Genomic DNA, 461,373 nt, shown 5'->3' with positions numbered 1-461,373 from the left:
GTGCGCCGGGGGCAGTGCCGGGCACGCCCGCGCCGGGCTCGTGGCGGCCGGCTGAGCCGCCGCAGCGCTCAGGTCCTCCCCCTGAGGAGCAGACCCAGGCCTACCCGATGGGCGCCGGTGCGTCCTCGCCCCGGGTCTCCGAGCCCGGGCAGGGGCCGGTCCACCCATCGCCCTTCCAGACGAGCCAGCCCGGTCAGCCGGCCACTGCCATGGCCCCCGGGGCCTCCCCGGCCGCCGGCCCGCGGGTCACGCAGTACCAGCACCCCTCGCCGGAGGCGCCGCGACAGGCGGATGCCCAGGGGCTGAGAGCACAGATGCCAGCAGCCCCGGGCGCTCCGCAGGCGGACCAGCCGATGCAGCAGACACCGTGGGGCCAGCCCGATCGGCCCGCGATCGGCTCCCCCTTCAGTGCCCCCTCGGCCCCGGGCGCTGCCCCGGGTGGGCCTGGTGGGACCGGAGCGGGGCTGCCCTCAGCCCCGGGCACCGGCTCCCCCTTCAGCGCCCCCTCGGCCCCGGGCGCTGCCCCGGGTGGGCCTGGTGGGACCGGAGCGGGGCTGCCCTCAGCCCCGGGCACCGGCTCGCCCTTCAGCGCCCCCTCGGCCCCCGGGCTCGATTCGGAGGGCCAGGGCTACGGTGCCCCTGGCGGTGCCCCAGGCGCGCCCTCGGCCCCGGGAGCGCCCTTTGGCGCCGTGCCGGGCCAACCCGATCGGCCTGCGATCGGCTCGCCCTTCAGCGCGCCGTCGGCGCCGGGCGCTGCCCCGGGTGGGCCTGGTGGGACCGGAGCGGGGCTGCCCTCAGCCCCGGGCACCGGCTCGCCCTTCAGCGCCCCCTCGGCCCCCGGGCTCGATTCGGAGGGTCAGGGCTACGGTGCCCCTGGCGGTGCCCCAGGCGCGCCGTCGGCCCCGGGTGGGCCTGGTGGGACCGGAGTGGGGCTGCCCTCAGCCCCGGGCACCGGCTCGCCTTTCAGCGCCCCCTCGGCCCCGGGAACCGCCTCGGCCCCTGACGCCGGTGAGAGCAAGTGGGGACATCGCGAGAACGGCGAGGTCGGCATGTCCTCGGTCTTCCCGGTGGCCACGGCTCGCGCTGAGGCTCAGGCCATGGACCAGCAGGCCTCGCCCTTCAGCCAGGGAGCCGGGCCCCAGCAGCCCGGCCCGGCGCCTGCTCAGGCAGTCGGCAACCCCTTCCAGCCCCCGGCCCAGCCCGGCGGCGACGGCCTCCCGCCCGCCCAGGGGCCTGGACCCGGCCAGCCCGCCTCCGGCCTGCCGGGCTCCGGCCAGTACGGCGACGCCCCTGGCCAGCCGTCGTCGGCCCCGGGCGTGCCCGGCAGCTCGACGGCGGGCTCCCCAGCGGTCACGGGAGGCCCTGCCCCATGGGAGACGACTGGCCCTGAGCAGCCGAAGGCCACGCCGGTCGCCCCCGCCATGCCCCTGCGCCAGCCCGAGGGGGCGGGCCCTCTCCTGCCGTCCGCCTCACAGGATGACGAGGGGGACTCACAGCTCAGCTGGATTCTGGCCACCTTCCTGTGCGCGATCCCCGTGGTGGGACTGATCTACCTCGTGTTCGTGGGCTTCTTCGGCTCTGCCAAGCCGGAGCGCCGCAAGTGGGCGCGCGCCATGCTCGTGTGGGTGGTGATCGGCACGATCAGCATGGTGCCGACGCTCCTCATGCTCGGCGGGGGAACAGCCGGCTAAGCGCCGATCCTCGTGGGGCTGTGCCCAGCCTCACGAGGATCGGATTTGTCCGCGCCATGGCGCGCGAGTAGTGTTCCTTCCTGTCGGAAGCGACAGGCGCCTGTAGCTCAACGGATAGAGCATCTGACTACGGATCAGAAGGTTGGGGGTTCGAATCCCTTCGGGCGCACCAGCACCCCGCTATCGGCTGTCAAGTCGGCGTCGGGGTGTTTTCAATGCCCAAGATCGGCGAGCCGAGGCCGCGAGCGTGGCAGGATGGGCTTGTGCGAGACATCACCAAAGACACGCAGTTGTGCATCTCCCTGTCAGCTCGGCCCACCAATATCGGCACCCGCTTCCACAACCACCTCTACGAGGTCCTCGACCTGGACTTCGTCTACAAGGCCTTCACGACCACCGACATCACCGCGGTCATCGCCGGAGTGCGCGGCCTGGGCATCCGCGGCTGCTCGGTGTCCATGCCGTGGAAGGAGGACGTCATCGAGCTCGTCGACGAGATGACGCCGTCGGCGCAGGCCATCCACTCGGTCAACACCATCGTCAACGACGACGGGCGCCTCGTGGCCTACAACACCGATTTCATCGCCATCCGGACCCTGCTCGACACCCATGACGTGCCGCGCACCTCCTGCGCGGTCCTGGGGGCGGGCGGCATGGCCAAGGCCTGTGTGGCGGCCCTGACCGACGCCGGCTTCGGACCGGGCACCGTCGTGGCCCGCAACGCCACCACCGGTCCGGCCCTGGCCGAGCAGTACGGGTGGAGTTGGGTGGCCACCGCCGCAGAGCTGCCCGACGGCGCCGCCGACCTGCTCCTCAACGCCACTCCCGTCGGCATGGCCGGCGGGCCGGCCGAGCACGATCTGCCGGTGGGGCAGGAGCTCATCGAGGCCGCCACCACCGTCTTCGACGTCGTCGCCTTCCCCTCGAGGACCCCCCTCGTGCGGGCCGCCGAGGCGGCCGGCAAGCCGGTCATCAGCGGCGCGGAGGTCATCGCCCTCCAGGCCGCCGAGCAGTTCGCCCTGTACACCGGGGTTCGCCCCACCCCCGAGCAGGTCGCCGAGGCCTCACGGATCTCCCGGGCCTGACGGCCCCACGGTGCCGCCCGGGCCGCTCGGTTCAGGCTGCCCGGGCGGCACCGTGGCGCGGGCGGCCCGCAGCGCGGTGCGCTCGGAGCGGATCGATTCGTGGGGGTGGCCCTCGCTAGGATCGAACGGTGAAGTTCCTCAACGGCATGACGCCCACCCACGATCTGACCTATGACGACGTCTTCATGGTGCCCTCGCGCTCGGGGGTCGGGTCGCGAATGGCGGTCAATCTGGCCACGGATGACGCGACCGGGACGACGATCCCCCTGGTGGTGGCCAACATGACGGCCGTGGCCGGCAAGCGCATGGCGGAGACGGTGGCGCGGCGCGGAGCGATGGCGGTCATCCCCCAGGACATCCCCCTCGATGTGGTCATCGAGACGGTGGCCGAGGTCAAGGCCTCCCATCTGTTCTATGACACGGCGGTGACGGTCAAGCCGCATCACACCTGCGGCTATGCACTGGGCCTGATCCCCAAGCGCTCGCACGGGGCGGCCGTGGTCGTTGACCCGGCGACGCGCCAGCCGGTGGGGCTGGTGGATCTCTCCGATGTCTCCGGGGTGGATCGGTTCACCCAGGTCTGCGAGGTCATGTCCACCGAGCTCATGACCCTGCCCGATGGGATCGATGCCAGGGAGGCCTTCAGGCGGCTGCGGGCGGCCCGGCGCCGGCTCGCGCCGGTCGTGGATGCCAAGGACCGCCTGGTGGGCATGCTGACGCGCGAGGGCGCGGTGCGCTCGACGATCTACGCCCCGGCTGTCGACCGGCAGGGGCGCCTGCGTGTGGCGGCGGCGATCGGCATGAACGGGGATCCGGCCGGCCGCGCCGAGCGGCTGGTGGACGCGGGCGTTGACGTGCTGGTGGTCGACACCGCTCACGGGCATCAGGAGCGAATGCTGGAGGCGGTGTCCTCGGTGCGCTCGGCCCTGGGGGAGGCTGTGCCCGTGGTGGCGGGCAATGTCGTCTCGGCGGCCGGCGTGCGCGACCTGGTGGAGGCCGGGGCCTCCATCGTCAAGGTGGGGGTCGGGCCGGGCGCCATGTGCACCACCCGCATGCAGACCGGAGTGGGCAGGCCCCAGTTCTCGGCGGTGCTGGAGTGCGCCCAGGAGGCCGCCCGCCTGGGCGCGCACGTGTGGGCCGACGGCGGTGTGCGCCATCCCCGCGACGTCGCCCTGGCCCTGGCGGCGGGGGCCTCGAATGTCATGGTGGGCTCATGGTTCGCCGGCACGCACGAGTCCCCCGGGGACCTGCTCCACGATGCGCAGGGGCGGGCCTACAAGGAGTCCTTCGGCATGGCCTCCAAGCGGGCGGTGACCACCCGGACCTCGGGGGAGGACGCCTTCGATCGGGCCCGCAAGGCCCTGTTCGAGGAGGGGATCAGCGCCGGGCGCATGTACCTGGATCCCCAGCGGCCCGGGGTGGAGGATCTCATTGACGAGATCATCTCGGGCGTGCGCTCCTCCTTCACCTACGCCGGGGCCGCGAGCATCCCCGAGTTCCGCGAGCGGGCGATCGTGGGCGTCCAGTCGGCATCCGGCTACGCCGAGGGGCGGCCCGTGCCCGAGTCCTGGTAGCGCCGTGACCCGGTAGCGCTGGGACGCCACGGGCCCGGCCCGGCTGAGTAGCCCATGAGCAGCCCAGCGGGCCCCTATACCCGGGCCGCCTCCAGCGCTTGGCGGAGGTCCTCCACGAGGTCCCCGGCGTGCTCGATGCCCACGCTCAGGCGCAGGAGACGATCGGTCAGGCCGTAGGAGGCCCGCACCTCCTGGGGAACATCCGCATGCGTCTGTACCGCCGGGCATGTCACCAGGGACTCCACGCCGCCCAGGGACTCGGCGAAGGTGAACACCCGCACCGCCTGAAGGAAACGGCCGATGTCCGCCGACTCGGCCAGGTCGAAGCTCACCATGCCCGAGTACCCCGGGTAGAGAACGCGGGTCACGTGCTCACTGCCCTCGAGGAACTCCACCACCGCCCGCGCGTTGGCCTGGTGGCGCTCCATGCGCAGCGCCAGCGTCTTCATCCCCCGCAGGAGCAGGAAGCAGTCGAAGGGCCCCAGCGTGGCGCCCGTCGTGTTGAGCCGGTAGTTCAACTGCTCCGCCAGCGTCTCATCGGCCACCACCACGACGCCGGCCATGACGTCGTTGTGGCCGCCCAGATACTTGGTCCCCGAGTGCACCACCGCATCGGCCCCCAGATCCAGAGGCCGCTGAAACACCGGGGTGCAGAAGGTGTTGTCCACCACCAGTCGAGCACCAGCGCCCCGAGCCAGCCCGACCGCCTCGGCGATGTCGATCTCCACCATCATCGGATTGGTCGGGGTCTCGATGATCACCAGGGAGGCAGGCCTCCTCAGGGCCAGGCGCAGCCCCTCGATCCCGGTGACGAAATCGACCTCATGGGAGCCCTCCTCATTCAGCACGTCCAGGTACCGGAAGGAGCCCCCGTACAGGTCCTGCAGTGCCACGATCCGGCTGCCGTGGGGCGCCATCGTCAGCACCGTCAGCTCCAGGGCCGACATCCCCGAGGCCAGGGCGAATCCCGCCACGCCCCCCTCCAGCCGGGCCAGCGCGTCCTGCAGCACATCGCGCGTGGGATTCGCGGAGCGGGTGTAGTCATACCCCGTCGAGTCCCCCAGGCCCGGGTGCCCGTAGGCGGTCGACAGGTGGATCGGCGTCGTGATCGCGCCGGTGGCCGGATCAGTGCCCGTGCCCGCCCGCACCACCACCGTCTCCAGGTGCAGGGAGTCGGTGGGGGTCGTCGTCGGGTGGTGGTGAACGGGGAAGGTGCGCGGTGCGGGGATCTGCGTGCTCATCGACGGCTCCTTGGCGGTGATCAGGCGGACAGGGGGAGACGGTCACGACGGCCACGACGGCCATGACGGCCGAGGTGGCCGGCGGAGTCGAGCAGCGCGCGGACGGCCGACTCCAGTCGATCGAGCGCCTCGTCGAGCACCGGCCGCGGGCAGGCCACGTTGATCCGCGTGAAGCCCAGGCCGCCGGCGCCGAAGATGCGGCCGTCGTCGAGCCACAGCCCCGCGCGGTGGAGCATGAAATCATCCAGGTCCTCCGGGCTGAGCCCCGAGGCCTCCAGCAACTCGGCGCAATCCAGCCACAGCAGGTAGGTGCCCTCGCAGGGCCAGGCCTCCACCCCCGGTATCGCCGCCAGGCGCTCCACCACATGCTCGCGTGCTGAGGCGATATGCTCCCGCAGCTCATCGAGCCAGGACTCCCCCTGCTCATAGGCGGCCCGGCACGCCACCAGGCCCAGCGCATTGGGCTGGGAGTACCCCACCGCCGCCAACTCGCGGCGGAAGGCCGCGCGCAGGGCGTCGTCGGCGATGAGGATGTTGGCCACCTGGAGCCCCGCCAGGTTGAAGGCCTTCGACGGCGAGGTGCAGGTGATCGTGCGGGCCGTGCCCGGCAGAGAGGCGAAGGGCGTCGTCGCGTAGCCGGGCAGCGCCAGATCCGCGTGGATCTCATCGGCGACCACCACCACGCCATAGCGCCCCGTCACCTCCGCCAGCGCCTCAAGCTCCTCGCGGTCCCACACCCTGCCCACCGGGTTGTGCGGGTTGCACAGCAGCAACAGCCTGGCCCCGGCGGCGAAGGCCCTCTCCAGCGCCGCAAGATCCCGGCGGTAGCGGCCGCTCTCGCGCACCAGGGGCACTGCGACAACAGTGCGGCCGTTGTCCTCCACCACCTCCCTGAAGGGGTAGTAGACCGGCTCCTCGATGACGACCGAGTCGCCCGGCTGCGTGCATGCGCGCACCGCCAGCGCCAGGGCCGGGACCACTCCGGGGGTCACCGTGTTCCACTCGGCGTCCACCTGCCAGCCGTAGCGCCGGGCGAACCAGCCGGTCAAGGCGGCGTCATAGGCCGAGTCGGGCTCGGAGTAGCCGAAGATCCCGTGGCGGGTGCGCCACAGCAGCGCGCTGGTGACGCACGGCGCCGTCGGGTAGTCCATATCCGCCACCCACAGGGGCAGAGCGTCCTCGGGCCGACGGCGCTCGGCGGCGAAGTCCCACTTCAGGCTCCCCGTGCCGCGGCGATCATGCACCACGTCGAATCGGGAGACGGCGGGGGCCGGGGGCTCGGCCGCGGGGCGGGCATGCGGCCGGGAGGGTTGGGCGGGGGTGGGCTGGCTGGTCTGGGCAGAGCGGGCGGGCGGGAGAATGGACAGCATGCGAGGCTCCTCAAGGACGTGCGCCTGACGACGGCGCGCGAGCGGGGTGGAGGATGAACACGGGGCGCGCGGGCTCCGCGGAGTGCGACGAGCGAGGGGCTCGGACTCTGACCGTTACTTATCGGGACAGCGACGGCTGGCGCTGTCAGCGCATGCGCATTCGAACCGCGCCAAGGGTGCGCACTACCGATGTGCGGGCCACAGGCTTCACGGTCGTCATGGGGCATACCCTACCGCTCCCGACCGCTCAGGCAAGTGGGGACGGTCTGGGGTGGACTTGACCCCCGGGTCCGGGGGTGTGCCCCGGACCCGGGGGTCCAAGCCTCGCGAGGGACCGTCTGCGACCCGGGTTCCCATGCACCCGGGGAGGCGGTCGCCTCCTTCACCGGAAGCGGCGGCTCCAGGCTCCCTAAGACCTGTTGCCGGCCTCGGAGGTCCGTTCCGTCGTCGGGCTCCCCAACCCTCGGGACCGGTTCCGTCCGGTGGTGTCCACTATGTAACGCCATGACCCTGAAAGAACCCACCGATGCGTACTGAGAACCCCCTGAGAAAAACACCCGGCACCACCGGCAGGGGCGGGACGGGAGAGGGCGCGCAGTCAGGCCCTGCGCTCGGCGCGCAGGGCCTGCCAGTGCTCCAGGCGCTCCCGGATCCGTCGCTCGTGACCGTTGCCAGTGGGCTCGTAGAGAGGCTCGCGCTCAGGCGCCCCCGGCATTCGGTCCTGCCGGCGTCCGGTCCCAGGGCTGCCAGGGCCGCCAACAAGACTGCCGTGGATGGCTGGGCGGCGGCCCCGCAATAGAGACGAATGCCAGCGTGACTATCTGGTGCGCAGCCCTGCGACGTGGGAGGATGTGGCATCGCACCGTCTCGGTGCCCGACCCGAGCTGCTCACCTGGCCCTGCAACGTTGATGGAGACGAGAGGACGATCATGCCGGAGGCTGATCCGGAGGCTGACAGACCCAGGCGGCCCCGAACACGACCCTCGGTGCGCGATGTCGCCGGACTGGCCAGGGTCTCGGTGGGCACCGTCTCCCATGTCCTCAACCACCCCGATCGAGTCTCGGCCTCCACGCGCGAGCGCGTGAAGGCGGCCATCACCGAGCTCGGCTTCGTGCGCTCCGAGGCGGCGCGCGGCCTGAGGGCGGGGCGCTCCAGCATTGTGGGCGTCATCGTCCATGACGTCTCCAACCCCTTCTACACCGAGGCCGCCCGTGGGATCGAGGACCGCCTGCGCGACGGGGGCTGCGTGCCCATGCTCTGCTCCTCCGACGCCCAGGCCGAGCGCGAGCTCGATGTCATGCGCCTCATGGCGGGCATGGGCGTGCGCGGGGTCATCATCACCCCCTGCGCCTCAACCGTGGCCAATCTCAGCGTGCTCACGGATCGCGCCATCCGCGTGGTCCTCCTGGACCACCCGCCCCAGGATCAGGGGCCTGCCACGGTCAGCTGCGACGACGTCGCCGGGGCTCGCGCCGCCACTGAAGCACCTGGTGGCGCGCGGGCATCGGCGCATCGGCCTGGTCAACGGACCGCCGTCAGTGCGCCAGGCCGCCGATCGTCGCGATGGGGTCCACCGCGCCCTGGAGCATGCGGGCCTGGAGCTGCGCGAGACTCTGGTCGAGGTCGAGGCCCTCAGCGGCGGCACCAGTTTCACGACCGACGCCGGGGCGGCCGGGACCGCCAGTCTGCTCGACGGCGACGCGGCCCCCACCGCTCTGCTGTGCGCCAACGACCAGATGGCACTCGGGGCCATGCGCGAGCTGCGGCGCCGAGGGCTGTCGGTCCCCGAGGATGTGGCCGTCGTCGGCTATGACGACATCTCCATCGCTGGCGAGCTCAGCACGCCCTTGACCAGTGTGCACAGGCCCAAGCGGGAGATGGGGGCGGCGGCGGCCGAGCTCCTGCTGGACGACGGCGCTGTCCGCCATGTCACCTTCACCCCCGAGCTCGTGGTGCGCGCCTCGACAACCCCCTGACCACCCGCCCTGAGTCCGCCAATTTGCGTGAGTTCGTACTTTTCCGGGCCCGGAAAAGTACGAACTCACGCAAATTGGCGGACTCAGGGTCAGCGGGGAGCGGAGAAGCGGACCGCGGTGCCCGAGGCCGTGACCATGAGCATGCCGTTCTCGCTGCCCAGGGTCTCGTAGTCGATGTCCACGCCGATCACCCCCTCGGCGCCCAGCTCCTGGGCGCGCTGGACCATCTCCGCCAGGGCGGTCTCGCGGGCCTGCATGAGCTCGCGCTCGTAGGCCTCCGAGCGGCCGCCCACGATGTTGCGAAAGCCCGCGGCGATGTCCTTGAAGGCGTTGACCCCGGCGATGGTCTCGCCGCAGACGATGCGCAGGTACTGGGTGACGGGGTAGCCCTCGACACTCTGGGTGGTGGTGACGATCATGGTTCCTCGCTTAGTCGATGTGGAGTTCTCGGCGCTGCCGACACTAACGGGTCGATGGCGCGCCAACATCCTTCTGGGTGAGGAGCGGGACTGGCCTCAGGTACGACCCGTGCGGCTCGATGCGGGGCTCCGTATAGTGAGCGCCACCATCGTCGATGAGGAGAACGATCATGTCCCAGTACCCAGCTCCCTATGCGCCGCCTGCCCCCCATGCCTCCAACCCGGCCGACTCGCTCGGCTCATGGATCATCGCGATCATCGTGGCCTCCATCCCGGTGGTCGGGTTCATCTACCTGCTCGTGGTCGCCTTCGGCGGCAGCGCCTCGCAGGCCCGCCGCAACTGGGCCCGAGCTCAGTTCATCGTGTCCCTCATCGCGATCGTGCTGATGGTGCTGTTCATCGCCGCAGGCGGCTTCGCCGCTCTGGAGCAGAGCTCGGTCTCCTCCTGAGCGCTCCTGGGCCGGATGCCGGCGCCGGCATCCGGCCTGGCCTCGAGCCGGGGCGCCTCAGGAAGGGCCGCCCGCGCGGCTGCGGGCCCTGGCCAGAGCCGCACGGTAGGCGGGGCTCATCCGGGCCTCAGGGACGGGATCGCCGTCCAGGCTCCAGGACAGCAGGTGCGCCAGGCTGAAGCGGCGGGCGCAGCGGGCGCAGGACACCGGCACGGAGGGGCGGCGCATCCGGTCGATCTCGTGCCCCGCCGGGCAGGTCCCCACCCACCGTCCCCGCAGCCGGGGCGCGTGGGGGCCCACCAGCCGCCGGCCGCTGGATCCCAGGCGGCGCGCCTCGGCCTCCCAGACCTCGTCATGGCCGTGCTGGGCGCCCACACGGGCGTGGGCGATCTCATGCAGGATGGTCTCGCGGACCTCATCGGGGGAGTACAGGCCCATGAGCTGGCGGCTCAGTGTGATCCGACGACGCCCATGATCGGTCAGTCCGGCGCGCCGTCGGGCGCGGTCCAGGGCCAGCTCCCAGTCCCCGACGCCGTGCTCCTCCATGAGGGCACGGGCCAGGGCCAAGGCGTCAGGAAGGTGCACGGGCTCAGCGTATCGCCAGCGGCTCGGTCCCAAGACATGGGTCCCAAGACGCAGGGCACCGGCCCATCTTCTCGGCGTTTTTCAGTGAACGGCCGCATTTGTATGAAACCATGACGGCGATGCCCCCTCCCTCCAGCCCCCGCCCGCGGCCCAGACGCAGCCCCCGGGGGCCCGGCCCCTCGCGCCGGGCCCACCCCGGCGGTGCTCGTCCGGCAGGCCGCCGACCCGCGCGCCGCGGCGCCCGCGGACTGCTGCGCCACCCCCTGGCCATCGTTCTGGTCGCCTTCCTGGTCACCATCCTCATCGGCCTGCTCATCCTGCGCCTGGGGGGAGGCGGGGCGGCGCAGAGCACGACGGGGACCCACACCGAGCCTGATCCGGTGGTGCCCGACCCGAGCGGCTTCACCGCTGCCACCCTCATCGACGATGAGGTCTTCTACAACTCCCAGGCCATGACGCTGGCGGAGGTTCGGGACTTCGTGTCCCGGGTCAACAATGGGTGCATGCCCGGTCTCGATGGCACGCCCTGCCTGGCGCAGGCGGTGTTCGACGTCGAGGCCCACGAGGCCACCGCCTACTGCGCCAAGGAGCTCGAGCAGGCAGCCGGCATCAGCGCCGCCGAGGTGATCTGGGCGGTGTCGCAGGCCTGCGGCATCAACCCGCAGGTGCTGCTGGTGCTGATCCACAAGGAGCAAGGACTGCTGACCGCCTCCGGTGAGGCCCTGACCGCGCGCGACTACGAGGCCGCGGCCGGCTACGCCTGCCCGGATGGCACTGAGTGCGATCCGCAGTGGGCGGGCTTCCCCAACCAGCTCTACGGCGCCGCCTCCCAGTTCCAGCGCTACCGACAGGAGCCCGGGGAGTACGACGTCGTCGCCCAGGTTCCCACGCGGGTGGCCTACGCCCCGCAGGCTCAGTGCGGCGGCTCCGAGCTGACCGTGACCAACCAGGCCACGGCCGGCCTGTACAACTACACCCCCTTCCAGCCCAACGAGGCTGCGGCTGAGGGCGGGGATGCCTGCACGGCCTGGGGAAATTGGAATTTCTACGGCTATTTCCAGACTTTCTTTGGCGATCCGGCGCCCTCTCGGGCGTCGTGACCGCGCCGTGCGGGGCTGAAGTCCCGCACGCCCCGCAGGGTGGGGCGAGGCTGAGGCCAGAGTGGTCGTTGAGGGCATCGAGAGGTGAACTTGCTCATGCGCTCCTGTGCGTCTGTGGGCGTATATGACGGCAGTTTTCACGAGACGCACGGGAAATCTTAACCATTTCGTTATCCAGGGAGACGCTGTCGATATGCACAGCCCGTGGCCGGATATCTGTGGGAGGCCGCCAAATCGTGGTCGGGTGTTATCATTCCGTTGCCTGGCGTCACCGATTCGATGCGGTTTTTCCAGGTTCCTCTCAGCGATATTTTAAGGTTTCTTTCAGGGTTCGTCGGCAGAGTTCTACTCACCGCTGGACGGGAGCGACCGCGAGGTACTGGGGAGTACTGCTGACCGGTTGGGACCGAGTCCGAGCCACAGCCAAGGGAATGTGCTCGGGCGCCCCAGTGAAGGAGGACCCGCTTCCGAATGGGAACCGGCAAGCGACCTCGATGCGAAGGGCCCGGCCCGGTGGATCCTACCGGGGCGGGCCTTCGCCGCGCCTGGGGCCGTGGCTCGCATCCATGCGGGCCACGCCCCGGGCGCATCCGCAGGACCGCTCCTGAGCGTGTCATCATGCGAGCATGACGCTGCCTCCCCTTCTGGCAACCGCCTGGTTTGTCATCGAGAACCTCATCAAGATCGCAGCGCTGGGCATGGTGCCGGAGAACCGTCGCCCCTCCTCCTCCTCGGCGTGGCTGCTGCTCATCATCCTGCTGCCCGTGGTCGGCTTCCCCCTCTACCTGCTCATCGGCAGTCCCTGGGTGCATGGCAAGCGCCTGCAGCAGCAGAACACGATCAACGAGATCACCCTGGAGTACACCCAGTCCATGCCCGACGTCCCCCAGGGCGCCGAGCCCTCGGATGCTCTGGCCGGTGTGCTGCGCATGAACCGGGAGCTGACCGGCCTGCCGTGCGTGACCGGCGAGGTCGTGGGCGTGCACGCGGTGGCCTCCACCACCTACGCCCGGATGGCCAAGGCCATCGACCGGGCCACGGACCACGTTCACGTGGAGTTCTACATCATGAGCTGGGACGAGGTCACCGACGTCTTCTTCTCCGCCCTGGAGCGCGCCGCCGCCCGCGGGGTGACCGTGCGGCTCCTCCTGGACCATCTGGGCAGTCGCAAGTACCCCGGGTGGAAGCGCCTGGGCGAGAGGCTGACGGCCGCGGGGATCCGCTGGCGGCTCATGATGCCGCTGCTGCCCCACAAGCGCCGCTGGCGCCGCCCTGACCTGCGCAATCACCGCAAGATTCTGGTGGTCGACGGCGAGCGCGCCTTCATCGGCAGCCACAACATCATCGACCCCTCCTACCGTGTGCGCCGCAATCTGTGGGCGGGGCGCCGGTGGGAGGATCTGTCGGTGGAGGTGACCGGGGAGATCGTCGTGGAGGCTCAGGCGGTCTTCGCCATGGACTGGTACTTCGAGTCCGGTGAGCAGCTTGAGGCGCTGGAGCTGGGCCTGCGCGAGCCTGCCGAGACCATGCCCGAGGGCTCGGGCCTGGCCGGGGTGGCTGTGGGGACGGCGGCGCCCAGGCCCGGCAGGCCGGGGGCGGTGGTCAATGCGATGCAGCTCGTGCCCTCAGGGCCCGGCTATCCCACGCAGCCCAATCTGCGCATGTTCCTGGCGCTTATTCATGGGGCCAAGCATCGGGTGTCCATTACCAGCCCGTATTTCATTCCTGACGAGGCGCTGCTGGCCGCCATGACGTCCGCGGCGTATCGGGGGGTGGAGGTCGAGCTCTTCGTGGGCAAGGAGTCCGACCAGTTCATCGTCAATCACGCCCAGCGCTCGTACTACAGCACTCTTCTGGCTGCCGGGGTGCGCATTTACCGCTATCCGGCCCCGACGGTCCTGCACTCCAAGTACATGACGGTCGATGATGAGACCGGGGTCATCGGATCCTCCAATATGGATTTCCGCTCCTTCGCCCTGAACTACGAGGTGATGCTGCTGGCCTTCGGCGGTGATCTCGATGACCTGCTGCGCCTCAACGACGCCGACTACCGGGCCGTGTCCACCGAGCTGACCGCCGAGGAGTGGGCTGCCGAGCCCTGGTACCGGCGCTACATCGACAACGTCTGCCGCCTCATGTCCGCCCTGCTGTAGCGGTCCGCGGTGGCATGTGGGCCCGACGCGGCGCGCGGCCCTCCGGCGCGGATCGGGCGTCGACCACGGCATGATCCGCACTGGAGGGGCGCGAAGGCCGCTTGAGGGTCAGCGGCGCTGGCCCGGATCGGGGCTACTTCTCGCAGGCGATGCCGTCGCCGTCGCGGTCCAGCTTGCGGGAGTAGCCCGGATCGTCCACATGGAGCGGCGTGACCCCTGCGGCATGGGCCTCGGCGCAGTTCCGGAAGAAGGCGGGCGCCTCGGCCGGGGCGGGCTGGTCCTCGACCTCGGGCTGGGCGGGCTCCTGCGCGACGGGGGCCGGGGGATCGACCTCGGGCTCGGGCTGGGCCGGCTCCGGCTCGACGACGGGCGGCTCGACTGGCTGGGTCGGCTCGGGCAGGGTCGGCTCCGGCGTGACCTCGACGGCCTCCGGTTCGACTGTGGGTTCCACTGGCGCCTTGGTCGTGGGCGTGGCGGGAGGCGGGGCGACGAATGCGGCCAGCGCCTCCTCGGTGGTCGTGGGAGTGGGGGAGGACGGGGGACCGGCGGTGCTGCTGGGCGAGCAGGCCGTGGTGAGCGCCGCGGTGAGCAGCAGGATGAGCGCGAGGCAGGCGGGTCTGGCTCGGCGCTCCAGGAGCAGGGAGAAGATCGACGTCGTACTGGCTGTTGCTGACATGGGATACCTCAGCGGTGAATTCTCGTGGGGAAGGGGCGACGCCCACGAGAATTGAAGCACCGCCCTGCGGAGGCCCCTCCTGGAGGCGGCGAAGCGTTACCGGACTGATGCGCCGGCCACCGCGATGACTGTCGGATCGTGATCATCGACAGCGGTCCGGGCCCGGGCTTGGCCGCGGGCGCGCGGCCCTCCGGCGCGGGGCTCAGGCGATGGAGGCGGCGAGCTTGGTGATGCGCTGGGGACTGACCTTCTGGGAGGTGCCCAGGGTCTGGGCGAACAGGCTGACGCGCAGCTCCTCGACCATCCAGCGCGCCTCATCCAGCGCCGCCTCGCGCCGCGCGTCCGGGGGCAGCCCGGCGGCGCGGGCCCGGGCCCTGTCCACCACGGCCAGCGCCTCGCCCACCTGGTAGGACAGGGCGGCGTCCTGGGAGGCGGCCGAGGGCGATGAGGCGGCCCTGTCCACCCGCAGGGCCAGCGCCTTGAGGTAGCGGGGCAGATGCACCAGGCGATCGGCGGGCGTGGCGGTGATGAAGCCGTCGAAGACCAGCTCGGCGGCGTGCTCGCGCACCTCCTGCAGCGTGGTGAGAAGGCTCAGGGAGGAGTGCGCCCCCACGACTCGATCCACCTCCCGCTGGGCTGAGAGCGTGCGCACCACGATCTGCGCGATCCGGTGGACCTCGTCCTCCAGCTCCTCGCGCATGGCGGCCACCAGCTCGGCGAAGACCTCCCGACGGCGCACCTCGGCCAGCAGCCACCCGGTCCGCCTCGCCCATCCGCCGGCCACGGCCCGGGCGGCCGCCAGCTGGAGGTCGGCCACCAGGGCCTCGGTGCTGCGGTACGGGGAGGCGGCCAGCGTCAGGGACTCCTGCCCGCTCCAGCGGCTGGTCACCCTCCCCACGGGCAGGGCCGTGCGCGCCAGGGCCAGGGCCGTGACGCCGGCGGGGTGCTCCCGCTGCTGGTCGACGGCGTCGGGCAGGATCACCAGATCGGCGCTGGGCGAGGGAGTCTGGGAGGCCCGGCCCCCACCCGCCTGCGCTCGACCCGCGCGATGGGCCGGGTCCCCAGCGCTGGTCCGCAGCCGCGCCGCGCCACCGGCGGCCACCAGCGCCGGGTAGCCGCGCACCACGAAGCCCGCCGCCCCCGTGGACTCCACCGTGGCCGGGATGGTCGAGGCCTCCGGCTCCTCCAGCCCCGGGATGCCCGAGGGCCAGTCCTCCAGGGCCTCGCGCTCCGCCATCCCCGCGCGGATCGCCCCATCCTGGACCGCCGGAGTGCTCTGGCCGCCGCTCTCGGTGCCCGGCGCGCCGCCGGCTCCGCCGGCCTTCGAGCCGGGATCACCGCCGGCCCTCGGCCGACCGCGCCGCCCCTTCCCGCCGCGCCCCGAGCCGCCGCCCGCCCGGGCGCCGCTGAGTGAGTCGCTGAGTGAGCCGCCGCCCGCCCGGGCGCCACCGGCCTGCTCCACCGCCTCGGCCATCGCCTGGGCCAGGGCGCCGCGAACCGCTGAGCGCACCGCGTCCTGGGTGCTGCCCGACAACCGGCGCTGAAGCTCCACCAGATCCTTGGAGCGCCCCAGCGCCCGCCCCTGAGCGTCGATGCTGACGAAGGCCATGCGCAGGTGGTCCGGAAGCCGCTCGGCGGCCTCATCCCAGTCCTCCCCGCTGATCTCCACCTCCCGCAGGCGCCGCACCACCTGGCAGAAGGCCTCCTGGAAGGAGACGGCCGGGGCACTGGCCCCCGACGGCGTCGGGTAGCCCTCGGCCAGCGCCTGCCAGATCTGAGCGCCCACATCGGGGGCGGGCACCAGCTGGCGGCGCACCCGCTTGGGCAGCGCCCGGATGGTGGCCACGCACAGCTCGGGGCGCAGTCCGGGCACCAGCCAGTCGAAGCCCTCCGGCTCCAGGCGGCCCAGGACCTCCACGGGGATGCGCACGGCGACGCCGTCGTCCCGGTGGCCCGGCTCGAAGACGTAGTCCAGGGGCAGGGTCAGGTCGGCCTGGACCCAGGTGTCGGGGAAGCCGGAGGTGTCATCCCCGCCGGGCAGCAGCAGCTCGCGGGTGAAGTCCAGCAGGTCCGGGCTGGAGCGCCGGGCATCCTTCCACCAGGCGTCGAAGGCGGCCGCCGAGGTCACCTCCTCGGGGACGCGGTCGTCGTAGAAGTCGAAGAGCGCAGCGTCATCGGCCAGGAGCCCGTGCTCGCGGCGACGGCGCTCCACATCCCCCAGCTCCTCGACCAGCTCCCGGTTGCGCTCGACGAAGGCGTGGCGCGCATGCCACCCGCCCTCGATGAGGCCCTTGCGCAGGAACATCTCACGGGCAACGTCGCGGGCGGCCTGCGTGCCCACCGCGGACAGGGGGACGGGGCGATCGGCGGCCAGGGTCATGCCGTAGAGGAGGACCTTCTCGTGGACCATGGCGGCGCCATGGCGAACCGACCAGTAGGGCTCGCCGTAGACCCGGCGGGCCAGGCCCGCCCGCTCAGCCGCCTCCTCGATCCATCGCGAGTCCACCTTGGCCACCGTGCGGGCGAAGAGCCGAGAGGTCTCGACCAGCTCGGCGCTCATCACCCAGTCATAGGTCTTGCGGCGCAGGCCCGAGCCCGGCCAGATGGCGAAGCGCGTGCCGCGGGCCCCGGCGTACTCGCGCCGCCGCTCATCCCAGGTGCCCACATTGGACAGCAGGCCCAGCAGGAGGCTGCGGTGGATGGCGTCGGCGTCGGGGGTGTCCGCGCTCCTGCCCAGGGCGACCACGGCGGCGGCCACGCCTCCATGGGCGATCTGCGCGGCGTGGGAGCCGGGTTCCAGCGCCTGGGTGGCGGCGCGGATGGAGCGGGCCGTGGGCAGCTCGACAGGGGCGGCGCTCAGGCCCAGCTGCCGGGACATCTGCCGCAGCTGGGTGTGGACGTCCTGCCACTCGCGCACGCGCAGGTAGTGGAGGAACTCGGCGCGGCACATGCGGCGGAAGGCCGAGCCGGACAGCTCGCGGCTCTGGGTGCGCAGGTAGCGCCACAGGTTGAGGTAGGTCAGGAAGTCGCTGGTGGGGTCGGCGAAACGGCGGTGCATGGCATCGGAGGCCTCCTGCCGATCGGCCGGGCGCTCGCGGACGTCCTGGATGGACAGGGCCGCCACGATGACCAGGACCTCCCCGGCGCAGCCCAGCTCCCCGGCCTCCAGCAGCATGCGGCCCAGGCGCGGGTCGATGGGCAGGCGCGCCAGACGGCGGCCGATGTCGGTCAGCCGCGGCCCGCCGGAGCGGGGGCGGGCGGCCTCGGGCTCGATCGCCCCGATCTCGGTGAGGAGCTGGAGGCCCGAGCGCACCTGCCGGGAGTCGGGGGCGTCCAGGAAGGGGAAGTCCCCCACCGCCCCCAGGCCCAGGGCCGCCATCTGGAGGATGACGCTGGCCAGGGAGGTGCGCAGGATCTCCGGCTCGGTGTAGCGGGGGCGGGCCTCGAAGTCCGCCTGCGAGTACAGGCGGATGGCGATGCCGTCGGCCACGCGCCCGCAGCGCCCGGCGCGCTGATCCGCGCTGGCGCGGCTGACCGGCTCGATGGGCAGGCGCTGGACCTTGGTGCGGTTGGAGTAGCGGGAGATGCGGGCCACCCCGGGGTCGATGACATAGCGGATCCCCGGCACCGTCAGGGAGGTCTCGGCGACGTTGGTGGCCAGGACGATGCGCCGCATCGTGTGGGCCTCGAAGACCCGGTGCTGCTCGGCCGCGCTCAGGCGCGAGTAGAGCGGGACGATCTCGACGCCGCCCGGCGCGCTCGAGCGCCCATCGGGGGAGTAGCGCGCGCCCAGGTGGTCGATGAGGGCCGCCTCGGTGTCGCGGATGTCCCGCTCCCCGGCCAGGAAGACGAGGATGTCGCCGTGGGGCTCGGCCATGAGCTCGTCGACGGCCTCCAGGATGCCGGTGACCTGGTCCCGGGGCTCAGTGGGCTCGGCGCCCTCAGGAAGGGGGGAGCCCTGGCGGCCCCCGGTGGCTGCGCGCGATGAGGAGGACGACGACGGAGGCTGTGGCGACTGTGGCGACTGTGGCGACGGTCCTGGTGAGCCGGCGCGCAGGGCCTCGCGGCGCGCTCGGGCGGCGGCGCGCACGGCCGGGTCCGGGGAGGTCAGGGCCTCGAGCTCGGCCTCGGTGAGCTCGCCCGGCGCGGCAGGCGGGGCTGGGGCTGAGGCGCCTTCCGGTGGGCTCTGACCGCCGGGGTCGGCGAGCCGCGCCTGCGCCGGCGGATCCGGCTGGAGCGGGCGGTAGCGGATCTCGACGGGGTAGGTGCGCCCGGAGACCTCGATGATCGGGGCGGGCTCGGTGGAGTCGCCGGCGCGGTGGGCGCCGAAGTGCTCGGCGAAGCGCTGGGAGTCGATGGTGGCCGAGGTGATGATGACCTTGAGGTCGGGGCGCCTGGGCAGGAGGCGGGCCAGATAGCCCAGGATGAAGTCGATGTTGAGACTGCGCTCGTGGGCCTCGTCGACGATGATCGTGTCGTAGCGGGACAGGCTCGGATCGGATTGGATCTCGGCCAGGAGGATGCCGTCGGTCATGAGCTTGATGAGGGTGGAGGCGCCGACCTCCTCGGTGAAGCGCACCTGATAGCCCACCACGCCCTGGCGGCCGATCGGCGTGCCCAGCTCGGAGGCAATGCGCTCGGCGACGGAGCGCGCCGCGATGCGCCGTGGCTGGGTGTGCCCGATCATCCCGGTGAGGCCGCGCCCGAGCTCCAGGCAGATCTTGGGCAGCTGGGTGGTCTTGCCCGAGCCGGTCTCCCCGGCGACGATCACCACCTGGTGGTCGCGGATCGCAGCGGCGATCTCCTCCCGACGAGCGCTGACCGGGAGCTCCTCGGGGTAGACGATGGGCGGCACCGACTCGGCCCTGGAGGCCAGCTCCTCGGGGGTGTAGCCGCGCCAGCCGCTCCCGGCGCGGCCCGCGGACCCGCGCCGGGAGCCTCTGCGCGTCCTCCTGGGCCTCTTGGACGTGGATGTGGACGTGGACGCCGCACCGGGACGATCGCTCCGCGTGGGATCCTTCTCGGGGCGCGAGCCCTCCGCGGCCTTGTCCAGGGGCTGGGAAGCTGCATCGTCGATGTTCATAGGGCGCCCATTGTCCCCCACATCCCGCCGATGGCGCTGGCGCGGCATGTCCGCGGGGGCGATGGCGCGAGCGGCATGGCGGTCACGAACGGGTCTCATTGGCATCTCGAAGTGATGACGGGAGATGTTCATTTTCTATCGGGAACTAAGATGATGGGGCTGTGCCTGGTGCCGCCGCTGCGGGGAGCAATTCCTGTCACGTGGCGGCCTGTCCTCCGGCACGGCCGCACTGAGATGCGACATCCCCACCCGTGCGAGCTGCTGCTCGGAAAGAGGTCCCATGCCCACGTCCACCATCGTGGCGGCCAGGCGCTCGTCGCGCGCGCTTCCCGCCATGGCTCTCGCCGTGATCCTCGCGACCCTGAGCATTGTCGCGGGCTCCCCTCTACCGGCTCAGGCCGCGCCGAATTCTCAGATAGTCGTGGATCGCCTCTCCCTGGAGAAGGTGGATGCCAACGGCATCTCCCAGCCGGGCGTCCTCAATATCACCGAAATCGCCAAGCTGAGCTTCACCTGGGACGCCTCCTCGGCTGATCTGAGCTCCGGCGACTCCTTCACCGTGGGGCTTCCCAGCGAGTTCAATATCCTGGTCACCACCCAGACCTTCCCCGTGCAGGTCGAGTACCCCCAGGGCTCGGGCACGATGGTCGAGGTGGGGTCGTGCACCACGACGTCCACCGCCTTCACCTGCACCTTCAGCAGCAAGGTCGATGAGCTCAAGGCCGAGGGCTTCGACGGCTTCAAGGGCTCGGGCTTCATCCTGCTCAGGGCCATGTCGGGAACGGTCACCAACACCTCCAGCTTCAACGCCAACGGCACCGCCCGGTCCGTCACCCTGCCTGCCGGCAGTCCCATCGGCGTCCCTGGCTTCCGTGAGGTCGGGATGACGAAGAACGCCACTCTCATCACCGCAACCTCGACGTCGATGATCTGGGAGGTCTCCTTCGGCTCGAGCTACATCAGCCGGCAGCTCGACGTCGACGGCGAGCCGCTCGCCCTGGACGGCACCACCCGCCAGACCATCACCCTGACTGACACGCTGGGCGAGGGACAGGCCTTCTCCACCGACCTGTCGCGCTGGACCTTCATGATGCGCAACAGCGCGGCCGAGCCGAACTCCAGGGGCGTGACCCTGACCAATGCCAATGGGCGGGACCTCACGCTGGCCTACGGCGACTTCGACCTGGGCGTCGAGCTCAATGGCCGGGAGGCGACCATCACGATCACCGGTCCTTTTGCCGCCTCGACCAACTACCGGGTCATCTACCCGGTCACCTTCACCACCGAGGCCGGGACCCCGATCCCCGGCGCCAGCTACTCGAACACCGCGGGCGTCGACGGCACGACGACGTCGGCCTCCGGGGTGCGCAACTATGTGGATGCGGCCGGGGTGACGGTGGAGAAGGCCCCTGGGTTCGGCGGTTTCGAGGTCACCAAGCTGGTGGCCGGCAACGCCGTCGCCAGCCTGAGGCCCGGCACCACCTTCGATGTCACGGTGAACTATGTGCTGCCCAAGGCGGCCTCCGAATACCCCGACTGGTCGGCACCGGGCACTCTGGGGGCCGATGGCGTGACCGGCTCGACCACCTTCCCCGTCACCGTGGGCAAGAGGAATCCCTACATGGGGACCTTCCCCCAGGGCACCAAGGTGACGCTGACCGAGGATGTGGCCTCAGCCGATCCCGCCGCCAGCGGGTACTCCTGGGGCGCCCCGGCCTTCGTCGTGGGCGGCAGTGGCGCGCGGACTGAGAGCGCCAGTTTTGTCATCGCCGACCAGGCCTCCACCGCGGTGAGCCTGACCAATACCGCGACGATCGTCATGCAGGGAACCTTCTCCGTGTCCAAGACGGTCACCGGTGTTGAGGCTGGGGACAAGGACTTCGTCTTCTCCTACACCTGTGGTTCGCAGACCGGCTCCATCACCGCCAAGGGCGATGGCACGGCCGTCGAGGTCGGCGAGACCTTCCCGGTGGGCACCTCCTGCACGATCACCGAGGATGCCGACGCGGCCGCGATCGAGGGCTACACCCTCACCCCGCCCCAGCCGCAGACGATCACCATCGACACCGCTGACCAGGCGGTGGCCGCGAGCTTCACCAACGCCTACGCCCCGGTTCCCACTCCGGAGCCGAGCCCGTCCCCGACGCCGAGCCCGACGCCGGAGCCCACTGAGGAGCCGAGCCCGACGCCGGAGCCCACTGAGGAGCCCAGCCCCTCGCCGTCGCCGACCGAGGAGCCCAGCCCCTCGCCGTCGCCGACCGAGGAGCCCAGCCCGTCGCCGTCGCCGACCGAGGAGCCCAGCCCCTCGCCGTCGCCGACCGAGGAGCCCAGCCCGTCGCCGGAGCCGACCGAGGAGCCCAGCCCGTCGCCGGAGCCGACCGAGGAGCCCAGCCCGTCGCCGGAGCCGACCGAGGAGCCCAGCCTGTCCCCGGTGCCCACCGGGGAGCCCTCCGCGTCCGTGGAGCCCACCGAGGCGCCGAGCCCGTCGCCCGAGCCCTCAGAGCCGACTCCCACTCCTGAGGCCACCTCCACCTCAGGGGGCGCCGCGAGGACTCCGGCCTCGGCTGTGCCCGCTGGGCCTGGCGCGCCCACGGCGTCGTCGTCGCCGATGCCGGGCGCCTCGCTGGCCCGCACGGGCGCCCAGGCGGCTGGGATCGGTGCCGCGGCTCTCATCGCCGCGCTGGCTGGAGCACTCCTCCTGGCCCGCGCCAGGCGCTCGCAGGCCTGAGCGTCGTGCGCGCCATCACGGACCATTAGTGGATCAATGCAGTGACCCCCGTCGATGAGGCGGGGGTCACTGCATGGTGGGGTGGATGCCCTCCATCTGGCGGCGCGCTGACCTCCGGGAGGCGCTAGGTTTGGTCACGCTCCGATCATGGCCCCTCCCGTGGAGCGCCATCACTCCCCATGGAGTGTTGCGGAGCGCACGATCGCGACAACCCCTGTGCCCCGCTCGGGTGCCCGACCCTCCCGAAGAGAAGAACATGACGCACGGTATCCGTCGAGGCCACGCGGCAATGGCCCTCGCCGTGGCGCTGACCCTGAGTCTGAGCGCCTGCAAGTCAGACGCGCCCACCGCCTCCAGCACGGCGACCGCCCCGCCCACCGCAACTGCGGCCCCGATCGACGAAGCGGCCGAGACCACCAATGACATCCAGCGAACTGGAAGCCTGACCACCCCCAGGGCGAGCGCCGAGCCGGGAGGCGACTCCGGGGAGTCCACCCAGGAGGAGGCCGCCACCACCGGCGATGGCGCGTCCGAGGAGGCCCCGGCGCCTGCGCAGCCCGCTCAGCCCGCCCAGCCTGCCGCGCCCGCACCCCAGGCCCCTGCCGACGCCGCCCAGGCCGGCTCCAGCCAGCCCGAGCCCAGCACGGGCGGCGTCGACCTGGACACCTATATCGAGCAGGAGGGCCTGGGACAGGCCAAGGCGGCCGGTCAGGTCGACGTCGTCCCCTCCCTCAAGGAGGCCCAGTCCTCAACCTCCGGCGCGGAGCACATCGTCGTCTCCGACGGCGCCTCCCACGTGGACTTCCAGCGCGGCAAGGATGAGGCCGCCGGCGCCGACGTCACCATCGCGGTGGGCGGGACCACCTACGGGGCCACCTTCACCACCGAGGTCACCGCCCTGGCCTACGACTTCGGCGACGACGCCGGCACCGGCCTGCAGGAGGCCATCGACCTGGCCGCCTCCCGCGGGCTGGGCCTGCGCCTGGCCGCGGGGCAGAACTACACCCTGAGCTCAGGGCTCACCCTTCCCGACGCCCTGCCCTACCTGGACGGCAACGGCGCCACGCTGACCGTGACCATCGCCGGGGGCAGCGCATCGCGGCCCGCCGACGCCATCACCCTGGCGGCCAAGTCCTCGGGCACCGTGGTCACCAACCTGACGATGAACCTCAAGGACAGCGCCTTCTCCCGCGGGATCGTCGGCGACGCCCTGACCCAGACCACCATCAGCCGCGTGTCCATGGTGGGCCTGACCTTCCGCGGCATCCAGCTCTCCGCCAACGGCGGGCCGCTGACCGACATCCGCATCGAGAACAACCGCCTGGAGAACGTTGAGGCCGACGCCTCCCACAAGGGGACCGTCTACTCCCTGCTGGTGTCCACCGCGCTGAACAATGCCGGCACCCCCTATGCGTCGTCGGCCAGCCCCATCTGGGACCAGTACACCGCCGAGGGCACGGTCAGCCCCAACGTCCACGAGGCCTCTCGCATCACCATCGCCGGCAACAGCGTGCACGGGGGCTACTACGGCCTGGGCCTGCACGGCATGACCAGTTCCCTGGTCAGCGGCAATGTCGTCAGCGGCAACGTGCGCAACATCTCCATGCAGAACAACGCCTCGGGCAACCTGGTGGAGAACAACTACCTGTCCAACTCCCGCTCCTCCAGCGTGCACCTGGCCTACAACTCCGACAACAACATCGTGCGCTCCAACACGATCGTCTCGGACCGCGCCAGTGGCCAGGGCCTCCTCCAGGCCTACCAGGGCAGCGAGGGCAACACCTTCTCCAACAACACGATCGACCTCAAGTCTGGCAGCGCCGCCGCATGGGTGCTCTACGTGGGCACCGACTCCTCCCGCACCACCTTCACCGGCAACACCGTCACGGGTGCCGCGTCCAAGGCCATGGTGGGCATCGAGTCGGTCTGGGATGGCAAGTCGGCCGCCTCGGGCCTGAGCTCGCGCAACGCCTGGTCCTACATGGGCGCCGGCTCGGTTCCCAGCCCCGTCGACGGCAGCGCCCAGAGCTACAACGGCGGCAACGGCCCGCTGACCGACGTGGCGGTCGAGAACAACGTGTTCGTGCCCAACGCGGCCTCCGTCCCGGTGGTCTACGTGGGCGCGGAGGTCTCGGCGGGCCGTGACGGCTCCAAGAAGATCGTGGGCCATGTCACCGGGCTGCGCCTGACCGGCAACAGCGTCCTGGGCAGCGCCTACTCCGAGCTGATCACCACCCACAAGGGCAGCCTGTCCGGCATCGGCTCGGCCACCATCGAGGGCGACACCTCAGTGGGCACCGCCACCGCGGGGGCCAGCGCCCTCAGCGGCGGAGACGGGGATGACTCCTTCATGATCGACGACGCCGGGGACTCCATCACGGACACCGGCGGCACTGACACCGCCTGGGCCAGTGTTGACGCCACCCTCCCCGAGGGCGTGGAGAACCTCCGCCTCGTGGGCACGGCGGCCAAGGGCACCGGCAACAGCGCGGACAATGCCCTGACTGGCAATGCCGCGGACAACACCCTGTCCGGCGGGGCCGGCAATGACACCCTGTCCGGTGGCGAGGGGAGCGACACCCTGACCGGTGGTGAGGGCGCGGACAGCTTCGTCATCGACGCCCGCCTGGACGGCTCGGTCGACACCATCACCGACTTCGCGGCCGGGCAGGACACCCTGGTGCTGTCCACCACGGTCTTCGGCGAGCTGACGGGGCAGTGGCTGGCCCCGAAGGGCTCGGAGACGGCCCAGACCCGCGTCATCCAGGACGGCGACACGCTGCTCTTCGATGCCGATGGCTCGGGGACGGCCTTCAAGCCGGTCGCCTTCGCCACTGTCTCCGGAGCGGGCGCCCTGACCAGGGCGAATATCGTCGTGCGCTGAGGCGCTCCGGACGAGGGTCTGCGTACCGGACGTGGGTTTGCGTCATCGCACTGGGGTTAGCACAGGGGCGATTGACGCAAAGGCACGTCCGATACGCAGAGGCACGTCGACGACGCAAGGGCACGTCCGCGGCGCGTCGGCCCGTGTGGCCCGTCCGGCCTATCGCGGCCGACGCCGGCGACCCGAGCTCGACACCCCGCGCCCTGGCCGGTCTCCGGTGATCATGAAGCGGCATCACACACTGCTCAGTGAAGGCCTCACTGTAGGAGATGACTGCGTCACTGCACCGAATGAGGGCCTCAGTGTAGGAAGTGGTCACCTCACTGTAGTCAGTGAGCCTCTCAGTGAAGTACACTGACGCCATGACTGAGGGGACTCTCACTGATCACGTGGCCCGTATCCGCAGGCAGGGCGAAGATGATGCGCGTGTTGAAGTCAAGGCGGCCGGACGCGGGCTCCCCAAGAGTGTCTGGGACTCGGTATCCGCTTTCGCCAATACGGAGGGCGGACTCATCATCCTTGGTCTGGATGAGGTCAGCGGCTTTGCGCCTGCCCCGGGCTTCGATGCGCGGCGGGTGCGGGACAGCCTGGCGGCCGGCCTGGATAATGCGGCGGGAGCGCAGGCCAAGGTCAGTCCGATTCCTCCCCACACGATCCGCCGCAGTGAGGTCGATGGCGCGAGCGTCGTCGTCCTGGAGGTCATCTCCCTGCGGGAGGTCCAGGGCGCGCCGATGCCCTGCTACGTCGTCGCCCAGGGGATCGAGCGGGGCAGTTACAAGCGCGTGGGTGACGCGGACAAGCACCTGACGCCCTATGAGGTCTACCTGCTGAGCAGTCGGCACCGCACGGAGCGCATCGACCGGCAGCCCGTGCCGGGTCGGAGCATCGACGATCTCGACCCCGAGGCCATTGACCGGCTCATCGCTCGCCTGCGCCGCAGGTCCCGGGCGCTGACGGGCATCGCGGATGACGATATTGCCGGGGCGCTCAAGCGCATCAACGTGCTGACCCCCGAAGGCGAGCCGACCCTGGCGGGATACCTCACCCTTGGGATCTACCCCCAGCAGGAGTTCCCACAGCTCACCATTGATGTCACCGTCCACCCCGGTAGGCAGAAGTCGCACGATCCTGCAGTCAGATTTGTTGACAGGCAGAACTGTGATGGCCCGATTTCGCAGGCCATTGACGACGCCGTGCATGCGGTTCTCCGCAACCTGCGCACGCAGCGCGTGGTCGTGGGGACGCGCGGCAGTGATGTCACCGAGCTCCCTGAGGATGTGTTGCGCGAGGCGATCGCCAATGCTGTCATGCATCGCGACTATTCTCTTTATGTGCGGGGGCAGCAGGTGGCCGTGGACGTCTACCCGGATCGTGTGGAGGTGACGAGCCCCGGCGGATTCTGGGGGGATCGGACCAAGGAGAACGTCGCCGAGGGGCGCTCGGCATCGCGCAATGAGGATCTCGTCCGTCTGCTCACGGTGGTTCCCATGCCGGATGGGGAGTCAACTGTCTGCGAGAACCAGGGCTCCGGAGTTCCCCTCATGATCAGCCGAATGAGGGAGTGGGGCCTCCCGGATCCCAACTACAGCGCCTCGACCATTGATCATGTGGTAGTGCGCCTGGCCCGCTCCGCGTCAGAGGATGTCGATGCTGCTGAGTTGGCGGTCCTCTCTGTTCTGGGAACTGAGCGAGCGCTCACCGCACGGGAGATCGCTGAGGCCACGGGCAGGAGCCTCGGTGCCTTGAGGCCGCTCCTCCGTGAGCTTGTGAGCCGCGGGCTCATCGTCGCCACCGCGCCTCCACAGAGCCGAAACCGCGCCTATGTACTTCCGGATACGTATCACGATACGCCGCAGACGTTCGCAAGATGAGGGGCGGGTGCTGAACGAAGAAACCCCGCACCGGGTGCGGGGCTCTACGAATCGGTGCTCGGAGAACTCTTTCATCTCTAGCTACCGGCGCAAACTCTACCAGGCAGGAACTTGGTAAGGCAAGCGGTTGGGTGTCGACGGGCCGGCCCGTGCGGCCCATGCGACCCACGCGGCCGACGCTGGCGGCCCAGCCCGGCTCCAGGGTTTACGAGGCCCTGGCCCACCTCCGGTGTGGACAATGGCACCCGGCGGTGATTGGCGGGCCGCGGCGGCCTCTGGTTAGGTGCCACCATGACTCGACTCCTGAGCCGTCGCGCCCTGGGATGGGCTGTGGCCGCCCTGATCGCCCTGGTGGCGCTAATGAGCATCTGGCCGCCGGCGACCATGCAGCCCTTCATGGCCCAACTGATCGCCCTGCGCTCCTTCCAGGTCGTGGGCTGGGCGCTGCTGGGCCTGGCTGTGCTGGGGATCGCCCTGCTGCGCCGTCGACTGGCCCGCCCCGGCGCTCACCGCCCGGGCTTGCGCACGGGCTCGCTGGCCGCGGTGCTCCTCATCGTCGCCCTCGTCCACGGCGGCATCATCGTCTCCCGGGGCCTGAGCCCGCGCTCCGAGGCCCCCCAGGACAGCCTGACCGTGCTCAACCTCAACACCGAGCGCGAGGACGTCCCCGCCCGGGACGTCGCCACGGCCGCCACCACGGCCAGTGCCGACATCATCGTCCTGACCGAGACCAGCGAGGACTACGGTCAGGCGCTCGCCGGCATGCTGACCACCGAGGACTTCACCGTCTACACGGCCGTCGGCGCGCCCGGATGGCAGGACACGGAGCCCGAGGACGGCGGTATCGATCCCGTGCGCGCCACCACGGTGCTCGTGGCCTCGCATCTTGGGCAGTTCCGGCAGGTCGAAGGGCCTCAGGGCGCCGGGCGCGGCCTGGTCCGCCTCGAGCCGGTGGACGGCACCGGCCCGGTCATCATCGGTGCTCACACCTACCCCCCGGTCCCCGGCTACATGAGCCTGTGGCGCTCATCGACCGCCGTCGTCGCCTCCCTGTGCCAGGCGCCTGCCCCCGGCCTCATCCTGGTCGGCGACCTCAACGCCACCCGCGACCACGCCCCGCTGCGCGACCTGCACGAGTGCGTCAGTGCCGGGGAGCAGGCCGGCATCGGCGGCCTGGCCACCTGGCCCACCGCGACGGGCACCACCCTCATGGGGGCCACCATCGACCACGTCCTCATCGACCCCGGCGCCTGGCAGGCCCGCAGCGGCGAGGTGCTGGACCTGCCGGGCTCAGACCACCGGGCCGTCGTCGTCCACCTCACCGAGCGCCCTCAGGGCCACTGACGGGCTCCCGGCTGGCCGACGACGCCCTGGGGCAGCCCCGCTCTCACCTCAGTCGCCTGGTCACCCACTCCACGCCCAGGCGGGCCGCCTCAGCCCGGGCCTCGGCGGTGGAATCGGCGGAGACCTGGACCAGCTGGCTGCCGTCGGGCAGCAGGGGGAAGCCCTCGGCGGCGGGGGCGGCTGCGTCGGGCATCTCGGAGGCCAGGACCCCGTACATCATGAGCACCGGCCAGGGGGCGTCGGCCATCGTCGTGGCCGGATCCTGCATGGAGACATCGGCCAGGGTCTCCTTGGACAGGACGTTCCAGGCGCGGGGGTTGGGGTTGTCATCCACGATCCGGGTCAGGCCGTGGCGGGCCAGCTCATCGAGCTGCTCGGGGGAGAAGACCTCCTCCCACAGGATCGACTGCGGCCCGACGACGGCCCCCACCAGCACCGCGGTGCGCACCTGCTCGGGGCGCCCCACCAGTGCCGCCGTGGCGCCGAAGCCATTGGCGTGGATGGCCTGCTGGGTGTAGCCGCGCTGGGCCAACCAGCCGCTGACGGCCCGCAGGTCCTCGGCCTGGCCGCCCAGGGTGATGACGGCGTCATCGGACTGCCCCATACCGGAGAAATCGATGGCCAGCGTGGCCAGACCCGCCTCCCGGTAGGCGGCGGAGACCTGGTCGAGGTGGCCGTCCAGACCCCGGCGGTCGGTGAGGAAGTCGTGGGCCAGCAGCACCACGCCCTCCTCGCGCTCCGCCGCAGGATCGGAGACGGAGGGCTCGTGCCCGGGGTCGAGGGGAGCGGCGCCCTCGGGCAGGAGGAAGGTCCCCGCCAAGGTGATTCCTCGGGGGGTGTCAATTCGGACGTCGCTCATGTGTTTAACCTAAAGCAGAGCATGGGAATATTTGTCGACTGCGTCTGGGCACCCCGACCGATTGCGCTGCCAGCGTGATAGCGCTCCAGCGCACGGTGGGGTGAAGGGAGTGGGTCAGGCGGGCGCCGGCACGGCGTGAATCGTCTCGACGGCGCTGCGCAGCAGGTCAGGGTCGGTGCGCTGCGGCTCGCCGGGCTCCAGCCCGGCGCGGGCCAGGCGCATATGCACCTCGCGCACGCCGGTGCGCTCCACCAGGCCGGCCACATCCGCGGGGCGCACCCCGCCTGCGGCGATGACCGCGGGCCCCTGAGAGGAGGCCAGGCCGGCCAGGACCTCGGCGCCCTCGGCGGCGGTGGGGGCCGCGCCGCTGGTCAGGACATAATCCACGCCCAGGCCCCCCAGATCCCCGTAGGCCTCGGCGGTATCGCGACAGGAGTCGAAGGCGCGATGGAAGGTGATCGGGGCGCCGTCGGCCATATTCACCAGGAGGCGCACCAGCCCGCGGTCCACGGCGCCGTCGGCGGTCAGCGCCCCGATGACGAATCCCAGCTCGACGGCGGGCGGCAGGTGAGTGCCGGCCCCGCCCGTGGCCTGGGGGCGGGTGAACTCGCTCATCTCCCGCGCCAGCGTGGCGATGCGCCGCACATCGGCGATCATGGCCCGGCCCTCATCGGAGTCGTAGACGTAGTCGCCTCCCCGCGGGCGGATGAGCACGCGCAGCCCGAAGGGCGCGGCCGCCGCGGTGCGGGCCCAGTGCGCCCCGGCCAGGGCCCGGCGCTCGTCAACCTGCTCGGCGGCGGCGAAGATCGCGGCCTCAACAGTGCCGATGGACGGCGTCGTGCCGCTGGCGGCGAGGTTGTCGCCGAGCTCGGCGCGGTCGGCGCCCAGGCGGGCCGACAGGCGCACGCCCTCGATATCCTCCACGCAGGTCTCCAGCACGATCCGCTCGGGGCGCCGCCAGGTGGGCTCCAGGGGGTTGGCCGTGGTGTGGCGGCGCAGGGAGGGAGCGGAACTGGTGAGCCTCGTTGCATTCATGCGGCGAGTCTTTCATGGTTGAGAGTCTCTGTGAACACCACTGGGCGAGGGAAGCGGAGCCGCCTCCAGATGCCGCCTTCAGATGTCGGCCTGGTCCTCGTAGGAGCGGGGGTCCTCGATCGGCTCGAGGTGGGCCGAGATGCGCAGGGTGGGGTCGGCCGCCACCAGCTCATCGATGATCTCCTCGGTGAAGTCGTGCCCCTGCTTGACGCTCCAGGCCGCCGGGACCAGGACGTGGAGGTCCATGAAGCGCCGGTTGCCGGCCTCGCGCAGCCGCACCGCGTGGAAGTCGATGACCCCGGTGCGCCGGTGCCGCTCCAGGACCTCCTCGACCACGGCCACGGCCTGGGCCGAGGGCGCGGCATCCATGAGCCCGGCCACCGATTCGCGGATGAGCGTGAAGCCGGTCCACATGATGTTGAGCCCAGCCCCCAGGGCCACAACGGCGTCGAGCACGGGGGACTGGAAGATCGCCACAAGCGCCACCCCCAGCAGGACGGCCCCGGAGGTCACGACATCGGTGGCCAGGTGCTTGGCGTCGGCCACCAGGGTCAGGGAGCGCTCCTGGCGGCCCGTGCGGTAGAGCACCCAGGCCACGGCGCCGTTGAGGAGGGAGGCGAGGGTGGAGATGATCAGGCCCGCCCCCAGCTGCTCGGGCATGACCGGGGTGATGATCCGCTCGACGGCGGAGATGATGATGAAGGCCGCCGCCACGAAGATCATGACGCCCTCGATGACGGCTGAGAAGTACTCAGCCTTGGAGTGCCCGAACTGGTGGTCGTCGTCGGCCGGCCTGATGGAGATCTTCAGGACGATGAGGGCCACCACGGCGGCCACGAGGTTGACCACGGACTCGGCGGCATCCGAGAGCAGACCCACCGAGCCGGTCAGCCAGGCGGCGAAGCCCTTGAGCGCGATGGTGGCCAGGGCCGCGGCGATGGACAGCCAGGCGTACTTGCTCAGGTCCTTGGGCGGGGCGTATCGCGGTGAGGACATCCCGCGATCATGGCCGCTGGGCGATCAGCGTGCCAGCCGGGGTTTCGGAAAACCTGAAAACCCGATGTTCCCCGGGAGAACACGGCTGGGCGGGTCGCGGTCGGTTAGGGTTGCGCCGCCGTCGCGCCCATGGGGCCGAGGGCCGGCCGCGGCGCCCGCTCCGGCCGTGGGTCATGGACGTCATGGGAGCAGGATGAGGAGGGAACGAGGTGGTCCTGGACGCCGGTGAGCTGCCCGCGGCGCTTCAGGCCCCGCAGGCGCTGTCGGACACCTTCCGGGTGATCGACCTGTGCGGGGTGCTGCTCAACGGGATCCTGGGCGGGCTGATCGCCCGGGGCAAGGGCTTCGATCTGGTGGGCTTCATCGTCCTGGCCATGCTGACGGCCACCGGCGGGGGCGTCCTGCGCGACCTCATGATCCAGGCCGGCCCGCCCGTCGCCCTGACCGACCCCTACTACCTGTACACGGCCTGCCTGGGTGCGGCGGTGGCCTGGTTCGTGCCACTGCGCTCCCGGCCGGCCCGGCGCATGCTGGTGGTGGCCGACGCCGTCGTGCTGGGCTGCTGGGCGGCCACCGGCGCCTCCAAGGCCCTGGTCAATGGGCTGGGCGTCATGCCGGCACTGCTGCTGGGCTGCCTGACGGCTGTGGGCGGATCCATGATCCGCGACGTCGCCGTGGGGCAGACCCCCGCGGTGTTCGGCGGCAACAAGCTCTACGCGGTCCCCGCCCTGGTGGCCGCGGGCACCCAGGTGGCGGCCATCCACGCCGGCCTGCCCGATGCCTACGCCATGCTCGCCTCCACCGCCATGGGGGCGGGGCTGTGCCTGCTGGCCTACTGGCGCTCCTGGAAGCTCCCCGTCTTCGCGGACAGGTCAGGCATGTCAGGTATGTCAGCGGGCGGCCCCGCCCACAAGCCTGCTGGCGAGGCCGGTCCTGCTGGCGAGGCGGGTCCTGCTGACCACGCCTGACCCGTGAGCGGTCCTGGCCCCGGCGCGGTTCTGGCCCCGGCGCGCGCCGTCCGCCGGCGCCCGCGCCACCCGGCCCGCGCCTGCGCCACCCGGCCCGCGCTGCCCCGCCCTACCCGTGCCATCCCGCCTGCGCTGACAGGCGGGGTGGCAGACGAGACTTTGCGTAGACGACGTGCGTTTGCGTCGACGACGAGGGTATGCGTCATTCACCCCTGTGCTAACCCCAGTTCGATGACGCGAACCCTCGTCCGATACGCAAAGGCACGTCGTCGGCGCCTCGGGTGGCGGGGGCAGCGGCGCCGGCCCGGCTCGGGGGCACCGCCTCGGCTCAGCGGCGCCGGCCCGGCTCAGGGGCACCGCCTCGGCTCGGCGGCGCCGGCCCGGCTCAGTCCAGGGGGCGCAGCTGGGCGTCGTCGACCTGGACGGGGGAGGCGGGCTCGGAGCGCTGGGCGGGGCTGGAGAAGAGGCGCTCCTTGACGGCCTCGGCGACCTTCTCGGCGACGGCCTCGCCCTGGGAGCGCACGGCCCGGCCCACACGGGCGGAGGCGGCGTCCATCCTCTCGCGCACGAAGGGCTGCTCAGTGACCCGCGTGGCCGTGGCCTTGATGCGCTCGTACTGGGCCCGGCCCGCGCGCGTGCCCAGCACATAGCCCGCGCCGAGTCCGATGAGGAAGGGGAGCTTGCCGGCCATGAGTGCCTCCTGGTGTCGTGATTCGATCTGCGGCTCTGCCAGGGAGACCCTGGCCAGGGCGCCTTGAGTCGGCGCCTTCCTGGGGCAAGACCCTACCGGTCTGGGGCGGGTCGCGATGATCGGCGCCCTCCGCCCGCCGCGAAGGGGCGAGGGGAGGGCAGGGCAGGCAGTCCTTCATGAGGTAAGACTTCCTTTGCTATACAGAAGGATTGATTGGTTCTACTGTTGAGACGTGAACGCACGCACGACCCTCGCCCCGAGCCCCTTAGACGCAGGGACCGGCCCACTGCCCGGAGCTCCTACCGGCATGCCCAGCATCGATGCTCGGCTGCCCCTGACCTGCCCCACCTCCCACGAGCTGCTGCACATCGGCCTTACCGCGTCGGCCGAGCCCACGGGGACCGCTGACTCGCCCGGGCAGCCCCCCGCCGACTCCGGGCCCGGCGATGCCCAGGACGGCTCGAGCGGCTCCCGCAGCGCCTCGGAGCTCGCCTCCCGGCTGAACTGGCTGCGAGCCGGGGTGCTGGGCGCCAACGACGGCATCGTGTCCGTCGCCGGTCTGGTCATCGGCGTGGCCGCCGCCGCGCCCACCAACACCGGCGCGATCGTGGCGGCTGGCGTGGCCGGCATCCTGGCCGGGGCCGTGTCCATGGCGGCTGGGGAGTACGTCTCGGTCTCCACCCAGTCCGACACCGAGAAGGCCCTCGTGGCGCGCCAGCGCGCCGAGCTCGCCCATGACCCCGAGGCCGGCATCGATGAGCTCGCCTCCCACTACCGCGCCAAGGGCCTGAGCCCCGCCACGGCGATGACGGTGGCCCTCGAGCTCACCGCGCACGACGCCGTCGGCGCGCACCTGGATGCCGAGCTGGGCCTGCGGGAGGACGACTACACCAACCCCTGGCACGCGGCCCTGTCCAGCGCCGTCGCCTTCACCATCGGCTCGCTGCTGCCGATGCTGGCCATCATCCTCATCCCCGTGTCCGTCCAGATCCCGGTCACCTTCTTCTCCGTGCTCATCGGCCTGGGCATCACCGGGGCCGTGTCGGCGCACCTGGGCGACGCGCCCGTGCGGCCCGCCGTCCTGCGCGTGGTCATCGGTGGAGCGCTGGCCATGGCCGTGACCTGGGGGATCGGCCACCTCATCGGCGTGAGCGTCTGAGGGGCGGGTGGCCCTCAGCGGTAGGCGGCGGTGGTCAGCAGCTCGGGCGGCAGCAGGCGCGCCAGCTCGTACCCATCGGTCCCGACGACGACGGGCACATCCGCCTCAGCCAGGGTGCGCGCCTCCGGGCCGATGCCCATGGGGTGGACGGTCAGCCCGCCGGCCAGCACCTGCTGGGCGGGGGTCAGGCGGCGAATGGCGACCGCTGCGATCCGATCGGCGTGCTGGCGGGCGGCCTCGCCGTAGATGAGAGGGTCGTGCTGGCCGTCGTCGCCCACCAGCAGCCAGGTGATCTCCGGCAGATCGATCATGAGCCGGCGCAGCTCGGTGCGCTTGTGCTCGATGCCCGAGCGGAACCATCCGGTGTTGGTGGGACCCCAGTCCGTCATGAGGGCGGGGCCGTCGGGGAAGCCGTGGCGGCGGAAGAAGGCGCGCAGCGTGGGCACCACATTCCAGGCCCCCGTGGACAGGTACATGATGGGCGTGCCGGGGTTGGCGGCCTGGATCTGCCGGTAGAGCTGGGCCATGCCGGGAACCGGCTCACGGGCTGAGGAGTGCTTGACCAGCTGGTTCCAGGCGGCCACGAGCACGCGCGGGACATGGCTGACCATGGCGGTGTCGTCGATGTCGGAGATGATGCCCAGGCGCGGGCCCGGGGGGACGATGAGCAGCCCGCAGCGCACGGTGCCGGCCCCGGCGGCGTCGATCTGCGCCTCATGCCAGCCGGGCGCGAGGTCGTGGTCGCGCACGACGACGTCGATGTAGCCGTTGTGATCGGCCCGCGTGCGCACGCTGCGCGAGCCGACGCGCACCGTCACCGGCAGGTAGGGCACCGGGGCATCGATGAAGACCCGCCATCCGCGCTGGGCCTCGGCCAGGCTCGTCACCGCGATGTCCCGCGCCTGGGAGGGGCTGGCCGGCAGGCGCTCGGGCAGGGACACGAACAGCGGGCCCTCCTTGGGGGCGTTCGGGGGGCGCATGACCATGCGCGCCAGGACGCGCGCCATGGACTGCCCGCTGGTAGTGCCTGAAGGGCCGGAGGGGCCGGCCGCTGCGGTGGCCTGCGCGTTCCCGGCGGTGCCATAGCCGTTGTAGGGGATGACGCGGGGGCGCCATCCCTTGCGCTTGAGCACGGGGATCGAGTCGCGGTGGAAGCGGTCCTCGACGGCGCGGGCGATGTCGGAAAGGGGCACGGGGCGATCTTAGGCGCTGCGTCGGGCGCGGCGCCCGGCAACGAGGGCCAGAGTGACCCCTGAGCCCAGGGCCCACCACGTGTAGGAGGAGCCCACGGCCTTGGCCCAGGTGGGCCAGTCCTGCTCAACATGGTTCTGCTCGGGGAACCACCACTGCATCGCCACGATGAAGACCATCGCCCCGGCCAGGGCGGCGACCCCCAGGCTGGTGGAGTACCAGCGCCAGGATGCGGCGCCCAGGGCGATGATCGAGGGCAGGGACCACACCCAGTGGTGGGACCAGGAGATAGGGGAGATGAGCAGTCCTAGGGTCATGACAGCGCAGACCTGCAGAAGCAGGATGAGACCGTCGTCCCAGGGGGCTGATGGGGTGGGTGCGGAGTCCGAGCCGGTCAGCGGGGTGCCGGTCTGCGATGTGACCGCAGGGGAGGGGCTAGGCAGTAGGGCGCCGGCCTGAGAGGATCGCAAAGCGTCCAGCCGTCGGCACAGGAGCCAGGCCGCCAGGACGGCAGCCGCGGCGCAGGCCGCCCAGGCGGGGGTCCACAGCGATTCGGGCAGGCCGCGGGCGATGGCGCCCTTGAGGTTCTGGTTGCCGGAGTAGTCGGCGAAGCCCGCCCGACCCGAGTCCCACATGGCCCAGGTGAAGAAGTCCCAGGTCTCAGTGGGGCTGGCCAGGGCCGCCAGGGCGGTCAGGCCGACGGCGCTGCCCACCATGGTGGCCGCGGCCCGCCACTCCCCACGGGCCAGCAGCACCAGGACGGCGATGGCGGGGGTCAGCTTGATGGCGGCGGCCAGACCGCTGAGAGCCCCGCGCCAGCGCGATCGCTCCGGGACGAGGAGGAGGTCGACGGCGACCAGGGCCATGAGGATGGCATTGACCTGCCCGTACTCCATGGTCTTGGGGAAGGGCTCCAGGAGCATGACGCCCAGGAGCCCCACCCAGGGGGCCGCCCCGCGGATGAGGGCGCGGCGTTGTGGAGTGCTCGGTCGTGGAGTGCTTGGCCCCGGGCGATCACCGGCCAGGGCGCGCAGGGCGGCCCAGGCGGTCAGGCCCGCGCAGAGGGGAGTGGCGGCCACCAGGAGCGCCGTGGCCCACTCGTAGGTCAGCAGTGTCAGGGGCGTGATGAGCCATGCGGCCAGGGGAGTGTAGGTGAAGGGCCACAGGGACTGGGCGGGGTTGGCGTACCACTCGTAGAGGCTCCCGCCGTCGTGCCACTGGAGGACGGCGTAGTAGTAGACGAAGGAGTCGAGCTTGAAGACCCAGGCTCCGTTGTCGGTCAGGGAGACCCACGCGGCGATGAGCAGGCCGGCCCAGCCGAGGAGGGCGGTCAGGGGCGAGGCGAGGAGGCTCGCGCCCATCCGCGCTGCCGAGCGGGTCGTGTGCACGGGGAGAGTCTAGGAGCAGGCGGGTGCGGGGGTCTGCGGGCTTCGGCCCTGGTCAGGGTCTTCCCAGGGATTTGGCAGGTGGTGGACTGGTGACGACGCTGCCGTCAGGAGGGGCCTTACTGTCATTCGGGGAGAGCCCCCGTAGGTGCTGAATTGAGTGATCTCAACCTTGCGAAATACTGCAGGGGCGGGTATTGATGAATGTCAGTATTGAGTAGCGGCGCCAAGACCGGAAGTTGCATCATGAACGTGCGAGTCGCTTTTACTGGACGATCAGGTTGCGTTCATGAAGAGCGGGACTTTAGCCCCGATGGTGTCTTCTGCTGTCGTTTCCGCATTGATTTCTCCGGCCGTCCGGCTGTACGCTGTTGAGGCAAGCCGATCTTCTCGACGAGGAAGGTGGATGTCATGTCGCAGTCTGAACGTCCTTCGGGGGTGCGTGCCGCGATTCGCGCTCTCATTGGTCTAATGTTCATGATCGTGGCGGCGAAGAACTTCGTCGATAGTGATACCATATTCGCCATTCTATTTTTGCTAGTTGGCCTCATTTTCTTGGGCTTCTCTGCTGTTAGTTTTTTTAAGAACCGGAACGAGTGAAGCTGAATAGAGGTGCCTGTGTGAACGCGAACTGAATTTGAGGATTTGGCATGGCGAGGTCCATTCTTGAGTTGGAAGGCTTGACAGCCTGGTATGATCGCCGGAAGCCGGTAGTTGAGGACGTCTCGTTGAGCCTGGTGGCAGGGGAGGCTGTTGGTCTGATCGGCATCAATGGCGCCGGGAAGACAACACTTCTCAAGGCCTTGTGCCAAGCCCACCGAGGGTGCTCGATCAAGGCGTTGAGATACCGCGGCAGGTCGATTGATCCGGCCGATTCGGCCTTCATGAAGCAGCGATACCTGTCCTTTGCTGATGACTCATCATTCCCGACGTGGTCGCTCGACACCTTCGTGCGATTCCTGGATCGCGCATACAGCAGCAGGAAGCGCGCGCGACTGCTCGATGAGCTTGTCGAGGGTTTTAACTTCGGTGAGTATCGCGGCACACCTTTTTCTCAGTTGTCCAGCGGGTCGCGCAAGAAGGCGAGTCTCATCGCCGCTTTCCACACGCAGGTGGACATCCTTTTTCTCGATGAGCCAGTGGACTTCCTCGATTTCGCCTCCACGGAGTACCTCTATCAGCGGATCGTCGACGCGGCCTCGCACGGCCAGTGCGTCCTGCTCAGCTCACATATCGCGGAATCGTTCACCAGATGCACGACGCGTCTGTTCGTCCTGTCCTCCGGGACGATGACCGGCCCCTTCGCAACACCGGAGGACTCTCGTGATGTGGTCTCCCTCATCTCCTAGGATGCTGGCCGTTGAGGCCGTTGCCGGTGAGTTCCTCGGCTGGAGACTCCTTCTTTCCGGCCTCGTCATGACCGGGGTCGCGCTATGGGTCGGGATGAACGTCAGCGTCACCATCCATGAGAGAGGCGCGGCGCTCGGGATCATCATGGCGACATCGGGAGCCGTGTCCACGGTGGCGTGGACATGGGTTCGCAGTGGCCGATGGCAGAATCTCATGCGGTTCCCACTCCCCATGGCGGACCTCACTCGCGCAGTCCAGGTGCTGGGGATGCTCCTCGTCCTCATCGAGGCCCTGCTCCCCGCCACCGTCTTCATCGTCACCAGTGCGGCCGGATCGCTCATCGACGCCGGGATCCTCCTCGCCCTCGGACTCGGACTCGCCCCGGTCCTCCTCATCGTCTGGAGCGGTGCGGCTCGCCGCCATCGGCTCAGCGCTGCCGCAGTCCTGGCGGGCCTGGTCATCGTGGTCATCTACCTGGGTCCAGGTTATGCGGCAGCGATCGCCTCTGTCGCAGGAGCCATATGCGTGGCCGCCGCCATCGATCTCAGTGGCGATAGCAGCAGGCCGACCCGCGTCCCCCGCCTGGCCGGCTCCAGCCTTGTTGTCGGTGAGATCCTCACCTCACGGATGACTGCGATCAATTCCTTGGGAATGCTCGGTATTGGAATTGCTTTCAACCTCATGCTCCAAGCGCAGAGCGTGCCCTTCATGCTTGGATTCATCGTGGTGTTTCAGAACACCCCGTTGAACTCCTACTTCTCCAGGCATCCAAGTACTCTGCTGGTGATCACCACGGCGCCACGGGCATGGCTGACGCTGCTGCGCTTCGGCAGTCACCTCGCCGTCTTCTACGTCCTGTGCGCCGTCCTTGTCACGCTCGCGCCCATGCAGGCTGTTCCCCATCCTCGTGCGACCCTCGTTGTCATCGTCATCGCGTCGATCGTCGCCTCAGCGGCCGCCATGATTCTCGAGCGGTACAGGCCCCTGACCTCATGGAAGTCAGAGCGCGAGGTACTCCGCCACCCCCGGAAGTACGTCCCCAGCCTGGCGGCCTTCGCCGTCGTGCTGGCCGCATGGCCGATCGTCCTGTGATCCGGTAACCGCTGATGAGGCGTCGTGGCCCCGCGTTGTGCTTTGCTGGGCCCATGAGCGCAGACACCGAGGTCCTGCTGGTCGAGGACGAGGCCGACCTCGCCGCGGCGGTCCGCGACTACCTCGAGGCCTTCGGACTGAGCGTCCACCACTGCCCGGACGCCGAATCCGCCCTGGCTGCGGCCTCCTGGCGCGCGCCCGGCGTCGTGCTGCTGGACGTGGGCCTGCCCGGCATGAGCGGCTATGAGCTGTGCCGCCGGCTGCGTGCCATCTCCCAGGTGCCGATCATCTTCGTCTCGGCGAGAGCCTCCGACGTCGACCAGGTCCAGGGCCTGTCCCTGGGCGGGGATGACTACGTCACCAAGCCCTTCTCCCTGGCCGTGCTCCTGGCCAAGGTGCGCCGCGCCCTGGAGCGCACCGCCGCCGGCGGCACTGCGCCCGCCGTCGACCAAGCAGACGATCCAGCCGATCCAGCCGACCCGGCCGGGCCGCCTCCCACGCCGGGTTTCGACGATGGTCGCCTGCGCGTGGAGGCCTCCACCGGCCGCACCTACCTGGACGGCGATGAGGTGCACCTGACCGCCCTGGAGGACAGGATCCTGCGCCACCTCGTGGCCCATCGCGGCGCCGTGCGCACCAAGGAGGAGATCATCCGCGCCGTATGGGGAGACGAGTACACCAGCGAGGGCACGCTGAGCGCCCACATGCGGCGCCTGCGCACCCGGGTCGAGCCCGACCCCGACTCCCCGACCTACATCCGCACGGTCTGGGGGCGCGGCTACCTCTTCGAGGCGCCCTGATGCGCGCGCTCGGCGCCGCAGTCGTGCTGCTCGCCCTGACCCTCGCCGTGGGCCTGGCGGTCCTGGGCGCCCTGGCCTCACGGGATCTCCCAGCCGCCGACCCCGCCCGCGCCAACGACGTCGCCCATCGCCTGGCCGCGGTCTGGCCCCACCCCGGCAGCGCCGGCCTGGCGGATACCGACGGCCTCCTCGTGGTGGACGCCCAGGGCCGCCCGCTGCGGCTCGCTGGCTCCAGTGAGCAGCCGACCGGCCCCGTCCAGGACCCCGGGGCATCCCCTGCCCCCTCCCCGAGCGGCTCCGGGGCGCCTCCCACCACCGCCGACAACCTGACGGTCCTGGGATGGAGCGCGCAGCACCGGCCCCTGGCCGCACCGGTGGTGGTCGAGGACCGGGTCGTGGCCTGGGTATTCGTCGACGACGACCACCTGGCGCGCTGGAGGCCCACCAGCGCCAGGTCGCCTGGGCGGGGGCGGGGACCCTCGTCGTCGCCGTGGCACTGATGGCCGCGTTGCTGGCCTGGCTGCACGCCCGCGTGCTGGCGCCCTTCACCCGCCTGGAGCGATTCGCCGCCCGAGTGGCCGACGGCGACCTGTCGGCACCGCTGGAGGTCGAGCGCGGCCAGGCCTTCGGGGCCTGGAGCCAGAGCTTCGACCTGCTGCGCACCGAGTTGGCGGCCGCCCGGCGCCGGGAGGCCGAGGAGCGGGCCTCCAAGGAGGCCCTCATCGCCGAGATCGGCCACGACCTGCGCACCCCCGTGGCCACGATCTGCGCCACCGCCGAGCTCCTGGAGCTCTCGGCGCGCTCCCCGGCCGACGCTGAGCGCCTGGCCGTCATCCAGGCCAAGGGCCGCCAGGTCGATGCGCTCATCGGCGACCTCTTCCACGCCCACGACAGCCAGATCGCCGCCCTGGGCGTGACACCCGAGGAGATGAGCAGCCAGGTCCTGGCCGACCTGGTGCGCCAGGCCGACCACCGGGGCCTGGCCCGCATCGGCGTCCTGCCGGCGGTGCTGGTGCGCGCCGACCGGCGTCGTCTGGCCCAGGTCGTGGACAACATCGTGCAGAACTCCTACAAGTACGCCGATACGCCCATCGAGGTCACCGGCCGGCTCGACGGCGAGAGCCTGGAGCTGAGCCTGACCGACTCCGGCCCAGGCGTCCAGGCCAGCGAGATCGGCCTCATCCTCGCCCGGGGCCAGCGCGGTGACAACGCCGCGGGCACGCCCGGGCACGGGCTGGGCCTGTTCATCTGCGCCCAGCTCATGGAGCGCATGGGCGGCCACATCCGCGCCAGCCTGCCCCAGGCCGGAGGACTGAGAGTCACCCTCACCGTGCCGCTGGCCTGACAGGTCGGCTGTGGCCCGTGCAGCCCAATGGAGCGCTCAGGCCCGCAGCCCCGTGGCCGCTCGACGACGCGCAGACGGCGCTGCCCGGCGTCGGCATGAATCGTAGGCGAATCGCAGGAGTTTCGTCAGGACCTCGGCCCGGCGCTCCCCGTAGCGTCGGGCAGCAGTGCGAGGCGGCAGCAATGCGAGGCGGCACGGCAGGCACAGGAGAGGAGCGCAGGATGACGCGGCAGGAGGTCACGACCATGGAAGAGACCAGTGGGCCGGGGAGTGACGAGGGACCGCGCGGCGCCCCGGTGATCACCACGGGCAGGCTCTCCAAGACCTTCTCCGTGGGCGGGGCCCAGCAGCATGTGCTGCGCAACCTGGACCTGAGCGTCGAGAAGGGCTCCTTCACCGTCATCATGGGCCCCTCGGGGGCGGGCAAGTCCACCCTCCTCCATGCGCTGTCCGGACTGGACCGCCCCACCCTGGGCACCGTCACCCTGGAGGGAACCGACCTGACGGGCCTGGGCGAGGACGAACTGGCCCGCTTCCGACGCCGCCACTGCGGCTTCGTCTTCCAGCGGATCCACCTGCTGGACTCCCTGAGCGTCCTGGAGAACCTCCTGGTCGTGGGCCTGCTCATCAGCCACGACCGCCGAGCACTGTCCCGCCGGGCCGGCGAGCTCCTGGAGCGTGTGGGCCTGCCGGAGCGGGACTGGTCCAAGACCCCCAGCATGCTCTCCGGCGGGGAGGCCCAGCGCGTGGCCATCGCCCGGGCCCTCATGAACCGGCCCGCCGTCGTCTTCGCCGATGAGCCCACCGGCCAGCTCGGCTCGGCGCACTCGGCCTCCGTCCTCGACCTCCTCGGCCAGGTGCACGACGACGGCCAGACCATCGTCATGGTCACCCACGACCTGCCCTCGGCCTGCCGGGCCGAGCGCCTCCTCTACCTGCGCGACGGGCGCATCGGCGAGGAGCTCGCCCTGTCAGGCTCCCGGGATGAGCGCATGACGGCCCTGACGGCCTTCCTGACCGAGATGGGGTGGTGAGCGTGCCGACCCGCCGCATCCTCCGCCCCGGGCCGCCGCCGTCGGCCTCCCTCCTCCTCATCCGCCGCGCGCTGCGCAAGCACCCCGGCCTGGTCGCGGCCATCACCATCCTCTGCCTCATCGCGGGACTGCTCATCACCACCGCCCTGGTCATGATCACCCAGCACGGCGCCTACCTGGAGGCCAAGGCCGATGACTGGCGCACGCCCGACGCCGTCGTCCTCCTGCCCCGCGACGAGCGGGCCGACGCCGTCGAGGCCGCCCTGCGCCGCGACGACCGGGTCACCGAGGTGGAGGCCGACCCGATGGTCGCCATCAGCGGATCCATCCCCTACGGCGAGGACACCCTGCCCTCGTCCTTCGTCTTCTACGACGCCGACTCCACCCCCGACATGGGGCGCCGGGAGGTGGTCACCCAGGCCGCCTGGCCCGTGGACAACCCGGTCTGGGCGCCCCTGACCCTCCAGGCGGCAGGAGGATACGAGCTCGGCGACGAGTTGGTCCTGAGCACGCCCGCCGGCGAGCGCCGCTTCCACATCCAGGGATTCGTCGAGGCCACCTACGGCGGCATGCCGCCCCTGGGGCAGATATGGCTCGGAGTGCCCCAGGCCGACTACCGGGCCCTGGAGGCCCGGGCCCAGCAGGACATGCTGGAGCTGAGCGCCGACCCGGCCGCCAGCAGTGCCGGAGCCCAGACGGGCACCATCCCGGTGCCCTCCGTGCTCATCAAGACCCGACTTGAGGATCCGGGCAGCAGGCCGGAGGCGGCGATCGCCCAGGCCACCGAGGACCAGGGCATCACCGAGGTCTGGGGCATGAGCCGCCGCACCGTGAGCATGGCCAATGAGACATCAGTGGGGCTCATGGCCGTCGTCGTCCTCCTGTTCTCCTCGATGATCACCGCCGTGGTGGTCCTCGTCCTGGCCTTCATGCTGCGCACGGCAATCCGTGAGGACCTGGAGGCCGTGGGCATGCTGCGCGCCATGGGCATGACAACCGGCGGGGTGACGCGGCCCATGGTCACCGGCTTCGCCCTGGTGGGCGCGGCCGGCGCCCTGATCGGGGCGGTGCTCAGCCACGCCGTCCTGCCACACCTGTCCACCATGCTGCGCGCCCAGACGGGGATCTCCTGGCAGGCGCACCCCGACCCGGTCATCCTGGCGGGATGCGCCGCAGGGGTCGGCGCGATCATCTGGCTCACCGACGCGCTCACCGCCCGCCGCGCGGGGCGCATGAGCGCAGTGGAGGCGCTGCGCGGCGGACAGGCCGATCACGCCTTCACCCGCACCCGCCTGCCCCTGGGACGGACGCGGGGCCCACTGGCCATGCTGCTCGGCCTCAAGGCCATCCTCGCCGCCCCGGGGCGCAGCTCCCTGATCGCCGTCGTGTCCGCGGCCTGCGCGATGGCCTCGGTGTTCTCCGCCTGCGGGCTGGGGACGCTCGCACTGCGGGACAACGCTCTGTCCCTGCTCCTGGGCGGTGTCATGGAGCAGGTGAGCGTCACCGCCACGGACCCGGACCAGGTCCAGCAGGCCGTTAACCGCGCCAGCGGCATGCCGCAGGTGGCCGCCGCCCTGCCCATGGACCACCGCTCGGAGACCATCGATGGCGGCGGGGTGATGATCGTCGTCGTCGACCAGCCGGAGGAACTGCCCACCAGCCCGGTCTATGAGGGGCGCTCGGCCCGCCAGCCCAATGAGGTCGTGCTGGGACCCGGCCTGGCCCGCAGCCTGGGCCTGGAGGTCGGCGACACCTGGACGGTGGGCCTGTCCGGCGACTCCCACGACTACCTCGTCACCGGGCTGGCCAGCGGGGCCGCCAACTTCGGGAGATTCGCGATGATGACCCGGCAGGCCTATGCGGAGCTGGCGCCCGAGGCGAGCCTGAGTGGAGTGGGGGTCTTCGTCGAGGAGGGCGCCGATGCCGCGGCAGTGGCTGCACAACTGCAGGAAGACCTGGGCTCCGACTACCAGGTGGTCAACATGCGAGACGCCATGGCCGTCCAGGTCGGCAGCTACCTGTCGATGATCCCGCTGCTGTCCGCGGTGCTCATGATCTCCACCGCCCTGGCCGTGGTCCTCGTGGTCGGCCTCATGACGGGCTCGCTCGTGGCGCGCTCGCGGACCGAGTCGGGCCTGCTCAAGGCCCTGGGGATGACCGCGCGCCAGGCGGCGGCTCGGGTGCGATGGTCCATCCTGCCGCCCCTGATCACCGGGACGCTGGTCGGCTGCCTGGCGGGGCTGGCCCTTGTGCGCCCCCTGCTGACCGCCATGCTCTCCGGAGTGGGGATCATGCGGGTCACGGTGGGCATTCCCGCCTGGCCGGCCCTCGTCCTCGGCGCAGCGGTGGTGCTGGCCGCGGTGGCCGCCTCGGCTCTGGCCGCGCGCCCCATCGCCAGGATCAGCGCCCACAGCCTCATGGCCGACTGACGGCGGGCACGATGGGCCGGCGTCGACGACGAGGGTCTGCGTATCGGACGAGGGTTCGCGTCATCGAACTGGGGTTAGCACAGGGGTGATTGACGCAAAGGCTCGTCGTCTACGCAAAGGCTCGTCGGCGACGCAGAGGCTCGTCCGCGCCGCCCCGGTGTCGTTCCCGCTGACGTTGTCCACCGTGAACAACTTTGCCCGTCTCCGCTCATGGATCCAGCACCGGAAAGGCGCTCTGACCTGGGTATTTGTGAATTCGGTAGGCGGAGGAGAGTCTCAAAGTTGTTCACGGCGGACACAGTGCTGCCATCGCCGGCCCTTTCGCGCCCCGCCGCTAGGCGTCCTCGGCGAACTGGCTGGCGTGCAGGCGGGCGTAGGCCCCGCCGGCGGCCAGGAGCTCGTCATGGCTGCCCTGCTCGACGATGTCGCCGTGCTCCATGACCAGGATCGTGTCGGCGTCGCGGATCGTGGACAGGCGGTGGGCGATGATGAAGCTCGTGCGCCCCTGGCGCAGCGCATTCATGGCCCGCTGCACCAGCAGCTCGGTGCGGGTGTCCACCGAGCTGGTGGCCTCATCGAGGATGAGCACCGACGGCCCGGCCACGAAGGCCCGGGCGATGGTCAGCAGCTGGCGCTCCCCGGCCGAGATATTGGCCGCGTCCTCCTCCAGCACCGTGTCATAGCCCTGCGGCAGCGCCTTGATGATGTGGTCGACGAAGCAGGCCTGCGCGGCCGCCTCCACCTCGGCATCGGTGGCCCCGGGGCGCCCGTAGCGGATGTTCTCGCGGATCGTGCCCTCGAAGAGCCAGGGATCCTGGAGCACCATCCCGGTCCGACGGCGCACATCGTGCCGCGTCATCGATGCGGTGTCGCGCCCATCGAGCAGGATGCGGCCGGCGTCGACCTCGTAGAAGCGCATGAGCAGGTTGACCAGGGTGGTCTTGCCCGCGCCAGTGGGTCCCACGATCGCCACGGTGTGCCCGGGCTCGACTCGCAGGGACAGGTCGCGGATGAGCTCGGTGTCCGGGGAGTAGGAGAAGCGCACATGCTCGACCTCGATGACACCGGGGCCCGCGGGCGCCCCCGCCGGGACGCCGCCCGCCGACTCGCCGGCGTCGGGGGTCTCCTCCTCGGCGTCGAGCAGCTCGAAGATCCGCTCGGCGCTGGCCGTGCCCGACTGCACGGCCGTGGCCATGCCGCCGAGCTGGCTCAGCGGCTGGGAGAACTGCTGGGAGTACTGGATGAAGGCCTGCACGTCGCCCAGGCGCAGGCTCCCCGAGGCCACCATGGCCCCACCCACCACGGCGATGGCCACATAGGACAGGTTCCCGATGACCATGAGGATGGGCATCATGATCCCCGAGAGGAACTGGGCCTTCAGAGCGGCCTGGTAGAGCTCCTCGTTCTCCTGGGCGAAGGACTCGCGCGTCCAGTCCGTGCGCCCGTAGACGCGCACCAGGGCGTGGCCGGAGAAGGACTCCTCCACGCGGGTGTTGATGCGACCGGTGCGGGCCCACTGGCGGGTGAAGGCCCTCTGGGAGCGCGGCCCGATGATCCCGAACACCAGCCCCGACAGGGGGACGATGATGAGGGCCACCAGGGCCAGCTTCCAGGAGATCGAGAACATCATGCCCAGCACGCCCACGATCGTCAGGATCGAGGTCAGGGCCCCGGACAGGGACTGCTGGAGGGTGTTGGTGACATTGTCGACGTCGTTGGTCAGCCGGCTGAGCAGTTCGCCGCGCTGCATGCGGTCGAAGTAGCTCAGGGGCAGGCGGTGGATCTTGTCCTCAACCTGGGAGCGCAGGCGGTAGAGGGACTTGATGGTGATCTGGTTGAGCAGGTAGCCCTCGAGCCAGTTGAGGAAGGCCGCCCCCACGTAGAGGGCCAGGACTGACAGGAGGATGCCGCGCAGGCGCACGAAGTCGATGCCCTCGCCCGGCCTGATGTCCAGGGCCCGGAGCATGTCGGCCATGTCCCCCATGCCGCGCTCCTCCAGGGCGGCCACGGCCGCCTCCTTCGTGGTGCCGGACATGGCGCTGGACAGCACGCCCTCGAAGATGACGTTCGTGGCCTCGCCCAGGACCTTGGGGGCGGCCACCGACAGGACGACGGCGATGATGCTGGCCAGGGCGATGACCGCCAGCGTCGGCTTGAAGTCGGTCAGCAGGCCGAGCATCCGCTTGAAGGAGGGCCAGAAGGCCTCGGCCTTGCCCGGGGGCGGGCCGGACATCCAGTCATCGGAGCCGGCCTGGGCTTCGGCCGCCAGCCGGAGGTCCTCATCGCTGAGATCGTCATCACGACCCGACGGCGCGGCGGCGCGGACAGACTGCGGCGATCCGGTTGCGTCGGGGCCGGCGGGCTCCGCCATGGGCCGCGTCGTGGGCGACGCAGGGGACGGCGTCGTCCCACCGGAGGGCTCGATCGGCGGGGGCGGGGCCGGTGGCACGGAGCGACCGCGGATGGGCGGGGCCGAGTGCCCGGGGGGCGGTGGGGCCTGCTCGCGAGCCTCGCCGGGGAGCTCAGGGCGCTCAGGCTGTCCAGTGCTGCGGTAGGGGTCGGTGGTCATGCTGCGGCCTCCGCTCCGAGCTGGGAGGAGACGATCTCCTGGTAGACCGGGCTGGAGGCCAGGAGCTCGTCATGGGTGCCGCGGCCCACCAGGCGCCCGGAGTCCAGGACGAGGATCTGGTCCGCGCCGGTGATGGTCGAGATCCGCTGGGCCACGACGATCTTCGTCACGCCGCGGGTGGCCGGCCCCAGGGCCGCGCGCAGGCGGGCGTCGGTGGACACATCCAGGGCGGAGAAGGAGTCGTCGAAGACGAGGATCGCGGGGCGGCGCACCAGGGCGCGGGCAATGGCCAGGCGCTGGCGCTGGCCCCCCGAGACATTCGTGCCGCCCTGGGCGATCGAGGAGCCCAGCCCCTCGTCCATCCGCTCCACGAAATCGCGGGCCTGCGCCACCTCCAGGGCCTGCCACAGCTCCTCATCGGTGGCCTCCTCGCGCCCCAGGCGCAGGTTGGAGGCCACCGTCCCGGCGAAGAGGAAGGGCTTTTGCGGCACCAGGCCGAACTGCTCCCACAGCGCCTCCGGCTCGGCGGCGCGCACATCGACCCCGCCGATGAGCACGCTGCCCGACGAGACCTCCACCAGGCGCGTGAGCAGGGAGACCACCGTGGACTTGCCCGAGCCGGTCGAGCCCACGATCGCCGTCGTCGAGCCGGCCGGGACCATGAAGCTGAGGTCCTCCAGGACCGGCTCCTGGGCGTCGGGGTAGGAGAAGGTGACCCCGCGCAGCTCGACGGTCCCCGGGGTGGGGAAGGACTCGACGGCGTCGGGCGCCACCTCCAGGGAGGGGTCGGTGGCCAGGACCTCCCCGATGCGCTCGGCGCACACGGCGGCGCGCGGGATCATGATCGTCATGAAGCTGGCCATGACAATGCCCATGAGGATCTGCATGAGGTAGGCCATGAAGGCGATGAGGGTCCCGACCTCCACATCCCCGCTCTCGATCTGGTGGCCCCCGAACCACAGGACACCCACGATGGTGACATCCAGGATGAGCATGACCAGGGGGAACAGGAGGATGAACAGGCGACCCACCCGCTCGCCCACCCAGGCGATATCCCGGTTGGCCCCGTCGAAGCGCTCGGCCTCGACCTCCTCGCGCACGAAGGCGCGGATGACCCGGATGCCCGTGAGCTGCTCGCGCATCACCCGGTTGATCCCGTCGAGCTTCTCCTGATAGCTGCGGAAGAGCGGCACCATGCGCCGCACCACCAGGCCCACGGTGACCAGCAGCACCGGCACCGAGATGCCGATGAGCCAGGACAGGCTCGGCGCCTGAGTCACGGCCATGATGACGCCGCCGACGGCCATGACCGGGGCCGTCACCAGCATGGTGCAGCTCATGAGGACCAGCATCTGCACCTGCTGGATGTCATTGGTGTTGCGGGTGATCAGGGAGCCCGCGCCGAAGGCGGAGATCTCCCGCTCCGAGAAGTCCCCCACCCGCTCGAAGACCGCGCCGCGCAGGTCGCGCCCCATGCTCATGGCGGCCCGCGCCGACAGGTAGGTGGCCAGGACCGTGCCCGCGCCCTGGGCCACCGAGACCAGGAGCATGAGGCCGCCGGTGCGCCAGATCAGGCCGACGTCGCCGGTGGCGACTCCCTCATCGATGATGGTGGCGTTGAGGCGCGGCAGGTACAGGGAGGCCATGACCTGGGCGAACTGGAGAACCAGAACGCCCAGGAGCAGTCCCAGGTAGGGGCGCGCGTACAGGCGCAGCAGGCTGATAAGCACGGGAAGAGCCTAGCGGCCTGACGCAACGGCAGGGCAAGTGGTGCTCAGGATCATGCGCAGCAGGGCGATGGCGCCGGCCTTGTCCAGGGGCTCATTGTTGTTGCCGCATTTGGGGGACTGCACGCAGGAGGGGCAGCCGGTGGCGCAGGGGCAGTCCTCGATGACGGCCAGCGTCGCCTCCAGCCACTGGCGGCCCGCCCGGAAGCCCCGCTCGGCGAAGCCCGCGCCACCGGCATGGCCGTCGTGGACGAACACCGTGGGCGCCATGGTCTGGGGGTGCAGGTCGGTGGACAGCCCGCCGATGTCCCAGCGGTCGCAGGTGGCCAGCAGGGGCAGCAGGCTGATGGAGGCGTGCTCGGCGGCGTGCAGCGCCCCGGGCAGGGAGTCGGGGCCGATCCCCGCGGCCCGGCAGGCGTCGAGGGGGATCGTCCACCACACGGCCGCGGTGGGCAGGGTGTGCTCCTCCATCTCCAGGGAGTGCTGGGAGACCACCTCCATCCCGGGAGTGGCCAGCGTGACGTAGCCGGTGACCTGGCTGGTGACCTCCACCGAGCCGAAGGACCAGGTGACGGAGGCCGGCGGGGTGTCGGGCGTGGCTGGGGCGGGAGCGACGGCTGGGCCGGGTGGGGCTCCGCCGGTTGAGGCTCCGGGCGGCGGCGCGACGGGGGAGCCGGCGGAGGTGGCGGGCGCCGTGGAGGGAACGGCGGGGGTGGCGGAGCCGGCGGATGCAGCGGGCACCGTGGAGGGGGCGGAGGCAGCGGGGGCGGTGGCTGGGGCCGTGGCGGGAGAATCGGTCGGGAGTTCCCAGACCTGGCGCTCCCGCTCGGCCAGGATGCGCACGGTGGATCGCGAGCGGGCCCGCGTGCGGTAGCCGACTGCCGAGCGCTGGTGCACCAGTGCGGCGTCGGCCGTCAGCTCCTCGACGACATAGGTGCGCCCCTGGTGGACGTAGACGGCGCCGTCGTGCACCGTGGAATCGGCGGCCGCCCCGTCCACGGTGCCGATGACCTCGCCGGTGGCCGCATCGACCACGGGCACCGGCGGCGGCCCGTCCCCGCGCAGGGAGGTCAGGTCCTGGGCGCGGCCCGGCAGGCTCGCGTTCCAGAACCAGCCGGCCGGGCGGCGGCGCAGAGCCCCGCGGGAGGCCAGCTCGACCAGGAGGGAGTCGTCCTCCAGGCCGAAGCGCGCCAGGTCCTCCTGCCTCAGCGGGGACTCAGAGGCGGCCGCGCACAGGTGCGGGGCCAGGACATAGGGGTTGGCCGGGTCGAAGACCGTGGCCTCCGGGGCGGCGAAGACCGCCTCGGGATGGTGGACGAGGTAGGCGTCCAGGGGGTTGTCGCTGGCGATGAGGACGGCCAGGCCGCGGCTGCCCGCCCGACCCGCGCGCCCGGCCTGCTGGCCCAGGGAGACGCGGGTGCCCGGCCAGCCGGCGATGAGGACGGCGTCCAGGCCGGTGACGTCGATGCCCAGTTCCAGGGCGCTGGTGGTGGCCAGGGCCCGCAGACGGCCCGAGCGCAGGTCCGTCTCCAGGGCGCGCCGCTCCTCGGGCAGGTAGCCGCCCCGGTAGGCGGCCACGGCGTCGGCGAGCTCGGGCAGGGACAGACCCAGGGTGCGGCGGGCGTGCTCGGCGACGATCTCGGCGCTGCGGCGCGAGCGCACGAAGACCAGGGCGCGGGCGCCCGCGCTCATGAGGTCCACCAGTAGCTCGGAGGCCTCGACCAGGGCCGAGCGGCGGGCAGCGGGGTCGGCGTCGGGGTCGCCGGTGTCAGCGGGAGGGGCATGGTCGGCGGTGGGATCGGTGGAGGCCGCGGCGGGGGCCGGGAGGGGCAGTGCCCAGGGGTCGCGCAGGGCAGGCTGCCACAGGGCCAGGGTGCGCTCCCCGGCGGGGGCGCCGTCGTCGGTGATGGCGACGACCTCCTGCGGGGCAACGCCGATGAGGCGGGCAGCTGTCAGGGCGGGCTCGGCGGTGGTGGCCGAGGCGCACAGGACCGTGGGGGCGGGGGCGTCGGGGCGCAGGCGGTGGACCAGGCGCAGCAGGCGGCGCAGGACCAGGGCCACATGGGCGCCGAGGATCCCCCGGTAGGCGTGGCACTCGTCGATGACGATGTAGCGCAGGGAGCGCAGGAACCGGGTCCAGCGCTCATGGCCGGGCAGGAGGGAGAAGTGGAGGAAGTCGGGGTTGGTCAGCACGACATCGGCATGGGCGCGCACCCAATCGCGCTCGGCCAAGGGCGTATCCCCGTCGCAGGTGCCGGTGCGGATCGTGGGTTGGGTGGGGTCGGGCCGGCCGGTGGTGGGAACGGTGGTGGAGCCGGCCTCGGGCGCGCCGGGGGCCGGGGTAGACAGGGCGGCCGGGGTGGTATCCAGGGCCGCGATGAGACGGTCCAGGGCGGCGGCCTGGTCGGCGGCCAGGGCCTTGGTGGGGGAGAGGTAGAGGGTGGTGGGGCGACGTCCGTGGGCGGAGATGCGGTGGCCGGTGGAGGGGCCGGTGGTGGATGAGCCAGAGGTGGCGGGGGCTGGGGGCGCCTGGGCGGCGAGAATGCCGGACAGGGCGGGCAGCCAGGCGGCCAGGGACTTGCCCGAGCCGGTGCCGGTGGCGATGACGGTGTGGTGGCCGCGGTGGAGGGCCTCGGCGGCCTGGGCCTGGTGGGTCCAGGGGCGGGTGATGCCGATGGCCTGGTAGGCGGTGATCAGGGAGGGGGTGGCCCAGTCGGGCCAGTCGCCGTGGCGGGCCTGGCGGGCCGGCGTGCGCTCGAGGTGGACCAGCCTGCCGTCGCGCGCGCCGATGGACTCCAGCAGCGCGGTGAGGTCGCGGGTGGGCGCCTGCGGTGGGCCGGGCAGGAGGCCCGGGGGCGGGATGGGCACGGGGCAAGTGTGCCGCAGGCGTGAGGATGGCTCGGGTACCTCGGCGAAGGATGTACATCTCCGCGGTTGTCGGTCATGCTCTGCAGCATGATCGGCATGAGCACCACCGTCGCGCATGGTCGCCTGGCCGAGGCGGAGGATCTGGCGGATATCGCGGCGGCCCAGGCCGCTCGAGTGGAGGTCGCCGAGCAGAGCACCGTTCCTTGGTGCGAGGTCAAGGCGGACCTCGGGCTGGCATGACCTACCGGGGCTGGGGTTACACATTCATTCGTGGCCTGGGCCTGAGTGCTGGCCGGGAGATCCGCGTGATTCTGCGGATTCGTCGTCTGCGCCTCCGGCGCCGCGCAAGGATGAATGTGCATGAGCGACGCCCACGCACATTCATCCCTGTCGGCGGAGGTGCGTGCGGAGACAGATCGTTGGGATTCCAACGATTCTTGCTGTGGGCCTGGTAGATGAATGTGCGACGCCTGGCCTGACCGCTCACCCGACCGCCGCTGGCGATGCCCGCTGGGGTCTCCTGGCGGTGCAGGTTGTCCACGGTGAACAACTTTAAGCCTTGCCGCCGCCTGCCGCGTTTGTAAACATGTAGGTCAGAGCGGTTTTCCAGTGACTGATAGAGCGTGGAGGCGGTTAAAGTTGTTCACGGTGGACAAACCGGCAAGGCGGCGGGCTGTCTGGGGGCAGGGCGCGGCCTGCTAGCGGGTGGAGGGCACGACCCCGGGGGTGCCCGGCAGAGCACTTCCCATGCCTGTCACGAACCGCGGACTTCGCGGGCATCCACGATGAGTCTCGTCGGCTCGTTGACGAGCCGCGTGGCCGGAACGCATACCGGTGGGGAGCCATTCGGCGTCACCCGGATGGCTCCCCGAGGCTGATGATTCAGCTAGAACCACCGGCCGAGGGCGTCAACAAGGACACCTACGGCCCGGACCAGGCGAGCGAGAGAGTTCAGTAGTTCGCTCCCCTGCCGGGCCGTGACTTTGTCCTTCTTGACCTTGACGTGCCGGCCTCCCGGCTTGGACGCCACGCTCGCCTCCTTCTTCTTCCCCGGCCAACAAGAACAACACATGAGTCGTTCTCACCAGGATGCGTTGTTGAGGCGGAGGATGACCAGGGTGGCGGAGATGATCTTGGTGATGAGAACCGAGTGAGCGGAGACGTGTTTGAGATAACTGGCGCTTTGGTTGTATTGTTGACCTGAATAAACCGCCTTATCTCCATCAGGGAGTTTGCGTTTCAATACCTTATCTAGGCTTTCCCCGCCTAGTGTATTTAGATTCTATTAGTGAGTGATCGACTTTGCGTGACGACCGGTGATAGCAATCCCGGATCGTTAGGTGAAGACGAGGCGTTGTGCCCGCCATCGATGTTCTGATATCGAGGTCCGCTCTCGTAACTGTGAACGAGGCGGCGAAGTCATCCTAGGTATGATTCCGCGTCTTTGTAGAGTTAATTGCACCGATCGGCTAGTTTTTGACACATGACTTGTCTTGCCTCTCCTGTTACCATGAATGCCATGAGAACCATCATGAATCGTCTGTTAAGAAGATCCCAACAACTGAGCAATGAAGCGCAGTCGATAAGTGAGGAGCCGCAGGATCCTCTCCCGTTTCGACTCTCTGAGAATGTACCACCGTCCATGCAACCTGGTGATCGAGGAGCGCAGAATCCTTCAATTCTGGGTGCTGACATTCTGGAGTCGGCTAGCATCGGAGTGATTGCAACAAAGATAATTACAGTGCTGATCGGTTGTGTATCCTTTGTCTTTTTATTGCTTATCCCAGCTGCCGCGTATAGGTCGTTCCCGACACAATCGTCAACGCAAGATATCAGTGCAATTTGGAGCGCTTTTGTGGGCGCGGCTGACTATCTCAGTAGCGAGTGGCTTCGAGAAAAACTCTGGGTGGCAGAAAATACTGTTGCTATGCTCGCCCTTTCGTTGGCGTTCGTCTCCTGGCGCCGCCGTCCACGCCCAGAGGATGCATCCGTTCACCGAGCTTGGGTAAAGGAGCTTATGCAGGCTGAACTTCGTGATACCGGTATTAAGTTCATGGTAACAATTATTGGTTTCGCGTCAGGCGCGATCGCATGTCTGTATTGGTTCAGTTTGATTGTCGAGAAACTTTTAGGTCACGCTGACGAGATGGTAATCGCGACCTTGTTGGCTGCATTTTCATTTTGCATTCTAGTGCTATCATTGATGACCTCACCCTCCAAGGGTGGTGGTTTGATTGGTTATGCTAGAAGTTTGTCAAATTTCACCTACTTGACTGTGTGGTGGGTTACTGAGAGAAAACGACAAAAGTTGCCTAACGCTCGCGAACTCGGTCGCCGCAAATGGTGCGCTCTATCACTTCTCTTTGTGCGCTACGTCCTCGTTGGACCGGCGATACTAGCGACGTGGAGGCTCTTCGTTGATGTCCGTACGCAGCAAGTGTTACAAATTACGATCATTGTCGCGATGGTGATCGGAGTCATTGGTCTTTGTTTCGCATTGATGTCAGTAACCGAAATTCCCGGCGTGATCATGCACCGCAATGAGGGAGTGATTGACGTCTGGCTTCCTCTGCTGTTTCTCATGGGTGTTGTCGTAGCGCTCATTGGGGCGGTGTCTGTCGGGGCACTCGAAGTTCTTTGCCGATTTCCTACATGGGGAGACTTTTTTAGGGCGACAATCGGATGGGCGGTCTGTCTTCACTGGATAGCTCCTCTGTTTGGCTATTGCCTAGGTCGTTTACCAAAGTGCGCTAAAAGGAGGTGGGTGTCACGGTGTCTGGGATTGAACTCCCTGGAGGTTTTTGTCGATATTTCTCTTCATTCTCGGGCGCAATCAACACTTCGGGAGATCATTGAATACGAATGCGAATCGCCAAGTCTTGAGGTGAGTTCTGAGGATCTCGATGCCATTGTGAATCTTATTGTCCCCGCAGAGGCCGTTATTGTCGATTCGCCCGCGTCGGAAGCCTCTGATTGCCGGCCGAATTTCTGGCAGTGGAAGGTGAACCGACTCCGGAATGCGTGGTCCAACTCATGGTGGATTGATCCGAATCGACTTATCGCCGATAGGCGAGAGAAAGAAGGGGTGTCCTTACGTCAGGCTCTATGTGACATCGCTGAGAGCCTTCAGGTCAAAGAGAATGACTCGCGAGACTGATCTGATTCGCATTAGTGCAGGAGAGTGGCTGTCTCGTATTGTGACGTTTGACGGGTGTGTTTAGTGTGTATGTTGGATTCCCAACAAATGAAGGAGCGTGGTGTGCGGTTTCCAACCCAAGTGCCCCGCCTATTATTGGTGCAGCTGTTGTCGCCGTTAGTTGGCCCGGCCCGATGGGATCGCATTGGCTCGGGTGGGTGTCGGTGTATGGCCTGTTTGTGCGGGCACAGGTGCGGAGCCCGATGGCGTTGGCCCGTGGCGCGCGGGCAGCCAAGATGGGGCTCGTCGCACTGTCCAACCGCTAAGTCGAGCGGGTAGGATCAGTGCAATACGACCGGTTCCGCCGCCCACGCCGGTGGGAGTCCAGGGCCGGTCCTTTCCTTGCCATGACAGCAGAGGCGGACGGTGGGCAGGCCTGCCGCGCCCGTCGTGCCGGCTCCGGGGGTGTTCGCCAGGGTTGTTGTCAGGACACAGCCGTGCCGGTGCTGGGGAGCGGGCCTGACCGCCTTCTGGTCCAAGGGTCAGTGGGCCTGGACCGCAGTTGTGGTGGCCTGGATCTCCCTCCATGCGGGACCCGGGTGTCTCCGTACTCGCTTGGGCATGGGACGCGAGGCGTTGAGGAGCGAGTGAGGCGGGATGATCTGAGATGCCGAGGATACGACGGGCCATGTTATGCGGAACGTCGCCAGCCGAGGCTTCGCAGAGCGGGGTCCCCCGTCCCCTTCTCGCCAAGCAAGGACTAGCCGCCCTTCGGCCTCCTACCAGGACTGGCATCGTGGGCGCTCCACGTGAGTGGCGGCTCGTTGCGCTCCTCTCTTCAGTGAGTACAATGAGAGTACGATAGCCCCACAAGCGGAGGGTAGGGTGATGGAACTCGATACTCGCATCCAGGTGCGCACCAACCGCCAGCTCAAGGAGCGGGCCACAAGGACCCTGGACAGGATGGGCATCGACATGCCCACCGCGATCAACATGTTCCTCAACCAGATCGTCCACGACCAGAGGCTGCCCTTCCAACCCAGTCTCACCCCTTACGTCGACGCGATCCGCGAGGCTGAGGCCGAGTCCGCTGTCAAGGTCCGAGACGTCGACGAGTTGATGGACCTCATTGACCGTGCCTGAGCGCGAGATCGCCTACCGGCCGGCCTTCCTGCGCGACGTGAAACGGCTCAAGCGCAAGCACTACGACATGGAGGCGCTCAAGACCGCGATCCAAGCAGTCGCGGACCGCCGTGCCGACTGGCTCAGACAGCATCGGGACCACCAACTCACGGGCAACCTCTCCGCCTACCGTGAATTGCACATCGCAGCCGACTGGCTCCTCCTCTACACCATCGAGAGCGATGGCACCCTCGTCCTGGCCCGCACCGGAAGCCACGACCAACTCCTGTAACACGGCCTCCAGCGGTCTGGTCCTCGGGGATGCTGCAGATGCATGATCGTGCCGGCGGGCGAGGACAGCACGGGACCCGGGTGACGGTCGTCGTGCGCGGATCATGATGATGGTCCGGGCTACCCGAGGTCCACGATCCCCTCCAGCAAGGGGCTCGGCTCCCCGGTCCAGGAGACGGCCAGGTGGTCGCGGGCGCGGGTCGCGGCGACGTACAGCAGGGAGCGCTCGCGCAGGAGGGCGTCAGCGCGGTCGGCATCCGAGTACTGCTGATCCCGCAATGCGCGCGGGATCGAGGCCTTGGAGACGTCGAAGAGCAGCACCTTGCGGAACTCCAGCCCCTTGGCGCGGTGCATGGTCATGACCACGGGCCTGCCACGCCCCACCGCCTCCCGGTCCACCGGCCGGACCTCGATGCCGCGCTCGGCCAGCCCGGTGACGACGGCGTCCCGCTGGTAGCGGTCGCGCACCAGGATCGCCAGGCTCTCCGCGCCCGCGGCGCCCGGTTCCGCGCCCTGGTGCTCGAAGTCATCCTCCAGCCATCGGCGCAGCAACTGCGCCGCAGCATCCAGCTCCTCCGCCTTGGAGTCGGCGTGCAGCAGGACAGGCTCCGGCCCCGACCTCGGTGAGAGATACCGGTGCTCCTCCGCCTGACCCTCCATGTCCTCATAGACCCCCTGGTCAAGGATCCCGAAGGCCAGGGCGAGGTTCTGGCGCGTCGTGCGGTAGTTGCGGGTGAGCCGCCGCGACCGCCCTCGGATATTGATCCCGTAATGGTTGAGCACGATCTTCTTGCCGTAGATGCGCTGATGAGAGTCCTCGGCGAGGAAGAGATCATCCGGCCCCGGCTCAACCAGTGCGCGCAGCAGCAGCAGGTGAGAGGGAGTGAGATCCTGCGCCTCATCGACCAGAACGTGCTGGTAGGGCCGGGCGCTTCCCCGGCCGGCCTCGTCATCAAGCCAAGCAGCTGCCAGGGCGAGCTGCTCGGCGAAGGAGGTGGCGTCCAACTCTGTGCAGCGGTCCCGGTACCGCTCCATGGCGGACCAGACGGCGGCCCGCTTGCGACGATCCAGGGACACCCCCCGGCCAGGCCGACGCACTCGCACATATTGCTGGAGGGTCGTCACATGCTGCGGCAGCACCACCAGCTCGTACTCCGAGGCCAGGAAATCCGCCGACTGCAGATCAGGGGGCAGCTTGTCCCCGGCGAGCGCGAGCACGTCCTGCCACAGATCGTTCCTGGCATAGGTCAGGACCCTGGTGCGACGCCGCCCCAGCACACGCTCAGCGACCGGCGCGATGTCCTCCCCGGCGCGCTGGAGGATGGCACGGGCCACCTTGTCCAGACCGGAGACAAGCAGGCCCGGCTCGCCAACCTTCTCCGCGAACGTCACCCCTGGGGCCAGTTGCGCCACCTGCCGCCGCAGGTCGTCGGCGAGGTTGCGCGTGAAGGTCGTCAGCAGGATCCGCGGGGCACTCTCCGAGCCCAACCCATGGAGCTGGCTCTCAGCCGCCTCAGCATGCCGCCTGGCCAGGTCGGCGGCCCGGTGCACGGTCACCACGGTCTTGCCCGTCCCCGCCCCGCCGGAGATCCTCATGGGACCGTTCCAGCGACGTTCAACCAGGAACCGCTGCTGCGGGTGGAGGAAGAGCTGCCACTGCGCGAAGGTCAGCCCTTCGATGGCGCGGCGCAGATCCTCATCGGTCTCCAACCAGGTGAAGGCGGAGCGAGCCGCCCGAGTGCGCAGCCCGGCGATGACCTCCTCGTCCGTGGGCTGCTCGGTGGTGACGTCCCGCGGATGCCGGAGCTCGAAGTTCTCGCGGACATCCTCAATGTCCGAGCCAGTGGCCAGCGCCAGCAGCGCCTCACCCTGCCAGGAGGGCTCGGCGGTAGCGGCCAGGTCCAGCAGCTCTGACTCGCGGGTCGCGGCGAGCGCCGCAGCCGCCAAGCGGACATCAATGCCCAGCTCATCGCGCAGCGACTCCACCGTCAGGCCGTCGGGCCACGCTGGAGGGTTGTCACGCGTCGCCACGACGACGCCGGGAGTCGCCTCCGCCCCTGCCACTCGCCCTGCTGGGGCGGGCGCGCCGGCCTCCTCCATGCGGCGGCGCGCCTCGGCGTTGTCAGCCTCGATGCGCGCGGCCTCGCGCGCGATCTCCTCGGCCTCCCTGCGCGCATCGGCCAGCCGCTGGCGGGCGTCTCGCCGTGCCTCCTCAACCGCCTGACCATCCTGGCCGACGCCGTCGCGGACATCGGTCACCTGAGCGGCGCCGTTGTACGGGTTGATGCCGACCGTCACGGTTCTGGCGACCGCGATGGCCTCGTCATGCGGCCAGATGCCGTAGACGACGTAGACGCGCTGGCCGCCTCCGTCGAGCTCGAAGAGCACAGCCCGGTAGAAGTCGGTGACCCGGGCGGTGCGCACCCGGCGATCGACGGATCCCCGGATGGGCTCCACGTGCAGACCCACGCTGGTGGCCCCGCCGGAGAGCTTGGTGATGAAGGGGCCGATCTTGGCGCGCAGCGATGGATCCCGGCTGATGGCGTCCTTGGGCCTACTGCTGGGCCATACGATGGTCGGCATATCAGCGTCCTTCCAGGAGCGAGCGGATCTCGGCGGCGGTGACGGCACCATCATCCCCCACGGCTGTGACACGCCAGCCGGCGGCCTCGAGGGCCTCTACCGCCTCATCCTCCGGCTCGACGACGACGGCGACTCGCTGGGCGGGCCAGGACAGGTCCGTCATGACGCCGTCGGCCTCCTCCTGGCCCTCCCGTTCGAAGCGCACCCCGGCGGCCGCCAGGTGAGGCAGGAGCGCGAGAACCTGAGGATCGGCCAGCTCCCGGTCGACCCTGTCCCAGCCGAGAGCCGCCATGGCGGCCTGGTCTGAGCCCGAGTCGGAGCCGCTGGCCTCGGCGCGCGCCCGCAGCTCCTCCAGCGCCAGGCTCGTCGTCGTGATCGTCACAGAGGCGCCCGCCAGGGGAAGGACGTTGCTCAACCGCAGCCATGTCAGCCAGGCGTCCCGGTGCTCGGGCGAGGCCAGCGCCTCATTCGAGTCGTCGATGACCAGGGCGATCCCGGTGGTGGCTGAGTCGCTGGTCTGGATCGCCAGGGCCAAGTGCGGTCCGCTGAAGATCGCCCCTGAGGCTGCCGTGGTCGGGGCGATCGGATCGGGCAGGTTCTCGTCGGGGAGGAGGGCGTGGACTGCCTCCCAGAGCGGATTCGCCTCGGGGCGCGCGGCAGCGGTGTAGCGCAGGGTGGCGCCTCCGAAGAAGGCGGTGTGCCCGGCGGCGCCGAGGATGAGCGGCCCCCACAGGGAGTCGGCGAGGGCGGACAGGGCGACGGCCTGGGCGTTGGCGCCGGTGGCGTCGTCACGCAGCATGGCCGCCAGGAGCGTCATGGGGCCGCCGCGCCAGACCTCGATCGCCTCGTCGGTGATGGCGCTGGCGCGGGCGGCGCCCAGGCTGCCGTTCTTCAGGGCCGCTGCGGCGTTGTCGTCGAGCCACCTCGGGTTCCACGGGCCATCGAGGTCGTCCTTGGCCACGGCGATGACGCGGTAGCCGTGGGCGCGCAGCGCGGCGCGCTTGGTGGCGTCGTCGGCCAGACGGTTGTGCTCGCGGCTCGCGTGGTAGCTCAGCCCGTCGGTGTAGATGGCGATGGGGGCGCGCCCGCTGGCGTGCAGGGCGGTGAAGTCGGGCCGGGTCCGTCCCAGGGCGTCCACCTGGGGCCGCACCCGCCAGCGCCCGCCGTCCAGGTCGAGGGCCGGTGCGCCGGAGGGGTCGCCGCTCACCCGCACGGCCATATCCGCTGACAGTCTGTCCTTGAGCTCGCTGCGGAAGCGCACCTCCAGGGGGCTCTCGCCGTAGCCGGCCCGCACGGGCTCGTCGGTGACCCGCCATCGGGGCTCGGCCGGGTCGAGGTCGGTGGCCGGCTCGCCCGCCTCCAGGCCGAGGAGCTGACGCAGGGCGTGCAGAGCCGAGGCGCGCGAGACCTCTCCCGACGCCGTGCCGGCCGAGCTCGCTGTGCCCGTCGTACCCGCTGTTCCTGCCGCGTGCGGCTGGAGGCAGTTGTGGCACAGGTCCTTGCCCTGGGCGGCGCACGGGCAGGTCTCCAGGCGCTGGGCGGTGCGCACGAGCAGGCCCCACGCCGCGGCGGGCTCCCCGAGGTCGGTGAGGTAGCCGGTGCCTCCGGGAACGGTGTCATGGAGCAGGAGGGCGGGGCGGGTCTCGCCGGGGGCGCCCCGGAGCACGGGGTAGGGGGCGCTGAGGATGCCCAGGTGGTCGGGGGCGCCGCCGGTGGTGATCTCCAGTCCGAGCATCAGCGCGCTTGCCAGGGAGGCGACGCCCGGCTGGTCGGAGGCGAAGCCCTGGGGCAGGACGAGGGCGATGGCCTCGGTGGTCAGGTCGCGCATGAGGTCCACCTGGATGACGTGCTCGCGCGGATCGCTGCGGTGCTCGCACCAGGCGCGGTGCTCACGCGGTGAGGAGGCCCCGGTGCTCGTGTCGAGCTTCCCGCAGGCCTCGCACAGGCGGAAGCCGCGGGCGCGCACCGGCGTGCCGCCGACCTGGTCCACCGACTGCCCCGGCAGGGCCCGACCGGTGTTGAGCCAGCGCAGGGGCAGGCTCCGGAACCGGTTGATCCCGAATCCGGTGGCATCCACGCTCCACTGACGCTCGGTGCGTGAGGGGTCGAGGTCGGCCAGGGGATGAACCTCGAAGCGCATCGCCGCCCGCTCGTCCCGGCTGTCACCGATGCGGGCGTCGTCCTTGGCGACGTCGGCGAAGACCCGGGTCAGGCGCAGGACGCGCCGCGCCCGGCCGACGTCGGCGATGGCCGTGTCCCCGCAGCGCGGGCACTGCCCTGGGGCGGCCGGCGGGTGCTCCTGCGGATCGTGGATCTTGACGTAGCCGCAGGAGGAGCAGGTCAGCCACCACTGCGCCTGCTCGGCCAGGCCCGAGGAGTCGACGCCGTCGATGCTCATCTCCATGCCGCGGGTGTAGAAGACCGTCCCGGGGGCGAGCTCGTGCAGGGCATGGGCCGAGGCCCGGTCGATGTCGTGGGGCTCGGTGTTGAACTCATCTTTCTCCGGGTCTCGCCAGGACACGCGGGCGGACAGGCGGACCGCGTCATCGATGAGGGCGTAGTTGGGCAGAACGCCGTGCCTCTCCAGGGCGGCGACCCAGAACTCTTGCTCCACGTCGATGAGCCTGGCGGCGATGGCCTTGCGGGCGCCCTCGGCGGCACGCCGGGCCCGGTGGTCCTCCTCGGTGGGATTGGGCCGCTCGGTGGCGGCGATGAGCTCGGGCAGGGCCGCCTCGATCTGCTGGTCCTGGTGACGCAGCTGCTCCACCTCGGCGCGGTGCTCGGTGGCCGCCCGCTCAAGCATGGCGCGAGGCCCGGCCCCGCCGTCGTTACTGGCCCAGGAGGTCAGGCGGCCCAGCGCCGGGGTGCGGTTGGCGAAGGTGGCGGTGAAGGCCGCCGCCAGCAGGGCGCCGTCGCGAGCGATCCGCTCGGTGATGGCGGCGATGAGGGTGCCCTGGCCGCGCATATCGAAGGCCGTGCGGGCCGTGCCCCGGCCGCGGCCTCCTCCGGGGACGGCCGGGTGACTCTCGCGGGTGAGGGTGTCGATGACGTAGGCGAGGAACTGGCGGCGCAGGATCTCCTCGGCACCCAGGTAGGTGGCCGGTGGGGCGACGGCGCCGTCGAGCAGCCGGGCGGGATCCTCCAGGAGCCGGATCTGGCCTACGCGCCCGGGCACATAGGCCAGCGCGAGGGCCGAGCCGCTGCGGCGACCGGCGCGCCCGACCCGCTGCACGTAGGAGGCGACCGTCTCCGGCAGGGAGCCGAGCATGACCGTGGACAGGTCACCGATGTCGATGCCCATCTCCAGGGTGGGGGTGGCCACGAGGACATTGGGGTCGCCGGGCTGCTGGACGGGGCGCTTGAAGCCGGCCTCGACGGCGGCGCGCTCGGTGGCCTCCAGCAGTGAGGTGTGCTCGCGGGCGTCGACCCGCCGCACATGCGCGGCGGCGTACATGGCGCGGTAGAAGCTGTCCCCGGGGTGGTGGGTGGCCCTCAGGTGCCCGGGGCAGCGGGCGACCAGGCAGGGGGCGCTGTCCAGCTGGCTGGTGGTGGCCGCTGCGGCGGGAAGCTGGCTGCGGCAGGTGTCGCACACCAGGAGGAGGTCCTCGCCGTCGTCGGCCGACCATGGGGTGACGAGCACCCTCTCGGCGGGGATGCCGTAGACGGTGCCGCCGGAGACGGTGCGGGTGGTGGACAGGACTCCGGCCTGGGCGAGGTGCGCGAGCAGCGAGGAGGCAAGGCGGGCGGCGTGCGTGGGGGTGACGCCCAGGCACTTGCGGGTCCAGGTGGCGTACCAGGACTGGGTGGAGGAGACCTGCGTAAAGGCCGAGTGGCGGGTGTCGATGCGCCCGCCGACCTGCGGGAAGGAGGGTGCGGAGCGTCCGGCGGGGAAGGCTGGCTGTCCCTCTTTGCGGCTGCGCTTGAACCAGATCCACAGGCGCCTGCCGTCCTCCTTCTTGTAGCGCTCCAGCCACTCGTGGTCGATGGCGCCCTCACGGCGCATGCGCTCGACGGTGCCGCGCACCCAGGTGAGCAGTGCAGTCTCGGTGGCGGCCTCCAGGCCGGGCAGGGCGGCGGGCGCGCCGTCCTCCCCGAGGGCCGCCCGGGCGATCCGGGCGAGGTCGGCGGGAGAGCCGACGTCCACATGGACGGTGAGGGAGCCGGTGGCCTCCAGGGTGCGCCCGTAGGTGGACTGGAGGCCCACCTCCAGGGCCATGTCGAACAGGAGCCGACGGCGCACATAGCCGGCGGCGGTGCGGCGCTTGCTGGCCGTGGCCTTGGGGGCCCAGTAGGGCGTGAATTGCTGGTGGTCGGACAGGGCGGCGGGGACCAGGCGGTAGCGGTCGAAGGCGCTGGGGCTGGCCGCCTCCAGTGCGGCGTCGGCCCAGGAGGGCAGGTCTGTCTCCGTGGTGAGAGCACCGCGCAGGGCGGAGCGCAGGCTCATGGTGTGGGAGCGCTGGTCGACGAAGCCGGCCCGGTGGGCGGCATCCTGGACGGAGTCGGTGAAGATGAGGGCGCGCTTGTCGGCATTGTCGAGGGCGTCGTCGCCGAAGAGCGTGGTGAGGCTGACGGACAGCAGGGTGGCGACCGCCGAGCCGAGGAAGCGGATGGCGTCCCTGGCCCCGCAGGAGGGGCAGACGTCCCGGGTGGTGTCCTCGGCGATGGTGCGCTCGTCACCGGTGAGGACGAGGACGGGCAGGTAGTGACCCTCACGGGCCTCCAGGGAGTCTTCCGCGGGCATGCGGGTGAGCAGCTCGCGGTCGGTGACCGAGTACCAGCGCAGGCCGGGGTGGTGGGCCTGCGGGTTGGGGTCGCCGGCAGTGATGCGGTTGCGGTAGTCGGCCTCCTCTCCGGGGGCGGCCAGCAGCGCCCGGAAGCGGGTGTCGCCGGCGAGCCGGTCGCGGCGCGCATGGCTCTGGTCGGCCTTCTCTCCCTGCCCGGTGGGGGCCAGGACGATGCCCCAGCCGGAGCGGCCGCAGGAGCGGCAGTACAGGGCGGGACGCGCCGGGGCGTCCTGGGCCTGCTGGCTGGGGGAGTCCGCCCAGCGGAAGGCGGGGCGGGCGTCGAGGAGGCGGTCCACGCGGGTGACCTCGCGGACCCACATGGTGACCTCGACGCCGACGGCGCCCCGGTCGGGACCGCCGTCAAGACCCGCCCGGATGGCGGAGAGCGCCGCGAGGAGGGCTGCCAGCGCTCGGCGGCTGACAGCGGGCTCGGTGAGCTGGGCGGGGGTGAGGAGCCTGCCGGCGAGCTCGGTCAGGGGTGCGGCATGCTCCGCGTCGCGGATGAGGTCCAGGACGTCGGGGTGGGCCTGGATGGCGTGGGCGAGGTCGGATGCGGTGAGGCTTGCGCGCGGGTCATCCGGGATGTCGTAGAGGACAGAGGCGACGCTGCTGAGAAGTTGCTCGGGCTCGGTGGCCGGCTGCTCGGCGACGTCGGCAAGGCGCCTCAAGTCCTCGGCAGGCAGGTCGGCGAGGCGGCGGGCGTGCTCGGCCAGGCCAAGGGCTGCGGTGGCTGCTTGGTGGGGCTCCGCCCAGGTGCCGAGGCTGGCGCGGGTCTCGGTGATGACGGCCTCGTCGGCCAGGTCGGTGCCGAAGACGTCGCGGGCGAAGCCGAGCATCCGGGTGGGGTCGCCGTCGCCGAGGGTGGCGGAGGTGGCGACGGGGCAGAAGGGGCCGAGCGGGGAGCGGGTGTAGTCCTCCTGGCGGGGATCGTCCGCGGGCAGATGGGCGCGCAGGGCCAGGCCGAGGCGGCGCAGGAGCATGGCGACGTCGGTGCCCTGGGCGCCGTCGTAGGTGTGGAACTCGTCCAGGACGAGGTAGGTGAGGGAGGCGGCGGAGGCCTGCCACAGCTCGCGGTCCTCGGGCCGCAGGAGGAGCTGGTCGAGCATCTTGTAGTTGGTGAGCAGGATGTCCGGCGGGTCGTGGCGGATGGCGTGGCGGTCGGTGATGAGGGAGGTGGGGGCGACGTGCGTGGTGGGGGTGGCCGAGGCGTCGCCGGTGTAGAGGGCTGCCCGGATGCCGACCAGGGCGGGGTCGGAGGTCAGCAGGTGGGCGAGGCGGCCGGCCTGGTCGGAGGCCAGGGCGTTCATGGGGTAGAGGATGAGGGCCTTGAGGCCGGTGACGCCTTCCGCGCGGGCCCGCAGGACGTGGTCGAGCACGGGGTGGAGGAAGGCCTCGGTCTTGCCCGAGCCGGTGCCGGTGGTGATGAGGGTGGGCTGGGGGCGGTGGCCGCCCTTGGTGGTCAGGCGCCGGTAGGCGTCCTCCTGGTGGCGGTAGGGATTGAGCCCGGGGTCCCAGTCGAGGGCGTCGGAGCGGGCGCTCGCGGGCACATACGGCAGGCGCAGGCGGGCGAAGGGGCCGGTGAAGACGCCCTGCTGCCCGTCCTCCAGGAACTCGGCCAGGGCGCGCCGGGGCTCGGCATCCGTCAGCGCGAAGGTCGTCGACAGGTAGTCGACGACCGAGCGCCGGATGCGTTCGGCCTGGAGCGAGGGCAGCAGGAGCGGCATGTCGAGTCGTGCGGGTTGTGAGCGGGCAGTGGCGTCGTCGGCGAAGCGCCTTGTGGCTGAGGTTATCGCAGGGGTGTGACAGCCAGAGTGCCCCTGGGTGGTGGATATACGTCTTTGCTCGCCCAGGAGAGGCCGGAAGAGATCAGGCGAGCACCTCGCCTGTAGACGGATTCATCTACACCGTCTACATTTGAACGCATGAGCGAGACCACCACCATTCGCGTGAGCCGGCAGACGCACCGCCGCATCACGCGGCTAGCCAAGCAGCACGACGAAAGCGTTGACCAGACCGTGGATCGCGCCCTGCGCGCCTTGCGCCAGCTGTCGATAGGCCGCGATCTGAACGCCGACCTGGACCCGGATGAGAAGGCTTGGCTCAATGCTGAGCTCGGGTGACATCGTCGAGGTCGACCTTGGCACACCCATCGGGAGTGAAGCGGGTCCTCGCCGCCCCGGCGTCGTCGTCACCGCAGACGGCATCTTGCAAGGCGATCCCAACGTAGTGCACGTGGTCCCGCTGACCCGGACCATCCGGCCCAGCGGGGCGGAGGTCTACATCGAACCCGATGGACAGAACCAGCTCACAGCCCCCTCAGCAGCGCAGTGTCAGCATGTGCGGTCTGTCTCCGTCGCGCGGCTTTCTGGGAACCGAGGAGTCGTAGGACCAGTTCTCCTCAGCGAGATTCGTGAGGTGCTCGGACTGCTCCTGGATCTGTGAAAGCCTCGGCGCCCGTCCTACCCCCGCGCGCCCACCACTACGCCCATACCCTCAGACCGGAGGAGCCAGTTACGGAGCAAGTCTCGTCCTCCGTGGTGGGGCGTGTATGTGGTCAGCTTGCGGCGGCCATGTCGATGGTGAGGTTCAGGTCCAGTGCGTGGGCGATACGCCGGAGGGTCGACACTGAGGGGATCTGTCCTCCGTTCTCAACGGCAGAGATGACTGATTGCTTGGTGCCCATGCGTTCGGCCAGCTCGGTCTGGGTCAGTCCGGCCCGTGTGCGAGCCGTGTAGACGAGCTCGGCAAGCTGGAGCCTTGTCTCCTCCTCCGCCTCGGCGGCGTTGAAGCGGGCTCGCTCGTCTGGGGTCATGGAGGCCAGGGCCTCGGCCTCAGCCTGCCTGAACGGCGTGGTCTTCATGATCGCTTCTCCTTCCTTCTGGCTTCCTCGGCGGTGGCTCGATCGGCTTCGTGAGCCGCCTGAGCCCGGCGGGCCCGCAGGATCTGCGCCCGTTCGTTGCGACGCTGCTTACGGAACGTTGTCAGCGTGACGGCGTGGCGCTCGGGGTCGAGCACGTAGGTGATCCGCCGCGCCACGCCCTCGCACGTGAATCGCAGCTCACGCAGGCCACCACCGAGCTGCCTCGACAACGGCATCCCAAGCATGTGGCCTGACTCCTCCAGACGGGAGAGCACGCGACCAACCGCCGCCTTGCCCTCGGGGCTCAGCCCCTGATACCAGGCCAAGACCTCGTCAGAGAGCTCGACTGTCCACCGCACGTCCATAATATATCCCAGGAGTGATATTGCGTCTAGGTGATATCTGGGTTGGTGCTCGGCGTCATGTGGCGGCGTTGCACAGCGCGGTGGTCGCGGTGCTCAGGTCGGTCGTGACCCTGGTGCAGCAGGTCTCAATTGCAGTACGGTTACCGAGAGACTGGGAACCGATCACAGTGGCATTGAGAAAACAACTAGAGTGTCGGTATGACCGCGGTCTCCCCTGCTCCACCCGTCCCGTCGACGTCGGATCCGGCCGCGTCTGCGCGCAGGGGGCATGTCGAATTTCTCCAAAGCTATGATTTTCTAACTTCCGTCATTCGCGCGCCCGAGTGGATGGCACGAGTGCTGAATATAACTGAGTGCCACCGCAGTGCTTCCCTTGTTGACTTCGCCGACGGCACGAAGGCTTGCTGCAATTGCGACGGCGGAAACGACATCATTCGATGTTATCGTTTCATTCTTTGCCAGTCTCCGCCACCCCGGGCAGCTCTGCTGGAATTGTTTGATCGCCTCAACGGCACGGCATGCGAGTACCTGATCAACGGAGAACTGATTGCCCACATCTCTAATTGTACCTGGCCGTTCCGTCTGTTCAATCTGGAGGCATCGTGATCATCTTCGTTGAGTCAGGAAACGAACTGGTTTTGCGCTATTTCTCCGAGTTGCAGCCGGCCGGATGGGTTGATGAACGCCTGAAGCGCGATGGACAAGTTGGTTTTAAGAGAGTTTTCTCGCTCAATCGAGATGATCTCATCGAGAATGTCCACAGTGTAAACGGTGAAAGCGATGATGAAGACTCTGATGACTTTAGAGACTTTCGTATTGGTGTGGTAGACGGTGAATACTGGAGAATCCGTGCAGATGTTCTTGGGATCAATCACGATGCTCTCATTGCACAATCGATCGATCTGTCTCAGGGGATATTTGTCGCCGAGCGCAATATTTCCGTATTCAGAAGAATTGAACGCGTTGCATGCCGTCAGATCGTGATTGGAGGGGGACGTTCAGATGCCATTCCTGAGGAGGAGTTTTGGATGCTTCTTAAAAGATTTCCCACGTCAACTGAATGCAGGCTGTACGTTGATGCTCGAGTGGGTCGTATTGTGCAGGAGTACTATGAGAGTGCTGGCGAGGCGGAGCGGAAGCTCCAGCGGCACCTGAATGCCAAAAAATCTACTCGCTATCCCGCGAGGCGAACCTCGATGATCGTCAATGAGATGGAGCTCGAGAAGTTCACGTTCGTCCGCGAACGCTTTGAGGAGATGCTTGCGGATGTCGAGAGCTACTCCGAGCGCGACTGGCAGGTTGAGGTGGCCCGGCTCTTCTGTTTAATGTTTCCTCGGTATGTGTGTGTACTGGAAGGAGTGAAGATTAAGGAGAGATTCTCGCGTCCCGGCAAGGAGGTGCGTAGAGAGGTGGATATGGTGCTCGTTGATTCAGCTGGAACCATTGATATCCTCGAGATTAAAAAGCCCTTTTCCGATTGTCTCGTGTCTCGGGGCCGCTATCGCGATAACTACATACCTAAACGAGAATTAGCAGGCGCTGTTGTCCAGTGTGAGAAGTACTTGTTCTATCTTAACTGTGGTGGAGTCAGTACTGAGGAGGCAATTCAAAAGCGGCTCGATAAAGAGCTTGCGAATGCTCCTCGGGTTAAGATCGTCAATCCGAAGGCGTACATACTGGCCGGCCGTGATGACAATCTGACCGACGAGCAGAGATTTGACTTCGAGTTCACTCGAAGAGGCGGCAGTGGCATCATGGACATCATCACTTACGATGACCTGATGCGGCGTTTGTATACTATGACTGAGGCGCTCCGTAAGCAGATTGGCGATGCTTAAGTGGCTCTTCGTGTTTAGGGGTGTGGGTGGGGTGCTGGGTGCGAGGTTGTGAGCGTACGAGGGCGGTGGGGCGTAGGGGTCCTGGTGTGGGCTATGGGTGTTGTTGAGCTATCCATCGTCTGCCGGAGGACCCTGACGCATGTTGAAGGTACCGCGCGCGCCCTGGCCGGGGTGCGCTTCGCGCCGATCGATCCCGATTCCCTACTCGGTCTGGGGCCCTGGGTCTCCGCACCACAGGCCAACGCCTCATTGATGTAGGCGAGCTGGTCGTCGAGGCCCGTCTTGTCATCAGGCCTGTTGACCAGCGTTTGTTCTGCGCCGACTGTGTGGCGATGGACGGCTTCACCAGCTACAAGACCGCCACCGCCGAGCAGCTCCCGGCGGCCAGGGCGGTCATGGACCCCTTCCACGTGGTGTCCCTGGCAGGCCAGGCCCTCGACGAAGCCCGCCACCGCGTCCAGTAGGCCATCACAGGGCGGCGTGGGCGGGCACCGACGTCCCGGCGGGCGTGGACGAGATCGCCAGGCTCGGACGGCCCCTGAACCGGCGGCGGGCTGACATCTTGGTCTACTTCGACCACCCCGGTTCCTCCAACGGACCCGCCGAAGCCATTAATGGACGCCTGGACCACCTATGCGGCATCGCCCAAGGCTTCCGCAACCTCACCCACTACATGGCCAACTCGCTTATCCACGCCGGAGGCCTGACCCTCAAAGCGGAAGAGCCATCAGTCGTCCGCAGAGAGCCGCCATCTTTGTGCCTTCGCGGCGCGCACGAAGGCTGGGGCGCCACAGAGGGCGAGGTGGTCGAGCAGGGTCTCGAGGGTGAGTTGCGGTCTGTGCGAGGAGCGCGCCTGTCGCTGCAGTGCGGACATGACGGTGGAGGGAGCCAGGTCGAGTTGGTGGAGGAGAAAGACGTCGGGACTCTGAACCTCGATGTGGCATGGTTCGAGAGTGTCTGGTGGGTAGTCCTTGATGTTCTTGGTGACGATGACGTCGGCACGGCCCATGATGGCGGCTGCCACGACGTGACGGTCGTCCGGATCGGGCAGACTGATGGCTGGTTCCAGCGCCTCCCAGCCGGTCACTGAGGCATCACTGAAGGCGGCGTCCATAGCTGCGGCTCGGCGTTGGATGGCGTCGATGGGCAGCTGGGGATGAACCTGTTCGATCGCGTGGACTGTCTCGGCGATGATCCGAGTGCTCCACAAGGGGCGATAGAGGCCGTCCTCGGCGAGCCTGAGGAGAGTGTCAGCAAGCGTCACTGGGACGAGCACGCAGGCGTCCAGCATCGCTGAGAAGCGGGTCATGTCGGCGCGTCGTCCCGTCAGCCCTTGCGGGCCTGTCGCAGGGCGGCTGTGTAGTCCGTTGCGGTGGTGTCGTACAGGCCAGCCTCGACCGCCTCGCGAGTCATGGCGTCCAAGGCGTCGCTGCGCTCCTGGGCGGACTGGCGCTGGTACTCGACGACGTCAACGAGCCGGACCCGGCGGTGCCTGCCTCCTGTGGGGCGCTCGAAGGGGATTCGACCGGATTCCAAGAGCTTGACGAGGGTAGGGCGACTGATGCCGAGGAAATCCGCGGCCTCCTGGGTCGTCAGCATCTGGTCGACGGGCGCGACGGTGATCGCTCGGCCCTGCGACATGGCGCGGACGACGTCACTGAGGACCTGGTAAGCCTCCAATGGGAGGCCGACGGTCTGACCGTCGGGCCCGAGAAGCGCGGCCGGCTCTGTCACCTGGTCCAGGAAGTGGGACAGGTCGAGCATGGGCTCGAGGTCCTCAGGGGGCAGGGTCGTCGAGTGCGTCATCGTGGTCGTAGCGCTCATGACACACACAGTAACCAAGAAATCGAAAAAACTGAAAGCCCGTGAGGTGTGTGTTCGCCGACAGCCAGGTCGGCGGCGCGGGCTCCACTTGGGCATGTGACCAGCCGAGCATTCCGTCCCGGGGCCGGGCCAGGATGCCTGCGCAACTGTCACCCTTGGAGCCGACCGCGATGTCCTGGCACCTGTCCCAGGGGCTGGGGCGCAGCTGATGGAGGTACTCGGCATCGTCAATCAGACCCGTGCCCTCAACCGTCATGTACAGCCGCTGCTGGACGCCGGGTCGCTGGAGCGGACGATCCCGGACAAGCCAACCAGCCGCCTCCAGCGCTACCGGCTCACCGACGCCGGACGCGACTGCCTCGACAGCAACAGCCAACGTGATCCTGCTGATCGGGATGATGACAAGTAGGTCGCATGCCCCGTGCCCTTCCCTTCCGTAGGGAGCCTCCGGAGAGTGTCGGCGAGCGTCACTGGGACGAGCACGCAGGCGTCCAGCATCGCTGAGAAGCGGGTCATGCGGCAGGGGCGTGCGCCCGCCGAGAGGCAGGACTGGTCAAGAGGCCCAGCGGAAGTTGTCGCGGCCGGCGCCGACCTCGAAGAAGTACTTGACGATGCCGCGGTCCTGGCCCGCGTAGTCGCCCTCCTCGCAGGTGATCATCACCTCGCCGTCCCTGCCGGCCAGGGTGAAGGCCTGCTTGCCGAAGGCGGTCGGCGCGAGCAGTGCCGCCTCGACCCCCTGAGTGAACCACGCTGGGGGCTCGCCCTCGTAGGAGGCGACCTCCTCGGGGCGCTTGGAGTCGTGCGCGGTGCCCTGGGTGGCGCCGTAACCGAGGGCGACGACGGCGACCACCCGCCCCGTGGCGCCACTGGCCCTGGCGGCTGCTCTCTTGGAGAAGGTCCCGCCGACCCACCATGTGTTGAGCCCGAGCTCCTGCGCGGCGAGCATGAGGCCAGCGCCGGCGTGACCGAGTCGCTCGTCGAGGTCAGGCGTGTCCGGGCCGGCCATGACCAGGCAGTTGCGCACGCTACGGGCTCGCACCGTGCCCCACAGCGGTCCGAAGACGCGCGCGCTGCCGGCCAGCAGGCGGATGTCCGTGCCGTGGGAGGCGTTGGCCTCCTCGACGCGGGCTAGCAGGGCAGCGGCGACGTCGTCGAGGGGAGTATCAAGGTATTGGCGCACCACGTGCCGGGTACGCATGGCGTCGGTGATGGGCATGAGAAACCACTCCGTCTATTGCGTACGCCGATCGTACGACCTGGCGGGGTTGGGGAGAAGTGGTGCGGCCGGCGGCTGCCCTTTGGTTCGATGCCCGACGGGTCGCCACCGGGTGCGAGGATGGGATGTTGGAGAACACCGGGACGCGAGCCGAGGGCGGACATGGCGATGAACGAGACGACGGCCGATAGCGGTAACGCTGGGCCCGACGGGTCGCTGGTGGCCGAATCGGAGCCCACGGGGGCGCTCATCGAGGTCCTGCCCGGGGTGCTGGCCGCCTACGGAGGGATCGACCTGGAGGCTCTCGACGGCGCCGAGGTGCTCGACGTCGATGCCGCGCGTGTGCCCGACCTGACAGGTCTGATCGCCGGCTCTCTGACCGGGGTGAATCTCGTGGCACAGGGGGCGCAGTCGGCACTGCGCGCTCGCGGGCTCGTGAGGCTGGCGCCCGAGACGCACCAGGCGCTCAGGACCACCGCCCCGTCGTCTCGGGCGGGTGGAACCTTGGGACGCTGGCCAGCGGGGGAGGGAGGTTCACGCAGTCCGTCCGGTGGCTCCCCGCCACCAGCGCGCAGGCGGTGACAGTCCTTGCGGGCCTGGGACCTGCCGTGGCACTCGCTGCGATTAGCGCCCAGGCATACGCGCTCGCATCCACGGCAGCACGAATCGAGAGCAAGATCGACGCGCTTCGCGCGGAGCTGGTGGAGCGGGATCGCGCAGACCTCACGGCGCTTCTCCATGATGTGCGCAATACGTATGAGGAGAGCCGCGAGTGCGGGTTCGACGACGCTGAGACGCGGAAGAGGATCGACACGCTTGCCGGTCGCGGCGACCTGGGGAAGATGTACCAGCGGTACCTCAGTGAGGCTCAGAAACACCAGGAGGGGAGCACGCAGAGTGCTGCGGCGCTGATCGACGCGCGCGGTCGGATTGCCTCCGACCTCGGTGCGCTTGTCGCGGTGTGGTGGGCGTGTGATCTCGTCGGGCTCATGACTATCGGTGCGCTCACCGCCGCGGGTACGGAGGAGGTCCTGATGAGACATCGGGTTCAGGAGCTTCAGAGTGACCTGTACAGGCGTGAGGCGGAGGTGATGGCGGCTGTCCCCTTCCTCCGGTCGCGAGCGCATCTCATCCTGGTCGACGAGGAGAACCCGGATCGTGCCGGTAAAGTGAAGAGGTTCGTCGAGGATAAGGCTAGCGGCGTCCTGGCCAAGGTCCCGGTTCCTGGGATCGAGGGGAGGTCCGAGAGACCGACGCTTCGTGAAGCCGTCGGCATGATCGATAAAGCCATCGACTCCTTCAACGACGCGCGCCTCGCCGCGCCTGAGCCACTGGTCCCCGAGATCTGGGACGGAGACGCCGACGTGATGGAGAACCTGTGCGAGGCGCTGCGGTGGCTGCTTCCAGCAGGCGAGGGTCTTCTCGCTTTGGTGGAGATCGGTGAGAGCTCCGAACATCTCGTCGTCACCAAGAGTCGGTGGGGGCTCGTGACACGTCGTGATCTGGTGACGGCTAAAGGGCTGGATGGCCTGTCGCCTCTGACGGACCTGCGTTACGTCGTCGACTCCGGGCTCAAGAATTCCGGGCAGCATGTGGAGATCGTGACGCGAGAGCGCGTTGTTCCCGTTGAGCTCAAGCGGGTCAAGAAGGGGACCGACCGAGGGCGCACTGTCGAGCGGACCCTCTCATTGCTGCGCACGGCGATGAACCTGCCGGACGACGAGCGCGAGCACGATCCGCTTTTGAGTCAGCCGCGCCCGCCTTGTGCTGCGCTGCCCCCGAAGGCTGTCTGACAGGGGTGGGAGGAGCAGCGCGTGCAGACGCAGAAGAGCATGGTCGTCGCCGTGACCTGGCTCGCTCTGGTCCTGTCTTCCTTCCGGCTGCCCGCCGGCGCCATCCGGGCTGTCATAACCTGGATTGAATTGATGTACAACTATAAACGCCTTCATTCAGAGCCTTACCGCCGCGTTTCGAACGAAGCCGAACGCAAACTATAGAGCCCCGAAATCGTCGCATAATAACAAAACAAGAACAGTCCGAAAAACACTCGACGGTCCAGTTCTCAACTACCGCACCCGGGTGGAAGTCGAAGCATTACATACTCACCATCAGGCCCCAGCGTCCATTGCCTCTTGATCGCAGATTGAAACCCAGGGCGCATCGTTAGCCGACGGACTCTACCAGGACCGTGACTCCAGGATCGACGTCTGTAGCTGAGGCGAGAATCGGAAGCTCAGTACTGTCGAGGCCGGCTAGTTCAAGTGCAGCTTGTCCGGACAGATGCGCTGAGCGTACCGACTGCCCGTTCGCTACGGAAGCGTAGAACCGTGCGGCGTAGCTAATGGCATCTTCGTCGTTGATGCTGTCAGCCATTCCGATGGCGAACGGGACCGCGTCACCGACGAGTTGATCGATCTGAGCAGCGGAATTACAGGCGTTGAGCAGCACGAGCAGTGGTGGGTCGTCGGTGGCCGCGATCGCGCGTAAGAAAGCGTGCGCAGTGACGTCCTGCCCCTTGTGCAGCACATCGGTGTCGCGTTCGAAGACGATGAGATCTTCGCTACTGTGACCGGAGAAGTGCACAACATGTGGACGGAACCTAGTAATGCCATCCAGCAGATCATTCACGGTCGCGGCAGGACGGACATCGAGCTCGATCAGGTCCCGGTGCAGCGCAGACTCGACTGCGGATCGGATGCGCTTCTGCTCCCGACCGACGCGCAGATCGCCTTCGGAGGACGCTCCGAGCAACAGCACACGCAACTTCTCTGGCTTGGGTGCTCGTAGTTTCCGGAGCACTTCCCCGACAGCATGTTCAGTGCGGTCGAAGCGTACTTCAATTGCAGCGCGTTCTGCGGCTGTGCGTCGATCGGTCTCAGCTTGCTCTCGCTTACGCTTGCGTTCCGCTGCTTCGGCCTCAGAGTGCTCTGCTCGCGCAAGTTTGGTCTGAAGATTCACTTCCTGTTTCCGATAGTCGGAGGCCTTCTTCTGCCATTTGTTAGCTTCGCGTCCGGCGGACGCGGCATCTCGGTCGCGCTGGGCAGCTCGGCTCATCTTTGCCTTCTGTGCTGATGCGCTCTTGGTCTTGATTGCCTCTTGATGTGCCCTATCCGCTTCAGCACGCTTCTGCGACTCCTTATTCCGGTACTCAACAGCCTTCTTCTCCGCCTCGACGCGTTGCTTCCGCTTGCGGTCAAGTTCTCTGCGGTACTGCTGTGATCCCAATTCAGCTCCTCTAGGTTTTCGCTGGTACCATAAATACTTCGGGGCTGCACATCAGAAAATGCCCGAAAACCTTATTAATTCTGGGGTTGGACCATCGCTTTACATCTACGCTTTCGAAGAAAAGGTCAACAGATCTACATGTCGAGTTGGAGTTGGGCAGTCGCGGAACTCGGAGTGGTGGACAAGAGGCCACAGAACCGTTTGGCTCGGGTGATCGCTACGTAAGTGATACAGTGCTCCTCTTCTATTACTTCAAGTCCCGACTCAAGCGCAGCGAGTTGGTCTTCGGAAAGCACGACTCCAACTCGTTGCCACTCTCGTCCTTTTGCTTGAAAGACGGTAAGGCCAGGAATTACTGCTGTTTGGTTCAATCTAGCCGCAAGCTGAGAAAGTTGCTGTCGAAAAGTGGCCTCCTTATCGGGAAGCCGTATCGGTTTGTGTCCGCCAAGACTCTTGATAGTTTCACGAAGGTCTCCAAGGACTTGACTTTCATCTTCGCCAGCACATAACTTTACGATAAGTGGTGCAAAGAACTCATCTTGCGTAGCCTGAAACTGCTCGCGATCGAGACGTAACTTCATGATGGCCCCTTCGCGCCCGTGCGATGACGTGCCGAGGCGGGCACGCGTGACAACGTCAAGGAGAAGGTTCATCGCCGCATCCGTCGTGTTATCAACCGTCTTGAAGGCGAGCGGAAGGATATTATCGCCGACAGACCACAGTTGTCTCCAATTTCGGGCGAGTGCGACGTCAACCTCGCTACTATCAGTGCGAGGTAGAGTTGCACCGACGCCGGCACGTAGATTCGTTGCCAGGTCAGGCATCTGCTCGCCGACAAACCTGAAGGACTCTGGTTGCTCGTACGCAACGAACTGATCGGACGTGCCTTCCAACAGTCTTTCCACAATCTCCGGTTTCGCGCCTCGCCACTTGTAGAGTGCTTGCCGGGGATCGCCAATGAGGGTGACCGACAGCCCGGCTTCGGCGGCCAGGTAGGCAACGCGGAGATCGAGATCGTCCGCATCGTACACTTCGTCGATGATAGCCGCGCGATAGTTCGCAGACAGCCAGTCGGCCGCGACCTGCTGCAGCTCGTCGACCTGCATGGCCGCGCAAAGAATCGAGCGAATATCTTCGTGGCTAACCGTCCCCACGTTGAGTACTGCTCGATGGTGGTCGACCTTACCGATACCTGACTCCGGTTTTGTCACTTTGCGGCTCTGGGAGACGACCACACGTCTGTTGTCGAGGCCTGCGACGCGAACGTAGTTTCCGGCTTGAAGGAAACGGAAACCCTTGACACCTCGGTAATCATCGCGGACATCGAGGGTAGTAACGCCATTCGGCCATGTGATCTTGCCTCCGTTGAGGAGATGAGTGAGGAATTCGACATGGAGGTGGTCGAAGGTGATAACGCGATGTGGTGGCTTGATACAGTTCGCGCCCCAGCGAAAGTCAATCCGGCGGCGCAGTTCCACGGCTGCGGCGCGGTTGAAGGTAAGGCCAAGAGTGCCGCGAAGATCACTCGTCTGGTATCGCAAGTAGCCGTAGCGTTCGGCGGCGATAGTCGTCTTGCCGCTACCGGGAGCTGAGATGACATTGACGAGTCGATCAGGAGCGGCAGCGGCAAGCACTTGGGTGTTTGTTAGCCGAATCATCGGTGCGCTCAGATGATGTCGTCCGCGAGAGACGAGCCTGGTTCCGTGCCGTCGTAGAGCCAGGTGAACATGGCGGTGATGGGATCTGGGATGACGACAGTACTCAGATTCTGGTCGATCAGCCGGGAGAGTGCGAGCGCGAATTTGGCCTTGTGCCTCGATTGGTTCGCAAAGAACCGGTCGATAGTCTCGGCGCTTACTGGGTTAGGAGCGACGAGGTTGCATTCCGTAAAAGCGTCTTTGATGAGGACTTCGTTCCCGCTGACAAGTGAGGGCTCCAGCGTTGGTCGGGACCAGTAGAAGCGTGCGGAGCTCGGGTCGAGCTCTGTGTGCCAGGCCGGTGGCTGTGGTTCGGGCAGCGGTGTACCGCGCCGGTCCGTGTCGGCGATGGCAGCAACGCGGACGACAAGCTCGTGGCCAGGTGTCGCGAGTAGGCGGATCGGCCACTCCCCAACTTTGTGGCCGACTGGAAGGATCGCGAGAGAGTCGATGAAGCCGATTCGTCGTGTGTCGTTACCTGCCCACGCCCGCCCGAGCAGTCTGAGGATGCTGGCCTCCGTGACTCCCTCGACGATGAGAACTCGATCTGCAAACAAGGCGGCTGACCGTGTTGCATCAAGGTGCAGACGAGTCTGCTGGAACAACCTGGTCTTGAGGTCGTCGCTTAATGGGAGGTCCGCGAGCCGGCGTGAAACTGTGCGGTTCTCAGCGTCCTTTCGCACGATGACAAGTTCCTCGGGATCGCAGGCGGCGGCGAGATCAGTAGAGTGCGTCGTCACGATGACCTGAATGTCTGGGCGATCCTCGACTAGGGTGCGCAGATAGCGGATGAGGCCGTACTGAAGCTGTGGGTGAAGGTGAGCTTCTGGCTCCTCAATCAAGACCGTGGCGTGGAAGAGCTCCGGGTAGAACGAATCTGCATCGGTATCCGCAGCCTCTTGCGTCTGGGCGAGCCTCTTTCTTGCAGCCTCGACACGTTCATCATCGCTCCCTACGTCTTCGTTTGCATCGCCGCTGCCACTCGACGGATCATCGGGCGGTAAGGTGCTTCCTGCATCTGGGATGCCGGCGAGGGTGATGGCTATGTGAAGCAGGTTCACATAGCCCAGGCTAGACACCTGCAAGCGCCGGGCGGTCGCGCGGTCTGGGATGAGCGCGACGAGCATTTCGAACACTCGGGCGAGGTAGGTGTCATCGACTGTCTGTGTGCCTACGAATGCGTGATGCTCCTGGACTCCGCCGCTGATGATTTTGAGGTTCTCAGCGATGCGGTCTTCGACGCTCCTCACGAGTGAGTGGCTGGTGAGTGAGTCAAGCATGCCTTCGGCTTGGGCTCGTAGAGATCGAAGTCCGCCGGTTTCCGGGTGTCTACGTTCGTCGGCGCGGAGCAGTTCGAGGAGGATACGGGCGTCGCGTCTTGAGAGATCGTCGACTGGATTCCGCAGAGCCGGTAGGTGTACGAGCCGAATGCTGTTGTGCTCGTCGGCCAACTCGACGGGCTGGCCTGCGCGGACCTGGCCGAGTGAACGTTCAAGGGGACGGCTCCACCGTGGCGCTGCGAGTCCATGCCGCTTTCGATACTGTCCAAATGCGCCTTCGCGAGACGAGTCGGCTTCGAATTCGTACTCTACGCGAACTGACCGCGGCGCGGCTCCCAAGGCTGTTGCGTCGATAGGTGCGAGTCGAGGGAAGCGACGTGGATGGGCCAGAGCGATTGCCTCGTTGATCGTCGTTTTCCCGGAGTTATTGGCGCCAAGGATCAGAGAGAAGCGTCCGCTCAGCTCACAAACGATTGGTACGTTAGCGGACGCACGGTACCCCATAACTTCTATGCGCTTGAGATGCATATGTCGCCTGTCTTGTCCACTGATCGGTCGTGTGATGGAGATGTGGTTCGCGTGGCGCCGACCTTATGTCGTATGGGTAAAGGAGGCGTGGATGTGGCGGAAGTCGGATTGGCGGTCGCGGGTGTGGAAGGGGAGGTTGTAGGTGTAGTTTACTCCCGAACCGGGGTGGGTGTGGGTGCGCTCAGATAACGGCATGGCATCATTCGAGTCCGGGCGCTGGCGCTTCTGCCAGGCCTGGCGGACCGGAGTCGGCACCTGCCTGCCGTTCGCGTCATAGAGGTAAGCCCCCTGGCCACGGCCGTGGTCGTAGTCGTACAGCACAGCGAACTGGGTGCGGTAGATCGTGCACAGGTCCTCTATCGGCACGCCCAGCATCGCCGCCACCATGACATCGATCTCCGCCTGGGCGTTGCGGCGGTCCTCCGCACGACGCAGCGGCACATCAGGAGCCCATTCGGGGCCGATGGGGCGCTCGTCATGACGCTCCAGGATCGGCTCATCAGCCAGGAAGGCATCCTCCCAGCACTCCGTCCACAGATCCGCGTAAGCCTTCGTGACACAGGTGAGGCGGAGGATGCGTGAAAGGATTCGGTTCGCGAGGGGGGACTCGAAGGTGATGGTGGGGAGTGAGTTGGCAGCCGATCCTCGTATGTGGGAGAGACCTCGTGAGCGAACGTAGAAGTCGATTAGGAGTGAGCTCAAGCCTCCGGCTGCGATTGCGAGTTGGCGGGTGCTGCCATGCGATAGCCCTGCGGAGAACACTCCATCGACGTGGGCTGAACCGGGTGGAATCATTGCGGGGGCAAGGGTTCTCTCTCCAGTCAAAGGCACTTGAGTGCGCCAGGCGATGCGGTAGTGGTCGCGGGCGGAGGAGTCGCCCCAGTGGGTGTAGAGGCGGTCGTAGGTGGTGCGGTCGCCCGCAGGCTTGTACTGGGTGACCGGCAGCGCATCCGCAGGCAGGGCTTCGAAATCCGTCGAGGTCCAGTCCTGATTGTGCTTCATCGTCGCGTTCGGTGCCTTATACAGAGGCGTCGACACATGGATGTGAGGGCCTTGAAGGATCGCGTCCTCCCACGACGCTTCGCCCCACCGCTGAACGAAACGACCTTTCTGGCGGTCGATGGACTCATCCCATCCGCGCGAGAACTCAAGCCCGAGACTGCTGATGCGCGGATGTGATGCCAGCATCGCCAGTGTCCGAGCTGCGGCCGAATTGACGGTCGAGACCATGGGGGTCGATCGCCAGTCCTCAGCCTCAGTCACCGCTTGCCATGTCCGGAGCACCGACTCGTCAACACGCTGGATGCGAGACGCGTGCGGGCGCAGGTCCCATGTGCCCGTATGAGGATCTTTGAAGCCTGGCTCTTCGTCACTCCCGTCATGAAGGAGGGAGCGGAGGGCTGTGTCAGGATGGTAGAGCGAGGTCGCATGCAGGAATGCCGACACTCGTTCGGAGCTGTAGACATGGACGCCGTATGCGTTGTGATGATCAATGTCGAAGAGTTGGAGTTCGTTGATGAACTGCCAATGGCGACGTAGACGTCGGTAGGTAGCGGCACGCAACTCAGGAGTCTTGGCATCCGTGAAATGACTCTCCATGTGGATGAGGCTGGAGATGCCCTGCTTGTTCTGGTGCTCCCAGACCTGGCACATGAAGGCGCGGTAGAGGTCCGGCTGGCCGCTGAGCAGGGGGTACGCCGAGGCATCGCTCAACATCTCGGACAGGACGATGACCTCCACTGTGCCATCAACAACGAGTTCGCGGACACCGTCGCGGGCGAGAGTGAGCGGCATGCGCTCGCCCTTCGCCGCAACCGACGGCTTGCTGGTCAGAGTCCACCACGGGTCGCCCTCGGACAGAAGAGCATTGACGTCCGTGCGCGGCCGCACCCACGGTGGGTTCCCCACCTGGAGGTCGAAGCCACCACGGGCGAAGACCGTGGCGAAGTCCAGCTCCCAGTGGAAGAAGCCCTGCTCGGCGGCCAGCTGCTGAACCACAGTCAGCCATGGATTGTCCCGCGCCACCTCCTCCACGCGACGGGCGCTGGAGAACTGGAGGTCCCAGTCCTCGGCGTCGGCCAGCTCTGCCCAGGTTGTCGCCTCATCCAGGGTCTGGGCGTTCGCCGGGCCGGCCGCTCCGGCATAGCCCAGCAGCCCCTCCAAGGCCCCGATCCACTCCTCCAGTGAGGGCGGCCGAACACTCGTGGTCAGCGGCCAGTACCACAGGGCGCACCACGCATCCATGACCAGGCGCAGCCGCCTGTAGGCCGAACTCGGGTCCGCCAGGTAGGCCTCAATCTCCTCCCGGCTCACCGTCGAGCCGTCGTCGGATGCCGCCTCCCGTCCCCACAGGTCGATCCGCCGGGAGGCCTCCGCCTCCGCCACCCGCAGGCGCCGCAGCGTCAACTCCCACAGAACCTCCACGCGCCGCGCCAGCGCCGTCAGCCGCTTGGTGTGAGCCGCACTCGGCTGCTTGGTGATCTCCTTGCGCCAGGTCTTGACAGCCCTCAGCCGGTCAGCATCCACCAGGTCACGCACCTGCTTGGGCACCTCCACCGCACTGCCCCAGCCCTTGGCCGGCAGCAGGAAGTGATGGATGCGGCCACTCACATCCAAGGCGCCACCCAGGCGGTGAGCGGCGCCGTCGTCGGCGTCAATGGCCTCAGCCACGGCGCGCAGCGGTTCGGGGATCGGCGCGTTCGTCAGCCACGCCCGCTTCTTCAGCTGGGAGACCGAGTACAGGGCGCGCCTCGCCCCCACCAGCGAATTGCCGCGCCGCAACCGCAGCCCGAACCAGGGCGCGGCCAGCCCCTCCACCATTGTGTCCAGCCACAGGGAGACCTCCGCGAGCTCCACAGCCGTCGCATTGAGGTCCACCCCGTAGACCTGGTGCAGCGCCAGGAAGGCCTTGACCTTCGCCAGCTCACGGGGACGCTCCTCCGGGTCCACCCGCTCGCCCAGCTCGCGCTCCCTGCGGGACAGGTACTGCTCCGCCAGTTGGCGCACCGCCTCAATCGCGAAGGCCCCCGAGCCGAGCGCCGGCTCGCACACCGTCAGGCCCAGCACCTCCTCAGCAGTGGTGACATGCCCGTCCTGATCCAACAGCTCAGCCAGCGCCTGCTGCACCGTGAAGCGGGTCAGCACCTCCGGGGTGTAGAACGACGCCGACCGCTGCCGGTCCCGCCCCGAGAGCCGGAAGACGAACTCGCCCTTCTCATAGGTGACGTTCCGGCGCTCCCCGGTGGACTCGTCGGTCGTCATGACGAAGTCCTGGGCCTCCAGGCCCTCCATGACATCCTCGGGCACCACCCACGAGCCCTTCGAGGCATCCCCGCCCGGCGCCACCTCCCACAGGCGCTCGGTGGCGAAGGACCCCGAATAGCTCATGAGTCCCTCATAGACGGCGCCCAGCTGGTTGATCCCCAGCTCCACGTAGGAGATGAAGCCGCGCCCGGCCTTGCCTCCCTCCTTGGTCAGCAGCAGGCTGCGCAGCACCCGCAGCATCGCCGCGTTGCCCAGGCCCACCTCATCGATGAGGGCCGTGGCCTGGTCGCGGAACAGGTCCGCGCGCATCGGCTGGAAGACCAGGCCGTCGAACGCTTCCTCCAAGGCCTCGCCGGCTGCCGCCTGGGCGTTGTGACCGCGGTCCACCAGGCGGAACAGCAGGCTCAGGGACTCATAGACATGCGTGCCCGACTGCGAGGACTCCTCATGCAGCTCCCGCAGGCACAGCTCGCGCAGGCGCTCCAGGCCGTAGCCGGCGTCGTACTCCGCGGCCCCCACCGGCAGCACGCCCAGCTCCGGGCTCGCCTCGGCGTAGAGCAGGAAGATGATCCGGTAGATGAAGCGCAGCGATTGAAGAGCCAGCGGCTGTGCCTGGTCCTGGGGGAGCGGGGCTAGGCCCTGGGCGGCGCGACGACGCACCACCTCATTGGCGATGACCTCAATCGAGGAGCGCACACCCTCGCGCAGATCCCTCGACACCCCCACCGTGTGGGCTGCCGAGTCCGCCATGGTCGCCGCCCACCACGTCTCGCCCTCCGGCCCGGGAACCAGGGAGGCAGCCTCCAGGCAGGCCAGGGCCCGCTCCACCTCGCCGCCGCGCCGGACCTCATTGCGCTCCACGACGAGCTGGACGTCCACCGCCAGCCACCGGCCCTCCGGCCACCGCTCCTTGTCCGCGACCAGTGCCCACCGCCCCGCCAGTACCAGGGCGAAGGCCGGACCGTGCTCATCGGTCATGAGCGCCGACAGCGCCCGGGACACAGACTCCACCGGCTCGGCCCCCTCCACGGCCGACGCCGCCGGGTCCTCCAGGTCCACCGGCTCCCAGGGCTCAGCCAGAGTCAGGTCGTCCTTGACCAGCAGGTCCTCGATCGTGGCCGCCGGACGGGCCCGCACCAGCGCCAGCGGGGCCGGGCCGTCATCACCGACGGGACGCACCAGCGTCACCGGACCGCACTCGGTGAGCCGGTACTCGGCAGAGGCGAAGCCCAGGACCTCGCGCAGCAGCGTGTCCAACTCAGCGGCAGCATCCAGTGCGGCAGCGGAGAGAGTGACCGGGGCGCCCTCGCCCGCCGCCTCGTCGTCGGCCGCCGGGAGAGCCGCGAGCAGCTCCTCCAGGCGGGGACGGGCGGAGCGGAAGCGCGAGCGCGCAGTCCCCACCGGGGCGGCGCCGTCGGCGGGCCTCTCCAGCGCCTCCCACTCCTTACGGCGCTCCAGCACCCGGGCCAGGAAGGACCCCTTCGTGGTCTCCGTGGTGAAGTAGTGCTCGCTGATCCAGTCCTCGCCCACGACGAGCGCGTCCGACACCGCCATCAGCGGCCCCCTTCCTCTGCGTCCCCGGCGACATCCCGCGGCACCACAACCAGCAGCGGCCGGATCAAGGTGTGGGCGGGCGAGTGCTTCGCGATGAGCTCACGCTCCTCATCGACACTGCGACGCTGGGAGCGCAGGTGGCGATTCTGGATGAGGCGGCCCGCGTCGTCGTCCCAGGAGTCCGCGCGCTCGGCCCACGTCGCCACCCGTGCCCGGGCTGTCTCCGCTGCCGCCTTCATCGTCAGGCTCATCTGATCCTGCGCCGCATCCACCGCCGGGGCGATGAGCGCACTCAGCAGCCCCACGTCGGAGACCGCCCCCGTGTTCGTCTGCTCCTGCTCGATGCCCGCCGCAGCGAGCATGGCCGACGGAGAGTCATGCACCGTGACCATTGAGACGGGGGTGAGCGTGTGCCCCGCCGCGATATCGGCGCGGGCCGCCTCCACATCCAGGTAGGGGAAGGCCACGCTCACACTCACCATGGACACCGTCCGACCCGCCCGGTTCGTCAAAGTCCCCAGGAGCAGGACGGTTGGCGACTCCACCGAGCCGTGAACCGCGAAGACCGAGGAACGCCCCAGGCGCGCCAGAAGCCGGTCGCCTGCCCAGTCCAGCACCGGGTGCAGCGGTCCCAGGTAGTGGGCCTCCGGCCACGAGGAATCCGAGTCATCCCGCAGCGCCTCCGCCAGGAGACGCGCGCCCTTGCGGGGCGTAGTGGCCAGCAGCAGATGCTCCTGCACCCTGCGCTCCTGCAGGTAGGACTGCGGCAGAACCGCCAGACGGGCGCGCAGCCCCGGCGGCGGTACGAGCTCGGCCACCTGCTCGCTACCGTGCTCCCGCCAGGAGACTCCGCCCCCGCCGGTTGCCGCGTCTGCCTTCTCCTCAGGCCTCTCGTAGAGCTCTGTCAGTGCCTGGCGCAGGTAGTCCACCTGCGATGCGTACAGGGTGCTGGTCGCCGACGGCGCCGGGACAAGGGCGCGGTCAGCAGCAGGCTGTGCATCGTGAGGATCCTTCTCCTCATCCGCCTGCGCCGTCCCGGTCAGGCGGGCGAAGAGCGCCGCCATCGGGTCGCGGTCCAGGGCCTGGTCCACGTCGGGGACGACGTCGTCGATATCCGTCCCCGCCTGGAGCGCCTCACGGATCGCCTTCTCCTCCTTCTCCCCGGAGTACAGGCCCATGAGGGAGGCGGCGTCGCCCAGCGCCCGGTGCGCCTGGTCCTCCTTCTCCATGAGGCGCGTGAGCACGCGCACGTCACCGGAGAAACCCGGATCAGAGGGGCTGAGCAGCAGGGTCGTGATCTGGGGCGACGTCTCCTGTCCGTAGCGGTCGATGCGCCCATTGCGCTGCTCGATGCGGATGAGCGACCAGGGGATGTCGTAGTGGATGAGCTCATGGCACTGGGCGTGCAGGTTGACGCCCTCCGAGGCGACATCGCCGGTGACGAGGATGCGCACCGGCGTGTGCGACTGCCGGAAGGCCTCGACGATCTCCTGCTGCTCCACATCAGACAGGCCGCCGTGCATGACCCGCACCGCCTCCTCAGGCAGACCCAGGTCGCGGCGCAGGTGGGTGGCCAGCCAGGTCAGGGTCGCGATGCGCTCGGCGAAGACGACGACGCGCTCGGTGGAGCGCGGGCCGACCCCAATGCGGGCCAGCTCCTCCAACAGGGCCCGGTACTTGCCCGAGCTCGTCGTATTCGCCGAGGCGGCCAGCTCGCGCAGACGGGCCAGGGCTCGGGACTGCTCCGAGGAGGCCAGCGCCTCCTGGCTCGCCGCGCGGGAGCGGCGCCTGGACATACGCTCATCGATGGTCTGGATGAGAGCGGCCGGGGAGGACAGGAAGGCCTTGGCCAGTGTCCAGGAGAACAAGGCGTCCCCGCCCCGGGCCTGGCCCGGGGACAGGCCCGGGGCCGCAGCGCCGTCGGGCCGGTGCAGCCAGGCGCGGGACAGCTCCGCGGCCACGGCGTCCTCCGCGGGCGAGGGCTCCACCAGCCGGTTGACCGGCGTGAGCCGCTCCTTCCACCGGCCGCCCACGACGTCGCGCACCTCCGGGGAGTGGCGGTGGCGGCGGATGACGAGCCGGCGCACCGCCTCCTCATCCAGCGTGCCGTCCGGGTGGACCGCGGTCGGCTCCAGCAGGCGGATGAGCTCGGCGAAGGAGCGCGGGTCGCCATTGTGCGGGGTTGCGGAGGCCAGGATGAGGGCGTCGGTCTGGCGGGCCAGGACGTCGGCCAGGCGGTTGTTGAGCGTGCCCCGGTTGGTGATGTTGTGCGACTCGTCGATGACGACGGCATCCCAGCGCTGGCGCCGCAGGTGGCTGAGGTAGCGGTCTGACTTCAGGGTGTCGATCGAGATGATCGCCCGGTGGTAGACGGAGAAGGGGTTGCGCGTGGCCGGCACCGAGCGCCGAACCCGCTGGATGCCGAGCGAGTCCAGGCGCACGAAGGGCAGGGCGAAGCGCGACCACATCTCGTGCTGCATCTGCTCCAGGACGTGGCGCGGGGTGACGATGAGGATTCGCTCTCCGCGGCCACGGCGCACCAGCTCGGCCAGGATCATGCCGATCTCCAGGGTCTTGCCGAGCCCCACGGCGTCGGCCAGGAGGATGCGCGGGCGCAGGTTGGCGGGGTCCAGTGCCTGGCGGGCCGCGGCCAGCTGATAGGGCAGTGGGTCGGCCAGGACGTCGCCGACCACCGCCAGGTCCGTGGAGGAGGCAGGAAGCGGGGTCTTGCGCAGGGTCGCCTCCAGCCACAGGCGCGACAGGCGGTGGCGGCTGGAGGTGTCCGCGACCACGCGGGTGCTGCGCGGGTCCACCGGGGTGATCGTGTCCAGGCCGATGCTGAACTGGGCGGTGGTGTCGCGCACGAGCTCGGACAGGCCCTGGACGGTCAGGAGCATGCCGTCGGTCGTGGTGACAACCTGGGTGACCAGCCACTCCTCGTCGCGCACGCGCACCACCGAGCCGGGAGCGACGTCAAGGCCCTGAGCCCCGGTGCCTGGGGGAGCCAGCGAGGAGGGAGCGGGAGCGGCCGTGGTCACGGGGATGATCCTAAGCGGCGCGAGGCCGGTGCCGGGCATCGTCACGAGTCACCACCGGGGAGTGATCGAGATGTGACCGGGCGGTGCCCCGGAGACGGGCGTGGGGGCTCAAGGCTCCGCGGACAGGACTTGTCCACCGTGAACAACTTTAAGACCCGCCGCCGTATGCCGCGATTGCGAATGCGCAGGTCAGAGCGTTTCCTGGTGGCAAGGTCGCGTGCGGAGGCGGTTAAAGTTGTTCACGGTGGACAAACTGGCGAGCCAGGACCTTGGCGAGTGTCGCTGCGAGGGGTCTGAGCCGCAGCAAGACCCCAGCGGACTACAGCAGACCGAGGCGCCGCAGCAGGTGCGGCATCGTCGTCGACGGGCACGGACCCTGCATGTTGATCCCTGGGAGAGACGTGCCCTGGAGACAGCACCGTTCCGCGGCTTCCGCTGAACGGTTGAAGGGGAAGTCCTGGGGCAGGGCCTTGCCCTGCCTGGCGGATAGTCCGGTGAGTTCACGGTAGTGACGCTGCGCTTGCTCCTGATCCTGGTACCGGCGCACCTGCTCGTAGTGAGCGTTGAGCCAGACCTCGAAACAGGGCACAGATATGACGCCGAAGACCTTGGTGCCTTTGACGCGGCGGCACGCGTCGAGGAACCTACGGCGGTCCTGCCCGTCGTGATCGACGATGATCCACACCTCGTCGACCTCGTCAAGGCCTCCTCGCGACCGTCGGAGATCCTCGAGGATGGTCTCAGGCTCCTTGCCATCCTGCCAGCTCGTCTTGATGCTGAGGCCCGACTGGTGAGAGACCTGTTTCTTGAGGGCTTCGAGGTAGGCCTTCTCAGTCTTCGCGCCGTTGGTGACGAGGAGGAGCGTTGTTCGGGTCCGCCTTCTGCTGCCCCGTCGCTGGATACTCCTGCCCACAGTTCAGGCCTCCCGTGGCAAGGCCGATGACAGGTCGATGGAGGCCAGGACCTCTGAGAAGTCGACGTCCGGGATCGCGCCGAATCGACCTGCCAGATAGCGCTTCTGCTCGTTGTTGCCCGGGCGCGAGTCGAAGTCGTCCAGGCTGAACAGCTCGCTCGAGGCGCCCCGCTTCTCGCAGAACCAGACCTCACCGGGATCCAGAATCTTCTTCGGGGAGTTGCCCAGGAGAGTCGTGTCGTGAGTGGAGAAGAGGATCTGCGCGCCTGTGGTGTTGAGCTCCGGGCTCTTGAACATCTCGATGACCGCCGCAGTAAGCGCCGGGTGGAGGCTGGCATCAAGCTCGTCGACGACCAGGAGGTCGCCCCGTGCCAGAGCTGCTACGGCCGGAGCGGCCGTGGCGAGCCAGGTCATGGTGCCGGTGCTCTGCGAACCGACTCCGAGTTCGAAGGCGGAGCCGTCCTGGGCGGCATGGGTGAAGACCAGTGAGCGCATGACTGTGGGCAGGGCGTCCTCGGGGATCTGAGAGGGAGCGTCCTCGGCATCGGCGGCAAGGAGTGCCCGCAGGCGCGCCAGGAGCTCCGGTGGGATCTCCCGCTCGCGGACCTCGACGTCAGTGATGCCGAGGTCTGCCATCTGGGTGAGTGCCCGAACGATGCCGGGCCAGTGCTGGGGGTCCTCGATCATGCGGGACATCACCCACTGCATCCAGGCGTCCCGACCCTGTTCGCTGCGGTTGACGCCGACGATGCCGGCTCCGAAGCGGATGCTGCGCGCGATCGGTCGAAGGGTGGAGTGGTTGTAGCGCGCCGCGACGGCCAGCATCAGGTCGGTCGAGGTCAGGAGGCGCTTGACCTCTGCGGTGGGGCCCTTGAGGCTCGGACCGGTCTTGACCGTGACGGTGGCCTCCGGGCCGCTCTGCTCTCGGGAGAACATGAGGCGCGACGTGCCCTTGGGGTAGGAGCGCAGGGTCTCTGATCGAATACCCCACGGCAGGGCCTCGACCACGTAGTGGTAGCGGGTGTTGTCGGCCGTGAAGTTGACGTCATACGTCGTGGGGCGATCGGCGGAAGCCATCGCGTGAGGGTGGTAGAGCAGGGTGCCCGGGGTGGCTACCGCGGCGCCCAGGACCTGGAGAGCGTCAAGAATCGTGGACTTGCCCGAGGCGTTGGCTCCGAGTACGGCTGCGGCGCGGTAGGTGGATGTGATCCAGGTCTGAGGCGGTCGCGGAGTCTGGGTTCGCAGTGATGGCGCCACGAAGGACAGGGGCGCCTCGTCGGCGAAGCACCGGAAGTTGGAGACGGTGACGTCGAGCAACATGGAACGAAGATACGCGATGTAACCTCAACTTGTCCACGGAAGCGGAAAAAAATTCCATGATCGCTGGTTCGTTTGGAGTTGCCTTGGTCTCCTCCACCTTTCCGCTCCCCGCATCCCAGACCCACGACCCGGGCGCTGGTAGGCGCAACCCCCGACGGCACACGGAGCCAGCGCGCCGTGCACCGGGCTATCGCGCTGGCCTATCCTCACCCTAATCATTCATCGAGACAGGGGAGACGAGATGGGCACCGCTGGAGCATGCCCCCCACCCCCAGAGGGCCGCCCCGCTGGGGCGCCAGCCGAGCACGACGCCTGGACCCCGGCCGAGCGCGACGCCATGGCCCGAGCCCTGGACGCCGCACGGCTCGGCCCCCGTGGCGCCAACCCGCTGGTGGGCGCCGCCGTCCTCATCGACGACGAGATCGTTGCCGTCGGCCACCACCGGGGCGCAGGCACGCCCCACGCCGAGGTCGACGCCATCGCCGCCGCCCGCCGTGCCGGCGCCGACCTCACCCGCGCCCAGCTCCTCGTCACCCTGGAGCCCTGCAGCCACACCGGGCGCACCCCACCATGCACCCGCGCCATCCTGGAGGCCGGCATCCCCCGCGTCATCCACGCCATCGACGACCCCAACCCCCAGGCCGCCACCGGCGCCCACGCCCTGCGCTCTGCCGGCGTCGAGGTGTGCAGCGGCCTGCTCGCGGCCGAGGCCACCGCCCTCAACGCCCGCTGGCTGGAGTGCGCCCGCTCCCGCCGCCCCTTCGTCACCGCCAAGACCGCCATGACCCTGGACGGGCGCATCGCCGCCGCCGACTCCACCAGCCAGTGGATCACCGGCCCCGCCGCCCGCGCCCAGGGCCACGCCCTGCGCGCCCGGGTGGACGCGATCCTCGTCGGCTCGGGCACCCTCGCCGCCGATAACCCCCGCCTCACCGCCCGCCTCGACGGCGAGCCGGCGGCTCAGCATTCCGCCGCCCACCAGGAGGCTACCCAGCAGCCGTCAGCCCAACATCCCACCGCCCAGCAGCCCACGCCCCACCAGCCCCTGCGCTGCGTCATGGGCCTGCGCCCCGTCCCCGCCACCGCCGCCCTGCGCGCCGACGACAACTGGCTCCACCTGCCCACCCGCGACCCCCGCCAGGCCCTCGCCACCCTTGCCGACCGCGGCGTCGGCCACGTCCTCATCGAGGGCGGGGCCACCGTCCTCACCTCCTTCCTGGTCGCCGACCTCGTCGATGAGCTCCTCGTCCACCTCGGGCCCCTGCTCCTGGGGGCCGGGCGCAGCGCCGTCGGCGATCTGGGCGTGAGCACACTGGCCGACGCCCACCGCTTCCATCCCGACGGCGCCCCCGCCCTGCTGGGCGAGGACCTCGTCATGCGCTACATCGCCGCCCCGGCGAATCCCATCCCCGCCGACCACCGCTGATACCGCAGCAGGAAGGACCCCCATGTTCACCGGAATCATCGCCGGCACGGGCACCGTGCTGGAAACCGCACCCATGGCCCGCCCCGGGGCCTCCCGGCTCCTCACCAGCACCGCTGATCGCACCGCCCTGGCCGACGGCGGATCCCCGGCCGTCTGCCGGGCAGGGCAGGCAGAGGGGGCCGACTCATGAGTGGACCCAGCGGGATCGTCGGGGAGTTCCGGGACGTCGTCGAGGCCATCAGCGCCCTGACCGCGGGCCGCCCCGTCATCGTCACCGACGACGATCAGGAGAGCGCGGGCCACCTCATCGTGGCCGGGGAGCTGATCAGCACCGAGACCATGGGCTTCCTGGTGCGCTACACCTCGGGCTACATCTGCGCCCCCTTGACGGCGCAGCGGGCGCGCGAGCTGGGGCTGCCGCTCATGGTGTCCGACAACCAGGGCCCCAGGGGGACCGCCTACACGGTCAGCTGCGACGCCGTCGAGGGGATCAGCAGCGGCATCTCCGCCGCCGACCGCGCTCGCACCGTCCAGGTCCTGGCCGACCCCCAGGCCACCGCCGACAGCATCTACCGCCCCGGTCACGTCCTGCCGCTGATCGCGCGCGACGGCGGGGTGCTGGAGCGCAGCGGGCGCACCGAGGCCGCCATCGACCTGTGCCGGATCGCCGGGCTTGAGCCCGTGGCGGCCATCGGCGAGGTGGTGCACGACGACGGCTCCATGATGCGCATGGACGACCTGCAGGAGTTCGGGCGCACTCACGGCCTGCCCCTGCTGACCATTGAGCGGCTCGTCTCCTACCTGGGGCGCGCCTCGGGTCGGCTGAGCAGCGACCCGATCGAGCTGCCCACCGAGCACGGGGTCTTCGAGGCGGTGGCCTGGAATGTGGGCAATGCCGAGCACATGTCGCTCTCGGCCCCCGGGAGCGAGCCGGGCCAGGTGCCGCTGGTGCGCCTGCACTCGGAGTGCCTGACCGGGGATGTGTTCGCCTCCCACCGCTGCGACTGCGGTCAGCAGCTCGCCGCCGCCCTGGCGCGCATCCAGCAGGAGGGCGGGACCGTGGTTTACCTGCGCAACCATGAGGGTCGGGGGATCGGGCTGGTCAACAAGATGCGCGCCTACCGGCTCCAGCAGATGGGGGCGGACACGGTGGAGGCCAATGAGCTCCTGGGCCTGCCCGGCGAGGCGCGGGACTGGCGGGATGCGGCCACGGTCCTGAGCGGGCTCGGGCTGCGGCGCATCCGCCTGCTGACCAACAACCCGATCAAGGTCGAGGCCATGCGCGCCGCCGGCATCGAGGTGGTGGGCTCCGAGCCCCTGGAGATCGACGCCCGGCCGCAGAACGTCGACTACCTGCGCACCAAGCGCGATCGCATGAACCACTCCCTGACCCGCCTGCCCCAGGAGTAGGCGAGGTTGCTCAGGAGGCCCCACCGCCAGCACCGAATGCCAGCCTGGGCGCGCGGTGCGGCGCCGCTGCGCCGCTGCTGCGGCGCACGCAGCACCCAAGGCAGCGGCGGGGTGGCAGGATGGCCCCATGAGTCAGCACGACAGCTCCTCTCCGGCAGTCTCCGGCGCCTGCGCGCCGTCTGCGCCGTCGATCCCCGGCATCCCCGCCGCTCCCGCCCTGCCCGGCTGGGAGCACCGCTCCAGCGGTAAGGTCCGCGACGTCTACACCCCGGCCGCCGGCGGCCCCTGGGCCGATCAGGACGTGCTGCTCGTCGTCGCCTCGGACCGCATCAGCGCCTACGACCACATCCTGGCCACCCCCATCCCCGACAAGGGCGCCGTGCTGACCGCCCTGAGCGTGTGGTGGCTGGAGCAGCTGGCCGACATCGTCCCGAGCCACCTGGTCTCCCTCGACGTCCCTCAGCAGGTCGCCGGCCGCGCCATGATCTGCCGCCGCCTGGACATGCACCCCGTGGAATGCGTGGCCCGCGGCTACCTCACCGGCTCGGGCCTGGCCGAGTACCGCGCCACCGCCACCGTCTGCGGCATCCCCCTGCCCGCGGGCCTGACGGAGGCCTCCCGCCTGCCCGAGCCGATCTTCACGCCCGCCGCCAAGGCCGAGCTCGGCGAGCACGACGAGAACGTCACCTTCCAGCGCGTCGTCGAGATGGTGGGGCCCGACGCCGCCGCCGACCTGCGCGACACCACCCTGGCCCTCTACGCCCGGGCCGCCGAGATCGCCGCTGAGCGCGGCATCATCGTGGCCGACACCAAGTTCGAGCTCGGCACCGACGCCCAGGGCCGCCTCGTCCTGGGCGACGAGGTCCTGACCCCCGACTCCTCCCGCTTCTGGCCCGCCGAGGCCTGGCAGCCCGGCCGCCCCACCCCGTCCTTCGACAAGCAGTACGTGCGCGACTGGCTCACCACCGACTCCGGCTGGGACCGCTCCGGGGACCAGGCGCCCCCGCCCCTGCCGGCCGACGTCGTCGAGCGCACCCGCAGCCGCTACCTGGAGGCCTACCGCCTCCTGACCGGCACCGCCCTGGCGGTGTGAGGCCCCGACCATGAGCGCCCACCACCCTCCCGGCCCCGAGCCCGGCCCCGAGACGACCCCTGCCCCCGTGGCGACGCGCGCCTTCAAGCCCGGGCCCGGCTTCGCGGTGGCCCTCGTCCTGGCCCTGCTGGTGGTCGTCCTGGCGCTGTCGGCGGCGATCAGCGGCGCCCTGGGGGCCACCGGCGCCTCCCGCGTCCTGGGCGGCGGCGCCCTCATCCTCGTGGGCGCGGGCATGCTCGCCCTGCTGCGCGTTCCCGCCCGCTCCCTGGTCGTCAACGCCCCCCGCCTGCGCCTGGAGCGCAACCGCGCCCGGGCGGCCCTGGCCCGACGCCGCGACTCCCGGCCCGAGGGTCGGCGCGGCCAATCCCGCCCCGAGCCGGCCGCCCCCGGCCGCGACCTGGTGGCCCTGAGGATCCCGGGAACCGACGTCGTCATCCCCGAGTCCACCGGCCGGCGCGAGCTGACCACGATCGACGTCGTCTCCGGACCGGTGACCTCCGCCCTGGCCACCACCCGACTGGGGCGCGCCGCCGATGAGCGCCTGGCCGGCACGACGACGGGCGAGGCCCTGGTGCGCGTCACCCAGCTCCTGGCCGGTGCCACCGGCTTCGTCCTGCTGGCCCTGGGCCTGGCCTCCATCCTGGGGCAGGTGATGGCATGACTCCGCGCAACACCCGTCCCCAGGACGAGCGCGGCCCGGTGGACTGGGGGACCTCCCGCCCGGCTCAGTCCCGACCCGGGCGCCGGCAGGCCCCGGTCGAGGACCCCGAGGTGCTCGACGACGGCCCCGACTGGGGCGTGGGCCGCGGCTCGGCCCCGCGGCGCAGCGCGCCCGCCCCCGGTGATGGCCCGGACTGGGGCGTGGGCCGCGCCCGCCCCGCCAGCACGGCCCGGGGCGCCACCCCCTGGCCGGCGGCCGTGCGCACGCAGAGGCTCAGCGGCGTGCTCTTCGCCCTGGTGGGCCTGGCGCTGGCCACGGTCTCCGCCATGAACCTGGCGCGCAACGCCGAGGCCGGCCAGCTGTGGATCCCGCCGTGGCTCGTGGCGGTCCTGTTCGGGGCTGGGCTCGTGTCCGCCGCGGGATACCTCGCCTGGGCCGGGGGCACGCCCGTGCGCCGCGAGTCCGAGCGCTGGCAGCCCCGCCTGGTGGACGCCGCCGCCGGCCTGACCGCCGGCACCGTGGAGGTGGCCGACCCCAACCGCCTCCTGGGCGCCGGTCCCAGCGCCTCCGCGCCCCCGCAGGCCACCGTGGACTCCGGGCCCAGGCCCATCATGGGCACCTCCACCGTGGACCAGTCCTCGCACGCCCCGGCGGGCGTGGCCGGGGCCGTGGGCGGGTTCATGATGGCCGGGGCCGTGGTCTGCGCCGTGATCGCCCTGGTTCTGGGGCCCGCCTGGCTCATCGCCACGGGTGCGCTGGCCCTGGGCGGCATCGTCGCGGTCTACCTGGCGGGGGACTGGCTGGGCCGCCTGTGAGGCATTGATCCACGCGCGGAGATCCGGACGCGTGCAGCGGGCCGCCCGCCTGGTCCGCCGTCGCCGCAGGGAGCGGGTAGTCTGAGCGGCGAAGCACCCACCATCCCCGAGGAGCACCGATGGGACGCATCGTCGTCGAGGTCATGCCCAAGCCCGAGATCCTGGACCCCCAGGGCAAGGCCGTGTTGGGCAGCCTGCCCCGGCTCGGATTCGACCAGTTCACCGCCGTGCGCCAGGGCCGCCGCTTCGAGCTGAGCGTCGAGGGCCCGGTCACCCAGGAGCATCTCGACGCCGCCCGCCAGGCCGCCGACACCCTCCTGTCCAACCCGATCATCGAGGACGTCGTCTCCATCACTGCTGAGGAGGCCTGAGCCGTGCCCACCAGTTCCGCCCGCATCGGCGTCATCACCTTCCCCGGCACGCTCGACGACGTCGACGCCTCCCGCGCCGTGCGCCTCGCCGGCGGCGAGCCGGTGAGCCTGTGGCACAAGGACGCCGACCTGCGCGGCGTGGACGCCGTGGTCATCCCCGGCGGCTTCTCCTACGGCGACTACCTGCGATGCGGCGCCATCGCGCGCTTCGCCCCAGTGATGGGGGAGGTGGTCTCCGCCGCCGAGGCCGGCATGCCGGTGCTGGGGATCTGCAACGGCTTCCAGATCCTCACCGAGGCCCACCTCCTGCCCGGGGCCCTCATCCGCAACGACCACCAGCGCTTCATCTGCATCGAGCAGCGCCTGCGCGTCGAGAGCGCAGAGACCGCCTGGACCAACCAGTACCAAGCGGGCCAAGAGATCACTGTGCCCATGAAGAACGGGGAGGGCAACTTCATCGCCTCCCCCGACGAGCTCGACCGCCTGGAGGGCGAGGGGCTCGTGGTCTTCCGCTACCTGGGCGACAATCCCAATGGCTCGGCGCGGGACATCGCCGGGGTGCGCAATGAGCGTGGCAATGTCGTGGGACTCATGCCCCATCCCGAGCACGCCGTCGAGCCCGGCTTCGGCCCGGCCTCGCCCGCAGGCCCGCGCGCCGGCATCGACGGGTTGGGCGTCTTCACCTCGGCCCTCCACGCCCTCGTGGCGGCCTGACCAGCGCATTCACCGCTGTCGTTCGGCGCACGTGCTCGACTCGGGGAGGTTGCCTGACGGCGCGCAGCCGACCGCGGGGCGCCTCTGGGCCGGCCAGGTGAGGGTCGGCAGTGCGAGGTGAGTGCCGACGCCCTCGGGCGGCGACGTGCATGCGGACCGGCCGCGCCGTAGCGGCAGGTGGTCGCAGAACGCCACGGGAAGGGCCGGAGGCGCGGGAGAGGGTTACCAGAGCGAGCCCCCACTGTCTTTGTCGTTATCCACAGACTCTGACCGGGCTTGTGGGTAAACCTCCGCAAAGCACCCTGGGAGCCCGCGTGGTCCACCTCGGATCGATCTCGATGCCGTCACATCCGAGCCGTCCGCGCGGTGGGACGCGGCCCGTCTCATCCCGCTATGGCGCCTCCCGCTCGCGCAACCTGAGGAAGTGCTGAAATGCGTGATATTTCGCGCATTTCCGAGTGATGGCCTCGGGGCCCACGATGGTGCCCTCCGTGCGGTCGGCTCCGCGGTCGCCGCCGGGGAGACCCGTCCAGTCAGATCTCGAACCGGCGTGTGCACAGGGGCAGTGGCGGCATCCCGCCACTCCACATTCCCGCACACATCCCTGTGGAAACAGCCTGTGGATAACCCGCGGGTCGGGTCCCAGGACGACTCCTCCCCACGTGCCGGCCGGGTGCTGAGAGGCCGTCAGCGCCGCCAGCGCCGTCGGCAGAGAATCACCGGGAGCGCTGGCGCACGTCGACGACGAGGGTCTGCGTATCGGACGAGGGTTCGCGTCATCCGACTGGGGTTAGCACAGGGGTCATTGACGCGAAGGCACGTCTGATACGCAAAGTCACGTCCGCGCCCCATGCTCGGGTGCCGCTCCGCCCACGGCTCGCGCACGACCTGCTGGGCTGCCTCGCCCAGCACCTCCCTGATGAGAGAGCCCCCCATCAACGCTGTCGACTGAGGTATGTGGCATTGTTGGGGGGCCTTCGTCGGCGGGGCGGCCCCTGGCGCCTGCTTGCTCTAGCAGGGTGCCGATCCACCGGAAGGAGGTGAAGGGTATGTGTGCTCGCCGATATCGGCCGCGTCACGCGGCACCTGAGAGGTTTGGGCAGCACAGAGCCCCGACATGGTGCGAAGTCGTTAGCGCGATCGCATCGGCTGTCGGGGCTCTGAGTAGCTTGCTCCAGCTCCTTAGGGGCTGATCCCCTTCGGGAGCCGCCCGGTGGCAGCCGGGTGGCTCCCCTCTAGTCTAGGCGCAGGGTCCAGTTCGCGTCGATAGGTCGACCAGACTCATCTCCGATGCCCACGAGATCCGCGGACCGTTGTGGGCATGGGAGCCGAGGCGCCGAACCGGTACCACCGGGATGGGGCCGCGGTCAGGCCACCGCGCGGGCCAGGATCTCCAGCAGGTCCAGCAGGTGGCGGTTGGGCAGGAACTCCCGGCGAACCGACTCGTGGGCGGCCGCCCCCATCTCCGCGGCGCGCTCGGGGAAGAGCAGAAGGTCGGACACCGCCTGCGCCCAGGCCGCGCCGTCGGCCGGATCCACCAGGACACCGTCCACGCCGTCGTCGATCTGATCGCGGATACCGCCCACGGCCGAGGCCACCACCGGGGCTTTCTTCCACATGGCCTCAGCCACCGTCAGGCCGAAGGCCTCCACCAGGGAGCGCTGCGTGACCACCGAGCTGACCCGCTGGACAGCGTTGACCACGGTGGCATTGACCTCGCGGTCATCCATGCTCACCGCCGCCACATGCACGCGGTGGGCCACCGACTCCGGCAGCACTGAGCAGCGCTCCAGGACCTCGGCCAGGTAGGCGGCGGACTCGGCGTCGCGCTCGGCGTCCGGTGCCGGCCCCACCAGGAGCAGATGGGCGTCGTCGGGCAGGACCGAGATGTTCTGGGCGAAGACCTCCACCAGCTCCAGCGCGCCCTTGAGACGGTCCCAGCGGTTGACCTGGGTGACCACCCTGCGGCCCAGGGGGACCGCCCCACCGGCCAGCACCGGCTCGACCTCCAGGCCCCGGAAAGCATCGGCCCGACCGTCGTGGCGCAGGAAGGGCACCGCCTCGAAGGGCGGCTCCCCGCCGAAGATCCCGGACAGGCGCGCCACGGACCAGGCCTCGTCCAGGTCCAGGACCCGGTTCTTGGGGGAGTCGGCATCGATGGAGGGGGCCAGCACCGCGCAGCGCTCCTCCTCGATATAGGGCGGCCGGTACTCCGGCCGAGAGACCACGGTGAGGTCCACGTCCTCCAGGTAGCGGTCCAGGAAGGCCCAGGCGTGGTCGGCCGCCTCACCGCCTCCCTGGGTGCCGGCGTGGCAGCGCCACACCACCGTCGCCCCGGTGGTCTTGATGGCTCGGGCCAGGCCGGCGGTGGGCGGGTCGTGGAGGATGACGACGTCGTCCTCGCGCAGCTCCTCGACGATGTTCTCCGCATTGGAGGCCAGGACATGCTCGTAGATGTCGCGCTGCTTGTCCCCCAGCTTGCCGCCGTCGCCCCGGTCGCCGTGGATGCCGGCATGTAGGCGCGCGGCGATCTGGGTGAACTCAGCGGGGGCGTCCAGCACCAGCCAGCGCGCATCCAGGCCCAGGCCGCGGGCGTAGCCCACCAGGTGGGAGACCGTCTCCGCCGGGCCCGCGCCCACCGCGGCCGACGGCGTCACCGTCCACACGGTGCGACCCTCCAGCAGTGCCCGGGCCGCCTCCATGCCGGTATGCAGCCTCCGGATCGCGACTTCGTCGAGATGACTCTCAAGGTCCGACAGCGGGAGGGGGGCGACGTCGATGGATCTCATGCCCCGATCTTGCCTTGAAATGCTGTGAGGCGCAGCACGCGCGCGGGGCGCGTCCTCAGATTTTGCTCAGAATGAGCCCCGGGATGGCTCGTCTTTGTCCACGGTGAACAACTTTAACGCCCGTCTCTGCCTGCCGGTTTTGCAAACGTGCAGGTCAGAGCGTTATGCCAGAAGAGGGGCAGGGCGCGGAGGCGGCTAAAGCTGTTCACCGTGGACACAAAGGCATGTCAGGTATGTTGAGCCCGGTCCTACTCCGTCCCCCTCCAGGAGCCCCCATGGTCGTCGAAGAGCCCACCGGCCCCGTCGAGCACCCTGACACCGTCGCCGATGCCGCCGCCACCCCGGAGCGCGAGATGCCCTGGGCCGAGCTCGGCCTCAAGGCCGAGGAGTACGAGTCCATTCGCTCCCTGCTGGGGCGCCGCCCCACCAACGCCGAGCTGGCCATGTACTCGGTCATGTGGTCCGAGCACTGCTCCTACAAGTCCTCCAAGATCCACTTGAAGCAGTTCGGCGCCAAGACCACGCCTGAGATGTGCGCCCACCTCCTGGTGGGCATGGGGGAGAACGCCGGCGTCGTGGACATCGGGGAGGGCTGGGCCGTGACCTACAAGGTCGAGTCCCACAACCACCCCAGCTTCGTTGAGCCCTACCAGGGCGCCGCCACCGGCGTGGGCGGGATCGTGCGCGACATCATCTCCATGGGCGCCCGGCCCGTGGCCGTCATGGACCAGCTGCGCTTCGGCGCCGTGGACCATCCGGACACCGCCCGCGTGGTCCACGGGGTGGTGGCCGGCGTGGGCACCTACGGCAACTCCCTGGGCCTGCCCAACATCGGCGGGGAGACCGAGTTCGACTCCTCCTACCAGGACAACCCCCTGGTCAACGCCCTGTGCGTGGGCGTGCTGCGCCACGAGGACATCCACCTGGCCAGCGCCTCGGGCGCCGGCAACAAGGTGGTGCTCTTCGGCGCGCGCACCGGCGGGGACGGGATCGGCGGCGCCTCCATCCTGGCCAGCGAGTCCTTCGAGGACGGCATGCCCGCCAAGCGGCCCAGCGTCCAGGTGGGCGACCCCTTCATGGAGAAGGTCCTCATCGAGTGCTGCCTCGACCTCTTCTCCGCCGGACTGGTCCTGGGCATCCAGGACCTGGGCGCCGCCGGGATCTCCTGCGCCACGTCCGAGCTGGCCTCCAATGGCGACGGCGGCATGCACGTGGACCTGGAGAACGTGCTCCTGCGCGACCCCACCCTGACGGCCGGCGAGATCCTCATGAGCGAGTCCCAGGAGCGCATGATGGCCGTCGTCGCCCCCGACAAGCTCGAGGACTTCATGGAAGTCATCCGCAAGTGGGACGTCGAGGCCGCCGTCATCGGGGAGGTCAATGGCTCGGGCCGCCTGACCATCGACCACTTCGGTGAGCGGATCGTCGACGTCGACCCCAGGACCGTGGCCCACGAGGGCCCCACCTACGAGCGCCCCTACGCGCGCCCCGCCTGGCAGGACGAGCTCAACGCGGACACCACCGATCGCCTGGCCCGCCCCGAGTCCGCCGCCGAGCTGGCCGAGCAGGTCCGTGCCGTGGTCACCAGCCCCAACCAGGCCTCCTCGGCCTGGGTGACCAACCAGTACGACCGCTTCGTGCGCGGCAGCACCGCCCTGTCCCAGCCCGACGACGCCGGGGTCATCCGCGTGGACGAGGCCACGGGCCGCGGGGTGGCGATCTCCACCGACGCCAACGGCCGCTTCACCAAGCTCGACCCGGCCACCGGCGCCGCCCAGGCCTTGGCGGAGTCCTACCGCAATGTGTGCACCGTGGGGGCCCGCCCCCTGGCGGTCACCGACTGCCTGAACTTCGGCTCCCCGGAGGACCCCGACGCCATGTGGCAGCTCGTCGAGGCCATCACCGGCCTGGCCGATGCCTGCCAGACGATGGGCATCCCCGTGACCGGCGGCAATGTCTCCCTGTACAACTCCCATGGGCCGGACAAGGGCCGGATCGACTCCTCCATCAACCCCACCCCCGTCGTCGGCGTGCTCGGCGTCATGGAGGATGTGCGCCGCGCCCGGCCCTCGGGCTGGCATGAGGAGGGCCTGGCGATCATGGCCCTGGGGACCACGGAGGCCGAGCTGGACGGCTCGGCCTGGGCCCGCGCCATCCACGACCACCTCGGCGGCATGCCGCCGCGCGTCGATCTGGAGGCCGAGATGGCCCTGGGCCGGGTCCTGCTGGCCCTGACCGAGGCCGATGGGCCCGACGGCGAGCCGCTGGTGCGCGCCGCCCACGACTGCTCGGCCGGTGGCCTCATCCAGACCCTGGTGGACTCCTGCCTGCGCTTCGGCGTGGGCGCCAGCGTGGATCTGAGCGCGGTCCAGGACGAGGGCGTGGATGACCTCACCGCCCTGTTCTCCGAGTCCGGGGCCCGGGCGATCGTGGCGGTGCCCGAGGCCCTGGTGCCCGCCGTCAACGCGGCCGCCCAGGCCGAGGGCGTGGCCGTGGCCCGCCTGGGCACCACCGGCGGACAGATGCTGGTCCTCACCGGCAGCGACCTTCTGGCCGACGGCGGGGCCGGCCGGCCCCTGGTCCTGGACCTGGACGAGCTGGGCGAGGCTGTGGAGGCCACCCTGCCCGCCCTGTTCTGAGGCTCCCGCGTCCCCCGCAGCCCCGGGCCCGGACTGCCTACCCATGGCACTCCCCATCGACTCCACGGGGAGAAGAGTGGCCAACTCCACGGGGAGATGAGGTGGGAGCGGCCGGTGAAAGTTCCGTGAGGGGTCTCATCGGAGGCGCGACACGCCTGCAATGCGGATCAATGACCCTCTCCGATGGCAGCGGGATCTGCGGAAGTAAGCGGATGGGGAGCGCTCCCCGTGGAGTGGTCCACGGGGATCTGACATCCTTGCGGAGCAACCCCAACCGGAAGCGCCGATCCCATGGCGCATCCCTTCACCGTAAGGAGTCGTCTGTGACTCAGCAGAACTTCGCCCTGCCCAATGTCCCTCAGAAGTCGAAGATGGTGGCCCTCCTGCTGGCCGTCCTCCTCGGGCACCTGGGCATCCACAACTTCTACCTCGGTCAGAAGCAGACCGGCATCTACCACCTGGCCCTGGTGGGCGTCTCCGTCGTCCTGAGCATCCTCGACGGCGTCCTCGGTCTGGGCTTCCTGGCGATGCTCGGCTACCTCTTCGTGCTCGGCAGTTGGGTCTGGGCCCTCTACGAGGCCTACATCATCTTCCAGAACCGGGACGGCTCGCTGTCCTGAGGCAGGAGCGGGCATCCGCCACCGGCCATGAAGGGCCCCGACGCGCACAGCGCCGGGGCCCTTCTGCGCGCGATCACGCCTGGCGAACCGGGGCGCCGCCCCGGACGGGCCGAAGATCCAGCAGATGCCAAGACGTTATCCCTAGACTTCCCCCTATGACTGCGCCATCAGACCGTACAGGGACGACCGATTCAGGGACCGACCTCCCCGGGCCGATCGACCCACGCCGGGTCTCGCTGTACGCCGGGCACTTCGATGCCCTGTGGGGGCTGGCCTGGAGCCCCGACGGCACCCGCATCCTCTCGGGCTCCCATGACGGGACCGCCCGGGTGTGGGAGGTGGACTCCGGCTCTGAGCTCTTCGCGCTGACGGGGCGCGGCGGGTCGGTCAACGCGGCCGCCTGGAGCCCCGATGGCCTTCACCTGGCCACCACCTCCGAGGAGCGCACCGCCCGCATCTGGGATGCCGCCACCGGTGAGGATCTGCTGACCCTGGAGGTCGGCGGGGAGGCCATCGGCGGAGCGGTGGCCTGGAGCCCCGACTCCTCCCGGCTGCTGACCCACTTCGAGGACGACTCGGCCCGCATCTGGGACGCCTCCACCGGTGAGGCCGTGCGCACCCTGACCGGTCACGCCGACCATGTCACCGCGGTGGCCTGGAGCCCGGATCGCACCCGCGTGGCCACCGCCTCCGAGGACGGCACCGCCCGCATCTGGGACGTGACCACGGGCACCGAGCTGCTGCATGTGGGCCCGATCCCGCTGGCCGAGGGGGACGGGGAGGTCGAGCCCATGACCGGGCTGGCCTGGTCACCGGACTCCACTCGGATCGTCACGGCCTCGGATGAGTCCATGCCCCGGATCTGGGATGCCGCCACCGGTGCCGAGCTCCTCACTCTCCAGGGCAGCCGCTGGATCTCCGCGGTGGCCTGGAGCCCGGATGGCACGCGCATCCTCACCGATGACCTCTCCGACTCCACGGCCCATGTCTGGGACGCCAACTCCGGCTCCGAGCTGATGAGCCTGGTGGGCCATGGCACCTGGGCCTGCTCCCTGGCCTGGTCACCGGACTCCACTCGCGCGGCCACGGGCTCCCATGACCGCACCGTGCGCATCTGGGACCCCGCCACCGGTCAGACCATTCGCGTCCTGGGCCCGGGCAACTCCGTGGACGCCCTGGACTGGAGCCCCGACGGGGGGCGCATCGTCGTCGGCGCCAAGATCGGCGGGACCCATGTGTGGGACCTGACCACGGGGGCGCCGGTGGCCAGTGTGGATGTGCAAGAGGTCGAGCTCTCCGACTTCGCCTGGAGCCCGGATGGCTCCCGCCTGGCCGCGGACTCCTCCCTGTCCCGGGGCGTGACCATCCTCGATGCCTCCTCCGGGCAGGCGGTGCTGAGCCTGGACGCCGGGATGGATGAGGTCAACGCCTTCGCCTGGAGCCCGGATGGCAGCCGCATCCTCACCGGCGTGGGCTCGACCATGGCGGTGATCTGGGATGCCTCCAGCGGCAGGGCCCTGCTGGAGCTCAACGGCCACCGCGACATCGTCACCTCCGTGGCCTGGAGCCCCAATGGCGCCCGGGCCCTGACCGGCTCCCAGGACGGCACCGCCCGTATCTGGGACACGGTCTCGGGCAAGGCGGTGCGCACCTTCACCCACGACTGGGTGCGTGACGTGTCCTGGACCCGCGGCGGTCCGCGCGTGGTCACCGGCAGCGCCGACGGCGACGGTCATGTCTGGGACGCGATCACCGGCGGGGAGCTGGTGACGCTGTCGGGCCAGGGCGCGATGGTCCGCTCCTTCGCCTGGAGCCCGGACGGGCAGAGGGTGGCCGCCGGTTTCGACGACGGCGTGGCCCGGGTCTGGGACGAGGTCTCCGGCAAGGTGGTCCTGGCCCTGGCCGGCCACCGCTTCGGCGTGACCGCCGTGCGGTGGAGCCCCGATGGGAGCCGCATCCTCACCGGCTCGGAGGATGCCACGGTGCGCCTGTGGGACACCGCCACCGGGGAGATGGCCGGGCCGCTCTTCTGCTTCCTGCCCGACGGCGATGTCTCCGTCCTCGACACCGCCTCCCTGGGGCTGCGTGCCGGCTCGCATGCCGTGTGGGGGCTGGCCGGTCATCCTGAGATCATCGACGGGCGCCTGACCCGCGTGCTCCTGGAGCCCCGCACCTCCGATGAGCCCCTTGTCTCCGAGCTGCCTGCCCCTGCGCTCGACTCGCCCGCCCGGGGAGAGGGCGCGTCAGCCGAGGGGCAGGACGGGGAGAGCTCCGACTACGCCCTGCCCGAGCCGCAGGCCTCCGCTCCCGTGGATCCCGAGTCCCCGGCCGGTCCGGAGGGGGACTCGGCGGCGGATCCGGAGCTGTCCTTGGGGCAGCACGCGGTCGGGGTGCTGCCCACCCAGCCCGCCAGTGAGCACGGGCTCGTGCCCGAGGAGGCGACCCTGCCCCGGCACCGGGCCGCTGCCGCTCCCGAGGAGCAGGCCGCTGAGGATGTCGCCGCTGAGCAGGCCGCGGTCGAGGAGGCCTCTGCCGAGCAGGCCGAGGGCCGGGCGGATGGGCTCCAGGAGGATCTCTCCCCGGTCCAGGAGCCGTCGGGTGAGCCCGTCCACATCCCGGCTCATGCCGCTGAGCCGGAGCCGGCCGGCTCAGCGCAGGGCCTGGGACCCTGGGATGTCCTGCCCCCGGCGGTGGAGTCCCAGAGCCCGGACGATGCCATGATGCCCGACGTCGCCCTGCTGGCCGGCGAGGCCCATGTCAGCGCCCCGGTGGGTGAGCCCCGGCGCGGCGCCCATGCCGCGGATCCCGCCCAGCCCGAGGCGCAGGAGCGGGGTGACGGCCAGGCTCACCCCGACCAGCCCGAGGCGCCGGCCGCCCAGGAGCTGCCCGCAGAGCCCGGCCATGAGGACGCCGCCGGCCCCGACATCCCTGAGCCGGCCACCCCCGAGCCTCCTGCGCCGTGGGGGGACCCGGATCTGCGCAGCCGCATCTACGCGGAGGTCGAGGAGTTCATCGCCGCCGTCGCCCGCCGCGACCTCAACGCCCTGGCCAGCCGCTACGGGATCTCCGGGGACCAGCTGGCCGAGCTGGAGCGCCAGCTCGACGGCTTCCCGGTGCCCTCGGCCGAGCTCGGCCTCTACCCGGCGCAGCGCGCCGACGAGTACGCCGATGGCCATCACCGCCTCACCCTCTCCGAGCCCCCCGAGGGAGGGGTGCTCATCGAGTCCGAGGTATGGAGCCTGGGCGCGCCCGCCGGTGGGATCCTCGTGGCGCACTGGGATCCGATGGGGATCTTCTCCTTCGAGTTCCGCCACTTCCGCTTCTGAGGCGGGGCTCGCCGGCAGGCCCGGGCGGCGCCGACCGCGGAGCGGCCCGGGCGGCGCTTCGTGGTGGCAGGGGGCGCCTGCCACGACGCCCTACCGGGCGGGCTCGGAGCGCAGGAGGGCGAGGTTGCGCGGGGAGCGGGCGTGCAGCAGCACGCCCGCCGTCACCGAGACATTGAGGGACTCCACGGCCTCGTTCATCGTGATGGAGACCGTCAGGTCGGCGATCTGGCGCGCCTGGTCGGATAGGCCGACGGTCTCGGCCCCCAGCAGCAGGGCGATCCGCTGCGCCCGCGGCGCCACCTCCTCCAGGCTCGCCTGCCCGCCGGCGTCCAGGGAGATCACCTCCATGTCCGCCTCATCGATGAGGTCGCGGACCTGCGCCCAGGACATGAGGGCCACGGGCAGGCTGAAGACGTAGCCGCGGCTGGCCCTGATGAGGCGGCGGTCGGCGATGCTCTTGAGCCCGGAGTCCACCAGCACCACTCCTGCGGCGCCGAAGGCGTGGGCGCTGCGGATGATCGCACCGATATTGCCCGGGATGCGGACGCCGTCGAGGATGACGAGGTCGCGGTCGCAGGCCCGCAGCCGTTGGGCCCGCACCGGCCGGGGGACCCTGGCCAGGCCGAAGACGTCGGGGCGCTTATCCGATCGGAACAGCTCGGTGGCCAGCGAGGCGCTCATGATGGTCAGGGGGATGCGGGCCTGGAGGCACTCCTGCGCCACCGCCTGGGGGACATCGACCGAGTCCAGGACGTAGACCTCCTGGATGTCCAGGCCGGCGCGCAGCGCGTTGAGCAGCGGCTCCTCATCCTCGATGAGCACGGACTTCCCCGGCGAGCCCGAGACCTTGGCGAGGTCGGCGATGCGCTGGGCGGCCGGCGCTGAGCGATCCATGATGGCCGGGTACGGCGAGTGCTCGGTCATGATCCGAGCCCCTTGGCACCTGGGCGGCACGGCCGCTCGGTCCGTCGCGGGCAGGCGGCGGCATCGCCGGAGCGGCGCAGCCGCCGCTCAACGATCAGAGATGAGCGCATGGGGGCGACAGTAGCAGCGGCATGCGCGGGTCGCATCGCTGCGCGGCGCCCCTGCCCCTGGCTCAGCCCTCCTGGAGGGGGCGCATGATGACGGGCTGGCGGCATGCGCGTGAGGCGCGCTCGGCCCAGGACACCGCCTCCTGGCGGTCGGCGGCCTCGATGAGCCAGTAGCCGCCCATGACCGGCAGTCCCAGGGCGGAGGCGCCGTCGACCACATGGGGCGCCTGGCCCGGCGTCGGGGAGGCCTCGATGCGGGCCGCCTCCCTGGGGCTGGTCAGGCCCCCGGCGTCGACCCAGGCGCCCGCCTCCTGGAGCTCGGCGTTGAAGGCTCCGACCGACTCCACAAGATCGGACATGCTCTCCACCCGCGCCATGACGGGGGAGAGGTCGTAGTCGCCCTCGGGGGTGACACCGTGCTGAACAGTGAGAAGGACTCGCATGGCATGACCGTATCACCGGCCTCCCCGCGGCCTCTCCCGCCATCCCCCCGTCGGGAGATGGCCCGAGCGCGCAGAGGGCGCGCAGAGGGGCTTTGTTCCTGGAGGTGGAGCACACGCGCCGAGGGTCTTCATAGGATACGCTCAGAAGACCCATTGTCGAGAAGAGATTCCATGATGAGCTCCCCCTGTCCTCTCAGCTCCCGCGCCGCGGCGTGGGCCGTGCACGTCCTGACCATGTCCGGCCTGGTCTGGGCATCCCTGGCCACCCTGGCCACCGTCCACGAGGAGATCACCTGGATGTGGGTGTGGCTGCTCGTGGCGCTGGTGGTCGACGGCGTCGACGGCACCCTGGCGCGACGCACCCGGGTCTCCGAGGTCATCCCCTGGTTCGACGGCGGGATCGTGGACATCGTCGTGGACTACCTGACGTGGACCTTCATCCCCGCGCTCTTCATGTACCTCTACCTGCCGATGGGGCCGGGCCCGGTCAAGGCCCTCATGCTCGTCCTCATCCTGAGCTCGGCCATGTTCTGCTACGCCAACAAGAACTGGAAGTCCACCGACTACTACTTCGTGGGCTTCCCCGCCGCCTGGAATGTGGTGGCGCTCATGTTCTACGTGCTGGGCACTCCCGCGCTGGTCAATATCCTGGTCACCGTCGTGCTCTCGGTCCTGACCCTGGTGCCCACGCACTACGTCCACCCGGCGCGGGTCAAGCGCTTCCGCGCTCTCAATATCGCGGCGGCGACGATCTGGTTCGCCGCGAGCTGCTGGCTGGTGGCGATCCACCCCCACCGCCCGATCACCGCCGTGGCGCTCATCGTCGTCTTCGGCGGATGGGTCGTGCTGGTGGGGATCATGCGCTCCCTGCGGGGCGTGGACGCCCCTGCGGCTTGAGGGATCGGCCGTCCCGGGGTGACTGGGGGCGGCCGGGCCGCTGGGGCTGGGCGGCGGTCAGCCCCCGGGCCACGATGACGTCGCGCAGCCAGCGGCCGCCCTCCAGCAGGACCGTGCCGATGACCAGAGCGGCCACGACGTAGAGAACCCAGGGCGGATAGCCCTTGCCCCTGGCGAAGAAGTACACGTAGGGGGCGATGAAGGTCACCAGGGTGACCAGGGTCCCCGCCATGCGATGGCGCAGGCGCCGGCCCGCCACCATCATCATGATCCCCCAGGTGTAGGGCAGGGCGGTGACGATGTCGATGCCCCACAGCACCCAGGGGTTGCCCTTGAACCCCGGGGCCAGGGCTGCGGGCACCACTCGCAGCGACGAGTAGATGAAGATGATGAGGTAGGCGAGGAACTTCGGGTTGTGCAGCAGTCTGGTGGCCTTGCTGCGGGGGACCAGGTCCACCTGGGCCTGCTCCAGGGCGGCCAGGATGTGGCTGGGCACGCGCAGCGGGTCGGTGCCCTTGAGCACGGTGCGCAGGTAGCGCACCTGCGCGGCGTCGCCGACCGCCCACGCATCGAGAAGATCGCGGGGGCTGACGGCGGCCACCACCGGACCGGTCGGCTCCGATTCGGGGAGGGCCTCCAGCGAGGCGTTGTGCACCAGGTCCTCACCCAGGGCTCGGCGCAGGGCCGCGAACTCCTGCGGCGTCGTCTCGCACAGCCACAGGCGCTGGCCGTGCTCCACGGCATGGACCAGGGCATGGCCCAGAGCCCAGCCCCGCTCATCGGGGGCCAGCAGGCTGGCGGCGGGGGTCAGGTCGGCGAGCTCGGTCACCTCGCAGGTGTTGTAGCGGGTCAGGTCGCCCATGCGGTCCACGCCCGCCACCCGGCGCAGGGTCTCGGCCTCCAGGGCATGGCGCTCAATGATGGGCAGGTCCAGCGCGGAGCGCAGGGCGAGCGCGCGGTGGTGGACGGGCAGATCGGTGGACATCACCATGAGAGTAGGGCAGTGGCAACCGGTGGGGCATCGATCCCGGGGATGAGCCGCAAGGCCGTGCCCTCCTCCATGAGGGTCCTCCTGGCCGGGATTGTTTTCTCCGAATAACGGGATGTTTCGTCTCAGTGACGGGTGGGGTGGAAGTCTTCTCGCGGCGCCGCGGCGACCAGCCTGGCGCTGAGATCCCCGTTAGGCTAAGGAGTCCACATGCAGGACGTTGTTGAGAAGATCTACGAGCAGGTCGTCGCCCGCAACAACGCAGAGCCCGAGTTCCACCAGGCTGTGCGCGAGGTGCTGGAGTCCCTGGGGCCCGTCATCGCCAAGCACCCCCACTACGCCGAGGCCGGCCTCCTGGAGCGGCTCGTGGAGCCCGAGCGTCAGATCATCTTCCGGGTGCCCTGGGTGGACGACTCCGGCGCGGTCCAGGTCAACCGGGGCTTCCGCGTCGAGTTCAACTCCGCACTGGGCCCCTACAAGGGCGGCCTGCGCTTCCACCCCAGCGTGAATGTCGGCATCATCAAGTTCCTGGGCTTCGAGCAGATCTTCAAGAACGCTCTGACCGCCCAGGGCATCGGTGGAGGCAAGGGCGGAAGCGACTTCGACCCCCACGGCCGCTCCGACGGCGAGGTCATGCGCTTCTGCCAGTCCTTCATGACCGAGCTGGCCCGCCACATCGGCCCCAGCACGGATGTCCCCGCCGGCGACATCGGCGTGGGCGGCCGTGAGATCGGATACATGTTCGGCCAGTACAAGCGCCTGCGGAACTCCTACGACGCGGGGGTCCTCACCGGCAAGGGCCTGGCCTGGGGCGGGTCCCTGGTCCGCACCGAGGCCACCGGCTATGGCGCGGTGCTCTTCGCCCAGAGCATGCTGGCCACCAAGGGCGAGACCCTCGAGGGCAAGAAGGTCGTGGTCTCGGGGGCCGGCAATGTGGCGATCTACGCCATTGAGAAGGCCCAGCAGCTGGGCGCGACCCCCATCACCTTCTCCGATTCCTCGGGCTACGTCGTCGACGAGGCCGGGGTGGACCTCGAGCTGCTCAAGCAGGTCAAGGAGGTCGAGCGCGGGCGCGTGGCCGACTACGTCGAGCGCCGCCCCGGCGCCCGCCTGGTGACCCAGGGCAGTGTCTGGGACGTCCCCGCCGACGTCGCCCTGCCCTGCGCCACCCAGAACGAGCTCGACGGCCAGGCGGCCGCCACGCTGCTGCGCGGCGGATGCGGCGTGGTCTCCGAGGGCGCCAACATGCCCTCGACCCCCGAGGCCGTGGAGGCCTTCTCCTCCGCCGGCATCCTCTTCGGCCCCGGCAAGGCCGCCAACGCCGGGGGCGTGGCCACCTCCGCCCTGGAGATGGAGCAGAACTCCGGCCGCACGCGCTGGGACTTCGCCACCGCCGAGGCCAAGCTGACCGGCATCATGGCGGACATCCACGACTCCTGCGTGGCCGCGGCCGAGGAGTACGGCCGCCCCGGCGACTACGTCCTGGGCGCCAACGCCGCCGGGTTCACCCGCGTGGCCGACGTCATGCTGGCCCACGGCATCGTGTGACCCCGGGATCCCCTGAGATCCGCTGAGATCCGCGAGTCCCCATGGATGGCCCTCGGGCCGCCCATGGGGACTCGTGCCTTGGGCGCTCCGTTCCGGCCCCGGCGGATACGGGCCGACGACGTGCCTTCGCCTACTGGACGAGGGTCTGCGTATCGGACGAGGGTTCGCGTCATCCGACTGGGGGTAGCACAGGGGCGATTGACGCAAAGGCTCGTCGTCGACGCAAAGGCTCGTCCGATACGCGAAGGCTCGTCCGCCAGGATCGGCGATGAGACCCGCCGGCCCGCCCAGACTCCTAGATCCAGGACTCCAGGAGCATATGCATGCGCCAGAAGGTGTAGGACACCGTCTGGCCCGTCCAGATCGGCCACCACAGGATGGCGAAGGACAGCGCCAGCGTCATCAGCAGGACGGTCAGCAGGACGCCCTCGTTGCGCAGTCGCCAGGTGGGCACCCCCGTCCACTCGGGGGTCAGGCGCAGCACGCGGGCCAGGCCCGTGGGCGAGGAGTCGGCGGGCTCTGCGGGCACGGAGGGCGCAGCGCCCTCCGCCGACTCCTCGGGCTGCGCGTCGGCCGTTGCGGGCTCCTCAGGCTGCGCCGACTCTTCGACTGCCCCCACTGCCTCAGCCGACCCAGAGGAGTCAGCGGGCTTCGTCAGCGCGGCGTGCTCTGCGGGCTCCTCGGGCTGCGCCGACTCTTCGACTGCCCCCACTGCCTTAGCCGACTCAGAGGAGTCAGCGGGCTTCGTCAGCGCACTGCTGGCCTCCACCCCGGTCGCGGTGTGGCCGCTGGCATGGGGGGCGCCGTCGTCCAGCCGGGCCGTCTGGGCAGCGGACTGCTGGGGCGCCTGCTCCCCGAGGGGCTCCTGGGGCCGTTGCCTGCGCGGCGACCAACGGCCCCGTGCGCGGGAGTGAGTGTCGCCCGCCCCGAGGAAGCGGGCGATCAGCCCGCGCGGAGCCGGGAGTCCCGGGCCGATCCAGCCCTCGCGCAGCCCCAGCTCCTCGGCGCGCGCCTCCCGCGAGCCGGGCACGGGCTTGAGCATGCCCATCCCCTGCCCCAGGGCCAGGGTGAGTACCAGGACCACGAAGGGGACGAATGCCACCGTGTAGAAGGTGAAGATCGTGCGGTCAGGGTACTGGAACCACGGAACGTACAGGCCGAGGTACCCGGCCAGCGGCACCCAGGCCCGCCAGTCCCGGCCGCCGATGCCCATGGCCAGCACCACCAGCAGGGCCGGGATGGCCGCCCACCACACGGGGATGTTGCCGATGGAGGTGATGGCCTGGATGCAGCGGTCGGATCCGCAGTTCGTCCCGGCCAGCTCGGCGCCCTCGGGCCAGTAGAAGGAGGTGGGGCGCCACTGCAGGAGCCACCCGGCGGGTCCTGCCTCATAGGGGTGGTGCTCGCCCAGGCCCACGTGGAAGGTGTAGATGGTGCGGTGGTACTCGATGAGGTCGTTGAGGGCGTTGGGCAGCCAGCTGTAGGGCATCCTCTCGGCCTCCCCCAGCGTCCCCTCGGCACTGCGCGCGATCTGCTCGACGGCCCAGCCGCGCTTGTAGGACCTGTCATGGGCGAACCAGGACCACCACAGCCCCACGTAGACCACCAGGGCCGTGGGCACCAGGCGGATGAAGTCGCCGAAGCCCCGGGAGATGAGGCCCTCCAGGAACCAGGCCTTGGCCTTGACGCTGCGCAGGGCGCTGGTGTCCCAGACGACGACGAGGATGCCCACCACGGCCAGCAGGTAGAGGCCCGACCACTTGACCGAGCAGGCCAGGCCCAGCGTTGCGCCGGTGGCCCACAGCCAGGGGCGCAGATGCGCCCGGGGGGCCAGCTGCCGGGGCGCGGCCGGCGTGCCCGCCAGGTCCTTGGCCAGGCGCGCCCGTGAGGCCTCCCGGTCTCGCACCAGGCAGTACATGGCCAGGGTGGCGAACAGCCCGATGAAGACGTCGAGAAGACCGATGCGCGACTCGGTGATGCCCACCCCGTCGATGGCCAGGAACAGGCCGGCCAGGCCGGCCAGCACGGGTGAGTGGGTCATGCGCATGGTCAGGCGCGCCAGCAGCACCACGGTGAGGATCCCCGCCAGTGCCGGCACGATCCGCCAGCCCACGGCCGAGTCGGCGCCGAAGACCTGCATGCCCAGGCCGAGCAGCCACTTGCCGAACTGCGGGTGGACGACGAAGCTCGGCTCGGTCGACATCCCCGAGAAGTCCCCCGCCGCGAAGCGCGCATCTGAGCCGTCGGCCCACTGCGCCTCGTAGCCCAGGGTCCACAGGGCGTAGGAGTCCTTGACGTAGTAGATCTCATCGAATATGAGCGTGCTGGGGTGGCTCAGCCCCACCAGGCGCGTCAGTGCGGCGATCACGCCGACGACGGCGGTGGCCACCCAGCCCCTGATGCGCAGGGCTCGCGGCAGGGCCCACTCCAGGGGCTCCAGGCCCAGGAGGTGGCGCAGCTGGTTCTCGGTGCGGGGCTCGCTGGTGGCCGGGGCGCGGTCAGCCTCCGTGCCAGGGGGCTGGGCCGCGGGGGCCGGCTGCTCTGGATCGGATGGCTTGCTGGCGGCCTGCGCCTGGGGGACCGGAGCGTCCGGGCCCGGGGACTGCGAATCGGCGGTCCGGGCGTCGTCGGAACGGGACTCGTCGTCGGACCGTGGCTCCGTGCCCGGGGCCTGGGGGTCTCGGGCCGGCCTCGTGCCTGCGGGCTCATCAGGGGACAGCGCGCTGGGATATGTCACCCGAGGAGTCTAGGGGCAGCGCCATACTTGGCCCATGACAGACGCCACCCCATCCGCTGCCAGCGTTCAGGGGCCGGCCCCGCATGAGGCTGAGGGGCCCTGCCAGTCTTCGGATCAGCCCTCGCCGACGGCGCCCGACCCCTGGCGGCCGCGTCCCGGGGTCATCACGCTGGCCGCCACCCCGATCGGCAACACGGGCGATGCCACGGGGCGCCTGCGTCGCGGGCTGGAGTGCGCCGATCTCATCGCCGCGGAGGACACCAGGCGCCTGCGAGCACTGGCCCAGCGCCTGGGGATCCGCGCCTCCGGTCGTATCGTGGCCCTTCACGAGCACAATGAGCGGGAGCGCTCCGGTGAGCTCATCGAGGCGGCCCGCGCCGGTCACAGTGTTCTGGTGATCAGCGACGCGGGCATGCCATCGGTGTCCGACCCCGGCTATCGGGTGGTGGTGGCCGCCGCCCAGGCCGACGTCGCCGTGACGGTGGCCCCCGGCCCGTCGGCGGTGCTCACCGCCCTGGCGGTCAGCGGCCTGGCCAGTGACCGCTTCTGCTTCGAGGGCTTCCCTCCGCGACGGGCGGGGGAGCGGGATCGGGCCCTGGCGGCGCTGGCCCAGGAGTCGCGCACCATGGTGTTCTTCGAGTCCCCCCGGCGCACCCACGAGACCCTCGCCGCGATGGCCAGGGCACTGGGGGACTCCCGCCCGGCGGCGCTGTGCCGGGAGCTGACCAAGACCCATGAGGAGGTGCGTCGCGCCACCCTGGGGGAGCTGGCGGCCTCAACCGCCGACGGCGTCCTGGGGGAGGTGGTCATCGTCGTGGCCGGGGCGCCGGCCCGGTCGGCGGATCCGTCCCAGGCTGCCGAGCGCGCCCTGGATCTGGCCGAGCAGGGCCTGCGACTCAAGGCCGCCGCCGCGATGGCGGCCGGCGAGGCGGGTCTGCGCCCCAATGAGGTCTACAGGGAGGCGCTGGCGCGCCGAGGCGGCTAGGCTCGCGGTATGACCGCGAAGATGCCCGCGAAACAAGCGACACAGCCCCGCCGCGCCCTGATCATCGTCGACGTGCAGCCCACCTTCTGCGAGGGCGGGGCGCTGGCCGTGGAGGGCGGCAATGCCGTGGCCCAGCGGGTGGCGCAGTACGCGTCATCCCATCGCGGGGACTATGACACGATCGTCACCACCCAGGACTGGCACATCGACCCGGGCCGCCACTTCACCGATACCCCGGACTTCGTGGACACCTGGCCGCCCCATGGCGTGGCGGGGACCCCGGAGGCGGAGCTGCACCCCGCCCTGGACGGGCTCGAGGTGGATGTGGCGGTCAAGAAGGGGCAGTACTCCGCGGCCTACTCGGGCTTCGAGGGCGTCGATGACAAGGGGACGAGCCTGCACCGGCTCTTGGTGGATGAGGGCATCACCGATATCGACGTGATCGGGCTGGCCGAGTCCCACTGCGTGAAGGACACGGCGCTGGACGCCCATGCGAGAGGCTTCCGGGTGCGCGTGCTGCGCGACCTGACCGCCCCGGTCAGCCCCGAGTTGGGGGCGGCCGCCCGGCAGGCCCTCACCGACGCCGGCGTCGAGCTCGCCACCTCGGCCTGACCCCAGGGCCGGGCCGCCCGGCATCCGGTCAGGCCCCGGCGACGACGTCGTGCGCGGCCCGGTGCCGGCCTCAGCCCTGGCCAGGCCCCCAGGCCCCGGGATAGCCGCCGGGCGCTCCTGGCTGACCGGGCTGGGTGAAGGGCTGGCTGGGCTGCATGGGCTGGGTGGGCTGGACCGGCTGGCTGGGCTGGCCGAAGTGGGCGGCGCCCTGCGGCGCCGAGGGCCAGGACTGCTGCTGCTGTTGCGAGAGGGAGGAGATCCTCGCCCGCTGGTGAGCCTTGGCGCGCCGGGCGCGAACAATGGTCGCGCCGATGAGCGGGAAGATCGCCAGCACTCCCACGAGGCCTGCGAGGATGACGATCATGCCGTCCCGGTATGTGTCTTTCTCGGTGACCAGCTCGCTGACATAGGAGGCGCCGGCATCCTCGCCGGAGCAGGTGATCGTGTAGGCGCCCGAGCTCGTGGCGGTGAAGGTGCCGAAGTGATCCTCCTTGTTGATCCGCCCGGAGGCCGAGTCGATCGAGACGTCCTCGCCGTCGGGATCCTGCACGGTGCACTCGGGGGCCGTGCCCGTGTGGTAGAGGCCGTACTTCTCATTCGAGGTGAGCTCGGCCTTCACCGCACCATTGGAGTTGATCTCGCTCATACCGTCGTTCAAGCCCGCCAGCTGGACGCCGAAGCCGATCACCAGGATGATTGCCAGGGCCACGGTTGCCGCGGACACTGACAGGATGATCGTGGGGGCCTTCAGCGAGGGAGTCGCGGCGGCTGCGGGCGACGGCGCAGGCGCGCTCTGGGGCGCGGGCGAGGAGTAGGGGGTCCCTCCCGTCGGCTGGTAGCCCGCCGCCGGCACGTAGCCGCCCGACGGCGCTGACTGGGCCGCCGACTGGGCCGACGGGACCGGCTGGGAGGCCTGGCCGGGGTACTGCGCCTGCTGCCCCTGCCCGTAGTAGGGGTCCTGGCCGGGGCCTGCCGGGGGATAGGCGCCGGAGACCGGCTGAGATGCTCCGGGCTGCGCCGCCCCCGCCTGTGCCGCGGCGCTCGCGGAGTAGGCCGCCGTCGGGGCGAACTGATCGTACTGCGGGCCTGCTGCGGCATTCGGGTCGTAGCCCGGCGCCGGCTGGGCCGGCCCGTAGGGGCCGCCCTGCTGAGGGCCGTACTGAGGCTGGGTCATCGCAATCTTCCTGGCAAGAGCCTGTCCGGGAACCCCGGTGAGCCGCGGGCCCAACCGGGAGCGGCAGCGCCGCTGGAGGCCACCGCCAAGGACACCATACGGGTCTGGCGCGGCGAGCGGATAGGCTTGGGCCATGACGCACATCCTGTCCGCGGTCGCCTGGCCCTACGCCAATGGCCCCCGCCACATCGGTCATGTCGCCGGATTCGGCGTCCCCTCCGACGTCTTCTCCCGCTACATGCGCATGGCGGGCCATGAGGTCCTCATGGTCTCGGGCACCGATGAGCACGGCACGCCCATCCTGGTGGCCGCCGACCAGGAGGGCGTCAGCGCCCGCGAGCTGGCGGACCGCAACAACAGGCTCATCGTTGAGGACCTGGTGGCCCTGGGCCTGTCCTACGACCTGTTCACCCGGACGACTGCGGGCAACCACTACGCCGTCGTCCAGGAGATGTTCCGCACGGTGCGCGACAACGGCTACATGGTCCAGCAGGTCACCCGCTCAGCCATCTCCCCCTCCACTGGCCGGACCCTGCCCGACCGCTACATCGAGGGGACCTGCCCCATCTGCGGCACGCAGGGCGCCCGCGGCGACCAGTGCGACAGCTGCGGCAACCAGCTCGACCCCACCGACCTCATCAGCCCGCGCTCGCGGATCAACGGCGAGACCCCCGAGTTCGTGGAGTCCACGCACTGGTTCCTCGACCTGCCCGCCCTGGCCCAGGCCCTGGGCGAGTGGCTTGATGAGCGCGAGGCCTCGGGCACCTGGCGCCCCAATGTCATCCGCTTCTCCCAGAACCTCCTGGGGGACATCCGCCCGCGGGCCATGACCCGTGACATCGACTGGGGCATCCCCGTGCCCGGCTGGGAGGACCAGCCCACCAAGCGCCTCTACGTCTGGTTCGACGCGGTCATCGGCTACCTGTCGGCCTCCATCGAGTGGGCGCGGCGCACCGGCGACCCCGAGGCATGGCGCGCCTGGTGGAACGACCCGGCGGCCCTGTCCTACTACTTCATGGGCAAGGACAACATCGTCTTCCACTCCCAGATCTGGCCCGCCGAGCTCCTGGGGCACAACGGCCAGGGCAGCCGTCAGGGCGAGCCGGGCGTGACGGCCGGCTCCATGGGCGTGCTCAACCTGCCCACCGAGGTGGTCTCCAGCGAGTTCCTCACCATGGAGGGCAAGAAGTTCTCCTCCTCCCACGGCATCGTCATCTATGTGCGCGACTTCCTCGAGCGCTACCAGGCCGACGCCCTGCGCTACTTCATCTGCGCCGCCGGCCCGGAGACCGCGGACGCCGACTTCACCTGGGCGGAGTTCGTGCGCCGCACCAACGGCGAGCTCGTGGCCGGCTGGGGCAACCTGGTCAACCGCACCGCCTCCATGATCCACAAGCGCTTCGGCGCCATCCCGGCCCCCGGCGAGCTGGAGGAGATCGATCGCGCCCTGCTGGAGGCCATCGAGACGGGCTTCGCCTCGGTGGGTGACCTCATCGCCCGCCACCGGCAGAAGGCCGCCCTGGCCGAGGCCATGCGCCTGGTGGGGGAGGCCAACAAGTACGTGGCCGACACCCAGCCCTTCAAGCTCAAGGGCGAGGATGAGGCCACGCGCCAGCGGCTGGCCACGATCCTGCACACCCTGGCCCAGGCCGTCGCCGACCTCAACCTCCTGCTCTCCCCCTTCCTGCCGCATGCGGCCAACGAGGTCGATCGCATCCTGGGCGGCCAGGGGCAGGTGGCCCCCATGCCCCGGATCGAGGAGGCCGAGGAGCTCGACCCCGGCGTCCTGCCCGAGGCCTTCGCCGGGCGCACCGGCTACCCCATCATCACCGGTGACTACAGCGCCGTGCCCGCCTGGCGGCGCCACCCGGTGTCCGTGGGGGTGCCTGTGGCCAAGCCCACCCCGGTGTTCACCAAGCTCGATGAGGCCATCGTCGAGGAGGAGCTGGCCCGCTACGCCGACTCCCTGCCCGACGACGTCACCGGCGCCTGACCCCATGGGCTCCGCCAAGCGCGACCGCTCCTGGCCGCCGGCCGACGCCGTCGCCCCGCTGCCGGCCCCGGTCACCGACAATCACGCGCACCTTCCGGTTCCCGGCGATGAGGGCGGCCCCGGCTCCCAGGCGCCGCTGAGCGCGGCGGAGCTGGTGGACCGGGCCCGGGCCGCGGGCGTGACGAGGATCGTGACCTCGGCCTGCGAGACCACCGCCTGGGAGCCGAGCCTGGAGCTGGCCCGCAGCCTGCCCGGGGTGCGCACGGCCCTGGCCATCCACCCCAATGAGGCGGTTGTGCACGCCGGTGTGCGCGAGATCGGCCCCGACGGCCTGGCCCCGCGCGTCATGGACCACCACGGGGAGGGCCTCGATCAGGCCCTGTCCCGGCTGGAGGCCACGATTCGCGCGAATCGGGATCATGTGGTGGCGGTGGGGGAGTCCGGACTGGACTTCTTCCGCACCGGGCCGGCCGGCGCGGCTGTTCAGCGCGAGTCCTTCCGAGCCCATATCGCCCTGGCCAAGGAGCTCGACCTGCCCCTGCAGATCCACGACCGGGACGCCCATGGCGCCTGCCTGGAGGTCCTCCTGGCCGACGGCGCCCCGCAGCGCACCGTCTTCCACTGCTTCTCCGGCGGGGTCGAGCTCGCCCGCGCCTGCGCCGAGCACGGCTGGTACGCCTCCATCGCCGGGCCCATCACCTACCCCGCCAACGAGGACCTGCGCTCGGCCGTGAGGCAGATCCCAGAGTCGCTGCTGCTGGTGGAGACCGATGCTCCCTATCTTCCCCCCACCCCGTGGCGGGGGCGCCCCAACGGCTCCTATCTCATGGGGGCGACGGTGCGCTTCCTGGCCGAGGCCCGGGGGCGGGATCTGAGGGATTTCTGCCTGGGGCTGCAGGCGCGCACCGAGTCCGTCTACGGCACCTGGTGACCGGGGCCCAGGCGCCGGGGCAAATCGCGCTCCCAGGCTGGTGTCAGGTTCATTCCAGGGCGGAACCAGTTGTACTTTGCACGGTTCTGTCACAAGCGGATCGGATGTGAGCAGGTGCATAGTCATCCTTGCGGATGATCCGCTACGGTGACGCAAGTCCGTACAGCGAAGGAAGACACATCGTGGGTCGTCACTCTCAGACCAGTTCACTGAACACCACTCTTGTGGAGCTCGGCGCCCTGGCGTCCCGGGGCCTGACCCCTGCCTCGACCGGCCATGGCCGTCGTCGTGCGGCAGGTCCCGCGAGGACCCCGCTGAGCCCCATGCTTTTCCGGGCGGGCGGCGCCGCGGCGGTTCTGTCCCTGGCGGTCTCCGGTGGCGCCTACGCCGCTGTGGCGGCCCAGGATGAGCAGGGCGGGCTCGGGGGCAACACCCTGGCCGCCCTGGGCGGTGAGGCCAACGGGGCCCCGGCCGGTGAGGCCGTCACGGTGGCCGACGACGGCGCGGCGACGGTGACCACGGTGACCGAGGAGACCACCCAGGCCCACGGCAAGACGGAGAAGCCCTCCGCCTCGGTGCCCGAGGGCGAGACCCGGGTGGAGACCGAGGGCGTCGACGGCGTGGTGCGCACCACCTACCAGGTCACCTCGGTGGACGGCAAGGAGACCTCCCGGGTGGAGATCTCCAGCGTCGTGGTCACCCAGGCCGTCGATGAGGTCGTCCTGGTGGGAACCGGCTCCGCATCCGCCCCCGCCGAGAGCGGGTCCACCAGCGCCCCGACGGACTCCGGCGCCACGGAGGCCCCGGCATCCACCTCCACCACCGAGCAGGCTCCCGCCCCGGCCGCCGACTCCAGTGCGGGAACCACCCCCGAGGGCGCCAAGGCCATCGCCCGCTCGATGATGGCCGGATACGGCTGGGGCGATTCCGAGTTCTCCTGCCTGGAGAGCCTGTGGGAGCGCGAGTCCAACTGGAACTACCAGGCTCAGAATCCCTCCTCGGGCGCATACGGCATCCCCCAGTCCCTGCCGGGCGATAAGATGGCCTCCGTCAGTTCGGACTGGGCGACCAACCCCACCACCCAGATTACCTGGGGCCTGGGATACATCTCCGGCCGCTACGGCACTCCCTGCGCAGCCTGGGCTCACTCCGAGTCCGTCGGCTGGTACTGACCCACCTACCCCATCCTCCCTGTGCCATGAGCCCGGCCACCCTCATCCGAGGGTGGCCGGGCTCATATCCGCAACCTGCGGGCATGCGCGAAGGAGCATCTGTGATGGGGAGCATTGCCCGGCGTGAGACGCGTCCGTTACCGTGTGCGGACCGCCGACACGTAAGGACATCCCCTGTGCCTCCCATGCCTGATATGACGATCCCGGACCCCCTCATCGACCCCGCCGAGGCGGTTCAGGATGAGCCCGCTGAGCGGCCATCGCGTCGGCCGATGCTGCTGCGCGCCGCTCTCAGCGCCGCCGCGCTGTCCCTGGTCGTCTCCGGCGGCGCCTATGCGGCGGTCGTGGCCACGGGCGATGGCCCCAGTTCCTCAACGGCTGCCCTGAGCGGCCAGGACCTGGGCGCCGAGGGGGGCCGATCCGGACAGCCGGTGGCTGCGGCCACCCAGGGCGCGGCGACGGTGACCACGGTGACCGAGGAGACGACCCAGGCCCACGGCAGGGTGGAGAAGCCCTCCGCCTCGGTGCCCGAGGGTGAGACCCGGGTGGAGACCGAGGGCGTCGACGGCGTGGTGCGCACCACCTATCAGGTCACCCTGGTGGATGGCAAGGAGACCTCCCGGGTGGAGATCTCCAGCGTCGTGGTCACCCAGGCCGTCGACGAGGTCGTCCTGGTGGGAACCGCCACGCAGGCGGACAAGACACCCGCCCCCAAGGACACGGGATCGGCTGAGTCCTCCCAGGCCCCCCAGGCGGCCCCCACCGCGGAGGCGGACTCCTCCGGCTCGGACTCCGGCTCCGGCGACGCCGGCTCCGGTGGCTCCAGCTCCGGTGGGAGCGCCCCCGAGGGCGTGTGGGCCCAGCTCGCCCAGTGCGAGTCCGGCGGCGACCCCACGGCCAACACCGGCAACGGCTACTACGGCCTCTACCAGTTCTCCCTGCAGACCTGGCAGTCCGTGGGCGGATCCGGTCTTCCCTCCGAGGCCAGTGCCGAGGAGCAGACCATGCGCGCCCAGGCGCTTCAGCAGAGCGCCGGCTGGGGCCAGTGGCCCCACTGCGCCGCCAAGCTCGGCCTGCTGTGAGGCGCTGACTCCCGCCGCCCGGCGCTGATCTGGCCGAACATTCGGCTGACATCCGACTGACATCCGGCCGCGGACTGGCCGCCGTCGCGCCGCACCCAGGCGGGCGGCCAGCCCCTCCTGATGGGAACGTGGAGTGAGTCCCGCTACTGTGTCCTGGTGAGCCCGGTGGCGCCGCGCCCCGGGCCCAGGACAGGAGTGAGGCAGCGACCGCCATGAGCCCATCGCGCAGCAGCCGGCCCGGCGCCGCGGACCCGACCTCGGGCCTGCTGGGCCCCGCCGAGGTGCGCGGGCTGTGCCACGCCCTGGGTATCCGCCCCACCAAGACCCTCGGGCAGAACTTCGTCCACGATGCCAGCACCGTGCGGCGCATTGTGCGCGGCGCCGGAGTGACCCCCGGTCAGGAGATCCTCGAGGTCGGGCCGGGCCTGGGCTCACTGACCCTGGCCCTCCTGGAGGCCGGGGCGCGGGTGACCGCCGTGGAGATCGATCCGCGGCTGGCCCGGGCCCTGCCCGTGACCGTTGCCGACAGGATGCCGGCGGCCAGCACGGACCTGCGCGTCATCGAGGCCGACGCCCTCGGCATCACCGGGCCGCAGGACCTGGGCGGGGCCCTGCCCGTGCGCCTGGTGGCCAACCTGCCCTACAACGTGGCCGTGCCGGTGCTGCTGACCCTGCTCGAGGCCCTGCCCTCCTTGGAGTCGGCCACCGTCATGGTCCAGGCCGAGGTCGCCGACCGCCTGGCCGCGCCGCCCGGATCGCGCACCTACGGCGTGCCCAGCGCCAAGACGGCCTGGTACGCCTCGGCGCGGCGCACCATCACCATCTCGCGCTCGGTGTTCTGGCCGGTTCCCAATGTGGACTCCGCCCTGGTCGAGCTCATCCGGCGCGAGCCCCCCGTCACGGCCGCCTCGCGCGAGGAGGTCTTCGCCGTCATCGACGCCGCCTTCTCCCAGCGGCGCAAGACCCTGCGCAAGGCCCTGGCCGCCCTGGCCGGGGGGCCGGAGGCCGCGGAGCGGGCGCTGCGCGCCGCCGGCATCGACCCGGCCGAGCGCGGCGAGCGACTCGATGCGACCGCCTTCGCCGGCCTTGCCCAGGAGCTGTTCGCCCGGGAGCCGGGAGGCAGCGATGCCAAGGAGAAGCCATGAGTCATCTTCGTTCGGTCCCCTGCGGGAGCGGGCCCTGGCCTGCGCGCTCGGGCTCGGCCACATCCGTGCGCGTCGAGGCGCCCGGGAAGGTCAATCTCTTCCTGTCGGTCGGCGCCCCGGGGCCTGATGGCTACCACCCCCTGACCACGGTGTTCCAGGCGGTGCGCCTCATCGAGACCATCACCGCGCGGCGCCAGTCCGCCCAGGCCCTCGGCGAGATCACCCTGGCCCTGGAGGAGCCCGACGACGCCGTGCCCACCGACGCCTCCAATCTCGCCGTGCGCGCCGCCCACATTCTGGCCGAGGCCACCGGGGTGAGCGAGGGCGTGGACCTGCTGGTGCGCAAGCGGGTGCCCGTGGCGGGGGGCATGGCCGGTGGCTCGGCCGATGCGGCCGCCGCCCTGGTGGCCTGCAACGCCCTGTGGGGAACCGGGCTGGGCACGGGTGAGCTCATGTCCCTGGCCTCCCGGCTCGGCGCGGACGTGCCCTTCCCGCTGCTGGGCTCCACCGCGGTGGGGCACGGGCGCGGGGACATGGTCACCCCCCTGATGGCGCGCGGCACCTACCAGTGGGTCTTCGCCCTCCACCACCGCGGCCTGTCCACCCCCGAGGTCTTCGCCCGCTTCGATGAGATGGGAGCAGGGCGGGGAGGCCCCCAGGAGGTCAGCGAGGCCATGACCGTCGCGCTGCGCTCGGGCAGCCCTCAGGCCCTGGCCGCCTGCCTGCACAATGACCTGCAGGCCGCGGCCCTGGACCTGCGGCCGGAGCTGGCCGATGTCATCGCCGTGGCGGAGGCCGCCGGTGCCCTGCGGGCGATCGTCTCGGGGTCGGGGCCCACCGTGGCCGCCCTGGTGGCGGACGCCGCCGGGGCCCAGCGGGTGGCCCGGGCCCTGATGTCCAGTGGGCTGTGCGCCGAGGCCCTGCGCGCCGACGCTCCTGTGGCCGGAGCGCGGGTGGTGGGCTGATGGCGCATCTGCTGGGGGTCGAGGGGCTGCGCCTCGTCGTCGGCTCGCGGATCCTGCTCGACGGCGTGACCCTGGGCATTGAGGACGGCACCAGGGTGGGGGTCCTGGGACCCAATGGGGCCGGGAAGTCGACTCTCCTGTCCGCCCTGTCCGGCCAGCGCGAGCCCGACGGCGGTCGCGTCACGCGCACCGGCGGGGTGAGACTGGCCATGCTCGGCCAGGGCGATGACCTCGTGGCCGGGACCACGGTGCGCAGCGCCGTTCACGGCGAGGTCCCCGAGCATGAGTGGGCCTCGGATGCCGCGGTGCGCGATATCCACGCGGGCCTCCTGGCCGATCTGGACCTGCGGGCCGATGTCGCCACCCTGTCCGGTGGCCAGCGCCGGCGCGTCGCCCTGGCCTCCGTGCTGACCGCGCCGGCCGACGTCGTCATCCTGGACGAGCCCACCAACCATCTGGATGTTGAGGGCGTGGACTGGCTGGCCCGCCACCTCCATGAGCGCTTCGCCGGAAGGCGCGCGGGCGCCCTGGTCACCGTCACCCACGACCGCTGGTTCCTCGACGCGATCTGCACCCATGTGTGGGAGGTCGTGCCCGGCGCCGACCCGGGCGGGGGCCGCGCCCAGGTCCCCGGCGGCATCGAGACCTACGACGGCGGCTATGCCGCCTACGTCCTGGCCCGCGCCGAGCGCGCCCGCCAGGCAGCGGCGGCGGCCGCCAAGCGGGAGAACCTGCTGCGCAAGGAGCTGGCCTGGCTGCGCCGGGGAGCCCCGGCCCGCACCTCCAAGCCGCGCTTCCGCATCGAGGCCGCCGAGGCCCTCATCGCCGATGTCCCCCCGCCGCGTGACACGGTCGAGCTCATGGCCATGGCCACGGCCCGCCTGGGCAAGCGCGTCATCGACCTGGAGGATGTGGCCGTGCGCTACCCGGACGGCGCGGGCCCCCAGCAGCGCACGGTCCTGGAGCGGGTGACCTGGCGACTGGCGCCCGGGGAGCGGGTGGGCATCGTCGGCGTCAACGGCGCGGGCAAGACCACCCTGCTGCGCCTGCTGGCCGGCACCCAGGAGCCGAGCTCTGGCCGCGTGGTGCGCGGCAAGACCGTGGCGGTGGCCACCCTGTCCCAGTCCACCCATGAGCTCGATGAGCTGGCCGACCTGCGCGTGGTGGAGGCGGTCTCCATGGTGGGGGAGCGGGTCGTGGTGGGCGGCAAGGAGCTGACGGCCGCCCAGCTCGTCGAGCGCCTGGGCTTCACCCGTCAGCGGGCCTGGACCCGCGTGGGTGAGATCTCCGGCGGTGAGAGGCGCCGCCTTCAGCTGCTGCGCCTGCTCATGACCGAGCCCAATGTGCTGCTGCTCGATGAGCCCACCAACGACCTGGACACCGACACCCTGGCGGCGGTGGAGGACATCCTGGACTCCTTCCCCGGAACCCTGGTGGTGGTCTCCCACGACCGCTACCTGCTGGAGCGGGTGACCGACCACCAGATGGCCCTGCTGGGGGACGGGGCCCTGCGGGCCCTGCCCGGCGGTGTGGAGCAGTACCTGGAGCTGCGCCGCCAGGGGCTGGGCGGCCAGGCCCCGACGCCCTCGAGGCGGTCGGGCCAGGGCTCTGGCGCGCGCGGAGCATCGCGGCCCGCCTCCCCGGCGCGTCCCGACGGGGCGCGGATGCGAGAGGCGACCAAGGGCCTGGCGCGCATTGAGAGGCGCCTGGATCGGGCCGCCGCGGCGGTTGAGGCCCTTCACGCCCGCCTGGAGGAGGTCTCAGCCGATCCCGCGCGCCTGGGCGAGCTCGCCGAGCTGGGCCGCGAGCTGGCCACCGCTCAGGCCGAGCACGCCCGGATCGAGGAGCAGTGGCTGGCGGCAGCCGAGGAGGTCGAGTCGCTGGGCCTGGGGGCCTAGGGCGGCGTGAGGGGGATGGTCGGGATCCGGGCTGCGGTCCGGGCCGGTCGCGCTTAGCAGGACGTCGTCGTCCCGGACAGGCTCTGGGGAGGGGGCCGGGTCAGACCGGCGCGACCTGGCGGGCCAGCTCGACCAGATCGTCCAGATGGGGGGAGATGGATGGGGCCGCGGCGCCCCACAGGCGCATGACCAGGTCAACGGGGACCGTGGGCAGGCCCGCCAGCCGCAGCACGACGGCGCCCTGAGTGGGACCCGAGCCCTCGCCGAAGGCGGAGAAGCCGGCCATGTCATGGCCGGGGCGCAGGCGCACCGGCTCGGTCGTGGGGAGCATGGAGGCGATGAGGGCCCGCTGGGTGGCCCGCCGGCCCTCCTTGGAGCCGTCATCCCCGGCGATCTCCAGGCTGAGGTCCACCACGAAGGGCGGGTTGGCGACGTCGTCGATGTGCATGAGCCGGGCGAAGCGCCCCTGGCGCTCCATGGACTGGAGCTCGCCCAGCAGGGACTCCAGCTCGGAGCGCCACTGCGGTCCGGTCACACCCAGGTGGGCGCTGCGGTGCCGCGCCTCCTCCCTGGCCCAGCCCGGGGGCGGGAAGGGCGGGATGATCACCCAGCGCTGGGGATCAGGCGTGACCGCGATCTGCACGTTGTGCTCCTTCCGAGACCTCTACACCGATGCACTCTAGTCATCTAGACGCCTACTATGTCTGTCCTATGAGAGTCCGAGAGCACCACGTAGCAATTATGCCTGCCACGACTGGTAGCCGCAGCATCCGCGCGCTGGTGGATCTCTTGCTGATTCTTGCAGTTTTCACGCTCCTCATCGGCAGGGGCGTCATGTGGGCGCTGGGCGCCTGCGCGCTGCTCATCGCTGTGATGACTCTCATGATGGCGCTGACGGGCGCCTCGCCCGGCGGGCTGGTCAGCGGGGTGCGCATGCGGCGGGTGGTCGACCCCGGAGGCCCCCCGGGATGGTCCGCGGTGGTCTATGTGGCCTTCCTCCTGCTGGCGGCTCTGCCGACGGCGGGCATCGGCGCCCTGGTCCTCATGTGGCGCAGCCTGAGCGGGGGCGAGCATCGCTCCTGGTTCGATCGCATGGCCGGAACGGTCATGCTCTCCTCGCGCCGGACCTCGCGCGCCCTGTGCTCCCTGGTCTTCGAGGGCGCAGTGATACCTGTCACGGGCCCGCTGGTTCTGGGCCGCAGGCCCACGGCGATTAAATCCCACCCCGAGGCTCATCTCGTGACCGTGCTGGAGGGTGAGGACTCGGTATCCAAGACCCATGCCCTGGTGCTCCCCGCGCCAGATGGGGTCTACGTCACGGATCTTGGCTCGACCAATGGGACTCATATCGAGGTCGACGAGGGTGTTCGTCGTCTCGCTCCCGGCCAGCAGGGTCACGTGGGCCGGGGGAGGCAGGCATACTTGGGTGACGGAGTATGTGTCGTCCGTTGAGGAGAGGAAGATGACCAATAACTCGAAGAATGTTGTCTGGTGGGCCGAGGGCTCGTGGAGCGGTGTGATCACCGATCGTGCGGTGATGCTGCTGCCCCCCGATGTCCCCCAGGACCTCACGGAGCGCCTGTGGTGGCTGCTGCGCAGCGAGGAGGGATCCCTGACCCACGCCCTCGATGAGCTGGTGATGGGCATGGGCGGTCGTCTGGGTGCGATCCCGGACTTCCTCCTGGCCGTGACCACGCCCGACGACGTCTTCCACATGGCGCTGCGCGGCGAGGCCAAGGTGGAGGTGGACGGTCACCCCGTCGACGCCACCGGCATCACCACCTGGTTCGAGACGACATTCACCGCCCCCACCTCCGTGGTGGCGCACACGTCTCAGAAGACGACGGCCCTCCTGCGCCCGGCCACCGACGCCATCGTGGGAACCAGCCGCCTGGTCATCAAGGGCGGGCGCTCCAAGACCGAGGACGGTGAGGAGGACGACCCTGATCGAGCAGGTGCCCTCGCACCAGTAGCCGATCTCGGCGTCGAGTCCGACGCCGCCACCGATGATGCTGATGTTGAGCCGGGTCCCCAGGACCAGGATGCACCGCAGGCCGAGGCCTCCGATGATGCTCCTTCCAGTGCCGCCGCGACCCCTGAGCTCGACGACGTCCCCGCCCTGAGCGGGCAGGCCCCTCTGGGGCAGGATGAGAGCGTCTCGCCTCTCTACCCGGACTTCCTGGAGGAGGGCCTTGTCGAGGCCGCGCAGGCCGATGAGGCCGACGAGGCCGTCACGACGGACGAGGCCCTGGAGCGGGCCCTGATCGAGGACGCCGCCGCCGAGGCTGAGGAGGCCGTGGAGGCCGTGGAGGCTGAGGCTCCGTCCACTGAGGACGCCGACCAGCCGGTCGAGGCCGTCGAGCCGCCTGCTGAGGCCGCGGTGCTCGCCGCTGCCGCGCAGGCCGGCGGGCCGCTGGAGGACGGGCCCTTCGACCGGGTCGCCGATCCGATCCTGGGCGAGGAGCTGGAGGTCCGGCTGCCCGCCGAGGTGGAGGACTCCGTCTCCCGCGAGGCGCAGGCCGTGGAGGAGGCGCCCTCGGTGCCGCTTCCCGACTTCCTCGTCGAGTCGCCCGAGCAACCGGCCCTCGACCTGCTCGACGAGGGCCCGCAGGGCCCGGCCGGGCTTGTCGAGGCGCCTGACGCCGAGGCGCTCTCGGACGATGCCGTTGAGGCGGGCCGGACGGTCGAGGCCGGTTTCGACATGCCCGAGCCGGCGGCCGCCCCCATGATCTCCGACCCGGAGGCGCTCGCCCTGGATGCGGGGCTGCCGGGGCAGGATGTGGCCGATGGCCTCATCGCCCCGCCCCCTCCTCCCGGCGTGGAGGACGAGGCCGCCCTGGCCGAGGCCCTGAGGCTCAGCGCTGAGGACCGGCCCGGGGATCATGACGGGCGCACCATCGCGAGCCTGCCCGACGACCTGTCCGAGGAGCTGCGCGCTGAGCTGCTGAGCCAGGGCGTCTCCACTGGGGACTCCGAGCAGGCCTCGGTGACCCCGCCCGCGGGCGGTGCCGGCGGGAGCGCAGAGCATGGAGAGCGCGGAGAGGCGGAGGCCCCGGCCTCCTCAGTGCTTCTCCAGGAGGCGCCCCGATTCGGCGACCATGACGGGCACACCGTCGCGGGTCTGCCCGAGGATCTGGTGGGTCAGCTCGTTAGCCTCATCGGCGGCGATGAGAAGGAGGCGGAGCAGGAGGCTCTTCCCCTGGTCTCGCCCGCCGAGCCGGAGGCCGTGCGCGTGGTGCTCTCCGCGGTCTGCGGCCAGGGCCACCCCAACCCCACCAATTACACCACCTGCCGTGAGTGCGGGGCCGAGCTCAACCGCCCGGCCAAGTCGGTGGCCTGCCCGCCTCTGGGGCGGATGGTCACCTCGGCGGGGGAGTCGGTGGCACTGAGCCAGCCCGTGCTGGTGGGGCGGGGCCCGGTGGCGGACTCCGTCTCCTCGGTGGCCGACGTCCCGGTGCTTCCGCTGCAGATCCCCAGCCCCAACCAGCTGGTCTCACGCAATCACATCCTCATCGAGCTCGATGCGTGGAGCGTGCTGGCCCAGGACCTGGGCAACTGCAACGGAACCATTCTCAACCGCGAGGGAGAGGCCTCGGTGCGCCTGGCCGCCTCCAACCCCGTGCTCCTGCGCAGCGGTGATGTGCTGGATCTCGGCGACGGTCAGACCCTCACCTTTGAGAATCTGCCTTGATGCTCGAACGCCACGGGACGCCCCCGGTCATCGCGGGCTTCACCTATCTCAGCGACCTCGGGGCGGGGGGCTACTCGACGGTATACCTGTTCGAGCAGCAGATGCCCCGCCGCGAGGTCGCTGTCAAGGTGATGAATGCGGACGTGGAGGACAGGACGGCCAGTCGCTTCGAGTCCGAGGCCAACCTCATGGCCCGGGTCTCCTCGCACCCGGCCATCCTGTCCATCTACGGTGCCGGCGTCTCCACGGACGGGCATCCCTTCCTGGTCATGGAGTACTGCCCGCCGCCGCAGCTGGGGGCGATCCTGCGCCAGGGCGCTCTCAACGTGGGCGAGGCCCTGTCCATCGCCATCCAGATCGCCGGGGCCGTTGAGACGGCGCACCGTGCCGGGATCGTTCACCGGGATATCAAGCCCGCCAACATCCTGTTCACCACCTATCGCCGCCCCGTGCTCTCGGACTTCGGCATCTCAGCGATGAGCGGCCCGGAGGGCTCCGAGGAGCTGCGGGGCATGAGCGTGCCCTGGGCCCCGCCCGAGCAGCTGGTGGGGATGCGCTCGGCCAACCCCGCCTCCGACGTCTACTCCCTGGGCGCCACCACCTTCGCCATGCTCACCGGCCGCAGCCCCTTCGAGGTTGATGGGGCGCCCGATGTCTACGAGCTCTCCCGCAGGATCGTCAAGGATCCGCTGCCGCCCCTGGGGCGCCAGGACGCTCCCCCCTCCCTGCACCGGGTCCTGTCCGTGGCCATGGACAAGAACCCCGAGTCCCGCTACCCCACCGCCCTGGCCTTCGCCCGTGCGCTCCAACAGGTCCAGGCCGAGCTCGACCTGCCCATCACCACCGTCGACCTCTTCCATGAGGCCGAGGCCACGACGGCCCGTCCCCAGCGGCCCGAGGAGGAGGACGAGGCCACCCACATGGGGGTGTTCTCCCGCGTGGAGATCACCAGCGACGGCATGGCCATGCGGGTGGATGACAGCCCCGGCCCCCAGCTCCCGCGCCCCATCGGCTACGACGAGGAGTCAGAGGAGGAGGCCGCCCCGGCGCGCGAGAGCCGCTGGCGACTGGTGGTCGCCATCGTGGCCGGCCTGGTCCTGGTCGCCCTGGTCATCGGGGCCATCGTCGTCGCCCAGCAGCGGGAGAGCGCGGGGGGCAACTCGACCTTCCAGACCATCGCACCGCCCAAGGTCAGCCCTGTCGAGGCGGCGGTGGAGCCCCCCACTAATCTGCGCGGCGAGGTGGAGGAGGATGGCTCCGTGGTCTTCACCTGGGATGCTCCCAGCCCCGAGTGGAAGGGCAGCTATCTCTACCGGGAGGTGGTTCCCGGTGAGAAGACGGATGTCGAGCCCACCAAGACCACGACGGCCTCCATCCCGGCCCGCTCCGGGCGGACCTGCCTGGAGGTCTCCGCCGTGCGCGACGACGGCAAGTCCTCGCCCTCGGTGACCGCCTGCATCGACACCCCCTGAGCCCCGCTGACCTCCGCGCCGTCGTCCCGCGGCTGACGGGGCAGGCGGGGCATGCCCAGGCCCGCGAGCCGCGCTCCGGCGCAAGGCGGCTGGACACGAGGGGGCCCTGCGGGCCGGTCGCTCAGATCACCTCGACACGGAAGCCGATGCGCCCGAAGAACACGGTCGAGCCGTCCATGGCCGGCATGGCGACATCAGGATCGGCATGAGTGGCCGAGCCGTCCTTGCCCTCCACGCGGGTGCCGTTGGTCGAGTGCAGATCCGTCACCCAGATGCCGTCCAGCAGCGGGAAGATGGCCGCGTGGGTCTTGGAGACCGAGCGCGTGGGGTCATCGAGCGCCACGCGCTCAGCGCCCTGGTAGGAGGAGATGTTGTCAGGATCCCGACCCACGACGGTGGGCTCGTGGATGACGATCGGGTCCCCGCCCAGCAGGGGGATGAGGCGAACGGACAGCGGCGGGCTGGAGGCCGACGCCCGCGGCGGCTGAGGCATGGTGCCGGGCAGCGGCGGGGTTGGGCGCCCTGCCGAGGCCTGACTCTTGGCCTGGCGGCGCCGGGAGATCCGAGGCACCTCCATGGTGGGGGGAACCGGCCGGCGGATGGCCGGGCGCGCGGAGGACGAGGGCGCTGAGGGCGCTGAGGGCGCTGAGGGTGCTGAGGAGTCGGCCTTGGGCTCCAGGGCCTCCGGCACGGGGCGCGGGGAGAAATCCGAGCCCTGGGGCCGGGCGGCCTGCGGAGCGGCGTGAGCACCACGGCGAGTGCCCCGGCTGGGCGGTGCCATTCCCGCCGAGGAGCTGGGCTCCAAGGGGGTGGAGATCAGCGCCGGCTGGGCGGGGGTCGCCAGGTCGTCGGAGGCGGTCGACGGCGAGCCCTGCGCTGCGGGGGAGGCGGTTGCTGCGGGCGACAAGGGCCCGTAGGGGCTGGCCGGTGAGGCATCGGTCGGTCCGGCCGCCGCGTGCCGGGAGGGACCGCTGGACGGACCGCTGGACGCGGCGGGCGGCACGGAGGCCGGCGGGATCGGCGCGGTTCTGGGAGCGATCCGGGGCGCCGGGCTCGGAGGCGTGGCGGGAGCGGCCGGAGAGGCCGCATCCGTGCGGGGAACCTCGTTGGGGTCGAGCAGGTTGGGGCTGCCGGAGCCGCTGGGCGTCGGCGAGGGCGACGTCGGCGAGGGCGACGTCGGCGAGGGCGACGTCGGCGAGGGCATGGCCATGGGCCTGATGCTCTGCGGCTGGCCATCCGCCGAGGTGGAGCGGAGCGGGAGCGGATCACCGGGCAGGGTGAACTGCTCCGTGGCGCCCTGATCGCTGTCGTCCTGCATCGCCGAGCGGATCTGGTCGGGCAGGGAGTCCATGGTCGTGGAGTCCAGCGAGGTCGGCACAGAGGACCAGGGCACCGAGTCGATGAGGGCCTGGGTGGAGTGCTCGGTGGATTGCAGGATCCTCGCCGTGTCGAAGGTGTGGGCCACATCGGCATTGCGCCGCCTGGAGCCGGAGAAGCTGTAGCGCTCCGCGGCGAAGAGGCTCTCGCGCTGAGGAACCGGGCCCTGCGGGGTGGGCGACGGCGCCGCGGGCGAGGCCGCCTGCCCCGACTGGGACGCTCCGGACTGGTCTTTGGCGTGTCGTGCTTCCATCGCCTGCGATGGTACGGGGTTTGCGTCCAGCGCGCCTGAATCTGAGGACGGTGAGCTCGAGGCGGATGCGCTGGGGCGGGCCGTGGCGCGTCCCAGATCCTCAGGGGTGCGAGGGGCCCTCGAGGCGGGCGCGCTGGCAGGCGTCGCCATGGCGGATCCGGGGGCGACCGCATGGGGCCGCCCACCGCTGGGAGGCGGGCTCGCGCCGGCGCGGCCGGGACCGCGGTCGCTTGGAGCGGCCGGGCCGGCGGCGCGGTGGCGCCACTCCGGCCTGGTCCCGGTGGCGGATGCCTCCGCCGGCTGTGTCTCCTTGGTCACAGTCGACTCCTCGGGCCTGCTCGCGGCAGGCCGCCGGGCCGCGGGCGATCCGGCCGGGGGCTGCGCGGAGGCGGATCGCCCAGCGGGCGGGCCTGCAGCGGTCTGTCCGGCCCGTCCGGCCTGTCCGGCCCGCCCCGTGGTGGAGCGGGTCTGGGAGGGCTGCTTGTGGGAGGGCGCGCCCGTCGCGCCCGCTGGGCCCGTCGCGGACTGGGAGGCCGACCCGCCCCGGGTGGTGATGGCCACCAGGCCCGCAATGCGGTCATGCCATCCCCGCCCCTCGGGGTCCTTGGCCACGGAGCGCAGAAGGGCGATGCCGCCCAGGCCCAGCGTGGGAACCATGACCACGAGCGTGAGATCGCCGTGCAGGAAGACCCCCAGGGGCGAGGGGCGCAGATTCCGGGCGCCCACGAAGCGCACCCCCGCCAGCCTCCCGCCGGGGCTCCAGCCGGTGACGGCCAGCATGAGGCCGCGCAGGAGCGCCACCGTCACCACGGCCGCCGTCGCGCTGATGGACAGCGTCTGCTTGGCCAGCAGCAGTCCGGCCATGATGAGGCCGATGAGGATGGCGCCCAGGATCAGGTCGATGATGGCGGCCAGAAGCCGCGCCCCCGGCCGGGCCGAGCGCGCAGCCCCCCGACCGCCGGTCTGCGGCGCTGACCGCGGCCGATCGGCGCGGGATGGAGGATGAGTCGTCGTCATGAGCGGAACCTCCTGGGGGGACGGCGAGCCTCCCGCTCGGCTGGGTGAGCAAGAGAACGCAGTGACAAGCGTGCCATGACTCGTCGCAGCCGTGAACGGTCCGCGCCCATGGCGCGCACAATCGCGTCCGACGAGTTCCACAGCTCCCTGAGAGAGTACGCCGTCGGCTCTCCATGACCGAACACATGAGTGTCCACGGCACGGGCGAACCTGGTGAGATCAGCCCGGGGGAAGTGCTCCGCCAGGTCCTTGGCCGCCTCCCGTCGGGTCAGGCCCCAGGGGGCGACTCGACCCAGGTCACGGGCGCGATCGACGATCTCGTCCCAGGCGCCCAGGGCCTGATCGACCCCGCTGCGGCGTCGTCGCCGGGAGCGCCGGATGAGCTTCCAGGTGAGGATCGTGGCCGCCAGGGCCAGGAGCAGCCCCCCGATGCCGAGGGCGACCAGGACCGGGGTCGGGATGCCGCCGGCCGGGTCATCCTGGGGGTCGTCGCGCTCCGGGTCCTCATAGGAGGGCGGCAGCTCGGCGGGGACCTGCGGGGGAAGCGGCGGCTGGAGCACCTGGGGCTCGGGGTTGGAGACCTTCTGGGTGGTCTGCTGCTGGGGGACCTGATCGCGGTCGGGGGTGACGTCGAAGGCGACCCAGCCCAGGCCCTCGAAGGGGATCTCCACCCAGGCGCGGATGTCCTCGCCGGTGACATTCGTCGCGTCCCCATCCATGGCCGGGTCGAATCCCATGACCACCCGGGCCGGAATGCCCAGGGACCGGCACAGGAGCATCATGAGCACCGAGTACTGCTCGTCGTCGCCCACCAGGGACTCGGCCTCGACCATGGCGGCCAGGCGGGCGGCGCCGTGACCGGGCTGGGAGGGACTCTGGGTGCCGTCGGAGTAGTAGCTGGTGCGCAGGCGGTGCTGGAGGGCCCGGATCTGGACCAGAGGATCGGACTCGGCTCCCACGATCTCCTGGGCCAGGGCGGATACGGAGGGCGGCACCTGCTCCACCGCCCCCAGGGCGACCCGGGACAGCGAGGCGCCCTTGAGCTGGGCCTCGGAGGGCGCGGTGTAGGGGTCGACCCGCTCGGTGAGGACATCGCCCGTGACCATGCCCGCGGTGACGATCCCCGTGGAGGAGAAGGAGTCGTAGTAGAGGCTCTCGCGCAGCGCATCGGCCCGGGGGCCCGTGATCCTCAGGGAGGCCGTCTGCGAGACCGTGGGCACCCAGGGGAAGGAGTAGCCCGAGACGGTCAGGCCCACCTCCTGGGTGGTGCCCGGAGAGGGGATCAGGGGCGTGCTCTCCCCGATCCGCTCGAAGCGGGAGACGCCGCCCGAGTCCTCGCCGATGCGGGTGGACAGCCCGTCGTAGGAGTCCAGGGCGGCGATGCGCACCCGGGAGCCCTCGGGGGCGCCGGTGACGCGCAGCAGCTCGGTGCTGGCCAGATCCGTCTCGATGCTGCGCACCAGGGACAGGGGGCTGGCGTACTCGGTCAGGTCCAGGGGCGGCTCGAACAGGTCGCGCAGCACGGATCGGGCCGCCGGCACGCCCGGCGCCGCCACGAGAGTCGCGGCGGTGAAGGCCGCTACCACGGCCACGGCCAGGGCGGCGCTCCTCCTGGTGGCGCGGTGGACGCCCTGCCTGCCCGTGGCGGGGGAGGGGCCGCCGGGGGCCGAGGGGGCCAGGGCCTCGACCACCTGGCTGCGTCGTCGCCTCAGGGAGGCGCAGCACCAGATCCCCAGCACCGCTGCGGCCAGGAGGGGGCCCGTCACGGCGGGCATGACGGCGGTCTGGCCGGACCAGGCGATGGCCGCGGCGGGAGCGGCAGTGACCGCCAGGCCCGCCAGAACATCGCGCCCCACGATGACCAGGCGGGTGACCAGGGCGGAAACGATGAAGCCGACCAGCCAGGGCAGCGCCGTCATCCCCATGAAGGCGTTGAGGGGCAGCGGCAGGGTCAGGGCGTCGCGCCACACGGTGACCGTGGAGGCCAGCACGCTGCGCAGCGCCTCGATGCCCGAGCCGGCATCGGGCAGCAGCAGGGTGGCCGCCGCCACATGGGTCATGCCCAGGGTGGCGATGGTGGGCATGGCGCTCAGGCGCAGCCGGCCGCAGACGGCGGACACGGCCATGGCGATGGCGGCTCCCGCCAGCCCCATGAGATAGCCGCTGCGATCCCCGAATGCGGGAATGAAGGGCAGGGTGCCCAGGGCGATCACCGCTGCGGCCAGGCTCAGCTCCAGGCAGGCGGCGGCCAGGCGCGGGCGCATGGGCTTGGAGCGCGGGACGTAGAAGCGGCCCGAGGCCAGTGCCGGGCGCGAGGCCCGCGCCAGGGCCGGACCCCGGGAGACTCCTGCGAAGGGGGAGTTGCGCGTGGTCTGGCCGCTGCCGCGGGTCTCCGGGGGGCGGGTGTCGGTCAGGGAGGGGGTCATAGCGCTCGCCTCAGGGCCGTGGGGAGCTGTTCGAGGCGGTCCAGGTCCACCACGGGCAGGGAGCCGGCATGCAGGCGCGAGAGCCCTCGCGATCCGCTGCGCAGCGCGAACATGACCATGCTCAGCGGGGTGTGCGTGCGGGCGCGGGCCAGGGTGGCCCGGTCCACGTCCTGGCCGGTGACCAGGATGACCACCGAGGCCTCGGGGTGGGAGGCGCAGCCGTGGCGCGCCAGCAGGGCGCTGTCCTCGTCCTCGCCCAGGCCCAGCAGGCAGGAGGCGTCCAGCAGGCGCATCGGGGTGGCGGTGGGGACCTCGCCCATCTGGGTCAGCAGGCGGACCTCCCGACCATCGTGGACGGCGTCCAGGGCCAGGGAGCAGGCGATGGACACGGCGGTCTCGAAGTCCTCCTCGCCGGCGTAGTCCTGAGCGCGGGTGGACAGCAGCACCAGGAGGCTGGAGCGCCTGGTCTCCTCGAACTGGCGCACCATGAGCCGACCGGTGCGCGCGGTGGTGCGCCAGTGGACATTGCGGCGGTCGTCCCCGGGGATGTAGTCGCGCAGGGCGTGGAAGGAGACATCCGAGCTGGACAGGTCCTGGGTCACCGCCCCCTCGATATCCCGCAGGGTCCCGTGGAGCACGGTGCCCAGGCGCAGGGTGCGCGGGTGGATGTGGACGTCCTGGGCCTCGGTGCGGGCGCGCTCGGAGTGAAGCAGGCCCACGGGGTCGCGCGAGACCGAGGAGACGGGCCCCACGGTGATGACGCCGCGGCGCTGGGTGGGGAGCACGAAGCCGCGGTCATGGTGGCCGTGCGGGGGGAGGGTGGGCACGACGAAGACGGCCTTGGCCGGCCCCACGGGCATCTCCATGCGGATGGGCAGCAGGGGGCGGGCCCGGGAGTTGTCCACCGTGACGCGGATGAGGGCGTGGTCCCCCACGGTTACCCGCGGCTCGAGCAGGCCGTGGGAGACGACGTGACTGCCACGGGGAATGAGCCAGAGCCCCGCGGTGAGCACCACCAGTGCCAGGACGATGGCGGCGCTCCAGGACTCCTGCCACCCCAGGTAGGCCCCGGCCAGGGCGCAGGCGATGAGCAGCGCCAGGGCGGCCCAGCCCACGGGGCTGACCACTCCGAGGACCCGGCGCACCGGTGCCGCCAGGGGGGCCAGCGCCCTGCGCAGCCGGGCCCAGGCGCTCTCATCCACGGGGGCGCGCTGGGCCAGCGGAGCCGTGGGGCTCGGCGCGGCGGTCGGGGCGGGGGAGGGCATGGCTCAGCTGCGGCGGGTGGGGGCCGGGACCTGGGCCAGGGCCGCGGTGATGACTCCCGTGGCGGTGGCGCCGGTGAATTCGGCGTCGGGGTCCATGACCAGGCGATGGGCCCAGACCACCTGGGCGAGGTCCTTGACATCGTCGGGCAGCACGAAGGTGCGCCCCTGGGCCGCGGCCCATACCCGCACCGCGCGGGTCATGCCGATGGCGCCTCGCGTGGACACGCCCATGCGGGTCTCATCGGCCTCGCGGGTGGCCTCCACCAGGGCGCCGATGTAGTCCAGCACCGCGTCCTCGACGTGGTTGTCCGCGGCCAGGTCCGCCATGGAGGCCACCACGGTGGAGGCCACCACGGGGGACAGGCCCTTGGAGCGGTCGGGCTTGGCAGAGCCGGCCAGGATGCGGGTCAGGGCCTCGCGGGCGGGGTACCCGATGGAGGTCTTCATCAGGAAGCGGTCCAGCTGGGCCTCGGGAAGGCGGTAGGTGCCCGCCTGCTCCACGGGGTTCTGGGTGGCGATGACCATGAAGGGGCGCCCGGCCTCGTGCCGCTTGCCGTCCACGGTGACCGTCGACTCCTCCATGACCTCCAGGAGGGCTGACTGGGTCTTGGGGCTGGCGCGGTTGATCTCATCGGCCAGGACGATGGAGGAGAAGACCGGTCCGGGGTGGAACTGCCAGGAGCTGGTGGCCTGGTCGAAGATCGTCACACCCGTGATGTCGCTGGGCAGCAGGTCCGGGGTGAACTGGATGCGCGAGTGCGTCCCCTGCACCGAGGCCGCCAGGGCGCGGGCCAGGGCGGTCTTGCCCGTTCCCGGGGCGTCCTCCAGCAGCAGGTGGCCCTCCGCCAGCATGGCGGTCAGCGCCAGGCGGATCACCTCCTCCTTGCCGAGGAGAGCCTTGCCAACATTGTCAACGATGGTGGAGAAGGCCTCGGCGAACCAGGTCGCGTTGTCCTGAGTCATAGCCATGGGCCCTATGATCCTTTGCTCGTATCCTCTTGGTGGTGCACGAAGGCGTGAGATGCGGCGCCTGCGGCAACAATGCGGTCACACCCACTGGGCGAGCCTACCGCTGAGTGCAGGTCACCTGATTGTTGGGCGAGGGGCTGCGGTGCGGGAAGACGGCATGCGCCTGGCCATTGGAGTCCAGGCTCACCTGCTGAAGGTGCGTGGACTGCTGGCCGAACCTGCGATTGAGATAGGTGTAGGAGCAGCTGACCGTGCTGCTCGGGTTCATCCCGGAGATGTCGATCACGATCCTCCAGCAGGAGTCCGGGGAGAAGCCGGTCTCACGCAGATCGCGCTCGGTGCAGACGGCCTCGGCGGCATCCGTGGACAGGGGGAAGCTCACGGATGTGCCGACCGCAACCCTCCCCTGGGCCTGATGGATGCCGTCGTCGACCTCGATGTCCTGGCAGGCCCACTCCGAGTCGCCGGCCTCGCGGTGACGGGCGCGCACGCAGGCCGTGGCCGTGTCGTCATCGTCGCCCTCGAAGCTGATGCTCTGGCCCTGGCGGATGGAGTCGTAGGTCCAGTCGTCGTCATCCTCGGCGCGCCACCGCTGCTGGTAGGTGGTGCCCTCGCTGTCCTGCCCGCCCGGCGCCCAGGAGCAGGTCACCTGCAGGCCGTCGACCGAGCAGTTGATCGATGGCTTCGAGGGCCTGGAGGGCGGAGGGGTCTCGGTGTAGGGCGTCGCCGAGGCGCCGGAGACGGCCTCGGACTCCCGGCCGTCCTGGGAGACGGCCTTGGCGCGAACCGTGTAGGACCGGCCGTCGGTCAGCCCGGTGATGGTGGTCGAGGAGGTCCAGTTCGCCCCGTCCACGGAGTACTGGATGCTCAGCTCGCCCTCGGAGTAGCCGTTGCCGCTGCGCGGGGAGGCGGATACCTCGATGACGCCGGACTCGCCGGTGGCGCGCGCGGTGGGGTTCGAGGGCGCCAGCGGGACCGTCTTATGAGTGAAGCTGGTGGACGGCGAGGTGGCCTGGCCGGCGTCGTTGGTCGCGGTGACCGTGAAGGAGTAGGAGCCCGGGGGCAGGGAGACGCTTACCGAGGTGGAGGTCCCCGCATCCACTGATCGCGAGGCCGCGCCGGAGACCTGCACCGTGTAGCGCACAGTCGAGCCGTTGCCCGGCGCAGGGGTCCAGGAGACCCGGACCTGGTCGCCGCTGGAGGTGGCCTGCGGCTGGCCGGGAGCGCTGGGCGGCCCGATGGGCGTGGCCGGGTTGGAGCGGTTGGAGAAGTCGGAGGGCTGCCCGGCCGAGGGGATGGCCCGCACCGACGCCGTGTAGGTGGTGCCGTTGCTCACCGAGCGCACTGTCAGGGAGGTGCCCGAGGTGGTGTGGGTGCTGCCATCGGACAGGCGCACCTCGTAGGTCATGGACACCCCCTCGATGGAGGCCACCGGGCTCCAGGACGCGGTGATCTGGCCCTGGCCCGCCGTCAGGGTGGGGGCGCCGGGGGTGTCGGCCTTGACGTTGAAGACCTCCGGGGAGGAGGCGGCCGAGGGCGGGGAGTCACCCACCGCATTGGTGGCCACCACCTGGAAGGAGTAGCTCTTGCCGGGGGTCAGGCCATCGGCGCGGCAGGGCGAGCCGGAGCACACCCAGCGCCCGGCGCCGCCGACCTCGGAGACCGTGTACCTGGTGATCGGCGAGCCGTTGTCCGGGCCGGCCGCCCAGCTGACCGTCATGGCGCTGGCGCCCGCGGCCTGGGCGCGCACCCCGGTGGGAGCCCCGGGCACGCCCTTGACGGTGACGGTCACCGTGCCGGTGACGGCCCGCGAGGCCGAGCCGGTGGCGTCCAGTGCGGTGTAGGAGACGGTCATGCGGCCGTTGAAGCCGGAGGCCGGGGAGATCGTCAGGGTGGTCCCCGAGACGGTGACGCTGCCCTCGCCCCCGGTGACCCGGGGCTCGCCGCTGAGGGTGATGGGCTTGTCCGGGAAGGGGTTGGTCACCAGGGTGGCGACATCCACGCTCACCGGGGAGCCGTCGGAGTCGATCGTCGTGGGGGCCGCGGTCATCAGCGGGCGGTTGGAGGGGCCGGCCCGCAGCGGCAGGGCGGCGGTCACCGGATCCGAGGTGCCGTCGTTGACCGTGATGTCCACCGTGCCGGTGGCGCCCTCGGCGGTGCCCTCAGCGGCGCTGACCGACAGGGTCGAGCCGGACAGGGAGACCTCGAAGCCCGCGGGCGCGCTGCCCGCCGAGTAGGTCAGGGTGTCGCCCTGATCTGGGTCGGTGGTCATGGCCGCCAGGCTCACGGTGGTGGCCTCCTCCCCGGGGGCGGCCACTACCTCCGTGGGGGTGAAGACCGGTGGGGTGTTCGTCGTGGAGACCACCTCGATGGGCAGGGTGACCGTCGAGCTCAGGGCATCGGAGCCGGTGCCGTCGGCCACCGTGAAGGTCACCGAGGACTGCCCGATGAAGCCCTGGGACGGGGTGTAGCGCAGGGAGGTCCCGTCCCCGGATAGGGCGGCGCCCTGAGTGCCGGCCCCGGTGCGGATCGTGTCGGCATCGGTGATGACCGGCGAGGTCCCGGCCCGCGAGACGATATGCGCTGACAGCGGGATATCCGTGGAGGTGTCGGAGGGGACCTTGATGGGCACCGTGGCGGCGTTGACGCGCGGCCGCAGCTCGCTGCGGGCGGGGACCACGACCACGGCGTTGCCGGTCAGCCCATCGGCGTCGGTGATGGTGTAGAGCACCACGCGCCGCTCCTCGCCCACGGTCATGGACAGGGAGTCGCCCTCGACCTGGACGTCGGCGTCGGTCACGCTCACCTCCAGGTCCCAGGGGGAGCCGTCGGCGTCCTGGTCGTTGTCCAGCACCGGGATGGTGACCCTGCCATTGGCATCGACCTGATCCACCGTCACGTAGTCGTCCACGCCCACCGGGTTGACAAGGGGGGCGTCCTGGGCCACCTGGACCGTCAGCGTGCCGGTGTCGGTGCCTCCGCGCCCATCGGCCACCGTGTAGGTCACGGCGTAGACGCCCTCCTGGCCGGGCAGGGTGAGCACGACGCGCCCGGCCCGGGTCGAGACCGTCAGGGCGGGATCGGAGCTGGTGGGGCTGCCCTCCAGGCTGAGCGTGTCGCCGTCGGCGTCCAGATCATTGGACAGCACGTCGACGGCCACGGTCCTGCCCGGCCTGGCCACGACGAGGTCGTCGGTGGCCACCGGGGCGGCATTCGTGGACGGCGCCGAGGCCACGCCCACGCGCACCGTGGCGGTGGACTGGGAGCCGAAGCGGTCCTCGACCACATAGGTGAAGGTGTCCGTCCCGGTGGCCCCCTCCAGGGGCGTGTAGGTCAGCCAGGTCGAGGAGACCTCCACCGTGCCCATCTCGGGGGCCTGCTCCATGCCCACCAGGCTCACCGAGTCGCCGTCGGGGTCGATGCCGTCCAGGGGGACGCCGATGGTGGCCTCCGAGCCGGCCACGGTGCGCGCCTCCAGGCCCTGGGGGGAGGGGGCGGCGTTATTGGCGTCGTCGCGGGGGCGAACCTCGATGGTCACGGCGCCCGAGGCGGTCTGGCCGTGGGAGTCGGTGGCGGTGTAGGACAGGGTGGTGCGTCCCGCCTCCTCACCGGCGCGGAAGCGCACGGTGTCATCACTGACCCAGGCGGTGCCCAGCTCGGGGCCCGCCAGGCCCAGTTCATTGGCCACCGAGAGCGTCAGCCCGGCGGGGGAGGAGTCGTTGTCCAGCACCGGGACGGTCACGACGTCGCCGGCGCGCACGACGGCCGTGTCATCGCCGACCACGGGGGGCTGGGACTGCGAGGAGGTCACCGGCACGATCGAGACCCGCCCCGTGGTGGTGGCGGTGCCGTTGGTGACGGTGTACTCCACGCTGGTGCTCGGCGGGACCGTCCCGGAGGTGGAGATCTGCAGCAGGGAGTGGTCCACCACGGTGACCGTCACGCCCGACTCCGGTGGAGCCGAGACGGACTGCAGCACCAGGATCCCCCCGGAGGGGTCGAAGTCATTGGACAGCGGGGCGATGGTGGTCGCGCCGCCGTCGCGCAGCAGGGCGGTGTCATCCTCCACCTCGGGTGGCACCGAGGGGTCGGTGCGCTCGACGACGTCGATGCGCACGAGCCCCTGGGCGGTGTTGGCCCCGTCCAGGACGTCATAGGTGAGGTAGAGGGTCTGGGCGGCCTCGGCCGAGAAGGTGAAGACGCCGGCCTGCTGGTCGACCTCGACGGTGGTGCCGGCCGGGGCCTCCTGGACGCCGGCCAGGTGCAGCGGCGCCCCCGTGGGCGAGACGTCATTGTCCAGGGGCGAGACCACCACGCGCGAGCCGGCCACCACGCGGATGTGGTCGGCATTGGGGATCGGCTTGGCGGTGTCGGCGGACTGCACATCGACCTTCACGGTTCCCGTGGCGGTCTCCTGGCCGTCGGAGACGACGACGGTCATCTCCCGGGTCCCGGTGCCGGCGCCCATCTCCCGGACGGTGACGGTGCCCTCGTGGGAGGACTTGACGTCCAGGCCCTCGCCCTGGGCGGAGACCAGGTAGACGTTGTCGCCGTCCGGGTCCAGCCAGTGGCCCAGCACGCTGACCGAGCCGACAGCGCCCTCGGTCAGGGACAGGGTGGGGGTGGTGGTCTGCTCGGGGGCGGCGTTGACATCCCAGCCGTGGACCTCGACCGTGGCGGTGGCCGAGTCGCTCATGCCGCGCCCGTCACTGGCCGTATAGGGCACCGTGATGGTCCCCGTGGCGTCGGCGGGCACATCCAGGTGCAGGGCCAGGCCTCCCTGGGCGCTGGTCACCGAGGCGACCGATCCCGCCTCCGTGGCCGAGGCCGTCAGGACATCGCCGTCGGGATCGGAGTCATTGGCCAGGACCGGCAGGAGCGTGGCGCGCCCGGGGCGCACGCCGAAGGCGTCGTCATTGGCCTCGGGGGCGTGATTCTCCTCCGTGCGCTCCGGCGGGGTCTGCTCCTCGGAGATGTTGGCCGAGTCGTCCTCCACATCGGAGCTGTCATCGGTCTGGGCGGTGACATCGGTCCAGTCGTCGATGAGGATGAGCTCCTCATCGGGCAGCCACACCTTGCCGGTCTCCACGTCGTTGAGGACGATGGCATCGCGGTTGACGCGGAAGATGGGGGTGGAGGAGGAGGCCAGGGACTCGTTGTGGAGGGTCTCATTGCCCCCGCCCAGGCCGGTGCACTCCCGCACGAACTGCCCCGAGCCGGACCAGGCGCCGTAGATGCAGCGCCCCAGCCGCACCGGCTGGGCGGCCACGCCCTCGGGGACGGTGCCCGAGGCGGCCGGGATCCGGCTGACGGAGCCATCCTCCAGGGAGACGCTGATCAGGGCGGTGCGCGAGGCCACGAGAACGGAGTCGGCCGCGGGGCCGGGCTGCTGGAGGGTCAGGCCCGGCTCGGACAGGTTGACCTTCTGCCCGTTGGACAGGTGGAGGATGCCGGTACCGCGCTCGAGCACCACGGGGCGCTCGCCCACGGCGGTGATGGCCACATCCGTGCCCGCGGTCAGGGGCAGGTCGGCGGTGACGGCGGAGTCCCAGCCCGCGTCCTTGACCGGCAGTGACAGGCGCGATCCGGTGGTGGCCGACACGGCGTGAATGGCGCCGTCCTTGCCGGCCACGGCCACGACGTCGGGCATGCCGGTCACCAGGGGGGTGGAGGCCGACAGGGCGGAGACGGTGGCGACGGTGGTGGCGCGGATCGTGCCCTCGGAGGCGTCGGCGGCCAGGACCCGGTCAGCGCCCTGCTGGACGCTCAGGCCCTGGGTGAGCTGGGTGCGCTCGGTGAAGGCCACCTGAGAGGGGTCGACGGTGGAGACGGTGGCGTCGGCGGAGTCGGGGACCAGGACGTTCTCGGCGTCCTGGGTGACGTCGAAGGTCGCCGAGGCGGTGCGGATGGCGCCGTCGACCTCCCGGGAGGGGTAGTTGAGGCGGGCCACGAGGTGATCGGAGGTCGAGGTCACCCACACGCCGCCGTCATGCAGGTGCAGATCCGCCTGGGCGACGCCGTCGTGGAGCCAGGCGGCCGTGGCCAGGGCCATGACGGTCAGCGCGGCCGCGGCGGTGGACAGGCGACGGCGCACTGCGGCGCGCCGCTCCGGGCCGCGGGTGCCGCGCAGTGAGCCGCTCCGGCTCCGGCCGGGCAGGGCTCGGCGCAGGCGCGAGAGGCCACCGCGCCCCGAGGAGGCCGATGCGGCCTGGGCGGATGCCCCGCCGGCCGCGGCCCTGCGGGCGGCCTTCCTGGCCGCTCTCTCAGCCTTCTCGGCCTTCCTGGCCTTCCTTGCCGCGCGCGCACTGCCCTTGCGGGCGGGCTTGGAGTCCCTGGAGTCCCTGGAGTCCCTGGAGTCCTTGGAGCGGCTGGCGGCGCCCGGAGCGCTCCGCTCCGCGTGAGACGCACTGGGGGAGGCGCTGGGGGATGCGCTGCTAGCAGCAGCCGGGGCCGCGGCGCCCGGGGTGGGCCGGGCGCCGCGGCTCGAGGGCTGCGGCTCGGAGCTGCTGGGCGTGGTCACATGACCTCTTGGGGGTGACGGGCTGCGACCTGCTGGGTCAGGGTTCGTCGCAGCATGGTGGACGAGGTGGTCGGGGTGTAGGGCAGGTAGATGACGCGGGCGCCTACCTCTGCCATCTCAGCCTCGAGGCGGCGACCCTTGTCGGTGCCCTCCCAGTCGCTGCCCTTGAACAGGACATCGAAGGGATTGCGGTGCCAGGCCAGGCGCTTGTCCTGATCGAAGTCAGGCACGACGGTGTCGACCATCCGCATGGCGGTCACCATGGCCATCCGCTCGACCAGGGGGACGATGGGGCTGCGGCCCTTCATCCGCTCCAGGGACTCATCCGTGGCCACCCCGGCGATGAGGTGGTCGCAGCGCTGGGCGGCGACGGTGAGGATGTTGAGGTGGCCGACATGGAGCATGTCGAAGCCGCCGGGAACGTATCCCACGATCATCAGTAGGCGCCCTTCCCGCCGATGACGGCTCGCAGGGTGCTCAGGAAGATCTGGGCGTCCAGGGCGCCGCCGCGGTTCTCCACGTAGTGGCGGTCCAGGGCCACCGTCGAGGCCCAGGACAGGTCCGAGCGCCCCGAGACCTGCCACAGGCCGGTCATGCCGGGCTTGACCAGCAGGCGGCGCAGGGCCTCGTCGTCGTACTGCTCCACCTCGTGGGGCAGGGCGGGACGCGGGCCCACGAGGGACATGTCGCCCAGGACCACGTTGAACAGCTGGGGCAGCTCGTCAATGGACAGGCGGCGAATGATCCTGCCCACGCGGGTGATGCGCGGGTCGCGGCGGTCCTTGAACATGACCTCGTTGCCGGCGTCGCCACCGGACGTGACCACTTCACGACGGCGGGCATCGGAGTCGATGTGCATGGAGCGGAACTTCCACATGGTGAAGTGCTCGCCCTCGAGCCCCACTCGGGTCTGGGTGTAGAAGGCGGGGCCGGGGGAGTCCAGGCGCACGGCCAGGGCGGTGAGCGCCAGGACGGGGGAGGCCGCGGTCAGGATGAGGAATCCGACGATGCGGTCGAAGATCGCCTTGCCCAGGGCGCGGGTGCGCCGCGTCTGGACGGCGATGAGCCCGGTCCAGCCGTGGGTGACCGACAGGCCGCGCATACGGCTGGGCACCACGTCCTGCAGACCCGGGGCCACGATGAGGCGCACGGAGGTGCCCTCCAGGCCCCGCATGATCGTCACCAGGTCGTCGGGCAGCACCGAGCCGACTGTCATGACCGAGTCGATCCGCTCGCTGCGCACCGTGGTGGCGATGTGCTCGGGGTCGCGCACGGCAGCGGCGGTGCGCACGCTGCGGTCCTCGCCGGAGGAGAGGTATCCCACGATGAGGAAGCCGTCCACGGGGTGGCGGCGCAGCTGAGTGAGCATGGGCTGAGCGCCGGAGCCCATGACCACCAGGGTGCGGCGCAGGCCGTGGCCCTCCATCCGGCGGCGGCGCAGCCATCCGGACTCCACCATCCGGCCGATGAGGGCCAGGGTCGTCTGCAGGGCGAGCGCGGCCACCATGCCGGTGCCGGTGATGGACGGCCCGGGGAGCGCTCCACCCAGCAGGAGGGCCGCCGGCGTGGCGATCACGGCGGCGGACACGAGGCGCCCGGTGCTCAGCGCGCCCTGCTCGACGGGGTCCATGCCCAAAGAGCCCAGGAACCACGAGATCAGCGTGGCCAGAAGCCCGATCGCGGCAACCGGCCAGGCCTGCCAGGGTCCGACGATGAAGGTGGCGAGCCAGGCCGGCAGGGCCACCGCGCTCAGGTCGGAGAGCACCAGCCAGATGACCAGGTCCGTGCGCATGCGCGCCCAGGGACTGCGTGGCACAGTGGTCAGAGTCGCCCCAGGTGCCGATGCGGCTCGCTGCTGCTGCTCAGCGCGGGGCAGCGTCAGTGTCGAAGTAGTCAAGGCGGTCTCCGCTTGGGATCGTGGGTGGGTTGGGAGGACGCAGGCGCGCCATTGGCGGCCTACGGATTGAGAATGCTACTAAGGGTTGCGGGGGTGAATTGTAGGAAGTGGCCAAGGTCGCAGGGTGGGGGGTGGTTGATTTTGCCGACGGGACTCGACGCGTATGTTACAGGTCCACTACGATATGGTGGTGCTCACGTGTCTAGGAGTAGGTGTTCAGGAGACATTCAGGGTTGCCCCTGATCCGCATGATACCGCCACAAGGTCCCCGAGGCGTGAGGGCGTGCCCTCCACGGATTGAAAGTCACAATAGCGTAAAGCGGGGTTGGTAGTAAACAATGATTCTGTTATGCACAAGACGTTCGGTTGAGGCGCGCTCGTCGGGGGCCCGGGTTCCTGCGAGCGCCCATGAGCGGATTTCCCCTGACAGGACCGGTGTTGAAGACCTGTTCTTTCACACTTTCAACAACATGTGATGGCCAGCGACCCGGGTGTCGAGGGTGGGCGGCCGCGGGCCGTCCGGCGCAGGAAACGAGGAGCAGATGACAAGCCCTGGCGGTGGTTCCAAGCGAGCCGGGGCCTGGTCCTCCGTGGGCCGGGCCGCCGGGGCCAAGATGGTGGTCATGGTGCTCACCGGCCTGTTCGGGCTGATCAACACGCGTTTGATCATCGGCCACTTCGGCGCCGACGCCTACGCCCAGTACGGTCTGCTGGCCTCCTTCCCCACGCTCATGCCCTTCACGGACCTGGGCATCGGGGCGGTCATCCTCAACACGGTGGCGGGCTCAGCCGACCCCTCCCGTGACTCCGCGGTGCGCCGCACCGTCACCACCGCCATTCGCGCCCTGCTGGCCTCGGCGCTCATCATCTCCACCGTGGCCGTGGTGATCGGCCTGATGGGGCTGTGGCCCGCCCTGCTGGGCGCCAAGCTCATGGAGGGCGGCGGGGCCACCGCCACGATCTGCCTCATCATCTACGCCATGGCGCTGCCGCTGTCAGTGGGCCAGCGCATCGTCATCGGGCTGGGCCGCTCGGCCACTCAGGTCATCAGCCAGGGACTGGTCTCCCCGGCCATGAGCTGCATGCTGCTGGCCGTCATCGTTGCTCGCCTGGAGGCGGGCAACGCCGTGTCTGTCCTGTCCTACGCGGCCAACACCCTGGTCTCCATCGTCTGCGTGGTCGTGGCCTGGCGGATCACCAGCCCCATGCTCCGCCAGGCGGTGCGCGATGTCCCCCGCCTGCGCTCGGTGCGCGGCGTGCCCATCCGGTCCACCGCGGGCCCCCAGCTCCTCATGTCCCTGGCCATCCCCATCGCCTTCCAGACCGACCGCCTGCTGCTGTCCCACCTGGGCCGCTCCGAGGCCCTGGCCCAGTACAACCTGGCCTCGACCCTCTTCAACCTCCTGACTCAGACGGTGATGGTCGCCGGGGTCGCCATGTGGCCGATGTTCGCCCGCGCCCGAGCCCGCGGGCAGATCGAGAGCCCCTTCGCCCCGGCCGCCTTCTTCGGGGGCGGGGGGCTGCTGGCGGGCCTGTGCCTGGCAGCCCTGACGCCCTGGGCGGCCCGCCTGCTCTCCGACGGCGAGATCCGGCTGCCGGCCATCCTCGTGCTCTCCTTCGCGACCTACGTGGCCGTCGAGGCCGCCAAGCAGCCCCTGGGGATGTACATGACCGACCCGCGTGGTCTGAGATTCCAGGTCATCCCGGTGCTCGTGCTGGTGCCTGCCAATTTCGTGATCTCCTGGAGCCTCATCGGCCCCTTCGGCGCCGCCGGCCCGATCCTGGGATCAGTGATCTCCGTGGTGCTGTGCCAGCTGCTGCCCTTCGGCTGGTGGGTGCACCGCGATGTGGCCAGGCGCCGCAGGGAGGCGGCCGACGACGAGCAGCAGGACGGCGAAGGGCCCGCGAAGCCGGCTGACCCCACCGATCCTGCCGATCCTGCCGACCCGGTCGATTCAGCCGGCTCAGCCGCTGAAGGCGGCGATGGGGCCGCGGTCCGCCCGGACCGGGCCGCCGATGCGGCTCAGGATGCCGGGCGGGGCGATACTGACTCCGTGCCCCGCCGGCCCGACCCCAGCCGGCCATGAGGCCGCAACCGAGAGGATCGCTTATGACGGCCAGTGTCGCCGAGAACATCCGGGCGCTGTCGCGCGCGCAGAAGTCCAATGCGGGCGCGCCCCTGTACTCGCGGATCATCAACCGCCCCGCAGGAAGGGTCTTGGCCGCCGTCGCCCACCGATGGGGGATGACCCCGGATCAGGTCACCGCGCTGTCGGCCGCCTGCACCTACACGGGCATCGCCCTGATCGCCCTGTGGAGGCCCAGCGTCCTCGCCGCGGTCTCCACCGCCCTGCTGCTCATGCTCGGCTATGCCCTCGACGCCGCTGACGGCCAGCTCGCCCGGCTGCGCCATGGCGGGTCCCGGGCGGGGGAGTGGCTCGATCACGTCGCCGACTCCATCAAGCTGGCCACCATCCACACGGCCATCGCCATCGCCCTGTTCCGCTTCACCGAGGTCCCCGATGCCGCCCTGCTCGTGCCCCTGGCCTTCGGGGCGGTCCAGAGCGTCCACTTCTTCAGCTACATCCTCACCTATCAGCTGCGCCACCACGGCGGCACCCCCCTGGCCCGGGATGAGGCCAGGCCCGGGCTGCTCAAGTCCGTGCTCTCAGTGCCCACCGACTACGGGCTCATGTGCTTCGTGCTCATGATCCGCTTCGAGCCGGTGGTCTTCCTGTGGGTCTACGGGATCATGCTGCTGGGCTACGCGGCCTATCTGGCAGCGGCGCTGCCCAAGTGGTACCTCGAGCTGCGCGCCTCCTCCTGACCCCTGCCCCCCCCCCCCCCCGGCAGGCCCCGCTCCACACTCCAACTCCCCAAGGAGCCCACCCATGCCCATGACCTCACCTCGTGGCGGCCGAAAGGCCCTGCTCATCTACACCGGTCGGCGCGACGGCCTGGGAAACCGGGTGCGCGCGCTGCTGTCCGCCCAGGCCCTGGCCGAGGCCGAGGACCGCGAGCTGCTCTACGTGTGGAGCACCGACGCGCATTTCGGTCCGCATATGGATGACCTGTGGCATTTCGACGCCGGTCGCTCGGTGCCCTGGCAGGTCTCGCGCGCGATGTCCCCGCTCTTCCCCCTGCGCGACCCGCGCGGCACGGTCATCGACGAGCGGCTGCGGGCATCGCGACTATGGCAGATCCGCTCCCGCGGTCTCCCGGTGACATGGAGCGATCCGGCCTGGCAGGAGGGCGCCGGGGGGCCGCGCCACTGGACCGAGGCCCTGCGCGACCTGCGCCCCGTGGATGCCATCGCCGAGCGGGTGGGGGCGATCTTCGATGAGCACCTGCGCTCCCGGCCCTATGTGGGCGTGCAGGTGCGCACGCATGCCGTGTCCCATGCGCGGACCATCGAGACCTCCCCGGTGGAGTGGTTCGCCCAGCGCATGCGCCAGATCCGTGCCGAGCACCCGGATGTCCCCTTCTTCCTGTCCTGCGACACCGTCGGGGCCCAGGCCCGCCTCATGCAGGAGTTCAGCGGCTGCGTGGCCCTGGAGGACAAGGGCGGCTACAACACCACCGCTGGGGTGCGCTCGGCGCTGACCGATCTCTACCTCCTGGCCTCGGCCCAGCACCTCGTCGGCGCGGCCCACTCGAGCTTTGTCGAGATGGCCGTCTTCCTGTGCGACGGCGTCGTGCCCTTCGAGCGGCCCGACCAGCCCCTGGAGGGACCGGTGGATCTCAGCCTGGCACTGGTGGACGACCCGCTGCGCCCCGCCGAGCGCTGAGCCGGCGCCGTGGCGCTCAGCGCCGCAGCAGATCGGCGACGATCCCGGCCATGGTGGCCCGGTAGCCGGCGGTGGAGAAGCGCTCGGCGGCCTCGATAGCGCCGCGCTCAGCCAGATCGGCGGCTGCCTGCGGATCGCGTGCCAGGCGACCCAGGGCGCCGGCCAGGGCGGCCGGGCTCTCCGGCTCCACGAGCAGGCCGGTGGCCTCATCGGCCACGACCTCCGCCAGCCCCTGGACCCGGGAGGCGACCAGTGGGCGGGCGGCGTGCATGGCCTCGACGGCCGTATTGCCGAAGGGCTCTGCCCGGGAGGGCACGACGACGGCGTCGGCCTCCTCCAGCACCGGCCACGTGGGGCGCACATAGCCGGCCAGGGCCACATGGCCGGCCAGGTCCGCCGCCCCGGCGCGCTCGCGCAGCTCTGCCTCATACCACTCGTATCCGGGGAAGATCGAGCCGCAGACCGTCAGCGAGGCGTCCACGCCCTGGTGGCGCAGCAGGGCCACGGCCTCCAGCGCCACATCCACGCCCTTGCGGGGGGACAGGCGCCCGACCATGGCGATGCGGAAGGGGTCCTCGGGCCCGCGAGCGCGCAGCGGGGCGGGCGGCCGGGGAGGGCCGGCCACGCCGTTGTGCACGACGATGGTGCGCCCCGCCAGAGAGGGCTGGACGCCCAGCAGGGCGCGGCGCGCCGCCCCCGAGTTGGCCACGATGCGGTCGGCGGCCAGGAGCGGGGCGTTGAGCCCGGTGCGGATGATGCGGTGCTGGGTGTCCTCGGCCTCGTGGACATGGGCCAGGACCGGCACGCCTGCGGCACGGGCCGCCACCGGCCACCAGGGGATGGTCACCGTGTTGCTCAGGACCAGATCGGCGCCCGAGGCGCGGATGAGGGCGCGCAGCCGGGCGATCTCCGGCCCGGAGCGCAGGCTCAGGCCGGCCAGGCCCCGCGGGCTCATGAGGGCCTTGCGCAGCACGGTGAAGGGCAGCACGGCCACATGCGCCCCGGCCTCGCGCAGCACGGGGACCAGGGGGCCGTCCAGGGGCAGGGCCGCGTTGACCCGGTGCCCCGCCTCGATGAGGCCATGGATGGTCTCGACCAGTTGCCAGTCCGAGCCGTAGAGATCGGGGGAGGGGTGGGCCACCAGGATCCGGCTCATCGCGGCACCTTCCCGGTGCGGCGCCCCGAGGGGCGATGGCGCACGGGGCCCGTCGTGGCCAGGTGCCGGGCCAGCTCCTCGTAGCGGGCGGCCACGTCATCCCAGTCGTAGAGGGCGGCGCGCTCCAGGCTCTGGCGGCCCCGCTCCACCTGGGCGGGGGCGCCGGCCTCGGCGGACTCGATGAGGCCGGCCACCTCCTGGGGGGTCGACCAGTAGCGGCCGGCCGGGCCCAGCACCTCGCGGTTGAAGGAGACGTCGAAGGCATCCACCGCCGTGGCCGCGCCGATGGCCCGCAGCAGGGAGGGATTGGTGCCGCCCACCGAGTGGCCGTGCAGGTAGGTCAGCGCCCCGCAGTACAGCGCGTCCAGCAGGTCCTGGTCCCACACGCCCCCCAGGAGGCGCACCCGGGAGTCGGCCAGGGAGGTGATCCGGGCGGTGTACTCATCGGCGTAGGGGGCTGAGCCGACGACGACCAGCGGCATCCGCGCCCCGGAGCCCGCATAGCCCTCGACGATGACGTCGACGTGGTTCTCCACCTCGAAGCGCGCCACCACCAGGTGGAAGGCCTTGGACTCCAGGCCCAGCTCGGCCAGGCGGGCGGCGTCGGCCCGAACCCGGGGGGCGCCGTAGGCGATGAGCTCGGTGGGGGCGGTGAACTCCTCGGCGTAGTAGTCGGCGATGCCCTGGGCATCGGCGATGAGCGCGTCGGAGAAGCGCACCGCGGCGGCCTCGGCGGCCCGGTAGTAGCGCTGGCCCGTGGGGCCCCACTTGCCGCGCCGCCACTCCAGGCCGTCAACATGGGTGGCCACGGGGATGCGCGCGGCTCGCAGCGCCGGCAGGAAGGGGGCGTTGGCGGCATTGAAGACGAAGGCGGCATCCGGGGGCACCCGGCGCAGGAGGTGGGCCACGGACAGGGCCGTGTGGCTCAGGGTCTCCAGGCTCCTGTTCTTGACCGCCGGCAGCTCCACCAGGCGCATGCCCAGGTAGGTGCGGGGCAGAGGGGTGCCCGGCTCGGGGTTGCGGCAGTAGACCAGGACCTGATGGCCGCGCGCGGCCAGGCGCTGTCCGACCTCCTCGATCGCCGTCTCGAAGCCCCCGTAGCGCGCGGGGACGCCGCGGGTGCCGATCATCGCGATGCGCAGGCGGTCGGAGGGAGTCACGGTGGGCCTTTCCTTGGGAGGGCCCTCAGCCTATCGGCTGGGGAGGGTCGCGCCGGGAGCCGGGCTGCGTGGCGGGGGCGGGCGGCGTGGATCGCTGTGGATCGCTGTAGAGCGCCGTGGATCACGGCGCTAGGGAGATATCCCACAACGTGCCATGGGTAATACGGACCATAGACCTATGTGAGGCATGGGGGCCAGGATGATGCGCAGACCGTCAGTGCCGGGCTCGTGCTGTGACTCTCCATGGCTCCGCAGCGACTCTAGCGAGACTCTAGCGACTCTAGCGACTCTGCCGTGATCTCGCTCCCGTGGTGCGTCATGGCTCGGGCCCGGCGATGAGCCGATCCACCATGGAGGAAGCTGTGTTGAGGACTATCCCGATACTCCGGGCGGCCAATCGGGGCGAGCGTGAGCGGCGCCCGATACCCGAGGCGAGCCGGTCTCGAACAATACGAGTGGGCAGCGCGGCCCGAGCGGGCGGGGGCCGAGGCGCGGCCCTGCTCCTGGCCCTGGCCCTTCCCCTGGGGGCGCTGGTGACCGGCAGCCCCGCCCAGGGGGAGGAGGCGAAGAAGGAGGACTCCGATCGTCCCCTTCAAACCGTCGCCGCCGACGCCCTGCCCACGGTCCAGATCGACGGCGTCGTCTGGGATCAGGAGGTTGTGGGCACCACGGTCTACGCCGTGGGCCAGTTCACCTCCGCCCGTCCGGCCGGGGCTGCGCCGGGTGAGAGCGAGACGCCGCGGACCAATGCGCTGGCCTATGACATCACCACCGGGGAGATGCTGGACTGGAGTCCCCAGGTCGATGCGCAGATCCTCGAGGTCGAGGCCTCGCCGGACGGCTCCACCATCTATCTGGCCGGGGAGTTCACCCAGGTGGGCGGCGAGGCCACAGCGCGGGTGGGTGCCGTTGACGCCTCCAGCGGTGAGCGCAAGGAGCTGGGGCTGGGGGCCAACAGCGTCGTCGAGGCCATGGATGTGTCCCCTGACGGCTCCACGCTCTACCTGGGCGGGGCCTTCACCGAGCTCAACGGCAAGGACCGCGCGAGGGCGGCCGCCGTCGATCTGGCATCCGGCTCGGTGACCGACTTCGCCCCGAAGATCGCCGACTTCTCCGTGCGCTCCATCGCCGTGGCCCCGGACAACTCGGCCGTGACCCTGGGGGGCTCCTTCACCTCGGTCGATGGCCAGGCCACTCCCGGCCTGGCGCTCATGGGGGTGGATGGCACGCTGCGCGAACTGGGCCTGGCCGACGTCGTCTCCTCGGGCGGGCAGTTCAGCGGCGCGATGAACCTGTCGGGGGACGATCGCGGCTTCTACGCCGTGTTCTACTCCGGGGAGGGGAACTTCGAGGGCATGCTGCGCGCCGACTGGCAGGGGGGCCAGATCGACCTCATGGCCGACTGCCATGGCGACTCCTATGACGTCCAGCCCGCCGGTGACATCGTCTATGTGGCCAGCCATGCCCATGACTGCTCGATGATCGGAGGGTTCCCCGAGACCAACGAGCCCCGCCAGCACTGGCACGCCCCCGCCTTCTCGGCCACGGCCAGGGGGACGGTCCAGCCCAGCCCCGAACCTCACTACGCCAGCCACACCGGTCAGCCCGCGGCCTCCGTGCAGCAGTTCTTCCCCGAGTTCGCTCCCGGGACTCACACCGGGATGACCCAGGCGACGTGGACGGTGGAGGCCAGTAGGGACTACCTGGTCTACGGAGGGGAGTTCACCAGCGTCAATGGCAAGCCCCAGCAGGGACTGGTGCGCTTCGCCCGCAGGCATGTGGCGCCCAATCAGGAGGGCCCCACCGATCCCGGCGAGCCGGGCATCAAGGCCTCGGTGACCGACTCGGGCGAGGTGGAGCTGCGCATCCCCTACAGGCGCGACCGTGATGACGCCACCCTGACCTACGCCCTCTATCGTGACGACACCGAGGGCAAGACCCTGGAGGACTACCAGGCCAAGACCGCCGTGTGGAACTCCAAGCAGAGGCGCGCCTACTGGGAGACCGGAGAGGTCGTGGCCCGCGACACGGTGGAGCCGGGGTCCACTCACACCTACGTGGTGGTGGTCTGGGATCAGTGGGGGGCGTGGACGCGCTCCGAGACGATCACCCTGACGGCGGGTGAGGCGCCCGAGGACGACGATGCCGATCAGCAGGACGACGACGCCGAGGACGATGCTGGCAAGGGGGCCGGGGCCGCTCGGGGCGCGGACGGCGCGCAGCCCCCGGAGGGGGCCCCTGAGGGCCAGCAGCCAGCCGTCGACCCGCAGGGCGATGCTCCCGAGGGGGCTCAGCGCCAGCCGGCCGAGGCGCAGCGGTGACGAGGGCGGGCGGGACCGGCGCGTGTCGGCGAGGATCAGCGCGGGCGAGCACCCCGAGTGACCATGCTCACGGCAATCTCGAAGGTTCGTCCCAGGATTCTGTTACCCAAGTGTTATCTGTGGGTTACTCTGAGGGCCCGGCGGGTGCCGTGCTCCCTGGAGCCGTGATTCCCCTCTCGCCGATTCGCCCGTTCCCCTTGCTCAAGATCGGAGTTCTCGTGAGTTTTGCACGCCGTGCGCGCTCCGCACTGGCCGCAGCGGCGGCCCTCCCCCTCGCCCTCATCGGCCTGCTGCCCGGAGTAACGGCGCCCGCCCAGGCCGCCGACCCGGTTCCCGCCTCGCCCACGCCCCTGCCGACGGTCCAGATCGACGGCGTCGTGTGGGACCAGGCTGTGGTGGGAAATGTTGTCTACGCCGTCGGGAAGTTCGACAATGCGCGTCCCGCCGGGTCGGCACCCGGTCAGAACGAGACTCCCCGGGCCAATGCGCTGGCCTATGACATCACCACCGGCACCCTTCTGGACTGGGCGCCCACCACCAATGGGGCCATCTATGCGGTGGAGGCCTCCAAGGACGGATCCACCATCTACCTGGGCGGGCAGTTCTCCACCCTCAACGGTGAGAACACCTGGCGCGTGGGGGCGGTCAATGCTGCGGGTGCCCGTCAGGCCCTGGGCGCCTCGGCCAATGCCGCGGTCAGGGACCTGGAGATCTCCCCCGATGGCTCCACGCTCTACATGGCCGGTTCCTTCACGCAGATCAACAACTCGGGCCGTTCCCGGGCCGCGGCGCTCAACCTGGGCACCCAGGCGCTGACCGACTTCGCCCCCGAGGTGGACAACTCCCAGGTCCGTTCCATCACCGTGGCGGCCGACGGCAGCGCCGTGGCCATCGGCGGATCCTTCACCTCGGTGGGCGGCTCCTCCGATCCGGGCTACGGCCTGGCGATCCTGGAGCCGGACGGCTCGCTGCGCCACAACAACATCACCTCCGTGGTGCGCAATGCCAACGAGAACGCCGGCATCATGAGCCTGAAGTCCGACGCCAGTGGGCTCTACGGCGTGGCCTACTCCCACAGCCGCTCCGAGGGGACCATCGAGGGGATGTTCCGCGCCAACTGGAGCACGGGCAACCTGGACTTCCTGGCCGACTGCCACGGCGACTCCTATGACGTCCACCCGACGGCGAGCATTGTCTACATCGCCGGTCACACCCACGACTGCAGCAACATCGGCGGCTTCCCCGACTCCACGAACTACTACCATGCGGTCGCCTTCACCAATGCGGCCACCGGCACGGTCCAGCGCAACCGGGTGTGGGGGTACAAGGATCACTCGGGGCAGCCCGCTCCCACCGTTCTGGAGGGCTTCCGCCCTGTCTTCCAGATCGGCACCATCACCAATACCAACCAGGCCACCTGGACCGTGGAGGGCAACGACCAGTACATCGTCTATGGCGGGGAGTTCCCGGCCGTGGAGGGAATGGCTCAGCAGGGTCTTGTTCGCTTCTCCGTCACCGGCGGCAACAACAACGGTGGCGACAACGGCGGCAACAACGGCGGCGGCGATAACGGCGGCGACAACAACGGTAACAACAACGGCGGCGACAACGGCGGTGGCGATAACGGCGGCAACAACGGCGGTGGCGATAACGGCGGCGACAACGGCGGCGGCGACAACAACGGGAACAACAATGGCGGTGACAATGACGACGATGATGACGACGATGACGACTGGGGCGGCAACAATAGATGGTGGTGGTGGTGATCGTGCATCGCTTACGCGCTAGGGGGCGGCCCGGGAGCCTGGGTCGGGGTGTGCCGATGGGCGCTGGAGGCCGTAGGCTGGGCGGCGTGTCACGCTCACGCCTCCTCATCCTTCCCGCCCTGCTCGCCCTGTCCCTCGCCGCCTGCTCCGGAGGCGGTGATGAGACACGGGCCTCCGGATCCGCTTCCGCGAGCGGCTCTTCGGCTACCGCCGCCAGTGCCGCGAGCTCCCGCCCAGTCGGGACCCCGGACGCCACCACAGCACCCACCCAGCTGACCACCCCTCGGGCCTCCGCCGTCAACACCGAGGCCGTCGAGTCGGGGGACCTGGGCGCCGATCAGCTCGACTCGGTGGGCACCGATGAGGCCGTCACCGTCAACAACGACGTCGCCCTGCAGATCGGGGAGATCCGATCCCAGGACCTGGCTGCGGGTCCGGGTGAGATTGGCGGTCCCGGAATCGTGGTCCCGGTCACGGTGTCAAACACCTCCGGCGCGGATCTGGCACTGAGCGGCCTGGTGATCACCGTTTCTTACGGCGATGAGGGCACACCCGCCCAGGAGATCGTCACGTCATCGGATGTCATTCCGGCATCCCTTGCCGCAGGGCAGTCGCTGGCGATCGAGCGCGCCTTCACCGTCCCTGCTGAAGGTCGTGGGAAGGTGCGCATCGTCGTCGACATGGGGGCGGGCTATCCTGCGGCGGTCTTCGAGGGGGCCGCTCCCAGCTGATTGTGTTGATCGTGACAGTGCGGGCGGGGCTGGTGGACAGCCCCGCCCGCACTGTCACGATTGTGACTCTTTTGTGAGTCTCAACAATAGGACAGAGGCTGAGTTGTCGATGTACTCTGAGCCAGTCCGGGCCTGGTCGCCAGCGCCCACTGCCGGTTCCCATTTTTCCGGTATTTCCCTTAGTCCCATGATCATCATGAAACGGAGTGCGCGTGAGAACCGCTCGCATACTGCGCGGCCTCGTGGCCGTGTCTGTGGCCCTGCCACTGGGCCTGGCCGCACTGACCCTTCCCGTGACACCTGCCGCTGCTGAGCCCGCCTCACCGGGCGGTGGGGGAGGGCTCCCTGCCACCGTCTCCGCCGACGCCCTGCCCACCGTGCAGATCAACGGCGTGGTCTGGGACCAGGCCGTGGTCGGCAACACGGTCTACGCGGTGGGCGACTTCTCCAGCGCCCGCCCCGCCGGCTCAGCGGCCGGACAGAACGAAACCTCCCGAGCCAACGCCGTGGCCTACGACATCACCACCGGCGAGATGACGGACTGGGCCCCCTCCACCAACGGCAGGATCAACTCCATCGAGGCCTCCCCCGATGGCTCCACCCTCTACATCGGCGGAGACTTCACCTCCCTGAACGGAGAGACCACCTGGAGGGTCGGCGCGGTCAGCGCCGCCTCCGGCCAGCGCGTGCCCCTGGCGGCCGCCGCCAACGGCTCGGTCAAGGCCGTGGAGCTCTCGCCGGACGGCTCCACCCTCTACATCGGCGGCGCCTTCACCCAGGTCAATCGCGCCGACCGTCAGCGAGTGGCCGCCGTCGACCTGGGCGCCCAGCGCCTGACGGACTTCTCCGCCAAGGTCGACGACCTCTACGTGCGCACCATCGCCGTGGCCGCCGACAGCAGCGCCGTGGCCATCGGCGGCGCCTTCACCTCCGTGGGGGGCTCGCAGAACCCCGGCTACGGCCTGGCCATCCTGGAGAACGACGGCTCCCTGCGGAAGAACAACATCAACAAGCTCGTGCGCACCGCGGGCATCTGGGGCTCGGTCATGAGCCTGGTCGCCGATGACAAGGGGCTCTACGGGGTCTCCTACTCCCAGTCCGGCGCATTCGAGGGAACCTTCCGCGCCAACTGGGCCACCGGCGACCTGGACTTCATGGCGGACTGCCACGGGGACTCCTACGACGTCCACTCCGCTGGCGACGTCGTCTACTCCACCAGCCACACCCACGACTGCTCCAACATCGGTGGCCTGCCCGAGTCGGCCCCGCACCGCTACCACAACGCAGTGGCCTTCGTCAACGGCGCCACCGGTGTGGTCAAGCCCAACTCCAAGCGCGGCTACACCGACTTCCAGGGCACCAACGCCACCACCAACCTCAACTTCTACCCCGAGTTCAAGGCCGGCAAGATCACCAAGACCGACCAGGCCGCCTGGACCGTTGAGGGCAATGACCAGTACGTCGTCTTCGGCGGGGAGTTCCCCAGCGTCAACGGCAAGGCCCAGCAGGGCCTGGTGCGCTTCGCCCGCCGCGACATCGCCCCCAATGAGCAGGGCCCCATGGTCAAGGGCGGTGCCTACAAGGTCACCGCCTCCTCTGAGCGCGCCGGCGTGGTCACCCTGTCCTTCCCCACCAACTGGGATCGGGATGACAAGACCCTGACCTACACGGTCTACCGAGATACCCGCAATTCCGAGCCGATCTCCACCCAGACGGTCACCGCCGGATTCTGGGAGAGCTCCATGCTCTCGGCCACCGACGTCGTCGCCCCCGGGGCCACTCACCGCTACCGCGTCGTCGTCACCGATCCCTGGGGGGCCTTCACCCACTCGGACTGGGTGACCGTCACGGCCGCCGAGGGCGAGGGACTGAGCCCCTACGGCGGGCGCGTCCTGGCCGACGGCGCCGCCCACTACTGGCCCATGGATGAGACCAGTGGAGCCAGCGCCGCCGACTTCGTGGCCGGCAGCAACCTGCGGCTCTTCGGCTCCAACTACTCCTGGGGCGCTGAGTCCTTCCTGGACACCGGATCGGCCCTCAATCTCAGCTCGCAGGGCCGGTCCCTGAGCAACGGGTACACGAACTCGGCCGTTCCCGCCCCCTCCAGCTTCACCATGGAGACCTGGGTGCGCACCGAGACCGCCCGCGGAGGCGCCATCATGGGCTTCGGCTCCTCGCGCACGGGAAGCTCCTCCCAGCGCGACCGCATCGTCTACATGCGCAATGACGGCACCGTCAGCTTCATGCTCTACCCGGGGCAGGTCAACACGATCACCACGGAGAAGGCGGTCAACGACGGCGAGTGGCACCACATCGTGGCCACACTCAGCCCCACCTCCGGTGCCACGCTCTACGTGGACGGCAAGGTGGCCGCCTCGGACGCCTCCTTCACCTCCGGCCAGTCCTACTCCGGCTACTGGCGCGTGGGCGGCGACTCCCTCCAGGGAGTCAACGGGGCGCCCTCCAACTACTACATCCAGGCCGATATCGACGAGGTCGCCGTCTACGGCGCCCCGCTCGGCCCCTCCCAGGTCGCCACGCACTACACCCTGGGAAGCGGCAAGGAGGTCGAGCCCGACAAGGAGGACCCCAAGACCCCCGAGACAGGATCCGTCCTGCTGGCCGACGGCTTCGACCGCACCACCTCGCGCGGCTGGGGCAAGGCCGACACCGGTGGCTCGTGGACCCCGATCTGGAACGCCGACTCCCTGTCCACCAGTGACTCGGCGGGGCGCGTGGCCATGGCCGGCGCCCGGTCCTCGAGCTCCATCGGCTCGGAGGTGCTGGAGTCGACCTCCACCGACGCCGTCGTCGACTTCTCCCTGGACGCTCTTCCCGGCGGCAACGGAGCCTTCGTCTCCTACGTCGCTCGGGGCAATGACGCCGGTCAGTACCAGGCCACGGTCCGGGTCGGCGCCGCCGGTCCGCCGGTGGCGACCATCTCCAAGGTGGTCCAGGGCAGGGAGACCGCGCTGGGCACGATCCTGCTCACCGATGCCTACCAGCCGGGGCAGACCCTGCACCTGCGCATGGTCGTCTCGGGTGAGAAGTCCACGGCGGTCCAGGCCAAGCTCTGGGTCGGGGACACCGAGCCCGAGGAGTGGGGGACCGACATCGTCGACAATGACGAGAACCTCAAGGACGCCGGGCGCGTGGGCCTGAACACCTACATGTCCGGATCGGCGGGCCCCGACACGGTCACCCTGGCCATCGAGGGCATCACCATCAAGCAGCACTGACCCTGTGGTGCTGCCAGGCCGGGCCGGCCACTCCCACGGGAGCGGCCGGCCCGGCCTGTGCGGTAGAGGCGCGGTTGAGGTGCGGTCGAGAGCTGCCCACCAGGAGTGCTCGGGGAGGGCCCGGGCCTCCCGGGCGGACGGGGGTGAACCCAGCGTTCATGACAAACACTGGCATTGCTGCCCCCGGGGCCCGGGCGGACTGGGGCGGACTGGCGCGGCCCGGGTGGACCGCGGGGAGGTCGGGGACGTTGCGGGGACGCGCGGGGCGCTCGGGGCGCTCCCCGTGGTGCGCAGGAGTGCGCGGATGGGGCTCTCAGCGGGGCAGGGGCTGATCCGCCGCGGGCAGGGTGCCGCGGCGCGCCGCGCGCCGCAGGGCCAGGCCGTCCCGAGTGGCGGCCGCGGCGGTGACCAGCGGGCGCCAGGAGCTCAGCAGTTGGCGCTTGCCCCCGCGCAGGATGACCTCCGTGGCCGTGGGGATCGCCGTGGCCACCCACCGGCGCTGGGCCGCCGCATCCAGGTGGAGGCCCGCGAAGAGCAGGCGATTGCGGATGTTGTAGTAGTAGTAGGTCGGGGACATGGCGCGCTGGCTCTGATCGGCCTGGGCGTGGGTGGCGCCCTCGTCATGGACCGCCAGGGCGTCGCGGGCCAGGATGAGGCGACCGCCCGCCGCCATGACCCGGGCTGAGAAGTCCACATCCTCCCAGTACAGGAAGTAGCGCGCATCGAATCCGCCGGCTGCCTCGAAGAGCGCGGTGGACAGCGCCAGGCAGGCCCCCGACAGCCAGGGCCGCGTGCCTCCCGGCGGGATCGGGCGGCGCGAGCGGCGCGAGCGCATGGAGCCGTCCGCCAGGCAGACCACATGGCCATCGGAGACGGTCGTCCCCGAGGAGTCCGCGATCACCGGCCCCACCAGGGCCATGGGGCTGGCGGCCGCGCGCGCCACCAGGGCGAGCAGGCTCGCGCGCTCGATGACGGCGTCGGGGTTGAGCAGGACCAGGAGCTCGGCGCCGTCGGCCACCGCCCGGGCCGCCCCCAGATTCATGCCTCCGCCGAATCCCGTGTTGGACTCCGGCAGCACCGTGGTCCAGTCGTGGCGGGCGGCCAGCTCGGTGATCCGCCCTCGGGCTCCGGCGGTCGAGTAGTTGTCCACCACGACGACCCGCGCCTCCGGGGCCGCGTCGCCCACAGCGGCCAGGTTGCGCGCCAGCAGATCGGCCGAGTCGTAGTTGACGACGATGATCGCGGTACGGGCCAGCAGGGCCGCCTCATCCGCCGTCGGCGCCGACGGCGCATCGGCGATGCCATGGAAGATGCCATGGAATGACTCGGTGCTCATGATGTCCTTCGATGGGGGTGGGGCGGGGCCGGGTCGGGGCATGGGCCGAGCCGGCCCGCGAGTGGACCGGAGGAAAGCATGGCGGGCGACCCGGGCCCGCACCCCGGGATGTGGGCGACAGGCGCCCTGGAATAGTACCGTTGGGCCGCCGGGACAGGCGGATCGCCGGTACCGGGACAAGACCACGAGGAGAGGTGCGCCCACCGTGCCCACCAGGATCGGCCACAGCCGCCCCCGCCCCGGGGGCGGGGCGGACCAGCCCCAGCCCCGGGGCTCCCAGCGCCTGACGCTGGCCATGCTCACCTACCGGCGCAACGCCTACCTGGAGGCGGTGCTGCCCGAGCTCGTCGCGCAGGCCCGCGCCCTGGCCCCGGACCATGAGGCCCGGGTCCTCATCGTCGACAACGACCCTCATGCCGGGGCGCGCCCCGTCGTCGCCCGTGCCCAGGAGGCCCTGGCTGCCGACCAGCAGGAGGCCGGCGCGCGGCTCGACTACGTCCATGAGCCCGAGCCGGGGATCGTCGCGGGCCGCAACCGGGCCCTGGATGAGGCCGCGGACAGCGCCCTGCTGGTCTTCATCGACGACGACGAGGTTCCCGCCCCCGGATGGCTCGAGGCCCTGGTCTCGGCCTGGAGCGATGGCGGCTGCGCTGCCGTGACCGGCCCCACCCCGCCTGATTTCGAGTCCCCGCCTAACGCCTGGGTGAGCGCCTCGGGCGCATTCGACTCCTGGGAGGCGCCCGACGGGGCCCAGGTGCGCAGCGCCGACACCGGCAACCTCCTGCTGGACATGGCGGTGGTGCGACGGGCGGGGCTGCGATTCGACCCGCGCTACGGCCTGACCGGTGGCGAGGACTCGCTGTTCACCCGGCAGCTGACCCTGGCCGGGGGCGTCATCCGCTTCGCCGCCTCCGCGGTGGTCACCAAGCGGGTGCCCCGGGAGCGGGCCACCCGCACCTGGGTCCTCCAGCGCGCCTACCGCTCCGGCTCCTCCTGGGCGCGGGTGCGCATCCAGACCGCCTCCGGATCGCGCGGTGCTCTGCGCCTGGCCTATGCGGCCCGGGGCACGGCCAAGGCCGCCCGCGACGGTCTGCGCGGGGCAGCGGCCCGCCTGAGCGGGCGCGTGGAGGCCCAGGCCCGCCACGAGGTCTCCAGCCGCGGCGGCCTGGGAATGGTGGTGGGGGCCTTCGGCATGCGGGTGCGCGAGTACGGTCGCCCCGCCAAGGGCTCGAAGAAGGCAGAGCGGTCATGAGGGAGCAGGAGGCCGGCGGAGTGCGCCTGACCATCGCCATCCCCACCTACCGGCGCCCCGAGGCGGTGGGGCGCGCCCTGGCGGGGGCGCTGGAGCAGGCCGAGGCCCAGGTTGAGCTCCGGGCCGATGGGGTCCGCGAGGCCGAGGTCCTGGTTATCGACAATGACCCTGAGGCCTCAGGGCGCGACGTCGTCGAGCAGGCCGCGCGGGGAGCGGGCAGGGCGAGGGTGTGCTACGTCGTCGAGCCATCCCCGGGCGTGACCGCTGTGCGCAACCGGGCCCTGGATGAGACCGGCGGCAGCGACCTGCTCATCTTCATCGACGACGATGAGGAGCCCGAGCCCGGGTGGCTGGCCGCGCTGGTGGGCCTGTGGCGGGAGACCGGCTGCCAGGCCGCCGCCGGACCGGTCATCCCCGTCTATGAGCGCGAGCCGGATGTCTGGGTGCGCGCCGGGGAGTTCTTCGTGCGCCGCAGCTGGCCCACGGGCACCGTGCGACCCGTGGCGGCCTCCAACTGCCTGCTGCTGGACCTGGGCTTTGTGCGCCGCGCGGGCCTGCGCTTCGACGAGGCCTTCGGGGCCACAGGCGGGGAGGACACGCTCTTCACTCGTCGGCTGGTGGCCGCCGGAGGCGTGATCCGCTGGTGCGCCGAGGCCAGGGTGCGCGATCATGTGCCGGCCTCCCGGCTCGACCACGCCTGGATCCTGCGCCGTCAGCGCTCCCACGCGGCCACCGCCGTGCGCGTGGACCTGGCTCTGGCGGGACCGGGGGTGCAGGCGGGGATCCGGCTGCGGGCCGCGGCGGGGGGAGCCGCGCGCATCGCCGTCGGGGCGGCCCGGGAGGCTGTGGGGGCGCTGACGGGAAGCGCCGCGCATCGGGCCAAGGGCGCGCGCCTGGTGGCCCGGGGGCGCGGCATGCTGGCCGCCAGTGGTGGCCGGGGCGTCCACGAGGAGTACGGCCGCTCACCCTGACTCCGCCAATTTGCGTGAGTTCGTACTTTTCCGGGCCCGGAAAAGTACGAACTCACGCAAATTGGCGGAGTCACGGAGTCAGGGGGTGGGGGCGCGCAGTGGGGCCTGCATCACCCCTGCCCCCAGGACGAAGGGCAGATACGCCGGCAGCACGTTCCATGGCCCCACGGCCACGTTCTGCAGCACCACCAGGCCGGCCAGGAAGAGCCACGGCGTCACGCGCAGGTCCCCCAGGTCCCGGATCATCGTGGCCAGGGTGACCCCGACGATGAGCAGCATGAGGGCCGCGCCGGGGAAGGACGCCGCAACCCAGACATTGACCAGCCCCGAGTGCAGCTCGAAGCCATTGCCGAACATGAAGCGCTCCACGTACCCGTTGGAGGGGTCGTAGCCCAGGGCCGCCATGCCGTTCTTGGCCACCTGCACGTCCTCGGAGCGCGGCAGGACGCCGGCTCCATAGCCCCACGGCCGGTGCATGAACAGGGCCCAGGAGGCCCCCAGCTCGGGTCGGGCAGTGAGCAGGAAGTTCGAGGAGCCCTGGGACTGGGCCAGCGTGCGGGCCTGGGCGTCCTCGCCCAGCGACCCCGAGGCCGAGACCGCCAGGACGATGCTGATCGCCACTGCGCCCACGATGCCGAGCACCGCCGCCTGGGCGGTGGCCAGCTGGCGGGCAGGGGGCAGGCGCCAGCGGAACCACGCGGCCGTGGCCTGCCACAGGACAGTTCCCGCGATGATGACCAGGAAGCCCAAGGAGGAGCGGGCATCCGAGACCAGGAAGGACGCTGACAGCGCAGCCAGGGCCACCAGTTGCACGATCCGTCTGCGGCCGTCCACCAGGGCCAGCACCATGAGCGTCACCGCCAGGCCGATCCCGAACTTCCAGGGGTTGTCCTGCGTGCGCAGCAGGGGCAGGGCGTCGATGAGCATGCCGGCGCCCAGGGCCAGGGCGGCTCGGGCGCCCAGGCGCTGCGCCCCCCACACGAAGGCGGCCGTCGTGGCGGGGACCGCCACCAGGCTCGCCACCATGGCGCGCTGCAGGGAGGACGAGACCTCGTACTGCGTCCCAGCGATCCAGGACAGGACGACGCCGGTGACCCCAGCCAGCAGGGCCAGGAGCAGGATCGGGCCGAATCGGGGCAGACGGCGCACCGCGCTCCACGTGATCGGCAGGCTGATGAGGGCGGCCGCATCGGCGATGGCCACCGATCCCGCCAGCTCGCGGCGCATGCCGATGAGCAGGAGCAGGATCACGGCCAGGATCTGCTCCACGCGCAGGCGGGTCGAGGATTCCGGAGCCTCGGCCGATGGGATTGTCCGGCCTCCCGGCGCGGCGGCGACGGACGGGCCTGCTGTGGACGGGCCGGGCGCGGACAGGCCAGGTGCCAAGGGGCGAGAGGCGCCGGAGTCGGGGCTCACGAGTCCCGGGCGGCCGTATGGCCGAGGATGACGGGCGGCTCGGCCTCCTCGTCCTGGGACTCCGAGCCGGAGCGCTTGTACAGCAGCAGGGCCATGCCCGTCCCCACGGCCAGGCCGGCCAGGGCCCCGATCATGGAGGTCTTGAGGCTGGACAGGCTGGAGGGATCGGTGGGCAGGGTCGGGGAGTTCAGGGTGGCCAGGGTCAGGGTCAGATCCGAGTCCTGGCCGGTCTTGGAGATATCCCGGGCCGCGGAGTCCAGGGCCGCCATCTCGGCCTCGGCGATGGACTGGGCCTGGGCGGGGTCGGTGTGGGTGGCGCTGACCTCGATGATGATGGTCTCGGTCTTGGTGGACAGGGAGATGGAGTTCCGCAGCTCATTCGGGCTCAGGCCCGTGGCATCGGAGACCTGGTTCAGTGTGGCCTCGGAGGTGCCGATCTCCACCAGGGTCGGCATGATCGAGCTGATGTAGGTCTGGATACTCGCCGCTGACTGGGAGCCACTGGACTGCTCGACCCCGACTCTGGCCGTGGCCGTGGAGGTGTAGACGGCCGGCGTGAGCAGACCGTAGGCGAGTCCGAGGATGGCGCCGAGCACAAGGTGGAGCACGACAAGAATGGCGTTCTTGCGCAGCGCGGTGATGATGGTATCCGGGTCCATGGTTCCGTTTCGGTGATTGTGCGAGCAACCAGACTAGCGCGAAGGCGGCTGGATGCGGTCATGACGTGAGGCGCGACTCAAGGGTTCCCAGGCTGACTTCAGGCTATTCTCGGCGACCCTTCTGACTGGGTGGCGCTGTGGAGCGCAGGGCGGGGCGGGCCTCCAGTCCGTGCAGCCCATTCCAGGCCAGGTTGACCATATGAGCCGCCACCTCCTCCTTGGTCATCGTGCGATTCTCCAGCCACCACTGGGCGGGCAGCGCCACGATGCCCACAAGCATCTGGGCATACAGGGGGGCCGTGCGCGGGTCGATGCTGTGCTCGGCGAAGCGGGAGGCGAGAATCCCCGAGACCTCGATGGCGACGTCGGCCAGCAGTGTGGAGTAGGTGCCGGCGGCCCGGTCCGAGCCGGCCGAGAGAATGCGGAAGCCGTCGGGGGAGTCCTCGATATAGGTCAGCAGCGCCAGGGCGGCCCGCTCAACGATCACCGAGGAGGAGTCCGAGGAGCCCAGGGCCGCGGTGATGGTCGAGGAGATCGCCGTCAGCTCCCGGTCCACGATGACGGCGTACAGGCCCTCCTTGCCCCCGAAGTGCTCGTAGACCACGGGCTTGGAGACCTTGGCCCGGGCGGAGACCTCCTCGATGCTCGTGGCGTCGAAACCCTTCTCGGCGAACAGGCCCCGGGCGACGTCGATCAGCTGCTCGCGCCTCTGGGAGGCGCTCATGCGGGTGCGCTTGGCCATGATCTCATGCTCTCGAATCGGCGGAGTGGGCGTGGGTGCGCGCCTGGAGACGCGCCTGGAGGCGAGAGGATGTCCAGCGGCCCGCGCGGCGCGAGAGCCGGTGACTGGGGGCCTCGATCCAGCGTTGGAACATCCAGGTCAGGGGCGCGGCCACCAGGGGCGCTGCCACCAGTGCCCACCAGGGCGAGAGCGAGGCGGTGGCCAGCCGGAGAGTGACCACCACGGGCTCATGGACCAGGTAGAGGGAGAAGGACATGCCCCCCAGGTACTGCACGCCCCGATTGCGCAGCAGGCCCCGCATGGCGCCGGCCCTGACCACGAGGATCACCAGAGCGGTGGCCGAGACCAGGGTCAGGCATGCGGCCAGGCGCTGGGCGGCCTGGCCCTCCATGCCGGGCCACCAGGCCGCGGTCATGGTGATGAGGCAGGCCGCGGCCGCGGCATTGGCCCAGCGCGCGGGGGCCCGTGGGAGGAGGGAGGGGGCGTGGCCCCAGTGCCATCCCAGGGAGGCGCCGATGATGAAGACGGGCAGGTAGGTGCCGGTTGCCAGGCTGCCGGTGATGGGCGGGACCGCCAGGGCCACGATGATCGGCAGCCACCATGCCCGCCAGCGCGCGGCCAGTGCGACGACCAGGATCACCAGGGGCAGGAGGATGGAGAAGACGGCCTCGGCGTGCAGCGACCACAGCACCGTGTTGTGGTAGGCGTGCTTGGGCAGCAGCAGGAGCTGGCGGGCCAGGGCGGCCGCTGACAGGCCCGGGGGGTGGCCCTGGGTGATCCACGCGCCCAGCGCCGGGTCCGTGGAGCGCGGCACCAGCAGGATGGTGCCCACCGTCAGCAGCGTGGAGGCTGCCGCGGGGACCCACAGGCGGATGACGCGCCGGGGGGCGTAGTCCACCCAGTCGAATCGACGACCCTGGGCGTGGCGGCGCGCCACCGGGAAGACCAGGGCGACGCCGGAGAGCACGTAGAAGATGAGAACGGCCTCGTGGCCCGCCCACAGCAGGTGCAGGGGCGTGCGCACGAGGACCTGCTCCAGGGTGCCGCTGGGCACGACGCCCGGGTGGGCGCCGACCTCCGCCAGGGTTGGGAGGAGAAGCAGCATGTGGTGAAGGAGCACGACGCCGGCTGCCAGGCCGCGCAGCCCGTCGAGCTCGACCAGGCGCACGGCCGCAGGCGCTGTGGGGGGCTGGGCGGTGGGCATGCGGCTTATCCTGCCCGCTTTGTCGGGCCAGGTGCGACGGTGTGATTGGACAGGCACCTGTTCGTGACGCTCTCGGGGCCTTGGGTGTGCCGCGGCCGACACTGTGGACGCGTCCGACGCCGTGGGCACCCTGGCGCCGTCGGCCTGGCCGACACGCCGGAGCGGGTGTGGTGCGCCTCGCGCGCAGGCCGCCGACTGCTGCCGGGGCGCCCGGAGCGGATCGTGCTATGGCGGCGAAAGGTCGCCCCTATTGGGACCAAAGGCCCCAGGTGAACCACTAGATGTTGTGGTCGCATGGAATACTCACTACCAGATGATGTGTTCCATGGGTGTCGTTCGGGAGTACGCTCGGTCGCGTCGTCGCCATCGATCCTGCTGCCGATCCTCCTATCGGGCGGGGTCCCTGCCGGCCCCGCTCGCGGCTCGCCGCAGCTGGATGCCAGGCGACGACGACTCGCACCGACGACCCGCACAACCGCACACCTTGGAGAGCGCAGTGTCCGCCCAGCACCAGACCGCAACCGCCCATCTCGCCGACCGCCCCGAGCCCCTGGCCACCGGGGAGGCCGGCTCCCCCGCGTCCGCCCCCGCTCCCGGTCAGTGCCCCGCCGTCGACCCGATCTCCACCATCACCGAGTACCTGGACCGCTCCGACTGGCGCGTCAACGCCAATGCCAACCAGGGCTACTCCCTGGGCGGGATGATGCTCAACACCTCCGGCAAGGTCGTGGCCAACTACTGGCTCAGCCAGGTCTACCCGGCCGCCGCCGGCCAGGCCCACCGGGAGGCCGACCTCCACATCCATGACCTGGACATGTTCGCCGGGTACTGCGCCGGATGGTCCCTCAAGGATCTCCTCGTCCAGGGCTTCAACGGCGTGCCAGGGGCCATCGCGGCCGGACCCGCCAAGCACTTCTCCAGCGCCGTCGGCCAGATCGTCAACTTCCTGGGCACCCTGCAGAACGAGTGGGCCGGAGCCCAGGCCTTCTCCTCCTTCGACACCTACATGGCGCCCTTCATCCGCCTGGACTCCATGACCTACGAGCAGGTCAAGCAGTGCATGCAGGAGCTCATCTTCAACCTCAACGTGCCCTCGCGCTGGGGAACCCAGACGCCCTTCACCAACCTCACCTTCGACTGGACCTGCCCCACCGACCTGGCCGACGAGCACCCCCTCATCGGCGAGGAGGTCTGCGACTTCGCCTACGGCGACCTCCAGCCCGAGATGGACCTCATCAACCGGGCCTTCATGGAGGTCATGACCGAGGGCGACGCCGAGGGCCGCGTCTTCACCTTCCCCATCCCCACCTACAACATCACCAAGGACTTCGACTGGGAGGCCCCCAACACCGAGCTCCTGTTCACCATGACCGCCAAGTACGGCCTGCCCTACTTCCAGAACTTCATCAACTCCGAGCTCGACCCCGGCATGATCCGCTCCATGTGCTGCCGCCTCCAGCTCGACCTGCGCGAGCTGCTCAAGCGGGGCAACGGGCTGTTCGGGTCGGCCGAGCAGACCGGGAGCGTCGGCGTGGTCACCGTCAACATGGCCCGCCTGGGCCACCTCCACGCCGGCGATGAGAAGGGGCTCGTCGCCGCCCTGGACCGCCTCCTGGACCTGGGGCGCGACACCCTGGAGCTCAAGCGCGAGGTCATCGGCCAGCACATCGAGGCCGGACTGTTCCCCTTCACCAAGCGCTACCTGGGGACGCTGGACAACCACTTCTCCACCCTGGGCGTCAACGGCATGAACGAGATGGTCCGCAACTTCACGCATGACGCCTACGACCTCACCGACCCGCGCGGCCACGCCATGTGCGTGCGCATCCTCGACCACGTCCGCGGCCGCATGGTGGAGTTCCAGGAGACCACCGGGCACCTCTACAACCTGGAGGCCACCCCCGCCGAGGGCACCACCTACCGCTTCGCCAAGGAGGACCGGCGCCGCTTCCCCGACATCCTCCAGGCCGGCACCGAGGCCAACCCGTACTACACCAACTCCTCCCAGCTCCCCGTGGGCTGGACCGATGACCCCTTCGCCGCCCAGGAGATGCAGGAGGAGCTGCAGACCAAGTACACCGGCGGTACCGTCCTGCACCTGTACATGAATGAGCGCATCTCCTCGCCCGCCGCCTGCAAGGAGCTCGTGCGCCGCTCGCTCACGGCCTTCCGCACCCCCTACATCACCATCACCCCCACCTTCTCCATCTGCCCCGTCCACGGCTACCTGCCCGGGGAGCACAAGACCTGCGAGAAGTGCGCGGCCCTCCACCCCCAGGCCGAGCCCACCGAGTGCGAGGTGTGGACCCGGGTCATGGGCTACTTCCGCCCCGTGCGCTCCTTCAACATCGGCAAGAAGGGCGAGTACGCCGAGCGGCGGATGTTCACCGAGGACGCCGCCGCCGGCCATGGCCCCGTCGTCTCCCGTCTGGCCCCCGTGAGCGCGTGAGGGTGAGCGACGGACAAGGCGGGCGGATGACGGCCTGGATCGTCGAGTTGACTCCTCGCGCCGAGAAGGCGCTGAAAAAGCTTGACCCCAGCGTTCGGCGGCGCGTGGTCAGCAAGCTTCAGGAGATACAGGGTGCGCTTGATCCGCGGGACTTCCTGAAACCGATGACGGGCCGCCTCGTGGGAATGTTTCGCCTCCGGGCTGGGGATTATCGCGTGATCGTCGACATCCAGGATGATCGCTGCGTGATCCTCGCGATCGATGTCGGTCATCGTTCCACGGTCTACGACCGGTGACATTGCCGGACTTGTTCGCGCTGTCAACTAGGGCGACGGGGGTCCGCCGCGTCCGCGGTGGGCCCCGCGCTCGGTATGGGAGAGGCGTGTGGGCTCTGTGTCGTAAGAATTGGCGATGAGGGTTGTGGTGCTAAGGGGCAGTGCCTACCATGTAGACATGTCTACAGCAGTTCTGAGTGTCCGTTTGCCCGAGGAGCTCAAGCGCCGGCTCGATGACCTGGGGAGCCGGACCGGTCGTTCGGCAACGTTCTATGTGCGCGAGGCTGTCGAGTCCTACATCGATGACCTGGAGTACGCGTACGCGCTGAGGGCGGAGGCGGAGGCCGCGCGGCGCGGCGAGCTCAAGACCCGCCGACTCGATGAGATCGCCGCGGAACTCGGCCTCGATGCCTGAAGCCGGGGGCACGAGAGCCCGGCCCACTACCGGCCCCGCCGACTCCTTGCGGATCGCGGGGCTGGTGCCCATGAGCACCGTGGACTGGCCCGATCATCTTGTGGCCACGGTGTTCTGCCAGGGCTGCCCCTGGAACTGCTTCTACTGCCACAACCTGGACCTCATCCCCACCCGCCGGCCCGGCGCGGTGGCCTGGGCGGAGGTCCTGGCCCTGCTGGAGCGGCGGCGCGGCCTGCTCGACGGCGTCGTCTTCACTGGCGGGGAGGCGCTGCGCCAGGATGCGCTGGCCGACGCCGCCGCCGAGGTCAGGGGGATGGGCTTCGCCGTCGGGCTGCACACGGCGGGGGCCTACCCCCGGCGGCTGTCCGACCTGGTGGCGGCCGGCCTCGTGGACTGGGTGGGGCTGGATATCAAGGCGCTGCCCGAACACTACGAGGCTGTGGTCGGGCGCGCTGGGGCGGGGGAGAGGGCCTGGGCGTGCCTGGAGCTTCTGGTGGAGGCGGCCGACCGAGGTGGCCCGGGCCTCGAGGTGCGCACCACCGTGGTGCCGGGGGATGTCGCGGCCGACGACGCCCTGGAGGTCGCCCGCCGTGCCCGCGCCGCCGGGGCGAGGGTCTACGCCCTTCAGCAGGCGCGCGGTGAGGGGACGAGCGGGGAGTTCGACGTCGTCGCCCCCGGGTGGGACGCCCAGTGCGAGCGGATGGCCGAGCGCATCGAGTCCCTGGGGTGGGAGCGCTTCACCTACCGGCCGGCGTGAGGTGGGCGTGACGGCGGCGCGAGACCCAGTCCCTCGGATGTAGAACATGTAGGATATCGAGGCGTAGGGTTGGTCTATGAGCGCAGAGACAGCCTCGCCGTCGTATTCGGGGCGCACCGTCAGCCTCCGCGAGCTGAACCAGGGCTCCGGGCGGATCATCCGTGATGTAGAGGAGACGTGCCGGCCCGTCACCGTGACCGATCATGGCAAGCCGATCGCCCAGATCGTGCCGATCAAGCCCGACGAAACTCCCTACGAGCGCCTCGTGCGAGAGGGGGAGGTGCGTCCGGCGAGGCGGGCATTCCGCATCCCGGCTCGCAGGATCGCAGTGCCCGAGGGCGTTGATGTGCATGACCTGATCCTGGGTGAGCGCGAGGAGGAGCGTTGATCTACCTGGACACCTCCGTCATGCTCCTCGTGCTCTTCGACCAGGAGGGCGCGGAACATGCGGAGAGGACTCTGCGGGAACTCCGAGAAGAGAGAATGGTCGCATCCTCCCTGCTGGCGATTGAGTCCGCCCGGGCCATACGGCGTGAGGCCTTGGATATGGCACTTGTCGATGACCTCCTTGCCGGCGTCGATCTTGTCGGTATGTCCCAGGAGGTGGTGGACAGAGCGTGCTCACTGACCGGCGAGCTGAAATCCCTCGATGCGATCCACCTGGCCACGGCCCTCATCCTCCACTGCGAGAGCGATCCGGTCACCCTGCTCACCCATGACGCCCGACTCGCCGCCGTCGCTCGCAGTCACGGCCTGCGCGTCGTGGATCTGACTGAGGAGAGTGATGCGGGCAGATGAGGTGGCAGGCGCCGTCCTGGCCGCCTCGCGAGGGGTCGCGGCCGGGGGCGGCTCCACCACGTCGGACTCGTGCCACCTCAGCCCGGAGGATGTGTCGATGTCGGAGGCCGTGGGCGCGCAGTTCATCGCGGAATAGGCGTGGCCATGGCCGGAGGCGTGCATGGCAACGCCGGGGTGCCTTCGGACAGCGCGAGTGGCGACCGTTTTGGAGGGGATTGCGTGTGGGCACGTCGCGACCGTTTTATGGACTCGCAGGTCAGCGCATAGTTACCTTCTCCTACTGAAGTGTCGGCGAGGCTAATATCCTCCAAAATGGTCGTTGCCCGCCATGATCCGGGCGCCGAGCTGACATGACCCTGCTATCAGCGCCGCTGCGCCCCGGGCTCGTCCCACCTCACCGGGGAGTGAGGAAGGCGCTCAGATTCATCAGGACATGCAGCACCACGGGGTACAGGAGGTTCCCCCGGGTCCGCAGGAACAGGATCCCCAGGGCCAGCCCGAAGCAGGCGTGCGGGATGACGCCCACCCACTCGGAGATCGCGAAGGACTCCATGTGGAGCATGCCGAACAGGACACTGGAGACCACCACGGCCACCCACCCGGGAGCACGGTGCGAGATCACGGGGATGAGGACCTGGCGGAAGGCCAGCTCCTCGACCACCGGGCCGAGGACCCCGAGCACCACTGCCAGGACCAGCGGCGGGTAGAGCCCGGTGAGCGCGGAGATGGCGGTGTCATTGCCCAGAGGCTCATTGGCGGCGGGCAGGATCCCCTGCAGCAGCATCTGCAGCAGGCCGCCGAGGGCCTCGATGACCATCATGCCGAGCAGCCCCAGGAGCAGGATCCCCACGGAGCGCAGCGGGCGGGCCGCGATGGGCCGGACCATCCGGGCCAGCTCGTGGCGCCAGGCCCATGTTCCCAGGGTGAACAGCGCGACGTAGGCGGTCATGATCAGCGGATGGCGATGCCCGGCCGGGACCCATAGGCCAACCAACCCCAGCGGGAAGATCGCCGTGTAGGCCACGATGAAGATCCCCTTGAGGAGTCCGGTCGAGCCGGTGCCTGGGCCCCACAGCCAGGCCGTGGCCGGTTCCTCCCCCAGCCCCGCGCCCGGCCCCCGCGACGGCGCGCCCGCCGGACCCCCTGCCTCCTGGGCGGATCCGATCCCGCCCTGTGTGCGGACACCGGGCCATCCCCGCTTGAGGGGGGACGGCGCCGTCGGGCCCGTGGCCCCGGGGCTGAGCGGTCCGCGCCCGGAGAGTGCATCTGCTGCTGCCATGGAAAGCTCCTTCTCTCATTCCTGCCGCATTCCTACGGCGTGCCATCAAGCATGCGCCGAGGCGCGGGAGGCGGGCATCGGCCGGGCCAACGAGGATGGTGGGCGCGCCTCGGACCAGGGCCTCGAACCCTGGTCCGATGAGGCGGGCCCCGCCTCTTCCTAGACTGGCCGCGTGCCCGCACCCGTACTCCGCGTCCCACGACGCACCGGCCCGCGCCGCGCCATGACCGCCTGCGCCGTCGTCATCGCCGGCATGACTCTCGTCGCCGTGCCGGATCCCGCGCTGTGGGTTCGCCTGGCCTGGTGGGCTCTCCTCATCCTCGTCATGGGAGGCGCCCTGTGGCTGCGTCGCCGCGACCGGCTCGCCTACGAGCGCGCACTGGCCCAGGCCGCTGCCGCCCAGGCGGTGGCCCAGGACCGCCTGGCCATCGCGCGCGAGCTGCACGACGTCGTCTCCGGCGGCCTGGGCGCCATCACGGTGCGCGCCGCCGTCGCCCAGCGCCTGGAGACCGGGCCCGAGGGGCTTCGCACCGCCCTGGCCGACGTGGAGTCCGCCTCCCGGGAGGCCACCGACGGGCTGCGGCGCATGCTGGACGTCCTGCGCGATGAGGACGCGGCCCGGTCGGTGCCCGTGGCCCCCGTCGCGGCCAGCCCCGCCCCGACGGCGCTGGACCCGGCACCGGATTCGGGAGCCGGGCCCGACCCCGCCGGCCTGTGGGCGGAGATGGAGGTGGCCGTCCGTCGGGCCCGGCGCAATGGCCTGACGGTCGACGTCTCCTGGCAGGGGGAGCCGTGGGCGGTGGAGCAGGGCCCTGGGCCCATCGCGCTGCCCGCGCCGCCCGCGCCGCCCGCGCTCCGGGAGGCAGCTGTCGGGGTGGTCTGCGAGGCCCTGGCCAACACGGCACGGCACGCCGGCCCGGTGCGCGTGAATCTCGACCTGCGATGGGAGCCCGGGTGGCTGCGCATCGCCGTCCTGGACGATGGGCCCGCCCAGGGCTGGACGCCTCGCCCCGGGACCGGGCGGGGCCTGCGCGGCATGCGCGAGCGGATCGAGGCCCTGGGAGGCCGCCTGAGCGCCGGGCCGCGAGACGACGGCGATCCGGGATTCGGCGTCGTCGCGCTCCTACCGGCAGGGGCGCCGGGGCGGAGCGGCAGCGCTGGAGGCGGGTCGATCGGAGGGGGTAGGGCGTGAGCGGGCCGATTCGTGTGCTGATCGCCGAGGACCAGCGCCTCCTTCGAGCCTCCTTGGAGACTCTGCTGGGCGCCGAGCACGGGATGGAGGTGGTTGGCGCCGTCGGCTCGGGGGCCGAGGCGGTGGAGGCCGCTTCCCGCCTGCGCCCCGACGTCGTCCTCATGGACATCCAGATGCCCGGCATGGACGGGATCGGAGCCACGGCGCGCCTGTGCGCCGACCCCGCGCTCGCGGGCACGCGCGTGCTCATCCTGACGATGTTCGAGGTCGACGATTACGTGCTGGGGGCGATGCGCGCGGGCGCCTCGGGATTCCTCCTCAAGGACGCCGAGCCGCAGGCCCTCATCGACGCCGTGCGAACCGTCCACGCCGGCCAGGCGCTCCTGAGCCCGACGGCGCTGGCGCGGCTCATGGCGCATGCCGACCGGCCGGGGGCGGACGGGGGCGCTCTGGGGCGGGAGGGCTCCCGGGGCCAGAGCGCCAGCGCGATCGCATCGCTGACTCCCCGCCAGCGCGAGGTCCTCGTGCTCATCGCCCGCGGATTGTCCAACGCCGAGATCGAGGAGGCCCTGGGGATCACCCGGGCCACCTGCCGCACCCATATCACCGCGCTCCTGGCGCGCCTGGGCGCCCGGGATCGGGCCCAGCTCGTCATCGCCGCCTACGGGGCCGGGCTGGTCGCGCCCCGGTGAGCTGGGGAGTGGAGGGCGCGGAAGCGGGGGCGCTGACCTGCGAGTCTGCAACTCTCCGCCTAGAACGTCTGCAAACCTCCGCCTAGAATGTCTGCAAACCTCCGCCTAGGAGCCCTGCAACTCTCCGGATAGGAGTCTGACGTGGACACGCGATCCGTGCTCGGGCACGACTACCTGCCGCGTGCCGTCGATGGCGACCTTCAACGCCGTCTGCGCGTGGCCGGGGCGGTCCTCATCGAGGGGCCGCGTGGCTGCGGCAAGACCATGACAGGTCTCCACTCCGCGCAGTCCTACGCCTTCCTCGATGATGAGGAAACCGCCTCCTTGGGCAGTGTCATGCCGTCGGCGCTCCTGGAGGGGGAGAGCCCACGGTTGCTCGACGAGTGGCAGCTTGCGCCAGAGTTGTGGAACCTCGTGCGCCGTGCAGTGGATCGCGACTCCCGTCGCGGTCGCTTCATCCTGACCGGCTCCTCCGTGCCTGCCGATGACGTCACTAGGCACACGGGCGCGGGGCGATTCCTGAGGTTGAGGATGCGCACCATGTCCTGGTGGGAACGCGGCGAATCCACGGGAGAGGTGAGTCTGGAGGGCCTATTCGAGGGAGATCGACCGCGCCCGGCGTGGGACACCCTGGACTACGACGAGGTGATTGACCGGTTGTTGCGCTCGGGCTTCCCCGCGCTGAGGAACCTCGAGGCATCGGACTCGCTTCTCGCCATGAGTGGGTATCTCGACGATATCGCTCGAGCTGATCTTCCTCGCCTGGCATCGATCCGGCACTCTCCCAGGGTCGTCAGCCGGCTGATCCGCTCGCTCGCACGGCGCAGTGCCAGCGAGGCCAAGGTATCGGCACTCGCAGCGGACCTGGAGGGCATCGCCCCGCGCATCCGCCCGGAGACGGTCTCCTCATACCTGGAATTGCTCGAGAGTCTCTTTGTGGTGGAGCGAGTCGGCGCCTGGGCACCTGGCCTGAGGTCGCGTGCGCGGCTGCGCACCTCCACCACGCTGCACCTGGCTGATCCGGCGCTGGCGTCCGCTGCGCTCGGCGCCGATCGCAGCGCCCTGCGTGCCGATGTCCGCACTGCGGGGTTCCTCTTCGAGAGCGCGGCAGTCCATGACCTGCTGGTCTACGCCTCTGCGCTGGGCGGCCAGGTCCATCATTATCGGGACTCCAATGGCAGGGAGCTCGACGCGGTCATCACTCTTCCCGGGGGACGGTGGGCTGCTGTGGAGGTCAAGCTCGGCGGTGGCCAGGTGCCAGCAGGTATGGCCTCTGCTGCGCAGGCTGTTGCCGGAATCGATACCGACCTTGAGGGAGAGCCTTCCTTCATCCTTGTGGTCACAGGCACGGGGCCGACCCTCGTCAGTGATGACGGTGTCATCACCTGTCCCTTGTCAGCCCTGCGTCCGTGAGATCCAGCAGAGCGGGCTGCGGGCCGTTACTCCCTGCCCGGGCGCCTCGTCCTGTTCATGCCCGCTCGCGGAAGACCACACGGCGCTGGATCCTGCAGCCGAGGATGTGATCGCTGCGAAAGTCGTAGTAGTCGCCCTTGATGACCGGGATGGCGTCGTGCTCACCGGTGACGGCAACGATCTGCGCGGCGGCGAGATCACCTCCTCGTCGTTGCAGCGCGGGCCAGCATCGCCTATGTGGGGCTTCGGCTGGATCGATCCTGGCAGGACCGCCTATCGCTCCGGCCGCGGCCAAGCGTTGATGTCCGGATGCGAAGGGCTGCGAGCCATGAAGCGAAACTCATTCATGTCGGAGCCTTGAGATACCTTGTTCAAGATCGTCGTATCGGATTGGAAGGAGAAGGAGATATGGATAGTTGCGCTGATTTTCTGAGAAGTGCATGGAAGACTGCTGTGGGTGGTGTGCGCACTCTTTCTTGGCGATCCTTCTGGGTGTGGGCATACATTTTCTGCGGCATCGTATTTGCGGCATTGACGGCGGGCTTCGGCGGGGTGTTTGGCCTCTTTTTTGCGGGATTCTCGATGATTCTCATGATCCTGTGGTTATTATTGAAGGCAATCTTATTTTTGATGTTAGGGTACCTACTGCCGCCGCGGCCGTCAATGGCGTTACAAAGCGCGCTTGTATTCCGGGTGAATCAACTTTGTCGCATTGTTTTTGGGGCGCTGATGCTGGGAATTGGTGCGTATTGGGGGGCGTTACTTAGTGTTGATGTGCAGAGAGCGTCCATTTTGCAGGATCCCGGACCGCGCCTTACGGGGCTTGCGATGACTGGAATTCACTGGCCTGCGATGTTAGCATTTTTCTTCGGATTGCTTTATGTCGTCGGTGCGCTGGCTGTTGATGTTGTCCGCGCATCGGAGGTGGAGCGGCGTGGGTGTGTTGAACGTGCTCTTCGACCACTGGGTGGCGTAGTTTGTGATAGGGTGAGGCGTCGACTTGCCGATTACTGGATGAGTGCATTGAGGGGGAGGGCTAATATTATGGCGGGTTTCTTCGGGGCTGTTATTATGCTTTTTCTGATGATGCTCATCGTTCTGTCGTGGGCGCCAGTAGTGTTGGAGTGTTTTTTGGATATTATGAGTAATCCGGATAGGTTGCAAGCTTTTTCGTTTTAGTGGCTCTTCGTGTTTAGGGGTGTGGTAGGTGGGGGTTATTGGTGTGATTGTGTGTGGTGGGGGTGCGTCGTTGCTGGGGTAGGGGTCGAGGTCCTCTGATGATGGGAGCTGCTTAGACAACCCATCTGCGAGGACCTCGACATGGCTGACACTACCTTCACCGCTGCTGATCTGACCACTTTCCTGGGGCTGGAGGCCCTGGGCCTGCGGGCGGTGGGCCAGCGCCTGCAGGACGATGGGGCGGTGGTGGAGTGCCGCCTGGCGGTCAGCCTGGAGGATCCCTTCTGCCGGGTCTGCGGGGCTCAGGGGGTGGCTGTGGGCACCGTCTCGCGTCGTCTGGCCCATCTGCCGGTGGGGTGGCGCCCCACACAGCTGGTGGTGCGCCTGCGGCGCTTTTCCTGCGCGCCGTGCCGCCGGGTGTGGAGGCAGGATGCCGCCCGGGTCGCCGCCAAGCGCTCCAGGCTGACGTGGTCGGCGGTGGACTGGGGGATGCGAGCCCTGGGGGCGGAGTTCATGTCCGTGTCGCGCATCGCCAAGGCTCTGGGGGTGGCCTGGCACACCGCCAACAGCTCGATCCTGTCCAGGGCCCAGCAGGTGCTGCTCGAGGACCCCGGCCGCCTGGAGGGCGTGGAGGTCATCGGGGTTGATGAGCACGCCTGGCGCCACACCGCCAGGGGCGATAGGTATGTCACCGTCGTTATCGACCTGACCCCCGTGCGCACGGGCACCGGTCCCGCTCGGCTGCTGGACATGGTCCCTGGCAGGTCCAAGCGGGCCCTCAAGGACTGGCTCGAAGGACAGGACGAGGCCTTCCGCCACAGAATCGAGGTGGTGGCCATGGACGCCTTCACCGGGTTCAAGAGCGCCGCCGCTCAGGCCCTGCCCGACGCCACCGAGGTCATGGATCCCTTCCACGTGGTGGCCCTGGCCGGCGATAAGCTCGATCGCACGCGTCAGCGCCTCCAGCGCCAGACCACCGGGCGCCGAGGCCGCAAGAACGACCCCCTGTACAAGGCCCGCAGACTGCTGCGCACCGGGGCGGGACTGCTGACCGACAAGGCCTGGGATCGCCTCGAGGGCGTGTTCGCCGATGAGCGTCACGCCGCGGTGGAAGCCACCTGGAGCGCCTATCAGCGGATCATCGCCGCCTACCGCGCCAAGACCCCCGCCGCCGGCAAGGCCCTGATGACCAAGATCATCGACACCCTTGGCACCGGTGTCCCCCAGGCCCTGGGCGAACTGGCCGAGCTCGGTCGGACCCTGCGCAAGCGCCGCCACGACATCCTGGCCTACTTCGACCACCCCCACGCCTCCAACGGCCCCACCGAGGCTATCAACGGCAGGCTCGAGCACCTGCGCGGCATCGCCCTGGGCTTTCGCAACCTGACCCACTACACCACCCGCAGCCTCATCCACGCCGGAGGATTCAGGAAAAAACTCCTACACCCCTAAACACGAAGAGCCGTTTTAGTGGGGCAGTGATTCTGGCGGGGAGGCGTTCCCGGTTGATGAGGCTGGCGAGCGCCTCGCCTAAGTCGTGGAGGGCCGTTTCTTGAGAGACCTGCTCAGTCGAGGTTGAGGCCGAAGTGGTGGGAGACGATGTCGAAGCGCTCGCGCAGGTAGAAGCGGTGGGCGGCATGGCGCTGCACCCCGGAATCGAGCTCGATGCGCGTGATGCCCCACTGCCGGGCCAGGTCGGCCAGGTGCTGGAGCAGGAGGCGGCCGCAGCCGCGTGAGCGGGCGGCCTGCGTGGTGACCAGGTCATCCACATAGATCTTGCGGATGACCGAGGTCGTGTCCATGACCCGCCAGCCGGCGACGGCGAGGACCTCCTCGCCGTCGACCACCGCGGTGAAGCGCAGGCCCTGCGGCGTGCCGCGGGTCAGCACCTGGTTGAGCAGTTCGGAGGTCAGATGCGGGCGCAGCTCCTGGAGCACGGCCAGGGCGGCAGGCCAGCGCGGGTCACCCGCGGGCAGGTCGACGATGCGCAGACTGCTGCCCGCACTGTGCTGTGAGGCCTGCCGTGACTCTGATTCGGTGGGACTGACGGTGTCCATGGGTAAGAGCCTAGTGCTGTGCTCAGCGACTTCGGCCGCCACGGTGGCGAGGCGCCCCGCCTGGCGCCGCTCTCACCGTCAGGCCTTCTCGCGGAAGACCACGCGGCGCTGGATCAGGTAGCTGGCGATGTAGATGGTCCCGTCGCCGACGATCTTGGCCAGTCCCAGCGGCACGCCCAGGCCCGTAAGGGCCCACAGGGCCAGGTAGCTGGCGGCGACGATGCTCAGGGCCAGGGTCGTGTAGCGCACCGCTGTGCGCACCACAGTCCCGGGGGCGGCCCGGAAGACCCGGCGGTTCATGAAGAAGTTCGCCGTCCCCGAGATGATCCTCGCCCCCACGGCCGCGGTCAGGAGGCTCCCGGTCATGGCGAAGATGATCATGACCCCCAGCCAGTCGATGGCGAAGCTCGCCAGGGAGGCCCCCGTGAAGACCAACAGTGGGGCGTAGATGCGGGCCGAGTCCCTCAAGGGGCGGAAGTGCGAGGAGGTGTTGCCCGGCTCGTAGACGGTGGCGATCTCCACCTCCTCGACGGCCAGACCCAGGTCGTGAGCCTTCAGCAGTGCGGAGAGCTCGTACTCGTAGCGGTCGCCCGGCACCTCCTGGAGCCAGCCGAAGCCTCCGGCCGGGTAGCCGCGCAGACCGGTCTGGGTGTCCCTCAGCGCCCAGCCCGTGGCGCCCCGGAACAGCAGGGCGGTGATGTCGTTGCCCAGGCGGCTGCGCAGGGGGACCGGACCGGTGAACCGGCGCACTCCCAGGGTCATGCGCCCGGTGCTGCGCACGCGCGCCGCCACGGCGGCGATGTCCGAGGGCGTGTGCTGCCCGTCGGCGTCGGCGCACACGACATCCGCCTGGGGCCAGTTGACCGCCGCCCGGGCCAGGCCGCGCCTCAGCGCCTCGCCCTTGCCCTGGTTGACCGCGTAGGTGAGGACCTCGGCGCCCCGTGAGCGTGCTGAGGCGAAGACCTCGGCGTACTCGGGCCCGGATCCGTCGTCGACGACGAGCACCGCGCATCCTGGGCACTGGCCCTGCATGCGGGTGATGAGCCGGGGCAAGCGCGCATCGGGCTGGTAGGCCGGGATGAGGACCACCAGGGTGGTGGGGATCGCCTCGGTGCGGGTGCGGACTCCGACCCGCGGCGCCGTCCTGCTGCGGGGGCGGGAGGTGGGGTACGCGGCCGGGTGGGTGCGGCGGGCGCTGGGGCTGTGCGCCGTGAGTGTGCCGCGCGTCGCGCGAGGCCTGCTCGTGCGCACGGGGGTCGTCTGCTGGCTGGTGCTGGTCGTCATGTCAGGAGCCCTTCGCGATGTAGAAGATGTCGGAGGTGGCGCGCTCCCCACCATTGGAGGGCTGATTGATGATCGCGCCGTTGAAGTACAGGGCGGACGAGCCGCCGCCGTCGAGGTTGTAGGCCACCTGGCATCCCAGGCCGGCCATGATCTGGGCGAGCTCGGTCATGGTCACGCCGCGCGAGTAGCCCTCATTGCGGCCGTCGACGACGACGAAGGCGTAGTGGTTGTCCCCGATGAGGCCGAAGGCGGTGCGGGGCTGCTCGCCCTGGATGGAGTGGTTCCCGACGTTGGTGTCCACCTCCACGCTGTCGATGCCCGACAGGACCTGTCCGTCCTTGATCAGGGCCGGGCCGAAGGAGCAGGTGTTCCACACCCCGGAATCGAGCAGCGTCTGTGCATCGGTGGAGGTCTCGTCGTAGACCTCCGCGTGCCCATCGAGGTAGAAGGCGATGCCCTCGCGCACCCCTGCGTCCCGGTAGACCACGCCGTTGCGGATGAGGATGCCGTCGGAGCGGAATCCGTAGTAGTCGCCGTTGATGGCCAGGATCGCGTCGTGCTCGGAGGCGATCTGGGTGGGCTTAGCGGTGATATTGGTGCCGTACTCGTTGTTGGCGAAGGCCGATCGGATGGTGGTGGCATCGGCGACGGTGACGTCGGCGACGTAGTAGGTGACCGTGTCCGAGCCCGACCCGGTGGTGACCTGGTCGATGGTGATCGAGGTGTTGGAGGAGGAGTAGGAGGAGTCCGTGACCTCGACGCTCGTGGCGGCGGCCTGGGTGGCGGCCTGCACGGAGGAGTTGGCCGCCTCGTAGGCGGCGACGTCGCTGATCTCGGTGTGGTCGACGACGAAGCGGTTGAGGGCCCAGGCGCTGGTGCCGGTGGCGGCCAGGCCCAGGACGGCGGCTCCTCCCAGGAGGAAGCGGCGTCGGGTGTGCTTGGAGGAGGGGGCGCTCGGCGCCTCGGGGGCCTCGGGGGCATCGGTTCGGTGCATGCCTTAACCGTGGCGGGCGGGCGTGTGCCCGCCGTAGGTTCACCTTGTGGGTTTCCTGTGAAGCCGGGCGGTTCCGGTGCGCGACGGTGCCGGGGCGCCCCGGGGCTCACGCGCTGGCGAGGAACTCGGCGCGGATGACCGCCACGGTCCCGGCCACCGCCGTCGGATCGATGCGGCGCTGGGAGATGGGCGGGAGCGCGTCGATCATCTCCGCGATGGCGCGGTGCGCGATCCGGGCAGCCGCTCGACCCGTGCCGGGTTGGCGCCATGTCGCAGCGACGACGTCGTAGCTCAGGCGCGAGACCTCCTCCTGCACGCGCATCCACGGCTCCAGCGACTCCGGATCGTCGGGGCGCTGGGAGGACAGGATCGCGCCTGCGCGACCCAGCTCGAACACGAGGTCCCGCCGATGGGCGCGCACGAGGTCCGTGGGGGAGCCGTCGTGCTCCCCTGCGGTCAGCAGTGGCAGTGGACGGCGGGATGGCGGGAGCCCGGCGGGGTCCTCCAGGCCCTTGGCCAGGTCGTCGAGGACGAGCAGGAGGCGGGTGAGGGTCTGGCGGAACTGGCGGCGGACCAGGAGGATCGGCGCGCGCCGACCCATCACCCAGATCATGAGCACCGAGGCCCCCACGCCGATGGCGGTCTCCCCGAGGCGGTCGGTGATGAGGAGGTGGGTGTGCGCGGCGGAGGGTGCAGGGGTGAGCATGAGCCCGAAGACCGTGACGAAGACGACGCTGGACGCGTAGTTGCGCACGGCCAGCGCCTCCAGCCCGTAGATCGCCACGATCGCGATCCCCAGGCGCGTCCAGGGCCCCGGCCCCAGGGAGACGATCCCGACGTAGACCACCAGCCCGGCCGCCGTGCCGATGACCCGGTGCGCGGCGCGGATCGTCAGGTCGGCGCGTGAGGCCCCCATGTGCAGGACGATGAGCGCCGATTGGATCGCCCAGTACGGGTGCCCGATGGGGGACAGGAGGAAGGCCACTGAGGCGGCCAGGGCCACAGCGCCCGCGGCGCGCCCGGCCACCAGCCTGGGTTGGGAGCCGCTCTGGGCGGCGGTGCGCAGCAGGTAGCGCACCGAGGGCAATCCCAGCGGCACGAGGTTGAAGTGCCGGGAGATCTCGGGATGCTCACTGGGGAAGGACTCGGCCTGAAGGCGCTCGAGCAGCCGCAGATGGCTGGTGCGCAGCCGCCCGTCCAGGGCGCGCCCCTCAGCGGTCAGGGGCACCGTCCCGGGAGTGCGCCCGGTGCGCAGTACGTGCCAGGCGTCGTCGACGGCGATCCACGCCTGGGAGCGCAGCCGATTGGACAGGCTCGCGGCTCTGGCATCCCACGGGTCGGGCCGCGGCTGCTGGCAGTAGGCCTCGACGGCCTGCTCGGCCGCCTCCACAGCCCGCCTCTCGGCCGTGTGGGGCCACAGCGCCAGGAGGATCAGGGAGGCGGCCAGGGCGAGGGCCCAGGCGAGCGCGGTGATCGGCAGCAGGGTGGCGCAGGTCCAGCCCAGCGAGCCCATGTACACCCCCAGGGCGCCGGCGAAAACCGTGTTGATGGGTCCGGGCGGTCCGGTCAGGAGGGCGTGCCAGAACCACACGACGACGAAGGTCATCGCCGTCATCACCGGCGGCACGAGCAGCGGCCACGGCGAGATGAGCAGGCCGATGGCCTGGCAGGCCAGCACTGTGGCGCCGACCCGGATCCCGACCAGTACCCGGCGCCGCGTGGGGAAGTCCCGTCCCCCTCCGGCCGACATCGCGCCGAGCAGCCCCATCCCGCCCTTGTCCGGGCCGAGGATGACCGAGATGACGATGAGGCTCGCGGCCGTGGCCGCCACCCACCGCAGGGCGCGACGCGAGCGCCCCGGGGCCGGGGCGAAGGTGACGAGGCTGCGCAGGAGGCGCTGCAGGCGTCGGCGGCCGGTGGCGAGGGCGGACGGGGGCACAAGCCGAGAATAGGAGGCGCAGCACTCGGGCACGCCGTGCCCGATCCTGCTCGACGAATACGGCCCGTCGTGCCCCGGCTCCCCGGTCATGGCCAGGGGCTTGGGGGCCGACGGCGCTCAAGCGGAGGGCGCCGGCCCTCACGCCCCCCGGCGCACCAGGGCGCCCACGGAGGCGGGCTCGGGACTGCCTCGACGTGGGCGCAACGCCCACGGCCTGTTGGGGGCCTTGACTCAGTGCTCGACCCCGATGAGAAAGGCTCACTCAGTGGTGGGCAACTGCTGGGTCCCCTCGCCGTCGACGGGTGGCAGGGGCGCCTGTGGCGCTGCGGGGGGCTGTGGCAGGGCCTGCCCGGGCTGCTGTTGCGCGACCTGCATCTGGTAGAAGGCCTGCTGCTGGGCGGTGCTCATCTGCTGCTGGAGGGCGAGCTGCTGCATCATGAGCTGTTGGGTGTGCAGCTGCTGGGCCTCCTGGTGGTGGATCTGCGACTGGTTGGCGAAGAGCAGCTGCTGCATCTCCGCAGTGAACCGGGCGAGCTTGGCGCGCTCGAACGGGGAGACGACGATGACCGTTGTCGCGCCGGCGTGGTTCTGAACGATCAGTCCGGCAGGGAAGGAGCCGCTGATGCCCACGGCGCCGAGTAGCACGAGGAAGACGCAGAACAGGACGCCGGGCAGGCTGTTGCCCCCCATGAGCGCGATGCCGAGGACGACGAGGATGACCGACAGGAGGAACTGCCCGAGCCGGAACTGAGTGGATGTGGACACCGACGAGATCCCATTGATTGGGAAACTCGATTTAGACCCGCCAACGGGAATAAATCCGAGAATGGTGTTGGGCGATTCAAAGGCGAAGCGGGTTGAGGAGCACATGAGCTGCGTCTTGAGGTAGGGCGTCAGGAGCGTTGGGCTGAAGGTGTCGCCATACACCATGGTCTCGCCGGGGGCGAGCTGGAAGTTCGTCGCGTTGTGGATCCCGGGGTGGATGGGATGGGGAGACGGATCAGAGGCCATGGCTGAACCGGTCATGGGAAGTCCTTTCGGGGAGTGCTGACTAAGCCATGCTAAGAGTCTGCGTGAGGAGTGACCAACGCATTGCGCATCTACGTGCGGGTCAGACCTCATGATCGCCGCGCCACCCCCAGGCGGCAAGACGTGCACGACGGCGAATCATCACAGCCGTCGAGTCCTCCTTGGGACTGCAGTCCCAAAGAAGGAGCTGGCATCTCTCGCCCCCATCATGCGGTCGGGCTCAGGGGGAGCCTCGGGGCGCGGGCTCGGAATCAGGGACGGGTCTCCGCCGGGGTGAGGTGCTTGATGACGGCGACGAGCCGCTGGCGGCGGTGATCGGCGGCCAACGGCGTGAACCCGTAGTGCCGGTAGAAGGAGGCGGCGCGCTCATCGATGGCGTCGACGACGAGCAGCCTGGCGGCGACGATGCGACTGGCATGGTCCGCTGAGCGGACGGCATGGGAGAGCAGGACGCTTCCGAGGCCCTGCCCCTGAAGGCTTCGGTCCAGGGCCAGCCGCGCCAGGAGGAATGCGGGCAGGAGTGCTGGCTGCCCCCGGTTGAGACGGCGAGGCAGGCCCTCGGTGTGGATCGAGGTGGAGGCCAGCGAGTAGTAGCCCAGCACGCGCCCGGCATCCGGCTTCTCGGCACCCCCGGCGTCTCTCGACCTCGCGGCGAGGCTGCGGTGCGGCAGTGAGGGTGCTCACGTATCCCCTCGGAATGAACGCCACCGCCGCAAGGTTGATTGGAGCAGACTCAAGGTTGAAGTTGACAACGCTAGGCTCAACCACAATCCTGAGTGCATTCGACTCAACCCGGCCGGGCATCCGGTCGCCAACCACAAGGAGCACATCGCATGGCACGCGCCGTCGGTATTGACCTCGGAACCACCAACTCCGCCATCGCCGTCCTCGAGGGCGGCGAGCCCACCATCATCCCCAACGCCGAGGGAGGCCGCACCACGCCCTCCGTCGTCGCCTTCTCCAAGTCCGGAGAGGTCCTGGTCGGCGAGATCGCCAAGCGCCAGGCCGTCACCAACGTCGACCGCACCATCTCCTCGGTCAAGCGCCACATGGGCACTGACTGGTCCGTCGAGATCGACGACAAGAAGTACACCGCCCAGGAGATCAGCGCCCGCATCCTGGCCAAGCTCAAGGCCGACGCCGAGTCCTACCTGGGTGAGACCGTCACCAACGCCGTCATCACCGTCCCGGCCTACTTCAACGACGCCGAGCGCCAGGCCACCAAGGAGGCCGGCACCATCGCGGGCCTGACCGTGGACCGCATCGTCAACGAGCCCACCGCCGCGGCCCTGGCCTACGGCCTGGACAAGGGCAAGGAGGATGAGCTCATCCTCGTCTTCGACCTGGGCGGCGGCACCTTCGACGTCTCCCTGCTGGAGGTCGGCAAGGACGAGGACGGCTTCTCCACCATCCAGGTGCGCGCCACCAACGGCGACAACCGCCTGGGCGGGGACGACTGGGACGCCCGGATCGTCGACTGGCTCGTCAGCCAGGTCAAGTCCAAGGACGGCGTGGACCTGTCCAAGGACAAGATCGCCATGCAGCGCCTCAAGGACGCCGCCGAGCAGGCCAAGAAGGAGCTGTCCTCGGCGACCTCCACCGACATCAACCTGCAGTACCTGTCCATGAGCGAGGCCGGCCCGGTCCACCTCGACGAGAGGCTGACCCGCTCCCGCTTCGAGGAGATGACCGCCGACCTCATCGAGCGCACCAAGGTCCCCTTCCACAACGTCATCAAGGACGCCGGCGTCGCCCTGTCCGAGATCGACCACGTGGTCCTGGTCGGCGGCTCCACCCGCATGCCCGCCGTCACCGAGGTCGTGCGCGAGCTGACCGGGGGCAAGGAGCCCAACAAGGGCGTCAACCCCGATGAGGTCGTCGCCATCGGCGCCTCCCTGCAGGCCGGCGTCATCCAGGGCGACCGCAAGGATGTCCTGCTCATCGACGTCACCCCCCTGAGCCTGGGCATCGAGACCAAGGGCGGGGTGATGACCAAGCTCATCGACCGCAACACCGCGATCCCCACCAAGAAGAGCGAGGTCTTCTCCACCGCTGAGGACAACCAGCCCTCCGTGCTCATCCAGGTCTACCAGGGCGAGCGCGAGTTCGCCCGGGACAACAAGCCGCTGGGCACCTTCGAGCTGACCGGCATCGCCCCGGCCCCCCGTGGCATCCCCCAGATCGAGGTCTCCTTCGACATCGACGCCAACGGCATCGTCCACGTCTCGGCCAAGGACCGCGGCACCGGCAAGGAGCAGTCCATGACGATCTCCGGTGGCTCGGCCCTGCCCAAGGAGGACATCGACCGCATGGTCAAGGACGCCGAGGCCCACGCCGAGGAGGACAAGAAGCGCCGCGAGAACGCCGAGACGCGCAACTCCGCCGAGCAGCAGGCCTACTCCATCGAGAAGCTCCTCAAGGACAACAAGGACAAGCTGCCCGAGGACGTCCACTCCGAGGTCTCCACCGCCGTCGACGAGCTCAAGAAGGCCCTGGAGGGCGAGGACATCGAGCCGGTCAAGGCCGCCCAGGAGAAGCTGAACTCCGTGGCCCAGAAGGTGGGCGAGGCCCTCTACGCCGCTGACCAGGCCGCCGCCTCCGAGGCCGGCGCCCAGGCCGCCGGTGGGGACAGCGCCCAGGCCCCCGGCCAGGACGAGGACATCGTCGATGCCGAGATCGTTGACGACGAGGACGCCAAGTGAGTGCCGCCGGAGCCGACCACGAGGGCATCGACCCCGAGCTCGCGGCCGCCGTCGACTCCGCCTTCGAGGAGGCTGACCCCCAGGTCCGTGAGGAGCTCGCCCAGGCCGACGCCGCCCAGGCCGCCCAGGAGGCGGCCGGGCAGGCCCCGGGCGAGGACCAGGGCGCGGACCAGGAGGCCGCCGAGCCCGACCCGCTGGCCCAGGCCCAGGCGCAGGCCGCCCAGGCCGGCGAGGACCTGGCCAGGGCGCGGGCGGACCTCTACAACCTCCAGCAGGAGTACCAGGGGTTCGTGCGCCGCTCCCGTGAGGCGGCGGCCGGGCACCGGGCCGACGGCGCAGCCGGCGTCGTCGAGGCCCTCATCCCGATCCTCGATGAGATCGAGCTGGCCCGTCAGCACGGGGACCTGACCGGCACCTTCGCCACCACGGCCGGCAAGCTCGAGACCCTCCTGGAGGAGAAGTTCTCCCTGGAGCGCTTCGGCCAGGTCGGGGAGGCCTTCGACCCCACCCTCCACGAGGCCCTCATGGCCAGTGAGTCCGATGAGGTCGAGGAGCCCACCATCTCCCTGGTCCTCCAGCCCGGCTACCGCCTGGGCGAGCGGGTGGTGCGCGCCGCCCGCGTCCAGGTCGCCAATCCCGCGTGAGGCCCCGCGCGCATGCGGTGGTGGGGCGCATCCCGCGCCCCACCACCAGGGCCCACCGGCACACAACCATCCATTACCCAGCACTCAGAAGGAGGCGGTGAGACATGGCCAGCCAGGACTGGATGACCAAGGACTTCTACGCGGTCCTCGGCGTCGACAAGAGCGCCGACGCCGCCACCATCAAGAAGGCCTACCGCACTCAGGCCAAGAAGTACCACCCCGACCGCAACCCCGACGACGCCGCGGCGGCCGAGCGCTTCAAGGACATCGGCGAGGCCTACGCGGTCCTGTCCGATCCCAAGGAGCGCCAGCAGTACGACGCCATCCGCTCCATGGCCGGGGGAGGGGCGCGCTTCACCGCGGGCGGCCCGGGCGGGAGCGCGGGAGGATTCGAGGACATCTTCTCCTCCATGTTCGGCGCCCAGGCCGGGGGCGGGAACGTCCGCTTCGAGACCAGCGGGGCCGATCAGCCCGATCTCGACGACCTGCTGCGCATGTTCGGAGGCACCCCCAGCCCCACCCGCGCCGGCGGCAGGCCCGGGCCCTTCGGCTTCGGCAGCTTCGGCGCCCAGGCCCCGGCCAAGGGGCCCGACGTCGTCACCTCGGCGACCCTGGACCTGCGCGACGCCGTGGCCGGGACCACCGTGGAGCTGACCGCCGACGGGCGCACCATGACCGTGCGCATCCCCGCCGGGGTCCAGTCGGGCAAGAAGATCCGCCTGCGCGGCAAGGGCCGGCCCGGGATGAATGGCGGGGAGAACGGGGACATGGTGGTGACCATCACCGTGGCCAAGCACCCCGTCTACTCCATCGACCCGGCCGACGGCGCCAACCTGCGCATGGACCTGCCCGTCACCCTGGCGGAGGCCGCCCTGGGCGCCACCGTGGAGGTTCCGCTCCTCGACGGGACGACCAGCCGGGTGCGCATCAAGCCGGGAACCTCCTCGGGAACCGTGCTGCGCCTGCGCGGCAAGGGCGTGACCACGGCCAAGCGAACGGGCGACCTCCTGGTCACCGTGCAGGTCGCCGTGCCCAAGAAGCTGTCCAAGGCCGCCAAGGAGGCGCTGAACGCCTTCGATGAGGCCATGGCGGGGACCGACCCGCGGGCCTCCCTCATGGAGGAGGCCCGGCAGTGAGCCCGCGGCGCAGGGCCGGCCAGGGCCTGGGCTTCCTGGCCGAGGACGCGGGGGAGCGGGCCGTCTACGTGGTCTCGGTGGCGGCCGAGCTCGCCGGCATGCACCCCCAGACCCTGCGCCAGTACGACCGCCTGGGCCTGGTCAGTCCGGCGCGCACCCGCTCCCGGGGGAGGCGCTACTCCCACCGGGACGTGGAGCGGCTGCGCCGGATCCAGGCCCTGAGCCAGGAGGGGGTCAATCTGGAGGGCATCCGGCGCATCATCGAACTGGAGAAGCGCGTCGAGGAGCTCCAGGCGGCCAACGCCGAGCTTCGCGCCCGCGAGGCCGCCGTCCAGCGGATCTTCGCCGCCGCGGCCGACGGCGAGGTCCAGGTGATGGCGCGCAGCCCCCGGACGGGCCGCGGCAGCCGGACCGGCCGGACCGCCCGCGGCAGCGATGATGACGAACGGACGGCGGAGACCCGCCCGAGCCGCGCCCTCATCGTGCGGCCCCCGCGCGGGGGCTGACGTCGGACGGGGCTGAACAGGGGCTTGTCCATGGTGAACAGCTTTTCCCGCTCTCGCGCATGGGTATGCTATGGGAAGTGTGTTATGACCTGCGCGTTTGTTATCGTGGTGAGTGGCGGCGGGCGTGAAAGCTGTTCGTCGTGGACAAACTGGACGGGCGCATCGAGGACTCTCCTCCTCAAGGTGGGACCTACCCCTCCTTCGGGAGGAGGTAGGGGGCGGGCCCGGCTCCCCTGATGGAAGGGGCGGGCTGGCGGGGCGCGGCCATAGGGTGAATCCATGCGTGTGCTGACCTCTTTCACCCGTGGTGTGCGGTATCCGGCTCCTGATGTGGCGAGGGGTTTCATGCTCCTGCTCATCGCGGTGGCCAATGTCCCGATCTGGGCATCCTCGTTGGCATCCTCCGAGGAGACGGTGGACTACTCCACGGCTGACTCCGTTGACTCTGTGTGGCTCGTCCTGCGAACGATGCTCGTGGATCGCCGATCTTTTCCGCTGTTCGCCATGCTGTTCGGGTTCGGTCTGATGGTGATGATCAACCGGCGCGTCGCCAGTGGTACGCGGACGTATCTGGAGCAGGCCACGGGCGGCCAGGAGCAGGAGGCCAGCCCGGCTCAGGTGGCCTGGGCGCGTGAGCAGGCCACGATCGATGCGCGTCGCCTGGTGCGCCGTCGCGGGTGGTGGATGATCCTGTTCGGGGCGGTGCACGGCGTGTTCTTCACCGGGGACATCATCGGCGCCTACGGGCTGGCCGCGGTGATCTTCGCCGGCTGGCTCGCCCACAAGCACCGCAAGCGCGCCATCGTCCTCAGCTCCGCCATTGCCTTGCTGGTCGCGGTGGTGCCATTTTTTGCGAGCCAGATGTCCACGTCCACGGAGTCCGGGCAGGCGCCCGACATGGGTGTTCCATGGGTGGTGTCCAATCTGCTGTTCTGGATGTCCTTCACCGTCGTCGGGGGGCTTGTCACCCTGGTTGTTCCCTCGATGTTCATCGGGGCGCGCCTGGCGGACACTGATCTTCTCGCTCACCCTGAGCGGCACCGGCGCCTGCTGGTGGGCGTGGGCCTGGGAGGGCTGGGCCTGGGAGCGCTGGGGGCGCTCCGCCTGGCTCTGGGGGATCTGGGCCTCGGAGAGCCCGCGTCATTCGATCAGTCGGCCTACGAGCTGACCGGGTTGGCGGGAGCATGCGGTTGGTTGGCGCTGCTCGCGCTCTACGCCGGCGGGCCGCGGCCCGATGGCGAGCTGCGAGGGCTGCGGTGGCTGGCCTCGGCTGTGGGGCGGCGCTCGATGACGGCGTACCTGTCCCAGACGCTCCTGTTCGGCCTCGTCTTCGTCATCATCCCGTGGCTGGTCGGTTCCACGCCGCGGGTGGGGGAGGCCGGTGCCGGACTGATCGCGGTGGGGGTCTGGGCGGCCACGGTGGTGCTGTGCGCGGCGCTGGAGCGCGCCGGGCACGCCGGTCCCTTCGAGACCGCCCTGCGCACCGCCGTGGCCCGCAGCCAGCGGCAGCGGTCGATCCCGCTCCCGCCATCCCCGCCGCAGGAGGCGTCCGCGGCAGCGAGCCCTGTGAACCAGCCTGCGGGGTGATCGTCCCCCGTCTGCTGCGGAGGCCTGGAGATTGAGGGGGCGAGCCGAGCGCGGGTAGGCTGGAAGGGTCCCCCAGCGCGAGGAGAATCGCACGATGACCCAGCCGATCAACCCCGATCAGTCCCACACGCCTCCGCCGGCTCCGCAGGCCGACTCCTACAGCGCGGGCTCGGCCCCCACTGGCAGCTACCCGCCTCCGGCCCCCTACCCTCCCCAGCCCGCCTCGGCTCCTGACCCCATGGGCGGCTATCCGGTCCAGGCCGCCGGCTACCCCGGCTACGCCCCGGTCCAGCAGCGCGGCTTCTTCTCCGCCCTGTTCGACATGTCCTTCAGCCAGTACATCACCATCACCTGGGTCAAGGTGGTCTACATCCTGTGCCTCATCGCCATTGCCATCGGATGGTTCTTCGGCGCCTTCATGATGGGCACGGTGGCTGGTATCGGTGGTGGTAGTTATGGCTCCTCAGAGTTTGATCCGGGCGCCTTCTTCTTCGCCCTGATCTTCGGGCTCATCCCGGCCTTCCTCCATGTCATCGGCATCCGCCTGCTCCTGGAGTTCATCGTCGCGATCATCCGCACCGAGCAGAACACGCGGGCCCTGGCTCAGCGGCCGATGGCCTGAGCACCGACGCAGCACCCACGCATCGGCGGGGAGGAGGATCCCTCCTCCCCGCTTTCCCCTTCGCGCGGCCGACCTGAGGGCCGCTCCCGGGCATACCATCGCTGCCATGAAGATGACGACCTCCTTCACCCGTGGCCCCCGTTATCCCGCGCCCGACGTCGCGCGCGGCTTCATGCTCCTGCTCATCGCCATCGCCAATGTGCCTGTCTGGCTCATCGCAGCATCCGACTACAGCAACGTGGTGATCTCGCCGCCCCTGCTCCACGGCGCCGACGCCGTCTGGGTGCTCGTGCGCACCCTCCTGGTCGATCAGCGCAGCATCCCGCTGTTCGCCATGCTCTTCGGCTTCGGCCTGATGACCATGATCAACCGCCGCATCGAGTCCGGGACCCAGGAGTACCTCAAGGCCCTGCCCGGAGCCGACCAGGGCGCCGTCCCGCACCCCGTCCAGGAGGCATGGGCGCGCGAGCAGGCCACGGTCGACGCCCGGCGGCTGGTGCGCCGTCGGGGCTGGTGGATGATCCTGTTCGGGGCGGTCCACGGGCTGCTGTTCTTCGGTGACATCATCGGTGCCTACGGCCTGGCGGCGGTGGTCTTCGCCGGCTGGCTGGCCCGCAAGCACTGGGGGCGCGCCCTGGCCGTGTGCATCGGCATCATTGTCATCATCTGCGTCGTGATGCTGGCACAGGGCTGGTGGATCGCGGTAGGCATGGAGCAGTACGCGGCCCAGACGGGCAGGGACGTCAGTGAGTTCTCGACGGGGACGGGCTTCCGCCTGTCCTGGCCGCTGATCAACATCATCATGTGGCCCATCGGCACCATGCTCTCCTCGGTCGTGTCCGTCGTGGTCCCGGCCATGTTCATCGGGGCCCGCCTGGCCGACACCGACCTCCTGGTTCACCCCGAGCGCCACCGGGGGCTGCTCATCGCCGTTGGCCTGGTGGGCCTTGGCCTGGCGGCCCTGGGGGCCTACCCGCATGCCAGGTACGTCATCGGGCACGCCCCGGCGGTTGTCGTCGGGCCGATGCTCGCCCAGATCACCGGTCTGCTCGGGGCCTGCGGGTGGTTGGCGCTGCTGTCGCTCTACGCCGGTGGACCCAGGCCCGACGGGCGCCTGACGGGGCTGCGGTGGCTGGCCTCCGCCGTGGGGCGGCGCTCCATGACCGCCTACCTGTGCCAGACCTTCGTCTTCGGCGCCGTCCTGGGAGTGATCCCCTGGGCACTGGGCGTCGAGGTGTCGATCAGTCCGTTCGTCGCTGGACTGATCGCGGTGGCCACGTGGGGAGCCACAGTCGTCCTGTGCGCCGTCCTGGAGAGGCAGGGCCGGCCCGGCCCCTTCGAGACCCTGCTGCGCACGGCCGTGGCCCGCTCGGCGAGCCCCCGTCCCGTGGCCCCGGCGATGCCGATGCCCCAGGCACCCTCGGGGCAGGCGTAAACCCCGCGCCCGCGGGGATGATCCGGAACCGATGCCCCAGGCGCCGTCGGGTCAGGCCTCCTGAGGCCCTGCCCGACGGCGCCTGGGCGGCGTGCTCCCGCCGCTCAGACCGGCCGGGAGCACGCCGTTGGCGAGTCGGGCGAGGGCGAGGTCCGTCGGGGCGGTGTGTGGGACTTGTCGCTCACGTCCCCGGGCTGTGACATGGGCGGATCGCACGCGGTAGTCTGCCGGAGTCCCGTGATCAGACAAGGAAGAGAAGCCCTTATGACACAGCCCCAGAATCCCGGTCAGCCGTACTTCCCGCCGGCCTCCTCTGCGCCGTCGGCCCCGATTCCCGGCCAGCCCTACCCGCCCCAGGGCGTGCCGCAGACCGGCCCGATCCCCAGCGCGCCCAGCGCCGCCATGCCCGGTGGGCCGGTGCCCCCTGGTCAGCCCTACCCGCCCCAGGGCCCGGCGGGCGACTCGCTGTTCGGCAACCTCTTCGACACGAGCAAGGGCTTCGCCGAGCGCTTCGGCAAGGTCGCCTTCATCGTGGCCGTCATCGCCTTCACCCTGAACTGGCTCTACGCCGCTTTCTCGCATGGGGATAATTATGACGGCTACGACTTCGGCGAGTTCCTCATCTCTCTGTTCATCTACGCACCGTGGGCAGTGATGCAGATCTTCCTGGTCCGCCTGTTCATCGAGCTGGTGGTCAACGCCTCCAAGCGCGCTCAGTCCTGAGCCCCGCCCACTGCCGCATATGAGAATCCCGTGATGCCGAGGATGCCGGGCTCCGAGGAGCCCGAGGCGCCGCCCGCCTACGGACAGCGCGTGAGCCCTGAGGAGCTCGCCATCCTGCGTGCCGAGCAGGGGCTGGACCCCCTGCCGGAGCATGCGGACCCCGATCCTGACGATGCGGGCCCCGTCAGTGGCTGGAAGGCCCCCAAGGGCGGCGTGAGGCTCGACGCCTGGTCGCGAGCCCAGTCCGACGGCGCCCCGGCGCCCCGGCGCGGCTGGCGCGTCCTGGCCGTCGGCCTGGTCCTCATGCTCGTCGTGCCCGTCCTGCTTCTCGTCGGCGCTCTGCGCACGGCCGTGGACTGGTCAGGGGCACCGCCGACGGCGCTGGGCGAGTCGGGCACGGTGCAGCTCAACAAGGGCACCCGGGCCATGGTCTACGCCGGCCCCACGGACAGCACCGCGGATTGCACCATCACCAATCCGCAGGGCGCGGCGGTGGTCAAGGAGGAGAGCGGTCTGGTCCCTCTGGCCTCCTTCACCGCCTCGCAGGCAGGGGCCTACACCGTGACCTGCAGTGCGGGCACCGAGGGCATGATGGTGGGCCCCCCGATCCGCGCCGAGCGGATCGCCGTCGCCAATGTGATGATCATGGGCGCCCTCCTGTGCGGCTTCACCGGACTGGCGGTCACCGTGGTGGGGATCTCGCGCCTGCGCCGCGGCCAGCGCTGACTCGCACCGACCCGCACCGATCGGCACCGATCCGCTCGGGCTCCGCGGGGTCGGCCGCCGGAGACACGGCACCGGCCCCGCGGCCGGGGCTCCTCAGGAGGCGAGACTGCGCCAGCAGAACTCGTAGACCAGGGCGCTCATGAAGGCGCGCTGCGCATTGGTCGAGGCGCGCCCATGCCCGCCCTCGGAGTTCTCGAAATAGGTGACCGACTGGCCCAGGGCCCGCAGCCGGTGCGCCATGGTGCGGGCATGGGCGGGATGGACCCGGTCATCCCGGGTGGAGGTCACCAGCAGCACCGGTGGGTAGCGGAGCCCGGGCCGCAGCAGGTGGAAGGGGGAGAACTCCTTGATGAACTCCCACTGGGCCTCGTCGTCGGGATCCCCGTACTCGGCCATCCAGGAGTGGCCGGCCAGCAGGTGGGTGTAGCGGCGCATGTCCAGCAGCGGGACCTCGCAGACCACGGCCCCCACCAACTCGGGGTGGCGCGTGAGCATCATCCCGGTCAGCAGCCCACCATTGGACCCGCCGTGCACGGCCAGCTGCTGGGGCGCGGTGACTCCTCGCTCCACCAGGCCGGCGGCCACCGCGGCGAAGTCCTCGCAGGCCCGCAGGCGGTTGCCGGTCAGGGCCGCCCGGTGCCAGGCCGGCCCGTACTCCCCGCCGCCACGGATATTGGCCACCACATAGACCCCGCCGCGCTCCAACCAGGCCCGGCCCATGACCGGCTGATAGCCGGGCAGGAGCGAGTGCTCAAAGCCCCCGTAGCCGTAGAGGATCGTGGGCGCGGGGCCGCTCGCCCCGTCACCGCCCGCCCGGCCCACCTGGAAATAGGGGACGCGCGTGCCATCGGTGCTGATGGCCACATGCTGGGAGACCGTGACGCCACTGGCATCGAAGCGGGCGGGGGCCTGGCGCAGCACGCACATCCCCTGAAGCGACCCCTCGGCGGTCAGGCGGGCCACCCGCAGCGTGGAGGGAGTCGTCCACCCCGAGACGCTCAGCCACAGGTCGTCTCCGCTGCGGGCATCGACCTGCCGGGCCGAGACCGTCACCAGGGGCCGCCCCGCTCGCAGATCCGTGTGGTCGATCGCCGGGGAGACCGGCACGTCGCCGGCCGCGGACAGGTCCAGGTCATGGCGGGTCCACTCCTCATGGCCGGGTCGTGCGGGAGGGGTGAGGACCTCCAGTCGAGTGACGACGTCGTCAAGCACCGTAATGACCAGGTGGTTGCGGGTCCACACGACGGACTCCAGGCTGGTGGACCCGGTGGGGGTGAACAGCGCCGTCAGCCTGCGCCGGCCCTCCAGGAACTCCGCCAGGGGAGCGGCCAGGAGCGAGCCGGCCGGGAAGGCCCGACCCTTCTGGTCCTTCTGATCCTGCTGGTCCTCCGGCTCCCAGGCCTCGCGCAGCTCGATGATCAGCCAGTCCCTCGAGGCGCTGATATGCGCTGACGGGGGCACATCGATCCGTTGGGCCCCAGGGGCGATGGACTCGCCCTCGGGCAGCGGCCCGGCACAGGTGCGCTCGGGGAATCGGATCCCGCTGGGCAGGAGCCAGGTCCGCCGGGTGTGGAAGTCGATCAGGGTGCTCAGCCAGGTGCGGCCGTGGATGTCATAGGCGGCGGACACCGCCACGGCCTCCTCGGCGGCCGTGCCCAGGACCTCGGCCTCGGCCAGGCTCTGGCCCCGGTGCAGCCGCAGCGCCTGGCGGGGGTAGCCCGAGCGCGTCGTCGAGCCCCGGCCCAGGTCGGTGGTGATGAGGACGGACTGGCCCTCCTCGTCGGCCCAGACCATGGAGCCCTTGGAGGCCTCGCGGTAGAAGCCGCCCTCCTCAGCAGGGATGAAGCGGCGCTCGGACAGGTCGAACTCGCGCGTGACATCCGCATCCGATCCGCCCTCGGACAGGGTGATGAGGGCGCGCCTGCCCCGATCGGGCCCGGTGGCCAGGACCTGGGCGCCGTGCCACACCCAGGCGCGGCCCTCCTGGCGTCCCAGTTCGTCGAGATCGAGGAGGATCTCCCAATCCGGCTCGGCGGGAGGCAGCGCGCCGGAGGATGACGGGGCGGTGGCGGCGTAGTCGAGCCAGGTGGTGCGGCGCCACAGGCCCCGGGGGTGATCGGCGTCGGTCCAGACGTTGTAGAGCAGGCCGGCGCGCTCGGTGACGGCCGGGATGCGGTCAGGGGCGTCCAGGATCGTCTCGATGTCGCCGGCCAGCTCGATGAAGCCCGCGTCGGCGGCATAGGCCGCCTCGGTCTCCTGGTTGCGGCGAGTCACCCACTCCAGCGCCTGGGGGCCCTCGATCTCGTCGAGCCACTCGGGGACGGGCGGCAGATCGGGCCCCGTCCTCGCCGCCCGCGGCGTCGTCCCCGGGGCGACGGCGCCGACCGGGGCGACACGGGCGATGGGTGCGTCGTCGTCATGCATGGGCCCATTGGATCACGACCCGCATGGCGGCTCCGGACCGTCCGCGCGACGAGGGCGGGGAAGTGCGAGGAGCGCGCGGCATCATCACGCGGCATCGCCATCACTGCGTGCGCCACTGCCATGTGGGGCGGGCCGGCCTGCCGGCGGAGTCGGCCAGCAGCACCGCCTCGCGCACCCGGCGCGTCAGCAGGCTGAGGACCAGCCGGTAGGAGTCCTCCACGAGCTCGCCCGCGGTGGTCGCCTCATAGTCAGGGCTGGTCAGATCGATGCTGACCCAGTGCCTCTTGGACTGGTGGTATCCGGGTCCCACCCAGCTCATGGAGGCGCGCACGGCCACGCCATCCTCGGGCTCGAGCTTGACATTGGCCAGGGCTCGGCCGTCGGGGTGGGTGAGCATGAGGAGGAACAGGCGCGTGCCCACGGAGGCCACGGTGGTGTCCCACTCGGGCTTGAGCCCCACCCAGGCCGCGGGCAGGCCCGCTGCTCGGGCGAGCAGATCATCGCGGCGCGCCTCGATGATCTCCTCGGGCACCACGGGTCCCTGGTGCCGGTCTTCGCCGATGGTGGTCATGGTCAGGAGTATGCCCTGCATGCGCCGGAGCCGATATCGCTGAGCCCGTCCGTTCCGCGGACCCGTGCGTCGACGACGAGGGAATGCGTAGACGACGAGAGTTCGCCTCAATCACCCCTGTGCAGAGGTCAGTCGGATGACGCGAACCGTCGTCGTCGACGCAAAGGCTCGTCATCGGCGCGCTGAGCGGCGGTGGGACGCGCAGGGGCCCCGCACCAAGGGTGCGGGGCCCCGCCTGCGGTCAGAGGGCCGCGGGTGTCAGCTCAGTGCTCAGGCGTTGCCGAGCTTGCCGTCGATGGCGTCGCGCGCGGAGTCGATCTTGTCATCGAACTTGCCGCCGGTCGCCTTCTTCGCGGCGTCTGCAGCGGTGTCAAGAGCCTTGTCGCTGAGCTCCTCGGTCTTGTCGGAGCCGAGTGCCTCGCTGGCCTTCTTCGACAGGTCATCAAGTCCCATGCTGTTTCTCCTTCCGTCGGGTGGCACGGCGTCGGTCGACGTCGGCCTCACGCCGAATGCTGCCAGGTTGAGCGCCGCGGGGGAAGTTGGGCGCCTCGCGGCGGTCCTCCGGTGATGGATGGTGCGGCCGCCGGCTCGGTCCGCTCAGCGCAGGGTGGAGGCCATGGTGTTGACCAGGTCCTGGGCGCGCTCAGTGCTGTAGGTGTAAAGCTGCAAGTGCACCATCCTGCCCTGCGGATCGGGCAGGTAGATGAGTGCGTACCTGCGGTTCGAACTAGCATCAGTGGCGGTCATGTATGAGCCCTTGCCGTTGGCAGTGTCCACCTCGGCGTAGAACTCCGGCGAGTAGCCCAACTCGTTGAGCTCCGAGGTCAGGGTCGCCTCATCCTTGAGCCCCGTGGGGAACGGGACCATGGTCATGAGGAGCATCTCGTTGGTCTCGTTGCCGGGGAGGTACGTGGCGACGGCGTCCTTGAGGAGTAGATTGCGCTGAATGCTCGCGAGGTCAGTGTTCAGCTCTGCCGCGATGGACTCCATCGCGGCCTGGTCCACTGTGTCGTAGATGGTCCAGTTGTCGGGCACGGCGAAGCTGATCAGTGCCGTGTCGCCCTTCATCGTCTGGCTGCCGGCAGGCGGCTCGGCCGGCTCAGCCGCTGTGGCCGGGGCCTTGCTGGCCGAGGCGCTGGCGTCAGCGCTGGCGGATGCGGAGGCTGATTCACTGGGCTCGGCGGACGGCGTCGAGTCCTTCTTGCGGACGTTCTCGCTCTCCCCGGAGTCTTCCTTGTCTTTGGAGGCCGCACTGGACGAGGACTCGGCACTGGGGGACTCGTCCTGTGAGAGACCGGGTAGAGGGACCATCCCGCAGCCGGCCAGCGCCAGTGCGGAGAAGGCGAGGAGGGCGGGGGTCAGTGCTCGGTTGGCGAACGTCGAGCGTGGGCGGTGACTGGTGGACATCGTTGCTCCTGCAAGAGGTAGGCGTTGCGCAGTGCGCCGTTCGGTCCAGAGCGTAACGGAATGATCACTGTCTGTGCGCTCCTGCGGGCAGTTTGATATGTGGTTTATTCCTCTGGCCCCCATGGCGCCCGCCTCGGCGACCTGGTCGAGCATCCTGCCCGGGCTGCTGGGCCGGGCTGCTGGGCCGGACCTCCACCCCTGAGGTCGCCCGGACGCCGTCGTGAGAGGGGTCACCGCCTTCGCCAGCGTCGCGATCAAGGTTGAGCGGAATAGACTCAACCCTGCGTAGGTTGGAGTGTCCAGATACCAGCCGTCACCACCAAGGGAGACAACCATGGACACCAATTACACCACCAAGTCACAGGAGGCGATCTCCGGGGCCATGCAGGCTGCCGCCGCGGCCGGCAACCCCCAGATCACCCCCGCCCACCTCCTCGTCGAGCTCCTCGCCCAGGAGGGCGGAGTCGCCGCCGGCCTGCTGGCCACCGTCGTCCCCGACGCCTCCGCCCGCCAGGCCGTGGGCGCCGCGGCACGGCGCATCCTCAGCCGGCTGCCGGCGTCCTCGGGCTCCAGCATGACCCAGCCCCAGGCCTCCAGGGCACTCCTGAGCGCCCTGGAGGATGCCGGCGAGCAGGCCAAGGACCTGGGCGACGAGTACATCTCCACCGAGCACCTGCTCATCGGCCTGGCCTCCACCGAGGCCGAGCCGGGCACCATCGCCGCCGCCCTGGCCGAGGCCGGTGCCACCGCCCCGGCCCTGCGCGCCGCCCTGCCCGCCGTGCGCGGCCAGGCCCGCGTGACCTCGCCCAACCCGGAGGGCACCTACAAGACCCTGGAGAAGTACGGCACCGACCTGACCGAGGCCGCCCGGGCCGGGCGCCTGGACCCCGTCATCGGCCGCGACGCCGAGATCCGCCGCGTCATCCAGGTCCTGAGCCGGCGCACCAAGAACAACCCCGTCCTCATCGGGGAGCCCGGAGTGGGCAAGACCGCCGTCGTCGAGGGCCTGGCCCAGCGGATCGTGGCCGGCGACGTCCCCGACTCACTGGCCGGCAAGCGCCTTATCGCCCTGGACCTGTCCGGGATGGTGGCCGGGGCCAAGTACCGCGGCGAGTTCGAGGAGCGACTCAAGGCCGTCCTGGCCGAGATCGCCTCCTCCGACGGCGAGGTCGTCACCTTCATCGACGAGCTGCACACCGTCGTGGGGGCCGGCGGAGGCTCCGAGGGGGCCATGGATGCCGGCAACATGCTCAAGCCCATGCTCGCCCGCGGGGAGCTGCGCATGGTGGGCGCCACCACGCTGGACGAGTACCGCGAGCACGTCGAGAAGGACCCCGCCCTGGAGCGCCGCTTCCAGCAGGTCTTCGTCGGCGAGCCCAGCGTCGAGGACACCGTCGCCATCCTGCGCGGCATCGCCCCCAAGTACGAGGCCCACCACCAGGTCACTATCTCCGACGGCGCCCTCGTGGCCGCCGCCTCCCTCTCCGACCGCTACATCACCGGCCGTCAGCTGCCCGACAAGGCCATCGACCTGGTCGATGAGGCCGCCTCCCGCCTGCGCATGGAGCTGGACTCCAGCCCAGTGGAGATCGACGAGCTGCGCCGTCGGGTGGACCGCATGCGCATGGAGGAGGCCTACCTCGACGAGTCCATCGACCAGGACGAGGCCGACCCCGCCACCGCCGAGCGGCTCGAGAGGCTGCGCGCCGAGCTGGCCGACGCCTCCGAGGAGCTGGCGGCCCTGACCGCCCGCTGGGAGGCCGAGAAGGCCGGGCACAACAAGGTCGGCGAGCTGCGGGCCGCGCTCGACGAGCTGCGCACCCGCGCCGAGAAGGCCGAGCGAGAGGGCGACTTCGAGGAGGCCGGGCGCCTGCGCTACGGCGAGATGCCTTCCCTGGAGCGCCAGATCCGCCAGGCCGAGGCCGACGACGCCGCCGGTGCCACCGAGGCCGCGCCGCCCATGATCGCCGAGAAGGTCGGTGCCGGTGAGATCGCCGAGGTCGTGGGCTCGTGGACCGGCATCCCCGTGGGGCGCCTCCTGCAGGGCGAGACCGAGAAGCTGCTGACCATGGAGGAGGCCATCGGCGAGCGGCTCATCGGGCAGGGCGCGGCCGTGTCCGCCGTCGCCGATGCGGTGCGGCGCTCGCGAGCGGGCATCTCCGACCCCGACCGTCCCACCGGCTCCTTCCTCTTCCTGGGGCCGACCGGCGTGGGCAAGACCGAGCTGGCCAAGTCCCTGGCCGAGTTCCTCTTCGACGACGAGCGCGCCATCGTGCGCATCGACATGTCGGAGTACTCCGAGAAGCACTCGGTGGCTCGACTGGTGGGCGCCCCTCCCGGGTACGTGGGCTACGAGGAGGGCGGCCAGCTCACCGAGGCCGTGCGGCGACGCCCCTACTCGGTGGTCCTGCTCGATGAGGTGGAGAAGGCCCATCCGGAGGTCTTCGACATCCTGCTCCAGGTGCTCGACGACGGCCGCCTGACCGATGGCCAGGGCCGCACCGTGGACTTCCGCAATGTCATCCTCGTGCTGACCTCCAATCTGGGCAGCCAGTTCCTCATCGACCCCCTGCTGAGTCCGCAGGAGAAGCGCAAGGAGGTCATGAGCGTGGTGCGCAGCTCCTTCAAGCCGGAGTTCCTCAACCGGCTGGACGACACCATCGTCTTCGAGGCGCTGAGCAAGGAGGAGCTGGGCAGGATCGTGGACATCGCCCTGGCCCGCATGGGCGAGCGGCTGGCTGGGCGGCGCCTGGAGCTGTCGGTCACGGATGCCGCCCGCAGCTGGCTGGCCGACGAGGGCTACGACCCCGCCTACGGGGCGCGGCCCCTGCGCCGACTGGTCCAGCGCGAGATCGGGGACGCCCTGGCCAGGATGATCCTGGCCGGGGAGGTCGCCGACGGCCAGTCCGTGGTGGTCGAGCGCGCGGCGGGCGAGGCGGGCTTGAGCCTGCGCGCCGAGGGCGAGCCGGTCCGCTCGGCGCCGTCGGCGGCCTCCGCCCTGTGAGTCTGTGAGGTCCAGGCCGAGTCCACTCGGCGCAAGGCCAGGCGGTGCGAGTTCGGGCGGTGCCGGTCCGCGGTAAGCGGGCCGGCACCGCTTCGTGCTGACGGCGTGCCTTCGCGCCGGCGGCGTGCCTTCGCGCCGGCGGCGTGCCTCCGCGCCGACGACGAGGGTCTGCGTACCGAACGAGCCTTTGCGTCAATCACCCCTGTGCTAACCCCAGTCGGATGACGCAAACCCACGTCCGCTACGCATAGGCACGTTCATTCGCCAGCCGCCGGGCGTACCCCTCGGCCCAACCCCTGCGTCAGGAAGTGCAGCATGTGGGATCCTGTGTCGTTGTGGCGGACCGGGAGGTCAGAGATGCCACTGCGTCCCTGAACTGCTTGAAGACGGGCTCGTTGAGCCGATACCAGATCCACGTGCCCTCTCTGCGGGGAACGACGAGGCCGGCTTCTCGCAGTTTCTTGAGGTGATAACTGATCGTTGCCTGACTGCGACCGCAGGAGTTGATGATGTCGCACACGCAGATCTCTGTTGAGGCTGAGGCGATGCAGGTGAACACTGCGAGACGGACAGGGTCGCCGAGCGCCCGCGCTGTGGTGGCGAGGGTCGCGAATCTGTCCTCGGAGGCCTCCGCCGAGTCCGTCTCGAGCTCAGTTGGCGGTGAGAGCGTCATACAGTCAAGTATGCAGGGATCCGACTGATCATGGCGTGATGATTCCTCACTAGACATCACGACCTGGCGGCGGTGCTGGGGCGATGAGGCTCAACCGTGCTGATCTCGCACCGTCCGTGAAGATGGTCAACGGAGCCTGGGGCTGCCCGTCCGCGATCAGTGCGATGATGTCGCGGTCTCCCCGAGCGGTCATACTCAGGAGTCGGACCTCGACGGTGGGCGCTGAGGCATCCCGGGAACTCGCACCCAACCTTCCCACGAGCTCGCGTGCCTCCCGAGTGTGTGCGTCGTCGTGGATGACGTCGACAGCGCAGTGCGGCCTATCGGTGGCTCGTCTGGCGCTCAGCGTGAGGCTGGTTGCCAGTGCGGTGTCCTTGAAACGGACGGTGCTCGCGTTGATGACTCTCAGGCCGTCCAGACCCGCGTCGTGAAGGAGGGTGCGGTAACGCGGCCAGGAGATGCCGGTCTCGCAGCGCGTCTTGCTCTCGAGGCTCTCCTCGCCGCCTCCGATGATGTCGGAGACGAGTGCCCGGCCCCCTGGTTTGAGAACTCGAGCGATCTCCCTCCATGTGCCCGCGTGGTCCTGCGACAGTGACAGGACACAATTACTGACCACGAGGTCGGCCTGCCCGTCTTCGATGGGGAGCGCGGTGCTGGTGCCCGCGCGAAACTCGACCCACGGCATATTCTTCGCGTCGCGGTTGCGCTCGGCGACCTCACGCATGGCAGGACTCGGATCGACGCCGATGACATGACCCGTGGGCCCGACCCGCAGGCCAGCAAGCAGACAGTCGGCTCCGGCCCCCGACCCGATGTCCACGACGGTCATACCTGCATCGATATAGGCCTCGTCGATGGGATGTCCGCATCCGGAGGACAGTCTCAGCACCTCGTCAGGGAGGAACTCCAGTTGCTCGGACGAATATATTGTTTCCGCCGAGCAGCACAGGTTGCTGCTGCCGCCGGCAGCGAGACGGTCGTAGGTGTCGATGATGAGGTGCGCCGGATCAGTGGAGCGGTCAGTGGCTGTCATACCTGGGCTGTCCCTTCTGACCGATCAGTGTGCGGTGAGTGCTTCTGATGCCTGCACGTAGCTGCGCTCGAGCTCCTGGAAGCAGATGCAGTCAGGGCCGCAGCCTTCGTCAGCCTCAGCCTCGGTGACCACGAAGACCTCCCACATGTTCCCGTCCGGGTCGACCACCCAGACCTTGGTCTGCACGGCGTAGCAGCAGGCGGTCTCGGATTCCTCGGTGATGGCGAACCCAGCGGCCGCCAAACGCTCGCGAGCCTTGCTGACCTCCGTGGTGGACTTGACCTGGATGCCGTAGTGGCCAGACGAAGAGGTGACTTTCTCGTGCTGGTTGATGCTGAGATTGAGGCTGGGCTCAGCGGGCTCGAACTTGGCATAATCGTCCTTGACCTTGGTTGGGGGGCAGTCAAGCAATACCGAGTAGAACGGGATGGAGGCTGCGACGTCAGCGACATCGAGGCTGATGTGCACGCGCGCCGCACCGTTGAACTCTACGGCGGATCGTGCCTCGGTCACGAGTGCGATGGACTCAGTGACGCCCAGGGCCTTCCAGGAGTCAATCTCCTCTCGCGTCGGCGCAACGCCGCTCTTGACGACATGACCGTTGACGAGAGTCAGTGGGAAGGTGTCAGCGCCTCGTAGTGACATGGCACGGATGACGGCGGTAGGAAGGTCCGAGTCGGCATTGAGGTCGAGGCTATGAACTGTCGCCTCTGTCAGGTCCGGGTGGTTGATGCCCAGGATAGCCTCCCGAGACATGAAGTTGAGAATGTAGACATCGATGTTCATGGCAGGGTCCTTTCTTAACAGCAGCCGGAGCCGGAGGAAGTGGTCTGGTGAAGAGGGAGCGGGGTGCGCGGAGTCGCAGGCGATGTCGGATCGAGCAGGTCCACTGCGTCGAGAAGATTAGGCAGTGAGCCTGCGCTGACCACGATGCCGTCGCGCACGAGAAGGGGCAGTGCAGCCCCATTAAGGATGTGGGACATAACGGCCCCAGACAGGGCTGTGGTGGGCGCTCCGTCCTCTTCGAGGTTGATGTACTCGATGGTGTCGCCGCAGCATGCGTGCTCGCGGAGGAACTCAGCGAGCTTGTGACCCTGACCCGGACCGCAGCAGGGACGCTCAAGGATCTGAATTCGTGTCATGGATTCACTCCCGTCATGAACGGATCAGTTTGGCGCTGATCTCAGAGATGGCCGACGCCGCGGCATCGACCTCGTCCTCGGTGTTGTAGAGGTAGAAACTCGCTCGGACGTTCCCGGACGATCCTGGGTGCCCGGCAACGTCATTGAAGTAGTTGACCGCGCAATGCTGACCAGTCCGTACAGCGATGTGGTAGCGCTCGTTGAGGATTCGCCCGATCTCGTTCGGGTCGATGTCGCCGACGTTAAAGGAAACAACGGCCATTCGCTGCTCCGGGTTGCTCGGCCCGTAGATGTCGATTCCGGGGATCTGCTCCAGGGATCGCATGAATCGTGATGTCAGAGCGCGGTCGTGCCGCTCAATGACATCCATGCCGACTTCCTCGATGTATCTGATAGCCGCATGCAGGCCGAAGGCCTCAGCGATCGGAGGAGTGCCGGGCTGCCACTTGTCCGGCAACTCGCTGTAAGAGCAGTAGTCGAGACTGCACTCCTCCAGAGATGGGCAGTCGCACTTGGCGGTGTCGAGGGTGCCTCCGCCAAGCATGCCAGGCATCATCTCCAGGGCTAGCGCCTCACGGATGTACAGCACGCCGATTCCCGTGGGGCCGAGCATCTTGTGGCCGGAAAAGGCCAGGAAGTCGCAGTCGATGCGGCGGACGTCCAGTGGCACATGCGGTGCGGCCTGTGCTGCGTCCACCATGAACATCGTCCCGTTCGCTCGACAGGCCTTGCCGACGGCCTCGATGGGCGTGACGGTGCCAAGGACGTTCGACAGCGCGGTCATCGTGACGAGCTTGGTGCGGGGGCCGATGAGGGCGGCGAGCTCCTCGGCGTCGACGATGCCGTCGCGGCCAGCGTTGTACCACTTGAGCTCGAGCCCCTTGGCGGAGGCCAGTGATACCCAGGGCGCCATGTTCGAGGTGTGCTCGATGCTCGTGAGAACGATCTCATCCCCGGGGGTAAAGTCGAGCGTATGGGCGATGATGTTGATGGCGTGAGTGGTGTTCTGGGTGAAGGCGATCTCGGAAGGGCTGGCGTTGATGAACCGGGCGACGGCGGCAACGGCGTCCTCGTAACGCTCCGACGCTCTCATGGAGAGGTCGTAGGTCCCCCTGTGAATATTCGCTCGGTATCGCGTGTAGTACTCGGTCATCGCATCGACAACCGGCATGGGGGTCAGCGACGAGGCGACGGAGTCGAGATAGATGTCACTGTCGGCGGTGATGGTCGGAAAGTCGTGCCTCAACTGTTCTAGGGAGGAGAGGTGTCCGTGATTGGAAGTAGTGTCCATGAGTTTCCTTTGGTGTTGGGGTGGCCTGACTTGTTTCCTGGCGGGATCATGACGCGGTTGCGCCAATTTCTACAGCCTGTAAGTAGGAGTGGGGTAGGAGGGCTGGAAGGTGGCACCAGTCGGTTGGCCGGTGAGGGTGCCGTGTCGGCGATCGGCATGGAGAACTGCGATAGAGATGGCCTTGTCCATCTCCGCCGGAGGCACGGCGACCCGGGCGTTGAGCGTCCATGAGGCGCTCGTTGAAGGCAGCGTGTGCTTCTCGTCAAAGGTCACCAGTTCATCAGCGGTCAAACTCGCCTTGACGGCGCCCTCGCGGTTCTGGGAGCGAAGCTTCACATGGCCGACTACGGCGTCCTGAGCCCTTGTCTCCTCTCCCAAGGCGGTCAGGAAGGTGTGGGCCCACTGCGCGGGCTGGAACGAGTCAGAATTTTTGGCGTCCGTGGTGAAGGTCTGGTTCGCCCACGCGAGTTCAGCCTCAGCGCCGCCGTAACGATCGTAATCAATCTCGAAGGAGCGGTGCTCCTCCTGGGGGCGGAAGGCGCTCCACAGCGCCACCAGGGACTCGACGCCCTGTCCTGTTGCTGCCGAGGTCGCCACGACCTGTGCGTGAGGAAAGTTCTTCTGCAGTTCGGAGGTTAGTGTTGTTCCCTGGTCGGCAACGAGGTCGGTCTTGTTTATCACGATGATGTCGGCGTCGTCGAGCTGATGCCGGAATAGGTATGCCAGATCGGACTCGGCGTCGCGCTCATCCTCGGACCGCCACAGGGCTCGGTATCGGACTGGATCGACGACGGCGGTTAGAGGGGCGATGCTGAGCTGTGCGCTGTGAAGTTGCCGCAGCGGGCGCACGACGGTCGACTGAAGGTCCGTGCAACTGCCGACGGCCTCAGCCAGGATGATGTCAGGGTGCTTGTTCTCGATGACCGTCATGAGGGTGTTCACAAGGTCATCGAAGCGGCAGCAGAAGCAGCCTCCGGTGATCTCGGAGACGGACTGTATCCCGTCCACCTGCTGGGCCAGGTGAGTGTCTACTAGTTCTTCGCCCTGGTCGTTGGTGATGACGCTGACTCGGGAGCCTTGGCTCTCGAGGTGTCGGGCGGCGGCGAGCATCAAGGTGGTCTTCCCTGCACCGAGGAATCCAGAGAGAGGGATCAGTGTCGTCATCGTCATCTCCTTTGAAGTCGAACGAGTCAATATATCGATGGTTATTAGACTAACGAGTATCGATGTATGTTGTCAAGGGTCAGTTCGTAAGATCTAGGCGACTGGCTAGCTGGAGCGGCTCACGGCTGGAGTGCCGCGCTCCCAGGCTTGCTCCCTGGGGATGCAGGATGGGATGACGGCGGGCGAGGCGGGCTTGAGCCTGCGCGCCGAGGGCGAGCCGGTCCGCTCAGCGCCGTCGGCGGCCTCCGCCCTGTGAGTCTGTGAGGTCCAGGCCGAGTCCACTCGGCGCAAGGCCAGGCGGTGCGAGTTCGGGCGGTTCCGGTCCGCGGTAAGCGGGCCGGCACCGCTTCGTGCTGACGGCGTGCCTTCGCGCCGGCGGCGTGCCTCCGCGCCGACGACGAGGGTCTGCGTACCGGACGAGCCTTTGCGTCAATCACCCCTGTGCTAACCCCAGTCGGATGACGCAAACCCACGTCCGCTACGCATAGGCACGTTCATCACGTCCTTGCCCTGCCCTCAGGTAGAGGATCTCGCGCTCGACGGCGAAGACGGGCAGGTCCTCGATCACGGCCTCCTCCGGCTCCCCGGCCCCCGCCCCGGTGGTGTCAGCCGCGGTGTCGGCCTCGGTGTTGGCCCCGGAGCCCGCGGCCGCGGCTCTCGTGCTCCCCTCGGGAGCGGCGCCTCGGGCATCCCCGTAGCGGCGGCCCAGGCCCCGCTGTCCCCAGTCCTCCCAGCCGGGGTCCCCGGTGGTGATGAATCGGACCCAGTCGGCGTGCATCGCCTCGGCCAGCGCCTCGTCGCCCGGACGTCTGTCTCCCAGCGTGCGCTCGCAGTAGGGGTGGGCCAGGCAGTCGAAGGCGAAGGGCAGCTCCATGCAGTGCGTGGCCATCCCCAGTGGTCCGGGGCGGGCGAACTCATAGGCCCAGGACCGGGCGGCCCTGCCTGCCGCGCCCGCTCCGCCCGGCTCGCCCGCCCCGCTCGGCCCGTCCGGCTCGTCTGCCGCGTCCACTCCGCCTGCCGTGCCCGGCTCACCCGCCGCAGCGGTTCGCTCCCGCCGCTCCAGCCAGTCCACCAGCGGCATGTGGAAGGTCGAATCGGAGATGAGGTCCCCCAGCAGCAGGTGAGGCGCATCGGCGTGCTCGGGATGCGCCGCCGCGTAGCGCTCCGCCAGCTCCGGCCCCATCCCCGCCTCCACCAGCACCTGGTGCGCATCCCGGCCGGCCATGACCTCCTCATAGGCCAGGCCCGCGACGGTGAACTCATGCGTGGTCGAGCCCACCAGCACCGGGGCCTCCGCTCCCGCCCCAGCCGCCAGCGCCTGCTCGATCGGCTCGGGTATCACCTCCCCGTCCACCACCGGCACGAAGGCCGGCGCCGTCGGCACCCCCATGATCGCCCGGCGGGCCGCCGCCACCGGGTCGGGACCAGCGGCTCCGGCCCCGTCGTCGTCGGGCAGGGAGCCCTGCTCGTCCAGGCGGAAGGTGGCGGTGAAGACCTCCTCATAGGGCACCGAGCAGAAGCCCTCCAGACTCGCCTCCACCCCGATGGCGGCCGCCAGATCCCGGGAGTGGCGCTGGGCGGTGGCCGCATCCCGCCGCGGCACCGCCCCCGACTCGCTGATCACCCCGTGGAGCAGGCCGGCGGCGCGCGGCACCCCCAGCAGGATCATGGCATTGCCTCCCCCGGCGCTCTGCCCGCCCACGGTCACGCGGCTCGGATCGCCCCCGAAGCTCGCGATGTTCTCCCGCACCCACTCCAGGGCCATCACCTGATCCAGGACGCCCCGGTTGTCGGGGGCGTCCGACCCCTCCACCCAGCCGTATCCCTCGAATCCCAGACGGTAGGCCACCGAGACGGTCACCACGCCATCGCGGTTGAAGGCGGCGCCGTCGTACCAGGGGCTGTTGTGGCTCCCCGAGATCCAGCCGCCCCCATGAATCCACACGTAGACCGGCAGGCCCGCCTCCCGCCCCGGCGCCGGGGTGAAGACATTGAGGTTGAGGATGCCCTGGCCGAGCATGGTCGGCTCGGGAATGGCCGGATCCTCGAAGGCTGACTCCCTCTGAGGTGTGGGGCCCGGCACGGTGGCGTCCAGCTCCCCACTCCAGGTCTCGGCGCGCACCGGGGCCATGAGCCGACGGCGTCCGACAGGCGCCTGGGCGTAGGGGATCCCGTAGAAGGCGGCAGAGCGTGTGAAGCGCGCCCGACGGCCTGCGTGGGAGACATCGCGCCACAGTCCCCTGACCGATCCGCAGGGAGCATCCACCCGTGGTCCGGGCTCCCCGGCGGGCAGGGCGATGGGTGTGGCGACGGCGGAGCTCGGGTCGGTCATGATTCCTCCGGGAAGAGGTGGGCGCAGGGGGCGATGACGTCGAGGCCGACAGCATCTGGGAGCGGGATACTCGGCGAGTCAGATAAGTTGTCTTGGTCACAACCATGCCACACGATTGTCACAGTCCCGCGCCGCATCCGTCCTGCCGGTCGATTTCTCAGAAAATTGCCTGCTCAGTGTTGCATTGAGTTTGCATGATGGTGACATGATGCAGGCATGAGCAGCAGCGGCAGTCCCAGCGCACCCGAGAGCCCTGCCCGGCGTCGTGGTCCGGGCCGCCCCCGAGCGGGCAGCGAGGACAAGCGCGAACGGATCCTCAACGAGGCGGTCGCGCTGTTCGGCGCGCGCGGCTACGCGGGCACCTCGCTGGCGGATATCGCCGCTGCCGCCGATATCTCCAAGGCGGGATTGCTCCACCACTACTCTTCCAAGGACGCACTCTTCGCCAAGGTGCTCGAGCGCCGCGACCAGCAGGACACCATCGACGTCATGGGCCAGGAGGGCGAGGTGACCGACCCCTGGGACCAGTTGGAGCGCTACGTCGAGCTGCTGGCCAAGAACGTCGAGCGCCGCGAGCTCGTGGCCATCTACACCGCCACCTCCGTGTCGGTCCTGGACGCCGCCCACCCCGCCCATGAGTGGATGGCCGGCCACCTGGCCCAGGCGGTGGACCGCTTCGAGTCGTGCTTCGAGATGGGCAAGGAGGCCGGTGTAGTCGATCCGGAGATGCCCTCGCGCCTGGTGGCCCGCACGCTGGTCGCCCTGTCCGACGGCCTGCAGCTGCAGTGGTTGTGCACCACCACCCCTGGCTCCAGCGCCGCCGACTCCCTGGCCACGGGCCTGATCGAGGAGATCCGCCTCTACGTGGACTCCCTCAAGGCCCAGTGGGGCCGCGACGAGGTTCCCGCCGCGGCCTGACCTGCCTGACCCGCCCGCTCGGCCTCCCCGACCGGCGGGCCGGCCCAGTGGTCGGCCCGCCCGCCTCCCAGGGGCCCGGGCGTCAGCGCGCGGCCCACAGGAGCAGATGCGGGGTGATGGATGCCAGATCGGGCACCACCACGAGCCCGGGGTCGGCGGGAAAGTGCTTGCGCGGGCCGATCTGCACCACATGGATGCCCACGCCCCGCGCCGAGGCCGCCCCGGTGGCCGAGTCCTCCACCACCACACACTCCCCGGGATCCATGCCCAGGCGCTCAACGGCAGTGGCGTAGGGGAGAGGGTCGGGCTTCGATCCCGCGCCGTCGTCCCCGGTGACCAGGGTGTAGAAGACATCGCCGAGCTCGGCCGCCACCCGCTCGACGATGGGCCGCGGCGAGGCCGAGACGATGGCCTGGGCCAGGCCGATCTCCGCCAGGGCGGAGGTGATCTCGCGCGCGCCGGGCAGCAGGGGAGGGCGGGCGGCGACCGCCTCCCGGACATCGCGGGCCATGGTCTCGAAGACCTCCTGGGTGAGGGGGTCCTCCCAGGAGGCGGCGATGCCTGTGGCGGCGATGATCTCGCGCGCCCGGCGGATCGATGCCCCGGTCAGCTCGGCCACCAGCTCGGGGGGCGTGCTCCCGCCAAGCGCCGTGCAGCGGCGGATGAAGGACTCGTCCCACAGCGGCTGGGAGTCCATGAGGGTGCCATCCATGTCCCATAGAACGGCGTGGATGGTGAAATCCTGGGGCAGGGGAGTGGAAGTTGTCACATGGGGCAGGGTATTCCATCCGGGATCGGCCGGTGGGCGCATCGGAGACGTATGCGTCATCACGCGGTGCCTGTATGGTTCACTCCGTCCCGCGGAAGCCCGCGATCTTCTCCACCGGCCCCTACCGGCCATGGGACAGGCAATGATGCGCAAGGAGAGTGGTGAGAACCCCCCGTAAGACCACCATGGAGGATGTGGCCCGCGCCGTCGGCGTCTCGCGGACCACGGTGTCCTTCGTGCTCAACGAGCGCTCGGATGTCCGCATCCCCGCCAGCACCCGGGAGAAGATCCGCCAGGCCGCGCGGGAGCTCGGATACCGGCCCCACGACGCCGCCCGCGCCCTGGCCTCACGGCGCACCGGCCAGATCGGCCTGGTCTCCGAGATCGTCACCAGCCCGCTGGGCTCGGCTACGATCCGGGGGGTTCAGGACGCGGCCCGTCAGGCGGGGTACTCCCTGTTCATCGTGCCCACCACCCCCAGCGGCGAGGAGGACCCGGAGGCCTTCGAGACCCTCCTCAAGGCCAGGGTGGAGGGCATCATCTACGCCACTGGCTGGCACTGCCAGGTGAGCATGCCGCCCCAGGCCCGTGAGATCCCCACGGTCCTGGTCCACTGCACCGATCCCGGCTCGGGCCTGCCCGAGGTCCGCCCCGATGAGTACTCCCTGGGGCGCCTGGAGGCGCAGGCGCTGCTGGAGGGGCATCACCGCGATATCGGCGTCATCGAGTTGGCCGACGACGGCGAGGCCGCCCCCGGGCGGCGGGCCGGCTGCGAGGAGTACCTGGCCCAGGCGGGGATCGCGTGGGAGACGGTGCGCTCGGCCGTCGGCCACGGTACGACCCGCGGCGGGTACGCGGCCGCCTGCGCCCTCATGGATGCCGACCCCTGGATGACCGCGCTGCTGTGCGGCAACGACCGTATGGCCATGGGCGCCTACGACGCCCTGCGCGAGCGGGGGCTGCGGGTGCGCGACGACGTCGCCGTGATCGGGATCGATGACCAGGAGCTCATCGCCGACCAGCTCCATCCCGCCCTGACCACGGTGGCCCTGCCCTTCGAGGAGATGGGGCGCGTGGGCGTGGATCATCTCCTGACGCTCATCGCGGGCGGGGAGGTTCCGGCCACCACGTTCCTGCCCGGCCGTCTCGTGCGCCGCAACTCGGCCTGATCCACCCCTGACTCCGCCAATTTGCGTGAGTTCGTACTTTTCCGGGCCCGGAAAAGTACGAACTCACGCAAATTGGCGGACTCAGGGTTAGGGGGCCCGCAGGTGCCAGAGGCTCAGCGACTCGACCCTCGCCTCGCCGCCCTCGGCGTAGAAGCCCACGCCGAGGGAGTCCTGGTCGGGGTAGACCGTGTCGGTGATGACGCGCGAGCCGTCGGCGGCGAAGACCTCCACTGAGTGGGCGTCGACGATGATCCGCAGTCGAACCAGGCCCTCATCGTCCAGGGGGACCCGCACGGCGCTGCGCCCGGGGAAGGAGGGCGAGAAGTCGGTGATCCCCGAGTGGGAGCGGTCGACCACGACCTGCTGGCCGGCGGTGTCGTAGCCGATGAGGGTGTAGTCGTCCTTGCCCTGGAGGACCTTGAGCCCGCTGACCTCGGCATCACCGGGGTCCAGGGCGACGGTGATGTCCAGCGCCCTGCCCTTGGCCTGCTTCAGGGGCGTGGTGCCCTCGGGGATGGTGACCTCCGAGAGCGAGACCTCCTTGCCGGTGCGCAGCTTCTCCAGGGCCTCGACGGGCTCGGCGACCAGCTGGGCCCTGCCGTCGATCGTGCTCAGGGACAGGCGGCGCACCACGGACATGGCCGAGCGCCAGGTGGTGGTGGGCAGTGAGCGCACGTAGTCCCAGTTGGACATCCAGCCGATCTGGTAGCGCTGGCCATCGGGCGCGTCGTTCCAGGTCACGGCCGCGTAGTAGTCGCGCCCGTAATCCAGCCGGGGGACGACGTCGGCCCCGGAGAAGGCCTTGGTCCGCGAGGCGATGATCTGGTCGACCATGAAATGGCCCCAGTTGGCGGTGGCGTTGTTGTCCTGCATGACGAGCGTGGCGGTGCGGCCCTGGTAGGCGCTGACGTCCATGCTGGTCCACTGCAGGCTCCCCGATCCGTTCCCGGTGGTCGAGGCCACCACCGTCCCGTCGACCACGACGTTGAGGGAGGTGTTGGAGGGGAAGGGGGAGGCGGGGCGGTTGGACAGGCGAACCTCGTCCAGGAGGACGTGGCCCCAGTCCCCGGTGCTCTCATCGACCGCGCGGATGGTGGCCTTCTCGCCCTTCAGGTCCGCGACGTCCCAGGTCTGCCAGTTGAGCTCCTCCAGGTTCTTCCCGGTGGCGCTGCGCACCACCTTGCCATCGACGAGGAGCTCGACGACGGCGGGGCCCTCCTGCTGCGCGCGCGGCTTGGCCCCGCCGCCGATGAGGAGGTTGATGTAGTCCTGGTCGATGGTGAACTCCGGGGAGGTGGCGGTCGCGGTGGTGGTATCCGTCCCCTGGCCGGTGGCCGTGTCGTAGAAGGTGTTGAGCAGGCCGCTGCCCTGCTGGTTGACGATGGTCTGCTGGCCGGGGTGCGCACCAGTGGCTGGAGCGTCTCCCAGGGCCTGACCCTCAACGGTCCACCCGTCCCAGGAGCCGTCGAACCCGGCCAGGAGGGTGCCTCCGCCGTTGTCCCCGGTAGCGGCGGGGTCGTAGGGGTGGTCGCCGCCGCCGACAAGGGCGTTGATGTAGGGGGCGGAGATCGTGAACTCCTCAGAGGTCAGGGAGCCGGTCTGGTGATCGCCGGCCCCGAAGGAGTCCACGTAGCCCGCTCCCAGGTGCCCGGGCAGGTCCCCGGTGGCCGGCGCCGTGCCGAAGGCCTCGCCCTGGGGCTTCCAGGAGCCGTAGCCGTCCTCGAAGTCGGCCAGGATGGCTCCCTCCGAGCCGTCGTAGTGGGGGATCTCCTCATCGGGGGTGAAGGTGGAGCCGTCCCAGTCGCCGACGAAGTACTGGGCGGAGTCGCCCAGCGTGACCACCAGGACCCATTTGGTGCGCTGCGGGTCGCCGTCCACGGGCAGGGGGAAGAGGTCGGGGCACTCCCATACGGCGGAGGTGTCGCCCTCCGGGCCGAAGGAGGACTCCTCGGTCCAGTGGATGAGGTCCGGGGAGGAGTAGAAGGAGACCCTGTGCTCGGTGGAGTGCGCCACCACCATGGTCCAGCGCGAGGAGGTCTCATCCCAGAAGACCTTGGGGTCGCGGAACTCGGTTGAGCCGATGTCCAGGACCGGGTCGCCGTTGTTGTACAGCGCCCAGGTGCGGCCCTTGTCCGTGGAGTAGGCCAGGGACTGGGACTGGTTGCCCGAGGCGTTGTCCGCGCGCGTCCACACCGCCACCATGGGCGGGTTGTCGCGGCTGCCCAGTCCTGAGGTGTTCTCATGGTCGACGACGGCCGAGCCGGAGAACACCCCGTACTCATCGGTGTAGGGGATGGCGACCTCCTGCTCCTTCCAGTGGACCAGGTCGGTGGAGATCGCGTGGCCCCAGGACATGTTCCCCCACTGGGAGCCCTCGGGGTTGTACTGGTAGAAGAGGTGGTACTCCCCGTCGTAGTAGACCAGGCCGTTGGGGTCGTTCATCCAGTTGCGCTCGGGGGTGTAGTGGACGGTGGGGCGCCACTGCTCGCCCTCGGGCTCCTGAGCGGAGCCGGTGCCGCTCGGCAGTGCCGCTCCGGCGATGGCCAGGACCAGGACGGCCAGGGCGCTCAGGGGGCGGGTCATCCTTCTCATATCAGCTCCTTCGATGAGGTGAGAACAGCCAACACGCACTAACGCGCGTTAGTGATGGCGTCACCCACAATAACGCGCGTTAGCATGTGCGGCAACTCACGTCACATGGAACGTTCCCGCCCGGGTCGGGCGGGGCCGGGCGAGGCCGGAAAGGGGTGGGCGGAGGCGAGCGAGGCTGGTCAGGGTGGCACGGCCGAGCAGGGCCGGGCGGGGTTGGACAGAGCCGGAGGGGCTGGGCCGACGCCGCCAGCATTCCTGCGGTGGGGGCCGGACAGGGCCGGAGGGGCCGGGCGGGACCGGATAGGGCCGGAGGGGCCGGGCGGGACCGGATAGGGCCGGAGGAGGCGGGACGGGGGCCGGTCCCGCTGCGCATCGGGGATGTTTCAGGGGGTTCCCGGATGGTTCTGGGCGGCGCGTTGAGCCAGGCTCGGGGCATGACACAGAGCTATCCCTCCGATGCCTACCGGAACTCAGATGACAAGCGCGGCTTCCTTGACAGGCTGCCGCCCCGATCGCGCCGTCACCGCCTCCTGGGCGGGGTATGCGGAGGCCTGGCCGAGGCCTGGGATGCGCCCGTGTGGGGCGTCAGGGCCGCCGTGCTCCTCCTGGCCCTCCTGCCCGGTCCCATGTGGGTCGTCTACCTGCTCGCCTTCATCGCCATGCCCGCCCCCGAAGACCGCGGCTGACGACCACGGCTGAGGGCCGCGGGCGAGCGCCGCGGTGATCCGCTCGGGCGGGCAGTCTTCGGGCATGGCAGGATCGGTGCGTGAACTCCATCGACCGCAGCAGGGATGCCGATCAGGACATCGCGCAGGACGTCATGCAGGACGACGACGCCGCGCGGGGCGCCAGTCGTGACAGCCGCTCCACTCGCCGGGGCACGCAGGACCCGGCGGGCGCAGAGGGAGACGGGGACCGTGGCCCCGATCCCACGATCTCCTTCCGCTCCGCCTACGACCAGGGCTTCGCCCGCGTCGCCGCCGTCACCCTGCCCGTGGCCATCGCCGACCCGGCCGCCAATGCCCGGGCCATCATCGACCAGGCCCGCTCCCTGTCCCAGCAGGGCGTGAGCCTGGCCGCATTCCCGGAGCTGTGCCTGACCGGCTACGCCATCGACGACCTTCTCCTCCAGGACGTCCTGCTCAGCCAGACCCTGGAGGCCATCGAGACGATCCGTGCCGCCAGCGCCGAGCTCCTGCCGGCGCTCGTCGTGGGCGCGCCGCTGCGCCACAACGACCGCCTCTACAACTGCGCCGTCATCATCCAGGGCGGACGGGTGCGCGGCGTCGCCCCCAAGTCCTATCTGCCCACCTACCGAGAGTTCTACGAGAAGCGGCACTTCGCCCCCGGCGACGCCCTGCCCGGCGCCGAGGGGATGATCTCGCTGCCGGGCGTGGAGCAGGGCGGCGCGGCCGGGGTCGCGCTCGGTGCGGTCGGGGCAGCGGCAGGATCTGTTGACGCCGGAGGGCCGCGTGCGCGCGTCCCCTTCGGCTCCGACCTGCTCTTCGAGGTCGAGGACGTCCCGGGCCTGGTCTTCCACGCGGAGGTCTGCGAGGACATGTGGGTGCCCGTCCCGCCCTCCTCCGTCGCGGCACTGGCCGGCGCCACCGTCCTGGTCAACATCTCCGGCTCGCCCATCACGGTGGGCCGCGCTGAGGACCGCCGGCTCCTGGCGCGCGCCTCCTCGGCCCGGGGGCTGGCGGCCTACCTCTACGCCGCCGCCGGTCAGGGCGAGTCCTCCACGGACCTGGCCTGGGACGGGCAGACCTTCGTCTATGAGAACGGGACTCTGCTGGGCCAGACCGAGCGCTTCCCGGATGGGCCCCGGGCCACCGTGGTGGACGTGGACATCGAGGGTCTGCGCGCCGAGCGCCTGCGCCAGGGCACCTTCGGGGACAATGCCGCCACCCTCTCGGCCCGAGGTGCGGGGGACGGCTCCTGGGGGCCTTCTTTCTGCGATCCCTCCCGGTTCCGGCGCCACGTGCTGGGACGCGAGGAGATGCTCCTGCCGCGCACTGATATCGGCCTGCGCCGCGAGGTCGATCGCTTCCCCTTCGTCCCCGACGACCCGGCACGCCTGGCCCAGGACTGCTACGAGGCCTACAGCATCCAGGTCGCTGCCCTGGTCCAGCGCCTCCAGGCCATCGGCCTGCCCAAGATCGTCATCGGCGTCTCCGGCGGGTTGGACTCCACCCACGCCCTCATCGTGGCCGCCCGTGCCATGGACCGCCTGGGCCGTCCCCGCTCCGATATCCACGCCATCACGATGCCCGGCTTCGCCACCAGCGCCCGGACCCGGGCCAATGCCGAGGAGCTGGCGCGCGGCCTGGGCTGCCACTTCGAGGAGCTGGACATCCGCCCCACCGCCACCCGGATGCTCACCGAGATGGGCCACCCCTACGGGGTCCTGGCCGCCACCGGGCGACCGCCGCAGGGCATGACCGAGCGGGAGGTCTACGACGTCGCCTTCGAGAACGTCCAGGCGGGGCTGCGCACCGACTTCCTGTTCCGCATCGCGGGCCACCGCGGCGGCATCGTGCTGGGAACCGGAGACCTCTCCGAGCTGGCCCTGGGATGGTGCACCTTCGGGGTGGGGGACCAGATGTCCCATTACGGCGTCAACGCGGGCATCCCCAAGACCCTCATCCAGCACCTCATCCGCTGGGTGGTGGCTGAGGAGCTGTTCGACGACGCCGTGGGGCGCACGCTTCTGTCCATCCTGGACACGGAGATCAGCCCCGAGCTCGTCCCGGCCGGCGAGGGTGAGCCCATTCAGTCCACGCAGGCCCGGATCGGCCCCTACGCGCTCCAGGACTTCACGCTGTGGCATGTGCTGCGCCGCGGCTCGCGCCCCTCGCGGATCGCCTTCTTGGCGGAGAAGGCCTGGTCGGACGCCTCACAGGGGGCCTGGCCGCCGGGGCTGCCCGAGGCCGAGCGGGTGGCCTACGCCCTCCCGGAGATCCGCCAGTGGCTGGAGCTGTTCTGCAGGCGGTTCTTCGCCAACCAGTTCAAGCGCTCCACGCTGCCCAATGGGCCCAAGGTCGTGGCCGGGGGCTCGCTGTCCCCGCGCGGTGACTGGCGGATGCCCTCGGATGCCTCGGCGGCCGCCTGGCTGGCGGAGATCGAGCGCAACGTGCCCCGGACCTGAGGGGCCGGCGTCGGACAGGCTCCCTTCAGGCCCGTTCCCATGCCCCGGCCCCCAGCGGCCGCCGCGAGCACGAGCCCGTAGCGCCGCAGGCGGGCGGGCCGGCCGGGGCGTCATGGGGCATCGCCGGCGGCGACGTCGCCGGGACGGCGGGTGAGCCGGGCGGGGCGTCATGGGGCATCGCCAGCAGCGACGTCGCCGGGATGGCGGGCGGACCGGGCGGCGTCGGACGTGGGTCTGCGTACCGGACGAGGGTATGCGTCATCCGACTGAGGTCCGCACATCGGCACATGACGCAAAGTCACGTCGTCTACGCAAACCCTCGTCGTCGACGCCGAGGTGCGCCTGCGACGCCGAGGTGCGCCTGCGACGCCGAGGTGCGCCTGCGACGCCGAGGCGCGCCTGCGAGGCCCGGCGATGAGACCCACCCATCCGCTCGACCTCCGACCCTGTTGTCGCCCTATTGTCCTGATAATCCTCGCGGTCCACCGCTGGCCCCACGATCCGCGACTGGCCCGGGGCGCGCTCGCCCCCTCGGCGCTCTCGACCCGCCTGGTGCTGCGCACTGCGCAGGCCGCTCCCCCCTCCAACTGCCATCAAACAAAATGCGTGCCAGACCCAGACATGGGACTTTAGTCCTAGTGTGTGACGTACGACATACTTAGCGATCCGAGGGGTGCATGTTTGATCCTGGTGGAGGCAAAACTGCCTGGTTAGGCGCAATACTCCTTGTTTTCGCTCGCTAACGCGAGTTACCAGTGTTGGTTGTGTGTGTTTCTGGGCGTAACTGGTAGGGATGTTTCTTGGGGGATGCTGTTCAGCCTCCCTACGGTGGGCCTGCAACAACCGTCGCTGTTGCGGACTGCACCGCAGCAGCCAGGATGGAAAAGGTTCCCGCCCATGGTCTCCCTGATCATTGCCGCTCATGGACACCTGGCCGAAGGTCTTCTGGCCTCCTCGGCCATGATCGTCGGCCCAAGTGACGACATCACCGCAGTCACCTTCGACCCCTCCGAGGGGCCGGATGACCTGCTGGCCAAGTACACCTCCGCCGTCGAGGCCTCCTCCAGCCAGGAGCACCTGTTCCTCGTCGACCTCTTCGGGGGCAGCCCCTACAACGCCGCCGCCCGCTTCGGGGCCGCCCGTGAGGACTGCGACGTCGTCACCGGCGTCAACCTGCCCATGCTGGTGGAGGTTCTCTCCCGACGCCTGGGCGGAGCCGGTATGCCCGAGCTGGTCGAGGCCGCCCGCAGCGCCGGCGTCGACGGCGTCAAGATCCTCTCCGAGGTTTTCGTACCCACCACTACTTCTGATGATGATGAAGGAGACGAGCTCTGATGGACATCAAGCTCCTGCGTATCGATTCCCGCCTGGTCCACGGTCAGGTCGCCAACAATTGGGCAGGCGCCCTGGGGGCGGAGGCGATCCTCGCCGTGTCCGACGGCGCCGCCAATGACGAGCTGCGCAAGACCCTCATGCTCCAGACCGGGGGCGGCAAGGTCAAGGTCCACGTCCTGGGCGTGGAGAAGGCGGCCCGCGTCTACAAGAACGCCAAGTACGAGAGCCTCAAGGCCGTCATTGTCGTGGAGACCCCCGCCGACATCGTCCGACTCCTGGACCTGGGGGTTCAGGCCCCGGAGGTCAACGTCGGCGGCATGACCTTCAAGCAGGGGACCAGCCAGCTCTCCCAGGCGGTCTACGTCTCACCCGAGGACGTGGAGGCCTTCAAGGAGATCGACTCCCGCGGCATCAAGCAGTACATCCAGCAGGTGCCCTCCTCCTCCAGCTCCGACCTCATGGCCGCGCTCAAGGCCAAGGGCATGCTCTGAGCCGAGGGCTGATCAAGGCGGCTCCGCCCACGGCTCGACGCCGTCGAACCGAGTTCCTCCGAGGCTCCGCGGAGCCCGCACCTCCCGTGCATCCCACTGAATAGGCCTGGCGGCCGTGCGCCGCGCGGGCAGGCGGAGTGCACCCCTCACCCCTAACCGTCCACCACTGAGAGAGTCCTGCCGTGCAAGACATCAACCTGATCCAGATCATCCTGGTGACGCTCGTGGCCTTCGTCGCGGGCATGGCCAGCGTCCTGGACGAGCGCCAGTTCCACCGTCCGCTCGTCGCCTGCACCCTGACCGGCATCGCCATGGGGGAGCCCACCATCGGCATCATGGTCGGCGGCTCGCTGGAGCTGCTGGCCCTGGGCTGGATGAACGTCGGCGCCGCCATGGCCCCCGACGCCGCCCTGGCCTCCACCGTCTCCACCGTCATCGCCGTGGCCTCCGTCGGCGACAGCGGAACGACCAAGGCCGCGATCACGGCGGCCATCGGCGTCGCCGTGCCCCTGGCCGTGGCCGGGCAGGCGCTGACGATCTTCGTGAGAACGATCGCGATCTTCTTCGCCCACCAAGCGGATAAGTACGCCGAACAGGTCAATTACCGGGGTATCGCCGCCATGCACTTCCTCGCCCTGGGCCTTCAGGGCCTGCGCGTGGCCGTGCCCACCGCCGCCGTGGCGGCACTGGCCTCCGGCGATGCCGTGAAGAACGCCCTGGAGGCCATCCCCGTCGTCATCTCCGACGGCCTGAACATCGCCGGAGGCTTCATCGTGGTGGTCGGCTACGCCATGGTCATCAACATGATGAAGGCCCGCAAGCTCATGCCCTTCTTCTTCCTGGGCTTCGTCTTCGCCACCTTCGCCACCACGATGGCCGGCGGCGGCGAGGTCAGCGACCCGCAGGGCAAGGGAGTCATGGCCAACTGGGTCATCTCCACCGCGCCCACCGGTGTCACCCTCGTGGGCCTGGGCATCCTGGGCGCCTGCCTGGCCGTCATCTACGTCCAGCTCAACCCCGAGTTCCACGACGCCGTGCGCCTGCCCACCGCGGCCTCGCCCGCGGGCGGCGGCTCCAGCAGCGACCTGGACGACGACCTGGACGACGAGCTCGACTGAGCGAGAACGGAGTAAACGATCATGACCACCCAGAATGCTCCGGCCGCTCCGGAGAAGATGCTCACCAACCGCGACCTGCGCCGCATGTACTGGCGCTCCACCTTCCTGCTGGGCTCCTTCAACTTCGAGCGCATGCAGGCCATGGGCGTGTGCTACACCCTCATGCCCGCCATCCGGAAGTTCTACCGCGATGACAAGAGCGCTCAGGCCGCCGCGCTCAAGCGGCACCTGGAGTTCTACAACACCCACCCCTGGGTCTCCTCGGTCATCTTCGGCGTCACCGCCGCCATGGAGGAGCAGAAGTCCAAGGGCGAGGACATCGGTGAGGACACCATCACCAACGTCAAGATCGGCCTCATGGGACCGCTCGCCGGTGTGGGCGACCCCATCTTCTGGGGCACGGCCCGCCCCGTGCTGGCCGCCCTGGGGGCCTCCCTGGCGATCAACGGCTCCCTCGTGGGCCCGCTGCTGTTCTTCGTGGGCATCAACGTTCTGCGCATCGCCACGCGCTGGTACGGCCTGAAGCTCGGCTACAACCGCGGTACCGAGATGGTCACCGAGGTCGGCGGCGGACAGCTCAAGAAGATCACCCAGATGGCGGCGATCATGGGTCTGTTCGTCATGGGGGCGCTGGTGTCCAAGTGGACGAACATCAACTTCCCCGCCGTGGTCACCTCCGTGACGGATCCGGAGACCGGGATCCCCGACACCCAAACGTTCCAGGACATCCTGGATCAGCTCCTTCCCGGCCTGGCCGCCCTGGGGCTGACCTTCCTGTGCATGTGGCTGCTCAACAAGAAGGTCAACGCCCTGTGGATCATCCTGGGGATGTTCATCATCGGCATCCTGGGGCGCTGGACCGGCTTCCTGGGCTAAGAGCCCTGCTCCGCCCACTCGGCAGCACGGGGAGTCGGCAGCACGGGGAGAGCGCCGGGAGCCCTGCGCTCCCGGCGCCCTCCTCTCCTGATTCCGCGCCCCGGAGCGCCCCACCACCAACCGCCAGAGCCCAAGGAAGCACCGAGGAACCACCGTGGCACCAGCAGCACCTGGACCTCAAGCGCAGGCGGGGCCCGCTGCGCGACCCACCCGATCCGCCCAGCCCACCCGGCTCCTGGTCACCGACCTCGATGCCACCATCGTCTTCGATCGCCGCGTCCCACCGTCCGATCGCCAGGCCATGGAGCGCTGGCGCCGGGCCGGGAATCTCCTGGCCGTGGACACGGGCAAGTCCGTCTTCGCCACCCGCGACGTCCTGGGGCCCAGTGGGGTGGTCTTCGACTATGGCGTCGTCTTCACCGGCGCGGTGCTCATCGACGCCGACTACGAGGTCCTGCGGGCCCGCTTCATCCCCGAGGGCGTGGCCCAGGAGATCGTGGCCGGTCTGGTCGATATCCCCGGCGTGACCACCTTCGCCACCACCATCGAGACCGACTACATCCTGGCGGACAACATCGGAGGCGTGTCCTCCATCCTGGCGACCTTCAGCGAGATGAGCGTGGAGGAGATGGCGGGCCACCGCTTCATCGGCGTCCCCATGCGCGTGGCCGACGACGCCACTCGCGACCGCCTCCAGGCCGACCTGACCCAGCGCTGGGCCGGCATCCTGGACTGCCACCGCAACCAGGAGTTCCTCGATCTCGTCCCCGCAGGGGCCACCAAGGGCTCCGGGCTCACCGCCCTGCTCCAGGGCCCCCTGGCCGGCCATGACCTGGAGGTATGGACCATCGGGGACTCCTGGAATGATCTGGACATGCACGCGGTGGCCGACCACGCCGTCGCCCTGCCCTGGTCCCCACCAGAGGTGACGGCGGCCTGCGAGCTCACCGTAGGATCCATGGCAGAGCTCATCGACAGCATCCTGGAAGGAGAGGCGCCGTGATCTCACGGGTGCGCGAATGGTTCAACGGGGGAGACCCTCGGGGCCGGGAGAAGATCCGGGCCTGGGCCACCGGCGATGATGGACGCTCGCGCGGCTACACCCGCTCGGTGGGCGTCCACGTCACCTGGCTCATGGTGCTCGCCTGCGTCCTCTACCCCCTGACCAAGGGCATCGGCTCGATCTTCGTCCTGGTCCTGGCCATCTTCCTCATGGGGGGACGGGCCTTCATCGAGAACCAGGTCCGCCGTGACTTCTCCGATCTCAACGAGGCCCGGCGCCAGTACGAGCGCACGAGGAACCCCGAGTACCTGGAGTTCATGGTGCTGCGCGCCGAGGGCATGCTGGAGGACAACAAGATCCTCACCGACTCCTCCCGACAGGCCCTGGAGGAGCACGCCGAGTGGGCCAGGAAGCGCCAGGAGCGCGCGGCTCGCAAGGACGGATCCCGCAAGGACGGATCCAGCAAGAACGGATCCCGCACGGATAAGTCCGGCGAGGAGAAGTGAGGGGCGGCTCAGCGCCGCAACCACCCGCGCCGAGCGCGCGCGTGCCCGAGCCGCGCAGGTGGCCAGCGACGAGGACCGAGGAGGATCAGTGACCCCCAAGCTCATCTCCACCGACCTGGACGGCACGGTGGTCTTCAATGCGCGCATCGGCTCGCGCGACCTCGAGGCCATGGAGCGCTGGCGCGCGGCGGGCAACCTCCTCACCGTCAATACCGGGCGCTCCCTGGGGGCTTTCAAGCAGGTGGCCCCGGGGCCGGCCTTCGACTACGCGATCCTGTACACCGGCGCGGTTCTCACCGATGCGCGCCTGGGAGTGCTGGAGGCCGCCACCCTGCCCCGCACGGTGGCCGACGACCTCCTGGATCTTCTGCGGGGGCGCGACGGCGTGGCCGTCTTCGCCACCACGCTGGAGGGGGATCTGCTCCTGTACGACACCATCGGCTCGACCACCGTGCTGCTGGACCTCTTCACCCCCGGCACCCCGGCCGACCTGGAGGGGCGCGAGCTCATCGGCGTCCCCCTGCGATTCACCGACCAGGGGATGGCCGAGCGGGCCCTGGAGCACGTCGATCAGCGATGGGCCGGCAGGGCCGTGGGCTTCCGCAACCAGGACTTCGTCGACGTCGTGCCCGCCGGCGCCTCCAAGGGGGTGGGGCTGGAGAGCCTGGTGGGCTCCTTGCAGGGGCCGGGCGGCGCCTGCGCGGGTGAGAGGATCGAGACCTTCTCCATCGGGGACTCCTGGAACGACATCCCCATGCACCAGGTGGCCGATCACGCCTTCGCCCTGCCCTGGTCCCCGCCGGAGGTCGTCGAGCACTGCGAGGAGACGGTGGAGAGCCTGGCCGACCTGGTGGATCGGCTCCTGTAGAGCAGCCCCTGCGGTTGCCGCCGGGACGAAGCCCTGGAACGATATCTTATCGTTACATGAGGCTCATGCATGATGCGTCGCGAAGCGCCCCGGGAGCGCCGCCGGATGGTGGCCGGGGCCGGGTGCTCCCGGGGCGGTCTTATTCACCAACGAGTTGGAGACAGTCATGACCACGTCACGCTCCGCCAACATAGAGCCTCCCGGCCCCGGTCGGGAGGCGGCCGTCCCCACCGGCGGGTGGCGACGGCGTCGAATCCTCGCGGGCCTGGCCGCAGGGGTCCCGGCCGTGGCGGGAGGCCTGCTCCTGAGCTCCTGCATCGACGGCAGGCCGGGTCCCGGTCCGAGCGGCACGCCGTCGCCCGGGCCCAGCGCGACGGCCGCGCCGCCGACCGACGGGACCACCCACGATCCGGAGGATCCCTTCCGCCCCGCCTACCACTACAGCCCGCAGGACGGGAACATGGCCGATCCCAACGGCCTGGTGGAGTACGAGGGGGAGTACCACCTCTTCCACCAGCAGGATGGGACCTGGGCGCATGCGGTGAGCACCGATCTCATGACCTGGGAGCCGCTGGACACCGCCCTGGAGCATGATGACCTGGGCCTGGCCATGTCCGGCAGCTGCGTCGTGGACGGGGCCAACACCTCGGGTCTCCTGCCCGATGGGGGACTGGTCGCCCTCTACACCTCCACCACCGGGGGAGAGGCCCAGTCGCTGGCCTACAGCTCCGACCGGGGCCGCACCTGGACCCGCTACGAGGGCAACCCCGTCATCGCCAATGATGGCCGCAAGGACTTCCGCGACCCCAAGGTCTTCTGGCACGAGGGCTCCACGTCCTGGGTCATGATCGTCTCGGCCGGCGACCACGTCGAGATCCACCGATCGCCGGACCTCAAGACCTGGACCTGGGCCTCCAGCTTCGGCCAGGACCAGGGGTCGCATGCGGCCGTGTGGGAGTGCCCCGACCTCTTCCCGCTCAAGGACGTCACCGATGACGAGGTCCGCTGGGTCATGACCGTCTCGGTGGGGGACAACCAGGAGACCGCGGGCTCGACCGCCCAGTACTTCATCGGGGACTTCGACGGCACCACCTTCTTCCCCGAGGACGACCAGATCCGCTTCACCGATGCCGGGCAGGACTTCTACGCGGCGCAGAGCTTCGAGAAGATCGAGGGGCGCCGGGTGTGGATGGCCTGGATGGGCAACTGGCGCTACCCCTACTCACTGCCCACCGAGGGCTGGCACGGGGAGATGAGCGTGCCCCGTGAGCTGAGCCTGACGCGCGTCGACGGCGTCCGCCGCCTGCGCCAGGTGCCCGTGCCCGAGCTCGAGGCGTTCCTGGAGGAGTCCGCCGACCTGGCGGGCATGAGCGCCAAGGACGGTGTGAGCGAGTTGGGCACCGGGCGCTGCGTCCAGATCGATGTCGAGCTGGACGTCTCCCAGGCGCAGGACGCCTGGCTGAGCCTGGCGCGCTCGGAGGGCTCCAGCACCTCGGCCACGGGCTCGGAGGTGCGGGTGGGCGTGGACACCGCCCACTCCGTGTTCTACCTCGACCGCAGCGCGGGGGACCTGGAGAAGGTCGCCAACCGCGAGGAGGGCGCCCAGGAGGTTGACTTCGCGCTGCGCCGCGAGGTGCCCTACACGCCGGTGGACGGCAAGGCGAGGCTCCGCGTCCTGCTGGACCGCTCCAGCCTGGAGGTCTTCGTCGACGACGGCGCCACCGTGGGCAGCTTCCTCGTCTTCAACGATGCCCAGGCTCAGGGCATCGCACTGGGCGCCACCGGGACGGTCAGCGTCCTGACCGGCAGCCTGACGCCGGTCGCCCAGGTCGAGGCGCCCTGAGGGACCCCCCCGCCTCAGGGCCGGGCCCCGCAGCACTGGCGTGCTGCGGGGCCCGGCCATTGAGCGCGGTCGGATGCCGCGGCGCGCTACTTGCCCGTCCAGTAGGTGCGGTCCGTGCGCACGTCCCCACCATTGGACCGGGCCGTGTTGGCCGGGATATGGCCGAAGCCGCCCAGGCCGTTATGGCCGTAGGCACGGTCCACGGTGCTGTTCTCACCGGAGATGTTGAGCTTGACCGTGGGGGCCAGGGAGCCGCCACGAGTGGGGTTGTTGTCATGGTTGCCGCCGATGGAGTCGATGAAGGACTCCACCAGGCCGCCGGGCATGACGTAGTGCGAATAGGACTGGAACTCATACGGGCTCTGGTTCCAATCCGGCTCATAGGGTGTGCCGGCGTTGTAGTTGAGGTTGACCTCGTTGCCCAGCGCGATGCCCGTGGACTGGTTCATCGGCTGGTAGTCCGAGCGCAGGCCGTTTCCCACGAAGCCGTAGACCCCCTCGGGGCCGTCCATGCCGCTGGCATAGGTGCTGCGGTGGGAGATCGTGAACAGGTAGTACTTGCCGTCCTGGAAGTAGATCTGCGGGCGCTCGGTCTGGTCATTGACGCAGTTGCCGCTCAGCAGCGGTGGCAGGTACTCCCACGAGGTCATGGCCTTGTTGGTCGCCCGTGCCAGCCCCACATTGGCCAACTGGTAGTAGCCGCCGGCCTCGTTGACCGCATCGACGGTCTCGGCCTGGGGATCGCCGTCCTGGTATCCCAGGTCGGCCTCGGTGCAGGTGGCCGGGGTCGAGTTGTGCCCGGCCGCGGCCGCGGCCTCGGAGAAGGAGGCGTCGCGCGCGTAGGCGCTGTTGCCCTCGAAGACCATGTAGTCAGTGGTGTCCGAGGTGTTGTTCTGGTCGCGGAAGGTGAAGGGGTCGCGGAAGTTCACGTACGGGTTCTGCACGTTGGACTGGTAGTAGTGGCCGTCGGGGACCAGCAGGTCGTGCTGGTCGCGGAAGCCGGTGAACCACACGCCGTTGTCATCGGCGTAGATGCGACCCTCGGACTGCACGATATGCGGGTCAGCGGCCTTCTCGTTGCCGGCATCGCGGTAGAAGGCCACCGAGGTGAAGAAGGTGCGCAGCTTGTTGCCCTCCATGAGACGGGTCGATCCCGACCACTCGGTCTGGTGGGAGTAGCCCTGGTCATCGAAGATGGCGCCGGTTGCGCCGTCGGGGAAGACGTGCCCGCCGTAGATCCACTCGCCGTTGGAGGCCGAGGCGCCGCCCTCCGCGGAGGTCTCCGTGCCCGCCTTGCGGTAGAAGTAGCCCAGGCGCGCGTTGGTGTGCCGGTCATCGAAGGTGTAGCCGGCGTGCCTGTCGGCCACCAGGGCGAAGATGACCTCCCAGCCGTTGTAGGAGATCTGGTTGGCGGCGGCGTCGGTCAGCGTCCAGGTGTCCCAGACCCACACGTCCTCGCTCGTTGTCGGGAACCCGTTGTCGATGTTGGGCATCGTGTAGTCCTGGGGCAGGGAGGAGCTGCCCGAGGGCGCCTGCGGATCGGAGATCCGCTTGATCTGCATGGCGTCGGCGCGGGTCCACTTGGCGGTGAACTCGGAGTCCACCGGGTAGGCGGCCTGCGAGTGCTGGGTGGCGTTGGGCCAGCCGGAGTTGTCCGGGGTGAAGGCCGCGGGCTGCGCTGCCTCCTGGGCCTGGGGATCGGCGTCGTCCGGCGGAGCCGCCACGGCGACGGCCGAGGTGGTTGTCAGCAGCACGGCGAGCACGGCGGCCGCACCTCTGCGGCGCGCACGGCGTAGCGTGCGAAGGATGCGTGTCACGATCGCTGTCACTTTCTTGAGGGGACAGTGTGGCGACCCGTGAGCGGTTTCTTCGTCGAACTCCCGCCCACCACGGTACCCCAGCCAGCGGGCCCCAACAACCCCGAGCGAATCGACGACCGTGATCAAGATGAGATGCAGATCACGAAACGGTCATGTTTGTCCAGGTCATCACTGTTCCTTCTTCCTGGTCAATTCGTGATTGATCATGCGACTACTCTGCGGCGAGCGCACACCTGTGCCTACAGTGTTGTTCACGTCTCCGTGAGTGGTCGGCCTCCCAGGTTCCATCACGTCCCAACTCAATCCGGCTCTCCGCTGAGCCCACGGATCAATGGCAGGCGCGCAACCGACGCGCGCTGCGCCTGGCGCGCCTCGGCGCCGGAGCCAGAGGACTGGAGAGATGATCGTGCCCCTGCAACCAACGAGATCCCATCGCACACCGCGGCGTCGTGCGCTCGTCTCAGCAGCATGCCTGCTGGCGGCGAGTCTGAGCGTCTCCGCCCCCGCCCTGGCCTCCGAGGGCCAGAGCGCAACCTCCATGCGCGACAGCTCGGTGACCGCGCAGGCCCTGGCCGAGAAGATAGCCGGTGATGGTGTGAGCGTCTCCAACGCCACCGTCTCCGGGCTCGACGTCCAGCTGGGCACTGTCAGCGGGCTGCCCGGTGACAGTCATGCCATCACCGACGGAGTCGCGCTGACCACGGGCTCTCTCATCGACCCCGACCCCCAGGCCGACTCCGACGTCGACTTCGAGATGTCCTCCGTGCTCGGCCCCAACAAGAAGCTGACCACCACGGGCGACCTGGGCGGCGCGGGCGAGGAGGGCCTGTCCACCCTGGCCGGCGAGGACACCTACGACGCCGCCACCCTGTCCTTCGATGTCACCGCCACGGGCTCGACCATGGTGCTGCTCTACGAGTTCGGCTCCGAGGAGTACGCGGGCGAGGGCGGCTCGGGCGCGGGCAACCCCAACAAGGGCAGCTGGCAGTCCCAGGGCTTCAAGGACGTGGTCAAGATCGACGTCAACGGGACCAACTGCGCCCTCGTGCCGGGCACGGACACCCCCGTCAACGCCGGCACCGTCAATGAGGCATCCAATGCCGGGTACTACGTTCCCAATATCTCCGGCCACCAGCTGGGGAGCATCGATGTGGCCTTCAACGGCTACACCCCCACCATGGCCTGCCAGGCGGCCGTGACGCCGGGTGAGACGGTCCGGGTCTCGATCTCCATCGCCGATACCCGCGACGGCCAGCTCGACTCCACGCTCCTGCTGGCCACCGATGGCCTGGGCTTCGCCGACACCCTGCCCAAGGATCCCTGCTCGGCCTACGGGGCCAACTGCCAGGTCCAGCCCAATCCCACGGTGCAGCCCACGACGACCGCGCAGCCGACGGCGTCGAGCGGGCCGGGGGCGACCTCCAGCGGCGCACCGGGAACCGGCGGCGGCGCCTACGGCGCCCGTGACGCCAAGGCCACTCAGAGCGATGGCAGATCCGTCCTGGCCCAGGCCGGTGGCGATGCCCTGCCCTGGCTGATCGGGGCGGGAGCGCTGCTTGTCGCCGGGGGCGTGCTGCTGCGGCGCCGTCGCCGCGGCTGAGGTCCCCTGATCCCGGGTCCGGTCCGCAGGATGACCAGAGCGCCCCGGGGGCGTGAGCGGGACTCCCCGCTCACGCCCCCGGGGCGTCAGGTCAGCGCGGTATCCGGCGCCGTCTCGCCGCGTCTGACCGCCTCACTGGGCGTGGCGGTAGACGTTGGTCTCCCGCAGCTCGAATCCGGAGCGCTGGTAGAGGCGGTTGGCGGCCTCGCGCGAGGGGCGGGAGGTCAGATCCACGGTGCGGGCGCCGACCGAGGCGGCATGCTCGACGGCGGCCTCGACAAGGGCTCGTCCGGCCCCCTGCCCACGGGCCTGGCTGTCCACGACGACGTCCTCGACCCAGGAGCGCAGGCCGGTGGGGATCATGAAGGTCGCCAGGGTGAGCATGCCCAGGATCGGGGCGGGGCCCTCGGCGGTGTCGGGCCGGTAGACGAAGAGGTAGACGCCCTGCTGCGCGATGAGCTCCTCGCACTGCTCGGCGGTCAGGGCCGGGGCGCTGCGGGAGAGCTGGGGGATGAGCCGCTCCATGGCCTCGACGATCTCGGGGCTGGAAGCGGTGACGAGTTCAACGGTCATGGGGTCCCTCCGGGGTGTCGGTGATGACTGCCGATCAGGAGCCTACCCCCGGTACTGGCAGTGGCGAAGGGGGAGCGGAGACGGCCGGCTCCGTCGCCGGGGCGCGGGGAGCGCGCGGGCCCGCCGGTGGCCCGCCCGGCGCCAGCGCGAGTAGCCTTTCCCCGGACCCCCAACACCAGCGCCGTCACGGAAGGTCACTCATGGTCGAGCACCTCTTCGGCTCAGACGAGCTCTTCTTCTCCACCACCGACTCCCAGGGCCGCATCCGCCGCGCCAACTCCACCTTCATGCGACTGTCGGGCCACCCCCGCGGCACGCTTGTGGGCCGGGCGCACAACGTCGTGCGCCACGCCGACATGCCGGCCGGGCTGTTCCGCAGCGTCTGGGAGACCATCGAGGCCGGTGGCGCGGCCTGCGCCTACATCACCAACCGCTCCGCCGACGGCGGCCACTACCGGGTCTTCGCCACCATCGTCCCCTCGGGGACGGGCTACCTGTCCGTGCGCACCCTGCCCATGCTCACCGATCTGCGCGATCAGGTCGAGGGCGCCTACGCGCGCATCCTCGAAGTCGAGCGGTCCTCCACCGCCGCCGGCTCCACCCGCCGGGAGGCCGCCACCGCGGGCCAGGCGGCCCTTCACGCCGAGCTGGAGTCCCTGGGGTACCGCGACGCCGCCGATTTCACCCGCCAGATCCTGCCCGAGGAGGTCGCCGCCCTGCTGGCCTCCGGGGTCGGCATCCCCGACCACCGGGCCGGGGACGGCCCCGTGGCCCGGATCCTGGATGCCATGAACGCCATCGAGGAGGACACCTCCGAGCTCATGGGAGTCCTCGATGAGGGACGGCGCCTGGTGGGCCTGCTCGATCGGCGCGCCGAGGAGATCGACGCCCTGTCCCAGCGCCTGGGCCAGCTGCGCGCCGCCCTGCGCACCGCGGTCAGCGACGTCGAGCGCCTGGGGGCCGGCCCCGAGGCCGAGGACGTGGCCACGAGCTGCGCCACGGTCGATGACCTGGTCCTGGAGTGCCACGAGCAGCTGCACCCGCTGCGCGGCCAGGTCGCCGAGCTGCGGGCCGACGTCGATGCCGTGCGCTTCGGCATCGCCCTGCTGCGCCTGCACAACCTCGCCGCCGGCATGTTCTCCCTGCAGATCATCCAGGGGGAGGATGAGGTGGACGCCAATGACGCCGTCGGCTCCCTGGAGGAGCTGTGCACCGCCCTGCACGAGGACGCCGGCGCCCTGGTGGAGCGCATCGATCTGCTCGCCGCCCGCAGTGAGCTGGTGGGTGGCGAGCTCGACACCGTGGCCAAGGCCCTGACCGACACCCACGCCCCGCTGCTCGACCTCCTGGGCGCTGCCGCCGATGCGGGCGCCGCGCAGGAGATCTCCGTGCGCACCGCCCGCTCCCTGGTGCGCGACGGCTTCCCCGAGGCCCGCGATCTGGCCGACCTGGCCGGGAGCCTGCGCGACCTGGAGATCCCCTATGAGCCCGAGCGGATCGAGGAGCGCCTCGCCGAGGTCCGCCAGGCCCTGGCGTCCCTGATGCGCTGAGGCCCCCGGGGCCTCACGACCGGGAGGGCCAACGGCGGGCCAGCTCGACGAGCACCTCGGCATGATCGGTGTGGGGGAACATGTCGAACAGGCGGGCGCGCGCGACGCCCAGGGAGGGCATGCGCTCCAGATCCGCCGCCAGGGTCACAGGGTTGCATGAGGAGTACAGGACTCCCGTGGCCCGGCTGGCCTCGATGCGCCCTGCCAGCTCCGCCCCGATCCCTCGCCGGGGCGGGTTGACCACGAGCAGGTCGGGGCCCTGGGCGCCGGGGTCCAGGACGCGGGCATCGCCCGCCTCGAAGCGCACCTCCTGCGGCCCCAGGCCCATGAGTGCCGCCGCCTGTCGCGCCCCGGCGATGGCCGGTGCGGAGGCCTCCACTCCCAGGACGCGCCGCCCCGGGGCGGCCAGGGCCAGGGCGAAGCCGCCCACCCCGCAGAACAGGTCCCACACGGTGCCCGGGCTCAGCCCCTGCGCCCAGTGGCGGGCGGTGGCGTACAGGGATGCGGCCACCGCCGTGTTGGTCTGGAAGAACGAGCGCGTGGGCAGCAGGAGGGGCAGCTCCTCTGCCCCGCCGTCACCGTTGCCCCAGTCGCGGCCCCGCCCGTCCGCAAGGGGCAGGCGCATGAGAAGCCGGTCCTCCTGGCTGAGCACGATCTCCTCATCGCCCTCGATGATCGCCTGGTGGACGCCCTGGATATTGGCGCTGAGCACTGCCAGCTGGGGCAGGGCCTCGCGCAGGCGCGGCAGGGCGGCGCGCAGGTCCTCCACATGATGGCGCGAGCGCAGCACGAATCGGACCATGAGGTCCTCGTCGGGTGAGGCGGTGACCAGGATGTGCTTGAGCTCTCCCTGGCGCGTGGGCACGTCATAGGGGGCGATGCCGCGGTCGCGGATCAGGTCGGCCAGCACGGGCAGCGCGGCCCTGATGGGCGGGACATGCAGGGGGCAGTCCGTCAGATCGACCCCCGCCCCCGTGGCGTCAAGGATCCCCAGGGTCGGGCGCGCGGTGGTGCCGGCCACCACCATCTTGGCCTTGTTGCGAAAGCCGGTGGGCGCGCTGGCCTGGGGCGCGGCCCAGGCTCCCCGCGGCACGTGGGCGGCCAGCAGGCGCGCGACCCGCTCCTGCTTGTCGATCAGCTGAGCCGTGTACGGGGCATCCAGATGGGGGCAGGAGCCGCAGGCCCCGCTGCTGTGCAGGGAGCAGAGGGACGACGGCGAGGTGGCGATCGCGCTCATGCCTCTCTCTGCGGTGGGGTTGTGGATGTGGAGCCGCTTGTCGGACTCGAACCGACGACCTGCTGTTTACAAGACAGCTGCTCTACCAACTGAGCTAAAGCGGCGCAACCGCATCGCGCGGCCGCACGGGACAGTGTGGCACACGATGCGGGGGCGGCGCCCACCGGGCTGCTACCGGGCTACTCGCCGGACTGCTCGCCGGACTGCTCGGTGGGATCCTGCGTCGGCTGCTCCTGATCCGGCGATGCGGGCTGCCCGGGCTGGGGGGAGGCTGAGCCGGAGGCCTGCGGCGAGGCGCCGTTGATGAGCTCAGTGAGGGCCGTGGGGGTCTGCAGGGTGGACAGATCGATGTTCTCGCCGTCGAAGTAGACCGTGGGGGTGCCCTTCAGGCCGCGCTCCTGGAAGGCCTTGTTGCTCAGCTCCATCCACTGCTTGTAGTCATTGCCCTTGATGGCGTCCTTGAAGCCGTCGGAGACGGAGGAGGGCACGCCCGCGGAGGTGGCCGCGGCCACGAGGTTCTCCAGGGTCAGCAGGGACTGGTCCTGGGCCTGGACGGCCCGACCGAAGACCGCCATGGCCTGGGTGTGGAAGGCCAGGGACTTCTCCGGGGCCTTGTCCAGGACGAGCCCCATGGCGTTCATGGCCATATCGCCCCATTCGGGGGCCTGGAGCCGGACGGGGTGCTGGACCAGGGTGATGCTGCCCTGCTCCAGGAGCGTGCCGATCTCCTCGGCGTGCATGGTCTCGAAGGTGGCGCAGTGGGGGCAGGCGTAGTCGAAGTAGATGTCCAGCACCGGGGCGGCGCTGACGACCGAGTCCAGAGCGCCCTTGCTGCCGTGGGTCCAGGCGCCGTCGACCAGGACGGGCTTGGGCACCCCGCTGCGATCGGCCTTGACCTCCATGATGCCCTGACCGGCGGGCTTGATCGGGGGGTCCTCCGGCTTGGTGATCTCCTTGTAGCCCCACCAGGCGCCTCCGCCGAGGACGGCTGCGCCCGCGACTCCGATGAGGCTGCGGCGCGTGATGGTGGCGCGCCGTGCCCGGCGCTCCTCCTCCTCGCGCAGGGCCTTGGCCTGGGCTCGGGCGGCCTCACGGCGCTGAGCCTTGGTGGGGCGGGGCTTCTGGGAGCTCACGGATCGATCCTCCTGGATGATGGTGCGGCGGAGCGCGTCATCACGGGCATCACCCGCTGCTGCGCGACCGACCTGCAGATGTCGTGGATATCTTGCCTGAAGTGGACGAGAAAATCACCCTTGCCCGCCCAGCGCGGACCGCGGCGCGTGAGCCTGCCCGCTGAGCTCCGGCCCACAGCGCAGCAGCTGCACCACTGGGTGCCGGGGGTCACCAGGTCCACCATCAACTCAAGGGACTCAGGGACGGCGTGGGGATCTGCCCGGTGAACTCCAGGGCGAGCAGCAGCGCCGACAGCCCCAGGAAGAGCAGCACCGTCGCGCGACTGGATGACGGGCTGGAGGCCACCAGCCCCACTGCCTGGGCGCCCCCGCGGCGCGCGGGGGAGTTCCAGGGCGCCAGCCAGAGGACCCCCAGATAGCCCGCCACCCAGATGATATGCATGAGGATGATGCGCGGGATGACGGGCATGGACTCGAATAGCGTCGCCTGCTGCGTCAAGGTGACGTAGAGCAGGACCCCGGCCACGATAGCGGCCGGGATGACCGCGAAGAAGGTCGCCACGAGGGAGCGCAGGAAGTACCAGGGCATGGCGGCCCACATGCGTGAGGTATCACCCGGCGCCACTGAGCCGCGCTCCAGGCGGTTCCATCGGCGCGCGTCCTGGGCGCGCCCGGCCGTCCCCAGGAGCAGCACCACGCCGGACATGATGATCATCACCCAGAACGGCGCGACCACGCCCAGGACCGTGATGAAGAGGAGCAGGACGGCGATCACGACCGGATGGCGGTCCGGCTCGCGCGCCCATGCCGGCAGGGCTCCCTGCGGCGCCGCTGCGGGTCCCGGGGCGTAGGAGACCGGCGGGGCGAGGGCCCCGGAGTGGATCGGGCCGGTCGAGGCCGGGTGCATGACGCTGTAGGGCCCGGTGTATGCGGGGCCGGCCGGCGGGGCTGCGGGCTGCGGGCTGGTGTAATGCGGGTTGGCGGCCTGCGGGGGCACCAGGCCGTGCGGGGGCGTCGAGGGGACCGGGGCCACTGGGGCGGGCATCGCCCGCAGCGCGGCGGGCGGGCCGGAGGAGGCGACCGGTGAGATGCGGGGAGGTATGGAGGGCGGCGGGGTCTGCGGCTGAGGCGCTGAGGCGGCCGGGCGCCCCGAGCCGGCGACGTAGCCGTAGGAGGCCGCCGCGGTCGAAACCGGGCTGCTCGCGCTGGAGGCCTGATCCGAGCCGGAGACAATGCCGTATCCGGCCGAGCCCTCATCGAGCTCCTCCTCGGGGCCCAGGACCTTGTCGAGGGCCTCCTGGCCGGTGCCGCCCTCGGCGATCTCGTCCAGGACCGCCACGAGCTCATCGGGGCTGATCCTGTCCTTGGCATCGGGGGCCAGGGCGGCGGTGAAGGCCCGGGCCAGGGCCGGGCACTCCTCGGGCAGGCTGCCCAGCTCCGGGGTGCCGGCGTACACGCGGCGGAAGACCACCTGCCACGCCCCCGAGCCGAAGGGCGCCTGACCGGTGACCGTGAACAGGAGCACCCCCGCGCAGGCGTACCAGTCGACGTCGGGGGTGGGCTCCCCGCCGTCGAGCATCTCGGGGGGGATGAAGCCGGGGGTGCCGGTGACCTGACCGGTCTGGGTCAGGCGGACGTCGTCGGCGACCTGGGCGATGCCGAAGTCGATGAGAACGGGCCCCTGCGCGCCCAGCATGACATTGGAGGGCTTGAGGTCGCGGTGGATGACACCGGCGTCATGGACCGCTCGCAGGGCGGTGACCAGGCCGTGAGCCAGATCGGCCAGGTCGCGGGCGTCAGTGCCCAGGTCGTAGACGCCCTCGTGGTCGACCTCGTGCTGGAGGGTGGGGCCGTCGACCAGCTCGGTGATGACGAAGGTGACCCCCGCGCCGCTCTCCTCGTCGTCGCCGGTCTCGATGTCGAGGATGCGGGCCACCCGCGTGTCGCGCACGCGGGCCAGCACGCTGGCCTCGCGATCCAGGCGGCGCCGCGCGGTGGGGTCGGCGGCGATCTGCGGATGTAGGATCTTCATCGCCACATGCTTGCCGCCGCCGTCGACGACCTCCCAGACCACGCCCATTCCCCCGGCGCCCAGGCGCCGCAGAAGCCGGTAGCCCCCCAGATGGGTGCCAGCGCGCAGGCCGCTGAGCATGGTCAGCCCGCTGGAGCGCACATCTGGGTTCTGCGTCATGGGTTCCACAGTACCGCCCATGCGCGCGCCCGGACGAAGGCGGCGATGCCCGGTTGGCCGCAGTCCTGTGAAGGAGGTCTCTGCACAATACCGCCGGCCTGCGCCGATGCGTCGGCCAGGGGGTCGCATGGCGTGCAATAAGGCGGATAGGCTTGGCGAATCCTCGGTGCGTATGACAGGATGTGCACGTCGCCCGGCATCCGAGGCCCGGCGCCGTGTCAATGCGGACACGCATCGGCACCTTTCACTACGGATCGTCTGGCACGTACCTGCCAGTGAAGGGATAGCAGCATATGGCTACCGTGACCTTTGAGAACGCTACGCGCGTCTACCCGGGCAATGACCGCCCCAGTGTGGACGCCCTCAACCTCGAGATCGCCGACGGCGAGTTCCTCGTGCTCGTGGGCCCCTCCGGCTGCGGGAAGTCGACCTCCCTGCGCATGCTCGCGGGCCTGGAGGACGTCAACTCCGGTCGCATCCTCATCGGGGACCGTGACGTCACCGACGTCCAGCCCAAGGACCGCGACATCGCCATGGTCTTCCAGAACTACGCCCTCTACCCGCACATGTCGGTGCACGACAACATGGGCTTCGCCCTGAAGATCGCCGGCACCCCCAAGGAGGAGATCGACAAGCGGGTCAAGGAGGCCGCCAAGATCCTGGGCCTGACCGAGTACCTGGACCGCAAGCCCAAGGCCCTCTCCGGTGGTCAGCGCCAGCGCGTGGCCATGGGCCGCGCCATCGTGCGCAAGCCCAAGGTCTTCCTCATGGACGAGCCCCTGTCCAACCTGGACGCCAAGCTCCGCGTCCAGACCCGCACCCAGATCGCCTCCCTGCAGCGCTCCCTGGGCGTGACCACGGTCTACGTCACCCACGACCAGACCGAGGCCCTGACCATGGGCGACCGCATCGCGGTGCTCAAGGACGGCATCCTCCAGCAGGTGGGCACCCCCCGCGAGATGTACGACAAGCCCGCCAACGAGTTCGTCGCCGGCTTCATCGGCTCCCCGGCCATGAACCTGGGCCAGTTCACGGTCGAGGGCGACGTGGCCACGGTGGGCGCGGCCAAGATCCAGCTGTCCAAGGCGACCCTGGACGCCATCAAGCCCGAGGACGGCGGCAAGGTGACCATCGGCTTCCGCCCCGAGTCCCTCGACGTCGTCTCCGCCGAGGACGAGCACTCCATCCCGGTGCGCCTGTCCTTCGTCGAGGAGCTGGGCTCGGACGCCTACATCTACGGCGAGCTCGTGGGCGCCGAGGACTCCGACGCCAAGCTCGGCTCGGGCGAGGACTCCAGCCAGATCATCGTGCGCGTTCCCCCGCGGACCGCGCCCGAGCCCGGCGAGACCGTCTACGTGCGCATCCGCCCCGGTCAGGAGCACATCTTCTCCGCATCCACCGGCGAGCGCCTGCCCGTCTGATCGGAGGCCTCAGCCGGCGCGCAGTGCCGGCACCCGGGAGCCCCGCCCAGCGCGGGGCTCCCGCTCGTTTCCCTCTCCTTCTCCCGTCCCCGTTCCCCCCGTCCCCGCTTCCCCTGTCCCCCGCCCTCGTTCCCCCACCCTCCCTTGTTGTCTCCTCCCGACTCCCGGAGCGCCGGAACAGCCATGATCGTCAACGAGCCAGAGATCCTCAGCGAGTACGAGCTGCACCTGGTGCGTCCCATCACCCTGACCGACCTCGCCGTGGCCTTCGGACCCGATCTCGTCTTCGAGGAGTCCCCCGACGACGGGAGCCTCACCTTCTCCCATCCCCTCCACACCATCCGCATCCACCCGCTGGCCCTCGACGACAGCCTCCTCGGGCCCAGGAGGGACTGGTCGGGACTGTGGTGGGAGGACTGGTGGGATGATGAGGCGTACTGGGAGACGATCATGGAGACGATGCAGGAGGACGCGGACGTCACCCCTCCGCTCCCGATCCCCCGGGACGTACTGGCGACCTTCACCCACTCCTACGTCCTGGAGATGTCCAACTGGTACTCGGCCCCCTCGGGACTGCAGGACGGCCTGGACACCCTGGTCTCCCGAGTCGGCGGGCTCCTCATCGACAACGAGGAAGGCCGCGTTGTCCTGACCGAGAACACCGAGGAGTGGGTCAAGAAGGCCAGGGCGCAGGCCTGGCACGACACCGCTCACCAGTGGGAGGACGCACCTGTTGCCCGCCCCGTGGAGGATGAGGCTCCGTCGGCTCTGCGCCGGTGGATGACGAGGCTCGCTCTCGGCATGATCCTGGTGCTGCTGCTGGTCGGTCCCTGGGCATTGGTGGCCTGGGGATGGGCGGTCGCCAGCGAGAGGCTCATGAACGCAGGGGCGGCCTTCATCCTCCTCACCTATATGTTCATCCTGATCCTGGTCCTGGGGGAAGCGGGGAGCGTGCTCAAGGCAGTCCTGCTGCGCGTGCTCCTCGTCGGGGTCCCCGAGGCAGCGCTGTGCACCGCGGCCTGGCTGGCAGCCCGGGCGAGCGATATGGATCTCTTGGCCTACTTCGCAGCCATGGCGACCTTGCTCCTCATTTCCTGGGTGTTCATCGATGTGCTCCTGCATCTCGAGTCCGATGTCGGCTGGCGCCGGCTGGAACGGAGTCGGCGCCGGGAGATGCGCCGCAGCGGACAGGACTCCGGCCAGATCGGCGAGCGGGTCCTCGTCCTGCCGGTCGTCGCCGTCGAGCCCCGGGGGATCAGTGGTGCGCGCCGCAGTAGCCGCGGTCGCCCCTGTCTCCTCGTTGCCGGCGCCCGGGGCGTGCAGTTGCGCACCGCGGGCCGCCTCCGGAGCCGGACCGTACTGGAGGCCCCCGTGAGTCGCCTGTCCCTGTGGGCCATGGTGGGGTACTCCACCGATCGGCTCTGCCTGGACAGCGACCAGCCGGTGCTCATCCTCGAGACCCCCGAGAGCTGCCTCTCACTCGCGGTGCTCACCAGTCGAGGCGAGCGCGGCGCGGTGATCTGCCAGCACGGCAGGTCCTCATGCGGAGCCGACGTGGTCGGCCTCGATGAGGCCGCCACCACTGCCGCAGGCCAGGATCTCGCGCGGGGCCTCGGCCTCGGGGCGCCCGCGCCCCTGCCGCGTCTCCTGCGCCGATCCGGCCAGGATTGAGTCACTGTCTCGATCCGCGCGGCCAACGCGCCACCGTCATCGTTTCCTGAGAGAATCGCCGTATGCCGCAGTCCATGCAGATCACCGCCGCCACCATCGACCCGGCGCTGCTCGATCTGCCGTGGGAGATCCCCTTGGAGGAGTGGCCCCCTGAGGTCCTCGCGGCGCTGCCGCGCGGCCTGTCGCGGCATATCGTGCGCTTCGTCAACCTCTCCGAGCGGGTGATCGCGGTCAAGGAGATCGGGGAGTCCGTGGCCTACCGGGAGTACGAGCTCCTGCGGGACCTGGTGCGCCTGGGGGCGCCCTGCGTCCAGCCGACGGCGGTCATCACCGGGCGCACCAGCCGGGGCGGGGAGTTGCTGAACTCGGTGCTGGTCACCGAGCACCTGTCCTACTCCCTTCCCTACCGGGCGCTGTTCAGTCAGTACATGCGCCCCGAGACGGCCACCCGGCTCATCGACGCCCTGGCGGTGCTGCTCGTGCGCCTGCACCTGCTGGGCTTCTACTGGGGGGATGTCTCGCTGTCCAACACGCTGTTCAGGCGCGATGCGGGCGCCTTCGCCGCCTACCTGGTGGACGCCGAGACCGGCGAGCTGCACACCGAGGGCCTGACCGAGGGCAAGCGCCTCTACGACATCGACGTGGCTCGCACCAATATCATCGGCGAGCTCATGGATCTGCAGGCCGGCGCCCTGCTGGAGCCCACCGTGGACACCATCGAGGTGGGTGACCGAATCGTCTCGCGCTACCTCGAGCTGTGGGAGGTGCTCACCGCCGAGGAGTCCTTCTCCATGGGGGAGCGCTGGCGGGTGCGCAGCCGCATCGAGAAGCTCAACGAGCTGGGCTACGACGTCGGCGAGCTGACGATGAGCACCGATGCCTCGGGGTCGCATATGTCCATCCAGCCCAAGGTGGTCGACGCCGGCCACTATCACCGCCAGGTGATGCGCCTGACCGGATTGGATGTCCAGGAGCGCCAGGGCCAGCGCATGCTCAACGACCTGGAGGCCTACCGGACGATCACCGGGCGCAAGGAGGACCCGATCGAGTTGGTGGCCCATTCCTGGCTTGCCGAGGTCTTCGAGCCCACCATCCTGGCGGTGCCCGCCGAGATGCGACGCAAGCTGGAGCCCGCGGAGATCTTCCACGAGATCCTCGAGCACCGCTGGTACATGTCCGAGGCCCGCCAGCATGATGTCTCCATGGAGGCGGCCGTGGCGGACTACGTCAGCACGGTCCTGCCCCGGCATCGCGACGAGCAGGCCTACCTGGGGGTCGGCGACACCCAGGAGATGGAGGCGATCTTCGGCGAGGAGGAGCCCCTGCCCGACGACGACGCCGAGTTCGCCGCCCTGGATGAGGCCACCGCCGCGGAGTTCGAGGCCAACCCGATGGGCTTCACCGCGGGCCTGCGCTTCAAGGGCGAGTAGGGCGGGCGCCCGGCCTCACAGCCCCTCGGCGCCGGCGAGGCTGCCCATGACGCCGCCGATGAAGGCGTCGCCCAGGCCGATCGTCGTCGGCGAGTCGGGGCGCACCGCGAAGGAGGGGGCGATGAGCACGCCCGCCCGGCTGATCGCGGGGTCGCGCGCCAGGTCCAGTCCCCGCGGATCGCGCCCGGCCCGGCGCACGGCCTCGTACTCGGCGCGGCCGTGGGCATCCCCGTGCAGGTAGCGGGTCGAGGCCATGAGGCAGCCGAACTCGGCGGCACGGTGCAGGCGCTGCGCGTCCCTGCCCACGACGGCGGCGTAGCCGCTGGTGTGAACCATGACGGCCGGGCTGCCCAGCAGTGCCAGCAGGTCCCTCATCATGGAGACCACCTGGCCGGGGTCCTCCAGGTTGACGGAGCGACCCAGGTAGTGCTGGGCCTCGTCCTCGTTGAGGGAGTGGGCCCAGACCATCCGGGGCATCGCGCTGAGCACCACCTGTCGCATGGCCTCATCGTGGAAGCCGGCGTCCTCGTAGATGACATCGCCCGGGGCTCCCGCCAGGATCCGCTCCAGCTCGGTGAGGCGCTCGCGCAGCTCGGCCTGCGACTTCATCGTGTTCAGGCCCGAGATGAGCACGGCCCGGGCCCGGCCCACGGCCCGCGCCAGACCGGGGGCCAGGAGCATGTGCTCGTTGGGCTCGTCGTTGACCAGGATGACCCGGTTGGGGCGCGAGCTCCTCACTGTCCCGTCGACCAGGCGCAGCTGGGCGCCACGGGGGTACTGGACGATGACATGCGGGTCGAGGCTGTCCTGCGCGGCGCTGCACAGGCGCTCGACCTTCGGGGGCAGGAGCCGGCGCACCTCGGGGCTCATGGAGACCAGGTGGACCGTTGAGGGCACGCCGAGCCGGGCCAGGGCCAGGGCAGCCCGCACGCAGGTGCCGCCCAGGGTCGTGCTCCGCTCGAAGCGTCCAGCGAGGTCGATGAGGGCCGGCCGGTCGGCCGCATAGCACTCCCAGCCCCGGCCGTGGCGCATGGAGCGCAGGATGGCCAGGACCATCTCCCTGGTCCCATGCGCCACCGCCGGGGGCTCGTCCTCGAGCTCGGCCAGGCGGATCCGGCACTCATCCACCAGTGCCTGGAGCGCCCCGGTCTGCCAGTGGAGCTCGTAGTCCACCGTGCCACCGAGACCAAGAATGATCCGTCCTGGCATGCTCCCCTCCTGGAGTCCTGATGCCGATCAGTACAGCTCGGCCGTGCCGGCCGAGGCGAACAGGTCGATCTTCTGCGCCGCGCATGCCATGAGCGCCTCCTGGCAGGGGGGCTCGATGACATTGGGCTCGCGCAGGTGGGTGTCGGCCAGAACCTCGCGCATCCTGAGGTAGTAGGCCGCCTTGATGTCCGAGGAGATGTTGATCTTGTTGATGCCGCCGCGCACGGCGCCCGCGATCTCGGTGTCGGAGTTGTTCGAGCCTCCGTGGAGCACCAGGGGGATGTCCACTCGGCCGGCGATGGTCTCCAGCAGGTCCAGGCGCAGCTCGGGCTTGACCTCGGTGGGGTAGAGGCCATGGCGCGTGCCGATGGCGATGGCCAGGGAGTCGGTGCCAGTGGCCTCAACGAAGCGGGCGGCGTCGTCGGGATCGGTGTAGAGGATCTCCTCGGTGCCGGTCTCCCCGTACTGGTCGGAGACCCCGATGGTCCCCAGCTCGGCCTCCACGGAGATGCCCACGGCGTGGGCGGCGTGCACGACCCTGCGGGTCTCCTCGATGTTCTCCTCGAAGGGGGCCAGTGACTTGTCGATCATGACGGAGGTGAATCCGGCCTGGATTGCGCCCAGCACCTGCTCGTAACTGGCGCCGTGGTCCAGGTGGATGGCGGTGGGAACGGTGGACTCGTGGGCGATCCTGATGATCGAGGCGAGCATGGCGGGGCGGATGTGGCTCAGCTCATCGGGATGGATGGCGATGATATGCGGGGAGCGCTTCTCCTCGCAGACATCGACCACGGCGCGCAGCATCGAGTAGCTGGAGATGTTGAACGCGGGGACCGCGAACCTGTGCTCATGTGCGACGGCGAGGACGTCACATCCGGTCATTAGCATCTGAGTACTTGCCTTCCTGTGTTGTGGGGTCACGATCAGTTCTTGACGGATCCAGCGGTCATTCCTCCGATGAAATAGCGCTGGAAGACGATGAAGAGGATGACGACGGGGATCGAGCCGAGCACGGACATCGCCATCATCTCGTTCCACTCGTAGGCGTGCTGCCCCATGAGCAGCTGGATGCCGATGGGGACGGTGCGCATGTCATTGGTGCGGGTCAGGGTCAGCGCGAACAGGTACTCGTTCCACGCGATCATGAAGGTGTAGATGCCCACCGAGACGATTCCCGGCACCGAGATCGGCACCAGTACCCGCCACAGGGCGCCGAATGAGCCGGTCCCGTCAACCTTGGCGGCCTCGTCGAGCTCGCGGGGCAGGGTGTTGAAGTACCCGGTGAGCATGATGATGGCGTAGGGGAGGGTGAACACCATGTATGTGGCGATGAGTCCCTGGTAGGTGTTGTAGAGCCTCAGGCTCACCATGAGCCCGAAGAACGGGATGAGCAGGGTGATCGGCGGGACGGCCTGCACCGAGATGATGATGACGTTGAGAATCCTCTTGCCGGGGAAGTCGAAGCGGCTGAAGGCGTAGGCCGCCATGATCGCCACCACGAGGGTCAGCATCGTCACCGACAGGGCCACGAAATAGCTGTTGGCGAAGAATCGCATCTTGTCAGGGTCGTTGAGGATCGCGGTGTAGGCGGCCACGGAGGCCCCCTCCTCGATGAGCCGGGGAGGAGAGGCGAAGATCCGGGCATTGGGCTTGAAGGAGGAGGCCACCATCCACACGATGGGGGAGGCGGCGAATCCGGCTCCGGCCAGGAGCCCGGCCCACACGCAGATCCTGGTCACCAGCTGGCGACGCTGCTTGGAGGTCATATCAGTCCCTCGCCTTCTGGCTGCGCACGTAGAGGAAGGCGAGCAGCATGGACAGCAGGAGCACGATGACGGCGCTGGCGGAGGCCCCGGAGAAGTCGTACTCGGCGAAGGCCAGCTTGTAGGTGAAGGTGGACAGCATCTCGGTGCGGTCCAGGGGCCCGCCGCCGGTGGTCATCCAGATCAGGGCGAATTGCTGGGAGGTCCAGATGACGTCGAGCAGCGCCATCGAGATGATGATGGGCCGCAGCTGGGGCAGGGTGATGGACCAGAATCGGCGCAGGGCGCCCGCGCCGTCGACCTCGGCGGCCTCATACAGGTCCTTGGGGATCCCCTGGAGGCCGGCCAGGATGGAGATCATGAAGAAGGGGTAGCCGGACCAGATGTTGATGACGGTGACGACCCCCAGCGCCAGGTCGGGATCGGCGAGCCACTCGTGCTGACCGGTCACGGCCCCGATCCCCGACAGGATGGCGTTGATGACGCCATTGGGGTTGAGCAGCAGCCGCCACAGGATGGCGATGATGGCCACCGTCAGCAGCCAGGGGAGCACGAACAGCGTGCGGAAGACCGCCCGCGTCACGGGGGAGACGGCCTCGGAGTTGAGCAGTGTGGCGAATCCCAGGCCCAGCAGCATGTGGGCGACGACGCTGGCCCCCACGAACCAGGCCGTATTCCCCAGGGCGGTGCGGAACTTCGCACTGGTGAGGATCTCGGTGTAGTTGCTCAGGCCGACGAAGGTCGATCGCGGCGCGGTGATGACGGCATCCATGAGGGAGTAGCCGATGACGATGACGATCGGCGTCGCCATGAGGATCAGCAGGAGAAGGATGGTGGGGGACAGGTAGGCGTAGGGGACGGCCATCGCCAGGGGTTGGCGCGACCGCCCGGGATGGGCGGTGCCGGGGCGTGCGGGAGCGGCAGTGGGGGTCATCGTGCTTTCCTCCATGCGGCGGGGCCGGGCCGGTGCCCGTCCCCGCCGCCGGGTTGGAGCGGGCCGGGTCAGAACTTCGCCTCCCAGGCCTTCTGCGCGTTGGCCAGGCAGGTCTCGAGGGTGATGTCACCGCGCAGGTAACTCTGGAACTGCTCGTCGAAGTCGCGCATGAGGGTCTCGGAGACCGGCAGGCCCGTGAACTCGTTGGCGGGCTTGCCCGAGCTCCAGATGTCGAAGGCCTTCTTGAAGACCTCGTCGTCCTCGACGAAGTCGGGGGTGGCCGTGGAGTTGCCGGGGAAGGCCTTGGCGTCGTTGGCCAGCTGGGCGTTGATGTCGGCGCCCATGAGGAAGGCGACGAGCTTCCAGGCCTCCGCCGGGTGCTCGGTGGAGGCGGAGACCCCGATCCCCCAGGAGGCGTAGGGCATGCCGCGCTCGCCGGTGTACCCGGAGACCGCCGGCAGGGCCGAGATGTCGAAGGACAGATCCGGGTTGCCCTTGCGGATGGTGTTGACATGGGCCAGGGAGTCGATCATGAGGCCGGTGCGGCCGTTGGTGAAGTCCTCGACCTTGTCCTGCTCCTTCATGGTGAAGGCACCCGGGGAGATGACGCCCTCGTCCCACATCCCCTTGATGAACTCGCAGGCGCTGATGACGTCCTTGTTGCCGACCAGGTTCGGCTTGCCATCGGCGAGCATGGAGCCCCCTGAGGCCCACACCCAGGACATGACATCGTTCTGGATGCCGTTGGGCGCCTCCAGGGACAGGGGCAGAGCCCAGCCGGAGACGTCGCCCCCGGTGGCAGCGACGGCCTTGGCCGCGGCCTGGAACTCCTCGCGGGTCGAGGGCATGGCGGAGACCTTGGCCCCGGAGAGCAGGTTCATGTTGGCGAACATGGGGTAGACGAAGTTGACCACCGGGATCATGTAGGTCGCGCCGTCGATCTGGATCTGGCTGGCCAGCTGGGAGTCGTCGAACTTCTGCTCGCCCATCAGCGCGGTGAGATCAGCGATCGCGCCCTGCTTGGCGAAGTCGGAGACCCAGGCGCCGTCGAGCCCGACGACGTCGGGCATGGTCTTGGAGGCCGCTCCTGCGACGAGCTGCTCCTTGGTGGAGGCGTAGGGGCCTGAGAGCAGCTCGACCTTGATCCCGGGGTTCTGCTTCTCGAAGGTGTCCATAAGAGCGCGGAAGGTGCCGTCGGGGAGCTCGGGCTCCCACCACTGGGTGAACTCCAGGGTCACCTCCCCGCTCCCCGAGCCACTGCCGCCGCAGCCCGCCACGCTCAGGGCTGCCAGGGCGGACATCACCGCGGCCATCCGGCCGAGTTCGCGTCTGCGCATCTGCATCGTTCACTCCATCGTCATTGATACGAGTACTGCTAGGGTTTGCGTCATCATGCGGGTATTCGCGATTTTGTGACGCCTGAGCGGTAGCGTAGTGCGGGAATCTGCGTTTGTCCACTTCTAGGTCACGTAACGAACCCGTAAAGTTTCCCTGTATTCTTCCTCCTCCTCGTCTACACTCGGAGGCATGAACGACATCTCGTCGCGCCTTCCCGCAGGTCGCAAGGCAGAGGTCGCCAGCCACGTGAACCGGCTCGGGCAGGTCACGGTGGCGGCGCTGGCAGAGCGCTTCGGAGTCTCCACCGACACCATCAGGCGCGATCTCGACCAGCTCGACGCCGATGGCCTGATCATCCGCATGCACGGCGGGGCGATGTCGAACTCCTCCCTGCCCGGCCATGACACCTCCCTGTCCGAGCGCGCCCGCCTCCAGGCCGAGCAGAAGGACCGGATCGGCCAGATGGCGGCTGGGCTCGTCCAGGACGGCGATGTCCTGTTCATCAACGGCGGCACCACGGCGCTGGCCATGCTGCACTACCTCAGTGAGCGCCGTGAGCTCATCATCGCCACCAACAACCTCTCCCTGCCGGCGGAGATCAACGCCGATTCCTGCCGGGACATCTACGTCATCGGCGGGCATGTGCGCCTCTCGGGCCAGGTGACCATCGGCCCGGTCGCCTTCGCCTCCTCCATCTCCGGGGTGGAGAACGACATCCACGTCGACCTCGCCCTCATCGGGGTCGGCGCCGTCGACGAGGAGGGCCTGTCCACCTCCAATCTCGACGAGGCCGCCATGCTGGGGCAGATGGCCGGCCGGGCCCGCCGCGTGGCGATCCTGGCCGACTCCACCAAGCTGGGCCAGCGCCTCTTCGCCGCCATCGGCCCCCTGGAGATCGCCGACTTCCTCGTCACCGAGGAGCGCCCGCCCCAGGCGCTGTCCCAGGCCCTGTCCCAGGCCGGCGTCCAGGTCCTGACCCCGGAGGCGCTCCGCTGAGGCCAGGCGGGCCCTTGGCGCGCTTCCCCATACCTGCCCGGGCAGGGCGGATGCGGGGGCACAATGAGGGGCCATGGAGGCACATGAGGACAGGTGGGCGCCCCGGCCGCCGGCGCCTCAGTGGCCGGGGCAGGTCCCGCCCGATGCCGGGTACGTGGAGATCCACTACACCTACATCCGCTTCCTGGCGTCCGTGCCGCGCACGACCATCAACGGGTGGGCGCTCCCGCGCAGCAGCGAGAGGGTCCAGGGCCTCTGGCTGCCGGCGGGGCCCGTGGTGATCGAGTGCCGGGACACCCTGACCGGTGGCCCGCGCCTGTCCTTCATGCTGGCACCGGGCGCCCACGTGCCCGTCTACTACGCGGCGTCGGCCTACAACAACCACTGGAAGGGCTCGCTGACCTTCGATGATCAGGGGCCAGTCCGACGCCGGAACGTGGGGGTCCTCGTCATCACCGTGGTATCCGTCCTCGTGATCATCAACCTCCTCATGGTGGGCGCCCTGCTTCTCATCGGCGGCTGAGCGCCCTGGCCGCACCGGCGCGATCCACCGGCGCGATCCACCGCCGCCGCACCGCATATCCCCCTGTGGCGACCGCTTGTCCGCCCCGATAGCGGCTCGTGGGCCATCCTGCGCTTGACTGATACCAGGCGGAGGCACCGGGTCCCGCCCACGAGGACGAGGAGCACGCCATGAAGGTCACCATCAGCATTGATCCTGGCCTGCACGAGACGGAGGTGGAGGTGCGGGCCGCCGCCCTCGATGAGGAGGTGCGCCGCATCGAGTCAGCCCTGACCGGGCTGGGGGCGGCGCCCCGCCTGACCGCCACCGCGGGCGATCGCACCGTCCTGCTCGACCCCCGCCGGGTCCTGCGCTTCTACACCCGGGACAAGAAGGTGCTGGCCCAGGACGCCGCCGGCCACTGGCAGGTCCACCATCGCCTCCACGAGCTGGAGTCCATGCTGCCCGCCCGTGACTTCATCCGCATCAACCAGGGCGAGATCGTCAACCTCGCCCAGGTGGCCTTCCTGGACCTGTCCGGCACCGGGACCATCGGCATCCAGCTCAAGGACGGCACGCGGTGCTTCGTCTCGCGGCGCTCCATCCCCCGCTTCAAGGCCTCGCTCGGGCTCTAGGCCCGGCCGGCCCCACCTGACCCACGCCCCACACTCATCCACGAAAGGAGCACATCATGAACACCTCGATCCTCACCCGTGCCGGAGTCGGCGCCATGGGGGGCGTGACCATCGGATCGGTCATCTCCCTGCTGGTCTCCAGCATGAAGGGCGCGGACTACCTCCCCGGTGCGCCCGGCTTCCTGGAGGGCTTCGCCAACGAGAACACCGCGGTCCTCATCCAGTTCATCGTCTACGCGCTGCTGGGCGCCGTGTGCGCCCTGGCCGCCATGGTCTACGACGCCGAGCGGCTGAGCATCGCCGCCGCCTCCCTGACCCACCTGGGGATCGTGGCGCTCGGCGTCTTCGGCGCCGGGTGGTACCTGCAGTGGTTCCTCCCCGGACGGACGCTGCTGGGCTTCGCCATCACCTTCCTCATCGCCTACGCTCTAATGTGGGTTGGCGGATGGCTGTACTACCGCCAGCAGATCAGCCAGGTCAATGAGGGGATCACCTCCCGCTGAGGGCCGGCGGGGCGCCCGTGGCCGCTGAGCGCGGCCCGGGAGCCTCGGTCAGGCCCCGAGCTCCTCGGCCACGAGGGCCATCTCCTCATCGGCGCGGCGCCGCAACTCGCGGTGCCGCGTCCATGACGCCAGGGAGACCTCGGTGATGGCATCGACCATGAGGAAGACCCCCACGGCGGTCAGCCCCACCGGGAGCAGGCCGGTCGAGCGGCGCCGACGCACGGCGGCACCCACCAGGGTGCCGCCGAGCCCTGCCTCCAGGAGGGCGCCGGCGCGCACCGCCCAGGGGCGATCGGTCACCGTGCGCACATAGGTCTGCCAGAAGGCGGAGCCGGGGGTGGAGGGGTCGGCCAGGAGCAGGCCCACGCTGCGGCCCACCGCATTGGACAGGCCCCGCGGCTCATGGACCACCACGCCGGGGGCCTCCACCGGCGCCAGGCGGCCGGTGAGGACCGAGCCCACCCACTCGGGCAGGCCCAGGGCCGCCAGCATGGCGGCGAAGCCCTCGGGCCCGGGCTGGGCGATGGCCTCCGTGGCCGCCTCCAGGTCGGCGCCGGGGATCGCCGCCACGATGCCGGAGGCGTCCGTCAGGTCGGCCAGGAGCTCATCGGCCAGGGCGCGCAGGGCGGGCCCCGGCTCCTCGACCCCGCCCCACACGTGCAGGGAGGACATGCCCCAGGAGAAGACGGCGTCGTCCTCAGGATCCCCGGTGGTCACCGCGCGGATGGACAGGTCCTCGGCGTCGGAGGTCAGGATGAGGGCGGGCAGGGACTCCTCATCCCAGCCGAAGACCCCCAGATCAGCGCCCTCCCCGGAGTACATGACGATGCGCCGGCTCAGCGCCGGCGCATTGGCCACTGCCAGGGGCCGCTCCAGCAGGGTGGCCTGGAGGGGGACCATGTAGGCGCTCATGGGGGAGATGACGACGGTGCGCGTGCTGGCCGCCCCATGAGCGGAGACGGCCGGCAGCTCGGCGCTGTCGGGAAGCGCGTTGAAGGTGGCCGGGCCGATGGCCACATCCGCGGTGAACTCCCGGGCCAGGGACTCCACCAGCTCGCTGACCCCGGGGCCGGGCACCGCGCCCCCGCGGGACGGAGGGGTCACGGCCACTCGCCCCTCGACGTCGGTCAGCAGCGTCAGGCTCAGCAGATGGGCGGTGGTGGGGAACCACTCCAGGCGCACCAGGACGCCGCGTGCGGCGAAGGCGGCGGCCACCGCCTCCGGCGTGGTGCCAGGGGCGATGAGCACGCCATCCGTGCGGTTCCAGCGCTGCGAGGCGTCCTGCGCCATATGGTCCTCCTGTGATCGGCTGGGGACCATTGTGTCAGCAACGGGCCCCGGATGTCTGCGGGCATGGGATGGGGAGCGGGAATGGGTCAGTGGGCTCCATCGCGCGCCCGACGGCGCAGGCGGTCGACCTCATAGAGGCTGATGCCGGTGGCCACGGCCGCGTTGAGGGACTCCACCGAGCTGGAGATGGGCACGCGGGCCACCAGGTCGCAGGTCTCGCGCACCAGGCGGGAGAGCCCGGCGCCCTCGGCGCCGGTGACCAGGACCAGGGGGGAGTCGGCCAGGTGCAGGTCCTCGATGAGGCCCTGGCCCCTGCCATCGAGCCCGACGACGAAGCAGCCCTCGCGCTTGAGGCGCTCCAGGGCGCGCACCAGGTTGGTGGCCCGGGCCACGCGCACGCGGGCCGCGGCCCCGGCCGAGACCTTCCAGGCGGCGGCGCTCACGCCGGCGCTGCGGCGCTCGGGGATGATGACGCCGTCGGCGCCGAAGGCCCCGGCGCTGCGCAGCACCGCGCCCAGGTTGTGGGGGTCGGTGATCTGGTCCAGGGCGACCAGCAGGGGGGTGCGCCCCACGGCGCGGGCGCGCTCGAGCAGGTCCATGGGGTCGGCGTACTCGTAGGCGGGGACCTCGATGGCCACCCCCTGATGGGCGGCGCCCTCGGTCAGGGCCTCCAGGTCGAGCTTGGTGGTCTCCAGCACCGGGGCCCCCAGAAGGGCGGCCCGGCGCACCACGGCGCCCAGACGCTCGTCGGAGTCGGCCGAGACCGCCATGAACACCCGGGAGATGGGCACGGCCGCATAGGCGGCCTCCGCCACGGCGTTGCGGCCGCACAGGATCTCATGGCCCTCGGGCACCTCGAAGCGGCGCCGGACCCTCTCCAGCTGCTTGGCGCGCGTGGGCTGGGCGGCGCGGGCCTCCGCCCGGGCCTTGGCCCGCGCCTTGGGATGGCCCACCCGGTCCTCAGCCTTGGGCGTGGGGCCCCTGCCCTCCAGGCCCTGGCGGCGGTTGCCCCCCGAGCCCTTGGTCGGGCCCTTCTTGGAGCCGGGCCTGCGCACGGCGCCGTGGCGGCGGTCGTTTCCGGGCATCGCGGGGTGCCTCCTGCTCGTGGGTGCTGATGGGCGGATGTCTCAGGCCAGGTGCCAGCGGGCCCCGGCGGGGGAGTCCTCGACGACGACGCCGGCCGCCGTGAGCTTGTCGCGCAGGGCGTCGGCCCGGGCCCAGTCCTTGGCGGCGCGGGCGTGGGCCCGCTCGTCCAGGTCGTGCTGGATGAGGCGGTCGAGGGTGGCCATGGCGGCCCCGGCGCTCTCGCCGGTGCCCGTGACCACGGAGGCGCGCCAGGGCTCGGCCAGGGGGTCGAGCCCCAGGACGTCGAGCTGGGCGCGCAGGTCCAGGACGGTGGCGATGATCTGCGCGGCATTGGCCGGCTCGGCGCGCCCGGCGCCGCTGGCCGGGGCGGGGGCGTCCTGATCGGCGCCGGTCTCCGACAGGGCCCGATTGAGCTCCTTGAGGGTGGCGTGCACGCAGGCCATGGCCCCGGCGAGGTTGAGGTCCTCGTCCAGCGCCGAAGTGAAGTCGGCGGGCAGGGCGCGGGCGCGCAGCTCGGCGGGGGCGGCGTCGATCGCCTCGCCCGCCTCACCGGTGGCCTCCCGGGCCCGCAGGATGGCGCCGGCCAGGCGGTCCCACAGGGCGGCGGCCTCGGCCAGGGTCTCCTCGGAGAACTCCACGGTCGAGCGGTGATGAACCGTGCCCAGGGCCAGGCGCAGCACCACGGGCTCATAGCGCTCCATGAGCGAGGCCACGGTCTGGGAGTTGCCCAGGGACTTGCTCATCTTGGCGCCCTTGATGGTCACCCAGGCGTTGTGCACCCAGTGGCGCGCGAAGCCCCAGCCGGCCCCGTGGGACTGGGCCTGCTCGTTCTCGTGGTGGGGGAAGCGCAGGTCGATGCCGCCGCCGTGGATGTCGAACTCCTCGCCCAGGTAGCGCCGGGACATGGCCGAGCACTCCAGGTGCCAGCCGGGCCGACCCCGGCCCCAGGGGGCGTCCCAGGCGGCGTCGGCGGGATCGGTCGGCTTGATGGTCTTCCACAGGGCGAAGTCACGCGGGTCAAGCTTGTCGGCCTCAATATCCTCGTCGAGCTGGGAGTCGTCCTCGGTGGTGGCCAGGTCCTCGACGCGCTGATTGGTCAGGGAGCCGTACCCGGGCAGGGAGGAGACATCGAAGTAGACATTGCCGGCCTCGCCCACGTAGGCGTGCCCGGACTCCAGGAGCCGGGCGACCAGATCGATCATCTCGGGGATATGCCCGGTGGCCCGGGGCTCGTAGGTGGGGGCGGCGACGCCCAGTGCCCGGTAGGCGGCGTCGAACTGGCGCTCGTGGCGCTGGGCCCAGGCCCACCAGGGCACGGGGGGCTCGGCGCAGGCCGACTTGGTGAGGATCTTGTCATCGATGTCGGTGACATTGCGAATGAGGATGACCTGCTGGCCCTGGCGCTCCAGCCAGCGGCGCAGGACGTCGAAGGCGATGGCCGATCGCATATGCCCGATATGCGGGCTGCCCTGGACGGTGGCACCGCACAGATAAATGGTGACCACCCCGGGCGTGACCGTGGGTGCCAAGGGGACGACGGCGCGCTGGGCGGAGTCGTAGAGGCGCAGGGAAGGCGCGTGGGGCTGGAGATCGCTCACGGCCCAAACATACGGGACGCGACCGCTGTGGAGGAGATTGAGTTCCGAGCCGTCAAGGTATCTCGGGGAAACTATGATGCTGCCTGCGCGGACCGATTCCTCCTTCGGGCCCGCTCTCCTCAATCCCCTCCGGGGCGGAGGGCGGCGGGCACCACCAGGGCCGTGGCGATGGCGGCCAGGCCCTCCTGGCGCCCCAGGAAGCCCAGGTGGTCGGTGGTGGTCGCGGTGAAGGACACCGGCGCGCCGGCGGCGCGCGTCAGCGCCTGGGCGGCCTCGGCCATGCGCGGCCCCACGCGGGGGCGGGCGCCGATGAGCTGGACGGCCACATTGCCGATCTCGAAGCCGGCCTCGCGCACACGTCGGGCGGTCTCGGCCAGCAGGACGGCGCCCGCGGCTCCCTTCCACTGAGGCTCGGCGGTGCCGAAGGTGGAGCCCAGATCTCCCAGCCCCGACGCGGAGAGCAGGGCGTCGCAGCAGGCGTGGGCCACCACATCGCCGTCGGAGTGGCCCGCCAGCGGCTGCTCGCCCGGCCACTCCAGGCAAGCCAGGTGAAGGGGGGCGCGGGCCTCAGGCGAGTCCGGCTCGGCGAAGGCGTGGACATCGGTGCCGATGCCGGTGCGCGGCAGAATCGGGAGCGCCGGCGCGGCGCCGGGAGCTGTCCAGGGCTGGGAGGGCTGGGAGGTCTGGGAGGGCTGCGAGGGCATGGCCCCAGTGTGCCTCAGGCCTGAGGCCAGGGCAGGCACCGCCTGCCCTGCCTGCCTGTCCTGCTGCGGCCGCCCGGTCCGCCGCGGGCAGGCCGGTGGGGCATGGGCAGTCCTGCCCGGAGTGCTGCTCTCCCCCTATGGGGACCAGGGGCGCGTTGCTACCGTGCCAGGCATGATCATTTGGCGTGGCTGGGGGATTCTGGCGGTCTTCATCACGGCGGGGGTGATCGCCCCCATCGCCGCGATGGGGGAGTCCACCCTCGAGCGGGAGGCGCTGTTCAAAGCGGCGATCGGAATAGGGCTGATCGTTGCGGGAGCGGCCAATGGTGCGCTGGGCCACTGGCTCAACACGATTAATCCGCGCAACGAGGCGGCCTCGCAGGTGCAGCGCCTGCGCGCTGAGCTGTGGCGGCGGGTCAACAGCGGAGAGTTCCAGGTGGCACCCGGAGCGCCCGCTCCCTCCTCCCAGGAGGAGGCGACGCAGCAGGTCGAGCAGATCGTCCTCCATCAGACCAGGGGCCTGGTGGAGGCGCGAAGCAATATCCACACCCTGTTCTTCATCCCGATCCAGTGGGTCGGGGCGGTCGAGGCCTTCGCCGGGGTGGTGATGATCCTCATGGCCCCCTTCACGGGATGACCCGGCCGTCCGGGGATCGCCTCGAGGGGGCTCAGGGCAGGCGCCAGTCGATCGGCTGGCCGCCCATCGACTCCAGGAGCTCATTGGCCCGGGAGAAGGGCCGCGATCCGAAGAACCCCCGGGAGGCCGACAGCGGCGAGGGATGCGGGGAGGCGATGATCGGCGTGTCTCCCAGCATGGGGGTCAGGGACTGGGCGGGGCGACCCCACAGGATCGCCACCAGCGGCCCGCCGCGCTCGACCAGGGCCTCGATGGCTCGCTGGGTGACCGTCTCCCAGCCCCAGCCCTTGTGAGAGGCCGGGGCGCCCGGGCGCACGGTGAGCACCCGGTTGAGCAGCATGACCCCCTGCTCGCACCAGGGCGTGAGATCCCCGGATGACGGAGGGGCGACCCCCAGGTCGGAGACCAGCTCCCGGAAGATGTTCTCCAGGCTCCGGGGCGGCCGCACCCCGGGCGCCACCGAGAAGCTCAGGCCCACGGGATGGCCGGGGGTGGGGTAGGGGTCCTGGCCCACGATGAGGACGCGGACCGAGTCCATGGGGTAGGTGAAGGCCCGCAGGACATCGCTGCCCGCCGGCAGGTAGCCCGAGCCGGAGGCGACCTCCGCGCGCAGGCGCTGGCCGATCTCATGGACGGTGGGCTCGACCGAGGCCAGGGCGCGAGCCCAGGCGGGGTCGACGAGCTCGGACAGGGGCTTGGCGTCGGTCACGTCACGAGCCTAGCCAGGCCGGTCGGCCGCCGCACCTCCGACCGGCGGCCGACCGGCCCGACTGACCGCCGACTGACCGCCGACTGACAGAGCCGCCCTGGGAGAACAATCCCCGCAAAGTGATCGGCGCCCGGTATCTTGGGAGCGTGAGCAGTTACCACTACCCCGAGGACGAGTTCGACGTCGGCGAGGATGACGGGCCGGTCCCCGTTGGCGTGCACCGGGCGCAGGTGCCGCGCTGGCGCAGTTGGATACCCCTGCTCGCCATCCTCATCATCGTGCCCGCGCTGGGCTGGGGTGTCGTCGCCCTGATAGGCGGAGGGTCGGGCGGCTCAGGCGGTTCGGGCGGCGGTCAGGCCGCCTCCCAGGCGCCTGCCGGTGGCGGGACGCCCACAGCGGACGGCAAGGCGAGCTCCGAGGGCAGCGCGGCCGCCTCCCCCAGCGCGACGGCCGAGGGCTCCGCCGATCTGACGATGGGCATCACGGTCCACAACGGCACCACCATCACCGGTCTGGCGGGCCGCACGGGGGACCGTCTCACCAACTCCGGCTTCACCGCGGTGACGGTCTCCCAGGGCACCTACGACGCCTCCGAGCCCACGGCGACGACGATCTACTACCGAGGCGCCGAGGAGCGCGCCACCGCCGAGGCGGTCGGCAAGGCGCTGGGGATCACTGAGCTGGTGGAGGACACCGCCGCCACGGAGTCCAACCCGATCGTGGTCATCCTGCGCGAGGACTTCTCCGAGAGCGACTCCCAGGACGGGGGGTCCCAGGGCGGCTCCCAGGAGGGCGGCTCGCAGGGCGACTCCCAGGGGGGCGGCTCGCAGGACGGGGGATCTCAGGGCGGCTCCCAGGAGGGCGGCTCCCAGGAGGGCGGCGCCCAGGGCGGCTCCGGGCAGGACTCCTCCGAGGGCAACCAGGGCCAGTGAGCCCGACCCGCCCCATCAATCAATGGCCGCCGCCGGTGATCCGGGGCGGCCATTGAGCATGAGCGGGCCGGCGGGCCACTGAGCGGCGCGGTGGCTCGCCGCTCAGTCCACCTCGATGATGACCGGGACGTGATCGGAGGCGCCCTTGCCCTTGCGCTCGTCGCGGTCAATGGCGGCCCCGCTGACCCGGGCGGCCAGGGACGGCGAGGCGTAGGCGAAGTCAATGCGCATGCCCTCGTTGCGGGGGAACCGCAGCTTCTGGTAGTCCCAGTAGGTGTAGTTGGTGACGCGCTCGCGGGTCACCTCGCTCATGCCGACCGTCTCGAAGGCGGCGAAGGCGCGGCGCTCGGCGCCTGAGACATGCGTGGCGCCCTCGAAGGCGGCCATGTCCCAGACATCCTGGTCGAGGGGCGCCACGTTCCAGTCGCCCACAAGGGCCAGGTCGAGGTCCGGATCGGCCTCCATCCAGGTGCCGACGGCGTCGCGAAGCCGGTCCAGCCATGCCAGCTTGTAGGAGTAGTGGGGGTGGGTGAGCTCCCGGCCGTTGGGGACGTAGAGGCTCCACAGGCGCACCGGCCGGCTCGAGCCCGAGGCGGCGCCCACCGTGGCCCCCAGGGCCCGGGCCTCGACCACCGCCTCACCGTCCTGCGTGGATGCCCAGGCGGGCTGGTCGGGGAAGGAGCGGACGACGTCGTCCAGCCCGATCCGCGAGGCGATGGCCACCCCGTTCCACTGGTTCAGGCCATGGATCGCCAACTCGTAGCCGGCGGCCTGGAATGGCTCGCTGGGGAACTGCTCGGGGCGGCACTTGATCTCCTGCATCGCCAGGGCGTCGATGCTCTCGCGCTCCAGGAATGCCAGGACGCGGTCGACGCGGGTGCGGATGGAGTTGACGTTCCAGGTGGCCAGGCGCATGCAGGCAGGGTAGCGCCTCTGGCCGGTGTCCCGGACCTGCGCCTGGGCAGCGGGTCGGCCGGTGTCGCTGAGCCCGCGGCCGAGGCGACGGCGCGTAGCCTGGGGCCATGGGAACAGCACTCGTCACCGGGGCCACCAGCGGCATCGGACTGGAGCTGGCCTGGCAGCTGGCCCAGGCCCATCATCGCCTCATCCTGGTGGCGCGCACCGAGGAGCGGCTCGGCGCGGTGGCCGAGGAGCTGCGTCAGTTCGCCGGCGTGCAGGTGGAGGTCCTGCCCGCGGATCTGGCCCTGCGCGCGGATCTGGACCGCGTCGTCGAGCGCCTGACCAGCCCCCGGCGACCCGTGGGCCTGCTGGTCAACAATGCCGGATTCGGCCTGGGGCAGTCCTTCGTGGGTGGGGAGCTGGCGGCTGAGGAGCGGGCCCTGGATGTCATGGTGCGCGCTGTCATGGTCCTGTCCCATGCGGCGGCAGGGGCCATGGCGGAGCGCGGGCGGGGAGCGATTCTCAATGTCTCCTCGGTGGCGGCGCGCACCGCCATGGGCACCTACGCCGCGCATAAGGCCTGGGTGCTCAGCTTCACCGAGGGGCTGGCCAGCGAGCTGGAGGGCACCGGGGTCACGGCGACTGCGCTGTGCCCGGGCCTGGTGCACACCGGCTTCCATGCGGCGGCGGGCGTCGATGACTCCACCTGGAGCGGCCCGGTGTGGCTCGACTCGGAGAGGGTGGCGGCCGAGGGCCTGGCCGCCGTGCGCCGCGGTCAGGTGATCTGCACCCCCAGCCTGCGCTATCGCAGTGCCAACGCGGTCCTGCGCACTGCGCCCCGGTGGCTGGTGCGCAAGGTCGCCGGCACCTCGAGGACGGGCCGGCCCCTGGAGTGAGGCCGAGGTGGGCGGGGCCGGCCCGCGCCCTCAGCGGGGAGCGGAACCGGGCGGCGCGCCTCTGGTGCTCGCCGATGAGACCTGGGACTCTTGGCCCATGGCTTCAATCACTTTTCACGGAGACCCGATCAGCACTGTTGGCGAGCTTCCCGCCCCTGGCACCACTGCCCCCGACTTCGAGCTGGTGGGGGCGGACCTGTCGCCCGTGACCAGCCGGGACCTCAGCGGGCGAGTGGTCCTCAACATCTTCCCCTCGGTGGACACCGGGGTGTGCGCCACCTCGGTGCGCCAGTTCAACCAGCTCGCCGCGCAGCTGGAGGACACCACGGTCCTGTGCGTCTCGGCGGACCTGCCCTTCGCCCAGGGGCGCTTCTGCGGGGCCGAGGGGCTGGACCGAGTGGTGACCGCCTCCTCCTTCCGCTCCAGCTTCGGCACCGACTACGGGGTGACCATCGCGGATGGGCCGCTGGCCGGCCTGCTCTCGCGCGCCGTGGTCGTGCTCGACGCCGAGGGCCGGGTTCTGCACGCCGAGCAGGTTCCCGAGGTCGGGCAGGAGCCCGACTACCAGGCCGCCGTGGACGCCCTGGCCTGAGTCCTCCCGCCCTCCTCAAGCGCCGCCAGATGGGATGTAAGTCCTGTTTTGGCGGCGCTTGTGCGTCTGCGGCGGGATCCTTTCGCACACGGTGTCACCATCCACTGGGCGGGCGGCAGGCCTCCTCGGTAAAATCGTAGTGCCCGCTTTTCTCTGGTGCGGCGCCGGGGCTGCACGACGCACGAGGGTCGCGGGCGGGCAAGGACGCAGATCTCGAGCGGATGAGGGGGGAGTCCCGTGAAGCGCTGGGTCGCCGCACGGTGGCGGGACTTCACGCATGCCTTCACCGGGTGGTCGGGCATCGTGCTCGCCTCGCTCCTGGGCGTCGTCCTCGGGGTTGGGGCCTACACGGTCCACTACTCGGGGGTGACCGGCTACCTCAGTGATGACCCGGCGACCTGCGCCAACTGCCACGCCATGAATGAGCAGTACGACGGATGGCTCAAGGGCAGTCACCATGGCGTGGCCACCTGCAACGATTGCCACGCCCCCCATGACGACATCGTCTACAAGTACGTCAACAAGGCGGACAACGGCATCTGGCACTCCCTGAAGTTCACGCTGCAGAACTACCCGGAGAACATCCAGATCCGTGAGCACAACCGTGAGATCACCGAGGCTGCCTGCCTCTACTGCCATGGCGACTACGTCGACCAGGCCGTCAACAGTTCGACTCATAAGGGAGAGACGATGTCGTGCATCCGGTGCCACGACGGCGTCGGTCACAAGAGGTGAGACGAGATGGGTTCCGCAACGAGTGACAAGGCCGCAACCGTCTGGGCGGGTGCGCGCAAGAGATGGGTGCCGATCCTCGTGCTGGTGGGCGTCGCGGTGGCGGCCGCGCTGCTGACCTGGCTGCTGACCACGATCTTCGACCACAAGCAGGAGGCCAAGTCCCCCTACACCCAGGTCGTCGCCCTGTCGGACACGTCCTATGACCCGGCGGAGTGGGGCAAGAACTTCCCCATCCACTACGAGCAGTACAAGGCGACCGTCGAGGACACCGACGGCGACTTCGTCAAGGTCGAGCCCACCGCCGATGACCCGCGCGAGTACCACACGCAGTCGCGCATCGATGCTGAGCCCCGTGCCCAGAGGATGTGGCGCGGCTACCCCTTCGCCGCGGACTACACCGAGCCGCGCGGGCACGAATGGGCGCTGATCGACCAGAAGTACACCAAGCGCGTTCAGGAGCCCTTCAAGCAGCCGGGAGCCTGCCTGAACTGCCACGCCTCGACTCCTGAGATCTACGACAAGCTCGGCAAGGGGGACCGGGAGGCCGGGTTCCACGCCATGAACGCCCTGAGCTACAACGAGGCCGTGGAGCATGCGACCACCTCCATCGCCTGCATCGACTGCCACGATCCCCAGACCATGGAGCTGACCATCACCCGGCCCGCCTTCGTGGACGGGATCAAGAAGGCCAAGGCGGCGGAGGGCATCGCCGATTACGATGTCAACCGCGATGCCACCAATGAGGAGATGCGCTCCTACGTGTGCGCCCAGTGCCACGTGGAGTACTACTTCAAGGGCGATGAGAAGACTCTGACCTTCCCCTGGGACAAGGGCCTGACCGTGTACAACGCGATGGAGCGCTACGACGAGATCGGGTGGACCGACTTCACCCACGAGGAGAGCGGGGCTCCGGTGCTCAAGGCCCAGCACCCCGATTTCGAGACCTACTCCCAGGGCATCCACGCGGCCAATGGCGTGACCTGCGCGGACTGCCACATGTCCTACAACCGCGAGGGCGCCGCCAAGGTCTCCAATCACCAGATCATGAGCCCGATGGCCAGCGAGGAGACCATCAACTCCTCCTGCCTGACCTGCCACCACAGCTCGGCCAGTGAGATGCGCCAGCGGGTGGACAACATCCAGACCACCTGGCAGGGGTCGATGAACGTGAGCTTCACCGCCCTGGATGCGCTCATCACGGATATCACCGAGGCCTCCAAGAACGGCTCGGCCACTGAGGAGCAGCTGACCAAGGCCCGCGACTATCAGCGCAAGGCCCAGTTCGTCATTGACTACTCCTTCTCGGAGAACGGGCGCGGATTCCACGCCCCGGCCTACTCCCAGTCGATTCTCAACCAGGCCACCGACTGGGCCCGCTCGGGCCAGCTCGCCCTGCGCGGCGTGACGGTGACCAACGGCGAGGGCCCGGCTGTTGAGCTGCCCAACATGCCCGCTGGGAACTAGCGGCCAAGGGCCGGGTGAGGAGACGCGATGGGGGGCCGCGAGGGGCGCTCGGACGGCGAGGTGGACCGGGAGGAGCTCAGGGCCTTCCTGGCCGGTGCCCCCGAGAGCCTGCGCGGCTGGGCTGAAGAGCAGTTGGCCGGTCTCGAGGCTCCGCAGGGCGGCCAGGACGGTGAGCCGGCTGATCCTGCGACGACGGACGAGGCGGCCGCCGCCCGGGGCGGGTCCCCCGAGGACGCGGCCGATATCGAGGACATCCTCGATGAGGATGAGGCCCCGGTGCCCCAGTCCGCCGCTGCCTCGGCCCCCGTGGAGTCCTCGCTCCAGCAGCGCACCGGCGTCTCGCGGATCAACCTCCTGCTCGTGGTGCTGCTGACGGCAGCAGTGGTCATCATCATCCAGCAGCGGGGTCAGGGCTCCGAGCCCGCCTCGCCCATGATGCCCAGCGACCACCCCTCCATCTCCTCCACCGCCGATCCCGCCGCCATGGCGGAGATGGATGCGGCTCAGCCCGTGGACCGCGAGCGGGAGACCGAGCTCAAGGCCGCGGCCGAGGCCGACCCCAATGACACCGAGTCCCGCCAGGAGCTGGGCGTCATGTACATCAATGCGGCGCTCTACGAGGACGCCATTCCCTACTTCCAGCAGATCCTCGACGTCGACCCCGATAACGTCCAGGCCCTGCTGGCCATCGGGGTGGCCGAGTATCAGTCCAGCGACTACGACTCCGCCGAGACCCACTGGCGGCGCACCGCGGAGCTCGACCCCACCGCCGCCGAGCCGTGGTACAACCTCGGATTCCTGTACATGGCGCAGGACCCGCCCAAGCCCGATCAGGCCAGGGAGTGCTGGAGCAAGGTCATCGAGGTCGCCCCGGACTCCACCATGGCGGCCTCCGTGCGCACCCATCTTGAGCAGATCGGCACGGCCGCGCCGTCGGCCGGTCCCACGGTCGCGCCGTCGGGGGGCGCTACGGCCGCGCCCTCAGCAGGTCCCACGAACTGAGGCAGGGGGAGAAGCGTGCAGATCACCCTTCCCGTCGCAGTGCTCGCGGGCCTGGTCTCCTTCGCCTCGCCCTGCTTCCTGCCGATCGTCCCGGCCTATGTGGGGCAGCTCGTCGGCTCAGGGGACGGGCGCGTGGATAGGCGGGCCGCCCTGGGCAACTCCCTGAGCTTCGTGGCGGGCTTCTCGATCGTCTTCATCGCGCTGTGGGCCGCACTGGGGCTGATCGGCCACTCACTGGGCCCCTACGCCGAGTACGCGCGGATCGTGGCGGGCGCGGTGCTGGTCCTCATGGGCCTGCATGTGGCCGGCCTGCTGAGCATCCCGGTCCTTGACCGCCTGGTGCGGGCCCGCGGCCCGGCCAATGGCGCCTCGCCCCTGCGGGCGGGGCTCATGGGGGTGGTCTTCGCGGCGGGCTGGACCCCGTGCATCGGCCCAGTCCTGGGAGGCATCCTCGCGCTGGCCACCGTGAGCTCGACGGCGTGGTCCGGCGCCGCCCTCATGGTCGGCTACTGCGCGGGCCTGGGCCTGCCGATCATCGCCGTGGCCCTGGGGTCTGCTCAGGCGACCGCGCGACTGAGCTGGTTCCGCCGCCACCACGTGGTGATCTCCCTGGTCAGCGGGGGTATCCTTGTTGTTATCGGCATGCTCATGATCACCAATATGTTCCCCCGACTCGCCGGATGGCTCCCCACTGTGGAGATCTAAGGAGGAGTGCCGCATGAGCGAGAAGAAGAGCGTGGAGAGGACCGCTCCCACATCCGGCTCCGCACAGGGGCCGGCCACCGATGGCCTGGACGATCAGGCCGCGGTGCCCCTGAGTCAGGTCCTCAAGCAGGTCTACGCGTTCTTCTACAAGAAATCGGTGGGCATCGTCCTCATCCTCCTGGCGGGAACGCTGTGCCTCATCGGCGCCGTCGTTCCCCAGATGACCGATTCGGTGCGCACCGAGCCGGAGGCCGCCCAGCAGTGGCTGGAACAGGTCCGCCCGGTCTTCGGGGGGTGGGCCGAGCCCCTGAGCAGGATCGGCCTGTTCTCCATGTTCACCTCCATCCCCTTCCTCGTGGTGATGGGGCTCCTGGCCGCCTCCATCATCGCCTGCACGGCGCACCGCCTGCCGGTGCTGTGGAAGGCGGCGCGGCATCCGCGCACCCGGGTGACCGCCGCGTTCTTCGACCGGGCGCGCCTGCGCACCCGCTTCACCACCGACACCGATGTCGACAGCGCCTTCGAGACGATCATCGCCGATGCCCGCGCGCACCGACTGCGGGTCATCACCGAGGAGCGGGGCCCGGGGCGCAACGCCTACATCGACCGCAACGCCTGGGCGCCCTTCGGGACGGCTGTTGTGCATGCGGCCTTCGTCCTGATCATGATCGGGGTGGTCGTCTCCTCGTTCACCGGGTTCAGAGACGATCGCTTCACCCTGACCGTCGGGCACCCCCGGCAGGTGGGCCATGGCACCGAGCTGGTGGCCCAGGCCAACGGCTTCCAGGACCTCTACTATGAGGACGGCTCGCCCAAGGACTACGTGGCGGACGTGACCCTCACCGAGAACGGCAGGCAGGTGGCCCGTCAGGACGTGCGGGTCAACAGTCCGCTCTCCTATGACGGCGTCATGTTCCACCAGGCCTATTTCGGGGTCTCCGCCGTCATGCGAGTGGTTGATTCCTCGGGTCGCGAGGTCCTTCATGACGGGGTCGCGCTGGAGTGGAGCACCCAGGATGGGCGAATGTCCTATGGGCGGGCGGACCTGCCCGAGGGCGCCACGCTCTACGTCGTCGGATCCGCCTCGGGCCAGACCGGGACGGGCATCGAGCCGGGCCAGGTGCGGGCGGAGATCTACCAGGGCGATTCCACGCCCATCGACGGCGCCCTGCTGGACATGGGGCAGGAGACCGATCTGGGGGGCTACACCATCACCTTCGAGCGCGAGCAGCAGTACACCGGCATGATCGTCAAGCGAGATCCGGGAACCATCGTGGTCTGGGCGGGATTCGCGCTCCTGGCGGTCGGCACGTTCATGACACTGCTCCTGCGCCACCACCGCATGTGGCTGCGAGTGAGCAGCACCGAGGAGGGGACGCTGGTGCAGATGGCATCCCCGGACAGACAGGATTCGGCATTCACCAGATTCTTCACGGACATGGCCGTCCGTGTCAGCGGCGAATTGGACCGCCGCGTCAACGAGAGGACGTCCCCCGATGCTTGAGTACTCCCAGGCCCTTTTGCTCATCACCACCGGATTGCTCGTGCTGTCCACCGTCGCCTACCTCGGCGCCTTCATCACCGCGCGCATGGCCGCCCGGGCGCCCGTGGCGGCGGGCGATGCTGGGGCGGTGGTGCTCTCCACGGGATCGCAGGGGCGCACCGTGACCGTCACCGGGGGCGAGCGCCGTGCGCCGGCCAGGCGCTTCACCATCACCTGGTGGGCCGCCAAGGCCACGCAGATGGCGCTGGTGCTGCTGACCGGCTCGATGCTCACCAGGATGGCCGACACCGGGCACGCCCCCTTCTCCAACCACTACGAGTTCGCCATCGCCTTCGCCTGGGGGATGATCCTGGCCCAGGCCTTCTTCGAATGGCGCTACCGGGTGCGCACGATCTCGATCATCGTCCTGCCGATCATCCTGGCGCTGCTCATCTACGCCTCGACCCTGTCCTACGAGCCCAACCCGCTCATGCCCGCGCTGCAGAACTCACCACTGCTGACCCTTCACGTGCTGACCGCCTCCATTGGATACGGGGCCGCTGTGGTGTCCTTCGCCGCGGCGGTCATGTACCTGCTGGCGCCGCGAGTGCGCTGGCACGGCTGGCCCAGTCGGGAGACCCTCGATGACCTGGGCTACAAGGCCACGGTGGTCACCTATCCCATGCTCACCCTCATGCTCATCCTCGGCGCGATCTGGGGCAATGTGGCCTGGGGGCGCTATTGGGGCTGGGATCCCAAGGAGACCGCCGCCCTGGTGACCTGGCTGATCTACGGCGCCTACCTGCATGCGCGCGTGACGCGCAACTGGCGGGGGGAGCGCTCAGCATGGCTGCTCATCCTGGGATTCGCCGCGGTCATCTTCACCTACATGGGCAACCTGTTCTTCGGAGGTCTGCATGCCTACGCCTGATGCCCGCAACGAGGAGCGGGAGCCCGACGCGCCCGAGGAGACGGGATCCGCCCAGCCGGTCGACCCCGATGAGGAGGACCTGGGCCCCGACCCCGATGAGGAGGATCCCGACTCCGAGGAGACCGCGAGACCCGTGAGGTCCCGGAGCGCGGCGGCCCAGGAGCCGGCCTGGAGGGCGCGCCTGAGGCAGTCCAGCTTCGGCCAGGTCGCGGTGCTGCTGGTCGCGGCCTTCGCCATCGCCATCGCCACATGGTGGGTGGTGGGCCCCGATGAGGAGGAGGACCGTGCCCAGGCCGCTGCGGTCAGTCGCGTGGAGGTCGACGGCGTCGCCACCGCCCCCGTCGTGGGGGACACGGCCCCGGCCTTCACCACAACGGACATCAACTCCCAGCCAGTCGATCTGCAGGCCCTGCGCGGAAAGCCGGTGTGGGTGATGTTCGTGGCCACCTGGTGCACGGGGTGCCGCACCGAGATGCCCGACGTCCAGGCGGCCGCTGCCGAGCACGGCGAGGACATCGAGGTCATCGCCATCTACGTTGGCGAGAGCGCCGCGACGGTCAAGCCCTACTCCGAGCGCGTGGGCCTGACCTTCACGCAGGTGGCCGACCACTCCAATGACGTCGCCGCCGCGTACGGGGTCATGGGGGTTCCCGCGCATTACTTCATCGACGCCAATGGCGTGATCCGCCACACCCAGGTGGGCCTGCTCAGCCCGGCCCAGATGGAGGAGCGGATCACCGCTGTGAGCGCCGCCAAGTGATTCGCGCAACGGCCGGGGGACAAGAGCCCCGTGGGTCCTGCCAGGCGGGGAGGAGTCCTCTAGCCTGATGCCGTGAGCACCAACGATTCCCATGTCTCCCGCCTGGCCGAGCTCGTCGCAGAGCTGGCCGTCGTGCGCGGCACGGTGACCCTGGCCTCCGGCCTGACCTCCGACTTCTATGTGGACATGCGCCGCGCCACCCTCCACCATGAGGCGGCGCCCCTCATCGGCCACGTCATGCTGGACATGCTGGAGGAGGCGGGCCTGGGCATTGACGAGGTCGACGCCGTGGGCGGGCTGACCATGGGAGCTGACCCCGTGGCCGCTGCGATGCTGCACGCCGCCGCCTCGCGAGGCCTGGACCTCGACGCCTTCGTCGTGCGCAAGGCCGCCAAGGACCACGGCATGAAGCGGCGCATTGAGGGCCCGGAGGTGGCAGGACGGCGCGTCGTCGTCCTGGAGGACACCTCGACCACGGGAGGCTCCCCGCTGGAGGCGGTCGAGGCGCTGCGCGAGGCGGGTGCGGAGGTTCTGGCCGTGGCCGTGGTCGTGGACCGCGCCACGGGCGCGCGTGAGCGCATCGAGGCCGAGGGACTGGCGTACCACGCCGCCCTGGGCCTGGAGGACCTCGGACTGTCCTGAGCGCTGCCCGCAGCATCGTCCTGCGGTGTGCATCGTGCGACGGTTCCGTCGCAGATCTTTCTCAAATCGAAAGATCTGCGTAGGCTGGTGCCATGGAGAAGATCGCAGGGCGGGTCAAAGAAGCCCTCGTCGCCTCGGGGATGACGCAGGCTGAGCTCGCGCGCCGCGTGGCGATGAGCGAGTCGGCCCTGTCCAAGGCCCTGGGAGGGACCCGATCCTTCGCAGCGGTCGAGCTCGCTGAGATCGCCTACGCCCTCGATAGCCCCTTGCACTACCTCATCACCGGCGAGCCGGACCCCTACGAGGTCCGCGCCGCCGCGAGGCATGTCTATGACCGCGCATCGCGCACCTATGCGGCGGATGCCGAGCCTGATCGTCAGGTTCTCGAAGGGATCGCCCTGCTGTACCGCCAGGCTGATGAGCGCCCGACAGGTTCTGCTTACCCGGCGGAGCACGACGTCGACTCCCGCGCGGTCGGCGTCGGGCCCTGGCCCGGGGGACGGCAGGACTGGCCGGAGGACCCTCGCTACGACCCGGAGCTGCTGTCCCAGGGCGATCGCAGGAACGTCGTGGACCGCTACCGCTACTGGAGCATCGAGGCGATCCGCGCCGACCTGGCCTCCCGCGCCCACCTGCTGCACGTGGCCATCGAGAACGTCAGTCAGGACCTCAACATCGGCTCCATCGTGCGCAGCGCCAATGCCTTCAACGCGGCCGGCGTCCACATCATCGGCAGGCGCCGCTGGAACAAGCGCGGCGCCATGGTCACCAACCGCTACCTCGATGTGCGCCACCACCCCGAGGCCGGCGAGCTCCTGGACTGGGCGGCGGCCGAGGGCTATGAGGTGATCGGCATCGACAACGGCCCCGGCTCGCTCCAGCTGGAGGAGGCGGAGCTGCCTGAGCGGTGCCTCATGGTCTTCGGCTCCGAGGGGGAGGGGATCAGCCCAGAGCTGGCCGCCGGCTGCTCGCGCCTGCTGAGGATCGGCCAGTACGGCTCAACCCGCTCGATCAATGTGGCCGCGGCCGCGGCTGTGGCCATGCACGCCTGGATCCTCCAGCACGCCGGCCCGGCTCCCGACTGAGTCGCGCAGACCGCGCGTCCTCACGCCGCGCCTCGATGCGATCATGCGGGAAAGTCGGACCCGGAGGACCCATGGCGCTGAGACGATGCGCGATGTCGATGGATGGGCGCTCGGGACCAGGACCATGATCCGGTACACCTGGCTCGAGAATCGTGGAAGAATCGGTTCTGCACCACTGACTCATCACAGATTTCAGGAGGCACCCAGTGGCCATTGCAACCCCGGAGTCCTACGCTGACATGCTTGACCGCGCCAAGGCCGGCAAGTACGCCATCCCCGCGATCAACGTCACCTCCTCCCAGACCCTGTCGGCCGCCCTCAAGGGCTTCGCCGACGCCGAGTCTGACGGCATCGTCCAGATCTCCAACGGTGGTGCCGCCTACTGGTCCGGCTCCTCGCGCGCTGACAAGGTGAAGGGCTCGATCGCCTTCGCCGCCTACGCCCGCGCCGTGGGCGACCTCTACCCCGGTGTCATCGGCCTGCACACCGACCACTGCCCCAAGAACATGCTCGAGCCCTGGATCCACCCGCTGCTGGAGATCGAGGCTGAGCAGGTCAAGCGCGGCGAGCTGCCCATGTTCAACTCCCACATGTGGGACGGCTCGGCCGAGTCCCTGGACGACAACATCGAGATCGCCGTGGACATGCTCGCCCGCGCCAAGGCCGCCAACGTCGTGCTCGAGATCGAGATCGGCGCCGTGGGCGGCGAGGAGGACGGCATCAAGGGTGACGTCAACGCCAACCTCTACACCACGGCCGACGACGCCTGGCGCGCCATCGAGGCACTGGGCCTGGGCGAGAACGGCCGCTACATCACGGCCCTGACCTTCGGCAACGTGCACGGCTCCTACAAGCCCGGCCACGTCAAGCTGCGCCCCGAGATCCTCGGCGAGATCCAGGACGAGTGCGCCAAGCGCCTGGGCGACCGCCTGTCGACCAAGGTCGGCGACACCTCCTCGCCCTTCGACCTGGTCATGCACGGCGGCTCGGGCTCCACCGACGAGGAGATCGCCACCGCGGTGCGCAACGGCGTCATCAAGATGAACGTGGACACCGACACCCAGTACGCCTACACCCGTCCCGTGGCCGACTGGATGCTGAAGAACTACGACGGCGTCCTCAAGATCGACGGCGAGGTCGGCAACAAGAAGACCTACGACCCCCGCGCCTGGGGCAAGGCCGCCGAGGAGGGCATGGCCGCCCGCGTCGTCGAGGCCTGCGAGCGCCTCGGCTCGGTGGGCTCGGCCAAGCGCTGAGCGCCTGAACCACCGGGCACGGTCGGACTGAGCAACGGTCCCGGCACCCGTCACGGGTGCCGGGACCGTCGTCGTGCCCCAGGGCGGCAGCCGGCCGTGACCGTTCTGCAACCTTTGCATGAGTTGCACCTGAGGATGGCGGCAGAGAGGGCGAGCGCCCTCACCTCCCAGTCCAATCTGGTGTTTGCGTCACGTTTCTGAAAATTCTGCAAGCAAACGTGGCTCTGTGTGCAATCATATCAATGTTGCTTCCAGGCCCGGCCCCCCGGCCAGCCCTGGGCAGTCGCTCTCACCAGGGGCTGATGGCCCGCTCTACCTCGTCCAAAGGAGGACATGACATGCGACTCGTCTCTCGCCGCACCATGCTCGGTGGCACCGCCGCCCTCGCCGTGGCGGCCACCCTTGCCGCCTGCTCGGGCTCGTCGGGCTCCGATGATGGCGTCGGCAACGTCTACTTCCTCAACTTCAAGCCGGAGGCGGAGGCGGCCTTCAAGGAGATCGCCAAGGCCTACAAGGACAAGACCGGCGTGGAGGTCAAGGTCGTCACGGCCGCCTCGGGCAGCTATGAGCAGACCCTGAAGACCGAGGTCGCCAAGTCCGACGCCCCCACCCTGTTCAACCTCAACGGCCCCGTGGGCTACGCCAACTGGTCCAAGTACGCCTCGGACCTGAGCGACCAGCCCTTCACCAAGGCGCTGACCGACGAGACCATGACCATCCGCGGCGAGGACGACAAGATCTACGGCGTGCCGCTGGGCACCGAGGGCTACGGCCTGATCTACAACGGCGCCATCCTCACCAAGTACTTCGCCACCTCCGGGGCCAAGGCCGCCTCGGTGGAGGAGATCACCTCCTTCGACAAGCTCAAGGAGGTCGTCGAGGACATGCAGTCCAAGAAGGCCGAGCTGGGCATCGACGGCGTCTTCGCCTCAACCTCCCTGGCCCCCGGTGAGGACTGGCGCTGGCAGACCCACCTGGCCAACTACCCCGTCTTCTACGAGTTCCGCGACGCCGGCGTCCAGGACGCCGAGGAGCTCAAGCTCACCTACGGCGACCAGTACAAGGCGATCTTCGACCTGTACCTCAACAACTCCACGGTGGACCGCACCGCCACCTCCGCCAAGACGGTCACCGACTCCATGGCCGAGTTCGCCCTGGGCAAGGCGGCCTTCGTCCAGAACGGCAACTGGGCCTGGTCCCAGATCTCCGAGGTCGAGGGCAACACGGTCAAGGAGGAGGACATCCACTTCATGCCGATCTACATCGGCGTCAAGGGCGAGGAGAAGTCCGGCATCGCGATCGGCACCGAGAACTTCCTGACCATCAACTCCCAGGCCTCCAAGGAGGACCAGAAGGCCACTGCTGACTTCCTGACCTGGCTGTTCACCGACGCCGAGGGCGCCAAGATGGCCTCGGAGAAGCTGGGCATCATCGCCCCCTACGAGGCCTTCGCCGACCTCGCCCCGGCCGACCCTCTGGGCAAGCAGGTCGTGGAGTACATGAACAACGACGACCTCTACGCCGTCAACTGGGTCTTCTCCGCCTTCCCCAGCCAGGACTTCAAGGACCAGCTGGGCCAGAACCTGGCCCAGTACGCCTCCAACAAGCAGGACTGGAGCGCCGTGACGACCTACTTCGTCGACCAGTGGGCCGCTGAGAAGAAGGCCTGATCCCATCTGCCGGTCCCGATCCGGTCCGGGCGCGGATCCGGGGCCCTGGAGGGCCCGCCCCCTCCAGGGCCCCGGCTCAGGCGCATAGCGAGACACACATGACAAAAGCACTGACAAAATACTTCCCGATCTTCGCCGGTCCCACCCTCATCGCATTCCTCATCGCGTTCGTCGTCCCCTTCTTCATGGGGCTCTACCTGTCCTTCACGGACTTCACCACGCTGACCGACGCCGAGTGGGTGGGCTTCCAGAACTACCAGGACGCCCTGGGGGAGCGGAGCGGATTCATCTCCGCCCTGGGCTTCACCGCACTGGTCTCGGCGATCTCCATCATCACGGTGAACCTGGGGGCCTTCACCCTGGCCTACATGCTCACCCGCAAGCTGCGCGGCACCAATGTCTTCCGCGCGGTCTTCTTCATGCCCAACCTCATCGGCGGCATCGTCCTGGGCTACACCTGGCAGGTCATGCTCAACTCGATCCTCCAGCGCTGGGGCCACACGATCGTCAATGACTGGAAGCTGGGCCTGGCCGGGCTCGTCCTCATCGTCAACTGGCAGCTCATGGGCTACATGATGATCATCTACATCGCCGGCCTGCAGAACGTGCCCCCCGAGCTCATCGAGGCAGCGCAGATCGACGGCGCGGGCCGCTGGCAGACCCTGCGCAATGTCACCCTGCCGATGATCATGCCCTCCATCACCATCTGCCTGTTCCTGACCCTGGCCAACACCTTCAAGATGTTCGACCAGAACCTGGCGCTGACCAACGGCGCCCCTCTCAAGCAGACCCAGATGGCGGCTCTCAACATCGTCGAGGCCATGTACGAGAAGGTCGGCCATGAAGGCGTCGCCCAGGCCCAGGCCGTCATCTTCTTCCTCATCGTCTCGGCCATCGCGCTCATCCAGCTGCGCGCCACACGCTCCAAGGAGGTCGACGCATGAGCGCCGCCGTTCAGGCCCCTGCCACCGCCAAGGCCGCCACTGCCCAGGCCACCACTGCCAAGGCCGCCGCCGTCACGGCGCCCCGGGCCCCGCAGACCCCGGGGGCCAATGCCCTCGTGGGACTGCTGAGCCTGCTGACCCTGGTGTGGGTGATCCCGCTGGCCTTCATCCTCATCAACTCCTTCAAGGGCAAGTTCTTCATCTCCCAGTCGCCCTTCTCCCTGCCCACGGGGGAGACCTTCGCGGGACTGGCCAACTACGCCACCGGCCTGCAGCTCTCGGGCTTCGCCAGGGCCATCGGCTGGTCCCTGTTCATCACGGTGGGATCGGTGGGCGTCATCGTCCTGCTGACGGCGATGACCGCGTACTACATCACCCGCGTCAAGCGCTGGTGGACCTCGCTGATCTACTACGCCTTCGCCTTCTCCATGATCGCCCCGTTCCAGATGGTCATGTTCCCCACGGTCAAGATCGCCGACTCGCTGGGCCTGGCCACGCCCTGGGGGATGATCATCATCTACCTGGGATTCGGTGGAGGACTGTCGGTCTTCCTGTTCGCCGGCTTCATCAAGTCGATTCCCATGGAGATCGAGGAGGCCGCCTACATGGACGGCTGCTCGCCCCTGCAGACCTATATCAAGGTGGTCATGCCCCTGCTCAAGCCCACCGCGGTGACCGTGGCGATCCTCAACGCCATGTGGGTGTGGAACGACTTCCTGCTGCCCAACCTCGTGATCGGCCAGAATGAGCAGTACAAGACGATCCCGATCGTCATCCAGATGCTCATCGGCTCCAACGGGAACCGCGACATGGGCGCGCAGATGGCCATGCTGGTCCTGGCCATCATCCCGATCGTCGCCTTCTACCTCGTGGGCCAGAAGCACATCATCGAGGGCGTGGCGGCCGGCGCCGTCAAGGGCTGATCGCCCGCCCTGACCATCGTCGGCCCCGGTCCGCGGCTGCGCGGACCGGGGCCGCATCGACGCCGCTAACCCTGGAGGAGACCATGACCGCCTGGCTGAGACACGACTCCCCGGCCATGCGCGCCTGGAGCGCGGCCGCCGACCTGGTGGTCATCAATCTGCTGACCCTGCTGGCCTGCCTGCCGCTGATCACCGCCGGCGCGGCACTGACCGCCTGCATGCGGGTGATGATGGAGATGGCGCGCGAGGAGGAGACCTACACCGTGCGCAGCTGGTGGCGCTCCCTGCGCTCGAACCTGCGCCAGTCCCTGGCCTGGTGGCCCCCGGTCCTGGTGCTGGCGGCGCTGGCCCTGTGGGAGCAGGCCGTCATCTCGCGTGCCGGGGCGCTGGAGGCCGGGATCGTCTCCGGCCTGCTGGCGGCCGGCGTGCTCATGGTCCTGGCGCTGCTGGTCTGGCTCGTTCCGCTCATCGCCTTCTTCGAGACCGGGATCGGCCGCCACCTGGTCAACGCCGCGCGCCTGGCCCTGGGCGCGCTGGGGCGGACGACGGCGTGCCTGGCGGTCCTGGCCGCCCCGCTGGCCGTGGCCTGGGCCGCTCCGGCCATGCGCGCGCCCACCGCCTGGTTCATGGTCCTCATCGGCGTGGCCTTCCAGGCCTATCTCGTGGCCCTCATCCAGCGCGGGATCATCAACCGCCTGCGCCAGCGCGCCTGAGCCGGCCCCTGATCGCCGCAGTGGGGCTCCGGTAGTCTGGTGGACGGTGCGCGCGCCCGCGCTCCGCCCGTCGAACCAGGGGAGAAGCCCATGCCAGCCGTTGTCGTCGTCGGAACCCAGTGGGGGGACGAGGGAAAGGGCAAGGCGACTGACCAACTCGGTCAGGACGTCGACTACGTCGTCAAGTTCAACGGAGGCAACAACGCCGGCCATACCGTGGTCATCGACGGCGAGTCCTTCGCCTTCCACCTGCTGCCCGCAGGAGTGCTGACCCCCGGGGTCACCCCCATCATCGGCAACGGCGTCGTGGTGGACCTCGAGGTCCTCTTCACCGAGATCGAGGAGATCCAGTCGCGCGGCAAGGACGCCTCCAGTCTCCTCATCAGCGCCGACGCCCACATCATCCCGTCCTACAACCGCATCCTGGACCGCACCACCGAGCGCTTCCTGGGGGCCCGCCAGCTGGGGACCACCGGCCGGGGGATCGGCCCGACCTACGCTGACAAGATGAACCGCGTGGGCATCCGCATCCAGGACCTCTTCGATGAGTCCATCCTGCGCCAGAAGGTCCGCTCCGCACTGGACCAGAAGAACAGCCTGTTCCTCAAGGTCTTCAACCGCGCGGCCATCGACCCCGATGAGGTCGCCGACGAGCTGCTGTCCTACGCCGAGCGCGTGCGCCCCATGATGGTGGACTGCTCCCTCATCCTCAATGAGGCCCTCGACGCCGGCAAGACGGTCCTCTTCGAGGCCGGCCAGGCCACCATGCTGGACATCGATCACGGCACCTACCCCTTCGTGACCTCCTCCAGCCCGACGGCGGGCGGCGCCTGCACCGGCACGGGTGTGGGGCCCACCCGGATCGACTCGGTTGTCGGCGTGGTCAAGGCCTACACCACCCGGGTGGGGGAGGGGCCCTTCCCCACCGAGCTCACCGACGCCGTCGGGGAGCGCCTGCGCACCGAGGGCGGGGAGTTCGGGGTGACCACGGGCCGGCCGCGCCGCTGCGGCTGGCATGACGCGGTGGTCACCCGCTACGCGGCCCGGGTCAATGGACTGACCGACCTGGTCATGACCAAGCTCGATGTGCTCACCGGGCACGAGACCATCCCGGTATGCGTCGCCTACGAGGTCGATGGGCGTCGAAGCCAGGAGATGCCGCTGACCCAGTCCGACTTCCACCACGCCGTGCCCGTCTACGAGGAGATGCCGGGCTGGAGCGAGGATATCTCCGGGGTGCGCGAGTTCTCCGACCTGCCGCGCGCCGCCCAGGACTACGTGCTGCGCATCGAGGAGCTGGCGGGATGCCGCATCTCCGCGATCGGCGTGGGGCCGGGCCGTGAGGCCACCATCTCCCGCCATCGGCTCATCGGCTGAGCGCGGGCGGGCTCAGAACTCATCTGGCCGGCACCGCATGAGGGCGGTGCCGGCCAGATGCGCGTGAGAGTGGCTGCGCGCCTCAGGGCTGCTGGGCGCGCTTGCGGCGCAGGAGGACGACGACCAGGGCGGCCAGGGCGCCCAGGGCGGTGAGGCCCGCCAGCACGCCCACCGCGACGAGCGGCCATGAGGGCCCCGCGGAGTCCTTGCCTCGCAGGACGTGGTCGTCAACGCTCTCAAGGGTCACGGTGCTGCCCTCCACCGTGCCGCCGTCGGCCTGCGTCACCGCGCCGGGGAAGGTCACTGACAGGCTCATCTTCACTGCCGAGTCGCCGGTCAGGCCCTCGGTCTTGACCACGTACTCGTCCTCCTCATGGGTGATGAGCCCATTGGTCAGCGAGATGTCCTCGGAGCCGGTGATCGTGCAGGTGCGGGTCCCGCCCTCCTCGGTGAAGGAGGCCTTGGCGTCCTTGGGGGGCTGCGCGCTGCTCTGGAAGAGCTTCTCGACCGTGCAGGTCTCCTTGGTGATCCGCGGCTGGTCCTTGGCGCGGTCCTGGAGGACCATCTTCATCGCGTAGGTGTCATCCGGGGACAGCGTGACCTCGAAGGACAGGCTGTAGTCGTCGTTGGCCTTGGCCTGCGCCGATGACGGCGCGAGCAGAAGGGCCATGGCGAGCAATGGGGCCAGGAGGAGGGGGAGAGCGGTCCGGGCCGGGGACACGCGCGGATCGGAGGCGGGGTGCATGCCCCTACCGTAATCGGATCGTGACGGCGGCGGGAAATCTGGAGACAGCCAGCGCCCGCCCCGCATATGCGGGACGGGCGCTGGGGTGGGGAGCTGATAGGAGGCGCTCAGCCCTGGTAGGGCGGCTGGGCCGGCGGGTAGCCGGGGGCCTGTCCCTGGGGCGGGTAGGGGTTGGACTGCAGCGGCTGGGTCGGGGAGTAGCCGGGGGCCTGCGCCTGCTGGCCGGGGACCTGCCCGGGAAGGGGCTGAGCGACGTAGCCGCCCGCCTGGGCCGCGGCAGCGGCCTTCTTCTTCTTATTCTGGCTCACCAGGACGCCGGCCACACCGCCGCCCACGGCGAGCAGGACGACGAGTCCCAGGCCCAGCCACAGCCAGGGGAGTCCCGGTGAGTCCTTGCCCCGCACCGTGTGGTCCAGGGAGGTCAGGGTGACGGTGTTGCCGTCGACCGTGCCGCCGTCGGCCTCGGTGACCTTGCCCGGGAAGGTGATGGAGACCTTGACGTCGAAGGAATCAGAGCTCGAGCTCCCAGGGCCGTCGAGCTTGACGACGTACTCATCGCCCTCGTGGGTGATCCCCTCCAGGTCCTCGATCTTGTAGGTCCCCTCAACGGTGCACGCGCGCGAGTCGCCCTTGTCCTCGAAGGAGGCGCTCGCCTCGGTCTTCGATTCATCGGCGCCGTTGAGAGTGAAACTGTCTGCGGTGCAGTTCTCCTCGGTGAGGAAGTTGTAGTCCGACTTGTCAGTGACGACGGACTTCGAGACGACGGTGTCATCGGACTTGATGGTCAGGCTGAGCTCGGCCGACATGTCGGCCGAGGAGGATGAATCGGAGGAGGTGGGAAGGGGCTGGGCGTGGCCGACGGCGGGCAGGAGCGCCGAGACGGACAGGAGTCCGACGAGGCCCGCCGCGAGCAGGCCCCGCCGCACTGGCGCGACAAGGGTGGTGAGGGTCTTGCTCATGGCGGTCACGGTAGCGGTTAGCGCCGGTGCGGGGAAGCCCGGAACGACCTGCGGGATGGGTGCGTTCTCCCCATGCCTGGTGACCGATCGGCTGAACCGAGGCGGCGCTGGCGGCCTGGCGCCTGACTCGTTGGGACGAGCGGTGTTTCGCGGGCGTCCCTGCTCCGCTGCATCGAGCGCGACCGGAGCCAGACGATCGCGACAACCGCGCAGCATATGGTCGACGAATGACCCGCAGGGCACCAAGGTGAGACTGCTCAGGAGTGGCCGGGGGCCTGCGGGTACTGACCGGGGAACTGGGCTTGCGGGTACTGGCCGGGGGCCTGCGGGTACTGGCCGGGGAAGGGCTGGGGGATGTAGCCGCCCGCCTGGGCCGCGGCAGCGGCCTTCTTCTTCTTATTCTGGCTCACCAGGACGCCGGCCACGCCACCGCCCACGGCGAGCAGGACGACGAGTCCCAGGCCCAGCGATAGCCAGGGGAATCCTGATGATTCCTTGCCCCGCACCGTGTGGCCCAGGGAGTCCAGGGTGACGGTGGTGCCGTCGACCGTGCCGCCGTCGGCCTGGGTGACCTCGCCCGGGAAGCTGACGGAGATGCTGGCACGTTGATCCGAGCCCGGGTGATCGTCCTCAAATGTGGCGACGTACTCATCGCCCTCATGGGTGACCTCCACGTCCTCGATCTTCGCGACCCCCTCGATGGTGCACACGCGCGAGTCGCCCTTGTCCTCGAAGGAGAAGCTCGTCTTGGTCCTGGAGTCCTTCGAGCGGGTGAGAATGAGGCTCTTAGTCCTGCAGTCATCCTCGGTGAGCAGGTCGTAGTCCGCCCTGTCGGTGAGGACGTACTTGGCGATAACGGTGTCGTTTGACCTGATGATGAGATTGATCTCGACCTCGAATTCGCTCGAGGCATCGGATGAATCGGCTGAGATGGGAAGGGGCTGGGCGTGGCCGACGGCGGGCAGGAGCGCCAAGACGGACAGCAGTCCGACGAGGCCCGCCGCGAGCAGGCCCCGCCGCACCGGCGCGACAGGGGCGGTGAGGGTCGTGCTCATGCTCGGCCACGGTAGCGGTTGACGCCGGTGCGGGGAAGCCCTGAAGCGACCTGCGGGACGGGGGCGTTCTCCCCATGGTCGACGGCCGAGCGGCTGAACCGAGGCGGCGCTGGCGGCCTGGGGCGCAGGCCGGCCCTCGACCTCACCGGCGACGGCGTCGGGCCCGGGCCGCTGATCCCTTGGCTGACCGGGTGCTCGGCGCCTGGTCCCCTTCCCGGCGCCGTCGGCGCCGTCGACGCCGCACGGTGGCAGCGCCTAGGACCAGGCCCGCCACGGTCAGGGCCGCCAGCCCCCAGTAGGCCGCCCCGATCCGCTCCCACCAGGACACCCCCCGGCCCTGCTGGGCGTATCCGGAGGCGCTGACCCCCTCGGCCAGGACATCGGCGTCGTCCCACACCACGGTGCTGCCGGTGACCGTCCCCCCGGGGGCGCGGGTGACCGCTCCCGGGAAGGTGATGGCGACCCGTGCCTCGACCACTGAGTTCAAGGAGTCATCGGCGCTGCCGGGCGTGGCCCCGGCGGCGCCGCCGAAGCGGGGCAGGGTCACGGAGAACTGGTCGCCGTCGCGTACCACCAGGGCGTTGTCCGCCTCATCGGCGCTGGGGATCCTCACCCCCGAGACGGTCACCAGGCAGCCCTTGTCCTTGTCTCCGGTGAGGTACTCCGTGGTCACCGTGGTGCCGTCCGGGACGCCCAGCGACTGGGGGTCGCCAAGGGCGGTGCACTCGGACTCCTCGGTGAAGGAGGTCCCGGTGGTGTCCCGCAGCTCGACGACGGCGCTGTAGGTGCCCTGGGGGGAGATGGTCATCTCCATGCTCGCTGAGCAGGCGCTGAGGCACAGGAGGGCCAGGGCGGTGGTCAGAGATCGGGCGATGGCGCGGGAGGGCATGGCCAGCACGTTAACAGCCGGTCCTTCAGTCTTCTCTCAGGGCGGAAAGCGCGGGGATGCGCCCCCATGGAAGGCCGGGAAAACCCACCATGTGGCGGAATCCACGGACCGGATGGTGGGACGCATCGGCGGGTTGGGACCTTCGGGAATGTGCTCTGACGGCCCGTGTGCGCAAGGATGGCCCTGACCGAAAACGAGTCGAGACCAACCCCGAGGAAGGGACTCATATGACCGTGTCTGAGCAGGATGTCCGCGCCGCAGCGCCCGCCAACGTTCCCGAGGATGTGATCGAGTTCGTCACTCGTATCGCGGAGCTGGGCAAGCCCGAGTCCGTCTACTTCGCCGATGGCAGCGATGAGGAGTGGGACCGCCTGACCACTGAGATGGTGGAGGCCGGCGTGTTCACCCGCCTCAACCCCGACAAGCGCCCCAACTCCTTCCTCGCCCGCTCCCTGCCCAGCGATGTGGCCCGTGTGGAGTCCCGCACCTACATCTGCTCGGAGAAGGAGGAGGACGCCGGCCCCACGAACAACTGGTTCGACCCGGCCGAGATGAAGAAGATCCTCCACGAGAAGTTCGACGGCACCTACGCCGGTCGCACGATGTACGTCATCCCCTTCTCCATGGGCCCCCTGGGCGGCCCCATCTCCCAGCTGGGCATCGAGATCACCGACTCCCCCTACGTCGTGGTCAACATGCGCATCATGGCGCGCATCGGCACCGCGGCCATGGACCTCATCAACGAGGGCCGCCCCTGGGTCCCCGCCGTCCACTCCGTGGGCGCGCCGCTGGCCCCCGGCCAGGAGGACACCACCTGGCCCTGCAATGACGAGAAGTACATCACCCACTTCCCGGAGACCAACGAGATCTGGTCCTACGGCTCGGGCTACGGCGGCAACGCCCTGCTGGGCAAGAAGTGCTACGCCCTGCGCATCGCCTCGACCATGGCCCGGCGCGACAACTGGATGGCCGAGCACATGCTCATCCTGCGCCTGACCGAGGAGAAGTCCGGCAAGCAGTACCACGTCACCGCGGCCTTCCCCTCGGCCTGCGGCAAGACCAACCTGGCCATGCTCCAGCCCACGATCCCCGGCTACAAGGTCGAGACCATCGGGGATGACATCGCCTGGATGCGCCAGGGCGAGGACGGGCGCCTGCGCGCCATCAACCCCGAGGCCGGCTTCTTCGGGGTGGCCCCCGGCACCTCCTACGACACCAACCCCATGGCCATGGAGACCATGAAGGCCAACACCATCTTCACCAACGTCGCGCTGACCGACGACGGTGACGTGTGGTGGGAGGGCATCGACGCTCCGCTGCCCGACCACCTCATCGACTGGCAGGGCAACGACTACACCCCCGCCGATGCCGAGGCCGGCAAGAAGGCCGCCCACCCCAACTCGCGCTTCACCACTCCGGCCTCGCAGTGCCCCATCATCTGCCCGGACTGGGAGGCCCCTGAGGGCGTGGCCATCGACGCCATCCTCTTCGGCGGTCGCCGCGCCACCAACGTGCCCCTGGTGGCCGAGCAGTACGAGGCCGCCCACGGCGTGTTCATCGGCGCCTCCGTGGCCTCCGAGGTCACCGCGGCCGCCCTGGACGCCAAGGTCGGCTCCCTGCGCCACGACCCCTTCGCCATGCTGCCCTTCTGCGGCTACAACATGGCCGACTACTGGGGCCACTGGCTGGAGATTCAGGACCAGCTCGGCGAGAGCTTCCCCAAGGTCTACCAGGTCAACTGGTTCCGCAAGGACGAGAACGGCAAGTTCATCTGGCCCGGCTTCGGGGACAACTCCCGCGTCCTGGACTGGATCGTGCGCCGCGCCGGCGGCGAGGTCGAGGCCATCGACGGCGTGACCGGCCGCTACCCCAAGTTCGAGGACTTCAACCTCGAGGGCCTGGACCTGGGGCAGGCCGAGTGGGACAAGATGTACGACATCGACCCCGAGGCCTGGGCCGCCGAGATCGACTCCACCGAGGAGTACTTCAAGCAGTTCGGTGACGCGGTGCCCGCGGCCATCACCGAGCAGCTGGCCAAGTTCCGCGAGCGCATCGAGGCCGCCAAGGCCTGACGCGACAGCGACTCTGAGTCGGCGTGAGCCGGCACTGAGCTCTTCGCACTGACACCCCCGGGAGATGATCCCGGGGGTGTCTGCGTCGACGACGAGACTTTGCGTATCAGACGTGCCTTTGCGTCAATCGCCCCTGTGCTAACCCCCGTCGGATGACGCGAACCCTCGTCCAGTACGCAGACCCTCGTCCGGTACGCAGACCCTCGTCGTCGGCGCGAACCCTCGTCGTCGACGCCCGTTCGGTCGTGGTTCTCGCACGACGTCGGCGCCCGCGGTCCCGGGCCGCCCGGTCTGACATGGGGCGGTCATCCCCGGCCTGGAGGGGACGACCCCTGCTTCAGAAGTCGTGGGTCGAGAACGCGGGCGGTCATCCCCGACCTGGAGGGGCTGGCTTCCGCCGCTTGGGCCCATCCTCGGGCTGGACGTAGGCTTCGGCCCATGTCCCCCGTGCTCTACCGCTTGACGCGGCAGTGGCTCCTCGTTGTCGCCGTCCCCATCCTGGTCTCGACCATTGTCGTGGCCACAGGCGGGTGGTCCCTGGCCTGGCTGGGCAGGATCAGCGGCAGCGAGCTGTTCAACCTGTGCGAGCTGGCCGTTGCGATCGTCTTCGCCTCTGGGCCCCTGCTGCTGAGCCTGCGCCTGACCGGCGAGGCGGAGATCAAGAGCGTCCTGCTGCGCGCCATGATCTGCGAGCTGATGAATGCCGCCGCCCTCGTCCTGGCGCTGATCGTCATCACCCTGAGCTGGCTGCGCCTGAGCGGGACTCAGGTGTGGCGCGACTCCCTGGCCCCCGGCAAAGCCGGGGCAACGGTTCTGGAGGCCAATCCGGGATTCGCCGTGCACCTGGTCAGTGGGCTGCTCGTCTCCGCGGCGGTCTTCGGCATGATCGAGGTGGCGCGCTCGCCTCTGGTGGGCTCGGTGATCGAGTACGTCATGGCCCTGAGCGCCGGGCAGCGTTATATCCGGCGCTCGGGCTCGCGGGGCATCGTCCTGGCCCGGCCGATGCTGCCGCACTCGCGCATGGGCAGGGCGGTGGCGTGGATCGCGGCCAGTGCGCGTCGCCTGGTGGCCCTGGACCTGGCCCTGCTGGCTCTGGTGGCGCTGCTCTCCGGGGTGGGCGCGCCCGGTGCCGCGGTGGGCTACGGCTTGTTCTCCCTCATCCTGGGGGCGGTGCTCGTGTTCCTCAAATGGGCGCTGCTGTGGGCGCGGGCAACGGAGCTGAGAGGCTCAGTGCGGGGGCTGACGACCGTTGAACTGCTCCTGGGCATGCTCCTGGGCACTGTCTCAGTGGCGGTGGTCCTCCTGTGGAGCGATGAGAACGCGCTTCTGCCCTACCTCCTCTACTGGGGCTTCCATGTTCTCTATCTGGCAGTGGCCTATGCCTGGCTGGGGCAGAGCCGATGGGAGTCGATGCTCTGGCGGCTGCCGGTGATGGCCAGCCTGCTGACCCAGATCCAGGCCAGGGTTGTCGAGGCGCTGGAGCAGCACGGCTCGGCGCTCCAGGAGACCGACCCGGCGCTGCGCATCCGGGTGGAGGAGGAGTTCGAGGAGCTGGACCCCGTGGCCTGGGGCGGTCCGCAGGTGTGGACCAGCCGGCGCAACGGCGGCTTCACCGAGCCCCCGTCGGCCAGGCAGATCTTCGCCTACTTCCGCCTGCCCTACTGGTCCTGAGTCGCCTGCCGGCCCAGGCCCCGACGCAGGCTCCGCAGGTAGGCCCTCGATGAGGTCCGCTCCCGCTCCTGATCGAGGTCCGTGAGTATGCGATAACGATCCTTGCCGCGGGTCAGGCCCCGGCGCTGCCCCCACTTCCAGATCAGGTCGAGCTGGCGCTCGGCCACCAGCACCTGGGCCGGATCCGTGCCGATGGCGCCGATCCCTGGCAGGCGCTCGCGGCTGCCGGCTGTGGTGACCAGGTAGGCCAGGGCGGTCACGCCTGAGTGTCCCCAGTGGTGCACGACGATATGCAGGCTGGAGCGCGAGGAGGGCCATGCCATCTCACGGCTGAGCAGTCCGCTCACGTGGAAGCCCTCGGCATCGATGGTGGTTCGCCCCCACAGGTTGAGATCCGTCAGGCTGAGCCGCCAGGAGATGTCCCTGTCCCGCAGCTCCAGGCGGTCGGCGCTCAGGTCGACAGGGAGCGCCAGCGCGTCAGCCGGGGCAGTGGTGACCTGTGGCGCGATGGCTCCCGAGCCCTTCCGCCCGCCGGTGTAGCCGCGGAGCCTGCCCCAGTCCCACAGCTCCTTGAGCGCCGCCTCAGGCACGGTCCCACCGGAGCGGGCCAAGGCGTGGATCGTGATGGAGCGACCGCCTCCGGCAGGGCGGTACTGGACGGCGCGGTAGACCTGGATCGGACCGAGCTGCAGGCCGCCGATGGGGACGACGACGAGCTCGCTGCGATAGGCCGGCCAGGGCAGGTGATGGCTGCGCAGCGTGTTGCGCACATGCAGGCCCTCGGCGTCGGCGATGAGGCGGGGGCGCAGACCGCGCAGGGCGCCCAGCACGACCACAACCAGGAGCACGCCGAAGAAGAGCAGGCCCGCCCAAGGTCGATCGATGCTGTCGATCCATAGCCTGCACATGAGCCATGCGAGGAATGCGATCGACAGGAGGCACAAGGCCCCTGCCTGGCGCTCCGTGCTCACCGGCCGGCGGACGTAGCGCTCTGAGCCGGCAGACGCACCGGGCCCGCTGCCACGGGCCGGCTGATCGGGCAGAGTCGTCGCCACGCCCGGCCTTCTGCGCCGGGCGGTCATGGCGCCGCCCCCACGACGGCGGTCAGGCAGCGGCGCTCAGCCGATCCGCGCAGCACCGGGCGCTGCGCGGGGATCCGGGCGGCCTGAGCGCTCATGGGCACATCCTGGCACGGGCCGGCGCAGGCGACGACGATGAATGCTCCCGCCAAAGCCGCCTGAGGCCGTTGGGCTCGCTAGGCTGGTCCGGTGAAGATCCTGCTCCTGGGCTCCGGCGCGCGCGAGCACGCCCTGGCCCGCGCCCTCGTCCGTGATCCGCAGATAACCGAGCTGGTGGTCGCCCCCGGGAATCCGGGAACCGCGGCGATCGCCACCAACCTCCACATCGACCCGGCCGCGCCCGAGGAGGTCGTCGAGCTGGCAGCCCAGATGGAGGCGGACCTCGTCGTCGTCGGGCCCGAGGCCCCACTGGTCGCCGGCGTGGCCGACGTCCTGCGCGAGGCCGGCTTCCCGGTCTTCGGGCCGGGCGCTGAGGCGGCCCGCCTGGAGGGCTCCAAGGCCTTCGCCAAGGAGGTCATGGCCGCCGCGGGCGTGCCCACCGCCGAGGCCGCCGTGTGCTCCACCGAGGCAGAGCTGTCCGCGGCCCTGGACCGCTTCGGCGCCCCCCATGTGGTCAAGGAGGACGGCTTGGCGGCCGGCAAGGGCGTGGTGGTCACCGAGGACCGCGCCGCCGCCCTGGCCCATGGGCTGGCCTGCCTGGCCAAGGAGGGAGGGCGAGTGGTGGTCGAGGACTTCCTGGACGGCCCGGAGGCCTCGGTCTTCTGCGTGTGCGACGGCGCCACGGTGGTCCCGCTGGCCCCTGCCCAGGACTACAAGCGCCTGGCCGACGGCGATGCCGGCCCCAATACCGGCGGCATGGGCGCCTACAGCCCGCTGGCCTGGGCCCCGGCCGACCTGGCCGAGCAGGTGGTGCGCGAGGTCGCCCAGCCCGTGGTCGATGAGATGGCCCGGCGCGGGACGAGCTTCATCGGGCTGCTCTACTGCGGCCTGGCCATGACCTCGCGCGGCCTGCGCGTGGTGGAGTTCAATGCGCGCTTCGGCGATCCCGAGACCCAGGCCGTTCTGGCGCGGCTGACCTCCTCCCTGCCCGAGCTGCTCCTGGCCGCGGCCACCGGCTCCCTGGCCCGGGCTCCCGAGCCGACCTGGAGTCAGGAGGCGGCCGTGGACGTGGTCATCGCCGCCCCGGGCTACCCGGGGACCGTGACCACGGGCGGGCGCATCACCGGCATTGAGGAGGCCGAGGCCCTGGAAGGCGTCCATGTGCTGCAGGCCGGTACCGGATTGGGCGACGACGGCGGCCTGGAGGTCACGGGAGGGCGCGTCCTGTCCGTGGTCGCCGTCGGACAGGACCTCGCCCAGGCTCGCGACCGCGCCTATGAGGCCGTCGCCATGATCGGCCTGGAGGGCGCCCAGTACCGCACCGACATCGCCGCAGGGCGCTGACCGGGGCACTGGTGGCGCGCCGAAGGGGAGAACGCGATGATCTGTGAGGCAGGTCATGTGCTCCTTGTCCAGGAGGGGAGCGCGGCGCTGTCATGAGACACTGGGCCGGCGCCGCGCCCGCCAGAGGCGGGCGGCGCATTCCGCCCTGGTGTAATGGCAGCACGCAGGCCTTTGGAGCCTTGAGGTCCGGGTTCGAATCCTGGGGGCGGAGCGGGCGTCGGCGGCGCATCATGCGGGCCGCTCGATGGCCCGCGCATCATCCAGCCCGTCCTGCTCCCAGGCCGGGCAACGAGTGAGAAGAGGACACGTGGCACCCACTGCACCCGCCGCCGTCATCGTCATGGCCGCTGGCAAGGGAACCCGTATGCGCTCGGCCACCCCCAAGGTGCTCCACCCCATCGGGGGGCGCAGCCTCCTGGATCACGCGGTGACCGCGGCCCGCGGCCTGGAGCCGGCCCACCTGGTGGTCGTGGTCCGCCACGAGCGCGATGCGGTCGTGGCTCACCTCGCCCGCATCGCCCCCGATGCCGTGGCGGCGGACCAGGACGACATCCCCGGCACCGGCCGCGCCGTGGCCTGCGGCCTGGCGGCCCTGCCCGATTCACTGACCGGCCCCGTGGTGGTCACCAGCGGGGACGTCCCCCTGCTGGACACCGCCACCCTGTCCGCCCTCCTGGAGCAGCACGCCCAGCGCGGCGACGCCGTGACCCTGCTGACCACCACCCTGGAGGACCCCTCGGGCTACGGCCGCGTCATCCGCGGGGAGGGCGGCTCCGTGGAGGCGGTTGTCGAGCACCGCGACGCCACCCCGGAGCAGCTGGCCATCACCGAGATCAACGCCGGCGTCTACGTCTTCGACGCCGAGCATCTGCGCCAGGCCCTGGACACCCTGGGCACCGACAACGATCAGGGCGAGGTCTACCTCACCGATGTGGTGGCCCACGCCCATGGGGCCGGGCGCTCCACCAGCGCCCTGGTGGCCGCCGACCACTGGCTGGTCGAGGGCTGCAATGACCGCGCCCAGCTGGCCGAGCTCGGGGCCGAGCTCAACCGCCGCACCCTGGCGGCCTGGATGGCCCAGGGAGTGGGCGTCACCGATCCGGCCTCCACCTGGGTGGATGTCACCGTGGAGCTCGCCCAGGATGTGATCCTGGAGCAGGGGGCACTGCTGCGCGGGGCCACCCGGATCGGCCAGGGCGCCCGGGTGGGCGCCTACGCCATCCTCACCGACGCCGAGATCCCCGCGGGCGCGGTTGTCGCACCCTTCAGCCAGCTCGGCTCCGAGGACGCCCCTGCCGGGGAGAGCTGATGATCATGCGCGCTGCGAGCATCACCGCCATCGAGGGCCGAGTCGGCCACAGGAAGGGAATCACGTCATGACGGGCATCATCACCAGAGGCGAGAAGCGCCTGGTCATCGCCTCGGGCCGCGCCCACCCCGAGCTGGCCCAGGAGATGGCCGCCGAGCTGGGCACGGAGGTGCTGTCCTCCACGGCCTACGACTTCGCCAATGGGGAGACCTACGTCCGCTTCAACGAGTCCGTGCGCGGATGCGACGTCTTCGTCGTCCAGTCCCATGGGGATCGCGTCAATGACTGGCTCATGGAGCAGCTCATCATGGTCGACGCCCTCAAGCGGGCCTCGGCCAAGCGCATCACCGTGGTGGCCCCCTTCTTCCCCTATGCCCGCCAGGACAAGAAGCACATGGGGCGCGAGCCGATCTCGGCCCGCCTGGTGGCCGATCTCTACAAGGCCGCGGGGGCCGACCGCCTCATGAGCGTGGACCTGCACACCTCCCAGGAGCAGGGCTTCTTCGACGGCCCCTGGGATCACCTGTGGGCCCAGCCCGTGCTCGTGGACTATGTGCGCACACGAGTCGACGCGGCCTCCACCTCCGTGGTCTCCCCGGATGCCGGGCGCATCCGCGTGGCCGAGCGCTGGGCCAATCAGCTGGGGGGCACCCCCCTGGCCTTCGTGCACAAGACGCGGGATGTCACTCGGCCCAACGAGTCCGTGGCCAACCGGGTGGTGGGTGAGGTCGAGGGGCGCTCCTGCGTGCTGGTCGACGACATGATCGACACCGGCGGAACCATCGCCAAGGCGGTCCAGGTCCTGCTGGACTCCGGAGCCAAGGACGTCATCGTGGCCGCCACCCACGGCGTGCTCTCAGGCCCGGCGGTGGACCGCCTCTCGACCTGCGGGGCCCGTGAGGTCGTGGTCACCGACACCCTGCCCATTCCCGCGGGCAAGCGGTTCGAGCAGCTCACGGTCCTGCCCATCGCCCCCCTGCTGGCGCGCGCCATCAAGGCCGTGTTCGACGACGGCTCCGTGACCTCCCTGTTCGACACGGGGATCGTCTGACGCCTGACGCCCCGGGCCGGGCCCCGAGCGAGGAACCCCTGCGGTTCCGGCTCGGGGCCCGGCCCATGTGCGCTTGGGCAAAGAAACAGCGCGCCGCGTGAGTTTTCGAGGTTCTCACCGCCGGCAGATCACAATTCTGTAAAACATTGGCGGAGCCTGGTTACGCGGTTGTCTCGTTCCAGCGTGGGCCCATAGTCTCAAATCAGGGCTCATCCCCGGCCCGGTCTGCCCGCAAAGGAACTCCATGAATACCCCATCTCGGCGCCTGACAGTGGTTCCCAGGACCGCTGCCGCATGCCTGTCTTTACTAGCCCTCGTACTGGCGGTGGCCGCTGTCTCCATGGCTCCGGCGCATGCGGACACCGACTCGCCGGTCAGGATCACCAGCGTGGCGCTGACCGCCATCGACGACGGCGGCACTCCCCTCGATAGGCCCCTCTACGTCAACGACTCCGTGGCCCGCATGGAGTACGCCTGGGATGCCCGGGAGGCGGATCTCAAGGAGGGCGACTCCTTCAGCATCGGCCTGCCCAGCGAGCTCGGCTACCGTGTGACCGGCACCGAGTCCCTGACGGCGGACCTGGGCGACGGCAGCCCGGTGGAGGTCGCCACCTGCGCCATCACCGCTCAGACCATGACCTGCACCTTCAACGGCGTCCTGCCGGCCAAGATCGCCCAGGGCTACAAGGATGTCTCCGGCACCGGGCGCATCCAGGTGACCCCCCTGCGGACCACCACCGCCACGCACCTGGATCTCACCGTCAACGGCGAGCCCATGCAGGTCGATCTGCCCGCGGTCGGCGGCATCGGGCCGGACCCGCGCCGCTACGAGGACATCGCCCTGGTCAAGGAGGCCGGCGGCATGACCGAGGACTCCACCGGGGTGACCTGGTACATCGGCGTGGGCACGGCCGGTCTGACCGAGGCCTACCAGCGCGCGGGCGATCCCGTGACCTTCGACGGCGTCACGCCGCGCACCATCGTGCTGACCGACACCCTGGGTGAGGGGCAGTCCTTCCCCGAGCCCACGGCCTGGAGCCTGACCCGCATCAACTCCGCCGAGGTCCCCAGGTCGGCCGACCACTGGCTCGAGCTCGACAGCACCAAGCAGGCCGGCCCCACCACCACCGAGGCCGGGGCCTTCAGCATCGACGTGTCCTACGCGGGCAACGTGGCCACCATCACCCTGACCGGACCCTTCGCCCCGAGGACCAACTACAACGTCGTCTTCGCCGCGGAGGCCACCAACGGTCAGAACGGCAAGGCGGTGCCCGGCTTCACCTACGCCAACGAGGTCTCCCTGCCCGCGGCCAGCCTGGGCCGGCAGGCCAGCACCTCCTTCGCGCAGAGCTTCGACTCCGAGGTCACCCTGGGACTGGGAGGCGGTGGCCTCGCGGTGACCAAGAGGGTCGAGGCCGATGCCGCCGCCCAGATCCCCGCCGACGCCGCCTACACCATCGAGGTCGACTACACGCTTCCCAACGGCCTCACGGTCGATGACTACCCCGGCTGGGCGCCGCCGGGCACCCTCAAGGCCGACCGGACCGGCGGGACGCTGACGGTCGAGGTCACCGCCGATCTGCGCACGGTGATCGTGGGGCAGGCCCCTGGGTCCATCCTCCCCGTGGGAACTGTGGTCGCGCTCAAGGAGGCCGCCCTCGACGGGGTCACGCCGGCTCCCGGCTTCTCCTGGGGCTCCGCGGTGTTCACCGTGGATGGCGTCCAGGCGACGACGCTGACCATCGGTGACGGCACGGTCAACGAGGTCGTCGTGACCAACACCGTGACCGGAGCGCCGCAGGATCCTGATGCGCCCGAGAGCCCGGCTCCCTCCGGGGCGCCGGCTCCCCCCGAGCCGACGGCCTCGCCGTCGTCCCTCGCCTCGTCCCAGCCCAGCGCCCCGGGAACCGCCGCTGCCGCTGCCACTGGTGATCCCGCACCGGCTCTGGCCCGTACCGGCGCCACCATCATCGTGCCCATCATCGCGGCCGGCGCCGCGCTGATCGGCGGAATGCTCCTGGTTCGCCGCCGCAAGGCCTGAACCGGGGTCGAGCTCGGCCAACCTCCTCTCCTCCGTCGAGTCTCGGCGCAGGGCCCCCCACCCCATGGGTGGGGGGCCCTGCTGCGTTCCTGGTGCGCGGTTCCTGGCGCGCGTCGGCGGCCTGGCGCACCATCAGGCCCGCGGCCGGATCCGTCGGCCCAGTCGGGCCCAGTCAGCCCGGCCGGCCCGATCAGCTCAGTCAGGGGGCGGAGTTGGAGGAAACCGACAAGACCGGCGCCCCGGCCGGGCCTCCACAGAAGGCTCAACGGCGGGTGGGAATTGCATTAGAGTAACCTGAAAGAATCGTGAAAGTACATCTTATTGTCTCAAAATTAAGCCAAAGAATGGCGATCTCGTGACATGTCCGTGACAGTAAGGGTGGTGAGGAGTCACGGTTCCGTAACAGGTTTCCAAAATGATGCAATAGAGTTGAGGCTGTTGGATTCGCACAATAATCTCTTCATAGTCAGGCGGTCCATCCCCATCCGCCTCCTTCCCGAAGAGGACATATCCATGCCATCCACCGCTGAGGGTGCCGCGATTCCTGATCGCTTCAGCCGCCGCGCTGCACGGGTGCTCATCGTCCTGGCGGCCGCGCTCGCCCTGATGCTCCCCGCCAGCGCGGCCGCTGCTGACCCTGTCGACGCCGCCGACCCCGCCCGGCCCTCCGCCTCCCCGGCTCCGCCATCCGCCGACCAGGCCCTGCGCCTGGACGCCGGTGCGCTGGGCGCGCAGGACTCTGCGGTCGAATGGCGGATCGGCCTGAGCACCCAGGCCCTGGAGTCCGCGTACGCCCAGGCCGGCGAGGCGGTCGACTTCGACGGCACCACCTCCCAGGAGATCGTCCTGACCGCGGTCCTGGGCGCCGGCCAGAGCCTGCCCCAGGCCGCTGACTGGAGCCTGCGCGCCTCGGGCGGCGGGCGCGACGAGAGCGTCGTCCTGGATGATGGAGCCCCCGGGGCCACCACCACCGACTCCGGTGACTTCTCCCTGGAGGTCGTCCCCATCGGCGCGAGCGAGGCGGGCTCCCAGGCCCGCATCGTCATCCGCGGGCCCTTCGCCGATGACGCCGAGTACGAGGTCCTCGCTCCGGCCCCCGTCTCCGGTCCGGAGTCCCGAGCGCGTGCCGGCCTGGTCTATGAGAGCTCGGTGGCGGTGGAGGGCGCTCGGGCCCAGCAGCGCGCCACCGTCTCGCTGCCCGCCCCCCAGGCCTCCCCGGCCCAGCAGGAGCCCGGCTACGGAGGCGTCTCCCTGAGCGCCTACGCCTCCGGCCCCGCCTCCGACCAGGTCTCTCCGCAGACCGCCTTCGCCGTCCAGCTCACCTACACCCTGCCCGAGGGGACCACGGCAGGCTCATACCCCGGATGGCAGCCCCCCGGCGAGCTCAACGCCGAGGCCACCGGCGGAGTCCTCACCCTTCAGGCCCCTCTGAGCGGCCCCGCGAGCCTTGACGGGGCCCTGCCCGCCGGCACCACGGTGAGCCTTCACGCCCCCCAGTCCACGGCCGAGGCGCCTGTGGGCTACACCTGGGGCGCGGGGGCTGTGAGAGTGGCGGGCCAGGAGGCCACGAGCCTGGTGATCCAGGAGGGGCGGACCATCGGGATCGAGGTGGAGACGGCCCTGGAGCTCGCCGCGATGGGCACCCTGTCGGTGCAGGTGACCGTGGGGCCGCAGGACTCGGCCTTCAGCGCGGATGCCTTCGAGATCGGCTACTCCTGCATCCTTCCCAACGGCAAGGTGCGCTCCGGACTGCTGGAGGTCCAGGCCGGCACCGCCGTCGAGAGCCCCGAGGTCCAGGCCGGGAGCCTGTGCACGGTGAGCCAGTCCGACTCCACCCGCCAGCGCGCGGGCCACGCCGTGGACACCCATCTCACGGTCGATGGCGTGCCCAGTGCCGGCGTCGTCATCGCGCCGCAGACCACCGCCACGGTCGTGGTGAACAACGTCTACACCGCCCGCTCCTCCTCCCAGGCCACGGCTGAGCCCTCCTCGGCGCCCCCGGCGCCAGCCACCGGGACCGGTCAGTCCCAGGGGGCTCAGGCCTCGCCCAGCGCCGGGCAGGCCCGGGCCCGGCAGGATGGCGAGCTGGCCAGAACCGGCGCGAGCATCGCGGTGCCGGCGGCGGCCGCAGCCCTGGCGCTGGTGGGCGGAGCAGTCCTGGTTCGACGCCGCAAGGCGTGAACCCGGCGCCCAGCACCCCCTGCTCGCTGGGCGTCCCAGGCCCCGCCGCCTCCCCGGGCGGCGGGGCCCTCCCTATGCCCCGACGGCGGCGCGGCGCCCCGGCCGGCACGCCCCCGCGGAGCCTCCCAGCCCTGGACGATCTCCTAGACTCTGGCCCGTGCGCTTGACCGCCCTGCTGCCCCCACTGCTGACCGACCCCCTCATCGCCCAGGTCGTGCGCGACGCCTCCTCGCGCACCCGCGTCGATCGCAGCCTCGTCGTGGCCCCCGGGGCGCGGCCCGCCATCCTGGCGGCCATGGCGCTGGGGCAGGAGGCGGTGGCCGCGATCGACGGCGGGGCGGGCCATGAGGCCGATGAGGCCGATGAGGCCGATGAGCAGGACTCGGGCACCCCGCTGCTCATCATCACCGCCACCGGCCGGCAGGCCGAGGAGACCGCTGCGGCCCTGGCCGGCTACCTGCCCTCCCACGACATCGCCGTCTTCCCCGCCTGGGAGACCCTGCCCCACGAGCGCCTCTCGCCCCGCTCGGACACGGTGGCCCGGCGCCTGTCCGTGCTGCGCCGCCTGGCCCATCCCGGGCGGGAGGGGGATGCCGGTCCCATCCGCGCGCTCATCGTCCCGGTGCGCGCCCTGCTCGCCCCCGTCATCGCCGGCCTGGGCGATATCGAGCCCATCGACCTGCTCCCCGGGGTGCAGGTGGGCCTGGAGGAGACCGCCCGCCGCCTGGAGTCGGCCGCCTACACCCGGGTGGACATGGTCGAGTCCCGGGGGCAGTACGCGGTGCGCGGCGGCATCCTCGACCTCTTCCCGCCCGGGGAGCCCCGGCCCGTGCGCGTGGACTTCTTCGGCGATGAGATCGAGGAGGTCTCCTCCTTCGCCGTGGCCGACCAGCGCACCATCGAGTCCCTGCCCGGGGTGCGCGCCACCGCCTGCCGTGAGCTCGTGCTCACCCCCCAGGTGCGAGAGCGCGCCCGCTCCCTGACCGGCGCCGTCCCCGGGGCGGCCGACCTGCTGGAGAGGATCTCCCAGGGCATCGCCGTGGAGGGCATGGAGTCCCTGGCCCCCGTCCTGGTCGAGTCCATGGTCCCCCTGCTCGACCTGGTGGGGGATCGCCTGGCCGTCCTGCTGGAGCCCGAGCAGGTGCGCAAGCGGGCTGAGGACCTGGCCGCCACCACCGAGGAGTTCCTGGCCGCCGCCTGGACCTCGGCGGCCAGCGGCGGCACCGTGCCGGTGGACCTGTCCGCCGCGGCCTTCGCCCACCTGGCCGAGGCCCGGGCCCTGGCCCTGTCGACCAACCGGGGCTGGTGGTCGCTGACCTCACTGGCCGCCGGCCCGCAGACCCTCCAGCTGCCCCTGGGCGATCCGCGGGCCTACCGCGGCCAGCTCGAGGCCGCCGTCAAGGACCTGGGGGCCATGGCCCGTGAGGGCTGGAGCGTCGTTGTGGCCACCGACGGCCCCGGCCCCGGCCGTCGCATGGCCCAGCTCCTGGCCGACGGCGATGTCCCCTCCCGCATCGTCACCGACCTCAGCGAGTCGGCCGAGCTGGGGCGCGAGCCCCTGGGCGGGCCGCCCGGCGACGGCGTCGTGCGCGTCACCCAGGCCAGTGCCGGCCACGGATTCCTGGCCGAGGGCCCCCGCCTGGCCCTCATCGCCGAGTCCGATCTCACCGGGCGCGCCCCGGCCGGGCCCCGCGGCGAGCGCGCCCTGCCCGCCCGTCGCGCCCGGCGCAGCGTGGATCCGTTGTCCCTGCACGCCGGCGACCTCGTGGTCCACGCCCAGCACGGGGTGGGGCGCTTCATCGAGCTGACCCGGCGCACCGTGGGCTCGGGCAAGGCGGCCGCCACCCGCGAGTACCTCGTCATCGAGTACGCCCCCTCCAAGCGGGGCCAGCCCGGGGACCGCCTCCTGGTGCCCACCGACGCCCTGGATCAGGTCACCAAGTACGTGGGCGGGGATGCCCCGGCCCTGAGCCGCATGGGCGGGGCCGACTGGGCCAAGACCAAGGCCCGGGCGCGCAAGGCCGTGCGCGAGATCGCCGGGGAGCTGGTGCGCCTCTACGCGGCGCGCTCGGCCGCCACGGGGCACGCCTTCTCCCCGGACACCCCCTGGCAGGCCGAGCTGGAGGAGGCCTTCCCCTACACCGAGACCCCCGACCAGCTCTCCACCATCGACGAGGTCAAGGCCGATATGGAGCGGGCCCAGCCCATGGACCGGCTCATCTGCGGGGACGTGGGCTACGGCAAGACCGAGATCGCGGTGCGGGCCGCCTTCAAGGCCGTCCAGGACGGCAAGCAGGTCGCCGTGCTGGTGCCCACGACCCTGCTGGTCTCCCAGCACGCCCAGACCTTCACCGAGCGCTACGCCGGCTTCCCCGTCACCGTGGCCCAGCTCTCCCGCTTCCAGGGCGCCGAGGAGTCCGAGAAGGTCCTGGCGGGACTGGCCGCGGGCAACGTGGATGTCGTCGTGGGCACGCACCGCCTCATCACCGGCCAGGTGCGCTTCAAGGACCTGGGCCTGGTCATCATCGACGAGGAGCAGCGCTTCGGGGTCGAGCACAAGGAGACCCTCAAGGCGCTGCGCACGGATGTCGACGTCCTGTCCATGTCCGCCACGCCCATCCCCCGCACCCTGGAGATGGCCGTGACCGGGCTGCGGGAGATGTCCACCCTGGCCACCCCGCCCGAGGACCGCCACCCCATCCTCACCTATGTGGGGGCCTACGAGACCAAGCAGGTCAGTGCCGCCATCCGCCGAGAGCTGCTGCGCGAGGGGCAGGTGTTCTTCGTCCACAACCGGGTCGAGGACATCGAGTCCACCGCGGCGCGCCTGGCCGAGCTCGTCCCCGAGGCGCGGGTGGCCACCGCCCACGGGCAGATGGGCGAGCACCGCCTGGAGCAGGTCATCGACGCCTTCTGGCGCAAGGAGATCGACGTCCTGGTGTGTACCACCATCGTGGAGACGGGCCTGGACGTCACCGACGCCAACACGCTCATCGTCGACCGCGCCGACCGCATGGGGCTCTCCCAGCTCCACCAGCTGCGGGGGCGCGTGGGCCGCGGGCGCGAGCGCGCCTACGCCTACTTCCTCTACCCCGGGGACCGGCCCCTGACGGAGACCTCCCTGGAGCGCCTGCGCACCATCGCCACCAACACCGATCTGGGGGCGGGCATGCAGGTGGCCATGAAGGACCTGGAGATCCGCGGCTCGGGCAACCTGCTGGGGGGCGAGCAGTCCGGGCACATCGCCGGGGTGGGATTCGACCTCTACGTGCGCATGGTCTCCGAGGCCGTCTCGGCCTACAAGAGGTCCCTGGCCGCCAAGGGCGGTCAGGCGCTGCCCGCCCAGGAGGACGAGGAGCCCGCCGAGCTGCGCATCGAGCTGCCGGTGGATGCCACCGTGCCCGAGGACTACATCCCCCACGAGCGCCTGCGCCTGGAGGCCTACACTAAGTTCGCCGCCGCCCGGTCGCAGGACGACGTCAGCGATGTCCTCGAGGAGCTGGCCGACCGCTACGGTCCCGTGCCCCAGGCCACCGAGCTCCTGGCGGGACTGGCGCGGCTGCGCGCCCTGGCCGCCGAGCTGGGGGTCACCGAGATCGTCGCCCAGGGCAAGTCGGTGCGATTCGCCCCGGTGGATCTTCCCGAGTCGGGGCGCATGCGACTGAACCGCCTCTACCCGGGCACCACCCTCAAGCCCGCCACCCGCACCATCGTGGTGCCCGCCCCCGGCTCGGGCCGCATGGGGGCCGGGGCGCTGTCGGGCGCCCAGGTGCTGCGCTGGGCCGAGGTACTGCTGCGCGCCGTGGTCGCCGGGGACGCCGACTACGAGACCGAGGCCACCGCCTACCGGCGCCGCTGAGAGGGGGTCGCCTTGGCGGCGGTGAGCGGATATCTCCAAAAAAATCGGCCGACATTCTCGAATCAATACGATTTCGAGTGCGCGCGCCGAGCGGATGGCTGAGGCATGGCAACGGTGTAACGGAATTGTTGCGGACCGACATTGTTCCCGGAAGGGCGACGGATATAATGGTGCACCGTTTCGCCCCTTCTGGTTGAGGGCGCGAGTCGTGTCTCGTCACTAGGATGCCCGTCCCCGGCATCCCGGAACGGAGTGCCATGCATATCCCTCGCCCACGTCGCGCCCGCGCGCTCGCCTCGATCCTGGCCGCATGCGCGGTGATCCTCAGTCTCCTGCTCCCGGCGGCGCCCGCAGTGGCGGCCCCCAACGCGGACATCGCGATATCGGTGTCCGGGCTGGAGAAGTCGGACGCCAACGGCGTGCCCCAGGGCGCCGGGGCGCTGCGCGTGGGAGACGTCGCCAAACTGACCTTCGACTGGGATGCCAGGGCCGCCTCGCTGACGGAGGGCGATTCCTTCAGCATCGATCTGGGGGCGGCCTTCCGCAACCGGGAGTTCCCCCGCACCACTCCCATCATGGTGCCGCATAACGGGCAGCAGGTGACCGTGGGGTCCTGCGCCCTGGCGGAGAAGACCATCACCTGCACCTTCAACGCCGAGGTCGAGCGCCTGCGCAATGAGGGCTTCTCCAACTTCCAGGGCTCGGGCAACGCCCTGCTCATCGCCACCACGCGGGTGGCCGCCGAGACCACGGATATGGACCTCAACGGCGTGACCACCGCCGTCGACCTGCCCGGAACCGGGGGCATCGGAGAGGCCCCGGTCCCCAGCTACCGTCCCGCCGGCTTCTCCAAGGTCGCCACGCCCCTGTCGGCGGCCTCCACCGTGGTCATGTGGTCCATCACCGTGGGCTCCGAACACCTCCAGACGGTCCAGCCCGGCTTCGTGGCCGACGGCACCACCACCTCCACCCTGGTCATCAAGGAGAAGGTCGGGCCGGGTCAGACCTTCAACCCCAACCTGAGCAACTGGGTGTTCCGGGCCGCCTCCTCGGCGACCTCGGCCTCCTCCGTCAGCCTGCTCAACGCCGCCGGGCGGACCTACACCGCTGAGGGCTCCGACTTCACCTACACGGTGGAGATGAATGAGAGCGGCACCGAGGCCACGATGACCGTCACCGGCATCTTCCAGCCCGACACCAACTACGCCCTGAGCGTCCCGACCCTCATCAACGCCGGGAATGCCCAGGAGGGCGTCATCTACCGCAACCACGCGGCCATCGAGGGCACCACCGCCACCGCGGACGCCTCGCGCTTCTACAACGATACCTTCAAGGTCAACGTGGCCTTCGAGGAGGGCAAGGGCGGCTTCGAGATCGTCAAGTACGTCGACGGCGCAGGCGCGGAGTCCGTGGCGCCCGGCACCACCTTCGAGGTGGCCGTGAACTACACCCTGCCCGCCACCGCCGACCAGTACCCGGGCTGGAGCCCTCCGGGCACCCTCGACGGCGTCAATGGCTCCACCACCATGACGGTGACCGTGGGCAAGGCCGCCGTCTACCCCGGCAGCTTCCCGCAGGGCACGCGGATCACACTGAGCGAGGACCCCGCCACCGCCTCCCCGGCCAACCCCGGCCTGGCCTGGTCCAACCCGGTCTTCCGCGTCGGCAACCAGGAGACCTCCGCCCTGACCATCGGGAACAAGACCTCCGTGGCCGTGGGACTGACCAACTCGGTGGAGGTCCGCTACGGCACGCTGAGCATCGCCAAGCGGGTGGACGGCCTGGATGGCGCCGGGCGCACCTACTCCTTCGACTACCGGTGCGATGACCGCGCCCGGACCTCGGGGAGGCTGGAGAACGTGGCCGCCAACGGCCAGGCCCATGACACGGGCGCCAGGATTCAGGCCGGGACCTCCTGCACCGTGACCGAGGACGTCACAGGAGCCGATGTCGAGGGCCACACCCTGACCGCGCCCGATCCCGTCGTCGTCGAGATCCTCCCCGAGGAGCAGGGCACCACCACCGCCAGCGTGACCAACTCCTACACCCGCGACACCGGCACCTTCCAGGTCTCCAAGACGGTGGCCCCGGCCACCAGCGCCTTCGCCGCCGACGCCTTCGAGGTCGCCTACACCTGCAGCCTTCCCGACGGCAGCCAGGTCGACGGCACTCTCAGCGTGGGCAACGGGGCCACCGGGTCGCCCGATGCGCCCCTGCCCACGGGCACGACCTGCACCGTCAGCGAGTCCGAGGAGACCCGCACCCGGGAGAACTACGACGTCGTCACCCGGATCAGCGTCGACGGCGCTCAGGGGGACCAGCTGACCATCACCAAGGACGCCACCGCCCAGGTCGAGGTCGTCAACACCTACACCGTCAAGTCCGGGACCTTCCAGATCTCCAAGACGGTGACCGGGGACGGCGCCGCCGCGGCCGCGGGCAGGCAGTTCTCCATCGCCTACACCTGCACCGGCGTGGACGGCAGCACCACTACCGACACGGTCAGCCTCGTCCACGGCTCGACGGTGAGCAAGCGCGTACCGGTCGGCAGCTGCACCGTCACCGAGGCCGACGCCGCCGTCGATGGCACGGACCTGAGCACGACCTGGACGGTGGGCGGCCAGCCCCTGGCCGAGGGCGCTTCCTTCCCGGTCGCCAGCGGCGCTCATGCCGTGATCGAGGCGACCAACTCCTACACCCGTCACACGGGCACCTTCTCGGTGACCAAGGAGGTCACGGGGGTCGATGGCGTGGACCTGTCCGCCAAGGACTACGGCTTCTCCTACGACTGCCTCCTGCCGGGCGGTGAGCAGGCCACCGGGTCACTGACCGTCAGGAGCGGACAGGTCGTCACCGGGCCGCAGGTGCCCGTGGGCTCGACCTGCTCGGTGTGGGAGGACGTCACGAGCGCGGGCGTGGAGGGCCACACCTTGACCGCCCCGGTCAACCAGACCGCGCGCATCGAGACCAAGGGGCAGGTGGCGGCCCTGAGCTTCACCAACGCCTACACCCTGGACACCGGCACCTTCTCGGTGACCAAGCGCGTCACGGGTGACGGCGGCTTCCAGGGCGAGACCTTCACCATCGCCTACCAGTGCGAGCTGCCCGGCGGGGAGCGGAGCGACGGCCAGATCGCCGTCGCCGGTGACACGGCGGTGGCCGGTCCCACGCTGCCGGCCGGCACGGTCTGCTCCCTGTCGGAGACCGACGGCGAGCGGCCCGGATACACCGTCGCCACCACGTGGAGCGTCGATGACCAGCCCGGCGCCAGCGTGACCATCGCCAAGGACGCCACCTCCCAGGTCGCCGTCGGCAACGAGTACCGGGCGCTGACCGGCTCCTTCCAGGTGGCCAAGTCCGTGACGGGGACCGGTGCCGCCAGTGCCGGGGCCGACAGGCTCTACACCGTGGAGTACACCTGCGCCGGCGCTGACGGCTCGACCACCAAGGACTCCCTGACCCTCAAGGGCGGCCAGACCCTCTCCGTGGAGGGCATCCCCGAGGGGACCTGCACCCTGAGCGAGGCCGACGCCTCGGTGCCGGGAACGGAGCTGTCCACCACCTGGAGCGTGGACGGTCAGCCGGTCGACGGCGAGGTGACGATCAACGTTCGCGACGGCGCCACCACCGGCGTCCAGGTGGTCAACACCTACTCCCAGCACTACGGGACCTTCTCGGTGAGCAAGGAGGTCACGGGCGCCCAGGGCGCCGCCGTGGACGCCAAGGCCTACTCCTTCACCTACACCTGCACCGACGGCGTCGCCGGGCGCGTCTCGGTGCAAGCCGGCCAGACCAGCATCACGGGCCCCCGGGTCAAGGTCGGGGCCCAGTGCACGGTCGCCGAGGAGTCGGACTCCGCCCAGCTGCCCGGGTACACCCTGACGGCCCCGGCCGAGCAGACGGTGACGATCGCGGGGCGCGACGCCGTGGAGGACCTGAGCTTCACCAACGCCTACACCCCCAAGGTCGGCTCGCTGACGATCGCCAAGACCGTGGCCGGCGACGGCGCGGCCCTGGCCGGAGGGACCTACTCCTTCACCTACACCTGCCGCACCACCGGCGGGGACACGGTCACAGAGACGGTGAGCGTGGCGGGAGGCGCATCGCGGACCATCGCGGACCTTCCCGTGGGGGAGTGCACCCTGAGCGAGGCCGATGCCTCCGTCGAGGGCGCGGACCTGATCACCTCACTGACGGTCGACGGCGCTGAGGTGGCCGGTGGCGAGGCTGGCCTGACCATCACCGAGGGGGCGACGGTCAGCGTCGAGGCCACCAACACCTACGCGCGCCACACCGGTGCCTTCGCGGTGACCAAGGTCGCCACGAGCAATGACGGCAAGGACCTGGCCGGCCAGGAGTACATGGTGTCCTACACCTGCTCCGACGGCAGCGAAGGGGAGGTGACCGTGGCGGCCGGAGGCGCCCCGGTGGCCGGGCCCCAGGTGCCGCTGGGCACGGAGTGCACCCTGGTCGAGGATGTGGCCGGCGCGGCCATCGCCGGGTACACCCTGGCCGGGCCCGGTGAGCAGACGGTGACGATCGTGACCCGTGGCGTCGCCGATCAGGTGGGCATCGTCAACACCTACACCCGCGACACCGGTACCTTCTCGGTGACCAAGACCGCGACCGGTGCCGATGAGGCCCAGGGGCGGGACTACACCTTCACCTACACCTGCGACTCCGGGGCCACGGGCAGCCTGACGGCGGTGGCCGGCGGCGAGGCCGTCAGCGGGCCGCAGGTGCCGGTGGGCAGCACGTGCACCGTGGCCGAGGACGGCGATGCGGCCCAGATCCCGGGATACGTGCTCACGGCTCCGGGGGAGCAGAAGGCCACGGTCGCCGCCAAGGGCGCCACGCAGGCGCTGAGCTTCGCCAACGCCTATGCCAAGCAGCCCGATCCGGATCCCGATCCGGATCCCGACCCGGATCAGCCGGACAAGCCGGACCCCAGCCCATCGGGCACGCCGGACCCGGGCACTCCCGACCCCAGCCCGTCGGGCGCGCCGGACCCGGGTCAGTCGGACGAGCCGGATCCCGGCCAGACGGACAGCCCCGTGCCCGGCCCGTCGGACAAGCCTGACCCGGGCCAGACGGACAAGCCCGCGCCCGGTCGGAGCGACACGCCCAACCCGGGCCAGACCGGGTCCACTGCCGCTGGCGGCGGGTCTGACGCGCAGCCCGGTGCGACGTCGTCGGCCTCCTCGGGGGCGAAGGACGGCGCCCTGGCGAGAACGGGGGCGGCTATCGCCCTGCCGGTACTGGCGGCCCTGCTGACCGTCATCGCCGGCGTGGTGCTGGTGCGCAGCCGGCACAGCTGACGGCGCCGTGCCTGCGAGGGCCGGTCGTGCCAGGAGAGCTCGGGTCTCCTGGCACGACCGGCCCTCCTGCTGCAGGCGCCCGCCTCGGGCGGCTGTGGCTCCCGCGGGCGCCCCTCCATGAGATCGTCCCCGCCCGGGGCGGCCCTGGCCAGCCGGCATCAACGACGAGGCGAGACGCACACGACAGAATCGACCACCCGATCAGCCATGTTTCTGCCGGTCGGGGGGATAATATAACGAAATGATCTCCTCCCCGGCGCCCGAGTCGCCATCCCTGTCACGAGTTGTCTTCGTCATGGACGATCTGCACCGCCCCAACGGCATAGTCTCGGCCGTTGACCTGCTGGCGTCCCATATGCGCCAGCGCGGCCTTCGGGTCGACCTGCTGTGCTTCGGTCCCTGCGACGAGGAGTTCAAAGAGAGCCACCATGTGATCACAGCGATGCCCGGCCGTCGGCTGAGCACCGAGATGGCCGGCTACTCGCGCTCCAAACCCGCCCTCAAGCCCCTGCGCCGGGCCATCACCCCGGTGTGGTGGCCGCTGGCCAAGGCCCGCCTGCGCCGCATCGCCGATACCTGGGAGCCCGGGACGCTCGTGGTGGGTGCGGGCCTGGACTCCGTGCGGCTGCTGACCCAGGCCGGGGTTCGGCCCGCGGTCCTGGTCTCCCAGGTCCATGCCGACGTCCTCGCCCTGACCCAGCAGCAGCGGAGCCTGCTGCACAGCGCCGCGGAGAGCTCCTGCACGATCACCGCCCTGACCCCCGAGGGCGCCGAGGAGCTGGAGCGCTGGGGGCTGCCCTCCGTCTTCCTGGCCAACCCGGCCCCCGAGGCCCGGGAGCAGGCGGACGTCGAGCACTCCCGCACCGTGGTCTACATCGGCCGGCTGGCACGGGCCAAGCAGGTCGATCACTTGATCGAGGCCTTCGCCCATGTGGCTCCGCGAGACTGGAAGCTGCGGATCTACGGCGCTGGCCCCATGGAGGGGGAGCTGCGAGCCATGGTGGAGGGCGCCGATGCCGATATCGAGCTGTGCGGAACGGTGTCCGATGTGGCGCCGGTCCTCAACGGCGCCGCCATCCATGCCCTGCCGTCCCAGGCCGAGGGACTGGCGATGTCGATTCTCGAGGCGAATATGGCCGGCGTGCCCACCATCGCGTACAACGCCACTCCCGGGGTGCGCCTGGCCGCGGGGCCGAGTGCTCGCCTTGTGGCCCTCGATGATCGCCGCGCCTTCGAGGAGGCGCTGTCCGAGCTCATGCGGGACGACGCCGCCCGTGCCCGGGCCGGCCGCCAGGCGCGCGAGCACGGCAGGGCCTTCAGCGCCTCCGCCGTCGTCGACCAGTGGATGTCCCTGTGGGGGCAGCTGGCCCCCCGCGCTGAGCTGGCCCCCGCGCCGAGGTAGTCCCCCGCGCCTGCGGCCCCCCGCGCCGAGATAGACATTTCCCGCCGAAGTAGACGCATTCGCCGTCGACCTCGGCGGAAAATGTCTACCTCGAGGGATAGAGGCGCAAGGGGCGAGGAGGAGTCGGCTGTTATGCTGCTGGAGACCTGCACAGCCTCATCCGGGAGCACGTGATGACCCTCCGAACAGCCCGCACCACTCGCCTCGCACGACTGGCGCTGCCCGCCCTGTTGGCCGCGGGGATGCTGGTGGGCTGCACGGCCGAGCCCGGGATCGCGGCGCGGGTCCAGTTCACCGACTCCTCCGGCAAGGCCCAGACCGTGGAGGTCAGCGAGAGGGATCTCCAGGCGGTCTCCGAGGAGATCGCGGCCCGGGGCATCGACCCCGGCCAGACCCTCAGCGGGATGGTGCGGACTCCGATCCTGGAGGATGCCGCCGGGGCCTACGGCATTGAGGTCACCGACGATGAGGTCCGCCAGTTCCTCGTCTCCCAGGGGGTGTCCGCCGAGGGGATGTCCTCGCAGGCGCTGGCGGTGATGCGCATCAATGTCCTCGGGCAGGAGATCTCCCAGCTCTCCCAGGAGGAGCAGGCCGCGATCACGGACAAGGCCCAGGCGACATGGGATGCCAGCAAGAAGACCATCTCCCCGCGCTACGACACCCAGCCCTGGATGATCTCCAACCCCGCGCAGATGCAGCAGGCCCCCCAGCAATGACCTCCGGCCCGGATTCTCGCCGGGCGTGAACAATACGTCACTGGGGTGACCAAGGCCCTCGTGGGTTTCTGGCGCTGGCGCTAGGCTGGTACCGCTAACGGATCCACCTCAGCAAGGAGCACCAAGTGGCCCTCATCGAGAACGTTCACGCCCGCGAGATCCTCGACTCCCGTGGCAACCCGACCCTGGAGGTTGAGATCCTCCTCGAGGACGGCGCCTCTGCGCGCGCCGCCGTTCCCTCCGGCGCCTCCACCGGCGCTTTCGAGGCCGTTGAGCTGCGCGACGGCGACAAGAGCCGGTACCTCGCCAAGGGCGTGGAGAAGGCCGTGGCCAATGTCAATGAGCTCATCGCCCCTGAGATCATCGGCTTCGACGCCGCCGACCAGCGCGGCCTGGACCGCCTCATGATCGAGCTGGACGGGACCCCCAACAAGGGCAAGCTCGGCGCCAACGCCATCCTCGGCGTCTCCCTGGCCGCCGCCCAGGCCTCCGCCGAGTCCGCCGGCCTCGACCTCTTCCAGTACATCGGCGGCCCCAACGCCCACGTCCTGCCCGTGCCCATGATGAACATCCTCAACGGTGGCTCCCACGCCGACTCCAACGTGGACATCCAGGAGTTCATGATCGCCCCGATCGGCGCCCCGACCTTCCGCGAGTCCCTGCGCTGGGGCGCCGAGGTCTACCACGCCCTCAAGTCGGTGCTCAAGGAGCGCGGCCTGTCCACCGGCCTGGGTGACGAGGGCGGCTTCGCCCCCAACCTGGCCTCCAACCGCGAGGCCCTCGAGCTCATCGTCGAGGCCATCGAGAAGGCCGGCTACAAGCCCGGCTCCGACGTCGCCCTGGCCATGGACGTCGCCTCCACCGAGTTCTTCGACGAGAAGACCAAGACCTACGCCTTCGAGGGCGAGGCCCGCGACAACGCCTGGATGGTGGACTACTACGAGAAGCTCATCACCGACTTCCCCATCGTCTCCATCGAGGACCCGCTCTCCGAGGACGAGTGGGATGACTGGAAGGCTCTGACCGACAAGATCGGCGACCGTGTCCAGCTGGTCGGCGACGACTTCTTCGTCACCAACCCCGAGCGCCTGGCCAAGGGGATCTCCCTGCGCGCCGCCAACGCCCTGCTGGTCAAGGTCAACCAGATCGGCTCCCTGACCGAGACCCTCGAGGCCGTCGAGATGGCCCACCGCTCCGGATACGCCTCGATGACCTCCCACCGCTCCGGTGAGACCGAGGACGTCACCATCGCCGACCTGGCCGTGGCCACCAACTCCGGTCAGATCAAGACCGGTGCCCCCGCCCGCGGCGAGCGCATCAACAAGTACAACCAGCTCCTGCGCATCGAGGAGGCCCTCGGCGAGGCCGCCGTCTACGCCGGCGCCGGCGCCTTCCCCCGCTTCAAGGCCTGAGAGAGCCTGATCGCGGATCACTGACGCCTCGAGGCGGCCTGTCACGGGCCGCCTCGAGGCGTTTAAGCACCCCAGGAGGCTGCACGGATGGATGGGGCGCGGCCTTGCGCGGTGGCGCGGACGACGATGTGCGTATCGGACGAGGGTTCGCGTCATCCGACTGGGGTTATCACAGGGGTGATTGACGCGAAGTCACGTCCGATACGCAAAGGCACGTCCGCCAGGCTCGGCGAGAGACCCACGATCCGGCTGGCGCACCCCGCCGGGCGCTTCCCCGGCCCCATCCGTTCGCGGGGCCGGGGAAGGCCCCCGCTGCGCGTCCCAACCCTCCTCTCCTGCCGCAGCGGGTCTAATGCGCGCTGAGCGCGGAGGTCGGAGGCGTGCGGGCCGCGCGCACCGCGGGATAGGCGCCCGCCAGTGCGCCGACGACCACGGTGATCCCCAGCCCCGCCACGATCGCCAGGGGCGGCAGGTCGAAGGGCCAGCCGCGCAGCGCAGCCATCCCGCCTGATACCGCGACGCCGATGAGGCTGCCCAAGACCCCTCCGGCGAGGGACAGCACCAGCGCCTCGGTCATGAACTGGATCCGGATATGACCGCGCCTGGCGCCCAGGGACCGCCTCAGCCCGATCTCCCTGCGCCGCTCCAGCACCGAGACGATCATCGTGTTGGCCACGCCGATGCCGCCGACGAGCAGGGCGATGGAGCCCACCCCCAGCATCAGACCGGTCAGCGCCCTGTCCGCGGCGTTCTTGGCCTCCAGCGCGTCGGAGGGGCGGGAGACCTTCACCTCGTTGGGGGACTGCGGTGAGATCGTGGGAGCCAGCAGGGACCGGACGGTGGGCACGGCGTCGTCATCGCTGCGTGTGTACACCTTGCTCGGCTTGCCATCGTGCCCCAGCAGGGAGGAGGCCGCGCCTTGGCCGATGAGCGCGGCGTTGTCGAGCTCGGGGGCCAGCGCGACCGGCTCGAGGATGCCGACCACCGTGAACCACGTCCCCCCGATCCACACATTCGTCCCCGGCGAGACCACTCCCAGCCTTTTTGCGGCGCTGCTCCCCAGGACCGTGGCCGGATAGTCCGCGGTGGCCTCGTTGAGCCATCCGCCCCTGCTCACCCGCCCCGCCACGACATCCAGAAGCGACTGCTCGGCAGCCAGGGTGGCGATCCCGCCGGAGGCGTTCTTGTCGATCAGGGGGCTGCGGTAGACCAGTGAGTTCTTGACCGTCCCGGTGCTCGAGGCGCTGCGCACCCCCTCGATGAGCCGCACCTTGCCCACGGAGTCCTGGGGCAGGGACGTGGCCTTGCCGAAAATATCCTGGCCACTGCCCGCCGTCAGCAGATTGGTGCCCAGTGAGTCGAGCTGGGCGGTGAGCTGGGCGTGACTGGAGGCGGAGACCCCCACCACCGCGACCATGGCGGCGATACCGATGGCGATGCCCAGGGCCGACAGGAGCGCCCGGGCGGGCCGGGCCCTCAGGCCGGTCAGCCCCAGGCGCAGGGCATCGGCCGGGAGCAGCCGTGAGGGTCGGAGCCCCACTGCTGCCCGGCGGGCGGCGCCGGTCTCAGTGCGTGATGCGTGCGCTGCCATGCGCGTCCTCCTTCCGCAACGAGTCGCCCACAACGCGGCCGTCGCTCAGGTTGATACGCCGGGGGAGGTGGGAGGCGAGCTCGTTGTCATGAGTGATGACGATGATGGTGGTCCCCTGCCGGTGCAGCTCGTGGAGGAGCTCGACGATCGAGGCCCCCGAGACCGAATCGAGGTTCCCGGTCGGCTCATCGGCCAGCAGGAGCGCGGGATCGCCGATCACCGCCCTGGCGATGGCCACGCGCTGGCGCTCGCCGCCGCTGAGCTGGTGAGGGCGGTGATCCATGCGGTGCCCCAGCCCGACGCGCTCGAGCGCCCGGCGAGCGCGCTGGAGCCTGCCGGAGCGGGGCGTGCCGCTGTAGAGCAGGCCGTCGGCGACGTTGTCCAGCGCCGTGACGCCGTCGGATAGGTGGAACTGCTGGAAGACGAAGCCGATCCGACTGGCGCGCAGCGCCGAGAGTCTCGCATCGTCCAGGGCGCCGACGTCGAGGCCGTCGATCTCGACCGTGCCCGAGCTGGGGCGGTCCAAGGTGCCGATGAGATTGAGGAGCGTGGACTTCCCCGAGCCCGAGGGGCCCACGATGGCGACCAGCTCGCCATCATCGACCTCGAGGCTCACGGCCGCGCAGGCGGTCACGGGCGGCTCCCCGTAGGTGCGGTACACGTCTCGCAGGGACAGGATGCGGCTCATCACTGCGGCACCACCACTGACTGCCCCGCGGTGATCCCCTCGCCGGAGATCTCCACGCGCCCGGCCGCGAACAGCCCGGTCGTGACCGGCACCTTGCGGGTGGTGCCATCGGACTCGACGATCTCGACGCCGTACTGCTGCGGGCTCAGGGCCAGCAGCGCGCCCAGGGGCACTGAGAGCACGTCCTCGCGGGTCTGGCTGGGCAGGGCCACCGTCACCGAGACCTCCTGGAAGGCGGCACTCGCCCCGGCGTCGTCCAGGGTAATGGTCACCGGGATGATCCTCTCCTTGGAATCCCCCGATCCCGACGACTTCTCCGTGGGCGTGCCCACTGCGCTGATGGTGCCGGAGGTCGTCGTGGAATCGGGCATCGTGATGGTCACGGTCCCTCCGACGACGGCCAGCCCTTGGTCCGAGAGCTTGACGGGGGCATCAACCACCTGGGTGGTGCTGGTGACCGCGTAGAGCTCGGAGTCCATGGCCGCGCGGTCCCCGAGCTTGGCGCTGACCGAACCCACCCGCAGATCCCCGGGGGAGAAGACCACCTGCCCCAGCGGGACGGTCCCGGTGCGCGACAGCCCCGCATCCTTCTGCCACCGCAAGACGGCGCTGGCGGTGGCCCGGCCGAAGCGGTCATCGGGCTCGCCCTCCAAGTAGCCCATGGACCTCAGGGCCGTTTGGAGCTGGAGGACGTCCTCGCCGTCGTCCACGCCCGCCTCGAGGGTCCGCCAGGCCGGCACGGTGCCGTGCATGAGGTAGGCGGCCTCGGCCCCCGCGCGGTACAGGAGGTCGCCCTGGGTCAGGACGGTTCCGGAGGCGGGCAGGCCGATGAGCACGCCCTCGAAGCCCGACTTGAGAGTGCGGGCCTCGGAGTAGCGCAGTGTCCCGGACACCGAGGCCTGACCCTGCAGGTCCCCGCGGCTCACTGTGTCGGTGGCCCCGCTGAAGGGCAGGGAGGACGGCTCCGAGGGCGCTGAGAACGGTCCGATCCGTCTGGCCCGCATGACGGCGCCCGCGGTCAGGGCCAGGGCGGCGCAGGCCCCGCCGGCCAGCAGGGCGCGGCGTCGCATGGGGCGGGCCGCGCTCGCGGGAGCGTCGGGTCGGGCGGCATCCGTGATTTCGGGCCGGTCATGCGCGGTGGCGCCCTTCTCAGTGCTCGTGGACTCCGAGGGTGCGGGCGCGCGGTCATTGAGGGCTCGCATCACTTGCCGCCCTTCGTGGTCGCCGGCGCACTGGGAGACTCGGCGTCGGCCTTCTCGGAGCAGGTGTTCAGGGCCTCCTCGGGGATGCTCTCATCGACGGCCAGATTCTCGCCCGGCGCAGGGTCGGCGACGTCGTAGCCCTCCTGACGCAAGCACTCGGCCAGCCGGACGTGGAACTGCCGCATCTCCTCCTCGGACACGTCTTCGGCCCCCGGGAGCGGGCCGGCGCTGTCCTCGCACTCCTTGAAGGCCTTCTCAACGGCCTCGGGGTCGTCCGTCGTGGGCATATTCAGGTTTCCATCGCTGTCAGGATCGGGGACGTCGAAGCCCTTGTCCCGCATGCACCGGGCGATGGAGAGCGAGTTCTCCTGAATGCTGGCGGCGTCGAGAGAGGCCTGGGAGGACGATCCCGCAGTCGGGGACTGGGAGCAGCCGGCGAGCAGGCTCAGCGCCATCGCCGCGCAGACCGCCCCGGCGGCCGCGGTCATCCTGGTCGCCGCGGCCGCCCTGATCATGCCGGTCCTTCTGGTGGTCATGGGTATCCCTCCGTGCTGGGTCTGTTGGCTGAACCATGTGGTGCAGCCCTTGGTGCGCGGACAGGCGCGGGTGCGCCCTGCCCTCGGGGAGAAGACAATCGGGGCCGGTGTTGTCATGGCGTTCACGGCACCGCTTATGCCGTGGCAACGTCGGGGGTGGTTCAATCTGGGCGTCGATGGTTCACGGTGTCAGGCGCGATGAGCGCCTGCGGGTATCGAGGGGGCGGCAGTGCGCGTGCTGATCGTGGAGGACGAGGACTACCTGGCCGAGGCCATCGCCACTGGCCTGCGCCGCGAGGCCATGGCCGTCGACGTCGTCGGCGATGGGGGCCGGGCTCTGGAGCAGGTCGAGGAGTGCCGCTACGACGTGGTGATCCTGGACCGGGACCTGCCCGTGGTGCACGGTGATGAGGTCTGCCGCCGGGTCGTCGAGGAGCACCCCACCACCAGGGTGCTCATGCTCACCGCCTCGGGCAGGCTGGACTCGCGGGTCGAGGGCTTCGAGCTGGGCGCGGATGACTACCTCGTCAAGCCCTTCGAGTTCCTCGAGCTGGTGGCCAGGCTGCGGGCCCTGGAGCGGCGCAGTCAGCCCGCGCGCAGCCCTGTCATCGAGGCCCACGGCGTCAGGCTCGACCCCTTCCGGCGGGAGGTGCGGCGCGACGGGCGCCCCATCCGCCTCAGCCCCAAGGAGTTCGCCATCCTCCAGGTCCTCATGGAGGCCGACGGGGGAGTGATCAGCTCCGAGGACCTGCTGGAGAGGGCATGGGACGCCAACGCGGACCCCTTCACCAACTCCGTGCGCGTGACCATCTCCCACCTGCGCCGCAAGCTGGGCGACCCCTGGGTGATCCAGACGCTGAGCGGCGCGGGCTACCGGTTCAGCGCATGAGACGCATGAGACGGGGCTCGCGCTCAACCGCCGGCGCCCCGGAGGCACCGGTGGTCCAGCCCCCGCCGGCGGGCGGCGGTCTGTCAGAAACGGGAGAGACGGGCCTGCGCCGTGCGCGGCGCCTGAGCATCCGCGCCCGCCTGGCGCTGACCTACACCGGCCTCATGGCCGTCACGGGAGCGATCCTCATCGCCCTGGTCTCCTCCTACACCATCTTCGAGGTGCATATCATCGCGGACGGGACCGGTGACTCGCAGGAGATCCCAGCGGAGCAGATCGACTTCTCCTCGCCGGAGACCGACGCGATGCTGAGGGATGCTGAGAACGCCTTGTACGCCACGTACACCTCGATCCTGTGGGCGGCAGTCATCGTCCTGCTGGTGCTGACCCTCCTGTCCGCAGTGGTGTGCTGGGTCCTGGCGGGCAGGATGCTCCGGCCGCTGACCTCCGTGAGCACCGCCGCCAGGCGGGCGGCCTCGGGCGATCTCAGCCAACGACTGGCACTGACTGGCCCGAAGGATGAGATCCACGAGCTGGCGGACACCTTCGACGGCATGCTGGCCTCCCTGGAGCGGTCCTTCGGGGCTCACCGCCGCTTCGCGGCCAATGCCTCCCACGAGTTGCGCACTCCGCTGGCCACCACTCAGGCGATGATCGAGGTGGCCCTGGGCGATCCCGGCGCCTCGGCTGAGGACCTGCGCGCGGTCCTGCGCAAGGTGCTGGAGGTCAATCGCTTCAACGGGGAGATGGTCAACGCCCTCCTGGATCTGGCCGATGCTCAGGCCGGGGACATCAGGTATGAGGAGGTCGATCTGGCGGGCATGGTCCGCGCCGAGCTGGCGCAGGTCGCCGAGCAGGCCCAGATGCGCGGCCTGCGCGTGGAGCAGGCGCTGGAGGCGGCCCCCGCCTCGGGGGATCCGGTGCTGCTCCGCCAGGCCGTCTCGAACCTGCTGCGCAACGCCGTGCGCCACAACGTCGAGGGCGGCTGGATCTCGGTGCGCACGGGGCGCGGCCCGGGCGGGGTCCGATTCGCCGTCGACAATGACGGCCCGGTGGTCAGCACCCAGGAGGTCGCGGCGCTGAGCGAGCCCTTCGTGCGCGGCCAGGGCCGTGCCAGCGGCACCGGGTACGGACTGGGCCTGGCCATCGTCTCGGCCGTGGTGACGGCCCATGACGGCGAGCTGGGCCTGAGCGCCAGGCCCGCCGGTGGGCTGAGCGTCGTCATGGAACTGCCCGAGGCCCGCCAGCAGACGACGCCAGGGAGTGGACGGCGGGACGCGGGCTCGGATGATGACCAGTAGGGGAGCGCCTGGCGCGACCCCCCGATGCCGGTGCCCCCCACAGGGATGCACGGATGGATGGGGCTCGGCCGTGCGCGGTGGCGCGGACGACGATGTGCGTATCGGACGAGGGTATGCGTCATCCGACTGGGGTTAGCGCAGGGGTGATTGACGCAAACGCACGTCCGGTACGCGAAGGCACGTCCGATACGCAAACGCACGTCCGCCAGGCTTTGCGAGGAGCCCCACCTGCCCGCGCATCCCTTCAGAAGGCTCACGCGGTCGACTGCTGGTCGCGATCCTCGAAGACCTCACGGGCGGTGAAGATGGCGTTGAGCGCCTTGGGGAAGCCGCAGTAGACGGTGGCGTGGAGAAGGGCCTCGGCGATCTCCTCCCGGCTGAGGCCGACGTTGAGCGCGGCCCCGATGTGCACCTTGAGCTGAGGCTCGCAGCCCCCCCCAGAGCAGTGAGGACGCCGAGGGTGACCAGCTGGCGGCTGCGGGCATCGAGGCCGGGCCGGTCGTAGATGTCGCCGAATGCGAAGGCGGCGATGTGGTGGCCCATGGCGGGGCAGATATCGGACAGGGCGTCGATGACCGCCTCTCCCCGGTCACCGTCGATCCTGGCCAGGACGTCCTGTCCGCGGTGACGCCGTCTGAGATTCTCCGGAGAGGTGATGTCATGCTGCGAGGCGGTCATGGGCGGGGTCCTTCACTGTAGGTGGCGATTTTGAACTCGGTCACGGCCAAGGACAGCTGCAGCTGGGCGATCTGCCGGCGCAGCGTGTCGCGGTGCTCCAGGAGCAGATCGAGGCGCGCGGGCACCGTGTCGGGGCCGGCCTCGATCAGCTCGACGTAGCGGCGCAGGTCCGCAATCGACATCCCGGATGCGCGCATCCGGGTGATGAACACGAGCCGGCGCAGCGCGGCGGCGTCATAGACGCGATGACCCAGGCGATCGCGGGCCACCTGGAGCAGGCCGATGCGCTCGTAGTAGCGCAGCGTGTGCGGGTTGACCCCGAGGTAGTCGGCGGTTGTGGCGATGTCCCACGCTGTTGAGTCGGCGTCATCGCGGACGAGATCACGTAGGGCGTCGACGCTCACCCCTCCTGCCGGGTCGACGGCGAGCCGTAGTGCGTCAGTGAGTGCCGCGGAGTCCATATCCCTGACGGTAGGGCTTCGAGCGCGCTCACAGGCAAGGCCGTATCAGCCGCTGGCAGTCGAGGCAGCCGACCAGGACAGTTGGCGCGCCAATCCTGCGGGCCTCGCTCCCGCCGTGCCGTGATCCGAGGCCATCCGCGCCATCCGCGGACCGGCGCCGTCCTGCGCTCGGACTTCCTCCCGCCGCGCCGGTGCCCTGGCGTGAGCGACGCAGCCTGTGTCGCGCCCGTCCTCGCCCGCAGGCCTGGGGCAGGATCGTCCCATGACGCCGAGACGACCCTCCCGCTCCTCCGCCCGCCGGGGCTCGCGCGGCTCGGGGACGCATCCCGGCCAGTCCTCGACCCCCGCCCGGGGCACGGCCGAGCAGGAGGCGCCCGAGACCGCTGCGCCCATGGCCGCCGAGCGGAGCATCCCCCCGCGGGTGGTCATGCTCGTCGTCGTCTCCCTGCTCGCCTTCGCCCTGGTCTTCACCTCCCTGCGCGCCTACCTGTCCCAGCGCGCCCAGTACGACGACGTCGTCGACCGCCTCGCCAGGGCCCAGGCCACCTCGACCGCGCTGGAGCGCGAGCTCAGCCAGTGGGAGGATGAGGACTACGTGCGATCCCAGGTCCGAGAGCGCCTCGGCTACGTGATGCCGGGGGAGACCACCTACGTCGTCGTCGGTGCCGAGAAGTACGCCGAGGACCCCGACGGCCAGACCGCAGGGGAGAGCTCCCGGCGCGCACCCTGGTATGACAGGCTGCGCGAATCGGCCCGACTCGCCGGCGAGGCGCCCCAGTCGGCCGCGCCCGAGGACCCGGCCAAGCGCGGCTGGGCCCCGCCCGAGCCCAGCGACGGCCCCCAGTCCACCCCCAGCCCCGCACCCAGCCCCGCACCCACAGCGCAGGAGACGCCATGACCCAGGCCCCCGCCCCCCAGGACCTGGAGGCCCTGGCCGAGCAGCTGGGCAGGGTGCCCCGAGGGGTCGTGTCCATCGCCGCGCGCTGCGCCTGCGGGCGGCCCGCCGTGGTGCGCACCGCCCCCCGCCTCGACGACGGCACCCCCTTCCCCACGAGCTTCTACCTCACTCACCCCGCCGCCGTGAAGGGCTGCTCCACGCTGGAGGCCGAGCACCTCATGGAGGAGTTCAACGCCGAGTTGGCCCAGGACCCCGAGCTCGCGGCCGCCTACGCCCGCGCCCACGAGGACTACCTGGCCAGGCGTGCCGAGCTCGGCCAGGTCCCCGAGATCGAGGGGATCTCAGCCGGGGGCATGCCCACCCGCGTCAAGTGCCTGCACGCCGTGGTGGGGCACTCCCTGGCCGCCGGCCCCGGGGTCAACCCCATGGGGGACCGGGCCCTGGCCGTGCTGGCCGAGCGCGGCATGTGGGACCCGGAGCACTGCCACTGCTGAGCCGGCCGGTGCGCGGCGACTCATGGCCCCGGCGATCCGGCTACCCTGCTCACCGTCGGCTCCTCCGGTGCCCCCGGCCCCGCCGACCCCCCATCCGGAAGGACATCCATGACCCGTGTGGCCGCCATCGACTGCGGAACCAACACCATCCGCCTGCTCATCGCCGACGCCCGGTACGACGACGGCCGCCTCGGCCTGGAGCCGGTGGCGCGCCGCAACGAGATCGTCCGCCTGGGCCAAGGGGTGGACCGCACCGGGCGCCTCGACCCGGCCGCCCTGGAGCGCACCCTGGCCGTCGTCGAGGACTACGCCGCCGACTGCCGCGCCCACGGCGCCCAGCAGCGCCGATTCGTGGCGACCTCGGCAACCCGGGATGCCGACAACCGCGAGGAGTTCATCGCCGGCGTGCGCGCCGCCCTGGGCGTGGACCCGGAGGTCATCACCGGCCAGGAGGAGGCCCGCCTGTCCTTCGCCGGCTCCCTGCTGGGGGTGGGCGGCAACGCCGAGCGCCTCGTGGTGGACCTGGGGGGTGGCTCCACCGAGCTGGTGCTGGGGACTGGCGAGCCGCGCGCCGCCATCAGCCTGGATGTGGGCAGCGTGCGCATCACCGAGCGCCACCTGGCCGGCGGCGTCACCCCCGACGCGGAGGCGGCCGCCCGCGCCGAGGTCCGCGCCCTGCTGGATGAGGCCGCCGACGCCGTCGACCTGAGCGCGCCCGAGCGGATCGTGGGCCTGGCCGGGACCGTCACCACCGTGACCGCCCACGCCCTGGGGCTGGAGGCCTTCGAGCCCGAGGCGATCGACGGCGCCGAGCTCAGCGCCGAGCAGGTCGCCGCCTCCTGCCGCGCCATCCTCCACTCCACCCCCGCCCAGCGCGAGTCCTGGGGGTACCTCGCCCCCGGCCGCCGCGACGTCATCGCCGCCGGCGCCCTGGTGTGGCAGGAGGTGGTGGAGCGGGTGGCCGCCGAGACCTCCGCCGCCGGCAGGCCCCTGCGCGGCGTCATCACCAGCCTGCACGACATCCTCGACGGGATCGCCCTGTCCCTCATCGAGGACGCGCCCGCCATCGAGGGCGCGCCCGCCCGGCCCTGAGCCCGGCGCATCACCGAGCCCTGAGGCGGATCGAGAGGAGCGAGCATGAAGGAGACCCGAACCCTGAGGTGGGGAGGCGCGCGCATCGGCGCGGGGGCGCCGGCCATCGTCGTCTCCCTGACCGGGCCCGGCCCCGCCGAGGCGGCCGACCAGGCCCGCAGCGCCGTCGCCGCCGGTGCCGACGTGCTCGAGCTGCGCCTCGACCTGCTCGACGGCGTCGCCCGCGCCCTGGGTGAGCCGACCGGGGCTGATGGGTCGGGCGGGTCCGGCGGGTCGGGCGAGGCGGGCACGGCCGAGGCCTGCCGGGCGGCGCTGGAGGCCTGCCTGGCGGTGGCCGGTGCCGGCGCGCCCCTGCTGCTGACCTGCCGCACCCGGGCTGAGGGCGGTCGGGTCGCCCTGCCCGACGGCGACTACGAGGCCCTCCTCCTGAGCCTCCTGGAGGGGGTTGCCGGGACAGGCGGGACGGCAGCGGTGGCGGCGGCGGTGGCGGCGATCGACGTGGAGGTCGAGCGGGGCTGCCTGGCCGCGGTGGCGGCTGCGGCCCATGGGCTCGGGATCGATGTGGTGGGCTCCTTCCACGACGTCGTCGCCACGCCCCCCGATGCGCGGATGGAGGCGGTCCTGTCCGCGATGGCCTCCCACGGCGCTGACCTGGCGAAGATCGCCGTGATGCCCGCCGACGGCGCCGATGTCGTCCGTCTGCTGGGCGTGGGCGCGCGAGCACAGGCCCGGCTGTCCATCCCCGTGGCCGCCATCTCCATGGGGGCCCTTGGGGCGGTGAGCCGGGTGGCCCCGGTCTTCGGCTCGGCCCTCACCTTCGCCGTCGCCTCCGGGCCCGCCTCGGCGCCCGGCCAGCTGCCCATCGAGGAGGTCCGCCGCGTCCTGGCGCTCCTGGCGCCCTGACCCCGCCCGCGCCGGCGGGGCGCCGGGTGGCTGGTGATCACGGTCATGTAGCCGTCGGGCATCCCGTCCGCGCCGGCGGGGCGCCGGGGATTCGGTGGAGGGCTGTCGGTTTTCCTGTTCGATCCCGTCCGCGCCGGCGGGGCGCCGGGGCTTCGGGGCGCCGGCGTGAGGACCACCGCATTGGGAGGGGCCGGCCGGTGGGATAAACTTCCCGAGTTGCCCCGGCGAGGGACGCGCCAACGGCGCGCATCCGTGATCGACGTGGTGGTGCCCGCGGCACTGCGCGTCCTCGCGCCCGCCGGACCACCAGCGGGGCCCGCGCCCCGCATGAGCACAAGGAGCGCACCATGACCAATGACGCCGTCACCCTCAAGGCCGTCAACCGCACCGAGTTCGGCAAGGGCTCGGCCCGCCAGGCCCGCCGCGCCGGCCAGGTCCCCGTCGTCGTCTACGGCCACGGCACCGAGCCCCGCCACCTCCTGCTGGAGGAGCACGCCACCCGTCTGGCCCTGCGCAGCAACGACAACGCCCTGGTCGAGCTCGACATCGAGGGAGAGACCCTCCTGGCCCTGGCCAAGGAGGTGCAGCGCCACCCCATCCGCCCCGGCGTTCAGCACGTCGACTTCCTCCTGGTCAACCTCACCGAGCGCGTTGAGGTCGAGGTCCCCGTCACCGTGGTCGGCGAGGCTGCCCCCGGCACCATCCACATGATCGAGGCCTCCCACGTGACCCTGTCGGCTCCCGCGGTCTCCATCCCCGAGACCCTGGACGTCGACATTACCGGGGTTGCCGGCGGCACCGTCCTGACCGTGGCCGACCTGACCCTGCCCGAGGGCGTCCAGGCCGTCGCCGACCCCGAGACCGCCGTGGTCAACGTGGCCGACAAGAACGTCGTGGCCACCGCCGCTCCCGCCGAGCCCGAGGCCCCTGAGGCCGAGTGAGTCGGTGAGCCGATGAGCCCAATGAGCCCGGTGAGCTCTGACCCCTGGCTCGTCGTCGGGCTGGGCAACCCCGGGCCCCGGTACGCCCGCAACCGCCACAACATCGGACATATGGTCATCGATGTGCTGGCGGGGCGTGCCGGGGCCCGGATGTCCGCGCATAAGGCCCGCGCCCACGTGGCCGAGGCGCGCCTGGGCATGGCGCCCGGGGGCGCTCCCGGGCCTCGCGCCATCCTGGCGGCCCCGACGTCCTTCATGAATGTCTCGGGCGGTCCGGTCAAGGCACTGGCCAACTACTACGGCGTGGGCACGGACCGGCTCCTGGTCATCCACGACGAGCTCGACCTGCCCGCCCACGAGCTGCGGCTCAAGCGCGGGGGAGGGGAGGGCGGCCACAACGGCCTGCGCTCGATCTCCTCGGTTCTGGGCGCCAAGGACTACGCGCGCCTGCGCGTGGGCGTGGGCAGGCCACCCGGCCGGCAGGACCCCGCGGCCTTCGTCCTGTCGGATGTCCCGGCGCGAGAGCGCGAGGAGCTGGCCGTCACCCTGGAGCGGGCGGCCGACGCCGTCGAGCAGGTCGCCCTCCTGGGCTTCGAGGAGGCCCAGCAGCGCCTCCACACCCCGTGACTCCGCCAATTTGCGTGAGTTCGTACTTCTCCGGGCCTGGAAAAGCACGAACTCACGCAAATTGGCGGAGTCAGGTCATGAGGCCGGTCTCGTAGGCGACGACGACGGCCTGCACGCGGTCGCGCACATCCAGCTTGGCCAGCACATTGCCCACATGGGTCTTCACGGTGGTCGCGGAGACCACGAGGTGGTCGGCGATCTCCGCGTTGGACATCCCGCGGGCCATGAGCACGAGGATCTCGCGCTCCCGGGGCGTCAGGGAGGCGATCCGCGGGTCCTCGCCGGATCCGGCGGCACTGGTGCCGGCATCGGGCAGGGCGGTGGCGAACATCTCCAGCATGCGCTGCGTGATGCGCGGGGAGACGACGGCCTCCCCCGAGGCCACGGTGCGGATGGCCTCGGCGAGCTCGGTGGGCCGGGTGTCCTTGAGCAGGAAGCCGGAGGCCCCGGCGCGCAGGCCGGAGAAGGCGTACTCATCCAGATCGAAGGTGGTCAGGATGAGGATGCGGGTGCCGGGGCACTCGCGCACGATGACCTCGGTGGCCTCGATCCCGTTCATGCCGGGCATGCGCACATCCATGAGGATGACGTCGGGGCGCAGGGCACGGGCCTGGGCGATGGCGGTGGCGCCATCAGAGGCCTCCCCGACCACCTCGATCCCGTTCTCGGCGTCGAGCACCATGCGGAAGCCCATCCGCATGAGGGCCTGGTCGTCAGCCAGGACCACGCTGACGCTGCGTGCCTCCTCCTGCTCGGAGTCGGCAGCAGAGCTGCTCACAGGGGCGTCTGCCATGAGGAGGCTCCTTCGTCGTTCTCATCCCAGCGCAGGACCGCGCGCACCTGCCACCCGGAGGCGGTGGGCCCGGCCTGCACAGACCCACCATAGACCGCCGCGCGCTCGCGCATGCCGATCAGGCCCTTGCCCGAGCCGTGCATGGGCCGGCTTCCGGGAGCGGCCTCATTGTCAACGGTCAGCACGACGGTCCCGTTGTGCCGCTCGACGGCGACCGTCACCGCGCAGGTGGTGGGGGCGTAGCGCAGCACATTGGTCAGCGCCTCCTGCGCGATGCGGAACAGCGTCAGCTGCAGCGCCTTGTCGTCGGGCAGGTCCCTGCCCGACCAGGAGTAGGACACCGGCACGCCGGCCTTGGTGAAGCGGGCGACCAGGGCGCCGATATCGGCCTGCTCGGGTGCCGGTGCGGTGGGCAGGGTCCCGGTGGTGGGGTCGGTGCTGTCGGAGGTGGCCTGGTGGCGCAGGTCCTCGATCGGCGCGCTGGGCTCGATGGGGGCGACGGTCCCCGGTGGGGCGAACTCGGGCATGGGCAGGTCGCGCACCTGGGGGCCGGCTGCCGAGGCGGGCGCATCGCCGCCCGTGCGACGACGGGCCTTGCGGTGCCAGCGCCCCCCGGTCGCCCCAGCCTGGTCGCCCTCGGGGCGGGGCCCCGCCGGGCCAGCGGGCTCGGCGGGCTCAGTGGGCTCGGTGGGGTCAGTGCCAGCAGTGCTGGCAGCGCCGGAGGCCGAGTGACCGGACTGCTCGGAGTGCCTGGTGGACACACTGGGGTCCTCGCGCAGCACGCCCACCAGGCGCCGGGTGTCGGCCAGGGCGGTGCGGCCGGCCTCGGAGAGCATCTCCAGGGCCTGCTTGGCCTGCTCCGGCTTACGATCGATGGTGGCACTGGCGCCGTCGGCCATGGTGATCATGACGGCCAGGGAGTGGGCCACGACGTCGTGCATCTCCCGGGCGATCCGGCTGCGCTCCTCGGCGGCGGCGAGCAGGGCGCTCTGCTCGCGGGCCAGGGCGAGGCGCACCGAGCGCGCCTCCGCCTCCTCCAGGCGCATGCGGTTGGACCGGGCGGACAGGCCCACGAGTTGCGCCGCCAGGAAGATGACGGCGTAGGGGGTCCACTCGCGCGCCTGCTCGGTCGGGGTCAGGGGATCGGCCTCGCCGATGAGGAGGAAGGTGAGGGGCGGGATCATGGTGGCGACCACCCAGCCCGCCCAGGAGGTGGAGATCCGGCTGTGGGAGCTCACAGTCCCCACGGAGATGGAGATGCTCAGCAGGACGGGCAGGATCATGAGGTAGAGGCCGTATTCGACGGTGTCGGCCCCACGGCCCATCACGTACTTCATGAACACGATGGCCAGTGGCGAGGCCGCCAGGACGACCGCCCCGCAGGCCAGGGGGGCGCGGCGCCGCAGCGCCAGGGCGGCAGCGACGACGAGCAGAGTCGCGACGGGCACCGGGATGATGCTCAGTGCGTCAGGGGGCGTGGTCCTGTACACCCGGGTGCTGGTGGCCGCCAGCAGGGCCCACAGGGCGCCGATCACCAGGAATCCCAGGGCGAGCAGGGCGTCGACCTGGATGGGGTGGTTGAGGCGCCAGTCCTTCAGTCGGCCAAGGAGCGTCGAGCGGGCCGCGGAGGCTGCCGGGCCCGGGTGCGCATGCGTGAAGGAGGAAGGCATCGGGGCAAGTGTGTCATTGCCGGGCAGGATCGTGCGCGCACGGGGGTCGGAGTGCTGCCCGGACAGGCTGGGCATGGCCTGGGCGGCTGCCCTGAGGAGGTAGAGGCTGGGGGAGTCCGCCGGCGGCCGGCCCTGGGCTCGGGAGGGCTCGGTCCGCGCGATGAGGGGCCGCTGACCGCCGCTTGCGCCCGGTGACGGTCGGTCAGCGTAGGTGGAGCTGGAGTGCTCCGGCTCGGTCAGGGTGGTCATGCGCGTGTCCTCGCGATTGTGCTCAGGCATCCCGGTGGGGGAGGGCGAGCCGGTTGGACAGCAGCGGCACCAGGGCCCTGGGCGCGACGGCGGTCGTTGTGGCCGTCGCGGCGCGGTCGCGCTGAGGCGTCACGGCCAGGTTGGTCAGACCGACCGCTCCGATCGTGGTGCGCGACTTTCGTGCCCGGGATGCTCCGGTGGCCGGAATGCTGGTCCGGCTCGCTGGCATCAGGCTAGGAAGGGCGCGGTGTCAGAGTAATCGGCCAGGGAGAGGAAAGCGCTTCCGGGAGCCTCCGGGACCGGTGGTGGAGAGTGGTCCTCCGAGGGGAGGAGGTTGCGGTGCGCTGCGCTCCTCGCGACGGCGCAGGTTCAGAGCCGCTGGGCTCAGGTGGTCTCGCTGCCTCCGCCCGAGCCCCCGCCTGAGCCCCCGTCCGAGCCTCCGCCCTTGAGCGTGCCGGTGAAATCGGTTTCGTCCTCCTTGATGGCGACGCAGTAGTAGTCGTGGTTGCCCGCCGCCCACGCCGTTGCCTGGGGGTACCAGTACTTGAAGGAGTAGCCATCGGTGCTGCCAGGAGCCATGTAACTGGTCATGGCGCTTTCGCAGGCCAGCTGGATCTCATCGGTCAGGCTGGTCTCGTCGTAGTCGGTCAATCCTGAGGTCCCGGTGTAGAACATCTCGCCGTAGTGCGAGACGCCGCAATCGACCCGCTCCATCGTGGCGCCGGAGTTCTCGCCGGGGTTGAGGATGCAGTCCCCGACGGACAGGCTGGTGATGGCGACGCTCTCAGGAGTGGAGTCCGGAGACGAGGTGGGGCTCGGGGTGGGGGAGTCCTCAGGCTCGGGGGAGGGGGACTCGGAGGGGCTCTCGGATGCGCTGTCGGATGCGCCCTTGGATGGCTCCACGCTGGTGATGGCGATTGGCGTGTAGGTCTGGCAGGCGGTGATCCCGAGCGCGAGAAGGGGTAGCGCGGGGATGAGGAACAGAGTGCGTGCGCGCATGGCCAGGAGTCTGCCCCAAGATGCGTGTGAGCGCCAGCAGCTCCGGTACCCGTGCACCCGGGGAGGCCTGGGGAGGCCTGGGGAGATGGGGCGAGGCCTGGCGAGGCCTGGGGAGATAGGGCGAGGCCTGGCGAGGCGGCGCGCGCGGGCTTTCTGCGATCCGGGGCTGCGGGCATAATGAGCCCAGTTCCGGTGTTGGGCCCGGTGAGGCCCGCGCATGCGCCGGGCCGCTGCGCGGACAGGTCCCGCAGCCCCGAACCAAGGAGACCATATGAGCAACCCCTACTTCAGCCGCAGCTCGGCCTTCCAACCGGGCGGCGGCGTGCGCGAAGCGGCACAGACAACCCCGAACGGCTACCCGACCATGCCCGGCTACCAGCCCGGCTACGGGCAGGCGCCCCAGCAGACCGGCTACGGGCAGATGCCCCAGCAGTACGGCGGCGTGAGCCCTGATCAGCTGGCCTCCATGGAGGCGCAGTACCGGGCGCCGTCGGCCACCAGCGCCGATATGCGCCGGATGACCTACGACGACGTCATCATCCGCACTGCGGGCCTGTTCGCCGTCATCGTGGCGGTCGGCGCGGTGTCCTGGAACCTCATCACCACCCCGGCCACTGTGGGCCTGGGCGTCATGGCGATGTTCGCCGGCCTGATCGGCGGCCTGGTCCTGGGGCTGGTCAACAGCTTCAAGTCCAAGCCCTCCCCGGCCCTCATCATCGCCTACGCGGTCTTCGAGGGCCTGCTGCTGGGAGCCTTCTCGGGCTACATGGAGTACAGCTACCCGGGCATCGTCATGCAGGCCGTGCTCGCCACCGGGGCGACCTTCGTCGCGATGCTGTGCGCCTACGCCTTCGGCGGCTTCCGGGTCCAGGGCCGCGCCCGTCGCGTGCTCTTCGTGGCGATCGGCGGCTACGCCCTGTTCAGCCTCATCAACCTGGGCCTCATGATGTTCGGCGTCACCAGCGGGCAGTGGGGTCTGCGCAGCATCGAGATCATGGGCATCCCGCTGGGCGTCATCCTGGGCCTGGTGGCGGTGGTCATGGCCGCCTTCATGCTGGCGGTGGACTTCGAGTACATCCAGAGCGGCGTGGAGAACCAGATCCCCCAGCGCTACGCCTGGGCCGCGGCCTTCGGGCTGGTGGTGACCATCGTGTGGATGTACCTGGAGTTCCTGCGGCTGCTGTCCTACTTCCGCGACTGAGAGGACTGAGGGGACTGAGGGGCTCGAGGAGGCCGACTCGTCCTGCTCCTGCCGCACTGCCAGGCCGGCTCGTTCTGAGCGGCGCCATCGCGCGCCCCAGACCGGGCCGGCCTGACGCATCCGGGAGGGCCGACTCTGCCGGGGGAGCGGCCGGCCGGCCCGGCGGCAGGGCCGGTTCGCCGCGAGCCGAGGCCCCGGTGCCCGGCGCGGCCCGCCCACTGGCCTAGGGTGGCGGCATGATCAACACGAACATGCCCACCGTCCAGGGCGACAAGGGCTCCAAGCCCGCTCTCACCTTCCCCGGCTCCCAGGCCCCCGAGGGCCTGCAGGTCCAGGTGCTGGAGGCCGGCGACGGACAGGTCGTCGAGGCCGGCGACAACATCGCCTGCCACTACCTGGGCCAGGTCTGGGACGGCCAGGTCTTCGACAACTCCTACGACCGCGGCCAGCCGCTGAGCTTCCAGGTGGGTGTGGGCATGGTCATCCGGGGCTGGGACGACGGCCTGGTGGGGCAGCGGGTGGGCTCGCGCGTCCTGCTGTCCATCCCCGCCGAGCTGGGGTACGGGGACCGCGGTGTCCCCCAGGCCGGCATCAAGGGTGGCGACACCCTCGTCTTCGTCACCGAGATCCTCGGCGTCATGTGAGGCCCGCCCTGCCCTGACCGCCCACCTCCCGACGGCGGCCGACCACCCGCGTGGCCGGCCGCCGTCGGCCTCGCGGGGCCCTCATCGCATCGGCCTCCCGCTTGGCGCGCGGTGTCGCGGTGGCGGGCCGGTATCGGGGTGAGGGCGGGAGGCGTGAGTCGCCCTTGGTTTGCTTGACTGGCATGTGCGCGTCGGACGGCTGGGGGACTGACAGGCGCGAAATGGCGCCGCAAAGTCGCTATGGTTTTGCTTGACTGAGAGCGTCGGAGCCAGGGGACAACCATGCGGGACTGGGACAAGGTTCTTGATCGACTGCTGTCCGAGGGACGGGAGTCGGAGGTTGTCGAGTTCAAGGAGAGCAACGCTGATCCGGTGATGATCGGCGAGCGGCTCTCCTCCTTGGCCAACAGCGCGGCACTTGTCGGCCAGCCGGCTGGCTACCTCGTGTGGGGAGTGCAGGACAAGGATCTGGTCGTCGTCGGCACGACAGTCGATCTCCGGTCGCTCAAGGGCAAGGGTAACGAGGATCTTCTCCCATGGTTGTCCCGTTCGCTCACCCTCGACGGTGAACTGCTTGTTGGAGAGATTGAGCGTGCAGGGCATCGACTGGTCGTCCTCGAGGTTCCTGCCGCTGTGGGGCGCCCAGTTCGGTTCAGGGGTGAGGCTTACATGAGGAGGCAGTCGTATTGCAAGGTTCTCGGTAGTGAGCCTGTGCTCGAAAGACATCTGTGGGAGCGGCTGACGACTCAGACCTTTGAGGACTGTGTGGTTGCGCAGGATCTGGAGCCCGGTGATCTCTTTGAGATTCTTGACGTCGACTCGTTCTTTCAGTTGATGCATGTTCCGCGTCCTGCAAGTCAGGACGCTGTGTTACAGGTACTTGTCGGTGCGGGGGTCATTCGATATTCGTTGAGCACCGGCTGGTCCGTGGCGGCTGGCGGTGCCCTGCTGTTCGCCAGGGATCTCCGTCGCTTCGTCGATGGGACACCGCAATCCCGCAACGAGTGGATGGCGCGAGTGATGAGGATGATCGGCGTGTGCGAGGAGCGTGGGAGTGGATGGGACAAGATCGTTGAGGCGGTGGAGGAGGCTGTGCTCCCAGCGCCGAGAGTAGTCCTGGACGGCCGCTCCACCCGGGTGGTTCTGCTCGGTCCCAGGCAGTTGTCTCTCATGGACACTGATGACCGTATCAACGCCATCTACTTCCACGCGTGTCTGCGCTACGTGAATCAGCGGCCGATGACCAATACGTCGGTGCGTGAGAGGTTCGGAATCACCGCAGGGAACCGAGCACAGGTCTCGCGTTTCATCAAGGAGGCGCTCGATAGTGGAGCCATCGCGATCGAGAACCCAGGAGCTGGGACCAAGGCGCGTAGGTACCTGCCGTCATGGGCGGCAGCCGGGTGAGTGACGACGGTGTGAAGCCTCAGGTGACGATGAGCGTTGCTTGACTGGACCTGGCTGTCCGGCTCTTCTCGCCTTCCGGGATCGGCGTTCTCGCGTGAGTATCCCGTGATCGACTTGCTTGACTGGGAAGTGAGCAACCGTGCTTTACGCGGCTCGTCCAGTGGTCCAGTGCTCGCAGGGGCCCTCATCGCATCGGCCTCCCGCTTGGCGCGCGGTGTCGCGGTGGCGGGGACGACGTTCTGCGTATCGGACGAGGGCTTGCGTCATCGAACTGGGGCTTGCACAGGGGTGATTGACGCGAACCCACGTCGTCGACGCAAAGTCACGTCCGCCAGGCTCGGCGATGAGCCCCGCCTGTCCGCGCACCCTCCTACTCGAAGCGCACCGTGGTCCCCTGCAGCATCCGCCGGGCGGCGCGGGTCGCCCCCAGGACACTGGCCGCCACCAGCACCAGGCTGATCGCCAGGACCACGTAGTACATCGGCTCGGGCCACTCGACGCTCCGGGCGGATAGGCCCGAGACGATGCCCCACCCGGTCAGCGCTCCCAGCCCGATCGACAGCGCGACCACCACGATCACCGGTGCCCAGGTCTCGTAGCCGATGATCGAGCGCACGGTGCGGGTGGGCATGCCGGTCAGCTTGAGCAGCACCAGCACGCGCTTGCGGCTCACCAGGGCCGCGATGGTGGACACCCCCATGCACACGGCGGAGATGCCCGTGGCAATGAGGATCCCGATGTACCCCATGGTGGCGAACTGGTTCTCCACCGCGCCCGCCTCCACCACGCTCCGGTCCAGGCGGGACATCGGAGCGCTGCTCAGATGCAGATCGGAGGTGAACAGGAGTGTGCGCGCTCGCTCGGCAGCCTCCTGGTTTCCCGGTGCGACATCGATGATGAAGGCCGGCAGGCCCTCGGGGGTGGGACCCGTCACGGCTGTGGGGCGGGCGGGCTCGCCCGTGAACACCCATAGGGCGTTGATCGACACGCTGCGGGCTCCCTTGGGCGCGGTGGGGGCGCCGAGGGCCTGGGCGTCATCCGCCTCCAGCACCAGGGAGCCGAAGTCTCCCGGCTTGAATGAGCCGTCGGGGCTGCGCGCGGGCTCCGTGAGGGTCGCCTGGACCACGCGCCTCACCCCGGGGATCGCACTGACACGCTGAGCGACCTCAGCGGCGACGGCCGGGTCGGGATTCGTGGGGAAGGCGGCGATCGCCGTCGGCGCCAAACGGCCACCACTGGATTCCACCGAGTGCGTCCCCGCGGCCGCCGTGATGGCCACGGCGAAGACCGTCACCGCGTACAGCGCCGCCACCAGCCCCGACACCGTGCGGAACACGGCCCTCGGGTGCTGGGTGATCCGCGCGAAGCCGATGACCTGGGCGGCGCTGCGGGCGCCGGCCTGCCCGAGGCGCCCCACCCACCAGGTCAGCACGCGCCCGGCCGCCAGCAGCCCCAGCATGGTCAGCACGAAGGAGCCCAGGATCGCCGGGGCTGCGAGGCGCGGCGCGTGGTCGCGCACCAGGCCCATCGTGGCCAGGCCCATCACCCCGATGGCCAGCGGGAGGAGACCCACCAGGCGCGGACGCGTCTCGTGGCGCTCGCGCGTCCCGCCCAGGGGGCCGACGTCGGCCCGCAGGGTCCGCCACCAGGCGACCAGGGTTGCGGCCGCCGTCGCCACCAGGACCGCGCCCGTGATGGTCAGGGGGCTCAGCAGCAGGTCGGCGGGGAAGAAGCGCGAACTGGCGATGGTGATCCGGGCGGCGGCCGGGATGCTCGCCAGGTAGAGAGCGACCCCGGCCACGGTGCCCAGGAGGGTGGTGGCCGCCGCCTCGATGGCGGCTGCGCCGGCGACCTGCCGGGGCGTGGCGCCGATGAGCCGCAGGGTCGCGAAGCGCTCCGCGCGCTGGGCGGCCCCCAGGTCGGTGACGACGGCGACCAGCACGAGCGCGGGGACGAGCAGAGCGATGGCGCCGATGATCATGGCGATCTGATAGGAGATGCTGGCGAAGGGCGTGCCGTTCAGCTCGGTGACGACCTGAGGGTCGACCATGCCGCCCGTGGCCGCCACGGTGGGCAGGTCGGCGCCCACGACCACCACGAGGGAGTCGGGGCCCTCGATGGCCTCCTCGGCGAGCGTCCCCACGCGCGTGCCGTAGCGCTCGCCCAACTGGTCGGCGGGCGTGGAGTCGATGCGCTCGGCCAGGGCGGGGGAGGCCAGGTACTCGCCCGGCGCCGGCACGGCGCTCGCGCCGGGGATGCGGGCGGTTGTGCCGCCGTCGGGCTGGGCGACGTGCATGACGGTGATCTGGGCGCCGTCGTGCACGTCCACGGATGAGGCCACGGCCAGTTGGTCGCCGGCCAGGACTGTCTCGGGGGTCAGCGCCTGGGACTGCTCCAGTTGCAGGGCCGCCCAGCTGGAGCGGGCGGTGCGCATGGGCAGGGCCTGGGAGGCGGCCAGCAGGATGAGGGCCAGGGCCACGCCGACGGCGATGCCCGCGACCATCCCCAGGGCGCGGCGCCGCGAGGCGCGGTCGGCGGCCAGGATCAGGCGGGTCAGGACGACGGAGGTCATCGCGGGCCTCCCGCTGTGGTCGCGGTGGTCGCTGTAGTCGCCGCAGCCGCGGTCGAGGCGGCGCCGCCCGGGCCCCCGATGGTCAGGCGCCCATCGCGGACCGTGACCTCGCGGTCGGCATAGGCGGCGGTGCGCGCGTCATGGGTGATGATGACCATGGAGGCGCCGCGAGCGCGCACGGATCCGACGAGCGCCTCCATCGCGCGCTCGGCGGCCAGGGAGTCCAGGGAGCCGGTGGGCTCGTCGGCGAAGAGGATGCGCGGGCCGGTGACCAGGGCTCGGGCGATGGCCACGCGCTGGGCCTGGCCGCCGGACATCTGGGTGGGGCGCTTGGCGGCGTGCTCGGCGAGGTCCAGCTCGGCCAGGGCGTCGCGAGCGGCGGCCAGGGCCTTGCGGCGCGGAGTGCCGGTCAGCAGCAGCGGCACGGTCACGTTGTCCAGGGCGGATAGGTCGGGCAGGAGTTGGCCGAACTGGAAGACGAAGCCGAATTCGTGCAGGCGCAGGCGCGAGCGGGCCGCCTCGTCCAGGTCGGTGACGGTGGTGCCGCCGTAGTCGACGCTGCCGGCGTCGGGGACGAGCACGCCGGCCAGGACGTGCAGGAGCGTGGACTTGCCCGAGCCCGACGGGCCGGTGATGGCCAGGACCTCCCCGGCGGTGATGTCCAGGTCGACGCCGCGCAGGGCCTTGGTCTGCCCGAAGGCCAGGTGCAGTCCGCGGGCGCTCATGATGGTGGTGCTGGCCGACGACGGTGCGCCGGCTTGGTCAGTGCCTGCGGCTCGGTCGGGCGAGGCGGTGCGCGCGGGGCTCATGAGTGGGCCTCCTCGCGCAGCGCGGTGCGCAGCTCGCCCAGGCGCGCCGCCGTGGTCTCCATCCAGCGAAGGTCGGCCTCGATGTGGAACAGGGCGTGGTCCGCCAGCAGGACGGTGCGCAGGTCGCCGCCGGTCTTGAGGCGGGTGAGCTCGCGCATGCGCTCCATGTGGCGGGCGCGCTGGGCGTCCAGGAGCCCGGCGGCGTCGTCGTCGAGCATGAGGGCGATGACGGTCTTGGCGAAGAGGTCGGCCTGGATGGAGGCGTCGGGGGGCTCGGGCGTGGCGAGCCAGTCGGCGACCTTGGCGCGGCCGGCGTCGGTGATCTCGTAGCGCTTGCGCTCGGGGCCGGAGCCGGGGGCCGAGTCGATCTGGGTGATGAGGCCGTCGCGGGCCAGGCGGGCGAGAGTGGCGTACACCTGGCCGAAGGCCAGGAGGCGGGTGGTGGAGAACCAGCGGTCCCAGGAGTGCTTGAGGTCGTATCCGTGGCTGGGACCAGCGCCGAGCAGGCCCAGCATGGTGAGTCGTGAGTCCATGCCAGCGACTATACGCTGAGTGTATTCTCTCGATGAATAGTCGTCTGAGTGGATCGCGGCTCCTCCGTGCGGCGTAGACGCTGCGGACCAGGCTCAACCGCGAGGGCCTCGGGCTCGAGCTCGCTCGCCCGGCCCACTGGCCTGCGCCGCACGGCAAGGCCGATGGTGATCCCTCGGCGTCACTCATCCGCGCTAATCTCACCTTGCCGGGGCGTGACTGGCGTGGTCCAATCCAGTATGGATCTGCGCCGCCCCGCCAAAGCCCGACCCGGTGACCGCATCGCCGTCCTCTCGCCCTCCTTGGCGGCTCCGGGCTTCGCCCCGGCGGTCCACGAGCAGGCCATGGCGCGACTGGTCGACCTGACCGGCCTGATCCCTGTTGAGTACCCGACGACGCGCCAGCTGGGCGCCTCGCCCGCCGAGCGCGCTCGCGACCTCAACGCCGCCTTCGCCGACCCCAGCGTCCGGGCCATCCTGGCCACAGTCGGCGGCGAGGACCAGATCACCGTCATCCGCCATCTCGAGGCGGAGGCCGTGTGCCGTGACCCCAAGCCCTTCCTCGGGTACTCCGACAACACGAACCTGCACCAGTGGCTCTGGGGCAACGGGGTCACGAGCTTCTACGGCGGCTCCTCCCAGGTGCACCTGGGGCCCGGCCCGCAGGTCGACCCCATCCACCTGGCCTCCCTGCGAGCGGCGCTCCTGAGCGGCGAGTCCCTGGAGATCACCGAGCCCGGGGAGTCGGAGGACTACGGTGTCGACTGGCTCGACCCGCGGGCGCTGAGCGAGAACGGGCAGCGCGAGGCCACTGAGCGCTGGACGTGGGCGGGACCGCGGCGCACAGTCACGGGCCCGACCTGGGGCGGCTGCCTGGAGGTCCTCCAGGCCATCCTCGCCGCGGGCCGCTTCCCGGCGGACCCCCGGGTCCTGGATGGCGCGGTCATGCTGTTGGAGACCTCCGAGGCCCTGCCATCGGCCAGTGAGGTCAGGATGATGCTGCGGGCCATGGGGGAGAGGGGGCTGCTGGCCGCTGTCGACGCCGTCCTCGTCGCCCGACCGCCGGCGTCCTCACTGGAGGATCGCCCGGACGCCCAGACCCGGGCCCGACGTCGGGCCGAGCAGAGGGAGGCGGTCATCGAGACGGTCGGCCTCTACAACCCGGAGGCGGTTGTCTGCGTGGGCGCTCCCTTCGGGCACACCCGCCCCCAGTGGATCCTGCCGCACGGCGGGACCATGACGGTCGACGGCGCCGCCCGGCGCATCGTGGCCAGTTACGCCTGAGGGATGCCGCCGGCGGGGCGGGCTCGCCGTCGACTGCACAGTGACCACCTGCGTCGAGATGACACGGCGACCGCTAATCTGGGGTGGTCCTACTGGTCCTCCTGAGGAGTCCTCATGCCCGTCTACCGCAGCGCCACCTCCACCTCCGGCCGCAATATGGCCGGCGCCCGCGCCCTGTGGCGGGCCACCGGCGTCAAGGACTCCGATTTCGGCAAGCCCATCATCGCGATTGCCAACTCCTTCACCCAGTTCGTCCCCGGGCATGTGGGCCTGCGCGACGTCGGGCGGATGGTGGCCCGTCAGATCGAGGCCGCCGGGGGACTGGCCAAGGAGTTCAACACTATCGCCGTCGACGACGGCATTGCCATGGGTCACGACGGCATGCTCTACTCCCTGCCCAGTCGCGACCTCATCGCCGACTCCGTGGAGTACATGGTCAGCGCCCACTGCGCCGACGCCCTGGTGTGCATCTCCAACTGCGACAAGATCACCCCCGGCATGCTCATGGCCGCCATGCGCCTGAACATCCCCGCCATCTTCATCTCCGGGGGCCCCATGGAGTCGGGCAAGATGGTGGCCGCCGACGGCACCACCCGCAAGCTCGACCTCATCGACGCCATGATGGACGCCGCCGACCCCACCGTCGATGACCGGACCATCTCCGACATCGAGCGCCTGGCCTGCCCCACCTGCGGGTCCTGCTCGGGCATGTTCACCGCCAACTCCATGAACTGCCTGACCGAGGCCATGGGACTGGCCCTTCCCATGAACGGCACCCTCCTGGCCACCCACTCCGATCGCGGCGAGCTCTTCGAGCGCTCGGGCCGCCAGATCGTGGAGATCACCAAGGCCTACTACGAGGGCGAGGACGAGACCGTCCTGCCCCGCTCCATCGCCACCAAGGCCGCCTTCGAGAACGCCATGTGCCTGGACATCGCCATGGGCGGGTCGACCAACACGGTCCTGCACCTGCTGGCCGCCGCCCAGGAGGCCAAGGTGGACTTCACCATGGCGGATATCGACCGCCTGTCGCGCAAGGTCCCCCACCTGGCCAAGGTCGCCCCCTCGACGAACCTCTACCACATCGAGGACGTCCACCGCGCCGGCGGCATCATGGGCATCCTGGGCGAGCTCGACCGCGGCGGACTGCTGGACACCTCCACCCGCACCGTCCTGCGCGGCACGCTCGAGGACGAGCTGGCCGCCTACGACCTGATGCGCCCCGGCGTCGACGGCGTGCCCGGCTCGGGTATGAGCCAGGAGGACCGCGTCCGCTATCTGGCGGCCCCGGCCGGGGTGCGCACCACCGAGATGTTCTCCCAGTCCTCGCGCTGGGAGGCCCACGATGTGGACCGCGTCTCCGGGTGCATCCGCGACATCGAGCACGCCTACTCGGCCGATGGGGGACTGGCCGTGCTCTTCGGCAATATCGCAACCAAGGGCTGCATCGTCAAGACCGCGGGCGTGGACGCCTCGATCCTCACCTTCTCCGGGCCGGCGGTGGTCTTCGAGTCCCAGGACGACGCCGTCCAGGGGATCCTCGGCAAGCAGGTCAAGGCCGGCGACGTCGTCGTCATCAGTCATGAGGGCCCGCGCGGAGGGCCGGGCATGCAGGAGATGCTCTACCCGACCACCTACATCAAGTCCATGCACCTGGGCAAGGAGTGCGCGCTGCTCACCGACGGCCGCTTCTCCGGGGGCACCTCGGGGCTGAGCATTGGTCACGTCTCGCCGGAGGCCGCCGCCGGCGGGCTCATCGGCCTGGTGCGCAGCGGGGACATCATTGACATCGACATCCCGGCCCGCTCCATCTCGGTGCGCCTGTCCGACGACGAGATCGCCTCGCGCCGGGCCGAGGAGGAGGCCCGTGGGGATGCGGCCTGGACCCCGCATGTCGAGCGCCCGCGAAAGGTCTCGGCGGCGCTGCGCGCCTACGCCATGCTCGCCACGAGCGCGGACCTCGGCGCGGTGCGGGACCTGGGCAAGCTCGGCATGTGAGGCGGGGGCGGGGAGGCGCGCGCCTGTCGCAGCGCAGGCCCCGCTGCTCCTCACGTGGACACTCCAGCCGCGTGTGGGGCATAATGGCGGGGACCCACCCGGCTGCTACCGGATGGGTCCCCGAGGCCGATGGGTCATGTGAACCATCGACCGAGGGCATCCACAAGGACACCAACGGCCCGGATCAGGCGAGCGATTGCATTAAGAACGTCGCTCACCTGCCGGGCCGTTTCCTTATCCTCGCGGACTTTGGCGTGCCGGCCTTTCGGTCGGGTCACGGCCCTCACCTCCTCCCTGGCTCCCTCCTTCCCCGGCAAGGACACTTAGGTGTTCCGGGAAGAGGAGCCGGAGAAGGCGGCACCATCGTAGGCGGCCGCGCTGACGTGATTAGGTGATCTCGCGAAGCGGTGTCCAACCGAAGGGGATGGGACCAGTGATACTCGCCCGCGAGACGTCTCGCTGGTGGGACCACCCCTGGACCTCGTCGTCACCTGAGGGCTCCACGGCGCCCCGGGCGACGCGGAACCCGACGTCGTCCAACCGGGCCGTGGGCATGCTCCCGCGTCGCACGGAAGCGCGGCAGCTCCACGCCTTGTCCGCCCACCCACCGCCACGAAGGGACCGGTAGTCCGCATACCGCGCCGGATCGGCGTAGTCCCAGCACCACTCCCACACGTTCCCCAACATGTCGTACAGGCCGAAGGCGTTGGGTCGCTTGGTCGCCACGGGCGCGGGGCCGTCGAGTCCGTCCTGCTCCGTCCATGCGATGTCCCTGAGCTCGCCGTACCGAGGGCCCGTCGTCCCCGCGCGGCAGGCCCACTCCCACTCAGCCTCCGTGGGAAGCCGGTACCCATCGGCTCCCACGTCCCAGGACGCGGTCGCGCCGTCGAGCCGGTAGGCGGGGTCGAGGCCCTGGGCAATGGATGCGGTGTTGCACCAGCGGACCGCGTCGATCCACGACACCGCGCACAGTGGGGCAAAGCCCGAGTCGCCGGCGGCATGACCGATCTGGATCTGGGAGAACTGGGCCACTGTGACAGGCGTTGTCGCAAGGCTGAAGGGCTCCACCGCCACGGTCCGCGTCGAGGATGTTCGGGCGTCGCGCATCACGAACTCGCCGCCGTGGATTCGCGCCATCTCGAGCAGAGTCACCCATCGACCCTACCAGCGGCGCCATTGCGGTCCGCAGGCCATGCGAAGCCTGCGCCCGCGGCTGGTCGTCCTGGGTCGCGGGCTCAGTCCTGGACGCTTCCGACCTCCTGGCCTGCCAGGAGACGGTCGCAGAATGCGGTGATGATGTGAGGCAGGCGGGGGTCCGCCGGTGGCGGGGCGTCGTGTGCGCGGGCGTAGTCCCGGATCTCCTCAACGGTCCCGGTGACAAGGCCTTGCGCGTCGTTGGCGCCCAGGCCCCAGGATCTCGCCTCTGCGACCAGGTGCTCGCATGTGAGTGCTGCGTGGCGGTACTCGCCGGCCACGGCCAGCGCCATCTCTCCGTCGCCCGCCCGGTGCGCCATGGGCACGACGTCGTAAGCCGGGGCAAGTCGCGGCTGGCTACCTGGGGGGTGGAGTATCGAGAGGTTCTTGGTGTGCATGTCCAGGTTCCCCACCGCGACCGACAACGTCACCATGCGAGTCAGCCATCTCAGCGACTCCTCGGCGTCAGGCAGGCGCGCCACCAGTGCCTGTGCGACCCGAGTGCAGGAGACGCGCCCGCCGATGCGCTGATACTTCTGGTCGCCCACAACCCCCAGCACCTGGCTGAGATCCTCCTGGTGGACGCGCCCAGGCGGGGTGTCCTGCGTGCGGTCGTAGCGCTCGATGACCAGGGTGGTGACGTCCTCGAAGGACTCGATCCATGTTCGGTGCTCGGCCAGCCCCAGGTGCTGGGCGATCAAGGAGCCGTAGGCCTCGTCCCCGATCAGTGTGGGCAGCAATGAGGAGTGCGGCTTGAGCAGGTGGGTCGACGGATAGCCGTCCAAGGCCCGGTGCCAGTTCCCGTCCTGGAGCGTCAGGACGATCTTGTCCTGGACGCCGCCCAAGGATGTTCTGCCGTGCGCGTCGGCATTGCCCAGCGGGGAGTCCTGGACGGTGCGCAGCAGGTCGGCCACGCCGTGCACGGACAGCGGTTCAAGGCGGGGCGTGCGAGGCTCGCCGGGGGCCTCGGGGTCCCAGATCTGCAGTGCGCCGGCGAGGTCCCTCCCATAGCGCCGCAGGAGGCCAACGGTGTCGTGAACGGGAAGGTCCGCCTCTGCGGCCAGACGACTGAGCATGCGTCCTTCTGGCAGGAGCCCGGCGAACCACGCCTGGCGCCGCTCCCGCTCCGAACGACGGGGCGCCAATGTCAGAGGGATGGCCACGGACAGCGCCGTCGACTCCAGGCCGAATCGCTCGATGCCCTCGCGCGCCGGGTGGAAGTCGAAGGTGCGCCACTCGCCCCGGAGCGTGCCGATCAGGGCTCCGTCCAGCTCAACGCGCAGGTCACTCATCGAAGAGCCTGTCATCGATGGTGAGGGTGGCGGTCAGGCGCATGTCGGTGGCGCGCATGAAGGCGAAGAGCCGGTCGGTGTACAGGGACGGCTTGCCGGTCTCCATCTCCCACACGTAGCGCTGGGAGATGCCCAGGTGCTCGGCGAGCTCGCGCTGGCTCATCCCGGTGGACATGCGGGCCTGGCACAGCAGGCGCCCCAGGGCCTGCGGCGACGTCACCTCGCCGCGCACCTCCATCTGCGCCATAGTTCACCTCCTGCTCTCGACGATCATAACATCGTCACGTCCGGCGTTGAGCATAAGGTAGTCGAATGGTCGGCCTGTGCAGGCCTGGACGCGGTGCTGGACCTGGGCAGGCCCGGCATGTGAGGCGCCGCGCGCCCTGCGGGCCGGGCGCGCGGCGGAGTGCGGGCCGGGCGCGCGGCGGAGTGCGGGCCGGGCGCGCGGCGCCGTGAACGTGACTTCGCGTCGACGACGTGACTTTGCGTCAATCACCCCTGTGCTACCCCCAGTCGGATGACGCGAACCCTCGTCCGGTACGCAGACCCTCGTCGTCGACGCGAACCCTCGTCCTCCAGCGGCTCAGCCTGCTGAGGCAGAGGCTGAGGCTGTGCTCTCCGCCGAGGAGGAGGCAGAGGGCGTCTCCATGGCGGCCCTGACGTCCGGGTTCTTCTCCAGCCAGGTCCGGGCCGACTTCTCGTTGTCCTTGCCCTTGTTCTCATTGATCATGAGGTTCTCCAGGTCACTGAGCTGCTCGGAGGTCAGGCTGAAGCCCTTGACCATCTCGGCGACCTCGGGGAAGTCCTTGGTGAAGTCCTTCCGGCCCAGGGAGTGGATCTGCTCGGCCGCGCCGTAGAGGCCGTCGGGATCCTCCAGGTCGCGGATGTCGTAGGCGGTGTAGGCCCAGTGCGGGCTCCACAGGGTCACCACGATGTTCTCCCCGGATTTCATGGCGCCGTCGAGCGCGGAGAGCATCGCCGCCGTCGAGGAGATCTTGAAGGTCATCGAGTCCAGGCCGTAGCCGGGGATGACCTTGTCCTGGGTGATCTGGGTCAGGCCCGCTCCCGCGTCAATGCCGATGATCTCATTGTTGAACTCGGAGGCGGACCCGGCCAGCTCGCTGATGGAGGTGATCGGCGCCGAGTTGTTGACCGCCAGCGCCAGCTTGGCCTCGTTATACCAGGTGCCTAGGTCCTCGAGGTCGCTCTTGTACTTGTCCATGTAGGCGGCGTGGGTCGTGGGCAGCCAGGAGTCCAGCATGAGGTCGTAGTCGCCCTTGGACAGGCCGGTGAAGGTGACCCCGATGTCCGCCTCGGAGAGGGTGACCTTGTAGTCCATGTCGGACAGGACCACCGAGAAGAGGTTGGACACGGCGACGCCCTCGTCCCAGCCCGAGGGGACGGCGATCTTCAGGTTCTTGCTGCTGGAGGAGCTGCCGGAGCAGGCGGCCAGGCCGGTGGCGGCCATGACTCCTGCGCCTGCCAGCAGCGCGCTGCGACGTGACAGGGTGGTGGGATGGCTGAGGGCGGTCATGAGGGTCCTTTCGTCAAGTTCGTCAATCGTGGTCGTCGGTGTCTGGTGACCGGCCGGTGCCGTCTCATCGTGGCCGGTCGGGTCGGATCAGGTCGGATCAGGTCGGATCAGGGAGGCGACGGCTACTCCCCTCGGGTGGCGCTGCGCGAGCCGAAGGCGGCCGTGACCCGGTCGAGGTAGATGGCCAGGAGCACCACTGACAGCCCCGCCTCGGTGCCCAGGGCCACATCGACCCGTTGAAGCGCGGCGACGACGTCGCCCCCCAGTCCCTCGGCCCCGACCATTCCGGCGATGACGACCATCGACAGGGAGAGCATGATGACCTGGTTGACTCCCCCCATGATGGTGGGGCGGGCCAGCGGCAGCTGGATCTGGTAGAGGACGCGGGCGGGGGTGGCACCGAATGCCCGGCCGGCCTCGACGACCTCCTTGTCCACCTGACGGATGCCCAACTCGGTGAAGCGCACTCCCGGCGCCACTGCGAACATGACCGTGGCCACGATCGCCGGGACGATTCCGACCTGGAAGATGATGACGAAGGGGATGAGGTAGACGAAGGCCGGCATCGTCTGGAGGAAGTCCAGGACCGGGCGGACCGTGTGGGAGACCGCTCGGCGCTGTGCCGCCCAGATGCCCAGCGGGATGCCGATGATGAGGGCGAAGAACGAGGAGACCAGGACCAGCGCCAGGGTGTTCATGGCGTTGTCCCACTGGTCCATGCCGTAGATGACCAGCAAGCCCGCGGCGGAGCTCAGGGCGCCCCGCCATCCGCGCGCCCACCAGGCCAGGGCGGTCAGCGCGGCGATGATGAGCCAGAACGGGGGCGTCGCCAGAATGGTGTCGACCGCCGTGTAGCACGACTCCAGCACCTGGGTCAGGCCGTCGAAGACCACCTTCCAGGAGCGGGTCACCCAGTCGACGGCGGACTCCGCCCACTGGCCCAGGGGGATCCTGTACCACAGCTCGCCGCTCATCGTGCCTCCTCCTGAGGGTCGGTGCTCGTCGAGGTCTCGGCGGTGCCGTGCCCCGGGTCGCTGGTGTGATCGCTGCTGTCATCGGGGTGCGTCTCGGCGGGATCCGCGGCACCGTCCGCGGCCTGCGCCGTGGCGCCCGGGGCATCGGCCTCGGAGGGGCCGTCCTCATCGGGCGATCCTGCCAGGGCCTGGAGGATGGCCACGCGGCGCACGATCCCGATGAAGCGGTCCTGCTCGTCGGTCACGGCCAGGGGCAGGCGCGCCTCAGCGGAGGCGGAGAACATGTCGCTGAGCGTGGTCGTCGGGTGCACGGCAGTGGTGTCGGGGTGGACAAGGGACTCGCTGATGGTGCGGGGGGCGGTCCCGTGCTGCAGGGAGTCGGCGAGCTCCTCGGCGTACACCGAGCCGAGCAGCTCGCGACTGCCGGAGGTCACGACGTAGGCCCCCTCGACCTTGGCGTCGTTGATCTGGCGCAGCGCCACCTTGGGGCCGTCGCCCGGTCGCACGACGACGGGCGGGTTCTCCACCAGGGAGTCGGCGGTCAGGACGCGGGAGCGGTCGACGTCGGAGACGAAGCGGGCGACGTAGTCGTTCGCGGGCGCCGAGAGGATCTCCTCGGCCGTGCCGATCTGGTCGATCCGTCCGTCGCGCATGACGGCGATGCGGTCCCCCAGGTACATCGCCTCGTTGAGGTCGTGGGTGATGAAAACGATGGTCTTGCCCAGGGTCGCCTGGAGGTCGACGAGCTGCTCCTGCATGTCCCGCCTGATGAGGGGGTCGAGTGCGGAGAATGCCTCATCCATGAGGAGGATGTCGGTGTCGGCGGTCAGCGCCCTGGCCAGGCCGACGCGCTGCTGCATTCCGCCCGAGAGCGCGGAGGGCATGGAGTTCTCCCATCCTGCCAGGCCGGTGAGCTCAAGGGCCTTGGCGGCCTTCTCATGGCGGGTTGTTTTCTCCACTCCCTGTATCTCCAAGGGGTATGCCGCGTTCTCCAGGACACTGCGATGCGGTAGGAGGGCGAAGTGCTGGAAGACCATGGAGATCTTCTCCCTGCGCATGGCGCGCACTTCCTTATCGGACATCGTCGTCAGGTCCTGCCCGTCGATCGACACGTGCCCTGAGGTCAGGGGCAGGAGGCCGTTGAGCATTCGCAGGAGCGTGGACTTCCCCGACCCGGACAGTCCCATGACGACGAATGTCTCGCCCTTGCGCACCTCGAGACTCGCGTCGATGACGGCGGCGGTGCCCAGTCGGGAGACCTCCTCGCGGCTCCTGCCCTTCTGGAGCTCGGCGACGGCTTGTCGCGCTGAGCGTCCGAACACCTTGAATACGTGGTCTGCGCGTAAAGCGCTCACGCTTCCTCCTTCTTGTAGGGTGGGCGCGAATGAGGTGGGATAATCTCGCGCCGCAGTGAAAAAATTGCGCGGCGACTGCCTGCACGCTGAAATGGTCGCGAGACGGACCTGCGTACATCGAGGCGCGCAGAGAGCGCGTTGTGCTTGGCGGGACGTGCAGGGCAATGGGCCCGCGTCATCTCGCCCATCGGTTGGCGTTGGTGCGTATCAAGGCTAGCGACATCCGGGGTGATCGTCAGCCTCTCGGGGCATTGTGAATGCGCGAACGCGAGATTGAGGGTGATGCTTCTGTGATGATCTATCGTTGCAACGATAGGCGAAACACAGAATCGTCTATGAATGTCTGATGTGATGCATGTCACGCTTCGTGACCCGGTTCTACCGGACCCTGGTCCCTGGTGAGGCGCTCCTCGTGGCGCTTCCGCGCGAGTCCGCCGGATCCGAGGCTCGCGGATCCGCAGAGTTGAAATTGATTCTCAATCGCCTTTAGGGTGTTCCGGTGACCATCCTGCTCGACGGACTGCGCGTGCTCTCTCACGCCGCCACCCTGGTGGACGGCGTCGACCTGGAGCTGACCCCGGGGACCTCCACCGCCCTGGTCGGTGCCTCGGGCGCCGGCAAGTCCTTGACCTGCGCCGCCCTGGCGGGACTCCTGCCGCCCAATCTCCAGGTCAGCGGGAGCCTGACCGTCACCGACGGCCAGGACGACGGCGCCGCGCCGGCCGGCCCCAACCTGCTCCCGATCCCCGCCGCCCAGCGTCCCCGCGGAGCCCGCATCGCCCTGGTTCCCCAGGACCCCACCCCGGCGCTCCACCCCCTCATCCCCGTGGGCCGGCAGATCGAGATGGCCTGCGCCGCGGACCAGGGCAGCAGGAAGGGGGGCGACGCCGAGCCCCTCCTGGCCCGCGTCGGCCTGGAGGGCCTGGGGGACCGCGTGCCCGCGCGCCTGTCCGGCGGCCAGCGCCAGCGGGCCTGCCTGGCCCTGGCCCTGGCCGGATCCCCGGCCCTGCTCATCGCCGACGAGCCCACCACCGCCCTGGACGTCATCGCCCGCGCCGAGATCCTCGACCTGCTGGCCAGCCTCACCCGGGCCGAGAGCGCCCCCGCCCTGCTCCTCATCACCCATGACCTGCCCGCAGCCGCCACCTGCCAGTCCATGGCCGTCATGGCCGGCGGCCGGATCATCGAGCAGGGGCCCACCGAGCGCCTGCTCACCCGTCCCGCTCACCCCGCCACAGCGGCCATGCGCCGCGCCGCCGCCGATGAGACGCTCAGCAGCGCCCTGGCCGCCGTTGGCGCGCACCAGGCCGCCTGCGGCGCCTGCCAGTCCCACCACGCCGAGCAGCCCGGCGCGGCCGCATGAGCGGCCTGGAGGTCCGCGGCCTGACCCGCACCCACCCCGACGGCTCCGGCCGACGCGCCGTCATCACGGGCCTCGACCTGGACATCGCCTCCGGCCAGAGCACCGCCCTGCTGGGCAGATCGGGCTGCGGCAAGACCACGCTGCTGCGCGCCCTCCTCCTGGCCGACCGCCCCGGCCCTCACGACACCGGGACCATCAGCCTCGACGGCGCACCCGTGCGAGCCGGCAGCGCCCGGCGCCTGCGGGCCTACCGGCGCGCCGTGCAGTACGTCCCCCAGGAGGCGGCCGCCAGCCTCGACCCGCGCCGCACCATCCTGGAGCAGGTCGCCCGGCCCCTGCGCACACTGGGGATCGAGGGTGGGGCGAGAGCCCACGAGGAGCGCGCCGGTCAGCTCCTCGACGAGCTCGACATCCCCCGCAGCCGATGGAGCTCCCGGCCCCACGAGATCTCCGGCGGGCAGGCCCAGCGCGTGGCCATCGCCAGGGCTCTGGGCCCCCGGCCCCGCTACCTCCTGCTCGATGAGCCCGTCTCCGGACTCGACCCCGCCCTTCGCCGCCAGGTCCTGGCGCTCCTGGCCGCCCTGGGCGCGGCCGCGGACCCATCCGCCGACTCAGCCAGCTCAGCCGGCCCCGCCAGCCCTGCCGAGCCCGACGACGACCCCGCCTCGGCTGAGCGTGGCGCCGTGCCCGCCCCGGCTGAGCGTGGCGCCGTGCCCGCCCCGGCTGAGCGTGGCGCCGTGCCCGCCCCGGCTGAGCAAGGCGCCGTGCCCGCCCCGGCCCTCCTGGTCGTCTCCCACGACCTGGCCGCCGTCGCCCGCATCTGCCACCGCTGCCTGGTCATGGACCAGGGCCGGATCGTCGAGGACGCCCCCATGGGGCGAATCCTCACCAGCCCCGCGCACCCGGCCACTCGCGCCCTGCGCGACGCCGTCCCCGACCTGCCCGCCTGAGCCGGGCCCATCAGCGTGGCCGGCCACCGGCCACCACAGACCCAAGGAGAGACCATGAGCCCCGCCTACACCCCCACCCGCCGTCAGTTCCTCGCGCTTGTCGGCATCGGATCAGCCGCCGCACTGGCCGCCTGCTCCACCTCCTCGACCTCCGGCGACGGCCGCCTGCGCCTGGCCATGCTCCAGCCGCCCCGCTCCGGGCTCAACCCCCTGACCGATGACGCCTTCAAGCTCTCGCGCTGGTCCTGCGCCGAGACCCTGGTCGTCCTGGACGCCGAGGGCGGCGCCCAGCCCGCCCTGGCCACCGAGTGGACCCAGGACAACGAGACCACCTGGCGCTTCACCATCCGCCAGGGCGTGACCTTCCATGACGGCACCGAGCTGACGGCCGAGCAGGTGGCCGCATGCCTGAGCTTCGCGGCGGCCTACACCACCCCGCCGCGCATCCTGGACGGCACCGAGCTGACGGCCACGGCCGACGGCGGTGACGTCGTCGTGACCACATCCAGCGCCGACCCCCTCGTTCCCCAGCGCCTGTCCAGCCCCCAGCTGGCCATCCTGGCCGCCGGCGCCTACCCCGATCAGCCAGACGGCGCCGTCAACCCCGTCGGCTATGGCACCGGCCCCTTCCGCCTGACCACCCTCAATGGCACCGCCTCGGCCACCCTGGAGCGCTACGACGACTACTGGGGGGACAAGGCCGCCGCCCCCGGCATCGACGTGACCTTCGTGCCCGATGGCACCGCCCGCGGCGCCGCCCTGCGCACCTCCACCGCCGACCTGGTCGAGGCCATCCCCGTCTCCCAGGCCGCCTCACTGGAGGACAGCCTCCTCCACGAGGTGCCCATGCCCCGCACCGCCACCCTCTACCTCAACACCCGCTCCGGCGTCTTCACCGACCCCGCCATCCGCGCCGCCGTCCGCGACGCCGTGGACCCCGACGCCCTCATCACCACCGTCTACGAGGGCCACGCCGACCCCGCCGCCGGACTGCTGGGCCCGGCCCTGACCTGGGCGGCCGAGCACCGCGCCTGGGGCTCGCAGGTCTTCGCCGGCTCCTCAGGGGCGGCCGCCACCGGCAAGGCCTCCGGCGCCACGAAGGCCGGCAGCGTCCCCGCCGGCACCACCATCACCCTGGGCTCCTACACCGACCGCCCCGAGCTCGGCGAGATCGTCGTCCTGCTCGCCCAGCAGCTCGAGGCCGCCGGCTTCACCGTGACAACCGATGTGCGCGAGTACTCCCAGATCGAGCCCGACGCCCTGGCCGGGGCCTTCGACGCCTTCCTGCTCTCGCGCGCCACCGTCCTGGACTCCGGGGACCCCGTGGCCTACATGGTCTCCGACTTCTCCTCCTCCGGATCCTTCTCCCTGAGCTTCCTGGCCGACGACGCCGTCGACTCCGCCGTCACGCGCGCCGGAGCGCTGGAGGTCGGCACGGAGCGCCACAAGGCGATCATGGCCGCCGAGCAGGCGATCCTGGCCACTGGCGCCGCCGTCCCCCTCCTGCACGAGCGGGTCCTCCAGGGCGAGGCCGCGGGGCTCAGCGGCGCCGAGCGCGACCCGCGCGAGCGGGCCCTGATCACCACCGCCACGAAGATCAGCCAGTGAGCCCCGACTCCACCGCCGCGGCGCGCACTGAGATCACCGGGAGCACTGAGATCACCGAGATCACTGAGGGCTCCCAGCCCACTGAGGTTGCTGAGGTCTCCCAAGGCGCTGAGTCCACTGTGCCCGCCGAGTCCGCCCAGGTCGCTGAGTCCGCTGTGCCCGCTGTGCCCCCTGTGCCCGACCGGGTCCGCGCCCTGCCCATCAGGGCCTGGCGGGCAGGGCGCGCCCGCCTGCGCGCCGGGCTGACCGGCCGGCTCGGCGATGGCGCCGTCATCACGGCCTCCCGGGTGGCGGCCATGGCCGCCCTGGTGGGCCTGGTGGGCGCCATGCCCTGGCTGTCCAGCAACGATCCCGCCCTGACCATCCTGCGCGCCACCTCCTCCGAGCGAGAGCCCACCCCAGAGGTCCTCGAGGGCATCCGCCAGAGCCTGGGCCTGGCCGGCGGGCCCCTGGGCAGTATCGGCCACTGGCTGGCCGGTCTGGCCCGCGGCGACCTGGGCACCTCCTGGGTCTCCGGGCGCGAGGTGGGTCCCGGGACCTGGCAGGCCTTCACCCTGTCCCTGGGGCTCATGGGAGCCGCCCTGGCCGTGGCCGCCGTCGTGGCCCTGGCGCTGGCCGCGCCCGCCATGCGCGACGGACTGGCCGGACGGCCCCGACCCCGCGGCGGGACCGGGGCCGCCATCCTGACCTCCCTGCCCGAGTACCTCCTGGCCCCCATCGCGCTGCTCATCCTGTCGGTCTACCTGGGCCTGCTGCCGCCCTACGGCTGGGGAAGCCCCGCCCAGGTGGTGCTGCCGGCCCTCAGCCTGGGCCTGCCCGCCGGCGGCATGCTCGGAGGGCTCCTGGCCGACGCCATCACCTCGACCTTCACCGAGCGCTGGGTGGGGACCTGGACCACAGCCGGCATCCCCCGGCGCGCCCTGGCCCTGGCCGTCCTGCGCCGGGCCGTGACCCCGCTGACCGGGCAGGTGGCCCTGGTCGTCGTCGGCCTGACTGGAGGAGCGGTGGCCGTCGAGCAGGTCTTCGCCATCCCCGGGGTGGGCAGGGCCCTGCTGGGGGCCGCCAGCGCCCAGGATATCCCCGCCCTCCAGGCCGGGATCCTCCTCCTGCTGGCCCTGGCCCTCCTGGCGGGCGCCGGCGCCGGGCTGGCCCGTCGCGCCCTCATGGGCAGCGCCGCCGGGGCCAGCCTGCCCGCCGCGGCGCCGGTGGCCCACCCCCAGCGCGCGGCCGCGCTCATCACCGCGGCCGGGAGCGCCGCCCTGGTGGTCATGGTGATCGCGGGAATCGGGCGCGACCCCTACGCGGTTGTGGCCTCCCGCCTCCAGGCCCCCAGCGCCGCCATGCCCCTGGGGGCCGATGCCCTGGGGCGCGACGTGCTGGCCCGCGTGGCGCACGGGGCTGCCTCCACGGCCGCCAGCGCCCTGGCGGTCACCGCCGCCTGCCTGCTCATCGCCCTCCTCCTGGGCCTGGCGCCGCGGGCGTCAACCGGCCCCACCGAGGTCGCCAACGCCGCCCCGCCGGTGCTGGCCGGCCTCATCGTCGCCGCCATCACCGGGCCCAGCGGGATCGGGGCCGCCCTGGCCGTGTGCGCCGTGGCCTGGGCGCCACTGGCCTCCCACGCCGCCGCCCTGGTCGTGGAGGCCCGCCAGCGCCCCGACATCCAGATCGCCCCCGTTTTGGGGGAGGGGAGGGTGCGCATCACCGCCACCCGGGTGCTGCCGGCCGTCATCGGCCCCCTGGCCCGCCACGCCGCCCTGCGCCTGCCGGGCATCGCCCTGGCCCTGGCCGGACTGGGCTTCCTCGGCCTGGGGACGCAGTCGCCCACCCCCGAGTGGGGACTGGTCCTGGCCGAGGCCCTGCCCTACATCGAGCGGGCCCCCTGGGCGGTGGCCACCCCCGCCGCGGCCCTGGTGCTCCTGTCGGTGACAGCCGTGGCCGCCTCGCGGCTGCGCCGATAAGAGCAGATGAGAGCCGATGACCGCCGACGAGACCGGTCCGTCCCGCGCCCTGCGGCCCAGCGCCCGCCGTGGTGCCGGGAGCCGATCATCTAGGGTGGATGCCGTGAATGAGTCCGACACCCCCGGCGCGACCTGGGATCCGGGCCGCTACCTGCGCGAGATCCTGCGCGCCCCGGTCTACGAGGCCGCCGAGCACACCCCGCTGCAGACCATGGAGGCGCTCTCGGCCCGCCTGGGCTGCACCGTCCAGGTCAAGCGCGAGGATCTCCAGGCCGTCCACTCCTTCAAGATCCGCGGCGCCTACACGGCCATGCGCGCCCTGAGCGAGGCCGAGCGCGCTCGCGGCGTGGTGACGGCCTCGGCCGGCAACCACGCCCAGGGAGTGGCGCGCTCGGCCCGCCTGCTGGGCATGCGGGCCCTCATCGTCATGCCCACCGTCACCCCCCAGATCAAGGTGCAGGCCGTGGCGGCCCTGGGCGGTGAGGTGGCGCTGCACGGGGTGAACTTCGACGCCGCCAAGGCGGAGGCGCTGCGCCTGGCCCAGGCCGAGGGGCTGACCTACATCGCCCCCTTCGACGATCCCCGGGTCATCGCCGGCCAGGGCACGATCGGCCTGGAGCTCATCCAGCAGGACGCCGACCTGGACCGGGTCTTCGTGCCCGTGGGCGGCGGGGGACTGGCCTCGGGCATCGCCGTGCTCATCAAGCAGCTCATGCCCGAGATCAAGGTCATCGGGGTCGAGCACGAGGAGTCGGCCTGCCTGGGGGCGGCCCTCCTGGCCGGTGAGCCCATCACCCTGCGCCAGGTGGGGCTCTTCGCCGAGGGGGTGGCGGTGCGGCGCATCGGGGATGAGACCTTCCGCCTGTGCCAGTCCATGCTCGACGACGTCATCACCGTCTCCTCCGATGAGACCTCCGCGGCCGTGCGCGACCTCTTCGAGGACCTGCGCGCCATCTCCGAGCCCTCGGGCGCCATCGCCCTGGCGGGGCTCAAGCGCTACGCCGCCGAGCACGGACTGGCCGGGGAGCGCCTGGGCTGCGTGCTGTCGGGCGCCAACCTCAACTTCCACCAGCTGCGCTACATCTCCGAGCGCTCCGAGATCGGCGAGCAGCGCGAGGCGATCTTCGGGGTGACCATCCCCGAGGCCCAGGGCGCCTTCCTGCGCTTCGCCTCGGTGCTGGGGGAGCGGGCGGTCACCGAGTTCAACTACCGCCTGTCGGCCAGCCGCGCCCCCGGCGACCCCGCCCGTATCTTCGTGGGCGTGCGGATCGCGCGGGGCCGCCAGGAGCGCGCCGAGATCGTGGCCGATCTGGAGCAGGCCGGCTACGGCGTCGTCGACCTGACCGAGGACGAGCTGGCCAAGGTCCATGTGCGCTCCATGATCGGGGGCAGGGCCTCGGTGGGGGTCGCCGAGAGGCTCTTCTCCTTCCTCTTCCCCGAGTCCCCCGGGGCCCTGGCCCGTTTCCTGGACATCCTGGGCAGCCGCTGGAACATCACCCTGTTCCACTACCGCACCGATGGCACGGACTACGGGCGGATCCTGTGCGGCTTCGCCGCCACCGAGCAGGACACCGACCTGACCGAGCACATGGACCGCCTGGGCTACGTCTACCACGAGGAGACCTCGGACCCGGCCGCCCGCTTCTTCCTGGCCCGGTGACGGCGCGGGACCCCGGGCTCACAGGCCGAAGGACCGGCCCCTGCCCGAGCGGTTGAACAGCCCCGGCAGCTCGCCCCTGCGGGCGGCCTCCTTCAGTTCGGCCAAGGACCCGGCCCCCTCGATACCGGCGTCGGCGAACTGCCGACTGGCCAGGTGGAGCAGCGCCCACTGCCCCACCGGCCCCATGGCCGCGATCCGCTCCATGGTCTCCTCCCAGGGTGCCGGCGCGGGGCCCGTCCTGCGCGCCCGCATGGATGAGCGGTCGGGGACGATGACATCCATGGGCGTGTCCAGGAACTCATCGAGGGTCTGCTCGGTCAGCGCCTCCCCCTGCTCGGCGATGAAATCGGCCAGGCGCTCGTAGTAGAGGTCGTGCACGGCCTCCCCGTACTCAGCGGCAGGGCCCGATACGCCGGAGAATGGGCGGAGCGGCGGGTCGGGCATCGGGGCACCGTCGGCATCGTCGGCGTTGCCGGCGTCGTCGGCCTCATCGGCGCATACGCCCCACAGCTCCTCAATGCCCAGCGCGGCCGCCAACTCCTCATCCATGCCGGGGACCAGGGCGAGCATGGACCCGTGCACCTCGGTCAGCGCCGTCCACACGCCCTCATGGGAGACGTGATAGCACACGGGGGACAGGGGGTGCTCGGCCTCGTCATAGCACTCGACCGCGCGGGTGGCCATCCGGTGGAAGGCCGAGGGGCCCGCCGAATCGTCGGAATCGTCGGATTCGTCAATGGGCATGATCACCAGGCGCTCCTGCTCGGGAAGGGCCACCACATGCCCCAGGCGCGGTCGCGGGATGCGGAAGCGCTCGCACAGCTCGCCCAGGTGCAGGGACAGGGCGGCGGTGAGCATGGTCTCGGACTCGATGACATGGAGCCCGCGGCCTCCCGGCTCACTGTGATGGACCCGGTCCATGACCCGGCGGGTGTTGGACAGCGCCGCCGGCTCGATGGCCTCGGGGCTCAGGCGCTCGTGCAGCATGGTCGAGGGCACGGTCATCAGCAGCCCGCCCAGGTCCAGGACGTGGGTCAGGCGGATCCCCGGGACCATCTCGGGCTCATCGACCTCGGCGACCATGGTGCGCGAGCTGGGCACCAGGCGCAGGTGCACCGCCGAGAGCAGGTCCTCATCCTCGTAGTCCTCCAGCGCTCGCGGCGTGCCGTCCGGATTCATCGAGGTCATGAGCACCGAGGCGTGGTGCTCCAGGGCCTCGGGCCACAGGCCGCGCTCGGTGGCGGCCAGCATGCGGGAGGCGCGCAGCAGGCTCATCTGCCCGCCATGGGGCAGGTGAATGGAGGCGGGGGAGTTCAGCCGCGCGCCGGGAAGGCGACGGGCGACGATGCGCACCATGTGGGCGCGCAGCCAGTCGGCGTCGGCCACGGACAGGTTGGGGAGGTAGGGGTCCGGGCACGAGGGGCCGGCCGGGCCGCGGGCCGGAGGGGCCAGCGGCGAAGGGCGCCGGGAGCGGTGCTGACGACGACGGGGCGATGCGGTGCGGGTGCGGCGCTTGGCCGACTTTCGTGTGCTGCTCATGACTCGACGTTAGGCGGGCGCCGGGGCGGCGGGAAGGCTGAACGCAGAGCCTGTGGATAACTCGGGCTCCTCGACGGGGTATCCACATGATCGGCGCACGATGAGGCCCGGCATGACGCCATATGCGTCATGTGCACTATGTGCCCCATATGCGGCCGCGGCCCGTGGTTGTCCCCAAGGGCGGGGGCGGGGCCTTGTGGTCGGCCTCATGATCCAAGCGCTAGCGCGACCCTGAATTTAAGCATACGGTAGTTCATGGATAAAGCATGTCTGCTGCCCATGTACCGAGTAGCATGATCAGGCGCCTCCAATCATGAGTACAAGGAGATCACCATGACCCGTCTTGCCGTCGTCCTCGGCTCCGTCCGCCCCAACCGCATGGGCGGCGCCATCGCCCAGTGGGTGGCCGATCAAGCCGCCGCCTTCGAGGGCGTTGAGGTTGAGATCGTCGACATCGACGCTTTCTCGCTGCCCCTGTTCGCCGAGCCGATGGCCCCGATGATGGCGGCCCCCGCAGACCCCGCGGGCGCCGCCTTCAACGAGAAGATCCAGTCCTTCGACGCCGTGATCTTCGTGGCTCCCGAGTACAACTACTCCATCCCCGGCTCCCTGAAGAACGCCATCGACTTCCTGGAGCCCAAGGCCCTGGCCAACAAGGGCGTGGGCCTGGTCGGCTACTCCTACTCCAACGGCATCCGCGCCGTGGAGCACCTCAAGCAGATCGTCACCGGATTCGGCGGCGCGGTGGCCAGCCCGCAGGTCTACCTCTCGCTCAACACCGATGTGGCCGACGGCGCCTTCGCCCCGGCCGCCTACCACGACGGCGAGGTCCCGGCCATGGTTCAGGCCGTCCTCGCCCGCTCCCAGGGCCTGGCCTCCCTGCGCTGAGTGCTTCGCATCCGCCGACGGCGCCGTGGGCACACCGCCCGCGGCGCTGTCGGCGCTCCCGCCCGGGGCTGACGGGGCCCGGCGCGCACCACTGGGTAGGGTGCGGCCATGAGCGAGCGCAATGAGCACCGCGGCCGCGGCCGCGAGAGCGGGGGCCGTAGCCGTCGCGTCTACGACGACGAGCCCCGCGACGGCCTCCTGTCCGACCTCGTGGGCCATCTCCACGCCCTGGACGGGCGCTCCTACGCCGCCTACCGGGCGATCGTGGGCCGCTACCGGGCGCCGGGCGGCTGGGTGCTGCACATCGACCGCGTCCAGCCCGACCCCTACGCCCCGCCCACGCGCATTCACATCGATGTGCCCGCCGACTCCCCCGGACTGGAGGCCGCGGCCGATCTGCTAGGCACCCGGGACGGGCGCCTGGCCCTGGGGGACTTCCTGACCCGGGAGCTCCACGCGGGCTTCAAGGGGACTGACCTGTCCATCGCCTGCCCCGGTCAGGAGATCCTGGAGCGCTCCAGCGTCGTCCTGCGGCTCGACGGCGAGGACGACTCCTCACCGGCCCACTGGACCATCGAGGTGCGCGCCCGCCTGGCCCTGCCCGCCCAGGGCCGCTCCATCCAGGGCCATGCCGCCTCGCGGATCGTGGGCCGGGACCTGGTTCGCGAGCTGGAGACCGCCCTGGACCTGGTCGGGGAGCGGGCCGAGCGCCTGGGGGAGCACGCCCGTGCCCTGGAGGACCACCGCGCGCTCAGCGCCATCCTGCGCCAGCGGGGCTGGGTGGCCTTCCTGGCCGACGGCTCGATGCTGCCGCGCCGCTCGGGGGTCAGTGATGAGCCGCTGGCAGACGGCGTCGCCCTGACCGCCCCCGACACCCTGGCGGCCACCGTGGAGCTCCCCCATGCCGGGCAGGTGCGCGGCACTGCGATCGGTACCGGCGTCACCCTCATCGTCGGGGGCGGCTACCACGGCAAGTCCACGCTCCTTGGCGCCATCGAGCGGGGCGTCTACCCGCATGTGCCCGGAGACGGCCGCGAGCTGGTGGCCACCCTCCCCGAGGCGGTCAAGGTCCGGGCCGCGGACGGGCGCGCGGTCACCGGCGTGGACCTGACGCCCTTCATCTCCCACCTCCCCGCCGGGCGCGACACCGCCTCCTTCACCACCCGTAACGCCTCGGGATCGACCTCCCAGGCCGCCTCCATCATCGAGGCCGTCGAGGCCGGCGCCACCGCCCTGCTGCTGGATGAGGACACCTCGGCCACCAACCTGCTCATCCGCGATGCGCGCATGCGCAGCCTCGTGGCCGATGAGCGCGAGCCCATCACGCCCCTGGTGGACCGTATCGGCGCCCTGGCCGCCGTTCAGGGGGTCTCGACCATCATGGTCATGGGAGGCTCGGGGGACTACCTGGATGTGGCCGACCGTGTCCTGCTCATGGACGCCTACCAGCTGCGGGATGCCACCCAGGCGGCCCGGCGGGTTGCGGCCGACCAGCCCCGCGACCTGACCGCCCTGGAGGACTTCCCCCGCCCGACGGCGCGCCGCCCCCTGCCCGCCCCGCCCCGCACTCGCCGGGGGCCGATCCGCACCCGCGCCCATGGCACCCGCGCCCTGGTCCTGGATCGCGAGGAGATCGATATCTCCGACGTGGCCGGCGTCGTCGACCCCGGCCAGGCCGAGGCCCTGGCCCATGCGCTGCGGGCCCTGCTGGAGCAGCGCTTCGACGGGGAGTCCAACCTCAGGGAGTGCCTGGAGGACCTCGAGGCGCTGCTCGACGATGAGTCCCTGGACGCCCTGGCCGACGGGCCCCGAGACCGTCCCGCCTTCCTGGTGCGCCCCCGGATGGTGGATGTGGCCGCCGCCGTCAGCCGCTACCGGCGCCTGGAGCTGGCCTAGTGCCGGGCCGCGGCCCCGATGCGGCGGGCGAAGCGGGAGCGGATCGCGCGCTGGGCGGGGAGCTCGACCCCGCGGTGGAGCGCCTCGGCGCAGGCCCAGGTGACCACCAGCACCACGGCCAGCCCCGCCAGTTGCCAGGCCAGGGTGGCGGGCTCGGGCAGCAGCGGGGGCACCACCGTCAGGACCAGGGCATGGACCAGGTAGACGGCGAAGGACACCTTGCCGGCATGCTCCAGCAGCGGTGAGGTCAGCAGGCCGCCCTGCCCGCGCGCATCGGCCTGCGCCGCGGCGACGACCAGCAGGCAGATCGCCGGGGCGGTGATGATCGCCGGCATCATCTGCATGGTCACCCCCATGCGGTAGACCGCCAGGGCCGCCCCGTAGGAGACCAGGCAGGCCACCACGCAGGGCCACACCGGGATGCGCCGGGACAGGCGGCCGCGGCGGAAGAGCTCGGCCAGCACGATGCCGATGATGAACTCCGCCGAGCGGATCGCGGGCAGGTAGTAGGGCCACTCCTCGAAGCCCATGAGGATCAGAGCCCGGCCGGCGCCCATGGTGACGATCCACCATCCCAGGGCCAGGATCACCATGGTGCGATCCGAGCGGCGCCGCAGCGCCGTGATGAGCCAGGGGGCGAGCAGGTAGAAGAAGGCCTCGGCCGACAGCGACCAGGAGACCTCATTGAGGGACAGGATCGTGGACTGATGCGGTGCCCAGGCCTGCAGCAGGAAGAGGTGGAGCAGCACGTCGGTCCACCTGACGGGCAGGAAGATCACCGCGGCGATGAGCATGGTGACCAGGTGCGAGGGGTAGATCCGCGCGAAGCGGTTGAGCCAGAAGCGCCTCGGCTCGATCCTCTCCCCGGGGCTGGCCCAGGTCAGGACGAATCCGGACAGGACGAAGAAGAACGCCACGCCCATATGGGCGACGTCGAAGACCCGGCCGCCGGGCACCAGGTCGGAGAGCCTGGCGTGGTAGATGAGGATGAGCAGGGCCGCGAAGAAGCGAAGAGAGGTGAGGCGGGGCAGGTTGCCCCCGCCTCCGCGGGAAGGAACCATGAATCGGACTCTACGGCGACCCGATATCGCGGAACCGTGAAATCTATGGTGACGTGCGTCCCCCGGTGCCGGGGGCCGAGCCGGCCCCCGGGGCGGCTCACTCCTGGGCGGCCTGGGGAGGCAGGAGGTCGACCTGGGCGGGCAGGTCGGCCACGCCCACCGGGCAGGTCACCCCATTGGGGCCGTGGTTGCAGTAGCCGTTGGGGTTCTTGTGCAGGTAGCCCTGGTGGTAGTCCTCGGCCAGGTAGAAGGGCCCGCCGAAGTCCGCGTACAGGGGCTCGGCGGGCTCCACCGTGGTCACGCAGCTGCCCAGGCCCAGCCGGGCCAGCTCGGAGCCGAAGGCCTGGCGGATGGCCAGGGCCGCCGCCTGCTGGGCGGGCGTGGTCGTCCACACCGCTGAGCGGTACTGGGTGCCCACGTCATTGCCGTGGCGGTTGAGCCGGGTGGAGTCGTGGTTCTCCCAGAAGACGCGCAGGAGTGCCTCCCCGCCCGCCCCGCAGACGGCCGGGTCGTAGGCCACGCGCACCGTCTCGGCATGACCGGTGGCCCCGGTGCAGATCTCCTGGTAGGTCGCGTTGGGCGTCGTGCCCCCCATGTACCCGACGGCGGTGGAGACCACGCCGTCCTGGCGCCACAGGAAGCGCTCCACGCCCCAGAAGCAGCCCCCCGCCAGGTAGATGACCTCGGTGCCCTGGGGCCAGGGCCCGTTCAGCGGGGTGCCCAGGACGACGTGGTCGCCGGGCGCGGGAAGGATGGAGTCCTCGCGGCCGGGCAGGTCGGGGTTGCGCGTTGGTGTCATCGTCATGACGGCACGCTACTGCGCCGCCTGTTCTTGTCGAAACTTCGTGTCGAAACCTCTTGTCGAAACCGGCATGCTGCGCCGGGACCGACGGTGATGGCGTCGGTCCCGGCGCGGTGGCGGGCGGAATGCCGGTCTCGGCGCATGGTGCGGCTCCGTGGCCCGCCGCACCAGTGAGCGCCCTGGCGGATGCGGATCCGCCAGGGCGCTCGTGGGGCAGTCGGTGGGCGCTGGCGCGCCCGGGGCTCACACCCGCGTGACCTCGACGATCTCGGCGGTGATCTCGCGGCCGTTGGGGGCCTCGTAGGAGACCGTGTCCCCGGCGCGGTGGCCCATGAGGGCCTGGCCCAGCGGGGCGTCGGGGGAGAAGACCTTGACACCCTCGGGGACGTCGGCGGTGATCTCCTGGCCGCCCAGGGCGAAGACCTGCTCCTTGCCCGCGACCTTCGCGGTGACGATGGTGCCCGCTGATACCGAGCCGTCAGCGGCTGCCTCGCCGATCTGGGCGTTGTCCAGTGTCTCCTCGAGCTGGATGATGCGGGCCTCGTTGAGCCCGGCCTCCTCGCGGGCGGCGTGGTAGCCGGCGTTCTCGCGCAGGTCGCCCTCCTGGCGCGCGTCCTCCACGCGCTGGGCGATCTCCTTGCGCTGGGCGGTCTTGCGGTGCTCCAGCTCGGCGGCCAGACGGTCGTAGGCCTCCTGGGTCAGCCACGTGCCCTGCGTCTGCTCGGACATATCTGCTCCTCGGGTTGTCCTCGGTGGTGCCCTCGCCGGCCGGTGGGACGACGACGGCGCTCGGTCGCCCCAACACGGGCCCAAGCGGCTTTGATGGGCGAGTCTACGCCGCAGTCTGTGCTTTGCCTGGGAGTTCCCGGGGAGCGTGAGGCCGTGCTGTGGTCGGATCGCCCGTGACCTGGGGCGACGTGATCGGTGGGGGTAGTTCTGCCCGGGGCTCAGCGTCCCGGCAGGGCCTCGATGGCGGCCTCCATGGCCCGCGCGCGCTTGGTGGCCTTGCCCTGCTTGGCGCGGCGGGCCTGGTCGTAATCGGCCAGAGCGCCCTGCTCCAGGCTGGCGCGCACCCGCTGGCGCTCGGCCTCGACGTCGAAGCGGGCCTGCGGCCATGACAGGTCCAGATCCGCCAGCGCCTGGGCGAGCAGGCAGGTCACCGACAGGCGGGCGTACCACTTGTGATCGGCGGGGATGACATGCCAGGGGGCCTCGGGGAAGGAGGTCTCCTCCAGCACCCGCTGGTAGGCGGCCTGGTAGTCCTCCCACTGGTCGCGCACATCCATGTCCCCGGGGGAGTACTTCCAGTGCTTGTCCGGGCGGTCCACCCTCTCCAGGAGGCGCCGGCCCTGCTCGGTGTGGGAGATGAGCAGGGCGACCTTGATGATCGTGGTGCCCTGGGCGATGAGCTCGCGCTCGAACTCATGGATCTGCGCGATGCGATCGGCCATCGCCTGCTCGTCCAGGTCGCCGGATACCAGGGGCACCAATAGGTCCTCGTAGTGGGAGCGGTCCCACATGCCGATCATCCCGGCCTCGGGGATGGCCTTGCGGATGCGCCACAGGAAGTCATGGGCGCGCTCCTCGGCGGTGGGGGCCTTGAAGGCGGTCAGGCGCACGCCCTGGGGGTCGACCAGTCCCATGACATGCCGGGCGATCCCGCCCTTGCCGGCCGTGTCCAGGCCCTGGACCACGAGCAGGATGCGCCTGGAGCCGCCCGCCCGGGAGGCGGCGAAGAGGCGCTCCTGGAGCTCGGAGAGCAAGGGGGTGATCTGCTGGGTCCAGGCCACGGCCGCGTCCTCATCGCCCTGCCAGCCGGGGGTGGAGGCCCGGTCCAGTGCGGATAGGTCAATGCCCTGGCCCACGCGCAGCGCCGTGCGAGGGTCGGCGCTCCAGTGCGTGGATGCGGCGCTCTTCTTGCTCTTGGTCACGCGATTCTCCGTTCGGGCGGGATGGGGCGGCGTCGCTGCCGGTGGAGCAGAATGTACCCAATCCCCGGATGAGAGGACCTCGTGGGGGCGGTTCAGAGCACAGCCAGGTAGCAGGCCACGCACTGGCACGCCCAGGCCGCCACGGTGCACACGTGGAAGACCTCGTGGAAGCCGAACCAGCGCGGGGAGGGGTTGGGCAGCTTGCGGGCGTAGATGACCGCGCCCAGCGTGTAGGTCACCCCGCCGGCCACCAGCAGCCAGACGATGGCGGGCCCGCCGTTGGTCCAGAACTGCGGCAGGAACCAGATCGCCACCCAGCCCAGGATCACGTAGAGCCCGGCGGTGAACCACCGCGGCGCGCTCATCCACAGCAGGTTGGTGGCGGTGCCGATGCCCGCGCCCGCCCAGACGATGCCCAGCACCAGCGCCGCCGTGCTGGGAGGCAGGAGGGCCACGGACAGCGGGGTGTAGGTGCCGGCGATGAGCAGGTAGATATTGGCGTGGTCGATGCGCCTCAGGACGGCGGTGACCCGGGCGGGCCAGTGCCCTGAGCCGATGTGGTAGACCCCGGAGTTGGCGAAGAGCAGCAGGGAGCAGACCAGGTAGATGGCGCAGGCCCATGTCAGGCCTGCCCCCGGGGCCAGGGCGGTCAGCACGATGCATGCGGCCAGGGCCAGGGGCGCGGTTCCGGCGTGGATCCACCCGCGCAGGCGGGGCTTCATCGAGGCGACGACGCCCGCGTGGGCGGTGCGGGAGTGCTTGTTGGTCGCGGCTGCGCTCATGGTCCTCCTTCTGCTCGGGCGGGCCGAATCCGCAAGTTACGATTCCGTAGGTTACGGAGGAGTAGGTTACTCCTGGGCAGGCGCACCGGCGGCGTGGCGCCCGCCTCAGTGATTCGGCAGCGGCCCGGTGACTCGCCCCGCGCCCCTGCCATCGCGCGCTGTCGGGACAGGCGCGGGGCACAGCTCCCAGCGGCCGCCCGGCTCTGCTCACTCTGCTCGACTCTGCTCGACTCTGCCCGACTCCGCTTGACTCTGCCCGGCAGGCCCGGGCCAGAGGCCCGGAGCAGGCGCTGAGGGCCGAGACCGATCGCCCTGACAAGGACCCATCCTGCCCGCCGGGTCCTGCTGCGCGCCCCTCCAGCCCTGCCATCGGCTCCTGAGCGCAGGGCGGCGCGGTGCCCGGCGCGGTACCGTTGGGCAAGCCCGGCGTCGTCGGGCCCCGACCTCTGATCCCCGGGGAGATCCATGGCAGGCGACAACCTCCTCTACGACCTCTATGTGCGCCGCCTGACCGCGCGCATGGACCCGGCCAAGGCTCCCCGGCATGTCGGCGTCATCCTGGACGGCAACCGCCGCTGGGCCAAGGCGATGGGGATCGGCCCCTCCCAGGGGCACAAGCGCGGGGCGGACAAGATCGCCGAGTTCCTCACCTGGGCCGAGCAGGCCGGGGTTCGCGTGGTCACCCTGTGGCTGCTGAGCACGGACAACCTGGCCCGCGATCCCGCGGAGCTCTCCCCACTGCTGGACATCATCGCCGCCGCTGTCGACGAGCTCGCGGCCGCTGAGCGCTGGCGGCTGCGCCTGGTGGGCGCCGTCGAGCTGCTGCCCGAGCCGGTGGCCCGCCGCCTCCAGACCTCCGTGTCCTCCACCGCCCCCGCGGGCCCTGGCGACGGCGCATCCGCCGATGCCGGTTCGGCGGACCACGAGGCCGATGAGCGCATGCAGGTCAACATCGCCGTGGGCTACGGGGGGCGCCAGGAGATCGCTGACGCCGTGCGCGCCCTGCTGCGCGAGCGCGCCGCAGCCGGGGCCAGCCTGGAGGAGGTGGCCGCCTCCCTGAGCGAGGAGGACATCACCGCCCACCTCTACACCAAGGGCCAGCCCGACCCCGACCTGGTCATCCGGACCTCCGGCGAGCAGCGCCTCTCCGGCTTCCTGCTGTGGCAGTCGGTCCACTCCGAGTTCTACTTCTGCGAGGTCAACTGGCCGGCCTTCCGCCGCGTGGACTTCCTGCGGGCCCTGCGCGACTACGCCCGCCGTGAGCGGCGCCTGGGCAAGTAGGGCGGGAGGCTGTCCCGCGCCGGTTCGCGCCGAGCGCGAGAGGATGCGTCGCGGACGAGGGTCTGCGTATCGGACGAGGGTTCGCGTCATCCGACGGGGGTTAGCACAGGGGTGATTGACGCAAAGGCTCGTTCTCGACGCAAAGGCTCGTCCGCGCCGCCCCTGGCCCGGGCCGGGCGCCCCGTGCGAGGATGGATGGGCGCCTTCGAAGGAGAAGAGAGATGAGCCACGCCAGCGACAAGACCGCATCTGACAGCCCGCCCGAGCGCGAGCTCGATGACCTGAGCAGGGATCTGCTCAGCCGCATCCCCACCGGGATCTTCCTGAGCGGGGAGTTCGTCCCCGGGGCCTCGGGACGGGAGCTGGAGGTCCTGAACCCCGCCACCGGCCAGGCGCTGGCGCGGGTGGCCAGTGCCGAGGAGCGGGATGCGGTCGCCGCCATGGATGCGGCCGCCGCCGCCCAGGGGCCGTGGGCTGCCACCTCCCCGCGCGAGCGCAGTGAGATCCTGCGCCGGGCCTTCGAGCTCATGACCACCACCTACAGCGATGACCTCGCCCTGCTCATGACCCTGGAGATGGGCAAGCCGCTGGCCCAGTCCCGCGCGGAGGTCGCCTACGGGGCGGAGTTCATGCGCTGGTTCGCCGAGGAGGCCGTGCGCGTGCGCGGCGACTACTTCCGCGTGCCCGAGGGGCACCTCCAGGCCACGGTGCTGCGCCGTCCTGTGGGGCCCTGCCTGCTCATCACCCCGTGGAACTTCCCCCTGGCCATGGCCACCCGCAAGGCCGGCCCCGCCTTCGCCGCGGGCTGCACCGCCATCCTCAAGCCCGCCCGGGACACGCCCCTGACCGCCCTGCTCTTCGCCCGGATCATGTCCGAGGCCGGCCTGCCCGACGGCGTCCTGTCGGTCCTGCCCACCCAGGACTCCCGGGGCGTGGGCTCGGCGCTCATGGCCGACCCCCGACTGCGCAAGCTCTCCTTCACCGGTTCAACAGAGGTGGGCAAGGCGCTCCTGCGCCAGGCGGCGGACAATGTGCTGCGCACCTCTATGGAGCTGGGCGGCAACGCCCCCTTCATCGTCTTCGACGACGCCGACATCCCCGCCGCCGTCAGCGCGGCCGTGGCCACGAAGATGCGCAACATGGGGCAGGCCTGCAATGCCGCCGACCACGTCTTCGTCCAGGAGGGCGTCTACGAGGAGTTCGTCGCGGCCCTCACCCGCGAGCTGGGGGCCCTGCGCCTGGGCAGTGGCCTGGAGGAGGGCGTGGACGTGGGCCCGCTCATCTCGGCCCGCCAGCGCGACGACGTCGCCGGCCTGGTAGACCGCGCCCTGGCCGGCGGTGCCCGGGCGCTGATCGGCGGCCGGATCCCCGAGGGGCCCGGCTTCTTCTACCCGCCCACGGTCCTGGTGGACGTGGCGCCCGACGCCGAGATCATGACCCAGGAGATCTTCGGGCCGGTGGCCCCCGTGGCGCCCTTCCGCACCGAGGGCGAGGTGGTGGACTGGGTCAACGCCGATGCCGTGGGCCTGTCCGCCTACCTGCACACGCGCGACGCGGGTCGCGCCATGCGGCTGGCCGAGCGCCTGGAGGTGGGGATGCTCGGGGTCAACTCGGCGACGATCTCCAACGCGGGCGCGCCCTTCGGGGGCGTCAAGCACTCGGGCATGGGCCGCGAGGGCGGCAAGGAGGGCATCGGGGAGTACCTGGAGTCCGTCTACGTCGCCACGCCGGTGCCGCCCCAGCCCTGAGAGCCGCGCCGCTGCTGCGCGGGCCCGGGCCACGGCGGCCCCCGCGCCGCCGACAGCCCCCGGGTCAAACCCCCGGATCATTGGTGGGACAGGGACAGGGCATCATGCCGGCGCCAGCCGGCCCGGCCCCGGACCATCGAGGACCACCACCAAGGAACGGGGCTCCCCGAGGGCCGGTGCCCTGCGCCGTCGTCGCATACCCTGGTGCTCCCCGGGGATGGGCCCGGGCCACCCAGCAGAGAGGCAGCAGCAGATGAGTGCACGCCAGGACGTCATCGCCCTCCTTGAGGAGCGCGGGATCGACTACGAGCTCAGCGAGCACGAGCCGGTCTTCACCATCGAGGCCATGATCGAGGCGGGCCTGCCCCACCCCGACCGGATCGCCAAGAACCTCTTCATCCGCGACGACAAGAAGCGCCACTACTACCTCATCGTGGTCCCCGGCGAGCAGCCGGTCAACCTGCGCCACATCCAGGAGGTCATCGGCTCGCGCCGCCTGTCCTTCGCCTCCGAGGCGGACCTGGCCGCGCGCATGGCGGTGGCCAAGGGGGCCGTGGGGCCCTTCGCCGTGCTCAACAACGAGGCCCGGGATGTGGAGGTCTACATCGATGAGTTCTTCCTCGGCGGAGTCATGGGCATCCATCCCAACGACAACACGGCCACCGCCTGGGTGGGCGCCGAGGATGTCATCAGCCTCATCGCCGAGCACGGCAACCCGGTGAGCACCGCCCGCCTCGGCGAGCCCGAGTGAGGCATGCCGCAGCATTGAATCGGATGCGCCGTGCAGGAAGGTGACGGTACGGTGTACAGATGATAACGATGAGAGCGTGGGCGGGCAGGGGCTGCGCCGTATCGACCGCTGGCGGGCATGCGCTCGGGTGCGAGCCGATCGCGACTCGGAGTTCGGCCTGATGGGCGGCGTGGTGCCGGTCCCCGGCTGGGAGCAGATGCTGACCCCGGTCCTCCAGGTCCTCGACGACGGCGAGGTCCGGCGCAACCGGGAGATCAAGCGGCTCGTCATCGCCCGCCTCGCCCTGAGCCAGGAGCAGCAGGCGGTCGTCATCTCCTCGGGGGAGTCCATGGCCGCCAACCGCGTGGGCTGGGCGCTGTCCTACCTGGCCCAGGGCGGAGCCGTTGAGCGCCACCTGCGCTCGAGCTACCGCATCACCCCGATCGGGCTGCAACTGCTGGACGAGCACCCCACCGGCATGATCGAGAAGCATCTGCGCAGCCTGCCGGGCTACATCGGGCCCCAGCTGGAGCGCCCGACCGTGCCGGCCGCCAAGGTCATCGAGCAGTTCATCGACGCGGCGGCCACCGCCGTCGACCCCCTGGAGCAGATCGACCACGTCCTTGACCACCTCCACGAGTCGGTGGGCACCGACCTGCTGGCGCGGATGAACAGCCAGGACCCCGTGTTCTTCGAGCAGGCGGCCCTCGACCTGCTCATGGCCATGGGCTATGGCGGCTCGGAGGGCGGCGCGGCGCGCGCCCGGCTGGCCAAGGGCGGGGGCCTGGAGGGCGTCATCGACCAGGACTTCCTGGGGCTGGCCCGCCTCTACGTCCGCGCGGTGCGCGCCGGGGCCGGCGTCGGCGCGGGGGAGGGCCTCATCACCGCCCCCGGCGTCCACGACTTCGCCGAGGCCATGGCGGCCGCGCAGACCGACCGGGGCGTCTTCCTGACCACCGGGGCCTTCAGCGAGGCCGCCGAGCAGGCCGCGCGCGAGGAGACGGCCGGCCGCATCATCCTCATCGACGGTCGGACCATGGCCTCCCTCATGATCCGCCACGGGGTGGGCGTCCAGGAGCGCCACACGGTGCGGATCGTCGAGGTCGACGAGGACTACTTCGAGTAGTCGCCCCGCCGACTCTGGCGACACTGGCGACACTGGCGACTTTGCCGACACTGCCGACGCCGCAGGCTCCCGCGCCGGTCGCCGGCGCGGTGCGGGACCCAGTGGGACCCAGTGGGACCCGTCGCGATCCGGTCCCGCCAGGGGGGGCGGGATGGGCGCGAAAGGTTGCCATCTTGAGACTTGCCGCGCCACAGTCGCCGCCCCATAGACTGGGCTCATGGTCATCGCAGAGCACCCCGCCCCCGATGACACGCGCGCCATTCCCCAGGCTCGCGAGCCGCGGATGCGGCCCTCCCTGAGCTGGGAGCAGCTCCTGGTCCCCCTGCTGCGCATCCTCGACGACGGCCGGGTCCAGCAGTTCCGCGTCCTGGAGAGGATCGTGCTGGGGCAGGACCCCACCGTCCCCGATCTCGAGCGCGAGGCGCTGCCGGGCGGTCGCCGCCCCAGTGACAGCCGCGCCGCCCTGGCCCTGTCCCACCTGGTGCGCATCGACGCCATTGAGCGGCCCGCGCGAGGCCAGTTCCGCATCACCGACCTGGGCCGCCAGATCCTCGACGAGTACCCCGAGGGCCTGACCCAGGAAGATGTGGCCGGGCTCGCCGAGTACGCCGTCGCCCGCCGCCGCATGGCCGGCCGCCACGCCACCAACGTGGTCCCGATCAAGCGCACCATCAGCGCCGAGGTCGCCAACCCCATCCATCAGATCGCCGACGGCATCGAGCGCCTGCGCCAGTCGGTGACCGCCGAGCTCCTCCAGCGCATCCACGCCCAGGACCCGGACTGCTACGGGCACACCATCCTGACCCTCCTGGAGGCCATGGGCTACGGCGTCCAGGGGCACGAGGCCCGGGCTCACGCCACGGCCGACGGCGGCATCGAGGCGGTCCTGGAGGATGACTCCCTGGGACTGTCGCGCATCTACGTCCAGGCCAAGCGCCTGGCGCCCACGGGCCTGCCCACCGGGCGGCCCGTCATCCAGGCCTTCGTCCGCGAGGCCCAGCGCCGAGGCCTGGTCCAGGGACTGTTCATCACCACCGGGGAGCTGACCGCCGACGCCTGGGCCTATGCCGAGCGCTCCGCCATCCGCACCGTGCTCATCGACGGCGAGGGCCTGGCCGGACTCATGATGCGCCACGGCATCGGCGTGCGCGCCACCCAGACCTTCGAGATCCTCCAGGTCGACGAGGTCTTCTTCGCCTGATACGTCGCCTGAGCGGGGCCCAGGGGCAGGGCCGCCCGGGCTCCTCGCTCGGAGCGCAGCCCCGACCACGGGCCCGGCCCACGAGTCAGGCCCGCGCACCGCGGCCGGGGCGGGCCGGTGATCAGATCAGGGCAGCTCGTCGCGAGTGGGCGGGTTGGCGCCGGCGCGCGAGACGGTGATGTCGGCGATGGCGGCGGCGTGGCGCACGATCCGCTCCAGCGCGGCGGCGTCGAGGGCGTGCAGGGCCTCCCGGCGGTCCGCCCCCACGAGGTCCTCGCTCCACAGCGCGTCCTCCAGACCGCCCATGAAGGAGTCCCCGGCGCCGACCGTGTCCGCCACGACGACATCCGGATCGGCCGGGACCTCAAGCCTGAGGCCAGAGCTGGTCAGGGCCAGGGCGCCCTTCTTGCCCCGGGTCACCACGACCACGGCGGCCCCCAGGCCCAGCCAGTCCCTCAGGACGGACTCCAGGTCGGCGTCGGCGCCGTAGAGCCAGGTGATGTCCTCATCGGAGCACTTGACCAGGTCGGTCAGGGCGATGAGCCCCTCGACGATCTCGCGAGCCTGCTCGGGGGAGCCCATGAGCTGGGGGCGGGCATTGGGGTCGTAGCAGATCGTGGAGGTCTCGCGGTGATCGCGCAGCACCTGCTCGACGGTGGCCCGCCCCGGCTCCAGGATCGCCGCAATCGATCCGGTGTGCACCAGCAGGGGCGCCTCGGCGCCCTCGGGGCGGTGGGGGTAGGGCGGGTTCCAGTCCAGGTCGAAGACGTAGGTGGCGGCGCGGTCCGCGCCGATGGTGGCCTGGGCGGTGGAGGTGCGCTCGGCGGCGTCGGCCCCGGGGGTCAGGCGCACACCGGATGCCTCCAGGTGGGAGCGGATCGCCCGGCCTCGGGGATCGGTGGCGATCCAGCAGTCGAGCTCGGCGTCCCGGCCCAGGCGGGCCAGACCCAGAGCCACATTCGCGGGGGATCCCCCGGGGATGTCGACCGGCTCGGCGCCGGGGTGGATGACGACGTCGACCAGTGCCTCGCCGATGACGAGGGCGGTTCCGGGGCGGCCGGGTGCGCTCATGGGTGTGCTCCTTTGGGACAGCGGGCGGTGCGGCCGAGTTGGGTAGGCCTCGGTCGGCTGGCCAGGGCCTCGAGGCGCTCTCATGGGGTCAGCCTAGCGAGGGCGCCCGTCCCGCGGGGCGCAATGACGGGGCCTGTCTCGCTAGCCCTGAGTGTCCTGCCCGTCCTGTCCTTCCTGCTCGGCGACGGCGGCCAGGCGGGCGCGGGCGTCATCGAGCCAGACCTGGCAGCGCGCGGCCAGGGCCTCGCCCCGCTCCCACAGGGCCAGGGAGTCCTCCAGGGGCGCCGAGCCGGCCTCGAGGCGCTGGACGACGCCGACCAGCTCCTCGCGCGCCTGCTCATAGGTCAGGGACTCGACGTCGGGCAGATCGGAGTCGGGAGAGGAGGCGGACGCGGCGGAAGGATCGAGACTCACGCCCCGATTCTCGCATGCCCCACCCGTGCCCGGGCCGGCGCGCCCAGGTTGCGGCCCGCTGCCCGTGCACACCCGTGCCTGCCCTCACCCGCGCCCGCCCGCACTCGCGCCGAGGTAGACATTTTCCGCCGAGGTAGACGCATTCTCCGTCGATCTCGGCGGAAAATGTCTACCTCGGCGAAAGGGCGGGGCGGAGAACCGCCCCTCAGGCCTCGAGGTGGTCCAGCAGGATCCGGGTGAAGTCCTCGTGGTGCTGGAACACGGCCCCATGGCCGGAGTCGGGGTAGATCACCAGCGTGCTGCCCGGGATGCGGCGGTGCATGTCCTCGGAGAGCCCGGAGGGGATCATGCGGTCGTGGTCGCCGTTGGCGATGAGGGTCGGCGCCGTGATCCTCGACAGGTCCTGCGGCTCCTGAGAGCCCCACCGCCGCACGGCGGCGAGCTGCCGGTTGAGGCGGCCCAGCGTCGTCGGCCGGTTGCGGGCCATCACGCGCTCCTTGATGCGAGCGAGGTAGTCCTTGGCCGCGGCCCTGCCAGCAGGGGTGCGGGGGAAGAAGAGGAACTCCTTGGCGTCGGTGCGGTGCAGGGCGCCGCGCAGCATGTCCCAGTAGACGTACGCGCCTCCGGTGACACGGTCGATGCCGCGCCCGCCCGCGGGGCCGGTGCCGGCCAGCACCAGGCGGCGCACCAGGGCAGGGTCGTCCAGAGCGATCTGCTGGGCGATGAAGCCGCCCAGGGAGAAGCCGAGCAGGTCGACCTGCTCGAATCCAAGGCTGGCGATCATGGCCCGCGCGGTGCCGGCCATCTCCTGGATCGTCCCCGGGACGGTGCCGGTGGAGCTGCCCATGCCGGTCAACTCCAGGGCCACGACGCGGTGGTTGGCGGCCAAGGCATTGACCACCGCCGGGTCCCACTCATCAAGGGGGGCTCCCAGATGCGTGAGCAGGATGACGGGAGTGCCTCCCAATGGTCCCAGGTCCCGGTAGACCAGATGCTCCCCGCCGACGGCGAGCCGACTGTTGGGAGTCTCGGACCAGGTGGTGGGGCGCTGCTCGCCGGCGTTGTCTCCTGCCTGCCCTGGCCGGGAGCTGGGGGCATCGGCGGCGGCATGCGCGGCCTCCGTGGTCACGGCGTCGGGCCTGGTGGAGACCAGTACTTTGCCGCGGGCTCCTCCGGCGAGCACCTGCTGGAGAGCCTGGCGCGTCTGGGCGAAGGGCAGCACACGGTCGACGACGGGCTTGAGCACGCCCTCGTCGACCAGGCCGGCCAGCGTCGTCAGCGCCGCGCCATCGGGCTCGATGAACAGGAAGCGGTAACGGACCCCGAGCCTGGCGGCGCGGCGTCGGAGCCTGGCGCTCATGGCGGCCAGGGCCAGTTTGATCGGCAGGGGCGCACCGGCCTGGTCGGCCATCGCCGGGTCGGGCGTTGCGGCGATGCCAACGACCAGTCCGCCGGGGCGAAGGACCTCGAGCGAGCGCATCGTCGTGTCGCCGCCCTGGGTGTCGAGCACCAGATCCACAGGGCTGCCCGCCAGCCGCGAGACGAAGTCCTCGCCGCGGTAGTCGATGACCTCATCAGCCCCGAGGCTGCGGGCGAAGTCGGCGTTGGAGGCCGAGACCGTGGTGGCGACCTCCGCGCCCAAGTGCTTGGCGAGCTGGATCGCGACCGATCCCACGCCCCCTGTGCCTCCGTGGATGAGCACCCTCTTGCCCGCCGTGATCCGCCCCAGCGTCACCAGCGCCTGCCACGCGGTGAGTCCGACCACCGGAAGGGCGGCCGCATCGACGAGCGGGACGGTCGTGGGCGCGGGTGCGAGGGCGTCCTGGTCGACGACGACGTACTCGGCCCAGGCTCCCATCCGAATCGCTCCGGTGTAGGCGATCACCGGCTGGCCCGCACTGAAGCCCGAGACGCCCCTGCCCAGGGCCACGACCTCGCCGGAGAGCTCCCCTCCGGCAACGACCGGCAGGCGAGGGCGGAAGAGCGCCTTGAACTCGCCGGCACGGCTGCGCTCATCGGCGTGGTTGACGCCGGCGGCGGCCACGCGCACCAGCACCTGGCCGGGTCCGGGCTTGGGGCGCGGCATCAGCACCTCCTTGAAGGGGGCGCCGTACTTCTCCAGGACGAATGCCTGCATGCTGTGTTCACCTCACGCGAGCATCGCTCGCAAGTAGTTGCAATATGTTACCAGTGCTACGCTACAGTTACTGGTAATGAAGTGCAACTACCTGTTGGGAGTGAGGATGATCACCACGCCGCGGTCGGCATGTCCGATCAATAGGACCCTGGAGATGATGGGGGACCAGTGGAGTCTGCTCATCCTGCGCGACATCGCCCTGCATGACCGCCGCTCCTTCCGCGAACTGCTCACCGGCAGCGACGAGGGCATCAGCGCCCCCGTCCTGTCGCGCCGTCTGACCGACCTCACGGCGGCGGGCTTCCTGACCAAGACGGAGGTCACCCGCGGAAAGCAAGGGCGCTACTCCCTGACTGAGCTCGGCCTGGCCACCATCCCGCTGCTCATCGAGCTCGGCCGCCTGGGGCGCCGCATCGACCCCAGCACCGAGGACCGCGAGGCGGCCCTGGGGGACCTCGACCAGAGGATCGAGGAGCTGCGGGCGTCGCATCTGGGCGCCGCGAGCGGCCCGCCCTCACTCGCGCCGAGATAGACATTTCCCGCCGAGATAGACGGCGAATGCGTCTACCTGGGCGGAAAATGTCTACCTCGGCGAATGCGGCGAATGCGGCGAATGCGGCGAATGCTCAGCGGGAGGCGGCGCCGGCTTGGTGGCGCCCACCACCTGGGCGACCATGCGCCCCGAGGCCAGCACGCCCTCGATGAGATCGCCCTTCTTGATGTCCTCGGCGCTGGTGACGATCTTCCCGCCGGGCAGGCGCAGGATCGCGTAGCCGCGGTCCAGGACACCCTGGGGGGACAGGGCGGTCAGCCGGGCGCGCTCGGCGCGCAGGTCGGCCGTGGCCAGGGACAGGGCATGGCTCAGGGCGCGGCGCATGCGCTGGCGGGCCGAGTCCAGCTCGGCCAGGCGGTCGCGCACGATCGAGGCGGGGTCGGCCATGACAGGGCGGGCGCGCAGCTGGTCCAGGGCGGCCTGCTCGGCCTCGAGGCGCGCGGTGATGAGGGAGCGCATGCGCTCGCGGGCCGAGTCCAGGCCCACGGTCTCCTGGGCCAGGTCCGGCACGATCCGCCGGGCCGCATCGGTGGGGGTGGAGGCCCGGTAGTCGGCCACAAGGTCCAGCAGGGGGCAGTCGGTCTCGTGGCCGATGGCCGAGACCAGGGGCGTGCGGCAGGCGGCCGCGGCGCGCACCAGGCCCTCGTCGGAGAAGGGCAGGAGGTCCTCGACGGCGCCCCCGCCGCGGGCCACGACGATGACATCGATCTGCGGGTGGGCGTCGAGCTCCTTGATGGCCCGAGTCACCTCGCTCACGGCGCGGTCCCCCTGGACGGCGACCTCGCGGATCTCGAAGGGCAGGCCCGGCCAGCGCAGTCGGGAGTTGACCACGACGTCGTCCATGGCCTTGGCCTGCCTGCCGCACACCAGCCCCACCCGTCGGGGCAGGAAGGGAAGGGGGCGCTTGCGCTCGGCGTCGAACAGGCCCTCGGCGGCCAGGACGCGGCGCAGCTGCTCGATGCGGGCCAGCAGGTCCCCCACCCCGACGGCGCGGATATCGTCGGCCTGGAGCTGGAGGGAGCCGCGCTTGGACCAGAAGGTGGGCTTGGCGCGCACCACCACCCGGGCGCCCTCGGCCAGAGGCGCCCCGCCGCGGGACTGCAGCGCGTCCAGGACCCGGGCGTAGACGGCCACGGACATGGAGACATCCGCATCGGCGTCCCGCAGGGTGAGGAAGGCCATGCCGGCGCCGGGGCGCCGGTTGAGCTGGACGATCTGACCCTCCACCCACACCTGGCTCATCCGGGCCACGTACTCGTCGATCTTGGCCGACAGCAGACGCAGGGGCCAGGGGTTGTCCGCCGTGGTGAGGTTGGCGCGCGGCGCCAGCTCTCGGCGCTCCCCGGCAGGGGGCTGCACCGCGGACTGGGCAGGGGGCTGGGCCGAGGAGTGGGCAGGGGGCTGCACCACGGACTGGGCAGCGGGCTGGGCCGAGGACTGGGCAGGGGGCTGGGCGGCGGGACTGATCGGGCCTGTCACGTGCACCACTGTGCCATGTCCGCCACTGCGCCCGGCGCGCGCCCTGTGGCACAGTGGGGCCGTGACCATGACGATTGGGCAGACACGCGGGCAGGACGGCGACCCGAGTAGCGACCGGAATCCTGCGCAGGCCGCCGGGCCGACCACCGCCCAGGCCGGCGACCGGCCCGCCGGCGCCACCGGCAAGCGCATCCTCCTGGCCGCCCCCCGCGGCTACTGCGCCGGCGTGGACCGGGCGGTCGACGCCGTCGAGCAGGCCCTGGCCCACTACGGCGCGCCGATCTACGTGCGCAAGGAGATCGTGCACAACAAGTACGTGGTCGAGGCCCTGACCAGGCGGGGCGCGATCTTCGTGGCCGAGACCGACGAGGTGCCCGAGGGGGCGCGCGTGGTCTTCTCCGCCCACGGGGTCTCCCCGGCCGTTCACGAGCAGGCGGCCGCCCGCAACCTGGACACGATCGACGCGACCTGTCCCCTGGTGACCAAGGTGCACAAGCAGGCGGTGCGCTTCGCCAAGGACGACTACGACATCATCCTGGTGGGCCACACGGGCCACGAGGAGGTCGAGGGCACTCAGGGGGAGGCCCCCGACCACATCCAGGTGGTCAACGGCCCCCACGAGGTGGACCAGGTCCAGGTGCGCGACCCCAGCAAGGTCGTGTGGATCTCCCAGACCACGCTCAGCGTGGACGAGACCTTGGAGACGGTGCGCCTGCTGCGCGATCGCTTCCCCGAGCTGGTCGACCCCCCGGGGGACGACATCTGCTACGCCACCCAGAACCGGCAGGCGGCGGTCAAGGCGATCGCCCCGCAGGTGGATCTCATGATCGTGGTGGGCTCGGGCAACTCCTCGAACTCGGTGCGCCTCAAGGAGGTGGCCCTCGACGCGGGGGCCGGGGCCTCCCACCGCGTGGACTTCGCCAGCGAGATCGACCCGGCCTGGCTGGAGGGCGTGACCACGGTGGGCCTGACCTCGGGCGCCTCGGTGCCCGAGATCCTGGTGCGCGAGGTGGTCGAGCGCCTGGCCGAGTTCGGCTTCGGCGAGGTCGAGCAGGTGCGCACGGCCACGGAGAAGATCTCCTTCTCCCTGCCCAAGAACCTGCGCGCCGACCTCAAGGAGGCCGCCGGGGGCGCGGTCCCCCACGGCCGGCGCGAGCCCGTGGCCGACCACACCTGCTGAGTCGCCGGGGCGGGAAGGGACCTGGCGGGGCCCGATGGGGCCCTGGCACGGCTCTGCCCGGGGCGTGTGTGCGGTTCCCCGTGGCCGGATCGGCCCGGGGAGGATTAGTCTCAGCAGGTGCCCCAGGATGAGATGAGCAACGAGACGTCGCCGGGCCCCGCGCCGGCCGACAGTGATGACAGCGGGCTGAGACGCAGCCTGACCAACCGCCACATGCAGATGATCGCGATCGGCGGCGCGATCGGCACGGGGCTGTTCGTGGCCTCGGGCGCCACAGTGGCTCAGGCCGGGCCGGGCGGCGCGATCGTGGCCTACGCGGCCGTGGGCCTCATGGTGCTGCTGCTCATGCAGTCCCTGGGGGAGATGACCGCCCACATGCCGGTGGCCGGCTCCTTCCAGACCTACGCCACGCGATTCGTCAGCCCCTCCTTCGGCTTCGCCATGGGATGGAACTACTGGTTCAACTGGGCGATCACCGTGGCGGCCGAGCTGGTGGCGGCCGGCATCATCATGGCCTACTGGCTTCCCGACGTGCCCTCATGGATCTGGGCCGGGGTGTTCCTGGCGCTGCTGACGGCGCTCAACGCCATGAGCGCCCGGGCCTTCGGCGAGGGGGAGTTCTGGCTCTCGACCATCAAGGTGATCACGGTCATCGTCTTCCTCATCGCGGGCGTGGCCATGATCGTGGGCATCATCGGGGGTCACAGCGGTGGGCTGGCCAACTGGACCCAGGGGGACGCCCCCTTCCACGGCGGTGCCCTGGCCGTGGTCTCGGTGTTCATGGTCGCCGGCTTCTCCTTCCAGGGCACCGAGCTGGTGGGTGTGGCCGCGGGCGAGGCCCGCAATCCGCGCCGTGACGTCCCCCGGGCGATCCGCACCGTGTTCTGGCGGATCATGCTGTTCTACATCGGCGCCATCGCCGTGGTGGGCACCCTGGTGGCCTACAACGATCCCAGGCTGCTGCGCAACGGGACCGAGGACGTGTCCTACTCGCCCTTCACACTGGTCTTCGACCGTGCCGGCATCGCTGCGGCGGCGGCCGTCATGAACGCGGTCATCCTGACGGCGGTGCTCAGCGCGGGCAACTCGGGGCTCTACGCCTCCACCCGCATGCTGCACTCCATGGCCCTGCAGGGCCAGGCTCCCGCCTGGTTCGGTTACGTCAATCGCCACGGGGTGCCCGTGCGCGCCCTGGGGGCGACGGCGCTGGTGGGCGCGGCCGGCTTCCTGACCGCCGTGGTGGGACAGGACACGGCCTACACCTGGCTGCTCAACGTCTCGGCCCTGTCCGGCTTCATGGTGTGGCTGGGGATCGCGGTCTGCCACTTCCGGTTCCGACGGGCCTATGTGGCTCAGGGCAACAACCCGGACGACCTGCCCTACCGGGCCCCGCTGTTCCCCCTGGGACCGGTGCTGGCCTTCGTCATGTGCGCCCTGGTGATCCTGGGGCAGAACTATGAGGCGGTCTTCAACGGCGAGCTGTGGACGGTGCTGTCCTCCTACATCGGGCTTCCGGTCTTCTTCATGGTGTGGCTGGTCCACCGCATGACTAGGGGGACGGCGATGGTGCCCCTGGAGCAGGCTGACGTCAGCGGCGTGCGCGTGGAGCCGCAGCAGGACTGAGGCCACCTGCCGGGCAATAGCTGCGGTGGCGCGTGGCTCGGCGGTGACCGGCCGTGAGGCCCCGCGGCGGGGGCCTGGCACGGGTGCGACGGGGATGACGGCGCACTGCGTCAGTGCTCCGAGAGCTCGGGGGAGGAGAAGGAGCGCAGTTGGGAGGCGTCGGCGTCGATGGGGGAGGGACCGGGAAGGTCCGCCCCCAGGGTCTCCAGGGATCGGGCGGTGACCAGCAGTCGCGTCTCCATGGAGCCGACCGCCCTGTTGTAGGCGGTGACACTGCGCCTCAGGGCGGCCCCCAGTGCGTCGAGGTGACCGGCGACCGTGCCCAGGCGCTCGTAGAGAGTGCGGCCCAGCTCCAGGAGCTCGCGGGCGTCGTCGGCCACGGCGGTGCGCGCCCAGGCGGTGGCGCAGGTGCGCAGCAGGGCCAGTAGGCCCGCCGGCGAGGTCAGGGCGATCCCGCGGGTCACCGCGTGCTCCATGAGGGCCGGATCCGCCTCCAGCGCCGCGGCCAGAACCGGCTCCGCCGGGACGAACAGGGCCACGACCTGCGGGGACTCCCCCAGGGCGCGGTCGTAGCGCCGCCCCGCCAGGTCATCGATGTGGGAGCGCAGGGCCCGGGCGTGGGCGGCCATGAGCCCGGCACGCCGGGAGTCGGCCTCCTCATCGGCGCCCTCGATCGCGCAGGCCTCCAGGTAGGAGTCCATGGGCGCCTTGGCATCCACCGCCAGGTAGCCCTCTCCCGGCAGGCGGATGACCACATCGGGCCGGGCGCCATCGGCACCCTCGGGGAGGGGGCGCGAGGCGGCCAGCCCGGAGCCACCGGAGCCACCGGGGCCGTCGCGCAGCAGCGAGGAGACCAGGCGCTGCTCGGCGAAGTCCACATGGCGCAGCATCCCTGAGGCCTCCAGGATGCGGGCGAGCTCGACCTCACCCCACAGGCCGCGCGTCGAGCGCGAGCGCAGGGCGCCCTCCAGGGAGGCGGTCGAGCGCGCCAGCTCCCGACCGGTCAGGGCACTGGCCCGCAGCTGCTCGGCCAGGGCCGCGTGCTGGCGAGCCCGGGCCTGCTCCATGGCCTCGACCCGAGTGCCGACCTGCTCGAGCTGACTGCGCACCGGGGCCAGGGCGCGCAGGATGGCGCCGTCACGCTCGGCGCGCTCCTCAGCCAGGGAGGCCCGGGTGGACAGCTCCTCGGCCCGCGCCCGCCAGGAGGCGGCCTCGGCGCGAAGCCCGGCATCCGGGCTCCCACCAGCGCCGCGGGAGACGCCGCGGATCAGGGCCACGGCATAGCCGAGTGCCCCGCTGATCGCCGCCACGAGGAGCAGCAGGAGGGTGAGCGCACCGATGGGAATCGTCATGTCCCCAGTGCACCACGGGGCTGTGACACGAATGCCCGGGGTCAGGGCCTCGCCGTCGGCGGGCCACCGGATCGATGGCCCGCCGCACCGGGTGCGCGGTCGGGCCCCAGGGAGCCTGGGACCCGACCGCCGTCGTCAGCCGGCGGGCAGGACGTAGCGGTAGAGCGTCGAGCCCCGGGAGAAGTAGAGCGATCCGTCCTCGCCCAGGGCCAGGCCGTGGACCACCGTCCTGCCGGTCTCAGGGCTGGTGGTGTCGGCCGCGATGATCGTGGCCTGGGACAGGTCCGAGGTGCTGATGGCGTAGAGCCGGCCGGCCATGATGCCGTAGAGCACGCCGTTCCGCTCAATGAGCTGACTGTGCTTGTCGCCCTTGAAGCCCCGGCGAACCTCGGCGCTGCGCACGATCGCCAGGGTGGAGGGATTCGCCTCGAAGACGCTCATGCCGGTCGACCCGTAGATCTTGCCGTCGGCGCCCAGGGCCAGCGCGGTGATGGCCAGGTGGCCCTGGAAGTGCCTCTCCACGCGGGTCACGGTGCGCGAGGCCAGGTCGAACTCGAACAGCGCCGGATGCGAGCCGCTTCCCCCGGTGGTGCCCACGTAGAGCTTGCCGTTGCGGTGGATGAGGGAGGTGGGGCGCAGGCCGCTCAGGGAGCCGGCCTCGACCCCCGGGGCGTAGGGCATCTTGTCCAGAGGATAGGTGTCCACCGTGCCCCGCTCGGCGTCGAACACGGCGATGGCCCCACCGGCACTGCCCCTGGAGGCCGGCTCACTGGCCACGGCGAAGCGCCCGTCGTCGATCGGCACGATGGTGTGCGGCCGGGCCTGGCCCGAGCCGATGCTCACGCCCGTCCCGGCCTGGGGCTCGCCGGATCCCAGGCGGTAGGGGACGAGGGTGCCGGTGTTGTAGTTGCCGGTGACCATCCAGGAGGCGGTGGCACCGAAGCCCTCGACCTGGGCTGTGGGGGCGGATGTGATGGTGTAGGTGGTCTGCGAGGCCTGGGCGGCCGGGCTGATACGCATCAGCGACGGCGTCGTCATGTACCAGGAGGCGTAGATGCCATTGCCCGGGACCGATCCCAGGGCGAAGAAGATCCGCGGCGAGGCCTTGATCGCCCCATCGGCCACGGCCGTGACACTGCCGCTGTCGGCCTGGTAGATCCCCACGCGCTCGGCGTGCATGCCCGCGGAGACCAGGTGGTTGGCGGTGGCCCACCCCGAGGGGCTCAGGCGGTCGCCCAGGCGCTCGTCGGCGATGACGGTGGTGGAGGCGTTCGTCCTGGGGTCGTACTCCTGGATGGTGGGCTTCCCACCGGACTGGACGTAGTAGTAGACCTTCTCCGCCTGGCCGGGGCGGGTGATGATGCGCGAGGACCATGTGTTCACCTCAAGCGGCTGGCCATTGACCTGCTTGGGAGCGCCGGTGCTCGGATCCAGGACGCAGGTCCCCTTGCAGGGGAAGGTGTTGCCTGTGCCGGCGCCCTTGGCGGTGCCGACGTACAGGTACCCTCCTCTGACCGCCAGGCGGTCGATGCCCCCACTGCCCTGGGTCACGCTCTCCGGGACGCTCAGCCTGGTGGCCTGGGGGCTCTCGCCGCCCAGGGCGATGCGGTAGATGGAGGGCTTGGCCGTACCGGTACCGGCGTAGAGGGTGCCGTTCTCATACGCCAGGGAGCGCACACCGGTCTCCCCGCTCTGAACAGGGGCGCCCAGCAGGTCGCTCCACTGACCCTGGCCGTTGTTGGCCCTGGTGTCGTAGCGCAGGACGCGACCCTGCTGGCCGCCGTCGGAGTGACTGGCGATGTAGGCGCGGTCCTGCTCGTCGACGACCACGTCCCAGTAGAAGGTGCCCAGGGGCTTGACCTGGTCATAGCCGGGGCGGGAGGAGTCGCTCAGGTTGGTGACCCTTGTGCCGGCGGGCGCATCGACGTCGATCTCGAAGAGCTGGCCCCCGCCCGAGGCGAGCAGGACATGGCGGTTGGACAGGGTGGCGAATCCCCAGGGTTGAACATCGGTGTTCTTGGGGGCGAAGTCCTCCGTGGCCAGCACCTCGCCGGTGCTCAGGCTCACGATGTGCAGGATGCCGCCGTCGCCCCCGGAGACGATGACGGCCACCGGGGTCCCGTCCGCCAGGGTCGTGGTGCCGGTCGCCGGCAGGGAGGGCGTGGGGGAGGCGGCCTGGGGCAGCTCCTCCTCGTGCCCGCCGGGGTCGACCGCGCTCGCGGGCGCCGCGGTGATCAGGGTGGTGGCCAGGACCAGTGCCGCCAGGACGATGAGGGCAAGGCCCTGGCGCCAGAGGGGCCGGGGCGGGGCGGCGACCAGAGCGCGAGGCCTGGCCGTCCGACGGCGGGCGGGGCGCGGGTTGCCACCGTGGTGGTCCGACGTCATCATTGGCATCTCCCTATCGGCGTAGCACATCAATTACGTGTTCAACGACATGGGACGGTAGGGGCGGATCGTGAATGTTGACAGGTGAAGTACTGAGTGAATCCTGGAGGTGCTGGCGGTTGGGGCGCCGTCGGGCCCGGGCGTGGATGCTCAGGCGTGGATGTCAGTGGGCGGCGCTAGACTCGCCGCGTGGCCCTGACTATTGGAATCGTCGGACTGCCCAACGTCGGCAAGTCCACCCTGTTCAACGCCCTGACCCGCGCGACCGTGCTCGCCGCGAACTATCCCTTCGCGACCATCGAGCCCAATGTGGGAGTGGTGCCGCTGCCCGATGAGCGCCTGGGCAGGCTCGCCGAGCTCTTCAACTCGGCCCGGACCGTGCCCGCGACGGTGTCCTTCGTGGACATCGCCGGGATTGTGCGCGGCGCCAGCGAGGGTGAGGGGCTGGGCAACCAGTTCCTGGCCAACATCCGGGAGGCCGACGCGATCTGCATGGTGACCCGGGCCTTCGAGGACCCCGACGTGGTGCACGTGGACGGCAAGGTGGTGCCGGCATCGGATATCGAGACCATCGCCACCGAGCTGGTGCTCGCCGACATCCAGACCCTGGAGAAGGCGATCCCGCGCCTGGAGAAGGAGGTGCGCGGCAAGAAGACCGAGGCGGCTGTCCTGGAGACCGCCAAGGCGGCGCTGGCCGTCCTGGAGGAGGGCACGCTCCTGTCCGCGGGGGCGGCGGCCGCGGGGATCGACGCCGAGGTGCTGAGGACCTTCCAGCTCATGACCACCAAGCCCTTCATCTACGTGTTCAACATGGACGATGCCGGCATGGGGGATGAGGCCAAGCAGGCCGAGCTCCGGGCGCTGGTGGCCCCGGCGGAGGCGGTGTTCCTCGACGCCCAGTTCGAGGCCGAGCTGGTGGAGCTGGAGCCCGAGGAGGCCGCCGAGATGCTGCAGGACAACGGCCAGGAGGAGTCGGGCCTGGACAAGCTGGCGCGGGTCGGCTTTGACACGCTGGGCCTGCAGACCTACCTGACGGCGGGGGAGAAGGAGGCCCGGGCCTGGACCATCCCCAAGGGCGCGACGGCGCCCCAGGCCGCCGGCGTCATCCACACCGACTTCGAGCGCGGCTTCATCAAGGCCGAGATCGTCAGCTATGAGGACCTCCTGGAGTACGGCTCCGTGGCCGAGGCCCGCGCCCACGGCCGCGTCCGCATGGAGGGCAAGGACTACATCATGGCCGACGGTGATGTGGTGGAGTTCCGCTTCAACGTGTGAGGGCCGGTGGCTCGGCCGCGATGTGTCAGTGCGGCATGTGCGGTGGGGCAAGCGGGGCGACGAATCACGTGTCCTGGGTCAGTGGCCCGGCGTAGTCGCTTCCCGTAGAGCGGTGTGACAACCGGCGGTTGGGCCGGTGGGTGGGCAGGCTCGGGGTTGCACATTCATCTTGCGCATGTGTGTAGAGGATCGTTGGAATGCCAACGATCTGTCTCTGTGGGCGCCTCCGTTGATGAAGATGAATGTGCATCGGCGACGCTGACGCACATTCATCATGGCGAAGCACTCAAGGTTCGGGCCGCCAATCCGCAGAATCATGCGGATTCTCTTGTCTGCGTCTCGACCCAGGCCGCGAATAAATGTGCGTGGCTGTCCCCGGCCGGGCGATCCGGTCCGCCGGTTTGTCCGTGGTGAACAACTTTACCCGCATTCGCAGGTGGGTCAGCCATAGGGGAAACGCTCTGACCTGCGCGTTTGCCGTCGCGGCAGGTGGTGGTGGGTCTAAAAGTTGTTCACCGTGGACACAACTGGACGCGACCGGCAGCGGCGCTGCCGTTGATGAGGTCCTGGCGGGGCTCATATGCTGCGAGCAGTCTGCTAGCATGGTCTCATGGCAACGCTGTATGTTCGGGACGTGGCGGACAGTGTGGCGGAGGAGCTCAAGGTCCGCGCTGCTGAGGAAGGCATGTCGCTTTCCGCCTATGTGTCCGCGGAGCTCACGCGCATCGCATCGAGGCCCACCAATGCGCGCATCGTCCAGCGTCTGCGCAGCAAGGATCGCAGCGCCGGGCCAACGACGGAGCAGATCGTCACAGCGGTCCGTCAGGGACGAGAGTGATCGTCGTGGACGCCTCCGCAGTCGTGGAGGCTCTCGTGGGGCGCTCGCCTGCGCCGGAGCTTCTCGATCTGCTGGAGGGAGACCTTGCAGCCCCGCACGTGATCGACATTGAGATGCTCTCCGCCCTGAGGGGCTTGATGCTCGGAGGCCACCTCCGTGTGGAGGAGGCTGAGGAGGCGCGAGAGGTCTACGCCCAACTGACGATCGCGCGCTACGAGGCCACGCTGCTCGCGGACCGGATCTGGGCGCTGCGTCACCAGTACACGAGTTATGATGCTGCGTATCTGGCGCTCGCCGAGGGAATCGACGCTCCCGTGGTGACCTGCGATCGCAAACTTGACGCCGGAGGGCGCCGGGTGAGCGTCACCGTTCTTCCGCGCTCATGCTGAGCCTATTGCTCATGATTGAGATGACCGCGCCATAGTTGCAGTCAACCAGGTGCCTGGTCCGACAGGTGCTCGGGTTCGGAGTTCATCCGCCGGTTTGTCCGTGGTGAACAACTTTACCCGCATTCGCGGGTGGGTCAGTCATAGGGGAAACGCTCTGACCTGCGCGTTTGCCATCCCGACAAGTGGTGGTGGGTCTAAAAGTTGTTCACCGTGGACACGATCGCCCGCCCAGTGCCATAAATGAGCGCAGCAGGAGCGTGGGTGGCGCGGCGCTGCTGCACTGCCGCACCACCCACGCCCGCGGGGATGAACGATCAGTTCCTCGCGGCCCGGTACCCCGCCCGGGCGGCGTCGGCGGCGCTGGAGAAGCACTCCTCAGGCTTGGTCTGGTTGTAGGAGCCCTGACCAGGCTTGTGGTAGATCATCTCGTTCCTGCTGTTCCTGTTGCCCTTGATCGGCGCCCAGCTCGGGCAGGAGTAGCTGCCCGACCCCTGGACGCCAACCGCGCGCCCGCTACCGTCAAAGCGGTAGCGCGTCCCACCGATCGTCGCGGTGCCTGTGGCCATCGACCCGTCAGCCTGCAAGTAGTAGTTCCCGCGCCAGGTGTTGGTGGCCATGGCGCCCGATCCGGTCAGGTAGTACCAGCGCCCTGAGGAGCTGATCCACTTGCTGTGCTGCATGGCGCCGCTGGAGTTCAGGAAGTACCAGACGCCCTTGACCTGGACCCACCCGGTGGCCATCGCCCCGGTGGGGCCCACGTAGTACCACGTGCCCCCGTGGGAGATCCAGGTGTTGGTGGCCATGGCGCCTGACCCGGTCAGGTAGTACCAGCGTCCCGAGGAGCTGATCCACGTGCTGTGCTGCATGGCGCCGCTGGAGTTCAGGAAGTACCACACACCCTTGACCTGGACCCACCCGGTGGCCATCGCGCCCGTGGAATCCATGTAGTACCAGATGCCCTTGACCTGGGTCCATCCGGTGGCCGCAGCGCCTGACCCGGTCAGGTAGTACCAGCGCCCCGAGACGCTGATCCACTTGCTGTGCTGCATCTTCCCGTCCGAGCCCAGGTAGTACCGCGCGGACCCATCCTGCGCCCAGCCGGTGGCCATGGCACCGTCGGAGGCGAGGAAGTACCAGGCACCCTTGTCAGACAGCCAGCCGGTCTTCTTCTTCCCCTGGACGTAGTAGAACCAGCGGCCGGCCTCCTGCTTCCACCCATTGACCGACGCCGCGGGCGGGGCAGGGGAGGGATCAACCGGCGGAGCAGGATCGGCTGGCAGCGCAGGCTCTGCAGGCTCCGCAGGCTGCTCCTGACCGGGCTCATCGCTGGGGTCGTCGCTGGGCTCGTCGGCCGGCTCGCCGCCCTCCGTGTTCTCCTCGGCGGCCGCCTCCACACCCGCCGCCTCCGGCTCGGGCGCATCGGCGGCTGCGGCGGGGGCTGCGGCCCATACGAGGGATAGTGCGGCGCATGCGACCACGGCAGATCGCTGGAATTGCTTCATGGGAATTCTGGCCAGAATTAAACAAGATCGTGTGCTGGCGTGATGTTTGGGAGGTGTTCGAAGTCGTAGTCGAAGGTGCGGGTGTTGATGTAGCCCATGAATGCGGTGTAGGTCTCCTCGGGGGTGTCTCTCTGGATGTTCGCGATTGTGCCTTTGGCGGTGTTCCAGACGTGCTCGACCGGATTGTGGTCGGGTGCGTAGGGCGGCAGGTAGATGAGCCTGAGGCTCTCGAGCCGGCCTCCGGGCTGAAGCTGCTCTCTTAGCGCTTTGGCGTGGTGGAACCCGGCATTGTCGAGAACCACGGCGATCTTGTCGTTATCGGTCTCGCGCACCAGGCGAGTCAGGCAGGAGAGGATCTTCTCGGTGTTCTGGTTGCCCTCGATGGGGTATGGCCAGAATTAAACAAGATCGTGTGCTGGCGTGATGTTTGGGAGGTGTTCGAAGTCGTAGTCGAAGGTGCGGGTGTTGATGTAGCCCATGAATGCGGTGTAGGTCTCCTCGGGGGTGTCTCTCTGGATGTTCGCGATTGTGCCTTTGGCGGTGTTCCAGACGTGCTCGACCGGATTGTGGTCGGGTGCGTAGGGCGGCAGGTAGATGAGCTTGAGGCTCTCGAGCCGGCCTCCGGGCTGAAGCTGCTCTCTTAGCGCTTTGGCGTGGTGGAACCCGGCATTGTCGAGAACCACGGCGATCTTGTCGTTATCGGTCTCGCGCACCAGGCGAGTCAGGCAGGAGAGGATCTTCTCGGTGTTCTGGTTGCCCTCGATGGGGTAGACCTTGACCTTCTTGGATCTCAGGGACAGTGCGCCGAAGAAGGAGCAGGCGTTGCGGGTGCGGTCCACGTAGATCTTCGTTCGTTTACCCTGGGGCAACCACATGCGGCGGGTCTCAGCCTCGTGCTCCACGCGCACCTCATCGGCCGCGTACACCTCCCACCCGTCGCTCAGGAGGTCTGCGACCTCGTCTTGGATCTGGGCCATCCGCTTGGTGATGGCCTCCTCGTCGCGGCGCTTGTCAAAGGGGTCGGGCAGCTTGAAGCTCATGCCCGCAAAGTGCATGAGCAGCCGGTAGGAGGAGTCCGACTCGTACTCCACGTCGAATCTGGTCCTCACCACGTCAGCCAGGGCGGGAACATCCCAGAAGTCCGCCTTGATGCCGGACTGTGACGGTGGCCGGCTCAGAACCTCTTTGAGCTGCTCCTTCTGCTCGCGGGTGAGCTTGGCCGCATTCTGATTTCCCTTATGACCGGTGACCACCGAATGCAGACGGCTGACACGCCAAGACGCCAACCACTCCTTAACAGTCCTCACCGTGCGCCCCACCATCTCCGCAATGAAATCCAGGTCAACGCCGTGCGAGGCGTAGAGAATAGCCTCAGCTTTCAACCGGATGAGAATGAGGGAGTCACCTCGCTTCTTCCACCTGATAAGGACCTGCTGCTCCTCGTCTGTCACAACCACGTGCATGAAGAAATTCTACAACGAAAGGTGCCGTCATATCCAGCCCAGAAAGCCCCGGAATACGGTTTTGTTTAATTTCGGCCATAGACCTTGACCTTCTTGGATCTCAGGGACAGTGCGCCGAAGAAGGAGCAGGCGTTGCGGGTGCGGTCCACGTAGATCTTCGTTCGTTTACCCTGGGGCAACCACATGCGGCGGGTCTCAGCCTCGTGCTCCACGCGCACCTCATCGGCCGCGTACACCTCCCACCCGTCGCTCAGGAGGTCTGCGACCTCGTCTTGGATCTGGGCCATCCGCTTGGTGATGGCCTCCTCGTCGCGGCGCTTGTCAAAGGGGTCGGGCAGCTTGAAGCTCATGCCCGCAAAGTGCATGAGCAGCCGGTAGGAGGAGTCCGACTCGTACTCCACGTCGAATCTGGTCCTCACCACGTCAGCCAGGGCGGGAACATCCCAGAAGTCCGCCTTGATGCCGGACTGTGACGGTGGCCGGCTCAGAACCTCTTTGAGCTGCTCCTTCTGCTCGCGGGTGAGCTTGGCCGCATTCTGATTTCCCTTATGACCGGTGACCACCGAATGCAGACGGCTGACACGCCAAGACGCCAACCACTCCTTAACAGTCCTCACCGTGCGCCCCACCATCTCCGCAATGAAATCCAGGTCAACGCCGTGCGAGGCGTAGAGAATAGCCTCAGCTTTCAACCGGATGAGAATGAGGGAGTCACCTCGCTTCTTCCACCTGATAAGGACCTGCTGCTCCTCGTCTGTCACAACCACGTGCATGAAGAAATTCTACAACGAAAGGTGCCGTCATATCCAGCCCAGAAAGCCCCGGAATACGGTTTTGTTTAATTTCGGCCATCCTTCTCGTGGGATAAGGGATCCGCCGTGAATCGCACACCATCATCATGAATGATTTCGCGGGGATGCTGAAATGGGGTGCTGAACGGTGGATTTCTCAGTATTCTAGTGGCGACAATCTCAGGAGAATCACCCCAAAGTCCCGTCTGTGATCTCGAAACGGAGACGAACAGATGACTTTTCCGCAACGCTATTGCACTCGATTCGCATGGTGGAACGGATGATAAATAAGGGTGGTCGGTGAGTGGGACGGGGCGATGAAGGTTATTCTGGGGGTGTGTGTGGTATGAGGAGTTCGGCGCGTTGACTAGGTGACGGCTCGTTGACCTGAGAGAATCAAGTTGCAACAAAAACCTTCTCAGGAACGAGCCGTCATGGTCAAGGGTATCACAGGCCTGAGCAGGGCCCAGATGAGCAAACTGGTGGAACTGATCGTCAGTGATGATGAGATCGCCCTGGCACCAAGGATCCTCAGCCCCCTGCAAGCCGTGCGAGCGACGCTGATGTATCTGCGCACCAATACATCCCAAGCGGGGATCGCCGAGGTCCTGGGCGTGTCCCAGCCCACGATCTCACGAACGATCGCGGTGCTCACCCGGATCATCGCCAGGATGCTGGGCCCAGCGCTGGCCACCGTCGAGCAGATCCCCCGCCGGGGCGCCTACATCGTCGACGGCACCCTCCTGCCGTGCTGGAGCTGGAAGGACCGGCCCGACCTGTTCTCGGGCAAGCACAAGCGCACCGGCATGAACCTGCAGGTCCTGGTCAGCCCCACCGGGCAACTGGTGTGGGCCTCAGACCCGCAGGACGGAAGCATCCACGACTCCCGGGCCATCACCACCAGCGGGCTGCTTGAGCGCATCACCCCCAGCGACTGCATCGGCGACAAGGGCTACATCGGAACCGGAGTCACCACCCCGTACCGCAAACCACCCCACGGGGACCTCACCGAGGGCCAGAGACAGGCGAACAAAGCCCTCAACAAGATCCGATACGTCGTCGAGAGAACCATCGCACACATCAAAGCCTGGAAGATCCTGGCGCACGACTACCGACGCCCACTGCACACCTTCAAAGAAACCATCACCGCCACACTCGCCCTATACACCTACACCAACCCCTGAATAACCTTCGATGGTTCGCTCCGGCGACGCCGGTCGGCGTAGGCGACGAGGGTTCGCGTCATCGCACTGACCTTTGCGCGGGGGTGAATGAGGCAAACCCTCGTCATCGACGCAAACGCACGTCTGCGACCCCTCAGCCCGGCCAGTCGGTGGTGAGGTAGGCCTCGATGGCCCGATGCCGGAAGCGGTAGGGCCTGCCGCGCTGAATGATTCCCCGCGAGACATCCAGGCGGCGCGACGTCGGCCCGGCCTCGGTGGAGCGCGCATACCCCATCTTCTGGGCGATGGTCGTCAGTGTCCGCTCCTGGGGAGCGAGCTCGGCCATGGTCTCCACGAACTGACGCTCCCGCGGTGGGAGCCGGTCGAGGACGCGCAGGACATGGGCCTCGGCCTCCGGCGCGGCATCTCTCCACCCCCGGGCGACGTCCTCGGCCGTGATGAGGCTGCCCTGGCCGGCGTACCAGGCGCGCTCGCCGGCCAGCTGGAAGAGGAAGGGCTCACCGCAGGCGGCGTCGACGATCGCGCGCTGCGCCGCGGGCTCCATGAACACGCGCCGGATCTCGCCGCCCTCGGCCACCTCCCACCCCTCGGCGACGAAGGGCTGGAGCGCCGTCATCAGCGCGTCGTCGTCGATGGGCTCCAGGACCGAGGTCTGGAACCGGCGCGCGAAGGTCGCCCCCGCCCGGGCGCCGGCCATCTCGGCGAACTCCGGAAGGCCCGTGAGGTAGACGGCGATCGGCAGGGCCCGCTCAAAGGCCATGCCACCGGGGGCCTCCACAGTCAGCTCATGCGTGAGCGCGTCCCCCAGGGCGATCAGCAGCTGGGAGAGGGCACCGCGATCCCCGATGTTCTGCACCTCGTCGATATGGAGGATCACCATGACCTCGCCGTGCTCGATCGCCGCCCGGCCGATCTCCACGAGCAGATCGGTCAGGGCGGTGTAGGGCTCGGGCCCCTGGGCCGCGTGCAGCGAGAGGGAGACGCCCGAGGCGGCCACCTCGCTGACCCGGCCCAGGAGGTCGGCGATGCGCCTCTCCCTGGCGGTGGCCAGGCCCGCGGTGTCCGCCAGCTCCAGCAGCGCCGAGGCCACCCGCTTGATCGGATCCGTCCCCGAGGGGATGCGCAGCTGGGGCGTCACCCAGTCGCCGGCGGCCGAGGCCTGGCTGGCGATGCGCCGCACGAGGGAGGACTTGCCGGTGCCCGCCTCCCCGAGGATGGTGCGGGCCCGCTCGGGGATCCCGGCGACGCGGCGCGGCCGGAGCACATCTCGCCAGTCGCTGAGCTGCGGCGCGCGCCCCGCCCACACGTGGGGGACCGTGTCCGATCCCGGGCTGAAGGGGGAGTCCACAGGCGTCCGCATGGCGATAAGCTTATCAAGGCCTCCCGACGACGATAAACTTATCAAAATCACCTGCGACCAGCGCGTGAGACAGGTTCAGCGGTCCTTCTGCGCCGGTGGAAGACTGGACGCGCAACCACCTACCGCAGGAGGACATATGATCAGGGTTGCCATTAACGGCTACGGAAACCTCGGACGGGGCGTTGAGCAGGCCATCACCAAGAACGATGACATGGAGCTCGTCGTCGTCTTCACCAGGCGCGACCCCGGCTCCATCACCACCCAGGGCGCCCCCGTCGCCCACATCGACGACATGCCCGCCTGGGCGGAGAAGGTCGACGTCTGCCTCAACTGCGGCGGATCAGCCACCGACCTGGCCGAGCAGGGCCCGGCCGCCGCCGCCCACTTCACCACCGTCGACTCCTACGACACCCACGCAGAGATCCCCGCCTACTACGCATCCGTCGACGCCGCGGCCAAGGCCGCCGGCCACCTCGCCGTGATCTCCACCGGCTGGGACCCCGGACTGTTCTCCATGCTCCGGGTCCTGGGCGAGGCCGTCCTGCCCGAGGGCACCACCACCACCTTCTGGGGCCCCGGCGTCTCCCAGGGTCACTCCGACGCCCTGCGCCGGATCGACGGCGTGCTCGACGCCCGCCAGTACACCCTCCCGATCCAGGAGACCGTCGACGCCGTCAAGGCCGGCGACGACGTCGAGCTGACCACCCGCTCGATGCACCGGCGCGACTGCTACGTCGTGGCCGCCGACGGGGCCGACCTGGCCCGCATCGAGAAGGAGATCGTGGAGATGCCGAACTACTTCTCCGACTACGACACCTCCGTCACCTTCATCACCGCCGAGGAGCTGGCCGCCAAGCACAGCGGCATCCCGCACGGCGGCACCGTCATCCGCCGTGGCGAGACCTCCCCGGGCGTGGCTGAGCGGATCGGCTTCGAGCTCGAGCTCGGCTCCAACCCGGAGTTCACCGGCTCCGTCCTCGTGGCCATGGGGCGGGCCGCGGTCAGGATGGCCGCGCGCGGCCAGACCGGGGCGCGCACCGTCTTCGACGTCACCCTGGCCGACCTGTCCGCCATCTCCCCCGAGGAGCTGCGCGCCTCCTACCTGTAAGGAGTGCCAGTCGGGCCTCGCCCCCTCCGGCCGCCGCCAGGCCGCCGGAGGGGGCGAGCGCGTTCTCCCCGCTGGCCGACCGCCCCGGTGGTTGCACAGGCGGCTACACGCCGGGGGATGCGCCGTCGGCCTCCATCGCCGCCCGCATCTGGGCCAGGTTGCGGTCGAAGGCCAGCAGATAGGGGTGGGCCTGGCCAAGCGTGCCCTGGGCGTCGCGGAGCAGGGCCTCCTGCAGGGCGAGCGCCCCGGCCAGGTCCCCGGCCTCCTGGCGGGCCCGGGCCAGGTTGTTGCGGGCCGAGAGCGCATCGGGGTGCCGAGGGCCCAGCAGGCGAGCGGCGTCGTCGACCATCCGCCCATAGAGCTCCACCGCCCGCTCGGGGTGCCCGGCCGCGGTGCAGGCGCTGGCCAGGCCGTGGCGGGCGGTCAGCGTCTGCGGGTGATCATCGCCCAGCAGCTGCTCCGTGCCCTCCACCACCTGCTCAAGCACCTCCACCGCCGCCTGCGCCTGGCCGCAGGAGCGCAGGGCGCCGGCCAGATGGAAGCGGATCGTCAGGGTGTGGTGATGCGCCGGGCCCAGCTCCTGGGCCAGTGCCCCGACCGTCTCTGCAAGACCGAGCGCCAGCTCGGGAGCGCCGAGCCAGGAGGCCAGACGGAACACCTCCGCCAGGGCTGAGATCGCCTCGTCGCCGGTCAGCTCAGCCAGGCCGCCCTCGCGCCGGCCAAGGATGCGGCACTCCTCGATCGCATCCCGAAGCCCCTGACGCCGCGACTCCAGATCCTCGGGCCCGAGTCCCCCACCGGCCGTCGGCGCCTGGAGCGCCGAGATGCGGGCCAGGACCGACTCCAGATCCACGGCAGAGGCTGCCCGGTGCGGCGACACGGGCCGGTCAGGCGCTTCACTCATCGTCACCGTCCATACCGTCCATGCTGCGTTCGGAGGGCCGGGCCTGCGCATCCGGTCCCCGGCTCGCCCCGGCACCGATCCGCCAGGGCGGGGCCCATCATCTCACTGGGCCCAGCGCTCCGGTGCTCCGGCGCCCACCAGCGGCCCCGGCTCGCTTCAGCCGGCAGCGCAGGCCTCGTCGTCGGGGTGGGGCGAGGGCGGCGAGCCTCGTGCTGGCCTGCGCGCAGAGCCGGGCGGCCCATGCACGACGGCGGCGCCCCCATCCCGGGGCGCCGCCGTCCGCAGCAGGAAATCCCTGGTCTCAGGCCTCGTCTCAGGCCTCGGCCTCCTGGCCGTCCTGGTCATCCCCCGCAGCGGGGAGCACGGCGCCCACCATGTCGGTCAGGCCCGCGCCAACCAGGCTGCGCAGAACCGCGTCCAGCTGATCGACGTTGCCGGCGACGGCCTTGGGGAGGGCCGAGGCCCCCTCGGTGGAGATGATCGACATGTCGCGCACCGAGGCCAGCGGCTCGGACAGCGCCCGGGCGATCTCGGGGGCCTTGTCCAGGAGCATCTGGCGGGTGGCCGCCTCGCCGTACTTGGCCAGCGCGTCGGCCTTGTCGCTCATGGCCTTGGCCTCGGCCTCACCCGCGGCCCGGATGGTCTCGGCCTCGGCCTGGCCGCGTGCGGCGATGGCGTCGGCCTCGGCGCGGGCCCGCGCGGCTGTCGCCTTGGCCTCGGCCTCAGCGCGGGCCACCGTGGCCAGGGCCTGGGCCTCAGCGTCCAGGCGGGTGCGCTCGGCCTCGGCCTCGGCGCGCAGCAGCGCCTCGGTCTTGGTGGCCTGAGCCTCCTGCTCGCGCTGGTAGCGGGCCGCATCGGCCGGCTTGCGCACCGAGGAGTCCAGCTCGCGCTCGGTCAGGGCCGCCTTGGCCTCCGCGGCCTCCTGCCCGATGATCGCGATCTCGCGCTCCTTGGCGGCACGGGCCAGCGGGCCGGCGGACTCCGCCTCGGCCTGGGCCTTGTCGGTCTCCGCGGTCAGCTGCGCCTGGCGCAGGGACAGGTCGCGCTCGCGCTCGGCGATGAGCTGGCGGGAGGAGACCTCGGCGTCGCGCGCATCGCGCTCGGCGTTGGCCCGTGCGATGCGGGCGTCCTTCTCCACGCGCTGGAGCTCGGGGACGCCCAGGGACTCGATGTAGCCGCCATCGTCGGTGATCTCGGAGACCTGGAGCATGTCGATCTCCAGGCCCATGTTGGTCAGCACGCTCTTGGCGTCATCGAAGACATTCTTCTGCAGCGCGTCGCGGTCGGAGATGAGGTCGTTGATGGTCATGCGCCCGATGATCGAGCGCAGGGATCCGATGAGGGCCTCGCGCGCTGAGTCGGCGATGGCCTGGTCGGTGTTGGCCTTGCCCAGGAAGCGCTTGGCGGCGGCGCGCACCTGCTCGTCGGTGTCTCCCACCTTGACGGCGGCCACGGCCGAGACGTTGACGTTGATCTTGTTCTCGTCCTCGGCCGTGACCTTGAAGCCGATGGTGGTCTGGGTGAAGGGCAGGTACTGGATGGACTGGATGATCGGCAGGACGAAGTCGCGCCCGCCGGGGTGGATGATCTTGACATCCCCGCGGTGGGATCCCGAGATGAGGCCGGTCAGGTTTGAGGGCACGACGACCACGCGTGTGAGCAGGTAGATGAACGCCAGCACGACGATGATGACGATCGCGGTGGCCGCAATGGCAAGTGTGGACATCAGGGATGCGTTCCTTTCGGTCAGGGAGAATCGGGGCGGGTAGGGACAGGTGAGTCAGGGGTTGGCGGCGTCAGGCGTCGATATGCCTCCAGGGGGTCACCAGGAGGCCGTCGTCCTCGCAGTCCACCACCCAGGCGCGCTCCCCGGCGGACAGCGGCTCGGCGGAGTGGGCGGACAGGGTCAGCTGGTGCCCGCGAACAACCGCGCGCACCTCGCCCTCGCCGCTCTTCCACCACAGCACCTGCACCTCCTCGCCGACCACTTCCTCGGCCGACGGCGGCGTCGCGTTGCGCGGCAGGCTCCGGCGCAGGCGGCGCCAGCTCCAGCGGGTGGCCCCGCCGGCGGCCAGGGCCAGCGTCACGGGCAGTCCCCATGCGATGGCGGCATGGGGCCGATCGCCCACCAGCGCCTGGACGCCCATGCCCACTGCGCCGAATACGGCCACGGCCACGGCCAGGACGGGGATGGCGCCGTCGGGCAGCGCCTCATCCAGAGGGCCGTCGAAGACAATCCCCAGCGCCAGGACAGCGCAGCCGATGATGATGCACCAGGCGAAGATGCTCACGGAACTGCCTTCCTCGGGCGCCCCTGCGGCTGCCCAACGTCGCGATTGTGTCACGGTCGGGGCCGACGGCGCGCCGCTTCGTCATCAGGCGGACTGGTGGACGAGTCCCCGGAAAGCGCCGTGATTATCTGCGCCCGCCCGCCCCGCTGCGCTGCCGCGAGGCGCGCGCCGTGACCGATGGGGCTCAGTTTGGTCTGTCCAGTCGTAACATTCGGGGTCGGGGTGCCTCATGTCAAGGTGCCCGCGAAATCTTCTCCGTGCCTCATGTAGGAATGCCCGCAAAACGGGTGGGGTGTCGGGAGGCTTTCTTGACGCGGATGCTGTGGTGGACGTCGGGCAGGGCGCTGGGGATCTGGGCGGCGTAGAGCTCGTCGGTCTTGGTCTTGGCCTGCATGATCAGGGAGGCCTGAAGGTCGTGGATGCGCCTGGCGATCTTGGCGGGGTTGAGGCTGTCGCGGTAGGCGATCAGCTCATCCTTGTGCTGGCCGGTCAGGGCATCAGTGGACAGGAGCCGCTCCAGCGGGGTGGCGGGGGCGTCGTAGAGGCGCTTGCGCCGCCCGGCCTTGTCGGTGCCCCACCCGACGGGCTTGCGGGTGGGTGTCAGGAAGTTGAGGCGGTCGTCGACCAGGGACCACAGGCGGTTCAGGGTGGCGCGCTCGGTGTCGGTGTCGTACCGGTAGTAGAAGCCGTAGCGGCGCACGAGATGGTTGTTCTTGGACTCGATGGTCGCCTGGTCGTTCTTGCGGTAGGGCCGGGCCCTGGTGAAGTAGATGCCCAGGTTGCCGGCCCATGCCACGACCCCGTGGTTGATGAACTCGCTGCCGTTGTCGAAGTCCATGCCCAGCAGCGGGAACGGGACGGCGTCGATGGCTGCGTCCAGGGCGGCAATGATGTGCTTCTCCGCGTTGTTGCGCATCGTGCGGGTGAACACCCACCCGGTGAGCACGTCGGTCATGTTCAGGGTCCGGGCGAACTCGCCCTTGAGGACCGGGCCGCAGTGGGCGACGGTGTCGACCTCGAAGAACCCCGGGGCGGCCTCGATCTCGTCACCGGCCTTGCGGATGGTGATCGAGTTGCGCAGCAGCGGCCCGGCCTTGGTGGTGCTGATCCCCCGGACGGGGTCCTTGGCGCGTACTGGGGCCAGGTACCGGTCGATGGTCGCCGCACTCATGGCCTCCAGCTCTGCCCGCACCTGGGGCGTGTATCGGGGCTCGTCATCCAGCTCCCCGTGGGACTGGAGCAGGTCGAGCAGCAGCGGCATGGACGCCGCCAGGTACTTGCCGCACTGCCCGCCACTGGCCGCCCACACCTTTTGCAGGACCTTCAGGGCGTCATAGGAGTACTTGCGGCCCCTGGGCCTGGGCGCCTCCTTCTTGGCCCCGCCAGGGCGCTTGGCGGCCTGGGTCAGGCGCCTGCGCGCGTTGTCCCGGCTCCAGCCAGTCACCGCGCACACCTCGTCGAGCATCCGCCCCTTATCGCCCTTGGACGCCCTGGCATACGCCGTGGCGTACTTCCTGGTGATCTCAGCCCTAGCCCCCATCGACAACTCGCTTCCCATGCCCACCACGGTCCGCGGATTTCGCGGGCACTTCCACATGAGGCACGGGACCTCCTTCGCGGGCATCCACGATGAGTCTCGTCGGGGGTTCGCTGGCAGGCATGCTTGCACGCTAAACTGGGGATGGAAGTAAGACACCTGAGTGGAAGAAGGGAGTGGCTGTGCACAGAGGCGGCCCGGGGCGAGCCTCCAATGCCGGCGCCGGACCTGCCAGCGCGCCCACCAGCGCCGCTCCGCGGCTCAACAAGCGCCAGCGGCGATTGGCCGAGCGCGAGCGCAGGCGGGCGGCCGCCGAGGCCGCGCCCCAGGAGCGACGCCCAGCGCCGGCGGCGGTCCCCATCGTCATCTCCACGGCGGCCCAGGCCCGCGGGCTGGCCGCCGAACTGCTGCGCCCGGGTCGTCAGGCCCCCATCGTCGTCATCTCCACGCGCCCCGACTCGCCCGAGCCCTGGATCGATGCTCGCGCCGTTGCCCGTGAGGGCAGGGGCGTGGTCAAGGTCTACGTCGTCGTCACCGGGGAGGCGAGCTGGGCCTTCGCCAAGGACATGCCGGATCGCACCGAGGTCTACGGCGGAGCCGGGCGCGTCTACAGCGCCGATCTGGCCTGGGTGGAGGACTGCTGGAGCTCCACCCTCCACCTCGCCTCCGATGAGGCCTCGGGCGCCAGGGCCACCGACGGCCTGATCAGCCAGGTCCTGGGCAGCCTCCCGCGCCATCACGAGGCCAAGCCCTCCCAGACCACGCCCCTGACCGGTGTGGTCAAGATGCTCCTGCCCCCTGACCGCGCCCTGGTCAGCGATGGACAGGTCACCGCCACGATCTCCCCGGAGGACTCCGCGCCCGGGCTCGGCGTCGACATCGGTCAACTCCTGGTCCAGGGCCAGAGGGTTGAGGGCGCCTACTCCAAGCAGACCGGCTACCTCAATGTCGGGGCGCAGATCATCGGCGCCGAGCAGGCCCTGGGGGACCTCAAGCCCGGGGATGCCACCCTGGTGCGGGTGGTGGGCATGAAGGAGGAGGGGCTGGTCGTCGAGGCCTACCCCGGGCAGGACCTGACGGTCCCCAAGGAGCGGATCACCTCCAATGCCGCTGACCGCCTGGAGGACCTCTACCGCATCGGCGCCGTCGTGCCCGCCCGCGTGGCCTCGGTGGGGCCCGACGGCCTGGGCCTGTCCATGGACGATCTGGACGACGACGAGCCCCTGGTCCCCGCCCCCAGTCTCCTTCCCGGCGGTCCGCCGTGGATCGAGGAGACGGAGGTCGCCGCCTGGGAGGAGGCCGACCAGGGCGAGGGCGGGGACGCCCGCTCGCAGCGAATCACTGAGCTGGAGCAGGCCCTGGCGCAATCGCGCGCGCGGCTGTCGGACCTGTCCCTGCGCCTGGAGGAGGCGCGCGGTCATGCCGAGGAGGCGGCTGGCGAGCTCGCCCGCCAGCGTCGACTGCGCCAGGAGGCCGAGGAGGAGCTGAGCCAGGCGCGCGCCGCGCTCAAGCGCGCCCCCGCCCGCCCGCAGGCTCCCAAGCCCGGGCCGGTCAAGCGCGCCGAGACCGCCAAGGCACTCTCGCCCGAGGCGCTGCGCGAGGATGAGGAGGGGCTCTTCCTGGACCCGGTCGACCAGATCCGCTACGAGATCTATGTGGCCTGGGCGCGCCAGACCCCGCCGGTGGACAAGGAGCGATGGCCCCTGCCGGAGCGCTACATCGTCGGCGAGGCCTTCCCCCAGGCCCTCGAGGAGCTCGAGGGGATCGACCGCTCGCGGGTCATGCGGGCCGCCGTCGATGTTCTGACCGGGCGCGCCCGGGAGATCTCCAGCCGCAACCTGCATGCGCTGCGGGCCAGCGCCGCCGGTGGGAGCCCGGTGCGCACCCGCCGCGACGGGGCCGTGGCCTTCCGCGTCTCCCTTCAGGAGGGCACGCCCTCCGCCAGGCGCCTGCACTTCTGGCGCCTGCCCGACGGCAGGATCGAGCTCATCAACGTCGCCGTCCACGACGAGATCGACGTCTGAGCCCCCGCGCCCCCTCCTCCCTGACGCCGAGGTAGACATTTCCCGCCGAGGTAGACGCATTCGCCGTCGATCTCGGCGGGACATGTCTACCTCGGCGTGAGCGCGCCAGGAGTGGAGTCAGGCCCGCCCTGCGCGTCCGACCCCGATCCACCCTCCACCGGCGCGACGTGCCAGAAGTGCCCCCTGCCGGCCCCTGACTGCAGCGATCTGGTGTGATCGACGTCTCGACATTTGTCTCATCATGATATAGATTGTGGAGAAACAAAATGTGCCATCGTCGATGCACGAGGTGAGGAGGCCCAATGTCATCGTCAGCACCACCCTTCCCGCCCGGTCGCGCGGCCCCCAGCCGCAGGACAGCCCTGCTGGCCACCGCGCTGGCGGCCGCAGGGCTGAGCGCCTGCACCGCCGAGCGAACCGCCGACTACTACGGAGGCGCCGGTGCCGGCGCCCTCATCGGGGTGTCCATGCCCACCAAGAACCTCGAGCGCTGGAGCCGCGACGGGGCCAACCTCAAGGAGCTCCTGGAGGACAAGGGCTACTCGGTCGAGCTCCAGTTCGCCGACAACAAGGTCGAGCAGCAGAACTCCCAGATCCAGACCATGGTCAACAAGAGCCCCGCGGTGATCGTCGTGGGGGCCATCGACGGCTCGGCCCTGGGCCCGGTCCTGGAGTCGGCCGCCCGCCTGGGCACCACCGTGGTCGCCTACGACCGGCTCATCCGCGACACCAAGGCCGTGGACTACTACGTCACCTTCGACAACTACAACGTCGGCGCCCTTCAGGGCTCCTACATCGTCGACGCCCTCGATCTTGAGAGCGGGGCCGGCCCGTTCAACTTCGAGCCCTTCGCCGGCAGCCCCGATGACAACAACGCCCGCTTCTTCTTCGAGGGCGCCTGGGACGCGCTGAGCCCCTACATCTCCAGCGGACAGCTCGTGTGCCCCTCGGGCAAGCTCCCCGCCTCGGTGGACAAGTGGCAGTCCATCGGCATCCAGGCCTGGTCCAACACCGCGGCCCAGGCGGAGATGGAGAACCGGCTCAACTCCTTCTACAGCTCCACCACCCGGGTCGACGTCGTCCTGTGCCCCAACGACGCCCTCGCCCTGGGCGTCAGTCAGGCCCTGTCCTCAGCCGGCTACGGGGGCGAGAACTGGCCGGTCCTGACCGGCCAGGACGCCGATCAGGCCAATGTCGCCAGGATCGTCGCCGGCACCCAGTCCATGACCGTCTTCAAGGACACCCGCCTGCTGGGGGAGCGCTGCGCCACCATGGTCGACCAGATCGCCAAGGGCGAGACCGTCGAGGTCAATGACACCGAGTCCTATGACAACGGCCAGCTCGTCGTGCCCTCCTACCTGCTCGACCCGGTCTCCGTGGACGCCGACAACGTCAAGGAGGTCCTGGTGGACTCCGGCTACTACAGCGCCCAGGAGGTGGGGCTGTCATGAGCGCCCCCATTCTCCAGATGCGCTCCATCACCAAGGCCTTCGGGGGCATCAAGGCCCTCGACGACGTCAACCTGGAGGTTCGGCGCGGCGAGATCCACGCCATCTGCGGGGAGAACGGGGCCGGCAAGTCCACTCTCATGAACGTCCTGTCCGGGGTGTGGCCCGCCGGCACCTATGACGGAGAGATCATCTACGACGGCGAGCCCAGGACCTTCCGCTCCCTGCGCGACTCCGAGGAGGCCGGCATCGTCATCATCCACCAGGAGCTGGCCCTGAGCCCGTACCTGTCGGTGGCCGAGAACATCTTCCTGGGCAACGAGAAGGCGCGCCGCGGCATCATCGACTGGGACGCCACCAATGAGGCCGCGGCCGAGCTCCTGGCCACCGTCGGCCTGGACATCCCGCCCCACACCCGAGTGGTGGACCTGGGAGTGGGCCACCAGCAGCTCGTGGAGATCGCCAAGGCCCTGTCCAAGGACGTGCGCCTGCTCATCCTCGATGAGCCCACCGCCGCCCTCAACGACGAGGACTCCGCCCACCTGCTCTCCCTCATGGAGGGGCTGCGCGATCAGGGCATCACCATGGTCATGATCTCCCACAAGCTCAACGAGGTCTGCCGCGTGGCCGAGCGCACCACCATCATCCGGGATGGGCAGACCATCCAGACCTCCGACCTGCGCGGGCCGCAGGCCATCGACGAGGAGGAGATCATCCGCCTCATGGTGGGGCGCTCCCTGTCCAACCGCTATCCCGATCACACCTCCGATGTGGGGGAGGAGCTCCTGGAGCTGCGCGACTGGACCGTCCACCACCCCGTGGACACCACCCGGGCCGTGGTCGACGGCGCCGCCCTGTCCCTGCGCCGCGGAGAGATCGTGGGACTGGCAGGCCTCATGGGGGCCGGGCGCACCGAGTTGGCCATGAGCCTGTTCGGCCGCTCCTACGGCGTCGGCATCTCGGGGACCGTGCTCAAGGAGGGCAAGGAGATCTCCACCGATACCGTGGCCCGGGCCATCGCGGCGGGCATCGCCTACGTGCCCGAGGATCGCAAGGTCCTGGGCCTCAACCTCATCCAGGACGTCAAGACCAACACGACGGCGGCGGCCCTGGCCAAGATCGCCTCGCACGGCGTCGTCGACGAGCATGCCGAGCGGGAGGTGGCCGAGCGCTACCGCGGCGAGATGCGCATCAAGACCGAGTCGCTGAGCACCGAGGTGGGGTCGCTCTCGGGCGGCAACCAGCAGAAGGTCGTCCTGGCCAAGTGGATGTTCTCCGACCCCGAGGTCCTCATCCTCGATGAGCCCACCCGCGGCATCGACGTGGGGGCCAAGTACGAGATCTACCAGATCATCAACGAGCTCGCCGACTCCGGCAGGGCGGTCCTGGTCATCTCCTCCGAGCTGCCCGAGCTGCTGGGGATCTGCGACCGCATCTACGCCATGAGCCAGGGCCGCATCACCGGCCAGCTGCCCCGCGGCCAGGCCGACCAGGAGAGCCTCATGGCGCTGATGACAGCACACAGCACACAGGAGCGCCACGAGGGCGACTCCGCGAACAAGGACGGTGAGGACCGATGAAGAACGCGACAGCCTATGTGGGGCGCAATATGCGCCAGTACGGGATCCTGGCGGCGCTGCTGGCGATCATCATCTTCTTCCAGATCCTCACCGGCGGCCTGCTGCTGTCCCCCAACAACGTCGCCAGCCTCATCCAGCAGAACGCCTACGTCATGATCCTGTCGGTGGGCATGGTCATGGTGATCATCGCCCGCCACATCGACCTGTCCGTGGGCTCACTGGTGGGATTCATCGGCGGAGTGATCGGGCTCCTGGTGGTGGGCTCGGGACTGCCCTGGCCGCTGGCCGTGGCCATCGCCCTGGCCCTGGGCCTTCTCATCGGCTGCTGGCAGGGATTCTGGGTGGCGATCATGGGGATCCCCGCCTTCATCGTCACCCTGGGCGGCATGCTCATCTTCCGCGGCCTGACCGTGGTGCTGGTCCAGCGCACGGTCTCCGGCCTGCCGCCGAGCTTCGTGTCCATCGCCAATGGCTCCCTGCCGCCGTGGCTGGGCTACCTGAAGAACTATGACGGGGTCACCATCGTCATCGGCCTGTCCGCCATCGCCGCCCTCATCTACTCCCAGATGCGCGCTCGACGCCGCGCCCGGGCGGCCGGGCGCACCGTGGACTCCCTGCGGGGCGCGGTGGTGCGGCTGGCGATCTACAGCGCGGCGATCGGCGCCCTGACGGCCCTCCTGGCCTACTCCGCCGGCGGCACCCCGATCGTGCTGGTCATCGTGGGCGTGGTCATCCTCATCTACTCCTTCATCATGAACCGCACCGTGATCGGCCGCCAGATCTACGCCGTGGGCGGCAATCTCAAGGCCGCGCGGCTCTCGGGCATCAATGTGCGCAGGGTGGACTTCCTGGTCTTCGTCAACATGGGGCTGCTCTCGGCCCTGGCGGCCATCGTCACCACCTCGCGCGCCGGTGCGGCGGTCTCCACTGCCGGGAACCTCTACGAGATGGATGCCATCGCGGCCGCCTACATCGGCGGAGCGGCGGTCTCCGGAGGCATCGGGCGCGTCTCGGGGGCGATTATCGGCGCCCTGATCATGGGCGTGCTCAACATGGGCCTGTCCATCATGGCGGTGGACTCCGCCTGGCAGCAGGCGATCAAGGGCCTGGTGCTGCTGTGCGCCGTCGCCCTGGACATCGTGGGCAAGCGCCGCGCATCCTGAGCCGCCGCACTCCCTGACGCCGAGGTAGACATCTCCCGCCGAGGTAGACGCATTCGCCGTCGATCTCGGCGGGATATGTCTACCTCGGCGCAGGGGACCTCGAGCACTGCTCAGGTGGAAGGCCGGGGGGTGATCGCGGTAGCGTCATCCCTATGAAGAAACTCATCAACTCCGCTGACAGTGTGGTCGCGGATGCCCTGGCAGGCATGGCCGCTGCCCACCCCGGTGAGCTCGAGGTCGACCTCGACAACCGCCTCGTCTACCGGGCCACCCCCAAGGAGCAGGGCAAGGTGGCGATCATCTCCGGAGGGGGCAGTGGCCATGAGCCCCTTCACGGCGGCTTCGTGGGCACGGGCATGCTCGACGCCGCTTGCGCCGGGGAGGTCTTCACCTCTCCCGTCCCCGACCAGATCGTGGCCGCCACCACCGCCGTGGACCGTGGGGCCGGGGTGCTCCACATTGTCAAGAACTACACCGGCGACGTCATGAACTTCGAGATGGCCGCCGAGATCGTGGACATGGAGTCCGGCATCCAGGTGGCCACCGTGGTGACCAATGACGATGTCGCCGTCGAGGACTCCCTCTACACCGCGGGACGCCGCGGCGTGGGCGTGACCGTGCTGGTGGAGAAGATCGCCGGCGCCGCCGCCGAGGAGGGGCAGTCGCTTGAGGAGGTGGCCCGCATCGCCGCCGCGGTCAATGACGCGGGGCGCTCCATGGGGATGGCCCTGACCTCGTGCACGGTCCCCGCCAATGGCAAGCCCTCCTTCGACCTGCCCGAGGAGGAGATGGAGATCGGCATCGGCATTCATGGCGAGCCCGGACGCCACCGCGAGCCCATCGCGCCGGCCTCGCAGATCGCCGCGCGGCTCGTCGAGCCGATCCTGGCCGAGCTTCCCGCCGGCGATGGTCGCGGCGTCATCGCCCTGCTCAACGGCATGGGCGGCACCCCGCTGCTCGAGCTCTACCTCATGTACGACGAGGTCGCCCGGCTCCTGGCGGATGCCGGGGTGGTCGTTGAGCGCCGCCTGGTGGGCAACTACATCACGAGTCTGGACATGGCCGGCTGCTCCCTGACCCTGGTGAGGGCCGACGACGAGATGCTGCGCCTATGGGACGCCCCGGTGTCCACTCCGGGCCTGCGGTGGGGGATCTGAGACAGATGCTGACGATCAGGGACCTGGAGGCCTGGCTTCGGCGCAGCGCCGAGCTGGTGGGCGAGCACGCCGATGAGCTGACCGCCCTGGACGCGGCCATCGGCGATGCCGACCACGGCGCCAATATGAAGCGCGGCATGACCGCCGTCGTCTCCGCGCTGGATGCCGGGAGCTTCGAGACGGTGGGGACCCTGCTCAAGAAGACCGGCATGACCCTGGTCTCGACGGTCGGCGGTGCCTCTGGCCCGCTGTACGGAACCTTCTTCATGCGCATGGGGGCCGCCCAGGCCAGCGCCACCGGCCTGGATGGGCCGGCCCTGGCCGGGGCCGTGGAGGCGGGGGTCGCCGGGATCGCCTCCAGGGGGCGGGCCTCCGCGGGGGAGAAGACCATGCTGGACGCCTGGTACCCCGCTCTTCGCGCCCTGGCCGCCGACCCGCAGGATCTGGCCGCCGCCACCGCTGCCGCCGCCGCCGCGGCGGCCGACGGCAGGGACGCCACCACGCCGATGATGGCCACCAAGGGGCGCGCCTCCTACCTGGCCGAGCGCTCCATCGGGCACACCGACCCCGGCGCGGCCTCCACCGCCCTCATCCTCCAGGCCCTGGCCGAGGTCGCCCGCGAGGCAGGCGCCGGTGAGCCCCAGCTGGCGCCCGAGGCCGCCGAGCCCGGCCAGGCCACCCAGGCCAGTGCTCAGCCCACCGAGTCCGGCCAGCCCGGCCAGCCCGGCCAGGCCGCCCGGGCCGGTGGCCAGGCCGCCGAGGATGCTGAGGACTCTGGGGCCGCCGAGGACGCTGGGGACCCTGGCAGGGCTGACATGCCTGATGGTTCCCATGGGGATGCTCAGTCCCGGCAGGTCGGGCTGGTCCTGGTCTCGCACTCGCGCGCCCTGGCCCAGGCCGCCCTGGAGATGACCAGGCGGCTGGTGGGATCGGTGGAGGTGACCGTTGAGATCGCCGCGGGCCTGCCCGACGGCGGACTGGGGACCGACGGGGCCGCCGTGGCCCGGGCCGTCACCGCGGTGGCCTCCTCCAGCGGCGGCGGGGTCCTGGTCCTGACCGATCTGGGCAGCGGCGTCATGAGCGCGGAGGCCGGCATCGAGCGGCTGACCCCTGAGACCGCGTCCCGCACCCGCCTGTCCGGGGCGCCCTTCCTCGAAGGGCTCGTGGGGGCCTACGCCGCCGCCGGCATCGGGCGCGACCTGGAGGCCGTCGCCGCCGAGGCGAGCTCATCGGCCTCCGCCAAGGAGGCGCAGGTGGGCGGCCGCACCGCAGGCGTGTAGGCTCCCGATGCCGGCAGCCCCGGCATCCGCGATTCCCGACGACGAGGACGGCATCATGATCAACGGCGAGCTCATCGATCTGGCGGCGGGTGACTACCAGGCACGGATCGCCACCTGCGGGGCCACACTGGTCCATCTGCGCCGCGGCGGGCGCGACCTCGTGGTGCCCTTCGACGCCGAGGCGAGCCTGCCGGGCGGCTGGCAGGGCAAGACCCTGGTGCCCTGGCCCAACCGCGTGGCCGGCTCCCGCTACACCTATGGGGGAGTGGACTACCTGCTGGCGTGCAATGAGCCGGAGACCGGCTCGGCGCTCCACGGCCTGGTGGGGTGGAGCGACTTCCAGGTGATCGAGCAGTCCGCCTCCGAGGTGCTGGTGGGCCTGTGCCAGCCCGGCAGCTACGCCTACCCCTGGGCCCTGCAGGTCCAGGTCCGCTTCACCCTGGGGGAGGCGGGTCTGCGCGTCGTCACGACGACGACCAGTCTCGGGGCCGCCCTGCCGGCGGCCGATGTCCCCGGGGCTCCCCAGGAGGCCGGCCTCCCCCTGCCCGCGCCCTACGGGGTGTCCTGCCACCCCTACCTGACCCGCCCGGCTCCGCTGGAGGAGTGCACGCTGACCGTGCCGGCCTGCCGGGTCCTCGACGTCGACCCGCAGACCATGGCGCCGGCGGGCGAGCGCAGCGTGGAGGGCACCGAGTGGGACTGGCGCTCGGGCAGGCTCGTGGGGCAGACCTCCACCGACAACGCCTACCTGGGGCTGCCCGCCGAGCCCTGGCAGGTCAGGCTCTGCGATCCTGAGGGCCGCGCCGTCGTCATGGGGGCCGACGCCCCCTGGGTGCAGATCTACACCGATGACCAGCTGGGCCGCCGGGGCGTGGCGGTTGAGCCCATGACCTGCCCGCCCAATGCCTTCAACTCAGGGCGCGACCTCATCACCCTGGAGGTGGGCCAGTCCCACGACTTCACCTACACCCTCCACGAGGAGTAGGCGCCCGCGCCGGCCCCCTGCGGGATGGGCCCGCGGGACGGGGCCCGGCGCGCCGGGCCCCACCGGGGCGCCGGGCGGCTGCGGCTCGCAGGTAGAGTCAGGCGCATGGCCAAGGGACGCAAACGCAGTGGGCGCGGATCGGGGCGGGGCAAGGCCCGTGCCTCGGGCGCCTCGCGGGCGGCGCAGTCGCGGCCTCGCCAGTCGGGCCAGCCCGAGCGCTCCGGTCAGGCCGGCCGATCCGGTCAGCAGGGTGCGCCCGGCTCCGGGACGCGACAGTCCGGCAGGGGGTCGGGGCGCCCGGCGGGCCGAGGCGGCGCCGCGCGTGCGGGCAGCCGCGGTGCCGGCGGCTCCGGTGGCCCGCGCGGCGCGGGAGTAGCGCGCGGCGCGGGAGCAGCCCGTGGCACCGGCAGTGCGCGAGGCGCAGCATCCGCCCGGGCGGGGCGCGGCCAGGCCCAGCGGGGCCAGCAGGGCGCACGGCGCGCCACCCGGCAGGCGGCCCCGGGCACGGCCCGGTCCTCCCGTGCCACCTCCACCCAGGCGGGTCGACCGGGGCGCTCCGGTCGCGCCGTGGGCGTATGGCCACGGGGAGGGGCCCGTCTCAAAGCCCTGGGCGCTCGACGTCGGACCACCCCGCGTCCCCGATACGGCCTGCGGCGCACGATGGCCGTTGTCATCATCCTGCTGGTCCTCATCGCCCTGGTGGCCGGTGCCATCGCCGGGGTCATCTGGGTGCGGGACACCATCCGGACCCAGGATGAGGACAAGGCCGCGGCGCAGACCCAGACCGTCTACCCCGACCCGCAGCCCTGCGACCCGCAGGCCCTGACGGTCGAGGCCACTGGCCCGGAGTCCCTGAGCCCGGGACAGGGAGCCGCCTTCTCCCTGGTCATCACCAATACGGCCGACCTGTCCTGCCTGCTCGACGCGGGCGCCTCCTCTCTGGGTGTGGTCATCACCTCCGGCGACCATCAGGTCTGGGACTCGACCGTCTGCCCCGTGGGCGCCTCGGAGCGGCGCCTGCTGCTGGCAAAGGGCTCGGCCGCTGAGGTCAGCCTGGAGTGGAACGGCTACGTGGCGACCTCCGACTGCGCGGTGGCCACCGCACCGGCCCCCTCGCAGGCGACGACGCCCGACCCTCAGGCCAGCGCATCCCCCGGCCCCACCGCGACCCCGGCCCTGGCGGGAGAGGTGGCCGGCGCGGGGACCTACCGCTACCGCTTCACCCTGGGGGGCGCGGATCTGAACCAGGACACGGTCTTCGCCATCCACTGAGGCCGCGCGCCGATCCTTGCCGCCCTGAGCCGGCCCGCGGAGATCGACGAATGATCGGCGATCGATGAATGATCGCCGAATCAGGTGTAGCGGTCGACGATGGAGATCTCGGCCAGGCGGGACAGGCCGTCGCGCAGGGTGCGGGCGCGCTGGGGGCCCACGCCCTCCACGGCGGCGAGCTCCTCGATGGAGGCCCCCAGGATGAGCTGGAGGGAGCCCCAGCGCTCAACAGCCGCGCGGGCGGTGACCACCGGGAGGCGGGGGATCTTGGACAGGATCCTCAGTCCCCGGGGGGAGACCTGGGCGTCCAGGTCCTGGCCGTCGATTCCCCCCAGTCCCATGGAGCGGGCCACCATGGCCAGGTCCAGCAGGGCGGGCGAGCCCACCCACTTCAAGCGCGCCTCCACCGCGGAGATCTCCATGCCGGTGGGCAGGTAGTCCTCCAGGAGGAAGCCGTGCTCGGCCATGAGGCCGCGGGTGAGCTCCTCGACCTGGAGGGCCAGGAGCCGCCCGTCGGTTCCCAGCTCCAGGACGTAGGCGTCGATATCGGCGGAGATGCGCCGGACCATCTCCATGAGCTGGAGCACCGAGGTCACGTCCCGCACGGTGACCAGGTCCTCGATCTCCAGGGAGTCCAGGCCCGCGGAGGTCTGGTCCAGCCGCGCCTTGTAGCGCTCCAGGGCCGCCAGGGCCTGATTGGCACTGGCCAGGATGGACTCGCTGGGCTCCAGGACATGGCGCTTGCCATCGACGTACAGGGAGATGATCCGCATGGACTGGCTCACCGAGATCACCGGGTAGCCGGTCTGGCGGGCCACGCGCTCGGCGGTGCGGTGACGCATGCCCGTCTCCGAGGTCTGGATGGAGGCGTTGGGCAGCAGTTGGACATTGGCGCGCCGGATGCGGGAGGTGTCCATGTCCACCACGACACCGCCGTCCATCTTGGCCAGCTCGCGCAGTCGGGCGGCGGAGAGCTCGACGTCCAGGTGGAACCCGCCTGAGGAGATCGCCTCGACCACCGGGTCGAAGCCCAGCACGATGATGGCGCCGGTGCGTCCGCGCAGGATGCGCTCCAGGCCATCGCGCAGCACGGTGCCCGGGGCGATGAGCGCCAGAGTCTCGCGCAGCTGGCTGGCGGCCTCAAGCATCTGTGTCTCCTGGTCAGGTGGTTGTGCGGTCTCCATGGTATCGGCATGCGCCCGGCGGCCCCATTGGGATCCCCCACAGGCAGCGGTGGTCATCCCTGTGGCAGAGCCGCGCCCATGGCCTCGCCCACATGGGAGACGGGCAGCACCTGCATGCCAGCCACCTCCCGCAGCTCCTCGGATCCGGGAAGGGGGACGATGGCCCGGTCGAAGCCCAGGCGCGCGGCCTCGGCCAGGCGGCGCTGGACGCCGACGGTGGCGCGCACCTCTCCGGTCAGCCCCACCTCGCCGACGGCGATCAGGCCCGGTGGTGCCGGCAGGTCCCTGGCCGCCGAGACGATGGCGATGGCCACGGCCAGATCCGTGGCGGGCTCGACGGCCCGGGCCCCGCCCACGGTGGAGACGTAGACATCGGAGGCGGTTGTGTCCACCCGCATGCGGGCGCTGAGCACGGCCAGGGCCATGGCCACCCGCGAGTGGTCCACCCCCGAGGTGGTGCGGCGCGGCGAGCCTCCCCCCGAGGCGGCCACCAGGGCCTGGACCTCGACGGGCATGGGCCGGCGCCCCTCCAGGGTCACCGTGGCGCAGGTTCCCGGCACCTGGGAGCGCGCGGCGGACAGGAACAGTCCCGAGGGATCGGCCAGGCCCACGATGCCCCGCTCGCCCAGGTCGAAGCAGCCCACCTCATCGGTGGGCCCGTAGCGGTTCTTCACCGCCCGCAGCAGGCGCAGGCGGCCGTGGCGGTCCCCCTCGAACTGGGCGACGACGTCGACCAGGTGCTCCAGGACGCGGGGGCCGGCGATACCGCCGTCCTTGGTCACATGCCCCACGAGCAGGACCGGGATCCCCCGCTCCTTAGCCACGGCGATCAGTGCGCCGGCCACCGCCCGCACCTGGGTCACGCCCCCGGCGCTGCCCTCGACCTGGGCCGAGGCGATGGTCTGGACGGAGTCGACGACCAGGAGACTGGGGGAGGCGGCCTCAACATGCCCCAGCAGGGCCCCCAGCTCCGTCTCCGCGGCCAGCAGGAGCGCAGGATCGATGGCGTCGATGCGCTCGGCCCGCAGGCGCACCTGGGAGGCGGACTCCTCCCCGGTGACGTAGAGGACCGGCCCGTGGCCCTGCTCCCGGCTGACCGCGGCGCAGGTGGCGGCCACATCGAGCAGGAGGGTGGACTTGCCCACCCCCGGCTCACCGGCCAGCAGGACGACGGCGCCCGGCACGATCCCGCCTCCCAGGACCCGATCCAGCTCGCCGACCCCCGTGGATCGGGCGCGTGCCTGGCTGGCGCTGACCTGGCCGATGGGCAGGGCCGGGGCCGCAGGACGCGCCGGTGAGGCCGCCAGGGCCGCCGCGCCGACGGCCTGGGAGCCGGCAGCGGTCTCCTCCAGGGTCCCCCAGGCGCGGCACTCGCGGCACTGGCCCAGCCACTTGGGGCTCGACCAGCCGCATTCGGTGCAGCAGTAGGAGGTCTTGGGGGCTCTCGCAGTCTTGGCAGCCGGCATGGGGGAAGGCTATCGGGAGCCGGTGACATGAATGCCGGGGCCCTGCCGCGGCCGGATCGGCTCGCGGTTCAGGAGCCCGTCGGAGGCTGGCCGGGAACCTGACCATAGCCGGCAGGAGGCTGCGCCCCCGTCTGGCCGGGAACCTGGCCGTAGCCGGCGGGAGGCTGCGCCCCCGTCTGGCCGGGAACCTGGCCGTAGCCGGCAGGGGGCTGCGTCCCCGCTTGGCCGGGAACCTGGCCATAGCCGCTGCCGTATCCGGCCGCTTTTCTCTCCTGCTCTATCTCCTTGGCCACTTGAGTCTGGTTGAGCGTCCTGACGGCGTAGACCAGGCCCGCCCCCAGGCCGACGAGGATGAAGCGGGTCAGGCCGCGCTGGCCCGAGGCGTGAATCGTGGCGAAGCAGATGACCAACGCAACCGTCCACACGAGGACGGCCGCGGCCACCGTGGGCCAGAAGAACCGCCATCGGCGGGCCTTCCACGGGGACTGGGAGTCGCTGTGCGCTGCCTGCTGCGCGCCGTCGGGCGGTTGCGGAGCGCTGTGATCGAAGGTCATGGGCTGGGCTCCTTCCCGGTGATGCGGCCGGCGCCCGGGCGGGGCGCGCCGCCGATGTCATCAGATGGTCCGGGAATTTTCTCCGCCCGGGCAGGGCGGGTCAACCCTGATCAACGTAGGCGTGGTCCGGCTCCCTGGCGCTCAGCCAGGGTGCAGTCAGGGGCGGCGCCCCGCTGATGCGCAGGCCGCCGCCCCTGACCGGATGCCGCTCAGGCCCGTGACAGCGCCCTGGTCGCCACCTCGGCGACGTTGTCACCGGTGAAGCCGTACTCCTGGAACAGACGGGCCCCGGGAGCCGAGGCGCCGTAGTGGTCCAGGGAGACGATGGCACCGCCATCGCCCACGATCTCGCGCCAGCCCATGCTGATGCCGGCCTCCACCGAGACGCGCACGGCCTCAGCGGGCAGGAGCCAGGAGCGGTAGTCCTCATCCTGCTCGGCGAGCCACTCCAGGCAGGGCGCCGAGACCACGCGGGTCGGCGTGCCGGCGCTGCTGAGCCGCTCGCGCGCCTCCATGGCCACGCCCACCTCCGAGCCGGTGGCGACCAGGACGACGGCGGGCGCCGTCTGCCGCCCGGAGGCGTCAGTGGCCTCGGCCAGCACATAGGCGCCGCGACTAACGCCCTCGGCGGCGGCCTGGGCCGTGGCGTGCACGGTGAGGTTCTGGCGCGAGAGGACCAGCCCCGCGGGCTCACGGCGGCGGCGCAGGATCTCCGCCCAGGCCGCCGCCGTCTCATTGGCGTCAGCCGGCCGGACCACGGACAGCCCCGGAATGGCCCGCAGGGCCGCCAGGTGCTCGATCGGCTGGTGAGTGGGGCCGTCCTCGCCCACGCCGATGGAGTCGTGGGTCCACACGAAGATCGATCCGATGCCCATGAGCGCGGCCAGGCGCACCGCTGGGCGCATGTAGTCGGAGAAGACCATGAAGGTGCCCCCGTAGGGGCGGGTCAGGCCATCCAGGGCGATGCCGTTGAGGATCGACCCCATGGCGTGCTCGCGCACCCCGAAGTGGATGGTGCGCCCGTAGGGCCCATCCCCCTCCTTGGCGGCGATGGAGGCCGGCAGGAAGGACGGCTCACCCGCCATGGAGGTGTTGTTGGAGCCGGCCAGGTCGGCCGATCCGCCCCACAGCTCGGGAACCACCGGAGCCAGGGCGGAGAGCGTCTTGCCGGAGGCCGAGCGGGTGGCCACGGCCTCGCCGGGCTCCCACCGCGGCAGGGCGTCCTCCAGACCCTCGGGCAGCTCTCCGGCGCGCAGGCGCTCCAGCAGAGCGGCGGCCTCGGGGTTGGCGGTGCGCCAGGCCTCGAAGCGGGCGTCCCAGTCGGCCCGCGCCCGCGCGGCGCGCGCGGCGGCCTGGCCACGGGTGTGGGCCAGGACCTCCTGGGGCACCTGGAAGTCCTGCTCGGGGTCCAGGCCCAGGGCCTCCTTGAGACCGGCGACCTCCTGGGCGCCCAGCTTGGCGCCGTGGGAGGCCTCGTCGCCCTGCTTGGTGGGGGAGGGCCAGGCGATGATGGTGCGCAGGCGGATGAGGCTGGGTCGCCCGGTCTCGGCGCGGGCCTCCTCCAGGGCCGCGTGCAGGGCCTCGTAGTCCTCGCGGTACTGGCCCCCGGCGCTCCAGTCGACGTCGAGCACCTGCCAGCCGTAGGCCTCGAAGCGGGCCGAGGGGTCCTCGGTGAAGGCGATGTCGGTGTCGCCCTCGATGGAGATGTCGTTGTCGTCGTAGATGGCGATGAGGTTGCCCAGCTCCTGGGTCCCGGCCAGGGAGGCGGCCTCGGAGGCCACGCCCTCCTGGAGGCAGCCATCGCCCACGATGGTGTAGACGCGGTGGTCGAAGACGGACTCGCCGGGGGCGGCTCCGGCGTCGAGCAGGCCGTGCTGGCGGCGAGCCGCCATGGCCATGCCCACGGCATTGGCGATGCCGGCGCCCAGCGGGCCGGTGGTGGTCTCCACCCCGGCGGTGTGCCCGAACTCGGGATGGCCCGGGGTCAGGGAGCCCCACTGGCGCAGGTTGGCGATGTCCTCGATCTCCAGGCCGTACCCGGCCAGGGCCAGTTGGATGTACTGCAGCAGGGAGGCGTGCCCGATGGACAGCACGAAGCGGTCCCGGCCCAGCCAGTCGGCGTCGGCCGGGTCGCAGGCCATCTCGCGCTGGTAGAGCAGGTAGGCCACGCCGGCCAGGGAGATGGGGGTGCCGGGGTGCCCGGATCCGGCCTTCTCGACGGCGTCGGCCGCCAGGGCCTTGGACACGGCGATGGCCTGGTGGTCGAGATCGGTCAGCAGCGGGGCTGTGGTCATGAACGGTTCTCCTTGGACGGGTGCTGCGGAGCGGGCCTGCGGGCTCGTGCGGCTGAGGCGACGAATAGCGTCAAGAGACACATTAACGAACCGTTCGGCAGGACGCGCATGCGTGAGCGCGCGGCGGGTGTGTCGACCGCCGCCCGGCGCCGCGAGGGCCCCGAGCCTGAGGCGGGCTCAGGTCACTTCTCAGGTCACTGCGAGCCGAACCGCATCGGCTGAGGCACGGTAGCACCGCTCTTCCGGGCCGCAAAAGGACGGGATGGGCATATGCTCATGTGTGCAGGGCATCGCCATCCGCGGCAGGGTGCTCCAGAATTGTCACCACACAGTAACGACCGCGTGGCAGTTCTGCGGCCCGAGCCGCGGACGCACCGGATGCGCTGACACCGCTGACACAGATGTCGGGCAGGGCGCGGATGAGCAGGGAGGCCGTCAATGGGATATCGGATCGTCGTCGCCGCGGACTCAGCCGGCCTCGAGTACAAGGAGGCCCTCAAGGCGGATCTGGAGGCCGATGCCAGGGTCGATGAGGTCATCGACGTCGGCGTTGCGGCCGGGGAGGACATCGACTACCCCCATGTCGCCGTCACCGGCGCGCGACTCATCGCCGAGGGCAAGGCGGATCGAGGCCTGTTCGTGTGCGGCACCGGAATGGGCGTGGCCATCGCCGCCAACAAGGTGCCGGGCATCCGCGCCTCGGTGGCCCACGACTCCTTCTCCGTCGAGCGCCTCGTCCTGTCCAACAACGCCCAGGTCCTCACCCTGGGACAGCGGGTCATCGGCCTGGAGCTGGCCCGCCGCCTGGCCCGCGAATGGCTCGGCCACACCTTCGACCCGGCCTCGCCCTCGGCGCCCAAGGTCGCCGCCCTGGAGTCCTACGAGCCCGGCGCTCGGGCCTGAGCCCGAGCACCCGGGCGCAGGGGCCGGCGATCACTCGCCCGCCCCCGGATACGCGCATTCATCCGTCACGATCTCAAGGACGAAGACATGACACCTGATACAGCATTCATGCTGCTGGAGAACCTGGACCTCTTCTGGCTCCTGGCCGCCTTCGCCGGCGGGATCCTGGGGGCGATGGTCGGGGCGAACTACGCCTTCGGCTTCACCGGCGTGTCCATCATCATCGGATTCGGCGCCCTGGCCGGCACCGGATCGACGACGATCCTGGACTACGTGGCCTTCGGACCGGTGTTCGGCCCCCACATCGCCTTCGCCGGAGGCGTGGCCGCAGCCGCCTATGCCGGGAGGAAGGGCCTGCTGGAGGGCGGGGGCAAGGACATCAACACCCCGCTGGCCGGACTGGGCCGCCCCGATGTGCTCCTGGTGGCCGGCGCCTTCGGAGTCGGGGGCTACATCCTCCAGCGCCTCATCACCCACATCCCGTGGTTCGGGGCCCACACCGATTCGGTGGCCCTGACGGTCTTCACCTCCGCCATCGTCGTGCGCCTGGTCTTCGGCTCGACCCCGGTCCTCCACGCCCCCACCAGGCCCGATGACAAGGTCTTCTGGCTGCCCTGGCAGCAGACCCCCGGACAGATCCTCACCGTCTCCCTGGGCGCCTCCCTCATGGCCGCCGGCGCCGCGACCATGATCGCCTCCTACATCGTCCCGATGGGCCAGGACATCGAGACCTACGGCCAGATCGTCGCCAACGCCCAGACCATCCCCTTCGCCTTCTCCGCGCTGTGCATCTTCGCGGTGGCCTCGGGACTGAAGATGCCGGTGACCCACCACATGACCATCATCGCCGGGCTGTCGGCCATCTCCTTCCTCACGGTCTCCGGCTCCGGCCTGGTGGCCCTGCTGCTGGGAACCTGCTTCGGCATCATCACCGCCTTCGTCTGCGAATGGGTGGCCCGCGCCTTCCAGAACCATGGGGACACCCACATCGACCCCCCGGCGGGCTCCATCTGGCTCATGACCACCGTCCTGCACCTCGTGCTCCTGCCCGTGGCGGGCTGAGCCCCAGTCCAGCGATCCGAGAGGCCCTCGCATGTCCGCAGCCCCCACCGACCTGACCGCCTGGCCGACCCGTCTCCACGACGCCTACGTCTTCGACATGGACGGCACCATCTACCTGGGCGACGACCTCCTGCCGGGGGCCAAGCGCCTGGTGGTCGAGCTGCGGCGGCGCGGCCTTCCGGTGCGCTTCCTGTCCAACAACCCCACCAAGGACCCCGACCAGTACGCCGAGAAGCTCGCGCGCCTGGGCCTGGAGACCCCCGTGGAGGAGATCGCCAACACGGTGGTGGTCATGACGCGCTGGCTCCTGGCCAACCGGCCCGGCGCCACCGTCTTCCCCATCGCGGAGGAGCCCCTCATCCGCGCCTTCGCCCAGGCCGGGATCCCCATGAGCGACAACCCCGAGGAGATCGACGTCGTCGTGGCCTCCTATGACCGGGGCTTCGACTACCGCAAGCTCCAGATCGCCTTCGACGCCATCTGGTACCACAGGCGCGCCACCCTGGTGGCCACCAACCCCGACCGGTTCTGCCCCTTCCCGCAGGGACGGGGCGAGCCGGACTGCGCCGCCATCACCGCGGCCATCGAGGCCTGCACCCAGACCCCCTGCGAGGTCGTCGTCGGCAAGCCCAACCCCATCATGCTCACCGCCGCGCTGGGCGATCTCGACCTCGACCCCGCCGGGGCGATCATGGTCGGCGACCGCCTGAGCACGGATATCCAGATGGCTGTGCGCACCGGCATGCACTCCGCCATGCCGCTGACCGGCGAGTCGACCCTCGAGGAGGCCCTCGCCCTGGACCCCGCCGAGCGCCCCACCCACGTCCTGGACCGCATCGACCGGCTCATCCCGGCCGAGCTGTGGCACGAGCTGGGATGGACCGAGGACAACGACCCCGTCATCTGAGAGCCGCCGGCAGGCCTGGGGCCCGCCGGCCCGACCGACCGACCGATCGACTGATCAGCCCACCGCAGACCCGCCGGCGGCCAGCCGGCCACTACCGCAGAACGGAGACCAACGATGGTCAGCCCCGGATACGAAGGCCCCTACCTCCTCGGCATCGACTACGGCACCGAGTCCTGCCGCGCCGCGATCTTCGACCTGGCCGGTCACCCGATCGCCTTCGCCGCCACCCCCTACACCACCCACCACCCTCGGCCGGGGCAGGCCGAGCAGAGCCCCACGGAGTGGTGGGACGCCCTCAAGGCCTCGGTCTACCGGGTGCTCAACGAGACCGGCATCCCCGGGCGGCATATCGCCGGCATCTCCTATGACGCCACCACCATGACCGTCGTCGCCGTGGACAAGAGCGGCCGCGAGCTGCGCCCGGCCATCATGTGGATGGATGTGCGCGCCACCGAGCAGGCCGCCCGCGCCGAGACCATCGACCACTGGGCCCGCCTCTACAACGGCGGGGGCACCATGGGCGCCACCGCCGAGTGGTACCCCTTCAAGGCCGCCTGGCTCAAGGAGAACGAGCCGGAGACCTACCGGGCCGCCCACCGCCTCGTCGACGCCCCCGAATGGGTCAACCACAGGCTGACGGGCGAGTGGACCCTCAACATCAACTCCGCCGCCCTGCGCATGTACTACAACCGGGACAAGGGCGGCTGGCCCGTGGAGTTCTACGAGCACATCGGCTGCGGCGACGTCTTCGACAAGATCCCCGAGCGCATCCTGGACCTGGGCGCGCCCGTCGGCGGCCTGACCGCCTCCGCCGCCCAGGAGCTGGGCCTGCTGCCCGGCACTCCCGTGGCCCAGGGCTGCCCCGACGCCTGGGCCGGTCAGATCGGCCTGGGCGTGGTCGAGCCGGGCAAGACCGCGGTCATCACCGGCTCCTCCCACGTCATCACCGGCCAGTCGCCCAAGGCCCTGCACGGCCAGGGCTTCTTCGGCGGCTACACCGACGGCGTCCTGCCCGGCCAGTACACCTGCGAGGGCGGCCTGGTCTCCTCGGGATCCGTGCTCAAGTGGTTCAAGGACAACTTCACGCGCGATGTCACGGCGGCCGCCGAGCGGCTGGGCTACAACCCCTACAAGGTCCTCGATGAGCGCAGCGCCGATGTGCCCATCGGCTCCAACGGGCTCATCATCAACGAGTACTTCCAGGGCAACCGCACCCCCTACACCGACTCCAAGGCCCGCGGCATCGTGTGGGGCCTGACCCTGGGCACCACCCCCGAGCAGTTCTACCGGGCCATTCAGGAGTCCGTGTGCTACGGAACCGCCCACGTGCTCAAGGCCTTCGAGGACGCCGGCTTCGCCTCCACCGAGCTCGTCGCCTGCGGCGGGGCCACCAAGTCCAGGGACTGGATGCAGATGCACGCCGACGTCACCGGGGTGCCGGTGACCCTGACCGAGGTGGGCGACGCCGTCGTCCTGGGCTCGTGCATGCTGGCGGCCGTGGGCGCCGGGCAGTACCACTCCATCCAGGATGCCGCCCGCAACATGGTGCGCGAGACCGACCGCATCGAGCCCCGCCCCGAGGTCCACGAGGAGTACCAGTTCTACCTGGCCAAGTACATGGAGACCTACCCGCGCCTGCGGGACCTGTCCCACGAGATGGTCGACCACCTGGGCTGAGGCCCGCTCCCACCACGTCGCAGCAGGAAGGCACCCGCGCATGACCCCCACCTCAGGAACCGACCTCATCGCCCAGGCCCTGGGCACCGCCACGGACACCAAGGAGATCATCGTCGGCACCGATGTCCTGGACGCCACCGGCGAGCTCTTCGCCCGGGTCTTCCCCGGCGCGCGCGTCATCGTCGTGGCCGACGAGAACACCTTCGCCGCCGCCGGCCAGCCGGTGGTCGACTCCCTGGCCGCCGCGGGGGTCGAGGCCGTCGAGCCCTGCATCTTCCCGGGCTCGCCCACCCTCTACGCCGGATACGACAATGTCGAGCTCCTGCGCGAGCGCATCCGGCCCCTGGAGAGCACGATCGTGTGCTCCATCGCCGCCGGCACCCTCAACGACATCGCCAAGCTCGCCTCCGGCGAGCTGGGGCGGCCCTACATGAACGTGTGCACCGCGGCCTCGGTGGACGGCTACGCCTCCTTCGGGGCCTCCATCTCCAAGGACGGCTTCAAGATCACCCGCGACTGCCCGGCCCCCGCCGCCCTGGTGGCGGACCTCGGCGTCATCGCCGCGGCGCCCCAGCGCCTGACCGCCACCGGGTACGGCGACCTCATCGAGAAGATCCCCGCCGGGGCCGACTGGATCCTGGCCGACGAGCTGGGCATCGAGCCCATCGACCCCTATGTGTGGGGGCTGGTCCAGGGGCCCTTGCGCCAGGCCCTGGCCGACCCCGAGCGCATCGGCGCCGGCGATCCCGGCGCCATCCGCGGCCTGACCGAGGGCAACATCATGTCCGGACTCGCCATGCAGGCGGCCCAGTCCTCCCGCCCGGCCTCCGGGGCCGGCCACCAGTTCTCCCACACCTGGGAGATGGAGGGCCACGGGCTGGACTGGGAGCCGCCCCTGTCCCACGGCATGAAGGTCGGCATCGGCACCGTGGCCTCCTGCGCCATGTGGCAGGAGGCCCTGGCCCTGGACATCGAGGCGGTCGACGCCGAGGCGGTCCTGGCCGCCGCCCGCAGCGACGAGCAGATCGAGGCCCGGGTGCGCGCCGCCCTGTCCGAGCGCATCGCCCAGGAGGCCGTGGGCCACTCGGTGGCCAAGAACCTCCAGGGCGATGCCCTGGCCGAGCGCATCGCCGCCATCAAGGAGGCCTGGCCGCGCATCGTCGAGAGGGTCAGCCCCCAGCTCATGAGCCCCGAGGAGGTCGCCCAGCGCCTGGCCGCCGTCGGCGCCCCCTACCACCCCGAGACCATCGGCATCGACATGGAGCGCTTCCGCGCCACCCACCTCAAGGCGCAGATGATCCGCCCCCGCTACACCATTCTCGACGCCCTGACCGACCTGGGCCTGCTGGAGACGGTGATCGACCGGCTCTTCGCCCCCCAGGGCTACTGGGGGCGCCACCCCCACCAGGACCAGGACTGACCAGGGCTGAGGCGCCCAGACCACCGCAGGAGGACATCATGGACAAGGACGTCAGCGGGCCGCTCCAGGACACCCACGTGCTGGGACTCGACTTCGGAACGCTGTCGGTGCGGGCCGCCGTCGTGCGCGTGCGCGACGGCGAGGTCATCGCCGAGGCCGTCAGCGAGTACGCCACCCCGGTCATGGACCGCGTGCTGAGCGCCGGGGATGGGCGCGAGCTCCCACCGGACTTCGCCCTCCAGGTCCCCGGGGACTACCTGGAGGCCGGGCGCCGGGCCTGCTCACGGGCGGTGAGCGCCTCGGCGGTGGAGCCCGGCTCCATCATCGGCCTGGGCCTCGATGTCACCTCATCGACCGTCGTGGTCACCGACGCCCAGGGCACCCCCATGTGCGAGAAGGAGGAGTTCGTCAACGAGCCCCACGCCTACGTCAAGCTCTGGAAGCACCACGGGGCCCAGGAGCAGGTCGAGCGGATCGTGGCCCTGGCCGAGCAGAGGGGAGAGGCCTGGCTGCCGCGCTACGGCGGGACGCTGAGCTCGGAGATGCTCCTGCCCAAGGCCCTGGAGACCCTGGAGAAGGCGCCTGAGCTCTACGCCCGGATCGAGGAGATCCTCGACATGCTCGACTGGCTGACCTGGCGCCTGACCGGATCCCTGAGCTACTCGGCGGCGGCCTCGGGCTACAAGCACATGCTCCAGGACGGGGCCTACCCCTCCCCGGAGTTCCTGGGCGCCCTCAACCCGGACTTCGCCGATGTCTACACCACCCGCATGAGCCACCCCATCAAGCCGCTGGGTGACCGCGCCGGGGGACTGCTGGCCGAGTGGGCCACCGCCTTCGGCGTTCCCGCGGGGATCCCGGTGGCCGTGGGCCATATCGACGCCCATGTCCATGCCGCCTCGGTCAATGCCGTGCGGCCGGGGCAGATGACCGGGGTGGCCGGGACCTCGACCTGCTGGCTGCTGCCCTCGGCCACGCTTATGGAGGTGCCCGGGGTCTTCGGCGTCGTCGACGGGGGCATCTGCGAGGGGACCTGGGGCTATGAGGCCGGGCAGAGCGCCGTGGGGGACTCCTTCGCCTGGTTCATCGACACCTGCGTGCCCGCCTCCTACCACCGGCGGGCCGAGCAGGAGGGGATCTCCATCTTCGACCTCCTGGATCGCCTGGCCGCTGCCCAGGAGGTCGGCGAGCACGGCCTGGTGGCCCTGGACTGGTGGAACGGCAACCGATCCCCGCTGGTGGACGCCAGGCTCTCGGGCCTCATGATCGGCATGACCCTGTCCACCCGCCCCGAGGACCAGTACCGGGCGCTGCTGGAGTCCACGGCCTTCGGCGCGCGCGTCATCATCGAGAACTACGAGGCCCACGGGGTGCCCGTCGACGAGGTGCGCATGGCCGGCGGCCTGATCAAGAACGACTTCCTCATGCAGATGTACGCCGATGTCACCCGGCGCCGACTGCTGACGGCCTCCACCCTCCAGGCCGGCGCCCACGGCTCGGCGGTCTTCGCCGCGGTGGCGGCCGGGGCCTACCCGGACCTGCCGGCGGCCGCCCAGGCCATGGGAGGCGTCTCGCGCAGGGTCTACGAGCCCGATGAGGCCGCGGCGCAGCGCTACGATCGCCTCTACGCCCACTACCGGCACCTTCACGAGCTCTTCGGGCGCCAGGACCGCATCATGCACGACCTGCGGGATCTGCGAGCTCAGGCCCTGTCCCGATGATGGCCGCGGGGCCGGGGCCCCGATCCCCATAGGCCCCGGGGCGGCGCCCCGGAGCCTGACCGGGTCTGGACGGCATCAAGGAGGAACGATGAAGGACGCGCACCGTGAGCACCTCATGCTCCGCGCTGCCGAGCTCTACTACTACGAGCGCCTCACCCAGGCGGCCATCGCCGACCGCCTCATGTGCTCGCGCTGGACCGTGGGCAGGCTGCTGGAGGAGGCGCGCGACTCGGGGATGATCTCGATCTCGATCGTTCACCCCAGCGCCCGGGACCGGTCCATCGAGCTCGAGCTCGTCGACGCCTTCGGGGTGGGAGAGGCCATCGTCGTGGCCGCCCAGGCCACGCTCGAGGCCACCGCCCGACTGGTGGCCTCCACCGCCGCGGGCTGCCTGACCGGGCTGCGGCCCAGGCCCGCCTCGCTGGGCGTGTCCTGGGGGCGCACCGTGGCGGGCATGGCCCGCGCCATGCCCGATCGCTGGATGCGCGACCTGCATGTCTATCAGGCCTTCGGGGGACTGGCGCGCTCCGACGATGCCGCCGTGACCGACTCCATCGGCCTGCTGGCCCGCAAGGGCCAGGGCATCGGCCACCTCCTGCCCGCTCCGGCGCTGGTGGGCGACGTCGACCTGGCCCGTCGACTGCTCCAGGAGCCCACGGTGGCCTCCACCCTGGAGGCCGCCGCCCGGGCCGATGCCATCATCTACTCCCCGGGGGCGGTCAGCCGGGACTCCATCCTGGTGCGCTCGGGATATCTGACCGCCCAGATGATGGAGCGCCTGCGCCACATCGGGGCCAAGGCCGACATCCTGGCCCATTTCGTGGATGATTCGGGCCAGCCGGTCTCCGCCGAGCTGGAGGAGCGCTCCATCGCCATCGGCCTGGATGCACTGGCGGCGGCCAAGACCTGCATCCTGCTGGGGAGCGGCGCCCATCGGGCCGAGCCGATGCGCGTGGCGCTCGCCGCCGGATACGCCTCCACGGTGGTCACCGACGCGCAGACGGCCGCGGCGATCCTGGCCCGCTGAGCCCTTGCCGGCGGCGGCGCCTCCCGGCCCTGTCAGGCGCCCGGCTGGGCATCGACCCAGGAGGCCGGATCGGCGATGATGCGCTCGAGCACCGCGCAGGCGGCGCCCGATGCGGCGGGGTACTCATCGGCGGGGGCGGGCAGCACGCGCGTGGGCGACCACGGGGAGGCCAGCACCCGTCGGCTCAGCTCGGGCTCCAGCGAGGGGCGGAGCAGCCCGGTCAGTGGAGCCAGATGCCCTCCCAGGACGACGTCGGGGATGTCCACCACGTTGATGGCCGCCCCCAGGGCCACGGCCAGGGCGCGCGCGGCCGTGTCCACCGCCTGGCGCGCCGAGGGCGATCCCGCCTGCCAGGCCGCGACGAGATCGGCCGGAGAGGCGCTGGCCTCCAGGCCGGCCGCGGCCAGGATGACCCGGCGCCCCGCGTACCGCTCCAGGCAGCCCTGGTTCCCGCAGGAGCAGGCCGGGCCGGTGGGGTCGACCTGGATGTGCCCCACCTCCCCCGCGAATCCGGCCGTGCCCTGCAGGACGACGCCGTCGCGCACGAGGCCCGCCCCGATGCCGTTCTCCCCGGACAGGTAGATGAAGTCGGCGCTCTGGCCCGAGGCGCCGGGCCGCAGGCGGGCTGCCGCCAGCGCGCCGAAGTCGGCCTCGTTGCCCACCTGCAGCCCGACGCCCAGGCGCTCCAGATCGGGGGCCAGGTGGTCCTCGGGCCTGATCTGGGACCAGCCCAGGTTGGGGGCGCGCAGCAGGGTGCCGGCGCTGACCAGGCCGGGCAGGGCCAGGGCGGCCCCGGCCAGCCGCAGACCGCCCAGGGTCGGGGAGCCCTGCGCCGTGGAGCCGGTGGCGCCGGCCTCCTCCTGGGGGGCGCTGGGACTCTCGGGCTCCTGCGGGGCGGGGGTGATGCGCTCGGCCTCCAGGGCGGCCTGGTGCGCCGTGTCGATCATGAGGGCGCTGAGCCGGGCGAGGGCCGCCGCGGGGTCGGAGTCTGCCAGGTCCTGGGCCTCGATCCGCTCGGCCAGGACGAGGCCGGTCAGGTCGATGACCCGCACGGCGATCCGCGAGACGTTGATCTCCAGGCCCAGGGCCGCCACCGTGGCTCGTGCGGGGGCCAGGGGCACGGCGGGGCGGCCCGGTCCGCTGGCGGCGGCCGGCGGGAGCTCGTCGACCAGGCGGGAGGCCACGAGCTCGTCGACCAGGCGGGAGGCGGTGGAGCGGGTCATCCCGGTGGCGGCGGCGACGTCGGCTCGCGAGACCGGCTCGGCGGAGCTGAAGATCTGCTGGGCCACCAGTGCCAGGTTGGAGTCGCGGAGCATGGACTGGCGCGCCGAGGCGGGCCGGGCTCTCAAGGCGGCTGGGCGGCTGATCGGCGCGGCAGCGGCGTCCTGGCCGCCGGAGCCCTTGCGGGTCGCGATATTCGGCCTGCTGGGCGCGCGGCCGGCGGTTCGGTGATCTGCTCGGCCCGATGCCGAGCGCCGTGCGGGACTCACCCCTTGACCCTATCGCACCGGTATGACAAAGTTGTGTCAAGAAACAAATGCGCGTCCAGCGCGTTCTGCCTCAAGGAGGAGCACACCATGGTTCGCAAGCCCACCAAGGAAGACAAGTTCTCATTCGGCCTGTGGACGGTGGGCTGGCAGGCGGCCGACCCCTTCGGCACCGTGACCCGCCCGGCCCTCGACCCCTGGGAGTACGCCGAGAGGCTCGCCGAGCTGGGAGCCTGGGGCATCACCTTCCACGACAACGACGTCTTCCCCTTCGATGCCACCGACGCCGAGCGCGACCGCATCGTGGGCCGCCTCAAGGACGCCGTCGACAATGCGGGGCTGACCATCGAGATGGTCACCACCAACACCTTCACCCACCCCGTCTTCAAGGACGGCGGCCTGACCAACAACGACCGCTCCATCCGCCGCTTCGGCCTGCGCAAGATCCTGCGCAACGTGGATCTGGCCGCCGAGCTGGGCGCCACCACCTTCGTCATGTGGGGCGGGCGCGAGGGCTCGGAGTACGACTCCTCCAAGGACCTGGGAGCCGCCTTCGAGCGCTACAAGGAGGGCCTGGACACCGTTGCCGGCTACATCAAGGACAAGGGCTACGACCTGCGCATCGGCCTGGAGCCCAAGCCCAATGAGCCCCGCGGGGACATCTTCCTGCCCACCGTGGGCCACGCCCTGGCCCTCATCGCCGAGCTCGACAACGGCGACGTCGTCGGCCTGAACCCGGAGGTGGGCCACGAGCAGATGGCGGGCCTGAACTACACCCACGCCATCGCCCAGGCCCTGACCGCCGGCAAGCTCTTCCACATCGACCTCAACGGCCAGTCCGGCATCAAGTACGACCAGGACAAGGTCTTCGGGCACGGGGACCTGGCCAGCGCCTTCTTCACCGTCGACCTCCTGGTCAACGGCTTCCCCGGGGGCGGGCCCCGCTACGAGGGCCCCATCCACTTCGACTACAAGCCCTCGCGCACCGAGGGCATGCAGGGGGTGTGGGACTCTGCGGCCGCCAACATGGAGATGTGGCTCATGCTGGCTGAGAAGGCCCGCGCCTTCCGCGCCGACCCGGTCACCGCCGAGCTGCTCGCCGAGGCCTCCGTGGCCGAGCTCGCCGAGCCGACGCTGGCACCCGGGGAGACCGTCGCCGATCTCCTGGCCGACCGCTCGGCCTTCGAGGACTTCGACGCCGAGGAGGCCGGCAGGCGCGAGTACCGCTTCGTCGAGCTCTACCACCAGGCCATGCGCCACCTCATCGGCTGATCGGGAGGCAGCATCATGGCACTCGTCGCCGGCGTCGACTCCTCGACGCAGTCCTGCAAGATCGTCATCCGCGATGCGCAGACCGGCGCCCTGGTCCGCCAGGCCAGGGCATCCCATCCCGACGGCACCGAGATCCACCCCGAGCACTGGTGGACCGCCCTGGGGGAGGCGATCGAGTCCGCGGGCGGGCTCGAGGACGTCGCCGCCCTGGCCGTGGGCGGTCAGCAGCACGGCATGGTGGTGCTCGACGCCGACGGCGAGGTCATCCGCCCGGCCCTGCTGTGGAATGACACCCGCAGCGCCGCGGCGGCCGACGAGCTCATCCGCGAGCTCGGCGATGGCGATGAGGAGGCCGGCAGGAGGGCCTGGGCCCAGGCCATCGGCTCGGTGCCCGTGGCCTCCCTGACGATCACCAAGCTGCGCTGGCTGGCGGACCATGAGCCGGACAACGCCGCCAGGATCGCCGCCATCTGCCTGCCGCACGACTGGCTGACCTGGAGGCTCAGCGGTGCGGCGCGCTTGGAGGACCTGGTCACCGACCGCTCCGACGCCTCGGGCACCGGCTACTTCGACTCCCAGGCCAATGCCTACCGCCGCGACCTGCTCGCCCTGGCGCTGCGCCGCAGCGTCGAGGAGGCTGAGGCCATCATCCTGCCGCGCGTGGCCGGACCCCATGAGGAGGCCGGTCGGGGAGGCGGCCAGGTTCTGGGGCGCGACCTGAGCCACCTGGTGCTGGGCCCCGGCTGCGGGGACAATGCCGGCGCCGCCCTGGGCCTGGGCCTTGCCCCCGGGCGCACCAGCGTCTCGCTGGGCACCAGTGGCGTGGTGGCGGCCGTCTCGGCGACTCCCACGCATGACGCCTCCGGGCTGGTCACGGGATTCGCTGATGCGACGGGGGCCTACCTGCCCCTGGCCTGCACCCTCAACGCCTCGCGCATCCTGGATGCCGCGGCCCGCCTGCTGCGGGTGGACTACGCCGAGCTCGACCGCCTGGCCCTGGCCGCTGAGCCCGGCGCGGCCGGGCTGGTCCACGTGCCCTACCTGGAGGGGGAGCGCACTCCCAACCTGCCGCATGCCACAGGGGCGCTGACGGGCATGACCCTGGCCTCCCTGACTCCGGAGAACTACGCGCGCGCCGCGGTTGAGGGGCTGCTGTGCCTCATGGGCGCCTGCCTGGACGCGGTGCGCGCCCAGGGAGTGGAGATCACCGAGGTGAGCCTGGTCGGCGGCTCGGTGCGCTCCTCCGCCGTGCGCAGGCTGGCCCCGGCCGTGCTGGGCGTGCCGGTGGAGGCCCCCGAGCCCGGGGAGTACGTGGCCGATGGCGCGGCCAAGCAGGCCGCCTGGGTGCTGGCCGGGGGCGATGAGCCACCGGCGTGGCAGCTGGCGGGCGTCGAGCGCCTGGAGGCTGAGCCCCACACCGCGGTCCGCACAGCCTACGACCGGGCCGCAGCCGATGTCGCCGCCGCCTATGGGGCGCGGGCCTGAGCCCTCCCACCGGGACCGGTTTCCTGCCGAGCGGGCGATCCCCGTCTCAGCGGGAGCCCGGTCCCGGCGCGTCGCCCGCGGCGCCGCATAGGATGGCCGGCGGCAGATGCCGCAGGATCGAGGGGGTCGTATGCCGTGGAGGATCGCTCCGCCGACGATGGCGGGTCATCGAGCCCGGGTGGCCTGCGCCGTCGGGCTGGGCCTGACGGCCTGCGCGGCCGGGGCGGCCCGCTGGGCCGGCAGGCGGCGCCTTGCCCGCTACCCGGCGCGATCCGTGGAGCTGAGCCACGGGCGGATGGTCTACCTGGACGGCGGCGACCCCGACGGCGCGGTGGTGGTCAGCCTCCACGGGTTATGCGGCGGCCACGATCAGGGCTATGACGCCATCGCCGAGCACGCCCAGGGCCTGCGCATCATCGCCCCCTCCCGATTCGGCTACCTGGGCAGCCAGGTGCGCGGCGAGGGGACCCCGGCCGAGCAGTCCGAGGCGCTGGTCGAGCTGCTCGACCACCTGGGGATCGAGCGGGCCGTCATCATGGGCGCCTCGGCCGGGGGGACGGCGGCGATCCGCTTCGCCCTGGACCACCCCGAGCGCACCAGGGGGCTCATCCTCCTGTCCTCGGCCATGCCGCTGGCCGAGCCCGTCGCCGTGGCCCCCCGCTACATGGGGCCGCCGCGCCTCATGCTCCACGATCTGCCCATGCTGGCGCTCAGCCCGCTCTTCCCCCTGGTGATGTCCATGCCGGTGTCAACGGTGGCGATGATGCTGCCCATCGGCCCGCGGCGCCGTGGCTGCGATCTCGACGCCCGCCTCTCCAACCCGGATATGGCCCGCCGTTTCGCGCAGTACCCGATCGAGGCGCTCCGGCCCCCGGTGCTCATCCTCCACGCCCGCGACGACCGCCTGGCCCCCTTCGAGGCCGTCAGGGCGGCGCTGGGGCGCTTCCCCGACGCCGTGCTCGTCCCGATCAGGGATGGCGGCCATCTCCTGGCGGGCCACCGCACCGAGGTCGCCGCCGCGATCACCGGCTTCATCACCGCCCTGGACCCCCGGGCGTAGGCTCCCGCTCGCGCCCTGGCATCCGGGCCGGCGGCCCGCACCCCGATCCCCGACCATGGTCACGGCCTGACACCGGCAGGGTCCGCGAAGGGCATCAGCCACGCCCAGGGGCGGCACTGTCCGCCAGAGGCGAAAGCAGGCTGCGGCTTCAGCGCCCCATGCCCGGCATCCCGCCGGTTGAGGAGGGTGGGCCCTCATGCCCCCGGGGCGCCACCTTCGTGATCTTCCTGTGACATTCGGGCCCCGGCGCCGGGGGCGTCGGTAGCGTACGGGTGGTCAGGGAAGGCAGTGGTGCTGCGATCGCTGCCCGCACTCCTTGAGGAGAGCACTACACGCAATGAGCAAGATCGTCGTCATCGGCGCGAACCACGCGGGAACCGCCTGCGTCAACACCATTCTGGCCAACTACGGTGCGGACAATGAGGTGGTCGTCTTCGACCAGAACTCGAATATCTCATTCCTGGGCTGCGGCATCGCGCTGTGGATCGGTCAGCAGATCGCCGGCTCCGAGGGACTCTTCTACTCCGACAAGGAGCAGCTCGAGGCCGCGGGCGCCACCGTTCATATGCGGACCGTGGTGGAGTCCATCGACTACGGGGCCAAGGAGGTCCACGTCCTCCAGGACGGCGTCCGGAGGACGGAGAGCTATGACCGGCTCATCCTGGCCACAGGATCCTCTCCGATCGTCCCGCCCATCGCGGGGGCCGAGCTGGTCGAGGGGACCAGGGAGTTCAAGGCGTCCCTGGACAATGTCCAGTACATCAAGCTCTACCAGAACGCCACGGAGGTGATCGACAAGCTCCAGGATGACTCGATCAGGCGCGTGGCCGTGGTGGGGGCCGGGTATATCGGCGTCGAGCTGGCCGAGGCCTTCCAGCGCCTGGGCCGCGAGGTCACCCTGGTCGATATCGCCCGCGAGCCGCTGGAGGGCTACTACGACCCCGAGTTCGGCGACATGATGAGCCGGACCCTGGCCGACCACGGCATCCGCCTGGCCCTGGGGCGCAATGTCATGGCCGTCGAGGGCCGGGGGAGGGTCGAGCGCCTGGTCACGGATCTGGACTCCTTCGACGTCGACATGGTCGTCGTCGCCGTCGGCTTCCGGCCCAATACGGAGCTGGGGGCAGGGGTGCTGGAGCTGTTCGACAACGGCGCCTTCCTGGTGGACCGCAACCAGCGCACCAGCCAGCCGGATGTCTACGCCATCGGCGACTGCGCCACCGTCCACGACAACGCCGCCGGCGCCCCCAACTACATCGCGCTGGCGACCAACGCCGTGCGCTCGGGCGTCGTCGCCGCGCACAACGCCTGCGGGACCGGCATCGAGTCCGCCGGTGTCCAGGGATCCAACGGCGTGCGCGTCTACGACCTCAACATGGTCTCCACCGGGCTGACCACCGCCAAGGCGAGGGAGTTCGGCTATGACCCGGTGGCCACGGAGTTCACCGACAATCAGCGCCCCGAGTTCATGCTGACCGACAACCACCCGGTGACCATCAAGATCATCTTCGACCGCACCAGCAGGGTGATCCTGGGCTGCCAGATCGCCTCCAAGGAGGATGTCTCGATGATGATCCACACCTTCTCCCTGGCCATCCAGGAGAAGGTCACCATCGACAAGCTCGCCCTGCTCGACATCTTCTTCCTCCCGCATTTCAACAAGCCCTACAACTACGTGACCATGGCGGCGCTGTCCGCGCCGGCCTGATCCCAGCGCCGGCCTGATCCCAGCGCCGGCCTGATCCCCGCGCGGGCCGGGCGCTGCCCGGGTTGCGCCGCCGCCAGCCGCCGCCGGGCGCCGTCAGGCTCCCGGCGGCGAATGCTGCCGGCGGCCCCGGTGGGGCGCTACCGTTGCCCGGTGAGCATCGATGGCGCGGTTGACTGGATGGAGCGCCACCAGGTGCCGCTCTACCTGGGCTCCCTGGGGCTGGGGGCGCTGCTGGGGGCGAGCTCGCCGGCCGATCTGGAGGCCGCGATCACCCCGGTGCTCATCGCGCTGCTCTACGCCACCTTCCTGGGCGTGCCGCTGGCGCGCCTGCGGGCCGCCTTCGCAGACCTCCGCTTCATGGCCGCCATCCTGGCCGTGAACTTCCTGGCGGCCCCCGTGCTGGTGGCCGGACTGACCCGGATGATCGCGGACCACCCCGCCCTCCTGGTGGGTGCGCTGCTGGTCCTGCTGGCGCCGTGCGTGGACTACGTCGTGGTCTTCACCCGCCTGGCGGGAGGCGCCTGGGAGAAGACCCTGGCGGCATCGCCGGCGCTCATGCTCATCCAGATGCTGCTGCTGCCGGTCTGGATCGCGCTTCTTGGGCCCAGCGCCCCCATCGACTGGCGGCCCCTGGCGCAGGGCCTGGTCATCATCGCCCTGCCCCTGGGCCTGGCCGCCTTGACCCACTGGGCGGCCCGGGGCGCGATGGCCCCCGTCGCCCAGCGCGTGGAGCGCGGGGCGACGGCGCTCATGGTCCCCCTCATGATGGCGACCCTCATCGTGGTGGTCGCCTCCCAGATCGCCACCGTCTCCAGCCACCTGGGCCAGTTGGTGCGGGTGGTGCCGGTCTTCGTGCTCTTCGGCCTGGTCATGCCGGTTGTGGGGCGGGTCCTTGGGCGCATGGCGGGCCAGGATGCCCGCTCCCGCCTGGCCCTGGCCTTCTCCGGCACCACGCGCAACTCCCTGGTGGTCCTGCCCCTGGCCCTGGCGCTTCCCGCCGACCTGGGGCTGGCCCCGATCGTCGTGGTCACCCAGACCCTGGTGGAGCTCGTGCTCATGGTCGTCTACGTCCGGCTCCTGCCCGCCGTGGAGGCGGGCCTGGGGCGGCGGGCGGGCAGGCAGCCGTAGAGGCCCTCAGGCATAGAGGCCGGGCATAGAGGCTAGGCGTAGAGGCCCCGTGGAGGCCCGCGGCTCCGCGACCCGCCCCAGCCCGGCGACTCCGCCGGCCCGCTATGCGGATTCGCCTCGGACAATGACGTGACCCGCGGGCCCGGGTGTCTCCCCGGGGCCCGCGGGCCCTTGTCGCTGAGGAGGCCCTCAACCCGGATTCCCTTGATCCGGGGAGGCCTTCCTCCTTCGCCAGAGCGACAGGTCTGGGCTCCCAATAGACCCAGGCCGTGTCTCGGAGATCCGATCGGTCATCGAGCTCCCCAACCCTCTCGACCGGTTCCGTCCGGCGGTGACATCTATATAACCCCCCGCTCCTGTGGGAGGTCTTCAACAGCTCTGTAAGCATCCTGGGAATTCGCTGTCGGTTTGCCCATGGAGAGTCGTGGGTGTCACGAACATGACATGGGATGTCGGATTCCGATCCCGCTCACCGGGCCTCCACGGTCTGCCGAGGAGGCCTGAGGCCCGGAATCCCGGGAATCCCTCCGCAGAAGCCCGGCCCGATCGGCGTCGTCGGCTCATGCTGCGCCACCTGGGGCCCCCTCAGGGACGGCCGACAAGGCCAGGGGCGGACTGTTACCCTTCTGAGACCATCTGCGGCCACCCTGGGACGCTCCGGGGGAGCATTCCAGGGTGGACCCGTTTTGATGGCCATCGTTCCCACCGCTCAAGGAGCACTGACTCATGCCCACTGTGAAGGTCACCGGAGCCACCCATGAGGTGGGAGTCGATCAGCTGTTCTTCTCCACCACGGATGCCCGCGGCGTCATCCGCCACTCGAACAACGTGTTCATCGAGCTCTCCCGCTACGGGCGCGACGAGCTCTCCGGTGCACCCCACAACATCATCCGTCACCCCGAGATGCCGGGGGGAGCCTTCAAGGCCATGTGGGACACCCTGCAGGCCGGCAGTCCCTTCGCCGCCTACGTCCGCAACCTCGCGGCCGATGGCAGCGAGTACGACGTCTTCGCCACCGTCACCCCCCTGTCCGATGGCGGCTACCTCTCGGTGAGGACCCGCCCGGTGTGCACCGAGCTGTTCGACACCGCCTGCGCGATCTACCGGGACGCTCGCGCCGTGGAGGACACCGCCCTGGCCCTGGGGGACACCCGCCGTGACGCCGCCCTCAAGGGGCTGGAGCGGATCGCCCAGATGCTGGCCGACGCCGGGCTGTCCTCCTATGAGGAGTTCCAGAACGCGGCCCTGCCGGCCGAGGTCGCCCGCCGCGAGGAGCTCTCCGCCGGCCTGCCCCAGCGCCCGGGGGCCACAGGCGACCTGCGCACCATGCTCGACGCCGTGACCGCCATCGCCGCGGGCCTCGACAGCTGGCTGGCCAGCCAGGACGAGCTGGCCGCCCTGTCGGCCTCGTTGAGGGCCGCGGTGCGGGGCCTGACCGAGACCCTGGAGGACCCGCGCCTGAGCCCCGAGCGCATCGCCGCCCTGGATCAGTCCGACCCCCGCGTCCGGCCCCTGGCTGAGCTGCTCAACCTGTGGACGCAGATGCAGGGCCTGGTCAGGCCCCTGGTCTCGCGACTGGTCGAGACCCTCGCCCAGCTGGACACCAATGGTGCGCGCACCCGCTTCCGCATCGCCCTGGCCCGCCTGCACACGACCATCACCGCCCTGTTCACCGTCGAGCTCATCGACGGCGTGGGCGACTCCCGGTACTCGGCCGAGGCCATCCCCGACCTCATCGAGACCCTCACCGCGGGGCTGGTCGAGATGGAGCGCCAGGCCCAGGAGCACAGGAGCCTGGCCGGCCAGGCGGTGGAGTACATCGGTGAGGCCAGCCGGATGATGACCATTCCCCGCCAGCTCCTCATGCTGTGGACGGGCTCGCCCGCCTCCAGCGACCCCAGCCTGCCGGCCGCCGCCGCCGAGCTCTCCCTGGCCGCCTCCGGCGTGGTGGAGTCGGTGGGGGAGCGCCTGGCCGAGCTCGACGAGGCCGCCGCCCGCTGCCAGAGCGTGGACATCGCCGCCGGGGCCTCCGACCTGCGCGGGCACCTCCAGCAGCTGACCCTGGCCGCGCGCAGCGTCATGCGCTACTCCTGACAGGCGCTGGCCCGGCCCCACGACGCGCGGGGCCGGGCCAGCGGCAGGGGCTCTCAGCCCTGCCGGCCCTCCTGCTCGCCGTCCTGGGCCGGTGGCGCCGGGGCGGCAGGGTCGGCCTGATCGGCGGCCTGATCTGCGGCCTGGGGCGCGCAGTCCGGGGACGGTGCCGGCTGCTCGGCCCTGCTCGGGCTCGAGGGCTCGCCGTGCTGGCGCAGGCCGGATGGAGGGGTGGTCCCGCCGGTCGGGGTCGCGCCGGACTGGCTGAAGGAGACCATGTGCCCTCCGGGGGTGTAGCCATAGCCCGTGGTGGATGTGGGCTCGCTGGCCGCCGGCGATGCCAGGGCGGCCGGCCCCCGGGGAACCGGCACCGGACTGGCCCAGCGCAGGGTGTCGCGCGGCGTGGAGTACTCCACCCCCGGGTAGCGGCCGAACTGCTCCTCGGCCTGGACCTGCGGGCGGCAGGCGTCCATATGAGCCAGGACCTGGGCAGGGGTGGGCCAGATGGCGGAGAGCTCGTGGCCTGAGGGCTGGAAGGGCGGGAACCATGCGGCCGTGTCCCGCGGACGGATCATGAGCCGCCCGGGCGCGCTGCGATCGCGCAGGGCGTGCATGCGCCAGGTCAGCAAGGGGTGGGACGCCCCCCAGGCCGCCAGGTGCACCCACAGGCCCTTCTCCCGCACGGCGCGCTCGGCCAGGGCATGGGCGTTGACCTGGGCGCCCAGGTACTTCCCGCCGGCGAGCACCGCCATGGTCGCGGCCGCCCCCTTGGGCGCGGTGGCGAAGCCGTGGTTGTCCGCCGTGTACTCCTGGGCCCGGCTGAAGGCCTGGCCCAGCACAGGGATGTAGACGAGGATCTGGGACAGGAAGGAGCGCAGGTAGGAGGTGTGACCGGCGGCGATATGCCCCACCTCGTGACCGATGATGAAGCGCAGTGCCTCGGGGTCGCGCGCGGATCCCCCGACCTCGAACAGGTCGGAGTTGATCGTGACGAACCGGCGGAACCCATGGCCCGAGGCGAAGGCGTTGATACTCCCGTTGCCCAGCGCGACGTAGGCGTCGGGGACCCGGCGCAGGCCGAAGCTCTGGGCGGCCTCGACCACCATCCGGTAGCCCTCGGGGAACTGCGTGGGGCTCATCTGGACGGCATTGGCCCGCGCCCGCGCGTACAGCATGGCGCGCCCCACCCACACGAAGAAGGGCAGGACCGGCAGGATCGCGAGGAGCTCCATCCCGGTGGTGCCGGTGACCAACTCGTGGATCTTGGCCGGCATCGTGCCCGGCTCCACGGCGGGGCCCTGGCTCAGCCACACCAGCAGGACGATCCAGGTCAGGTAGATGAGCGCCGCCAGGACCGCCGCCACGATGAGCATCGGGATCTCCTTGGGGTGGCGCAGGGGGCGGATCCCCCAGACCCCGTGCGTGGTGGCGCCGTTGAGGGCGGTCGGGCGCAGGAGGGCCGCGGGGGCCTGCTGGGGAGCCGGGCCGCCAGCCGGGCCGCCATAGGGATTGGCAGGGGCGGGCGCAACAGCCTGGGGCTGAGGCCCTGGGGGCGGGGCTGGTGGACCAGCCGGGGGTGGGGAGGCGGGCGGGCTATCACTCATGGGCCGAGATCTTAGATGCCCACCGCCCACGGGAAGTGTCCTGCCCGCGGATGAGTCCGAGTTCCGGTCCCCATCCCGCAGGATGGGCCGGAGATAGGCAGGATACGAGGATCCGGGGCGTCATAGGCTCGGGGCGTGGAATCCGATCACGCTCCCGGCGACCCGCTCCAGGACCTGCCGGCCGACCATCCCGTGCCCTGGGCCATGCAGATCGCCGTGCGCTACGACAAGGTCCATCCCGCTCGGCGCGTCGACGTGGCCGAGGCCGCCGCCCGCGCCGTCGTCCAGCTCCTGGCCTCCCCGCAGGCCGCCCCGGGCGGGCCCTGGCACGAGGCCGTTGACCACTGGCGCGCGGGGCGCATCCGCAAGATCGTGCGCCGAGCCCGGGGCAAGCGCTGGGAGGAGGTCCAGGAGCTGGACGGGGTCACCGTGATCCAGGACGGCCCGCGCGGCTGGGGCCAGGCCGCCGCCCGGGCCCTGGTCCCCGGACCCGTCCGGCCCCTGCCCGCGGCGCTGGCCAAGACGCAGGTCGAGGGCACGCACTTCCCCGACGGCGCGGAGCCTCCCCCGTCCCCCGCGCGGGCCAGGGGCCCCCAGGGGGAGGCGAGCGGATTCGAGCTCGGAGCGGAGTCGATGTCGGCGGGCGCCCTGGTGACCGTCGAGGTCACGCCGCTCCATGAGATGACCTCGGGAAAGCTGGTGGCTCAGTGCGCCCATGCCGCCCAGCTGGCCTGGGAGCACCCGGATATGCCCGAGCAGCTGCGTGGTCAGTGGGCCGATCGGGGCTGCCGGGTGCGCGTCGTCCACCCGGAGCGCCGCCAGTGGGAGGAGGTGCGCCGCCCGGTGGAGGTCACGGACGCGGGCTTCACCGAGTTCGGCGGGCCCACCCGCACCACGCGGGCATGTTGGTCGTTCGCGCCCATCATCGCGCCGAGGTAGACATTTTCCGCCGAGGTAGACGCATTCGCCGTCGACCTCGGCGGAAAATGTCTACCTCGACGCAGGGGAGGCCGTGGAGGGCTCCGGGGTTCCCCGGAAGACCCAGATCTTCAGCAGCACGTAGAGGAAGACCCCCTCGCAGCAGGCCGACAGGAACCTCGCCAGCTCGGCATTCATGCCCATCCAGTGCAGGAAGGTGGACAGCCCCAGGATGAAGATGACGTACTGGGCTACCAGCCCGACGGCGTAGCGCGACCCCTGGGCCACCAGGTGCCCATGGGCCTGGAAGTTCAGCCATCGGTTCAGCAGCAGGGAGTAGAGGCCCGCGATCGCGTATCCGACGGTCACCGCGACGGGGTAGAGCCAGTGCAGCTTCTCGTAGAAGAACCACAGGAAGGCAATGTCCAGGAGGAAGGCCGAGCCGTTGATGATCGCATAGCCCACGAAGGTCACCGGCACCCTGCGCCGCAGCGGCCCCGGCAGCACCCGGTGGATCGCGTGGATGAGCCTGTGGAAACGGGCGGGTGCCAGGCGGGAGGCCGGCGCGGCCTGGCGGTCAGGGCTCTCAGGCAGCCTCGGGTCGAGACTGGAGACCTGCGCCGTCGTGCTTGCCATGGCCGTCCTCTCATGCACCTCGAATCCAGGGGTCAAGGGCGAGTCTTCCCCCACCGGCGCGGTTGGGCAAGTCCCCGAAGGGATGAGATGCAGCGCCCAGGGGGCTCCTCCCCACGAAGGAGGCGGGGCGGCCCGCTCAGGCCAGCGCCTCGATGATCTCCTTGCGCAGCAGCTCGCCCCCGGCGTCGGCCGGGTGGTGCACCGTGCGGATCCCCAGATCGCGGGCGGTGGAGACGTTGGCGGCGTTGTCATCGACGAACAGGGCCTCATCGGCCCTCACCCCCGCCAGCTCCAGGACCCGCAGGAAATAGGCCGGATCCGGCTTGGCCACCCCCAGCTCGCAGGAGTAGGCGCTCATATCGCACAGGCCGTCGTAGCCCACGACGCCGCGCATCCAGTCGCGCCGCTCGGGCTGCTGGTTGGTGGCCAGCACCGTGATGTAGTCGGCTGCGCGCAGATCACGGGCCACCTGCCAGGCCAGCGGGTCGGGCTCAGCGCGGTGCCACAGGGACAGGATCTCCTGGGCCGGGGTGGCCACCTCGAAGCGCTCGACCATGCGCTCAAGCAGCGCCATGAGGGACTCGCGCCCGGTCTGGGCATCCTCCTCCCCGTTCAGCAGGGCGTGGGCGAAGGCCTCGCCCCCCACCTGGGACAGGGCCTCAACCCACGGGGTGCCGATGATCTGCAGGACGCCGTCGGCATCCAGCAGGACGGCGCGGATAGGGCTGGCGCTGGCGGGCACAATGGGCTGGTCATCACTCACGGACCCATCCTGCCCCAATCCCCTGCCCGCCCGGGGAAGGGGCGTGGAGGGCATCGAGGACATGGAAGACTGGGGCCATGACGCACTCTGCGATGACCCCCGCTGCGCCGTCGGCCCCCGCCCCCCGGGCCGTCCTGCACGACCCGGATGCCTACACCGCCTCCCTCATCGAGTTCGTCATCGCCTCCCCCTCCTCCTACCACGCCGCCGCCCATGGCGCCGAGCGCCTCAGCGCCGCGGGCCTGACCCAGGTCCACGAGACCCAGGCCTGGGACGAGTCCCTGCCCCGTCGCGGCTGGGTGGTGCGCGACGGCGCCCTGGCCGCCTGGATCCTGCCCGAGACCCTCGGCCCCGCCGCGGGCATGCGGATCGTGGGCGCCCACACCGACTCCCCGGCCCTGAAGCTCAAGCCCGCCGCCGCCATCACCCGCGCCGGCTGGCAGCTCATCAACGCCGAGGTCTACGGCGGCCCCCTGCTCAACTCCTTCCTGGACCGCGAGCTCGGCCTGGCCGGCCGGCTGACCACCCGCGACGGCGCCACCCACCTGGTGCGCACCGGGCCCATCGCCCGAGTCGCCCAGGTCGCCCCGCACCTGGATCGCAGCGTCAACGACGGCCTGCGCCTGGACCGCCAGAGCGCCCTGCTGCCCCTGTGGTCCCTGGAGGCCCAGGACTCGGCCCCCGACGCCGTCGAGCACTACCTGTGCCAGGTCGCCGGCATCGACCCCGCCGACCTGGCCGGCCACGACATCCTCACCTTCCCCACCGAGGCCCCGGCGCGCTTCGGGCGCGATGGCGAGTTCCTGGCCTCCGCCCGTCTGGACAACCTCTCCTCCGTCCACGCCGCCCTGGTGGCCCTGGAGGCCATCGCCGCCGGCCCCGGCCCCCAGGACCCGGCGGTCATGGTGGCCTTCGATCATGAGGAGGTCGGCTCGGCCACCCGCTCGGGGGCGGCGGGGCCCTTCCTGGAGTCCATCCTGCGGCGCCTGGCCGGCGCCATGGGCCTTAGGGGCGACGGCGTGGAGGCCCTCATCGCCCGCTCCTGGTGCATCAGTGCCGACGCCGGGCACAGCGTCCACCCCGGCCAGCCCCACCTGCACGACCCCGCCGTCCAGCCCCTCATCAACGCCGGCCCTCTGCTGAAGATCAACGCCCAGCAGCGCTACGCCACCGACGCCGTGGGCGCTGCTCTGTGGGAGAGGGCCTGCCGGGCCGCAGGGGTGCCCCATCAGGACTTCGTGTCCAACAACACCGTCCCCTGCGGCTCGACCATCGGCCCCATCACGGCCACGCGCCTGGGGATCACGACGGTCGACGTCGGCCAGCCCCTGCTCGCCATGCACTCCCTGAGGGAGATGGCCGGGGTGAGCGACGGGCCCTGGCTGGCCCAGGCCCTGGCCGCCTACTGGCAGGGGGCCTGAGGATGGCCCGCCCCGATGGGGCCCGGCGCCCCCAGGACTCGCCGGTGCGCGCCGCCGGCGCCCAGCCCGCCGCCCCCTGCCCCTGTGGCAGCCCCTGCGCCTACCGGACGTGCTGCGAGCCCATCCATGACGGCGCCCCCGCCCCCAGCGCCGAGGCGCTCATGCGTTCGCGGTACTCGGCCTTCGTCCTCGGCGATGAGGACCACCTCTTCCGCAGCTGGCATCCGCGCACCCGCCCGCCGGGGCCCTACTGCCACCCGGGAACCCAGTGGCTGGGCCTGCGCATCGAGTCCACGGCGGGCGGCGGGCCCGGGGATGAGGAGGGCGAGGTGTCCTTCACCGCCCGCTATCGCACCGGGGACGGGCGCGGGGGCGTGGTCGAGGATGAGCTGGTCGAGCGCTCGCGATTCGTGCGCCGCGGCGGGCGCTGGGTCTACCTCGAGGCGCTCGACCACTCGGGCGTCTAGGTGTACTTCCTTGGGAGGTTGTGAACGGGGTGGGTGGTGAGTGAGGGCCTCCGGCAGGATGTGGGTTGTCAATGCTCGCATCACTGAACCGGAGGCCCTCATGGTCCACGCTAACTCGCCTTTGACGCCTGAGGGGCGTCGACGTCTCGCTGTTCTGGTCGTCGAGGAGGGCTGGCCGCTGCGGCGAGTCGCTGAGCGCCTACAGGTCAGCCCGGCCACCGTCAAGCGATGGGCCGATCGCTACCGGGCCGGCGAGGCGCTGATCGACCGCTCCAGTCGACCCTCCACCTCGCCGGGGCGCCTGCCCTCCAAGACCGAGCGGCGGATCATCGCTATGAGATTCACGCGCCGCTGGGGAGAGCACAGGATCGCCTATCACCTGAATCTGCACCGCTCCACAGTCGGGCGGGTCCTGTCGCGCTACCGCATGCCCCTACTGGCCCACATCGACCAGGCCACCGGGCTGCCTGTTCGCCGCCCGGCGCCGGCGCGCTACGAGAAGAAGCGCCCCGGGCAGCTGGTGCATCTCGACATCAAGAAGCTCGGCCGCATCCCACAAGGAGGCGGGTGGAGAGCCCACGGGCGCGGCTCGGCGGCCGACAAATCCTCAGGCCGGGCCCGCGACCGCGCCGCCAGGAAGGGCGCCAGCCCCTCACGCGGCTACCGCTACCTCCACCACGCCGTGGACGACTACTCCCGGGTGGCGTATTGCGAGATCCTCGACGATGAGCGCAAGGAGACCGTAACCGCCTTCTGGAGGCGCGCCAGCGCGTTCTTCGCGGACCTGGGGGTGGGTGTCAGCGCCGTGATGACCGATAACGGTGCCTGCTACCGCTCCGCAGCATTCAACCAACTGCTCCAGGACACCGGGATCAAGCACCGCTACACCCGCCCCTACCGCCCCCAGACCAACGGCAAGGTCGAGCGCTTCAACCGCACCCTGGCCACCGAGTGGGCCTACGCCAGGCCCTACACCAACGAGGCCGAGCGAGCCGCCGCCTACAACGACTGGCTCCACCACTACAATCACCACCGACCCCACACCGGCATCGGAGGCCAAACCCCATCACAACGCGTACACAACCTCACGGGGAAGTACATCTAGGCCCCTCCCCACTGGGCCGTCGGTGACCGTTTCGGAGGGGATTAAGCGTGGGAGCAGTCTGTCGTCCCTGCGGGATCGCAGGTCAGCGCATAGTTACTTCTCGCTACTGGAAGGTTGGGAAGGCGAATATCCTCCACAACGGTCGCCGCGGGTCCTCAGGGCCGGTCTTTGGGGCGGCGCGGGGCAGGGGCGAGCCCCGCTGACCCGCCTACCGCCAGGTGGCGCGCCAGTACTGGATGGGCCAGGGGGCCTCGTCCCAGGCCTTGGCGCCCAGGTCGGCCGCCCAGCGCAGCGGCAGGTAGGGGTCGCGCAGGGCGGCGCGGCCCACGGCGATCGCGTCGGCCTGTCCGGTGGCCAGGGCCTGCTCGGCCTGGGAGGCGTCCTCGATGAGCCCGACCCCCACCACCTGCGCGCCCCCGGCCACCGCCTGCCTGACCTGGGCGGCCAGGCCCAGCTGGTAGCCGGGGCCCACCGGGATGTCCGCCGGAACATTGCCGCCGCTGGAGATGTGCAGGACGTCGACGCCGGCGCCCACCAGCTCCTGGGCGAACTCGGCGGTCTCCTGGCCGCTGAGCCCCGCCTCGTCCCAGTCGGTGGCCGACAGCCGGATGTCCAGGACCGTGCCCTCACCGATCGCCTCGCGCACCGCCTCGACGACCCGCAACGGGAAGCGGCGCCGGCCCTGGGCGTCGCCCCCGTAGCCGTCACCGCGCCGGTTGGACAGCGGCGAGAGGAACTCATGGATGAGGTAGCCGTGGGCGCCGTGGAGCTCGATGACCTCATAGCCGGCCTCGACGGCGCGGCGGGCGGCCGCGGCAAAGGCCTCCACGAGGCGGTCGATGCCGGCGACGTCGAGCTCAGTGGGCACGGCGTGCCCAGGGAAGGCGACGGGGGAGGGGGCCCACAGCTCCCAGCCCTCCAGGGTGCCCTGCCTGGCCCCGGGGACCCTGGGCCGCATCGGGGGAGTCCCGGACTTGCGGCCGCCGTGGCCCAGCTGGATGCCGGGGATCGAGCCGCCGGCGCGAATGGCCTCGACCAGCCGGCGGTGCCCCTCGACCTGGGCGTCCTCCCACAGGCCCAGGTCCATGGGGGACAGGCGCCCCTCGGGGGTCACGGCCGTGGCCTCGACGATGATCGTGCCGAAGCCTCCCTGGGCGCGGGTGGCGTAGTGGACGGCGTGCCAGTCGGTGGGGACGCCATCGGCCGCCTCGACGCAGTACATGCACATGGGCGGCAGCCACAGGCGGTTGCGCGCGGTGATGCCGCGCATGGTCATGGGCTGAAGAATCCATGGGGTACTCATAGCTGTCACGCTACGCCTGCGGGTCGGGTGGCCACAGGCGATGTCCATGGTGCGACTGTTCGTATGCCAGCGGCGCAGACGGGAATATGGTGCTGGCATGTCCGGTGACCCCCAGCCCGCCCCTGACCGCGCCGAGTCCCCGGCGTCCCCGCCCGCCCCGGCCCGGCGCGTTCCGGCCAGCGACCCCGCCCATGAGCCGGCCCCCATCACCCACGGGCCCGACGACGTCGCCCTGGTCTTCGAGGGAGGCGGGATGCGCGGCGCCTACACCGCCGCGCTGGTGCGGGTCATGCTGGAGGCGGGGCTCTCCTTCCCCTGGGTGGGAGGGATCTCGGCAGGGGCCACCCACACCTGCAACTTCGTCTCGCGTGACACCTGGCGCGCCCGCGAGGCCTTCCTGGGCCTGACCACCGACCCGCTGGCCGGGGGGTGGGGAAGCTTCCTGAGGGGCCGGGGCTACTTCAACGCCGAGCACATCTACGAGCACACCTCCGCGCTGGATGAGTCCCTGCCCTTCGACTGGCCGACCTTCGCGGCCAGCGCCTCGACGGTGCGCATCGGGGCCTTCCGCTGCGACACCGGTGAGGAGGTCTACTGGGGCCTGGAGGACATGCCCACTCTGGCCCATCTGCTGCCCCGGGCGCGGGCCTCCTCCTCCATGCCGGTGCTCATGCCGATGGTTCACATCGACGGCGTGCCCTACATGGATGGGGCCGTGGGACCCACGGGCGGGTTCGCCATCGATGCCGCCATGGCGGACGGCTACGAGCGGATGCTGGTGGTCATGACCCGGCCCGAGGGCTATATCAAGCCCCCGGTGAGCCGGCCGCGGGCCTACGAGCAGCTCTTCCGCCGCTACCCGGAGCTGGCCCGCGGCGTGATCGCGCGGGCGGAGAACTACAACCGGAGCGTGACCGAGCTCGAGGCGATGCAGCGCCAGGGCCGCGCCTACCTGTTCCGCCCCGCGCGCATGACCATCGCCAATGGCGAGCTGCGCTACGACCGGATCGTCTCGGCCTTCGAGGCCGGTCTGGTCCAGGCCCGCGCCGAGCTGCCCGCCATCGAGGCCTTCCTGGCCGGCTGACACGGTCCGTCCCGCCGATCCGCCGGCGGTGGTCGGCACGGTAAGCAACGGTGTGCGCAGGCTCACGGACGGAAGCGGAAAGGCGCGCCACCCTCTGTTGTTGAAGGATCAACACGAAAGAGGGTTCCATGCTTGCTCAATCCGCCCAGAACGGAACGCGTCCCGCCCATCGCTCCGCCACCGGCGCCCCGGGTCCAGAGACTCGTCTGGCCGACGCCACCCACATGGGGGCCGTCGAGCTCCTGGTCAAGGACCGCCGCGCGCTGGAGGACTTCTACGTCCGCGGCGTGGGCCTGACCCCACTGGCCCTCCAGCCCGGCCGCACGATCCTGGGACTGGGGGACCGCCCCGTCGTCGTCCTGGTCGATGCCCCGGGACTGGAGCCCTCCGCCCGCGGCAGCGCCGGCCTGTTCCACACCGCCATCGTCTTCGACACGCCCGCCGAGCTGGCGGCCTCCCTGGTGCGCATGTGGGTGCGCCACCCCGAGCTCTTCGAGGGCCCCGGGGACCATCTGGTCTCCCAGGCCTTCTACTTCCACGACCCCGAGGGCAACGGCCTCGAGCTCTACTGGGACCGCCCCCGTCAGACCTGGGAGTGGATCGACGGGCGCGTGCGCATGGACACCCTGAGCATCGACCCCAACGCCTTCCTGGCCGAGCACCTGGGCGCCGAGGCCACCAGGGGCGCCATCGACCAGGCGCGCCAGGCCCTGAGTATCCCGGCCGGCCGGGAGGTCGACGCCGATGACGCGCTCGCCGTGCGCGGCCAGGTGGGCCACGTCCACCTCCAGGTCGGCGACGTCGAGGAGGCCCGCCGCTTCTACGTCGACGCCCTGGGCTTCGAGATCACCCATGAGTTGGGCTCCTCGGCCCTGTTCGTCTCGGCGGGCGGCTACCACCACCATATGGCCATGAACGTGTGGAACTCCCGCGGCGCGGGCCTGCGGGCCCCGGGGCTCGGGCTGGGGAGCGTCGACATCCTCGTGCCCACCGCCCGCGACCTGGCCGTTGCGGGGGAGCGGCTGCGGTCCCACGGCGTCGGCGTCGATGACGACGGCGCCCGCCTGCTCGTCGATGACCCCTGGGGCAACCGCCTGCGCCTGTCGGCGTCTCCCTCGCCGAAGTAGACCTTTTCCGCCGAGGTCGACGCATTCACCGTCTACCTCGGCGGAAAATGTCTACCTCGACGGCGGGGAAGGCGCGGGGACGGCGCACGGAAACCAAGGTCGATGATCGCCGGCATGCTCGCCCCGTCCAGGCTGGCGGCCAGCAGCTCCAGGACCCGGCGCTCATGGGGCGGCATGGGGCTGGGCAGGCTCTCCAGGTCGAACCACTCCAGGGCAGCGGTCTTGGCGGGCTCGCGAATCATGGGCTCGCCGGTCCAGCGGCGCAGGGCGAAGAAGAAGTCCACGCGCTGCTCCAGGGCCGCCCCTGCCGGCTCATTGCTGCGGTGCACCGTGGTCAGGGGCTCCAGATCCGCCAGGGCGGCCTCCACCCCGATCTCCTCGCGGGCCTCGCGCACCGCCGTCTCCAGGGCGCTCTCGCCGGGATCGACGTGCCCGGCGGCGCCGCAGGCCCAATGCCCGTCCATATAGCCCGTGCCCTGGCGCAGCTGGAGCAGAGCGCGAGCGCCCGGTCCCGGGGTGGGGGCGAGCAGGAGGACATAGGAGGCGGGGATCAGGGCGAGCGTATGCGCGGGCATGCCTCCACACTATGCGCCTGCCGCTGCTCCCCGCCCGCGCCGCGCGCCGGGTAGCCTCCTGCCAGGAGGTCCCATGATCAGCCAGACCAGCGAGATGCTCACCCCGGATGGCGCGCGACTGGCCATCCACTCCTGGATGCCCGACGGCGTCGCCCCCCTGGGCCTGCCGGCCGCCGCACCCGATCAGGCGGGGCGAGCCGCCCATGCCGACGAGCCGGTCCCAGGGGGCGCTGCCCTCGCTCCGAGCGCGCCGCCGGCCGGTGCTCGCCGCCCCCGCGCGGTGATCCAGATCGCCCACGGCATGGCCGAGCACGCCGCCCGCTACGGGCGCTTCGCGGCCGCAGCCGTGGCCGCCGGATACGCCGTGCACGCCGACGACCACCGGGGCCACGGCGCCAGCGTGGCCGCTCCCGACGGTCAGGGCTTCCTGGCCGAGGCCGACGGCTGGGAGCTGGTTCTGGGGGACATGTCCCAGCTGCTGGACCGCATCCAGGCGGCCTATCCGGGGGTTCCCGTCATCCTCATGGGGCATTCCTGGGGATCCTTCCTGGCCCGGGACCTGGCCACGCGCCGGGGCGAGGAGCTGGCCGGCCTGATCCTGCTGGGCGTGGGCGCCGGCCTGGGAACCCTGACCGCGCCGGGCATGGCCCTGGCCTCGGCCCAGTCCCGGCTGCGGGGCAAGCGCCACCCCTCCCGCATGCTCCACGCCCTGGCCTTCGAGCCCTACAACAGGCACTTCGCCCCCAGCCGCACCGAGGTGGACTGGCTGACCCGCGATGAGGAGGAGGTCGACCGCTACATCGCCGATCCGGGATGCGGCTTCGTCTCCACGGCGGGCTTCTTCCACGACATCCTGGCCGGCATCGCCTCGGTGAGCGCCCCGGAGCACGCCGCCGCCACGCCCCGGGGACTGCCGATCCTGCTGGCCTGCGGCGACCAGGACCCGGTTGGTGCCATGGGCAAGGGCGCGCGCCGCGTGGCCACGACCTACCGGCGCGCCGGAGTTAGGGAGGTGGCCCTGACCCTCTACCCCGGCGCCCGCCACGAGCTGCTCAACGAGACCAACCGCGAGGAGGTCACCGCCGACCTGCTGTCGTGGATCGGCGCGCATGTGTGAGTGATCGCCCACCCTGCCCATCCCGCCCGCGATCCCGCGGCCAGGGCGGCGCGCGAGCCGCCCCATGACCGAGGATTTGTAGGATTCGCACAAACTGGCCTGGCGCTTCTCGGAAGGCCTCCCTGTGACCTCAAGGACTCCGTGCGCATAGAGTTGTGGCATGACGACGAAGCGACACACCTCCTCCGCCGCAGACAGCGCCACCGTCTCCACTCGCGCAGCAGCGCTGAGCCCCGCCCGCTCCGTGGCTCGCGAGGTCGGCCTCATCCTCGCCGGCACCGCCGCCCTGGTCCTGATCGGCCAGCTGGCCGTCCCCCTTCCCTTCACCCCCGTGCCCGTGACCCTGGGAACCTTCGCCGCCCTGGGCGTGGGCGCCACCCTGGGCTCGCGCCGCGGTACGGCCTCAGCCCTGCTCCTGGCGGGCCTGGCGGCCGCGAACGTCCCGGTCCTGGCCGGCTGGAGTGCGGGGGTGGGGGCCTCATTCGGCTACGTGCTGGGCTACGCGCCGGCCGCCGCCATCGCCGGCCTGGCGGCGCGCCCCTGGGGCCGGGGGCAGCGCCTGGACGCTGCGAGCGTCGCGCGCACCCTCGGCCTCATGCTGGCCGCATCCGCGGCCGTCTACATCCCCGGACTGATCTGGCTCAAGGTGGCGACCGGCGTCGACTGGTCAACCGCCCTGGTTCTGGGGATGCTGCCCTTCCTGGTGGGCGACACCCTGAAGTCCCTGGCGATGACGGGCCTGGCGCCCCTGCGCAGCCTGCGCGCCCAGAGCTGAGGGGCGCGATCCGCCACTGACCGCACCGACCGGCCCGGCCGCCGCGCTATCGCGGCAGCCGGGCACTACAGTGATGTCATGACTGCCCTCCAGGCCTCCCTCGGTGGTGCGGCCCTGTCCGTGCTGGACATGGTCCCGGTCAGCGCCGGGCGCACCCGCGCCGACGCACTGGATGAGATGGTGGCCCTGGCCCGCGCGGTTGAGGCAGCCGGCTACACCCGCTACTGGCTGGCCGAGCATCACGGCTCCACCACCTACCTGGCCTCGGCCACCACCGTGCTCATGGGGCAGGTGCTGGCCTCCACCCGGCGCATCGGCGTGGCCTCGGGCGGGATCATGCTGCCCAACCACGCCCCCCTGGTCATCGCCGAGCAGGTGGGCACCCTGGCCACCCTCCATCCCGGGCGCGTGGACCTGGGCCTGGGGCGCGCCCCGGGCACTGACCGCCTGACCGCCGCCGCCCTCAGGCGGCGCAGCGGCGAGCCCCGTGCCTTCGCCGAGGAGATCCTGGAGACCCTGGCCTACCTGGGCGCGGTGCCCCAGGAGCCCGATGGCGGGATGCCCGGCTCCCTGCTGGTGGGCGGCTCCGAGGTCGAGACCGCCAGGACGCCGACGCCCCGGCGGGTGTGCGCCATCCCCGGAGAGGGCACCGGGCCGACGACGTGGGTCCTGGGCTCCTCGGTCAACGGCGCCCGGGTGGCCGGGAGCCTGGGGATGCCCTTCGCCGTCGCCTCGCATTTCGCTCCTGCCCAGGCGGAGGCGGCCATCGCCACCTACCGCTCCGTCTTCGACGCCCAGGCCCCCACCAGCGCCGAGGGCCGCCCCCGGATCGCGGCCGCGGTCAATGCCATGGTGGCCCCCGATGCCGAGGAGGCCCGCGGCCTGTTCACCACGGCGATGGCGGCCGCGGCCCGGATCATCGGCGGGCACCCCGGCCCCCTGGACCCTCCGGCGGCGGATCCGGATTCCTGGCGGTCCCTGGCCCCCGGGCGAGAGGAGGCGGTGGAGGCGGCCATGGCGCTGTCCTTCGTCGGGGAGCCGCAGTCCGTGGCCGATCGGCTGCGAGACCTGGCCGCACGCTGGGATCTCGATGAGGTGCTCGTGGTCACTCACGCCCACGACGCCGCCGCTCGACGCCGCTCCTACGAGCTCCTGGCAGCCGCCTGGATCTAGTGCGCGGATCGGGAACTGATGCGGTGTGGTGATTGATTATTACATCAGGGTTGCGTGACGATGCTACGATTCGCCGGTTCTCTCCATCCACCGAGAGATCCCGAAGCGGGCAGTGATGCCCCGCGAAGTACATTGGAGGTATCCCATGCCTGAACTGCCCAGTTATGCCGTGTCCCGCCGTCATTTCGGAATGGGCGGGGCCGCCATCGCCGCGGTGCTGCTCGCATCGGCGTGCTCCGGAGGATCCAACACCCAGTCCACGAGCTCATCGGGCGGGCAGGGCAAGTCGGGCGACGGGACCCTCACGCTGGCCTACAACTCCGACGGCCCGCACAAGCCCTGGGTCGAGGCCGTGTGCAACTCGATCTCCAAACACCCTGGGCATCACCGTCGAGCCCCTGCCCATCGCCCAGTTCTCCGAGCTGCGCAAGCAGATCACCGAGCGCACCATGGTGGGCGCCTTCCGCACCGGCTGGCAGGCCGACTACCCCTCCATGGCCAACTTCCTGGGATCCCAGTACAAGACCGGGGCCGGCTCCAACGACACCGACTACTCCAACGCCGACTTCGACTCCCTGCTCGACCAGGCCGCCGCGGCCTCCGACGAGGCCACGGCCCTCAGCCTCCACGAGCAGGCCCAGACCGCCCTGTTCGCCGACCTGCCGGCCATCCCGCTGTGGTACCAGAACGGCTTCGGCGGCTACTCCAACAACGTCTCCAACGTCACCTTCCAATGGAACTCGGTGCCCGCCTACCACGCGATCACTACCACCAGCAAGGACGGCGTCGTCCTGGCCAACGGCACCGAGCCGCAGAACCCGCTGATCCCCTCCAACACCAACGAGGTCGGGGGCGGGCGCGTGGTCGACCTGCTCTTCGCCCGCCTGGTGCGCTACGAGGCCGACGGCTCCGTGGTCAACGAGGTCGCCGAGTCCATCGAGACCACCGACAACAAGACCTTCACCGTCAAGATCAAGCCCGGCTGGACCTTCTCCGACGGCACCCCGGTGACCTCCGACTCCTTCATCAAGGCCTGGAACTACGGCGCCATGATGAAGAACAAGCACCTGTCCTCCTACTTCTACGAGCCCATCAAGGGCTTCTCCGCGGAGAAGGACTCCGAGCTGACCGGCCTGGTCAAGGTCGATGACACCACCTTCACCATCGAGCTGGTCGAGCCCGCCTCCGACTTCGCGCTGCGCCTGGGCTACTCCGCCTTCGCCCCGCTGCCCGAGTCCGCCTTCGCCGACATGGAGGCCTTCGGCAAGGCCCCCATCGGCAACGGCCAGTACACCCTGCAGAGCTGGGACCACGACTCCCAGATCGTCCTGGTCAAGAACCCCTCCTACAACGGAGGCGCCCCGGCGGCCAATGAGGGCATCACCTTCACCCTGTACACCGACTACGACTCGGCCTACAACGACCTGCTGGCCGACGCCGTCGACGTCATCGACGCCATCCCGGACTCGGCCCTGTCGAAGTTCCGCGACGAGCTGGGGAGCCGAGCCGTCAACCAGCCCGGCGCCGTCTTCCAGGCCTTCGCCATCAACGTCAAGGCCGAGCACTGGGGCATGGATGAGGAGGGCCGGGCCCGCCGGGCCGCCCTGTCGCGCGCCATCAACCGCAAGGAGATCTGCGACACCCTCTACTACGGCACCCGCACCCCGGCCAGCGACTTCACCTCCCCGGTGATCTCGGGCTGGAAGGAGGCCGTGCCCGGCAACGAGGTGCTGGCCTTCGACGCCGATGCGGCCAAGAAGCTGTGGGAGCAGGCCGAGGCCATCGCGAAGTTCTGAGCCGTCCCCACGCTGATGGTGGGCGGTCCCGCACGGGGCCGCCCACCGCTCCGCCCACAGCCCAACCCCTCGAGGAGGACCCATGCTCCGCTATGCCGGACGCAGGCTCCTGCAGATGATCCCCGTGTTCTTCGGGGCCACCCTGCTCATCTACGCCATGGTCTTCGCCCTGCCCGGTGACCCGGTCGCCGCCCTCAACGGCGACCGCCCCCTGTCCCCGGCCCTGCAGGAGCAGATCCGCGCCGACTACAACCTGGACAAGCCCTTCGTCATCCAGTACCTGCTCTACCTCAAGGGCGTGTTCACCATGGATCTGGGCACGACCATCAAGGGCGGCCGGGAGATCGTCGAGATCCTGGCCACCGCCTACCCGGTGACCATCAAGCTCGCCCTCATGGCCCTGGTCATCGAGGCCGTGGCCGGCATCGCCGTCGGGCTCATCGCCGGGATGCGCAAGGGCGGGATCTTCGACGCCACGGTGCTGGTGCTCTCCCTGCTGGTCATCGCCGTGCCGACCTTCGTCATCGGCTTCGTCCTGCAGTTCCTCGTCGGCGTCACCCTGGGATGGCTGCCGGTGACCGCGGGGAACTCGCCGGGATTCAGAGAGCTGCTCATGCCCGCCACAGTGCTGGGGGCGGTGTCCTTCGCCTATGTCCTGCGCCTGACCCGCACCGAGGTGGCCGAGAGCCTGACGGCCGACCACGTGCGCACCGCCCGCGCCAAGGGCCTTGGCGGCATCCGGGTGATGATCGTCCACGTCCTGCGCAACTCCCTGGTCCCGGTGGTCACCTTCCTGGGGGCGGACCTGGGCGCCCTCATGGGCGGGGCCATCGTCACCGAGGGCATCTTCAACATCCACGGGGTGGGAGGCACCCTCTATCGGGCCATCCTCCAGGGCGAGGGGCCCACCGTGGTGTCCTTCACCACGGTGCTCATCCTGGTCTTCATCATCTCCAACCTCATCGTGGACCTGCTGTACGCCGCCCTTGACCCGAGGATCCGCTATGCCTGAGCACACCACCGCTGCCCGCCGCGGGCAGGAGCGCTTCGTCGCGGAGGTCGACGAGCAGGGCCTGGGCGCCGTCGACGCCGTGGCCGATGAGTCCGCCCCCTCCTCGATGTGGGGCGAGGCCTGGAAGCAGCTGCGGGGCCGCCCCATCTTCTGGGCCTCGGCCCTGCTGATCACCACCGCCCTCCTCCTGGCGGCCGTTCCGGGCCTGTTCACCTCAACCGACCCGGCCTTCTGCCAGCTGTCCAAATCCTTCGCCGCCCCCGAGCCGGGCCACCCCTTCGGCTTCAACCAGCAGGGCTGCGACATCTACGCCCGTACCGTCCACGGCGCGCGGGCCTCGGTGATCGTGGGGATCCTCACCACCGTCATCGTGGTGGCCCTGGGAGCCAGCATCGGGGCCCTGGCCGGGTTCTTCGGCGGGATCTTCGACTCCATCCTCTCGCGCCTGACCGACATCTTCTTCGCCGTGCCCTTCGTGCTGGCGGCCATCGTGGTCATGCAGATGTTCAAGGGCCGCTCCTCGATCATGACGGTGGTCCTGGTCCTGGCCCTCTTCGGCTGGCCGCAGGTCGCGCGCATCACGCGAGGCGCGGTCATGGGGGTCAAGAACGAGGACTACGTGACCGCCGCGCGCTCCCTGGGATCGGGGCGCATGGCCATCCTGCTGCGTCACGTCATGCCCAATGCGGCCGCCCCGGTGATCGTCACCGCCACCGTCCAGCTGGGCGTGTTCATCGTCTCCGAGGCCACGCTCAGCTTCCTGGGAATCGGTCTGCCGGCCACCGTGGTGTCCTGGGGCGCGGATATCGCCTCGGCGCAGACGGCCCTGCGCGACCACATCTCGGTGCTCCTCTACCCGGCCGGGGCCCTGGCCCTGACGGTTCTCGGATTCATCATGATGGGCGACGCCGTGCGCGATGCCCTTGACCCGAAGGCTCGCAAGTGACCACCCACACGACCCATACGACACAGTCAGACTCGGCGCCGCAGGGCTCTTACCAGCAGGACGGGCAGTCCCCGCTCCTGGAGATCAAGGACCTCCAGATCGCCTTCCGATCCACCACCGGCATGGTCCCAGCGGTGCGCGGGGCCAGCCTGACCGTCTACCCGGGGCAGTCGGTGGCCATCGTGGGGGAGTCCGGCTCGGGCAAGTCGACGGTGGCCAACGCCGTCATCGGCCTGCTGCCGGGGACCGGGCGGGTCACCGGGGGATCCATCCTGTTCAAGGGCGAGGACATCGCCCAGGCCCCGGCCAAGCGGATGGTCCAGCTGCGCGGCTCTCAGATCGGCCTGGTGCCCCAGGATCCCATGAGCAGCCTCAACCCCGTGTGGTCCATCGGCTTCCAGGTCCGCGAGGCCCTCAGGGCCAACGGCCTGGCCGGCGTCGCTGACGACCGCCTGGCGCGGATCGCGGCCGAGAGAGCGGCCGGCTCCGAGGGCGAGGCCCCGGCTGAGGGCGCTGAGGGTGAGACTCCGGTCGAGGATGAGGCTCCCACCGAGGGCGAGACCCCGGCTGAGGGCCCCCGACGCATCCCCGTGGCCGAGCAGGTCGCCCTGCTCCTGGAGGAGGCAGGCCTGCCCGACGCCGCCCGTCGCGCCCGGCAGTACCCGCACGAGTTCTCCGGGGGCATGCGCCAGCGCGCCCTCATCGCCATCGGCCTGGCCGCCCGCCCCGACCTGCTCATCGCCGACGAGCCCACCTCGGCCCTGGACGTCACCGTCCAGCGGCGGATCCTCGACCACCTGGGCACCCAGGTGCGCGAGCTGGGCACCGCGATGCTCTTCATCACCCATGACCTGGGGCTGGCCGCGGAGCGCGCCGAGCACATCGTCGTCATGCACCGCGGCCGCGTGGTCGAGTCCGGTCCGAGCCTGGAGGTCCTCCAGGATCCTCGCCATCCCTACACCCAGCGCCTCGTACGGGCCGCCCCCTCCCTGGCCTCGGCCCGCATCGAGGCCGCCCACGCCGCCGGCGTGGAGATCGCCGAGGATGAGATCGGGGTCCATGGGGACAGCCAGGACGCCGATGAGATCCTTCGCGTCGAGCACCTGACCAAGGTCTTCGACATCCGCGGGGCCAAGGGCGGGGACAAGACCCTCAAGGCCGTCGACGACGTCTCCTTCACCGTGCGCCGCGGCACCACCACCGCCCTGGTGGGGGAGTCGGGCTCGGGCAAGTCCACGGTGGCCAACATCATCCTCAACCTCATCGACCCCACTGAGGGCAAGGTCTTCCACCGCGGTGTGGACCTGTCCACCCTGGGGCGCGCCGAGCTGTTCGACCTGCGCCGGCGCATGCAGCCGGTCTTCCAGAACCCCTACGGGTCCCTGGACCCCATGTACTCCATCTACCGGGTCATCGAGGAGCCCCTGCGCGTGCACCGCATCGGCTCGGCCCAGGAGCGCAAGGACCGCGTGGCGGAGCTGCTGGACATGGTGGCCCTGCCCCGCTCGGTGATGCGACGCTATCCCAACGAGCTCTCCGGCGGGCAGCGCCAGCGCGTGGCCATCGCCAGGGCACTGGCCCTCAAGCCCGAGATCGTCGTCCTCGATGAGGCCGTCTCCGCCCTCGACGTCCTGGTCCAGGCCCAGATCCTGCGCCTGCTGGCCAACCTCCAGGGCGAGCTGGACCTGACCTACCTGTTCATCACCCACGACCTGGCCGTGGTCCGCCAGGTCGCCGACGACGTCGTCGTCATGGAGCACGGGCGCCTGGTGGAGGCCGGCCACACCGAGGAGATCTTCACCAGCCCCCGCCAGGACTACACGCGCGAGCTCATCGAGGCCGTCCCCGGGGCGGGCATCGAGCTCTACTCCGCCGAGTCCTCCTGAGCGGTCCCCCTGAGCGGTCCTCCTGAGCGCTCCACCCGGCGCTGCGTTCCGTCTCACCCAGGTAGCGCGGATGTCATCGCATTAGGATGACCCGGACACTGCCCGCACCCGAGACAGGAGGGACTCGATGATCACGCGCAGGCTCCTGCTGCGGGCCGGTGGTATGGCGTCCCTGGGCCTGCTGGCCGCGTGCTCGGGCTCGCGCAGCGCCCCGCGCCCGGGGCCCGAGCGCCTGGCCGCGGACAACACCGTGCCCACGCGCCGGACCTCCCTGCAGCGGGGCGGGCAGGTGATCATCGCCCTGCCGCAGTGGCTCGGCAACCTCAACCCCATGCATCAGCAGGGGGCGGTGCCCGCCAACGCGCTGCTGCAGACCTTCACCGGGGTGAGCAACTGGGACTACGGCGGCGACGGGTCATTCACCCCCCGCACGGAGTACTGCCTGGATGTCACCACGGTGCAGGTCAGTGGGCGGACCAGGGTGGTGCTGAGCCTGAACCCCGAGGCCGTGTGGAACTCCGGCGAGCCCATCTCCGCGGCGGACTACCGGGCCCTGCTGGCCCTGGCCACGGCGTCGGTGGGCGACGAGAGGCTGGCCCTGCCCCAGGGATGGGATCGGATCGAGTCCATCGAGGCCGGCAAGGACCAGTTCGAGGTCGTGGTCACCTTCTCCACGATCTACCCGCACTGGCCCGCCACCCTGGCCACCATCGTGCCGGCGGCGCTGAGCGCCGACATGGAGGCCTTCTCCTCGTGGACCGACGTCGCCCTGGCCGATCACGCGACCGGCCCCTTCCGCGTCGGGAGCGCCGATGCCCAGCACCAGGCGCTGACCCTGGAGGCCAACCCCCGGTGGTGGGGCGATCCCGCGCTGCTGACCCGCGTTGTGCTCAGCGCGGTGGAGGCCTCCGCAGCGGGCCAGGACTACGCCCAGGAGCGCATCGACGTCCTGCACAACATCACCGATCCGGGGATCTACGACGACTGCCGTGGCCGGGCGGGGGCCACCGTGCGCCAGGCCATGGGGCTGTCCTGGCGGCGCCTGGTCATCAACGGCAAGGCGGGGCTGCTGACCGATCTCGAGCTGCGCAAGGCTCTGACCAAGGGCCTGGACCGCTCCGCCATCGCCGCCAGGGCCCTGACGGGCATGCCGGTGCAGACCGAGGCCCTGATGACCGGCAACCACATCTTCTCGCCGTCGGACTTCCGCTACCAGGACAACACCGGTCGCATGGGGCTCAACCCGGCCGAGGCGATGGAGGCGCTGGAGACCCAGGGCTGGATCGTCTCGGGGAAGGGGGAGATCCGCTCCAAGGACGGTCAGCGCCTCTCGGTGGGCCTGCTCTCCACACCGGACAATGCGGCGCAGGGCGAGGCCCGAGCGGTGCGCGAGTGCCTGCGGGCCATCGGCATCGAGATCATCATCGAGACGGTCGACGAGGCGACCTTCCGGGTGCGCACCCAGGCCGGGAGCTTCGAGACCGCCGTCCTGCCCCAGACCACGGGGCGCCACCCGCTGGAGCGGGTCGCGAGCCTGTACGGCCAGGGCTCAACGGGCGCCGGGACGGGACTGACCTCCCCTGAGGTCGAGGAGCTGGTGCGGCTCATGGAGGTCGAGGGCCATGATGACACCCGCTTCGAGCTGGCCAATGAGATCGACCGGAAGATCTGGGACCTGAGCGCGGATATCCCCCTCTACGTCATTCCCGAGATGACCGCGGTGCCCGACGGGCTGGTCAACTACGGCTCCTTCGGCATGCTCAGCCCCCATGTGGAGGACATCGGGTACATGCGGGGATCGGCCGCCGTGAGCGGGCGCACAGACCAGAAGTAATCCCAGGCATGGCAGGTCGGGGTCGCCGTCGCCTAGCCTGGCGCTGTTTGCCGCCCTGCTCCGCCCGGCACTGTCCCTCATGCCCGGGCGCAGGGCCCTCCTCACGGAAGAAGTGCCCTGTATGAGCGTGCGCCAGGACCTGCGCAATGTCGCCATCGTCGCCCATGTCGACCATGGCAAGACCACTCTGGTCGATGCCATGCTCTGGGAGGCCGGCGCATTCGGCGCTCGCGCCACCCAGGAGACCACCGGCGAGCGCGTCATGGACTCCGGCGAGCTCGAGCGCGAGAAGGGCATCACGATCCTGGCCAAGAACACGGCGGTCCACTACGCCGGGCCCGCGGCCAGGCAGGCGGGCCTGGCCGATGGCGTGACCATCAACGTCATCGACACCCCCGGGCACGCTGACTTCGGCGGGGAGGTCGAGCGGGGCCTGTCCATGGTCGACGGCGTCGTCCTGCTCGTGGACGCCTCCGAGGGGCCCCTGCCCCAGACCCGCTTCGTGCTGCGCAAGGCGCTGGCGGCGAGCCTGCCGGTCATCCTCGTGGTCAACAAGGTTGATCGACCCGACTCGCGCCTGGCCGAGGTGGTCTCGGAGTCCACCGACCTGCTGCTCTCCCTGGCCTCGGACCTGGCCGATGAGAACCCGGATATCGACCTCGACGCCGTCCTGGACGTCCCGGTCATCTACGCCTCGGCCAAGGCCCGTCGCGCCGACACCCAGGCGCCCGCCCAGGGCGAGCTGCCCGCCAGCACGGACCTGGAGCCCCTGTTCCGCACCATCATCGAGCGCATCCCCGGCCCCACCTATGAGGAGGGGGCCCCGCTCCAGGCGCATGTCACCAACCTGGACGCCTCGCCCTTCCTGGGGCGGCTGGCCCTGCTGCGCATCCACAACGGAACCCTGCGCAAGGGGCAGGCCGTGGCCTGGGCGCGTCATGACGGCACCGTGACCTCCGCCCGCATCTCCGAGCTGCTGGTCACCGAGGGCCTGGACCGCAGGCCGGCCGAGGAGGCCCATGCCGGTGACATCGTGGCGGTGGCCGGCATCGAGGAGATCACCATCGGGGAGTCCCTGGTGGACCCCGAGGACCCCCGCCCCCTGCCCCTCATCACGGTGGATGATCCGGCCATCTCGGTGACCATCGGCATCAACACCTCCCCGATGGCCGGGCGCACCAAGGGCGCCAAGGTCACCGCCCGCCAGGTCAAGGACCGTCTGGACCGCGAGCTCATCGGCAATGTGTCGCTGCGCGTGCTGCCCACCTCCAGGCCAGATGCCTGGGAGGTCCAGGGGCGCGGCGAGCTGGCGCTGGCCATCCTGGTCGAGCAGATGCGCCGCGAGGGCTTCGAGTTGACCGTCGGCAAGCCCCAGGTGGTCGTCCGCATGGTCGATGGCAAGCGCTACGAGCCCGTTGAGCGCATGACCATTGACGTGCCCGAGGAGTACCTGGGCGCCGTCACCCAGCTCATGGCCGCCCGCAAGGGGCGCATGGAGACCATGACCAACCACGGCACGGGCTGGATCCGCATGGAGTTCCTGGTGCCGGCCCGCGGTCTGATCGGCCTGCGCACCCAGTTCCTCACCGAGACCCGGGGCACCGGCATCGCCTCATCCATCGCTGAGGGCCACGAGCCCTGGGCCGGGCCCATTGCCTCGCGCACCACCGGCTCCCTGGTCTCCGACCGCGCCGGGGCAGTCACCGCCTACGCCCTGATCCGCCTGGCCGACCGGGGCACCTTCTTCGTCGAGCCCACCCAGGAGACCTACGAGGGCCAGGTGGTGGGGGAGAACCCCCGCGGCGAGGACATGGATGTCAATGTGGTGCGCGAGAAGCAGCAGACGAATATGCGTTCCGCCACGGCAGATTCGTTTGAGGGCCTCACGCCGCCGCGTCGCCTTACCCTGGAGGAGGCCCTGGAGTTCGCCGCCGAGGATGAGTGCGTTGAGGTCACCCCCGAGGCTGTGCGCATTCGCAAGGTCATCCTGAACTCCCAGGAGCGATTCCGTGAGAATGCCAGACGCCGTCGTGCCGAGGCCTGAGAGGAAGTAGGCCGATGAGTCAGACTCCGCCGCTGGGTGAGCGACCGGACCACGAGCTCAGCCCGGGCATGAATGGCCGGGGAATCCAGCCTGCCCCGGGGCGCATGGGCCCTGGTACCACCGGGATGCTGCCCCGCATCGTGTGGCCCCTCCCTGCCGAGCCTCAGGCCGGCCCGCAGGCCGACGACGCCGAGCAGGACGCTGAGCGCCGGGCCGAGGCCCAGGCGGAGGCCGACGCGCAGCAGGCGGACGGCGAGCAGGGGGATCGGACCCAGGCTCCTGCCGCGCAGGAGGACGCCCAGTCCCGGCAGGCGCAGCAGGAGGACCTGAGCGAGTCCCTGGCGGATGTCCTGGCCGATGCCCTGGGCGCGGACCCGGGTATTGACGAGGCTGAGCGGGCAGTGGAAGCCGAGCAGACCGCGGAGGCTGAGCAGGTCGCGGAGGCCGAGCAGGCCACAGCGGCCGAGCAGACCGCGGAGGCCGAGCGGGCCCCGGAGGCCGAGCAGGCCGCAGAGGTCGCGGGGGCTGAGTTGTCCGGGGAGGCTGAGCGGACCGAGCAGCCTGAGGCGGAGGGCGCGGCTGACGAGGTGGGCGCCGACCAGGTAAGCGCTGACGAGCAGGACTCTGACGGGCTAGTCGCCGAGGAGCCGGCCGAGCCTGTATCCGCGCAGGCGGCATCCCAGGAGCCAGAGCCGACCGCTACTGGCCAGGCCCCGGCCGTAGAGGCCACACTGCCCACGGACGAGGCCCCGGCTGTTGAGGAGCCCCCGGCCGAGGAGCCCACAGCCGAGGAGCCGGCGGGCGAGCCAGGCGCTGCCGGCGCCTCGCCCGCAGCGCTCCCTGCGGCCGCCGAGCCGGAGCAGGACGCGTCGCCCGACTCCACAGGCGCGAGCGCCGCCGAGCCCGCCTCCGAACTCCCCTTAGGGCCCGCCCCCACGCCCGACGCCGCCGCCCCCGACGCGGCGCCGGTCCCCGCCGGGCCTGATTCCGCTGGGCCCGACTCTGTCGCCCCTGACTCTGTCGCGCCCGACACCGCCGAGGCCACCGGCGGGCAGTCCCCGGATCGTGACGCTCCCTCATCCCCGATCTCTCCCATGAAGCCGCCCATGTCTCCTGTGTCTCCTGCCATCCCTCCCACCATCCCTCCCAGCACGCCGCCGTCGGCTCGCACCCCGGCGACCGGCCATGCCTCCGCCCACTCCACGGCGCTGGATGCCCCCACCGACCCGCGATCCTCCGTGATCCGCGACCCTGAGTCCCTGCCGCCCTCCATCTCTCCGGGCGCCCGGGCGCAGGCCTCCCGCAGGCCCAGCGGTGGCACGGCCGGACGGCGAGCCGACCTGGTCCCTCCGCTGTCCCCGGCCGCGCAGGCGGGCCGTGGAGCCGGCGCCCCCGGAGCGATCCCCGTCATCGAGCCCGCGGCTCCGGCCGCCTCCTCGGGCTCGTCCGCCTCGGCGGCGTCGGCCGACCCCGCCGAGCCCACTGATTCCGCCCCAACCGCGCCCCCGAGTCTCCGCGCGGCGGCATCCGCGGCCAGTGCCGGTGGTGCTGGTGGTACTGGCGGTGCAGCATCCGCCGCCGCGGTGCACTCACCGCTGCCCCCTCGGGCCCCGGCCGCCGCCCCCAAGACCACCCCCGCCAGGATCAGTCCCGCCAAGACGGCGCCAGCCAAGACCAGCCCCGCCAAGACGGCGCCAGCCAAGGCAGGGCCAGGCTCGGGCGCGGCGGCGGCCGGCTCGGCCACGGCCGGCCCGACCACGGGCGACTCCGCGCAGACGAAGGACGCAGGGTCAGCGGGGCAGACCGCCTCGGCGGCGCATGCTCCGACCTCCGGCTCGCGTCGTCGTCTCCTGCCCCTGGCCGTGGCGGCCGGTCTCCTGCTGGCCGTCTGGGGCGGACTGGCCTGGTGGACCTCCACCCATATCGCCCAGGGCACCACCGTCTCGGGCGTCGACATCTCCGGGCTGCGGCCCGACGCCGCCCAGGCCCGCCTCACCGAGAAGCTGGGGGCACAGCTGGCCCAGCCGGTCACCCTGACCGTGGGGCAGGGCAGCTCCGAGCTGGTCCCCGGCGAGGCCGGGGTGGCACTGGACGTCAAGGCCACCATGCGCGAGGTCTCCGGCTTTACCCTCAACCCCATCACCATCGCCCAGAGGCTGGGCGGGGCCCAGAGCCAGGCCGTCCTGAGCGTGAACGCCGACACGCTCAACGGAGCCCTGGAGGACAGGATCGACTCCATGGCCAATGGGACGGTCTCGGCCACCGTCGCCCTGGACGGCACCGAGATCGTCACCACCCCCGCCAGCCAGGGCGTCGGTCTGGACGTCAAGGCCTCAGTCGAGCAGCTCAGGAAGGACTGGCCCCTGGGCCAGAGCACCATCCCCCTGGTCGAGGGCACGGCCACCCCCGCGATCACGGATGAGGAGGCCTCGACCTTCGTCGAGACCACCCTGCGCCCCATGCTCTCAGGCGACCTGACGGTCACCGCGGCGGGCACCGCCGTCGAGGGCAAGGCCACCTCCACCACCGCCACGCTGAGCCCCGAGACGCTGGCCTCCATGACCACGATCGACACCTCCGGGGGCAAGCTCTCCCTGGTCCTCGACCCCGAGTCGCTGCGCCAGTCAGTGGTCGAGGCGATCGGGCCGGTGGAGAGCCCGGCGGTCAACGCCTCGTGGACCATCGACGGCTCTCAGGGCGGGGCGGCAGGAGCCACGCCGCAGTACGTCGCGCCCGCCAAGGGCGAGGGCATTGACATCCCGGCGCTGACCCAGGCCCTCATCAAGGCCGGAGCCGCCGGGAGCGATGCGGCCGCGCGCACCGTGACCCTGCCCATCACCGTGCTTGAGCCCACGGTCACCACCGCCCAGGCCGACTGGGGCATCACCGAGCCCATCGGTGAGTACGCCACCCCCTACAACGCCGGCGATGAGGCCCGCACGCAGAACCTGCGCCGCGGCGCCGAGCTCGTCAACGGCACCGTCTTGCAGCCGGGGGAGACCTTCTCCCTGGAGGCCGCGCTGGGCGAGGTCGACTACTCCACCGGCTTCACCGACGCCGGGGTCATCCAGGACGGCAACCACGTCGACTCCCTGGGCGGGGGCCTGAGCCAGATCGCCACCACGGTCTTCAACGGGGGATTCGAGGCCGGCATGGACGACGTCGAGCACCACCCCCACCAGTACTACTTCGACCGCTACCCCGCCGGGCGCGAGGCCACCTTGTGGACCGGGAACCTCGACGTGAAGTTCAAGAACTCCACGCCCTACGGGGTCCTGGTCCAGGCCTGGCTCGACGGCGAGCAGGTGCATGTGCGCCTGTGGTCCACCACCTACTACCAGGTGGAGATCACCGAGTCCGAGCGCTACAACTACCGGCCGGTGGTGACCGAGCGCAAGTCAGGTCCCTCCTGCGAGCCCTACTTCGGGGGCAACGCGGGCTTCGACATCACCGTGACCCGCAAGCGCTCCCACAACGGGGAGTCCCTGCCCGACGACGTCCTGACCACCGCCTACGCCGCGGACAACAACATCGTCTGCGAGTGAGCGACCCCGCGCCGGTTTCCGCGCAGGGGACATGACGTAAAAACCCCGCTGGGGTCGGCGCCGTCATCCGTGCTCATGACCACTGCGCCCTCCGCTTGGGTCCAAGGACCCGAAGGACGATACTGGCCTGGCACAGCGGGACGCGCACCGAGGTCCCGCACCGATTCGAGAGGAACACAGCTGCCATGACCTATGTCATCGCCCAGCCTTGCGTCGACGTCAAGGACCGCGCCTGCGTCGACGAGTGTCCTGTCGACTGCATCTACGAGGGCGAGCGCAGCCTGTACATCAACGCGGACGAATGCGTGGACTGCGGGGCCTGCGAGCCCGTCTGCCCCACCGAGGCCATCTACTACGAGGACGACGTCCCCGAGGAGTGGGCCGACTACACCCGCGCCAACATCGACTTCTTCGAGCTGCGCGGCCTGGGCTCGCCCGGTGGGGCGCAGAAGACCGGCGCCCTGGATTATGACGACCCCATGATCGCCGCCCTGCCCCCGCAGAACCAGGAGTACCTGGCCACCCTGTGAGCCGGGAGCGGGTCCCGGGGCCGGCCGGAGTGCTCGGGCCTGGGACCCGGGTGACGGCGCGGGGCCGGGCGGGGGAGAATGCGGCGCATGACTGCCGCCCCCCAGAGCCCTGCTCGCCCCCTGCTGCCCCGGCCCCTGGCCCTGCCCGACTTCCCCTGGGACACGCTGAGCCCCTACCGCGAGCGCGCCGCCGAGCATCCCGACGGCGTGGTCGACCTGGCCGTGGGCACGCCCGTTGACGACACCCCGCAGGTGGCCCGCGACGCCCTGGCCGCGGCCTCCAACGCCCCGGGCTACCCCACGGCCGTGGGCGCGCCGGCAGTGCGCGCGGCCATCATCGAGTGGATGGAGCGGCGCCGTGGGGTGGCGGGGCTGACCCAGGCCGAGGTCATCCCCACGATCGGCTCCAAGGAGTCGGTGGCCCTGCTGCCCCTCCAGCTCGGCGTTGGGCCGGGCGACCTGGTGCTCCACCCGCGGGCCGCCTACCCCACCTATGACGTCGGCGCCCGCCTGGCCGGCGCTCGGCCGGTCCCGGTGGACACCGATGCCGACCCGCGCACCTGGGGCATTGAGGACAGCGCTCAGGTGGCCATCGTCTGGCTCAACAGCCCCGGCAATCCTGACGGGCATGTTCTGGGCGTGGAGCAGATGGCCCGGATCGTGGATTGGGCTCGTGCGCGCGGCGCCGTGGTCATCGCCGATGAGTGCTATGCCGAGCTGGCCTGGGCCGAGCCCTGGGCCAGCCAGGGCATCCCCAGTCTCCTGGACCCGCGAGTGTCGGCGGATCGGAGCGGGCTGCTGGCCCTGTACTCCCTGTCCAAGCAGTCCAATCTGGCCGGCTATCGCGCCGCCTTCCTGGCCGGGGATGCGGCGCTGGTGGCGGCGGTCACCGAGGTGCGCAAGCACGCCGGCCTCCTCGTGCCCGCCCCCGTCCAGGCCGCGCTGGTCGCCGCCCTGGGGGATGAGGCGCATGTCGAGGCCCAGCGCTCCGTCTACCGGGCGCGCCGCCAGGCCCTGGCGGAGGCGAGCGCCGCCGCCGGGCTGGTCGCCGACCCGGCCTCCGTGGCGGGCCTGTACCTGTGGCTGTCGGGGCCGGAGGGCATGAGCGCCTACGAGCTGGTGGGGGCCTTCGCCGAGCTGGGGATCGTCGTGGCGCCCGGCGACTTCTACGGCGAGGCCGGGGCGGGGCGCGTGCGCATGTCGCTGACCGACACCGATGAGCGCGTGGCCGCCGCCGCCGCGCGCCTGCGCTCGCCCCAGGCCGCCGCCCTGTTCTCCTGAGCCCTGAGGGGCTGTCGGGACTGTTCAGCCGGGGCTGTTCAGGCCCGAGCCGCCCGGGTGCTCAGGCGCGGTTGGCGAAGCGCTCCAGGAGGGCGGCATCCCCGCCGACCACCAGGATGTCATCGGCCGAGACGAGGGTCTCGGGAGTGGCGTATTCGAAGGGCTCGCCGGGGCTCATGAGCCCGACCACGCTCACCCCGTAGCGCGAGCGGATCCTGGACTGGCCGATGGTGAAGCCGTGGAGCTCCATGGGCGGGCGCATCTTGACGATGGTGAAGCCGCCCTTCTCCATCTCGATGTAGTCCAGCATGCGCCCCGAGACCAGGTGAGCGGCCCGCTGGCCGGCGTCGAACTCGGGGTAGACCACGTGCTGGGCGCCGATGCGCCGCAGGATGCGCCCGTGCGCTCGCGAGATGGCCTTGGCCCAGATCTGGGGGGTCTCCAGGTCCACGAGGTTGCCGGTGATGAGCACCGAGGCCTCCAGGGAGGTGGCCACCCCCACCACTGCGGTGCCGAACTCGGTGGCGCCCAGCTGCTCGAGGGCCTCGGCGTCGGTGGCGTCGGCCTCCACCAGGGGGATGCGCCCGGTCCACTGGCGCACGATGGCCGGATTGGTCTCCACGGCCAGGACCTCCCGCCCCAGCCGGTCCAGGGTGGCGGCCACGGCCGAGCCGAAGCGGCCCAGGCCGATGACGAGCGTGGAGTCGGTGCGCGAGGCGGGGGCGGGCATGACGCTCCTCAGTCTGGTCAGCGGTGCTGGCGGTCTTGTCGCCGGGAGCGGCGCCCGGCGACGGCACCACGGTAGACCCATCGGCCTCCATCGGGCGCGTGGAGCGCCCCGGCGGGTACTGGCGGGCGCCGGCCTCCGCCCGCGCGCCCGGCCCCGGGGCGGCCCTCAGCCGATGAGCGGGCCCTCCTCGGGCATGCGGATGACGCGGCGCCGCTGGCGCATGGCCAGGGCGGAGGCCGCCGTCATCGTGCCCACGCGCCCGACGAACATGAGCACGACGATGACGTACTTGGCGCCCTCGGGCAGGATCGGCGTGATCCCGGTGGACAGCCCCACCGTGGCGAAGGCCGAGATCACCTCGAACAGGATGCGGTCCAGGGTCAGGTTCGTCAGTTGGAGCAGCAGGAGGGTGGCGATGCCGATGATGGAGGCGCCGATGAAGGCCACCGCCACGCTCAGTCGCACGGCCGAGTAGGGGATGCGCCGCCCGAAGGCCTCGATGTCCCGGTCCCCGCGGGCCTCGGCCAGGATCGCCAGGACCAGGACCGCGAAGGTCGTGACCTTCAGGCCCCCGGCGGTCGAGGCCGAGCCGCCGCCGATGAGCATGAGCGCGTCCTGGAGGAACCAGGTGGTCTCATGCATGTGCTCGGTCGGCACGGGGGACAGGCCGGAGGAGCGCGCGTTGACCCCGTTGATGAGGGCGGTCAGCAGCTTGCCGCTGGTGGACAGCGCCCCGTAGGTCCGCTCATTGCCCCACTCGAAGGCGCCGATCGCGACGGTGGAGATGGCCGACAGACCGAGGTAGGTGGTCAGGGTCAGCTTGGTGTGCAGGCTCCAGGAGCGCGGCTGGCGGTGGTGGCGCAGCAGATCCAGCATGACCGGGAAGCCCACGGCTCCCACCGCGGTGCCCAGGACGATCGGCACCCCGATTCCCCAGTCGGTGGCGTAGGGGGCGAGCCCCTCGGGCATGATGACGAATCCGGCGTTGTTGAAGATCGACAGCGCCATGAACAGCGAGTACCACAGCGCATGGCCCAGATCGAGCCCGTGGCTCAGGAAGCGGGGCAGCAGGGCGAGCATGAGCACGGCCTGGCAGCCGGCGGCCGTGAGGATGACGGCCCGCAGCAGCGAGGCCACATCCCCCAGTCGTGACTGGTTCTCGCTGGCCGCCAGCATCCGCTGGGTCAGGCCCACATGCCGGGAGACCGCCAGGGACAGCAGACTGGCCATGGTCATGATGCCCAGGCCCCCCACCGCGGTGCCGGCGATGATGACGCCCTGGCCGAAGACCGACCAGTAGGAGGCGGTGTCCACCGTGGTCAGTCCGGTGACGCAGACCGCCGAGGTGGCGGTGAACAGGGCGTCGACGACGGGCGCCCGCTGACCCGAGACGGTGGCCACCGGCAGGCTGAGCAGGGTGGCGACGACGGCGATGATCCCGGCGAAGACGGTGATCGCCAGGCGCGCCGGGGTGAAGCGGGCCGCCTGCGCGGCGCGGCGCGGCAGGCCCAGGCTCCGCAGGGCGCTGCGCAGGGTGGTGGGCTCCTCCAGGCCGGCCGGCCGGCTGCGCGTCGGCGCCGTCGTGCCTGGGGCGTGCTTGCCCGGCGGCCGGCGGCGGTCGGCGCTGGACTGCTGTGATCGCTGGGGCACGGGCGCCATTGTCTCCCCACCCCGCCCGGCTGGCCAGCCTCGAGCGACGACGGCGCGGCCGCCCTCCCGCCGGCGGATGCCGCCAGACGCCGCCGGGGCTGGCGCTGAGGGGAGCATTGAGGCGGGCGGGGAACGTGCGACACGCGTGAATCGCGTGTGAAATGCGACGCGTGGTGAGGGAGTTGAGGCGAAACCCTGTGCCGGGGCCGCCGGTCGCGCTATATTGGCGCTGTTCCTGCCCTGAATGGGGCTTCCTCGACGATGGGACCTGACGTACTCATGGCACCGGGCCTGCCCACTCCGTCCAGCGCCTCCGGCGCCCCCTCCTTCCTCACGGTTGCCGAGGTGGCCGGCATGCTGCGCGTTTCCAAGATGACTGTCTACCGCATGGTCCACTCCGGTGATCTGCCCGCCATGCAGGTGGGGCGCTCCTTCAGGGTCCCCGAGAGGGCCGTCCAGGAGTACCTGGCCGCTGGACTGGGTGACTGGGGCCACGAGGAGTCAGAGGCCTCAGGCTCATAGGACCCGCTAGAATCAGCCGGTCACCCGTGTGGTCGGCTGTGAGTCGTCACGCGCCGACCAATCGCCCCAGGCGCCCGCCGATCGCCATCCCCGGTACCGGCTGAGCCGGCGGGCACGATCAAGCCAACTGCGAGGAGATCTCATGGGATCAGTGATCAAGAAGCGCCGCAAGCGCATGGCCAAGAAGAAGCACCGCAAGCTGCTTCGCAAGACGCGTCACCAGCGCCGCAACAAGAAGTGACGGCCGCGCATGTCGTTGAGGGCCTCGTCCGCACAGGACGGGGCCCTTTGGCGCACCGGGCCCCGTATCCTGCACCCCGTAGAGCCCGACGCCCCAGGAGAGCCGCATGACACAGCCCGATCCCGTCGCACACCCCCAGGACGCCCAGGCCTGCGACGCCCCGGCCGCGCAGGATCCCGGTGCGGCGCTGGAGCCCTGGCCCCAGGCCATCACCGCCCTGGCCCGGCCCCTGGGCGGCCCCGCCCCCACCAGCCTGGCCGAGCTGACCACCATGGGGGTGGGCGGGCCCATCGCCGCCTACGTGGAGGCGACCAGCGAGGCCGAGATCATCGACGTCGTCCGCCAGGCCGATGAGGAGGGCAGGCCCCTGCTGGTCATCGGCGGGGGCTCCAACATCCTGGCCGGGGACGCGGGATTCGACGGCGTCGTCCTGCGGGATGCCCGACAGGAGGTGCGCGTCATCTCCGACTCGGCCTGCGGGGGAGTGGAGTTCGCGGCCACCGCCGGCACCTGCTGGGACGACCTCGTGCGCCAGGCCATCGCCTCCCACTGGGGGGGCTTCGCGCCGCTGTCGGGAATCCCGGGCACCGTGGGCGCCGCACCCGTCCAGAACATCGGGGCCTACGGGGCGGAGGTCTGCGAGCTGCTGGCCTCGGTGCGGGCCTGGGACCGCTGCCAGGGCCGCATCGTCCACCTGCCCCTGGCCGACCTGGCCCTGTCCTATCGGGACTCCGACCTCAAGCGCTCCCTGAGCGATGCGGCAATCGGGGGCGGGCGCACCTGGGGCCCCACCGGGCGCTGGGTGGTGCTGGAGGTGGCCTTCCACGTGCGCCAGGCCTCTCTGGCCGCGCCGATCGCCTACAGCCAGCTGGCCGGCGCCCTGGGGGTCGAGCTGGGCGCTCGCCTGCCGGCCGCCGAGGTCCGCCAGGCGGTCCTGGAGCTGCGCGCCTCCAAGGGCATGGTGCTTGACGACGCCGACCCGGACACCCGCTCGGCGGGCTCCTTCTTCACCAACCCGATCCTCGACCCCGCCCAGGCCGCGACCCTTCCCCCCGACGCCCCCCGCTTCCCCCTGGCCCCCACCCCGGGGCGCGGGGCCCGGGGCGGGTCCGAGGACGGGCAGGCCGCGAGCATCAAGACCAGCGCGGCCTGGCTCATCGACCACGCCGGCTTCCCCAAGGGCTTCGCCCTGGGGGAGCGGGCGAGCCTGTCCACCAAGCACGTCCTGGCCCTGACCAATCGGGGCGGGGCCAGCGGCGCGGACCTGGCCGAGCTGCGCGACGCCGTGGTGGCCGGGGTGCGCGAGCGCTTCGGCGTGACCCTCGTCCCCGAGCCCGTCCACGTGGGCTGGTAGGGGCCTGCCGGCGCGGGCCAGCGCTCAGGCCAGCCAGTCCTCGACCTGCGCCAGCCAGGCGCGCTTGGAGGCGGGGGAGGCCAGGCTGGCGCGGATCGAGCCGCGGGCCAGATCCGCCAGGGCCCGGTCATCACAGCCCAGAGAGCGGGCGATCTCGTACTGGTCGGTCAGGCGCGAGGCGAAGAGCAGCGGATCATCGGCCCCCAGGGCGACCTGGGCGCCGTGCTCCAGCAGCGCCGCCAGGGGCACATCCCCGGCCTGCCGGTAGACCCCCAGGCTCACATTGGAGGCGGGGCAGACCTCCAGGCTGATGCCGGCGGCCACGATCTGGTCGAGCAGGGCGGGATCCTCGCTGGCGCGCACCCCGTGCCCCAGGCGCGTGGGGCCCAGGGCGGAGACCACCTCGCGCACATGGCGCGGCCCGAGCAGCTCCCCGCCATGGGGCATGAGCGCCAGGCCCCCGCGCCGGGCGATGTCGAAGGCCGGCCCCCAGGAGGCGGTGTCCCCGGCCCGCTCATCATTGGACAGGCCGAATCCCACCACCTCGCCCGGCCCCTGCCCGGCGTAGCGCACGGCCAGGCGGGCCAGGGTGCGCGCATCGAGGGGATGGCGCATCCGCGAGGCCGCCACGATGATGGCCACCTCCACGCCCGAGAGGACCGAGGCCTGGGCGGCGGCATCCAGGATGATCTCCAGGGCCGGGGTGATGCCCCCCACGTAGGGGGCGTAGCTGGTGGGGTCCACCTGGAGCTCCAGGCGGCGCGAGCCCTCTGAGGCGTCGTCCAGGGCGGCCTCCAGGACCAGGCGGCGCATGGTCTCCTCGGAGCGCACCAGGGCCCTGGCCGTGTCATAGGCGCGCTGGAAGCGGAACCAGCCGCGGCGGTCGGCTGGCACGCGCAGCGGGTCGCCGTCCAGGAGGCTGGCCGGCAGGCGGGTGCGCGTGGTCGAGGCCAGCTCGACGAGGGTCTCCAGGCGCATGGACCCCGTGAAATGCAGATGCAGATGCGCCTTGGGCAGGGCGGCGAGGTCGCGCATGAGGGGATTGTTCCACGAGGTCCCGCCCCGAGGCGGCGCCGTCCGGCATGTCCGGGGCACGGGTAGAAGGACCCGGTGACCGCACCGCCCTGGCGGGGTCGGCAGCGTCGGCAGGGCCAGCAGGGCCAGCAGGGCGGCGATTCCAGCAGTGCCGGCGGGTGCCACGAGGGCTGGGGCGCCGGATGCGCCTGGAGGGCGCTCATCATGGCCTGATCGACGCAGGTGGGGCACACTGGGCGCATGTACCACTCGTCGGCGTCCCGTGAGCCCGAGGAGATCGCGCTGCTGACGGGAGCCCGCGCCGCCTCCGTGCTCTCGGCCGCCCTGGCGCCCGCCGGGCAGGGGCTGGCCAGCTGGGAGGTCCACTCCGTCCACCACCGCCCCGGCGCCGGGGTCTCGGTGGGATACACCGCCGTCGTCGTCACCAACGGGCGCTCGACCACCGAGTACCTGTGCGCCACCACCGCGCACCTGACCAATCCCAGCGCGCCGGGGCTGACCCGAGTGGCCCCCACCGGAGGCAACGGCCCCGTGGTCTACGTGTGGCGCCACCCCGCTGATCCCGAGCTGCCGGGCCTGGCGGTGGCCTGCACCCCGGCGCTGCTCTCGGCCCGGGTCGGCGCCCAGATCAAGGCGACGATGGTGGCCTACCGCCCCACGAGCCGCGCCGTGGTGCGCACGACCTTCCCGGATAAGTCCGTCGCCTATGCCAAGGTGCTGCGCCCTCACCAGGCCCCGGGCTTCGCCCAGCGCCACCGGATGCTCACCGGTGCGGGAGTCCCTGCCCCCGAGGTGCTCCGGGAGGACCCCGACGGGCTGGTGCTGCTGTCGGCCGGCACGGGCGCCGACCTGTCCGGCATGCTGGCGCGGGGCATGACCAAGGAGAAGGCCGCGCGCGTCTTCCAGGCCCTGGTCGATCTGCTCGACTCCCTGCCCCACTCCGCCCTCCAGCTCCCGGTCCACCCGGCGTGGTCGGATCGCGCCCGCCACTACGCCCACGCCGCCGCCACGGTCCTTCCGGAGAGCGCGGCGCGGGCCCGGGCGGTGGCCGACGGCGTCGACCACCTCATGAAGCACTCCGACGCCGGCCCCCTCATCCCGGTCCACGGCGACTTCTACGAGGCCAATGTGCTGATGAAGGACGACCGGGTCTCCTGCCTGCTGGATGTCGACGCCCTGGGGCCGGGCTACCGCGCCGACGACCTGGCCTGCCTGCTGGGCCATGTCAGCGTGCTCGACCACATGGCCCCTGACTCCTACCCGCACCTTCGTCCCATCATGAAGACCTGGACGCGCATGGCCGAGAGGCTGGTGGACCCGGTGGCGCTGCGCGCCCGCTGCGCCGGGGTGGTGCTCTCCCTGGTGGCCGGGGCCCGCCGCGAGGACGGCGGCCCCTGGCGGGCCGATGCCGAGGGCCGCCTGGCGCGCGCCGAGTCCTGGCTGGCCCAGGCCCGCGAGATCCAGGCCCGCCGCGGCGCCCACTGAGCCCCGAGTCGCGCAGCCCGACGAGAGTGTGCTTGTTATCACCCTGTCATATTGGCGGCTCTATCCTTCCGGGGATGCCCGCTGCCCCAGCGGGCGGGAAGGATGCCATGCTCACCTCAGGTCCTGCTCCTGCACTGTCCTTCGCCGACGCCCTGTCCACGGTCAACAGCTTCATCTGGGGGCCGTGGTTCCTCATCCCGCTGCTGCTGGGCACCGGCGTGGTCCTCACCGTGCGCCTGCGCGGGCTGCAGCTGGTCAAGCTCATCCCCGCCCTGCGCTTCGCCTTCCTGTCCCGCGAGGATGATGAGAAGGACAGCGCCGAGGGCGACGTCTCCCACTACCAGGCGCTGACGACGGCGCTGGCGGCCACGGTGGGGGTCGGCAACGTCATCGGCGTGGCCACGGCCATCCACCTGGGCGGGCCCGGCGCCCTGTTCTGGATGTGGGTCACCGCCCTGTTCGGTATGGCCTCGAAGTACTCCGAGGCCTTCCTGGCGGTCCGCTTCCGCACCAGGGACGCCCACGGCAAGCAGTCGGGCGGGCCCCAGTACTACCTCCAGCACGCCATCAAGGGCCCTGCGGGCCGGGTGCTGTCGATCTTCTTCGCCATCGCCGCGATCCTTGCCTCCTTCGGGATCGGGTCAACCACCCAGTCCAATGCGGTGGCGGCCCAGCTGGCCCACTCCTTCGGGTGGGACCCCGCCCTGGTGGGCATCCTGCTGGCCATCGCCGTGGGCGCGGTGCTGCTGGGGGGCATCGAGGCCATCGGAACGGTGACCTCGGCCTTCGTGCCGATGATGATCGTGTTCTACGTGGCCGGCTGCCTCTACATCCTGGGGGTCAACGCCTCGGGCATCCCCCACGCCCTGGGCATGGTCTTCCAGGGCGCCTTCACCGGCGCGGGGGCCACGGGAGGCTTCGTGGGGGCCGGGGTCATGATGGCCATCCAGTACGGCGTGGCCCGCGGCATCTTCTCCAATGAGTCAGGCATGGGCTCGGCCGCGATCGCGGCGGCGGCGGCCAAGACCAAGCACCCGGCGCGCCAGGGGCTGGTGTCCATGACCCAGACCTTCATCGACACCATGATCGTGGTCAGCTGCACGGGCCTGGTCATCCTGACCACCGGCGCGTGGACGGGCTCGGACCCCGACACCATGACGTCCCAGGCCTTCAGTCACGGACTGCCCGGTCAGTGGGGGCATTACATCGTCTCGGTGTCCCTGGTCTTCCTGGCCTCCTCGACGATCCTGGGCTGGGCCTACTACGCCGAGCGCTGCGTGGTGCGGCTCGTGGGCGTGCACGGTGTGCTGCCCTTCCGCATCGTCTTCACCGTCATGGTCTTCGTCGGCTCGGTCACGCAGTTGGACATCGTGTGGACCTTCGCCGATATCGCCAATGGGCTCATGGCCATCCCCAACCTCATCGGACTGCTCCTCCTGTCCGGCCTCATCATGCGCGAGACCCGGGCCTACCTGGAGCAGGACCCCTATCTGCGGCGCCGGGGCGAGGAGTTCAGCTCGATCCCCGGTGTGGAGCCCGAGTCCCCGCTCCCGGCTGAGGGCGGACCTGAGTCCCGTTGACTCCGGGTGGGGGAGCGCAGGGCCGCATCCCCCACCCCCACTCAACGTGGGACCTATGTCCTAGGCGTGACGTCGCTGGGTGATAGAGGCTTGGGCGCTTGTTGACCGCCCCATCCCTCTACCGACCCCTCTGGAGACGCCGTGGACGCAGCGAGCACTGAGAGCACTGAGAGCACCGAGTGCACCGAGAGCACCGAGAGCAAGGAGACCGCCCCCTCCGCCCCTGATCCAGCGGCCGCGCATCATGAGGCGCCGGGCGCCTACCGGGTGCTGAGCCTGTCCACCATCTCCTTCACCCTCATGTTCGCGGTGTGGCTGATGTTCGGGCTGCTGGGCAAGCCGATCCAGAAGGAGTTCGGGCTCGATGAGGTCCAGCTGTCCTGGATCAGCGCCGTCGCCGTCCTCAACGGCTCCATGTGGCGCCTGCCCGCCGGCATCCTGGCGGACCGCTTCGGCGGCAAGATCGTCATGACCGTCATGATGGTGCTCGGGGCCGTCTCCTCCCTGCTGGTGTCCATGGCCAGCAGCTACGCCATGCTGCTGGTCCTGGCCTTCTGCGTGGGCGTGGTGGGCAACTCCTTCTCCGCGGGCGTGGCCTGGAACTCGGCCTGGTTCACCCCTCGCCACAAGGGCTTCGCCCTGGGGGTCTTCGGCGCGGGCAATGTGGGCGCCTCGGTGACCAAGCTGATCGGTCCGGGCATCATCGCCGCCACCGCCGGCTCCACCTATGTCCTGGGCATCCAGGGCGGCTGGCGCCTCATCCCGGTGGTCTACGCGGTCCTGCTGGCGATCACCGTGGTCCTGCTGTGGTTCACCACCCCCATGGAGGACCGCAAGCCCGGCAAGTCCGCCTCACTGTCCTCCATGCTCAAGCCCCTGCGCGACATCCGCGTGTGGCGCTTCAGCCTGTACTACGTCATCGTCTTCGGCGCCTACGTGGCCTACTCGGCGATCCTGCCCACCTACTACCAGGACCACTTCCACGTCTCCCTGGGGACCGCCGGGCTGCTGACCGCCTCCTTCATCTTCCCCGCCTCTCTGCTGCGCCCCCTGGGCGGCTGGGTCTCGGACCGATGGGGGGCCCGCGTGGCCATGTACGGCACGTTCCTCATCATCGGCGCGGTGCTCACGGTCCTGTGCCTGCCCTCGGGGGTCGACGATGCCGGCCGGCCCTACGGCCTGCCCCTGTGGCTGGTGGTCCTCCTGGTCTTCCTGGTGGGCTGCGCCATGGGCATCGGCAAGGCCGCCGTCTACAAGCACATCCCCACCTACTTCCCGGACAACGTGGGCTCGGTGGGCGGCCTGGTGGGCATGCTCGGCGGCCTGGGCGGCTTCTTCCTGCCCCCGGCCTTCGCCTACATCCAGCGCCTGACGGGCCTGGCCTCCACGCCCTTCATCGTGCTGACGCTCATCACCGGGGCGACGCTGATCTGGATGCATCTGGTGATCCAGCGCATGCGGCGCGCCCAGCCCGAGGCCGACCACATCGAGGTCCCCGCCTGAGGACCGGGGCCCGCTGGCGGAGCGCGGCGGGCCCCATGCAGAAGTCCCCGGAGCGGCCGCCTGGTCGCCCCGGGGACTTCTGCATGGAGGAGGCGCGCTACTCGACCTCGGCCAGCAGGGAGGCCATGCGGCCCACGCCCTCGGCCAGGTCCTCGTCGCCCAGGGCGTAGGACAGGCGCAGGAACCCGGAGGGGCCGAAGGCCTCGCCCGGGACGACGGCGACCTCGGCATGCTCCAGGATGAGGCCTGCCAGCGTGGCCGAGGAGTCGATGGCGGTGCCGCGCAGGTTGCGGCCGATGAGGGCCTCGGCGCTGGGGTAGGCGTAGAACGCCCCCCGGGGGACCGGCACGGTCAGGCCCTCGATGGCCGTGAGCAGCTCGACCATGGTGCGCCGGCGCCGGTCGAAGGCGCCGCGCATCTCCTCCACGGCGGTCAGGTCGCCGGAGACGGCCGCCAGTGCCGCGGCCTGGCAGACATTGGCCACGTTGCTCGACAGGTGGGACTGGAAGTTGGTGGCCGCCTTGATGACGTCGCTGGGGCCGATCATCCAGCCCACGCGCCATCCGGTCATCGCGTAGGTCTTGGCCACGCCGTTGAGGACGATGGTCTGCTCGGCCAGCTCGGGGACGAGGGCGACGATATGCGCGGCGGCCGCGCCGTCGTAGAGGAGGTGCTCGTAGATCTCATCGGTGATGACCCACACCCCGTGCTCCAGGGCCCAGCGGCCGATCTCGGTCAGCTCCTCGGGGGTGTAGACGCTGCCGGTGGGATTCGACGGCGAGCAGACCAGCAGCGCCTTGGTGCGGTCAGTGCGGGCGGCCTCCAGCTGGGCGACGGTGACCTTGTAGTCCTGCTCGGCCCCGGCGAAGACCTCGACCGTGGTCCCCCCGGCCAGGGCCACGACCTCGGGGTAGGTGGTCCAGTAGGGGGCGGGCAGGAGGACCTCGTCGCCGGGGCCGATGATGGCGGCGAAGGCCTGGAAGACGGCCTGCTTGCCGCCGTTGGTCACCAGGATGTCCTCCGCGGAGACCTCGTAGCCGGAGTCCCGCAGGGTCTTGGCGGCGATGGCCTCGCGCAGGGCGGGCAGGCCCTTGGCGGGGGAGTACTTGTGGCTGGCGGGGTCCTTGGCCGAGGCGATGGCCGCCTCGACGATGTAGTCGGGGGTGGCGAAATCCGGCTCCCCGGCACCGAAGCCGATGACGGGACGGCCTGCGGCCTTGAGGGCCTTGGCCTTGGCGTCCACGGCAAGGGTGGCGGAGGGGGCGATCGCCGCCAGACGGGCAGAGACTCGAGTCTGTGGTGCTGGTGTCACAGGGCCATGCTCCCATGGCGATGCGTAGCCTGCACGCAATCTCACTGCCGGCCCGCGTGCGTGGGCGGCGTCAGGCCAGGGACATGAGCAGGCGCTCCAGGCGGCGGGTGTCCATGGTCTGGCCGGTGGGGTCCTCACTCAGGCAGGTGCGCATGCCCGAGGCGATGACGGCCAGGCCCGCCCGGTTGACCGCCTTGCTCACGGCGGCGATCTGCACGACCGTCTCCTCGCAGTCGCGCCCCTCCTCCAGCATGCGGATGACGCCGTCCAGCTGCCCGCGCGCCCGCTTGAGGCGGGCCAGCGTGGGGCGCAGATCGGCCGGGTCCAGGGCGGTGCCCATGATCAGCCTCCCTGGCCGGCGCGGCGCGGGGCCGCGCTCATGACCCGCCCCCGCGTCCCAGCAGGCGGGAGAAGAGGCCGGCGCCCCGCGCCTGGCCGCCGGAGTCGCCGCCGGAGTCGCTCGGGGCGTCGCGCTCGCAGGTGCAGCGCTGGGCGGGGGCGACGTCGCGCATGACCTGGTCGACGTGCTGGCCGCATCCGGCCCAGGTGGTCTTGCCGCAGGTGCGGCAGGTGACAGGGCGGCACAT

The 461,373-nt window shown here is 70.4% G+C and carries 366 protein-coding genes, 3 tRNA genes and 4 pseudogenes (1 of these 373 only partly in view); 226 read left to right on the top strand and 147 right to left on the bottom strand.

Annotation, left to right across the window (positions count from 1 at the left end):
* The 4 genes from EL266_RS01850 to EL266_RS01835 form a co-directional block, all read left to right on the top strand.
* A protein-coding gene (locus tag EL266_RS01850; protein ID WP_126412061.1) for a hypothetical protein crosses the window boundary here: on the top strand, positions 1 to 1,691 show its 3' portion. Its footprint begins 274 nt before the window's first position; the window shows 1,691 of its 1,965 coding nt (coding positions 275-1,965); the start codon falls outside the window, past its left edge; it ends in the stop codon at positions 1,689 to 1,691.
* Between the two features lie 96 nt (positions 1,692 to 1,787).
* Positions 1,788 to 1,863 (top strand) — tRNA-Arg (locus tag EL266_RS01845).
* Between the two features lie 91 nt (positions 1,864 to 1,954).
* A complete protein-coding gene (locus tag EL266_RS01840) occupies positions 1,955 to 2,776 on the top strand; it encodes a shikimate 5-dehydrogenase (protein WP_026428160.1) in 822 nt (273 codons plus the stop codon).
* A gap of 128 nt (positions 2,777 to 2,904) precedes the next feature.
* Entirely contained in the window at positions 2,905 to 4,350 is a 1,446-nt protein-coding gene (locus EL266_RS01835) for a GuaB1 family IMP dehydrogenase-related protein (RefSeq protein WP_026428159.1), read from the top strand.
* A 74-nt stretch (positions 4,351 to 4,424) separates the two neighbouring features.
* On the opposite strand, the gene EL266_RS01830 is transcribed toward EL266_RS01835, so the two are convergent.
* Both EL266_RS01830 and EL266_RS01825 read right to left on the bottom strand, forming a co-directional pair.
* Positions 4,425 to 5,591 (bottom strand): PLP-dependent transferase, encoded by a 1,167-nt coding sequence (locus EL266_RS01830; RefSeq protein ID WP_051281492.1) that lies wholly within the window; start codon positions 5,589 to 5,591, stop codon positions 4,425 to 4,427.
* A 20-nt stretch (positions 5,592 to 5,611) separates the two neighbouring features.
* Entirely contained in the window at positions 5,612 to 6,961 is a 1,350-nt protein-coding gene (locus EL266_RS01825; protein ID WP_051281491.1) for a MalY/PatB family protein, read from the bottom strand.
* Between the two features lie 773 nt (positions 6,962 to 7,734).
* On the opposite strand from EL266_RS01825, the pseudogene EL266_RS13960 reads away from it, so the two are divergent.
* Both EL266_RS13960 and EL266_RS13590 read left to right on the top strand, forming a co-directional pair.
* Positions 7,735 to 8,325, top strand: a pseudogene (locus tag EL266_RS13960) (LacI family DNA-binding transcriptional regulator); the annotation flags it as partial.
* A gap of 127 nt (positions 8,326 to 8,452) precedes the next feature.
* A complete protein-coding gene (locus tag EL266_RS13590; protein WP_232012083.1) occupies positions 8,453 to 8,938 on the top strand; it encodes a substrate-binding domain-containing protein in 486 nt (161 codons plus the stop codon).
* 89 nt (positions 8,939 to 9,027) lie between these two features.
* Here the strand turns inward: EL266_RS13590 and EL266_RS01815 are convergent, their stop codons facing one another.
* Positions 9,028 to 9,357, bottom strand: coding sequence for a heavy metal-binding domain-containing protein (locus tag EL266_RS01815; RefSeq protein WP_026427067.1), 330 nt, complete (start codon positions 9,355 to 9,357; stop codon positions 9,028 to 9,030).
* A 170-nt stretch (positions 9,358 to 9,527) separates the two neighbouring features.
* On the opposite strand from EL266_RS01815, the gene EL266_RS01810 reads away from it, so the two are divergent.
* Positions 9,528 to 9,806, top strand: coding sequence for a hypothetical protein (locus EL266_RS01810; protein ID WP_051281207.1), 279 nt, complete (start codon positions 9,528 to 9,530; stop codon positions 9,804 to 9,806).
* 57 nt (positions 9,807 to 9,863) lie between these two features.
* Here the strand turns inward: EL266_RS01810 and EL266_RS01805 are convergent, their stop codons facing one another.
* Positions 9,864 to 10,391 (bottom strand): SprT-like domain-containing protein, encoded by a 528-nt coding sequence (locus tag EL266_RS01805; RefSeq protein WP_026427066.1) that lies wholly within the window; start codon positions 10,389 to 10,391, stop codon positions 9,864 to 9,866.
* Positions 10,392 to 10,510: 119 nt separating this feature from the next.
* Here EL266_RS01805 and EL266_RS01800 point away from each other — a divergent pair, with 119 nt between their 5' ends.
* Positions 10,511 to 11,491 (top strand): hemagglutinin, encoded by a 981-nt coding sequence (locus EL266_RS01800; RefSeq protein ID WP_232012082.1) that lies wholly within the window; start codon positions 10,511 to 10,513, stop codon positions 11,489 to 11,491.
* 626 nt (positions 11,492 to 12,117) lie between these two features.
* Positions 12,118 to 13,644, top strand: a complete 1,527-nt coding sequence (locus EL266_RS01790; protein ID WP_026427065.1) for a phospholipase D-like domain-containing protein — start codon at positions 12,118 to 12,120, stop codon at positions 13,642 to 13,644.
* A 133-nt stretch (positions 13,645 to 13,777) separates the two neighbouring features.
* On the opposite strand, the gene EL266_RS01785 is transcribed toward EL266_RS01790, so the two are convergent.
* Positions 13,778 to 14,320 carry an excalibur calcium-binding domain-containing protein gene (locus tag EL266_RS01785; protein ID WP_051281205.1) on the bottom strand — a complete coding sequence of 181 codons (543 nt, stop codon included), beginning with the start codon at positions 14,318 to 14,320 and terminating at the stop codon, positions 13,778 to 13,780.
* A gap of 202 nt (positions 14,321 to 14,522) precedes the next feature.
* The gene (locus EL266_RS01780) at positions 14,523 to 19,403 is read right to left on the bottom strand and encodes a DUF3418 domain-containing protein (protein WP_051281203.1); all 4,881 of its coding nucleotides are present in this window, start codon (positions 19,401 to 19,403) and stop codon (positions 14,523 to 14,525) included.
* A 280-nt stretch (positions 19,404 to 19,683) separates the two neighbouring features.
* Between EL266_RS01780 and EL266_RS01775 the strand changes: the two genes are divergently transcribed.
* The 4 genes from EL266_RS01775 to EL266_RS01760 all read left to right on the top strand — a co-directional run bounded on the left by EL266_RS01775 (position 19,684) and on the right by EL266_RS01760 (position 28,230).
* Complete coding sequence (locus EL266_RS01775) at positions 19,684 to 22,131, top strand: DUF7926 domain-containing protein (RefSeq protein ID WP_126412059.1); 2,448 nt, start codon at positions 19,684 to 19,686, stop codon at positions 22,129 to 22,131.
* 256 nt (positions 22,132 to 22,387) lie between these two features.
* On the top strand, positions 22,388 to 25,015 hold the full coding sequence (locus EL266_RS01770; protein ID WP_126412057.1) for a calcium-binding protein: 2,628 nt from the start codon (positions 22,388 to 22,390) through the stop codon (positions 25,013 to 25,015).
* 362 nt (positions 25,016 to 25,377) lie between these two features.
* Positions 25,378 to 26,886 carry an ATP-binding protein gene (locus EL266_RS01765; RefSeq protein WP_084500793.1) on the top strand — a complete coding sequence of 503 codons (1,509 nt, stop codon included), beginning with the start codon at positions 25,378 to 25,380 and terminating at the stop codon, positions 26,884 to 26,886.
* 291 nt (positions 26,887 to 27,177) lie between these two features.
* Positions 27,178 to 28,230 carry an endonuclease/exonuclease/phosphatase family protein gene (locus EL266_RS01760; RefSeq protein WP_084500778.1) on the top strand — a complete coding sequence of 351 codons (1,053 nt, stop codon included), beginning with the start codon at positions 27,178 to 27,180 and terminating at the stop codon, positions 28,228 to 28,230.
* A gap of 43 nt (positions 28,231 to 28,273) precedes the next feature.
* Here the strand turns inward: EL266_RS01760 and EL266_RS01755 are convergent, their stop codons facing one another.
* The 3 genes from EL266_RS01755 to EL266_RS01745 all read right to left on the bottom strand — a co-directional run bounded on the left by EL266_RS01755 (position 28,274) and on the right by EL266_RS01745 (position 31,120).
* A complete protein-coding gene (locus EL266_RS01755; RefSeq protein WP_026427062.1) occupies positions 28,274 to 29,089 on the bottom strand; it encodes an alpha/beta hydrolase family protein in 816 nt (271 codons plus the stop codon).
* 114 nt (positions 29,090 to 29,203) lie between these two features.
* The gene (locus tag EL266_RS01750) at positions 29,204 to 30,124 is read right to left on the bottom strand and encodes a copper homeostasis protein CutC (protein ID WP_026427061.1); all 921 of its coding nucleotides are present in this window, start codon (positions 30,122 to 30,124) and stop codon (positions 29,204 to 29,206) included.
* Positions 30,125 to 30,202: 78 nt separating this feature from the next.
* On the bottom strand, positions 30,203 to 31,120 hold the full coding sequence (locus EL266_RS01745) for a cation diffusion facilitator family transporter (protein WP_026427060.1): 918 nt from the start codon (positions 31,118 to 31,120) through the stop codon (positions 30,203 to 30,205).
* Between the two features lie 209 nt (positions 31,121 to 31,329).
* Here EL266_RS01745 and EL266_RS01740 point away from each other — a divergent pair, with 209 nt between their 5' ends.
* A complete protein-coding gene (locus EL266_RS01740; protein ID WP_408608482.1) occupies positions 31,330 to 32,088 on the top strand; it encodes a trimeric intracellular cation channel family protein in 759 nt (252 codons plus the stop codon).
* 385 nt (positions 32,089 to 32,473) lie between these two features.
* On the opposite strand, the gene EL266_RS01735 is transcribed toward EL266_RS01740, so the two are convergent.
* Positions 32,474 to 32,779: a hypothetical protein gene (locus EL266_RS01735; protein ID WP_026427059.1), complete on the bottom strand. Its 306-nt coding sequence runs from the start codon at positions 32,777 to 32,779 to the stop codon at positions 32,474 to 32,476.
* Between the two features lie 307 nt (positions 32,780 to 33,086).
* Here EL266_RS01735 and EL266_RS01730 point away from each other — a divergent pair, with 307 nt between their 5' ends.
* On the top strand, positions 33,087 to 33,938 hold the full coding sequence (locus EL266_RS01730; protein WP_084500775.1) for a VIT1/CCC1 transporter family protein: 852 nt from the start codon (positions 33,087 to 33,089) through the stop codon (positions 33,936 to 33,938).
* 14 nt (positions 33,939 to 33,952) lie between these two features.
* Here the strand turns inward: EL266_RS01730 and EL266_RS01725 are convergent, their stop codons facing one another.
* Entirely contained in the window at positions 33,953 to 35,131 is a 1,179-nt protein-coding gene (locus EL266_RS01725) for an App1 family protein (protein WP_026427058.1), read from the bottom strand.
* 9 nt (positions 35,132 to 35,140) lie between these two features.
* Entirely contained in the window at positions 35,141 to 36,517 is a 1,377-nt protein-coding gene (locus EL266_RS01720) for a glycosyltransferase 87 family protein (RefSeq protein ID WP_331852934.1), read from the bottom strand.
* A gap of 408 nt (positions 36,518 to 36,925) precedes the next feature.
* Here EL266_RS01720 and EL266_RS01715 point away from each other — a divergent pair, with 408 nt between their 5' ends.
* From EL266_RS01715 to EL266_RS01685, 8 genes are all read left to right on the top strand, one after another.
* Entirely contained in the window at positions 36,926 to 37,114 is a 189-nt protein-coding gene (locus EL266_RS01715; RefSeq protein ID WP_026427057.1) for a hypothetical protein, read from the top strand.
* Between the two features lie 50 nt (positions 37,115 to 37,164).
* Positions 37,165 to 37,863 (top strand): ABC transporter ATP-binding protein, encoded by a 699-nt coding sequence (locus EL266_RS01710; protein ID WP_026427056.1) that lies wholly within the window; start codon positions 37,165 to 37,167, stop codon positions 37,861 to 37,863.
* Between the two features lie 232 nt (positions 37,864 to 38,095).
* Entirely contained in the window at positions 38,096 to 38,956 is an 861-nt protein-coding gene (locus EL266_RS01705) for a hypothetical protein (RefSeq protein WP_126412055.1), read from the top strand.
* Between the two features lie 53 nt (positions 38,957 to 39,009).
* Entirely contained in the window at positions 39,010 to 39,756 is a 747-nt protein-coding gene (locus EL266_RS01700; RefSeq protein WP_026427054.1) for a response regulator transcription factor, read from the top strand.
* Complete coding sequence (locus EL266_RS13585; protein WP_232012081.1) at positions 39,756 to 40,256, top strand: hypothetical protein; 501 nt, start codon at positions 39,756 to 39,758, stop codon at positions 40,254 to 40,256. The genes EL266_RS01700 and EL266_RS13585 overlap by 1 nt, the downstream gene beginning before the upstream one ends.
* The gene (locus EL266_RS13580; RefSeq protein WP_232012174.1) at positions 40,256 to 41,101 is read left to right on the top strand and encodes a HAMP domain-containing sensor histidine kinase; all 846 of its coding nucleotides are present in this window, start codon (positions 40,256 to 40,258) and stop codon (positions 41,099 to 41,101) included. The genes EL266_RS13585 and EL266_RS13580 overlap by 1 nt, the downstream gene beginning before the upstream one ends.
* Positions 41,102 to 41,346: 245 nt before the next feature.
* A complete protein-coding gene (locus EL266_RS01690; RefSeq protein WP_051281210.1) occupies positions 41,347 to 42,135 on the top strand; it encodes an ABC transporter ATP-binding protein in 789 nt (262 codons plus the stop codon).
* A complete protein-coding gene (locus EL266_RS01685) occupies positions 42,132 to 44,564 on the top strand; it encodes an ABC transporter permease (RefSeq protein WP_232012080.1) in 2,433 nt (810 codons plus the stop codon). The genes EL266_RS01690 and EL266_RS01685 overlap by 4 nt, the downstream gene beginning before the upstream one ends.
* 334 nt (positions 44,565 to 44,898) lie before the next feature.
* On the opposite strand, the gene EL266_RS01680 is transcribed toward EL266_RS01685, so the two are convergent.
* From EL266_RS01680 to EL266_RS01670, 3 genes are read right to left on the bottom strand one after another with little or no spacing between them, the layout of a single operon-like run.
* Positions 44,899 to 47,133, bottom strand: a complete 2,235-nt coding sequence (locus EL266_RS01680; protein WP_408608481.1) for an ABC transporter ATP-binding protein — start codon at positions 47,131 to 47,133, stop codon at positions 44,899 to 44,901.
* Positions 47,130 to 48,863: an ABC transporter ATP-binding protein gene (locus tag EL266_RS01675; protein WP_026427050.1), complete on the bottom strand. Its 1,734-nt coding sequence runs from the start codon at positions 48,861 to 48,863 to the stop codon at positions 47,130 to 47,132. The genes EL266_RS01680 and EL266_RS01675 overlap by 4 nt, the downstream gene beginning before the upstream one ends.
* A gap of 9 nt (positions 48,864 to 48,872) precedes the next feature.
* The gene (locus tag EL266_RS01670) at positions 48,873 to 51,728 is read right to left on the bottom strand and encodes a DEAD/DEAH box helicase (protein WP_232012079.1); all 2,856 of its coding nucleotides are present in this window, start codon (positions 51,726 to 51,728) and stop codon (positions 48,873 to 48,875) included.
* Between the two features lie 96 nt (positions 51,729 to 51,824).
* Between EL266_RS01670 and EL266_RS13355 the strand changes: the two genes are divergently transcribed.
* The 4 genes from EL266_RS13355 (at position 51,825) to EL266_RS01650 (ending at position 56,278) form a co-directional block, all read left to right on the top strand.
* Positions 51,825 to 51,968, top strand: a complete 144-nt coding sequence (locus tag EL266_RS13355; RefSeq protein ID WP_169719950.1) for a hypothetical protein — start codon at positions 51,825 to 51,827, stop codon at positions 51,966 to 51,968.
* Positions 51,969 to 53,247: 1,279 nt separating this feature from the next.
* Positions 53,248 to 54,885: a hypothetical protein gene (locus EL266_RS01660; protein WP_126412053.1), complete on the top strand. Its 1,638-nt coding sequence runs from the start codon at positions 53,248 to 53,250 to the stop codon at positions 54,883 to 54,885.
* A gap of 867 nt (positions 54,886 to 55,752) precedes the next feature.
* Positions 55,753 to 56,007, top strand: a complete 255-nt coding sequence (locus EL266_RS01655) for a type II toxin-antitoxin system RelB/DinJ family antitoxin (RefSeq protein WP_034514925.1) — start codon at positions 55,753 to 55,755, stop codon at positions 56,005 to 56,007.
* Positions 56,000 to 56,278, top strand: a complete 279-nt coding sequence (locus tag EL266_RS01650; protein WP_026427048.1) for a type II toxin-antitoxin system RelE/ParE family toxin — start codon at positions 56,000 to 56,002, stop codon at positions 56,276 to 56,278. Before EL266_RS01655 ends, EL266_RS01650 begins: the two co-directional genes overlap by 8 nt.
* 119 nt (positions 56,279 to 56,397) lie before the next feature.
* Here EL266_RS01650 and EL266_RS01645 read toward each other — a convergent pair whose 3' ends face one another.
* Both EL266_RS01645 and EL266_RS13835 read right to left on the bottom strand, forming a co-directional pair.
* Entirely contained in the window at positions 56,398 to 58,860 is a 2,463-nt protein-coding gene (locus EL266_RS01645; RefSeq protein ID WP_026427047.1) for a UvrD-helicase domain-containing protein, read from the bottom strand.
* A 1-nt stretch (position 58,861) separates the two neighbouring features.
* A complete protein-coding gene (locus EL266_RS13835; protein WP_026427046.1) occupies positions 58,862 to 65,368 on the bottom strand; it encodes a DEAD/DEAH box helicase in 6,507 nt (2,168 codons plus the stop codon).
* A 198-nt stretch (positions 65,369 to 65,566) separates the two neighbouring features.
* Between EL266_RS13835 and EL266_RS01635 the strand changes: the two genes are divergently transcribed.
* Positions 65,567 to 65,764, top strand: coding sequence for a hypothetical protein (locus EL266_RS01635; protein ID WP_026427045.1), 198 nt, complete (start codon positions 65,567 to 65,569; stop codon positions 65,762 to 65,764).
* Positions 65,730 to 66,086, top strand: a complete 357-nt coding sequence (locus EL266_RS01630; protein ID WP_331852933.1) for a type II toxin-antitoxin system PemK/MazF family toxin — start codon at positions 65,730 to 65,732, stop codon at positions 66,084 to 66,086. Before EL266_RS01635 ends, EL266_RS01630 begins: the two co-directional genes overlap by 35 nt.
* Positions 66,087 to 66,198: 112 nt before the next feature.
* On the opposite strand, the gene EL266_RS01625 is transcribed toward EL266_RS01630, so the two are convergent.
* Positions 66,199 to 66,504 (bottom strand): helix-turn-helix domain-containing protein, encoded by a 306-nt coding sequence (locus EL266_RS01625; protein WP_026427044.1) that lies wholly within the window; start codon positions 66,502 to 66,504, stop codon positions 66,199 to 66,201.
* Positions 66,501 to 66,869 carry a type II toxin-antitoxin system RelE/ParE family toxin gene (locus tag EL266_RS01620; RefSeq protein WP_026427043.1) on the bottom strand — a complete coding sequence of 123 codons (369 nt, stop codon included), beginning with the start codon at positions 66,867 to 66,869 and terminating at the stop codon, positions 66,501 to 66,503. The genes EL266_RS01625 and EL266_RS01620 overlap by 4 nt, the downstream gene beginning before the upstream one ends.
* 198 nt (positions 66,870 to 67,067) lie before the next feature.
* Between EL266_RS01620 and EL266_RS01615 the strand changes: the two genes are divergently transcribed.
* The 3 genes and pseudogenes from EL266_RS01615 to EL266_RS13560 form a co-directional block, all read left to right on the top strand.
* Positions 67,068 to 67,475, top strand: a complete 408-nt coding sequence (locus tag EL266_RS01615; RefSeq protein WP_126412051.1) for a hypothetical protein — start codon at positions 67,068 to 67,070, stop codon at positions 67,473 to 67,475.
* A complete protein-coding gene (locus EL266_RS01610) occupies positions 67,472 to 68,707 on the top strand; it encodes a Shedu immune nuclease family protein (protein WP_034514923.1) in 1,236 nt (411 codons plus the stop codon). The genes EL266_RS01615 and EL266_RS01610 overlap by 4 nt, the downstream gene beginning before the upstream one ends.
* A gap of 320 nt (positions 68,708 to 69,027) precedes the next feature.
* Positions 69,028 to 69,410, top strand: a pseudogene (locus EL266_RS13560) (transposase); the annotation flags it as partial.
* A 24-nt stretch (positions 69,411 to 69,434) separates the two neighbouring features.
* Here EL266_RS13560 and EL266_RS01600 read toward each other — a convergent pair.
* Together EL266_RS01600 and EL266_RS01595 are read right to left on the bottom strand one after the other, a co-directional pair.
* Entirely contained in the window at positions 69,435 to 70,016 is a 582-nt protein-coding gene (locus EL266_RS01600) for a PIN domain-containing protein (protein WP_126412049.1), read from the bottom strand.
* Positions 70,017 to 70,033: 17 nt separating this feature from the next.
* Complete coding sequence (locus tag EL266_RS01595; RefSeq protein WP_026427386.1) at positions 70,034 to 70,531, bottom strand: helix-turn-helix domain-containing protein; 498 nt, start codon at positions 70,529 to 70,531, stop codon at positions 70,034 to 70,036.
* Positions 70,532 to 70,739: 208 nt separating this feature from the next.
* Here EL266_RS01595 and EL266_RS01590 point away from each other — a divergent pair, with 208 nt between their 5' ends.
* Positions 70,740 to 70,940 carry a Fic family protein gene (locus tag EL266_RS01590; RefSeq protein ID WP_026427387.1) on the top strand — a complete coding sequence of 67 codons (201 nt, stop codon included), beginning with the start codon at positions 70,740 to 70,742 and terminating at the stop codon, positions 70,938 to 70,940.
* Between the two features lie 144 nt (positions 70,941 to 71,084).
* Here the strand turns inward: EL266_RS01590 and EL266_RS01585 are convergent, their stop codons facing one another.
* Complete coding sequence (locus EL266_RS01585; protein WP_232012078.1) at positions 71,085 to 71,729, bottom strand: nitroreductase family protein; 645 nt, start codon at positions 71,727 to 71,729, stop codon at positions 71,085 to 71,087.
* Positions 71,730 to 71,915: 186 nt separating this feature from the next.
* Here EL266_RS01585 and EL266_RS01580 point away from each other — a divergent pair, with 186 nt between their 5' ends.
* Genes EL266_RS01580 through EL266_RS01570 form a run of 3 tightly spaced genes read left to right on the top strand, consistent with a single transcriptional unit; the run spans position 71,916 to position 73,744 of the window.
* Positions 71,916 to 72,329, top strand: coding sequence for a hypothetical protein (locus EL266_RS01580; protein WP_126412045.1), 414 nt, complete (start codon positions 71,916 to 71,918; stop codon positions 72,327 to 72,329).
* A gap of 26 nt (positions 72,330 to 72,355) precedes the next feature.
* A complete protein-coding gene (locus EL266_RS01575; RefSeq protein ID WP_026426673.1) occupies positions 72,356 to 73,540 on the top strand; it encodes a hypothetical protein in 1,185 nt (394 codons plus the stop codon).
* A 21-nt stretch (positions 73,541 to 73,561) separates the two neighbouring features.
* Positions 73,562 to 73,744: a hypothetical protein gene (locus tag EL266_RS01570; RefSeq protein ID WP_026426674.1), complete on the top strand. Its 183-nt coding sequence runs from the start codon at positions 73,562 to 73,564 to the stop codon at positions 73,742 to 73,744.
* A 166-nt stretch (positions 73,745 to 73,910) separates the two neighbouring features.
* Here EL266_RS01570 and EL266_RS01565 read toward each other — a convergent pair whose 3' ends face one another.
* From EL266_RS01565 to EL266_RS01535, 7 genes are all read right to left on the bottom strand, one after another.
* Positions 73,911 to 74,972, bottom strand: a complete 1,062-nt coding sequence (locus EL266_RS01565; protein WP_026426675.1) for a CHAT domain-containing protein — start codon at positions 74,970 to 74,972, stop codon at positions 73,911 to 73,913.
* Positions 74,973 to 75,106: 134 nt separating this feature from the next.
* A complete protein-coding gene (locus tag EL266_RS01560; RefSeq protein ID WP_169719942.1) occupies positions 75,107 to 76,606 on the bottom strand; it encodes a UvrD-helicase domain-containing protein in 1,500 nt (499 codons plus the stop codon).
* A gap of 32 nt (positions 76,607 to 76,638) precedes the next feature.
* On the bottom strand, positions 76,639 to 78,120 hold the full coding sequence (locus EL266_RS01555; RefSeq protein ID WP_169719943.1) for an ATP-dependent nuclease: 1,482 nt from the start codon (positions 78,118 to 78,120) through the stop codon (positions 76,639 to 76,641).
* A 420-nt stretch (positions 78,121 to 78,540) separates the two neighbouring features.
* Positions 78,541 to 83,295 carry an Eco57I restriction-modification methylase domain-containing protein gene (locus EL266_RS01550; RefSeq protein WP_026426678.1) on the bottom strand — a complete coding sequence of 1,585 codons (4,755 nt, stop codon included), beginning with the start codon at positions 83,293 to 83,295 and terminating at the stop codon, positions 78,541 to 78,543.
* On the bottom strand, positions 83,295 to 86,333 hold the full coding sequence (locus EL266_RS01545) for a helicase-related protein (RefSeq protein ID WP_232012077.1): 3,039 nt from the start codon (positions 86,331 to 86,333) through the stop codon (positions 83,295 to 83,297). Before EL266_RS01545 ends, EL266_RS01550 begins: the two co-directional genes overlap by 1 nt.
* 319 nt (positions 86,334 to 86,652) lie before the next feature.
* Complete coding sequence (locus EL266_RS01540; RefSeq protein ID WP_026426680.1) at positions 86,653 to 87,246, bottom strand: RloB family protein; 594 nt, start codon at positions 87,244 to 87,246, stop codon at positions 86,653 to 86,655.
* A 3-nt stretch (positions 87,247 to 87,249) separates the two neighbouring features.
* Complete coding sequence (locus EL266_RS01535) at positions 87,250 to 88,566, bottom strand: AAA family ATPase (protein WP_026426681.1); 1,317 nt, start codon at positions 88,564 to 88,566, stop codon at positions 87,250 to 87,252.
* 241 nt (positions 88,567 to 88,807) lie between these two features.
* Between EL266_RS01535 and ribD the strand changes: the two genes are divergently transcribed.
* From ribD to purQ, 8 genes are all read left to right on the top strand, one after another.
* A complete protein-coding gene (ribD, locus tag EL266_RS01530) occupies positions 88,808 to 89,992 on the top strand; it encodes a bifunctional diaminohydroxyphosphoribosylaminopyrimidine deaminase/5-amino-6-(5-phosphoribosylamino)uracil reductase RibD (protein ID WP_197719258.1) in 1,185 nt (394 codons plus the stop codon).
* A gap of 22 nt (positions 89,993 to 90,014) precedes the next feature.
* Positions 90,015 to 90,182, top strand: a complete 168-nt coding sequence (locus EL266_RS13350; protein ID WP_156907640.1) for a riboflavin synthase family protein — start codon at positions 90,015 to 90,017, stop codon at positions 90,180 to 90,182.
* A complete protein-coding gene (gene ribB / locus EL266_RS01525; protein WP_051281056.1) occupies positions 90,179 to 91,402 on the top strand; it encodes a 3,4-dihydroxy-2-butanone-4-phosphate synthase in 1,224 nt (407 codons plus the stop codon). Before EL266_RS13350 ends, ribB begins: the two co-directional genes overlap by 4 nt.
* 127 nt (positions 91,403 to 91,529) lie before the next feature.
* Positions 91,530 to 92,495, top strand: a complete 966-nt coding sequence (locus tag EL266_RS01520) for a phosphoribosylaminoimidazolesuccinocarboxamide synthase (protein ID WP_026426683.1) — start codon at positions 91,530 to 91,532, stop codon at positions 92,493 to 92,495.
* A 10-nt stretch (positions 92,496 to 92,505) separates the two neighbouring features.
* The gene (locus EL266_RS01515; protein ID WP_026426684.1) at positions 92,506 to 93,156 is read left to right on the top strand and encodes a hypothetical protein; all 651 of its coding nucleotides are present in this window, start codon (positions 92,506 to 92,508) and stop codon (positions 93,154 to 93,156) included.
* Positions 93,153 to 93,971, top strand: coding sequence for a PsbA protein (locus EL266_RS13555; RefSeq protein ID WP_232012076.1), 819 nt, complete (start codon positions 93,153 to 93,155; stop codon positions 93,969 to 93,971). Before EL266_RS01515 ends, EL266_RS13555 begins: the two co-directional genes overlap by 4 nt.
* A gap of 119 nt (positions 93,972 to 94,090) precedes the next feature.
* Entirely contained in the window at positions 94,091 to 94,342 is a 252-nt protein-coding gene (locus EL266_RS01505; RefSeq protein ID WP_026426686.1) for a phosphoribosylformylglycinamidine synthase subunit PurS, read from the top strand.
* Between the two features lie 3 nt (positions 94,343 to 94,345).
* The gene (purQ, locus tag EL266_RS01500) at positions 94,346 to 95,056 is read left to right on the top strand and encodes a phosphoribosylformylglycinamidine synthase subunit PurQ (RefSeq protein ID WP_026426687.1); all 711 of its coding nucleotides are present in this window, start codon (positions 94,346 to 94,348) and stop codon (positions 95,054 to 95,056) included.
* Between the two features lie 1,367 nt (positions 95,057 to 96,423).
* Here the strand turns inward: purQ and EL266_RS01495 are convergent.
* Positions 96,424 to 97,845 (bottom strand): glycosyltransferase, encoded by a 1,422-nt coding sequence (locus EL266_RS01495; RefSeq protein WP_026426688.1) that lies wholly within the window; start codon positions 97,843 to 97,845, stop codon positions 96,424 to 96,426.
* A 275-nt stretch (positions 97,846 to 98,120) separates the two neighbouring features.
* Here EL266_RS01495 and purL point away from each other — a divergent pair, with 275 nt between their 5' ends.
* The 3 genes from purL (at position 98,121) to EL266_RS01480 (ending at position 104,430) form a co-directional block, all read left to right on the top strand.
* The gene (gene purL, locus EL266_RS01490; protein WP_034514789.1) at positions 98,121 to 100,484 is read left to right on the top strand and encodes a phosphoribosylformylglycinamidine synthase subunit PurL; all 2,364 of its coding nucleotides are present in this window, start codon (positions 98,121 to 98,123) and stop codon (positions 100,482 to 100,484) included.
* 323 nt (positions 100,485 to 100,807) lie between these two features.
* Entirely contained in the window at positions 100,808 to 101,104 is a 297-nt protein-coding gene (locus tag EL266_RS01485; protein ID WP_051281057.1) for an NINE protein, read from the top strand.
* A 155-nt stretch (positions 101,105 to 101,259) separates the two neighbouring features.
* Positions 101,260 to 104,430, top strand: a complete 3,171-nt coding sequence (locus EL266_RS01480; protein ID WP_026426689.1) for a hypothetical protein — start codon at positions 101,260 to 101,262, stop codon at positions 104,428 to 104,430.
* 90 nt (positions 104,431 to 104,520) lie between these two features.
* Here the strand turns inward: EL266_RS01480 and EL266_RS01475 are convergent, their stop codons facing one another.
* Both EL266_RS01475 and EL266_RS01470 read right to left on the bottom strand, forming a co-directional pair.
* Positions 104,521 to 105,354 (bottom strand): TrmH family RNA methyltransferase, encoded by an 834-nt coding sequence (locus EL266_RS01475; protein WP_084500626.1) that lies wholly within the window; start codon positions 105,352 to 105,354, stop codon positions 104,521 to 104,523.
* Between the two features lie 172 nt (positions 105,355 to 105,526).
* The gene (locus EL266_RS01470) at positions 105,527 to 105,904 is read right to left on the bottom strand and encodes a YciI family protein (protein WP_051281058.1); all 378 of its coding nucleotides are present in this window, start codon (positions 105,902 to 105,904) and stop codon (positions 105,527 to 105,529) included.
* 171 nt (positions 105,905 to 106,075) lie between these two features.
* Between EL266_RS01470 and EL266_RS01465 the strand changes: the two genes are divergently transcribed.
* Entirely contained in the window at positions 106,076 to 106,801 is a 726-nt protein-coding gene (locus tag EL266_RS01465) for a CDP-alcohol phosphatidyltransferase family protein (RefSeq protein ID WP_026426691.1), read from the top strand.
* On the opposite strand, the gene EL266_RS01460 is transcribed toward EL266_RS01465, so the two are convergent.
* Positions 106,761 to 107,786 carry a hypothetical protein gene (locus EL266_RS01460; protein ID WP_232012075.1) on the bottom strand — a complete coding sequence of 342 codons (1,026 nt, stop codon included), beginning with the start codon at positions 107,784 to 107,786 and terminating at the stop codon, positions 106,761 to 106,763. The two genes, EL266_RS01465 and EL266_RS01460, sit on opposite strands and share 41 nt — an antisense overlap.
* A 213-nt stretch (positions 107,787 to 107,999) precedes the next feature.
* Here EL266_RS01460 and gdhA point away from each other — a divergent pair, with 213 nt between their 5' ends.
* Positions 108,000 to 109,337 carry an NADP-specific glutamate dehydrogenase gene (gene gdhA, locus EL266_RS01455; RefSeq protein WP_026426692.1) on the top strand — a complete coding sequence of 446 codons (1,338 nt, stop codon included), beginning with the start codon at positions 108,000 to 108,002 and terminating at the stop codon, positions 109,335 to 109,337.
* 295 nt (positions 109,338 to 109,632) lie between these two features.
* Here gdhA and EL266_RS01450 read toward each other — a convergent pair whose 3' ends face one another.
* Entirely contained in the window at positions 109,633 to 112,074 is a 2,442-nt protein-coding gene (locus EL266_RS01450) for a phospholipid carrier-dependent glycosyltransferase (protein ID WP_232012074.1), read from the bottom strand.
* Positions 112,075 to 112,108: 34 nt separating this feature from the next.
* Between EL266_RS01450 and rsmI the strand changes: the two genes are divergently transcribed.
* Together rsmI and EL266_RS01440 are read left to right on the top strand one after the other, a co-directional pair.
* Entirely contained in the window at positions 112,109 to 113,059 is a 951-nt protein-coding gene (gene rsmI / locus EL266_RS01445; RefSeq protein ID WP_026426693.1) for a 16S rRNA (cytidine(1402)-2'-O)-methyltransferase, read from the top strand.
* 9 nt (positions 113,060 to 113,068) lie between these two features.
* A complete protein-coding gene (locus tag EL266_RS01440; RefSeq protein ID WP_084500628.1) occupies positions 113,069 to 113,671 on the top strand; it encodes an isochorismatase family protein in 603 nt (200 codons plus the stop codon).
* A 70-nt stretch (positions 113,672 to 113,741) separates the two neighbouring features.
* Here EL266_RS01440 and EL266_RS01435 read toward each other — a convergent pair whose 3' ends face one another.
* Positions 113,742 to 114,845, bottom strand: coding sequence for a hypothetical protein (locus EL266_RS01435; RefSeq protein ID WP_026426695.1), 1,104 nt, complete (start codon positions 114,843 to 114,845; stop codon positions 113,742 to 113,744).
* A 133-nt stretch (positions 114,846 to 114,978) separates the two neighbouring features.
* On the opposite strand from EL266_RS01435, the gene metG reads away from it, so the two are divergent.
* The 7 genes from metG to EL266_RS01400 all read left to right on the top strand — a co-directional run bounded on the left by metG (position 114,979) and on the right by EL266_RS01400 (position 124,031).
* Positions 114,979 to 116,838, top strand: a complete 1,860-nt coding sequence (metG, locus tag EL266_RS01430) for a methionine--tRNA ligase (protein ID WP_026426696.1) — start codon at positions 114,979 to 114,981, stop codon at positions 116,836 to 116,838.
* Between the two features lie 4 nt (positions 116,839 to 116,842).
* Positions 116,843 to 117,769 carry a TatD family hydrolase gene (locus tag EL266_RS01425; protein ID WP_026426697.1) on the top strand — a complete coding sequence of 309 codons (927 nt, stop codon included), beginning with the start codon at positions 116,843 to 116,845 and terminating at the stop codon, positions 117,767 to 117,769.
* 182 nt (positions 117,770 to 117,951) lie between these two features.
* Positions 117,952 to 118,941, top strand: a complete 990-nt coding sequence (locus tag EL266_RS01420; protein ID WP_026426698.1) for a G5 domain-containing protein — start codon at positions 117,952 to 117,954, stop codon at positions 118,939 to 118,941.
* Positions 118,942 to 119,135: 194 nt separating this feature from the next.
* Positions 119,136 to 120,023: a resuscitation-promoting factor gene (locus tag EL266_RS01415; RefSeq protein ID WP_232012073.1), complete on the top strand. Its 888-nt coding sequence runs from the start codon at positions 119,136 to 119,138 to the stop codon at positions 120,021 to 120,023.
* Between the two features lie 212 nt (positions 120,024 to 120,235).
* Positions 120,236 to 121,168 (top strand): 16S rRNA (adenine(1518)-N(6)/adenine(1519)-N(6))-dimethyltransferase RsmA, encoded by a 933-nt coding sequence (gene rsmA / locus EL266_RS01410; protein ID WP_034514790.1) that lies wholly within the window; start codon positions 120,236 to 120,238, stop codon positions 121,166 to 121,168.
* On the top strand, positions 121,165 to 122,133 hold the full coding sequence (locus EL266_RS01405; RefSeq protein ID WP_026426700.1) for a 4-(cytidine 5'-diphospho)-2-C-methyl-D-erythritol kinase: 969 nt from the start codon (positions 121,165 to 121,167) through the stop codon (positions 122,131 to 122,133). The genes rsmA and EL266_RS01405 overlap by 4 nt, the downstream gene beginning before the upstream one ends.
* Positions 122,133 to 124,031 (top strand): ABC-F family ATP-binding cassette domain-containing protein, encoded by a 1,899-nt coding sequence (locus EL266_RS01400; protein WP_026426701.1) that lies wholly within the window; start codon positions 122,133 to 122,135, stop codon positions 124,029 to 124,031. The genes EL266_RS01405 and EL266_RS01400 overlap by 1 nt, the downstream gene beginning before the upstream one ends.
* A gap of 100 nt (positions 124,032 to 124,131) precedes the next feature.
* On the opposite strand, the gene EL266_RS01395 is transcribed toward EL266_RS01400, so the two are convergent.
* Positions 124,132 to 124,674, bottom strand: coding sequence for a hypothetical protein (locus EL266_RS01395; RefSeq protein ID WP_026426702.1), 543 nt, complete (start codon positions 124,672 to 124,674; stop codon positions 124,132 to 124,134).
* 137 nt (positions 124,675 to 124,811) lie between these two features.
* On the opposite strand from EL266_RS01395, the gene EL266_RS01390 reads away from it, so the two are divergent.
* From EL266_RS01390 to EL266_RS01380, 3 genes are read left to right on the top strand one after another with little or no spacing between them, the layout of a single operon-like run.
* Positions 124,812 to 125,483, top strand: coding sequence for an FHA domain-containing protein (locus tag EL266_RS01390; protein WP_232012072.1), 672 nt, complete (start codon positions 124,812 to 124,814; stop codon positions 125,481 to 125,483).
* A gap of 10 nt (positions 125,484 to 125,493) precedes the next feature.
* On the top strand, positions 125,494 to 127,722 hold the full coding sequence (locus tag EL266_RS01385) for an FHA domain-containing protein (protein WP_026426704.1): 2,229 nt from the start codon (positions 125,494 to 125,496) through the stop codon (positions 127,720 to 127,722).
* The gene (locus EL266_RS01380; RefSeq protein ID WP_026426705.1) at positions 127,722 to 129,194 is read left to right on the top strand and encodes a serine/threonine-protein kinase; all 1,473 of its coding nucleotides are present in this window, start codon (positions 127,722 to 127,724) and stop codon (positions 129,192 to 129,194) included. The genes EL266_RS01385 and EL266_RS01380 overlap by 1 nt, the downstream gene beginning before the upstream one ends.
* Positions 129,195 to 129,315: 121 nt before the next feature.
* On the opposite strand, the gene EL266_RS01375 is transcribed toward EL266_RS01380, so the two are convergent.
* The 7 genes from EL266_RS01375 to EL266_RS01345 form a co-directional block, all read right to left on the bottom strand.
* Complete coding sequence (locus EL266_RS01375) at positions 129,316 to 131,841, bottom strand: RDD family protein (protein ID WP_051281059.1); 2,526 nt, start codon at positions 131,839 to 131,841, stop codon at positions 129,316 to 129,318.
* Positions 131,838 to 134,267 carry a transglutaminase-like domain-containing protein gene (locus tag EL266_RS01370; RefSeq protein ID WP_084500631.1) on the bottom strand — a complete coding sequence of 810 codons (2,430 nt, stop codon included), beginning with the start codon at positions 134,265 to 134,267 and terminating at the stop codon, positions 131,838 to 131,840. The genes EL266_RS01375 and EL266_RS01370 overlap by 4 nt, the downstream gene beginning before the upstream one ends.
* Positions 134,264 to 135,532 carry a DUF58 domain-containing protein gene (locus EL266_RS01365; protein WP_126412043.1) on the bottom strand — a complete coding sequence of 423 codons (1,269 nt, stop codon included), beginning with the start codon at positions 135,530 to 135,532 and terminating at the stop codon, positions 134,264 to 134,266. The genes EL266_RS01370 and EL266_RS01365 overlap by 4 nt, the downstream gene beginning before the upstream one ends.
* 3 nt (positions 135,533 to 135,535) lie before the next feature.
* Entirely contained in the window at positions 135,536 to 136,501 is a 966-nt protein-coding gene (locus EL266_RS01360) for an AAA family ATPase (RefSeq protein WP_026426708.1), read from the bottom strand.
* Between the two features lie 97 nt (positions 136,502 to 136,598).
* Positions 136,599 to 143,021 carry an Ig-like domain-containing protein gene (locus EL266_RS01355; protein WP_408608480.1) on the bottom strand — a complete coding sequence of 2,141 codons (6,423 nt, stop codon included), beginning with the start codon at positions 143,019 to 143,021 and terminating at the stop codon, positions 136,599 to 136,601.
* Positions 143,018 to 143,458: an adenylyltransferase/cytidyltransferase family protein gene (locus EL266_RS01350; RefSeq protein ID WP_026426710.1), complete on the bottom strand. Its 441-nt coding sequence runs from the start codon at positions 143,456 to 143,458 to the stop codon at positions 143,018 to 143,020. Before EL266_RS01350 ends, EL266_RS01355 begins: the two co-directional genes overlap by 4 nt.
* Positions 143,458 to 144,918: a sugar transferase gene (locus tag EL266_RS01345; protein ID WP_026426711.1), complete on the bottom strand. Its 1,461-nt coding sequence runs from the start codon at positions 144,916 to 144,918 to the stop codon at positions 143,458 to 143,460. Before EL266_RS01345 ends, EL266_RS01350 begins: the two co-directional genes overlap by 1 nt.
* A gap of 542 nt (positions 144,919 to 145,460) precedes the next feature.
* On the opposite strand from EL266_RS01345, the gene EL266_RS01340 reads away from it, so the two are divergent.
* From EL266_RS01340 to EL266_RS01330, 3 genes are all read left to right on the top strand, one after another.
* Positions 145,461 to 147,005: an oligosaccharide flippase family protein gene (locus tag EL266_RS01340; protein ID WP_232012070.1), complete on the top strand. Its 1,545-nt coding sequence runs from the start codon at positions 145,461 to 145,463 to the stop codon at positions 147,003 to 147,005.
* A 23-nt stretch (positions 147,006 to 147,028) separates the two neighbouring features.
* Positions 147,029 to 147,745 (top strand): CDP-alcohol phosphatidyltransferase family protein, encoded by a 717-nt coding sequence (locus EL266_RS01335; protein ID WP_026426712.1) that lies wholly within the window; start codon positions 147,029 to 147,031, stop codon positions 147,743 to 147,745.
* 64 nt (positions 147,746 to 147,809) lie between these two features.
* Positions 147,810 to 148,706, top strand: coding sequence for an O-fucosyltransferase family protein (locus EL266_RS01330; protein ID WP_026426713.1), 897 nt, complete (start codon positions 147,810 to 147,812; stop codon positions 148,704 to 148,706).
* A 16-nt stretch (positions 148,707 to 148,722) separates the two neighbouring features.
* Here EL266_RS01330 and EL266_RS01325 read toward each other — a convergent pair whose 3' ends face one another.
* Together EL266_RS01325 and EL266_RS01320 are read right to left on the bottom strand one after the other, a co-directional pair.
* Positions 148,723 to 149,862 carry a glycosyltransferase family 4 protein gene (locus EL266_RS01325; RefSeq protein WP_026426714.1) on the bottom strand — a complete coding sequence of 380 codons (1,140 nt, stop codon included), beginning with the start codon at positions 149,860 to 149,862 and terminating at the stop codon, positions 148,723 to 148,725.
* Positions 149,859 to 150,992: a DUF1972 domain-containing protein gene (locus EL266_RS01320; protein WP_051281070.1), complete on the bottom strand. Its 1,134-nt coding sequence runs from the start codon at positions 150,990 to 150,992 to the stop codon at positions 149,859 to 149,861. The genes EL266_RS01325 and EL266_RS01320 overlap by 4 nt, the downstream gene beginning before the upstream one ends.
* Before the next feature lie 485 nt (positions 150,993 to 151,477).
* Here EL266_RS01320 and EL266_RS01315 point away from each other — a divergent pair, with 485 nt between their 5' ends.
* The 4 genes from EL266_RS01315 (at position 151,478) to EL266_RS01300 (ending at position 159,079) form a co-directional block, all read left to right on the top strand.
* Positions 151,478 to 153,343, top strand: coding sequence for a TolB-like translocation protein (locus EL266_RS01315; protein WP_051281062.1), 1,866 nt, complete (start codon positions 151,478 to 151,480; stop codon positions 153,341 to 153,343).
* Positions 153,344 to 153,561: 218 nt separating this feature from the next.
* Positions 153,562 to 155,109 (top strand): WD40 repeat domain-containing protein, encoded by a 1,548-nt coding sequence (locus EL266_RS01310; protein WP_084500635.1) that lies wholly within the window; start codon positions 153,562 to 153,564, stop codon positions 155,107 to 155,109.
* An 86-nt stretch (positions 155,110 to 155,195) separates the two neighbouring features.
* The gene (locus tag EL266_RS01305; protein WP_034514792.1) at positions 155,196 to 155,840 is read left to right on the top strand and encodes a hypothetical protein; all 645 of its coding nucleotides are present in this window, start codon (positions 155,196 to 155,198) and stop codon (positions 155,838 to 155,840) included.
* A gap of 242 nt (positions 155,841 to 156,082) precedes the next feature.
* The gene (locus EL266_RS01300; protein ID WP_232012069.1) at positions 156,083 to 159,079 is read left to right on the top strand and encodes a LamG domain-containing protein; all 2,997 of its coding nucleotides are present in this window, start codon (positions 156,083 to 156,085) and stop codon (positions 159,077 to 159,079) included.
* Between the two features lie 313 nt (positions 159,080 to 159,392).
* On the opposite strand, the gene EL266_RS01295 is transcribed toward EL266_RS01300, so the two are convergent.
* Positions 159,393 to 160,415, bottom strand: a complete 1,023-nt coding sequence (locus EL266_RS01295) for a glycosyltransferase family 2 protein (RefSeq protein WP_051281063.1) — start codon at positions 160,413 to 160,415, stop codon at positions 159,393 to 159,395.
* Positions 160,416 to 160,620: 205 nt separating this feature from the next.
* Here EL266_RS01295 and EL266_RS01290 point away from each other — a divergent pair, with 205 nt between their 5' ends.
* On the top strand, positions 160,621 to 161,667 hold the full coding sequence (locus EL266_RS01290) for a glycosyltransferase family 2 protein (protein ID WP_026426718.1): 1,047 nt from the start codon (positions 160,621 to 160,623) through the stop codon (positions 161,665 to 161,667).
* A complete protein-coding gene (locus EL266_RS01285) occupies positions 161,664 to 162,638 on the top strand; it encodes a glycosyltransferase family 2 protein (RefSeq protein WP_026426719.1) in 975 nt (324 codons plus the stop codon). The genes EL266_RS01290 and EL266_RS01285 overlap by 4 nt, the downstream gene beginning before the upstream one ends.
* Before the next feature lie 78 nt (positions 162,639 to 162,716).
* Here EL266_RS01285 and EL266_RS01280 read toward each other — a convergent pair whose 3' ends face one another.
* The 4 genes from EL266_RS01280 to EL266_RS01265 form a co-directional block, all read right to left on the bottom strand.
* Positions 162,717 to 163,907, bottom strand: coding sequence for a hypothetical protein (locus EL266_RS01280; protein ID WP_051281064.1), 1,191 nt, complete (start codon positions 163,905 to 163,907; stop codon positions 162,717 to 162,719).
* Positions 163,908 to 164,050: 143 nt separating this feature from the next.
* On the bottom strand, positions 164,051 to 164,713 hold the full coding sequence (locus EL266_RS01275) for a YveK family protein (protein ID WP_026426720.1): 663 nt from the start codon (positions 164,711 to 164,713) through the stop codon (positions 164,051 to 164,053).
* Positions 164,714 to 164,816: 103 nt separating this feature from the next.
* A complete protein-coding gene (locus tag EL266_RS01270) occupies positions 164,817 to 165,458 on the bottom strand; it encodes a TetR/AcrR family transcriptional regulator (RefSeq protein WP_232012170.1) in 642 nt (213 codons plus the stop codon).
* A 1-nt stretch (position 165,459) separates the two neighbouring features.
* Positions 165,460 to 166,659 carry an acyltransferase family protein gene (locus EL266_RS01265; protein ID WP_051281066.1) on the bottom strand — a complete coding sequence of 400 codons (1,200 nt, stop codon included), beginning with the start codon at positions 166,657 to 166,659 and terminating at the stop codon, positions 165,460 to 165,462.
* A gap of 436 nt (positions 166,660 to 167,095) precedes the next feature.
* Here EL266_RS01265 and EL266_RS01260 point away from each other — a divergent pair, with 436 nt between their 5' ends.
* From EL266_RS01260 to EL266_RS13345, 7 genes are all read left to right on the top strand, one after another.
* A complete protein-coding gene (locus EL266_RS01260) occupies positions 167,096 to 169,108 on the top strand; it encodes a ribonucleoside triphosphate reductase (RefSeq protein WP_232012068.1) in 2,013 nt (670 codons plus the stop codon).
* Between the two features lie 26 nt (positions 169,109 to 169,134).
* Positions 169,135 to 169,404, top strand: a complete 270-nt coding sequence (locus tag EL266_RS01255; protein ID WP_026426722.1) for a type II toxin-antitoxin system RelE family toxin — start codon at positions 169,135 to 169,137, stop codon at positions 169,402 to 169,404.
* Between the two features lie 157 nt (positions 169,405 to 169,561).
* On the top strand, positions 169,562 to 169,798 hold the full coding sequence (gene relB / locus EL266_RS01250; protein ID WP_026426723.1) for a type II toxin-antitoxin system RelB family antitoxin: 237 nt from the start codon (positions 169,562 to 169,564) through the stop codon (positions 169,796 to 169,798).
* Positions 169,791 to 170,555 (top strand): anaerobic ribonucleoside-triphosphate reductase activating protein, encoded by a 765-nt coding sequence (locus EL266_RS01245; RefSeq protein ID WP_026426724.1) that lies wholly within the window; start codon positions 169,791 to 169,793, stop codon positions 170,553 to 170,555. The genes relB and EL266_RS01245 overlap by 8 nt, the downstream gene beginning before the upstream one ends.
* A 76-nt stretch (positions 170,556 to 170,631) precedes the next feature.
* A complete protein-coding gene (locus EL266_RS01240) occupies positions 170,632 to 170,943 on the top strand; it encodes a type II toxin-antitoxin system Phd/YefM family antitoxin (RefSeq protein ID WP_026426725.1) in 312 nt (103 codons plus the stop codon).
* Complete coding sequence (locus tag EL266_RS01235) at positions 170,940 to 171,353, top strand: PIN domain-containing protein (protein ID WP_026426726.1); 414 nt, start codon at positions 170,940 to 170,942, stop codon at positions 171,351 to 171,353. Before EL266_RS01240 ends, EL266_RS01235 begins: the two co-directional genes overlap by 4 nt.
* Positions 171,340 to 171,489, top strand: coding sequence for a hypothetical protein (locus EL266_RS13345; protein WP_170175868.1), 150 nt, complete (start codon positions 171,340 to 171,342; stop codon positions 171,487 to 171,489). Before EL266_RS01235 ends, EL266_RS13345 begins: the two co-directional genes overlap by 14 nt.
* Before the next feature lie 258 nt (positions 171,490 to 171,747).
* On the opposite strand, the gene EL266_RS01230 is transcribed toward EL266_RS13345, so the two are convergent.
* The gene (locus EL266_RS01230) at positions 171,748 to 172,632 is read right to left on the bottom strand and encodes a CPBP family intramembrane glutamic endopeptidase (RefSeq protein WP_051281067.1); all 885 of its coding nucleotides are present in this window, start codon (positions 172,630 to 172,632) and stop codon (positions 171,748 to 171,750) included.
* Between the two features lie 172 nt (positions 172,633 to 172,804).
* Between EL266_RS01230 and EL266_RS01225 the strand changes: the two genes are divergently transcribed.
* The 6 genes from EL266_RS01225 to EL266_RS01200 all read left to right on the top strand — a co-directional run bounded on the left by EL266_RS01225 (position 172,805) and on the right by EL266_RS01200 (position 178,560).
* A complete protein-coding gene (locus EL266_RS01225; protein ID WP_051281068.1) occupies positions 172,805 to 173,824 on the top strand; it encodes a sensor histidine kinase in 1,020 nt (339 codons plus the stop codon).
* Complete coding sequence (locus tag EL266_RS01220) at positions 173,821 to 174,516, top strand: response regulator (RefSeq protein ID WP_026426727.1); 696 nt, start codon at positions 173,821 to 173,823, stop codon at positions 174,514 to 174,516. The genes EL266_RS01225 and EL266_RS01220 overlap by 4 nt, the downstream gene beginning before the upstream one ends.
* A 216-nt stretch (positions 174,517 to 174,732) precedes the next feature.
* Positions 174,733 to 175,929, top strand: coding sequence for an ATP-binding protein (locus EL266_RS01215; protein WP_232012066.1), 1,197 nt, complete (start codon positions 174,733 to 174,735; stop codon positions 175,927 to 175,929).
* Between the two features lie 157 nt (positions 175,930 to 176,086).
* Complete coding sequence (locus EL266_RS01210; RefSeq protein WP_126412041.1) at positions 176,087 to 176,290, top strand: hypothetical protein; 204 nt, start codon at positions 176,087 to 176,089, stop codon at positions 176,288 to 176,290.
* A 47-nt stretch (positions 176,291 to 176,337) separates the two neighbouring features.
* On the top strand, positions 176,338 to 177,108 hold the full coding sequence (locus tag EL266_RS01205; RefSeq protein WP_126412039.1) for a hypothetical protein: 771 nt from the start codon (positions 176,338 to 176,340) through the stop codon (positions 177,106 to 177,108).
* Between the two features lie 141 nt (positions 177,109 to 177,249).
* Positions 177,250 to 178,560 carry an ISL3 family transposase gene (locus EL266_RS01200; protein WP_026426729.1) on the top strand — a complete coding sequence of 437 codons (1,311 nt, stop codon included), beginning with the start codon at positions 177,250 to 177,252 and terminating at the stop codon, positions 178,558 to 178,560.
* A gap of 113 nt (positions 178,561 to 178,673) precedes the next feature.
* Here the strand turns inward: EL266_RS01200 and EL266_RS01195 are convergent, their stop codons facing one another.
* The 6 genes from EL266_RS01195 to EL266_RS01170 form a co-directional block, all read right to left on the bottom strand.
* Positions 178,674 to 179,165: a GNAT family N-acetyltransferase gene (locus EL266_RS01195; protein WP_197719257.1), complete on the bottom strand. Its 492-nt coding sequence runs from the start codon at positions 179,163 to 179,165 to the stop codon at positions 178,674 to 178,676.
* A gap of 78 nt (positions 179,166 to 179,243) precedes the next feature.
* Positions 179,244 to 180,449, bottom strand: a complete 1,206-nt coding sequence (locus EL266_RS01190) for a bifunctional glycosyltransferase family 2/GtrA family protein (RefSeq protein WP_051281397.1) — start codon at positions 180,447 to 180,449, stop codon at positions 179,244 to 179,246.
* A 1-nt stretch (position 180,450) separates the two neighbouring features.
* A complete protein-coding gene (locus tag EL266_RS01185; RefSeq protein WP_034515515.1) occupies positions 180,451 to 181,443 on the bottom strand; it encodes a phosphodiester glycosidase family protein in 993 nt (330 codons plus the stop codon).
* 106 nt (positions 181,444 to 181,549) lie between these two features.
* The gene (locus tag EL266_RS01180; RefSeq protein ID WP_169719974.1) at positions 181,550 to 183,382 is read right to left on the bottom strand and encodes an FUSC family protein; all 1,833 of its coding nucleotides are present in this window, start codon (positions 183,380 to 183,382) and stop codon (positions 181,550 to 181,552) included.
* Positions 183,383 to 183,640: 258 nt separating this feature from the next.
* On the bottom strand, positions 183,641 to 184,408 hold the full coding sequence (locus EL266_RS01175; RefSeq protein ID WP_051281398.1) for a hypothetical protein: 768 nt from the start codon (positions 184,406 to 184,408) through the stop codon (positions 183,641 to 183,643).
* Positions 184,409 to 184,662: 254 nt separating this feature from the next.
* Positions 184,663 to 185,013 carry a GNAT family N-acetyltransferase gene (locus tag EL266_RS01170; protein WP_232012065.1) on the bottom strand — a complete coding sequence of 117 codons (351 nt, stop codon included), beginning with the start codon at positions 185,011 to 185,013 and terminating at the stop codon, positions 184,663 to 184,665.
* Positions 185,014 to 185,244: 231 nt separating this feature from the next.
* Here EL266_RS01170 and dnaK point away from each other — a divergent pair, with 231 nt between their 5' ends.
* The 9 genes from dnaK to EL266_RS01125 all read left to right on the top strand — a co-directional run bounded on the left by dnaK (position 185,245) and on the right by EL266_RS01125 (position 194,492).
* Positions 185,245 to 187,113 carry a molecular chaperone DnaK gene (gene dnaK / locus EL266_RS01165; RefSeq protein ID WP_026427794.1) on the top strand — a complete coding sequence of 623 codons (1,869 nt, stop codon included), beginning with the start codon at positions 185,245 to 185,247 and terminating at the stop codon, positions 187,111 to 187,113.
* Positions 187,110 to 187,757 (top strand): nucleotide exchange factor GrpE, encoded by a 648-nt coding sequence (locus EL266_RS01160; protein ID WP_026427795.1) that lies wholly within the window; start codon positions 187,110 to 187,112, stop codon positions 187,755 to 187,757. Before dnaK ends, EL266_RS01160 begins: the two co-directional genes overlap by 4 nt.
* 104 nt (positions 187,758 to 187,861) lie before the next feature.
* On the top strand, positions 187,862 to 188,893 hold the full coding sequence (locus EL266_RS01155; protein ID WP_026427796.1) for a DnaJ C-terminal domain-containing protein: 1,032 nt from the start codon (positions 187,862 to 187,864) through the stop codon (positions 188,891 to 188,893).
* Entirely contained in the window at positions 188,890 to 189,399 is a 510-nt protein-coding gene (locus tag EL266_RS01150; protein ID WP_034515518.1) for a heat shock protein transcriptional repressor HspR, read from the top strand. Before EL266_RS01155 ends, EL266_RS01150 begins: the two co-directional genes overlap by 4 nt.
* A 345-nt stretch (positions 189,400 to 189,744) precedes the next feature.
* Positions 189,745 to 190,986 (top strand): DUF418 domain-containing protein, encoded by a 1,242-nt coding sequence (locus tag EL266_RS01145; RefSeq protein ID WP_408608479.1) that lies wholly within the window; start codon positions 189,745 to 189,747, stop codon positions 190,984 to 190,986.
* A gap of 94 nt (positions 190,987 to 191,080) precedes the next feature.
* The gene (locus EL266_RS01140) at positions 191,081 to 191,608 is read left to right on the top strand and encodes a DUF4282 domain-containing protein (protein WP_051281399.1); all 528 of its coding nucleotides are present in this window, start codon (positions 191,081 to 191,083) and stop codon (positions 191,606 to 191,608) included.
* Positions 191,609 to 191,714: 106 nt separating this feature from the next.
* Positions 191,715 to 193,043 (top strand): DUF418 domain-containing protein, encoded by a 1,329-nt coding sequence (locus EL266_RS01135; protein ID WP_026427797.1) that lies wholly within the window; start codon positions 191,715 to 191,717, stop codon positions 193,041 to 193,043.
* A 264-nt stretch (positions 193,044 to 193,307) separates the two neighbouring features.
* Positions 193,308 to 193,766, top strand: coding sequence for a hypothetical protein (locus EL266_RS01130; protein WP_026427798.1), 459 nt, complete (start codon positions 193,308 to 193,310; stop codon positions 193,764 to 193,766).
* Positions 193,767 to 193,799: 33 nt separating this feature from the next.
* Entirely contained in the window at positions 193,800 to 194,492 is a 693-nt protein-coding gene (locus EL266_RS01125) for a hypothetical protein (protein ID WP_126412037.1), read from the top strand.
* A gap of 93 nt (positions 194,493 to 194,585) precedes the next feature.
* Here EL266_RS01125 and EL266_RS01120 read toward each other — a convergent pair whose 3' ends face one another.
* The 4 genes from EL266_RS01120 to EL266_RS01105 form a co-directional block, all read right to left on the bottom strand.
* Positions 194,586 to 196,916 (bottom strand): prolyl oligopeptidase family serine peptidase, encoded by a 2,331-nt coding sequence (locus EL266_RS01120; RefSeq protein WP_084501070.1) that lies wholly within the window; start codon positions 196,914 to 196,916, stop codon positions 194,586 to 194,588.
* Between the two features lie 100 nt (positions 196,917 to 197,016).
* On the bottom strand, positions 197,017 to 197,487 hold the full coding sequence (locus tag EL266_RS01115) for an MmcQ/YjbR family DNA-binding protein (protein WP_051281422.1): 471 nt from the start codon (positions 197,485 to 197,487) through the stop codon (positions 197,017 to 197,019).
* 270 nt (positions 197,488 to 197,757) lie between these two features.
* Positions 197,758 to 197,940: an Rv0909 family putative TA system antitoxin gene (locus tag EL266_RS01110; protein ID WP_026427801.1), complete on the bottom strand. Its 183-nt coding sequence runs from the start codon at positions 197,938 to 197,940 to the stop codon at positions 197,758 to 197,760.
* Between the two features lie 144 nt (positions 197,941 to 198,084).
* On the bottom strand, positions 198,085 to 198,894 hold the full coding sequence (locus EL266_RS01105; RefSeq protein ID WP_026427802.1) for a hypothetical protein: 810 nt from the start codon (positions 198,892 to 198,894) through the stop codon (positions 198,085 to 198,087).
* Between the two features lie 334 nt (positions 198,895 to 199,228).
* Between EL266_RS01105 and clpB the strand changes: the two genes are divergently transcribed.
* The gene (gene clpB, locus EL266_RS01100) at positions 199,229 to 201,898 is read left to right on the top strand and encodes an ATP-dependent chaperone ClpB (RefSeq protein WP_026427803.1); all 2,670 of its coding nucleotides are present in this window, start codon (positions 199,229 to 199,231) and stop codon (positions 201,896 to 201,898) included.
* Positions 201,899 to 202,199: 301 nt separating this feature from the next.
* On the opposite strand, the gene EL266_RS01095 is transcribed toward clpB, so the two are convergent.
* The 6 genes from EL266_RS01095 to EL266_RS01070 form a co-directional block, all read right to left on the bottom strand.
* Positions 202,200 to 202,571: an ArsR/SmtB family transcription factor gene (locus tag EL266_RS01095; protein WP_084501072.1), complete on the bottom strand. Its 372-nt coding sequence runs from the start codon at positions 202,569 to 202,571 to the stop codon at positions 202,200 to 202,202.
* A 49-nt stretch (positions 202,572 to 202,620) separates the two neighbouring features.
* On the bottom strand, positions 202,621 to 203,604 hold the full coding sequence (locus tag EL266_RS01090) for a methyltransferase domain-containing protein (protein WP_051281400.1): 984 nt from the start codon (positions 203,602 to 203,604) through the stop codon (positions 202,621 to 202,623).
* 24 nt (positions 203,605 to 203,628) lie between these two features.
* Positions 203,629 to 204,390 (bottom strand): ArsI/CadI family heavy metal resistance metalloenzyme, encoded by a 762-nt coding sequence (locus EL266_RS01085; protein WP_051281401.1) that lies wholly within the window; start codon positions 204,388 to 204,390, stop codon positions 203,629 to 203,631.
* A gap of 369 nt (positions 204,391 to 204,759) precedes the next feature.
* Complete coding sequence (locus EL266_RS01080; protein WP_026427805.1) at positions 204,760 to 206,037, bottom strand: aminotransferase class V-fold PLP-dependent enzyme; 1,278 nt, start codon at positions 206,035 to 206,037, stop codon at positions 204,760 to 204,762.
* 69 nt (positions 206,038 to 206,106) lie between these two features.
* Positions 206,107 to 207,201, bottom strand: coding sequence for a GTP-binding protein (locus tag EL266_RS01075; RefSeq protein ID WP_051281402.1), 1,095 nt, complete (start codon positions 207,199 to 207,201; stop codon positions 206,107 to 206,109).
* Positions 207,202 to 207,679: 478 nt separating this feature from the next.
* Entirely contained in the window at positions 207,680 to 209,533 is a 1,854-nt protein-coding gene (locus EL266_RS01070) for a carboxylesterase/lipase family protein (RefSeq protein WP_051281403.1), read from the bottom strand.
* A 216-nt stretch (positions 209,534 to 209,749) separates the two neighbouring features.
* Here EL266_RS01070 and EL266_RS01065 point away from each other — a divergent pair, with 216 nt between their 5' ends.
* Positions 209,750 to 210,451 (top strand): TetR/AcrR family transcriptional regulator, encoded by a 702-nt coding sequence (locus tag EL266_RS01065; protein ID WP_034515523.1) that lies wholly within the window; start codon positions 209,750 to 209,752, stop codon positions 210,449 to 210,451.
* Between the two features lie 82 nt (positions 210,452 to 210,533).
* Here EL266_RS01065 and EL266_RS01060 read toward each other — a convergent pair whose 3' ends face one another.
* A complete protein-coding gene (locus EL266_RS01060; protein WP_084501076.1) occupies positions 210,534 to 211,262 on the bottom strand; it encodes an HAD family hydrolase in 729 nt (242 codons plus the stop codon).
* Positions 211,263 to 211,405: 143 nt separating this feature from the next.
* Between EL266_RS01060 and EL266_RS01055 the strand changes: the two genes are divergently transcribed.
* Positions 211,406 to 212,389, top strand: a complete 984-nt coding sequence (locus EL266_RS01055) for a LacI family DNA-binding transcriptional regulator (protein ID WP_034515525.1) — start codon at positions 211,406 to 211,408, stop codon at positions 212,387 to 212,389.
* A gap of 87 nt (positions 212,390 to 212,476) precedes the next feature.
* Here EL266_RS01055 and EL266_RS01050 read toward each other — a convergent pair whose 3' ends face one another.
* A complete protein-coding gene (locus EL266_RS01050) occupies positions 212,477 to 214,981 on the bottom strand; it encodes a GH32 C-terminal domain-containing protein (RefSeq protein WP_051281405.1) in 2,505 nt (834 codons plus the stop codon).
* A 434-nt stretch (positions 214,982 to 215,415) separates the two neighbouring features.
* On the opposite strand from EL266_RS01050, the gene EL266_RS01045 reads away from it, so the two are divergent.
* The 10 genes from EL266_RS01045 to EL266_RS01000 all read left to right on the top strand — a co-directional run bounded on the left by EL266_RS01045 (position 215,416) and on the right by EL266_RS01000 (position 226,169).
* Positions 215,416 to 215,667, top strand: coding sequence for a PspC domain-containing protein (locus EL266_RS01045; protein WP_026427810.1), 252 nt, complete (start codon positions 215,416 to 215,418; stop codon positions 215,665 to 215,667).
* 134 nt (positions 215,668 to 215,801) lie between these two features.
* On the top strand, positions 215,802 to 218,129 hold the full coding sequence (locus EL266_RS01040) for an NAD(+) synthase (protein WP_026427811.1): 2,328 nt from the start codon (positions 215,802 to 215,804) through the stop codon (positions 218,127 to 218,129).
* A gap of 897 nt (positions 218,130 to 219,026) precedes the next feature.
* Positions 219,027 to 219,464, top strand: a complete 438-nt coding sequence (locus EL266_RS01035; RefSeq protein WP_026427812.1) for a PTS sugar transporter subunit IIA — start codon at positions 219,027 to 219,029, stop codon at positions 219,462 to 219,464.
* The gene (locus EL266_RS01030; protein ID WP_026427813.1) at positions 219,464 to 219,955 is read left to right on the top strand and encodes a PTS system mannose/fructose/N-acetylgalactosamine-transporter subunit IIB; all 492 of its coding nucleotides are present in this window, start codon (positions 219,464 to 219,466) and stop codon (positions 219,953 to 219,955) included. Before EL266_RS01035 ends, EL266_RS01030 begins: the two co-directional genes overlap by 1 nt.
* Positions 219,956 to 220,137: 182 nt before the next feature.
* The gene (locus EL266_RS01025) at positions 220,138 to 221,073 is read left to right on the top strand and encodes a PTS mannose/fructose/sorbose transporter subunit IIC (RefSeq protein ID WP_026427814.1); all 936 of its coding nucleotides are present in this window, start codon (positions 220,138 to 220,140) and stop codon (positions 221,071 to 221,073) included.
* A 21-nt stretch (positions 221,074 to 221,094) separates the two neighbouring features.
* On the top strand, positions 221,095 to 221,949 hold the full coding sequence (locus EL266_RS01020) for a PTS system mannose/fructose/sorbose family transporter subunit IID (protein WP_026427815.1): 855 nt from the start codon (positions 221,095 to 221,097) through the stop codon (positions 221,947 to 221,949).
* Positions 221,950 to 222,184: 235 nt separating this feature from the next.
* Entirely contained in the window at positions 222,185 to 222,952 is a 768-nt protein-coding gene (locus tag EL266_RS01015; protein ID WP_026427816.1) for an HAD hydrolase family protein, read from the top strand.
* Positions 222,949 to 223,458 carry a hypothetical protein gene (locus tag EL266_RS01010; protein ID WP_051281406.1) on the top strand — a complete coding sequence of 170 codons (510 nt, stop codon included), beginning with the start codon at positions 222,949 to 222,951 and terminating at the stop codon, positions 223,456 to 223,458. The genes EL266_RS01015 and EL266_RS01010 overlap by 4 nt, the downstream gene beginning before the upstream one ends.
* 88 nt (positions 223,459 to 223,546) lie before the next feature.
* On the top strand, positions 223,547 to 224,326 hold the full coding sequence (locus EL266_RS01005) for an HAD-IIB family hydrolase (protein ID WP_026427817.1): 780 nt from the start codon (positions 223,547 to 223,549) through the stop codon (positions 224,324 to 224,326).
* A 166-nt stretch (positions 224,327 to 224,492) separates the two neighbouring features.
* Positions 224,493 to 226,169, top strand: coding sequence for a glycoside hydrolase family 32 protein (locus tag EL266_RS01000; protein WP_034515528.1), 1,677 nt, complete (start codon positions 224,493 to 224,495; stop codon positions 226,167 to 226,169).
* Positions 226,170 to 226,255: 86 nt separating this feature from the next.
* On the opposite strand, the gene EL266_RS00995 is transcribed toward EL266_RS01000, so the two are convergent.
* Positions 226,256 to 227,986 (bottom strand): glycoside hydrolase family 68 protein, encoded by a 1,731-nt coding sequence (locus EL266_RS00995; RefSeq protein WP_084501080.1) that lies wholly within the window; start codon positions 227,984 to 227,986, stop codon positions 226,256 to 226,258.
* Between the two features lie 403 nt (positions 227,987 to 228,389).
* Here EL266_RS00995 and EL266_RS00990 point away from each other — a divergent pair, with 403 nt between their 5' ends.
* A complete protein-coding gene (locus EL266_RS00990; protein WP_034515529.1) occupies positions 228,390 to 229,589 on the top strand; it encodes a choice-of-anchor L domain-containing protein in 1,200 nt (399 codons plus the stop codon).
* A gap of 132 nt (positions 229,590 to 229,721) precedes the next feature.
* Here the strand turns inward: EL266_RS00990 and EL266_RS00985 are convergent, their stop codons facing one another.
* Entirely contained in the window at positions 229,722 to 230,162 is a 441-nt protein-coding gene (locus EL266_RS00985; RefSeq protein ID WP_026427820.1) for a GNAT family N-acetyltransferase, read from the bottom strand.
* A gap of 200 nt (positions 230,163 to 230,362) precedes the next feature.
* Here EL266_RS00985 and EL266_RS00980 point away from each other — a divergent pair, with 200 nt between their 5' ends.
* Positions 230,363 to 231,712, top strand: coding sequence for a PAS domain-containing protein (locus tag EL266_RS00980; RefSeq protein WP_026427821.1), 1,350 nt, complete (start codon positions 230,363 to 230,365; stop codon positions 231,710 to 231,712).
* A gap of 13 nt (positions 231,713 to 231,725) precedes the next feature.
* Here EL266_RS00980 and EL266_RS00975 read toward each other — a convergent pair whose 3' ends face one another.
* The 4 genes from EL266_RS00975 to EL266_RS00960 all read right to left on the bottom strand — a co-directional run bounded on the left by EL266_RS00975 (position 231,726) and on the right by EL266_RS00960 (position 236,273).
* The gene (locus EL266_RS00975) at positions 231,726 to 232,949 is read right to left on the bottom strand and encodes a methyltransferase domain-containing protein (protein ID WP_026427822.1); all 1,224 of its coding nucleotides are present in this window, start codon (positions 232,947 to 232,949) and stop codon (positions 231,726 to 231,728) included.
* Positions 232,950 to 232,977: 28 nt separating this feature from the next.
* Positions 232,978 to 233,053, bottom strand: a tRNA-Thr gene (locus tag EL266_RS00970).
* Between the two features lie 75 nt (positions 233,054 to 233,128).
* Positions 233,129 to 234,082 carry a DsbA family protein gene (locus EL266_RS00965; protein WP_026427823.1) on the bottom strand — a complete coding sequence of 318 codons (954 nt, stop codon included), beginning with the start codon at positions 234,080 to 234,082 and terminating at the stop codon, positions 233,129 to 233,131.
* 223 nt (positions 234,083 to 234,305) lie between these two features.
* Positions 234,306 to 236,273, bottom strand: a complete 1,968-nt coding sequence (locus EL266_RS00960) for a serine/threonine protein kinase (protein WP_026427825.1) — start codon at positions 236,271 to 236,273, stop codon at positions 234,306 to 234,308.
* A gap of 293 nt (positions 236,274 to 236,566) precedes the next feature.
* On the opposite strand from EL266_RS00960, the gene EL266_RS00955 reads away from it, so the two are divergent.
* The 3 genes from EL266_RS00955 (at position 236,567) to EL266_RS00945 (ending at position 240,795) form a co-directional block, all read left to right on the top strand.
* A complete protein-coding gene (locus EL266_RS00955) occupies positions 236,567 to 237,694 on the top strand; it encodes an ABC transporter ATP-binding protein (RefSeq protein WP_026427826.1) in 1,128 nt (375 codons plus the stop codon).
* A gap of 147 nt (positions 237,695 to 237,841) precedes the next feature.
* A complete protein-coding gene (locus tag EL266_RS00950; protein ID WP_126412035.1) occupies positions 237,842 to 239,365 on the top strand; it encodes a hypothetical protein in 1,524 nt (507 codons plus the stop codon).
* A 62-nt stretch (positions 239,366 to 239,427) separates the two neighbouring features.
* Positions 239,428 to 240,795, top strand: coding sequence for a DUF4032 domain-containing protein (locus EL266_RS00945; protein WP_026427828.1), 1,368 nt, complete (start codon positions 239,428 to 239,430; stop codon positions 240,793 to 240,795).
* A gap of 15 nt (positions 240,796 to 240,810) precedes the next feature.
* Here the strand turns inward: EL266_RS00945 and EL266_RS00940 are convergent, their stop codons facing one another.
* From EL266_RS00940 to EL266_RS00920, 5 genes are all read right to left on the bottom strand, one after another.
* The gene (locus EL266_RS00940) at positions 240,811 to 242,004 is read right to left on the bottom strand and encodes an ADP-dependent glucokinase/phosphofructokinase (protein ID WP_026427829.1); all 1,194 of its coding nucleotides are present in this window, start codon (positions 242,002 to 242,004) and stop codon (positions 240,811 to 240,813) included.
* 27 nt (positions 242,005 to 242,031) lie between these two features.
* The gene (locus EL266_RS00935) at positions 242,032 to 242,886 is read right to left on the bottom strand and encodes a ketose-bisphosphate aldolase (protein WP_232012064.1); all 855 of its coding nucleotides are present in this window, start codon (positions 242,884 to 242,886) and stop codon (positions 242,032 to 242,034) included.
* Between the two features lie 41 nt (positions 242,887 to 242,927).
* A complete protein-coding gene (locus tag EL266_RS00930; RefSeq protein ID WP_026427831.1) occupies positions 242,928 to 243,770 on the bottom strand; it encodes a carbohydrate ABC transporter permease in 843 nt (280 codons plus the stop codon).
* Position 243,771: 1 nt separating this feature from the next.
* Positions 243,772 to 244,701 carry a carbohydrate ABC transporter permease gene (locus EL266_RS00925; RefSeq protein WP_051281407.1) on the bottom strand — a complete coding sequence of 310 codons (930 nt, stop codon included), beginning with the start codon at positions 244,699 to 244,701 and terminating at the stop codon, positions 243,772 to 243,774.
* Positions 244,702 to 244,769: 68 nt separating this feature from the next.
* Positions 244,770 to 246,044, bottom strand: coding sequence for an ABC transporter substrate-binding protein (locus EL266_RS00920; RefSeq protein ID WP_232012063.1), 1,275 nt, complete (start codon positions 246,042 to 246,044; stop codon positions 244,770 to 244,772).
* A 184-nt stretch (positions 246,045 to 246,228) separates the two neighbouring features.
* Between EL266_RS00920 and EL266_RS00915 the strand changes: the two genes are divergently transcribed.
* The 4 genes from EL266_RS00915 (at position 246,229) to EL266_RS00900 (ending at position 248,675) form a co-directional block, all read left to right on the top strand.
* On the top strand, positions 246,229 to 247,035 hold the full coding sequence (locus tag EL266_RS00915; protein ID WP_026427834.1) for a DeoR/GlpR family DNA-binding transcription regulator: 807 nt from the start codon (positions 246,229 to 246,231) through the stop codon (positions 247,033 to 247,035).
* Between the two features lie 73 nt (positions 247,036 to 247,108).
* A complete protein-coding gene (locus EL266_RS00910) occupies positions 247,109 to 247,558 on the top strand; it encodes a hypothetical protein (protein ID WP_026427835.1) in 450 nt (149 codons plus the stop codon).
* A 170-nt stretch (positions 247,559 to 247,728) separates the two neighbouring features.
* The gene (locus tag EL266_RS00905) at positions 247,729 to 248,172 is read left to right on the top strand and encodes a LytTR family DNA-binding domain-containing protein (RefSeq protein WP_026427836.1); all 444 of its coding nucleotides are present in this window, start codon (positions 247,729 to 247,731) and stop codon (positions 248,170 to 248,172) included.
* Between the two features lie 56 nt (positions 248,173 to 248,228).
* On the top strand, positions 248,229 to 248,675 hold the full coding sequence (locus EL266_RS00900; RefSeq protein ID WP_026427837.1) for a DUF3021 domain-containing protein: 447 nt from the start codon (positions 248,229 to 248,231) through the stop codon (positions 248,673 to 248,675).
* A 48-nt stretch (positions 248,676 to 248,723) separates the two neighbouring features.
* Here the strand turns inward: EL266_RS00900 and EL266_RS00895 are convergent, their stop codons facing one another.
* The 4 genes from EL266_RS00895 to ispF form a co-directional block, all read right to left on the bottom strand.
* Positions 248,724 to 249,965 carry a hypothetical protein gene (locus tag EL266_RS00895; protein ID WP_026427838.1) on the bottom strand — a complete coding sequence of 414 codons (1,242 nt, stop codon included), beginning with the start codon at positions 249,963 to 249,965 and terminating at the stop codon, positions 248,724 to 248,726.
* 86 nt (positions 249,966 to 250,051) lie between these two features.
* Positions 250,052 to 251,050, bottom strand: coding sequence for a 23S rRNA (guanosine(2251)-2'-O)-methyltransferase RlmB (gene rlmB, locus EL266_RS00890; protein WP_026427839.1), 999 nt, complete (start codon positions 251,048 to 251,050; stop codon positions 250,052 to 250,054).
* 42 nt (positions 251,051 to 251,092) lie between these two features.
* Positions 251,093 to 252,649: a cysteine--tRNA ligase gene (gene cysS, locus EL266_RS00885; RefSeq protein ID WP_026427840.1), complete on the bottom strand. Its 1,557-nt coding sequence runs from the start codon at positions 252,647 to 252,649 to the stop codon at positions 251,093 to 251,095.
* A 119-nt stretch (positions 252,650 to 252,768) separates the two neighbouring features.
* Positions 252,769 to 253,353, bottom strand: coding sequence for a 2-C-methyl-D-erythritol 2,4-cyclodiphosphate synthase (gene ispF, locus EL266_RS00880; RefSeq protein WP_051281423.1), 585 nt, complete (start codon positions 253,351 to 253,353; stop codon positions 252,769 to 252,771).
* A gap of 172 nt (positions 253,354 to 253,525) precedes the next feature.
* Here ispF and EL266_RS00875 point away from each other — a divergent pair, with 172 nt between their 5' ends.
* Positions 253,526 to 253,990, top strand: coding sequence for a hypothetical protein (locus EL266_RS00875; protein ID WP_026427842.1), 465 nt, complete (start codon positions 253,526 to 253,528; stop codon positions 253,988 to 253,990).
* Positions 253,991 to 254,021: 31 nt separating this feature from the next.
* Here the strand turns inward: EL266_RS00875 and EL266_RS00870 are convergent, their stop codons facing one another.
* Positions 254,022 to 254,699, bottom strand: coding sequence for a uracil-DNA glycosylase (locus EL266_RS00870; RefSeq protein WP_026427843.1), 678 nt, complete (start codon positions 254,697 to 254,699; stop codon positions 254,022 to 254,024).
* 146 nt (positions 254,700 to 254,845) lie between these two features.
* On the opposite strand from EL266_RS00870, the gene EL266_RS00865 reads away from it, so the two are divergent.
* Entirely contained in the window at positions 254,846 to 255,631 is a 786-nt protein-coding gene (locus tag EL266_RS00865; RefSeq protein WP_084501082.1) for a LytR C-terminal domain-containing protein, read from the top strand.
* A gap of 102 nt (positions 255,632 to 255,733) precedes the next feature.
* Here EL266_RS00865 and EL266_RS00860 read toward each other — a convergent pair whose 3' ends face one another.
* The gene (locus tag EL266_RS00860) at positions 255,734 to 256,546 is read right to left on the bottom strand and encodes an exodeoxyribonuclease III (protein ID WP_026427844.1); all 813 of its coding nucleotides are present in this window, start codon (positions 256,544 to 256,546) and stop codon (positions 255,734 to 255,736) included.
* Positions 256,547 to 256,653: 107 nt separating this feature from the next.
* Between EL266_RS00860 and EL266_RS00855 the strand changes: the two genes are divergently transcribed.
* The 17 genes from EL266_RS00855 (at position 256,654) to EL266_RS00775 (ending at position 273,709) form a co-directional block, all read left to right on the top strand.
* A complete protein-coding gene (locus EL266_RS00855; RefSeq protein WP_026427845.1) occupies positions 256,654 to 257,427 on the top strand; it encodes an SDR family NAD(P)-dependent oxidoreductase in 774 nt (257 codons plus the stop codon).
* A gap of 97 nt (positions 257,428 to 257,524) precedes the next feature.
* Positions 257,525 to 258,019: a thiol peroxidase gene (gene tpx, locus EL266_RS00850; RefSeq protein WP_026427846.1), complete on the top strand. Its 495-nt coding sequence runs from the start codon at positions 257,525 to 257,527 to the stop codon at positions 258,017 to 258,019.
* Positions 258,020 to 258,256: 237 nt separating this feature from the next.
* Complete coding sequence (nrfH, locus tag EL266_RS00845) at positions 258,257 to 258,754, top strand: cytochrome c nitrite reductase small subunit (protein WP_026427847.1); 498 nt, start codon at positions 258,257 to 258,259, stop codon at positions 258,752 to 258,754.
* A gap of 6 nt (positions 258,755 to 258,760) precedes the next feature.
* Positions 258,761 to 260,218, top strand: a complete 1,458-nt coding sequence (locus EL266_RS00840) for an ammonia-forming cytochrome c nitrite reductase subunit c552 (RefSeq protein ID WP_026427848.1) — start codon at positions 258,761 to 258,763, stop codon at positions 260,216 to 260,218.
* Between the two features lie 27 nt (positions 260,219 to 260,245).
* Complete coding sequence (locus EL266_RS00835) at positions 260,246 to 261,220, top strand: tetratricopeptide repeat protein (RefSeq protein WP_051281408.1); 975 nt, start codon at positions 260,246 to 260,248, stop codon at positions 261,218 to 261,220.
* A 15-nt stretch (positions 261,221 to 261,235) separates the two neighbouring features.
* A complete protein-coding gene (locus tag EL266_RS00830) occupies positions 261,236 to 261,925 on the top strand; it encodes a cytochrome c biogenesis CcdA family protein (RefSeq protein ID WP_026427849.1) in 690 nt (229 codons plus the stop codon).
* Between the two features lie 13 nt (positions 261,926 to 261,938).
* On the top strand, positions 261,939 to 263,429 hold the full coding sequence (locus EL266_RS00825) for a cytochrome c biogenesis protein ResB (RefSeq protein WP_026427850.1): 1,491 nt from the start codon (positions 261,939 to 261,941) through the stop codon (positions 263,427 to 263,429).
* Positions 263,422 to 264,339, top strand: a complete 918-nt coding sequence (gene ccsB / locus EL266_RS00820; RefSeq protein WP_026427851.1) for a c-type cytochrome biogenesis protein CcsB — start codon at positions 263,422 to 263,424, stop codon at positions 264,337 to 264,339. Before EL266_RS00825 ends, ccsB begins: the two co-directional genes overlap by 8 nt.
* The gene (locus EL266_RS00815) at positions 264,326 to 265,099 is read left to right on the top strand and encodes a TlpA family protein disulfide reductase (protein ID WP_084501084.1); all 774 of its coding nucleotides are present in this window, start codon (positions 264,326 to 264,328) and stop codon (positions 265,097 to 265,099) included. The genes ccsB and EL266_RS00815 overlap by 14 nt, the downstream gene beginning before the upstream one ends.
* 72 nt (positions 265,100 to 265,171) lie before the next feature.
* Positions 265,172 to 265,741, top strand: coding sequence for an orotate phosphoribosyltransferase (gene pyrE / locus EL266_RS00810; RefSeq protein WP_026427853.1), 570 nt, complete (start codon positions 265,172 to 265,174; stop codon positions 265,739 to 265,741).
* Between the two features lie 401 nt (positions 265,742 to 266,142).
* Positions 266,143 to 266,826, top strand: a complete 684-nt coding sequence (locus EL266_RS00805) for a TrmH family RNA methyltransferase (RefSeq protein ID WP_034515588.1) — start codon at positions 266,143 to 266,145, stop codon at positions 266,824 to 266,826.
* Positions 266,827 to 267,032: 206 nt separating this feature from the next.
* Positions 267,033 to 268,082, top strand: a complete 1,050-nt coding sequence (gene fbaA / locus EL266_RS00800; RefSeq protein ID WP_026427855.1) for a class II fructose-bisphosphate aldolase — start codon at positions 267,033 to 267,035, stop codon at positions 268,080 to 268,082.
* A gap of 338 nt (positions 268,083 to 268,420) precedes the next feature.
* On the top strand, positions 268,421 to 269,752 hold the full coding sequence (locus tag EL266_RS00795; protein WP_026427856.1) for an ABC transporter substrate-binding protein: 1,332 nt from the start codon (positions 268,421 to 268,423) through the stop codon (positions 269,750 to 269,752).
* 98 nt (positions 269,753 to 269,850) lie between these two features.
* On the top strand, positions 269,851 to 270,696 hold the full coding sequence (locus EL266_RS00790; protein WP_026427857.1) for a carbohydrate ABC transporter permease: 846 nt from the start codon (positions 269,851 to 269,853) through the stop codon (positions 270,694 to 270,696).
* A complete protein-coding gene (locus EL266_RS00785; protein ID WP_026427858.1) occupies positions 270,693 to 271,619 on the top strand; it encodes a carbohydrate ABC transporter permease in 927 nt (308 codons plus the stop codon). Before EL266_RS00790 ends, EL266_RS00785 begins: the two co-directional genes overlap by 4 nt.
* Before the next feature lie 83 nt (positions 271,620 to 271,702).
* Complete coding sequence (locus EL266_RS00780; protein WP_026427859.1) at positions 271,703 to 272,332, top strand: MusI family membrane protein; 630 nt, start codon at positions 271,703 to 271,705, stop codon at positions 272,330 to 272,332.
* A gap of 90 nt (positions 272,333 to 272,422) precedes the next feature.
* Positions 272,423 to 273,709 carry an adenylosuccinate synthase gene (locus tag EL266_RS00775; RefSeq protein WP_026427860.1) on the top strand — a complete coding sequence of 429 codons (1,287 nt, stop codon included), beginning with the start codon at positions 272,423 to 272,425 and terminating at the stop codon, positions 273,707 to 273,709.
* 82 nt (positions 273,710 to 273,791) lie between these two features.
* Here EL266_RS00775 and EL266_RS00770 read toward each other — a convergent pair whose 3' ends face one another.
* The 4 genes from EL266_RS00770 to EL266_RS00755 form a co-directional block, all read right to left on the bottom strand.
* Positions 273,792 to 274,454 (bottom strand): hypothetical protein, encoded by a 663-nt coding sequence (locus EL266_RS00770; protein ID WP_026427861.1) that lies wholly within the window; start codon positions 274,452 to 274,454, stop codon positions 273,792 to 273,794.
* Between the two features lie 107 nt (positions 274,455 to 274,561).
* Complete coding sequence (locus EL266_RS00765) at positions 274,562 to 275,413, bottom strand: LppM family (lipo)protein (RefSeq protein ID WP_051281409.1); 852 nt, start codon at positions 275,411 to 275,413, stop codon at positions 274,562 to 274,564.
* A 257-nt stretch (positions 275,414 to 275,670) separates the two neighbouring features.
* Positions 275,671 to 276,468 (bottom strand): LppM family (lipo)protein, encoded by a 798-nt coding sequence (locus EL266_RS00760; RefSeq protein ID WP_126412034.1) that lies wholly within the window; start codon positions 276,466 to 276,468, stop codon positions 275,671 to 275,673.
* Between the two features lie 142 nt (positions 276,469 to 276,610).
* Complete coding sequence (locus EL266_RS00755; protein WP_084501107.1) at positions 276,611 to 277,357, bottom strand: LppM family (lipo)protein; 747 nt, start codon at positions 277,355 to 277,357, stop codon at positions 276,611 to 276,613.
* Between the two features lie 227 nt (positions 277,358 to 277,584).
* On the opposite strand from EL266_RS00755, the gene EL266_RS00750 reads away from it, so the two are divergent.
* Together EL266_RS00750 and EL266_RS00745 are read left to right on the top strand one after the other, a co-directional pair.
* The gene (locus tag EL266_RS00750; RefSeq protein ID WP_026427865.1) at positions 277,585 to 279,429 is read left to right on the top strand and encodes a phosphoenolpyruvate carboxykinase (GTP); all 1,845 of its coding nucleotides are present in this window, start codon (positions 277,585 to 277,587) and stop codon (positions 279,427 to 279,429) included.
* Between the two features lie 438 nt (positions 279,430 to 279,867).
* Positions 279,868 to 281,100: a hypothetical protein gene (locus EL266_RS00745; RefSeq protein ID WP_026427866.1), complete on the top strand. Its 1,233-nt coding sequence runs from the start codon at positions 279,868 to 279,870 to the stop codon at positions 281,098 to 281,100.
* Here EL266_RS00745 and EL266_RS00740 read toward each other — a convergent pair.
* Positions 281,088 to 282,155 (bottom strand): PH domain-containing protein, encoded by a 1,068-nt coding sequence (locus tag EL266_RS00740; protein WP_169719975.1) that lies wholly within the window; start codon positions 282,153 to 282,155, stop codon positions 281,088 to 281,090. The two genes, EL266_RS00745 and EL266_RS00740, sit on opposite strands and share 13 nt — an antisense overlap.
* 213 nt (positions 282,156 to 282,368) lie before the next feature.
* Between EL266_RS00740 and purD the strand changes: the two genes are divergently transcribed.
* From purD to eno, 11 genes are all read left to right on the top strand, one after another.
* Complete coding sequence (purD, locus tag EL266_RS00735; protein ID WP_026427868.1) at positions 282,369 to 283,622, top strand: phosphoribosylamine--glycine ligase; 1,254 nt, start codon at positions 282,369 to 282,371, stop codon at positions 283,620 to 283,622.
* Between the two features lie 139 nt (positions 283,623 to 283,761).
* Positions 283,762 to 283,833: transfer RNA gene (locus EL266_RS00730), tRNA-Gln, on the top strand.
* Positions 283,834 to 283,929: 96 nt separating this feature from the next.
* Entirely contained in the window at positions 283,930 to 284,931 is a 1,002-nt protein-coding gene (locus EL266_RS00725) for a bifunctional UDP-N-acetylglucosamine diphosphorylase/glucosamine-1-phosphate N-acetyltransferase GlmU (protein WP_026427869.1), read from the top strand.
* Between the two features lie 67 nt (positions 284,932 to 284,998).
* Positions 284,999 to 285,982 (top strand): ribose-phosphate diphosphokinase, encoded by a 984-nt coding sequence (locus tag EL266_RS00720; RefSeq protein ID WP_026427870.1) that lies wholly within the window; start codon positions 284,999 to 285,001, stop codon positions 285,980 to 285,982.
* Between the two features lie 244 nt (positions 285,983 to 286,226).
* On the top strand, positions 286,227 to 288,023 hold the full coding sequence (locus EL266_RS00715; protein ID WP_126412032.1) for a DUF7926 domain-containing protein: 1,797 nt from the start codon (positions 286,227 to 286,229) through the stop codon (positions 288,021 to 288,023).
* 513 nt (positions 288,024 to 288,536) lie between these two features.
* The gene (locus EL266_RS00710) at positions 288,537 to 290,204 is read left to right on the top strand and encodes a DUF7926 domain-containing protein (protein ID WP_026427872.1); all 1,668 of its coding nucleotides are present in this window, start codon (positions 288,537 to 288,539) and stop codon (positions 290,202 to 290,204) included.
* Between the two features lie 157 nt (positions 290,205 to 290,361).
* On the top strand, positions 290,362 to 294,063 hold the full coding sequence (gene mfd, locus EL266_RS00705; RefSeq protein WP_026427873.1) for a transcription-repair coupling factor: 3,702 nt from the start codon (positions 290,362 to 290,364) through the stop codon (positions 294,061 to 294,063).
* Between the two features lie 257 nt (positions 294,064 to 294,320).
* Positions 294,321 to 299,381 carry a DUF5979 domain-containing protein gene (locus tag EL266_RS00700; RefSeq protein WP_026427874.1) on the top strand — a complete coding sequence of 1,687 codons (5,061 nt, stop codon included), beginning with the start codon at positions 294,321 to 294,323 and terminating at the stop codon, positions 299,379 to 299,381.
* A gap of 241 nt (positions 299,382 to 299,622) precedes the next feature.
* Positions 299,623 to 300,783 (top strand): glycosyltransferase, encoded by a 1,161-nt coding sequence (locus EL266_RS00695; RefSeq protein ID WP_026427875.1) that lies wholly within the window; start codon positions 299,623 to 299,625, stop codon positions 300,781 to 300,783.
* Positions 300,784 to 300,956: 173 nt separating this feature from the next.
* Positions 300,957 to 301,499: a hypothetical protein gene (locus EL266_RS00690; protein WP_026427876.1), complete on the top strand. Its 543-nt coding sequence runs from the start codon at positions 300,957 to 300,959 to the stop codon at positions 301,497 to 301,499.
* Positions 301,500 to 301,624: 125 nt separating this feature from the next.
* Entirely contained in the window at positions 301,625 to 302,911 is a 1,287-nt protein-coding gene (gene eno / locus EL266_RS00685; protein ID WP_026427877.1) for a phosphopyruvate hydratase, read from the top strand.
* A gap of 349 nt (positions 302,912 to 303,260) precedes the next feature.
* Here the strand turns inward: eno and EL266_RS00680 are convergent, their stop codons facing one another.
* From EL266_RS00680 to EL266_RS00665, 4 genes are all read right to left on the bottom strand, one after another.
* On the bottom strand, positions 303,261 to 304,502 hold the full coding sequence (locus EL266_RS00680) for an ABC transporter permease (protein WP_051281411.1): 1,242 nt from the start codon (positions 304,500 to 304,502) through the stop codon (positions 303,261 to 303,263).
* The gene (locus tag EL266_RS00675; RefSeq protein ID WP_026427879.1) at positions 304,477 to 305,190 is read right to left on the bottom strand and encodes an ABC transporter ATP-binding protein; all 714 of its coding nucleotides are present in this window, start codon (positions 305,188 to 305,190) and stop codon (positions 304,477 to 304,479) included. Before EL266_RS00675 ends, EL266_RS00680 begins: the two co-directional genes overlap by 26 nt.
* Positions 305,190 to 306,260 carry an efflux RND transporter periplasmic adaptor subunit gene (locus tag EL266_RS00670; protein ID WP_197719278.1) on the bottom strand — a complete coding sequence of 357 codons (1,071 nt, stop codon included), beginning with the start codon at positions 306,258 to 306,260 and terminating at the stop codon, positions 305,190 to 305,192. Before EL266_RS00670 ends, EL266_RS00675 begins: the two co-directional genes overlap by 1 nt.
* 131 nt (positions 306,261 to 306,391) lie before the next feature.
* The gene (locus EL266_RS00665) at positions 306,392 to 306,928 is read right to left on the bottom strand and encodes a hypothetical protein (protein ID WP_232012062.1); all 537 of its coding nucleotides are present in this window, start codon (positions 306,926 to 306,928) and stop codon (positions 306,392 to 306,394) included.
* A gap of 229 nt (positions 306,929 to 307,157) precedes the next feature.
* On the opposite strand from EL266_RS00665, the gene EL266_RS00660 reads away from it, so the two are divergent.
* Together EL266_RS00660 and EL266_RS00655 are read left to right on the top strand one after the other, a co-directional pair.
* A complete protein-coding gene (locus tag EL266_RS00660) occupies positions 307,158 to 307,817 on the top strand; it encodes a response regulator transcription factor (RefSeq protein WP_026427881.1) in 660 nt (219 codons plus the stop codon).
* The gene (locus EL266_RS00655; RefSeq protein ID WP_232012061.1) at positions 307,814 to 309,118 is read left to right on the top strand and encodes a sensor histidine kinase; all 1,305 of its coding nucleotides are present in this window, start codon (positions 307,814 to 307,816) and stop codon (positions 309,116 to 309,118) included. The genes EL266_RS00660 and EL266_RS00655 overlap by 4 nt, the downstream gene beginning before the upstream one ends.
* Before the next feature lie 253 nt (positions 309,119 to 309,371).
* Here the strand turns inward: EL266_RS00655 and EL266_RS14015 are convergent.
* Together EL266_RS14015 and EL266_RS00645 are read right to left on the bottom strand one after the other, a co-directional pair.
* Positions 309,372 to 309,796, bottom strand: a pseudogene (locus EL266_RS14015) (carboxymuconolactone decarboxylase family protein).
* A complete protein-coding gene (locus EL266_RS00645) occupies positions 309,793 to 310,257 on the bottom strand; it encodes a MerR family transcriptional regulator (RefSeq protein WP_026427882.1) in 465 nt (154 codons plus the stop codon). Before EL266_RS00645 ends, EL266_RS14015 begins: the two are co-directional and overlap by 4 nt.
* A 262-nt stretch (positions 310,258 to 310,519) precedes the next feature.
* Between EL266_RS00645 and EL266_RS00640 the strand changes: the two genes are divergently transcribed.
* From EL266_RS00640 to pth, 6 genes are all read left to right on the top strand, one after another.
* Positions 310,520 to 311,155: an FtsB family cell division protein gene (locus tag EL266_RS00640; RefSeq protein WP_034515533.1), complete on the top strand. Its 636-nt coding sequence runs from the start codon at positions 310,520 to 310,522 to the stop codon at positions 311,153 to 311,155.
* Positions 311,152 to 311,649 (top strand): DUF501 domain-containing protein, encoded by a 498-nt coding sequence (locus EL266_RS00635; RefSeq protein WP_026427883.1) that lies wholly within the window; start codon positions 311,152 to 311,154, stop codon positions 311,647 to 311,649. The genes EL266_RS00640 and EL266_RS00635 overlap by 4 nt, the downstream gene beginning before the upstream one ends.
* A 108-nt stretch (positions 311,650 to 311,757) precedes the next feature.
* Positions 311,758 to 312,741 (top strand): Ppx/GppA phosphatase family protein, encoded by a 984-nt coding sequence (locus EL266_RS00630; protein ID WP_034515535.1) that lies wholly within the window; start codon positions 311,758 to 311,760, stop codon positions 312,739 to 312,741.
* A 45-nt stretch (positions 312,742 to 312,786) separates the two neighbouring features.
* Entirely contained in the window at positions 312,787 to 313,644 is an 858-nt protein-coding gene (locus EL266_RS00625; RefSeq protein ID WP_026427884.1) for a type I 3-dehydroquinate dehydratase, read from the top strand.
* Positions 313,645 to 313,991: 347 nt separating this feature from the next.
* The gene (locus EL266_RS00620; protein ID WP_026427885.1) at positions 313,992 to 314,585 is read left to right on the top strand and encodes a 50S ribosomal protein L25/general stress protein Ctc; all 594 of its coding nucleotides are present in this window, start codon (positions 313,992 to 313,994) and stop codon (positions 314,583 to 314,585) included.
* Between the two features lie 30 nt (positions 314,586 to 314,615).
* Positions 314,616 to 315,212: an aminoacyl-tRNA hydrolase gene (gene pth / locus EL266_RS00615; RefSeq protein ID WP_026427886.1), complete on the top strand. Its 597-nt coding sequence runs from the start codon at positions 314,616 to 314,618 to the stop codon at positions 315,210 to 315,212.
* Positions 315,213 to 315,282: 70 nt separating this feature from the next.
* Here the strand turns inward: pth and EL266_RS00610 are convergent, their stop codons facing one another.
* The 4 genes from EL266_RS00610 to EL266_RS00595 form a co-directional block, all read right to left on the bottom strand.
* A complete protein-coding gene (locus EL266_RS00610; protein ID WP_026427887.1) occupies positions 315,283 to 316,005 on the bottom strand; it encodes a response regulator in 723 nt (240 codons plus the stop codon).
* Positions 315,987 to 317,924, bottom strand: coding sequence for a histidine kinase (locus tag EL266_RS00605; RefSeq protein WP_232012060.1), 1,938 nt, complete (start codon positions 317,922 to 317,924; stop codon positions 315,987 to 315,989). Before EL266_RS00605 ends, EL266_RS00610 begins: the two co-directional genes overlap by 19 nt.
* A 22-nt stretch (positions 317,925 to 317,946) precedes the next feature.
* A complete protein-coding gene (locus EL266_RS00600; RefSeq protein WP_126412030.1) occupies positions 317,947 to 318,153 on the bottom strand; it encodes a hypothetical protein in 207 nt (68 codons plus the stop codon).
* A 155-nt stretch (positions 318,154 to 318,308) separates the two neighbouring features.
* Complete coding sequence (locus EL266_RS00595; protein WP_026427889.1) at positions 318,309 to 318,923, bottom strand: hypothetical protein; 615 nt, start codon at positions 318,921 to 318,923, stop codon at positions 318,309 to 318,311.
* A gap of 271 nt (positions 318,924 to 319,194) precedes the next feature.
* On the opposite strand from EL266_RS00595, the gene EL266_RS00590 reads away from it, so the two are divergent.
* The 3 genes from EL266_RS00590 to EL266_RS00580 all read left to right on the top strand — a co-directional run bounded on the left by EL266_RS00590 (position 319,195) and on the right by EL266_RS00580 (position 322,175).
* Positions 319,195 to 320,124 (top strand): Bax inhibitor-1/YccA family protein, encoded by a 930-nt coding sequence (locus EL266_RS00590; RefSeq protein ID WP_026427890.1) that lies wholly within the window; start codon positions 319,195 to 319,197, stop codon positions 320,122 to 320,124.
* A gap of 236 nt (positions 320,125 to 320,360) precedes the next feature.
* Entirely contained in the window at positions 320,361 to 320,768 is a 408-nt protein-coding gene (locus EL266_RS00585) for an FKBP-type peptidyl-prolyl cis-trans isomerase (RefSeq protein WP_026427891.1), read from the top strand.
* Between the two features lie 282 nt (positions 320,769 to 321,050).
* On the top strand, positions 321,051 to 322,175 hold the full coding sequence (locus EL266_RS00580; RefSeq protein ID WP_026427892.1) for an ATP-binding protein: 1,125 nt from the start codon (positions 321,051 to 321,053) through the stop codon (positions 322,173 to 322,175).
* A 370-nt stretch (positions 322,176 to 322,545) separates the two neighbouring features.
* On the opposite strand, the gene EL266_RS00575 is transcribed toward EL266_RS00580, so the two are convergent.
* The 3 genes from EL266_RS00575 to EL266_RS00565 are packed head-to-tail and all read right to left on the bottom strand — an operon-like array spanning position 322,546 to position 326,089.
* Entirely contained in the window at positions 322,546 to 324,747 is a 2,202-nt protein-coding gene (locus EL266_RS00575) for an FtsX-like permease family protein (RefSeq protein WP_026427893.1), read from the bottom strand.
* Positions 324,744 to 325,556, bottom strand: coding sequence for an ABC transporter ATP-binding protein (locus EL266_RS00570; RefSeq protein ID WP_084501093.1), 813 nt, complete (start codon positions 325,554 to 325,556; stop codon positions 324,744 to 324,746). The genes EL266_RS00575 and EL266_RS00570 overlap by 4 nt, the downstream gene beginning before the upstream one ends.
* Positions 325,553 to 326,089, bottom strand: a complete 537-nt coding sequence (locus tag EL266_RS00565) for a PadR family transcriptional regulator (RefSeq protein ID WP_026427894.1) — start codon at positions 326,087 to 326,089, stop codon at positions 325,553 to 325,555. The genes EL266_RS00570 and EL266_RS00565 overlap by 4 nt, the downstream gene beginning before the upstream one ends.
* A gap of 222 nt (positions 326,090 to 326,311) precedes the next feature.
* On the opposite strand from EL266_RS00565, the gene EL266_RS00560 reads away from it, so the two are divergent.
* Together EL266_RS00560 and ilvD are read left to right on the top strand one after the other, a co-directional pair.
* Entirely contained in the window at positions 326,312 to 327,370 is a 1,059-nt protein-coding gene (locus tag EL266_RS00560; protein ID WP_232012059.1) for a S66 family peptidase, read from the top strand.
* 114 nt (positions 327,371 to 327,484) lie between these two features.
* Complete coding sequence (gene ilvD, locus EL266_RS00555; protein WP_026427896.1) at positions 327,485 to 329,368, top strand: dihydroxy-acid dehydratase; 1,884 nt, start codon at positions 327,485 to 327,487, stop codon at positions 329,366 to 329,368.
* 387 nt (positions 329,369 to 329,755) lie between these two features.
* Here ilvD and EL266_RS00550 read toward each other — a convergent pair whose 3' ends face one another.
* From EL266_RS00550 to EL266_RS00525, 6 genes are all read right to left on the bottom strand, one after another.
* Positions 329,756 to 330,520: a formylglycine-generating enzyme family protein gene (locus tag EL266_RS00550; RefSeq protein WP_026427897.1), complete on the bottom strand. Its 765-nt coding sequence runs from the start codon at positions 330,518 to 330,520 to the stop codon at positions 329,756 to 329,758.
* A gap of 83 nt (positions 330,521 to 330,603) precedes the next feature.
* Positions 330,604 to 331,854, bottom strand: coding sequence for a type II toxin-antitoxin system HipA family toxin (locus EL266_RS00545; RefSeq protein ID WP_026427898.1), 1,251 nt, complete (start codon positions 331,852 to 331,854; stop codon positions 330,604 to 330,606).
* On the bottom strand, positions 331,847 to 332,101 hold the full coding sequence (locus EL266_RS00540; RefSeq protein WP_197719256.1) for a helix-turn-helix domain-containing protein: 255 nt from the start codon (positions 332,099 to 332,101) through the stop codon (positions 331,847 to 331,849). Before EL266_RS00540 ends, EL266_RS00545 begins: the two co-directional genes overlap by 8 nt.
* 336 nt (positions 332,102 to 332,437) lie before the next feature.
* Positions 332,438 to 333,388, bottom strand: coding sequence for a glycine betaine ABC transporter substrate-binding protein (locus EL266_RS00535; RefSeq protein ID WP_051281414.1), 951 nt, complete (start codon positions 333,386 to 333,388; stop codon positions 332,438 to 332,440).
* A gap of 122 nt (positions 333,389 to 333,510) precedes the next feature.
* Positions 333,511 to 334,362: an ABC transporter permease gene (locus EL266_RS00530; protein WP_026427900.1), complete on the bottom strand. Its 852-nt coding sequence runs from the start codon at positions 334,360 to 334,362 to the stop codon at positions 333,511 to 333,513.
* Positions 334,359 to 335,717, bottom strand: a complete 1,359-nt coding sequence (locus EL266_RS00525) for a quaternary amine ABC transporter ATP-binding protein (protein ID WP_084501097.1) — start codon at positions 335,715 to 335,717, stop codon at positions 334,359 to 334,361. The genes EL266_RS00530 and EL266_RS00525 overlap by 4 nt, the downstream gene beginning before the upstream one ends.
* Before the next feature lie 499 nt (positions 335,718 to 336,216).
* Between EL266_RS00525 and EL266_RS00520 the strand changes: the two genes are divergently transcribed.
* From EL266_RS00520 to ilvA, 5 genes are all read left to right on the top strand, one after another.
* Positions 336,217 to 337,080, top strand: coding sequence for an ATP-binding cassette domain-containing protein (locus EL266_RS00520; protein ID WP_084501099.1), 864 nt, complete (start codon positions 336,217 to 336,219; stop codon positions 337,078 to 337,080).
* Positions 337,077 to 338,030, top strand: coding sequence for an ABC transporter ATP-binding protein (locus EL266_RS00515; protein WP_026427901.1), 954 nt, complete (start codon positions 337,077 to 337,079; stop codon positions 338,028 to 338,030). The genes EL266_RS00520 and EL266_RS00515 overlap by 4 nt, the downstream gene beginning before the upstream one ends.
* 54 nt (positions 338,031 to 338,084) lie before the next feature.
* Positions 338,085 to 339,638: an ABC transporter substrate-binding protein gene (locus tag EL266_RS00510; protein WP_026427902.1), complete on the top strand. Its 1,554-nt coding sequence runs from the start codon at positions 338,085 to 338,087 to the stop codon at positions 339,636 to 339,638.
* Positions 339,635 to 341,596 (top strand): ABC transporter permease subunit, encoded by a 1,962-nt coding sequence (locus tag EL266_RS00505; RefSeq protein WP_232012058.1) that lies wholly within the window; start codon positions 339,635 to 339,637, stop codon positions 341,594 to 341,596. The genes EL266_RS00510 and EL266_RS00505 overlap by 4 nt, the downstream gene beginning before the upstream one ends.
* A 103-nt stretch (positions 341,597 to 341,699) precedes the next feature.
* Positions 341,700 to 343,256, top strand: a complete 1,557-nt coding sequence (gene ilvA, locus EL266_RS00500) for a threonine ammonia-lyase, biosynthetic (protein ID WP_026427904.1) — start codon at positions 341,700 to 341,702, stop codon at positions 343,254 to 343,256.
* An 18-nt stretch (positions 343,257 to 343,274) separates the two neighbouring features.
* Here ilvA and EL266_RS00495 read toward each other — a convergent pair whose 3' ends face one another.
* Positions 343,275 to 344,795 (bottom strand): hypothetical protein, encoded by a 1,521-nt coding sequence (locus tag EL266_RS00495; protein WP_126412026.1) that lies wholly within the window; start codon positions 344,793 to 344,795, stop codon positions 343,275 to 343,277.
* Positions 344,796 to 345,128: 333 nt separating this feature from the next.
* On the opposite strand from EL266_RS00495, the gene EL266_RS00490 reads away from it, so the two are divergent.
* The gene (locus tag EL266_RS00490) at positions 345,129 to 345,683 is read left to right on the top strand and encodes an NADPH-dependent FMN reductase (RefSeq protein WP_026427906.1); all 555 of its coding nucleotides are present in this window, start codon (positions 345,129 to 345,131) and stop codon (positions 345,681 to 345,683) included.
* Between the two features lie 108 nt (positions 345,684 to 345,791).
* Entirely contained in the window at positions 345,792 to 347,579 is a 1,788-nt protein-coding gene (locus tag EL266_RS00485) for an ABC-ATPase domain-containing protein (RefSeq protein WP_026427907.1), read from the top strand.
* Here EL266_RS00485 and EL266_RS00480 read toward each other — a convergent pair.
* The 5 genes from EL266_RS00480 to trhA form a co-directional block, all read right to left on the bottom strand.
* On the bottom strand, positions 347,576 to 348,640 hold the full coding sequence (locus EL266_RS00480; RefSeq protein WP_026427908.1) for an acyltransferase family protein: 1,065 nt from the start codon (positions 348,638 to 348,640) through the stop codon (positions 347,576 to 347,578). The genes EL266_RS00485 and EL266_RS00480 overlap by 4 nt on opposite strands.
* 97 nt (positions 348,641 to 348,737) lie before the next feature.
* A complete protein-coding gene (gene msrA, locus EL266_RS00475; protein ID WP_026427909.1) occupies positions 348,738 to 349,445 on the bottom strand; it encodes a peptide-methionine (S)-S-oxide reductase MsrA in 708 nt (235 codons plus the stop codon).
* Positions 349,446 to 349,685: 240 nt separating this feature from the next.
* Positions 349,686 to 350,171, bottom strand: a complete 486-nt coding sequence (locus EL266_RS00470; protein ID WP_026427910.1) for a GreA/GreB family elongation factor — start codon at positions 350,169 to 350,171, stop codon at positions 349,686 to 349,688.
* A gap of 218 nt (positions 350,172 to 350,389) precedes the next feature.
* On the bottom strand, positions 350,390 to 351,373 hold the full coding sequence (locus tag EL266_RS00465; protein WP_197719255.1) for a PPK2 family polyphosphate kinase: 984 nt from the start codon (positions 351,371 to 351,373) through the stop codon (positions 350,390 to 350,392).
* A 92-nt stretch (positions 351,374 to 351,465) separates the two neighbouring features.
* Positions 351,466 to 352,155, bottom strand: coding sequence for a PAQR family membrane homeostasis protein TrhA (trhA, locus tag EL266_RS00460; RefSeq protein ID WP_026427911.1), 690 nt, complete (start codon positions 352,153 to 352,155; stop codon positions 351,466 to 351,468).
* Between the two features lie 465 nt (positions 352,156 to 352,620).
* On the opposite strand from trhA, the gene EL266_RS00455 reads away from it, so the two are divergent.
* From EL266_RS00455 to EL266_RS00435, 5 genes are all read left to right on the top strand, one after another.
* Positions 352,621 to 353,436 (top strand): isoprenyl transferase, encoded by an 816-nt coding sequence (locus EL266_RS00455; protein ID WP_026427912.1) that lies wholly within the window; start codon positions 352,621 to 352,623, stop codon positions 353,434 to 353,436.
* 221 nt (positions 353,437 to 353,657) lie between these two features.
* A complete protein-coding gene (locus tag EL266_RS00450; protein ID WP_084501103.1) occupies positions 353,658 to 355,184 on the top strand; it encodes an NAD-dependent succinate-semialdehyde dehydrogenase in 1,527 nt (508 codons plus the stop codon).
* A 253-nt stretch (positions 355,185 to 355,437) separates the two neighbouring features.
* Positions 355,438 to 355,935: a prolyl-tRNA synthetase associated domain-containing protein gene (locus tag EL266_RS00445; protein ID WP_034515541.1), complete on the top strand. Its 498-nt coding sequence runs from the start codon at positions 355,438 to 355,440 to the stop codon at positions 355,933 to 355,935.
* 76 nt (positions 355,936 to 356,011) lie between these two features.
* Positions 356,012 to 357,040: a restriction endonuclease gene (locus EL266_RS00440; protein WP_197719254.1), complete on the top strand. Its 1,029-nt coding sequence runs from the start codon at positions 356,012 to 356,014 to the stop codon at positions 357,038 to 357,040.
* Positions 357,041 to 357,257: 217 nt separating this feature from the next.
* Complete coding sequence (locus EL266_RS00435) at positions 357,258 to 358,241, top strand: restriction endonuclease (RefSeq protein WP_051281416.1); 984 nt, start codon at positions 357,258 to 357,260, stop codon at positions 358,239 to 358,241.
* A gap of 126 nt (positions 358,242 to 358,367) precedes the next feature.
* On the opposite strand, the gene EL266_RS00430 is transcribed toward EL266_RS00435, so the two are convergent.
* The 3 genes from EL266_RS00430 to EL266_RS13550 form a co-directional block, all read right to left on the bottom strand.
* Positions 358,368 to 359,312 carry a carbohydrate kinase family protein gene (locus EL266_RS00430; protein ID WP_026427917.1) on the bottom strand — a complete coding sequence of 315 codons (945 nt, stop codon included), beginning with the start codon at positions 359,310 to 359,312 and terminating at the stop codon, positions 358,368 to 358,370.
* Positions 359,313 to 359,453: 141 nt separating this feature from the next.
* The gene (locus EL266_RS00425) at positions 359,454 to 359,726 is read right to left on the bottom strand and encodes an exodeoxyribonuclease VII small subunit (RefSeq protein WP_026427918.1); all 273 of its coding nucleotides are present in this window, start codon (positions 359,724 to 359,726) and stop codon (positions 359,454 to 359,456) included.
* A gap of 205 nt (positions 359,727 to 359,931) precedes the next feature.
* Positions 359,932 to 361,863, bottom strand: coding sequence for an alpha/beta fold hydrolase (locus EL266_RS13550; protein ID WP_232012057.1), 1,932 nt, complete (start codon positions 361,861 to 361,863; stop codon positions 359,932 to 359,934).
* 154 nt (positions 361,864 to 362,017) lie between these two features.
* On the opposite strand from EL266_RS13550, the gene EL266_RS00410 reads away from it, so the two are divergent.
* On the top strand, positions 362,018 to 362,395 hold the full coding sequence (locus tag EL266_RS00410) for a winged helix-turn-helix transcriptional regulator (protein ID WP_232012056.1): 378 nt from the start codon (positions 362,018 to 362,020) through the stop codon (positions 362,393 to 362,395).
* Between the two features lie 51 nt (positions 362,396 to 362,446).
* Here EL266_RS00410 and xseA read toward each other — a convergent pair whose 3' ends face one another.
* Positions 362,447 to 363,775, bottom strand: a complete 1,329-nt coding sequence (xseA, locus tag EL266_RS00405; RefSeq protein WP_408608504.1) for an exodeoxyribonuclease VII large subunit — start codon at positions 363,773 to 363,775, stop codon at positions 362,447 to 362,449.
* A 181-nt stretch (positions 363,776 to 363,956) separates the two neighbouring features.
* Between xseA and EL266_RS00400 the strand changes: the two genes are divergently transcribed.
* A complete protein-coding gene (locus tag EL266_RS00400) occupies positions 363,957 to 365,075 on the top strand; it encodes a 4-hydroxy-3-methylbut-2-enyl diphosphate reductase (RefSeq protein ID WP_232012055.1) in 1,119 nt (372 codons plus the stop codon).
* 132 nt (positions 365,076 to 365,207) lie between these two features.
* Positions 365,208 to 366,698, top strand: a complete 1,491-nt coding sequence (locus EL266_RS00395) for an amino acid permease (protein WP_034515623.1) — start codon at positions 365,208 to 365,210, stop codon at positions 366,696 to 366,698.
* 110 nt (positions 366,699 to 366,808) lie between these two features.
* Here the strand turns inward: EL266_RS00395 and EL266_RS00390 are convergent, their stop codons facing one another.
* Positions 366,809 to 368,050 (bottom strand): DNA recombination protein RmuC, encoded by a 1,242-nt coding sequence (locus EL266_RS00390; protein ID WP_026427921.1) that lies wholly within the window; start codon positions 368,048 to 368,050, stop codon positions 366,809 to 366,811.
* A gap of 135 nt (positions 368,051 to 368,185) precedes the next feature.
* Positions 368,186 to 370,438, bottom strand: coding sequence for a hypothetical protein (locus EL266_RS00385; protein WP_232012054.1), 2,253 nt, complete (start codon positions 370,436 to 370,438; stop codon positions 368,186 to 368,188).
* A 186-nt stretch (positions 370,439 to 370,624) separates the two neighbouring features.
* Between EL266_RS00385 and ychF the strand changes: the two genes are divergently transcribed.
* The 3 genes from ychF to EL266_RS00370 all read left to right on the top strand — a co-directional run bounded on the left by ychF (position 370,625) and on the right by EL266_RS00370 (position 372,937).
* Positions 370,625 to 371,710, top strand: a complete 1,086-nt coding sequence (gene ychF / locus EL266_RS00380) for a redox-regulated ATPase YchF (protein ID WP_026427922.1) — start codon at positions 370,625 to 370,627, stop codon at positions 371,708 to 371,710.
* 610 nt (positions 371,711 to 372,320) lie between these two features.
* Entirely contained in the window at positions 372,321 to 372,548 is a 228-nt protein-coding gene (locus tag EL266_RS00375) for a FitA-like ribbon-helix-helix domain-containing protein (protein WP_026427923.1), read from the top strand.
* A 5-nt stretch (positions 372,549 to 372,553) separates the two neighbouring features.
* Entirely contained in the window at positions 372,554 to 372,937 is a 384-nt protein-coding gene (locus EL266_RS00370; protein WP_232012053.1) for a type II toxin-antitoxin system VapC family toxin, read from the top strand.
* Between the two features lie 314 nt (positions 372,938 to 373,251).
* Here the strand turns inward: EL266_RS00370 and EL266_RS00365 are convergent, their stop codons facing one another.
* The 4 genes from EL266_RS00365 to EL266_RS00350 all read right to left on the bottom strand — a co-directional run bounded on the left by EL266_RS00365 (position 373,252) and on the right by EL266_RS00350 (position 376,675).
* Positions 373,252 to 374,439: a sunset domain-containing protein gene (locus EL266_RS00365; protein ID WP_026427925.1), complete on the bottom strand. Its 1,188-nt coding sequence runs from the start codon at positions 374,437 to 374,439 to the stop codon at positions 373,252 to 373,254.
* 17 nt (positions 374,440 to 374,456) lie between these two features.
* A complete protein-coding gene (locus EL266_RS00360; RefSeq protein WP_126412023.1) occupies positions 374,457 to 374,822 on the bottom strand; it encodes a transposase in 366 nt (121 codons plus the stop codon).
* A gap of 15 nt (positions 374,823 to 374,837) precedes the next feature.
* Complete coding sequence (locus tag EL266_RS00355) at positions 374,838 to 375,902, bottom strand: IS630 family transposase (protein WP_126412021.1); 1,065 nt, start codon at positions 375,900 to 375,902, stop codon at positions 374,838 to 374,840.
* A 65-nt stretch (positions 375,903 to 375,967) separates the two neighbouring features.
* Positions 375,968 to 376,675 (bottom strand): IS630 family transposase, encoded by a 708-nt coding sequence (locus EL266_RS00350; RefSeq protein ID WP_126412018.1) that lies wholly within the window; start codon positions 376,673 to 376,675, stop codon positions 375,968 to 375,970.
* 488 nt (positions 376,676 to 377,163) lie between these two features.
* Between EL266_RS00350 and EL266_RS00345 the strand changes: the two genes are divergently transcribed.
* A complete protein-coding gene (locus EL266_RS00345; RefSeq protein WP_232012051.1) occupies positions 377,164 to 377,877 on the top strand; it encodes a transposase family protein in 714 nt (237 codons plus the stop codon).
* A 133-nt stretch (positions 377,878 to 378,010) separates the two neighbouring features.
* On the opposite strand, the gene EL266_RS00340 is transcribed toward EL266_RS00345, so the two are convergent.
* Positions 378,011 to 379,237, bottom strand: a complete 1,227-nt coding sequence (locus EL266_RS00340) for an AAA family ATPase (protein WP_026427382.1) — start codon at positions 379,235 to 379,237, stop codon at positions 378,011 to 378,013.
* Positions 379,238 to 379,373: 136 nt separating this feature from the next.
* On the opposite strand from EL266_RS00340, the gene EL266_RS00335 reads away from it, so the two are divergent.
* Entirely contained in the window at positions 379,374 to 380,345 is a 972-nt protein-coding gene (locus EL266_RS00335; RefSeq protein WP_026427381.1) for a diaminopimelate dehydrogenase, read from the top strand.
* A gap of 103 nt (positions 380,346 to 380,448) precedes the next feature.
* Here the strand turns inward: EL266_RS00335 and EL266_RS00330 are convergent, their stop codons facing one another.
* The 4 genes from EL266_RS00330 to EL266_RS00315 form a co-directional block, all read right to left on the bottom strand.
* The gene (locus EL266_RS00330) at positions 380,449 to 381,249 is read right to left on the bottom strand and encodes a tetratricopeptide repeat protein (RefSeq protein ID WP_169719966.1); all 801 of its coding nucleotides are present in this window, start codon (positions 381,247 to 381,249) and stop codon (positions 380,449 to 380,451) included.
* A 313-nt stretch (positions 381,250 to 381,562) separates the two neighbouring features.
* Positions 381,563 to 382,975, bottom strand: coding sequence for a flotillin family protein (locus tag EL266_RS00325; RefSeq protein ID WP_026427380.1), 1,413 nt, complete (start codon positions 382,973 to 382,975; stop codon positions 381,563 to 381,565).
* 70 nt (positions 382,976 to 383,045) lie between these two features.
* Positions 383,046 to 383,540 (bottom strand): nodulation protein NfeD, encoded by a 495-nt coding sequence (locus EL266_RS00320; RefSeq protein WP_026427379.1) that lies wholly within the window; start codon positions 383,538 to 383,540, stop codon positions 383,046 to 383,048.
* A gap of 262 nt (positions 383,541 to 383,802) precedes the next feature.
* Positions 383,803 to 385,098 (bottom strand): integrase catalytic domain-containing protein, encoded by a 1,296-nt coding sequence (locus tag EL266_RS00315; protein WP_232011975.1) that lies wholly within the window; start codon positions 385,096 to 385,098, stop codon positions 383,803 to 383,805.
* A 155-nt stretch (positions 385,099 to 385,253) separates the two neighbouring features.
* Here EL266_RS00315 and EL266_RS00305 point away from each other — a divergent pair, with 155 nt between their 5' ends.
* From EL266_RS00305 to EL266_RS00270, 9 genes and pseudogenes are all read left to right on the top strand, one after another.
* A complete protein-coding gene (locus tag EL266_RS00305) occupies positions 385,254 to 387,101 on the top strand; it encodes a hypothetical protein (RefSeq protein WP_126412014.1) in 1,848 nt (615 codons plus the stop codon).
* Between the two features lie 302 nt (positions 387,102 to 387,403).
* On the top strand, positions 387,404 to 388,552 hold the full coding sequence (locus EL266_RS00300; RefSeq protein ID WP_051281279.1) for a substrate-binding domain-containing protein: 1,149 nt from the start codon (positions 387,404 to 387,406) through the stop codon (positions 388,550 to 388,552).
* Positions 388,549 to 390,129, top strand: a complete 1,581-nt coding sequence (gene mmsA / locus EL266_RS00295) for a multiple monosaccharide ABC transporter ATP-binding protein (RefSeq protein WP_051281280.1) — start codon at positions 388,549 to 388,551, stop codon at positions 390,127 to 390,129. Before EL266_RS00300 ends, mmsA begins: the two co-directional genes overlap by 4 nt.
* Positions 390,126 to 391,292, top strand: coding sequence for a multiple monosaccharide ABC transporter permease (gene mmsB / locus EL266_RS00290; protein ID WP_026427230.1), 1,167 nt, complete (start codon positions 390,126 to 390,128; stop codon positions 391,290 to 391,292). Before mmsA ends, mmsB begins: the two co-directional genes overlap by 4 nt.
* 152 nt (positions 391,293 to 391,444) lie before the next feature.
* Positions 391,445 to 392,449 (top strand): dihydroxyacetone kinase subunit DhaK, encoded by a 1,005-nt coding sequence (gene dhaK / locus EL266_RS00285; RefSeq protein WP_026427231.1) that lies wholly within the window; start codon positions 391,445 to 391,447, stop codon positions 392,447 to 392,449.
* Positions 392,404 to 393,063: pseudogene (gene dhaL, locus EL266_RS14010) on the top strand (dihydroxyacetone kinase subunit DhaL); the annotation flags it as partial. The gene dhaK and the pseudogene dhaL, both read left to right, overlap by 46 nt.
* 201 nt (positions 393,064 to 393,264) lie before the next feature.
* A complete protein-coding gene (locus EL266_RS14005; protein ID WP_169719957.1) occupies positions 393,265 to 393,729 on the top strand; it encodes a PTS-dependent dihydroxyacetone kinase phosphotransferase subunit DhaM in 465 nt (154 codons plus the stop codon).
* Positions 393,730 to 393,784: 55 nt separating this feature from the next.
* Positions 393,785 to 394,714, top strand: coding sequence for an aldose 1-epimerase family protein (locus EL266_RS00275; RefSeq protein WP_026427232.1), 930 nt, complete (start codon positions 393,785 to 393,787; stop codon positions 394,712 to 394,714).
* A gap of 660 nt (positions 394,715 to 395,374) precedes the next feature.
* Complete coding sequence (locus EL266_RS00270; protein WP_034515029.1) at positions 395,375 to 395,986, top strand: hypothetical protein; 612 nt, start codon at positions 395,375 to 395,377, stop codon at positions 395,984 to 395,986.
* An 80-nt stretch (positions 395,987 to 396,066) separates the two neighbouring features.
* Here the strand turns inward: EL266_RS00270 and disA are convergent, their stop codons facing one another.
* From disA to tkt, 4 genes are all read right to left on the bottom strand, one after another.
* Positions 396,067 to 397,134, bottom strand: coding sequence for a DNA integrity scanning diadenylate cyclase DisA (disA, locus tag EL266_RS00265; RefSeq protein ID WP_026427234.1), 1,068 nt, complete (start codon positions 397,132 to 397,134; stop codon positions 396,067 to 396,069).
* 89 nt (positions 397,135 to 397,223) lie between these two features.
* Positions 397,224 to 398,636 (bottom strand): DNA repair protein RadA, encoded by a 1,413-nt coding sequence (radA, locus tag EL266_RS00260; protein ID WP_026427235.1) that lies wholly within the window; start codon positions 398,634 to 398,636, stop codon positions 397,224 to 397,226.
* Positions 398,637 to 398,704: 68 nt separating this feature from the next.
* A complete protein-coding gene (locus EL266_RS00255; protein ID WP_026427236.1) occupies positions 398,705 to 399,190 on the bottom strand; it encodes a hypothetical protein in 486 nt (161 codons plus the stop codon).
* A gap of 209 nt (positions 399,191 to 399,399) precedes the next feature.
* Complete coding sequence (gene tkt, locus EL266_RS00250) at positions 399,400 to 401,484, bottom strand: transketolase (RefSeq protein ID WP_026427237.1); 2,085 nt, start codon at positions 401,482 to 401,484, stop codon at positions 399,400 to 399,402.
* A 438-nt stretch (positions 401,485 to 401,922) separates the two neighbouring features.
* On the opposite strand from tkt, the gene EL266_RS00245 reads away from it, so the two are divergent.
* The 7 genes from EL266_RS00245 to EL266_RS00215 all read left to right on the top strand — a co-directional run bounded on the left by EL266_RS00245 (position 401,923) and on the right by EL266_RS00215 (position 410,201).
* Positions 401,923 to 402,387 (top strand): ribose-5-phosphate isomerase, encoded by a 465-nt coding sequence (locus EL266_RS00245; protein ID WP_026427238.1) that lies wholly within the window; start codon positions 401,923 to 401,925, stop codon positions 402,385 to 402,387.
* An 87-nt stretch (positions 402,388 to 402,474) separates the two neighbouring features.
* Complete coding sequence (locus tag EL266_RS00240; RefSeq protein WP_034515030.1) at positions 402,475 to 403,449, top strand: hypothetical protein; 975 nt, start codon at positions 402,475 to 402,477, stop codon at positions 403,447 to 403,449.
* A 31-nt stretch (positions 403,450 to 403,480) separates the two neighbouring features.
* Complete coding sequence (locus EL266_RS00235; protein ID WP_034515031.1) at positions 403,481 to 404,356, top strand: HAD-IIA family hydrolase; 876 nt, start codon at positions 403,481 to 403,483, stop codon at positions 404,354 to 404,356.
* Between the two features lie 114 nt (positions 404,357 to 404,470).
* Positions 404,471 to 406,033, top strand: a complete 1,563-nt coding sequence (locus EL266_RS00230; protein ID WP_026427241.1) for an FGGY-family carbohydrate kinase — start codon at positions 404,471 to 404,473, stop codon at positions 406,031 to 406,033.
* A 40-nt stretch (positions 406,034 to 406,073) separates the two neighbouring features.
* Positions 406,074 to 407,453: a sn-glycerol-1-phosphate dehydrogenase gene (locus EL266_RS00225; RefSeq protein WP_026427242.1), complete on the top strand. Its 1,380-nt coding sequence runs from the start codon at positions 406,074 to 406,076 to the stop codon at positions 407,451 to 407,453.
* 38 nt (positions 407,454 to 407,491) lie between these two features.
* Positions 407,492 to 409,174 carry a ribulokinase gene (locus tag EL266_RS00220; RefSeq protein WP_026427243.1) on the top strand — a complete coding sequence of 561 codons (1,683 nt, stop codon included), beginning with the start codon at positions 407,492 to 407,494 and terminating at the stop codon, positions 409,172 to 409,174.
* A gap of 88 nt (positions 409,175 to 409,262) precedes the next feature.
* Positions 409,263 to 410,201: a sugar-binding transcriptional regulator gene (locus EL266_RS00215; RefSeq protein ID WP_026427244.1), complete on the top strand. Its 939-nt coding sequence runs from the start codon at positions 409,263 to 409,265 to the stop codon at positions 410,199 to 410,201.
* Between the two features lie 32 nt (positions 410,202 to 410,233).
* Here EL266_RS00215 and EL266_RS00210 read toward each other — a convergent pair whose 3' ends face one another.
* Entirely contained in the window at positions 410,234 to 411,691 is a 1,458-nt protein-coding gene (locus EL266_RS00210) for an ROK family transcriptional regulator (RefSeq protein ID WP_232012050.1), read from the bottom strand.
* Between the two features lie 87 nt (positions 411,692 to 411,778).
* Here EL266_RS00210 and xylA point away from each other — a divergent pair, with 87 nt between their 5' ends.
* From xylA to EL266_RS00180, 6 genes are all read left to right on the top strand, one after another.
* Positions 411,779 to 412,960, top strand: a complete 1,182-nt coding sequence (gene xylA, locus EL266_RS00205; protein WP_026427246.1) for a xylose isomerase — start codon at positions 411,779 to 411,781, stop codon at positions 412,958 to 412,960.
* A 15-nt stretch (positions 412,961 to 412,975) separates the two neighbouring features.
* A complete protein-coding gene (locus tag EL266_RS00200; RefSeq protein WP_026427247.1) occupies positions 412,976 to 414,445 on the top strand; it encodes a xylulokinase in 1,470 nt (489 codons plus the stop codon).
* 157 nt (positions 414,446 to 414,602) lie between these two features.
* Positions 414,603 to 415,505 (top strand): alpha/beta fold hydrolase, encoded by a 903-nt coding sequence (locus EL266_RS00195; protein ID WP_169719956.1) that lies wholly within the window; start codon positions 414,603 to 414,605, stop codon positions 415,503 to 415,505.
* A gap of 337 nt (positions 415,506 to 415,842) precedes the next feature.
* The gene (gene nox / locus EL266_RS00190; protein WP_026427248.1) at positions 415,843 to 417,213 is read left to right on the top strand and encodes a H2O-forming NADH oxidase; all 1,371 of its coding nucleotides are present in this window, start codon (positions 415,843 to 415,845) and stop codon (positions 417,211 to 417,213) included.
* A 150-nt stretch (positions 417,214 to 417,363) separates the two neighbouring features.
* On the top strand, positions 417,364 to 418,341 hold the full coding sequence (locus EL266_RS00185) for an arsenic resistance protein (protein ID WP_331852931.1): 978 nt from the start codon (positions 417,364 to 417,366) through the stop codon (positions 418,339 to 418,341).
* 726 nt (positions 418,342 to 419,067) lie between these two features.
* Positions 419,068 to 420,435, top strand: a complete 1,368-nt coding sequence (locus EL266_RS00180) for a PAS domain-containing protein (RefSeq protein ID WP_026427249.1) — start codon at positions 419,068 to 419,070, stop codon at positions 420,433 to 420,435.
* 53 nt (positions 420,436 to 420,488) lie between these two features.
* On the opposite strand, the gene EL266_RS00175 is transcribed toward EL266_RS00180, so the two are convergent.
* Positions 420,489 to 422,036, bottom strand: a complete 1,548-nt coding sequence (locus tag EL266_RS00175) for a M48 family metallopeptidase (protein ID WP_084500872.1) — start codon at positions 422,034 to 422,036, stop codon at positions 420,489 to 420,491.
* Between the two features lie 204 nt (positions 422,037 to 422,240).
* Here EL266_RS00175 and EL266_RS00170 point away from each other — a divergent pair, with 204 nt between their 5' ends.
* Positions 422,241 to 422,975 (top strand): aminoacyl-tRNA hydrolase, encoded by a 735-nt coding sequence (locus tag EL266_RS00170; RefSeq protein ID WP_026427250.1) that lies wholly within the window; start codon positions 422,241 to 422,243, stop codon positions 422,973 to 422,975.
* A gap of 51 nt (positions 422,976 to 423,026) precedes the next feature.
* Here the strand turns inward: EL266_RS00170 and EL266_RS00165 are convergent, their stop codons facing one another.
* Positions 423,027 to 423,590 (bottom strand): GtrA family protein, encoded by a 564-nt coding sequence (locus EL266_RS00165; RefSeq protein ID WP_034515032.1) that lies wholly within the window; start codon positions 423,588 to 423,590, stop codon positions 423,027 to 423,029.
* A gap of 136 nt (positions 423,591 to 423,726) precedes the next feature.
* Entirely contained in the window at positions 423,727 to 424,353 is a 627-nt protein-coding gene (locus EL266_RS00160) for an HAD-IA family hydrolase (RefSeq protein WP_026427251.1), read from the bottom strand.
* 77 nt (positions 424,354 to 424,430) lie between these two features.
* Here EL266_RS00160 and EL266_RS00155 point away from each other — a divergent pair, with 77 nt between their 5' ends.
* The 3 genes from EL266_RS00155 to EL266_RS00145 all read left to right on the top strand — a co-directional run bounded on the left by EL266_RS00155 (position 424,431) and on the right by EL266_RS00145 (position 427,346).
* Positions 424,431 to 425,774: a M18 family aminopeptidase gene (locus EL266_RS00155; RefSeq protein ID WP_026427252.1), complete on the top strand. Its 1,344-nt coding sequence runs from the start codon at positions 424,431 to 424,433 to the stop codon at positions 425,772 to 425,774.
* 2 nt (positions 425,775 to 425,776) lie between these two features.
* The gene (locus tag EL266_RS00150) at positions 425,777 to 426,241 is read left to right on the top strand and encodes a YchJ family protein (RefSeq protein WP_026427253.1); all 465 of its coding nucleotides are present in this window, start codon (positions 425,777 to 425,779) and stop codon (positions 426,239 to 426,241) included.
* A 100-nt stretch (positions 426,242 to 426,341) separates the two neighbouring features.
* Positions 426,342 to 427,346, top strand: coding sequence for an IS481 family transposase (locus tag EL266_RS00145; protein WP_126412010.1), 1,005 nt, complete (start codon positions 426,342 to 426,344; stop codon positions 427,344 to 427,346).
* A 208-nt stretch (positions 427,347 to 427,554) separates the two neighbouring features.
* On the opposite strand, the gene EL266_RS00140 is transcribed toward EL266_RS00145, so the two are convergent.
* A complete protein-coding gene (locus tag EL266_RS00140) occupies positions 427,555 to 428,649 on the bottom strand; it encodes an oxidoreductase (RefSeq protein ID WP_408608474.1) in 1,095 nt (364 codons plus the stop codon).
* Between the two features lie 97 nt (positions 428,650 to 428,746).
* On the opposite strand from EL266_RS00140, the gene EL266_RS00135 reads away from it, so the two are divergent.
* Entirely contained in the window at positions 428,747 to 429,733 is a 987-nt protein-coding gene (locus EL266_RS00135) for a patatin-like phospholipase family protein (RefSeq protein ID WP_051281174.1), read from the top strand.
* A 128-nt stretch (positions 429,734 to 429,861) separates the two neighbouring features.
* Complete coding sequence (locus EL266_RS00130; RefSeq protein ID WP_197719253.1) at positions 429,862 to 430,860, top strand: VOC family protein; 999 nt, start codon at positions 429,862 to 429,864, stop codon at positions 430,858 to 430,860.
* 32 nt (positions 430,861 to 430,892) lie between these two features.
* Here EL266_RS00130 and EL266_RS00125 read toward each other — a convergent pair whose 3' ends face one another.
* Positions 430,893 to 431,435: an NUDIX domain-containing protein gene (locus EL266_RS00125; RefSeq protein WP_051281172.1), complete on the bottom strand. Its 543-nt coding sequence runs from the start codon at positions 431,433 to 431,435 to the stop codon at positions 430,893 to 430,895.
* 73 nt (positions 431,436 to 431,508) lie between these two features.
* On the opposite strand from EL266_RS00125, the gene EL266_RS00120 reads away from it, so the two are divergent.
* The 12 genes from EL266_RS00120 to dapC all read left to right on the top strand — a co-directional run bounded on the left by EL266_RS00120 (position 431,509) and on the right by dapC (position 449,374).
* The gene (locus tag EL266_RS00120; RefSeq protein WP_026427027.1) at positions 431,509 to 432,552 is read left to right on the top strand and encodes an alpha/beta fold hydrolase; all 1,044 of its coding nucleotides are present in this window, start codon (positions 431,509 to 431,511) and stop codon (positions 432,550 to 432,552) included.
* A gap of 160 nt (positions 432,553 to 432,712) precedes the next feature.
* Positions 432,713 to 433,327, top strand: coding sequence for a biotin transporter BioY (locus tag EL266_RS00115; protein ID WP_026427026.1), 615 nt, complete (start codon positions 432,713 to 432,715; stop codon positions 433,325 to 433,327).
* A gap of 78 nt (positions 433,328 to 433,405) precedes the next feature.
* Positions 433,406 to 434,500, top strand: a complete 1,095-nt coding sequence (locus EL266_RS00110) for an LLM class flavin-dependent oxidoreductase (RefSeq protein ID WP_051281170.1) — start codon at positions 433,406 to 433,408, stop codon at positions 434,498 to 434,500.
* A gap of 449 nt (positions 434,501 to 434,949) precedes the next feature.
* Positions 434,950 to 436,296 carry a peptide ABC transporter substrate-binding protein gene (locus EL266_RS00105; protein WP_232012049.1) on the top strand — a complete coding sequence of 449 codons (1,347 nt, stop codon included), beginning with the start codon at positions 434,950 to 434,952 and terminating at the stop codon, positions 436,294 to 436,296.
* Positions 436,297 to 436,378: 82 nt separating this feature from the next.
* A complete protein-coding gene (locus EL266_RS00100) occupies positions 436,379 to 437,308 on the top strand; it encodes an ABC transporter permease (RefSeq protein WP_026427024.1) in 930 nt (309 codons plus the stop codon).
* A complete protein-coding gene (locus EL266_RS00095; RefSeq protein ID WP_026427023.1) occupies positions 437,301 to 438,254 on the top strand; it encodes an ABC transporter permease in 954 nt (317 codons plus the stop codon). The genes EL266_RS00100 and EL266_RS00095 overlap by 8 nt, the downstream gene beginning before the upstream one ends.
* Positions 438,251 to 440,140 carry a dipeptide ABC transporter ATP-binding protein gene (locus tag EL266_RS00090; protein WP_026427022.1) on the top strand — a complete coding sequence of 630 codons (1,890 nt, stop codon included), beginning with the start codon at positions 438,251 to 438,253 and terminating at the stop codon, positions 440,138 to 440,140. Before EL266_RS00095 ends, EL266_RS00090 begins: the two co-directional genes overlap by 4 nt.
* Before the next feature lie 127 nt (positions 440,141 to 440,267).
* Positions 440,268 to 441,974: an ABC transporter family substrate-binding protein gene (locus EL266_RS00085; RefSeq protein ID WP_026427021.1), complete on the top strand. Its 1,707-nt coding sequence runs from the start codon at positions 440,268 to 440,270 to the stop codon at positions 441,972 to 441,974.
* A gap of 121 nt (positions 441,975 to 442,095) precedes the next feature.
* On the top strand, positions 442,096 to 444,018 hold the full coding sequence (gene typA / locus EL266_RS00080) for a translational GTPase TypA (protein WP_026427020.1): 1,923 nt from the start codon (positions 442,096 to 442,098) through the stop codon (positions 444,016 to 444,018).
* 14 nt (positions 444,019 to 444,032) lie between these two features.
* Positions 444,033 to 447,563, top strand: a complete 3,531-nt coding sequence (locus EL266_RS13830) for a VanW family protein (protein ID WP_269471443.1) — start codon at positions 444,033 to 444,035, stop codon at positions 447,561 to 447,563.
* A gap of 185 nt (positions 447,564 to 447,748) precedes the next feature.
* Positions 447,749 to 448,093 (top strand): ferredoxin, encoded by a 345-nt coding sequence (gene fdxA / locus EL266_RS00070; protein ID WP_026427019.1) that lies wholly within the window; start codon positions 447,749 to 447,751, stop codon positions 448,091 to 448,093.
* 87 nt (positions 448,094 to 448,180) lie between these two features.
* Positions 448,181 to 449,374, top strand: coding sequence for a succinyldiaminopimelate transaminase (dapC, locus tag EL266_RS00065; protein WP_026427018.1), 1,194 nt, complete (start codon positions 448,181 to 448,183; stop codon positions 449,372 to 449,374).
* A 61-nt stretch (positions 449,375 to 449,435) separates the two neighbouring features.
* On the opposite strand, the gene EL266_RS00060 is transcribed toward dapC, so the two are convergent.
* Positions 449,436 to 450,104, bottom strand: a complete 669-nt coding sequence (locus tag EL266_RS00060; RefSeq protein WP_026427017.1) for a potassium channel family protein — start codon at positions 450,102 to 450,104, stop codon at positions 449,436 to 449,438.
* 165 nt (positions 450,105 to 450,269) lie between these two features.
* Positions 450,270 to 451,763, bottom strand: a complete 1,494-nt coding sequence (locus EL266_RS00055) for a TrkH family potassium uptake protein (protein ID WP_084500738.1) — start codon at positions 451,761 to 451,763, stop codon at positions 450,270 to 450,272.
* Positions 451,764 to 452,033: 270 nt separating this feature from the next.
* Between EL266_RS00055 and EL266_RS00050 the strand changes: the two genes are divergently transcribed.
* The 3 genes from EL266_RS00050 to EL266_RS00040 all read left to right on the top strand — a co-directional run bounded on the left by EL266_RS00050 (position 452,034) and on the right by EL266_RS00040 (position 453,871).
* A complete protein-coding gene (locus EL266_RS00050; RefSeq protein ID WP_026427015.1) occupies positions 452,034 to 452,276 on the top strand; it encodes a helix-turn-helix domain-containing protein in 243 nt (80 codons plus the stop codon).
* A 142-nt stretch (positions 452,277 to 452,418) separates the two neighbouring features.
* Positions 452,419 to 452,517 carry a 30S ribosomal protein bS22 gene (locus EL266_RS00045; RefSeq protein WP_003792170.1) on the top strand — a complete coding sequence of 33 codons (99 nt, stop codon included), beginning with the start codon at positions 452,419 to 452,421 and terminating at the stop codon, positions 452,515 to 452,517.
* 106 nt (positions 452,518 to 452,623) lie between these two features.
* The gene (locus tag EL266_RS00040; RefSeq protein ID WP_026427014.1) at positions 452,624 to 453,871 is read left to right on the top strand and encodes a UDP-N-acetylmuramate dehydrogenase; all 1,248 of its coding nucleotides are present in this window, start codon (positions 452,624 to 452,626) and stop codon (positions 453,869 to 453,871) included.
* Positions 453,872 to 453,895: 24 nt separating this feature from the next.
* Here EL266_RS00040 and EL266_RS00035 read toward each other — a convergent pair whose 3' ends face one another.
* Positions 453,896 to 454,906, bottom strand: a complete 1,011-nt coding sequence (locus EL266_RS00035) for an adenosine deaminase (RefSeq protein ID WP_026427013.1) — start codon at positions 454,904 to 454,906, stop codon at positions 453,896 to 453,898.
* Positions 454,907 to 454,981: 75 nt separating this feature from the next.
* Here EL266_RS00035 and EL266_RS13330 point away from each other — a divergent pair, with 75 nt between their 5' ends.
* From EL266_RS13330 to EL266_RS00020, 4 genes are all read left to right on the top strand, one after another.
* Positions 454,982 to 455,119, top strand: coding sequence for a hypothetical protein (locus tag EL266_RS13330; protein ID WP_156907644.1), 138 nt, complete (start codon positions 454,982 to 454,984; stop codon positions 455,117 to 455,119).
* A gap of 27 nt (positions 455,120 to 455,146) precedes the next feature.
* The gene (locus EL266_RS00030; RefSeq protein ID WP_026427012.1) at positions 455,147 to 456,391 is read left to right on the top strand and encodes a phosphotransferase; all 1,245 of its coding nucleotides are present in this window, start codon (positions 455,147 to 455,149) and stop codon (positions 456,389 to 456,391) included.
* 107 nt (positions 456,392 to 456,498) lie between these two features.
* Positions 456,499 to 457,971 carry an alanine/glycine:cation symporter family protein gene (locus tag EL266_RS00025; RefSeq protein WP_051281168.1) on the top strand — a complete coding sequence of 491 codons (1,473 nt, stop codon included), beginning with the start codon at positions 456,499 to 456,501 and terminating at the stop codon, positions 457,969 to 457,971.
* 141 nt (positions 457,972 to 458,112) lie between these two features.
* Complete coding sequence (locus EL266_RS00020; protein WP_197719252.1) at positions 458,113 to 459,474, top strand: MFS transporter; 1,362 nt, start codon at positions 458,113 to 458,115, stop codon at positions 459,472 to 459,474.
* Positions 459,475 to 459,571: 97 nt separating this feature from the next.
* Here EL266_RS00020 and EL266_RS00015 read toward each other — a convergent pair whose 3' ends face one another.
* From EL266_RS00015 to EL266_RS00005, 3 genes are all read right to left on the bottom strand, one after another.
* Positions 459,572 to 460,786, bottom strand: a complete 1,215-nt coding sequence (locus EL266_RS00015; protein WP_026427010.1) for a pyridoxal phosphate-dependent aminotransferase — start codon at positions 460,784 to 460,786, stop codon at positions 459,572 to 459,574.
* 70 nt (positions 460,787 to 460,856) lie between these two features.
* Complete coding sequence (locus EL266_RS00010) at positions 460,857 to 461,126, bottom strand: metal-sensitive transcriptional regulator (RefSeq protein ID WP_034514895.1); 270 nt, start codon at positions 461,124 to 461,126, stop codon at positions 460,857 to 460,859.
* A gap of 37 nt (positions 461,127 to 461,163) precedes the next feature.
* Positions 461,164 to 461,373, bottom strand: a complete 210-nt coding sequence (locus EL266_RS00005; RefSeq protein WP_026427009.1) for a hypothetical protein — start codon at positions 461,371 to 461,373, stop codon at positions 461,164 to 461,166.

Origin of the sequence: Actinomyces slackii (genome assembly GCF_900637295.1) — a bacterium.
Classification (GTDB): Bacteria; Actinomycetota; Actinomycetes; order Actinomycetales; family Actinomycetaceae; genus Actinomyces; species Actinomyces slackii.
This window is presented reverse-complemented; position numbering and strand designations above follow the sequence as displayed.

Coding starts and splice junctions, on each gene's coding strand:
- EL266_RS01040 (WP_026427811.1), top strand. CDS start 215,802: ATGCAGGACGACGACGCCGCGCGGGGCGCCAGTCGTGACAGCCGCTCC.
- EL266_RS01760 (WP_084500778.1), top strand. CDS start 27,178: ATGACTCGACTCCTGAGCCGTCGCGCCCTGGGATGGGCTGTGGCCGCC.
- mmsB (WP_026427230.1), top strand. CDS start 390,126: ATGAAGAACGCGACAGCCTATGTGGGGCGCAATATGCGCCAGTACGGG.
- EL266_RS01295 (WP_051281063.1), bottom strand. CDS start 160,415: ATGAGCACCGAGTCATTCCATGGCATCTTCCATGGCATCGCCGATGCG.
- fdxA (WP_026427019.1), top strand. CDS start 447,749: ATGACCTATGTCATCGCCCAGCCTTGCGTCGACGTCAAGGACCGCGCC.
- EL266_RS00455 (WP_026427912.1), top strand. CDS start 352,621: ATGGCAGGCGACAACCTCCTCTACGACCTCTATGTGCGCCGCCTGACC.
- EL266_RS00035 (WP_026427013.1), bottom strand. CDS start 454,906: ATGCGCGACCTCGCCGCCCTGCCCAAGGCGCATCTGCATCTGCATTTC.
- EL266_RS01780 (WP_051281203.1), bottom strand. CDS start 19,403: ATGAACATCGACGATGCAGCTTCCCAGCCCCTGGACAAGGCCGCGGAG.
- EL266_RS00535 (WP_051281414.1), bottom strand. CDS start 333,388: ATGACCGCCCTCAGCCATCCCACCACCCTGTCACGTCGCAGCGCGCTG.
- EL266_RS00715 (WP_126412032.1), top strand. CDS start 286,227: ATGAATACCCCATCTCGGCGCCTGACAGTGGTTCCCAGGACCGCTGCC.
- EL266_RS00170 (WP_026427250.1), top strand. CDS start 422,241: ATGCAGATCGCCGTGCGCTACGACAAGGTCCATCCCGCTCGGCGCGTC.
- EL266_RS01245 (WP_026426724.1), top strand. CDS start 169,791: ATGCCTGAAGCCGGGGGCACGAGAGCCCGGCCCACTACCGGCCCCGCC.
- EL266_RS00105 (WP_232012049.1), top strand. CDS start 434,950: ATGGTGGGCGCCTTCCGCACCGGCTGGCAGGCCGACTACCCCTCCATG.
- EL266_RS00200 (WP_026427247.1), top strand. CDS start 412,976: ATGGCACTCGTCGCCGGCGTCGACTCCTCGACGCAGTCCTGCAAGATC.
- EL266_RS00215 (WP_026427244.1), top strand. CDS start 409,263: ATGAAGGACGCGCACCGTGAGCACCTCATGCTCCGCGCTGCCGAGCTC.
- EL266_RS01765 (WP_084500793.1), top strand. CDS start 25,378: ATGACTGAGGGGACTCTCACTGATCACGTGGCCCGTATCCGCAGGCAG.
- ribB (WP_051281056.1), top strand. CDS start 90,179: ATGAGTGGACCCAGCGGGATCGTCGGGGAGTTCCGGGACGTCGTCGAG.
- dnaK (WP_026427794.1), top strand. CDS start 185,245: ATGGCACGCGCCGTCGGTATTGACCTCGGAACCACCAACTCCGCCATC.
- EL266_RS00230 (WP_026427241.1), top strand. CDS start 404,471: ATGGTCAGCCCCGGATACGAAGGCCCCTACCTCCTCGGCATCGACTAC.
- EL266_RS00220 (WP_026427243.1), top strand. CDS start 407,492: ATGGACAAGGACGTCAGCGGGCCGCTCCAGGACACCCACGTGCTGGGA.
- EL266_RS00785 (WP_026427858.1), top strand. CDS start 270,693: ATGAGCGCCGCCGTTCAGGCCCCTGCCACCGCCAAGGCCGCCACTGCC.
- EL266_RS01070 (WP_051281403.1), bottom strand. CDS start 209,533: ATGACCGACCCGAGCTCCGCCGTCGCCACACCCATCGCCCTGCCCGCC.
- EL266_RS00840 (WP_026427848.1), top strand. CDS start 258,761: ATGGGTTCCGCAACGAGTGACAAGGCCGCAACCGTCTGGGCGGGTGCG.
- EL266_RS01710 (WP_026427056.1), top strand. CDS start 37,165: ATGGCGAGGTCCATTCTTGAGTTGGAAGGCTTGACAGCCTGGTATGAT.
- EL266_RS00050 (WP_026427015.1), top strand. CDS start 452,034: ATGGCACCGGGCCTGCCCACTCCGTCCAGCGCCTCCGGCGCCCCCTCC.
- EL266_RS00245 (WP_026427238.1), top strand. CDS start 401,923: ATGGGATATCGGATCGTCGTCGCCGCGGACTCAGCCGGCCTCGAGTAC.
- EL266_RS01190 (WP_051281397.1), bottom strand. CDS start 180,449: ATGACGACCAGCACCAGCCAGCAGACGACCCCCGTGCGCACGAGCAGG.
- EL266_RS00345 (WP_232012051.1), top strand. CDS start 377,164: ATGAGCAAACTGGTGGAACTGATCGTCAGTGATGATGAGATCGCCCTG.
- EL266_RS01480 (WP_026426689.1), top strand. CDS start 101,260: ATGACTGCGCCATCAGACCGTACAGGGACGACCGATTCAGGGACCGAC.
- EL266_RS00005 (WP_026427009.1), bottom strand. CDS start 461,373: ATGTGCCGCCCTGTCACCTGCCGCACCTGCGGCAAGACCACCTGGGCC.
- EL266_RS00240 (WP_034515030.1), top strand. CDS start 402,475: ATGACACCTGATACAGCATTCATGCTGCTGGAGAACCTGGACCTCTTC.
- EL266_RS13830 (WP_269471443.1), top strand. CDS start 444,033: ATGAGTCAGACTCCGCCGCTGGGTGAGCGACCGGACCACGAGCTCAGC.
- EL266_RS00010 (WP_034514895.1), bottom strand. CDS start 461,126: ATGGGCACCGCCCTGGACCCGGCCGATCTGCGCCCCACGCTGGCCCGC.
- EL266_RS00720 (WP_026427870.1), top strand. CDS start 284,999: ATGACGGGCATCATCACCAGAGGCGAGAAGCGCCTGGTCATCGCCTCG.
- EL266_RS01260 (WP_232012068.1), top strand. CDS start 167,096: ATGCCAGGCGACGACGACTCGCACCGACGACCCGCACAACCGCACACC.
- EL266_RS01065 (WP_034515523.1), top strand. CDS start 209,750: ATGAGCAGCAGCGGCAGTCCCAGCGCACCCGAGAGCCCTGCCCGGCGT.
- msrA (WP_026427909.1), bottom strand. CDS start 349,445: ATGACGATGACACCAACGCGCAACCCCGACCTGCCCGGCCGCGAGGAC.
- EL266_RS00140 (WP_408608474.1), bottom strand. CDS start 428,649: ATGAGTACCCCATGGATTCTTCAGCCCATGACCATGCGCGGCATCACC.
- EL266_RS00990 (WP_034515529.1), top strand. CDS start 228,390: ATGATCGTGCCCCTGCAACCAACGAGATCCCATCGCACACCGCGGCGT.
- EL266_RS00410 (WP_232012056.1), top strand. CDS start 362,018: ATGATGGGGGACCAGTGGAGTCTGCTCATCCTGCGCGACATCGCCCTG.
- EL266_RS01370 (WP_084500631.1), bottom strand. CDS start 134,267: ATGACCCCCTCCCTGACCGACACCCGCCCCCCGGAGACCCGCGGCAGC.
- EL266_RS00270 (WP_034515029.1), top strand. CDS start 395,375: ATGGCCGTTGTCATCATCCTGCTGGTCCTCATCGCCCTGGTGGCCGGT.
- xylA (WP_026427246.1), top strand. CDS start 411,779: ATGGTTCGCAAGCCCACCAAGGAAGACAAGTTCTCATTCGGCCTGTGG.
- EL266_RS00575 (WP_026427893.1), bottom strand. CDS start 324,747: ATGACCTCCGTCGTCCTGACCCGCCTGATCCTGGCCGCCGACCGCGCC.
- EL266_RS00545 (WP_026427898.1), bottom strand. CDS start 331,854: ATGAGTGACCTGCGCGTTGAGCTGGACGGAGCCCTGATCGGCACGCTC.
- EL266_RS01505 (WP_026426686.1), top strand. CDS start 94,091: ATGGGACGCATCGTCGTCGAGGTCATGCCCAAGCCCGAGATCCTGGAC.
- EL266_RS00595 (WP_026427889.1), bottom strand. CDS start 318,923: ATGCGCGCACGCACTCTGTTCCTCATCCCCGCGCTACCCCTTCTCGCG.
- EL266_RS00775 (WP_026427860.1), top strand. CDS start 272,423: ATGCCAGCCGTTGTCGTCGTCGGAACCCAGTGGGGGGACGAGGGAAAG.
- EL266_RS00530 (WP_026427900.1), bottom strand. CDS start 334,362: ATGAGCGGCGAGCTGTGGTACAGGATCCCCCTGGGCCAGTGGGCGGAG.
- EL266_RS01095 (WP_084501072.1), bottom strand. CDS start 202,571: ATGACGCTCTCACCGCCAACTGAGCTCGAGACGGACTCGGCGGAGGCC.
- EL266_RS01175 (WP_051281398.1), bottom strand. CDS start 184,408: ATGACCGGTTCAGCCATGGCCTCTGATCCGTCTCCCCATCCCATCCAC.
- dhaK (WP_026427231.1), top strand. CDS start 391,445: ATGAAGAAACTCATCAACTCCGCTGACAGTGTGGTCGCGGATGCCCTG.
- EL266_RS13350 (WP_156907640.1), top strand. CDS start 90,015: ATGTTCACCGGAATCATCGCCGGCACGGGCACCGTGCTGGAAACCGCA.
- rlmB (WP_026427839.1), bottom strand. CDS start 251,050: ATGCCCGGAAACGACCGCCGCCACGGCGCCGTGCGCAGGCCCGGCTCC.
- EL266_RS01815 (WP_026427067.1), bottom strand. CDS start 9,357: ATGATCGTCACCACCACCCAGAGTGTCGAGGGCTACCCCGTCACCCAG.
- EL266_RS00120 (WP_026427027.1), top strand. CDS start 431,509: ATGATCAGCCAGACCAGCGAGATGCTCACCCCGGATGGCGCGCGACTG.
- EL266_RS00430 (WP_026427917.1), bottom strand. CDS start 359,312: ATGAGCGCACCCGGCCGCCCCGGAACCGCCCTCGTCATCGGCGAGGCA.
- EL266_RS01080 (WP_026427805.1), bottom strand. CDS start 206,037: ATGGACACTACTTCCAATCACGGACACCTCTCCTCCCTAGAACAGTTG.
- EL266_RS00905 (WP_026427836.1), top strand. CDS start 247,729: ATGAAGGTCACCATCAGCATTGATCCTGGCCTGCACGAGACGGAGGTG.
- EL266_RS00470 (WP_026427910.1), bottom strand. CDS start 350,171: ATGTCCGAGCAGACGCAGGGCACGTGGCTGACCCAGGAGGCCTACGAC.
- EL266_RS01380 (WP_026426705.1), top strand. CDS start 127,722: ATGCTCGAACGCCACGGGACGCCCCCGGTCATCGCGGGCTTCACCTAT.
- EL266_RS00130 (WP_197719253.1), top strand. CDS start 429,862: ATGCTTGCTCAATCCGCCCAGAACGGAACGCGTCCCGCCCATCGCTCC.
- EL266_RS00690 (WP_026427876.1), top strand. CDS start 300,957: ATGACCCTCCGAACAGCCCGCACCACTCGCCTCGCACGACTGGCGCTG.
- EL266_RS01735 (WP_026427059.1), bottom strand. CDS start 32,779: ATGGCCGGCAAGCTCCCCTTCCTCATCGGACTCGGCGCGGGCTATGTG.
- EL266_RS00045 (WP_003792170.1), top strand. CDS start 452,419: ATGGGATCAGTGATCAAGAAGCGCCGCAAGCGCATGGCCAAGAAGAAG.
- EL266_RS01705 (WP_126412055.1), top strand. CDS start 38,096: ATGGCGGACCTCACTCGCGCAGTCCAGGTGCTGGGGATGCTCCTCGTC.
- EL266_RS00600 (WP_126412030.1), bottom strand. CDS start 318,153: ATGCCAGCGAGCCGGACCAGCATTCCGGCCACCGGAGCATCCCGGGCA.
- EL266_RS00765 (WP_051281409.1), bottom strand. CDS start 275,413: ATGAGCAAGACCCTCACCACCCTTGTCGCGCCAGTGCGGCGGGGCCTG.
- EL266_RS00100 (WP_026427024.1), top strand. CDS start 436,379: ATGCTCCGCTATGCCGGACGCAGGCTCCTGCAGATGATCCCCGTGTTC.
- EL266_RS00030 (WP_026427012.1), top strand. CDS start 455,147: ATGTACCACTCGTCGGCGTCCCGTGAGCCCGAGGAGATCGCGCTGCTG.
- EL266_RS01595 (WP_026427386.1), bottom strand. CDS start 70,531: ATGAGCGCTACGACCACGATGACGCACTCGACGACCCTGCCCCCTGAG.
- EL266_RS01125 (WP_126412037.1), top strand. CDS start 193,800: ATGCCGAGGATGCCGGGCTCCGAGGAGCCCGAGGCGCCGCCCGCCTAC.
- EL266_RS00350 (WP_126412018.1), bottom strand. CDS start 376,675: ATGCACGTGGTTGTGACAGACGAGGAGCAGCAGGTCCTTATCAGGTGG.
- EL266_RS00875 (WP_026427842.1), top strand. CDS start 253,526: ATGATCATTTGGCGTGGCTGGGGGATTCTGGCGGTCTTCATCACGGCG.
- EL266_RS00640 (WP_034515533.1), top strand. CDS start 310,520: ATGACGCCGAGACGACCCTCCCGCTCCTCCGCCCGCCGGGGCTCGCGC.
- EL266_RS00085 (WP_026427021.1), top strand. CDS start 440,268: ATGATCACGCGCAGGCTCCTGCTGCGGGCCGGTGGTATGGCGTCCCTG.
- metG (WP_026426696.1), top strand. CDS start 114,979: ATGACGCACATCCTGTCCGCGGTCGCCTGGCCCTACGCCAATGGCCCC.
- EL266_RS00570 (WP_084501093.1), bottom strand. CDS start 325,556: ATGAGCCCCGCGCGCACCGCCTCGCCCGACCGAGCCGCAGGCACTGAC.
- gdhA (WP_026426692.1), top strand. CDS start 108,000: ATGCAGGACGTTGTTGAGAAGATCTACGAGCAGGTCGTCGCCCGCAAC.
- EL266_RS13555 (WP_232012076.1), top strand. CDS start 93,153: ATGACTCCGCGCAACACCCGTCCCCAGGACGAGCGCGGCCCGGTGGAC.
- EL266_RS00940 (WP_026427829.1), bottom strand. CDS start 242,004: ATGCCAGGACGGATCATTCTTGGTCTCGGTGGCACGGTGGACTACGAG.
- tpx (WP_026427846.1), top strand. CDS start 257,525: ATGGCTTCAATCACTTTTCACGGAGACCCGATCAGCACTGTTGGCGAG.
- EL266_RS01275 (WP_026426720.1), bottom strand. CDS start 164,713: ATGGACCCGGATACCATCATCACCGCGCTGCGCAAGAACGCCATTCTT.
- EL266_RS00895 (WP_026427838.1), bottom strand. CDS start 249,965: ATGGCGCAGGACGCCTCGCAGCGCTGGAACCGCACGGATGGCGTGCTC.
- EL266_RS01110 (WP_026427801.1), bottom strand. CDS start 197,940: ATGGGACTTGATGACCTGTCGAAGAAGGCCAGCGAGGCACTCGGCTCC.
- EL266_RS00655 (WP_232012061.1), top strand. CDS start 307,814: ATGAGACGCATGAGACGGGGCTCGCGCTCAACCGCCGGCGCCCCGGAG.
- EL266_RS01365 (WP_126412043.1), bottom strand. CDS start 135,532: ATGCCCTCCCCCGCCCCGACCGCCGCGCCGAGCCCCACGGCTCCGCTG.
- EL266_RS00040 (WP_026427014.1), top strand. CDS start 452,624: ATGACACAGCCCGATCCCGTCGCACACCCCCAGGACGCCCAGGCCTGC.
- EL266_RS13580 (WP_232012174.1), top strand. CDS start 40,256: ATGGCCGCGTTGCTGGCCTGGCTGCACGCCCGCGTGCTGGCGCCCTTC.
- EL266_RS00115 (WP_026427026.1), top strand. CDS start 432,713: ATGACGACGAAGCGACACACCTCCTCCGCCGCAGACAGCGCCACCGTC.
- clpB (WP_026427803.1), top strand. CDS start 199,229: ATGGACACCAATTACACCACCAAGTCACAGGAGGCGATCTCCGGGGCC.
- EL266_RS00630 (WP_034515535.1), top strand. CDS start 311,758: ATGACCCGTGTGGCCGCCATCGACTGCGGAACCAACACCATCCGCCTG.
- trhA (WP_026427911.1), bottom strand. CDS start 352,155: ATGAGCGCAGCCGCGACCAACAAGCACTCCCGCACCGCCCACGCGGGC.
- EL266_RS00275 (WP_026427232.1), top strand. CDS start 393,785: ATGATCAACGGCGAGCTCATCGATCTGGCGGCGGGTGACTACCAGGCA.
- EL266_RS01515 (WP_026426684.1), top strand. CDS start 92,506: ATGAGCGCCCACCACCCTCCCGGCCCCGAGCCCGGCCCCGAGACGACC.
- EL266_RS01265 (WP_051281066.1), bottom strand. CDS start 166,659: ATGCCCACCGCCCAGCCCCCCACAGCGCCTGCGGCCGTGCGCCTGGTC.
- EL266_RS01195 (WP_197719257.1), bottom strand. CDS start 179,165: ATGGACACCGTCAGTCCCACCGAATCAGAGTCACGGCAGGCCTCACAG.
- EL266_RS01385 (WP_026426704.1), top strand. CDS start 125,494: ATGACCAATAACTCGAAGAATGTTGTCTGGTGGGCCGAGGGCTCGTGG.
- EL266_RS00335 (WP_026427381.1), top strand. CDS start 379,374: ATGATCAGGGTTGCCATTAACGGCTACGGAAACCTCGGACGGGGCGTT.
- EL266_RS01715 (WP_026427057.1), top strand. CDS start 36,926: ATGTCGCAGTCTGAACGTCCTTCGGGGGTGCGTGCCGCGATTCGCGCT.
- EL266_RS13345 (WP_170175868.1), top strand. CDS start 171,340: ATGCGGGCAGATGAGGTGGCAGGCGCCGTCCTGGCCGCCTCGCGAGGG.
- EL266_RS01625 (WP_026427044.1), bottom strand. CDS start 66,504: ATGAAGACCACGCCGTTCAGGCAGGCTGAGGCCGAGGCCCTGGCCTCC.
- EL266_RS01460 (WP_232012075.1), bottom strand. CDS start 107,786: ATGTCCACCGATCTGCCCGTCCACCACCGCGCGCTCGCCCTGCGCTCC.
- EL266_RS00435 (WP_051281416.1), top strand. CDS start 357,258: ATGGTCATCGCAGAGCACCCCGCCCCCGATGACACGCGCGCCATTCCC.
- EL266_RS00375 (WP_026427923.1), top strand. CDS start 372,321: ATGGCAACGCTGTATGTTCGGGACGTGGCGGACAGTGTGGCGGAGGAG.
- EL266_RS01120 (WP_084501070.1), bottom strand. CDS start 196,916: ATGCATGACGACGACGCACCCATCGCCCGTGTCGCCCCGGTCGGCGCC.
- EL266_RS00110 (WP_051281170.1), top strand. CDS start 433,406: ATGACTGCCCTCCAGGCCTCCCTCGGTGGTGCGGCCCTGTCCGTGCTG.
- EL266_RS00235 (WP_034515031.1), top strand. CDS start 403,481: ATGTCCGCAGCCCCCACCGACCTGACCGCCTGGCCGACCCGTCTCCAC.
- EL266_RS01030 (WP_026427813.1), top strand. CDS start 219,464: ATGGACATCAAGCTCCTGCGTATCGATTCCCGCCTGGTCCACGGTCAG.
- EL266_RS00180 (WP_026427249.1), top strand. CDS start 419,068: ATGCCCACTGTGAAGGTCACCGGAGCCACCCATGAGGTGGGAGTCGAT.
- EL266_RS01635 (WP_026427045.1), top strand. CDS start 65,567: ATGAGCGAGACCACCACCATTCGCGTGAGCCGGCAGACGCACCGCCGC.
- EL266_RS00665 (WP_232012062.1), bottom strand. CDS start 306,928: ATGACCACCAGAAGGACCGGCATGATCAGGGCGGCCGCGGCGACCAGG.
- EL266_RS00390 (WP_026427921.1), bottom strand. CDS start 368,050: ATGACGATTCCCATCGGTGCGCTCACCCTCCTGCTGCTCCTCGTGGCG.
- rsmI (WP_026426693.1), top strand. CDS start 112,109: ATGACAGACGCCACCCCATCCGCTGCCAGCGTTCAGGGGCCGGCCCCG.
- EL266_RS01535 (WP_026426681.1), bottom strand. CDS start 88,566: ATGTTGCTCGACGTCACCGTCTCCAACTTCCGGTGCTTCGCCGACGAG.
- EL266_RS00395 (WP_034515623.1), top strand. CDS start 365,208: ATGAGCAACGAGACGTCGCCGGGCCCCGCGCCGGCCGACAGTGATGAC.
- EL266_RS01440 (WP_084500628.1), top strand. CDS start 113,069: ATGACCGCGAAGATGCCCGCGAAACAAGCGACACAGCCCCGCCGCGCC.
- EL266_RS00055 (WP_084500738.1), bottom strand. CDS start 451,763: ATGGCGCCCGTGCCCCAGCGATCACAGCAGTCCAGCGCCGACCGCCGC.
- EL266_RS00915 (WP_026427834.1), top strand. CDS start 246,229: ATGAACGACATCTCGTCGCGCCTTCCCGCAGGTCGCAAGGCAGAGGTC.
- EL266_RS00385 (WP_232012054.1), bottom strand. CDS start 370,438: ATGATGACGTCGGACCACCACGGTGGCAACCCGCGCCCCGCCCGCCGT.
- EL266_RS00060 (WP_026427017.1), bottom strand. CDS start 450,104: ATGCCCGCCCCCGCCTCGCGCACCGACTCCACGCTCGTCATCGGCCTG.
- EL266_RS13835 (WP_026427046.1), bottom strand. CDS start 65,368: ATGCCGCTCCTGCTGCCCTCGCTCCAGGCCGAACGCATCCGGCGCTCG.
- EL266_RS01620 (WP_026427043.1), bottom strand. CDS start 66,869: ATGGACGTGCGGTGGACAGTCGAGCTCTCTGACGAGGTCTTGGCCTGG.
- EL266_RS01520 (WP_026426683.1), top strand. CDS start 91,530: ATGAGTCAGCACGACAGCTCCTCTCCGGCAGTCTCCGGCGCCTGCGCG.
- EL266_RS01680 (WP_408608481.1), bottom strand. CDS start 47,133: ATGACCACCGACCCCTACCGCAGCACTGGACAGCCTGAGCGCCCTGAG.
- EL266_RS00670 (WP_197719278.1), bottom strand. CDS start 306,260: ATGCGACGCCGCGCCCTGCTGGCCGGCGGGGCCTGCGCCGCCCTGGCC.
- EL266_RS01045 (WP_026427810.1), top strand. CDS start 215,416: ATGACACAGAGCTATCCCTCCGATGCCTACCGGAACTCAGATGACAAG.
- mmsA (WP_051281280.1), top strand. CDS start 388,549: ATGAGCGCCCCCATTCTCCAGATGCGCTCCATCACCAAGGCCTTCGGG.
- EL266_RS00095 (WP_026427023.1), top strand. CDS start 437,301: ATGCCTGAGCACACCACCGCTGCCCGCCGCGGGCAGGAGCGCTTCGTC.
- EL266_RS01475 (WP_084500626.1), bottom strand. CDS start 105,354: ATGACCGAGCACTCGCCGTACCCGGCCATCATGGATCGCTCAGCGCCG.
- EL266_RS01185 (WP_034515515.1), bottom strand. CDS start 181,443: ATGCACCGAACCGATGCCCCCGAGGCCCCCGAGGCGCCGAGCGCCCCC.
- ccsB (WP_026427851.1), top strand. CDS start 263,422: ATGCTTGAGTACTCCCAGGCCCTTTTGCTCATCACCACCGGATTGCTC.
- EL266_RS00150 (WP_026427253.1), top strand. CDS start 425,777: ATGGCCCGCCCCGATGGGGCCCGGCGCCCCCAGGACTCGCCGGTGCGC.
- EL266_RS00610 (WP_026427887.1), bottom strand. CDS start 316,005: ATGGCAGACGCCCCTGTGAGCAGCTCTGCTGCCGACTCCGAGCAGGAG.
- typA (WP_026427020.1), top strand. CDS start 442,096: ATGAGCGTGCGCCAGGACCTGCGCAATGTCGCCATCGTCGCCCATGTC.
- EL266_RS00780 (WP_026427859.1), top strand. CDS start 271,703: ATGACCGCCTGGCTGAGACACGACTCCCCGGCCATGCGCGCCTGGAGC.
- EL266_RS00930 (WP_026427831.1), bottom strand. CDS start 243,770: ATGACCTCCAAGCAGCGTCGCCAGCTGGTGACCAGGATCTGCGTGTGG.
- EL266_RS01645 (WP_026427047.1), bottom strand. CDS start 58,860: ATGCCGACCATCGTATGGCCCAGCAGTAGGCCCAAGGACGCCATCAGC.
- EL266_RS01340 (WP_232012070.1), top strand. CDS start 145,461: ATGACAAGCCCTGGCGGTGGTTCCAAGCGAGCCGGGGCCTGGTCCTCC.
- EL266_RS01790 (WP_026427065.1), top strand. CDS start 12,118: ATGACGCTGCCTCCCCTTCTGGCAACCGCCTGGTTTGTCATCGAGAAC.
- EL266_RS01405 (WP_026426700.1), top strand. CDS start 121,165: ATGAGTCATCTTCGTTCGGTCCCCTGCGGGAGCGGGCCCTGGCCTGCG.
- EL266_RS00340 (WP_026427382.1), bottom strand. CDS start 379,237: ATGCGGACGCCTGTGGACTCCCCCTTCAGCCCGGGATCGGACACGGTC.
- EL266_RS00835 (WP_051281408.1), top strand. CDS start 260,246: ATGGGGGGCCGCGAGGGGCGCTCGGACGGCGAGGTGGACCGGGAGGAG.
- EL266_RS01470 (WP_051281058.1), bottom strand. CDS start 105,904: ATGCGAGTCCTTCTCACTGTTCAGCACGGTGTCACCCCCGAGGGCGAC.
- EL266_RS00790 (WP_026427857.1), top strand. CDS start 269,851: ATGACAAAAGCACTGACAAAATACTTCCCGATCTTCGCCGGTCCCACC.
- rsmA (WP_034514790.1), top strand. CDS start 120,236: ATGAGCCCATCGCGCAGCAGCCGGCCCGGCGCCGCGGACCCGACCTCG.
- EL266_RS01775 (WP_126412059.1), top strand. CDS start 19,684: ATGCCCACGTCCACCATCGTGGCGGCCAGGCGCTCGTCGCGCGCGCTT.
- EL266_RS01090 (WP_051281400.1), bottom strand. CDS start 203,604: ATGACAGCCACTGACCGCTCCACTGATCCGGCGCACCTCATCATCGAC.
- EL266_RS01285 (WP_026426719.1), top strand. CDS start 161,664: ATGAGGGAGCAGGAGGCCGGCGGAGTGCGCCTGACCATCGCCATCCCC.
- EL266_RS01135 (WP_026427797.1), top strand. CDS start 191,715: ATGAAGATGACGACCTCCTTCACCCGTGGCCCCCGTTATCCCGCGCCC.
- EL266_RS01230 (WP_051281067.1), bottom strand. CDS start 172,632: ATGGCAGCAGCAGATGCACTCTCCGGGCGCGGACCGCTCAGCCCCGGG.
- EL266_RS00920 (WP_232012063.1), bottom strand. CDS start 246,044: ATGCAGATGCGCAGACGCGAACTCGGCCGGATGGCCGCGGTGATGTCC.
- EL266_RS00900 (WP_026427837.1), top strand. CDS start 248,229: ATGAACACCTCGATCCTCACCCGTGCCGGAGTCGGCGCCATGGGGGGC.
- EL266_RS00515 (WP_026427901.1), top strand. CDS start 337,077: ATGAGCGGCCTGGAGGTCCGCGGCCTGACCCGCACCCACCCCGACGGC.
- EL266_RS01630 (WP_331852933.1), top strand. CDS start 65,730: ATGAGAAGGCTTGGCTCAATGCTGAGCTCGGGTGACATCGTCGAGGTC.
- EL266_RS01690 (WP_051281210.1), top strand. CDS start 41,347: ATGGAAGAGACCAGTGGGCCGGGGAGTGACGAGGGACCGCGCGGCGCC.
- EL266_RS01580 (WP_126412045.1), top strand. CDS start 71,916: ATGAACGAGACGACGGCCGATAGCGGTAACGCTGGGCCCGACGGGTCG.
- EL266_RS00175 (WP_084500872.1), bottom strand. CDS start 422,036: ATGAGTGATAGCCCGCCCGCCTCCCCACCCCCGGCTGGTCCACCAGCC.
- EL266_RS01590 (WP_026427387.1), top strand. CDS start 70,740: ATGGAGGTACTCGGCATCGTCAATCAGACCCGTGCCCTCAACCGTCAT.
- EL266_RS00195 (WP_169719956.1), top strand. CDS start 414,603: ATGGCGGGTCATCGAGCCCGGGTGGCCTGCGCCGTCGGGCTGGGCCTG.
- EL266_RS00975 (WP_026427822.1), bottom strand. CDS start 232,949: ATGAGCGCGATCGCCACCTCGCCGTCGTCCCTCTGCTCCCTGCACAGC.
- EL266_RS01830 (WP_051281492.1), bottom strand. CDS start 5,591: ATGAGCACGCAGATCCCCGCACCGCGCACCTTCCCCGTTCACCACCAC.
- EL266_RS01325 (WP_026426714.1), bottom strand. CDS start 149,862: ATGAGCCGGATCCTGGTGGCCCACCCCTCCCCCGATCTCTACGGCTCG.
- EL266_RS01800 (WP_232012082.1), top strand. CDS start 10,511: ATGCCCCCTCCCTCCAGCCCCCGCCCGCGGCCCAGACGCAGCCCCCGG.
- EL266_RS01060 (WP_084501076.1), bottom strand. CDS start 211,262: ATGCGCCCACCGGCCGATCCCGGATGGAATACCCTGCCCCATGTGACA.
- EL266_RS00710 (WP_026427872.1), top strand. CDS start 288,537: ATGCCATCCACCGCTGAGGGTGCCGCGATTCCTGATCGCTTCAGCCGC.
- EL266_RS01320 (WP_051281070.1), bottom strand. CDS start 150,992: ATGATCGGCACCCGCGGCGTCCCCGCGCGCTACGGGGGCTTCGAGACG.
- EL266_RS00620 (WP_026427885.1), top strand. CDS start 313,992: ATGACCAATGACGCCGTCACCCTCAAGGCCGTCAACCGCACCGAGTTC.
- EL266_RS01495 (WP_026426688.1), bottom strand. CDS start 97,845: ATGAGATCCATCGACGTCGCCCCCCTCCCGCTGTCGGACCTTGAGAGT.
- EL266_RS00155 (WP_026427252.1), top strand. CDS start 424,431: ATGACGCACTCTGCGATGACCCCCGCTGCGCCGTCGGCCCCCGCCCCC.
- EL266_RS00590 (WP_026427890.1), top strand. CDS start 319,195: ATGAGCAACCCCTACTTCAGCCGCAGCTCGGCCTTCCAACCGGGCGGC.
- EL266_RS00955 (WP_026427826.1), top strand. CDS start 236,567: ATGGCTACCGTGACCTTTGAGAACGCTACGCGCGTCTACCCGGGCAAT.
- EL266_RS00625 (WP_026427884.1), top strand. CDS start 312,787: ATGAAGGAGACCCGAACCCTGAGGTGGGGAGGCGCGCGCATCGGCGCG.
- EL266_RS01655 (WP_034514925.1), top strand. CDS start 55,753: ATGGAACTCGATACTCGCATCCAGGTGCGCACCAACCGCCAGCTCAAG.
- EL266_RS01730 (WP_084500775.1), top strand. CDS start 33,087: ATGCCCAGCATCGATGCTCGGCTGCCCCTGACCTGCCCCACCTCCCAC.
- EL266_RS01075 (WP_051281402.1), bottom strand. CDS start 207,201: ATGACGACACTGATCCCTCTCTCTGGATTCCTCGGTGCAGGGAAGACC.
- ispF (WP_051281423.1), bottom strand. CDS start 253,353: ATGCCCTCGCAGCCCTCCCAGACCTCCCAGCCCTCCCAGCCCTGGACA.
- EL266_RS01115 (WP_051281422.1), bottom strand. CDS start 197,487: ATGACCACCATCGGCGAAGACCGGCACCAGGGACCCGTGGTGCCCGAG.
- disA (WP_026427234.1), bottom strand. CDS start 397,134: ATGCTTGAGGCCGCCAGCCAGCTGCGCGAGACTCTGGCGCTCATCGCC.
- EL266_RS01425 (WP_026426697.1), top strand. CDS start 116,843: ATGGGCTCCGCCAAGCGCGACCGCTCCTGGCCGCCGGCCGACGCCGTC.
- EL266_RS00510 (WP_026427902.1), top strand. CDS start 338,085: ATGAGCCCCGCCTACACCCCCACCCGCCGTCAGTTCCTCGCGCTTGTC.
- EL266_RS01770 (WP_126412057.1), top strand. CDS start 22,388: ATGACGCACGGTATCCGTCGAGGCCACGCGGCAATGGCCCTCGCCGTG.
- EL266_RS01810 (WP_051281207.1), top strand. CDS start 9,528: ATGTCCCAGTACCCAGCTCCCTATGCGCCGCCTGCCCCCCATGCCTCC.
- EL266_RS00945 (WP_026427828.1), top strand. CDS start 239,428: ATGCCGCAGTCCATGCAGATCACCGCCGCCACCATCGACCCGGCGCTG.
- ilvD (WP_026427896.1), top strand. CDS start 327,485: ATGCCCGTCTACCGCAGCGCCACCTCCACCTCCGGCCGCAATATGGCC.
- EL266_RS01155 (WP_026427796.1), top strand. CDS start 187,862: ATGGCCAGCCAGGACTGGATGACCAAGGACTTCTACGCGGTCCTCGGC.
- EL266_RS01360 (WP_026426708.1), bottom strand. CDS start 136,501: ATGGCTATGACTCAGGACAACGCGACCTGGTTCGCCGAGGCCTTCTCC.
- EL266_RS00860 (WP_026427844.1), bottom strand. CDS start 256,546: ATGCGCCTGGCCACCTGGAACGTCAACTCCATCCGCACCCGCGTCGAC.
- EL266_RS00145 (WP_126412010.1), top strand. CDS start 426,342: ATGGTCCACGCTAACTCGCCTTTGACGCCTGAGGGGCGTCGACGTCTC.
- EL266_RS01035 (WP_026427812.1), top strand. CDS start 219,027: ATGGTCTCCCTGATCATTGCCGCTCATGGACACCTGGCCGAAGGTCTT.
- EL266_RS01600 (WP_126412049.1), bottom strand. CDS start 70,016: ATGACCCGCTTCTCAGCGATGCTGGACGCCTGCGTGCTCGTCCCAGTG.
- EL266_RS01330 (WP_026426713.1), top strand. CDS start 147,810: ATGCCCATGACCTCACCTCGTGGCGGCCGAAAGGCCCTGCTCATCTAC.
- EL266_RS00985 (WP_026427820.1), bottom strand. CDS start 230,162: ATGACCGTTGAACTCGTCACCGCTTCCAGCCCCGAGATCGTCGAGGCC.
- EL266_RS00960 (WP_026427825.1), bottom strand. CDS start 236,273: ATGACGCAGAACCCAGATGTGCGCTCCAGCGGGCTGACCATGCTCAGC.
- EL266_RS01020 (WP_026427815.1), top strand. CDS start 221,095: ATGACCACCCAGAATGCTCCGGCCGCTCCGGAGAAGATGCTCACCAAC.
- EL266_RS00355 (WP_126412021.1), bottom strand. CDS start 375,902: ATGCACGTGGTTGTGACAGACGAGGAGCAGCAGGTCCTTATCAGGTGG.
- EL266_RS00695 (WP_026427875.1), top strand. CDS start 299,623: ATGATCTCCTCCCCGGCGCCCGAGTCGCCATCCCTGTCACGAGTTGTC.
- EL266_RS00330 (WP_169719966.1), bottom strand. CDS start 381,249: ATGAGTGAAGCGCCTGACCGGCCCGTGTCGCCGCACCGGGCAGCCTCT.
- EL266_RS00815 (WP_084501084.1), top strand. CDS start 264,326: ATGCCTACGCCTGATGCCCGCAACGAGGAGCGGGAGCCCGACGCGCCC.
- nox (WP_026427248.1), top strand. CDS start 415,843: ATGAGCAAGATCGTCGTCATCGGCGCGAACCACGCGGGAACCGCCTGC.
- EL266_RS01415 (WP_232012073.1), top strand. CDS start 119,136: ATGACGATCCCGGACCCCCTCATCGACCCCGCCGAGGCGGTTCAGGAT.
- EL266_RS00225 (WP_026427242.1), top strand. CDS start 406,074: ATGACCCCCACCTCAGGAACCGACCTCATCGCCCAGGCCCTGGGCACC.
- EL266_RS00365 (WP_026427925.1), bottom strand. CDS start 374,439: ATGAAGCAATTCCAGCGATCTGCCGTGGTCGCATGCGCCGCACTATCC.
- EL266_RS01375 (WP_051281059.1), bottom strand. CDS start 131,841: ATGACGACGACTCATCCTCCATCCCGCGCCGATCGGCCGCGGTCAGCG.
- EL266_RS01615 (WP_126412051.1), top strand. CDS start 67,068: ATGACCGCGGTCTCCCCTGCTCCACCCGTCCCGTCGACGTCGGATCCG.
- EL266_RS00165 (WP_034515032.1), bottom strand. CDS start 423,590: ATGGCAAGCACGACGGCGCAGGTCTCCAGTCTCGACCCGAGGCTGCCT.
- EL266_RS00755 (WP_084501107.1), bottom strand. CDS start 277,357: ATGCCCTCCCGCGCCATCGCCCGATCTCTGACCACCGCCCTGGCCCTC.
- EL266_RS01750 (WP_026427061.1), bottom strand. CDS start 30,124: ATGAATGCAACGAGGCTCACCAGTTCCGCTCCCTCCCTGCGCCGCCAC.
- EL266_RS00540 (WP_197719256.1), bottom strand. CDS start 332,101: ATGGCGCAGATGGAGGTGCGCGGCGAGGTGACGTCGCCGCAGGCCCTG.
- EL266_RS00480 (WP_026427908.1), bottom strand. CDS start 348,640: ATGGTTCCTTCCCGCGGAGGCGGGGGCAACCTGCCCCGCCTCACCTCT.
- EL266_RS00770 (WP_026427861.1), bottom strand. CDS start 274,454: ATGCACCCCGCCTCCGATCCGCGCGTGTCCCCGGCCCGGACCGCTCTC.
- EL266_RS00300 (WP_051281279.1), top strand. CDS start 387,404: ATGTCATCGTCAGCACCACCCTTCCCGCCCGGTCGCGCGGCCCCCAGC.
- EL266_RS00565 (WP_026427894.1), bottom strand. CDS start 326,089: ATGGACTCACGACTCACCATGCTGGGCCTGCTCGGCGCTGGTCCCAGC.
- radA (WP_026427235.1), bottom strand. CDS start 398,636: ATGCCGGCTGCCAAGACTGCGAGAGCCCCCAAGACCTCCTACTGCTGC.
- EL266_RS01400 (WP_026426701.1), top strand. CDS start 122,133: ATGGCGCATCTGCTGGGGGTCGAGGGGCTGCGCCTCGTCGTCGGCTCG.
- purL (WP_034514789.1), top strand. CDS start 98,121: ATGGTCGTCGAAGAGCCCACCGGCCCCGTCGAGCACCCTGACACCGTC.
- EL266_RS00315 (WP_232011975.1), bottom strand. CDS start 385,098: ATGGGAAGCGAGTTGTCGATGGGGGCTAGGGCTGAGATCACCAGGAAG.
- EL266_RS00745 (WP_026427866.1), top strand. CDS start 279,868: ATGTCCCCCGTGCTCTACCGCTTGACGCGGCAGTGGCTCCTCGTTGTC.
- dapC (WP_026427018.1), top strand. CDS start 448,181: ATGACTGCCGCCCCCCAGAGCCCTGCTCGCCCCCTGCTGCCCCGGCCC.
- EL266_RS01205 (WP_126412039.1), top strand. CDS start 176,338: ATGGATAGTTGCGCTGATTTTCTGAGAAGTGCATGGAAGACTGCTGTG.
- EL266_RS00760 (WP_126412034.1), bottom strand. CDS start 276,468: ATGAGCACGACCCTCACCGCCCCTGTCGCGCCGGTGCGGCGGGGCCTG.
- EL266_RS00450 (WP_084501103.1), top strand. CDS start 353,658: ATGAGCCACGCCAGCGACAAGACCGCATCTGACAGCCCGCCCGAGCGC.
- EL266_RS00485 (WP_026427907.1), top strand. CDS start 345,792: ATGAGCGAGCGCAATGAGCACCGCGGCCGCGGCCGCGAGAGCGGGGGC.
- EL266_RS01550 (WP_026426678.1), bottom strand. CDS start 83,295: ATGGCGGTGTCGGACGCGCTCGTCGTGGGCGAGGACTGGATCAGCGAG.
- EL266_RS13550 (WP_232012057.1), bottom strand. CDS start 361,863: ATGCAGGCATTCGTCCTGGAGAAGTACGGCGCCCCCTTCAAGGAGGTG.
- EL266_RS01145 (WP_408608479.1), top strand. CDS start 189,745: ATGCTCCTGCTCATCGCGGTGGCCAATGTCCCGATCTGGGCATCCTCG.
- EL266_RS00675 (WP_026427879.1), bottom strand. CDS start 305,190: ATGAGCCGCATCCTGTCCCTGCGAGACGTGTACCGCACCTACGGGGAG.
- EL266_RS00490 (WP_026427906.1), top strand. CDS start 345,129: ATGACCCGTCTTGCCGTCGTCCTCGGCTCCGTCCGCCCCAACCGCATG.
- EL266_RS01825 (WP_051281491.1), bottom strand. CDS start 6,961: ATGCTGTCCATTCTCCCGCCCGCCCGCTCTGCCCAGACCAGCCAGCCC.
- EL266_RS01700 (WP_026427054.1), top strand. CDS start 39,010: ATGAGCGCAGACACCGAGGTCCTGCTGGTCGAGGACGAGGCCGACCTC.
- EL266_RS00325 (WP_026427380.1), bottom strand. CDS start 382,975: ATGTCCACACTTGCCATTGCGGCCACCGCGATCGTCATCATCGTCGTG.
- EL266_RS01085 (WP_051281401.1), bottom strand. CDS start 204,390: ATGAACATCGATGTCTACATTCTCAACTTCATGTCTCGGGAGGCTATC.
- EL266_RS00445 (WP_034515541.1), top strand. CDS start 355,438: ATGAGTGCACGCCAGGACGTCATCGCCCTCCTTGAGGAGCGCGGGATC.
- EL266_RS01335 (WP_026426712.1), top strand. CDS start 147,029: ATGACGGCCAGTGTCGCCGAGAACATCCGGGCGCTGTCGCGCGCGCAG.
- EL266_RS00255 (WP_026427236.1), bottom strand. CDS start 399,190: ATGACCTTCGATCACAGCGCTCCGCAACCGCCCGACGGCGCGCAGCAG.
- EL266_RS01785 (WP_051281205.1), bottom strand. CDS start 14,320: ATGTCAGCAACAGCCAGTACGACGTCGATCTTCTCCCTGCTCCTGGAG.
- EL266_RS00825 (WP_026427850.1), top strand. CDS start 261,939: ATGAGCGAGAAGAAGAGCGTGGAGAGGACCGCTCCCACATCCGGCTCC.
- EL266_RS13355 (WP_169719950.1), top strand. CDS start 51,825: ATGAGCACCACCGTCGCGCATGGTCGCCTGGCCGAGGCGGAGGATCTG.
- EL266_RS00700 (WP_026427874.1), top strand. CDS start 294,321: ATGCATATCCCTCGCCCACGTCGCGCCCGCGCGCTCGCCTCGATCCTG.
- EL266_RS00605 (WP_232012060.1), bottom strand. CDS start 317,924: ATGACCACCCTGACCGAGCCGGAGCACTCCAGCTCCACCTACGCTGAC.
- EL266_RS01240 (WP_026426725.1), top strand. CDS start 170,632: ATGAGCGCAGAGACAGCCTCGCCGTCGTATTCGGGGCGCACCGTCAGC.
- EL266_RS01050 (WP_051281405.1), bottom strand. CDS start 214,981: ATGAGAAGGATGACCCGCCCCCTGAGCGCCCTGGCCGTCCTGGTCCTG.
- EL266_RS01435 (WP_026426695.1), bottom strand. CDS start 114,845: ATGACCCAGCCTCAGTACGGCCCTCAGCAGGGCGGCCCCTACGGGCCG.
- EL266_RS00495 (WP_126412026.1), bottom strand. CDS start 344,795: ATGAGCAGCACACGAAAGTCGGCCAAGCGCCGCACCCGCACCGCATCG.
- ribD (WP_197719258.1), top strand. CDS start 88,808: ATGGGCACCGCTGGAGCATGCCCCCCACCCCCAGAGGGCCGCCCCGCT.
- EL266_RS00855 (WP_026427845.1), top strand. CDS start 256,654: ATGGGAACAGCACTCGTCACCGGGGCCACCAGCGGCATCGGACTGGAG.
- EL266_RS00645 (WP_026427882.1), bottom strand. CDS start 310,257: ATGGACTCCGCGGCACTCACTGACGCACTACGGCTCGCCGTCGACCCG.
- EL266_RS00795 (WP_026427856.1), top strand. CDS start 268,421: ATGCGACTCGTCTCTCGCCGCACCATGCTCGGTGGCACCGCCGCCCTC.
- EL266_RS00680 (WP_051281411.1), bottom strand. CDS start 304,502: ATGGCAGCGCACGCATCACGCACTGAGACCGGCGCCGCCCGCCGGGCA.
- EL266_RS00635 (WP_026427883.1), top strand. CDS start 311,152: ATGACCCAGGCCCCCGCCCCCCAGGACCTGGAGGCCCTGGCCGAGCAG.
- EL266_RS00925 (WP_051281407.1), bottom strand. CDS start 244,701: ATGACCCCCACTGCCGCTCCCGCACGCCCCGGCACCGCCCATCCCGGG.
- EL266_RS00910 (WP_026427835.1), top strand. CDS start 247,109: ATGGAGGCACATGAGGACAGGTGGGCGCCCCGGCCGCCGGCGCCTCAG.
- EL266_RS00135 (WP_051281174.1), top strand. CDS start 428,747: ATGTCCGGTGACCCCCAGCCCGCCCCTGACCGCGCCGAGTCCCCGGCG.
- EL266_RS01745 (WP_026427060.1), bottom strand. CDS start 31,120: ATGTCCTCACCGCGATACGCCCCGCCCAAGGACCTGAGCAAGTACGCC.
- EL266_RS14005 (WP_169719957.1), top strand. CDS start 393,265: ATGCCTGATGGTTCCCATGGGGATGCTCAGTCCCGGCAGGTCGGGCTG.
- EL266_RS01350 (WP_026426710.1), bottom strand. CDS start 143,458: ATGATCGTGGGATACGTTCCCGGCGGCTTCGACATGCTCCATGTCGGC.
- EL266_RS00125 (WP_051281172.1), bottom strand. CDS start 431,435: ATGCCCGCGCATACGCTCGCCCTGATCCCCGCCTCCTATGTCCTCCTG.
- EL266_RS13585 (WP_232012081.1), top strand. CDS start 39,756: ATGCGCGCGCTCGGCGCCGCAGTCGTGCTGCTCGCCCTGACCCTCGCC.
- EL266_RS01055 (WP_034515525.1), top strand. CDS start 211,406: ATGGAGGATGTGGCCCGCGCCGTCGGCGTCTCGCGGACCACGGTGTCC.
- tkt (WP_026427237.1), bottom strand. CDS start 401,484: ATGACCACAGCCCCGCTGCTGACCGATCTCGACCACCAGGCCATCGCC.
- EL266_RS01105 (WP_026427802.1), bottom strand. CDS start 198,894: ATGTCCACCAGTCACCGCCCACGCTCGACGTTCGCCAACCGAGCACTG.
- EL266_RS01140 (WP_051281399.1), top strand. CDS start 191,081: ATGACCCAGCCGATCAACCCCGATCAGTCCCACACGCCTCCGCCGGCT.
- EL266_RS01130 (WP_026427798.1), top strand. CDS start 193,308: ATGACACAGCCCCAGAATCCCGGTCAGCCGTACTTCCCGCCGGCCTCC.
- EL266_RS01465 (WP_026426691.1), top strand. CDS start 106,076: ATGATGAGCTCCCCCTGTCCTCTCAGCTCCCGCGCCGCGGCGTGGGCC.
- EL266_RS01255 (WP_026426722.1), top strand. CDS start 169,135: ATGACGGCCTGGATCGTCGAGTTGACTCCTCGCGCCGAGAAGGCGCTG.
- EL266_RS01755 (WP_026427062.1), bottom strand. CDS start 29,089: ATGAGCGACGTCCGAATTGACACCCCCCGAGGAATCACCTTGGCGGGG.
- EL266_RS00585 (WP_026427891.1), top strand. CDS start 320,361: ATGATCAACACGAACATGCCCACCGTCCAGGGCGACAAGGGCTCCAAG.
- EL266_RS00935 (WP_232012064.1), bottom strand. CDS start 242,886: ATGACCGGATGTGACGTCCTCGCCGTCGCACATGAGCACAGGTTCGCG.
- relB (WP_026426723.1), top strand. CDS start 169,562: ATGTCTACAGCAGTTCTGAGTGTCCGTTTGCCCGAGGAGCTCAAGCGC.
- EL266_RS01200 (WP_026426729.1), top strand. CDS start 177,250: ATGGCTGACACTACCTTCACCGCTGCTGATCTGACCACTTTCCTGGGG.
- EL266_RS00750 (WP_026427865.1), top strand. CDS start 277,585: ATGACCGTGTCTGAGCAGGATGTCCGCGCCGCAGCGCCCGCCAACGTT.
- EL266_RS01585 (WP_232012078.1), bottom strand. CDS start 71,729: ATGCGTACCCGGCACGTGGTGCGCCAATACCTTGATACTCCCCTCGAC.
- EL266_RS00025 (WP_051281168.1), top strand. CDS start 456,499: ATGCTCACCTCAGGTCCTGCTCCTGCACTGTCCTTCGCCGACGCCCTG.
- EL266_RS01000 (WP_034515528.1), top strand. CDS start 224,493: ATGACCACGTCACGCTCCGCCAACATAGAGCCTCCCGGCCCCGGTCGG.
- EL266_RS00980 (WP_026427821.1), top strand. CDS start 230,363: ATGGTCGAGCACCTCTTCGGCTCAGACGAGCTCTTCTTCTCCACCACC.
- EL266_RS01660 (WP_126412053.1), top strand. CDS start 53,248: ATGAGAACCATCATGAATCGTCTGTTAAGAAGATCCCAACAACTGAGC.
- EL266_RS00580 (WP_026427892.1), top strand. CDS start 321,051: ATGCGGGACTGGGACAAGGTTCTTGATCGACTGCTGTCCGAGGGACGG.